383 protein-coding genes, 7 tRNA genes, 1 other RNA gene, 4 pseudogenes and 1 riboswitch (2 of these 396 cut by a window edge) are annotated in these 459484 nt (G+C 62.5%); of the genes and pseudogenes, 200 read left to right on the forward strand and 195 right to left on the reverse strand.

Features of this window, described 5'->3' with window-relative positions:
• The 3 genes from mfd to ANTHELSMS3_RS15710 all read left to right on the forward strand — a co-directional run.
• A protein-coding gene (mfd, locus tag ANTHELSMS3_RS15700) for a transcription-repair coupling factor (RefSeq protein ID WP_094035693.1) crosses the window boundary here: on the forward strand, window positions 1-1185 show its 3' end. Its footprint begins 2298 nt before the window's first position; 1185 of the gene's 3483 nt are visible here — the last part of the coding sequence; its start codon lies off the left edge, out of view; it ends in the stop codon at window positions 1183-1185.
• 471 nt (window positions 1186-1656) lie between these two features.
• Window positions 1657-2103: a TadE family protein gene (locus tag ANTHELSMS3_RS15705; RefSeq protein ID WP_157733533.1), complete on the forward strand. Its 447-nt coding sequence runs from the start codon at window positions 1657-1659 to the stop codon at window positions 2101-2103.
• A gap of 1 nt (window position 2104) precedes the next feature.
• Window positions 2105-3586 carry a hypothetical protein gene (locus ANTHELSMS3_RS15710; RefSeq protein ID WP_094035695.1) on the forward strand — a complete coding sequence of 494 codons (1482 nt, stop codon included), beginning with the start codon at window positions 2105-2107 and terminating at the stop codon, window positions 3584-3586.
• 123 nt (window positions 3587-3709) lie between these two features.
• On the opposite strand, the gene ANTHELSMS3_RS15715 is transcribed toward ANTHELSMS3_RS15710, so the two are convergent.
• From ANTHELSMS3_RS15715 to ANTHELSMS3_RS15730, 4 genes are read right to left on the reverse strand one after another with little or no spacing between them, the layout of a single operon-like run.
• Complete coding sequence (locus ANTHELSMS3_RS15715; RefSeq protein ID WP_094035696.1) at window positions 3710-4792, reverse strand: dihydropteroate synthase; 1083 nt, start codon at window positions 4790-4792, stop codon at window positions 3710-3712.
• The gene (locus ANTHELSMS3_RS15720; protein ID WP_094035697.1) at window positions 4789-5457 is read right to left on the reverse strand and encodes an HAD family hydrolase; all 669 of its coding nucleotides are present in this window, start codon (window positions 5455-5457) and stop codon (window positions 4789-4791) included. Before ANTHELSMS3_RS15720 ends, ANTHELSMS3_RS15715 begins: the two co-directional genes overlap by 4 nt.
• A gap of 3 nt (window positions 5458-5460) precedes the next feature.
• Window positions 5461-6390 (reverse strand): 5,10-methylenetetrahydrofolate reductase, encoded by a 930-nt coding sequence (locus ANTHELSMS3_RS15725; RefSeq protein WP_094037170.1) that lies wholly within the window; start codon window positions 6388-6390, stop codon window positions 5461-5463.
• A 35-nt stretch (window positions 6391-6425) separates the two neighbouring features.
• Window positions 6426-6722: a virulence factor gene (locus ANTHELSMS3_RS15730; protein ID WP_089277672.1), complete on the reverse strand. Its 297-nt coding sequence runs from the start codon at window positions 6720-6722 to the stop codon at window positions 6426-6428.
• 295 nt (window positions 6723-7017) lie between these two features.
• Between ANTHELSMS3_RS15730 and ANTHELSMS3_RS15735 the strand changes: the two genes are divergently transcribed.
• A complete protein-coding gene (locus tag ANTHELSMS3_RS15735; RefSeq protein ID WP_089277671.1) occupies window positions 7018-8130 on the forward strand; it encodes a Ppx/GppA phosphatase family protein in 1113 nt (370 codons plus the stop codon).
• A gap of 20 nt (window positions 8131-8150) precedes the next feature.
• Here ANTHELSMS3_RS15735 and ANTHELSMS3_RS15740 read toward each other — a convergent pair whose 3' ends face one another.
• The gene (locus ANTHELSMS3_RS15740; RefSeq protein WP_094035698.1) at window positions 8151-8498 is read right to left on the reverse strand and encodes a DUF1428 domain-containing protein; all 348 of its coding nucleotides are present in this window, start codon (window positions 8496-8498) and stop codon (window positions 8151-8153) included.
• A gap of 141 nt (window positions 8499-8639) precedes the next feature.
• Here ANTHELSMS3_RS15740 and ANTHELSMS3_RS15745 point away from each other — a divergent pair, with 141 nt between their 5' ends.
• From ANTHELSMS3_RS15745 to ANTHELSMS3_RS15770, 6 genes are all read left to right on the forward strand, one after another.
• A complete protein-coding gene (locus ANTHELSMS3_RS15745) occupies window positions 8640-9368 on the forward strand; it encodes an RlmE family RNA methyltransferase (protein ID WP_094035699.1) in 729 nt (242 codons plus the stop codon).
• Between the two features lie 337 nt (window positions 9369-9705).
• Window positions 9706-10332 (forward strand): SGNH/GDSL hydrolase family protein, encoded by a 627-nt coding sequence (locus ANTHELSMS3_RS15750; protein WP_094035700.1) that lies wholly within the window; start codon window positions 9706-9708, stop codon window positions 10330-10332.
• On the forward strand, window positions 10329-10769 hold the full coding sequence (locus ANTHELSMS3_RS15755; RefSeq protein WP_094035701.1) for a lipocalin family protein: 441 nt from the start codon (window positions 10329-10331) through the stop codon (window positions 10767-10769). Before ANTHELSMS3_RS15750 ends, ANTHELSMS3_RS15755 begins: the two co-directional genes overlap by 4 nt.
• Window positions 10766-11527, forward strand: a complete 762-nt coding sequence (locus tag ANTHELSMS3_RS15760; protein WP_094035702.1) for an SDR family oxidoreductase — start codon at window positions 10766-10768, stop codon at window positions 11525-11527. The genes ANTHELSMS3_RS15755 and ANTHELSMS3_RS15760 overlap by 4 nt, the downstream gene beginning before the upstream one ends.
• 93 nt (window positions 11528-11620) lie before the next feature.
• Entirely contained in the window at window positions 11621-13030 is a 1410-nt protein-coding gene (locus ANTHELSMS3_RS15765) for a carnitine 3-dehydrogenase (protein ID WP_094037171.1), read from the forward strand.
• Window positions 13031-13087: 57 nt separating this feature from the next.
• Window positions 13088-14356, forward strand: a complete 1269-nt coding sequence (locus ANTHELSMS3_RS15770; RefSeq protein WP_094035703.1) for a glycerate kinase type-2 family protein — start codon at window positions 13088-13090, stop codon at window positions 14354-14356.
• Here ANTHELSMS3_RS15770 and ANTHELSMS3_RS15775 read toward each other — a convergent pair.
• A complete protein-coding gene (locus ANTHELSMS3_RS15775; protein WP_094035704.1) occupies window positions 14347-15096 on the reverse strand; it encodes a hypothetical protein in 750 nt (249 codons plus the stop codon). The two genes, ANTHELSMS3_RS15770 and ANTHELSMS3_RS15775, sit on opposite strands and share 10 nt — an antisense overlap.
• Before the next feature lie 116 nt (window positions 15097-15212).
• On the opposite strand from ANTHELSMS3_RS15775, the gene ANTHELSMS3_RS15780 reads away from it, so the two are divergent.
• Window positions 15213-16088 (forward strand): glycosyltransferase family 2 protein, encoded by an 876-nt coding sequence (locus tag ANTHELSMS3_RS15780; protein ID WP_094035705.1) that lies wholly within the window; start codon window positions 15213-15215, stop codon window positions 16086-16088.
• A 6-nt stretch (window positions 16089-16094) separates the two neighbouring features.
• Here ANTHELSMS3_RS15780 and ANTHELSMS3_RS15785 read toward each other — a convergent pair whose 3' ends face one another.
• The 4 genes from ANTHELSMS3_RS15785 to ANTHELSMS3_RS15800 form a co-directional block, all read right to left on the reverse strand.
• Window positions 16095-16631 (reverse strand): hypothetical protein, encoded by a 537-nt coding sequence (locus ANTHELSMS3_RS15785; protein ID WP_157733534.1) that lies wholly within the window; start codon window positions 16629-16631, stop codon window positions 16095-16097.
• A 127-nt stretch (window positions 16632-16758) separates the two neighbouring features.
• Window positions 16759-18129 carry a M20/M25/M40 family metallo-hydrolase gene (locus tag ANTHELSMS3_RS15790; protein ID WP_094035707.1) on the reverse strand — a complete coding sequence of 457 codons (1371 nt, stop codon included), beginning with the start codon at window positions 18127-18129 and terminating at the stop codon, window positions 16759-16761.
• A 65-nt stretch (window positions 18130-18194) separates the two neighbouring features.
• A complete protein-coding gene (locus ANTHELSMS3_RS15795; protein WP_094035708.1) occupies window positions 18195-18869 on the reverse strand; it encodes an anti-sigma factor in 675 nt (224 codons plus the stop codon).
• A complete protein-coding gene (locus ANTHELSMS3_RS15800) occupies window positions 18866-19414 on the reverse strand; it encodes a sigma-70 family RNA polymerase sigma factor (protein WP_094037172.1) in 549 nt (182 codons plus the stop codon). The genes ANTHELSMS3_RS15795 and ANTHELSMS3_RS15800 overlap by 4 nt, the downstream gene beginning before the upstream one ends.
• Window positions 19415-19674: 260 nt before the next feature.
• On the opposite strand from ANTHELSMS3_RS15800, the gene hemA reads away from it, so the two are divergent.
• The 3 genes from hemA (at window position 19675) to ispG (ending at window position 24130) form a co-directional block, all read left to right on the forward strand.
• Window positions 19675-20898 carry a 5-aminolevulinate synthase gene (hemA, locus tag ANTHELSMS3_RS15805; RefSeq protein ID WP_094035709.1) on the forward strand — a complete coding sequence of 408 codons (1224 nt, stop codon included), beginning with the start codon at window positions 19675-19677 and terminating at the stop codon, window positions 20896-20898.
• Between the two features lie 124 nt (window positions 20899-21022).
• Window positions 21023-22906, forward strand: a complete 1884-nt coding sequence (locus ANTHELSMS3_RS15810) for a helix-turn-helix domain-containing protein (RefSeq protein WP_094035710.1) — start codon at window positions 21023-21025, stop codon at window positions 22904-22906.
• Between the two features lie 90 nt (window positions 22907-22996).
• Window positions 22997-24130, forward strand: a complete 1134-nt coding sequence (gene ispG, locus ANTHELSMS3_RS15815) for a flavodoxin-dependent (E)-4-hydroxy-3-methylbut-2-enyl-diphosphate synthase (RefSeq protein ID WP_089277655.1) — start codon at window positions 22997-22999, stop codon at window positions 24128-24130.
• 3 nt (window positions 24131-24133) lie between these two features.
• Here ispG and ANTHELSMS3_RS15820 read toward each other — a convergent pair whose 3' ends face one another.
• From ANTHELSMS3_RS15820 to ANTHELSMS3_RS15830, 3 genes are read right to left on the reverse strand one after another with little or no spacing between them, the layout of a single operon-like run.
• Window positions 24134-24643 carry a hypothetical protein gene (locus tag ANTHELSMS3_RS15820; RefSeq protein ID WP_254694754.1) on the reverse strand — a complete coding sequence of 170 codons (510 nt, stop codon included), beginning with the start codon at window positions 24641-24643 and terminating at the stop codon, window positions 24134-24136.
• Complete coding sequence (locus ANTHELSMS3_RS15825; protein ID WP_094035711.1) at window positions 24640-25419, reverse strand: DsbA family protein; 780 nt, start codon at window positions 25417-25419, stop codon at window positions 24640-24642. Before ANTHELSMS3_RS15825 ends, ANTHELSMS3_RS15820 begins: the two co-directional genes overlap by 4 nt.
• Before the next feature lie 29 nt (window positions 25420-25448).
• Window positions 25449-26777, reverse strand: coding sequence for a M48 family metalloprotease (locus ANTHELSMS3_RS15830; protein ID WP_094035712.1), 1329 nt, complete (start codon window positions 26775-26777; stop codon window positions 25449-25451).
• A gap of 57 nt (window positions 26778-26834) precedes the next feature.
• Between ANTHELSMS3_RS15830 and ANTHELSMS3_RS15835 the strand changes: the two genes are divergently transcribed.
• The 4 genes from ANTHELSMS3_RS15835 to prfB all read left to right on the forward strand — a co-directional run bounded on the left by ANTHELSMS3_RS15835 (window position 26835) and on the right by prfB (window position 33172).
• Window positions 26835-27980, forward strand: a complete 1146-nt coding sequence (locus ANTHELSMS3_RS15835) for an aminotransferase class I/II-fold pyridoxal phosphate-dependent enzyme (RefSeq protein WP_094035713.1) — start codon at window positions 26835-26837, stop codon at window positions 27978-27980.
• A gap of 63 nt (window positions 27981-28043) precedes the next feature.
• Complete coding sequence (locus ANTHELSMS3_RS15840) at window positions 28044-29249, forward strand: N-acetylmuramoyl-L-alanine amidase (RefSeq protein ID WP_094035714.1); 1206 nt, start codon at window positions 28044-28046, stop codon at window positions 29247-29249.
• A gap of 100 nt (window positions 29250-29349) precedes the next feature.
• Complete coding sequence (locus ANTHELSMS3_RS15845) at window positions 29350-31887, forward strand: penicillin-binding protein 1A (RefSeq protein WP_094037174.1); 2538 nt, start codon at window positions 29350-29352, stop codon at window positions 31885-31887.
• Between the two features lie 160 nt (window positions 31888-32047).
• Window positions 32048-33172: a peptide chain release factor 2 gene (gene prfB / locus ANTHELSMS3_RS15850; protein ID WP_094035715.1), complete on the forward strand. Its 1125-nt coding sequence runs from the start codon at window positions 32048-32050 to the stop codon at window positions 33170-33172.
• 14 nt (window positions 33173-33186) lie between these two features.
• On the opposite strand, the gene ANTHELSMS3_RS15855 is transcribed toward prfB, so the two are convergent.
• The 6 genes from ANTHELSMS3_RS15855 to ANTHELSMS3_RS15880 are packed head-to-tail and all read right to left on the reverse strand — an operon-like array spanning window position 33187 to window position 37090.
• Entirely contained in the window at window positions 33187-33849 is a 663-nt protein-coding gene (locus ANTHELSMS3_RS15855) for a hypothetical protein (RefSeq protein ID WP_094035716.1), read from the reverse strand.
• A complete protein-coding gene (locus tag ANTHELSMS3_RS15860; protein WP_094035717.1) occupies window positions 33846-34316 on the reverse strand; it encodes a hypothetical protein in 471 nt (156 codons plus the stop codon). The genes ANTHELSMS3_RS15855 and ANTHELSMS3_RS15860 overlap by 4 nt, the downstream gene beginning before the upstream one ends.
• Window positions 34313-35143, reverse strand: coding sequence for a MotA/TolQ/ExbB proton channel family protein (locus ANTHELSMS3_RS15865; RefSeq protein ID WP_094035718.1), 831 nt, complete (start codon window positions 35141-35143; stop codon window positions 34313-34315). The genes ANTHELSMS3_RS15860 and ANTHELSMS3_RS15865 overlap by 4 nt, the downstream gene beginning before the upstream one ends.
• 1 nt (window position 35144) lies before the next feature.
• Window positions 35145-35516 (reverse strand): hypothetical protein, encoded by a 372-nt coding sequence (locus ANTHELSMS3_RS15870; protein ID WP_094035719.1) that lies wholly within the window; start codon window positions 35514-35516, stop codon window positions 35145-35147.
• Between the two features lies 1 nt (window position 35517).
• Window positions 35518-36141, reverse strand: a complete 624-nt coding sequence (locus tag ANTHELSMS3_RS15875; protein WP_094035720.1) for a hypothetical protein — start codon at window positions 36139-36141, stop codon at window positions 35518-35520.
• A gap of 52 nt (window positions 36142-36193) precedes the next feature.
• Window positions 36194-37090: a hypothetical protein gene (locus tag ANTHELSMS3_RS15880; RefSeq protein ID WP_094035721.1), complete on the reverse strand. Its 897-nt coding sequence runs from the start codon at window positions 37088-37090 to the stop codon at window positions 36194-36196.
• 96 nt (window positions 37091-37186) lie between these two features.
• On the opposite strand from ANTHELSMS3_RS15880, the gene ANTHELSMS3_RS15885 reads away from it, so the two are divergent.
• Genes ANTHELSMS3_RS15885 through ANTHELSMS3_RS25600 form a run of 3 tightly spaced genes read left to right on the forward strand, consistent with a single transcriptional unit; the run spans window position 37187 to window position 39857 of the window.
• Window positions 37187-38356: a hypothetical protein gene (locus ANTHELSMS3_RS15885; protein WP_094035722.1), complete on the forward strand. Its 1170-nt coding sequence runs from the start codon at window positions 37187-37189 to the stop codon at window positions 38354-38356.
• Entirely contained in the window at window positions 38353-39306 is a 954-nt protein-coding gene (locus ANTHELSMS3_RS15890) for a hypothetical protein (protein ID WP_157733535.1), read from the forward strand. The genes ANTHELSMS3_RS15885 and ANTHELSMS3_RS15890 overlap by 4 nt, the downstream gene beginning before the upstream one ends.
• Window positions 39303-39857 (forward strand): hypothetical protein, encoded by a 555-nt coding sequence (locus tag ANTHELSMS3_RS25600; protein WP_157733536.1) that lies wholly within the window; start codon window positions 39303-39305, stop codon window positions 39855-39857. The genes ANTHELSMS3_RS15890 and ANTHELSMS3_RS25600 overlap by 4 nt, the downstream gene beginning before the upstream one ends.
• On the opposite strand, the gene ANTHELSMS3_RS15895 is transcribed toward ANTHELSMS3_RS25600, so the two are convergent.
• From ANTHELSMS3_RS15895 to ANTHELSMS3_RS26025, 6 genes are read right to left on the reverse strand one after another with little or no spacing between them, the layout of a single operon-like run.
• Window positions 39778-40155, reverse strand: coding sequence for a hypothetical protein (locus ANTHELSMS3_RS15895; RefSeq protein WP_094035724.1), 378 nt, complete (start codon window positions 40153-40155; stop codon window positions 39778-39780). The two genes, ANTHELSMS3_RS25600 and ANTHELSMS3_RS15895, sit on opposite strands and share 80 nt — an antisense overlap.
• Before the next feature lie 9 nt (window positions 40156-40164).
• The gene (locus ANTHELSMS3_RS15900) at window positions 40165-40797 is read right to left on the reverse strand and encodes a hypothetical protein (protein ID WP_094035725.1); all 633 of its coding nucleotides are present in this window, start codon (window positions 40795-40797) and stop codon (window positions 40165-40167) included.
• The gene (locus tag ANTHELSMS3_RS15905; protein WP_094035726.1) at window positions 40794-43256 is read right to left on the reverse strand and encodes a hypothetical protein; all 2463 of its coding nucleotides are present in this window, start codon (window positions 43254-43256) and stop codon (window positions 40794-40796) included. The genes ANTHELSMS3_RS15900 and ANTHELSMS3_RS15905 overlap by 4 nt, the downstream gene beginning before the upstream one ends.
• A gap of 15 nt (window positions 43257-43271) precedes the next feature.
• On the reverse strand, window positions 43272-45452 hold the full coding sequence (locus ANTHELSMS3_RS15910; RefSeq protein WP_094035727.1) for a hypothetical protein: 2181 nt from the start codon (window positions 45450-45452) through the stop codon (window positions 43272-43274).
• A 4-nt stretch (window positions 45453-45456) separates the two neighbouring features.
• Window positions 45457-46089, reverse strand: a complete 633-nt coding sequence (locus tag ANTHELSMS3_RS15915) for a hypothetical protein (RefSeq protein ID WP_094035728.1) — start codon at window positions 46087-46089, stop codon at window positions 45457-45459.
• 33 nt (window positions 46090-46122) lie between these two features.
• Window positions 46123-46653 (reverse strand): hypothetical protein, encoded by a 531-nt coding sequence (locus ANTHELSMS3_RS26025; protein WP_254694755.1) that lies wholly within the window; start codon window positions 46651-46653, stop codon window positions 46123-46125.
• Here ANTHELSMS3_RS26025 and ANTHELSMS3_RS26030 point away from each other — a divergent pair.
• Window positions 46625-46825: a hypothetical protein gene (locus tag ANTHELSMS3_RS26030; RefSeq protein WP_254694756.1), complete on the forward strand. Its 201-nt coding sequence runs from the start codon at window positions 46625-46627 to the stop codon at window positions 46823-46825. The two genes, ANTHELSMS3_RS26025 and ANTHELSMS3_RS26030, sit on opposite strands and share 29 nt — an antisense overlap.
• On the opposite strand, the pseudogene ANTHELSMS3_RS26500 reads toward ANTHELSMS3_RS26030, so the two are convergent.
• Window positions 46745-47524, reverse strand: a pseudogene (locus tag ANTHELSMS3_RS26500) (ATP-binding cassette domain-containing protein); the annotation flags it as partial. The gene ANTHELSMS3_RS26030 and the pseudogene ANTHELSMS3_RS26500 sit on opposite strands and share 81 nt — an antisense overlap.
• 144 nt (window positions 47525-47668) lie before the next feature.
• On the opposite strand from ANTHELSMS3_RS26500, the gene ANTHELSMS3_RS15925 reads away from it, so the two are divergent.
• On the forward strand, window positions 47669-49870 hold the full coding sequence (locus ANTHELSMS3_RS15925) for a DEAD/DEAH box helicase (RefSeq protein ID WP_094037175.1): 2202 nt from the start codon (window positions 47669-47671) through the stop codon (window positions 49868-49870).
• A gap of 220 nt (window positions 49871-50090) precedes the next feature.
• The gene (locus ANTHELSMS3_RS15930) at window positions 50091-51251 is read left to right on the forward strand and encodes a trans-sulfuration enzyme family protein (RefSeq protein ID WP_094035730.1); all 1161 of its coding nucleotides are present in this window, start codon (window positions 50091-50093) and stop codon (window positions 51249-51251) included.
• Between the two features lie 27 nt (window positions 51252-51278).
• On the opposite strand, the gene ANTHELSMS3_RS15935 is transcribed toward ANTHELSMS3_RS15930, so the two are convergent.
• Window positions 51279-53672, reverse strand: coding sequence for a GcvT family protein (locus tag ANTHELSMS3_RS15935; protein ID WP_094035731.1), 2394 nt, complete (start codon window positions 53670-53672; stop codon window positions 51279-51281).
• Between the two features lie 123 nt (window positions 53673-53795).
• Between ANTHELSMS3_RS15935 and ANTHELSMS3_RS15940 the strand changes: the two genes are divergently transcribed.
• From ANTHELSMS3_RS15940 to ANTHELSMS3_RS15950, 3 genes are all read left to right on the forward strand, one after another.
• A complete protein-coding gene (locus ANTHELSMS3_RS15940) occupies window positions 53796-54680 on the forward strand; it encodes a MurR/RpiR family transcriptional regulator (RefSeq protein WP_094035732.1) in 885 nt (294 codons plus the stop codon).
• 374 nt (window positions 54681-55054) lie between these two features.
• Window positions 55055-58045 carry a hypothetical protein gene (locus ANTHELSMS3_RS15945; protein ID WP_094035733.1) on the forward strand — a complete coding sequence of 997 codons (2991 nt, stop codon included), beginning with the start codon at window positions 55055-55057 and terminating at the stop codon, window positions 58043-58045.
• 241 nt (window positions 58046-58286) lie between these two features.
• Window positions 58287-59951: a GMC family oxidoreductase gene (locus ANTHELSMS3_RS15950; protein ID WP_094035734.1), complete on the forward strand. Its 1665-nt coding sequence runs from the start codon at window positions 58287-58289 to the stop codon at window positions 59949-59951.
• 27 nt (window positions 59952-59978) lie between these two features.
• On the opposite strand, the gene ANTHELSMS3_RS15955 is transcribed toward ANTHELSMS3_RS15950, so the two are convergent.
• Window positions 59979-60995 (reverse strand): Hint domain-containing protein, encoded by a 1017-nt coding sequence (locus ANTHELSMS3_RS15955; RefSeq protein ID WP_094035735.1) that lies wholly within the window; start codon window positions 60993-60995, stop codon window positions 59979-59981.
• A 432-nt stretch (window positions 60996-61427) separates the two neighbouring features.
• Between ANTHELSMS3_RS15955 and ANTHELSMS3_RS15960 the strand changes: the two genes are divergently transcribed.
• The gene (locus ANTHELSMS3_RS15960; protein WP_094035736.1) at window positions 61428-63179 is read left to right on the forward strand and encodes a hypothetical protein; all 1752 of its coding nucleotides are present in this window, start codon (window positions 61428-61430) and stop codon (window positions 63177-63179) included.
• A gap of 8 nt (window positions 63180-63187) precedes the next feature.
• On the forward strand, window positions 63188-64183 hold the full coding sequence (locus ANTHELSMS3_RS15965) for an SUMF1/EgtB/PvdO family nonheme iron enzyme (RefSeq protein WP_254694757.1): 996 nt from the start codon (window positions 63188-63190) through the stop codon (window positions 64181-64183).
• A gap of 177 nt (window positions 64184-64360) precedes the next feature.
• Here the strand turns inward: ANTHELSMS3_RS15965 and ANTHELSMS3_RS15970 are convergent, their stop codons facing one another.
• On the reverse strand, window positions 64361-65860 hold the full coding sequence (locus ANTHELSMS3_RS15970) for a hypothetical protein (protein ID WP_094035737.1): 1500 nt from the start codon (window positions 65858-65860) through the stop codon (window positions 64361-64363).
• A gap of 306 nt (window positions 65861-66166) precedes the next feature.
• Between ANTHELSMS3_RS15970 and ANTHELSMS3_RS15975 the strand changes: the two genes are divergently transcribed.
• On the forward strand, window positions 66167-67234 hold the full coding sequence (locus ANTHELSMS3_RS15975) for a tetratricopeptide repeat protein (RefSeq protein ID WP_094035738.1): 1068 nt from the start codon (window positions 66167-66169) through the stop codon (window positions 67232-67234).
• A 184-nt stretch (window positions 67235-67418) separates the two neighbouring features.
• Here the strand turns inward: ANTHELSMS3_RS15975 and ANTHELSMS3_RS15980 are convergent, their stop codons facing one another.
• The 7 genes from ANTHELSMS3_RS15980 to ANTHELSMS3_RS16010 all read right to left on the reverse strand — a co-directional run bounded on the left by ANTHELSMS3_RS15980 (window position 67419) and on the right by ANTHELSMS3_RS16010 (window position 73361).
• On the reverse strand, window positions 67419-67799 hold the full coding sequence (locus ANTHELSMS3_RS15980) for a hypothetical protein (protein WP_094035739.1): 381 nt from the start codon (window positions 67797-67799) through the stop codon (window positions 67419-67421).
• Window positions 67800-67848: 49 nt separating this feature from the next.
• Window positions 67849-69030, reverse strand: coding sequence for a vWA domain-containing protein (locus tag ANTHELSMS3_RS15985; RefSeq protein ID WP_094035740.1), 1182 nt, complete (start codon window positions 69028-69030; stop codon window positions 67849-67851).
• Between the two features lie 47 nt (window positions 69031-69077).
• The gene (locus ANTHELSMS3_RS15990) at window positions 69078-69245 is read right to left on the reverse strand and encodes an apolipoprotein acyltransferase (RefSeq protein ID WP_094035741.1); all 168 of its coding nucleotides are present in this window, start codon (window positions 69243-69245) and stop codon (window positions 69078-69080) included.
• Window positions 69242-70630: a DUF2927 domain-containing protein gene (locus ANTHELSMS3_RS15995; protein WP_094035742.1), complete on the reverse strand. Its 1389-nt coding sequence runs from the start codon at window positions 70628-70630 to the stop codon at window positions 69242-69244. The genes ANTHELSMS3_RS15990 and ANTHELSMS3_RS15995 overlap by 4 nt, the downstream gene beginning before the upstream one ends.
• Window positions 70630-71085 (reverse strand): GNAT family N-acetyltransferase, encoded by a 456-nt coding sequence (locus tag ANTHELSMS3_RS16000; protein WP_094035743.1) that lies wholly within the window; start codon window positions 71083-71085, stop codon window positions 70630-70632. Before ANTHELSMS3_RS16000 ends, ANTHELSMS3_RS15995 begins: the two co-directional genes overlap by 1 nt.
• Before the next feature lie 246 nt (window positions 71086-71331).
• Complete coding sequence (locus ANTHELSMS3_RS16005; RefSeq protein WP_094035744.1) at window positions 71332-72234, reverse strand: AEC family transporter; 903 nt, start codon at window positions 72232-72234, stop codon at window positions 71332-71334.
• Window positions 72235-72521: 287 nt separating this feature from the next.
• Entirely contained in the window at window positions 72522-73361 is an 840-nt protein-coding gene (locus ANTHELSMS3_RS16010; RefSeq protein ID WP_094035745.1) for an AAA family ATPase, read from the reverse strand.
• Between the two features lie 314 nt (window positions 73362-73675).
• On the opposite strand from ANTHELSMS3_RS16010, the gene dksA reads away from it, so the two are divergent.
• The 4 genes from dksA (at window position 73676) to ANTHELSMS3_RS16030 (ending at window position 77377) form a co-directional block, all read left to right on the forward strand.
• The gene (dksA, locus tag ANTHELSMS3_RS16015) at window positions 73676-74098 is read left to right on the forward strand and encodes an RNA polymerase-binding protein DksA (protein WP_094037177.1); all 423 of its coding nucleotides are present in this window, start codon (window positions 73676-73678) and stop codon (window positions 74096-74098) included.
• A 72-nt stretch (window positions 74099-74170) separates the two neighbouring features.
• The gene (locus tag ANTHELSMS3_RS16020; protein WP_094035746.1) at window positions 74171-75337 is read left to right on the forward strand and encodes an FAD-dependent monooxygenase; all 1167 of its coding nucleotides are present in this window, start codon (window positions 74171-74173) and stop codon (window positions 75335-75337) included.
• 76 nt (window positions 75338-75413) lie between these two features.
• Window positions 75414-76388, forward strand: coding sequence for an XdhC family protein (locus ANTHELSMS3_RS16025; protein ID WP_094035747.1), 975 nt, complete (start codon window positions 75414-75416; stop codon window positions 76386-76388).
• A complete protein-coding gene (locus ANTHELSMS3_RS16030; RefSeq protein WP_094035748.1) occupies window positions 76385-77377 on the forward strand; it encodes a molybdopterin-binding protein in 993 nt (330 codons plus the stop codon). Before ANTHELSMS3_RS16025 ends, ANTHELSMS3_RS16030 begins: the two co-directional genes overlap by 4 nt.
• Before the next feature lie 5 nt (window positions 77378-77382).
• Here the strand turns inward: ANTHELSMS3_RS16030 and ANTHELSMS3_RS16035 are convergent, their stop codons facing one another.
• The gene (locus ANTHELSMS3_RS16035) at window positions 77383-77982 is read right to left on the reverse strand and encodes a class I SAM-dependent methyltransferase (protein ID WP_094035749.1); all 600 of its coding nucleotides are present in this window, start codon (window positions 77980-77982) and stop codon (window positions 77383-77385) included.
• A 91-nt stretch (window positions 77983-78073) separates the two neighbouring features.
• Window positions 78074-78625: a translation initiation factor IF-3 gene (gene infC, locus ANTHELSMS3_RS16040; RefSeq protein ID WP_439098677.1), complete on the reverse strand. Its 552-nt coding sequence runs from the start codon at window positions 78623-78625 to the stop codon at window positions 78074-78076.
• 185 nt (window positions 78626-78810) lie between these two features.
• On the opposite strand from infC, the gene ANTHELSMS3_RS16045 reads away from it, so the two are divergent.
• Window positions 78811-79830, forward strand: a complete 1020-nt coding sequence (locus tag ANTHELSMS3_RS16045) for a hypothetical protein (protein ID WP_157733538.1) — start codon at window positions 78811-78813, stop codon at window positions 79828-79830.
• A gap of 92 nt (window positions 79831-79922) precedes the next feature.
• On the opposite strand, the gene ANTHELSMS3_RS16050 is transcribed toward ANTHELSMS3_RS16045, so the two are convergent.
• The 6 genes from ANTHELSMS3_RS16050 to cysG all read right to left on the reverse strand — a co-directional run bounded on the left by ANTHELSMS3_RS16050 (window position 79923) and on the right by cysG (window position 85472).
• The gene (locus tag ANTHELSMS3_RS16050; RefSeq protein WP_094035752.1) at window positions 79923-80786 is read right to left on the reverse strand and encodes a ferredoxin--NADP reductase; all 864 of its coding nucleotides are present in this window, start codon (window positions 80784-80786) and stop codon (window positions 79923-79925) included.
• Window positions 80787-80922: 136 nt separating this feature from the next.
• Window positions 80923-81312, reverse strand: coding sequence for a DUF934 domain-containing protein (locus ANTHELSMS3_RS16055; RefSeq protein WP_094035753.1), 390 nt, complete (start codon window positions 81310-81312; stop codon window positions 80923-80925).
• Window positions 81309-82079, reverse strand: coding sequence for a phosphoadenylyl-sulfate reductase (locus ANTHELSMS3_RS16060; protein ID WP_198319824.1), 771 nt, complete (start codon window positions 82077-82079; stop codon window positions 81309-81311). Before ANTHELSMS3_RS16060 ends, ANTHELSMS3_RS16055 begins: the two co-directional genes overlap by 4 nt.
• Complete coding sequence (locus ANTHELSMS3_RS16065) at window positions 82069-83739, reverse strand: nitrite/sulfite reductase (RefSeq protein WP_094035754.1); 1671 nt, start codon at window positions 83737-83739, stop codon at window positions 82069-82071. Before ANTHELSMS3_RS16065 ends, ANTHELSMS3_RS16060 begins: the two co-directional genes overlap by 11 nt.
• A 45-nt stretch (window positions 83740-83784) precedes the next feature.
• The gene (locus ANTHELSMS3_RS16070) at window positions 83785-84084 is read right to left on the reverse strand and encodes a DUF2849 domain-containing protein (RefSeq protein ID WP_094035755.1); all 300 of its coding nucleotides are present in this window, start codon (window positions 84082-84084) and stop codon (window positions 83785-83787) included.
• Complete coding sequence (gene cysG, locus ANTHELSMS3_RS16075) at window positions 84015-85472, reverse strand: siroheme synthase CysG (RefSeq protein ID WP_094035756.1); 1458 nt, start codon at window positions 85470-85472, stop codon at window positions 84015-84017. Before cysG ends, ANTHELSMS3_RS16070 begins: the two co-directional genes overlap by 70 nt.
• Before the next feature lie 142 nt (window positions 85473-85614).
• Between cysG and ANTHELSMS3_RS16080 the strand changes: the two genes are divergently transcribed.
• Window positions 85615-86070, forward strand: a complete 456-nt coding sequence (locus ANTHELSMS3_RS16080) for an Lrp/AsnC family transcriptional regulator (RefSeq protein ID WP_094035757.1) — start codon at window positions 85615-85617, stop codon at window positions 86068-86070.
• Window positions 86071-86076: 6 nt separating this feature from the next.
• Here ANTHELSMS3_RS16080 and ANTHELSMS3_RS16085 read toward each other — a convergent pair whose 3' ends face one another.
• On the reverse strand, window positions 86077-87252 hold the full coding sequence (locus tag ANTHELSMS3_RS16085; protein ID WP_094035758.1) for a cytochrome P450: 1176 nt from the start codon (window positions 87250-87252) through the stop codon (window positions 86077-86079).
• A 58-nt stretch (window positions 87253-87310) separates the two neighbouring features.
• On the opposite strand from ANTHELSMS3_RS16085, the gene ANTHELSMS3_RS16090 reads away from it, so the two are divergent.
• The 5 genes from ANTHELSMS3_RS16090 (at window position 87311) to ANTHELSMS3_RS16110 (ending at window position 94019) form a co-directional block, all read left to right on the forward strand.
• Window positions 87311-89053 (forward strand): sensor histidine kinase, encoded by a 1743-nt coding sequence (locus ANTHELSMS3_RS16090; RefSeq protein ID WP_094035759.1) that lies wholly within the window; start codon window positions 87311-87313, stop codon window positions 89051-89053.
• Window positions 89054-89111: 58 nt separating this feature from the next.
• Window positions 89112-90341 (forward strand): sigma-54-dependent transcriptional regulator, encoded by a 1230-nt coding sequence (locus ANTHELSMS3_RS16095; RefSeq protein WP_094035760.1) that lies wholly within the window; start codon window positions 89112-89114, stop codon window positions 90339-90341.
• A 414-nt stretch (window positions 90342-90755) separates the two neighbouring features.
• On the forward strand, window positions 90756-91763 hold the full coding sequence (locus ANTHELSMS3_RS16100) for a DctP family TRAP transporter solute-binding subunit (RefSeq protein WP_094035761.1): 1008 nt from the start codon (window positions 90756-90758) through the stop codon (window positions 91761-91763).
• An 86-nt stretch (window positions 91764-91849) separates the two neighbouring features.
• Window positions 91850-92584 carry a TRAP transporter small permease gene (locus ANTHELSMS3_RS16105; RefSeq protein ID WP_094035762.1) on the forward strand — a complete coding sequence of 245 codons (735 nt, stop codon included), beginning with the start codon at window positions 91850-91852 and terminating at the stop codon, window positions 92582-92584.
• Window positions 92585-92588: 4 nt separating this feature from the next.
• Window positions 92589-94019 carry a TRAP transporter large permease gene (locus ANTHELSMS3_RS16110; RefSeq protein WP_094035763.1) on the forward strand — a complete coding sequence of 477 codons (1431 nt, stop codon included), beginning with the start codon at window positions 92589-92591 and terminating at the stop codon, window positions 94017-94019.
• Between the two features lie 198 nt (window positions 94020-94217).
• On the opposite strand, the gene ANTHELSMS3_RS16115 is transcribed toward ANTHELSMS3_RS16110, so the two are convergent.
• Window positions 94218-95861, reverse strand: a complete 1644-nt coding sequence (locus tag ANTHELSMS3_RS16115; protein WP_094035764.1) for a helix-turn-helix domain-containing protein — start codon at window positions 95859-95861, stop codon at window positions 94218-94220.
• 133 nt (window positions 95862-95994) lie between these two features.
• Here ANTHELSMS3_RS16115 and ANTHELSMS3_RS16120 point away from each other — a divergent pair, with 133 nt between their 5' ends.
• Window positions 95995-96174 carry a hypothetical protein gene (locus ANTHELSMS3_RS16120; protein WP_157733539.1) on the forward strand — a complete coding sequence of 60 codons (180 nt, stop codon included), beginning with the start codon at window positions 95995-95997 and terminating at the stop codon, window positions 96172-96174.
• Window positions 96175-96281: 107 nt separating this feature from the next.
• On the opposite strand, the gene tpiA is transcribed toward ANTHELSMS3_RS16120, so the two are convergent.
• Entirely contained in the window at window positions 96282-97034 is a 753-nt protein-coding gene (gene tpiA, locus ANTHELSMS3_RS16125) for a triose-phosphate isomerase (protein ID WP_094035766.1), read from the reverse strand.
• Between the two features lie 140 nt (window positions 97035-97174).
• Between tpiA and ANTHELSMS3_RS16130 the strand changes: the two genes are divergently transcribed.
• Window positions 97175-98068, forward strand: coding sequence for an isopenicillin N synthase family dioxygenase (locus ANTHELSMS3_RS16130; protein WP_094035767.1), 894 nt, complete (start codon window positions 97175-97177; stop codon window positions 98066-98068).
• Window positions 98069-98143: 75 nt separating this feature from the next.
• Here the strand turns inward: ANTHELSMS3_RS16130 and ANTHELSMS3_RS16135 are convergent, their stop codons facing one another.
• From ANTHELSMS3_RS16135 to ANTHELSMS3_RS16170, 8 genes are all read right to left on the reverse strand, one after another.
• Window positions 98144-98467, reverse strand: a complete 324-nt coding sequence (locus ANTHELSMS3_RS16135) for a TfoX/Sxy family protein (RefSeq protein ID WP_094035768.1) — start codon at window positions 98465-98467, stop codon at window positions 98144-98146.
• A complete protein-coding gene (locus ANTHELSMS3_RS16140; RefSeq protein WP_094035769.1) occupies window positions 98464-98847 on the reverse strand; it encodes a HesB/IscA family protein in 384 nt (127 codons plus the stop codon). The genes ANTHELSMS3_RS16135 and ANTHELSMS3_RS16140 overlap by 4 nt, the downstream gene beginning before the upstream one ends.
• A 95-nt stretch (window positions 98848-98942) precedes the next feature.
• Window positions 98943-100595: a mechanosensitive ion channel family protein gene (locus ANTHELSMS3_RS16145; protein WP_254694758.1), complete on the reverse strand. Its 1653-nt coding sequence runs from the start codon at window positions 100593-100595 to the stop codon at window positions 98943-98945.
• A 189-nt stretch (window positions 100596-100784) separates the two neighbouring features.
• Window positions 100785-102005, reverse strand: coding sequence for a glycerophosphodiester phosphodiesterase family protein (locus ANTHELSMS3_RS16150; protein WP_094035771.1), 1221 nt, complete (start codon window positions 102003-102005; stop codon window positions 100785-100787).
• Window positions 102006-102100: 95 nt separating this feature from the next.
• A complete protein-coding gene (locus ANTHELSMS3_RS16155; protein ID WP_094035772.1) occupies window positions 102101-103300 on the reverse strand; it encodes a multidrug effflux MFS transporter in 1200 nt (399 codons plus the stop codon).
• Window positions 103301-103367: 67 nt separating this feature from the next.
• Window positions 103368-103730, reverse strand: a complete 363-nt coding sequence (locus ANTHELSMS3_RS16160) for an SUF system Fe-S cluster assembly protein (RefSeq protein ID WP_094035773.1) — start codon at window positions 103728-103730, stop codon at window positions 103368-103370.
• Window positions 103731-104004: 274 nt separating this feature from the next.
• On the reverse strand, window positions 104005-105420 hold the full coding sequence (rimK, locus tag ANTHELSMS3_RS16165) for a 30S ribosomal protein S6--L-glutamate ligase (RefSeq protein ID WP_254694759.1): 1416 nt from the start codon (window positions 105418-105420) through the stop codon (window positions 104005-104007).
• A gap of 170 nt (window positions 105421-105590) precedes the next feature.
• Complete coding sequence (locus ANTHELSMS3_RS16170; protein WP_094035774.1) at window positions 105591-106358, reverse strand: polysaccharide deacetylase family protein; 768 nt, start codon at window positions 106356-106358, stop codon at window positions 105591-105593.
• 245 nt (window positions 106359-106603) lie between these two features.
• On the opposite strand from ANTHELSMS3_RS16170, the gene ANTHELSMS3_RS16175 reads away from it, so the two are divergent.
• Window positions 106604-106680, forward strand: a tRNA-Asp gene (locus ANTHELSMS3_RS16175).
• A 36-nt stretch (window positions 106681-106716) separates the two neighbouring features.
• Window positions 106717-106793 (forward strand) — tRNA-Asp (locus ANTHELSMS3_RS16180).
• A gap of 215 nt (window positions 106794-107008) precedes the next feature.
• Here ANTHELSMS3_RS16180 and ANTHELSMS3_RS16185 read toward each other — a convergent pair.
• Window positions 107009-107578, reverse strand: a complete 570-nt coding sequence (locus ANTHELSMS3_RS16185) for a YcbK family protein (RefSeq protein ID WP_254694760.1) — start codon at window positions 107576-107578, stop codon at window positions 107009-107011.
• Between the two features lie 335 nt (window positions 107579-107913).
• On the opposite strand from ANTHELSMS3_RS16185, the gene ANTHELSMS3_RS16190 reads away from it, so the two are divergent.
• From ANTHELSMS3_RS16190 to ANTHELSMS3_RS16205, 4 genes are read left to right on the forward strand one after another with little or no spacing between them, the layout of a single operon-like run.
• Window positions 107914-109542 (forward strand): L,D-transpeptidase family protein, encoded by a 1629-nt coding sequence (locus tag ANTHELSMS3_RS16190; RefSeq protein ID WP_094037181.1) that lies wholly within the window; start codon window positions 107914-107916, stop codon window positions 109540-109542.
• A gap of 40 nt (window positions 109543-109582) precedes the next feature.
• Entirely contained in the window at window positions 109583-110674 is a 1092-nt protein-coding gene (lpxD, locus tag ANTHELSMS3_RS16195) for a UDP-3-O-(3-hydroxymyristoyl)glucosamine N-acyltransferase (RefSeq protein ID WP_094035775.1), read from the forward strand.
• Between the two features lie 37 nt (window positions 110675-110711).
• A complete protein-coding gene (locus tag ANTHELSMS3_RS16200) occupies window positions 110712-110972 on the forward strand; it encodes an acyl carrier protein (protein ID WP_094037182.1) in 261 nt (86 codons plus the stop codon).
• The gene (locus tag ANTHELSMS3_RS16205; RefSeq protein ID WP_094035776.1) at window positions 110969-112177 is read left to right on the forward strand and encodes a beta-ketoacyl-[acyl-carrier-protein] synthase family protein; all 1209 of its coding nucleotides are present in this window, start codon (window positions 110969-110971) and stop codon (window positions 112175-112177) included. The genes ANTHELSMS3_RS16200 and ANTHELSMS3_RS16205 overlap by 4 nt, the downstream gene beginning before the upstream one ends.
• Window positions 112178-112318: 141 nt before the next feature.
• Here ANTHELSMS3_RS16205 and mnmA read toward each other — a convergent pair whose 3' ends face one another.
• Window positions 112319-113461 (reverse strand): tRNA 2-thiouridine(34) synthase MnmA, encoded by a 1143-nt coding sequence (gene mnmA, locus ANTHELSMS3_RS16210; protein WP_094035777.1) that lies wholly within the window; start codon window positions 113459-113461, stop codon window positions 112319-112321.
• A gap of 123 nt (window positions 113462-113584) precedes the next feature.
• Here mnmA and sciP point away from each other — a divergent pair, with 123 nt between their 5' ends.
• From sciP to ANTHELSMS3_RS26355, 5 genes are all read left to right on the forward strand, one after another.
• Window positions 113585-113863, forward strand: coding sequence for a CtrA inhibitor SciP (gene sciP / locus ANTHELSMS3_RS16215; RefSeq protein WP_094035778.1), 279 nt, complete (start codon window positions 113585-113587; stop codon window positions 113861-113863).
• 94 nt (window positions 113864-113957) lie between these two features.
• On the forward strand, window positions 113958-114674 hold the full coding sequence (ctrA, locus tag ANTHELSMS3_RS16220) for a response regulator transcription factor CtrA (RefSeq protein WP_094035779.1): 717 nt from the start codon (window positions 113958-113960) through the stop codon (window positions 114672-114674).
• Window positions 114675-114736: 62 nt separating this feature from the next.
• A complete protein-coding gene (gene ligA / locus ANTHELSMS3_RS16225; protein WP_094035780.1) occupies window positions 114737-117001 on the forward strand; it encodes an NAD-dependent DNA ligase LigA in 2265 nt (754 codons plus the stop codon).
• Window positions 116998-119088: an ATP-dependent DNA helicase RecG gene (gene recG, locus ANTHELSMS3_RS16230; RefSeq protein ID WP_094035781.1), complete on the forward strand. Its 2091-nt coding sequence runs from the start codon at window positions 116998-117000 to the stop codon at window positions 119086-119088. The genes ligA and recG overlap by 4 nt, the downstream gene beginning before the upstream one ends.
• A gap of 177 nt (window positions 119089-119265) precedes the next feature.
• Complete coding sequence (locus ANTHELSMS3_RS26355) at window positions 119266-119388, forward strand: hypothetical protein (RefSeq protein ID WP_302630573.1); 123 nt, start codon at window positions 119266-119268, stop codon at window positions 119386-119388.
• 183 nt (window positions 119389-119571) lie between these two features.
• On the opposite strand, the gene ANTHELSMS3_RS16235 is transcribed toward ANTHELSMS3_RS26355, so the two are convergent.
• Together ANTHELSMS3_RS16235 and ANTHELSMS3_RS16240 are read right to left on the reverse strand one after the other, a co-directional pair.
• On the reverse strand, window positions 119572-119868 hold the full coding sequence (locus ANTHELSMS3_RS16235) for a hypothetical protein (protein WP_198319825.1): 297 nt from the start codon (window positions 119866-119868) through the stop codon (window positions 119572-119574).
• Between the two features lie 107 nt (window positions 119869-119975).
• On the reverse strand, window positions 119976-120428 hold the full coding sequence (locus ANTHELSMS3_RS16240; protein ID WP_094037183.1) for an iron-sulfur cluster assembly scaffold protein: 453 nt from the start codon (window positions 120426-120428) through the stop codon (window positions 119976-119978).
• A gap of 66 nt (window positions 120429-120494) precedes the next feature.
• On the opposite strand from ANTHELSMS3_RS16240, the gene hisI reads away from it, so the two are divergent.
• Window positions 120495-120860: a phosphoribosyl-AMP cyclohydrolase gene (gene hisI / locus ANTHELSMS3_RS16245; protein ID WP_094037184.1), complete on the forward strand. Its 366-nt coding sequence runs from the start codon at window positions 120495-120497 to the stop codon at window positions 120858-120860.
• Between the two features lie 9 nt (window positions 120861-120869).
• Here hisI and gluQRS read toward each other — a convergent pair whose 3' ends face one another.
• From gluQRS to ANTHELSMS3_RS16265, 4 genes are read right to left on the reverse strand one after another with little or no spacing between them, the layout of a single operon-like run.
• On the reverse strand, window positions 120870-121742 hold the full coding sequence (gluQRS, locus tag ANTHELSMS3_RS16250) for a tRNA glutamyl-Q(34) synthetase GluQRS (protein WP_094035783.1): 873 nt from the start codon (window positions 121740-121742) through the stop codon (window positions 120870-120872).
• The gene (locus ANTHELSMS3_RS16255; protein WP_094035784.1) at window positions 121739-122344 is read right to left on the reverse strand and encodes a class I SAM-dependent DNA methyltransferase; all 606 of its coding nucleotides are present in this window, start codon (window positions 122342-122344) and stop codon (window positions 121739-121741) included. The genes gluQRS and ANTHELSMS3_RS16255 overlap by 4 nt, the downstream gene beginning before the upstream one ends.
• A 12-nt stretch (window positions 122345-122356) precedes the next feature.
• Window positions 122357-123721, reverse strand: coding sequence for a methylenetetrahydrofolate--tRNA-(uracil(54)-C(5))-methyltransferase (FADH(2)-oxidizing) TrmFO (gene trmFO / locus ANTHELSMS3_RS16260; RefSeq protein ID WP_094037185.1), 1365 nt, complete (start codon window positions 123719-123721; stop codon window positions 122357-122359).
• 59 nt (window positions 123722-123780) lie between these two features.
• Window positions 123781-124578, reverse strand: a complete 798-nt coding sequence (locus ANTHELSMS3_RS16265; protein ID WP_094035785.1) for an enoyl-CoA hydratase — start codon at window positions 124576-124578, stop codon at window positions 123781-123783.
• Between the two features lie 81 nt (window positions 124579-124659).
• Between ANTHELSMS3_RS16265 and ANTHELSMS3_RS16270 the strand changes: the two genes are divergently transcribed.
• Window positions 124660-125058, forward strand: coding sequence for a PaaI family thioesterase (locus ANTHELSMS3_RS16270; RefSeq protein ID WP_094037186.1), 399 nt, complete (start codon window positions 124660-124662; stop codon window positions 125056-125058).
• Window positions 125059-125064: 6 nt separating this feature from the next.
• Here ANTHELSMS3_RS16270 and ANTHELSMS3_RS16275 read toward each other — a convergent pair whose 3' ends face one another.
• The 5 genes from ANTHELSMS3_RS16275 to ANTHELSMS3_RS16295 form a co-directional block, all read right to left on the reverse strand.
• Complete coding sequence (locus ANTHELSMS3_RS16275) at window positions 125065-125859, reverse strand: crotonase/enoyl-CoA hydratase family protein (protein ID WP_094035786.1); 795 nt, start codon at window positions 125857-125859, stop codon at window positions 125065-125067.
• Between the two features lie 191 nt (window positions 125860-126050).
• Window positions 126051-126905 carry a polyamine aminopropyltransferase gene (speE, locus tag ANTHELSMS3_RS16280; protein ID WP_094035787.1) on the reverse strand — a complete coding sequence of 285 codons (855 nt, stop codon included), beginning with the start codon at window positions 126903-126905 and terminating at the stop codon, window positions 126051-126053.
• 124 nt (window positions 126906-127029) lie between these two features.
• Window positions 127030-127551, reverse strand: coding sequence for an adenosylmethionine decarboxylase (gene speD, locus ANTHELSMS3_RS16285; protein ID WP_094035788.1), 522 nt, complete (start codon window positions 127549-127551; stop codon window positions 127030-127032).
• Between the two features lie 195 nt (window positions 127552-127746).
• Window positions 127747-128793, reverse strand: coding sequence for a hypothetical protein (locus tag ANTHELSMS3_RS16290; RefSeq protein WP_094035789.1), 1047 nt, complete (start codon window positions 128791-128793; stop codon window positions 127747-127749).
• The gene (locus ANTHELSMS3_RS16295) at window positions 128790-129104 is read right to left on the reverse strand and encodes a hypothetical protein (RefSeq protein ID WP_094035790.1); all 315 of its coding nucleotides are present in this window, start codon (window positions 129102-129104) and stop codon (window positions 128790-128792) included. Before ANTHELSMS3_RS16295 ends, ANTHELSMS3_RS16290 begins: the two co-directional genes overlap by 4 nt.
• 263 nt (window positions 129105-129367) lie before the next feature.
• Here ANTHELSMS3_RS16295 and rplM point away from each other — a divergent pair, with 263 nt between their 5' ends.
• From rplM to ANTHELSMS3_RS16310, 3 genes are all read left to right on the forward strand, one after another.
• Window positions 129368-129832 carry a 50S ribosomal protein L13 gene (gene rplM, locus ANTHELSMS3_RS16300; protein ID WP_094037187.1) on the forward strand — a complete coding sequence of 155 codons (465 nt, stop codon included), beginning with the start codon at window positions 129368-129370 and terminating at the stop codon, window positions 129830-129832.
• Window positions 129832-130320, forward strand: a complete 489-nt coding sequence (rpsI, locus tag ANTHELSMS3_RS16305) for a 30S ribosomal protein S9 (RefSeq protein WP_094035791.1) — start codon at window positions 129832-129834, stop codon at window positions 130318-130320. The genes rplM and rpsI overlap by 1 nt, the downstream gene beginning before the upstream one ends.
• 133 nt (window positions 130321-130453) lie before the next feature.
• The gene (locus tag ANTHELSMS3_RS16310; protein ID WP_094035792.1) at window positions 130454-131560 is read left to right on the forward strand and encodes a glycosyltransferase family 2 protein; all 1107 of its coding nucleotides are present in this window, start codon (window positions 130454-130456) and stop codon (window positions 131558-131560) included.
• Here ANTHELSMS3_RS16310 and ANTHELSMS3_RS16315 read toward each other — a convergent pair.
• The 10 genes from ANTHELSMS3_RS16315 to ANTHELSMS3_RS16360 all read right to left on the reverse strand — a co-directional run bounded on the left by ANTHELSMS3_RS16315 (window position 131501) and on the right by ANTHELSMS3_RS16360 (window position 140826).
• Window positions 131501-132361 carry a hypothetical protein gene (locus tag ANTHELSMS3_RS16315; RefSeq protein ID WP_094035793.1) on the reverse strand — a complete coding sequence of 287 codons (861 nt, stop codon included), beginning with the start codon at window positions 132359-132361 and terminating at the stop codon, window positions 131501-131503. The two genes, ANTHELSMS3_RS16310 and ANTHELSMS3_RS16315, sit on opposite strands and share 60 nt — an antisense overlap.
• A 59-nt stretch (window positions 132362-132420) precedes the next feature.
• On the reverse strand, window positions 132421-133041 hold the full coding sequence (locus ANTHELSMS3_RS16320; RefSeq protein ID WP_094037188.1) for a TetR/AcrR family transcriptional regulator: 621 nt from the start codon (window positions 133039-133041) through the stop codon (window positions 132421-132423).
• A 19-nt stretch (window positions 133042-133060) separates the two neighbouring features.
• Window positions 133061-133930, reverse strand: a complete 870-nt coding sequence (ppk2, locus tag ANTHELSMS3_RS16325; RefSeq protein WP_094035794.1) for a polyphosphate kinase 2 — start codon at window positions 133928-133930, stop codon at window positions 133061-133063.
• Window positions 133931-134008: 78 nt separating this feature from the next.
• Entirely contained in the window at window positions 134009-134968 is a 960-nt protein-coding gene (locus ANTHELSMS3_RS16330) for an alpha/beta fold hydrolase (protein WP_094035795.1), read from the reverse strand.
• A 34-nt stretch (window positions 134969-135002) separates the two neighbouring features.
• Window positions 135003-135929, reverse strand: coding sequence for a homoserine O-succinyltransferase (locus ANTHELSMS3_RS16335; RefSeq protein ID WP_094035796.1), 927 nt, complete (start codon window positions 135927-135929; stop codon window positions 135003-135005).
• A gap of 76 nt (window positions 135930-136005) precedes the next feature.
• Window positions 136006-136863 (reverse strand): ATPase, encoded by an 858-nt coding sequence (locus tag ANTHELSMS3_RS16340; protein WP_094035797.1) that lies wholly within the window; start codon window positions 136861-136863, stop codon window positions 136006-136008.
• A 57-nt stretch (window positions 136864-136920) separates the two neighbouring features.
• Window positions 136921-137826 carry a DMT family transporter gene (locus tag ANTHELSMS3_RS16345; RefSeq protein ID WP_094035798.1) on the reverse strand — a complete coding sequence of 302 codons (906 nt, stop codon included), beginning with the start codon at window positions 137824-137826 and terminating at the stop codon, window positions 136921-136923.
• A 130-nt stretch (window positions 137827-137956) separates the two neighbouring features.
• Window positions 137957-139237, reverse strand: coding sequence for an outer membrane protein transport protein (locus ANTHELSMS3_RS16350; RefSeq protein WP_094035799.1), 1281 nt, complete (start codon window positions 139235-139237; stop codon window positions 137957-137959).
• A gap of 172 nt (window positions 139238-139409) precedes the next feature.
• Window positions 139410-140273 carry a DMT family transporter gene (locus ANTHELSMS3_RS16355; protein WP_094035800.1) on the reverse strand — a complete coding sequence of 288 codons (864 nt, stop codon included), beginning with the start codon at window positions 140271-140273 and terminating at the stop codon, window positions 139410-139412.
• Between the two features lie 238 nt (window positions 140274-140511).
• Window positions 140512-140826, reverse strand: a complete 315-nt coding sequence (locus tag ANTHELSMS3_RS16360; RefSeq protein ID WP_094035801.1) for a DUF1476 domain-containing protein — start codon at window positions 140824-140826, stop codon at window positions 140512-140514.
• Window positions 140827-141047: 221 nt separating this feature from the next.
• Here ANTHELSMS3_RS16360 and purC point away from each other — a divergent pair, with 221 nt between their 5' ends.
• From purC to ANTHELSMS3_RS16400, 8 genes are all read left to right on the forward strand, one after another.
• Window positions 141048-141809, forward strand: a complete 762-nt coding sequence (purC, locus tag ANTHELSMS3_RS16365) for a phosphoribosylaminoimidazolesuccinocarboxamide synthase (protein WP_094035802.1) — start codon at window positions 141048-141050, stop codon at window positions 141807-141809.
• A gap of 160 nt (window positions 141810-141969) precedes the next feature.
• The gene (locus tag ANTHELSMS3_RS16370) at window positions 141970-144573 is read left to right on the forward strand and encodes a S1 family peptidase (protein ID WP_094035803.1); all 2604 of its coding nucleotides are present in this window, start codon (window positions 141970-141972) and stop codon (window positions 144571-144573) included.
• Window positions 144574-144792: 219 nt separating this feature from the next.
• Window positions 144793-148068, forward strand: coding sequence for a right-handed parallel beta-helix repeat-containing protein (locus tag ANTHELSMS3_RS16375; RefSeq protein ID WP_198319827.1), 3276 nt, complete (start codon window positions 144793-144795; stop codon window positions 148066-148068).
• 113 nt (window positions 148069-148181) lie between these two features.
• Entirely contained in the window at window positions 148182-148412 is a 231-nt protein-coding gene (gene purS / locus ANTHELSMS3_RS16380; protein ID WP_094035805.1) for a phosphoribosylformylglycinamidine synthase subunit PurS, read from the forward strand.
• Between the two features lie 127 nt (window positions 148413-148539).
• Complete coding sequence (gene purQ / locus ANTHELSMS3_RS16385; RefSeq protein WP_094035806.1) at window positions 148540-149205, forward strand: phosphoribosylformylglycinamidine synthase subunit PurQ; 666 nt, start codon at window positions 148540-148542, stop codon at window positions 149203-149205.
• A 47-nt stretch (window positions 149206-149252) separates the two neighbouring features.
• Window positions 149253-151013, forward strand: a complete 1761-nt coding sequence (locus ANTHELSMS3_RS16390) for a sensor histidine kinase (protein ID WP_094035807.1) — start codon at window positions 149253-149255, stop codon at window positions 151011-151013.
• Between the two features lie 7 nt (window positions 151014-151020).
• A complete protein-coding gene (locus tag ANTHELSMS3_RS16395) occupies window positions 151021-152355 on the forward strand; it encodes a sigma-54-dependent transcriptional regulator (protein WP_094035808.1) in 1335 nt (444 codons plus the stop codon).
• Complete coding sequence (locus tag ANTHELSMS3_RS16400; RefSeq protein ID WP_094035809.1) at window positions 152355-152936, forward strand: YdeI/OmpD-associated family protein; 582 nt, start codon at window positions 152355-152357, stop codon at window positions 152934-152936. The genes ANTHELSMS3_RS16395 and ANTHELSMS3_RS16400 overlap by 1 nt, the downstream gene beginning before the upstream one ends.
• A gap of 102 nt (window positions 152937-153038) precedes the next feature.
• On the opposite strand, the gene gap is transcribed toward ANTHELSMS3_RS16400, so the two are convergent.
• A complete protein-coding gene (gap, locus tag ANTHELSMS3_RS16405) occupies window positions 153039-154043 on the reverse strand; it encodes a type I glyceraldehyde-3-phosphate dehydrogenase (RefSeq protein WP_094035810.1) in 1005 nt (334 codons plus the stop codon).
• Window positions 154044-154225: 182 nt separating this feature from the next.
• Between gap and ANTHELSMS3_RS16410 the strand changes: the two genes are divergently transcribed.
• Together ANTHELSMS3_RS16410 and ANTHELSMS3_RS16415 are read left to right on the forward strand one after the other, a co-directional pair.
• Window positions 154226-154615 carry a DoxX family protein gene (locus ANTHELSMS3_RS16410; RefSeq protein WP_094035811.1) on the forward strand — a complete coding sequence of 130 codons (390 nt, stop codon included), beginning with the start codon at window positions 154226-154228 and terminating at the stop codon, window positions 154613-154615.
• Window positions 154616-154634: 19 nt separating this feature from the next.
• Window positions 154635-155603, forward strand: a complete 969-nt coding sequence (locus tag ANTHELSMS3_RS16415) for a DUF808 domain-containing protein (protein WP_094035812.1) — start codon at window positions 154635-154637, stop codon at window positions 155601-155603.
• Between the two features lie 90 nt (window positions 155604-155693).
• On the opposite strand, the gene ANTHELSMS3_RS16420 is transcribed toward ANTHELSMS3_RS16415, so the two are convergent.
• The gene (locus ANTHELSMS3_RS16420; protein WP_094035813.1) at window positions 155694-156296 is read right to left on the reverse strand and encodes an invasion associated locus B family protein; all 603 of its coding nucleotides are present in this window, start codon (window positions 156294-156296) and stop codon (window positions 155694-155696) included.
• A 476-nt stretch (window positions 156297-156772) separates the two neighbouring features.
• On the opposite strand from ANTHELSMS3_RS16420, the gene ANTHELSMS3_RS16425 reads away from it, so the two are divergent.
• From ANTHELSMS3_RS16425 to ANTHELSMS3_RS16445, 5 genes and pseudogenes are all read left to right on the forward strand, one after another.
• Window positions 156773-158314, forward strand: coding sequence for a helicase HerA-like domain-containing protein (locus tag ANTHELSMS3_RS16425; RefSeq protein WP_094035814.1), 1542 nt, complete (start codon window positions 156773-156775; stop codon window positions 158312-158314).
• A 137-nt stretch (window positions 158315-158451) separates the two neighbouring features.
• A complete protein-coding gene (locus ANTHELSMS3_RS16430; protein ID WP_094035815.1) occupies window positions 158452-158868 on the forward strand; it encodes an Rrf2 family transcriptional regulator in 417 nt (138 codons plus the stop codon).
• A gap of 123 nt (window positions 158869-158991) precedes the next feature.
• Window positions 158992-159426, forward strand: a complete 435-nt coding sequence (locus tag ANTHELSMS3_RS16435) for a YbaN family protein (protein ID WP_094035816.1) — start codon at window positions 158992-158994, stop codon at window positions 159424-159426.
• A 554-nt stretch (window positions 159427-159980) separates the two neighbouring features.
• Window positions 159981-160220, forward strand: a complete 240-nt coding sequence (locus tag ANTHELSMS3_RS16440; RefSeq protein WP_157733540.1) for a hypothetical protein — start codon at window positions 159981-159983, stop codon at window positions 160218-160220.
• A gap of 100 nt (window positions 160221-160320) precedes the next feature.
• Window positions 160321-161114 (forward strand): annotated as a pseudogene (locus ANTHELSMS3_RS16445) (IS5 family transposase).
• Window positions 161115-161593: 479 nt separating this feature from the next.
• Here the strand turns inward: ANTHELSMS3_RS16445 and ANTHELSMS3_RS16450 are convergent.
• Window positions 161594-161670 (reverse strand) — tRNA-Ile (locus tag ANTHELSMS3_RS16450).
• Between the two features lie 127 nt (window positions 161671-161797).
• Here ANTHELSMS3_RS16450 and purM point away from each other — a divergent pair.
• From purM to rnd, 3 genes are all read left to right on the forward strand, one after another.
• Window positions 161798-162844 (forward strand): phosphoribosylformylglycinamidine cyclo-ligase, encoded by a 1047-nt coding sequence (purM, locus tag ANTHELSMS3_RS16455; RefSeq protein ID WP_094035818.1) that lies wholly within the window; start codon window positions 161798-161800, stop codon window positions 162842-162844.
• On the forward strand, window positions 162841-163434 hold the full coding sequence (purN, locus tag ANTHELSMS3_RS16460) for a phosphoribosylglycinamide formyltransferase (protein WP_094035819.1): 594 nt from the start codon (window positions 162841-162843) through the stop codon (window positions 163432-163434). Before purM ends, purN begins: the two co-directional genes overlap by 4 nt.
• Window positions 163435-163535: 101 nt before the next feature.
• The gene (rnd, locus tag ANTHELSMS3_RS16465; protein ID WP_094035820.1) at window positions 163536-164693 is read left to right on the forward strand and encodes a ribonuclease D; all 1158 of its coding nucleotides are present in this window, start codon (window positions 163536-163538) and stop codon (window positions 164691-164693) included.
• Between the two features lie 7 nt (window positions 164694-164700).
• Here the strand turns inward: rnd and ANTHELSMS3_RS16470 are convergent, their stop codons facing one another.
• Window positions 164701-165207: a hypothetical protein gene (locus ANTHELSMS3_RS16470; RefSeq protein WP_094035821.1), complete on the reverse strand. Its 507-nt coding sequence runs from the start codon at window positions 165205-165207 to the stop codon at window positions 164701-164703.
• Between the two features lie 130 nt (window positions 165208-165337).
• On the opposite strand from ANTHELSMS3_RS16470, the gene ANTHELSMS3_RS16475 reads away from it, so the two are divergent.
• Window positions 165338-165739: a SufE family protein gene (locus tag ANTHELSMS3_RS16475; RefSeq protein ID WP_094037189.1), complete on the forward strand. Its 402-nt coding sequence runs from the start codon at window positions 165338-165340 to the stop codon at window positions 165737-165739.
• Here ANTHELSMS3_RS16475 and ANTHELSMS3_RS16480 read toward each other — a convergent pair.
• The 7 genes from ANTHELSMS3_RS16480 to fabI form a co-directional block, all read right to left on the reverse strand.
• Window positions 165736-166569, reverse strand: coding sequence for a HalD/BesD family halogenase (locus ANTHELSMS3_RS16480; RefSeq protein ID WP_094035822.1), 834 nt, complete (start codon window positions 166567-166569; stop codon window positions 165736-165738). The genes ANTHELSMS3_RS16475 and ANTHELSMS3_RS16480 overlap by 4 nt on opposite strands.
• Before the next feature lie 119 nt (window positions 166570-166688).
• On the reverse strand, window positions 166689-168203 hold the full coding sequence (gene trpE / locus ANTHELSMS3_RS16485; RefSeq protein WP_094035823.1) for an anthranilate synthase component I: 1515 nt from the start codon (window positions 168201-168203) through the stop codon (window positions 166689-166691).
• 4 nt (window positions 168204-168207) lie between these two features.
• The gene (locus tag ANTHELSMS3_RS16490; protein WP_094035824.1) at window positions 168208-170052 is read right to left on the reverse strand and encodes a peptidyl-prolyl cis-trans isomerase; all 1845 of its coding nucleotides are present in this window, start codon (window positions 170050-170052) and stop codon (window positions 168208-168210) included.
• Window positions 170053-170081: 29 nt separating this feature from the next.
• Entirely contained in the window at window positions 170082-171278 is a 1197-nt protein-coding gene (locus ANTHELSMS3_RS16495; protein WP_094035825.1) for an aminotransferase, read from the reverse strand.
• A gap of 147 nt (window positions 171279-171425) precedes the next feature.
• Window positions 171426-171929: a xanthine phosphoribosyltransferase gene (gene gpt / locus ANTHELSMS3_RS16500; RefSeq protein WP_094035826.1), complete on the reverse strand. Its 504-nt coding sequence runs from the start codon at window positions 171927-171929 to the stop codon at window positions 171426-171428.
• Window positions 171930-171939: 10 nt separating this feature from the next.
• Window positions 171940-172071 carry a hypothetical protein gene (locus ANTHELSMS3_RS26360; protein ID WP_302630574.1) on the reverse strand — a complete coding sequence of 44 codons (132 nt, stop codon included), beginning with the start codon at window positions 172069-172071 and terminating at the stop codon, window positions 171940-171942.
• A gap of 10 nt (window positions 172072-172081) precedes the next feature.
• On the reverse strand, window positions 172082-172888 hold the full coding sequence (gene fabI, locus ANTHELSMS3_RS16505; RefSeq protein WP_094037190.1) for an enoyl-ACP reductase FabI: 807 nt from the start codon (window positions 172886-172888) through the stop codon (window positions 172082-172084).
• A 145-nt stretch (window positions 172889-173033) separates the two neighbouring features.
• On the opposite strand from fabI, the gene pdxH reads away from it, so the two are divergent.
• The 9 genes from pdxH to ANTHELSMS3_RS16550 all read left to right on the forward strand — a co-directional run bounded on the left by pdxH (window position 173034) and on the right by ANTHELSMS3_RS16550 (window position 182070).
• Window positions 173034-173639, forward strand: coding sequence for a pyridoxamine 5'-phosphate oxidase (gene pdxH, locus ANTHELSMS3_RS16510; protein ID WP_094035827.1), 606 nt, complete (start codon window positions 173034-173036; stop codon window positions 173637-173639).
• A gap of 160 nt (window positions 173640-173799) precedes the next feature.
• Window positions 173800-174327 carry a cold-shock protein gene (locus ANTHELSMS3_RS16515; RefSeq protein ID WP_094037191.1) on the forward strand — a complete coding sequence of 176 codons (528 nt, stop codon included), beginning with the start codon at window positions 173800-173802 and terminating at the stop codon, window positions 174325-174327.
• Window positions 174303-175112, forward strand: a complete 810-nt coding sequence (locus ANTHELSMS3_RS26505; protein ID WP_368074421.1) for a DUF192 domain-containing protein — start codon at window positions 174303-174305, stop codon at window positions 175110-175112. The genes ANTHELSMS3_RS16515 and ANTHELSMS3_RS26505 overlap by 25 nt, the downstream gene beginning before the upstream one ends.
• A 54-nt stretch (window positions 175113-175166) precedes the next feature.
• A tRNA-Pro gene (locus tag ANTHELSMS3_RS16525) sits at window positions 175167-175243 on the forward strand.
• A 520-nt stretch (window positions 175244-175763) separates the two neighbouring features.
• Complete coding sequence (locus ANTHELSMS3_RS16530; RefSeq protein WP_094035828.1) at window positions 175764-176222, forward strand: hypothetical protein; 459 nt, start codon at window positions 175764-175766, stop codon at window positions 176220-176222.
• Between the two features lie 605 nt (window positions 176223-176827).
• Window positions 176828-180490 (forward strand): vitamin B12-dependent ribonucleotide reductase, encoded by a 3663-nt coding sequence (locus tag ANTHELSMS3_RS16535; protein WP_094035829.1) that lies wholly within the window; start codon window positions 176828-176830, stop codon window positions 180488-180490.
• Window positions 180490-180750 (forward strand): hypothetical protein, encoded by a 261-nt coding sequence (locus ANTHELSMS3_RS16540; RefSeq protein ID WP_094035830.1) that lies wholly within the window; start codon window positions 180490-180492, stop codon window positions 180748-180750. The genes ANTHELSMS3_RS16535 and ANTHELSMS3_RS16540 overlap by 1 nt, the downstream gene beginning before the upstream one ends.
• Window positions 180738-181274, forward strand: coding sequence for an ImmA/IrrE family metallo-endopeptidase (locus ANTHELSMS3_RS16545; protein WP_094035831.1), 537 nt, complete (start codon window positions 180738-180740; stop codon window positions 181272-181274). Before ANTHELSMS3_RS16540 ends, ANTHELSMS3_RS16545 begins: the two co-directional genes overlap by 13 nt.
• Before the next feature lie 550 nt (window positions 181275-181824).
• Complete coding sequence (locus ANTHELSMS3_RS16550; RefSeq protein ID WP_094035832.1) at window positions 181825-182070, forward strand: hypothetical protein; 246 nt, start codon at window positions 181825-181827, stop codon at window positions 182068-182070.
• A 108-nt stretch (window positions 182071-182178) separates the two neighbouring features.
• Here ANTHELSMS3_RS16550 and ANTHELSMS3_RS16555 read toward each other — a convergent pair whose 3' ends face one another.
• From ANTHELSMS3_RS16555 to ANTHELSMS3_RS16565, 3 genes are all read right to left on the reverse strand, one after another.
• Entirely contained in the window at window positions 182179-183708 is a 1530-nt protein-coding gene (locus ANTHELSMS3_RS16555) for a peptidoglycan-binding protein (RefSeq protein ID WP_094035833.1), read from the reverse strand.
• Window positions 183709-184004: 296 nt separating this feature from the next.
• On the reverse strand, window positions 184005-184625 hold the full coding sequence (locus ANTHELSMS3_RS16560) for a YitT family protein (RefSeq protein ID WP_094035834.1): 621 nt from the start codon (window positions 184623-184625) through the stop codon (window positions 184005-184007).
• A 90-nt stretch (window positions 184626-184715) separates the two neighbouring features.
• Window positions 184716-185930 carry an NADP-dependent isocitrate dehydrogenase gene (locus ANTHELSMS3_RS16565; RefSeq protein ID WP_094035835.1) on the reverse strand — a complete coding sequence of 405 codons (1215 nt, stop codon included), beginning with the start codon at window positions 185928-185930 and terminating at the stop codon, window positions 184716-184718.
• Between the two features lie 214 nt (window positions 185931-186144).
• Here ANTHELSMS3_RS16565 and ANTHELSMS3_RS16570 point away from each other — a divergent pair, with 214 nt between their 5' ends.
• Complete coding sequence (locus tag ANTHELSMS3_RS16570) at window positions 186145-187692, forward strand: methyl-accepting chemotaxis protein (protein ID WP_094035836.1); 1548 nt, start codon at window positions 186145-186147, stop codon at window positions 187690-187692.
• An 18-nt stretch (window positions 187693-187710) separates the two neighbouring features.
• Here the strand turns inward: ANTHELSMS3_RS16570 and ANTHELSMS3_RS16575 are convergent, their stop codons facing one another.
• From ANTHELSMS3_RS16575 to ANTHELSMS3_RS16590, 4 genes are all read right to left on the reverse strand, one after another.
• Window positions 187711-188967, reverse strand: a complete 1257-nt coding sequence (locus ANTHELSMS3_RS16575; protein ID WP_198319828.1) for a multidrug effflux MFS transporter — start codon at window positions 188965-188967, stop codon at window positions 187711-187713.
• A 57-nt stretch (window positions 188968-189024) separates the two neighbouring features.
• The gene (locus ANTHELSMS3_RS16580; RefSeq protein ID WP_094035838.1) at window positions 189025-189384 is read right to left on the reverse strand and encodes a potassium channel family protein; all 360 of its coding nucleotides are present in this window, start codon (window positions 189382-189384) and stop codon (window positions 189025-189027) included.
• The gene (locus tag ANTHELSMS3_RS16585) at window positions 189381-190025 is read right to left on the reverse strand and encodes a DsbA family oxidoreductase (RefSeq protein WP_094035839.1); all 645 of its coding nucleotides are present in this window, start codon (window positions 190023-190025) and stop codon (window positions 189381-189383) included. Before ANTHELSMS3_RS16585 ends, ANTHELSMS3_RS16580 begins: the two co-directional genes overlap by 4 nt.
• Before the next feature lie 63 nt (window positions 190026-190088).
• Entirely contained in the window at window positions 190089-191603 is a 1515-nt protein-coding gene (locus ANTHELSMS3_RS16590) for a class I adenylate-forming enzyme family protein (protein ID WP_094037193.1), read from the reverse strand.
• 88 nt (window positions 191604-191691) lie between these two features.
• Here ANTHELSMS3_RS16590 and ANTHELSMS3_RS16595 point away from each other — a divergent pair, with 88 nt between their 5' ends.
• The gene (locus tag ANTHELSMS3_RS16595; protein WP_094035840.1) at window positions 191692-192312 is read left to right on the forward strand and encodes a helix-turn-helix domain-containing protein; all 621 of its coding nucleotides are present in this window, start codon (window positions 191692-191694) and stop codon (window positions 192310-192312) included.
• 19 nt (window positions 192313-192331) lie between these two features.
• On the opposite strand, the gene ANTHELSMS3_RS16600 is transcribed toward ANTHELSMS3_RS16595, so the two are convergent.
• From ANTHELSMS3_RS16600 to ANTHELSMS3_RS16635, 8 genes are all read right to left on the reverse strand, one after another.
• Window positions 192332-192565 (reverse strand): hypothetical protein, encoded by a 234-nt coding sequence (locus ANTHELSMS3_RS16600; protein ID WP_094035841.1) that lies wholly within the window; start codon window positions 192563-192565, stop codon window positions 192332-192334.
• Between the two features lie 163 nt (window positions 192566-192728).
• On the reverse strand, window positions 192729-194021 hold the full coding sequence (locus ANTHELSMS3_RS16605) for a branched-chain amino acid ABC transporter permease (RefSeq protein WP_198319829.1): 1293 nt from the start codon (window positions 194019-194021) through the stop codon (window positions 192729-192731).
• Window positions 194018-195028, reverse strand: a complete 1011-nt coding sequence (locus tag ANTHELSMS3_RS16610; protein WP_094035842.1) for a branched-chain amino acid ABC transporter permease — start codon at window positions 195026-195028, stop codon at window positions 194018-194020. Before ANTHELSMS3_RS16610 ends, ANTHELSMS3_RS16605 begins: the two co-directional genes overlap by 4 nt.
• Window positions 195029-195116: 88 nt before the next feature.
• Window positions 195117-195500 carry a hypothetical protein gene (locus tag ANTHELSMS3_RS16615; protein WP_157733541.1) on the reverse strand — a complete coding sequence of 128 codons (384 nt, stop codon included), beginning with the start codon at window positions 195498-195500 and terminating at the stop codon, window positions 195117-195119.
• On the reverse strand, window positions 195500-195862 hold the full coding sequence (locus tag ANTHELSMS3_RS16620) for a hypothetical protein (RefSeq protein ID WP_157733542.1): 363 nt from the start codon (window positions 195860-195862) through the stop codon (window positions 195500-195502). The genes ANTHELSMS3_RS16615 and ANTHELSMS3_RS16620 overlap by 1 nt, the downstream gene beginning before the upstream one ends.
• A gap of 10 nt (window positions 195863-195872) precedes the next feature.
• Window positions 195873-196700: an ABC transporter ATP-binding protein gene (locus ANTHELSMS3_RS16625; protein ID WP_094035845.1), complete on the reverse strand. Its 828-nt coding sequence runs from the start codon at window positions 196698-196700 to the stop codon at window positions 195873-195875.
• Complete coding sequence (locus ANTHELSMS3_RS16630) at window positions 196697-197482, reverse strand: ABC transporter ATP-binding protein (RefSeq protein ID WP_094035846.1); 786 nt, start codon at window positions 197480-197482, stop codon at window positions 196697-196699. The genes ANTHELSMS3_RS16625 and ANTHELSMS3_RS16630 overlap by 4 nt, the downstream gene beginning before the upstream one ends.
• Window positions 197483-197580: 98 nt before the next feature.
• The gene (locus tag ANTHELSMS3_RS16635; RefSeq protein WP_094035847.1) at window positions 197581-198768 is read right to left on the reverse strand and encodes an ABC transporter substrate-binding protein; all 1188 of its coding nucleotides are present in this window, start codon (window positions 198766-198768) and stop codon (window positions 197581-197583) included.
• A gap of 154 nt (window positions 198769-198922) precedes the next feature.
• Between ANTHELSMS3_RS16635 and ANTHELSMS3_RS16640 the strand changes: the two genes are divergently transcribed.
• The gene (locus tag ANTHELSMS3_RS16640; RefSeq protein ID WP_094035848.1) at window positions 198923-200026 is read left to right on the forward strand and encodes a PQQ-dependent sugar dehydrogenase; all 1104 of its coding nucleotides are present in this window, start codon (window positions 198923-198925) and stop codon (window positions 200024-200026) included.
• Between the two features lie 240 nt (window positions 200027-200266).
• Here ANTHELSMS3_RS16640 and ANTHELSMS3_RS16645 read toward each other — a convergent pair whose 3' ends face one another.
• Together ANTHELSMS3_RS16645 and ANTHELSMS3_RS16650 are read right to left on the reverse strand one after the other, a co-directional pair.
• Window positions 200267-200776, reverse strand: a complete 510-nt coding sequence (locus ANTHELSMS3_RS16645) for a GNAT family N-acetyltransferase (RefSeq protein ID WP_157733543.1) — start codon at window positions 200774-200776, stop codon at window positions 200267-200269.
• Window positions 200773-201783 carry a GlxA family transcriptional regulator gene (locus ANTHELSMS3_RS16650; protein WP_094035850.1) on the reverse strand — a complete coding sequence of 337 codons (1011 nt, stop codon included), beginning with the start codon at window positions 201781-201783 and terminating at the stop codon, window positions 200773-200775. Before ANTHELSMS3_RS16650 ends, ANTHELSMS3_RS16645 begins: the two co-directional genes overlap by 4 nt.
• A gap of 282 nt (window positions 201784-202065) precedes the next feature.
• Here ANTHELSMS3_RS16650 and ANTHELSMS3_RS16655 point away from each other — a divergent pair, with 282 nt between their 5' ends.
• Both ANTHELSMS3_RS16655 and ANTHELSMS3_RS16670 read left to right on the forward strand, forming a co-directional pair.
• Window positions 202066-203436: a class II 3-deoxy-7-phosphoheptulonate synthase gene (locus ANTHELSMS3_RS16655; protein ID WP_094035851.1), complete on the forward strand. Its 1371-nt coding sequence runs from the start codon at window positions 202066-202068 to the stop codon at window positions 203434-203436.
• 1400 nt (window positions 203437-204836) lie between these two features.
• A complete protein-coding gene (locus ANTHELSMS3_RS16670) occupies window positions 204837-205670 on the forward strand; it encodes a DUF6232 family protein (protein WP_094035853.1) in 834 nt (277 codons plus the stop codon).
• A 75-nt stretch (window positions 205671-205745) separates the two neighbouring features.
• Here the strand turns inward: ANTHELSMS3_RS16670 and ANTHELSMS3_RS16675 are convergent, their stop codons facing one another.
• Window positions 205746-206501: a PAS domain-containing protein gene (locus ANTHELSMS3_RS16675; RefSeq protein ID WP_254694761.1), complete on the reverse strand. Its 756-nt coding sequence runs from the start codon at window positions 206499-206501 to the stop codon at window positions 205746-205748.
• Window positions 206502-206665: 164 nt separating this feature from the next.
• On the opposite strand from ANTHELSMS3_RS16675, the gene ANTHELSMS3_RS16680 reads away from it, so the two are divergent.
• Genes ANTHELSMS3_RS16680 through ANTHELSMS3_RS16690 form a run of 3 tightly spaced genes read left to right on the forward strand, consistent with a single transcriptional unit; the run spans window position 206666 to window position 208732 of the window.
• Window positions 206666-207556 carry a YicC/YloC family endoribonuclease gene (locus ANTHELSMS3_RS16680; RefSeq protein ID WP_094035855.1) on the forward strand — a complete coding sequence of 297 codons (891 nt, stop codon included), beginning with the start codon at window positions 206666-206668 and terminating at the stop codon, window positions 207554-207556.
• Between the two features lie 7 nt (window positions 207557-207563).
• Entirely contained in the window at window positions 207564-208214 is a 651-nt protein-coding gene (gmk, locus tag ANTHELSMS3_RS16685; RefSeq protein ID WP_094035856.1) for a guanylate kinase, read from the forward strand.
• Window positions 208211-208732: a gamma carbonic anhydrase family protein gene (locus tag ANTHELSMS3_RS16690; RefSeq protein ID WP_094035857.1), complete on the forward strand. Its 522-nt coding sequence runs from the start codon at window positions 208211-208213 to the stop codon at window positions 208730-208732. The genes gmk and ANTHELSMS3_RS16690 overlap by 4 nt, the downstream gene beginning before the upstream one ends.
• Here the strand turns inward: ANTHELSMS3_RS16690 and ANTHELSMS3_RS16695 are convergent.
• Window positions 208729-209247 carry a hypothetical protein gene (locus ANTHELSMS3_RS16695; protein ID WP_094035858.1) on the reverse strand — a complete coding sequence of 173 codons (519 nt, stop codon included), beginning with the start codon at window positions 209245-209247 and terminating at the stop codon, window positions 208729-208731. The two genes, ANTHELSMS3_RS16690 and ANTHELSMS3_RS16695, sit on opposite strands and share 4 nt — an antisense overlap.
• 324 nt (window positions 209248-209571) lie before the next feature.
• On the opposite strand from ANTHELSMS3_RS16695, the gene ANTHELSMS3_RS16700 reads away from it, so the two are divergent.
• From ANTHELSMS3_RS16700 to tsf, 10 genes are all read left to right on the forward strand, one after another.
• A complete protein-coding gene (locus ANTHELSMS3_RS16700; protein ID WP_094035859.1) occupies window positions 209572-210609 on the forward strand; it encodes a sensor histidine kinase in 1038 nt (345 codons plus the stop codon).
• Window positions 210610-210877: 268 nt separating this feature from the next.
• The gene (locus ANTHELSMS3_RS16705) at window positions 210878-211906 is read left to right on the forward strand and encodes a substrate-binding domain-containing protein (RefSeq protein ID WP_094035860.1); all 1029 of its coding nucleotides are present in this window, start codon (window positions 210878-210880) and stop codon (window positions 211904-211906) included.
• 87 nt (window positions 211907-211993) lie between these two features.
• Window positions 211994-213370, forward strand: a complete 1377-nt coding sequence (gene pstC / locus ANTHELSMS3_RS16710) for a phosphate ABC transporter permease subunit PstC (RefSeq protein WP_094035861.1) — start codon at window positions 211994-211996, stop codon at window positions 213368-213370.
• A gap of 10 nt (window positions 213371-213380) precedes the next feature.
• Complete coding sequence (gene pstA, locus ANTHELSMS3_RS16715) at window positions 213381-214673, forward strand: phosphate ABC transporter permease PstA (RefSeq protein WP_217621221.1); 1293 nt, start codon at window positions 213381-213383, stop codon at window positions 214671-214673.
• Between the two features lie 32 nt (window positions 214674-214705).
• Window positions 214706-215506 carry a phosphate ABC transporter ATP-binding protein PstB gene (pstB, locus tag ANTHELSMS3_RS16720; RefSeq protein ID WP_094035863.1) on the forward strand — a complete coding sequence of 267 codons (801 nt, stop codon included), beginning with the start codon at window positions 214706-214708 and terminating at the stop codon, window positions 215504-215506.
• Window positions 215506-216258 carry a phosphate signaling complex protein PhoU gene (gene phoU / locus ANTHELSMS3_RS16725; protein WP_094035864.1) on the forward strand — a complete coding sequence of 251 codons (753 nt, stop codon included), beginning with the start codon at window positions 215506-215508 and terminating at the stop codon, window positions 216256-216258. Before pstB ends, phoU begins: the two co-directional genes overlap by 1 nt.
• 4 nt (window positions 216259-216262) lie before the next feature.
• Window positions 216263-216952, forward strand: coding sequence for a phosphate regulon transcriptional regulator PhoB (gene phoB / locus ANTHELSMS3_RS16730; RefSeq protein ID WP_094035865.1), 690 nt, complete (start codon window positions 216263-216265; stop codon window positions 216950-216952).
• 144 nt (window positions 216953-217096) lie between these two features.
• A complete protein-coding gene (locus ANTHELSMS3_RS16735) occupies window positions 217097-218398 on the forward strand; it encodes a HupE/UreJ family protein (protein ID WP_094035866.1) in 1302 nt (433 codons plus the stop codon).
• A 184-nt stretch (window positions 218399-218582) separates the two neighbouring features.
• A complete protein-coding gene (rpsB, locus tag ANTHELSMS3_RS16740) occupies window positions 218583-219359 on the forward strand; it encodes a 30S ribosomal protein S2 (RefSeq protein WP_094035867.1) in 777 nt (258 codons plus the stop codon).
• Window positions 219360-219486: 127 nt separating this feature from the next.
• Window positions 219487-220362, forward strand: coding sequence for a translation elongation factor Ts (gene tsf, locus ANTHELSMS3_RS16745; protein WP_094035868.1), 876 nt, complete (start codon window positions 219487-219489; stop codon window positions 220360-220362).
• Between the two features lie 595 nt (window positions 220363-220957).
• On the opposite strand, the gene ANTHELSMS3_RS16750 is transcribed toward tsf, so the two are convergent.
• Window positions 220958-221722, reverse strand: a complete 765-nt coding sequence (locus tag ANTHELSMS3_RS16750) for a helix-turn-helix transcriptional regulator (protein ID WP_094035869.1) — start codon at window positions 221720-221722, stop codon at window positions 220958-220960.
• Window positions 221719-222162: a type II 3-dehydroquinate dehydratase gene (aroQ, locus tag ANTHELSMS3_RS16755; protein ID WP_094035870.1), complete on the reverse strand. Its 444-nt coding sequence runs from the start codon at window positions 222160-222162 to the stop codon at window positions 221719-221721. Before aroQ ends, ANTHELSMS3_RS16750 begins: the two co-directional genes overlap by 4 nt.
• Before the next feature lie 336 nt (window positions 222163-222498).
• Here aroQ and ANTHELSMS3_RS16760 point away from each other — a divergent pair, with 336 nt between their 5' ends.
• Window positions 222499-222906: a hypothetical protein gene (locus tag ANTHELSMS3_RS16760; protein WP_094035871.1), complete on the forward strand. Its 408-nt coding sequence runs from the start codon at window positions 222499-222501 to the stop codon at window positions 222904-222906.
• A 36-nt stretch (window positions 222907-222942) separates the two neighbouring features.
• Here the strand turns inward: ANTHELSMS3_RS16760 and ANTHELSMS3_RS16765 are convergent, their stop codons facing one another.
• Window positions 222943-224166 carry an acyl-CoA dehydrogenase gene (locus tag ANTHELSMS3_RS16765; protein WP_094037195.1) on the reverse strand — a complete coding sequence of 408 codons (1224 nt, stop codon included), beginning with the start codon at window positions 224164-224166 and terminating at the stop codon, window positions 222943-222945.
• Between the two features lie 101 nt (window positions 224167-224267).
• Between ANTHELSMS3_RS16765 and ANTHELSMS3_RS16770 the strand changes: the two genes are divergently transcribed.
• The 4 genes from ANTHELSMS3_RS16770 to ANTHELSMS3_RS16785 all read left to right on the forward strand — a co-directional run bounded on the left by ANTHELSMS3_RS16770 (window position 224268) and on the right by ANTHELSMS3_RS16785 (window position 227879).
• Window positions 224268-225158, forward strand: coding sequence for a LysR substrate-binding domain-containing protein (locus ANTHELSMS3_RS16770; protein ID WP_094035872.1), 891 nt, complete (start codon window positions 224268-224270; stop codon window positions 225156-225158).
• 52 nt (window positions 225159-225210) lie between these two features.
• Entirely contained in the window at window positions 225211-226107 is an 897-nt protein-coding gene (locus ANTHELSMS3_RS16775) for a PfkB family carbohydrate kinase (protein WP_094035873.1), read from the forward strand.
• A complete protein-coding gene (locus tag ANTHELSMS3_RS16780; RefSeq protein WP_094035874.1) occupies window positions 226104-227018 on the forward strand; it encodes a pseudouridine-5'-phosphate glycosidase in 915 nt (304 codons plus the stop codon). The genes ANTHELSMS3_RS16775 and ANTHELSMS3_RS16780 overlap by 4 nt, the downstream gene beginning before the upstream one ends.
• A gap of 78 nt (window positions 227019-227096) precedes the next feature.
• On the forward strand, window positions 227097-227879 hold the full coding sequence (locus tag ANTHELSMS3_RS16785; RefSeq protein WP_094035875.1) for a DUF502 domain-containing protein: 783 nt from the start codon (window positions 227097-227099) through the stop codon (window positions 227877-227879).
• 96 nt (window positions 227880-227975) lie between these two features.
• Here ANTHELSMS3_RS16785 and ANTHELSMS3_RS16790 read toward each other — a convergent pair whose 3' ends face one another.
• Both ANTHELSMS3_RS16790 and ANTHELSMS3_RS16795 read right to left on the reverse strand, forming a co-directional pair.
• Entirely contained in the window at window positions 227976-229016 is a 1041-nt protein-coding gene (locus ANTHELSMS3_RS16790; RefSeq protein ID WP_094035876.1) for a patatin-like phospholipase family protein, read from the reverse strand.
• A gap of 83 nt (window positions 229017-229099) precedes the next feature.
• Window positions 229100-229873: a 3-hydroxybutyrate dehydrogenase gene (locus tag ANTHELSMS3_RS16795; protein WP_094035877.1), complete on the reverse strand. Its 774-nt coding sequence runs from the start codon at window positions 229871-229873 to the stop codon at window positions 229100-229102.
• Window positions 229874-230258: 385 nt separating this feature from the next.
• On the opposite strand from ANTHELSMS3_RS16795, the gene ANTHELSMS3_RS16800 reads away from it, so the two are divergent.
• Window positions 230259-232079, forward strand: coding sequence for an extracellular solute-binding protein (locus ANTHELSMS3_RS16800; protein ID WP_094035878.1), 1821 nt, complete (start codon window positions 230259-230261; stop codon window positions 232077-232079).
• Between the two features lie 97 nt (window positions 232080-232176).
• Here the strand turns inward: ANTHELSMS3_RS16800 and ANTHELSMS3_RS16805 are convergent, their stop codons facing one another.
• Entirely contained in the window at window positions 232177-232452 is a 276-nt protein-coding gene (locus ANTHELSMS3_RS16805; RefSeq protein WP_094035879.1) for a hypothetical protein, read from the reverse strand.
• Between the two features lie 191 nt (window positions 232453-232643).
• Window positions 232644-233933 carry an ATP-binding protein gene (locus ANTHELSMS3_RS16810; protein ID WP_094035880.1) on the reverse strand — a complete coding sequence of 430 codons (1290 nt, stop codon included), beginning with the start codon at window positions 233931-233933 and terminating at the stop codon, window positions 232644-232646.
• 57 nt (window positions 233934-233990) lie between these two features.
• On the opposite strand from ANTHELSMS3_RS16810, the gene ANTHELSMS3_RS16815 reads away from it, so the two are divergent.
• The gene (locus ANTHELSMS3_RS16815; RefSeq protein ID WP_094035881.1) at window positions 233991-234905 is read left to right on the forward strand and encodes an MBL fold metallo-hydrolase; all 915 of its coding nucleotides are present in this window, start codon (window positions 233991-233993) and stop codon (window positions 234903-234905) included.
• An 80-nt stretch (window positions 234906-234985) separates the two neighbouring features.
• Window positions 234986-235060: transfer RNA gene (locus ANTHELSMS3_RS16820), tRNA-Asn, on the forward strand.
• 106 nt (window positions 235061-235166) lie between these two features.
• Here the strand turns inward: ANTHELSMS3_RS16820 and ANTHELSMS3_RS16825 are convergent.
• The 13 genes from ANTHELSMS3_RS16825 to ANTHELSMS3_RS16885 form a co-directional block, all read right to left on the reverse strand.
• The gene (locus ANTHELSMS3_RS16825; protein WP_094035882.1) at window positions 235167-235451 is read right to left on the reverse strand and encodes a hypothetical protein; all 285 of its coding nucleotides are present in this window, start codon (window positions 235449-235451) and stop codon (window positions 235167-235169) included.
• A 2-nt stretch (window positions 235452-235453) separates the two neighbouring features.
• Window positions 235454-235843 carry a hypothetical protein gene (locus ANTHELSMS3_RS16830; protein ID WP_157733544.1) on the reverse strand — a complete coding sequence of 130 codons (390 nt, stop codon included), beginning with the start codon at window positions 235841-235843 and terminating at the stop codon, window positions 235454-235456.
• Window positions 235836-236849, reverse strand: coding sequence for a phage portal protein (locus tag ANTHELSMS3_RS16835; RefSeq protein ID WP_094035884.1), 1014 nt, complete (start codon window positions 236847-236849; stop codon window positions 235836-235838). Before ANTHELSMS3_RS16835 ends, ANTHELSMS3_RS16830 begins: the two co-directional genes overlap by 8 nt.
• Complete coding sequence (locus ANTHELSMS3_RS16840; protein ID WP_094035885.1) at window positions 236846-237406, reverse strand: hypothetical protein; 561 nt, start codon at window positions 237404-237406, stop codon at window positions 236846-236848. Before ANTHELSMS3_RS16840 ends, ANTHELSMS3_RS16835 begins: the two co-directional genes overlap by 4 nt.
• Window positions 237403-237990 (reverse strand): HK97 family phage prohead protease, encoded by a 588-nt coding sequence (locus ANTHELSMS3_RS16845; protein WP_094035886.1) that lies wholly within the window; start codon window positions 237988-237990, stop codon window positions 237403-237405. The genes ANTHELSMS3_RS16840 and ANTHELSMS3_RS16845 overlap by 4 nt, the downstream gene beginning before the upstream one ends.
• Window positions 237990-239231, reverse strand: a complete 1242-nt coding sequence (locus ANTHELSMS3_RS16850) for a phage major capsid protein (protein WP_094035887.1) — start codon at window positions 239229-239231, stop codon at window positions 237990-237992. The genes ANTHELSMS3_RS16845 and ANTHELSMS3_RS16850 overlap by 1 nt, the downstream gene beginning before the upstream one ends.
• A 13-nt stretch (window positions 239232-239244) precedes the next feature.
• Window positions 239245-239880: a hypothetical protein gene (locus ANTHELSMS3_RS16855; protein WP_094035888.1), complete on the reverse strand. Its 636-nt coding sequence runs from the start codon at window positions 239878-239880 to the stop codon at window positions 239245-239247.
• Window positions 239877-240221, reverse strand: coding sequence for an HNH endonuclease (locus ANTHELSMS3_RS16860; protein ID WP_094035889.1), 345 nt, complete (start codon window positions 240219-240221; stop codon window positions 239877-239879). The genes ANTHELSMS3_RS16855 and ANTHELSMS3_RS16860 overlap by 4 nt, the downstream gene beginning before the upstream one ends.
• Complete coding sequence (locus ANTHELSMS3_RS16865) at window positions 240218-241756, reverse strand: terminase TerL endonuclease subunit (protein ID WP_094035890.1); 1539 nt, start codon at window positions 241754-241756, stop codon at window positions 240218-240220. Before ANTHELSMS3_RS16865 ends, ANTHELSMS3_RS16860 begins: the two co-directional genes overlap by 4 nt.
• 91 nt (window positions 241757-241847) lie before the next feature.
• On the reverse strand, window positions 241848-242315 hold the full coding sequence (locus ANTHELSMS3_RS16870) for a hypothetical protein (protein ID WP_157733545.1): 468 nt from the start codon (window positions 242313-242315) through the stop codon (window positions 241848-241850).
• Between the two features lie 1011 nt (window positions 242316-243326).
• On the reverse strand, window positions 243327-244082 hold the full coding sequence (locus ANTHELSMS3_RS16875; RefSeq protein ID WP_094035892.1) for a hypothetical protein: 756 nt from the start codon (window positions 244080-244082) through the stop codon (window positions 243327-243329).
• Between the two features lies 1 nt (window position 244083).
• Entirely contained in the window at window positions 244084-244305 is a 222-nt protein-coding gene (locus tag ANTHELSMS3_RS16880; RefSeq protein WP_094035893.1) for a helix-turn-helix transcriptional regulator, read from the reverse strand.
• A gap of 161 nt (window positions 244306-244466) precedes the next feature.
• On the reverse strand, window positions 244467-245672 hold the full coding sequence (locus tag ANTHELSMS3_RS16885) for a tyrosine-type recombinase/integrase (RefSeq protein WP_094035894.1): 1206 nt from the start codon (window positions 245670-245672) through the stop codon (window positions 244467-244469).
• A gap of 368 nt (window positions 245673-246040) precedes the next feature.
• Here ANTHELSMS3_RS16885 and ANTHELSMS3_RS25605 point away from each other — a divergent pair, with 368 nt between their 5' ends.
• From ANTHELSMS3_RS25605 to ANTHELSMS3_RS16940, 10 genes are all read left to right on the forward strand, one after another.
• Entirely contained in the window at window positions 246041-246178 is a 138-nt protein-coding gene (locus ANTHELSMS3_RS25605; protein ID WP_157733546.1) for a hypothetical protein, read from the forward strand.
• A gap of 724 nt (window positions 246179-246902) precedes the next feature.
• Window positions 246903-247466 (forward strand): recombinase family protein, encoded by a 564-nt coding sequence (locus tag ANTHELSMS3_RS26510; protein WP_094035895.1) that lies wholly within the window; start codon window positions 246903-246905, stop codon window positions 247464-247466.
• A 181-nt stretch (window positions 247467-247647) separates the two neighbouring features.
• Complete coding sequence (locus ANTHELSMS3_RS16895; protein WP_094035896.1) at window positions 247648-247836, forward strand: hypothetical protein; 189 nt, start codon at window positions 247648-247650, stop codon at window positions 247834-247836.
• 1076 nt (window positions 247837-248912) lie between these two features.
• Entirely contained in the window at window positions 248913-253427 is a 4515-nt protein-coding gene (locus ANTHELSMS3_RS16910) for a type I polyketide synthase (protein WP_094035899.1), read from the forward strand.
• Window positions 253424-259849: a type I polyketide synthase gene (locus ANTHELSMS3_RS16915; RefSeq protein WP_094035900.1), complete on the forward strand. Its 6426-nt coding sequence runs from the start codon at window positions 253424-253426 to the stop codon at window positions 259847-259849. Before ANTHELSMS3_RS16910 ends, ANTHELSMS3_RS16915 begins: the two co-directional genes overlap by 4 nt.
• Entirely contained in the window at window positions 259846-264225 is a 4380-nt protein-coding gene (locus ANTHELSMS3_RS16920) for a type I polyketide synthase (RefSeq protein ID WP_094035901.1), read from the forward strand. The genes ANTHELSMS3_RS16915 and ANTHELSMS3_RS16920 overlap by 4 nt, the downstream gene beginning before the upstream one ends.
• Window positions 264222-271718, forward strand: coding sequence for a type I polyketide synthase (locus ANTHELSMS3_RS16925; protein ID WP_094035902.1), 7497 nt, complete (start codon window positions 264222-264224; stop codon window positions 271716-271718). Before ANTHELSMS3_RS16920 ends, ANTHELSMS3_RS16925 begins: the two co-directional genes overlap by 4 nt.
• A complete protein-coding gene (locus ANTHELSMS3_RS16930) occupies window positions 271715-278338 on the forward strand; it encodes a type I polyketide synthase (RefSeq protein WP_094035903.1) in 6624 nt (2207 codons plus the stop codon). The genes ANTHELSMS3_RS16925 and ANTHELSMS3_RS16930 overlap by 4 nt, the downstream gene beginning before the upstream one ends.
• Complete coding sequence (locus ANTHELSMS3_RS16935) at window positions 278335-279204, forward strand: DMT family transporter (RefSeq protein ID WP_094035904.1); 870 nt, start codon at window positions 278335-278337, stop codon at window positions 279202-279204. The genes ANTHELSMS3_RS16930 and ANTHELSMS3_RS16935 overlap by 4 nt, the downstream gene beginning before the upstream one ends.
• Window positions 279201-285506, forward strand: coding sequence for a type I polyketide synthase (locus ANTHELSMS3_RS16940; RefSeq protein ID WP_094035905.1), 6306 nt, complete (start codon window positions 279201-279203; stop codon window positions 285504-285506). Before ANTHELSMS3_RS16935 ends, ANTHELSMS3_RS16940 begins: the two co-directional genes overlap by 4 nt.
• Window positions 285507-285605: 99 nt before the next feature.
• On the opposite strand, the gene ANTHELSMS3_RS16945 is transcribed toward ANTHELSMS3_RS16940, so the two are convergent.
• From ANTHELSMS3_RS16945 to ANTHELSMS3_RS16965, 5 genes are read right to left on the reverse strand one after another with little or no spacing between them, the layout of a single operon-like run.
• Window positions 285606-286538 (reverse strand): alpha/beta fold hydrolase, encoded by a 933-nt coding sequence (locus tag ANTHELSMS3_RS16945; RefSeq protein ID WP_157733547.1) that lies wholly within the window; start codon window positions 286536-286538, stop codon window positions 285606-285608.
• On the reverse strand, window positions 286535-287326 hold the full coding sequence (locus ANTHELSMS3_RS16950; protein ID WP_094035907.1) for a serine aminopeptidase domain-containing protein: 792 nt from the start codon (window positions 287324-287326) through the stop codon (window positions 286535-286537). The genes ANTHELSMS3_RS16945 and ANTHELSMS3_RS16950 overlap by 4 nt, the downstream gene beginning before the upstream one ends.
• Before the next feature lie 4 nt (window positions 287327-287330).
• On the reverse strand, window positions 287331-290627 hold the full coding sequence (locus ANTHELSMS3_RS16955; protein WP_094035908.1) for a non-ribosomal peptide synthetase: 3297 nt from the start codon (window positions 290625-290627) through the stop codon (window positions 287331-287333).
• Complete coding sequence (locus ANTHELSMS3_RS16960) at window positions 290624-295147, reverse strand: type I polyketide synthase (RefSeq protein ID WP_094035909.1); 4524 nt, start codon at window positions 295145-295147, stop codon at window positions 290624-290626. The genes ANTHELSMS3_RS16955 and ANTHELSMS3_RS16960 overlap by 4 nt, the downstream gene beginning before the upstream one ends.
• Complete coding sequence (locus tag ANTHELSMS3_RS16965) at window positions 295134-298547, reverse strand: non-ribosomal peptide synthetase (RefSeq protein WP_198319830.1); 3414 nt, start codon at window positions 298545-298547, stop codon at window positions 295134-295136. The genes ANTHELSMS3_RS16960 and ANTHELSMS3_RS16965 overlap by 14 nt, the downstream gene beginning before the upstream one ends.
• A 288-nt stretch (window positions 298548-298835) precedes the next feature.
• Between ANTHELSMS3_RS16965 and ANTHELSMS3_RS16970 the strand changes: the two genes are divergently transcribed.
• The 4 genes from ANTHELSMS3_RS16970 (at window position 298836) to ANTHELSMS3_RS16990 (ending at window position 302847) form a co-directional block, all read left to right on the forward strand.
• Window positions 298836-299588 carry a 4'-phosphopantetheinyl transferase family protein gene (locus ANTHELSMS3_RS16970; protein ID WP_094035911.1) on the forward strand — a complete coding sequence of 251 codons (753 nt, stop codon included), beginning with the start codon at window positions 298836-298838 and terminating at the stop codon, window positions 299586-299588.
• Window positions 299589-299669: 81 nt separating this feature from the next.
• Complete coding sequence (locus ANTHELSMS3_RS16975; RefSeq protein WP_094035912.1) at window positions 299670-301133, forward strand: oligosaccharide flippase family protein; 1464 nt, start codon at window positions 299670-299672, stop codon at window positions 301131-301133.
• A 119-nt stretch (window positions 301134-301252) separates the two neighbouring features.
• Entirely contained in the window at window positions 301253-302035 is a 783-nt protein-coding gene (locus ANTHELSMS3_RS16980; protein WP_094035913.1) for a thioesterase II family protein, read from the forward strand.
• Window positions 302036-302493: 458 nt separating this feature from the next.
• Window positions 302494-302847 carry a hypothetical protein gene (locus tag ANTHELSMS3_RS16990; RefSeq protein ID WP_157733548.1) on the forward strand — a complete coding sequence of 118 codons (354 nt, stop codon included), beginning with the start codon at window positions 302494-302496 and terminating at the stop codon, window positions 302845-302847.
• A gap of 31 nt (window positions 302848-302878) precedes the next feature.
• On the opposite strand, the gene ANTHELSMS3_RS26365 is transcribed toward ANTHELSMS3_RS16990, so the two are convergent.
• A complete protein-coding gene (locus tag ANTHELSMS3_RS26365) occupies window positions 302879-303007 on the reverse strand; it encodes a hypothetical protein (protein WP_302630575.1) in 129 nt (42 codons plus the stop codon).
• Between the two features lie 635 nt (window positions 303008-303642).
• Entirely contained in the window at window positions 303643-304542 is a 900-nt protein-coding gene (locus ANTHELSMS3_RS16995) for a LysR substrate-binding domain-containing protein (RefSeq protein WP_254694763.1), read from the reverse strand.
• 173 nt (window positions 304543-304715) lie between these two features.
• Between ANTHELSMS3_RS16995 and chvE the strand changes: the two genes are divergently transcribed.
• The 7 genes from chvE to ANTHELSMS3_RS17030 all read left to right on the forward strand — a co-directional run bounded on the left by chvE (window position 304716) and on the right by ANTHELSMS3_RS17030 (window position 313750).
• Window positions 304716-305762 carry a multiple monosaccharide ABC transporter substrate-binding protein gene (gene chvE, locus ANTHELSMS3_RS17000; protein ID WP_094035916.1) on the forward strand — a complete coding sequence of 349 codons (1047 nt, stop codon included), beginning with the start codon at window positions 304716-304718 and terminating at the stop codon, window positions 305760-305762.
• Window positions 305763-305835: 73 nt separating this feature from the next.
• Window positions 305836-307356: a multiple monosaccharide ABC transporter ATP-binding protein gene (gene mmsA / locus ANTHELSMS3_RS17005; RefSeq protein WP_094035917.1), complete on the forward strand. Its 1521-nt coding sequence runs from the start codon at window positions 305836-305838 to the stop codon at window positions 307354-307356.
• A gap of 11 nt (window positions 307357-307367) precedes the next feature.
• Window positions 307368-308603 carry a multiple monosaccharide ABC transporter permease gene (mmsB, locus tag ANTHELSMS3_RS17010; RefSeq protein ID WP_094035918.1) on the forward strand — a complete coding sequence of 412 codons (1236 nt, stop codon included), beginning with the start codon at window positions 307368-307370 and terminating at the stop codon, window positions 308601-308603.
• 1 nt (window position 308604) lies between these two features.
• Window positions 308605-310347: an L-arabinonate dehydratase gene (araD, locus tag ANTHELSMS3_RS17015; protein WP_094035919.1), complete on the forward strand. Its 1743-nt coding sequence runs from the start codon at window positions 308605-308607 to the stop codon at window positions 310345-310347.
• On the forward strand, window positions 310347-311273 hold the full coding sequence (locus ANTHELSMS3_RS17020; protein ID WP_094035920.1) for a Gfo/Idh/MocA family protein: 927 nt from the start codon (window positions 310347-310349) through the stop codon (window positions 311271-311273). The genes araD and ANTHELSMS3_RS17020 overlap by 1 nt, the downstream gene beginning before the upstream one ends.
• Before the next feature lie 27 nt (window positions 311274-311300).
• Entirely contained in the window at window positions 311301-312218 is a 918-nt protein-coding gene (locus tag ANTHELSMS3_RS17025; protein WP_094035921.1) for a dihydrodipicolinate synthase family protein, read from the forward strand.
• An 11-nt stretch (window positions 312219-312229) separates the two neighbouring features.
• Window positions 312230-313750, forward strand: a complete 1521-nt coding sequence (locus tag ANTHELSMS3_RS17030) for an aldehyde dehydrogenase (NADP(+)) (protein ID WP_094035922.1) — start codon at window positions 312230-312232, stop codon at window positions 313748-313750.
• Here the strand turns inward: ANTHELSMS3_RS17030 and ANTHELSMS3_RS17035 are convergent.
• Window positions 313743-313955, reverse strand: a complete 213-nt coding sequence (locus ANTHELSMS3_RS17035) for a hypothetical protein (protein ID WP_094035923.1) — start codon at window positions 313953-313955, stop codon at window positions 313743-313745. The genes ANTHELSMS3_RS17030 and ANTHELSMS3_RS17035 overlap by 8 nt on opposite strands.
• On the opposite strand from ANTHELSMS3_RS17035, the gene ANTHELSMS3_RS17040 reads away from it, so the two are divergent.
• Entirely contained in the window at window positions 313945-314232 is a 288-nt protein-coding gene (locus ANTHELSMS3_RS17040; protein WP_157733549.1) for a hypothetical protein, read from the forward strand. The two genes, ANTHELSMS3_RS17035 and ANTHELSMS3_RS17040, sit on opposite strands and share 11 nt — an antisense overlap.
• A gap of 244 nt (window positions 314233-314476) precedes the next feature.
• Here ANTHELSMS3_RS17040 and ANTHELSMS3_RS17045 read toward each other — a convergent pair whose 3' ends face one another.
• A complete protein-coding gene (locus tag ANTHELSMS3_RS17045) occupies window positions 314477-315499 on the reverse strand; it encodes a LacI family DNA-binding transcriptional regulator (protein WP_094035925.1) in 1023 nt (340 codons plus the stop codon).
• A gap of 297 nt (window positions 315500-315796) precedes the next feature.
• On the opposite strand from ANTHELSMS3_RS17045, the gene ANTHELSMS3_RS17050 reads away from it, so the two are divergent.
• The 9 genes from ANTHELSMS3_RS17050 (at window position 315797) to ssrA (ending at window position 325907) form a co-directional block, all read left to right on the forward strand.
• Window positions 315797-316537: an ATP-binding cassette domain-containing protein gene (locus tag ANTHELSMS3_RS17050; protein WP_094035926.1), complete on the forward strand. Its 741-nt coding sequence runs from the start codon at window positions 315797-315799 to the stop codon at window positions 316535-316537.
• Window positions 316534-317592: an ABC transporter permease gene (locus ANTHELSMS3_RS17055; protein WP_094035927.1), complete on the forward strand. Its 1059-nt coding sequence runs from the start codon at window positions 316534-316536 to the stop codon at window positions 317590-317592. The genes ANTHELSMS3_RS17050 and ANTHELSMS3_RS17055 overlap by 4 nt, the downstream gene beginning before the upstream one ends.
• A gap of 35 nt (window positions 317593-317627) precedes the next feature.
• Window positions 317628-318620 (forward strand): sugar-binding protein, encoded by a 993-nt coding sequence (locus tag ANTHELSMS3_RS17060; RefSeq protein WP_094035928.1) that lies wholly within the window; start codon window positions 317628-317630, stop codon window positions 318618-318620.
• A 128-nt stretch (window positions 318621-318748) separates the two neighbouring features.
• Window positions 318749-319828, forward strand: coding sequence for a Gfo/Idh/MocA family protein (locus ANTHELSMS3_RS17065; protein WP_094035929.1), 1080 nt, complete (start codon window positions 318749-318751; stop codon window positions 319826-319828).
• Between the two features lie 12 nt (window positions 319829-319840).
• Window positions 319841-320677 (forward strand): amidohydrolase family protein, encoded by an 837-nt coding sequence (locus tag ANTHELSMS3_RS17070; RefSeq protein WP_094035930.1) that lies wholly within the window; start codon window positions 319841-319843, stop codon window positions 320675-320677.
• Between the two features lie 207 nt (window positions 320678-320884).
• Window positions 320885-322018, forward strand: coding sequence for a metallophosphoesterase family protein (locus tag ANTHELSMS3_RS17075; protein WP_094035931.1), 1134 nt, complete (start codon window positions 320885-320887; stop codon window positions 322016-322018).
• Entirely contained in the window at window positions 322015-324642 is a 2628-nt protein-coding gene (locus tag ANTHELSMS3_RS17080; RefSeq protein ID WP_094035932.1) for an AAA family ATPase, read from the forward strand. The genes ANTHELSMS3_RS17075 and ANTHELSMS3_RS17080 overlap by 4 nt, the downstream gene beginning before the upstream one ends.
• Before the next feature lie 5 nt (window positions 324643-324647).
• The gene (locus tag ANTHELSMS3_RS17085; protein ID WP_094035933.1) at window positions 324648-325538 is read left to right on the forward strand and encodes a fatty acid desaturase; all 891 of its coding nucleotides are present in this window, start codon (window positions 324648-324650) and stop codon (window positions 325536-325538) included.
• Between the two features lie 18 nt (window positions 325539-325556).
• Window positions 325557-325907: a transfer-messenger RNA gene (ssrA, locus tag ANTHELSMS3_RS17090) on the forward strand.
• Between the two features lie 49 nt (window positions 325908-325956).
• Here the strand turns inward: ssrA and ANTHELSMS3_RS26040 are convergent.
• Window positions 325957-327567: pseudogene (locus tag ANTHELSMS3_RS26040) on the reverse strand (tryptophan halogenase family protein).
• A 132-nt stretch (window positions 327568-327699) separates the two neighbouring features.
• Between ANTHELSMS3_RS26040 and chrA the strand changes: the two are divergent.
• The 5 genes from chrA (at window position 327700) to ANTHELSMS3_RS17130 (ending at window position 331811) form a co-directional block, all read left to right on the forward strand.
• Window positions 327700-328938 (forward strand): chromate efflux transporter, encoded by a 1239-nt coding sequence (gene chrA, locus ANTHELSMS3_RS17110; protein WP_094035937.1) that lies wholly within the window; start codon window positions 327700-327702, stop codon window positions 328936-328938.
• 78 nt (window positions 328939-329016) lie between these two features.
• Window positions 329017-329493, forward strand: coding sequence for an SspB family protein (locus tag ANTHELSMS3_RS17115; protein ID WP_094035938.1), 477 nt, complete (start codon window positions 329017-329019; stop codon window positions 329491-329493).
• Between the two features lie 209 nt (window positions 329494-329702).
• Window positions 329703-331097: a class II fumarate hydratase gene (fumC, locus tag ANTHELSMS3_RS17120; protein WP_094035939.1), complete on the forward strand. Its 1395-nt coding sequence runs from the start codon at window positions 329703-329705 to the stop codon at window positions 331095-331097.
• Window positions 331098-331413: 316 nt separating this feature from the next.
• The gene (locus tag ANTHELSMS3_RS17125; protein ID WP_094035940.1) at window positions 331414-331587 is read left to right on the forward strand and encodes a DUF4169 family protein; all 174 of its coding nucleotides are present in this window, start codon (window positions 331414-331416) and stop codon (window positions 331585-331587) included.
• Window positions 331584-331811, forward strand: coding sequence for a ribbon-helix-helix domain-containing protein (locus ANTHELSMS3_RS17130; RefSeq protein ID WP_094035941.1), 228 nt, complete (start codon window positions 331584-331586; stop codon window positions 331809-331811). The genes ANTHELSMS3_RS17125 and ANTHELSMS3_RS17130 overlap by 4 nt, the downstream gene beginning before the upstream one ends.
• Before the next feature lie 29 nt (window positions 331812-331840).
• Here the strand turns inward: ANTHELSMS3_RS17130 and ANTHELSMS3_RS17135 are convergent, their stop codons facing one another.
• Genes ANTHELSMS3_RS17135 through ANTHELSMS3_RS17145 form a run of 3 tightly spaced genes read right to left on the reverse strand, consistent with a single transcriptional unit; the run spans window position 331841 to window position 334741 of the window.
• A complete protein-coding gene (locus ANTHELSMS3_RS17135) occupies window positions 331841-332950 on the reverse strand; it encodes an ABC transporter ATP-binding protein (protein WP_094035942.1) in 1110 nt (369 codons plus the stop codon).
• 43 nt (window positions 332951-332993) lie between these two features.
• Window positions 332994-333536, reverse strand: coding sequence for an RSP_2648 family PIN domain-containing protein (locus ANTHELSMS3_RS17140; RefSeq protein WP_094035943.1), 543 nt, complete (start codon window positions 333534-333536; stop codon window positions 332994-332996).
• On the reverse strand, window positions 333533-334741 hold the full coding sequence (locus ANTHELSMS3_RS17145) for an RSP_2647 family RNA methyltransferase (RefSeq protein ID WP_094035944.1): 1209 nt from the start codon (window positions 334739-334741) through the stop codon (window positions 333533-333535). Before ANTHELSMS3_RS17145 ends, ANTHELSMS3_RS17140 begins: the two co-directional genes overlap by 4 nt.
• Window positions 334742-334909: 168 nt before the next feature.
• Between ANTHELSMS3_RS17145 and edd the strand changes: the two genes are divergently transcribed.
• Together edd and eda are read left to right on the forward strand one after the other, a co-directional pair.
• Window positions 334910-336715: a phosphogluconate dehydratase gene (edd, locus tag ANTHELSMS3_RS17150; RefSeq protein ID WP_094035945.1), complete on the forward strand. Its 1806-nt coding sequence runs from the start codon at window positions 334910-334912 to the stop codon at window positions 336713-336715.
• A 61-nt stretch (window positions 336716-336776) separates the two neighbouring features.
• Window positions 336777-337421: a bifunctional 4-hydroxy-2-oxoglutarate aldolase/2-dehydro-3-deoxy-phosphogluconate aldolase gene (gene eda / locus ANTHELSMS3_RS17155; RefSeq protein ID WP_094035946.1), complete on the forward strand. Its 645-nt coding sequence runs from the start codon at window positions 336777-336779 to the stop codon at window positions 337419-337421.
• A 3-nt stretch (window positions 337422-337424) separates the two neighbouring features.
• Here eda and ANTHELSMS3_RS17160 read toward each other — a convergent pair whose 3' ends face one another.
• Complete coding sequence (locus ANTHELSMS3_RS17160; protein WP_094035947.1) at window positions 337425-337709, reverse strand: hypothetical protein; 285 nt, start codon at window positions 337707-337709, stop codon at window positions 337425-337427.
• Window positions 337706-340483 carry a glutamine-synthetase adenylyltransferase gene (locus ANTHELSMS3_RS17165; RefSeq protein WP_094037196.1) on the reverse strand — a complete coding sequence of 926 codons (2778 nt, stop codon included), beginning with the start codon at window positions 340481-340483 and terminating at the stop codon, window positions 337706-337708. Before ANTHELSMS3_RS17165 ends, ANTHELSMS3_RS17160 begins: the two co-directional genes overlap by 4 nt.
• Window positions 340484-340580: 97 nt before the next feature.
• On the opposite strand from ANTHELSMS3_RS17165, the gene ANTHELSMS3_RS17170 reads away from it, so the two are divergent.
• The 5 genes from ANTHELSMS3_RS17170 to ANTHELSMS3_RS17190 all read left to right on the forward strand — a co-directional run bounded on the left by ANTHELSMS3_RS17170 (window position 340581) and on the right by ANTHELSMS3_RS17190 (window position 343578).
• On the forward strand, window positions 340581-341048 hold the full coding sequence (locus tag ANTHELSMS3_RS17170; RefSeq protein ID WP_094037197.1) for a YbaK/EbsC family protein: 468 nt from the start codon (window positions 340581-340583) through the stop codon (window positions 341046-341048).
• A 214-nt stretch (window positions 341049-341262) separates the two neighbouring features.
• The gene (locus ANTHELSMS3_RS17175) at window positions 341263-341700 is read left to right on the forward strand and encodes a DUF2852 domain-containing protein (protein ID WP_094035948.1); all 438 of its coding nucleotides are present in this window, start codon (window positions 341263-341265) and stop codon (window positions 341698-341700) included.
• Window positions 341701-341754: 54 nt separating this feature from the next.
• The gene (locus ANTHELSMS3_RS17180) at window positions 341755-342198 is read left to right on the forward strand and encodes an RDD family protein (protein ID WP_094035949.1); all 444 of its coding nucleotides are present in this window, start codon (window positions 341755-341757) and stop codon (window positions 342196-342198) included.
• A 162-nt stretch (window positions 342199-342360) separates the two neighbouring features.
• Complete coding sequence (locus ANTHELSMS3_RS17185; RefSeq protein WP_094035950.1) at window positions 342361-343173, forward strand: arginyltransferase; 813 nt, start codon at window positions 342361-342363, stop codon at window positions 343171-343173.
• A 168-nt stretch (window positions 343174-343341) separates the two neighbouring features.
• The gene (locus ANTHELSMS3_RS17190; protein WP_094035951.1) at window positions 343342-343578 is read left to right on the forward strand and encodes a hypothetical protein; all 237 of its coding nucleotides are present in this window, start codon (window positions 343342-343344) and stop codon (window positions 343576-343578) included.
• An 80-nt stretch (window positions 343579-343658) separates the two neighbouring features.
• On the opposite strand, the gene ANTHELSMS3_RS17195 is transcribed toward ANTHELSMS3_RS17190, so the two are convergent.
• From ANTHELSMS3_RS17195 to ANTHELSMS3_RS17210, 4 genes are all read right to left on the reverse strand, one after another.
• Complete coding sequence (locus ANTHELSMS3_RS17195) at window positions 343659-346019, reverse strand: TRAP transporter large permease (protein WP_094035952.1); 2361 nt, start codon at window positions 346017-346019, stop codon at window positions 343659-343661.
• A gap of 15 nt (window positions 346020-346034) precedes the next feature.
• Window positions 346035-346994, reverse strand: a complete 960-nt coding sequence (locus ANTHELSMS3_RS17200) for a TRAP transporter small permease subunit (protein ID WP_198319831.1) — start codon at window positions 346992-346994, stop codon at window positions 346035-346037.
• Between the two features lie 114 nt (window positions 346995-347108).
• Window positions 347109-348197: a TRAP transporter substrate-binding protein gene (locus ANTHELSMS3_RS17205; RefSeq protein ID WP_094035953.1), complete on the reverse strand. Its 1089-nt coding sequence runs from the start codon at window positions 348195-348197 to the stop codon at window positions 347109-347111.
• A 189-nt stretch (window positions 348198-348386) separates the two neighbouring features.
• The gene (locus tag ANTHELSMS3_RS17210; RefSeq protein ID WP_094035954.1) at window positions 348387-349262 is read right to left on the reverse strand and encodes a LysR substrate-binding domain-containing protein; all 876 of its coding nucleotides are present in this window, start codon (window positions 349260-349262) and stop codon (window positions 348387-348389) included.
• A 97-nt stretch (window positions 349263-349359) separates the two neighbouring features.
• Between ANTHELSMS3_RS17210 and ANTHELSMS3_RS17215 the strand changes: the two genes are divergently transcribed.
• The 3 genes from ANTHELSMS3_RS17215 to ANTHELSMS3_RS17225 are packed head-to-tail and all read left to right on the forward strand — an operon-like array spanning window position 349360 to window position 351755.
• Window positions 349360-349656 carry a DUF6552 family protein gene (locus ANTHELSMS3_RS17215; RefSeq protein ID WP_254694764.1) on the forward strand — a complete coding sequence of 99 codons (297 nt, stop codon included), beginning with the start codon at window positions 349360-349362 and terminating at the stop codon, window positions 349654-349656.
• Window positions 349657-349695: 39 nt separating this feature from the next.
• Window positions 349696-351114, forward strand: a complete 1419-nt coding sequence (locus tag ANTHELSMS3_RS17220) for a cache domain-containing protein (RefSeq protein ID WP_094035955.1) — start codon at window positions 349696-349698, stop codon at window positions 351112-351114.
• The gene (locus ANTHELSMS3_RS17225) at window positions 351111-351755 is read left to right on the forward strand and encodes a response regulator transcription factor (protein WP_094035956.1); all 645 of its coding nucleotides are present in this window, start codon (window positions 351111-351113) and stop codon (window positions 351753-351755) included. The genes ANTHELSMS3_RS17220 and ANTHELSMS3_RS17225 overlap by 4 nt, the downstream gene beginning before the upstream one ends.
• A gap of 32 nt (window positions 351756-351787) precedes the next feature.
• On the opposite strand, the gene ANTHELSMS3_RS17230 is transcribed toward ANTHELSMS3_RS17225, so the two are convergent.
• On the reverse strand, window positions 351788-351997 hold the full coding sequence (locus tag ANTHELSMS3_RS17230) for a hypothetical protein (protein WP_157733552.1): 210 nt from the start codon (window positions 351995-351997) through the stop codon (window positions 351788-351790).
• A gap of 654 nt (window positions 351998-352651) precedes the next feature.
• Here ANTHELSMS3_RS17230 and ANTHELSMS3_RS17235 point away from each other — a divergent pair.
• Together ANTHELSMS3_RS17235 and ANTHELSMS3_RS17240 are read left to right on the forward strand one after the other, a co-directional pair.
• Window positions 352652-354406 (forward strand): acetolactate synthase 3 large subunit, encoded by a 1755-nt coding sequence (locus ANTHELSMS3_RS17235; RefSeq protein WP_094035958.1) that lies wholly within the window; start codon window positions 352652-352654, stop codon window positions 354404-354406.
• Window positions 354403-355395, forward strand: coding sequence for an acyltransferase family protein (locus ANTHELSMS3_RS17240; protein ID WP_157733553.1), 993 nt, complete (start codon window positions 354403-354405; stop codon window positions 355393-355395). Before ANTHELSMS3_RS17235 ends, ANTHELSMS3_RS17240 begins: the two co-directional genes overlap by 4 nt.
• A gap of 10 nt (window positions 355396-355405) precedes the next feature.
• Here the strand turns inward: ANTHELSMS3_RS17240 and ANTHELSMS3_RS17245 are convergent, their stop codons facing one another.
• Window positions 355406-357433 (reverse strand): ATP-binding protein, encoded by a 2028-nt coding sequence (locus ANTHELSMS3_RS17245; protein WP_094035960.1) that lies wholly within the window; start codon window positions 357431-357433, stop codon window positions 355406-355408.
• Window positions 357434-357625: 192 nt separating this feature from the next.
• Here ANTHELSMS3_RS17245 and ilvN point away from each other — a divergent pair, with 192 nt between their 5' ends.
• The gene (gene ilvN / locus ANTHELSMS3_RS17250; RefSeq protein ID WP_094035961.1) at window positions 357626-358186 is read left to right on the forward strand and encodes an acetolactate synthase small subunit; all 561 of its coding nucleotides are present in this window, start codon (window positions 357626-357628) and stop codon (window positions 358184-358186) included.
• Window positions 358187-358246: 60 nt separating this feature from the next.
• Here the strand turns inward: ilvN and ANTHELSMS3_RS17255 are convergent, their stop codons facing one another.
• Window positions 358247-358567 (reverse strand): hypothetical protein, encoded by a 321-nt coding sequence (locus ANTHELSMS3_RS17255; RefSeq protein WP_157733554.1) that lies wholly within the window; start codon window positions 358565-358567, stop codon window positions 358247-358249.
• Between the two features lie 285 nt (window positions 358568-358852).
• Between ANTHELSMS3_RS17255 and ANTHELSMS3_RS17260 the strand changes: the two genes are divergently transcribed.
• The 3 genes from ANTHELSMS3_RS17260 to ANTHELSMS3_RS17270 all read left to right on the forward strand — a co-directional run bounded on the left by ANTHELSMS3_RS17260 (window position 358853) and on the right by ANTHELSMS3_RS17270 (window position 361118).
• The gene (locus tag ANTHELSMS3_RS17260) at window positions 358853-359614 is read left to right on the forward strand and encodes a helix-turn-helix domain-containing protein (protein ID WP_157733555.1); all 762 of its coding nucleotides are present in this window, start codon (window positions 358853-358855) and stop codon (window positions 359612-359614) included.
• Window positions 359615-359733: 119 nt separating this feature from the next.
• Window positions 359734-360909, forward strand: coding sequence for an aromatic ring-hydroxylating oxygenase subunit alpha (locus tag ANTHELSMS3_RS17265; protein WP_094035963.1), 1176 nt, complete (start codon window positions 359734-359736; stop codon window positions 360907-360909).
• Window positions 360906-361118, forward strand: a complete 213-nt coding sequence (locus tag ANTHELSMS3_RS17270) for a hypothetical protein (RefSeq protein ID WP_094035964.1) — start codon at window positions 360906-360908, stop codon at window positions 361116-361118. Before ANTHELSMS3_RS17265 ends, ANTHELSMS3_RS17270 begins: the two co-directional genes overlap by 4 nt.
• 8 nt (window positions 361119-361126) lie before the next feature.
• On the opposite strand, the gene ANTHELSMS3_RS17275 is transcribed toward ANTHELSMS3_RS17270, so the two are convergent.
• On the reverse strand, window positions 361127-361930 hold the full coding sequence (locus ANTHELSMS3_RS17275; RefSeq protein ID WP_094035965.1) for a DUF2189 domain-containing protein: 804 nt from the start codon (window positions 361928-361930) through the stop codon (window positions 361127-361129).
• Between the two features lie 220 nt (window positions 361931-362150).
• On the opposite strand from ANTHELSMS3_RS17275, the gene ANTHELSMS3_RS17280 reads away from it, so the two are divergent.
• The gene (locus ANTHELSMS3_RS17280; protein ID WP_094035966.1) at window positions 362151-362846 is read left to right on the forward strand and encodes a hypothetical protein; all 696 of its coding nucleotides are present in this window, start codon (window positions 362151-362153) and stop codon (window positions 362844-362846) included.
• A gap of 52 nt (window positions 362847-362898) precedes the next feature.
• Here ANTHELSMS3_RS17280 and ANTHELSMS3_RS17285 read toward each other — a convergent pair whose 3' ends face one another.
• The 5 genes from ANTHELSMS3_RS17285 to ANTHELSMS3_RS17305 all read right to left on the reverse strand — a co-directional run bounded on the left by ANTHELSMS3_RS17285 (window position 362899) and on the right by ANTHELSMS3_RS17305 (window position 368265).
• Window positions 362899-364410: a sugar ABC transporter ATP-binding protein gene (locus ANTHELSMS3_RS17285; protein WP_094035967.1), complete on the reverse strand. Its 1512-nt coding sequence runs from the start codon at window positions 364408-364410 to the stop codon at window positions 362899-362901.
• Window positions 364407-365408 (reverse strand): ABC transporter permease, encoded by a 1002-nt coding sequence (locus tag ANTHELSMS3_RS17290; RefSeq protein ID WP_094035968.1) that lies wholly within the window; start codon window positions 365406-365408, stop codon window positions 364407-364409. Before ANTHELSMS3_RS17290 ends, ANTHELSMS3_RS17285 begins: the two co-directional genes overlap by 4 nt.
• Before the next feature lie 13 nt (window positions 365409-365421).
• Window positions 365422-366399 (reverse strand): ABC transporter permease, encoded by a 978-nt coding sequence (locus ANTHELSMS3_RS17295; protein ID WP_094035969.1) that lies wholly within the window; start codon window positions 366397-366399, stop codon window positions 365422-365424.
• 31 nt (window positions 366400-366430) lie between these two features.
• Entirely contained in the window at window positions 366431-367228 is a 798-nt protein-coding gene (locus tag ANTHELSMS3_RS17300; RefSeq protein WP_094035970.1) for an SDR family oxidoreductase, read from the reverse strand.
• Window positions 367229-367308: 80 nt separating this feature from the next.
• A complete protein-coding gene (locus ANTHELSMS3_RS17305) occupies window positions 367309-368265 on the reverse strand; it encodes a sugar ABC transporter substrate-binding protein (protein WP_094035971.1) in 957 nt (318 codons plus the stop codon).
• Between the two features lie 309 nt (window positions 368266-368574).
• On the opposite strand from ANTHELSMS3_RS17305, the gene ANTHELSMS3_RS17310 reads away from it, so the two are divergent.
• From ANTHELSMS3_RS17310 to ANTHELSMS3_RS17370, 13 genes are all read left to right on the forward strand, one after another.
• Window positions 368575-370320 carry an extracellular solute-binding protein gene (locus ANTHELSMS3_RS17310; RefSeq protein ID WP_094037201.1) on the forward strand — a complete coding sequence of 582 codons (1746 nt, stop codon included), beginning with the start codon at window positions 368575-368577 and terminating at the stop codon, window positions 370318-370320.
• 20 nt (window positions 370321-370340) lie between these two features.
• Window positions 370341-371150 (forward strand): SDR family NAD(P)-dependent oxidoreductase, encoded by an 810-nt coding sequence (locus ANTHELSMS3_RS17315; protein WP_094035972.1) that lies wholly within the window; start codon window positions 370341-370343, stop codon window positions 371148-371150.
• Between the two features lie 66 nt (window positions 371151-371216).
• The gene (locus ANTHELSMS3_RS17320) at window positions 371217-372515 is read left to right on the forward strand and encodes a M24 family metallopeptidase (protein WP_094035973.1); all 1299 of its coding nucleotides are present in this window, start codon (window positions 371217-371219) and stop codon (window positions 372513-372515) included.
• An 87-nt stretch (window positions 372516-372602) separates the two neighbouring features.
• On the forward strand, window positions 372603-373604 hold the full coding sequence (locus ANTHELSMS3_RS17325) for a thiamine pyrophosphate-dependent dehydrogenase E1 component subunit alpha (protein ID WP_094035974.1): 1002 nt from the start codon (window positions 372603-372605) through the stop codon (window positions 373602-373604).
• Window positions 373605-373615: 11 nt separating this feature from the next.
• Complete coding sequence (locus ANTHELSMS3_RS17330; protein WP_094035975.1) at window positions 373616-374611, forward strand: alpha-ketoacid dehydrogenase subunit beta; 996 nt, start codon at window positions 373616-373618, stop codon at window positions 374609-374611.
• A complete protein-coding gene (locus tag ANTHELSMS3_RS17335) occupies window positions 374601-375914 on the forward strand; it encodes a biotin/lipoyl-containing protein (RefSeq protein WP_094035976.1) in 1314 nt (437 codons plus the stop codon). The genes ANTHELSMS3_RS17330 and ANTHELSMS3_RS17335 overlap by 11 nt, the downstream gene beginning before the upstream one ends.
• 15 nt (window positions 375915-375929) lie before the next feature.
• On the forward strand, window positions 375930-377354 hold the full coding sequence (locus tag ANTHELSMS3_RS17340) for an NAD-dependent succinate-semialdehyde dehydrogenase (protein WP_094035977.1): 1425 nt from the start codon (window positions 375930-375932) through the stop codon (window positions 377352-377354).
• Window positions 377354-378238, forward strand: coding sequence for a 2-oxo acid dehydrogenase subunit E2 (locus tag ANTHELSMS3_RS17345; RefSeq protein ID WP_254694765.1), 885 nt, complete (start codon window positions 377354-377356; stop codon window positions 378236-378238). Before ANTHELSMS3_RS17340 ends, ANTHELSMS3_RS17345 begins: the two co-directional genes overlap by 1 nt.
• 458 nt (window positions 378239-378696) lie before the next feature.
• Complete coding sequence (locus tag ANTHELSMS3_RS17350; RefSeq protein WP_094035978.1) at window positions 378697-379407, forward strand: ABC transporter ATP-binding protein; 711 nt, start codon at window positions 378697-378699, stop codon at window positions 379405-379407.
• Window positions 379404-381767: an ABC transporter permease gene (locus ANTHELSMS3_RS17355; protein ID WP_094035979.1), complete on the forward strand. Its 2364-nt coding sequence runs from the start codon at window positions 379404-379406 to the stop codon at window positions 381765-381767. The genes ANTHELSMS3_RS17350 and ANTHELSMS3_RS17355 overlap by 4 nt, the downstream gene beginning before the upstream one ends.
• Window positions 381768-381770: 3 nt before the next feature.
• A complete protein-coding gene (locus ANTHELSMS3_RS17360) occupies window positions 381771-383006 on the forward strand; it encodes an efflux RND transporter periplasmic adaptor subunit (protein WP_094035980.1) in 1236 nt (411 codons plus the stop codon).
• 386 nt (window positions 383007-383392) lie between these two features.
• Window positions 383393-383833 (forward strand): hypothetical protein, encoded by a 441-nt coding sequence (locus tag ANTHELSMS3_RS17365; protein ID WP_094035981.1) that lies wholly within the window; start codon window positions 383393-383395, stop codon window positions 383831-383833.
• Window positions 383830-386166 (forward strand): DEAD/DEAH box helicase family protein, encoded by a 2337-nt coding sequence (locus ANTHELSMS3_RS17370; RefSeq protein ID WP_157733556.1) that lies wholly within the window; start codon window positions 383830-383832, stop codon window positions 386164-386166. The genes ANTHELSMS3_RS17365 and ANTHELSMS3_RS17370 overlap by 4 nt, the downstream gene beginning before the upstream one ends.
• Before the next feature lie 24 nt (window positions 386167-386190).
• On the opposite strand, the gene ANTHELSMS3_RS17375 is transcribed toward ANTHELSMS3_RS17370, so the two are convergent.
• The 8 genes from ANTHELSMS3_RS17375 to ANTHELSMS3_RS17410 all read right to left on the reverse strand — a co-directional run bounded on the left by ANTHELSMS3_RS17375 (window position 386191) and on the right by ANTHELSMS3_RS17410 (window position 395294).
• Window positions 386191-387981, reverse strand: a complete 1791-nt coding sequence (locus ANTHELSMS3_RS17375; RefSeq protein WP_094035983.1) for a gamma-glutamyltransferase family protein — start codon at window positions 387979-387981, stop codon at window positions 386191-386193.
• 65 nt (window positions 387982-388046) lie between these two features.
• The gene (locus ANTHELSMS3_RS17380) at window positions 388047-388706 is read right to left on the reverse strand and encodes a dienelactone hydrolase family protein (RefSeq protein ID WP_094037203.1); all 660 of its coding nucleotides are present in this window, start codon (window positions 388704-388706) and stop codon (window positions 388047-388049) included.
• 62 nt (window positions 388707-388768) lie between these two features.
• The gene (locus ANTHELSMS3_RS17385; RefSeq protein WP_094035984.1) at window positions 388769-389743 is read right to left on the reverse strand and encodes a TAXI family TRAP transporter solute-binding subunit; all 975 of its coding nucleotides are present in this window, start codon (window positions 389741-389743) and stop codon (window positions 388769-388771) included.
• The gene (locus tag ANTHELSMS3_RS17390) at window positions 389740-391662 is read right to left on the reverse strand and encodes a TRAP transporter permease (RefSeq protein WP_094035985.1); all 1923 of its coding nucleotides are present in this window, start codon (window positions 391660-391662) and stop codon (window positions 389740-389742) included. Before ANTHELSMS3_RS17390 ends, ANTHELSMS3_RS17385 begins: the two co-directional genes overlap by 4 nt.
• Window positions 391659-392549, reverse strand: a complete 891-nt coding sequence (locus ANTHELSMS3_RS17395) for an amidohydrolase family protein (protein ID WP_254694766.1) — start codon at window positions 392547-392549, stop codon at window positions 391659-391661. Before ANTHELSMS3_RS17395 ends, ANTHELSMS3_RS17390 begins: the two co-directional genes overlap by 4 nt.
• Window positions 392546-393613: a 4-oxalomesaconate tautomerase gene (locus ANTHELSMS3_RS17400; RefSeq protein WP_094035986.1), complete on the reverse strand. Its 1068-nt coding sequence runs from the start codon at window positions 393611-393613 to the stop codon at window positions 392546-392548. The genes ANTHELSMS3_RS17395 and ANTHELSMS3_RS17400 overlap by 4 nt, the downstream gene beginning before the upstream one ends.
• Window positions 393606-394277: a 4-carboxy-4-hydroxy-2-oxoadipate aldolase/oxaloacetate decarboxylase gene (locus ANTHELSMS3_RS17405; RefSeq protein WP_094037205.1), complete on the reverse strand. Its 672-nt coding sequence runs from the start codon at window positions 394275-394277 to the stop codon at window positions 393606-393608. The genes ANTHELSMS3_RS17400 and ANTHELSMS3_RS17405 overlap by 8 nt, the downstream gene beginning before the upstream one ends.
• A gap of 285 nt (window positions 394278-394562) precedes the next feature.
• Entirely contained in the window at window positions 394563-395294 is a 732-nt protein-coding gene (locus ANTHELSMS3_RS17410; RefSeq protein ID WP_094035987.1) for a PIG-L deacetylase family protein, read from the reverse strand.
• A gap of 190 nt (window positions 395295-395484) precedes the next feature.
• On the opposite strand from ANTHELSMS3_RS17410, the gene ANTHELSMS3_RS26370 reads away from it, so the two are divergent.
• Window positions 395485-397860, forward strand: a complete 2376-nt coding sequence (locus tag ANTHELSMS3_RS26370; RefSeq protein WP_198319833.1) for a transporter substrate-binding domain-containing protein — start codon at window positions 395485-395487, stop codon at window positions 397858-397860.
• Here ANTHELSMS3_RS26370 and ANTHELSMS3_RS17420 read toward each other — a convergent pair.
• The 8 genes from ANTHELSMS3_RS17420 to ANTHELSMS3_RS17455 form a co-directional block, all read right to left on the reverse strand.
• Window positions 397857-399185, reverse strand: a complete 1329-nt coding sequence (locus tag ANTHELSMS3_RS17420; RefSeq protein ID WP_094035989.1) for an MFS transporter — start codon at window positions 399183-399185, stop codon at window positions 397857-397859. The two genes, ANTHELSMS3_RS26370 and ANTHELSMS3_RS17420, sit on opposite strands and share 4 nt — an antisense overlap.
• A 132-nt stretch (window positions 399186-399317) precedes the next feature.
• Window positions 399318-400148 (reverse strand): XdhC family protein, encoded by an 831-nt coding sequence (locus tag ANTHELSMS3_RS17425; protein ID WP_094035990.1) that lies wholly within the window; start codon window positions 400146-400148, stop codon window positions 399318-399320.
• 11 nt (window positions 400149-400159) lie between these two features.
• The gene (locus ANTHELSMS3_RS17430; protein WP_198319834.1) at window positions 400160-401338 is read right to left on the reverse strand and encodes a vWA domain-containing protein; all 1179 of its coding nucleotides are present in this window, start codon (window positions 401336-401338) and stop codon (window positions 400160-400162) included.
• On the reverse strand, window positions 401338-402192 hold the full coding sequence (locus tag ANTHELSMS3_RS17435; RefSeq protein WP_094037206.1) for an AAA family ATPase: 855 nt from the start codon (window positions 402190-402192) through the stop codon (window positions 401338-401340). The genes ANTHELSMS3_RS17430 and ANTHELSMS3_RS17435 overlap by 1 nt, the downstream gene beginning before the upstream one ends.
• A 98-nt stretch (window positions 402193-402290) precedes the next feature.
• Window positions 402291-404708, reverse strand: coding sequence for an aerobic carbon-monoxide dehydrogenase large subunit (locus tag ANTHELSMS3_RS17440; RefSeq protein WP_094035992.1), 2418 nt, complete (start codon window positions 404706-404708; stop codon window positions 402291-402293).
• A complete protein-coding gene (locus ANTHELSMS3_RS17445) occupies window positions 404705-405199 on the reverse strand; it encodes a (2Fe-2S)-binding protein (protein WP_094035993.1) in 495 nt (164 codons plus the stop codon). Before ANTHELSMS3_RS17445 ends, ANTHELSMS3_RS17440 begins: the two co-directional genes overlap by 4 nt.
• Window positions 405200-405210: 11 nt before the next feature.
• Window positions 405211-406047: an FAD binding domain-containing protein gene (locus tag ANTHELSMS3_RS17450; protein WP_094035994.1), complete on the reverse strand. Its 837-nt coding sequence runs from the start codon at window positions 406045-406047 to the stop codon at window positions 405211-405213.
• Between the two features lie 226 nt (window positions 406048-406273).
• A complete protein-coding gene (locus tag ANTHELSMS3_RS17455; protein ID WP_094035995.1) occupies window positions 406274-407401 on the reverse strand; it encodes an MHYT domain-containing protein in 1128 nt (375 codons plus the stop codon).
• Window positions 407402-407953: 552 nt separating this feature from the next.
• On the opposite strand from ANTHELSMS3_RS17455, the gene ANTHELSMS3_RS17460 reads away from it, so the two are divergent.
• Window positions 407954-410119, forward strand: a complete 2166-nt coding sequence (locus tag ANTHELSMS3_RS17460) for a M10 family metallopeptidase C-terminal domain-containing protein (protein WP_094035996.1) — start codon at window positions 407954-407956, stop codon at window positions 410117-410119.
• A gap of 6 nt (window positions 410120-410125) precedes the next feature.
• Here ANTHELSMS3_RS17460 and ANTHELSMS3_RS17465 read toward each other — a convergent pair whose 3' ends face one another.
• The 5 genes from ANTHELSMS3_RS17465 to ANTHELSMS3_RS17485 all read right to left on the reverse strand — a co-directional run bounded on the left by ANTHELSMS3_RS17465 (window position 410126) and on the right by ANTHELSMS3_RS17485 (window position 419459).
• A complete protein-coding gene (locus ANTHELSMS3_RS17465; RefSeq protein WP_094035997.1) occupies window positions 410126-411043 on the reverse strand; it encodes a transglutaminase family protein in 918 nt (305 codons plus the stop codon).
• 3 nt (window positions 411044-411046) lie between these two features.
• Window positions 411047-413446, reverse strand: coding sequence for a circularly permuted type 2 ATP-grasp protein (locus ANTHELSMS3_RS17470; protein WP_094035998.1), 2400 nt, complete (start codon window positions 413444-413446; stop codon window positions 411047-411049).
• 2 nt (window positions 413447-413448) lie between these two features.
• The gene (locus ANTHELSMS3_RS17475; protein ID WP_094035999.1) at window positions 413449-416850 is read right to left on the reverse strand and encodes a DUF2126 domain-containing protein; all 3402 of its coding nucleotides are present in this window, start codon (window positions 416848-416850) and stop codon (window positions 413449-413451) included.
• 242 nt (window positions 416851-417092) lie between these two features.
• Window positions 417093-418847: a methyl-accepting chemotaxis protein gene (locus ANTHELSMS3_RS17480; protein ID WP_094036000.1), complete on the reverse strand. Its 1755-nt coding sequence runs from the start codon at window positions 418845-418847 to the stop codon at window positions 417093-417095.
• 42 nt (window positions 418848-418889) lie between these two features.
• A complete protein-coding gene (locus ANTHELSMS3_RS17485; RefSeq protein ID WP_094036001.1) occupies window positions 418890-419459 on the reverse strand; it encodes a PDC sensor domain-containing protein in 570 nt (189 codons plus the stop codon).
• Between the two features lie 305 nt (window positions 419460-419764).
• On the opposite strand from ANTHELSMS3_RS17485, the gene ANTHELSMS3_RS17490 reads away from it, so the two are divergent.
• Together ANTHELSMS3_RS17490 and ANTHELSMS3_RS17495 are read left to right on the forward strand one after the other, a co-directional pair.
• The gene (locus ANTHELSMS3_RS17490) at window positions 419765-421303 is read left to right on the forward strand and encodes a trimethylamine methyltransferase family protein (protein ID WP_094036002.1); all 1539 of its coding nucleotides are present in this window, start codon (window positions 419765-419767) and stop codon (window positions 421301-421303) included.
• Window positions 421304-421436: 133 nt separating this feature from the next.
• Complete coding sequence (locus ANTHELSMS3_RS17495) at window positions 421437-421766, forward strand: SMR family transporter (RefSeq protein ID WP_094036003.1); 330 nt, start codon at window positions 421437-421439, stop codon at window positions 421764-421766.
• A gap of 76 nt (window positions 421767-421842) precedes the next feature.
• Here the strand turns inward: ANTHELSMS3_RS17495 and ANTHELSMS3_RS17500 are convergent, their stop codons facing one another.
• A complete protein-coding gene (locus ANTHELSMS3_RS17500) occupies window positions 421843-422427 on the reverse strand; it encodes an outer membrane protein (RefSeq protein WP_094036004.1) in 585 nt (194 codons plus the stop codon).
• A 310-nt stretch (window positions 422428-422737) separates the two neighbouring features.
• Here ANTHELSMS3_RS17500 and typA point away from each other — a divergent pair, with 310 nt between their 5' ends.
• Window positions 422738-424555 (forward strand): translational GTPase TypA, encoded by a 1818-nt coding sequence (typA, locus tag ANTHELSMS3_RS17505; protein WP_094036005.1) that lies wholly within the window; start codon window positions 422738-422740, stop codon window positions 424553-424555.
• A 613-nt stretch (window positions 424556-425168) separates the two neighbouring features.
• Here the strand turns inward: typA and ANTHELSMS3_RS17510 are convergent.
• The 4 genes from ANTHELSMS3_RS17510 to recA all read right to left on the reverse strand — a co-directional run bounded on the left by ANTHELSMS3_RS17510 (window position 425169) and on the right by recA (window position 430435).
• Complete coding sequence (locus tag ANTHELSMS3_RS17510) at window positions 425169-425435, reverse strand: hypothetical protein (RefSeq protein ID WP_094036006.1); 267 nt, start codon at window positions 425433-425435, stop codon at window positions 425169-425171.
• An 804-nt stretch (window positions 425436-426239) separates the two neighbouring features.
• The gene (locus ANTHELSMS3_RS17515; RefSeq protein WP_094036007.1) at window positions 426240-426527 is read right to left on the reverse strand and encodes a DUF1330 domain-containing protein; all 288 of its coding nucleotides are present in this window, start codon (window positions 426525-426527) and stop codon (window positions 426240-426242) included.
• Window position 426528: 1 nt separating this feature from the next.
• The gene (alaS, locus tag ANTHELSMS3_RS17520; RefSeq protein WP_094036008.1) at window positions 426529-429207 is read right to left on the reverse strand and encodes an alanine--tRNA ligase; all 2679 of its coding nucleotides are present in this window, start codon (window positions 429205-429207) and stop codon (window positions 426529-426531) included.
• 160 nt (window positions 429208-429367) lie between these two features.
• The gene (recA, locus tag ANTHELSMS3_RS17525) at window positions 429368-430435 is read right to left on the reverse strand and encodes a recombinase RecA (RefSeq protein ID WP_094036009.1); all 1068 of its coding nucleotides are present in this window, start codon (window positions 430433-430435) and stop codon (window positions 429368-429370) included.
• 170 nt (window positions 430436-430605) lie between these two features.
• Between recA and ANTHELSMS3_RS17530 the strand changes: the two genes are divergently transcribed.
• A complete protein-coding gene (locus ANTHELSMS3_RS17530) occupies window positions 430606-431196 on the forward strand; it encodes a gamma-glutamyl kinase (RefSeq protein ID WP_094036010.1) in 591 nt (196 codons plus the stop codon).
• Between the two features lie 81 nt (window positions 431197-431277).
• Here the strand turns inward: ANTHELSMS3_RS17530 and ANTHELSMS3_RS17535 are convergent, their stop codons facing one another.
• The gene (locus ANTHELSMS3_RS17535) at window positions 431278-433572 is read right to left on the reverse strand and encodes an ATP-binding protein (RefSeq protein ID WP_439098653.1); all 2295 of its coding nucleotides are present in this window, start codon (window positions 433570-433572) and stop codon (window positions 431278-431280) included.
• A gap of 85 nt (window positions 433573-433657) precedes the next feature.
• Window positions 433658-434833 carry an RsmB/NOP family class I SAM-dependent RNA methyltransferase gene (locus ANTHELSMS3_RS17540; RefSeq protein WP_094036011.1) on the reverse strand — a complete coding sequence of 392 codons (1176 nt, stop codon included), beginning with the start codon at window positions 434831-434833 and terminating at the stop codon, window positions 433658-433660.
• A 137-nt stretch (window positions 434834-434970) separates the two neighbouring features.
• Between ANTHELSMS3_RS17540 and ANTHELSMS3_RS17545 the strand changes: the two genes are divergently transcribed.
• Window positions 434971-435858 carry an SMP-30/gluconolactonase/LRE family protein gene (locus tag ANTHELSMS3_RS17545; protein ID WP_157733557.1) on the forward strand — a complete coding sequence of 296 codons (888 nt, stop codon included), beginning with the start codon at window positions 434971-434973 and terminating at the stop codon, window positions 435856-435858.
• 24 nt (window positions 435859-435882) lie between these two features.
• The gene (locus ANTHELSMS3_RS17550; protein WP_254694767.1) at window positions 435883-436695 is read left to right on the forward strand and encodes an NAD-dependent epimerase/dehydratase family protein; all 813 of its coding nucleotides are present in this window, start codon (window positions 435883-435885) and stop codon (window positions 436693-436695) included.
• 248 nt (window positions 436696-436943) lie between these two features.
• Here the strand turns inward: ANTHELSMS3_RS17550 and guaB are convergent, their stop codons facing one another.
• The 3 genes from guaB to ANTHELSMS3_RS17565 all read right to left on the reverse strand — a co-directional run bounded on the left by guaB (window position 436944) and on the right by ANTHELSMS3_RS17565 (window position 440973).
• Window positions 436944-438392, reverse strand: coding sequence for an IMP dehydrogenase (gene guaB / locus ANTHELSMS3_RS17555; protein ID WP_094036013.1), 1449 nt, complete (start codon window positions 438390-438392; stop codon window positions 436944-436946).
• Window positions 438393-438475: 83 nt separating this feature from the next.
• The gene (gene bluB / locus ANTHELSMS3_RS17560; protein ID WP_094037209.1) at window positions 438476-439177 is read right to left on the reverse strand and encodes a 5,6-dimethylbenzimidazole synthase; all 702 of its coding nucleotides are present in this window, start codon (window positions 439175-439177) and stop codon (window positions 438476-438478) included.
• A 41-nt stretch (window positions 439178-439218) separates the two neighbouring features.
• A riboswitch (cobalamin riboswitch) is annotated at window positions 439219-439396 on the reverse strand.
• A 95-nt stretch (window positions 439397-439491) separates the two neighbouring features.
• Window positions 439492-440973, reverse strand: a complete 1482-nt coding sequence (locus ANTHELSMS3_RS17565) for a hypothetical protein (RefSeq protein WP_157733558.1) — start codon at window positions 440971-440973, stop codon at window positions 439492-439494.
• 175 nt (window positions 440974-441148) lie between these two features.
• Here ANTHELSMS3_RS17565 and ANTHELSMS3_RS17570 point away from each other — a divergent pair.
• The 3 genes and pseudogenes from ANTHELSMS3_RS17570 (at window position 441149) to ANTHELSMS3_RS17580 (ending at window position 445252) form a co-directional block, all read left to right on the forward strand.
• Window positions 441149-441783, forward strand: a pseudogene (locus ANTHELSMS3_RS17570) (arginase family protein).
• Between the two features lie 169 nt (window positions 441784-441952).
• A complete protein-coding gene (locus ANTHELSMS3_RS17575; protein ID WP_094036015.1) occupies window positions 441953-443101 on the forward strand; it encodes a CaiB/BaiF CoA transferase family protein in 1149 nt (382 codons plus the stop codon).
• 111 nt (window positions 443102-443212) lie between these two features.
• Window positions 443213-445252: an ASKHA domain-containing protein gene (locus tag ANTHELSMS3_RS17580; protein ID WP_094036016.1), complete on the forward strand. Its 2040-nt coding sequence runs from the start codon at window positions 443213-443215 to the stop codon at window positions 445250-445252.
• 21 nt (window positions 445253-445273) lie between these two features.
• On the opposite strand, the gene ANTHELSMS3_RS17585 is transcribed toward ANTHELSMS3_RS17580, so the two are convergent.
• Window positions 445274-446416 (reverse strand): fumarylacetoacetate hydrolase family protein, encoded by a 1143-nt coding sequence (locus ANTHELSMS3_RS17585; protein WP_094036017.1) that lies wholly within the window; start codon window positions 446414-446416, stop codon window positions 445274-445276.
• A gap of 124 nt (window positions 446417-446540) precedes the next feature.
• On the opposite strand from ANTHELSMS3_RS17585, the gene ANTHELSMS3_RS17590 reads away from it, so the two are divergent.
• Window positions 446541-446614, forward strand: a tRNA-Gly gene (locus ANTHELSMS3_RS17590).
• A gap of 25 nt (window positions 446615-446639) precedes the next feature.
• Here the strand turns inward: ANTHELSMS3_RS17590 and ANTHELSMS3_RS17595 are convergent.
• A complete protein-coding gene (locus ANTHELSMS3_RS17595) occupies window positions 446640-447752 on the reverse strand; it encodes an acetoin utilization protein AcuC (RefSeq protein WP_094036018.1) in 1113 nt (370 codons plus the stop codon).
• Between the two features lie 81 nt (window positions 447753-447833).
• On the opposite strand from ANTHELSMS3_RS17595, the gene ANTHELSMS3_RS17600 reads away from it, so the two are divergent.
• The gene (locus ANTHELSMS3_RS17600) at window positions 447834-448907 is read left to right on the forward strand and encodes an AbrB family transcriptional regulator (RefSeq protein WP_094036019.1); all 1074 of its coding nucleotides are present in this window, start codon (window positions 447834-447836) and stop codon (window positions 448905-448907) included.
• Window positions 448908-448913: 6 nt separating this feature from the next.
• Here ANTHELSMS3_RS17600 and ANTHELSMS3_RS17605 read toward each other — a convergent pair whose 3' ends face one another.
• The 3 genes from ANTHELSMS3_RS17605 to ANTHELSMS3_RS17615 form a co-directional block, all read right to left on the reverse strand.
• Complete coding sequence (locus tag ANTHELSMS3_RS17605) at window positions 448914-450731, reverse strand: ABC-F family ATP-binding cassette domain-containing protein (protein ID WP_094036020.1); 1818 nt, start codon at window positions 450729-450731, stop codon at window positions 448914-448916.
• A 65-nt stretch (window positions 450732-450796) separates the two neighbouring features.
• Complete coding sequence (locus tag ANTHELSMS3_RS17610) at window positions 450797-451525, reverse strand: GNAT family N-acetyltransferase (protein ID WP_094036021.1); 729 nt, start codon at window positions 451523-451525, stop codon at window positions 450797-450799.
• 108 nt (window positions 451526-451633) lie between these two features.
• Window positions 451634-452092 (reverse strand): outer membrane protein assembly factor BamE, encoded by a 459-nt coding sequence (locus ANTHELSMS3_RS17615; RefSeq protein WP_254694768.1) that lies wholly within the window; start codon window positions 452090-452092, stop codon window positions 451634-451636.
• A gap of 89 nt (window positions 452093-452181) precedes the next feature.
• On the opposite strand from ANTHELSMS3_RS17615, the gene ANTHELSMS3_RS17620 reads away from it, so the two are divergent.
• The 8 genes from ANTHELSMS3_RS17620 to ANTHELSMS3_RS17655 all read left to right on the forward strand — a co-directional run bounded on the left by ANTHELSMS3_RS17620 (window position 452182) and on the right by ANTHELSMS3_RS17655 (window position 458267).
• Complete coding sequence (locus ANTHELSMS3_RS17620; RefSeq protein ID WP_094036022.1) at window positions 452182-452760, forward strand: YceD family protein; 579 nt, start codon at window positions 452182-452184, stop codon at window positions 452758-452760.
• 154 nt (window positions 452761-452914) lie between these two features.
• The gene (gene rpmF, locus ANTHELSMS3_RS17625) at window positions 452915-453121 is read left to right on the forward strand and encodes a 50S ribosomal protein L32 (RefSeq protein ID WP_089279710.1); all 207 of its coding nucleotides are present in this window, start codon (window positions 452915-452917) and stop codon (window positions 453119-453121) included.
• 28 nt (window positions 453122-453149) lie between these two features.
• Entirely contained in the window at window positions 453150-454250 is a 1101-nt protein-coding gene (gene plsX, locus ANTHELSMS3_RS17630) for a phosphate acyltransferase PlsX (RefSeq protein WP_094036023.1), read from the forward strand.
• Entirely contained in the window at window positions 454247-455218 is a 972-nt protein-coding gene (locus ANTHELSMS3_RS17635; RefSeq protein ID WP_094036024.1) for a beta-ketoacyl-ACP synthase III, read from the forward strand. The genes plsX and ANTHELSMS3_RS17635 overlap by 4 nt, the downstream gene beginning before the upstream one ends.
• A gap of 150 nt (window positions 455219-455368) precedes the next feature.
• Entirely contained in the window at window positions 455369-455671 is a 303-nt protein-coding gene (ihfA, locus tag ANTHELSMS3_RS17640; RefSeq protein ID WP_094036025.1) for an integration host factor subunit alpha, read from the forward strand.
• Between the two features lie 7 nt (window positions 455672-455678).
• Window positions 455679-456863, forward strand: coding sequence for a MerR family transcriptional regulator (locus ANTHELSMS3_RS17645; RefSeq protein ID WP_254694769.1), 1185 nt, complete (start codon window positions 455679-455681; stop codon window positions 456861-456863).
• A gap of 65 nt (window positions 456864-456928) precedes the next feature.
• A tRNA-Pro gene (locus tag ANTHELSMS3_RS17650) sits at window positions 456929-457005 on the forward strand.
• A 182-nt stretch (window positions 457006-457187) separates the two neighbouring features.
• Window positions 457188-458267, forward strand: a complete 1080-nt coding sequence (locus ANTHELSMS3_RS17655) for a 2'-deoxycytidine 5'-triphosphate deaminase (protein ID WP_094036026.1) — start codon at window positions 457188-457190, stop codon at window positions 458265-458267.
• A gap of 8 nt (window positions 458268-458275) precedes the next feature.
• Here the strand turns inward: ANTHELSMS3_RS17655 and ANTHELSMS3_RS25830 are convergent, their stop codons facing one another.
• The 3 genes in view from ANTHELSMS3_RS25830 to ANTHELSMS3_RS17665 are tightly spaced (at most 60 nt apart) and all read right to left on the reverse strand, a layout consistent with a single transcriptional unit that may run on beyond the window.
• Window positions 458276-458449 carry a hypothetical protein gene (locus ANTHELSMS3_RS25830; protein WP_198319835.1) on the reverse strand — a complete coding sequence of 58 codons (174 nt, stop codon included), beginning with the start codon at window positions 458447-458449 and terminating at the stop codon, window positions 458276-458278.
• Window positions 458450-458509: 60 nt separating this feature from the next.
• On the reverse strand, window positions 458510-459184 hold the full coding sequence (gene scpB / locus ANTHELSMS3_RS17660) for an SMC-Scp complex subunit ScpB (RefSeq protein WP_094036027.1): 675 nt from the start codon (window positions 459182-459184) through the stop codon (window positions 458510-458512).
• Window positions 459177-459484 carry the final stretch of a segregation and condensation protein A gene (locus ANTHELSMS3_RS17665; RefSeq protein ID WP_094036028.1) on the reverse strand. It continues 484 nt past the right edge of the window, so the window shows 308 of its 792 coding nt (coding positions 485-792); its start codon lies beyond the right edge, outside the window — the gene reads right to left on this strand; the stop codon is at window positions 459177-459179. The genes scpB and ANTHELSMS3_RS17665 overlap by 8 nt, the downstream gene beginning before the upstream one ends.

Raw genomic sequence — 459484 nt, forward strand, 5'->3', positions numbered from 1 at the left:
CTGCAACTGTCGCTGACCGGGGTGCGCGATCTGTCGATTATCGGCACGCCGCCCGTGGACCGTCTGTCGATCCGTACCTACGTCAGTGAATTTGACCCGGTGACGATCCGTGAGGGCCTGTTGCGCGAACACTATCGCGGCGGCCAGTCCTTCTTTGTGGTGCCGCGCCTGACCGACCTGCCAGAGGTCGAGGAGTTCCTGAAGGAACAAGTGCCGGAAGTGTCCTATGTCGTCGCCCACGGCCAAATGGCAGCGGGGGACCTGGACGACCGCATGAACGCCTTTTATGACGGCAAATACGATGTGCTGGTGGCGACAACCATCGTGGAATCCGGTCTGGACATCCCCACCGCCAACACCATGGTGGTGCACCGGGCCGACATGTTCGGCCTCAGCCAGCTGTACCAGATCCGGGGCCGTGTGGGCCGGTCCAAGACCCGCGCCTATGCCTATCTGACGACCAAACCGCGCGCCAAGCTGACCACCACCGCAGAAAAGCGTCTGCGCTTGCTGGGCAGTCTGGATACGTTGGGGGCGGGCTTCACTCTTGCCTCGCAGGATCTGGATATTCGCGGCGCGGGCAATCTGCTGGGTGAAGAACAGTCCGGCCAGATGCGTGACGTGGGCTACGAGTTGTACCAGTCGATGCTGGAAGAGGCGATTGCCAAGATCCGCGCCGGAGAGATGGAGGGTCTGTCAGAGGCCGACGATCAATGGGCGCCTCAGATCAATCTGGGCGTGCCGGTGCTGATCCCTGAGACGTTTGTGCCAGATCTGGACGTGCGCCTTGGTCTGTACCGTCGCCTGTCCTCGCTGACCACAAAGGTCGAGCTAGAGGGCTTTGCCGCCGAGTTGATCGACCGTTTCGGCAAGCTGCCGCGGGAGGTAAACACCTTGTTGCTGGTGGTGCGGATCAAGGCGATGTGCAAACGCGCCGGGATCGCCAAACTGGACGGCGGGCCAAAGGGGGCGACGATCCAGTTCCACAACGACAAATTCGCCTCGCCCGAGGGACTTGTGGCCTTCATCACCGCGCAGGACGGGCAGGCGCGCGTCAAGGACAACAAGATCGTGGTGCGGCGCGAGTGGAAACGCGACAAGGACAAGATCCAGGGGGCCTTTGCCATCGCCCGCGATCTTGCCGAGCACGCCGGTGTCCTGAAAAAACGCAAGGCGACAACCTGATCCGAACCGCACGAATTGCCCATAGTCACACTGGTGAATTGAACCCATGATTGAGAATTGTGCCTGTTAATTGTGCAATAACCGGGTCACATATAGGTGTGATCGAGCCTTCGATTTACTTATCTCATTTTGATTTAGTCTAAGGGTTCGGCATCCTCTCGATGCATCTCCTTCTGGTTGAATGCGTCCCTGACGATCGACTGGCGTGCCACGAAGGTGCCACTATAGAACCAAAGTCGTAGAAATGCCTGTGGATCACGGGTACAGCGTCCCAAACCTCGTTACTAATGGTTAATCAAAGGTTAATCAAAGGTTAACGGAGGTGTGAGATCAATCTGTCTTGAAGACTAATTCGTCTGTTTTGCTTCGCATTTTCTGAAAGGCTTGATTTCGACACAATTGGGACAAGAATTTGGTCCAATCGGGTCGCAACCTGAAATTGTTTTTAGGTGCGCCGAGGAAATTGAAATCATGCTGGATGATAGAAACAGAGCCAAGAAGATTATTTCTTCGGAAGAGGGTAGTTCAACAGTAGAGTTCGCTATCCTTTTTCCTGCGTTCATCACCTTGATAACTGGATGCTGCTGGTTGGCGCTATATGCGGTAGTCGCCGGAAATGTACAGCAAATGACATATGAGGTGGCGCGACAGACACTCCAGTTTCGCGTCGATCCGAGCGTCTCACCAGATCTGTGTCAACACATCGGCGATGTTGTCGTGCCTGCGATGGCCGAGTCCTTTTCCGCCATTGACCCGGCCCGGATCTCTGCGGTTCGATGCGCACCTGCGAGCCAGCCAGGTTGGACCGAGTTGACCCTTGTCTACAACGGAGCAGGGCATGGGTTCTCACCCTTGTTGCGTGCCATGAACAACGGCTCCGAAGAAATCGTCGGTCGTGCCCTGATCATGGGTGGGTGATATGTTCCGGACCAATGATACTGGATCGATCACGGCGGCTTTTGTCCTAATCCTGCCCGCCCTTCTTATCGGGGCCGCCGTGGCTCTGGATCTGCTTATGTTGAATGTGCATCGCAGTCACGTTCAGGCACAGGCCGATTTTTCTGCGCTAGAGGCTGTCAGGTTTGTTTCTGACGAGGATCAGGCCTTTGCCCAAGCCACGGAATCCGTAGCTTTGAATGACCAGTTTGTGGCGCGAGCCCTGACCCGGCAGCAGGTGACACTGGGCAGATACCACGACGGCGTCTTCGTCCCCAAAGTGGCTGGCGGCCCGCGGTCCAATGCGGCACAGGTGCAGGCGGTGTCAGATTCTTTCATGAGTGTCAGTGCTCTGTTGGGGCGGGGGCGTGACTCGGTGATCCAGCGGGACGCGGTGGCGGCGGTGCATGACAGTGTCAGCTTTGCGCTGTCGAATTGCCTCGTATCCCTCAACCTGTTCAACGGAATTCTGCGACCTTTCCTTGGCGCCGAGACGGATGTGATCTGTTCAGATGGCGTCCTGCGGCTGAAGGTCGATGCCTTGCTGGAAACCCTGTCCGCCGATCTGGATGCGCCTATGACCTATGGCGAAGTGTTGAATTCGGACATCGCTCTGAACACGCTCTGGTCTGCGGCCCTCGGTGTTTCGGTCGATGCGCCCCAAGGTTCGGTGCGGCTGGGCGATCTGATCCATCTTGACGATGCCGACCGCCGGACCCGCCTTGGCGTACGTTTGCCAGGTGGCACTGTATCGGGATCGGACCTGATTATGGGATCGCTGGAACTGTTTGGCGAACATGCGGTCGATCTGGATCTCAAGGCGGATCTTGGTCCGCTGGCCCAAGTTCCGATCAGCCTGACGGTGGTCGAGCCGCGCCGGATTGTCACAAATGTCGAACCGGGTAGTCCCGAAGCCTATGCAGAAACAGCTCAGATCCGTCTGGGGGTCAACGGGTTGGATCTGCTGGGGCTGGTCAGGCTGAGTCTGGAATTGGAGATCGCCCGCGCCAGCGCGCGCCTGAGTGACGAGGCAACCATGTGTACACCCGGTGACGACTCCGAGGTTGTGGTGTTCAATCCCGTCACGGCGGGTCTTCTGGAACTGAAGGTCGAGCTGTCGGTGTTGGGGCTGACGATTTCCGACACCATTGACCTGGTAGATACCGGCCCGCTTCGAGTCGGATTCAGCGCCGACGACGTGGCGCAGCAACGCTCGAAAGAGTTTTCGCCACGGTTGGAAGGGGTGCTGGACGACACCGCCGACGAAGTGGTCGGATTGCTGGATCAACTGCCGCTTTCGGGGCTGACCAGACCGCTGGGCGGGTTGTTAGGTGGGGTGGTTGGCGCGGTCTCGCCGCTGGATGAGCTTTTGGGCGCGATCGTGCACGATTTTGTCGGGCTGGCCATCGCACCTGCGACGCTGACGGTCTACGACGCCGAATGCAGTATCCGTCTGGTGCAATAGAAACAGGTCCGTGGTGTATGGATCTGGATAAGAGGCCGGGCTTTGGCGCCCGGCCTCTTTCTGTTCAGGTGTGCCGCCCAGTTCCCGCCAGGAAGGGGGACAGGCAGGTCAGCATAAGCCGCCTCAGGCCCGCCGACGCCGTCCGCCGGTACGGCCGGCGCGGCCACGGCCCTCATGTCCGGCCTTGGGCGGCTGGCGGTTGAACTCGATCCAGGCGGCGCCGCCGTCGTCCTGGTTCATCAAAAAGTTGGCGGCGCGGATAGCCTCCATTTCCTTGCCGGGACGGGCGCTGGTGCTGCCCATGCCGAACAGCGTGACAAAGGTTTTATCGTCGATATCCTCGGGCAGGATGATGCCCGCGGCGGCGATCTCTGCCTTTTTCTCGGCGATCTTGGCGGCGTTGATTGGCAGAGCGACCGGGTTCATGATCGCCGATGTCATGCCTGCGCCCATCGCCATCGGCAAAAAAGCGTTGTTGATGCCGTGCCGGTTGGGTAGGCCAAAGCTGATGTTCGAGGCGCCGCAGGTGGTGTTCACGCCCAGTTCATCCCGCAACCGGCGCACAAGGGTAAACACCTGATGCCCGGCTGTCGCCATGGCCCCGATGGGCATGACCAGCGGATCGACCACGATGTCATGCGCGGGAATGCCAAAGTCGGCGGCCCGCTCGACGATCTTCTTTGCCACGGCAAAGCGCACTTCGGGATCTTCAGAAATACCAGTGTCATCGTTCGAGATCGCCACCACGGGCACGTTGTATTTCTTGACCAGCGGAAGCACCAGTTCAAGGCGCTCTTCCTCGCCGGTGACAGAGTTCAGCAGCGGGCGGCCCTCTGCGGCGGCCAAACCGTTTTCCAACGCGCCGGGCACCGAACTGTCGATGCACAGCGGCGTGTCCACGACCTTTTGAACCACCTCGACCAGTTGCTTCATCAGCGTCGGCTCGACAAAGTTGTTGTCGGCGTAACGCGGATCTTCGGCCATCTTGTTCGAGAACACGGCACCCGAATTGATGTCCAGAATGCTGGCCCCGGCGGCGGCCTGCGCAATGGCGTCAGCCTCCACCCGGCTGAAATCACCGGCCTCCAGTTCGACGTTCAGGATCTTGCGGCCGGTTGGGTTGATCCGCTCACCGATCACGCAGAATGGCTCATCAAAGCCGATGACGGCGGTTTTGGTTTTCGATTCGACGATGGTGCGGGTCATGACACGTCTTCTCCTGTCAGGCGGTCGAGCGCGTGCTCAAGCGCGGGGTCGTTGAAATCTGCTAGCGTCAACTGCGCGCCATGCTGGCGCAGATCTGCATCGGTAAGTCCGGACCGCAATCCAACGGCAAATGCGCCCGAAGCTGCGGCGGCCCGCATTCCCGAGGGGCTGTCCTCAAACGCGATGGCACGATGCGCCGGGACGTTCAAGGCGCGCAATGCGGCCAGATAGGGTTCCGGGTCCGGTTTGCCGCGCACGCATTCCTCACCGATGATCATCGTGTCGAACGCGTCGCGCAGGCCGATGGCCCGCAACATGGCCTCTGCGTTGTTGCGGTTTGCGTTGGTGACAATGGCAACCGCCCAACCCGCGTCTTTGGCCCGGGCCACGAGTTGCTCTACTCCGGGCATGGCGGGGTAGGGGGTTGGCAGGCGTTCCCGAAACAGCGCTTCCTTGTGATCGGACAGCCCTTGTGGGTTTTCCAAATCGGGAAGGAACTCGGCAAAGAAATCCACGTTCAGCCGTCCGTGGACGTGCTTCATGTAGAACTCTTCGGTGATCTCGATGCCGTAGGGCGCCATGAGATCAACGAAAACCTCCCGGTGAAGGTCATCGGTCATCAACATGGTGCCGTCCAGATCGAACAGCAATGCGGGTTTGGTCATACTTTAGCCGTGCGCCGCTGCAGGGCGGGCCGCGACACCACCGTTGGAGATGGCCCATTCCGCGTTGGACTTGATGCCGCCCAGCGGGAAGAAATGCACCTGCTCAATGTTGAAATCTGGATTGGCGGCCTTGTGCGCGGCAAGCTGTTCCAGAACCTCTGTCGGCTCATAAGGCAGCAGAAGTTTGGTCACGTCCATGGCGCGTTTCTGCAGGACCTTGAGCGAGGGGCCGACACCGCAGGCGATGGCGAACTTGATCAGCGTTTGCAGCTTGGCGGGACCGGCGATGCCGATGTGGATGGGCAAGTGGATGCCCTCGGCTGTCAGACGATCGGCCCATTTGATGATCGGCCCGGCGTCAAAGGCGAACTGGGTGGCCAGCGCCATTTGCGCGTCGGTCCGGTCAGAAAATGCCTGCTTCCAGCGCAGCGCTTGCATCACCATCGCATCGCCGCCATCGGCGTCGATGTCGCGGTTGCCTTCGGGATGGCCAGCAACGTGCAGCCGTTTGAACCCGGCCATGTCGAATAACCCGGTTTCCATCAATTGCATGGAACTGTCGAAATCGCCGTGCGGGGTTGTTACGCCACCGGCCAGCAGCAGCGCCTGATCAACGCCAGCCTCGCCCTGATACATGGCGATCCAGTTTTCCAGCGTGGCGGCATCCTTGATGATGCGGGCGGGAAAGTGCGGCATGACCTTGTAGCCATCCGACGAAAGGCGCTTGGCGGTGCTGACCATTTCCTCAATCGGGGTGCCCTCGATATGGGCGATGTAGACGCGTGTACCCTCGGGCAAAAGCGCGCGGAAATCCTCGACCTTGGCGGCGGTGCGGGGCATCACCTCGATCGAGTATCCGTCCATGAATGCCTCAAGATCGGGGTTCCCGGTACGCGGGGCCGCATCGCGTTTACGGAAATTCAACAGCGCCATCAGCGTCTCCTTCAGGGTCATTGCGGCGGCGGGTCTCAGGCCCAACCGTCGTTGGCGATCAGCGCCTTGATGCGCTCATGGTCGAATTCGGCGTCCAGACGGGCGGCAGCGGCATTGGCGGCCTCCTGCATGTCGCCCTCAACTGTGCCCGATGCCACTTTGTGCCATTCAGCAAGATAGGCATCGGTTTCGGCCGCCCCCGTCTTCATTGCGGCGCGGTCGATGGCTTGCTCAAACCGTTCGGGCAGCTGGACCTTCGCGCCGCGACGGCCTTTGCCCACAATGACCTGTGCAGGAATATCGCGCCAGTAGACGATGGTCAGTTCTGCCATGGGTTCGATTCCCTCTGTGCCTTGGAGACTCTTTACGCGTGGTGCGACGCGGCGACGGGTCGGTTTTCGACGTGTCCCGCGTCATGCGCGACAGCTTATGCGTTCGGGGCGCGGGTTCCAACCGTCCACAGGACCAGAAGTTCTCACGAAAGACATGAGGAACATTAACGTATCTGACGGACGGCTGCGGTCCGGCGTTGCGTCACCCCGTCAGACCCGGAGTCATGATGCTTGCGCGTTGCCGGAACGGCGCGTATCGTTGTGGGTAACTTAATATCGGAAAAGGCGCAAAACCATGGCGCCCAAGCGTCCCAAGGCTGCGGGCGCTTTCCCGAAACCGGTCGAGAGCCCCGCGCCGTCACGACCCGATCCCAACGCGCTGTATGCCGCGCTGGATTTGGGGACAAACAGTTGCCGCATGCTGATTGCCCAGCCAAAGGGCAGCCAGTTCCACGTGGTCGACAGCTTCTCTAAGTCAGTCCAGCTTGGACATGGCCTTGAGAAGTCTGGCCGTCTGAGCCGGTCGTCCATGGGGCGAACCGTCTCAGCTTTGCATGTCTGCCGTCAAAAGATCGAACGCCACAAGGTGACACGGATGCGTCTGGTGGCGACAGAGGCATGCCGCCGCGCGCGCAATGCGCGTGATTTCATCCATCATGTCAGCCGTGAAACGGGCCTGAAGCTGGAAATCATCCAGCCTGAGGAAGAGGCGCGTCTGGCGGTGATTTCCTGCGCGCCGCTGGTCTCGACCAAGACCGAACAACTGCTTGTGGTGGACATCGGCGGCGGGTCGACCGAACTGGTCTGGATTGACCTGTCCAAGGTCGCCCCGCGCGAAAGACCGCGCGCCATCATGCGCCTGCACGCCGGGTTTCATCCCCCCGACAGCCCGTTCCCATCTGCCAAGGTGGTGGATTGGATCAGTGTGCCGTTGGGGGTTGCCACTCTGCGCGATCAGTTTTCCGATGTGCATGACGATGCGGCGCGCTATGCGCTGATGAGCTGGTACTTTGAGGAGAACCTTGCAGAGTTTGCCCCCTATCAGGACGAACAGGCGCGCGAAGGGTTCCAGATTGTCGGCACCTCCGGCACGGTCACAACCGTGGCGGCGTCCCATCTGGGTTTGCGCCGCTATGACCGGACCAAAGTGGACGGGCTGCGCATGTCATCGGATCAGATCGACACGGTGGTCAATCGCTATCTGGAACTGGGCCCGGCAGGGCGGCGGCGCGATCCGCGCATCGGGCCAGATAGGCATGCGCTGATCATGTCAGGTTCGGCGATCTTGCAAGCGTTGTTGCGTCTGTGGCCGACGGATCGGTTGTCGGTGGCCGACCGGGGGCTACGCGAGGGATTGCTGTATGCGCAGATGTCGGCGGATGGAGTGCTGGAGGACGGGCCGCTGTGACGGCCCGCCCTTGCGGGTGATCAGGCGGTTGTGCGCTTCAACAGGGTAAAACCGCCAAAGACCATGCGTTTACCATCAAAAGGCATCTCGAAGGGGCTGTCGTCCGACATCATCTTGGCCCAGCCCGCATCGCGCGCCTCTTTCGACGGCCAGATCACATAGCCTGACGCCACGCTTTCGCCCTCTTGCAGCTTGACCGCCAGCGGGAGCGAGGTCAGCTCGCCATCGGGCACGTCCTCGGCCCAGAGATCGACAGTTTCGATCGCGCCAAGGTCGATGAACATCTTGTGCATTGGGATCAGAAACGCCTCATAATCGGCGCGTCTGGCGTCCTCCACAGGCGCAAGAAACAGGTCATAATATGGCATTGGTCGCTCCTGGATAAATCTGTGGCCAAGGGTGCGCGGGGCAGGCGCAATTTGCAACGGCAATGTCGCACCTCCATATCCGGGTTCCGGCTGGATCGACTTTGGCGTATGGCGGTAGGATCAAGAAAAGGCAGTTGTGGCATGGCGAAGAAACCCACAAAGACGCCCTCCGGCAAGAATACGTCCGGGCGCGGGCAACGCGACCTCAAGGTCAAGGTCAAGACAGCGCGCGGGCGCAAGCTGTCCTCGACCCTTTGGTTGCAACGGCAGTTGAATGATCCTTACGTCAAGCGCGCCAAGGAAGAGGGCTATCGCGGGCGCGCGGCGTTCAAGATCCTTGAGACTGACGACAAGTACCGCTTTCTCGTGCCCGGCGCGCGGGTTGTGGATCTGGGCTGTGCGCCGGGGGGCTGGTGTCAGGTGGCTGTGCCGCGCGTGAACGCGCTTGGTGAGAAACAGGGCAAGGCAAAGGGTTTTGTCCTAGGCATCGATCTGCAGGTGGTGGATCAGATCCCCGGCGCGGAACTGCATGTGCTGGATTTCATGGCGGATGGTGCCGACGACAAGGTCAAGGCCTGGCTGGGCGGCAAGGCCGATGTGGTCATGTCGGACATGGCGGCGGCCTCTTCGGGGCACAAGCAAACCGATCACCTGCGGATCATCGCGCTGTGCGAGGCGGCAGCCTATCTGGCCTTTGATGTGCTTGAAGAGGGCGGCACCTTTGTCGCCAAAGTGCTGCAGGGTGGTGCCGAAGGGACGCTTCAGGCGGAACTGAAACGGCGCTTTGAAAAGGTCTCAAACTTCAAACCGGGTGCGAGCCGCGCCGATTCAAGCGAAAAATTCGTTGTCGCCACGGGGTTTCGCGGCTGAGTGAGGCAATGGCCGCGCCTTGCAGGCGGGCGGTTTCAGCCTCCGTCAGCGCAGCGTCGGTTGGGCGGGATCTGTGCGGATCGTCAGAGGGCGTAGCCTCCTGACGGTACAGATCGAACAGCCGCGCGTGCCGCGACTTGCGCAATAGCGCAGGGGTCTGGTCAGTGTCTTGCATCGTGGCCTTTCGCTTGGCAGCGGCCTTGACCGGGCAGACATCCCGGCCAATGAGCTATTTCTTGCAATGTTTGATACGCAAAAACAAGGGGAACGGCGTCATTTGAGGGATTGACCCGCGCCGCCGTTGCCGTCTGGATAGGCGTGAAACGGGGAGGGAAAGATGACGGTGATCCTGTGTTACGGCGACAGCAATACCCACGGGACATGTCCCTTGCCCGCGCCCGGCGTCGACCTGCGCCACCCGCCGGGGGCTCGCTGGCCCGATGTGATGGCGGCCGCACTGGGACCGGACCACCGCGTCATTGATGAGGGCCTGCCGGGGCGCACGACCGTGCATGACGATATGGTCGAGGGCGGCATGCGCAACGGGGCGACAGTTTTGCCAGCGGTTTTGCACAGCCATAAACCGATAGATCTGATGGTTCTGATGCTGGGCACCAATGACCTCAAGACCCGGTTTTCCGTCAGCGCATGGGAAATTGCCCGGTCGGTCGAACGGCTGGCGCTGATGGCGCGCGCCGAGGGCGTGGTGCGTGACATCCTATTGGTGGCTCCGGCACCAGTGCGCGAAATCGGCAGCTTGGCCGAGGTGTACGCCGGGGCAGAGGCACGGCAACGCGGATTGGACGGGTTCCTTGCGGCGGCCGCCCAAAAGCAGGGTTTTGGTTTTGTGTCCGCCGGAGATCACGTTGCGGTGTCCGACGTGGACGGGGTGCATTGGGCACCGGAAGATCACCACCGATTTGGCGCTGCAATGGCCCGTGTCGTGGTGGAGCGATCGGCGTGAAGCACCTGATCGCGGTACTGCTGCTGGCGGGCTGCGCTACAGTGCCCGACCTGACAAAACTGCCCTTACGCAATCCCACCGCACCTGTCGCCTCGCAGACCGATGCCACGCTGGCGCGGCTGGACGGCGAGTGGCGGGTTGTTCAGGCGGCAGGGATCGCGCCGGGGGCGCGGTTGCGCTTTGGCGCGGATCAGGCAGTTCTGGCAGGGCAGGCGGTGCCGCTGTCGGATCAGGGGCGCGGGCGCCTGTTACTGGGGGGCAACCCGGTCTGGATTTACTGGATCGATGCCGACAACCGCACCGCCGCCATGGGCGATCCGGACGGGCAGCGGGTCTGGATCATGGACCGGACAGGCCGCCCCGGTGAACGTCTGCGCATCGCGCGTGAGATCCTGCAGTGGTACGGCTATGATCTGACCCGGCTGGAGGCGACATGACCCGTGTATTGATCACCGCTGGGGCCGCCGGACTGGGACGCACCATGGCCGAGGGCTGTCTGGACCGCGGTGACCGCGTGGCGGTTTGCGACGTCGATGCACAGGCTGTGGCCGAGTTTGCCAAGGCCAACCCGGATGCCATCGCGCAAGTTGTCGATGTCACGGATGAAACTGGCATGGCGCGCTTTCTTGACCATGTCGAACAGGTCTTTGGCGGCATCGATGTTGTTTGCGCCAATGCGGGCACGGGCGGTCCCGCAGGCCGGATTGAAACGCTGGATCTGGACGCTTGGCGCGACTGTATCGACGTGAACCTAACCGGAGCCTTTCTGACCTGCCGCTGGGCGGCGCGCCTGATGCGGGCACAGAACAGCGGTGTGATTGTGCTGACCAGCTCGACCGCCGGTCTGTTCGGATATCCGTTGCGTGCGCCCTATGCGGCCGCGAAATGGGCCATCGTGGGTCTGACCAAGACGCTGGCCATGGAACTGGGGCCAGCGGGCGTGCGCGTCAACGCGATCTGCCCCGGTGCCGTCGAAGGCGACCGAATGGACCGGGTTGTGGCGATGGAAAGCGCGGCCTCGGGTCTGACAGAGGACGCTGTGCGCGCGCAATACGTCAAAGGCGTATCGCTGCGCAGCTGGGTCACGGCCGAGGAGGTGACTGAGACGATGCTGTGGCTGACCTCACCCGCGGCGCGCAAGATTTCCGGCCAGATCATCGCGATCGACGGGCATACCGAAACACTGGTGCCGTGACGGGTTCTGCATGATCAACCGCCCTTTCTGCCGGGTGTGCTGGCGCGTAGACTGCAATTTGGGCGCACTGTCATCGCAATGAAGGAGAGGCAAGTGGCTAGACGGGCAGCGATCATTGGTGGCGGCGTCATTGGCGGCGGCTGGGCGGCGCGCTTTGCGCTCATGGGCTGGGAGGTGCGGGTGTTCGACCCGGACCCCGAGGCAAAACGCAAGATCTCTGAGGTCGTGGCGGGGGCGGCGCGGGCGTTGCCGATGCTCTATGAAACGTCGATGCCGCCATTGGGGTCTATCAGTTTTCACGCCACCGTCGCCGAGGCGGTCGAGGGGGCGGACTACATCCAGGAAAGCGTGCCAGAGCGGCTGGATCTGAAGCACAAGGTCTACGCCGAGATCCAGAAAACCGCCTCTGACAGCGCGGTTCTGGCCTCGTCTACCAGCGGGTTCAAGCCCTCGGAGTTGCAAGAGGGCGCCGCGCGGCCCGGTCAGATCATAGTCGCGCATCCGTTCAACCCGGTCTACTTGCTGCCACTGGTGGAACTGGTGCCGGGGCCGCAGGGCGCACCGGAAATTGTCACGACCGCGCGCAGTATCCTGACAGAGATCGGCATGTTCCCTCTGCATGTCCGGGCGGAGATCGACGCCCATATTGCCGACCGTTTCCTAGAGGCGGTCTGGCGTGAGGCGCTGTGGCTGGTCAAGGACGGCATCGCCACAACCGAAGAAATCGATAACGCGATCCGCTATGGCTTTGGCCTGCGTTGGGCCCAGATGGGCCTGTTTGAGACGTACCGCGTGGCGGGCGGTGAGGCGGGGATGCGGCACTTCATGGCGCAGTTCGGGCCGGCGCTTGAATGGCCATGGACCAAGCTGATGGATGTCCCCGAGTTCACAGATGAGCTGGTTGACCTGATCGCTGGGCAATCCGACGCACAATCCGGCCACTTGTCGATCCGTGCGCTGGAACGGCTGCGGGATGACAACCTTGTGGCGATCCTGCGTGCATTGAAGGGACAAGAAGCAGGTGCAGGCAAGTTGATTGCGGATCATGACGCGCAGATGCGCGCGCCATTGGAAGGGTCTGTGCCGTTGGTTACGGTACGCCGCGTCGTACCGGTGGACTGGACTGACGTGAACGGCCACATGAATGAAGGGCGGTATGGGCAGGTCTTTTCGGACGCCAGCGAAGAACTGATGATTCATGTCGGCGCTGACCGGGCCTATATCGACGCGGGCCACAGTTATTTCACCGCTGAAGCCAACGTTAAGTATCTATCGGAAACCCATGCAGGAGAAACGATTTTTGTAGAAACCAAGGTGCTTTTGGGTGAGGGCAAAAAACTGCGCCTTTGGCATGAAATGAAACGCGCACAGGACGGCGAACTGCTGGCAACCTGTGATCAGTTCCTGCTACATGTTTCATTGGACACCCGGCGGAGTTGCCCGCCACTGAATCACGTCCGTGACCGGGTTGAACATTTGGCGCGGATGCACGCCGAGGCGTGAGAGAATTCCCTCTCATCTGTCTCGGCGTTATCAGACGAATTAGAGACAGGGGAAACGATGGACGATCGGCGCTTTCTGACAGAATTATTTGAAACAGCTGTTGCGGCGGCTGATCCGCTGAAGGCGCTTGAAGGTGTTCTGCCAGACAAGCCGAAAGGGCGGACCATTGTCGTGGCTCTTGGCAAAGGGGCGGCGCAACTGGCGGCGGCTTTTGAGACGCTCTGGGACGCACCGGTCGAGGGGGTGGTCGTGACGCGGTATGGGTATGCTGCGCCTTGTCGGCATCTGCCGGTGCTAGAGGCGTCCCATCCTGTGCCGGACGCCTCCGGGATGCGGGCCAGTGCGGCTGTGATGCAGGCGGTTTCCGGCCTGACAGAGGATGATCTGGTCGTCGCGCTGGTCTGTGGCGGTGGGTCGGCCCTGCTGCCTGCCCCGCCAGAGGGAATGACGCTTGAAGACGAACAGGCGTTGAACCGTGCGCTGTTGGCCTCTGGTGCGCCTATCGGGGTGATGAACGCCATTCGCAAACATGTGAGCACGATAAAAGGCGGGCGCTTGGCAGCGGCGGCTTTTCCTGCGCGGGTGGTTTCGCTGGTCGTATCGGATGTGCCGGGGGACGATCCGGCGCAGGTGGCGTCGGGCCCGACGGTCCCTGACAGTGTAACCCGCAGTGATGCACTGGCGATGATTGAGGCGAGAAATATCAAGATACCTGAAGGGATTATGGCGCATATTTCACGTGACGAGTGCGCCGCGCCCACCCCTGCGGACCCAGTTTTTTCCCGCAATGAAGTCCGAGTTATCGCCTCGGCCCGTCTGTCGTTGGAGGCGGCGGCGGCCCGTGTTGAGGCGCAGGGGATAAATGCGGCGATCCTGTCGGACGCCATTGAAGGCGAAGCCTATGACGTGGGACGTGTCCACGCGGCGCTGGCAAGCGAAGTCGCCCTGCGCGGCCGCCCCTTCACCGCCCCCGTGGTGATCCTTTCCGGGGGGGAGACAACGGTCACTCTGGGGGCGAAACCCGGGCGTGGCGGGCGCAACACGGCGTTCCTGATGGGATTGGCCGAGGGGCTAGAGGGCGTTTGCGGGGTCACCGCCTTGGCCGCCGACACCGATGGGATTGACGGCACCGAAGATAACGCGGGTGCTTTTGTCGACGGCGGCAGTTTCGACCGGTTGCGCGGCCTTGGGCAGGATCCGATGGGATTTGTGCAGCGACAAGACCCTTATAGCGCCTTTGAGGTACTAGGGGACATTTACGCGCCCGGTCCGACGGGGACAAACGTGAATGATTTCAGGGCGATATTGATTAATCCTCAGACGTAGTCATAGCCTAGGCGAGCTTCTGTCGCCAGATCCAGAGTTTGCCGCAAGAACGCCAGGTCGGGGTCTGACAACGCCTTGGGCGTGTCGGGCCGCGTCTCTACCGCTGGCTGAAACTTGGAACCAAGCCGCTTGTGCACTGGACGCAATTCGCCGTCACGGGGCGGCAAGCCCAGCCCTGCGTGGACCGCATCCAGAAACGCCTCGGGTGCGGCCTGTACTGACTCCAGACGGCACAAGACCACGGTACACCCCCGGCGGTAATGGGACAGCAGTCCCTGCAATTTCGCGCGTCGGAGGGTAAGGAGGTTGGGAAAGGCCTGTCCGGTGATCGGATGGCGGTCATGCTGTAGGGGCTGGCCCAATCCGCCGTGTTCGGCGACCTGCGGAAAATACCGTTTGCGGTCCGCCACAGTGCGCCACGGAGCCCGGATAAAGTCCGCAAAGTCCATGGCTTGCATTGCGGGTGGGCAGTGCCAAGGCTTGGCATGCATGGACAGGGCCCAACTGCGGGCGTCGCGCAGGGTGCAGACGACCGCAAGATCCTTGGGGATTGCAGTCATCAGGGGAAACCCGTGTTTCCAGCCAAAATCCTCGACCGGCTTGAGCGGAGAGTTGCGGCCCAGAAGGCGCTTGATGAAATTGGTCCCCGAAGAGCGCTCTCCAAAAACCTGAAAGCGGGTTGGCGGGCCGTGGGGCCGGGTGACCTGCCAGCCGATATCGCGAAATTCGGGATCGATCATGGGTTTGACTGCCTGTTTTCCAACAAGGTAGCGGCAAGACTTTCAAAATGCGATTCCCGAGTTGCACGGCCTGGGGTAGGCTGGCGACAAAACAACAGACGAAGAGGCCAGAGCAGATGCAATCGGTTGCGGCGGCGCTGACCATGGTGCGTGGGGATGCGTTCTTTCTGAAGGCATGGCTGCGTCACTACGGTGAAACCTTGGGGCGCGAGAATTGCTATATCGTCAACCACGGTCGTGGTGGGGATGTGGCTGATCTTGCAGAAGGATGTAATATCATTGGGATACCCGGTGATCCTCATCCAAATTTCGACATGAAACGCTGGCGAATGCTGAACAACCTCGTTCAGGGTCTGCGCTGTTACTACACCCATGTGGTTGTCGGTGACGTGGATGAACTTGTGGTGGTGGATCCAGCACATGGTGGCTCGTTGCTGGACTACCTCAAAGAGGCGCGCCCGAAACGCATTCTAACCCCTTTGGGGTTGGAGGTGATCCATCGTACCGACATCGAGGACACGCCGATCAGTGGCCCAATCCTCGGACCGCGTCGGCACGTCCGCCTTGCGCCGCATTACTCCAAACCCTGCGTGATCAGCCACGGTGCTAAAATTGCACGCGGCGGCCATTTCACCCAGTATGAGCACCTGATTGCCCCGGACGAACTGTATCTATTCCACCTGAAATTCTGTGATTTTTCCAATTACACAGCCACTATGAACGCCCGGAACAAGGTGACGGAAGAGGTGGGCACGGGCATACAGGACACCGCCATCGGGCGTCATTGGTTTGCCGAGGCACGCGGCGAAGATCGCGAGGTGTTTGACGCCTTCACGAGGTTGCCCATGCAGGACGGATTTGATCTGTCGTGGGTGCGAAAACGCATGAAACGCAGCTGGGCTCCGCGCGGCGAAACCGGGTTTCATGCCTTCAAACGACCGGATTATGACGGGCAATATCTGTTGCCTGATCGCTTTGTCGGGGTGATCTGAGCGGCGTTAACCGCGTGACGATGTAAAGCGGATCTGGTCGATATCAAGGCCGGGAAATACGTCGCCGACCAGGTCGCCGGCTTTTGCCAGAAACCCTTGCGAATGCCCATCCAGCAAATCGTAGCCCAGGATGTAGATCGCGTCGGGTGTGTAGAACATGGCGAAGGCAAGTGCCGCGCCCATGACATAGGCCCGCCCGTTCTTACGTCCAACGCCTGCGGTCAGGGCCGTCCGAATGACCTGAATCGTCAACATGACCAGCGTCGCGGCCAACGCGGCGGTCAGGATGGACAGGATCATCTGTTGCGTATCTGCGGCTAGTCCTTGTTGACGCAGAGTCGCTTCGATCACAGCGCGATTGGTGGCGATCGCCGCAGTCATATAGGCCGCGCCGAACCCCAGTAGCGCCGCGGTCACGACCTTGGGTTGGGTCCTGTTGCGGTGGTTTGGGCCACCGCACTGTGCTGTTGGGTCGATCTGCCGGACCCGGCGGCTGAAATCACCGTGGTCTTGCTTGCGAAAGGCGGAGGGGCGATAGGGCATTGTCATGCCCCAATGGTTAACGCGCGATTGCGGCGAGATTTTCGGAGAATTGTGGCCGAAAGTCGGTTTTTGCCCTCAATTCATGCGGGTTTGTCATCAAACCCGCGAAAACCCCGCCCGCATGGCACTAGCGGATCGCGTCAAGGATACGCGCCCAACTGCGGATGCCCTTATGAAAACTCTCGACGTCGTATTTCTCATTCGGTGAGTGGATCTGGTCGTCGTCCTTGCCCCAACCCACCAACATCGAATCCATACCTAGGATCTTCTTGAAATAGCCCGCAACCGGGATCGACCCGCCGCAGCCGGTAAAGGCGGCGTCATATCCCCATTCCGCGACCAGCACGCTGCGCGCCGCCTCAAACGCCGGGTGCGTCGTCTGCATCTGGCTGGCGGGCGAAGCACCGTGACCGTGGAAATCTGCCTTGACGTCCTCGGGCAATTGCGCGCGCACCCAGTCACGGAAATGCTCTCGCAGTTTGTGCGGATCCTGCTGGCCGACAAGGCGAAAGCTGACCTTGGCCGAGACCTTGGAGGGCAGAACCGTCTTGAACCCGTCGCCGGTGTAACCGCCGATGATGCCGTTGACCTCAGCAGTGGGGCGCGACCAGATCATTTCCAGCGCCGAACGGTTCTGTTCCCCGGCGGGCTTGGCCAGACCGACATCGCCAAGGAAAGTAGCGTGGTCGAAATTCAACGCGTCCCACTGTTCCTTGATGTCATCCGAAAGATCAGGAACGTCGTCGTAGAAATGTGGCACCTGAATGCGCCCGTTGGCGTCATGCAGATTGCCAAGAATGCGGCAAAGGTGGGTGATCGGGTTGGCAGCCGCACCGCCGTACATACCCGAGTGCAGATCCTTGGCGGGGCCGGTCAAGGTAATTTCCTCACCCAGCAGTCCGCGCAACTGTGTGATGATCGACGGCACACGGCTTTCAAACAGGCCGGTGTCGCAGATCAGGGCCAGATCGGCCTTCAGTTCATCCTTGTTGGACTCAAGAAAGGGGATCAATGACGGCGATCCGCTTTCCTCTTCGCCTTCGAAGAAAAAGGTGATGCGGCAGGGCATGGTGCCGTGGACGGATTTCCACGCCCGGCACGCTTCGACAAAGCTCATCAGCTGGCCCTTGTCATCGGACGCGCCGCGGCCGCGGATCACCTTGCCTTTGGCGGTGTCCTCGATCTGCGGGTCAAATGGATCGCGGTCCCACAGGGTCAGCGGGTCGACCGGCTGCACATCGTAGTGGCCATAGAACAGCACATGGGGGCCGTCGCCCTCGACATGACCGACAACCATCGGGTGGCCGGGCGTTTCGCGCGTCTCGGCCGCAATGCCAAGACTCTTCAGGTCGGCGACCAGCCAATCGGCGGCCTGCTGGCACTTGTCGGCATAGGCCGGATCGGTCGAGATTGACGGGATGCGCAATAGCGCCATCAACCGGTCCAGAGCTGCGGGCAGGTCGGAATCGATCTGGGAAAGGGTGGCGTCAAGGGACATGAGACTCTCCTGCTGATTTTGACGCGGACCCTAGCAGAGGGCAGGGCACTGTCCAGCAGATCGGCTCAAAGGGCGACCAGCGCGGCCGCCGCCAGAACCTCACCCGTGGGGGCCCCGGTGGGAGAGCCGCCGGGCGGCTCATCCGACACGGCCAGAGCCGCACCAGTCAATTGCGCGACAAGGTCGGGTGACAGCGCAATCCGGGTGCTGTCTGTCTCTGGCAACACGCCCAGCGACACAGGCGCAGGCGCGCCATCGGCGATCAGCCACAATTCCAGCGCACGGCCGGGGCGCGGTCCGCCCTCAAGCCGGGCAAGCACCAGTTCGTCGCCTGTGACCGTCGCATCAAATCGCAAGGTTCCGTCCGTCGAGGCAATCTGTGCCCCGAACTCTGGCCCCTTCAGCAGCGATGGCAGGGGTGAGAGGACCACAAGCGCCGCCACGGTCGCCAGACCCAGCCCGGTGCCCAGCCACCAGCGCCGGGTCGGCGACTCTGGTGTGCCGCCCAAAGTCGCCAGCAACGCACGTCTGGTTTTGGCGGCGGGCGGAATGTCCTCCAGCTCATCGGCCATCGGCGCCAGCCGCGCCTCCCAGTCGCGCACGCGGGCGGCAAAGACCGGGTCGTCAATGACGCGGCGGTCCATGGCGCGTTCAATATCCGGGGACAGAAGGCGCAATACATATTCGCCGGCCATCAGGTCATCATCGTCATCGGGCATCTCAGGCAGGTCGGCGCTCATCGGGACATGCACTCCCTCAGGCTTTGCAGGCTGCGGCGCAGCCAAGTCCGCATGGTATTCAACGGCACGTCGAACCGGGCGGCAAGATCGGAATAGCTTTTGCCTTCGAGATAGGCACCGCGCACCGCAATGGCCCGGTCGCCGGGCAATTCATGCAGGCACGCCACGATTCTGCGGCTTTCTGAGGCGGCGATGGTCGCGGCTTCGGGGCCGGGGCGGGTATCGGGCAGGACATCGGTTTCTGTGCCCACCTTGCCGGTTTGCGACTTTTGACGCGCGCGCAGGCGGTCGATGGCAATGTTGCGCGCCACGGTAATCAGCCAAGTCATCGGGCTGTGGCCGGTCACGGCATAACGATCGGCTTTGTTCCAGACCCGCAAGAAAACCTCTTGCAAGGTGTCCTCGGCCTCTTGCCGGTCCTTGAGCACCGAGTGGCAGACAGCCAGCAGTTTGGCGCTGGTCGCGTCATACAGAGCGGCAAAGGCCGTCCTGTCGCGCAAGGCGATGCGCCCGATCAATGTCTCTATGTCGCCACGAGTTGTCATGCGCGCTCCGGTCTGCAAGGACAGAGACTCTAGTGCCACCGGAGGCCAAGACAATACAATCATGTTTCCGATATGCGTCATTTCGTTTCGTCAATGCGCGTGTTCGCGGGTATCCTTTGATTCAGATCAAGGATGCGACGCTTGGTCCGGACCTAAACGGTAGACAGAATTGACCGTGGGCTTTAGGCATTCATGAACTTGAATAAGCTGTGCCCGCAGCACCGGCTCGAAACGGGGCCGAAAGTAGAAGGAGGATCCCGGTGGACTACACCGCGAAACTGGATGACGCCCTGAACCGTCTGCACGAGGAAGGCCGTTACCGCACCTTCATCGACATTGAACGCAAAAAGGGTCAGTTCCCGCACGCCTCCTGGCGGAAACCCGACGGCAGTGAGCAACCGATCACTGTCTGGTGTGGCAATGATTATCTGGGCATGGGACAGCATCCGGCCGTCCTTGCCGCCATGCATGAGGCGATTGACGCCACCGGCGCAGGCTCTGGCGGCACGCGCAATATCTCGGGCACGACGGTCTACCACAAACAGCTAGAGGCCGAACTGGCCGATCTGCACGGCAAAGAAGCGGCGCTGCTGTTCACCTCTGCCTATATCGCCAACGATGCGACGCTGAGCACGTTGCCAAAACTGTTTCCCGGTTTGATCATCTATTCCGATGAGCTGAATCACGCTTCGATGATTGAGGGCATCCGTCGCAATGGCGGTGCCAAGCGCATTTTCAAGCACAACGATCTGGACGATCTGCGCGCCAAGCTGGAGGCAGATGATCCTGCTGCGCCCAAGCTGATTGCTTTTGAATCGATCTATTCGATGGATGGCGATTTCGGGCCGATCAAGGAACTGTGCGATCTGGCAGATGAATTCGGCGCATTGACCTATATCGATGAGGTCCACGCCGTCGGCATGTACGGGCCGCGCGGGGCAGGGGTGGCGGAACGGGACCGCCTGATGCACCGCATCGACATTATCAACGGCACGCTGGCAAAGGCCTATGGCGTGATGGGGGGCTATATCGCGGCCTCTGAGAAAATGTGTGACGCTGTGCGCTCTTATGCGCCGGGTTTCATCTTTTCCACATCTCTCGCCCCGACACTGGCCGCAGGCGCAACCGCCTCTGTCGCGCATCTCAAACGTGACCAGTCGCTGCGCGAGCAACACCAGACACAGGCAAAGATCCTCAAGACCCGTCTCAAGGGGCTGGGGATGCCGATCATTGATCACGGCACCCATATTGTGCCGGTGATCGTCGGAGACCCGGTCCATACCAAGAAATTGTCTGACATGTTGCTTGAGGGCTATGGCATCTATGTGCAGCCGATCAACTTCCCCACTGTCCCGCGCGGGACAGAGCGGCTGCGGTTCACACCCTCTCCGGTGCACGGTCCCAAGGAAATGGACCGTCTTATTCACGCGATGGATGAATTATGGAGCCACTGTGCGCTGAATCGCGCTGAAATGGCAGGCTAAACCCCGCGTATTCCTGTCAAACGCCTTGAGATGTGTTAGGCTTGCAGCAATAACCGGGTTGCGCGAATCGTGCAGCCTGGACCGGGCAGGCACACAAAGATGGGTAGGATGGGGCAGTCTCGCTATGATAGGGCGAAAATCCCAGCACCGTGACGACAGTGGCGATGGGGCATCGCCACAAAGCTTTGACGACTTCAAGTTGAAGTTGGGCGATGTCATGCGGGGCGAACGAGCGACTATGGGCAAGTCGCTGCTTGATGTCCAGCGAGAGCTGAGGATCAAGGCAAGCTATATTTCGGCGATCGAAAACTGTGATCCGTCGGCGTTTGATACGCCCGGCTTTATCGCAGGCTACGTCCGATCCTATGCGCGCTATCTGGGCATGGACCCAGATGAGGCGTTTGCGCATTTCTGTGCTGAAAGCGGGTTTTCCGTGGCGCATGGCATGTCGCAAGAGGCGTCAGTTGTTCGCAAACCTCGCAAGGATGAGCCGCGCCCGCGCAGCCGCGATTCCATCGCAGAGCCGCGGATGCCGTTTGCTCCGGCGGGCGACAGCCTGCTGTCCCGGATTGAACCGGGTGCTATTGGCTCTTCGCTGGTGTTGCTCGCTCTTATTGGCGGCATTGGTTACGGCGGTTACCGGGTACTGCAAGAAGTGCAGCGTGTTCAGGTGACGCCGGTCGATCAGACACCGATTGTCCTTAGCGAACTTGACCCGTTGCAGGCGGCAATTGCCCCCAGTGCGCGCTCGGAGGACGTTGACCAGCGCCAGGCTGGCGTGTTCACCCCCCCCACAACAGAGGCGTTTGACCGGCTCTATCGTCCGCAGGCGTTGGACGTACCGATTTTGGTCGCGCGCGATGCGCCGATTTCGACCCTGGATCCGGAGCGCGTTGGCGTCTTTGCCGGCGGTGGCCGTCGCGGTTTGCCGGCGGTGCAGGACAGTTCCTTGGCGGCCGCCGCGCTTGCGCAGCGTCTGGTGGCAGAGGGCGTTATCCCCGAAACGGTTACAACCGCCGCACCGCTTTCTGCGCCTCAGGGTGTCACCGTCGTTGCCGTGCGCCCCGCTTGGGTCGAGGTGCGGGACGAGACAAGTGGCGTGCTGATCTCGCGCGTATTGAATGCGGGGGATACCTTTGCCGTTCCGCGCAGCGCGGTGAACCCGCTCATCCGGGTCGGCGAATCCGGGGCAGTCTATTTCTCGGTCAACGGGCAGACCTTTGGCCCCGCCGGCTCGCCGGGTCGTGTGACCAGCAAGATTTCACTGGCCGCCGCAGACGTTGTGGACCGCTACAGTGTGGCGAATACGGCCAAAGACGGCGACCTGATGGCCGTGCTGACAAAGCTCAACATGGCCGCGCCGCAGGTTGCCCCGTCGCAAGTTGCAAGCGTCGAACCTGTTCCTGTCGAGCCGGTCCAGCGCGAGGCGCAGACGCCAATCCTGACAGAACTCGCCCGTAACATTCCTTCTGTGCCGCCGGTGGCGCGCCCGGACAACATCGCGCTGGCGGCCGTTCTTGCGGCAGCGCCTGCGCCGACGCCGCTGCCCACACCTGTTGCACCCACTCCCGTACCAGCCGCGCCGGTTGCGGACACTATTCCTGTGGCGCCAGTCGCGACACCAGACCCGGCGCCCGCGCCGCAACTGGCCCTGCCGCGCGTTACGGTTGAACCGACTCCGGGCATTACTGTGGTGGCCGTGGCGGAAACTTGGGTCGAGGTCACATCACCCTCGGGCAAGAAACTGTTGGCGCGGTTGCTAAAACCCGGCGACAGCTATGAAGTGCCGCAGACCGAACAGGCCGCGACAATCTTTTCCGGCAACGCCGGTGGCGTGTTCTTTGCAGTCAATGGCCAGACCTACGGCCCCTATGGCCAAAGCGGACAGTTTGGCCGCGATCTTGCCCTGTCGGCAGAGACGATCCAGAAAGAACTGCAAGTGGCTGACCTGACGCAGAACCAGACACTTGCCAAGGTGGTGGCCGAGCTGAACCTTCAGGGACAGTGATCGCGCGAAATGTGACGTGATGGCGGGTGGTCTGGCCCCGCCCGAACGACTATGTTCCCCGCGAATGCAAGCTAACACAGGACTGAGCGCATGAGCCTCAACCACGTCCGCCCGTGGCGCAACATCTATCGTCGCAAATCACGTCAGATCATGGTCGGCAATGTGCCTGTCGGTGGTGATGCCCCGATAACCGTGCAGACCATGACCAACACGGTCACCACGGACATTCCCGGCACCATTGCACAGGTGCAGGCCGCCGCCGAGGCGGGGGCCGATATCGTCCGTATTTCTGTGCCTGATCAGGACTCGTCCCGTGCGCTCAAGGAAATCGTGCGTGAAAGCCCGGTGCCGATCGTTGCGGACATTCATTTCCACTACAAACGCGGGATTGAGGCCGCCGAGGCCGGGGCTGCCTGCCTGCGGATCAATCCCGGCAACATCGGCAGTCAGGACCGCGTGCGCGAGGTCATCAAGGCCGCGCGCGACCACAACTGTTCCATTCGGATTGGTGTAAACGCGGGATCGCTGGAAAAGCACCTGCTGGAAAAATACGCTGAGCCGTGCCCCGACGCCATGGTCGAGAGCGGGCTGGATCACATCAAGATCCTGCAAGACAACGACTTTCACGAATTCAAGATCAGCTGCAAGGCGTCTGATGTCTTCATGGCCGCGGCCGCCTATCAACAGCTTGCCGATCAGACTGACGCGCCGATCCACCTCGGCATCACCGAGGCGGGCGGGCTGATGTCCGGCACAATCAAATCCGCCATCGGGTTGGGCAACCTTTTGTGGATGGGGATTGGCGACACGATCCGGGTGTCGCTGTCGGCGGACCCGGTCGAAGAGGTCAAGGTTGGATATGAGATCCTGAAATCTCTGGGCCTGCGCCATCGCGGCGTCAATATCATCTCTTGTCCGTCTTGTGCGCGACAGGGGTTCGACGTGATCAAGACCGTCGAGACGCTGGAAAAGCGATTGGAACACATCAAGACACCGATGAGCCTGTCGATCATCGGCTGCGTGGTCAACGGGCCGGGTGAGGCGCTGATGACCGATGTCGGGTTCACCGGCGGCGGTGCGGGCAGCGGTATGGTCTATCTGGCGGGCAAGGCCAGCCACAAGATGTCCAATGACCAGATGGTCGAACACATCGTGGAAGAGGTTGAAAAGCGCGCGGCGGTCATTGATGCCGAAGAGGCCGCAGCGTCCGAGGCTGCAGAGTAACGCCTAGCCGCCCGTGTCCGTCAGATAACGGTGCAGGACAAACGCAGGCATGTGCCCGCGGATCAACCTGTCGCGCATGACGTAGGATGGCAGTATGTCCAGACCCAGCGCCGCCATCGTGGCGGCGTTGTCTGTGGCCGTCGTATCCAACACGGCAACCCTGATCCCCAGATCCTGTGAAATCTGACGCAGCTCCGATAGCGCAACGTCGCAATCGGGGCAGTCCGGGCCTATCAACAGCGCGATGGACGGAACCCCCTCCGGCCCAAACCCTGGGCTTGACGGGTCAAATAGATCTTCTTGACGCGCAATCCCGTCAAGATCGGCCTGCCGTTCATCACTATACAGATCGATCGGCGCAGAAGGCGCGTTCAGCGCCCGAATGCGCCCAAGAAACTCTGCCTGCAAGCCGCTGTCGCTTGAGGGAAAGGGACCATCGTCCGCGCCCAACGGTCCGGCAAGACAGGAAAACGCGGCGACTGTGAGCAGCCGCCGCGCATGGTGTGGGATCATTGGGTGTCGCGGACCTCGTCGACGATCTGGCGCATGGTTGGCAGCGGGGCGTAGCCGCGCACCATCTGGTCGCCAAAGACAAAACTGGGGGTGCCGTTGATGTTCATCGCCAGCGCCAGTTCCCGGGTCTCGGTGATCCGGCGGGTGACTTCGTCGCTGTCCATCTCGGCCATGATGGCTTCGGCATCCAGACCCAGAGTTTCGGCAATGCGGCGCAGTGGGCCATCGCCGGGGTTACCTTCGAGGGTGATCAGCGCGTCATGAACCGATTTATAGGCCTCGTTGCCCGCGACGATCTGTGTGGCAATGGCAAAGCGCGACGACACCAGAGATGCCTCACCCAGAATGGGGAACTCCTTGACGATGTAACGGATATTGCCATCGGATTCGATCAGTTCCAGCACCTCAGGGTGCGCGCGCCGGCAGAAACCACAGCGGTAATCGGAGAACTCGATCACGGTCACATCGCCGTCGGGATTGCCGCCGACCCAGGAGAACCCGTCATCCATCAGGCGCGCCATATTGTCCGCGACCAGCGTGTCGTCCTGCGCAACTTGTGCGGCTTTTTCGCGCTCTTCCAGAACGGCGACGGCCTCCATGATGACCTGAGGGTTTTCCAGCAGGTAGGCGCGCACTTCTGCACCAAAAGCCGTTTTTTGCTCAGCCGTCATGTTGGCGAAATCGAACGGATCGGCGTCCTGCGCCATGGCCACAGGCGCGGCCAAGAAACAAAGAGCCGCCGCAGAGGCGCGCAGGGCAGGTTTGGAAAGGAACATGGGAACTCCCGAAAAAAGTGTGGTTTTGGTTACTTGGCTCGTTTCGCCGCATCTAGCACATCTTGCGCCCGTTGCCACGGGGCAGAGCCGCGCGGCAGTGTGGCAATGGCGCGTTCAGCGTGCAGTTTGGCGTCTTTCATGCGGCCTTGCAGGGCATAGCGTTCGGCGGTGGACACCGACGCCATCCCGTTCTGGCCGGTCTTGGCATAGGCCACCGCCAGATCACGCAGCAGGCGGGCATCGGTGAAATCACGCCCGCGCGCGGTCTCCAGTGCGCGTAATGCCTGTTTCGGCTGACCGGCGGCCAGCAGGGCGCGGCCCAACCCGCCAAGGATCAGCGGTTCCCGCGGGGCGCGGTTGGCGGCGGCCTGATAGACCTGCACTGCCGCGCCGAACTGGCGCGATTCCAACAGGATCTGGCCTTTGAGTTCCATCAGATAGGGATCTGTCGGACGCAACGCCAGCGCGCGGTCGATGGCGCCGAGGGATTTCTTGAGGTTGGATTGGCGGTGATAGGCCACCGCCTCGCGCATGTAGGCGATGTCCTGACTGCCGCTGTCCTTGAGCCGCCGCAAGGTCCAAGACGGCGCACGTTTGAAGGCGGTCAGTTTGCCTTGCGCGCGTTTGAACCAGTATTGCGCGGTGGCGTTCCGTTCGGTGCTTTTGGTGCCGGCCACCAACCCTTCGAGGGCGCGCAGTCGGTCACGGGTCAGCGGGTGGGTGCGCATGTAGGGGTCTTGGCGCCCAACCGACAGTGCCTCTTGGCCACGAAACAGTTTTTGCACCTCCAACGCGCCGCGCGGGTCAATCCCGGCGCGGACCATAAAGCGCACCGATGAAATGTCGGCGGCGGATTCCTCTGCCCGGGTGTGGGAAAAGAACAGCCGCATGGCAGAGCCTTGGGCCCCAAGGGCCACGCCTGCGGCAGCCTGACTGTTGGCGCCCGCTGCGGCAGCAGCGGCGGCAAGTGCCATGCCGATCCCGGCGGCGGTGCGCGCGGCGCGCAGGTTGCCCATTCGGCGGGTGATATGCCCGTTCGAGATATGCGCCGCCTCATGCGCGATGACCGCCTGCAATGCCTCGGCACTGTCGAGTTTCATGATCAGCCCCGAATGCAGAAAGATATGTTGCGTGTCGGTAACAAAGGCGTTCAGCGATCCGTCGTCGATCACGATGATATCGACCTGTTGCGGGCTGAGACCGGCGGCGCTGAGGATCGGCGCGGCTAGCTGGCGCAACGCGTATTCAATATCGGCATCGCGCAGCAGCGTCGTCGCGGCCTGTACCGGGGCGGCGGCGATCAGGCTGAATGCTGTGACCAGTGCGATCATCCTTGGCAGGATCGGTGTGCGGATCATTGACGGGTGGCTCCTTCCACTCGTAAGCGGTGTTGGCGACACAGTAGAGAGGCGGACATGCGGAGTTCAAGGCGCGGAGCGGTCGATCCCTTTATCGTGATGGACGTGATGGAGGCCGCAAGGCAGGCCGAAGAGGCCGGACGGCGGATCATCCACATGGAAGTGGGCCAGCCCAGCACACCTGCCCCCGCCGCCGCTCGGGCGGCGTTGGCGCAGGCGATGGAGCGGGACACGCTGGGGTATACCGTGGCGCTTGGCCTGCCGGCACTGCGCGCAAGAATCGCGAAACTCTATGCTCAGTGGTACGGGGTCGATCTTGATCCCGCCCGCGTCGTTGTCACGCCCGGCTCTTCGGGCGGCTTTATTCTGGCCTTCACGGCGTTGTTTGATGCCGGAGAGCGGGTGGCGCTGGGGGCGCCGGGCTATCCGTCTTACCGCCAGATCCTCAAGGCGCTGGATCTGGTACCGGTAGAGGTGCAGACCTCGGCGGAAAATCGCCTGCAACCCACGCCCGAGGATCTGGCCGGGGTCGAGTATGAGGGCCTGATGGTCGCGAGTCCGGCGAATCCCACCGGGACGATGCTGGACAAACCGGCGCTTGCGGCCCTGATCGGGGCGGCGCAGGCGCGCGGCGCGGCCTTTCTGTCGGATGAGATTTATCACGGCATTGAGTACGACAAGCGCGCCGTGACTGCGCTGGAGATCAGCGACGATGTGGTGGTGATCAACTCGTTCTCCAAATTCTTTTCCATGACCGGCTGGCGCGTCGGCTGGCTGGTGGTGCCAGAGGGGATGGTGCGACAGGTCGAGCGTCTGGCGCAGAATCTGTTCATCTGTCCGCCCCACGCGGCGCAAATCGCGGCGTTGGCGGCGCTGGATGCGCAGGATGAGTTGAAGGGCAATCTGGCGGTCTACACTCGCAACCGAGCCTTGATGATGGAGGGGCTGCCAAAGGCCGGGTTTGATCGGATCGCGCCGCCGGACGGGGCCTTTTACGTCTATGCTGATGTCAGTCACCTGACGGACGACAGCCGCGCCTTTGCGCGAGACATTCTGGATCAGGCGGGTGTGGCGGTGACGCCGGGGTTGGATTTTGACCCGGTACGCGGTGGCGGCACGCTGCGGTTTTCCTATGCGCGGGCCACGGCGGACATCGAAGAAGGACTGGCGCGGCTAACAGCCTATATGGCGGCGCGCGGATAACTGACGCGTGCGTCGCCAATCGGCCACTGATAGACTGGGCGCAAACCACCGGAACCGGGGCTCATGAGCAGATTTTTTACCTTAGTGTTGGCGCTGTGCCTGTGGTGCGGCGCGCTGACCGCGCAGGACACGGGTCTGGCTCGTCTGACCGGCGGCGTGATCGAGGATCGCCGGCAGGGCGCAACAGAGATAGAACTGACCCTGTCGCAGGGGGTGCCGTGGCGGCTGTTCACTCTGACCGATCCAGACCGGCTTGTGCTGGACTTTGCCGAGGTCGACTGGCAGGGGGCTGACCCCGAAGAGATAGACCAGAGCGACCGGATAGCCGCCCTCCGCATGGGGCTGTTCCGGCCCGGTTGGTCGCGGCTGGTGGCAGAACTGGCCGCTCCGATGGCGGTAGAGCGGGCCGAGATGCGCGTGACCCCGGACGGCGCGGGTGCGACACTGGCCTTGCGGTTGATTTCGACCGATGCGGACAGTTTTGTCGCCGCCGCCGGGCAGCCTGCCGATCCAACATGGGTGCAGACCCGGCCCAAGGCGCGGCGCGTGGTCGCTGATCCGGACCGCCCGTTGACTATCGTGCTGGACCCCGGCCATGGCGGTATTGATCCGGGGGCGCGGCGCGACGGCGTCAGCGAGGCGGATCTGATGCTGCTCTTTGCGAAGGAACTGCGCGAGGTACTGCTGCGCGCCGGTGACTACCGCGTGGTGTTGACCCGACAGGAAGACCAGTTTGTCTCGCTGGAGGCGCGGGTGAAACTGGCCCATGACGCCGGCGCTGACCTGTTTATCTCTCTGCACGCTGATGCCCTGTCCGAAGGCGTGGCGCATGGCGCGGCGGTTTACACTCTGGCCGAAGAGGCATCGGACGCGGCCTCGGCGGCGCTGGCGGAACGGCATGACCGCGATGACCTGCTGGCCGGGCTGGACCTGTCAGGAACCGATGATCGCGTGGCGCAGATCCTGATGGATCTTGCGCGGCTGGACAACACGCCACGCAGTCAGGCGCTGGCGGGGCATATCATTGGCGGGATCGAAAGCTCGCTGGGCCATGTTCACAAAGACCCGCTTCGGCAGGCGGCATTTTCGGTGCTCAAATCCGCCGACATTCCTTCTGTCCTGTTGGAACTGGGGTTCTTGTCGACAGAGGCCGATCTGCGAAGTTTACAGGATCCGGCGTGGCGCGCGGGGATGGCGGCGGGCATCCGTGACGGGCTGGCGGCATGGCTGGTCGAGGATGCGGCGCTGTCAGGACTTCGCCGACAGTAGGCAAACCCTTGCCCTATCGGCCAAACCCCGCGCGGTTGTGTTTTGACGCCACGCGTCTGGGCCTGTATTGAGGGGTTTGATCCGGCAATGGGGGCCGCAGGTGCTGCGTTTCATCTTTTCCTTCTTCGGGGCGATTTTCGCCGTTGTGACCATGGGCACCATGATGGTGGCGCTGACCATCGGGGCGGTGTTCTGGATGTACGGGCGCGATCTGCCCAGCCATGACCACTTGGCGCAATACACGCCACCGACGATCAGCCGGATCTATTCCACCGAAGGGGCTGTGATCGACGAATTCGCGCAAGAACGCCGGTTGTATACGCCTGCCGCCCAGATCCCCGATTTGGTCAAGGACGCGTTCATCTCTGCCGAGGACAAGAACTTTTACACCCATCAGGGCTATGACCTGCGCGGCATCGCCGCCGCCGCGGTGCAAGCAGTGCAAACCCGCGGTCGCGACGTGCGCGGTGCGTCCACCATCACCCAACAGGTGATGAAGAACTTTCTTCTGTCAGGCGACAGGCAGGCAGAGCGCAAGATCAAGGAAATCATCCTTGCCAGCCGGGTCGAGAATGCGCTGTCCAAGGAGAAGATCCTTGAACTGTACCTCAACGAGATCTTTCTTGGCCAAAACGCCTATGGTGTGACCGCCGCCGCACAGGTCTATTTCAACAAAAGCCTGTCAGAACTTGCACCGCATGAGGCGGCAATGCTGGCCTCTCTGCCCAAGGCACCGTCCGATTATCACCCCGTGCGCCGCAAGGAACGCTTGCAGGAACGTCGGGACTTCGTGCTGAAAGAGATGAATGAAAACGGCGTCATTGATGACGCCACCTATGAGATCGAGGTCGCGCAGCCGCTGCGGTCGGTCCAGAACGGCGATTTTGAACCTTACCAATTGTCATTGCCGCCGCGTGACTATTTCACCGATGAGATTCGCCGTCAGTTGAGCCGCGATTTCGGTGAGGATCAGTTCTTTTCCGGCGGTTATGCAGTCCGCGCGACGCTGGACGCCGAGATGCAGGAAAAGGCCGCTGCCTCGTTGCGGCGGGCTCTGGAAAAGTTCGACCGCGGTCAGGGCAAATGGCGTGGCACTGGCAAGACACTGGACGCTGCGCTGCTGTCTGATGAGACCGCATGGCGGGAGGCGTTGGCGCAGGTTCGCGTGGCGCGTGACGTCACGCTGGGCAACCCTTGGCATGTCGCAGTGGTGCGCGAGGTGCGCGACAATTCCCTGTTGATCGGGATCGAGGACGTGGCGCTGGATGACCCGCGCGGGGCAGAGGTACCGCGATCGGATACGGATTGGTTCTCGGGCAGCCTGAAAGAGAACTTTGAAGTTGGCGACGTGGTGCATGTGCGCGCCATCACTCAGGACACCGACGGCACGTTCATGCGCTGGTCGCTGCGGCAGGTGCCAGAGGTGCAAGGCGGCTTTATGGCGATGGACGCCCATACCGGGCGGGTGATTGCGATGCAGGGCGGGTTTTCCTACCAGCATTCGGTCTTTAATCGCGCAACGCAGGCACAGCGTCAGCCCGGCTCCAGCTTCAAACCCTTTGTCTATGCCTCCGCGCTGGACTCTGGCTATTCACCCGCCACCATCGTCGTGGACGCCCCGATCGAGATCAACACCGGCGGCAGCATCTGGCGACCGCAGAACGCTTCTCACAAGTTCTACGGGCCGACACCGCTGCGCACCGGCATCGAACAGTCGCGCAACCTGATGACCATCCGCCTCGCGCAAGAGGTGGGTATGGACATTGTTGCCAGCTACGCCGAGAAATTTGGCGTCTACGACCGCATGGGGCAGGTGCTGGCCAACGCGTTGGGGGCGGATGAGACAACCCTGTTCAAGATGGTCGCGGCCTATGCGATGTTCGCCAATGGTGGTCAGCGGGTCGAACCGACGCTGGTGGACCGTGTGCAGGATCGCTATGGCTCGACGGTATATTCGCATGAACAGGCATTGGGCAACAAACGGGTTTGCGTGGATTGCAGCAACCCTGAACTGGCCCCCGGTCAGGCCCCAAAGATTGCGGATGAACGCGAAAGGGTGATGAACGCGGTTACCGCCTATCAGCTGACCTCGATGATGCGCGGCGTGGTCGAACGCGGCACCGCCAGCCGCACGGTCAATCTCAGCGTGCCGACAGCAGGTAAGACGGGGACGACAAACGACGCCAAGGATGTCTGGTTTGTCGGCTTTACCTCCAACATCGTGGCGGGGTGCTACATCGGTTACGACACGCCCCGTTCGATGGGACGCGGTGCGTCGGGGGGCGGCATGTGCGGTCCGGTCTTTACCGAGTTCATGCGCGAAGCGGTCAAGAAATACGGCGGCGGGTCATTCAAGGTTCCCGAGGAATGCCAGTTCATCAAAATCGACCGTTTCTCCGGCGCGCGGTTGCCGAATGAGGCCAGCGGACCGAATGTGGTGTCTGAATGTTTCCGCCTTGGCGAAGAGCCGATCTTTGGCATCATGTTCGACGGCGGCTTTGCCATCTCCGGCAATTTCGACATGATCCAGCCGGACGGGTCGACCGTCGCACAAGAAGTCACAACGTCGACCGGGGACAAGGCCATTGTTGGACCGAAGGCGGGCTTTGGCACGCTGTCGTCGGGCGGATTGTACTAAGGGGTTGTACTAAAGGACTGTCCAATGCTCGGGTTCTGTGCGGGCTGGGTGCGGTTGGCCTGATCGCAGAATTCGCCCTGCACGGTTTCCCCGGCTTGCGAGCCTTCATGCCCCTTGGTATCACGCACCATTCGTAAGGACCGGGACAGGACCAGATAAGATGCGCGCAGAAATCCAGAACCATGTCGACAAGATCGAGAAATCGCTCGACCTGCTGGCGCAGCGCCTTGATTGGAACACCGCTCAGCACCGGCTGGAGGAATTCAACGCACGGGTTGAAGACCCCAACCTCTGGGATGATCCGGCGGCGGCGCAAAAACTGATGCGAGAACGTCAGCAGCTGGTCGACGCAATGGAAACCTATTCCGCGATGAAACAGGACTTAGCCGATCAGATGGAACTGATCGAACTGGGCGAGATGGAAGACGACGCCGAGGTTGTCGCCGAGGCCGAGCAAGCCATCACCGCGATGGTCGGCAAAGCTGCCAAGAAGGAACTTGAGGCGCTGCTGAACGGTGAAACGGACGGCAACGACGCCTTTCTGGAAATCAAGGCCGGCGCTGGCGGCACCGAGGCCTGCGACTGGGCCAACATGCTGGCGCGGATGTATGTTCGCTGGGCCGAAAAGCGCGGCTTTGAGGTAGACCTGCAAGAAGAACAGTCCGGCGGTGAGGCGGGCATCAAATCCGCCACCTACCAGATCAAGGGGCCAAACGCCTATGGCTGGCTGAAATCAGAAAGCGGCACGCATCGGTTGGTGCGCATTTCGCCTTTTGGCAAAGGCACACGAGAAACATCCTTTGCCGCTGTCGGGGCCTATCCAGTGATCGATGACAACATCGAGATTGAGGTGAACCCCGCCGATATCCGCATCGACACCTACCGGTCGTCCGGGGCGGGCGGGCAGCACGTCAACACCACTGACTCGGCTGTGCGGATCACCCACGCGCCCACCGGGATCGTTGTGACGTCGTCCGAGAAATCGCAGCACCAGAACCGGGACATCGCCATGAAGGCGTTGAAATCGCGGTTGTATCAGATGGAGTTGGACAAGCGGAATGCAGAGGTCAACGCCCTGCATGAGGCCAAAGGCGATGCCGGATGGGGCAACCAGATCCGGTCTTATGTCCTTCAGCCCTACCAGATGGTCAAAGATCTGCGCACCAACTATGAAACCGCCGATACCTCGGGCGTGCTGGATGGGGATCTTGATCCGTTCATGGCGGCGACGCTGGCAATGAATGTGTCGGGCAAAAGCCGCGCAGACGCGCAGTCCGAGGACTGACACACGACCAATCGCTAGTAGGACCGCAGCACCCCGCGAAAGGCAAAACTCTCGCGGGTCTTGCGTTCGGAAAACTTGGCGTTTCCATCCAGAAACTGCACCGTCAATGGGCGTCCGGCGGTTTCTGCCGCTAGGGTCAGTCCCGGTAGATGCGCCACGCCAGAGGCAAAGGCCAGAACGCGCGCGGGCGCATCCCGACCGGCCCAAACCTGCACCGCATCGGGGTCTGTCGGGTCGATCCGCTGGGCGATCACGCCGCCGGTGCCGGTGATCGGATCGGCGGGCAGCACCATCTCAAACAACTCGAACGCGCCGGTGGCGGTCGGGTCGAGGGCAAAGGCCATGATGATGCCGGACTGCGGATCAGTCGCGCCCAGCGGCAGGCGGGGTGGCGCCGCCGCCAGTTGGCGGGCCGCGGCGTCATAGTCGATCCGGAGCAACTCTCCGCGCCGCAGGATCCAGCTTTCCAACCGGGGGAACGGCGCGGCGAGAGAGGAGAGTTGGATTGCGGCGGTCTCTGGTTCTTGGGTTTGGTACTGGAACCGGGTTGTGCCCGTGACTGTCGCGGCAGCGGTGGTTACGAGGATCACAAGGATCATCGCAAACAACGACACTACCGCGTCCAGTTGATAGCTGTCGTCCGGCTCATCGGGGTGGCGACGTTGGCGTTTGCTCATTCCAGCGGTTCCTCTGTCGGACTTTCTGGCGGAGCGGTCATGATGACCGTGACCAACAGAATGGCGCGTTCCTGCGCGGTATCGCGGTTGGTGACATCGTCTGTCGCGTCGTTCATCTGACCGACCGCCTGTTGAAACCGTGTGACACAGCGGAACGCCCGCTGGTCTGACTCCAGTCGGACGCGGGTCATCAGCCTGTCGGGGCGCGGATGTGTGGCCAGCCAGGTGGCCGCATCAGAGGGCGACATGGGGGCGGAGGCGGTCAGCCACTCAGGCGTCGATGAGGTGGCAACCTCTCCCTCCGCACAACGCAGCACCACATCGGCCTGCGGCTGGCTATCCGGCCGGTCTTGTCGGTTGCTGGACAGGATGATCAGGATCAACAGGATGGCGGTGCCGCCGACAAAGGCATCCACCATGGCCAGCACCGGCGGTCGGATCAGACCGCGACGCAGCGGCCCGGTCATTCCAGACCGGCGCGGCGCGACAGGCGCTCCCAGGCCTGATCAATCGCCTTGGCCCCGATCAGACAGATCAGCGCGCCGATCAATCCCAACAGCGTGGTGTCAAAGGCAACATGCAGTTCCGACAGCACAGGTTGTAGCGCGTCCGGGTTGCCGATGGCCCCGGGCAGCGACTCGATCGCGCCGGATAGGCCAACAACCGTGCCCAGAAAGCCCAGCATCGGAAAGGCTGTCAGGCCCAGCCGCAAGGGATCTGCGATGACGTCGCCCTCTGTGGCAAGATCAAAGGCGTCCAGCCGCCGCTGTTCCGGGTGACCGGCGCGCAACCTGCGGGCCGCGAACAACCGTGTCAGTTGCGCCAAGGGCGTCAACAGGCCCGCGCGTGCCTCATGGCGGGCGACTAGGCGGGTGTCGATGGCAAGGCAGATCAGCTGGACGGAGATAAACAGCAGCGTGGCAAGACATCCGGCGGCAAAGACCAGCCGGACCGGATCACCAAGGAGACGCGTCAAAAGGGGATACCCGCTGTCGTCGGGGGGGGCATCGGACGCAGCGCCGGGTAGGAGCGTGAGTTCGGTAGGCACGTCGGAATTCGGTAAAACACCCGGCGCAGCATCTGGCGGCGTGTCACCAAATCCCGCCACCCATGAGGTCACAGTCTGAGTCAGATCGCGCGCTGCGTCGGCGATGCTGCGGGGGTCCGTCAGTCCCAGATCGCGGAACAGGGCCACCGTCAACGCCACCAGTGCGGCACAGATCAGCAGGCTGCGCCAAGGGCGGACTGGCAAAATACCGTTGTCCTGATCCGCGGCGCGCGGCATCGGGGTCATGTCACTCCATCCCGCGCAGGGTCGCCAACAGGGCGCGGACCTCAGCCTGTCTTGCGGCCATTTCCGTACGACGGGCAATCAACCCGTCGATCTGGTCCAGCGTCTCGGCAGAGGCGCCGAAGCCCGCGTTTTCCTCTTGCAGCGCAATCTCTGCATCCAGTTCAGCCAGAACATCGGACAACTGCTTGTCCAGCGTCAAGGCGACCTCGATCAGGTCGGCATTCTCTGTCGCAGGGACTGGATCTGCGGCATGGGTTTCGGCGTGCAAGGGCAGGGCCGATACGCCAAGAGCCGCCAAGCCAAGGGAAAAACCAAATGCCGGAACGCAGGCCCCCAAACGGGGAGCCTGCGCGATCCGGCCTTTCGCACTCATCTCAGTTCTCGACGAGATTGGGATCACGCTTGCGCAGCGCGTCTTCGACCTGCGCGACACGGTCGGCCCCTTGCTGGATGATGCCGGTGGCGTCGGCAAACAGCTGTTGGATCTGGTCATAGCGGCGCAGTTTGATCAGGAAAACGATGCGCTTGCGCTCTGCCTCGACGGCCCGGATGCGACGTTCCAGCGCCTCGAATTCAGACACAAGCGTGCCGCGCTGATCGGAAAACACCTGCGCGTCTTCCAGAAAGGCCTCTTCGAAATCAAGGAACCCTTCGACCTTGGCGGCCTGCGCGTCAACCTTGGCGGATTCTTCCAATGCTTGCAGGCGGGTGACATAGCTGCCGTCGGGATCGCCCACGGCGGCATGGGCGCGCAGGGTGGCGATCATCTCGTCAAAGGCGGCGTCGGCCTCATTCAGTTCAATGGTGGCAAGGTCTATTTCTGCCGACAAGGTGTCGATCCGATCGATTGTCGCCTGCCGGGAGGCGGCGATATCTTCGATTACTTTGGCAAGCGATACCTCTTCCGGTTCGGCATCCTGCGCCTGTGCCGCGCCAGAAAACGACAGGGCAAGACCAAGGGCAATGGCGGTGGAAATACGTTTGAGAGAATGAAACATCTCGATACTCCTGCTTGAATGAGAGGCAAGGTGCGCGGGATCTCCGCACGACCTAGTTGCAAATGGACGGGTCGACAAAGCCGAGGCTGGTCAAAGACGAAAGATCGCGTTCAAGGCTGTCGACGACGACACTGATCTGCCTGTTTTGCTCTTCGGCACCGACCAGCGATTGTTGCAGTTGGGTCTGGAACACTTCGACCACGGCCTCGCAGTTGTCAAAGGTCCGGTTGGTACAGAATTCCTCGCCGCGTGAGGCGAACCATTTCGAATATTCCAGCCGGCAAGACGTGACTTGGCCCAGATTGTCGCTCAATTCATCGGCGCGCCCGCTCAGCGACGATGCACCGATATCAATCTGGATCAACATATCTTCGCCGATGCTACAGGCCAACGCCACCAATTCATCGCCGCTCAGGGGCCGGTCGCTGAGGCCCAGCGAGGGCATGGCATCGTATTCGCGTTGAACTACGCCGGTCTCACCGCTGAGGCAGCCGAACATCGCCTCCAGCGCAAGGCTGGACGTGGCGCAGGCGGGACGATCAGAAAAGAAGGCATCGAAGATGGCCAGACGGTCCTTGTTGCGCGCAATGACCCGGCTGGGTTCGCGCCGGATCTGGCGTTTTTCGTCGATGCAGGCCTGTAACGTGACCAGCCCGGTTTCCGACGGCACAGGGCAGCTTGCTGCATCAGCGTCGGGCAGGGCGGTCATTGCGGCATCGCAGGCTTCTGTGTTGTCGAGCAGGAACTTGGTCGAGGTGCAGGCCACCTGACAATAGTTCGGGCAGGTGGACAGCATGTCGCGGGTCGAACATTGTTCGACGGCAAAGCTCACCGGATCGGGTGTGTCCTGCGCAAGCGCGGGGCCGGCACCCGCCACAACCCCGCTTGCGACGAGAAAAGGCATCAGAAAGGGACGGGACATCAGGGAATGGCAGACGGAAAACGGCATGTGGGACGATCCAAAAATTGCTTTTCCCAGGTTGCCCTGAGACCTTGTCAAACGCGTGTCACCGTTCGAAGATACCCTTGGTCCCAAGGATAGCAAATGTTTTTTGATTTTGAGATTGAACCGAAATGGGCGGGGCTGTGCCGCCGTGCCAGCAGACGCATACTGGCATCTATGGTCTTGGTTTTCCTGACCTTGCAGGCGGTGCAGGCGCAGGATGAAGAGATAGTTCCTGTACCCGCTCCCGCACTCGCTGCGCCTGTTGCGCAGCCGGCGCTGTGCGCCGAGGCGGGCCTGTCGCCCGAGGATTGTCTGGAATTGCTGGGGCAGTTTTCGCTGGACCTGTATTGCGATATCAACGCGGTTGAGGATGCGGATTGCCCCGCGTTCCTGTCTGCCTACAGGATGCCGTCTGACTGCCGGGCTGCCAATCTGACCGTGCTTGGCTGTGTCGATTTCCTGTCCCGCCGCACGCTTTACTTTCGCGAGCAGGTGAAGGGGCTGATTGCCCAGTGTGCCTTTGAAACGGATGAGGTCTGCGCCCCGGTCGAGGCGGATTTGCAGGCCAAGGTTGGGGCGCTGGAAGTGGAATTGGCACAGGCGACTGAGGACAACGCAGACCTTGTGGCCGAGCTCGACGAGCTGATCGCCGTCAGAGCGGACCTGGAGGCGCAGGCTACGCGGCTGACGCAGGAGGCGCAGGCGCGGACCGCTGAACTGGCTTCGGCGCAGGCGGCGCTGGAGGATGAACAGGTGTCGGTCGGAGATGTGTGCCGGGCGGCAGCGGTGCGTCTGAATGCCCGCGCACAAGAGGCGTTGCCCACCGCCGCGCCCACGTTGGACCAAATCGCCTGCGAGGCGAACCCGATGGCCGAGATCACGCGTTTTCTGACGGTGCTTTCGTCGGGCGTAGCCCCCGCACCCGCGCCAACCCCGACGCCGTCCCCCCAACCGGCTCCAGAACCGGCCCCGGATGCCGCCCCGGAACCTGTTTCTGATCTGACCTGCACGGCGGTGCCCGGCGCAGAGGATCTGATCGCCTTTATGACCTCTGAACCGGGGGTCTTTGGCGGGTTGGCGCCGGTGCGGTTCAATCGGCTGATCCGGGAACTGGCAGAAGGCAAACAAGCGCAGGAAACTGTGAACGCGGTCTGGCCCGACCCAATCGACGACATCGACGTTGCGCTGCCATTTCTGGCAATAGATCTGCTGTGCAAGCAGTTCCCGGCCACCTGCCTGGCGGACAGTGGTTTGGACCTGTGCCCGTGATCCGGGCCGCTGCGCTGGTGGCCTTGCTGATCGGCGCGGCCCCGGTGGCGGCCCAACAGTGCCCGGTGTTTCGCGTCGCCCCCTGTCTTCCGATCCCGCCGGTCCAACCAGAAGAGCCCTCCTGTTCCGGGCTGTGTGAGGATCTCAGCGACCAGATGCAGCGCGGGTGTACAGCAGGTCCGGACCAACCCTATGCCGATACGGTCTATCTGCGCCGCGCCAGCCCGTTGGTTGGCACCGAGGCGGATCAGCGCTTCCTTGCGCTGGCAGCCCTTGCCGAAACGCTGGACGGGGTTGCGCCGCTGACGGCGTCGTTGGTGGATAGCGACGATCCCGGCGTGCGCTATGCGGCGGCTTTGCAAGTGGCGCTGACGGCGCTGCGGGCCGGGCAGATCGCCGATCCCCGCTTTGCCGAGGCGTTGGAGATCATGGCAGGGGTTGAGGATCCGGGGGTTCCGCGCAGCGATTTGTTGTTCCTGCAAGCCACGCTGGCCGAGGCCGAAGGCCGGGGCAACGACGCCCTGGCCCTTGCGCGCGCCGCCGCCGTGGTGGAACCTCGGTTCTTCAACGCGCTGGCGCTGCAGGTGCGGCTGACGTTGGAACAGGGGGAGCATCTGCGCGGCAGCGCCAGCCGGTTCGCCGGCGGAGCGGTTTGCACCGCAGAATTCACCCAACTGCTGAAGGCGCTGGCGCAGATTGCCGATCTGGAACCCTGTCCGCGCGTAGCGGCGCATCTGGAACTGTATCTGTCCCGCGCCTTGCGCGCCCCGGACAGCGCGCCCGGAATGCAGGCGGTGCAGGTCTATCTGGCGGTGTTGTCGCGGCGCGCGGCGCTGGCACAAGGCGCGTTGGATGCCTTTGTCAAAGCCCCGGCGCCCGTCTGCGCGGATAGTGTCTCAGCCGAGTTAGATGGATTGTTGCGGCTGCTGAACGTGGAGGGGCAGCCGTGACTCGCCTGCGGTCGGGTGCACGGGTGTTTGGCTGGATCGCACTTGTCGCCCTTGCATTCGTTGCGGTCTGGCAAGGGGCCGGCCCGGCGGCGTTGCGACCCGGCGGCTGGTTCGGGACATTGGCGGCGGGGGTGGTGCTGGCCGCGGGGCTGTGGCCCGGCTGGACCGCGCGGGCGTTGCCTGCCGCCGCGCTAGCAACCTTTCTGGGCGGCGTGCTGTTTTCCGGTTTGCCGGAACTACAGGGGCAGGGGGCCGCAATGGCCCTGACGCTGGGTGCGGGCGGGGCGGCGTGCCTCTGTGCTCTTTTGTGTCTGGATGGCCGGGGGGCCGTTGGAGCGGCGCTGTTGGGCGGCGCGCTGCATGTCGGCCTGATCGAGGTGCTGACCGCCCCGCCCATGGCCTCGCCCACTGCGACCTGGCCTTGGGCTATGCCAGGTCTGCTGGCGGTCTGGTTAGTGGTCGGCATGGGGATCAGTCTGACAGCGCCGCGTAGCGACGCTGGGCCTCGGCGTGCAGCCAGTCATAGTCCCGGAGCAGCCGGATCCAGGTAAGCCGCAGGATTGGATCAGGCGCGGAAAAGCGTCGGGCGTCCAGCACCAGACCCGCCGCAACCCGGCTTTCGCGATTCCATTCCAGCCGGGGGTCAAAGACATTGGCCGGGCGCGGCGGGCAGTCGGTGCAGTCAAACGCCGTATCGGCCATCGCCAGGCGCATCAGATCGGCGCATTGCTGGTCAGCGATCATCGGGTGGCCAACAAGGCACAGCTCATACTCTGTCAACCGCTCACGCACCCGGCACAGGGCCGAAATCAGCCGCCAATCGCCCTCCAGCGCATCCGCGCCGCCCACCCGGCAGTTCTACGCCGGGGTCGCAACGATCCAGTCGGTGCCGCCCTCGGGGGCCAAGGGCGCAAGCGCGGCAAGCATCTGGCCGGATGTGCTGCGGGCGCGCGCCGGATCGGCGGCGATGGCGCGGCGTTCGACGGCGGTCTGGATCAGACGCCCGCCGGACCAGCCAAGCAGCGCCAGCAGCCCCAGCAGGACCATTTCGCGCAAGAGCCTCCCCAGCGGTCGTCGTCGTTGGGGGATTGGTGTCGCGGGCACCTCGACCGGATCAGGGGGCGGCGCGGCCACCGGCTGAAGGACCACCGTCTCGGACCGCACCGCCTTGGCTGTTCGGGTGGCGGCCAGCGCCGCCTCAAAGCTTTCGGCCGACGGCCAGACCAGTTCGGACAAGTGCAGGCAGATCCGCAGATTGGCCAGGGCCGCGCCAAGGGTATTCGGGTGCGCGCCTTCGGGACGGGCCGCCAGCGGGGTCGACAGCGGGCTGTCCGGCGGCAATGCGGCGGTGAACTCGGCTGGAGAAAATGGCGCGTCCTCATCCGGCTGGTCCCCGGTCAGATACCAAGCCAACAGGTCGGCCCGCGCCCGGGCATAGCGCGCCTGACTGCGGAACCTGTAGTAGGGCGGCGCGCCGTCCGGGGACGTCATTGGCTGCGGACCTCATCATAGGGGCGCGGCATATAGCTTAGCGGCAGATAGATCGTCTGCACGTTTCCGATGCCGATGCGGGGCCAGATGTATTTGCGGCTGGCCAGATCGTCATAGTCCTGTTCCACCTGATCCCAGACCAGATCGCCGGGCCGACCGTCAGGACCAATCTCGAACGGGCGCTCCACCCGCAGGTTGGAGTCGATCAGCTTGAGCAGTTTGCGGGTGCGACACGCCTCGCGCCGGTACGCCTCGACCCTTGTGCGGGTGGTTTTGGACAGGCTGCCCAGATCCTGTCCCAGTTCAAATACCCCGTCGCCAAGGATGGTCCGGTTCACCAGCGGGATGTCGTCGCGGTTGTCGAAATAGGCAAAGTACAGCGCGTTGTCGCGTGACAGCACATCGCCGGTCAGGATCTCGATGACTTCGCGCAGGGCATTGGACAGAAGGCCCTCTGCACCGGTGTCATGCATCGACTTGCACAGGATATCGAACTGTTCTGACAGCAGTTTGACGTCATTGGGGCTGATCGCGGCGAAATAGTCCCAATCGTTCGACGTGCCATCGGGGGGCACCGCGACATAGCCCTTTGCCGCCAATGTCCGCGCTTCGGCAGAGCCTTGTACGTCGTCCAGATCAATGCCGTAGATCTTGCGTGCAGCGGCCACCAATTGCGCGTAGCCGGGGGGATAGCGGTTCGTTTCCGCCACGGTGCTTTCCTCACCGCTGAGCAGGATGCTGGCGATCTGGGTGCTGATCACGTCCTGCAATTCAGTCGCGCCGCGCAGCGACTGACGGATGCGCAGGCGCGCCTCATCGTCTGATTGTCCGCCGCGCGCGGGGTCATAGGTCAGTTGCGTGTCGATCCCCATCGGCACGCCGTCGATGCGCGTCCGGTTCAGCAGGTCGCGGGTCTGGGTGACCAGATCGCTGTTTACCCCGGCGATGAATTCGCCCAGCACCGCAATGGGGACATACAGCACGTTCTGCGCCGACATCAGATCGACCAACACATCAGGGGCCGGACCCCGGTCGCCGTGGTCTGCGATATGCACGACAATGCGCACGCCGTCCGGGCGCCAGTCGGCAGAAGTGATCGCCTGGTACAGGGCGGCAAAGGCGGCCTCTGGCTTGCCGCCCACCGGGTCGGCGATGAACAGATCGGCGGTTTGCAGCGGGTCGAACTCGTCCCCGCCATAAATCTCGGTCAGCGGCACCGCCGTCTTGATCTGCATCGGCCCGCCGTGGTCCATCGCCCCTGTCGACAGGAAATCGCCGTACATCACCGCGCCAAAGCGGTTGGTGGTCGAGGCGCGCGCAAGGGCGATGTCGGCCACCTCTTTGGCGACCATGGGAAAGTAGTCCGCCATCGACGCGGTCGCAACCATGACAAACAAGACGTCGACGGAATCCAGCAGGCTGATCTTGTCCACGACCCGGTCTCCGCCCGTGTCGGAACACAGTTGGTTTTCCCCGCAGCGCGCGCCAATAAAGGCGATCTCCAGATGTGGTTCCTGCCGGGTGCCCAGCGTCGCCTCGGGTGCGCGATTGTCCACCAGAACCGGGTATTTGTCGAAATCCTCACCGCCTGACAGCATCGCGTCCAGATTGGGTGGCACGACGGCCAGAGGTTCGGCGGCGGCGGTGCCGGGGGCTTCGGTCAGGATCGGGGCCGTTGCGCCCTTTTTGAAGAACGTGGTCAGACGCGAGAACCAGACCGTTCCGGCGGTTTCCAGCACCCAACCCTCAACCGTCTTTTGATCCGGGCCGATCAGGACAAACAGGTCTTCGCCATCGGGCGAGGCCGCCACGTCCCAGACCTTGAAGACGGAAAAGATCGACAGATCGCTGTCCAGCCGCGCGCCGGTGTCCGGCGCCGAATAGCGCGCGACGGCGGCGCGGTCGGCGGGATCATCGGCGTTGGCGTTCCATGTCAGAAACTTGGTTTCGATCGGGTTGTCGGCAAAGCTGCCGTCGGGCTGGCGCAGCTCTTCACAGAGCGCCTCAAAGCTGCCCAGTTGCTCTTTCTGGGCGCAATAGGCCGAGACGCTCATCGGATCCAGCGAGGGACAGGCGCGCCCTCGGTTCAGCGGTGTTATCGGACCGGCATCGCCCTGCGCCCCGCCTAGCAGGGCGGTGCGCGGCACCCAGCCGCAAAAGTTCTGCCCCTCTTCGGCAAGGATCAGCACAAGGTCGTCCGTGCGGGCAAAGCATTTGACCGGCGTAAAGGGCGGGATCACCGAGTCTGTCATGGGTTGCGGCGCAAGGCGGCCGGATTTGATCTGCTGGGCACGGACCGTGACGCTGTTGCCGCTGCGCGGATAGGCAGAGATCTTTTCGTTCAGATCGGACTGGCAGGTGCCCGAGGGGCTGACGAAACTGTCGGCCTGTCGGCCTGTCGGCCTGTTGGGCGGCAGCGGGCAGGGGCAGCGCGAACAGAGCCGCGACCGCTGAGACAAGGGGGAACAGTCGGATCATTGCAGGTCTCCGAAGAGATAAGGGGCGAGGGTTTCCAGCGCATGGATCAGTTTCAACTGATCCGCGACATCGGGGGTAACGACCCAATGGGTCAAACCGCTGCCATCGTCGGGACAGCGTGTGGCCAGCCGTTCGGCGGCGGTTGCAAATGTCTCGGACCCTGTCGGATTGATCAGCGTCGCTTGCACCGGCTTGGACAGGTCAAAGGTCGCCTGCTGGCTAAGGAAATCGATCACCAGCGATCCACGCCGACTGCGGTCCGGCAACGCGGGGGGCGTGGCACAGTAGTCGGTCCCCGCGTCCAGTCCGCTGCGTCCAAGAATAACAAAACGGGGTGGGGTGGCGGTGGACGCTGCGCGCGCCTTCAGTTCGTTCTCAAGGTTCAGTGGACCAACCTCACCCGGGTGCAAGGTCTTGGCGGCGCGCAGCGCACTGTCGGCCGTCAGGGGTTCGGGCGGCAGAAATCCCTTGTCCACGCCCCCCGCCGCTTGCAACAGGAACAGATCCTCGACTCGTCGGGAAAAAACCGTTTGCGCGGAACTGGCAAGGATGCTGAGCGCCGACATCATGTCACGCCCGCCGCGCGCAAGGGTCCAGCCCGGATACAGGTCCGGTCGCAGCGGCATTCCGTTAGTGGCCTCCAACCCGGTGGCATTGTAGAGCAGGACAAAGACTGGCCGTGCGGTGCTGGTCAGGGCAGCGTCAGCAAAGACAACGCGGCCGCCTTCGGTCACGGACACGGGCAAATCAGGTGCGTCTGGCGCGCCGGGTTCGTCAGTCAGATCCGCCAGCGGTAGGGCGGTTTCGGGAAAGTGTCCGCCCCACGACAGGCTGCAACTGGAGGGTTGCGGGCGGGCGTCGGCGTAGGGCCGAACCTCGGACGGGGCGAACAGGCGCAGGCTCAATTCCCGCATCGGCATCGACAGGATCGGGGCCGTATTGTCGGTGCTCAGGGTAAACCGGCCATAGACCTCTTCGCCACCGGGGTCGACGACCGCACTATTCAGGTCGATCTCCAGCGGCAGGCGGAGAGAGGGGTGGTCAGGATGGGAAATCTCGGCCTCGGGGACGCAGCTGGCAACGATGGCACTACCCGGCGGGTCTGCCAGCAGCAGGTCCACCCCCGTCAGCAAACGAGGCGGCGGCGGGGGCGGCGCCCGCAGGACCAGACGATAGCCGCGCTCTGCAACCTCGATGGCATAGGGTTGCAACCCGGAGTCCAGAACACCGAAGTCGATCAGTTGCACAAGCGCCGCCGCGCGGTCCACTGCGCTGTCGCTGAGCAGGGTGTCCAGTGCCGCGCGAATGGCGTGTCTGTCCTCCGGGCTGTGGTGGTCGAGTTTGTCTGCCAATCGGATGCTATCCAGAAGGATCACCTCATCCTCCGGGCCGATCAGTGTGACCGAGAGCCGTTCATCCACAAAATCAGCGGGATCGGCACGCGGCTTTGGCACATCCGTGACGGAGCCGTCTGCTGGATCGGGATCAGGGTCAGGATCAGGAGTTGGGGCAAGAACGCGAAGCGGCGGCGCAATCGGCTGCACCGGACCACTGGCAGCCAACAGCCGGGCCGTGAAGTCGCTAAGATAGGTGGCGCATCCCGCGTCGCAGGTCACAGCAACCAGTTGCCGCCCCTTGCCTTGCCGCAGGTCCAGCGCCATCCACGCCCAATCGCCTTTGGTGAACGTGTCTTCCTTTTGGCTGGCGATGTAGGGAGCCACGCTGAAATCGGCAAAGGCATCGTCTTGGCGGGTCAATGTACCGCCGCCGCTGCCGCGCAGATCCGGGTGGATCAACAGGGGGCCGACGCTCATCCGGGCATTGGCTTCGGTGATCGAAAGGCCTTCGAGAAATTCCAGACCAAACACACCCTCGTTGAAGACAAAGACCGATACCGGCATCGGTGCGCCGTCGCGTCGGGACAGTACCTCTTGGCGTTCGTCGGTGCGCAGGATGCCGGTGACCTCTATGCAGCCTTCATGCCGGAATGCGCCGGTGGTGTTGAAATCCACCGGGTCGCGCTGGCGTTCCGTCAGAAGCCCGAAAAAGCCGGAGAACGGTGGCGCCGCTTCTGGCGTCTGCGCTGCCACGGGATCGAACAGCGGGGTGTCATCGCGCAACAGGCGCATGGCGGACAGACCGTCTGACAGTTGGCTTTCGGCATAGGCGACCAGCACCGGGTCACAGGCCGACGGCCTGCGCGGTCTGGATGACCGACCAGCCCAGCCAATCGGGCGCCAGATCCCAAACCCGCGCGATGCGCGCCGCCTGCAGCTCATGGGCGATCACCAGTTCGAAACCTGCCAGAATGGTTACGGCCAGCGTGATCATCAGCAGTGCCAGCGGCACCAAAAACACGATGTGGCCCAGCCGGTAGCCTACGGCACGTATGATGCTGAGGAACCGTCCATTCGAAACGATGAAGGCCTGCACCGACAGGGCAACGGCAATGGCGATAGAGATGGCCATCGCGGTCATGACGGCAAACAGCAGGTTGCGGCTGCCCAGCGCAATGCCCAGCAATCGCCGCACCTGCGCCAGCGCATCATCGTTCAGCTTGTAGCCGGGGCCGTGGATCTGATCGTACAGCTCTGGTCGGTCGGCCCACTCGTCGATGGTGCAGAACAACTCTTCCGCATACTCGGCGTCAAAGTACAGCGCCGCGCTGTCAATGGGCGGCCAGCTGTTGCCCCAGTGGTTGGGTCGTATATCGGGCGATTTCATCAGCCGCAGATAGGCGTCGTTGGTCATCGCGATTTCGGCGCTCAGCACCGATGATCCAGGAATATCGGCGATCAGACCGGCAATGCGCACCGGTTTGAGCAGCCGTTCGGTGCCGAAACAGAACTACTCGGGCACTGGGTCGCCGGGATTTACGCCGAACCGCCGTTTGAGGAAATCCGGCGTGACAAAGGCGGCCTCTCGCAGGTCGGGTTTGTCAAAGGCAGCAATGGCTGTCAGTGGCGCGCCAGCAGGCCGGATTGGCAGATCGCGGTACAGCGGCTCTGCATGGTCGTAGACGACAAGCACTGCATTCCCCGCGCGGTTGCGCGCCCCGTCGCAATTCCCGCGTAGGTCCGCGGCGCGAACGCTCAGTTCCAGCCGCCTGCCAAACACCTGTGGCGATCGTGCGCCGGCGGCGATCTCTGGCGCAAACCGGGTGGTTAGGTCGGTTTCGATCTGCCGCACCGCACGCAGCGACAGCAGGTCCTCTGCGGTGCTGTCCACGTCTCCGAACCGTTCCAGCGTGTAGTGCGAAACCTCTGGCCGCGACAGGTCGCGGGCGAATTTCGCGTCCAAAACGGAGGTTCCGAACAGGGTGGCATAGGCCGCAAGGATGCCCAGCAGGATGATCAGTGCAAAGGTCGAACGCGACATCCGTCGCAGCCAGCCAAGCGGCGTCCAGACTGCTGGTTGGTTCGTCGCAAAAGATCACGCGCGGGTCGGCGGCCAGCGCACGGGCGACGGCAATCCGCTGCTGCTGGCCTCCGGAAAGGTCGGACACGCGCATGTCGTGCAGACCCTGCGCCTTGTCCTCGGGGCCCAATAGCCCGAACTCTGTCATCAGACCGGTAAATCGCGCAGACTCCAGCCGGGGCCGCGTCAGTGCTCGCGCCATATCGACATTCAGCCCGACCGACAGGCTTTTCATCAGGTAGGATTCCTGAAAGACAAAGCTGACCGTGCCCGGTTTGGGCGGCGTGCCTGCCAGCAGATCGGCGCTGTCATCGCTGCCCGGCAGCAATTGCAATTGCGATCCAGCGGCCGCCGCGGACACCAGATTGGGGGCTTTGAGGCCGCTCAACACGCTCAACAGTGTTGATTTGCCAGAGCCTGACTGCCCGATGACCGCCACGACGCCGGGGCCGGTGATGTCCAGTGAGTCGATGTAGATGCCGCTGAAACCGGGCTGATCACGGCCTTGCGCCGTGCGATAGACCATGCCGGTCTGTCTGCAAATCGCTACGCGGTTTGACACCTGAAACCTGTTTGTCAGAAATGAACTTTGCACGACTAAACCGCGTTCAGGCCGGGGGTGCAAGGGGGCGAGCCCGGCGGCGTGGACCACAAGGGGAGGGGGGCCTTCCCGGTGCAGTGCGCACGGGTGCAGCGACAGGGACATGTCCGTGATGGGGGCGGACATGTCGCACAGGGCGCTGGACGGCGTTCGAAAACGGTGCATAGTGGCATCAGACGGATCATCGCACAGGTCCGGTTGCCGTCTTGATCGGGTACAATGTCTGCGCATCTGTAAGGGTGCGGCATCAAGTGCGCGTGTATCGGCTATTCGGCCATGTACTTCTTTGCGGGTTTGGCCTATAGCTGCGGGTCTTGTGCCGTCGCGGCGCTGTTTCCGGCACTTGCTGCCGCTTTTCCATGGAATTTCCCCACTATGATCTCTTCTCTGTCCGAGGCGCTCGCCGAGCGTGGTTTCGACAAATTGACCCCTGTTCAGGAGGCCGTGATTGCGCCGGAACTGGCGGCGTCGGACCTGCTGGTGTCGGCGCAAACCGGGTCAGGCAAGACCGTGGGCTTTGGCCTTGCCATCGCACCCACCCTACTGGGTGAGGCGACGTCCTTTGACCGCGCGGCAGAGCCGCTGGCGCTGGTCATCGCGCCGACACGCGAACTGGCGTTTCAGGTCAAACAGGAACTGGCGTGGCTGTATGCCCGCACCGGCGCGGTTGTCACCTCCTGCGTGGGCGGCATGGACATGCGCGACGAACGCCGCGCCTTGTCGCGCGGTGCGCATATCGTTGTCGGCACCCCCGGCCGCCTCAAGGACCACATCCTGCGCGGATCGCTGGATCTCAGCGGGCTGAAGGCGGCGGTGCTGGACGAAGCGGATGAGATGCTGGACCTCGGGTTTCATGAGGATCTGGAGTATATTCTGGGGGAATCCCCGGAAGAGCGGCGCACGCTGCTGTTCTCGGCCACTGTGCCGCCGACCATCGTCAAGCTTGCGGAACAGTATCAACGCGACGCACAGCGGATCAGCACGCTCACCGGCACCACGCAGCACGCCGATATTTCCTATCAGGCCATCCGCGTCGCAGCGTCGGACAGCGAACATGCGATTTTCAACATGTTGCGCTTTCATCACGATCAAAGCGCCATCGTCTTTGCGAACACCCGTGCTGCAGTGAACCATCTGTCGGCGCGGCTGGGCAACCGGGGGCTGGCCACGGTCAGCCTGTCGGGGGAACTTAGCCAGACCGAACGCACCCATGCGTTGCAGGCGATGCGCGACGGACGGGCGCGGGTCTGTGTGGCCACGGATGTGGCGGCGCGGGGCATCGACCTGCCGAACCTCAATCTGGTGATCCACGCCGATCTGCCCACGAATACCGAAAGCCTGCTGCACCGCTCTGGTCGGACGGGCCGGGCAGGGCGCAAGGGGATCTCAGCGCTGATCGTGCCGCCGCGCATGACCAACAAGGCCGACAGGCTGCTGAAATGGGCCAAGATCAACGCCGAATGGACAGAGGCACCGTCGCCGGAGGATATTCTGCGCCAGGACGAAGAGCGCCTGTTGAACGATCCCGCATGGGATGAGCCCGTGACCGAGGACCAGAGCACCTTTGCTGCCAAACTGTTGGAGCGTCACGGTCCCGAGGCCATCGCCGCCGCTTATCTACGGATGTACCAGTCGCGCCATGCCGCCCCCGAAGAATTGCTGCCGCCGGATTCCAAACCGGCCCGCAATGCAGAGCGCAGCTTTGGCCCCAGCCGCTGGGTGTCGCTGTCGGTCGGTCGCGGTGACCGCGCAGAGGCGCGCTGGCTCTTGCCGCTGCTGTGCCGCTCAGGCGGGCTGGACAAGAACGACATTGGCGCGATCCGCGTGCAGGACAGTGAGACCTATGTGGAATTGCTGGCCGCCAAGGTTGACGGCTTCCTGTCCGCACTGGGCGCCGATGCGGTGCTGGAAGACGGCATTGCCGTGCGTGCCATGGACAAGGCCCCGGACCTGAAACCGCAGCGTCGTGGGCCGAAACCCGACGGTGCCGGTCCGCGTCCCCGCCGGGATTTCGACAACGACGACAAACCGCGCAAGCCGCGTCCGCCGCGCCACGACGATGCCGCGCCCGCGCCGCGCAAGGACCGCGCCGAGGCCACCGAGCGGCCCAGACCGGCAGCCCGCGCCGTGCATGGCGACAAGCCGTCGTATGGCGATAAGCCGAAGTACGGCGAAAAACCAAAGTACGGGGACAAGCCGAAGTCCGGGGACAAGCCCAGATATGAGGGCAAGCCCAAGTACGAAGGCAAACCCAAATACGAGGGCAAGCCTCGGCAAGAGGCGGGCTCATCGGCTCCGGGGCAATCCCGCTCTCGGGATCAGGACGCGACCGGACCGGCCAAGTTTAAAGCCAGACCCAGCCCTGCCGGAAAGCCGGGCCATAAATCGACCGGCCCCAAGCCGTTTGGGGCCAAGCCAAAGGGGCCGGGCAAGGGCAAGCCTGCTGGCGCTGGTGATGCAAGCAATACGTCCAAGCGGTTTGTACCCAAGAAGCCGGGTAAACCGGCTGGCAAGCCGCGCGGACCGGGCGGCCCCCGCGAAGGTGGCTTTGACGCGCCCAAGCGCGGAAAGCGCTAGAACTTCAGGCGTCCGGCCAGCAGCAAGCTGACCGGACGTTCTTGTATGGCGCTAGGGCGATTCCGTGGTGAGGATTGCCAATGACCCGAACACCCCCGGAAAAATGCGTTCGCCTTGCCTAGACGTCCGGTGTTTATGGGCACTTCGGTTCTTGCAAGACCGGTGGCTTCGCGCGATGCAGTCGCAAAGCGAAGCCAATACGAACAGGGATACCAGACCCATGACCGACACCAGCAACCGCAAACACTCTCTTGTCACCCGGGTCGCGCAGGCGCTGCACGTCATTGAGGCTGAGACTGGCGCGGTTGTGCCGTCGATCCAGCCAGCGGCCACCTATGCGCGCGACGAAAACTACGCGGTGCGCAAGCCGTACTGGTATCGCCGTGACGGCAACCAGACCACCAGTCAGGCCGAGGCAATCATCGCCGAGCTGGAAAACGCCACGGAGTCGTTCCTGTTCGCGTCCGGCATGTCGGCCTGCACCGCTGTGATTGAACATTTGCCGACCGGCGCGCATGTTGTGGTGCCGCGCGTCATGTATCACGGCGTCCTGTACCAGATTCAAACCTATGCGAAGAAGGGGCGGATCAGCGTAAGCTACTACACCGCTGGAAACCTTGATGAACTGGCGGCGGCGGTCAAACCCGGCGAAACCCGGCTGGTCTGGGTCGAAACGCCCAACAACCCCAATTGGGAAGTCACCGATATTGCTGCCGCCGCAGAGATCGCCCATGCCGCCGGGGCCAAGCTGTTGACCGATTGTACCGCGACACCGCCCAACATGACCCGGGCGCTGGATCTGGGGGCGGATTTCTCATTCCATTCGGCGACCAAGTTCCTGAACGGCCATTCGGATTGCACCGCCGGGGTGTTGTCGGTCAAGGAAGTCGATCAGGACTGGGAAGACATCTACATGGTGCGCAAACTGCACGGCACGGTATTGCAGTCGCATGATGCCTGGCTGTTGATCCGGGGAATGCGGACGCTGTTCCTGCGGGTCGAAAAGTCGTGCAAGAACGCCATGGCGATTGCCAGACATTTCGAGGGTCACCAACATGTGGCGGCAGTGCTGTATCCCGGTCTGCCCTCTGATCCGGGCCATGAGGTGGCCAAGCGTCAGACTGACGGGCAATTTGGCGGTATGTTGTCGATCCTGATCGACGGAACCGAACAGAACGCCATCGACGTGGCGCGGTTCTGCGAGGTGTTCTATCCCGCAACTTCGCTGGGCGGGGTCGAAAGCCTGATTGAACATCGCAAGACGGTGTCCGGTGAGGGGTTTCCCGTGGACGCCCGCCTGTTGCGACTGTCCGCCGGGATCGAAGACCCCGACGATCTGATCTATGATCTGGAACAAGCGATTGCGCGGGCGTTCAGCTAGCGACGGGCCGGAACGCCGCGCGCAGAATCAAACCTTCATCTGGGTACCGTCTGGGTCGAACATCGGCCCCTCGGCCACGGTTGCGTCAAACATCTGGCGTGCGATGTCGACCTGAAGCCTTGTACCCCCTGCCAGACGGTGATGCCCGTGGCACAGCGCAACGGGTTTGCCCACCCGGTAGCCAAAGGCGCAGGTCGTGGTCTGACCGACAATCTTGCCGTCCAGATAAACCGGCTCATGACCCAGCGGCACCGCTGTGGGGTCGTCCAGGGTCAGGGAAAAGACGCGTGAGACATCGCCCTTCGCACGCGCCGCCGCCAGAGCGTTAGCGCCGATAAACCCACCCGATTTCCGGGTGGCAAAATCCAGCCCGGCGCTGATCGGCGTGACGTCGCTGTCCAGTTCGTGCCCCATGGCGCAGAAGCCCTTTTCAACCCGCATCGAGGTCTGTGCAAACAGCCCCGCAGGCACCGCACCTGCCGCCGTCAATGCTGCGTAGATGGCGCGCGCGTTTTCCGTCAGACAGGTGATCTCCCAACCCGCCTCACCGACATAGGACAGGCGCGCGGCGCGCACATGTTTGCCCGCGATATGGGCCGGACCGACCTTGAAGTATCCCAGATCGTTGAGATCTGGCGCGCCGCAGTCACCAACGATGCGCGCCGCCTCTGGTCCCATCAGGCCCAGTACGGCGTACTTTTCGGTGCTGTCTTCCAGCGTCAGGTCAAAGCCTACAGCATGGCGGCGAAACCAAGCCAAATCGCGTTTGATCGCATTGGTGCCGACAAATAGCCGGTAGTGATCCTGTGCGATGCGATGCGCGGTGATGTCGCTCTCATAAGTGCCGCGCTGGTTCAGGACAGCGGTGTAGATCACGGAGCCCGGCGAGCGCTGCACATGACCGGCGCAAGTGTAGCGCAAGAATGCCTCGGCGTCCGGGCCTGTCACCTCGATCTTGCCCAAGGGCGAGGCGTCGAAGATCGCCGCCTTTTCATGTGCGGCACTGACCTCGGCACGGACGTTTTCGAACCAGTCGGGCCGGTCAAACCGCAGCACCGGCTCTGCCGTCTTGCCAAAGTACAGCGGCCGCTCCCAGCCATAGACCTGCCCCATGTGCGCACCAGCGGCGCGGTATTCCGCATCCAATGGCAGGCGGCGCAGGTCTCGTGCGGTCTTTAGCTGTTTGCCGGGATAGCAAATGTCGTAATGCGTGCCAAGGATCTCTGGCGCGCGGGCCATCAGATGCTCGACCGAGTTGAACACCGGGGCAAAGCGCTTGGCATCCGCCTCTGACAGGTCATAGGCGGTGTGGCCATGCACGATGGCATGGGCAAGGTTCATGCCCGCGCCACCGCCAGAGGCCATCCCGACAGAGTTCATGCCGCAGCCTAGAAACAGCCCGCGCGTCTCGGCGGTTTCGCCCAGCATAAATGTGCCGTCGGGGGTAAAGCTTTCGGGGCCGTTCAGCAGCATCTTGACCTCTGCGGTTTCCAGTGCGGGCAGTCGGTGCAGAGCGTTCATCATCATCGGCTCAAAGTGGTCCCAGTCCTCTGGCAGCAGACCAAATTCAAAGCTCTCGTTCAGCACGCCCGGCGCGATGGGTTTACCCATCGGTTCGAAACAGCCGACCAGCAGACCGCCGCTGTCATCGCGGATATACAGGTGGTTGTCGTGATCCGACAGGGTCGGGGTGTTGCCGACAATGCCGTCAATCGGTTTGGTTAACAGGTAAAAATGTTCGCAGGCCAGCGCCGGAACCTCGGCCCCGGCCATAGCGCCTACCTCGCGCGACCACAGTCCGGTGCATAGCGCCACCGCGTCGCAGGTGATCGCGCCCTGTGTCGTCTCAACCCCGGTGATGCGGCCCTGATCGGTCAGGATGCCGGTGACGCCGGTCCGTTCGAACAGCTTGGCCGCCTGCGCCTTTGCGCCCTTGACCAGCGCGGCACAGACATCAGAGGGCGACACCCGGCCGTCAGAGGGTGACCAGACCGCGCCCAGCACGTCCTCGGCATTCATCAGGGGCCAGCGTTCCTTGGCCTCTCCGGGGGGGATCGAGACGGCGTCAATGCCATAGGCATGTGCCAGCGCCTCTTGACGTTTTACATGGGTTAAGCGGTCCGGGTTGGTGGCGATCGACAGCGATCCCTTCTGGATCCAACCGACTGACTGCCTGGTTTCCTGTTCCAGCCGTGAATACAGATCGACGGAATACTGGATCATCCGCGTCAGGTTACGCGAATTGCGCAGCGCCCGCACCTGTGCGGCGGAATGCCAAGTGGTGCCAGAGGTCAGCGCATTGCGTTCCAGCAGGACCGCATCGCTGACACCCATTTGGGCGAGGTGGTACAGGGTGGAACATCCCATGATGCCACCACCAATGACAACAACGGAGGCGTGAGAGGGAAGAGGCTCTGGCATGAGAATGTCCATAAGGGCTGGCTGGGCGCGCGGTTGGCTGCACTGTGATCTTGTTGAAAAAACGAATTTGGACAATAGGTGGAAATAATAACATCTGATTTGTCATGCGGAGGCCCTTGGCGCATGGAGCCGACCCTGAGAAACCGTACCCTTGCAACGCTGAAAGGCGGTATCCCAGATCTGCCGCGCGGGCTGCGCACGGCGGCCAAATATGTGGTCGACCATCCGTCTGATTTTGGTCTGGACCCGATCCGGGATACCGCGCGCAAGGCCGGTGTCAGCACCTATACACTGGTCCGACTGGCCGAGCGGTTGGGCTTTGACAGCTTTGACGCCCTTCGCGACCCGTTCCGGCAGGCGCTGGTATCGTCCACCGCTGAGGACAGACCCGGCTGGGTCGAGGGGGTGCGCGAGGCAGGGGAACTGGGTCGGGTACAGGCCGAGGCGGCGCTGAACGGTATGGCGATCGTGCAACGGTCGTTGGAACAGGCCGATGCTGCGCGCATGGCGCGGGTGGTGGATTTGCTGACAGGCGCGCCAAACGTCTTTCTGACCGCCACGCGCGCCAGTTATGGCTTGGCTTATTATCTGCATTATGTGGGCCGGATGGCGCTGCCGTCGTTGCGGTTGATCCCGCGCCACATGGGCAGTCCGGTGGATGACCTGCATTCGGCCCAACCAGGGGACGTGATGATCGCGCTGACCTTTACGCCCTATTCGCGTGAAACCATCGATGCCTGCAAATTCGCCCGCCGTAAGGGCGTCAGACTGATCATGATCACCGACAGCGAGATCGTCTCCCCCGAGTTTCAGGCGGATGAGACTCTGTTGGCCTCGGTGCTGTCGACGCATCATTTCTGTTGTTACGCAGGTGTGATGGCCCTGATCGAAACGCTGATTGCCATGCTTGTCGCGCGCGGTGGCGCCGAGGCAAAAGAGCGAATCATGTCCTATGAGGTGTTGCGCCAAGAGACACAGGCCTACTGGGCGGTGCAGAAAAAACATTAGTTTTTGCCTCGGGGGGACGAATTTTGGAGCTTGGACATGCAGAAAGCCGAGCTTGACCAGTAGATGTTCCCGGATCGGGGCGGGATTTGCGTCGCTCCGAGGCGGGCGGGACGCCGCGTGCGACTCCGGCAAAGAGGTCTTCGAACAAGCCAGCGGATGATATTTTGCCTCGGTCACCCGATGGGATGTGTCGCGGGCAGTAGGGCGCGCGGTGAGACGTGGGCAGTGATTTTGACAAGACACCCTTGGCCGTTCCCCACCGCCATTAAGATTTTCTAAAAGCTGATCGACGACAGTGAAACGATCAACAGGGTTGATTTGCACATCTTTAGATTGCAAGCTGATATAGCCGCTCTCCATTTAGGTTTTCACATATGCTCCGCACCCGCGCCGCCGCCGCTCTTTTTGTTCTCATATCCGGAGGGGCTGCGGTCGCGCAGGTTGAAAGTACCACGCTGCCGCTGCCATCGGCCTTGCCGCTGCTGGACTACGAGGCACAGCTGTATCCGTTTATCGCCGACCGCACCTTTGCGAAGGAGGGCTGGACCCGCGACAAAAGCTGGCGCGACACCGGGCCGTTTGTGCTGGACACCTCATACGGCGTGCATCCGGCGGTGCGTATCTATTATTCGCCCGAGGTTCTGACTTGGCTTGAGGGCGGTCGGACGGGCGCCATTCCCGATGGTGCGATCGTGGTCAAGGAAATGGCCTCTCCACCTGCCGCGCGATACGTCGAATACCGTGAGATGCTGGCGTTCATGCATCCCGACGATCCCGCCAAGGTCGAGGCAGAGATGTTGGAGTTTCTGCGCACCACCGGAGGGCTGAACTGGACCGTAATGGTAAAGGACAGCGCGCTGTCGCATGGCGGTTGGTTCTTTGCCTCTGTCGGGCAGTCGGCGACGGTGGACAGCTTTGACCCGCCGTTTACGCCACCTTCGGGGCAGGCGGGGGACGGGATGTGCATGCGTTGTCATGCCTCTGCCGCAGAGGAACTGATCTATTCCAGCCTCGACAATGTCGAAGGCTATCCCGGTGAGCCACTGATCTTTCGCGTCGACGAAAGCTGGCGCGATATGGAGGGGTTTCCGCCCGGTCCGTTCAACCTGCCGGCCGTCCAGCGCCCCGCCATGGGGGCCAGTGAGGCGACATTGATTGAGGATTTCTTTCACAATGAGACGGCATTGGCTAAATCCAACGCCAAGGTCGCGCCGTCCCCGGTAGAGATTAACCCGATCTTTGCGGCAATGTTCCCCCCCACGGGCGGCATCGACGTTCCGCCGGGCAAGGTACAGACCCTACCCAGCGAATGGCTGGACCATGTGCCCGCGCGCCCCAACGACACCCAGCATTTCCTGACGTCTGACAACTGCATCGGCTGTCATGGAGGGCTTGGTGGGCCACCCTCTGGCACCACGATGTTCCTGCAAACCGGCCCGGATTACGGAGACGGTTACAACATCTCGGAATATGGTGAATGGCGGTGGTCGCCGATGGGGTTGGCCGGGCGCGACCCGATCTTTTTTGCCCAGCTCGAAAGCGAGTTTGCCCTGCTGCAGGCGGCGGGCGAGGGGGATCTGTCGTCCAACCTTGGAACCACCTGCCTGTCCTGCCACGGTGCGATGGGACAACGTCAGTTGGAGATCGACGCCCACGCCAACCCGGACAAGGGGCTGGACCCGAACGATTTCAAAGTTGCCTATACGCTATTGCACGCCCCGCTGACGGAAGCCGAGGAAAAGGCGCAAAAGGCGGATGGCACCTATGACTATCACGCCTATGGCAACCTTGCGCGTGAGGGGATTTCCTGCACGGTCTGCCATCATATTGCGCCCCCCGAACGGGCCATGGGCCAGCCGGAATACAACAAGCTGGACACCTACCTGATGAACGGCACTACCGGTGTCTTTCGCCTGAACGACGCGGACAAGTTGATCGGCCCGTTTGCCGATGTGCGTGAGAAACCGATGCAGAACGCCATGGGCATCACCCCGGTCAAGGACGACTACATCAAGGACAGTGAACTGTGCGGCGCGTGCCATACCATCAACCTGCCCAATGTGGACGCCCCCAAGGACAAACCGCTGGAGGGCTACACAGTGGCCGATCAAAAGGTGTTCAACGACGCGGCCAAGAACGGTGCGGCCTTTCTCAACACCGAATATGGCGTGACCTTTCCGCAGGGGCTGACCGATTTCCAGCACTCGGTAGAGCAGGCGACTTATATCGAATGGGTCAACAGCATCTACAGTGACAAGGGCACTGCGCAGTCCTGTCAGGATTGCCACATGAAGTCCGATTTCCAAAGTGTCGATGGCAGCCTGTCAGTGCCCGCCATAACCACGCAGATTGCCACCATTCAGGACACCAAACTGCCCGATGTGGCCAACCTGTTGCCGCAGGAGGAAGTCGATGTGCCGTTCCGCGAAGGGTATCGTCGGCACAGCTTTGTCGGGCTCAATGTCTTTATGGTCGAAATGCTGCGCCAGTTCAGCGCCGAGATGGGCATGAGCCGGACTGATCCAATGACCTATGCCACCAATGGCGCACAGCTTGCCATCGACACGATGGTCTTGCAGGCGCGCGAAGAGACGGCGGATGTCACGCTGGACCTTACCGAAGGCTATGGCGGGCTCGTGGCCAATGTGGACGTGACCAACAAGACCGGGCACAGGTTGCCCTCTGGCGTCGGATTCCGCCGTGCGTTTCTTGAGGTGCGCGCCGTGGGCGCGGATGGCACGACGCTGTGGTGTTCGGGCTGCACCAATGGCGCAGGTGTGATTGTCGATCCCACAGGGACGCCGTTGAAGACAGAGTTTCTGGATGTCGTACCGGAAGGCGCGGACATGGCGCTGTACCAACCGCATTACAGCGTGATCACCGACCAGACGCAGGTGCAGATCTATGAGGAACTGACCCAGAACGCGGAACGCGCGTTTACCACCAGCTTTGTGCACCGGGTCTATCATCCCAAAGACAACCGCCTGACGCCGCATGGTACGCTGACCCCGGGCACGCCGGAGTTCATCGCCAAGTTCGGGGACAGTGAGGTCACAGCGGCCTTTATGAAGGCGACAATGCCAGAAGGGCGTGCGGCGTCAGACCCGGATTTTGAACCCGGCTCTGACGGGGTTGAATACCGGATCACGTTGCCGGAGGGGACGGACCCGGCCAAGGTGACGGTGACCGCAACTCTCTATTCGCAGGCAATCCCGCCCTATTTCCTCAAGCAACGGTTTGAGACGGCACCGGATGGCCCAGCGACCCAACGACTGTATTACCTTGCCAGCCGGCTCAAGACCGAAGGCACCGCAATCGAGAACTGGAAGCTGGCAACCGCAGCGGCCTCTGCCACGTTGCAATGAGCAAGGGACCCTAGGCATCTGGAGGGACGTTCATGTCGGCCCCCGCGCATCCGGTTGCCCGCGCGGGGGGCAAGACGGAGCCTTGAAAGTGAGCCTTAACCACGTTGACCACGTTGTCGACAAGCCGAACCTCGCGCGGCGCGTCACGTGATGAACTCGGAAAGCGATATGTGTTATTTGTCATTGGATATGTCAATTCTCTCCCTATAGCACGGTCAGAAGGCTGTGGTTGGAGAAACGAATGTCTGATGACATGACGTATCATTATATCATTGTGGGGGCCGGGACCGCCGGGTGCCTACTGGCTAACCGTCTGAGCGCTGATCCTGACACCCGCGTTTTGCTGCTGGAGGCGGGCAAGCGTGACACCTATCCTTGGATTCACATCCCCGTCGGGTATCTTTACTGCATCGGCAATCCGCGCGCCGACTGGATGTATCACACCGAACCGGACAAGGGTCTGAACGGGCGCAGCCTGCGGTATCCCCGCGGCAAGACGCTGGGCGGGTGTTCGTCAATCAATGGCATGATCTACATGCGCGGGCAGGCGCGAGACTATGATAACTGGGCGCAGCTGACCGGAGAGGATGCCTGGTCATGGGCCAACAGCTTGGCGGACTTCAAGCGGCATGAGGATCACTACCGGCTGGACAACGGAGACGATCCGCAAACCGGCGACAACAGCCGGTTTTCCGATCTGCACGGCAAGGGTGGCGAATGGCGGGTGGAAAAACAGCGTCTGCGCTGGGATGTGCTGGACAGTTTTGCCGATGCCGCCGCCCAGACCGGCATCGAGAAGAGCGTGGATTTCAACACTGGCGACAATGCCGGTGTGGGGTATTTCGACGTCAATCAGCGATCCGGCTGGCGGTGGAACACCTCAAAGGCGTTTTTGCGTCCGGCAAAGGACCGCCCCAACCTGACCATCTGGACAGAGGCACAGGCCGAACGGCTAACCCTGTTCCGCGACGAAAACGGCGCACTGCGTTGCGATGGCGTCGTGGTGAACCGGGCAGGGCGGTCAGTGACGGTCAAGGCCCACAAAGAGTTGGTCCTGTCGGCGGGGGCAGTGAACACCCCGGCACTCCTGCAACTGTCCGGCGTGGGGCCCGCGGACCTTCTGCGCCGTCACGGGATCAAGGTCGAGATGGATGCCCCGCAGGTCGGAGAGAACCTGCAAGACCACCTGCAAATCCGCGCTGTGTTCAAGGTGAAAGGGACCAAGACACTGAACGCGCTGGCCTCGACCCTGTTTGGCAAGGCGATGATCGGGCTGGAATACGCGGTCAAACGCACCGGTCCCATGAGCATGTCGCCCAGCCAGCTGGGCGCCTTCACCCGGTCTGACCCGTCGCGGCCGCACGCTAACCTAGAATACCATGTGCAGCCGCTCAGCCTTGATGCCTTTGGCGAACCGCTGCACGGCTTTCCTGCGATCACGGTGTCGGTCTGCAACCTTAATCCCACCTCGCGGGGGCACGTCCGGATTGGCTCTGCCAACTTTCGTGATGCGCCAAAAATCACGCCGAACTATCTGGCAACGGATGAGGACCGTCAGGTCGCGGCCGACAGCCTGCGGCAGGTCCGTCAGATCATGGCGCAGTCAGCGATGGCGCAGTATCATCCGGAGGAATTCAAACCCGGTGCGATGTACCAGTCGGACGCAGACCTGACAAAGCTGGCAGGCGACATTGCCAGCACGATCTTTCATCCCGTCGGGACTGTCCGCATGGGGCGCGCTGACGATGCGGACGCACCGTTGGATCCGCATCTGAGGATGAAGGGCATTCAGGGGCTGCGCGTGGTCGATGCCTCTGTCATGCCGGAGATCACCAGCGGTAACACCAATGCGCCCACTTTGATGATCGCGGAAAAGGCCGCTGCGTGGATGGTGACCGGGCAATAAGGCCCCCGCCGCAAACGGGCCGCGGCATCAGGCCGCCAGCAGTAGCCTCGCCTCATGACGTTTGAGCGTCGGTGCTACGGGAGGCGCGACGTGGCTGTGGCTTTGCAGTTCGGGAAAGACCGCCAGCAGCTCGGCCCGCGCGGCTGGCGCGAGGTTGTTCAGCGCGCAGGGGCCGGGATACAGGCTTTCGGTCGGGACACCCTCTGACAGGATGATTTCATGCCGGTCAAATAGCAGATGCACATAGGTGACGAATTCGACGTCCTCAAAGACCACGTCCGATCCGTTCACAAATTCCTGCGCCGCGATCAAGGCACCGCTGAGACCGAACAGCAACGAGACACGCCAATCGCGGACCAATATCCGGTGTTGCGGCGATACGATCAGGTCGCGGGTGTTCCCGATTGCCCCGGTGCGAAACCGGATGGGCCTGTTGTTCTCATGTATCCGGTAGCGCCGCTGTCCGACCCAGCGCACGGTGGCCTTGCGTCCGTTGATCGTCGTGACGTGGTGCCCCGGCCCGATGTGTTCCACCGGTTTGGGGCCGTCCGGCGTCTGGATCAGGGTGCCGGCCGCAAAGCACACAGGTTCGACGTAATCTTCGGCGGCGAAACTTGGACCTTCCTGGGCCGAGACAACGGTCAGTGGGACACCGACCGGCGGCCAGTCGCCCGGATCACCGATAAAGGCGATCCCTTCGATCGTGGCGTAAGAGGGAGAACTGTCGCGGACATTGAAGGCGACCAGCGTATAGGTGTTCGTACCGTCTGATACGGTAAAGGAGTATTCCGCCTCGACGATGCTGCCACTGCCGTAAGAGACGCCATTGACCGTCTGAGCGCCGTTCAACTGTTGCCCGGTGTCGTTGTCTGCGAAATTCGTGTCGCTGTCGTTGATCGAAATGGGCGACCAATTGGTCGAGTCGAGCGTCAGCGTGCGCCCAACCAGATGAGAGCCATCGCCCTGCGTGACGCCATCAAGTTGGCCACCGCCGCTGATGGTGACATCGTTTTCGCCCAAAACCCAGATGTTGTAGGTCGGCATGTGCCTCTATGCGCCCCTTAACAATTTGGACCAGACTAAAGCGAAATTTGGGCAAAATTTGGGCAAAACCGTTGGGACCGGAAACGTCGGCCGACCTCCCGTTCAAAAAAAGCAGAATTCCGGGGTGACAGGCCCCCGGCCCGACCTGATTTGCCGCAGTCAGTCTCCATAAGGTTGTGTTGGCCCCCATTGTTCCCGGTCCGCGGACAAATGAGACGCCATGACGGCGCTGCTGTGGCTCCAGTGCATAACATCCCCGCGAGCTGTGCCGCGAGGGTTGCTTTCCAGCACGCAACTTTGTCATGTGTTCCTTTGACTGCCCGCGCCTGTCAGGGGCCGCCAGCTTTTGTTGGATACCTAGGGTGCGTGCGACTCTGTTTTATTCCTTTGAGGGCGTATTGACGCTTTCCGGGACAACGCGAGAGGAAAATCGTGCGACCCAAGACACTTGTCCGGACGACCGCCATTGCGGCCCTGTCTACCGTCACTTTTCAAAGCGCCCCGGCTTTGGCCGATGCGGGCAGCCTGCTTGATCCTCAAACCCGCGCGCTGCAAATGCAGCAGTACGAAGAGGACCGTACCAAGACGATTCTCGAACTACAGCCGTTCCGCACCACACAGACCGCGCAAGGTGCTGATGGCACCAGCTACGAACTTGTCACCCTAAACCCGGGAGCCAATTCATGGTTCCTTCTGACGGTCAGCTCTGAGGGTTTCTGGTCGAGCACGCGCAAGTTTCACTTGGAACTGGCCGATCCGGAGCGCAGCAATCTGACCTTGGTCGCCGGGGCCGAACCCGAGTTGGTCATCGCAGGCGAGGCAACAGAATTTCGCTGTGCGCCTTGGTCCGGGCGCGGCCCGGAACTGGACGACGCGCAATACCGTGGATTGCCGTTTGCGCCGATCTGCGATGAGCGGCTCTTTTTGCGCAACCGCGTCAAAGGCAATTCGACCAACCGCGAGGCCGTCGCGGACTTTCTGCGCGACAACGTCGTTTTTGGCGAAAGCCTGGTCAACATGATCAAGGGCTCTTTCTACGAAGATGCCTTTATGAACTCCGGTCCGGTGATCGAAGGCGCAGATGCCGGTGAGACGGTCAAGGCGCTTGGCAAAGCGCAACTGGACAATGCGCCGGTGTTCCGGACCAGTTTCAACTTTGACCTCGACGGGGCCGAGGGTGGGCGTGTCGAGGCGGGCAGCTGGTACGCGATCAGCGATATTCCGGGTGTCTACGCCAGCGCCATGCAGCCGGGCATGATCTCACGCGACATCCTCAACCGATCAGGTGAAACCAACGGCCTGGACGGTGTGGAACGTGGTGCGGACGTCTATCTGGTTGCTTACGATCTGGAACAATTCGAACTGGGGTATGAGCTTGGCACCGATCACCCGCGCGTCGACTGGTCGCCGCGGCCTTCGGGTGCGGGGCGCAACTACCGGATTCCTGGCCCGGACGGTATCGACGATTCAGCCCCGCTGGTGCGATCGGGGATGCTCAGCCCGGCCAAGACCGAACGCGTCGTCGGCACCTTTGCATCTGGGTTCAAACGCAGCCATGGCGCGTGGCGTCTGACGGACAAGGCCTATACGAATTATGGCCACCACTATGGGTTCATCAGCGAAGGTGTGGTCTTTTCCAAACTTCAGCCCGATCTGGCGACCATCTTCGTGCTGGACGATGGCTCCATCGACATGCGCACCTGGACTGAGGCGGACAACGCGCTGTTGCCGCGTATCCGCTATGCCCGCCAGAACGGCGTCGCGGTGATCGAACCCGATCCGGCAACCGGTGTCGGTGTGCCCGGCAGCCAAATCCGCAGCTGGATGGGCGGCAACTGGTCCGGTGACGCCGACGCCAAGCTGCGCACCTTGCGCGGCGGGGCCTGCATGAAGACTGCCGGGGGACGTCAGTTCCTGTTGTACGGCTATTTCTCGACGGCGACACCCTCCGCCATGGCGCGCACCTTCCAGGCCTATGGCTGTGACTACGCCATGTTGCTGGACATGAACTCACAAGAACACACCTATGCGGCTGTATACACACATGAAAATGGCGACGTGGTACCGCATCACCTGGTGCGCGGTATGGCGGCAATCGACTCCAAACGCCGCGATGGCACGCCGATCCCGCGGTTTGTGGGTTTTCCAGACAACCGCGATTTCATCTATCTGTTGAGGAAATGAGGCTGCCCATGATGACGTTTCGAAAACTTCTGGGCCCTGCGTTGGCGGTTGCGCTGGCGGGGGGCCTTGGCGTGTCCGAAGGTGTGGCGCAGACGTTGCAACAAAACAACGATCTGATGTTCCGCCAGATGCAAGAAGCGCGCGGTGTCACGAACGCGGAATTGGGGCGCATCCGCGAGATTTTCGCCGGATCGCGCTGGATCGGACAGGGCAATCCGTCGATCACGCGCCACCCGCTGACACCGCAACAGGCGCAGGCGCGGCTGCCCGCACCGGCGCTGGAGTTCTATCGCGACAAGAGTTTCGAAAAGATCTGCGGTGAGAAATACATGGCGCCGCTCTATGATCCGGCGACGCAGAAACCGTCTGACGCCACGGTCTGCGCTGACATGTTCGAATACCCCAACGTGCCGCTGGCCTATCCGGTGACATGGGTCCGCGCGCGCGAGGCGGCACTGCTCTGCGCAGCAGAAGGCAAGCGGATTGGCGACGCTCATGAATGGGAGGGAGCCTCACACGGGGCACTGACCCCGCCGGATTATTTCTTTGGCATGAGCGTGCAGGCGGCCCGGGCGGCGCACAACCGCAAATACGAATCCAGCGCCCGCTATAGCATTGGCCCGACGTGGAAAAGCGGCGTCTGCGCCACCAACAGCACTAAATCCAGCAGTTGCGATGGCGGCAGCTTTGCCGGCTGCGGATCGAACACCTATCCCGCCGGCAGCTTTCCCGCCTGCAAAAGCCCGCTGGGGGTCTATGACCTCGACGGCAATGCGGCGGAACACATGAACCTGCCGTTGGCTGCGGATCAGATGGCCAGCCGGGGCAGCACCAAACTGGGTGTTACGGAAATGAAGGGCAGCTGGTTCATCTGGGACAAAGTTCGCGCACATACCCATTGGAGCCGCTGGCGTGCGCCCTACTGGCATGGCACCCGCGTCATGGCCGGGAACAGCCATCACAATTATCACCTTGGGTTCCGCTGCTTCAAAGACGTCAACTGACGGCAGCCAAGAGACACCAATGTAGAACGCCGCCCGGTTATTGACCGAGCGGCGTTTGTCTTTTGATCTGGGCTTTGGGGCATTGTCCGCCACAGTTTCACTGTGGGGACTGGCCGTAGCGTTCAGGCTATGTCGGGGGCGGGTGCGGCCCCGTCAGCCCCCGCCGCAGCAAACCCCTCAGTTGGCGCTGGCGACGCGCAGTTGGGCCGCGCGGATCGGACCCTCGTCGCTGACCAGATCGGCATAGTCCGGGTCTGCCATCAGATCGGCCAGGCGTACGGGACGCCCGTTCAGATAGGCAGTTTGACTGATCAACCGCACACCATGGCTATAGTCCGCATAGGTGGCGCCGTGCACGGTGCTGAGAGGTTGGATCGCCTTACCGTTGGTCCGGTGCCAGCCATAGATCGCCACGCGGCCCCGGTTCTTGTTCAGGCGGTTGCTCAGCACAAGATCCTTCTTGTGGCCTGCGATCAGCTGCCCGGCGACCGACGCACCACGCACCTGCGTCTCGACGGTTGTGTTGTGGCGTACAAGATAGTCGGTCGACGACATCTGCGGTCCCGGGGTCATCGGGCTGGGGGCCACGCGCTTGTCAGATGCGCGATAGATCTGATCGACCATGCGCCGCGTCGGTAACATCATGTCAAAGCGACCGGCAATCTGCATTGCAGCGGGCAGGCCCATGGGCACGCGAACAAAGTCGCGGTCGCTGCCGACGGCAAGATAATCCGGTGTCACGCAAAAGGTAACCTTGACTCCTGTGCCATCGCGGGTGCGGCCAGACACTTCGACCGGGACCAGATCCTGCAGGAATGAAGGCATGTTGCCTGCCATCATTTCACTGGCAACACGACGATCACGATCCGTGCCGCTGACGCGCATCAACCCGGACATGACCGCCTTGCCGCCTTTGGCAGAGCCTTTACGGTTCGGCATCGCGCGGGTCAGGCGTGTGTTGCACACAGCGCCTGCGACGGGTCGGTGTACGCTGCGCGGCAGTGCCGCCAGCGTGGTCTCGGGGGGCGCGGTTTCAGGTACATCGGCGATACGGGGTTCGGGCAGTTTCAGACCCTCCGGACGGGCAACCGGGCGCAACGAGACGGCCAACTGGACGCCCTCGGCCGTTTCCGACAAGTCAAATTCGGGGCGTACGCGTGGGCGGACGGTGGCAATTGTGGCCACGCGTGGCATGAGTGAGGATTTTAGCACCTCTGCCTGTGGGGCGGGCGAAACGATTTCCGGCACAGCGGCCAACGCCTGCGGCGCAGGGCGAACATCAGCTTGTGGCAAGGCATCGGCACCCGGCACGGAAAGACCGGACGGGGAGGCGCGCATCAGGTCCGGCGCGCTGGCATGGACACGCTGCACCGGGAGTTGGTGCGGCGGAGTCCAGGTCTGTGCGCGGGGCAGTCGGCGGACGACGTTTTCCACGATCACCCGGTCGGGCACATGGACTGGCACCAGTCGGCTGACCGTAACCGGCGCGACTGCGCCGGTGGACAGGTCTTGTTCTGGCGTCCAGAGCAGAACTGTGACCGCAGCAGCAGCGTTGACCGCCGCAAATCCAAGCGCCCCGGCGACAAAGCGCGGTTTGCGTGCCAGACCAGCAAGTCCGGAAAACCCGCTCTTGCGGTTTTCGGGAGTGTCGAGTTCAGAGGTGTTTGCCTGCATCATGCGCTGCCTCGTAGACGCCAAGTGTTAAGCGAACAATGACGTTGCGCCCGCGCATACCCGCCTTGGGCGGTAAGTCGCCAACGCAGCCCGCACGTGGCCTGTGGCTGCAAGGCCGCAAGTGCGGTCATGCGCCAATGCATTCGCTGATAGCGTTTGATCTCATCCGATTGGAATGAAAGGGTAACTGTGTATTTAAGTCAATTTGCTTCGGCAATCGGTGGCGGATTTCCGCGAGGGCATGCAGCGGGGCAACATCCCGCCGGGGCTTTAAGGGGAAAACGTCGAAAAGTTGAAAGGAACGCGTGGATGACCCGTTTGAAAACAGATCTGACCAAGGCGATTCTTGCCTGTGGGTTGTTGTCATTGGCCACGCCTGGGTTTTCTCAAGGCGCGCAAGAGGCTGCCGCGACCTGTCGTGATCTCGCCGGACCGGCCACTGCAGAGGCGCCGGTCAGCAAGCAGGCGGTGTCGGATTACTTTCGGGCGTTGCGGTCGGCGCGGGCAGCGTGTGAGCGTGCGGTGATCGGGGCGGATCCTGATCCAGAGGCCTTGTTCAACGTGGCGGTGCTGATGCAGACGGATGGTGAACACGCGCTGGCGCTGGAGACGTTTGAACTGGCCGCTGAGGCGGGGGTTGCTGCGGCGCGGACCAAGGTGGGGGATTACTACAACTTTGGCACTGGCGGCGTGCGACCCGATATCGAGCGGGCGATGTCCGAGTATCGTGCCGCATCAGAGGCGGGGGATTTGCCCGCTCAAGCGACGCTGGCGATGATGAGCGGGCTGGGGCGTGGCACGGCGCGTGATTTCCGCCAGATGATCACCCTGCTGGAGCAGTCCGCCGACGCTGGCTATCATTTTGCTCAGCTTCGGCTGGCCGCCATCTACATGCAGCCCAACAATATCCCGCGCAGTCTGGCCGATGAACTGGGCCTGCCGGATGTGGTCAAGGCGGCAGAGATGTTGGAGAGAGCCTCGGCCCAAGGGAATGAGGATGCGGCGCAGGCGTTGCAGACCCTGTATTCTGAGGACGGGCCGGTGACGGACCCGGCTCAGCGGGCGGCCTTGATCCGGCGGTCGGCGCAGGGCGGCGATGCGGCCGCGATCAATGCCTTGGGGTTCCTGTATGAGCGCGGCGAGGGCGTGGACTATGACCCCGAGCAGGCCGCCTCGCTTTATGTTCAGGCATTGGAAACGGGCAAGGTTTCGGTCAATGAGATCCGCGGCACGGTGTCGGGCCGGGCGGTGCAATGGGATCGCGAGACGGCGCTGGCTTTTCAGCGGATCTTGCAGGAGCGTGGGCTGTATGATGGCGCATTGGATGCCAAGATTGGTCCCGGCACTTTGGGCGCGGCGCGGGGGCTGGCGCAGTAGTGTCCACGCGTGGACAGATTGCCCCCCTAATGAAATCAATGGTTTGCAGAGGCGTTTTAACCTCTGCTTAACAAAGGCCCGGTGTCCCGATGGGGATGCCGGGCCTTTTGTTTGCGGCGAGGGCACAGCCAGTGTTGATGTACTTCGCTTGGGCCCGCAACACCTGCCTTGCGCCGCTCAGCCGTCAATAAAGGTGGGTCGCGCCAAGGATCTCATAGTAGGTTGTCTTTGATCTGATCGGGCGTTCGTTCCATGTCTCGCAGGGGGCAAGGCCGTGTTCCAGAACGTAGCCCTGCCGCGCGTATTGATTCAGCACCTCGACCCCGGACAGACCGTTCAGCGGCTTGTTCAGTGCAAAGCCAAGACACAGGCCGGACGTCAGCACCGCCATATACATCTCTTCGCTGATCCTGTTCTGAGGCAGAACCACGGTCAGGACACCGCCGTCGATGGCCACGCTTTGCGGTTGCCACATCGCAAGCAGTTCGCTTGCCACCGCCTGCTGGTCGGCCATTGCCGGCGACCCCAGCACGGTCAACACCGCCACAGTTTTCACGATTTTCATGTCTGTCGAACCTTCGCTGCAAAACCCAAATGCGGACAGCCCGTTGCCTTTAGCCCAGCAACCGCATGCCACGGTCGATCCCCTGAAGCGTCATCGGCACCATGCGGTCCTCGAACACCTCGCGGATCATCTGGATCGATTGGGTGTATTGCCAGTGCTTTTCGGGCACCGGGTTGATCCAGAGGTGATCGTGCCACTGGTCGCGGGCGCGTTGCAGCCAGACCTGACCGGCCTCGGCGTTCCAGTGTTCGTTTGCCCCGCCGGGATAAGCGACCTCATAAGGCGACATGGAGGCATCGCCGACGAAGATGCATTTGTAATCGTGGCCGTAGGTGTTCAGCACCTCCCATGTGGGGGTCTGCTGATCATAGCGGCGGGCATTGTCGCGCCAGACGCCCTCATAAAGGCAGTTGTGAAAGTAGTAGTGTTCGAGGTGCTTGAACTCTGACCGCGCGGCCGAAAACAGCTCTTCGACCACACGGATGAACGGGTCCATAGAGCCGCCGACGTCGAGAAACAGCAGCACCTTGACCGCGTTGTGACGCTCTGGCCGGGTCTGGACGTCCAGATACCCGTGTTCGGCGGTGGCACGGATGGTGCCGTTCAGGTCCAGTTCCTCTTCGGCACCTTGGCGCACCCAGCGGCGCAGGCGTTTCAGCGCGACCTTGATGTTGCGGGTGCCCAGCTCGACGCTGTCGTCAAGGTTGCGGAATTCGCGTTTGTCCCAGACCTTGACCGCGCGTTTGTGGCGGCTTTTGTCCTGACCAATGCGGATGCCTTCGGGGTTGTAACCATAGGCGCCAAAGGGCGAGGTGCCAGCGGTGCCGATCCACTTGTTGCCGCCCTGATGGCGGCCTTGTTGCTCTTTGAGCCGCTCTTTGAGCGTCTCCATCAGCTTATCGAAACCGCCGAGCGCCTCAATTTCGGCGCGCTCTTCGTCCGTCAGGTGTTTCTCGGCCTGCTTGCGCAGCCAGTCCTCTGGCAGGTCAACCGCCTCTAGCACCTGTTCCGGGGTGATCTGGTCCAGCCCCTTGAACGCGGTCGCAAAGGCGCGGTCAAAGCGGTCGAGGTGGCGCTCATCCTTGACCATCGCGCTGCGGGCTAGAAAGTAGAACGCCTCGACGTCATAGGTGGCCAGCCCGGCGCGCAGACCTTCGAGAAAGGTCAGGTATTCGCGCAGCGTGACGGGGACGCCGGATTTGCGGAGGGTCTCAAAGAAGGGCGTGAACATGGCGCGACGCTAAGCGAGCGGTGGCCCGAGGGCAACCGGACAGGGGATCAGCCCAGCGATTTCTCGATGGCGATGGTCACGAGGAAACCCAAGAGGCCAAAGGCGATGGCAAAGCCGGCCGCGTATTGGGCGATATCCGCCCAGTTGCCCTTGCGCCGTTTGGCGGTGGTTCCGCCGATGATGGCGCCCAGAAGCGCCCCCAGGATCACGATCATAACGTCCCTTGTCCCTGCCTTGCCGGGTTGAGCGCGCCGATTTCGCGCAGCTTGGCGCGCACCGCCCAATCAGAACCGAAGCCGTATCGCGCCCAGCCAAGCGAGTCCACCCGGACGTTGCGGCCCTCTGTGACGCGGCCGGACAGTTCCATCGCCTCGGCCCGCAGCATCAAGAGGGTCGCCAGCAGGGCGGCGTTTTCGTGCCGCGCGGCGGTGTCCAGATGCGGGGTCAGGATGGCCAGCGCGCCTTGCGGATCGCCCGCACTGATCGCGTAGGCGGCCAGTTGTGAGGCGACATAGGCGCGGTGCAGGGCGGTGTCCGGGCTGCGGCCGAAATAGCGCTGTGCCAGAATGAACTGGTCCTGTGCCTGTTGCGGATCGGTGGCTTGCAGCAGCCGACCCATGGCGTAGTGCGAAAAGGCGCGGCGGTGATCGGTCCAACCCATCGCCGAGGCGACCTTGAGCGCCTCGATCGCGGCGGTGCGGCGCTGTGCCGGGTTTGCGCCGGGGCCAAGCGCGGTTTCCACCGCCTCAATCCAGACGCGGGGCGTTTTGGCCAGCCGTTTGGGGGCGATGCCCTGACCGCGCGGGTTGATCCGCGACAGGATCGCGGGCAGCCGATCCGCGACCTCGCGCCGGGACATGCCGTTGCGTAGGGACGGGTCGTAATAAGCGCGCAGGATCAGCATGTCATAGCCGGTCAGCACGGTATGCACGTTGTCGTCGTTGAACACGCTGTCGGGCAGGCGGTAGAGGTCATTCAACGGGCCGATGGCCTGGGCAAGTTCCTCATGCAGGCAGTCGCGGACCTCTTGCGGTGAGGAGTCGTTGGGCAGGAAGATCGCCAGTCGCTCGCGTGAGCGCAGAGCGGTCCAGCTGACCTCTCGACTGCGGCGCTTGCTGCGGTATTCCGCCAGCGAGGACACGTTGGGCACCACGAAACAGGCGGCCTGTGGCAAGGCGCTGCGGATCTCTGATCGGCTGACAGCCTGCACGGTGATATTGGCGGCGGGGACATCGGTGAGGGCAATGTCGATCCCGGCCTCATTGCGCAGGCGGTGGATCAGGCGGCGCAGGTCGGGGACCAGAGAGGACGGCGGCGCGCCGGTAATGCGCACGGAGATCGGGGCCTCAAAGCGGGTCAGGACCGGCAGGGGTCGCCCGGATTCCAGCGTAAAGGCAAGATCCAGGAAATCGCGCGCAATGTCCGAGTTCGAGGCAACCGGGGCCTGCGGGCGTGGGACCGCAAAACTTTTCATCGGCGGCAGCGCGCTGGAGCCGTCAACGCCCGCAGCGCGGGTGGCGGCGGTGTCGGACGGGGACACCGGCATACACGCGCCCAGCATGAGATAGAGTGGGACCAGCAGTCGACGTGTTGTGCGCATCAGACCCTCTGGTACTTGATAAAGGGTGTGAGCGTGCCAATCCGGTCATACAGGCGGCGCGCGGTCGTGTTGAAATGCTGGGTGTTCCAGTAGACCGACGGCGCGCCGTGGGCATCGGCGGCGGCATAGACGCCCTCGATCAAGGCGCGTCCGACGCCGCTGCCGCGGCTGTCGGGGGTGGCGTAGAGATCCTGCAGGTAACAGACCTCTTCGATTTTCCAGCCGTGGCGGTGAAACAGGTAATGCGTCAGGCCCACAAGCTGGCCGTCACTTTCGGCCACCAGCGCATTATGGTCGCGAGGATCATCGCCCAGAAGGCGGGCGAAGGTGGACACATAGACCGGCTCTGGGACAGAGGATTCGTAGAAGGCCAGATAGGCCGTCCAGAGCTCTCGCCACGCCGGTTCGTCCGCAGCACGCAGGGGGCGCACCGTGAGAGCCGTATTTTGGGACACTGTTGAAGCCTGCCTGCCTATTGTTTCTCGTGGATGCCTTAAAGCATCCTTAAGTATTCTGTCCTCTGTATGGTCACTATAGGGCAAAAGCTGGGTTTCTGCCCAGCCGTATGGAAGCCTGTGGATAATTTTTTCCCGATTTCGGGAAGGTCGAAGAAAACCTATTGTTTTCCAGCGGTTTGATCGGGCAGAAGTGGGACCGTTCTGCCACAGGTGCGCGCCGCAGGGCAGGCAGCATGGGACGGATCAGGCCAGCCAGGCCAGCGAAAGCAGGGATAGCAGGCTGGTCCAGATGATCACCGGTGCAATACTGTCGGTGCGCACGCGGTAGAGCAACGCCAGCGAAAAGGCCATCGCGCCTGACGGCCCGGCCGCGGTCAGGGTAAAGAGCGTTTGCCAGTCGGTCGGCGCAGCCACCAACCAGACGGTCCCGGCCACCAACGCCGGAAACGCCAGCAGCTTGAGCATGGCCACGGTGCCGATCAGGCGGGTGGGCATCAGCGCATGGCTGGACAGGATGACGCCCAGCGCAAACAGTGTCAGCGGTGCAGCCCCGGCCCCGGCAAAACCCATTGCGGTCAGGACGGGTTCGGGGACGGTCAGGCCCAGCAGGTTGACGACCAGCCCAAGGGCGATGGCGATCAGCACGGGATTGGAGACGATCCGTTTCATCGCCGGACCCGGACCGCCGCCGCGATTGGCCATAAGATCCGTGGTGACGATGAAGAAGGCAAAACTGATTGCCGAGTCCCATGCTACGATGGCGGTGACGGGCAGGGCGGCGGCCTCTCCGTAGATCAGAAAGCTGATCGGCCAGATATAGAGCAGCGTGTTCACAAAGATGACCGCCATGGCCAGCAGCCACGCCTCTAGCAGTTCTCGTTTGAACAGCACCCGGCAGACGGTAAAGGCCAATCCAAACAGGAGCACCTGCGCGCCGGCATAGGCAGCCAATGCCTCAAACCGGAAGGCCGACCAGTCCAGCGCCGAGATCAGCGGAAAGATCAACGCCGGTTGCAGGATCAAGAACGCGACTCGGTTGACGGCCCCGGCCTCCTCCCGGCTGACCTTGGCGGTGCGGCCCAGTAGAAAGCCAAGCGCCAGCATGGAAAACACCGGCAGAATGTCATGAGTGAGGATCTGGAGCATGGCTTTTCAAACCATGTGGCCGCGCGCGCCACAAGCCCCCGAATGGCAGGGCACTGCGGCGATCTTGGTCCGGGGCGACATCCGCGACAGGCCCCGGTCAACGTTCTTGGCGCTCAGGCGTCCCCAGTGGCGAAACCGGGTATAGCCAGTTCTGGTTCAGCCTATGGGCGTTTCGGTCCCACGGCGCGGACAGGAACACCCATGTGCGGCGGCAAACCAGATGTCACGGACTGTCAGACTTTGTCGTGAGCCGCACATCCTGTGTCAGCCTGTCTGTTTTTTGGGCCTCAGCGTTGGCCGCGCGCCATAAAGGCGAGGCGTTCGAACAGGTGCACGTCCTGTTCATTTTTCAGCAAGGCGCCGTGCAGTCGGGGCAGGGCGCTGGCACCGTCGCGCTTGAGGTCTTCGGCGTCCAGATCCTCGGCCAGTAGCAGCTTGAGCCAGTCGAGCACCTCGGAGGTGGAGGGCTTTTTCTTCAGGCCCGGCTGGTCGCGCAATTCATAAAACTGGGTCAGTGCGGTGGTCAGCAGAGCGGGTTTGATGCCGGGGTGATGTACCTCGACGATCTTGCGCAGGGTCTCTGTGTCGGGGAATTTGATATAATGAAAGAAGCAGCGGCGCAAAAAGGCGTCGGGCAGTTCCTTTTCATTGTTCGAGGTGATGATGACGATGGGGCGATGTTTGGCCCGCACGGTCTTGCCGGTCTCGTAGACGTGGAATTCCATCTTATCGAGTTCCTGCAACAGGTCGTTGGGGAACTCGATGTCCGCCTTGTCGATCTCATCAATCAACAAGACCACCTTGCCGTCCGCGTCGAAGGCCTGCCACAGCTTGCCCTTGCGGATATAATTGGCCACATCGTTGACGCGCTCGTCGCCCAGTTGGCTGTCGCGCAGGCGGGAAACGGCGTCGTATTCATAGAGGCCCTGTTGCGCCTTGGTGGTGGATTTGACCGCCCATTCCATCATCGGCAGATTCAGCGCGCGCGCCACCTGACGGGCGAGTTCTGTCTTGCCGGTGCCGGGCTCTCCTTTAACCAAGAGCGGCCGTTCCAGCGTCACGGCGGCGTTAACCGCCATGGTCAGATCGTCTGTCGCGACATAGTCCTTGGTGCCTTCGAACCGCATGGCAGGAACCTCTTTGTTGCTCGTTTGGGCTTGAGGGGTAGAGACGCAGGCAACGATTTGCAAGCGCCGCCCGGGGGCGTTACACGGTGCGCAAGATGCGTCTTTCCGACGACAATCCCTGGATTGTCCCGGTCCGGCAGAGTTATGCCACCGATTGGCCCCGACACGGCCCTATGGCTGCCGCAAATCGGACCCGGATCGGCGCTAATGTGACGTGACAAGCGTGTCTGGTTGGTTTAATGGCTGCCCGCAGGGGTGCCAGATATCTGAGGAAATTTAAAATGACAGATATTGGCGTTGACGAGGGAGCGGAGATGAAACCCGAAAATTTTCTGCCCGAAGATTACCGTCCTGCCGAAGATGAACCATTCATGAACGAACGGCAGACGGAGTACTTTCGCCGCAAGCTTTTGGCTTGGAAGGCCGAGCTGATGTCAGACAGCCGCGATACGATCGAAGCGCTGCAGGAAGGCACGCGGAATATTCCCGATGTGACCGACCGCGCCAGCGAAGAAACCGATCGCGCGCTAGAACTGCGGACGCGCGACCGTCAGCGCAAACTGGTTAACAAGATCGACCAGGCGCTGCGTCGTATCGACGAAGGTGAATACGGCTATTGCGAAGTGACCGGTGAGCCGATCAGCCTGAAACGGCTGGACGCCCGTCCGATCGCCACTATGAGCCTTGAGGCGCAAGAGCGCCATGAGCGCCGCGAGAAAGTCCACCGCGACGATTGAGCCGCACAGTTCCATGTGAATGAACAACGCCGGGGTCTTGCCTCGGCGTTTTTCGTTTGTCATGGGAATGGCATGGATTTGTCGGGCCTCAACATCACGATCATCGGCGCCGGGATCGGCGGTTTGGCGGTGGCGCTTGCGTTGCGGGCGCGGGGCGCGGAAGTGCGCATTCTGGAACAGGCCGAGGCGATCCGCGAGGTGGGCGCCGGAATCCAGATCAGCCCCAATGGCCTGCGCGTTCTTCAGGCGCTGGATTTGGGCGAGGGGTTTCGCCGCATCTCGGTCCGGGGGCGCGCGGTGTCTCTGCGCAACCTGCGTGGGGGCGAGGTGCTGCGGATGGATCTTGCCGGTTTGCCCGAAGATCACAGCTATCGTTTTGTGCATCGCGCCGACTTTGTCGAGCTGCTGGCGGCGCGCGCCCGGGCGGTGGGCGTGCGGGTCCGGTTGTTGCAGAATGTGCGGGATGTGACACCGGGGGCGTCGCCGCGGATCACACTGTGCAACGGTGACGCCACCTGCGCCGATCTGGTGATTGGCGCGGACGGGCTGCATTCAGTGCTGCGTCCGGTGCTGAATGGCGCGGCGCAGCCGTTCTTTACCGGGCAGGTCGCGTGGCGGGCGGTGGTCCCGAACAAAGTCAGCCATCCGGCAGAGGCGCGGGTCCACATGGGCCCCGGTCGGCACATGGTGAGCTATCCGTTGCGCGGCGGCGACATGGTGAACCTTGTCGCGGTGCAAGAGCGCAGCGACTGGGCCGCCGAAGGGTGGAGCCATCGGGACGATGCTGCCAATCTGCGCGCCGCTTTTGCCGGGTTTGGTGGCGTGGTGCCGGGATTGCTGTCGGGGGTGGAAAACCCCGGCCTTTGGGGGCTGTTTCGACATCCCGTCGCGCGGCATTGGCACGGCGATCATGTGGCGCTGCTGGGCGATGCGGCGCATCCGACGCTGCCGTTTCTGGCGCAGGGCGCAAACATGGCGCTGGAGGATGCCTGGGTGCTGGCGGATGCTTTGGCAGGGGCGCGGGACATGGCCGAGGGGCTGGCCACCTATCAGCAGCGGCGGCGCGCCCGCGTGGTCAAGGTGATCGACGCGGCCAGTGGCAACGCGTGGAAATACCACCTGCGCAATCCGCTGGTGCGCGGTGTGGCGCATCTGGGGCTGGGTGTGGTTGGCCGCTTGGCCCCCGGTGCGATGATGCGCAGTTTCGACTGGCTGTACGGGCATGATGTGACCGCCTGACCTCTTCGACCATTGAAGGGGCAGACAGTGCGCGCCTACATGCTAGACATCAGGCAACAAAGGTGGGGGGCTTTTCATGGATACGGTTGACGCGATACCCGAACAGGCGCTGGCGTGGCACCAGTCCGGCGAAGGGGCCGTTCTGGCGACGGTGGTGCAGACATGGGGCTCTGCCCCCCGTCGCGTGGGCAGCCAGTTGGCGATTTCTGGCACTGGCCAGATCGTGGGATCGGTCTCTGGTGGCTGTGTCGAGGGCGCGGTGATTGTCGAGGCGCTGGAGGCGTTGGAAACCGGAGAGCTGCGCGAGTTGGAGTTTGGTGTTTCCGACGACGATGCGTTTGCCGTGGGTCTGGCCTGTGGCGGCACCATCCGGGTGCTGGTGGAACCTGTGGGCGCGGTGATGCCCGAACTGCTGTTGCAGGATTTGGTAGCGGCGCGGGCGGCGCGCACGCCGGTGGCCTATGTGGTGGATCTGGACCGCAGCGACCGCTGGCTGGATCACACCGGGTTTCAGGATCGGTTCCGCATGGATCGCTCTGGCTTTGAACCGGACAGCCGCGTGTTTGTCGGCATCCACAACCCGCCCTTGCGGCTGGTGGTGGTGGGGGCCGTGCATATCGCCCAAGCCCTGCTGCCGATGGCGCGGATCGCGGGTTATGATCCGGCGGTGATCGACCCGCGTGAGGCCTTTGCCTCTGCAGCGCGGTTTCCGGACACGCAATTGCTGCACGATTGGCCGGATGAGGCGGTCGAAAAGCTGGGTCTGGACACGCGCACTGCGCTGGTGCTGCTGACCCATGATCCCAAGCTGGACGATCCGGCGCTGGAAAAGGCGCTGCGGTCGGGGTGTTTCTATATCGGCGCGCTGGGGTCGACGCGGACCCATGCGAAACGGGCCACGCGGTTGAGCGAGGCGGGATTTACCAAAGCTGAAATCGGGCGCATCCATGCGCCGATTGGGTTGGACATCGGGGCCGCCAGCCCGGCAGAGATCGCGGTGTCGGTGATCGCCCAGATGACTCAGGTGCTGCGACAGGGCGACAGGCGATGAAATTTGGCACCCTTTCGCTGGATCACGCCGAGGGCGCGGTGCTTGCGCATTCCGTTGCCTTGGACAAGGGGCGGCTGCGCAAGGGCCGCGTTCTGAGCGCCGAGGATGTGGAGACCCTGCGCGGTGTCGGGCTGAGCGAGGTGATCGCCGCCCGGCTAGAGGCGGGTGATCTGGGCGAGGATGTTGCCGCCGCGCGGTTGGCGCAGGCGCTTGTGCCCGATCCAGAACGGGCGGGCCTGCGGATTGGCAAGGCCGCCACGGGTCGGGTGAACCTGCACGCCGAGGCCCCCGGCGTGATCGAAGTTTTGGCAGACCGTATCCACGCGCTGAACGCGCTGCATCCGATGATCACCGTGGCGACCGTGCGCGAATGGCAGCGGGTGGCGGCGGGCAGCATGGTGGCGACGGTCAAGATTATCTCTTATGCGGTGCCAGAGGCGGCGCTGGAGGCGGCCTGTCTTGCGGCGCAATCGGCGCTGCGGCTGCGGCCTGTGGTTTGTCGGACCGCGCAACTGATCCAGACCACGGTGGACGGCAAGGACAACGGCGACAAGGGGCAGGCGGTGACGCAGGACCGGCTGGACCGGCTGGGCGTCACCCTTGGCCCGCAACAGGTGGTGCCGCACCGGGCAGAGCCGCTGGCCAAGGCCATCGGCGAAACGCAGGCGGATATCGTGTTGATCCTGACCGGCTCTGCCACCTCTGATCTGTTTGATGTCGCGCCCGAAGCCGTGCGGCAGGCGGGTGGCAGCGTGACCCATTTCGGGATGCCGGTCGATCCAGGCAATCTGTTGTTTTTTGGCACGCTTCAGGGCCGTCCGGTGATCGGTCTGCCGGGGTGTGCGCGTGCGCCTGCGTTGAACGGCGCCGATTTTGTGCTGGAACGGCTGCTGTGCGGCGTGCCGGTCACGTCGCAGGACATCGCGGGTATGGGCGTGGGCGGCCTGCTCAAGGAAATCCCGGCGCGTGGGCGATTGCGCGAGGCGTAGGCGGATCAGGCGGGCGCGTCGGCGATCAAGTCGATCAGGGCAGAGCGGCCGCTGTGGCCTGCGCCCTCGTCCAGATCCTTTTCGTAGCTGTCGAGCCGCAGTATGGTCAGATCCGGGAACGCATCACGCAACAGCGTTTCGGTATACATAAAATCCGGGTTGCCCGGACCGCCGGTGCCATAGTCCACCTGCTTCGGCGCATAACCGTGCAACATCAGCCGTCCGCCGGGGGCCACGGCACGGCGTATGCTGTCAAAGACGGTTGCGCGCTCTGCCGGGTTGAGAAACTGGATGAAGACAGCAACGACGAGGTCATAGGGGGCTGCGTCCCACGGCCAATCCTCGATGGTCGAGACCGTGAACTTTGGTGTGACGCCGGCACCTTTGGCCAGTTTTGCGGCCTTGGCGATGGCATTGGGCGACAGATCAAAGGCCGTCACGTCGCAGCCTTGCTGCGCCAGCCAGACGCTGTTGCGTCCTTCGCCGTCCGCGACACAGAGCGTGCGCGCGCCATGTGGAATCAGGCCGGCATGGGCGGTCAGAAAACCTGAAGGTGCGGTGCCAAAGACATAGGTGTCTGTCGCGTAACGCTGATCCCAAGTCATCGAAGGGGCCCATCCCAAGCTGTTCGGAAAAGAAAAAGCCCGCCTGAACCGGCGGGCTTGGACTGGATCACTGCAAGGATCGCAGACAAGGTCACTTGGCCGACGGGCCAATCATCATGACCATCTGGCGGCCTTCCATTCTTGGCATGTTCTCGACCTTGCCTATTTCCTTGACGTCCTCGGCGACGCGTTCCAGCAGCTCACGGCCCAGATTCTGGTGAGCCATCTCGCGGCCACGGAACCGCAGGGTGATCTTCACCTTGTCGCCATTTTCGAGGAATTTGAAGACGTTGCGCATCTTGACCCCGTAGTCATGGATATCCGTATTGGGACGGAATTTCACTTCCTTGACTTCGATGATCTTCTGTTTCTTGCGCGCTTCGGCCTCGCGTTTCTGGGTTTCATACTTGAACTTGCCGAAGTCCATGATCTTGCAGACCGGCGGCGCGGCGTTTGGAGAAATCTCCACAAGATCGAGTCCGGCCTGTTCGGCCATCTCCATCGCGCGTGCGGGTGTGACAACGCCGACGTTTTCGCCTTCGGCGCCGATCAGACGGATTTCAGGGGCCCGGATGCGATCATTGACGCGGGGGCCTGTGTCGCGCGTTGGCGGCGCGTTGTGCGGTCTGCGGGCTATTGGAATGCTCCATTTGCGGTTTTTTCAAGTCGGCAAGGTAAACTTGCCTTCATAGGCTTTCAAGCGGCAAATCTGTGCTTGTGCGTGCTCATTCAAGTGTTTCCCCCTTGCGAACACCGTTTACCGGGCGCAAACCCAGTGCAGGAGGCCCCGCGCAGCATCGCATGGGGCGAAATGCGATGGAGGTTCCCATGCGAAACCTGATCCTCGTGATCGTGGCGGCCGCGGCCGCAGTGGGCGGTTATTTGTGGTATACGGGCCAAACGCCCGAAGAGGCGGCCCCGGTCGCAAGCGAAACAGTGGACAAGGCCAAGGACGCGGTCAAGGACGCTGCTGAAACCACAACCGATGTGGCCAAAGACGCGGTCGATGCAACAGTCGACGCGGCTAAGGATGCCGGTGAGACGGCCGTTGATGCTGCCAAGGACGCTGTCGACACCACGGTTGATGCGGCCAAGGCCGCAGCGGACGCAACCGTCGACGCGGCAGAAACCGCGCTGGCGGATGCTGCCAAGGATGTGGCCGAGGGGCAAGCCAAACTGGGCGATGCGCTGTCTGACGTCGTCGACGCGACGGTGGACACTGCAAAGGATGCGGTCGATGCGACTGTGGACACGGCAAAAGATGCCATGGATGGCACCGTGGATGCCGCCAAGGACGCAACGGACGCGGTGGACACCGCTTTGACCGCAGATCCTGCTGCTGATGTTGCCGATGCGGTGGACCCGGTGGTTGAGCCGGTGGAAACCGCAGAGCCGGTTCTGGAGCCCTCCGAGGCAGCCGATCCCGTGGTCGAGCCTGTTGAGACAGCTGAACCTGCGGCGGCCCCTGTTGAAGCTGTGGAACCTGCGGCTGAGCCGATTGAGACAGCCGAGCCTGCGGCAGAACCTGTCGAGACCGCTGAGCCTGCGGCGGAGCCTGTCGAGACCGCTGAGCCTGTGGCGGAGCCGGTTGAGACAGCTGAACCTGCCGCTGAGCCAGTTGAGACGGCTGAACCTGCCGTCGCGCCTGCGGATGCCGCCGAGCCGGAGATCGAAGAGCTGTTGACGGTTGAGGGCTTCGATTACGACAAAGTTGCCGAGTACATCGACGATTCCGAACTCAACACGATTGCCAAGACCGGCGCCAAGGCGCTGCTGGAGCAGGCCAAGAATAACCCTGACGCGTTGCAGGGTATTCTAGACAGCCTGAAAGAGACGCTGGGCCTCTGATCCCACGTCACCTAGACAAGAAAGAAAGCCCCCGCCGGATCGGCGGGGGCTTTTTCATGCCGCGTGGGCACGGCGCATATGGATGAGGTCGTTCAGTCGAGGAAGGCTTTTTCGACGACGTAATGCTGGGGATCGGAATTGGCCCCTTCGACAAGGCCATAACCTTCGAGCATCTCTTTCAATTCCAGATTAAAGGCGAGGTTGCCGCAGATCATGGCGCGATCCGTCTCGGGTGTCAGGACCGGCACGCCCAGATCCGAGAACGCCTCACCAGAGCGCATCAGGTCGGTGATGCGGCCCAACTTGGGGCTCTCTTCGCGGGTGGTGGTGGGGTAGTATTTGATCTTGTTCCAGAACCCGTCACCGATCACTTCGGACAGCAGCTCGTCGGTCTTCAGCGATTCAATGATGTCACGGCCATAAGTCAGCTCACCAACCTCGCGGCAGGTGTGGGTGATGATGATTTCATCGTAATCCTCATAGGTTTGCGGCTCGCGCAGCAGCGACGAGAACGGCGCAAAGCCGGTGCCGGTGGCGAACAGCCACAGCCGCTTTCCCGGCAACAGCGCGTCATGTACCAGCGTGCCAACGGGTTTGGGACGTAGGATGATCTGATCGCCCACCGCGATATGTTGCAGGCGCGAGGTCAGCGGGCCGTCGGGCACCTTGATCGAGTAGAACTCCAACTCCTCATCCCAAGACGGCGAGGCGATGGAATAGGCGCGCAAAAGCGGTTTTTGCTTGCCGGTCTTTGGGTCGGGGTCTCCCATCAGGCCAATCATGACAAACTCACCCGAGCGAAAGCGCAGGGACGCAGGCCGGGTGCAGCGGAAGGAAAACAGCCGGTCGGTGTAATGTTTGACCTGCGTCACGGTCTGGGTATCCGGAACGGCAAGTTTGCGGGGGGCTGGGGTTTCGGCGGCAGTGGCTTCGGTCACGGGCGTCATCTCTGTCATAGGGTCCTTTGCCGGTTGGTTTAACCGACACCTCATATCTAGCTTTGATCTGTGTCAGGTGAAACGCGGCCCTTGAGCGCGGGCGGAGGCAGCACCCGGTTGGGCACTGCCTGCTTTATCGGGCGCGTGAAAGGGGTCAGGCGGTGCCGCGCACGCGGGCCTGATAGTCATGCGCTTGCCAGTCGGCGCGAAAGATCCATTGATCCTGCGGCTGGCGTTCTGCCAGTGCCTCGTCAATCTCGATCTCGTCGAAACCTGCGCGGCGCGCCATGGCGTATTGGTCGGCGATCACATGGCCTCGTGCCCGCAACTGGCCCTTGTAGCCGCGCAGCCGCAGCAGGCGGGCCAGAGTGAATCCACGCCCGTCCGCAAAGCTGGGAAAGTCGATGCGGATCATCCGGGTGGTCTGGTTGAACTCCAGCGTGGCCGGGTCGGTGTCAGACGGCAGGTCCAGCGCGATGGGCGCGTCAAAACCTTCGGTCCAGTCTTCGGCGTGAAAGCCGGTGTCGCGCACGATGACGCTCATGCCTGTTCTCCTTGCTTGGTGCCGTTTGGAACGGTGTTTCTGACGGGGCGTCCATTGACGAAATGGATGCCGCATTCTTCCTTGGCCTGCCCGCGCCAGCGGCCTGAGCGGGGATCTTCACCCGGGGCCACCTTGGAGGTGCAGGGTTGGCACCCGATCGACGGATACCCCTGCGCCACCAGCGGATGCCGGGGCAGGCGGTTTTCTTCCATGTAGGCGCGCACGTCCTCTGGGGTCCAATGGGCCAGCGGATTCAGTTTGATCCGGCCGGTGTCTTCTTCGACCTCAAAGAAATTGAGCGCCGCGCGGGTGCCGGACTGATAGCGTTTGCGCCCAGTGATCCAGCCGTCATAGCCGTCCAGCGCCGCGTTCAGCGGTTCGGTCTTGCGCAGCGCGCAGCAGGCATCGGTGTCCGACAGGCGCAGCGCGCCGTAGGGGTCGCGGCTGTCCAGCGTGGCACGGTCGGCCTTGATGATGCGCAGGTTCTCCAGCCGCAGCCGTTCGGCCACCTCCTGCTGGTAGGTCAGCGTTTCCGCAAACAGCAGGCGCGTGTCGATGAACAGGACCGGGGTCTTGCGGTCGACCATCGCCACGAGGTGCAACAGCGCCACCGATTCCGCCCCGAAGGACGACACCATCGCCAGTTCACCCGCGTCCGGGTCGCGCAGCGCGCCCTCCAGCACCGAGGTTGCGCTGTGATGGCGATAGCGTGCGTTCAGGCTGTCGACGCGGTTTCGCAGTTCTGAATGGTTCAGATCACGCGGCATTGGCCTTACGCTCCTGCGGACCGTAGAGCGCCTCCTTGAACGGGTCCATGCCAAGGCGCCTGAACGCCTGAAGAAAGGTCTCTTCTGGGGCCTCGCGGTGGGTCAGGTAGGCGTCGACGATACGCTCGATGGCTGGCACGATTTCCTCGGCCGGAAAGCCGGGGCCGGTGCGCTGGCCAAGGGCCGCGGTTTCGGTGTGATCGCCGCCCAGCGTGATCTGGTAGTTTTCGATGCCCGCACGATCCAGACCCAGAATACCGATATGGCCGACGTGGTGGTGGCCGCAGGCGTTGATGCAGCCCGAGATCTTGATCTTGAGATCGCCGATTTCGTGCTCATTCTTCAGGTCGTCAAAGCGGGTGGCGATTTCCTGTGCGATCGGGATCGAGCGGGCAGTGGCCAGCGCGCAGTAGTCCATGCCGGGGCAGGCGATGATATCGCTGATCTTGCCGATGTTCGCCGTCGCCAATCCGTGCGCCTTCAGCCGGGCGTGGATTTCGGGCAGGTCGTCGCGGTGGACGTGTGGCAGGATGACGTTCTGCTCATGGCTGATGCGCAGTTCATCGTGGCCGAATTCCTCGGCGATGTCGGCCATGACACGCATCTGTTCGGCACTGGCGTCGCCCGGCGTTTCGCCGTGCGCCTTGAGGCTGATTTGGACGATGACATGGCCCGCGGCGCGGTGCTCGGCCAGGTTGGTATCGGCCCACGACCGAAAGATGGGGTCAGAGTTGTAAGTGCGCTCAAAGGCCGAAACAGGGCGTTTAGCGAACGATGGCGCGGCAAACTGGGCTTTTATGGCATCATAAAGGGCCAAATCGGCACCATTGAAGGCGGCTTTGGTCTCGGCAAAGCGGTCCTGAACAAGACGGCGGATTTCGTCGATGCCGTGTTCATGCACGGTGATCTTGATGCGCGCCTTGTACTTGTTGTCACGACGGCCCAGCAGGTTCCAAACGGACACGGTCGCCTCGACAAAGGGCAACAGGTCGGCCTGCGGCACGAAGTCCGCCAACACCTTGCCAATCATCGGCGTGCGGCCAAGGCCACCACCGACCAGCACCTGATAGCCGATTTCACCGTCCCGTTCGACGATGCGGATGCCGATGTCATGCGCGGCGGTCACGGCGCGGTCGTTTGGGCTGCCTGTGACTGCGATCTTGAACTTGCGCGGCAGGAACTGAAACTCCGGGTGGTCGGTGGACCATTGGCGCAGCAGTTCCGACACTGGGCGCGGATCGGCGATCTCATCCGCTGCCGCCCCGGCAAAGTGATCGGCGGTCACATTGCGGATGGTGTTGCCAGAGGTTTGGATGGCGTGCATCTGCACCTCTGCCAGCGCGTCCAACATATCCGGCACGTCGCCCAGTTCGGGCCAGTTGTACTGAATATTCTGGCGCGTGGTGAAGTGGCCATACCCCTTGTCCCAGCGTTCCGCGATATAGGCCAATTGGCGCATCTGACCGCTGTTGAGCGTGCCATAGGGAATGGCGACGCGCAGCATGTAGGCATGAAGTTGCAGGTAAAGTCCATTCATCAGGCGCAGTGGTTTGAACTCATCCTCGGTCAAAGAACCGTCGATGCGGCGTTCTACCTGCGCGCGGAACTGGCGGTTGCGCTCTGCCACAAAGGCGGCGTCGAAGTCGGAATAGCTATACATGGTCGTCTCCTTGGCGCGGCGGACGCGCGTGGGGTCGGAAAGGGATCAGAGCTCGGCCTGTTTGCCGTGCGCATAGTTGGATGGGCCTTTGCGGCGGAACGCCTCGCGGAAATGCGTGGGTTCTGGCCCGTCGGCACCGGCTTTCATATCGGCGAGGTAGACGCCGACCACCTCGGCGTGCCGGGCGCTGGCCTCGACAAGGCGCAATTGGGCGTGGGCCTCATCGGTCATCAGTTCCGCCTCGCGCAGGTCGGGGCTCCACCGATCATCCTCGGTCAGATAGACGACGTCGCCAGCGAGGAGGGCATTTGCGGTGACGACTTTGGGAGTGAAGCTACGGGCCATGGGAAAGCCTCCTGATCGAATGTTGTCGCGGGCAGGCCATCGCGGGGGGCGAGGCCGAAAAGCATGAGGGCAGGGCCGTTGAGATCGGCCTCACCCAGATCATTGGATAGGCGGTCGAGCGTGGTGCCCAACACCCGCTGGTCGGGGCGTGAGGCGTTTTCGACCACGGTGACGGGCGTGTCGGGGGCGGCACCGTGCATCAGCAGGCGGCCTTGCAGGAAATGCGCTGCGCGCTTGGCCATGTAGATCGCGGCGACTTCACCGGGGCGTGCAAGGCTGCGCCAGTCGTGATCGGCAAAGCCCTGCATATCGTGGCCGGTGAGGATGCGTGCGCTGGCGTTGCGGCCACGTTTGGTCAACGACTGGCCAATGCTGGCAACGGCGGCAGAGGCGGCGGTGATGCCGGGGACGACGTCATAGGACAGTCCCGCCTCCAGCACGGCCTCGACCTCTTCGTCCAGACGGCCAAAGACGGTGCAATCGCCGCCTTTGAGGCGAACCACTTGCGCACCTTCCAACCCATGTTGAACGACAAGTGCGTTGATGTCTTCCTGTTTGGCGGAGGGGCCAAAGCCGGTCTTGCCGACGTCGATCATGGTCGCCTCGCGGCGGGCCAGTTCAAGGATCGGCTGCGGCACAAGGCGGTCGTGGATCACCACGTCGGCGGCGTCCAGCGCCTTGCGCGCCTTGAGCGTCAGCAGGTCCGGATCGCCGGGACCAGCCCCGACAAAGGAGATATGGCCGGGCCGTTCGGGGCGCGTCAGGTGGCGGGCCAGCAGATCATCCAGTGCCCGATCGACGGCCTCTGTGCCCTGCGTGATCGCGCGGGGGCCTGCGTTGAAATAATAGTCCTGCCAGAAATCACGGCGCGCACGGCCAAAGGGCAGCGCCTCGGCCATCTTGCGGAACCCTTTGCCGATGCGGGCTAGGGTGCCCAGCGTTGCGGGCAGGCGTTCCTCAAGGTCGGCCTTGATGGCGCGCGCCAGCACGGGGGCTGCACCCTCTGTGCCGATGGCAATGGTCACGGGGTCGCGGTCGACAATGGCGGGGGTGATGAACTGACTATCTTCGAGGTTGTCAACGATATTGACCAGTGCGCCGTCGGCGCGGGCCAGCGCGGCTGTGCGGCCGTCTTCGGCGTCGTCCTCATTGGCGGCATAGAACAGCGCGGCACACTGCGCGTCGCCCGGTTCCAGTGCCCGCGGCACCAGAGTCAGCGCGCCTTCGGCGGCCCAGGTCAGGATCTGGTGGTCCGCCTCGGCCGCAAAGACAAAGATTACCGCCTGAGTCTTGAGCAGCAGGCGCAGTTTGGCCAACGCCGCCGCGCCGCCACCGGACACAACCACCCGCCGCCCGGCGAGATCGAGGAAGATCGGAAAGTGCTGCACGAAAGATCTCCTTGCTTCTGTGCTTATATATAGGAAATTGTCCCGGCATTTGGCTATGGGGCTGGCGAACTAAGGAAATATGTTCTAATTTTCGCGGTGTGCGGGGCGTTTGTCCCATGATGAGCCACAGGAGAGAACAGCCGTGAAGATCGACGCCACCGACCGGAAAATCCTTGCGGAACTGCAGCGCGATGCCGGGCAGTCCTTGGACGAGATCGCCAAGAAGGTGGGGTCCTCCAAGACCCCGGTCTGGAACCGGATTCGCAAACTGCGTGAGGGCGGCGTGCTGGGTCAGCAGACCGTGGTTCTGGATGCCGAAAAGCTGGGGTTTGAGGCGTGCTTCTTTGTCCTGATCCGCACGTCTGAGCATGAGGCAGAGTGGCAGGCAAAATTCCTCAAGGCTTTGAGGGAACGGCCAGAAGTGCAAGAAGCGCACCGTCTGGCGGGCGACATCGACTATATCCTGAAGGTGCGGGTCAAGAACGCGCGCGCCTATGATGCCTTTTACCAGGCGCTGATTTCAGAGGTGAAGGTGCACAATGTCACCGCACTGTTGTCGATGGAAGAGATCAAGGCGACGACGGCTTTGCCCCTTTGATCGGGGCTAGGCGGTGTTGACCTCAAGGCTTCGGAGCCCGTGGAAGTGATAGAGGTTGGCGAAGCGCGGCGGCGTGGTCAGGCGCATGTCTGGCAGGCGTCCGAACAGGATCGGCAGGGCAATTTGCAGTTCCAGCCGGGCCAGCGGCGCGCCGACGCAGAAATGTAGTCCCGCGCCGAAACTGGTGTTGGCACTGAGGGGGCGCGCAGGGTCGAGCCGGTCGGGGTCAGTCCAGACCAAAGGGTCACGATTGGCCGCTGCCAGCATCAACGCCACTTGATCGCCGCGCTGAAAGGTGTGGTCGAAAACCTCTACCGTTTCATAGGTATAGCGCGTGAACATGTGCAGCGGCGGGTCAAAGCGCAAGATTTCCTCGACCACCGGCTCTGCATTGTCGGGGGTGATTGACGTCCCGGTCTCAAGCAGGGCTTTGATGCCGTTGCCCATGGTGTGCACCGTCGCCTCATGACCGGCGTTCAGCAGCAGGATGCAGGTGGTGATTAGCTCCTCCGTCGAAAGTTTCTCACCCGCTTCTTCGGCGGCGATCAGATGGGTGATGAGATCATCGGCCGGGTGTTTGCGACGGGTTTCGATGTAGTCGGCCAGAAAGGCAGAAAACTCTTGCGCGGCCTGTGCTGCGGCCTCTTCGATGGCCCGGTCGCGGCGGGCCTGATAGATAGAGACCATGGCGTTGGACCATGCCAGCAGTTGATCGGCGTGGGCCTCGGGTACACCCAGCAGGCGGCAGATGACAATCACCGGCAGCGGCGCGCAAAAGGCGGGCAGCAGGTCGACGGGCCCGTCAGGAAAGCGGTCGATCAGGTCGTGCGACAGTAGCGCGATCTCGGGCGCCAGTTCTTTGATCCGGCGCGAGGTGAAGGCGCGCAGCACCAGCCCACGCAGCCGGGTGTGGCGCGGCGGTTCCAGTTCCAGCATGGAATGCGCCTCGACCGCGTAGAACGGGATCAGATGCGGTGCGATGTCCGGCGCCATCTCAGGCGGGATCTCGCGGCCAAAGCGGCGATCGCGCAGCAGCGCACTGACCGCCCGGTGCGATACCGCGCAAGGCATTGCGTACTCTTGCCAATAAGCCAGATCACCGCCCGCGCGCATCGTCTCGTAGAACGGATAGGGGTTCTGGACGAACCGCGGTGCGGTCGGGTCTTGGGAAAATGCCATCATGGAGAGATGCTTGGCGCGTCTTGTCCGCCATGGCAAGGGGGCGCTATGACTGGCTTCCATGAAGGACAGAGCGTCAACACGGATCCTGATCGTCGGCTGCTTTCTGGCCGCTGTCGCTGTGCTGGGCTGGGTGGTTTGGGCGACCAGCCACGCCGAGGCCCTACGTCAGGTTCACGCGCGGGGTCAGTCGGACCTTGCATTGGCGGCAGACCGGCTGATGACGGGGTTGCAACGGTATCGGTCGCTGGCGGTGACGCTGGTGGACCACCCGATTCTGAGCGCTCTGCATCGTGGCGGATCGCGGGCGGATGCCGAGGCGCTGTTGCTGCGCAATGCCGACAGATCCGGTGCCTTGACTGCGCTCTATGCCGACCGCGAGGGGCGGGTGCTGGCGGCGGCTCATGGTGAGACCCCCGATGACCTGATGGCCCAACCATGGTTCCTGCGCGCAGTAAACGGGGCGTTGGGGGCCGATCATGGCATCGGTCCGCGCCTTGGCAGGCGGTCCTATATCTACGCCGCGCCGCATTTCGGCGCAAATGGCCGGGTTCAGGGGGTGCTGGTGCTGGCGGTGGATATTGAGGCGCTGGAACGGGAATGGAGCGGGTCACGCCCGGCGGTGTTCTTTACCGATGAGCTCAATCAGGTTTTTGTCACCAACCGGTCGGAACTGCTGTTCTGGCAACGCACGCCAGACGCGCTGATCGGACCGGGCGGCAAATTGGCGCCTTTGGAGGTGCGACATGTGGCCGGGTTCGAAATCTGGGAAGTGGCGCTCAGTGCCTATGTGCCGCGCCGCGCGCTGCATCTGACACAGGAATTGCCGGTCATCGGCCTGACCGGAGAGGCGTTGATGGATGTCGCCCCGGCGCGTCGGCTGGCGTGGCTCCAGACCATGGCCGTGACAGTGCTGTGTCTGTTCTTTGGCTCGTTGCTGTTTCTGGCGACAGAGCGGCGGCGCACCCTCAGCATCGCCAACGCGCGACTGGAGGGGCGGGTTCGGGCGCGCACGCAGGATCTGGAACAGGCCAACAGCGCGCTGCGCCGCGAAGTGGCCGAACGCGAAGAGGCCGAGGCAGCGCTGCGCCGCGCGCAGGCGGAACTGGTCGAGGCGGGCAAGCTGAGCGCCCTTGGCCAGATGTCTGCCGGCATCAGCCATGAGCTGAACCAGCCGCTGATGGCGATCGGACAGTTCGCCGAGAACGGTACGGCCTTTCTGGACAAGGGACGCCCGGACAAGGCGCGCGCCAACCTTGACCGGATCGCGGGGCTGGCGGCGCGGGCGGCGCGGATCATCAAGAACCTGCGCGCCTTTGCCCGCAATGAGGCCGAACCGATGGGCAAGGTCGATGTGGTGGCCGTTTTGACCTCGGCTGTGGAACTGACAGAGGCGCGGTTGCAAAATGATGGCGTAGCTCTAGCGTGGCAACCCTCGGACTGGCCCGGCCCGGTTTGGGTCAACGGCGGAGAGGTGCGATTGGGGCAGGTCTTTGTCAATCTGATCAATAATGCCGCCGACGCGATGGCCGGGCAGGTGGATAAGGCGATCTGGATTTCGCTGGTTCTGGGCGATCGGCTAGAGGTACGGATGCAGGACAGCGGACCGGGCATCGCCGACCCCGACAAAGTGTTCGAGCCGTTCTATTCCACCAAACAGGTGGGCGAGGGGATGGGGCTGGGTCTGTCGATTTCGTACGGATTGATCGAGAGTTTTGGCGGGCGCATTCGCGGCACCAATACGGACAAGGGCGCACTGTTTTCGGTGGAGTTGGACTATTGGCAGGAAGAAATGGCGGCATGATGAACAATGCCCTTCGTCCCGACCCGTTGCCCGGACGCCTGATGGATATGAGGCAACTATGGCGGTAACACGGGTTCTGCTGGTGGATGACGACGCGGCGGTGCGTGAGGCGCTGGGGCAGACGCTGGAATTGGCAGATTTTGACGCGCTGACGGCGGGCTCATTTGTCGAGGCCAAGGATCACATCGGCCCCGCGTTCGACGGGATCATTGTCTCTGATATCCGGATGCCGGGGCGCGACGGCTTTCACTTGCTGGAATATGCGCGCGGACAGGATCCCGACCTGCCGGTGATCCTGCTGACCGGCGAAGGGGATATTCCCATGGCCGTGCGCGCGGTGTCGCAAGGGGCCTTTGATTTTCTGGAAAAGCCATGCAGCCCCGCGGACTTCACCGCGGTGGTGGAGCGCGCGTTGCGGACCCGGTCGCTGGTGTTGGAAAACCGCCGCCTGAAACAAGAGCTGGAAACCGGCGACCCGGCGGCGCGGCTGATCTTTGGTGTCTCGCCGCTGGCAGAACGGTTGCGCGCCCGGGTCCGTATGGCGGCGCGGGCCGGGACAGAGGCCTTGGTCACGGGGCCGCCGGGGTCGGGGATTTCCAAGGTTGCAGAGGTCATTCACCTGTCTTCGCCTCGCGCCAAAGGCCCGTTCGAGAAACGCGCCGCCGCCGGTCTGGACCGGGATGAATTGCAGACGCTTTGGCACCGTTGCGCCGGCGGAACCCTGTTTCTGGACGGCATTGGTAGCCTCAGTCAGGACACCCAACTGGCGCTGATCGACCTGATGGAACTTGGCGGTGCGGTGCTGATCGGTGGCAGTTCACTGGACCTTGCCGCCGCTGCTGAAGGCGGCGACATGTCAAGCGACCTCTACTATCGGCTGGAGGTCTGCCATGTCCGCATCCCGACATTGGCAGAACGCCCGGAGGATATTCCGGTACTGTTCCGACACTATGTCGCTCAGGCTGCCGAGCAAGCGGGACTGATCCCACCGGAAGTGACCGAAGAAGTGATTGCTGGGATCTTGGCACAAGACTGGCCGGGTAACGCACGCGCATTGATGAGCGCGGCCATGCGGTTTGTGCTGGGGTTGGGGGACGTGGCGGTGTCCGACAATAACCTGGGGCTGAACGAACGGCTGGCGCAGGTGGAAAAATCTCTGTTGATCGAGGCGTTGCGCAAGGCCGATGGACAAGCGCGTCTTGCGGCAGCGGCGCTGAAGTTGCCGCGCAAGACCTTTTACGACAAGCTGGCCAAATACGGGCTGAAGCCCGAAACCTATCGCGGCTGAAACCGTCCCGTCGTGTGTCATTTGATTGTGCGCAGATCGCGCAGTCAGGCAGACGTGTCGATCTTTCCGCAAGGGTCAATAGATCGTCAAATCCGGTCGAATCGGTCAGGTGGGTCGATCATGCCAACGTCTGCCAACGGCATGGGGAGATTCGGCACCCGGACGGAAATTGTGCGGATTTCCGCACTGGGAGCCGAGAAACCTGTGCGGAGAATCACACTGCCGCAGGTTCCCGACACTGGTTGTCGGAACCGTTCGACCAGCAACGCTCTGAAATAAAATACTAAAAACCGAAGTCGGCCCGACTTCACGACTCACACTTGCTATGATTCGCGCCTAACGGCTTTGATACGGGCATTCGGTGCCCGAGGAGGGGTTCCGCAACACGTCCAACATGTATCTGGGAGGATACTCATGAAAAAGTTTCTGATGACCGCCGTGGCGGCTGCCGCATTGATGTCTGGCGCTGCCACCACCGCACAGGCCGCCTGTGACGAAGGTGAGCTTGTCATCAAGTTCAGCCATGTCACCAACACCGACCGTCACCCCAAAGGCATCGCCGCGACCCTGTTGATGGAACGCGTCAATGCCGAGATGGACGGCAAGGCCTGCATGGAAGTGTTCCCGAACTCGACGCTGTATAACGACGATCAGGTGCTTGAGGCGATGCTGCAAGGCGACGTCCAACTGGCCGCGCCGTCGCTGTCGAAGTTCGAGCAGTTCACCAAGCAGTTCCGCATTTTTGACCTGCCGTTCATGTTCAAGAACATCGACGCAGTCGACGCGTTCCAGAACTCTGACACTGGTCAGGCGATGAAGGAATCGATGGTTCGTCGCGGTCTGCTGGGGCTGGCATTCTGGCACAATGGCGTGACGCAGATTTCCGCCAACAAGCCGCTGATGTCGCCTGCCGACGCCAAGGGCCTGAAATTCCGGGTTCAGCCTTCGGACGTGCTGAAGGCCAACATGGAAGCCTTGGGTGCAAGCCCGCAGCCGATGGCCTTTTCCGAAGTGTACGGCGCGCTGCAAACCGGCGTTGTGGACGGTCAGGAAAACACATGGTCCAACATCTATGGCCAGAAGTTCTTTGAGGTTCAGGACGGCATCACCGAAACCAACCACGGTGTGATCGACTATCTGGTCGTGACCAATGTGGACTGGTGGGAAGGTCTGGACGCGGACGTCCGTGACCAATTGTCGACCATCATCGCCGAGGTGACAGAGGCACGCAACTCTGAGTCCTTCAAGGTCAACCAAGAAGCCAAAGAGGCGATCATCGCCGCAGGTGGCGTGGTCCGCGAACTGAATGCCGAACAGCGTCAGGCCTGGGTCGACGCGATGAAGCCGGTCTGGGAGCAGTTTGTCCAGGATGTGGGTCAGGACAACATCGACGCGGCACAGGCGATCAACGAAAGCATGTAACAGGCCGGAATGCCTGTGACCCGGCCCCTGTGAACGGATAGGGGCCGGGTTTTTTGTATCCGCAAACGGGACGACGAGGGGGGACCATGTCAGCTCACAATCCACCGAACGGGATGTTCGGGCGTTTCATCGATGAACTGGAAGAGACGGTGATAGCGCTCATTCTGGGTGCCATGACGATCATCACCTTCATCAACGTGGTCCTGCGCTATGGCGTGAACAGCAGGTTCGGGCGCTGGATCGAGGACTCGTTGGGCGTGGATCTGCCCGGCGGTCTGATCTGGGGGCTGGAGGCGACGTCTTTCCTGTTTGCCTGGCTGGTGCTGTTCGGGGTCAGCTATGCAGTCAAGAAGACCGCCAATCTGGGGGTCGATGCGGTTCTGAACCTCGTGTCTGCGCCCGTCCGCAAGACCCTGACCCTGATCGCGGCGGCCGTCTGCATTGCATATGCTTTCCTGCTGCTTAAGGGCGCGTGGGACTACTGGGCGAACTTTATCAACCTGCCACAGACGACCGGGCGCTGGTTTCCGACTGGATTTGAGGAAATGAAGCGCACCTCCTATCGCAGCTGGTACGAGGTCGTCGACATTCGGATGCCAGAGTGGCTGCGGTTCATTGAGCCGTGGGTCAATGAAGGCGAAGCCTATGAAAAAATCCCGCGCTTTATTCCCTATTTCATCCTGCCTTTTGGCGCGGCCTTGCTGTTGCTGCGGTTCGTTCAGGCGACGGTGCGCGTCTGGCGCGGCCATGAAGACAGCTTGATCGTCAGCCACGAAGCCGAAGACGCGGTCGAAGACGTCGCGCATCTGAACAAGGACTGATCCCATGGATGTTGTCATTCTCTTCGCCATGGTGATCGGCCTGATGCTGATCGGCGTGCCGATTGCTGTCTCGCTCGGGTTTTCCTCGATCGTCTTTCTGCTGGTGCTCAGCGACACCTCGTTGGCCTCGATCGCGCAGACCTTCTTTCAGGCAATGGCGGGGCACTATACGCTGCTGGCGATCCCGTTCTTTGTCTTGGCCTCATCGTTTATGTCGACGGGCGGCGTGGCGCAGCGGATCATCCGCTTTTCCATCGCCTGTGTCGGGCACCTGCCGGGGGGCCTTGCCATTGCGGGCGTCTTTGCCTGCATGTTGTTCGCCGCGCTGTCTGGGTCGTCGCCGGCAACTGTTGTGGCTATTGGCTCCATCGTGATCGCCGGGATGCGGCAGGTGGGGTACTCCAAGGACTTCGCCGCCGGTGTCATCGCCAACGCGGGCACACTGGGCATCCTGATCCCGCCGTCCATCGTGATGGTGGTTTATGCCTCGGCCACCGATGTATCGGTTGGCCGGATGTTCATGGCCGGGGTCATTCCGGGGCTGATGGCGGGCACCATGCTGATGGCGACGATCTACATCATCGCCCGCGTCCGCAGCCTGCCGAAGGGCGAATGGAAAGGCTGGGGAGAGGTGGCCGAGTCCGGCGGCGATGCGCTCTGGGGTCTGTTGCTGATCGTGATCATCCTTGGCGGCATCTATGGTGGTATCTTTACCCCCACAGAGGCGGCGGCGGTTGCGGCGGTTTACGCCTTTATCATCGCCACCTTTGTCTATCGCGACATGGGGCCGCTGGCGAACAAGGAGGGCGGGCCGAACACGCCTTTGATGCGCAAGCCTATCGCGCTGGTGACTGCGTTTTTCCACAAGGACACCAAGGACACGCTGTTCGAGGCGGGCAAGCTGACGGTGACGCTGATGTTCATCATCGCGAACGCGCTGATCCTCAAGCATGTGCTGACCGATGAGCAGATCCCGCAGAAGATTGCGGGGGCGATGCTGGACGCGGGCTTTGGTCCGATCATGTTTCTTGTGATCGTCAACGTGATCCTGCTGATCGGCGGCCAGTTCATGGAGCCGTCGGGCCTGCTGGTGATCGTGGCGCCGCTGGTGTTTCCGATCGCGCTGCAACTGGGCATCGATCCGATCCATCTGGGCATCATCATGGTGGTGAACATGGAGATCGGGATGATCACGCCGCCTGTGGGTCTGAACCTTTTCGTGACCTCGGGTGTGGCGGGCATGCCGATGATGCGGGTGGTGCGGGCGGCGCTGCCGTTCCTGGCGGTGCTGTTCGTCTTCCTGATCATGGTGACATATATTCCGATCATCTCGACGGTGCTGCCGGACGCGGTGATGGGGCCGCAGATCAATTGTGAGGGCGCGCCGCCGACGAACCAGTTGGAAGCAGCGTTCTGTGAGGCGCGATCGAAGTGAAAAAAAGGGCCGGGAGACCGGCCCTTTTTTCATGTGTCCACGCGTGGACAGGTTTTGGGGTATGGAAGATCAAGGGGTTACAGCGACGGTTTTACCTTGGGTTAAGGTTTGACCGGGGCGTTGGGGGGAGCGTCCGGTGGGTTAATTTTGGGGTGTGGCGGTTTAATGGGTGCGGTGAGTGCCGGGCTGAAGCCCGGCCTACGGGGTGTTGAGAGCGGCGAGTTTTTCTTTGAGACGGGTTTTAAGTTTGGTGGCGGTGCCGAAGTCGTAGGGCATGTGTTCGGGATCATAGACCTCCAGCGCGGCGGTGACATGATCCAGTGCGGCGCGCAGGTGGGGCAAAGGATCCGTGCATGTGTCGTGCTCAGCCTGCGCATCTTCCGTCGAGGCAAGGTTGTACTGTGTTTCGGCCCAATAAACGGGATGTACGTCGCGGACACGGACCTCGAGTGTTGCTCTGTAGGCGGTGACCGCCTGCGCCAGCAGCGCTGCGCCTTCGGGGCCGTCAGTGCGGATGCCCTGGGTTGCGAGCGAATTGGCGAGGTTGCTCTGCGCGCCGGCCCAATCCACCGGATGTACATCGCGGGTATACACCTCCAATGCAGCGCGAAATGCCATAACCGCCTGTGCCAGCCTTGTGGCGTCTTCCATGCGTGTGGCCTGAACTTCGAGGGTAACGCCAAAGTTGTTTTGCGTCATCGCCCACTGGACGGGGTGCTTTTCGATTGTGCGCACTTCGAGGGCGGCGCGATAGGCGGAGACCGCCTGCTCGAGCAGCGCCATGCTTTCGGGGCCTTCGGCCCGACTGCTCTGGTTTCGGAGGGCTGAGGCGAGGTTGTTTTGTGTCATTGCCCATTGTTCGGGATGTTTTTCGCGGGTGCGGACCTCCAGCGCGGAGCGATAGGCGCTGACCGCCTGCTCCAAAAGCGCCGCGCCCTTGGGGCCGTCTGTGCGGGTGCCTTGGTTTCGGAGCGCTGATCCTAGGTTTGAAAGCGCTTTGCCGCGAAGGATTTCACTGCCTTCCCGTCCCGCGATATGGGCGCATTTTTCCCAGAACTCTACCGCGATCCGCAGCCCGTCGCCACCGTAGCGCAGCCCTTGGTAGTAAAACTTCGCGCCATATTTCAAGCGACGGCGGGCGGGTTCCAGTGGGTCGACGATGGCAAAGCTGTCGGCGGCGTCGAGGAGCAGCGCGCGGGCAAAATCAACACGTTGTCGCAGCAGGGCGGCGTCGGCGCGGATTTCTGCGGCCTTGGCGGCCTCGTCCTTGGCGATTTCCTGCACGCGGGACAGGAGGGTTTCGACCTCATCCAGATCGCCGCTGTCAAAGGCGGCCATGGCCGAGGTCTTGAGGTTTGACAGCGCCTTTACGCCCTCGTCGATGGCGTCGACCTCGGCCCGCAGGGCGCGGTAGTCTTGAGCCGTATTGGTGAGGAATTCGATCAGCGCGCCGTCGCTGGCCTCATAGGGTTTGTCCAGTTCAAACCGGCTGGCAAGGGTTTCGAGTTGCGCGCGGGTGAGGGTTTGCAGGTCTGACAGGGCCTGTTCGAGAGAGCCTTTTTCGGTGCGGAGAGTCAGAAGCTCGTCGTCGGTGACGGACTTGGCGTCGGTGGCTTGGGCCTTGAGCGCCCCGATGGTTTTCGAGGTGATTCCAAGAAAGTCACAGATCGGGCGATAGACCTTGGCCTGCGGTCGGGCGACCTTGCCCGTCTCATAGTCGCCGATTCTGCGGACGTAGTTTTCGTCGTCAAAGACCTCTTGGGCGAGGGCGAGTTGTGTCAGCCGCTGCGCTTCGCGCGCTTCGAGGATTTCGGCCCCCAGAAGTTCCCCAAAAGAAGCCATTCGTCCTCAATCGTCCCGTTCCGTCCCCGGACCGACGTCACGGTCGGCGGCGCAATTGCCGCATCTTTAGGGTGTCTTCGGACAAACCTTAGCAACCGGCTGGCCAGCCCTCAAAGACTTAATGGAGAGCGATATGGAAATGGTGATCGGATTGGCGCGGCGGTTGGTGGATATGATCTCGTGCCATCATGCGATGTATCTGGTGTTGGCGGCGGTCTATGCGGCGGCGGAGATGCAGTTGTGCGACAAGGCACTGGTGAGCGAGGTGGCGATGTTTGTGTATTTCACGCTGGCGGTGCGGTCCGGGCATTGAGGACGCTGGGAAAGCGGCGCTCGGAGGAGCGCCGTTTCTTGGTTGAAGGGCCGGGTTTGCCGGGGGTGCCGGGCTGAAGCCCGGCCTACGGGGGGCCAGCGGCGGCTCTATGCCTCCATCGGGGCGTTGTTCAGGGCCTCGATGATGGGGCCGAAGTCTGTGGCTTTGAGGGAGGCTCCGCCGACCAGTGCGCCGTCCACGTTGGGGACGGCAAAGATCTCGACCGCATTGGATGGTTTGACCGAGCCGCCATAGAGGATGCGGGTGGAGCGGCCCACGCCTGCGCCAAAGCGGCGTTCCAGACGGGCGCGGATAAAGCCGTGGACCTCGGCGATCTGGTCAAGCGTTGGCACCTTGCCGGTGCCGATGGCCCAGACCGGCTCATAGGCCACCACAAGGCGGTGGGCGGTGGCGCCGTCGGGGATCGACCCGGCAAGCTGTCCGCCGATGATGTCCAGCGTGTTGGCGTGCTCGCGCTGCTCCAGCGTTTCACCAACGCAGACAACGGCTGTCAGACCGGCTTCCCAAGCGGCGCGGGTCTTGTCGCGGACCTGGGCGTCGGATTCACCATGGTCGGCGCGGCGCTCTGAGTGGCCGAGGATCACATAGCTGGCCCCGGCATCGGCAAGCTGGGCGGCGGAGAGGTCGCCGGTGTGCGCGCCCGAGGCGGCGGTGTGGCAGTCCTGCCCGCCGATGGCGATGTCCGGGGTCGTGTCGGCGGCAAGGGCAATCAAAGTGGCGGGCGGACAGATCAACACCTCTGCCGCGCCATCGGCGGCAGTGGCCATTGCGGACAGTTCCGTCAAAGACGCCTTTGTCCCGTTCATTTTCCAGTTGCCTGCGGCCAGTTTGCGTCGCATCTGCGTCTCCCTGTTTTGCTGTTCAGTGTCACCGGGCAGGGCGCGGCGTCAAGCCCGCTTGCGGCGCGCGCGACGACGTGACAAGCCGGGGCGGCACAGGTGCAGGACAGGCGCGCGGCGGGCGCAGGAGGAGTGTGCGGATGATCCCCAGACTGGATGCGCGCAAGATTGCGGTGCGGGATGACGAAACGCTGGCGGCGTTGCGGCAGGGCGCGGAAGAGAGCGGCTTTTTGACCGTGCGGAACACGGCGATCACACCTGCCCGGATGCGACTTGTGCTGGCGGCTTATGGCGCGTTTTTCGACCTGCCAGAGGCGGAAAAGCGTGTGGTGGACATGGCGGCGACGGGGTCGAACCGGGGCTGGGGCGCGCCGCAGAGCGAGCGGGTCGATCCAAACGCCAACCCCGATTACAAGCAGGTGTTCGATTGCGGGTTCGAAGTGCCGGGGTCGGATTTGTCGGTCTACGCGCCGAACCTGTGGCCGGCACGCCCTGAGGGGTTCCACGAGGTGATCGCGGCCTACTATCGCGATGCCCTGGGCGTGGCGATGGATCTGTTGCGCGGAATTGCCGAGGCGATTGGCGAGGAGCGCGGGTTCTTTGACGACAAGTTCGCACAACCCATGGCGCTGTTGCGCGGGAATTACTATCCGCCGCGTCCTGACTGGGCCGGGGAGATGGATTTCGGCATCGCGGCGCATACGGATTATGGCTGTCTGACGCTGCTGGGAACGGACGGGGTGCCGGGGCTGGAGGTGCTGACGCCGGACGGCAAGTGGGTGGCGGTTGCGGCGCAGCCCGGCGAGTTTATCATCAACTTTGGTGAGATGCTGGAGATCTGGACAAAGGGTCGGGTCAAGGCGACGCCGCACCGGGTGCGCGGCTCTGCGCAGGAGCGGATTTCGGTGCCGCTGTTTTTCAACCCGGGGTTTGAGACCAATGTGGCGCCGATGGGATCGGGCGAAGTTGTGCGGGCCGGGGATCATCTGTCGCGGCGGTTCAATGAGACCTATCTGCATTTGAACAAAGGGTAGGGCGGCGTCAGGCGCACAAGGCGCGACTTGCGGCGGGTTGTTTGTTTCGGGACTTTCAAGGCCGCGCGGGACAGGTCAGAGGTGGCGCAGCGCTTCGCGGGCAAGGGCGACCGCCTCTTCGGGATCGTCGAGGGCCGTGCCGGGCAGGGTCCAGTAGGGCATGGCCCCGCTTTTCCCGGTCTTGCGGGTATAGGTCCAGCGGGTGCAGCCCATGGATTCGAGCCGGTCGATGAAAGGGCCGGCCCCCTTGAGAAGAATGCCGCCATCAGAGTGCAGAATCGCAAAGATGGTGCCCTCATGATAAAGGCAGAGGCCGCCCATCATCTTGCGGGTGGTGATGTTCCCCAAGCCCGAAAAGAGATCCTTTGCAAAGGCAATCTCTTCGGGCGAGACGCTCACCCCTGAGCGTCCTGTCCGGCGGTCAGCTCTTCGACATCCTTGAACTTGATCGACTCGCCGCAACCGCAGGCGTCCGTCACGTTCGGGTTGCGGAACTTGAACGCGGATTCCAACAGCGCGGTTTCATAGTCGATTTCCGTGCCGAACAGGAACATCTGCGCCATGGGCGCGATCAGCACCCGCGCGCCGTCCTGTTCGACGACCTCGTCGTTGGTCTCTGCCGCATCGACATAGTCCATGGTGTATTCCATGCCCGCGCAGCCGCCCTTTTTGATGCCGATCTTGAGCCCGAAGCGATTGTCACGCTCCATCAGCTTGCGGATCTGGCGCACGGCGGCGGGGGTGATGGTCACTGGGGATTGGCCGGGAATGCCGAACATCGGATACTCCTATTCTGACTGCAAACCTAGGGTATGCGGTGGCCCAGAACAAGGGCCTGACCCAAGGCCGGAACGCAGGCCGGAACACGAATTGGTCAGGCGGCGGCGGATTTTGGCGGGTTGGGATCGACGGGTGGGGCCACATCGGGAAAGATGGCGACGCGGTCCTCTTTCTCGATCCGGGCGAGATGCGCGATCAGAGCCTCGCGCGCAAGGCAGGCGGTGTCCCATGAACTGTTGGGGTCGCGGCACGGCACCATGAACCAGACGTCGATGCCATAGGCGTCCTGTCCGGTGACGCGCACGGCGGATTTGTCGAGGTCGTCAAGATCGGCCTGATCAAGTGTATCGAGCACCTCTTCGAAACAGGCGCGCAGGCGGTCGATGTCGACCTCTGGCGCCAGTTTGAATTTCAGCACGCGCAGCATCTCCGGCTCTTTGAGCGTCCAGTTTTCAAAGGTGGTGGAGGCGAATTCGCTGACGGGAACCACAAGGCGGGTCCCGTCCCAGTCGCGCAGTTGCACATAGGTGAAGTTGATCCGTTCGACGTGGCACAGTGCATCGCGGTAGACGACGCGGTCACCGATGCGGGCGGATTGGTTGAGGGCAATCTGGAGCGAGGCCAGAATATTGGTCAGGATGGTGCGCGCGGCATAGCCAAGGATCAGAGTCAGCGCGCCCGCCGAGGCCAGCAGCGAAAACCCGTAGGTGCGAAACAGATTGGCCGAGGCCAGCACGATGCCAAAGCCGAACAGAAAGACGATGATCACAAGGATGCGGCGCACGGCGGCGATGCGGGTGGCACGGGTGCGGGCCTCATCGAATTGCTGGCGGGTCAGGTCCATTTCGTCAAAGCCGGTGATCTGGTCGAGGATGACCTCGACCACATTGACGATCAGCATCAAGGCGGCGGTGACGAAGCAGGCGGCGATCAGCGGTGTCAGGACGGTGTTCAGACGGCCGGAAAAGACAAAGACGGTCTGAGTCCCGATGGCCAGCACAAGGGCCACGGCGGCCAGCACCATCGGCGTGCGCGCCGCGCGAAAGGCGGCGGTGGTGATGCGGCGGGTGGCGTGACGCCCCACGCGGCGCAGGGTAACGGCGGTGCCCTGACCGGCCAGTGCCGCCAACAGCGCCAGCAGCGGCAGGCCAAACACCTCCCACCACATCAGCCGCCAGAAGGCGTGTTCGCGCAGTGAGTCGGGCAGCAGCCGTTCATAGTGCGAGGGGCCATAAGCCTCATAAAGCGCGGGGATCTTTTGCACGGTCTGGCGTGAGATCACCCAGACCGGATCGCTGTCCGCCGGTTTGATCCGGTCAAGGCGGATCGCAACCGGGATGCCGTCCAGTTCGATCTCCCAGACCAGCAGCGACCGGCGTTTCATCCCGGCTGTTGCGGAACTGGAGGTCTGGCGGGCGTTCAGTGCATCAGGTCGGTCAAGGATCTGGCCCCAGTCCAGCACGGCGCGGCGTTCGATCACCGTCACCAGTTCGCGGGCCAGACGCGGGCCGCTGGCGGGCTGTTCCTGCGGGTCTAGGTCTGACAGGTCCAGCAGGTGCGCGCGCGACAGCGCCTCGGGATCGGTGCGGGCGCTGCGCAGGAGCGATTCCATTGTGGCGCGGGGGGTACTGCGATCCAGCCACTCGGGGGCTGCCGCCAAGCCGGGGTTGAGAGCGTCGACCTCAAACCACGGGTCGTCGGATTGTGCAGACGCAAGGGTTGCTGGCAGGAGCAGCCACAGAGACAAAAAGAGGGATAAGAGACCCTGCGACAAAAGGTGTGACACTGACAGCGTCACAAGCGGTCGCGCGCGTGGGCGCAGGCAGGGGCCGGAATTACATCGCATCAGCAAGGGAACGCGGCGCGGGTCCGGCTGGTTCCCTGTTCCCTGTCGGCAAAAGATCGGAGCCGCCCGGCAGGGGCGGCCCCGTTGGGGTCAGAGACCCATGCAGTTGGCGTAGTAGGTCACCGTGGCGGGCCAGTCAGAGAAGACGCCGATCACGCCCACGTCCTGGGCCACCACGTCCAGCACTTCGAAATAGTCGCCGTCGCGGTCGATGGCTTCGGTCACCGACTGGTAGTACCAGCCGCCGCCTGTTTTCAGCGGGCCGGAGCGTTCCAGCGTCCAGGCGATCAGGTCCAAACCGGCCTCTTTGGCGGCCAGGGCATAGGCGCTTGCGCCAATGTCGCCGTTTTCCTCAACGGTCAGCAGCATGTTCATCGACGGGGCAAGATAGTTGACGCCCTGTTCCTTGAGCGCGGCAAAATCCTGTAGCCAAGTGTCGGCGGACTGTTCGTCAAAGCCATCGGTCCACTCGACCAGATAGACCGCCTGCGCGCCGAACTCCGGCTCTGCTTCGATCCAGTACAGAACATCGTCAAGGTTGAAGGACTGCGGCCAGACGCGGCTGGCGTCGATCCCGGCGTCCTTGTAGGCGTCGATCAGCTTTTGCGCGTAGTCCTGCTGGCTGAACCCGTCAAATGGCATCTCGACCGAGGGGCTTTTGAGTTCCGGGGTGAAGTCCGCGCCAAGGCTGTCGAACAGTTCGATGGACCGGGCGTGGGTCATCAGCGTGGCGTTGTCGACATACAGATCGGTGCGCCAGTCGGCTGTGCCACCCAGATAGGCCTCTGGTGTGGTCGCGCTGCGGTCGGCGGCGTCCATCTTGGGCTTCAGCGTCATGAACTCGGCCAGCGTCAGGTCCGATGTGCGGCACTCTGCGGTGGCGGTCTGGTCGCCCGAGGCCGGGGCGAAGGGTGTGGTGCACTTCTGTCCCAGATCGGTTGCGACGATGTCGGTCGTGGTGTGCAGATCGTTCTGGGCGTGACGGCAGACCAGTTCCTTGTCCGCGGTAAAGGTCACGTCGCATTCGAGGATACCGGCGCCCATGGCGGCGGCAGCGCGGTTCGATTCCTCTGTATGTTCGGGAAACATCAGCGGCGCGCCGCGGTGCCCGATCGAGAATTTGCTCACCTTGGGCGCTTGGGCAACGCAGGACTGCAATTTGTCCTTCAGCGCGCCATCTTCCATCTGAGAGATCAGGTAGGCAGGGCGGACACCATAGGTCAGGCCGGCGTCGTGGGGGGTGGCGTGGCTCTCTGCGAGGGCCGGCGAGGCGACAAGCGCGGCCAGCGACAGGATGCGAAAGGATGACATTGGGAAACCTCCAGTTGAGGAACCCAGTGTGCCACAGAGATCATGACGTGTCAGTGACCGCTCAGTGAAGCCTGAATGACATACAGGTGCGGCTGTCAGGTTTGCGGTGCCGGGTCGGGACGGGCCTGCAGCGCGGGCAGGGCGGACAGAACCGACAGCAGTGCCAGCCCCAAGAGCAGCCACAGCATCCGCGCGGGATCTGCCGACGCGCCGATCAGCGCACCCGAGACCGCTGTCATGGCCGCGGCGCATCCGACCGTGACCGCGCCGGACAGGCCGGCGGCGCTGCCCGCCAGATCCGGGCGCACTGACATGGCCCCCGCCATCCCCGCAGGTGTGCTGATTCCATTGGCGAGGCCAATGACGGGGATCGTCACAAACAGGCTGAGCGCAGACCCCGACCCAAGCCACCAGATCGGCAAGGCGAGCCCCAGCCCTACCAGAGAAATCAAACGCCCGATCAGGACCATATGCGCCGTCTCGAACCGCCCACCGAAACGCCGCGACAAATAGCTGCCACAGACGAATCCGATTGGCGGCAGGCCGATCAGCGCGCCAACCACGCTTTCGGGCAGGTCAAAGACCGCGACCGCCAGAATGGGCGTGGCGGCCAGATAGGCAAAGAAGACGCCCATGCCAAATCCAACGGAAAAGGTGTAGGACCAAAAACCAACATTGCTCAGCAATGCCGGATAGGCCCGGAAATGTGCCGCAAAGCCCCGACCGCGGGTGGAATTGGTCTCTCCAAGGTCGTGCCAACACAGCCAGACCAGCGCCGCCCCGGCGACGAAGAACACCCAGAGCGTCGAGCGCCAGCCCAGCACTTGATCCAGCGTGCCGCCGACCACCGGGGCCAGCATCGGCCCCAGCGCAATGGCCATGCCGATCGTGCCAAGCCGCGAGGTGGCCTCGGACGGGGGAGAGGTGTCGCGCACGATGGCGCGCGACAGCACATTGCCTGCAATGACAGAGGATTGCAGGACACGGAAAACCATGAAGGTGGAGAAATCGGGTGCCAGTACGGTGCCAAGTGAGGCCAGCGTGAAAATCGCCAGCGACCACAGCAGCACCGGACGGCGTCCGTACAGATCGGACAGCGGGCCGATGACCACCTGCAGAACCGCCGTGACCAGCATGAACACGGAGATCGACAGGCTGGCCTGCGCGTAGGTAATCTCAAAGGCCTTTGCCATGTTCGGCAGCGACGGCAGGAACATGTTGACCGACACGATGCCCAGAATGGTGATCAGGACAAGTGTGCTCAGGCGGGGAGGGTGTGTGGGAATGGGGCGCATGGAATCTTTTTCGAAGGATGCCCATGCGATACATGGTTTGCGGGCCGGACAACAGGCCCGCAGACAATCACATAAAGCCGAGTTCCAGCCGTGCCTCGTCGGACATCATTTCCATGCCCCAGGGCGGTTCCCACGTCAGATCGACGTCGACGTGTTTCACCCCCGGCAGCGGCTCGACCGCTTCGGCGACCCAGCCGGGCATCTCACCCGCGACGGGGCAGCCTGGTGCGGTCAGCGTCATGATGATGCGGACCTCGCTCTGGTCGTTGATGTCGACGGTGTAGACCAGTCCAAGGTCATAGATGTTGACCGGTATTTCCGGGTCATAGACAGACCGGCACGCCTCGACGACCGTGTCGTAGAGCGGATGATCAGTGCTGGACGGGGCGATCAAAGGAGCGCCTTCCATCTGCGGGTTCTGCTGCGTCATTGCCGTCCTCGTCTCCGAAAGGTTGACGTTTTATATAGGGATTGCCCAAGGCCGGGTAAAGGCCTCTGGCAGGGTGGGTGTCACTGGGTCGCGGCGGCCGAGGTGGAGCCGGTTGAATAGGTCACCTTGTCCAGGGGAACCTGTTTAGATATCTCCACTCAAGTCTCTCATGCCGGGTAAATGTCCCGCCCGTTGCGGCGGCCAAGCTGGCAAAGATGCGCTCTGTGCCCAGATGCGCGGCGATGTCGACCGCCGACGCCATGAGCGGTCTGACCTACTCTTCGTTCATGCTTTTGATCGAGCGTACCGGCGCAGGGCGGACCTTGGCCTCGATATGTTCATACAGCATTTCGGCGATATTCTTCTTGGTCGCGGTTTCGATTCCTTCGAGGCCGGGGCTGGAATTGACCTCTAGTACCTTGGCGCCGGTGTCCGAGCGCAGCAGGTCCACGCCCGCCAGATTGAGCTTGAACGCCCGCGCCGCGCGCACCGCTGCATCGCGCTCTTCCTTGGTGATCCGGACCACCTTGGCTGAACCGCCGCGATGCAGGTTGGAGCGAAAGTCCCCATCGGCCCCGGTGCGTTTCATGGCCGCGATGACCTTGCCGCCGATCACCAGACAGCGAATGTCTTCACCCGCGGCTTCCTTGACGAAATCCTGCACCAGAAAGTTGGCCTTCAGTCCACGAAAAGCGTCGATGACGGATTCGGCGGCCTTTTTGGTTTCGGCCAGCACGACGCCCTTGCCTTGCGTCGATTCCAGCAGCTTGACGATCATCGGCGCGGTGCCCACCAGCCGCATCAGCGACTGGGTGTCCTTGGGCGAGGCGGCAAAGGCGGTGTTGGGCATGCCGATCTTGTGCCGCGCCATCAACTGATGCGCGTAGAGCTTGTCACGGGAAGCCGAGATACCTTCGGAGCCGTTGACGCAAAAGGTGCCGATGGTCTCAAACTGGCGAATGACGGCCGTGCCGTAGGCCGTGACGGTGGCCCCGATGCGCGGGATCACCGCATCGTAGCGCGGCAGCCGCTTGCCATCGTAGTGCACCTCTGGCGAAAGGGCGTTGATGGCCATGTAACAGCGGGTGGTGTCGATCACCTCGACCGTATGGCCACGCGCCTCGCCCTCTTCGACCATGCGGCGGGTGGAGTAGTTATCCTCACGGCTAAGCACGGCGACACGCAAGCTGCGGTTGGGCGCAGCCTGACGCACCCGTGCTGTGGAATAGACGTCATAGGACAGTTTGGGCTGCTGAAAGCGATCCGTGGCGACGATGGTGATATGATCCTTCAGCGCCTCGCGGCCCAGCAACATGCGTGAGGCCATGGTCGAACGGTCTGTCAGCGTCATTTCGATGCGCCAGCTTTCTTCGCCGACCCGGATGGTCGAGGCGATGACATAGCGCGATTCTGTTTCCCCGTTCGAGGAGGTGACGTTGCGGCGGTCAACAATGCGGGCGGAGCAGGGAATCACCAGATCCTCGCGTCCCGGCACCGGATGCACGGTAAAGCGGACCTTGGGCGACGTGGCCGGGCCGAATGTTTCGATGTCAAAGGCGTGCAGCGCCGAAGTGCGGGCCCCGGTGTCCACCTTGGCCCGCAGTGCAGGAAGGCCGAGATCGGGGAGCGAGACCCATTCTTCCCACCCAAAGCGGATCATGTCGGGGAGCGGATCTTGTTGGTCGTCCATGTGGCCCTCCTCTCAGAGCCATTACAGCCGTACCAAGCCCCCCGCGTGGCAACAAGGCCCCGAGCGCGGTTCCATCACTCGCATCGCACTCGCATCGCGGGGGCGAGGGGCGCACAAGGGGCGTAGATTTGGGTGGCAGAGGTGGCCTGTTCGCGTTCAGGCCGGATGTGTCATCCCGCCGAGGCGACCGTGCTGACAAAATTACGCTTCTGCCAGAGCGGCCATCCCATCATCTGGCTCATGGTGCCAAATTTCAGGCCGCGCGCCGTCAGACCGTCAAAGGTCTGGGGCATGGCGCGGACGGTCCCGCTCTGGATGTCGTGGGTCAGGATCACCGATCCGGGCCGTGAGTGCGACAGGATACGGCTTGCTACGACGCTGGCACCGGGGCGGCGCCAGTCTTGCGGATCGACCGACCACAGGATCGTCGGCAGGCTGCGCGAGCGATACAGCATTTGCCGCTGGCGATGGGTAAAGGCCCCATAAGGCGGGCGGAAGGTGACGGGTGGACGGCCCGTCACCTTGAAAATCGCGTCAGAGGTGCGGTCGATCTGGTTCAGGACATAGCTGTCCGAATAGCCGGCCAGATTGGGATGTGACCAACTGTGGTTGCCAATCTCGTGACCTTCGTCTGCAATCCGCTTGACAATATCCGGCCAGGTGACGACTCTGCGACCAATGAGATAAAACGTGGCGCGCAGACCACGGGCTTTGAGCATATCAAGGAGTCGAGGAGTCAGGGTCGGATGCGGCCCATCATCAAAAGTCATTGCCACCACCGGCGACGCTGTATTGACCGCCGTCACGGTCACCCAGTCCTTGGACACCATGTCCTGCGGCAGGGCGATCTGTGGTGCGGCCCAGAGCGTATCGGGCCGGGACAGGGCAAGAGCAGCAGTGCCGGCGGACAGAAATGTCCGTCGCGAAAAATGTGACATGATACGACCTTGGCATTGGTGGGCGGGCAGACCCTACGACACAAGCCGGGCTGTTAATAAATGGCAAGGCGTTTCCCGATGGCGGGAAATCGCCGATGCGCAGCCGTGTCTTATCGGCAACGAACTGTGGCACGAGAACCTTTGAAAAAATGCGCCAAAAACCGGTCCGAAAGCGCTTGACGGGGCAGGGGCCTGCGCATAGAAAGCCGCTCACGCCACGGCCAAGAGGTCACGGCGGCAGTCAAGCGGTTGTAGCTCAGTTGGTTAGAGTACCGGCCTGTCACGCCGGGGGTCGCGGGTTCGAGCCCCGTCAACCGCGCCAAACTGCCCCGAAACCTAGTGCGCCCGGCGTAAATGCGCGGTTGTAGCTCAGTTGGTTAGAGTACCGGCCTGTCACGCCGGGGGTCGCGGGTTCGAGCCCCGTCAACCGCGCCACTTTCTCTTCGGAGAGATGTTTCCCAAAAAAATGCGACACGGCGCGGAACCTGTCAGGGTTCTGCGTGTTGTCTATTCACACACCGGGGCGTGCGGGACGGAAAGCGTATGGAATACCTGACTGTCCCGTCCCCGGCCGATGAGCGAAAAGAAGAGACCAAAACAAAAAGACGCCCCAAATGGGACGCCTCGACAAAAACGGGTGATGGAGGGGGTCAGCTGCCCCAGCTGCGCACCGGGCCACAGTCCATATGGACAAAGTCCGAACGCGTGTAGCGGCCAACGCCGCCGCCGCCACAGGCCTTGGCGGCACTGTATACTTGGCCAACCGAGCGGGAGGCCAGCCGAAGATCTGCCGCTTGACCGTAAAGGTGGCGCGAATTCTTGGCCACGCCCGAGGAGCGGGCCCGCAGCATCGCGTTTGTCGACGGGCTGCGGTAGCCCGAAATAAGCATGTAAGGCTCAGACACATCCAGCAGGTTGTGCGCTGCAGTCATGATGTCGACTGTCCGCAGGTCGATCGATTTGATTTCATCATTGCGCCAGTCGCGCATGAAATAGTTAACCTCTTTGACCGCGTCGGCGATGTAGTCGCCTTCGATCCAATAGATCATGTCCACCCGTTCTCCGGTGCGGCCAGAATACATGCGGATGCGGCGAACGTCGCCTGCACCGCGCAGAAAACCAGCTGCGTTCGAGTAGGTGGGCGCTGCCGCAACAGCGGTGGCTGCAAATGCGCCAAGAAGTGCGCGGCGTGTCATGCCGCCAGAAGTCATCTCTGTCATGTGAGCGCCTGTCCCGTAGTCGCCGTGTTACCTGTGGGCGCATCGTTGTGCGCCTCCTGCCATCTATCCCCAGATGTCCAGAAGTTTATGGCACGAATCGAGTCCCTCAAAAAGGGCGATTTGTTATGATTTGTAATGATCAAGGGGGAATTGGCGGGATTCTGCCCACCGCTGCCCAACTGTGGCGCGTTTGCGCACTGTCGTCGCGGTTTCGCCACGGTCGACATGCTGGCATAAATGTGAATAGACAGATGCACGGCGCTGTCTGCACTGTAGTATTCGGGAAATGTTCGGGAAATGGTTGGTCTATGAAGGATTTGGGGAAGGATCTGGGAATGCAAATAAGCAGCAAGCAGGCCGTATTGCGGTCCGTTGTGGTGGCCGGTGCCGTCTGGTTCGGCGCGGCGCTGCCACTGGCGGCGCAGGATGGCCTGACGCTCAAGGTCACGGCGTTCAAACAGGCGGTCGCGGAAAGCATCGCCGACAATGACAGTGTGGCCGCGTTTTATCGCACCCGAAATTTTGAGCCGATCTGGACCGGGGCCGGGGATGCGGACCGCGCCCGCAGGCTGGCCCTGATCGAGGCATTCTCGCTGGCCGATGTGCACGGCCTGCCCGCCGACCGGTATAATGCCCAAAGTTTGCTGAGCCGTATGGCGCAGGCGGGTGACGGACGGTCGCGGGGCTTGCTGGAGGTCGAACTGACCCGCACCTTTATCCAGTTTGCCAACGACCTGCAGTCTGGCGTTCTGAATCCCGGCGAGATCATCGACGATATCAAGCGGGACTTGCCGCGTCGCGATCCGCAGATGCTTTTGACCCGGTTGACCAACGAAGACCCGACCGCCGTTTTCCTGAGTCTTGTGCCCAGCAGCCCCGAATACACGCGCCTGATGCGCGCCAAGCTGCGACTGGAACACAAGATCCAGCAAGGCGGCTGGGGACCGACGGTTTCTGCAGGCAGCCTGCGTCCGGGCAATACCGGCAACGCGGTTGTGGCCTTGCGCAATCGTCTGGCCCTGATGGGCTATATGAAGCCGTCGCTCAGCATGACCTATGACAGCGAGATGGAGGCCGCGATTCGTGAATTCCAGGCGGATCACGCGCTGCCGCAGGATGGCGTCGCGGGTGGTGGCACGATGCGCGCCATCAATGTGGCCCCGGAAGAGCGACTGAAGTCCATTATGGTCGCGATGGAACGGGAACGCTGGCTGAATCTGCCCGAAGGTCGGGGCAAACGGCACGTTCTGGTCAATCTGGTGGATTATCATGCCCAGATCATCGACGACGATAAGCTGACCTTTGAGACAAAGTCGGTCATCGGCCATCAGGCCCGCGACCGGCGCACGCCCGAGTTTTCGGACGTGATGGAGCATATGGTCATCAACCCGTACTGGTATGTGCCGCAATCCATCATCCGCGGCGAGTACCTGCCGGCGCTGCGCAGCAACCCTTACGCGCTTGGGCATCTGGAATTCGTGGATTATCGCGGACGCGTGGTCAGCCGGGCCGCCGCAGCCTCCTACGCGGCGTCGGGTGGGGCATTCCCCTACACGGTGCGTCAGCCGCCGGGGCCGAGCAACGCGCTGGGAACGGTCAAATTCATGTTCCCGAACGCCTACGCCATCTATCTGCACGACACGCCGTCGCAGCATCTTTTCTCGCGTGAGGTGCGCACCTTCAGCCACGGCTGCATCCGGCTCGACGATCCGCATGACTTTGCCTATGCGCTGCTGGCCAAGCAGGTGGATGATCCCGAAACCTATTTCCAGACCACGCTGCGGTCTGGTCAGAACACCAAGGTGCCGCTGGAAACGCCGGTGCCGGTGCATCTGATCTATCGCACCGCCTTTACCAAGGCGAAGGGCCAGATGAACTATCGCGACGATGTCTATGGCCGCGATCAAGTCCTGTGGCGCGCCTTGAACGACGTAGGGGTGGCCCTGCGGTCGGGTCGCAGCTAAACCTGCCCCGGACTGAGCCGCGCTTTGTCCGGGAGACCACATGCCTTACACGATCAAAGACATCGCAAACGCCCTCGGCATGACTGCCGAGGGCGATCTTTTGTTGACCGTCAGCGGTCTGGCCGAACCGGCGGATGCCGGGCCAGAGCAACTGGCGCTGGCCTCGCGGCCCGAATACACCGCCGCTCTAGGACAGGGTCGCGCGCGCGCTGCGCTGCTGGCGGCGGGCACCGATTGGCGGGCGCTGGGGCTGGAGGCGGCGATTCTGGCCGACCGCCCGCGCTATGCCATGTCGGGGCTGACCGCGATGATGGACCCCGGTGCGGGCTATGTCCCCGGCATCCATCCCAACACGGTGATCGACCCTTCGGCAGAGCTGGGCGAGGGTGTGTCTGTCGGGCCGTTCACGGTGATCGAGGCAGGCGCAAGGATCGGGGCCGGGTCCGTCATCGGCCCGCAAGCCTATATCGGGCGCGACGTGGTCATCGGTGCAGGCGCGCTGATGCACAGCGGCGTGCGGATCATGGCGCGGGTCCATGTCGGGGACCGGTTTGTGGCCCAGCCCAATGTGGTCATCGGCGGCGACGGGTTTTCCTTTGTCACGCCAGAGGTCTCGGGCGTGGAAAAGGCGCGCGCCTCTTTGGGCGAGGACAACAGCGACACCGAACAGACATGGGCGCGGATTGCCAGCCTTGGCGCGGTGACCATCGGCAACGATGTCGAGATCGGCGCCGGATCAACGGTGGACAAGGGCACCATCCGCGATACGCGGATCGGCGACGGCACCAAGTTGGATAACCTTGTGCAGGTTGGCCACAACGTGGTCATCGGGCGCAACTGTCTGCTCTGTGCCAATGCGGCTGTGGCCGGGTCGACCGTGATCGGCAATAACGTGGTGCTGGGCGGCAAGGTCGGGGTGTCGGACAACCTGCGCATCGGCGATGGCGCGATTCTGGGCGGGGCCACGGTGGCGCTGTCCAACGTACCCGCCGGTCGGGTGATGCTGGGCTATCCAGCCATGAAGATGGAGACTCATGTCGAGGCGTACAAAGGGCTGCGCCGCCTTCCACGGCTGTTCCGCGACGTGGCGGAGATCAAGAAATCGGTTTCAAAGCTCATGGGAAATGACTAAGTGTCCGGCAATTCTGGACAAGCGTGAGGCCATGATCATGGACGTCAGGAAACAGGTTCTTCAGATTATTGCGGATCAGGCGATGCTGGATGTCGCGGATGTGTCAATGGAGAGCACGCCCGAGGATCTGGGCATCGACTCGCTGGGTCTGGTCGAGGCGATCTTTTCCATCGAAGAGCAGTTCGATATCTCGGTGCCGTTCAATGCCAACGATCCGACCGAATCGGATTTCGACATTTCGTCCGTGGCAAAGATTGTCGAAGGCATCGAAAAGCTGATCGCCGAGCAGACATCGTGAAACGCGTCGTCATTACCGGCGCGGGCACGATCAACGCGCTTGGCCAGGACGTCCCCGCCACGTTCGAGGCGATGCGTGAGGGGCGGTGCGGCATCGGGGAACTGGAGTTTCGCGACGTCGAGCGTCTGGCCATCCGCATCGGCGGTCAGGTCAAGGGGTTTGAGCCGGAGACGGTTTTCAACCGTCAGCAGTTGGCGCTGTACGATCGGTTCACCCAGTTCACCCTGCTGGCGGCGCGCGAGGCGGTGGCACAGTCCGGGTTGGAGTTCAAAGGCGATCTTGCCGATTGCTCTGGTGTGGTTCTTGGCACGTCGGGCGGCGGAATGACCACGCTGGATGACAATTACCGCGCGGTCTACGAAGAGGGTAAGAACCGCGTTCACCCCTTTATCGTCCCCAAGCTGATGAACAACGCCGCCACCAGCCATGTGAGCATGGAGTTCAACGTCAAGGGACCGAGTTTCACCGTGGCGACCGCCTGTGCCAGTTCCAACCACGCGATGGGGCAGGCATTCAACATGATCCGTTCGGGGATGTGCACCGCGATGATCACTGGCGGGTCTGAATCGATGTTGTGCTTTGGCGGCGTGAAGGCCTGGGAAGGGCTGCGGGTGATGTCCAAGGATGCCTGCCGTCCGTTTTCGTCCACCCGCAACGGCATGGTGCAGGGCGAGGGCGCGGGGGTCTTTGTCTTTGAGGACTATGACCACGCGCGCGCCCGCGGTGCCGAGATCCTGGGCGAGGTGCTGGGCTTTGCCATGACCTCGGACGCGTCGGACATTGTAATGCCGTCGAAACATGGCGCGGCGCGGGCCATATCGGGCGCTTTGCGCGACGCGCGGGTCGACAAGACGCGGGTGGGGTACATCAACGCGCATGGCACCGGGACGGCCGCCAATGACAAGACCGAGTGCGCCGCTGTGGCGGATGTGTTCGGCACCCATGCGGACGATCTGATGATCTCATCGACCAAGTCGATGCACGGCCATCTGATCGGTGGCACGGGAGCTGTGGAGTTGCTGGCCTGCCTGATGGCGTTGAAGGACGGGGTGATTGCCCCCACCATCGGCTATGAGGAACCGGATCCGGAATGCGCGCTGGACGTGGTGCCGAATGTGGCGCGTGAGGCAGATGTGGATGTGGTGTTGTCGAACGCCTTTGCCTTTGGCGGGTTGAACGCGGTGCTGGTGCTGGGGCGCGCCTGATCTTTCGGTGATCCAATTGTGCGCCTAGCGGCGCGCTGAATGCCTCGACGGGGGCCTTTGGCCACCGTCTCGGAGGCGGGGCGCTGCCCCGTCGCTACGCTCCCCCGGAGTATTTTTACAAAGAAGAAGCCCGGGGTGCGCTTAGTACCCGCGCCAGATCCAGCCGCCGCCAAAGATGCGTGAGCTTTCTGGCGCGTAGAAGACGCAGGCCTGACCTGGGCTGACACCTTCTTCTGCCACCACCAGTTCGACCTCGGCCTCTGTGTCCGAGATCGGGCGCACGATGGCCTCACGCGGGGGGCGGGTGGAGCGGACCCTGACGTTCAGGTGCCATTCCTCTTGCGAAGTAAAGGGAACGTCGCCCAGCCAGTTGATTTCCCGCACAGGAACCGTGCGGGTGGCCAGCAGATCCTTGGGGCCGACGATGACGCGGCGCGTGTCCACATCCAGTTTCACTACATAGAGTGGGTCGGCCAGCCCGCCGATGCCAAGGCCGCGACGTTGGCCAATGGTGTAGTGGATTACGCCGTTGTGTTCCCCCAGAACGCGCCCGTCCACATGCACGATCTCGCCCGGTTCGGCCGACCCGGGGCGCAGTTTTTCGATTACAGCGGCATAATTGCCGTCAGGAACAAAGCAGATGTCCTGACTGTCGGGCTTCATCGCCACGCTGAGCCCGTATTTCGCCGCCAGTGCGCGGGTGTCATCCTTTGACGGCAAGTGGCCTAGCGGAAAGCGCAGGAAGTCCAGTTGCTGCGGCGTGGTGGAGAACAGGAAATAGCTTTGGTCGCGCGAGGCGTCGGCAGCGGAATGCAGTTCAGCGCCCTGTGCGCCATTCATGCGCTGGATGTAGTGGCCGGTGGCCATGCAGTCGGCCTCGAGATCCTTGGCGGTCTCAAGAAGATCTTTGAATTTTACACGTTCATTGCACCGGATGCAGGGCACCGGCGTGGCGCCGCCCAGATAGCTGTCGGCGAATTCGTCGATCACCGCCTCACGGAAGATGTTCTCATAGTCGAGGACGTAGTGCGGAAACCCCATGTCTTCGGCCACGCGGCGGGCATCGTGAATATCGATGCCGGCGCAGCACGCGCCCTTTTTTGCCAGCGCTGCACCGTGATCGTAGAGTTGCAGGGTTACGCCGACGACGTCATAGCCTTCTTCTTTCAGCATTGCGGCCACCACGGAACTGTCAACGCCGCCGGACATGGCGACGACGACGCGGGTTTCGGACGGCGGCTTGGGCAGACCCAGCGAGTTCAGCGGGCGCGTGTCGAGGGGCATGACGACTCTCCTTGGAATGCGCTGAATATAGGAAAATACGAAATACTCTCAAGGGGTGCATTTCAGTGGTCGTTAAGTGCCGCGTGTCTTTATGGCCGCCACCTAAGTGTTGGAGTGCGAAATATGTTCCTCAAGAAGATCGAAGGTCCGCGTGCAGTCAGGTTGCCGGATGGCAGCACCATGACACGCGCCGATTTGCCTCCGAAGGAAACCCGGCGATGGGTCGCGTCACGCAAGGCGGCGGTGGTCAGGGCCGTCACCTTCGGGTTGCTGACCCATGATCAGGCCAAAGATCGTTACAGTCTTAGCGATGAAGAGTTGCTGGAATGGGTTCAGGCGGCAACTCGGCACGGCGAAGATGCGCTCAAGGTCACGCGCGTTCAAAAATATCGTCAACCTTGAGTTGAATTGCTTCTTCGAACAGGTATGGTAAGGGGGCGTTAACCTTTTTCGCTCAGGTTGTATCTCAACCGAAGTCATTGCCCGGAGACTGTATATGCGTATCCTGTTGGTTGAAGACGATCCGACCACGTCAAAAAGCATCGAATTGATGCTGAGCCACGCCAATCTCAACGTCTATTCCACGGATATGGGCGAAGAAGGGATCGATCTGGCCAAGCTCTATGACTACGATCTGATCCTGCTGGATCTGAACCTGCCGGATATGAACGGGCATGAGGTGCTGCGCCAGTTGCGGGTGGCAAGGATCGACACGCCGATCCTGATCCTGACAGGCGAGGACGACACCCAGTCCAAGATCAAGGGCTTTGGCTTTGGCGCCGATGACTACATGACCAAGCCGTTCCACCGCGACGAACTGGTGGCGCGCATTCATGCGATCATCCGGAGGTCGAAAGGGCATTCGCAGTCGATCATCCGAACGGGCAAGATTTCGGTCAACCTGGACGCGAAGACAGTCGAAGTGGCTGGCAAGTCGGTGCATCTGACCGGCAAGGAATACCAGATGCTTGAACTGCTGTCGCTGCGCAAGGGCACCACGCTGACCAAGGAGATGTTCCTCAATCACCTGTACGGCGGCATGGATGAGCCGGAACTGAAGATCATCGACGTCTTTATCTGCAAGTTGCGGAAAAAGCTGTCAGAGGCGACCGGCGACGACAACTATATCGAGACGGTCTGGGGCCGTGGCTATGTCCTGCGTGATCCCGAACCCAGCCAGGAAGAAACGAAGGCGATTGCAGCAACCGGCTGAGCGCTGGACCTCATCCCGACGTACGCCTATCACTCAGTCAGGTGAAAACGCGGGGCGCGGGGATGGGCAAGACACCGTTCTATGAAACAGAGGTCGCAGAGTTGACCGAGGCAGAGGCGCAAGCAGAACTTGCGTCTCTTTCGCGTGTTTTGGCTGAGGCAAACGAGGCCTATCACGCCGAAGACACGCCCGAGATTTCGGATGCCGAATATGACAGGCTAAGGCGGCGCAACGGCGCCATCGAGGCGCGTTTTCCGTCCTTGAAACGCGACGACAGCCCGACCGAACAGGTTGGTGCAACCCCGGCCGAAGGTTTTTCCAAGGTTCGACACAGCGTCCGAATGCTGTCCTTGTCCAATGCGTTCGAAGACGGGGACATTGCCGATTTTGACCTGTCGATTCGCAGATACCTTGGGCTGGGCGAGGGCGCTCGGCTTGCCTACACAGCGGAACCCAAGATCGACGGTCTGTCGCTGGCGCTGCGCTATGAAAAAGGCGCGTTGATCCAGGCAGCTACACGCGGCGATGGGTCCGTGGGCGAGAATGTTACCGCAAATGCCCGCACAATAGACGACATCCCTCAAGTCCTGACCGGCGCGCCGGATGTGCTGGAGGTGCGCGGCGAGGTCTACATGAGCCATGCGGATTTCGAGGCACTGAACCAGCGCCAGACGGAACGGGGCGGCAAGAGTTTTGCCAATCCACGCAACGCTGCGGCCGGATCGTTGCGTCAGCTGGATGCCGAGATCACGCGCAGCAGGCCTTTGAAATTTTTTGCCTATTCCTGGGGTGAGCTGTCGGCGCCATTGGCCGAGACCCAGATCGGCGCGATTGAGCGGTTAGCCCAGCTTGGGTTTCAGACCAACCCGCTGACGCAACTGTGCGACGGCCCCGAGGACATGCTGGTCCACTATGCACGGATCGAGGAACAGCGCGCGACGCTGGGCTACGACATCGACGGGGTGGTCTACAAGGTCAACGAGCTGGACCTGCAAGGGCGACTTGGGTTTCGGTCGACCACGCCACGTTGGGCGATTGCGCATAAATTTCCGGCGGAACTGGCCTGGACGAGGCTGGAGGCGATCGACATTCAGGTCGGGCGCACCGGCGCGCTTAGCCCGGTGGCGCGCCTGACGCCGGTCACGGTTGGCGGTGTCGTCGTGTCGAACGCGACGCTGCACAATGAGGACTACATTGCGGGACGCGACAGCCAGGGTCGGGTGATCCGTGGCGGCAAGGACATCCGTGTTGGCGATTGGGTGCAAGTCTACCGCGCCGGGGATGTGATTCCCAAAGTGGCCGATGTCGATCTGACGAAACGCCCCGAGGGCGCGCAACCTTTTGCGTTCCCGACCACCTGCCCGGAGTGTGGGTCCGACGCCATCCGCGAAGAGGGCGATGCCATTCGTCGCTGCACTGGTGGGTTGATCTGCCCGGCACAGGCGGTTGAAAAGCTGAAACATTTCGTTTCACGCGGGGCCTTTGATATTGAGGGTCTCGGCGCGAAACAGATTGAGATGTTTCATGGCGACGACAGTCTTGCCATCCACGAACCTGCAGACATCTTCACACTGGAGGATCGCGACTCCCACACCTTGGCCCGGTTGAAAAACCGCGATGGATGGGGCGACAAATCGGCCTCTAACCTGTTTGCGGCCATTCAGACGCGGCGGCATATCGCGTTGGAACGCCTGATCTTTGCCCTCGGCATTCGCCACGTCGGCGAGGCGGCTGCGCGCGATCTAGCCTTGCATTTCGGCAGTTGGGAGGCGCTGGCAAACACCGTTGACGCCGCCCGTGCCGCGATCCTTGCGCATCGTGCCGCCGATGAGGCAGAGCGGGCAGAACGCGCGACAGCCGCAGAAGAAAGCCGCCGCGCCCGGATCAAGGAAACCCGCGACGCTGTTGTCGCCGACATGGACGTGCCACAAGCCGCGATGGACAACTGGGCGGATTTGACCGGCATCGACGGAATCGGCTCTGTCCTTGTGCAATCCCTGTCCGACGCGCTGGCCAACCCACAAGAACGTGCCTCGATCGACCGGCTGGTCGCACATCTGGAAATCCAGCCGCCTGAGCGCCCTGCAAGCGAAGGGTCTCCCGTCGCGGGCAAGACCGTCGTCTTTACTGGCTCACTGGAGCGGATGACACGGGCCGAGGCCAAGGCGCGGGCGGAATCTCTGGGCGCCAAGGTCTCTGGCTCGGTCTCGAAAAAGACTGACATCGTGGTGGCCGGTCCCGGAGCGGGCAGCAAGGAACAAAAAGCGCGGGATCTTGGCCTGACAGTCCTTGATGAGGATGGCTGGCTGGAGTTGATCGGCGCATGAGCGGTCGGCCTGAGACGCTTTGGCCGTTGTTTGCCGATCTGACCGGGCTGGACGGAATCGGCCCCAAGACCGCGCAGGCGCTGGACGCGGCAGGGATCGAAACGCCGCGCGACCTGCTGATGACGCTGCCCTATTCGGGCATCGACCGGGCCCTGCGCGACAGTGTGCTGGACGTCGATCTGCCCGGCGTCGCCACTGTCGAGGTGACGATTGGCCATCACCGTGCGGCGGCCCGTAAGGGTGGAGCCTACCGGGTTGAGGTGGATGATGCGCGCACCCGGTTTCAGGTGGTCTTTTTCCGCGGCCACGGCGATTACATCCAACGCATGTTGCCGACCGGGCAGCGGCGCATCCTGTCCGGCCGGGTCGAATTGTTCGATGGGGTGCCACAGATGGTTCATCCCGACCACATGCTGCGCCCGGATGAGGCGGACGACCTGCCGGGGTATGAGCCGGTCTACCCGCTGACCGGCAATGTCACGCAAAAGACCATGGCGCGCGCCATGGACGACGCGCTGACCCGTGTGCCGGACCTTCCGGAATGGATCGATCCGGCGCAAAAGGCCGCTGAGACTTGGCCGGACTGGGCAGAGGCATTGCGCCGCGCCCATGCGCCCACAGCGGCGCGCGATCTGGCGGCAACGGCCCCGGCGCGAACCCGGCTGGCCTATGACGAGTTGATGGCGCATCAATTGACTCTCGCGCTTGCCCGCGCGCGGCGGCGGCGCGCCAGCGGGATCGTCAGCCGGGGCGATGGACGGCTGTGCAACCGCGTTCTGGCGGCGCTGCCCTATGCGCCGACCGGTGCGCAGACCCGCGCCATCGCCGAAATCGCCGAGGACATGGCCCGGCCACAGCGGATGAACCGTTTGTTGCAGGGCGACGTGGGGTCGGGGAAAACCTTGGTGGCGCTCATGGCGTTGCTGACGGCGGTAGAGGCCGGCGGGCAGGGCGTCATGATGGCCCCGACGGAAATCCTCGCCCGGCAACATCTTGAGGGGTTGCGGCCGCTTGCGGAAAGCGCAGGCGTGGTTCTGGAATTGCTGACCGGGCGCGACAAGGGAACAGAACGGGCGGCCAAATTGGGCGCGCTGGCGCAGGGCGACATTCAGATCCTTGTCGGCACCCATGCGGTGTTTCAGGCCGATGTGCAATTTGCCGATCTTCGGTTGGCGGTGGTCGACGAACAGCACCGGTTCGGCGTGCGTCAGCGGATGGAACTGGGCCGCAAGGGCGCGGCGGCGGATGTGCTGGTGATGACGGCCACGCCGATCCCGCGCAGTCTGGCGCTCGCGCAATACGGCGACATGGATGTCTCTGTGCTGGATGAAAAGCCGCCGGGGCGCAAACCGGTCAAGACCGCGCTGCTGTCAAACGAACGGATGGACGAGGTTGTCAATCACCTGCGGCAGGCCGTGATCGAAGGGCGGCAGGCCTATTGGGTTTGCCCGCTGGTTGAAGAAAGCGAAAATTCTGACCTGATCGCCGCCGAGGCGCGGTTTCAGCATTTGCGTGCGGCGCTTGGCGAGGGCGTTGTGGGGTTGGTCCACGGTCAGATGCCGCCAGCGGACAAGGACGCCGCCATGGCGCGGTTTGTCGCTGGCGAAACTTCTGTTCTGGTGGCCACCACGGTGATCGAGGTGGGCGTGAACGTGCCCAATGCCTCGATCATCGTGATCGAACGGGCCGAATACTTTGGTCTGGCGCAGTTGCACCAATTGCGCGGTCGCGTCGGGCGGGGAGAGGCGGCTTCGACCTGTCTGTTGATGTACCAGCCGCCGCTGTCCGACGGAGGGCAGCGCCGCCTGACAACCCTGCGCGAAACCGAAGACGGGTTTCGTATTTCAGAGGTGGATCTGGAAATGCGCGGTGCCGGGGATGTGATCGGTCTGGCGCAATCGGGTTTACCCCGGTTCCGCGTGGCCGACCTTGAAAGGCAGGCCGGGTTGATGGCGGTGGCACAGTCGGACGCCCGGCGCCTGCTGGCCGAAGATCCCGACCTGCAAAGCGCGCGGGGGCAGGCGGCGCGTTTGTTGCTCTGGCTGATGCGACAGGACGAGGCGATCCGGTTGATCGGTGTGGGTTAACGACGAAGCGCCTAAACACTCTTAATTTCAGCCTGTCACGTCCGGCTCAGAACCAATGAGATCTACGCGCGCTCGTCATTGAACCCATTTTGTTCTCAAATGTTCTCATTAAGTTCTTTACACGGCGTTAATGATATGAGAACAAAGGGTCAACAAACGGAACATTGGAGACGCGCCATGATCGAGACCGTCAAGACCGCCTTGCACCGCCAGCACGCGACGCTCTGGCAAGATACACTTGGTGTCATCTCTCTTGTGGTGATCTTTGTCGGCGCGCTGCACCTGCCATCCGTTTTCTGAGTTTCTGCCTGCGTGTCTGTAGTCCGGGTCTGTCGCATATCACCTGTCCCGATGTGCATCCTGTCCCCTAATCGGTTTTCCTGCCTGTAACCGATCACGATCCGGGACCCTACAGATCGACACGCTCCTTGCCGCCGCCTCCCTGTCCCGGAGTGCGGCGGTTTTTTTGGGCACTCCTATGTTTCAGAACCGATAGGCCAACCGCCATCCGCCCCAATGCAGCGCGCGCAGGGTATTGCGGACAGCCAGATATTTCATCATCACAAATTCACTACCGCCCATGTCGCGGCGATTGGCCTGTGGTAGGAGCGGTCGGGCATTGCGCCTGGTCTTCGCCCCGGCCCGATCGTCAAAATTGGCAATGCGCAGCGTTCCTGACCGAGTCCGCGCCGTGTAGCTGGGAAACTTGCGATTATGCGTCGGCAGCCAGCCGTTCGTATCGACACATGCACAAAAGACGATCCGTGAGACGCTGTCCAATAACGGCTCCTCTATGGGCCGCAGGATCTTGTCCATGTCGCGGTGGAGGGGGCCAGCGCCTGCCTCTGCTATTTCCCCTGCCTAGCGCAAGACGAACCAACAGAGGGTTAAGCCGAATGGATTTGCCGTGCTTCCTGAACCGCCTCGCAGGCGGCATCCAGCGCCAGCATGATAGAGGCGTGGCGGTTCTTGAAAGAGGTCGCCGGGCGCAGCACCTCAAGCCCGTCAAACGGCGCGGGCGGGGTTGGCCCGTCTTCCTTGAGCATGGCGCGCAGCGCGTCCCGGGCAGCGGTGAGTTCTTCGGGCGTGCGTCCGATGATGGCACCGCCGACAACCGACGCTGCAGCCTGTCCCAGCGCGCAGGCCTTTACCTCTTGGCCATAGTCCGACACCTTGCCATCCTGCATCGAAATATCGACCGTCACCGTGGATCCGCACAACGGCGAGCGTTTCTTGACACTGACCTGCGGCGAGTCCAGCCGAGCGTTGTGCGGGATGTCGGCGGCCAGTTCGAGAATTCGGCCGGAATAAAGCTTGATCAGGTCCGTTTCGCCACTCATGGCTTTCTCCTGCTGCGGGTTCCTCATACATAGGCAGCGGTGCCGCTGATGCAAAAGGTTTTTCCCATGGCTTTCGACCCTACGACACTAAAGTATGATGATCGCGGTCTGATCCCCTGTATCGCTCAGGACGCTGATGGCGGCGATGTGCTGATGATGGCCTGGATGAACGCCGAAGCGGTGGCCATGACGCTGGACTCCGGGCGGGTGACGTATTGGTCCCGTTCGCGTCAGGCGTTCTGGATCAAGGGCGAAACTTCGGGTCATGTTCAGGAACTGGTCGATTTCCGGGTGGATTGCGACCGCGATTGCCTGCTGGTGCTGGTGCGGCAGACCGGGCCGGCCTGTCATACCAATCGGCGGTCGTGTTTCTATACGGCAGTGCGTGAAGGCGATGAAGTCGAGCTGATGAAGCCGATGGCAGATAAATAGATCGGGGCGTTACAGGCCGATTTTGGCGCGGATGTCCGATGGAGACAGGCCCTCGGCGCGGTACGTGGCCAAGGCGCGGGCGTCATCCCGTTTGGCAAGCCGGCGACCCTGCTCATCGCGGATCAGGCGGTGGTGCAGGTATGTGGGCGTTGTTATTCCCAGCACCGCCTGCAACAGGACGTGAATTTGAGTCGCGTCAAACAGATCTTTGCCACGAATGACATGGGTGACGTCCTGCGCCGCGTCGTCCAAGACAACAGATAAATGGTAAGATCCCAGAAAATCCTTTCTGGACAGGACAATGTCGCCAACTCTTGAAGTGAGTTCCTCAGCATAGATCGGCACCACACGCCCGGGCGTTTCCCCCTCCGGCCCAATCTCGGTGAAGCCGGGCAAGGATTGCGGCAGTGCGTTCAAGGCCGCCGCTATGTCAAGGCGCAGGGCCATGCCCTCGGGCGGTGAAACGCCGTCGCGGGGATAGCGATGACGGCATGTACCGGGATAGATCAGACCATCGGGCCCAAACACCGGGTCAGCCCCTTCTTGCGGGGCGGCGACGGCAGCGGCAATATCGCGGCGCGAGCAGGTGCAGCCATACAGTAAACCGCGTGACCAGAGATCACTCAGCGCGGCGCGATAGGCGTCCTGCCGGTCGGATTGCCGCAAAGGGGGGGCATCCCAAGTCAGGCCCAACCATGTGAGATCATCGTAGATCTGCCGCTCCCATTCCGGGCGCGATCGGGTGTGGTCAATATCCTCGATCCGCAACAGAAACCGGCCCGCGGCGGCGCGCGCCAAATCATGCGCGAGCAGCGCGGAATAGGCGTGACCAAGGTGTAAAGGCCCCGTGGGGGATGGGGCAAATCGTGTGGTGAATGTCACGCTTTTTCAATAACGTATACAGTGGACTTCATGTTCTTTCCGGGCAGGTGGTCACCATGTTCGCGGAACAACTGCCGTATATGGCTCTCGGCGATCCGGCGGTCGACCAGCGCCTCAAAGGACGGGTCTTCAAGCGTGTGATCGTTGAAGGAAAAGACGCATTGCGCCCCCGGTGCCAGCGCATCGAAAATACGGTCAAGCGCCGCCAGTGGTGCCGCACCGGCACCGATCACCCCGATTGCCGCGATAGCGGCATAGCCCGCAGGGACAGGATCATCGGGGCGGATCGACGTCAGGTTGCGATAGATGTCTTTTTCGCGCGCCTGTTCCAGCATTCCGGGTGACAAATCCACACCGTCGAGTGTCGTAAACCCCGCAAGACGCAGCGCAATGCCCGACAGGCCCGTACCACAGCCAAAGTCGAGAACCGACGCGTCTGGCTGTCCCAAAGTGGCACGCAACGCCTCGGCACAACGCTTTGGCGTGGCATAGCCTTCGCCCTCAACGGATTGCTCATAGGTCGCGGCCCATGCGTCATACAGATCGCGGGTCTCGTCCTCGGTTCGGGCCTTGTAGACCTTATCAAAATAGGGATCACTCATGGGACCAGCGTTCTACTCTGCGGCCTTGCCGTCAACCCCTTGTTGCGCCAGCCAGTCAGTCCACACGTCTTTGGCGCGGTCGGTATAACCTTTATAGCGTTCGCGCCGTCCTTTCCGACCGCCCCGCAGCCCTTCGAGCGGGCGGAACAGGCCAAAGTTGACGTTCATCGGCTGAAAGGTCTTGGCCTCGGCGCCGCCGGTTATGTGGTGGATCAGGGCCCCATGAGCGCTGTCCTGCGGAACCGAGGGCATCGAAACGCCAAGGATATCCGACGCGGCCATCCGCCCGGCCAGCAGCCCCATGGCAGAGGATTCAACATAGCCCTCGACCCCAGTTACCTGTCCCGCAAAGCGGATATTGGGCTTTGAGCGCAGGCGCATCTGGTCGTCCAACAGTGTCGGGCTATTCAGAAAGGTGTTGCGGTGAATGCCGCCCAGTCGCGCAAAACTGGCATCGTGCAAGCCGGGAATCATCCTGAATACATCAGCTTGCGCGCCGTACTTCATCTTTGTCTGAAAACCGACGATGTTGTAAAGTGTCCCCAGCGCGTTGTCGCGGCGCAATTGCACGACGGCATAGGCCTTGACCTCGGGCTGGTGCGGATTGGTCAAGCCGATGGGTTTCATCGGACCAAAGCGCAGCGTCTCGCGCCCGCGTTCAGCCATGACCTCAATCGGCAGGCAACCGTCGAAGTATCCCGCGGTCTCGCCCTCGTGAAACTCGGTTTTGTCGGCGGCCAGAAGGGCGTCGATAAACGCCTCATACTGGTCCTTGGTCATGGGGCAGTTGAGATAGGCTTTTTGCTCTTCCTCAGTCTCGCCTTTGTCATAGCGCGACTGTCGCCACGCCACCGACATGTCGATGCTTTCCGCATAGACGATTGGCGCGATGGCGTCGAAAAACGCCAACCGGTCGGCTCCGGTTTCTTGCTGGATTGCCGCCCCCAGACCGGCAGAGGTCAGCGGGCCAGTGGCAAAAATCCATTGGCCTTCGCTGGGCAGGTCGGTGATTTCCTCATGCGAAATCATGATGTTGGGATGCGCGGTCAACGCCTCGGTCACGCTCTCGGCAAAGCCTTCGCGGTCCACCGCCAGCGCGCCACCGGCGGGCAAGCGCCGGGCATAGGCGGTGCGCATGATCAATCCGCCCGCCTGCAACATCTCCCAATGCAGGAGACCCACGGCATTCTGTTCATGATCGTCCGATCGGAACGAGTTCGAACAGACCATTTCCCCAAGGTTTCCAGTCTGATGCGCAAAGGTCTTAACCTTTGGCCGCATCTCGTGCAGGACCACCTGCACGCCCATGTTCGCAGCCTGCCAGGCTGCTTCGGATCCGGCCATGCCGCCGCCGACGATATGCAATCTCTCTGTCATGATCCGCATCTAGGCGAGCACGCGGGCAAAGCCAAGCCCGCGACGCGTTTTGAACAGGATCAGTTGTCGGTCTTGACGGCCCAATCCGGCGCGCGTTTTTCCAGAAAGGCAGAAATCCCCTCATCCGTGTCGCGCCACAGCATGTTCTTGACCATGACATCGCCAGCATAGGCATAAGCCTCATCCAGCCCCATGGTGATTTGGTCATAAAACGCACTCTTGCCGATCTTGACCGCCGCCGTCAGCTTGCCCGCCAGTGTTTCGGCCAACTCCTGCGTTGCGGCCTCCAATTGGTCATGCGGCACGGCTTTGTTGATCAGCCCGGCGCGCTCTGCCTCTTCGGTTGACAAAAAGCGGCCTGTGGTCAGCATCTCAAACGCTTTCTTGCGCGGGATGTTGCGCGACAGAGCGACCATCGGCGTCGAACAGAAAAGGCCGATATTCACACCGTTGACGCCAAACCGCGTGCCCTCTGCCGCAACCGCCAGATCGCAAGAGGCGACCATCTGGCAACCGGCCGCGGTGGCGATACCGTGGACCTGCGCGATGACCGGTTGGGGCAGGCGGGTCAGACCGGACATGACGCTGGCGCAGCGCCCGAACAGATCAGCGAAATAGGCTTTGCCCCCATCCTCTGCCTGACGGCCAGCTTGCATTTGTTTCAGATCGTGACCCGCGCAGAACGCCTTGCCCGCGCCCGAGATCACGACAACACGCGTGTCGCGGTCCTGACCCAGCGCATCAATCTGCGCCTGAAGGGCGGCCAGCATCTCATCCGAGAGCGCGTTGAGCCGCTCCGGCGCGTTCATGTGCAGATGCGCGATGCCACCCGCGTCGCGACGTTCCAGGATTTCCATCTTGTCCTCCTCGTTTGGGCCAGATTAGCTGCGCCCAACAGAGGAGGAAAGCGCTTGGAACTCAAGATCACCGCCGAAGAAATGACCGGATTTCTGGACGAGGTCTTTCCCCAGGTCCGGGGCATGTTCGGGATCGACCGGATGGATGAGACCCTGCTGGTGATGCGGCTGTTTAACGATGACAAGCACCTGCGGCCCGGCGGCACCGTGTCCGGCCCGGCGATGTTCTCACTGGCTGATGTGGCGGCCTATGTGGCGACGTTGGGGTTTGTCGGCAAAGAGTCGCTGGCGGTGACGATCCATTGCTCCATCGATTTCATGCGCAAACCGGTGGCGGGTGTTGATCTGTTGGCAGAGGCGCGCGTGCTGAAACTGGGCCGCGCCCTGTCGGTGACCGATGTGCTGCTCTTCAGTGAGGGCACGACCCAGCCGGTGGCCCATGCCTCACTGACCTATTCGATCCCGCCCACCCGAGCATGAAGTGCGTCACTTGAAGTTCGGCGCGCGTTTCTGGATGCGGGCAAAGACCGCCTCCAGTTGGTTGGGCTGGCCGATGACCTCTGCCTGCAATTCTGCCTCCAACCGCAGCGCCGCCGCCCGGTCCATCAGCCAGCTGTCATTGACCAGCCGTTTGTCGCGGCGAATGGTGTCGGGGTTCTTGCCTGCGATGGCCTGCGCCAACGCGCGCGCCTCTGTCAGCGGGTCCTCACAGACGCGCGTCACAAGGCCCAGCGCCGCCGCCTCTGCCGCCTCGACCACGCGCCCGGTAAAGATCAGCTCCTTGGCCTGATCGGCGCGCATCAGCCGGGGCAGGGTGGTGGTGATCCCCATGTCGGGGATCAGGCCCCACGTGATTTCCATCACCGACATGCGGATGTCGGGTGCCGCCAGCCGGATATCTGCGCCAAGGGCGATCTGGAATCCCGCGCCATAGGTAACGCCGGTAAGCGCAGCGATGACCGGCACCTCCAGTTCCTGCCAGACGGTGCAGGGTTTCTGGAACATGTTGGCGGTCTCGCCCTCTGGCACCTCAAGGATCTTTCCGATCAGTGCCTTGGGGTCGGGGTTGGCGGAGAACAGAGACGTGTCGATGCCGGAGCAGAAATTCGGCCCCTCACCGCGCAGGACCACGGCGCGCAGCCCATCGGCGCGCTTCAAATCCTCGCCCGCCTGTGCCAGCCCTTCAAAGACCGACAGATCGACGGCGTTGTGCTTGTCCGGGCGGTTGAGGATGACCTCGGCAATGGGGCCATCGCGGGTGACGCGGACTGTATCGGACATGAAATGTGCTCCCTTGCGGCTGTTGTCGCCAGCATAGGGGCGGCATCGCCCGTGCGCATAGCCGTGACGTTGCGTGGTTTTCGATCGGGCAATGGGGTATTTGGACAAAGAAGAAGCGCGGGGTCGCTGTTTCTTCTCTGGCAAAATACCTCCCGGGGGGCCGCGCAGCGGCGGGGGCAGAGCCCCCTCTGTCACGGCATCAGGTTCAGCACGTAGCGTGGCAGGGCAAAGGCCGCCTTGTGAACTTCGGGCGTGTAGTAGTCGGTTGTGATGCCCGCATCTGCGAAACGCTGTTGCAGGATCTCCAGCGGCACCGCCCGCGCGTCGCCGTCTGTGCCCCAGCCAAAGGCCATCGGGCCACCCGCGTAGGTGGGCACGGTTGCCATGTAACAGGTCGCGTCCGCGAACAGCGCCTTGAAGGCACGCATTGTGTTGGTCAGCTCATCGCCCTGCAGGAACGGCACACCGTTCTGGGTGACAAGGATACCGCCGGGCGTCAGCGCACGTTTCGCGTGGCCATAAAAGGTATCGGTGAACAGGACTTCACCCGGACCAATCGGATCGGTGCTGTCGACGATGATCACATCATAGCCGCCTTGGGTGGTTTTCATATATTCGGCGCCGTCGGCAATCACCAAGTCCAGGCGAGGGTCGTCAAAGGCACCCTGCGACAGCATCGGCAGGTATTCCTTCGAGAATTCAACGACACCCGCGTCGATCTCGACCATGGTCACATGGTCGACCGATGTGTGTTTCAATACCTCGCGCGCCATGCCGCCATCGCCGCCGCCGACGATGCACACACGCTTTGCTGCGCCGTGTGCAAGGATCGGCACATGGGTCAGCATTTCGTGGTAGATGAAGTTGTCCCCTTCGGTGGTCTGGATCACGTCGTCCAGCGTCAGGACCCGGCCAAAGGTGCCGTTTTCGAATACGCGCAGGCGCTGGTGGTCGGTTTCGCTGTCGTACAGCAGTTTGTCGACGGTCAGGCTTTGCGCGTAGTGGCCATGCAGTTGTTCGCGCATCCAGTTGGGCATGTCGGTCATCTTTGGTCTCCTGCGGGTCCCGGGCGCGAAACTAACAGGCGGGCCGGGCATCTCAAACGGGATGGGTCAAGAAAAAAGGGCGGCACAGGCCGCCCTTGGTCGGGGTCAGGGTCGAACGCCACAATCAGGCCGCGACGCCAGCCTCTGATACCACGCCTTCGCCGCGCAGCAGTTCTTTAACGCGCACGTCGGCGGTGCCAAAGGCGCGGGCCAGAACATCAACCGCTTTCCACGGTTGCGCGTCACCGCACATGAAGACGTCAAAGGCCCCATAGCCGATTTCCGGCCATGTGTGGACCGAGATGTGGCTTTCGGCCAGAACGGCCACGCCGCTCACGCCCTGCGGGCTGAACTTGTGCGTGTGGATGTGCAGCAGGGTTGCGCCGCAGGTGTCCACGCAGTCGCGAAAGGCCTGCTGAATGCGCGCCTCATCGTCCAGTCCGTGCCCGTCGACCACCTCGATGATCAGGTGGGTGCCTGCAAAGACGTTGCCGTCGCGACGGATAAAGTGATCTTCGCGGTCCTCGTCGAATACGTCGCGCGGGGATGCGGAATCGTTCGCGGGGGCGAGACCCCGGGTGGTGTCTTCCTCTTGGGCGCCTGTCTCCAGACCGTACCCCAGTTGGAAGAGGTTGATGTCCTTCATGACATTCCTCCTTCAATCCAGTAGTGCGTTCCAGTCGGTCCCTTAGCGCCCCCCGAAGACACAAATGCCCAGCATTTGGCTGGGCGTTCGGGTTGGGATCGGTTCCGAAAGTGAGGCTCACCTAAGACCGACCTTTGAGTCGATCAACCCTTTTTTTCTGCATGCGCGAAGAAAGTTTTGTGACAGCCTTCGCCGTCAGGGCGCGGCACCCGCCCCCCAGAGCAGGCCAAAGGCAATGACCGCAAGGCTGGCTGCGGCCGCGTAGTAGGTCAATTTGCGCGGGCAAAAGGGCCGCTCGCCAAAGGTGCGGCCATCCAGACCGGACACGACCACCTTCATCGGCTTGTCCTTCCAGCGATAGTGCAGGATCCAAACCGGTAGCAGGATGCGGCGATAACGGATGCCGGTGGTGTCGGTCTTGAAGGTGATGTTCGACACGCCGCTTTTGCCGATGTTGGCCTTGATGTGATTGCGGATCAGCAGGCGTTTGTCGGCCTCGTTGGCCCCCAATCCCTCGCCGACGCTTTGATGATGACGTTCGGCGGCGAACCCGGCCAGATACCCGGCGCGATAGGGGCGCAGGCGGCGAGGATCGAACTGATGCAGGATGCCATCGCGGATCAACGGGGTGACATGGGGGCTGGCAGGCATCAGAAGGTCATCAAAGCCGATCTTCATCGTGCCACTGGTACGCCGCTTGCGGCGGTTCTTGCCGCTGCCGGTGGTGTAGCTGGCCCAGTAATCGACCGCCTCCTGGCTGTCGAATGTCCAGAATGGTGCATAAAGCCCGGCAACACGGCCCTTTTCCACCGTTTCAGAAAGGCCGCGGGGGGCGGCAATCCGGCCTTTGACCCAATCCAATGCATGGGTCTGGGCCGCCTGCTCGGGCACCCGGAACGGGATCAGCGCAGTGGTGCGATAGCCGTGATCGGTGGTCGACAGAACCACAGCACCGTCGCAATAGGGGCAGCGGTCCGATAGCGACGCTCCGGTAAACACCACCTCGCCGCCGCAGGTTTCGCACCGGTGGGCGCGCATGTCCGGCAGGTCTGGTGGCAGGGTTTCTGGCGTGTCGGCGCGGTAATCGGTCTCGGCGCTGGCGGCACTGTCCCAGGGGCTTTCGAGACCCTGCGTTGTGCCACAGCTGGTGCATTTCAGCATTTGCACGTTGGGGTCGTAGACGCATTGACCGCCGCAAGAGGGGCAGCGCAGCTCGGACTGGTCCGTCTGCGGCGTACTCATGAGTCCGCCTCTGACAGGGCGCTGGCGATGTGCAGCAGGATTTCCAGCCGCAGCCACGACCGGGCCACCGCCCCACCCAAATCACCCGAAACGCCCCAGTCGCCGATGATCGTGGCGAAAAACCATGTGGCCATCGCCCAGAAGCCGATCATTGACCAACCCGCGATGGTGCGAAGGAATCCGGCAGAGCCCTGCTTCAGCTCATGGCGGGCCTCATGAACCTGCACCAGTTTGCGCATCACACCCATGCCAAAGGCAGTGGCGGTCGCAAATAGAGCAAGGGCGGCAAGAAGGGGGCCAAAGGAAAACATGGAAGGCACCTTGGTTCGCGTGTATCCGGTTCATGCCCGTGGTGCGTCGGGGGTGCAAGTGGGGCAGCCCCCTGTGCCAACCTGTGTATTGAGGGTCATTTTGTGGGGTATAGTAATACCATTATTTTAACCGTTTGATTTTGCATAGTTAAATCAAGATTTGCGTCCTTGACTGGAAAATTCGCCTGCGTATAACAGCGCAATCGGATTTCGGGCCGGGGCGGATGCCTTGGCCCTTCTCAATCGAACGGACAAGAATCGTCATGAAAACCTTCTCTGCAACTCCGGCAGACATCGACAAGAAATGGATCGTGATCGACGCCGAAGGCGTTGTTCTCGGCCGCCTCGCCTCGATCGTCGCCATGCGCCTGCGCGGCAAGCATAAACCGTCCTTCACGCCTCACATGGATATGGGTGACAATGTCATCATCGTGAACGCGGACAAGATTCAGCTGACCGGCAAGAAGCGCGACGAAAACTTCTACTGGCACACAGGCCACCCCGGCGGGATCAAATCGCGCACCAAGGCACAGATCCTTGAGGGTGCCCACCCTGAGCGCGTGGTCTATCAGGCCGTCAAGCGCATGCTGCCGGGCAACCGCCTGTCGCGTCAGGTGCTGACCAACCTGCGGATCTACGCCAGCGCCGAGCATCCGCACGATGCCCAGAACCCCGAAGTTCTGGACGTGAAATCAAAGAACTCCAAGAACACCCGGGTATCGAAATAATGGCTGATCAGATCAACTCTCTCGAAGAGCTGGGCGCCGCAGCAGGCGTCGATGCCGCGGTTGTCCTCGATGAGGCCCCGCGTGAGCCGGTTCGTGACGAACTGGGCCGGTCCTATGCCACTGGCAAGCGGAAAGACGCGGTTGCTCGCGTCTGGATCAAGCCGGGCTCCGGCAAGGTCGTGGTGAACGGCAAGGACATGGACAAGTACTTTGCACGTCCGGTTCTGCAACTGATCCTGCGCCAGCCGATGCAGGTTGCCGGAGTCGAAGGCGAATTCGACGTCATGGCAACCGTCAAGGGCGGTGGCCTGACCGGTCAGGCCGGTGCGGTCAAGCACGGCATCTCGAAGGCGCTGCAGCTGTACAATCCCAGCCTGCGCGGCGCGCTGAAGGCGGCAGGCTTCCTGACCCGCGACAGCCGTGTCGTTGAACGTAAGAAGTTCGGTAAGCGCAAAGCGCGTCGTTCGTTCCAGTTCTCCAAGCGCTAAGTCGTTTCGGACAATCCAATTGCAGGGGCCCTTTGGGGCCCCTTCTTTTTTGTTTTGTGGGAAGGGGCGCTGCCCCGCTTGCCTGCGGCAAGCCCCCCGGGATATTTGAAGACAGAAGAAACTGGGGGCGCGGATGGACATCGTCGGGATCGAGGATGCGGGGCAACTGGCGCGGGTTGTGTCGGGGGATTTGGACCCTGCGCGGCTGACGCTGTTTTCGACCATGAAGAACGAGATGGGGTTTCTGCCGGCCTGGTTGGCGCATCACCGCGCGATCGGGTTTGAACAGTTTCTGATTTGGGACGATGCCTCGGACGATGGTTCATCTGCGTATCTGACTGCGCAGCCGGATGTCGTGGTCATGCGGTCGGATCTCAGTTTCGGTGCGTTGTTGCGGTATCGCGATCCTGATGGAGAGGTGCGTGAGGAACGGACCGGAACCTATTTCAAGATCGCGCTGCCGCATTTGTTCTTTGACGGTGCGTTTGTCGGCTATGTGGATGCGGATGAATTCCTGATCTTGCCGCCGGGCGTGGCGTCTATTGGCGAGGTGGTCGCTCGGTTGGCGGATGAGGGGGCGCCGTCGGCTGTGGCCTCTGTAGTGGAGTTCTTTCCGGCCTCGGCATCGGGGTTGGAGGGCGCGCTGCCGCAAAGCTTCTCGGATTTGCTCGCGGCCTATCCGTATTTTCAAGGCGAGGCATTGGTGCGTTTGCGGGCCGGTGCGCAGCCAGAGTTGTTGGGGAAATCAAAAACATCTCGTCTTTTCAAAGCGTTTGTCGTCAAACCTAAAGTCACTCGTCGCGGCTGGCAGCGGGTCTGGATGTCTTCGAAAGACAAGAAGGCGCAGGCGTTTCAGAAATCTCCGCGGCACAAGACGCCGCTGGTGCGCCGCGATTCACAAAGCCGCTTGACCGGATCGCATTACGGCAATCTGCCGCCGTCGTCTGAGGTTTTGCTGACTGTGGCGCATTTTGTTTTTACCGCGCAGTTTGCGGATAAAATCGCGCGGGCGACGGAATGGGGCGCGCATGCCAATGGTGCCGCAAAGTACCGATACTATGCGGAGTTACTGGACAAGATGCGCGGTGTCGAGAACGGGTTTCTGGATGACAATTCCGTGGCTTATGAGGGGCCGCAGCAATTGATCGACTGTGGGCTCATGCGCTGGCAAGTGGAGGTCTCAGGTTGGACTGGTCAGCGCGAAACGAGCGGAGGGCCAGACCTCGGAAATTTGGGGTAAGCGTTGGGCCACGGCCCGGTAGACCGGGGCATAGTGACGGGCGATTTCAGCCTCAAGATCCTCGGAGACACCAGTGCCCTTGGCGCGACTGTTGACTGATCGCATCCCCGCTTGGGGGTCAATCGGCACATCGGCAAAGCGGGCCAGATCCGCGATACCGTTGGCGGTGAACAGGGTTTCAAACGTGGTCACAAAGCAATTTTGGGGGGCAAACACGGCCTCGATGGCGTCCAGTGTCAGGTCATAGCGACTACGCGCCTCTGCTTCTTCGCTAGCGTAAAAGTCCGTCAGTGGTGCATCGTTTTCGGCGCTTTGCGTGCGGCGGCCCTTTTCCATTTCCATCCGGAGGTGCGAGCGCAGGCGGTCCACAGGATCTCGCATGGAGAACAAGACCTTGACGGGGATGCCGCGGGTCGCAAACCCATCGCGTATCCGGGTCAGGATCTCTGGGGACAAAGCCGAATAGGACGGAGTGATGTCGCCGGTGCGGGTCACGCCGGGTTGGGCCAGAATCCCCGCGAAATAGTCGAAATAGGCGTTCTCGGAGCGCTGTAACCGCCAGCGCAGGTGGGCGGCCGGTTCAGGCGCGCCAAGGGCCACCTTGGTGCGGGCGCGCAGCTTGCCCAGAAACGACGGCTCAGGCGTGCGGTAACGGGCAAAGACGCCGCCAAGTCGGTGTTCCCAAGTCTGATACTCACCCAAGCGTCCGAAATCGGACCCCGGTTGGCGCGCCAGATAGGCCTGAATCCAGGACGATCCGCATTTCTGTCCGCCCAGGCCCAGAAAGAAGGTCTTGGTCATGGTTGCTCCATCGTCTCTGTCAGATGGGTTCTAGCCTATTGCGGCTGCGGGGTCGCGGCTCATTTGTCCGCAGGCAACAGGCCCAGTCCGCGCAGGTAGACGCCGATCCCGGTTTCCAGCAGATCCTCGGGCGGAAAGGGCGCCTGACTGCCGGGTGAATTGCGCGCGAACAGTTCGACAACCCCGTGCGACAAGGCCCAGATATGGGCGGAAAACATCGCTGGCGGCGGACGCTTTTCCGGCGGGATATGCTGCGAGAGCCGTTCGGCAGCCTTTTCCAGCACACCGCGCGCCCGCGCGGACACCGCGGCCAATTCAGAGGAATGGTTGACCGAGATACCGGATTCGAACATTGCGATGTAGTGGCCGGGGTATTTGCGTGCAAAGGCCAGATAGGCGCGGCCCGTGGCCTCGAACGCGGCGAGATCGGACGGTTGGCCCTTTTCATAGGCATATTCCATGACATCGGCAAAGATCTCATAGCCTTGCAGCGCGGCCTCGGCGATCAGATCCTCACGTCCGGAAAAATGTCGGTAGACGGCGGCAGGCGTCACGCCCGCCTGTTTGGCCGCCTCTGACAAGGTAAAGCCGGTGGGGCCTTTTTCCTCGATCAGCTTCAGCGCGGCATCGACCAGCGCCTGGCGCAGGTTGCCGTGGTGATATCCGCGTTTCTTGATCATCATCGCACGCGTGCGGCCCTCAGGCCGCCCAAATCTCTGGTCCGCCGAGGATCTTGGGGTCGACGGTTCCGATCGCCTTGGGGTCTTTGCGGGTATAGTCGAGATGGGTCAAAATGTAGCGAATGGCGGCTAGGCGCGCGCGCTTCTTGTCGTCCGAACGGACCACTGTCCAAGGTGCAACACTGGTGTGGCTGCGGGCCAGCGTTTCCTGAATAGCCGTTGAATAGGAATCCCACAGGGCCAGCCCCTCGACGTCAATGTTGCTAAGCTTCCACTGCTTTAGCGGATCGCTTTCGCGTTTGAGAAAGCGCCGCAACTGTTCGGCGCGGCCGACGTTGAGCCAGAACTTGAACAGGTGGATTCCCTCATCCACCAGCATCTTTTCGAAGTCGGGCACCTGATTGAAAAAATGTTCTCGCTGGTCATTGTCGCAAAAGCCAAAGACATGCTCGACGACGCCGCGGTTGTACCACGAGCGGTCGAAAAACACGATTTCGCCCGCGGCGGGCAGGTGGTCGATGTAGCGCTGGAAATACCATTGCGTCGCTTCGTGGTCCGACGGTTTGCCCAATGCCACCACACGCGCGCCGCGCGGATTCAGGTTCATGCGGAATCGTTTGATCGTGCCGCCCTTGCCGGCAGCATCGCGGCCTTCGAACACCAACACGACCCGTGCGCCGGATTCCTTTGCCCAGGCCTGCATCTTGATCAGTTCGATCTGCAGCCGCTCCATCTCTTTGTCGTAGGCTTTGGTCTTCATCCCTTCGCTATAGGGATAGCCGGTGTCGATGATGTCATCCTTGTCGGCGCGGGTGATCGCCTCACGCACCGATTTCGGCGCGTCGTTCTGAAAGAAGTTGGAAATCGCGCCGTCGAAAAGGAGCGTCATAGGGGGTCTCCGTCCGTCTAAGTGACCGGCACTATGGGATGTTAAGCAGATTAACGCAAACGCTTCGAGCCGAATGGCCTAGCGCAGTCCGGCGCGGGTGGCGGCGCGGTGGATCGCCTCTATCACCGCGCCCGGGCGGGCGTGTTGTGGCATGTGGCCAACGTCCTCCAGCGCGGTCAGGTTGGCATCGGGCAGCAAATCTGCGGCTGCCACCGCGTGAATGTCAAACCCCACGGTCGTGTCAGCGGTGCCGTGCAGCAATTCCACTGGCAGGCTCAGCGTTGCATAGCGCGCTGACATCTCGGTCAGCGCAGCTCGCAGGTGGTACACCTGTCGTCCGTTGGCGCGGATCACATGCCGCTGCAGGCTGAGACCGGGGCCGACATGGGTCAGATAGCCCTCGGGCATGGATTGCGGGGCAAAGATGCCCTCGACCGCGTCGCGTGTGCGCATCGGGTCGATAAGCGCGGTCACGATTGGCGCGGCCAGCGCACCGCCCACCGCATTGCCCAGCAGCCGGTACTGGAAATCCAGCTTACCGGGCCACGGCATGATCGCGCCCCCCAGCGTGACAAGAGCCGCTGCGTCGTGGTCCAGCCCCCAGGCCATGGCGACCGCGCCGCCAAAGGAATGGCCGACGACAATCGGATTGCGGACCCCCAGTTGCACCGCCGCCGACGCCAGCAAGGCGGCCTGATCTTGCGGCGTTTCCGCATCGGTGTTGAACGCGCCGCGATGCTCGGCCCGGCGTCCGCTGTGGCCCAATCCGGGCCGGTCAAAGACCGTCACACGGTAGTCCTGTGCCAGTTTGTCGACGAGGTCGAAGGTAAAGTCGCGCAGGTTACCGCTGGCCCCGTGCAACAGCACCACATCCGGGCCGTTGCCGGTTTGAACATAGTGGATCGGCACGCCGTCCACCGTCACAAAGGCCCCCACCGCGGGCCAGCGTTCTAACGCTGCGGCCTCACGCGTACCCGCACGCCAATGCACCAATGCGCCACCGCCCACCAGCGACGCGATAAGAATCGTTCCGATCATGCGCAGCACCGTTCTTGTCCTATCCGTCTGCCTGTCAGCGGGCCGTCCCAATGGAGGATAGCTCAAACGGGGTCGACTGGTAGATCTCGTTGATCCAGTTGCCGTAAAGCAGGTGCGCGTGGCTACGCCAGCGGTTCTGGGGGGGCAGGGCAGGGTTGTCGTTCGGATAGTAATTGGCCGGCACGTTGATCGGTGTGCCGCTCTCTATATCGCGATCATACTCTTCCTTGAGCGTGCCGCTGTCGTACTCCAGATGGTTGAAGATATAGAGCGCGCGGTGGCTCGGGTCTTCGATCAGGCAGGGGCCGGTTTCGGTGGAATCGATCAGGATCGGCAGACCGGCGGCGATCACCTCATCGCGGTGGATTTCGGTCCAGCGAGACACAGGGATCACCATGTCGTCGGAAAAGCCCCGCAGGTAGGGAGAGGCAGGCGCTAGGTTCTGGTGGCGCACCGCGCCAAAGGCCTTGGCGTCCAGCAGATGTTTCTGGACTCCGTGGAAATGGTTGATCATCGCCATGCCGCCCCAGCAGACGCCAAAGGTGGATTGCACATGGGTTTGGGTCCAGTCAAAGACCTGTGTCAGTTCATCCCAATAGGTGACTTCCTCGAACGGCAGGTGTTCGATGGGCGCGCCGGTGATGATCAGCCCGTCAAATTTTTCACCGCTGTCTGCCACGTCCGAAAACGGGCGATAGAAGTTTTCCATGTGTTCGGCGGCGGTATTCTTGGCCTGATGCTCGGTCATCCGGATCAGAGACAGTTCAATCTGTAGCGGGGTCGCCCCGATCAGCCGACAGAACTGGTTTTCTGTCTGGATCTTCTTCGGCATCAGGTTCAGCAACCCGATGCGCAGCGGGCGAATATCCTGACGAGCGGCGTGCTCTTCGGCCATAACCATGACCCCTTCACGCGTGAGCACGTCAAAGGCTGGCAGGTCGGAGGGCAGCTTAATGGGCATGTCAGGGGTCCTATTGCGAAGAGGCATTCAGATAGGGGATCGGCGGGAGAGGGACAAGGCGCGTGCGGACGCAGACCTAGTCGGGCAGGGCGTTGGCGATCAGGTCGGTGAAATCCGCCTCATTCTGGACGCGCGCCATGTCTTCGGCCTCGACGGTGACGCCCCAGTTCCGCGCCATGCCTTCGTACAGCGGCTGGCGGTGCGCCAGCGCGCGGGCATAGGTCCAGCGGATAAAGGCATCCGGGTCAACCTTGTCCCCGGTCAGGCCGGTCTCCTCCAGATAGGCGTCCCAACCAGCGGCCAGAAAGTCCGGGCGATAGGCCATCGGTTTCGGTGCCTTGTCAAAGCGGCGGATCAGTTCATCGGTGTGGGCCTCGGTCCCGCGCACCCAGACCATCAACGCCTGCTGGCTCAGCGCGGTCAGGATCTCGTCCTGTTGGTCATCGGGGTCCACCCATTCACAGATGCTGCCGCCGGTGTCGCAGATAAAATGCGGATAGCCATAAAGGTCTTCGGCGCGAGAGATAAAGTATTCCGTGTCCAGCAGTGCCTGCCGTTCGGCGCGCTCAAACTGGGCCTGACGGCGACGGTATTCGGCCATCGGCAGGCCGCCCTTGGCGGGATCGCCGGGTTTACCCAGATAGGTCGACACCGGGGTCAGGTTGTGGAACGAGATGTTCGACCCGATGTAGATCGAATCCGTCATCAGCAGATCGCGCAGGAACGGCACCTGCATCGCGTGCCGCTTGGCGTTGTCGACGATGTACTCGCCCATGTAGCGGGTGCCGATGCGGTAATCGATCGAATAGTGAAACCAGCCGCCCGAACCGCGCAGCAGGTTCGACACATGGGTCTTGCCCAGGCCCGACATGGCAAAGAGAACCACACGTTTTTGCGGCGCATCGCGCCAGGCGCGGGCATTGGGATACAGCATCGTTGATCTTTCGCTGACAGAGGTTTCCGCCCGAAGTAATCCCCGTGGCGGATGCCGTCAAACCCTCACCTTGCGCGTGTACAGCCGACCGTCCAGCACGCTGAGGCCCAGTGCCAGCAGCGCCAGCCCCGCATAGGCACCAGAGTGCAACTCTTCACCCCGCACCATAGCACCCAGGAAAATCGCCGTGGGCGGGATCAGCAGCGTGACCAGCAACAGGTTGCCAGACCCGGCCATCGCCAACACGCGGTAATACAACAGATAGGCCAGCGCCGTGGCGATCAGCGCATAGTAAAGAATGCCAACCCATGTGGCCGGGGCAAGCGCCAGCGACGGTGCGCCCTCGGCCAACAGCGTCACCGGCAGCATGATCACCGTGGAACAGGTCAACATCCCGGCAGCGGCAGACAGCGGCGCCAGACCACCCAGCCGGACACGCGCCCATGCCCCGGCGCAGGCGTATGACAATGTCCCGGCGATTACAGCCAATTGCGCGGTAGAGGTCAGGTCCAGCGTCAACAGTGCCGACGGCCCGATTGCCGTCACGACCCCGGCAAAGCCCAGCCCGACACCCAGCGCCTTGCGCGGCGTAAGCCGTTCGTCCGCAAAGACCATCGCCGCCACAACCACGCCAAAGATCGCCGTTGTTGCATTCAGGATAGAGGTCAGCCCGGTTGGAATGTGCAACTGCCCCCACGCCATCAACGAAAACGGAATGGCGTTGTTCAGCAGTCCCATCGCGAACAGACTGATCCAGACCCGCCGCCCCTTGGGCAAGGGAATGCCGCGCAACAGGATCAGCGGCCAGAGGACAGCAGCGGCGATGCCAGTGCGAAACAGGACAGAGGTCAGCGGTCCGATCTCATCCAGTGCGGTGCGGATCGCCAGAAACGAGCCGCCCCAGATCAGGCTGAGCAGGATCAATTCAATCCAGGCGCGGGGGGAAAGGGATGTCTGTGTCATGTAAAACGGGTAGCCGGTGCAGGCATGTCAGGCGATCCGGAAATTGCGGTTTCAGTGCAGCAAAAAGAAAAACGCCCGGAACCTTGTGGCTCCGGGCGTGTCCCTGTCGCTATGCCTGATGGGCCGCGCGTCAAAAGGTCATTTCAGCCTTGAAACCGATGCCGACGGCATGGTTGTCACGGAATTCGGCCGCCTTGATCCCGGCAACACCGGCATCCGCATCCCCCAGCCAGGAATAGTTGATCCCGCCGGAAATCTTGATTGGCCCGTCGGTGAACTGACCGCCAAAGGAAATCCCCTTAAGGCCGTCCGTTGGGCCCAGCGGCGACACGGTCTTGTTGCCGGTGGGCGGTTCATAGCTGACCGTCACCGATCCCGCGAAACGATCATTGAACCGCTTGGCAACACCCAGAGTAAAGCGGTGCGCGTCGTCCAGATTCACAAGGTCACTGCCCAACCGTGTCGGGATGATGTCCACTGCTGAAAACTCTGTCCAGCGATACGACGCGGTCACCAGAGTGCCCGGCGCAACCCCGGTCTGAAGTTCCAGATTGAAACTTTGCGGAGACACATAGCTGATCTGGTCATTATAGCCAGGCGTGGTGCTGTCAAAGGTGGTGCCCAGCAGATCCTCGCTGATGGTTGCGCTATGCTTGGATTCGAACCGGTAGGTGCCCGCGACACGCAGCGCGATATCAGGGATCTCATAGGCCGCGCCGATCAGGTAGTTCGGGCTTGTCGATTCCTTCATCCGAAAGGCATAGCCGCCGGTGGCGTTGAAACCGCCCACGACCCCGGCAACCGCGCCGCCCAAGGCCGCGGTGGTGCCCGCGCCATAGGTGGTGTCGATCAGGGTGGCCGCAGCGACATCGCCCCGCAGGGCAGCGCCCAGAACGGAGGAATCAAGCCCCGGAACCGTTGCGGCGACGCCTGCGGTCGCGATGGCCCCCGCGTAGGCCTGGCCGTTCAGCGACACGTCGGCATCGATGCTTTGTGCACCGATCCCGCCGAAGACGCTGATCCGGTCGGTGATCTTGTAACGGCCGACGATGGTCAGCGCATTGCTGTTGAGATCCGCCTTGGTGCCGCCAAGCGCCGAGGTCAGCGGATCGGCGTTGTAATCGACATCGACGCCATAGGGCTTGTCTGCGATGATAGACCAGTTAAACCGTTCATTGACCGAGTTGGTGAATGTCAGGCCGGTCTGAGAATAACGCTTGGCCACATCATATCTGGCTCCGGCGGCATCTGTGCCAGTCACAGAGGGTGTTACCAGCCCAAAGGTCAGGGCGGCTGTGCCGTCCTCTGCGAAAATGGACGACACGCTCTGACCAGAGCGATCCAGACCGGCGGCAAAGGCCGTTCCGGTGGTCAAGGCCAGCACACTGGCCCCCACAAACATGTTTTTCATTTTTACTATCCCTCATCCCCAGAGCGTGGGGTGTCTCCTGTCAAAAACGCTACTGGGCAATTCGGGAATGGGTCAATCTTTGACGGGACGTCAGCTAGTGCGCCCGCAACGTAGCGTCACGTTTTTGTAACAGCCCATAAGGATAGGGCCGGGGCGCGTTAACCTTTTGGGATCAGACGCGTTTGCGGGTCTCGAACCAGATGTTGGCGTAATTCGCGCCAAAAATCACCAGCGCTCCAACCAGAACCAGCGGGTCCAGCGGTTCGGCGTAAAGCATGACTCCAACCAGCGCGATCACCGGCAGGCGGGCGAAATCTATCGGCATGACCACCGTCGCGGGGGCTAGCGACAGGGCGGTCGTCAGGCAGAAATGCGCCACCAGGCCGGTAAAGGCAATCAGCGCCACCCAAGGCATGCTGGCGGTCGACGGCAGGGTGATATCTCCATCGATCCCGGCGCAGATCAGCCCGAACAGCGCCTGCATGACTGTCAGCCAGAACAGGATGCAGGTGATGTTTTCGGTGCGTGTCAGCAGCCGGGTAAACACCGCCGATCCGGCAAAGCCGATGGCCGCCAGCGCCGCGGTCAACTGACCGATATGCGCCGTCTCGGGCGAAGGGCGGGTGACGATCAGAATGCCGATAAATCCGACAAGCGCAGCGGCGACCCGGTTCGGAGTCAACCGCTCGGACAGGATCAGCGCGCTGAGCACCATGACCCAGAACGGCGAGGTGAACTCCAGCGCAAAGACCTGCGCCAGCGGGATGGCGGTGATCGAATAGAACCACAGGTTCTGTCCCGAAAAGTGAAAGATGTTGCGCACAAAATGCGTGCCCATGCGGCGGCGTGTGATGTCACCCAGACGGCCCGCCAGTCCCGCGACGCTGACCACGATGGCGACCCCGATGATCGACCGGAACAGCATGATCTCGAAGGTATCAAGATCCAGGCTGACCGCGCGTCCTGCAATGGCCATCACGGTAAAGGAGGCGATGGCGCCCGTCATCCAGAGGCAGCCGCGCAGGGTATCATGCATGGGAATTGGTCCTGATCGTTCCGCCGCGCATCTGTTCAGAGCGATCTGCAAATGTCCAGTGGTGGAAAAGGGGCGCTGCACCCGCCGCCCTGCGGGCGTCCCCCCAGAGTATTCGTCGCCAGGAAGAAGCCCCTAAAAGAACAAAAGCCAGGTCCGGTGCCGGGCTGGTGTTGAAGGGCGCCATGAAAAAGGCCGACCACAGAGGGCCGGCCTATGTCCTTGGTATAGTGGCGGCCGGTCAGACCTCTTTCATGATCTGCTCTTTGGCAAGAATCAGCAGACCGGCGCGCTTGGAGCGGATCTCATCTGCCGTGGCCTTGTCGCCCAGATCGCCCACAACCTTGCGCACCACATCCTCGTGGCCGGCTTCTTCGAAGTCCGCCTTGACGACTTCGATGGCATAGCTGTTGGCGTCGTCGCCGGTCTTGCCCAGAAGTTCGGCCGCCCAAAGGCCCAGCAGCTTGTTGGCGCGGGCCTCGGCGCGGAATTTCATTTCCTCGTCATGGGCATATTTGTTCTCGAACGCGTTTTCGCGGTCATCGAAGGTGGTCATTGATCTCGCTCCCTCGGGAAAATGGGTTTGAGCATGATATGCCCACCCAAGCGACGCTTCGCAAGGCTGCGCAGGCGACCTGCGGCATCGAATCCATTTCGCGCGCAGCATCGGGCTGCCGATACGCGACCGGCTGTCACTTGCAGCGACGCGGTCCATGGCTTATGGCATCGCACACCGCGCTTCGGCGCGGTTTCGTTGTTTCCCGGGAAAGGGCCCTCATGGCACGGCGCAAGAAAATCTACGAAGGCAAGGCAAAGATCCTTTACGAAGGCCCCGAGCCGGGCACAATCGTGCAGTACTTCAAGGATGACGCGACCGCCTTCAACGCCGAAAAGAAAGACGTGATCGAGGGCAAGGGCGTTCTGAACAACCGCCTGAGCGAATATTTCATGGTCGGTCTGAACGGCATTGGCGTGCCGACGCATTTCATCAAACGGCTCAACATGCGCGAACAACTGGTCCGCGCCTGTGAAATCATCCCGCTGGAAATCATCGTGCGCAACTACGCCGCCGGGTCGCTGTCCAAGCGTCTGGGCATCGAAGAGGGCACCGCCCTGCCGCGTCCCATCGTCGAATACTGCTACAAGGACGACAAGCTGGGCGATCCTCTGGTGACAGAGGAACACATCGGTGCCTTTGGCTGGGCCAGCCAGCAGGACATGGATGACATCGTGGCGCTGGCGCTGCGGGTGAACGATTACATGTCGGGTCTGATGTATGGCGTCGGCATCCGCCTTGTCGATTTCAAGATCGAAGTGGGCCGCGTTTATGATGGCGACTATCAGCGCCTGATCGTTGCGGATGAGATTTCGCCCGACAGTTGCCGCCTTTGGGACATCGAGACCGGGCAGAAGCTGGACAAGGACGTGTTCCGCCATGATCTGGGCAGCCTTGCGGATGCCTATACAGAGGTGGCGCGCCGTCTGGGTGTCATGCCCAAACAGGCCACGCATATGGCAAAGCCCAAGCTGATCAACTGACGACAGGCAGGCGCGGCGCGCCTGTCGCCACGCCAGTTCGGGCGGGCCGCAGCGAAGGCCCGTCCCTGAAGGCCCCCAAACGGGACATGTATTCCGGACTTGGCGCAACGTCACCCGACCGGGTAAGCTCGGGCAAAGCCCTTTGCCCGGAGCGATTGCCATGATGCGCCGATCCCTTGTGACCTCGTTTGCCTTGGCGCTCCTTGCCCTACCGCTACACGCGCAGCCGGTCGAATTTGACCCCTCCGACTTTGGCAAAATCGTCGTCGCCAAACGGCAATCCGCAGGCACCGGCTTTGTGCTGGAACAGGCCTTTGGTGACTACCAAAACGAACCTGTCATCTCTTATGGCGAGAAAAGCATTGCGCGCCGCCTTGGCCGTCCGGTCGGGCGGCTGGATGTGCTCTATGGCAACGGCAAAACCGGCTATTGCACCGCCTTTATCGTCGACGCCGAACACCTTGTGACCAACAACCACTGCATCCCCGGAGTCGGTGACCCCGGCGTGCAGGCGGCGCAATTTGTGGCGGGCTATGTCGATGCGGCCCACCCCGACACCGCTGAAAAGTTTCAGGTTCAACTGCAAGCGTTGGAAACCAGCGGACCGCTGGATTATTCCGTTCTGCGCGTATTTGGCGACCCGTCGGCGCGCTATGGCAAGGTCGAACTGGCCGATGCTGACCCCGAAAGCTCTGAATTCCTCTGGATCATCGGCCATCCGCAGGGACAGGCGCAGCACATCAGCCGTGAGGGCTGTGCCGCCGCCGATCCGCCGGTCTCGACAGAGGGCAAGGTGGTGCACAGCTGCGATACGCTGGGCGGCAACTCCGGCTCTCCGGTGTTTCGCATTTCCGACCGGCAGGTTGTGGCGCTGCACCATGCGGGCGACAGCCGTACCGGATTCAATTTTGCCATCCCGATGAAACGCATTCTGGCCGAAAGCAAGATCCTCAAGGCCGCGGCACCCGCCGGTCCGATTGCGCCGCCGCCGGTCGCCCAAGGGGCCTGTGAGGTGCTGTGGGGCGCGGCAGAGCAGCATGGCTGCATCGGCTATCAGACCTTTCTCGATCAATGCGGCGATCACGTTCTTGCGCCGCTGGCGCGCGGGTTGGCGGATCGCTCTTGCAAGGCCGATGTCGTCACCACGCCGCCTGTCGGTCTGCCGGACCCGGCCCAGGACCGCCTGAAGGCAGAGATCGCCAAGGGGCTGGAGGCCGCTGAACAGCAGCGCGCCGAAATCTCAAAGGAAGGGGCAGCCGCAGATCGCGCGCTGCGCAGCCTGCAGGGCACGCTGACCCGCGCGCGGGCGCGGGCAGGGGACGCGGAAACCTCTGCCAAGCCGGGCAGCGCTGAGGTGGCGGGCCTCTGGCGCGGAGTTGCGGACCAGATCGAGGCATCGTTGACAGAGGCCAAGGGCCGGGCAGACGCGATGCCGCGCCTGCTGGAAGACATGGACCGGTTGATCGAAACGCTACGCGGCGCGACAACGCAGGCAGAGGTGGACTCGGCCAGCAAACGCGCCGCAACCCTGTCAGAGTCCAGCCGTGAACAGCTCGCCTTTGTCGTGGCGCGCAAGAGTGTCGTCGACAAACTGTTTACCGAAGGAGAGGCAACTGTGATCGTGCTGTTGCAGGACGCGGTCAGGGGGCAGGGCGACACTGCAGCGACATTGGCCCTGCGCCGCGCGATTCAGCAGGCACAGGCCACCGCGGAACTGCATCTGACCGACAGCCGCCGTTTCAGCCGCGAGGCTCTGGAACATTATGCCGTGCATGAAACCCTGATCCGCGACGCTTATGCACAGGCCACCGCCGCCACGGCAGAGGGCGGCCCGGCCAGCGCCGACATCGCCGCCCTGTGGGAGGCGCTGGCGCGTGGACTGTCGGGTGAGTCGTTGAGGATGAAAAGTCGTGTTGACGGGATGCAACGCTTTGCCGATACCATCGCAGCCGCCCACGCGGCGTTGCCGGACGCCAAGACTGACTCCGACGTGACCACGGCGCTTTTACGGATCGAGGGCACCGCGGACCTGACAGAGAATTGGCTGACGCAGGTGTCGACCCGCCTTGCCAGCGCCCGCGAGCAATTCGCCGAAACCGAGGTAAAGGCAGCAGCGCTGCGCGCCACGGCGGAATCCACCACCGCGCGCCCGGCGATCGTGACCCAATGTCTGGAGGTCGCGATGCCGATGTTCGCGGTCGAAGGCATCGCCGGGGTCTCGCGCGACGATTTCAATGTTGGCGCGGCGGAACTGGCCTGTAGCGCCGCGCGCAAGGTCAGCGACGACCCGGCGGTGTATTACGGGATGGCCCGCGCGCTGATCGACCGCAAACGCTACAACGAGGCGCTGCGCATCCTGCAGAATCCGCGCATGGAGGGGTTCGTTCCGGCGCGCTATTCGCTAGGCGTGGTCTACAACAGCGGGCTGGGTGTCCGTCAGGACTATGGCAAGGCGCTCGCACTGTACCAAGAGACGACCAATGCAGGCTATCCGCAGGGCAAGTTCTCGTTGGGGGTCTACTATAGCCTCGGGCGCGCGGTGCGCGTGGATCACGCGCGGGCCGGTGCGTTGCTGGTCGAGTCCATCGCCGACGGCTATGCACATCCGATCACACAGCTGCACAAGCTGCCGGGCGGGACCACAAGGGCTATCCAGCAGGAATTGGTGGCGCGCGGCTATCTGTCGGACCGCGACGTCGACGGTGCTTTTGGCCCGACGACCCGGCGCGCGCTGGAACGGTTGGTCGCCGCCGCGGGACGCTGATCACCTAGCTGATCAACTAACAGTGACCGGCCAAGACCCACCCTGTGCCCTGCGCCATCGGTGCGGCAACTGTTTCCATTGTGGAAAAAAGCACAAATGTGTCCGGAAACCCGCGCTATCCGTGCCATTTCTGTCCGAAAGGCAAGGAATTCTTTACTTGGCGGCGGGGGCCCGCTCACGGTACGCTCCAACAGTATTCTTGCCAACGGGGACATTGTCATGCGTTCACTCTTCTCAGCACTTGCACTTTGCGCAGGGGCAGTCGTCGGCGGCCAAGCCGCTGCACAAACTGCTCCGGCCGAGTTCGATCCAACGGATTTCGGAAAAATCATCATTCAGCCGCGCCAGTCCGCTGGCGGCGATGGTCTGGTCTTTGAACAGGCCTTTGGAGATTACCAAAACGAGCCGATCATCAAATACGGCGAAACCAGCCCGATCATCAAACTGGGCCGGCCCATCGGGCGTCTGGACATGCTGTTCACCAACGGCAAGACCGCGTTCTGCACGGCCTTCATCGTCGATGATCAACACATCCTGACCAATCACCACTGCATCCCCGGCATGGACGGTGATCCCACCGGCCGTGACAGCGGCGTGCAGGCGGCCCAATTTGTGGCCGGTTTCATCAAGCCCGGCAGCTCGGAAGGGGTTGATCGCTATACCGTCAGCCCGCAGATCATCGAAACCAATCGCGAGTTGGACTACACCGTCCTGCGCGTTTTCGGTAATCCGTCGACCAAATACGGCATGCTGGAACTGGCCGAGGAAGATCCCGAAGACAGCGAATTCCTCTGGATCATCGGCCACCCGCAGGGTCAGGCCATGCACATCAGCCGCGAAGGCTGTGCCGCCGCCAACCCCGCCATCTCGGCCGAAGGCAAGTTGATGCACAGCTGTGACACGCTGGGCGGCAACTCCGGCTCGCCGGTCATTCGCCTGTCCGACAAGCGCGTCGTCGGCCTGCACCACGCGGGCGACAGCCGCTCCGGCTTTAACATGGCGATCCCGATGACCCGCATCCTGCCGCAAAGCCGGGTGCTCAAGGCCTCGACCGGTCCGGTGGTCAACGGCGGCACCACGCCCAAGCCTGACCCGAAACCGCAACCGCAGGTCAACGCCTGTTCGGCCATGTGGGCCGAGGCCAAGATTCTGGGCTGCGCCGGGTATGAGGCCTATGCCGCCGATTGCGGCGATCACACCTTTGCCTCGATGGCGCAACGCATCATCGAACGCGAATGCAGTGTCCCGGTCAAGCCGGACACCACCGTCGTCGTCAAACCCAAGGAACACGGCGGGCCGGTCCTGACGGTCAAATCCTCGGGCGGCGACTATTCCGAACTGGCGGACGCCGTCGCGGCAGCCGATCCGGGCACCCGGATCGAGGTTTACCCCGGCACCTACACCCGTGGCCTCGACGTGTCGAAGCGACTGGAAATCGTCGGCGTCGGCAACAAGCGTGACATCGTGCTGAAGGTGGCAGAGGACAACGCCGTGCGCTGGACCGCCGAAAGCGGGCGCATCGCCAACATGTCGATCCATCAGGACGGCGGCAAATTCTTCAACGTCCACATCGCCGCTGGATCCGTGATCATCGAAGACAGCGACCTGACCTCCAAAGGACTGGCTGTGCTGGCCATCCGCGACAACACCGGCGCCACCATCCGCCGCAACACGATCCGTGACGGCGCGCAGGGCGGTATCTTCATGTTCGAGGCCGGCAAGGCGCTGATCGAAGGCAACACCATCTTCGGCAACTCCCTTGCCGCGCTGGAAGTCAAAGAAGGGTCAGACCCTGTCGTGACCGGCAACACCCTGCGTGATGGCGGTGGCTCGGGGATCTTCATCAACGAAGGCGGCAAGGGCCGGTATGAGGGCAATATCGTCTTCAACAACGCCCTGTCCGGCATCGAGGTGAAGGCCGCTGACAACCCGCTGATCTCTGGCAACACCATCCGTGACGGCCAGCAGGGCGGTATCATGACCTCTGACGCGGCGATGTCGCGCATCACCAAGAACGAGATCTACGGCAACGCCTATGCCTCGATCGAGATCAAGACCGGTGCCGATCCGCAGGTCTACGACAACATCCTGCGCGACGGACAGCAGTCGGGCATCTACATCCACGAAGGCGGCAAAGGTGTGATCGAGAACAACCAGATCATCCGCAACGCCTTTTACGGGATTTCGGTCAAGGGGGACTCCAACCCTGTCGTGCGCTCGAACACCATCGCCGGCAACATCTATGAGGCGATCCGCGTCCGCGAAGGCGGCGGCGGCACCTATGAGCGCAACGACCTGTCGGGCAACACCGCGGGCACCTTCCGCATCGAGGCCGACGCCGGCAACGTGATCCGCGTCGGCAACATCGAAGTGCCGGGGCAGGTCACAACCACGCCCAAACCGGATCTGAGCGTCAACGTCCTGACGGTCAAGGCAACTGGTGGCGGTGACTACCGTGAACTGGCCGACGCCGTGGCCGCCGCTGATCCCGACACCCGGATCGAGGTCTATCCCGGCACCTACACCCGTGGCCTCGACGTGTCGAAGCCGCTGGAAATCGTCGGGGTCGGTCCGGTGTCTGACATCGTTCTCAAAGTGGCCGAAGACAACGCGGTGCGCTGGACAGCGGACTCGGGTCGGATTGCCCGGATGACCATCCTTCAGGACGGTGGCAAGTACTTCAACGTCCACATCGCCGCTGGATCGGTGATCATCGAGGACAGCATCCTCAGCTCCAAGGGGCTGGCTGTGTTGGCCATCCGCGACAACAACGATGCCACCATCCGCCGCAACACCATCCACGACGGCGCGCAGGGCGGTATCTTCATGTTCGAGGGCGGCCGGGCCACCATCGAAGGCAACGAGATCTACGGCAACAGCCTCGCAGCTCTTGAAGTCAAAGAAGGTGCAGACCCCTATGTCACCAGCAACACGATCCGTGATGGCGGCGGCTCTGGTATCTTCATCAACGAGGGTGGCAAAGGCCATTTCGAAGGCAATACCATCTACAACAACGCTCTGTCGGGTATCGAGGTGAAGGCGGCCGACAATCCGCTGATCACCGGCAACACGATCCGCGATGGCCTGCAGGGCGGGATCATGACATCCGATGGTGCCATCTCGCGCATCACCGCCAACGAGATCTTTGGCAACACCTACGCCGGGATCGAGATCAAGACCAACGCCAACCCGTCGGTCTATGACAACATCGTGCGCGACGGACAGCAGTCCGGCATGTACGTTCACGACGGCGGCAAGGGCGTGATCGAAAACAACGAGATCTTCCGCAACGCCTTCTACGGGCTTTCGGTCAAGGGCGCGTCCACGCCAATTGTTCGCTCCAACACGATCTCGAAGAACGTGTACGAGGCGATCCGCGTCCGCGAAGGCGGCGGCGGCACCTATGAGAACAACGATCTCACGGGCAACACCGCTGGCACCTTCCGGATTGAGGCCGACGCCGGCAACGTGATCCGCCGCGGCAACAAGGAATAAGCAGGCCACAAGGCAGGCTGTGACGCCGTCCCTTCGGGGGCGGCGTTTTTCTTTGCGCTTGCATTCCCGCGCGCGATGCGTTTCCTGCGCCGCAGGCAACCAAGGGGACGATCATGAAAGTGCGCGTGCATGTGATGCTCAAGGACGGGGTTCTCGACCCCCAAGGCGAGGCCGTGCGCCATGCACTTGGGGCGCTGGGGTTCGACGGCGTCGGGTCCGTCCGTCAGGGCAAGGTCATCGAGATGGATCTGGCCGACGGAACATCCGAGGACAAGATTGGTGAGATGTGCGAAAAGCTGCTCGCCAATACAGTGATCGAGAGCTACCGCATCGAAACGCTCTGATCCGGTGTCCTGTTGTGGGACGCGCGGAACCGGGGCGTTCCTGTTGTTCGATAACCGCCAATGTCTTGCCGTAGCGGCCAAAGGCCGTTAGGGCAGGGCGCATCCGCCAGCCCGATGGAGTGAACCCATGAAAGCAGCCGTCATCGTGTTTCCCGGGTCCAATTGCGACCGCGATCTGGCCCGCGCCTTTGAACAGGCCGGTTTGCAGGTCGATATGGTCTGGCACAAGGACACGTCTCTGCCGGACGGAATCGACATCGTCGGCATCCCCGGCGGGTTTTCCTTTGGCGACTATCTGCGCTGTGGGGCGATTGCGGCCAATGCGCCCATCGTCGGGGCGGTCAAGGCGCATGCGGATCGCGGCGGCTATGTGCTGGGCATCTGTAACGGTTTTCAGGTGCTGACCGAAACCGGCCTGCTGCCCGGCGCGCTGCTGCGCAACGCCGGTCTGAAATACATCTGCCGCACCATCGGCCTGCGCGCCGAGGCGGGCTCGGTCTATACCGAGCGCTACGGCACTGGCACCGAAATCGCCCTGCCAATCGCGCACCATGACGGCAACTACTTCGCCGATCAGTCCACGCTGGACCTGCTCGAGGCCGAAGACCGCGTCGCCTTTCGCTATACCGACAATCCCAACGGGTCGGCTCGGGACATCGCGGGGGTGCTGTCGGCCAACCGCCGGGTGCTGGGCATGATGCCGCACCCCGAACGCGCGAGCGAAACCGCGCATGGCAATGAGGATGGTGCGCGCCTTTTCGCCCATCTGACCGAGGCCCTGACCACCGCCTGATCTGACCCGCCTTGAGGGTCGGCCCCGCGCGGCCTATTCTGTACGATATGGCAACAAGTGGCTCAAGATCTGGTCTGCGTCGCGCCGGACCGTTTTCGGGCCGTGCGCGCATTGCGCTTGTCCTGCTGCTGCTGACCGCGGTGGGCACGGTCTGGATCACAAACTGGCTGCTGACCGAACGCTTTACAGAGACAACGCGCAACCGCGCGGAGCTGCGTCTTGCGCTGTATTCCGGCAACCTGCTGTCCGAAATCCGCCGCAACGCCATTGTGCCGCAACTGCTGGCGCGTGATCCCGCGCTGATCTCTGCACTCAACTCACAGGATTTTTCGCAAAGCTCGCAGCGGCTGATCTCATTCGCGGATGAAATCGGGGCCGCCTCGCTGATGTTGCTGGACCGTGACGGCCGCGCTGTTGCCGCCACCGATCGCAACCGCCTGGGCGAATCCCACCGCGAGGCGGCCTATTTCTTTGACGCCCTGCGCTCTAACACCACGGTCTTTACCGCGCTGGCGCAAGAGGCCGGGAACTACAGCTTTACTTATGCCCGTCGCATGGACAGCGGTGGCGAAACCGTCGGCGTGATCATGGTCGAGGTCGACCTTGCCAAGTTCGAAGGCGATTGGGCCCGCATCACCGACGCCGTCATCGTCACCAATTCCGAAGGCAAGATCATCCTGTCAACCGAACCGCGCTGGCGCGGTCTGGAACTGAAAGAGGCGCTGCAACGCCAACCCGCTGAGGGCGCCATCGAACGCGCCATCCGCGCCACCGCCGATTGGACCGCCCAACAGGCCGACGCCTATCTGCGCGGCGAGGCGGTGATGCGCATCGACGGCAAGATCCTGTTCCAGAACTGGACCCTGACCACCTTCACCACCTACACCTCGGTGCGCGAACGGGTGAACGCGGTGCTGGCGCTGGAGATCATGGGCTTTGCCCTGTTGGCGGCGCTGGTGTTCTACGCCCTGTCGCGCCAATCGGCGCTGCGCATGGCGTTGTTTCAGCGTGACGCCACCGAACTGCGCGCCCTGAACGCCCGCCTCAGCCGCGAAATCGCCGAACGAGAGCGGGTTCAGAAAAACCTCGCCGTGGCCGAACAATCGCTGGCGCAGTCGTCAAAACTGGCCGCGCTTGGGGAAATGTCCGCTGCTGTCAGCCACGAATTGAACCAACCGCTGGCGGCGATGAAAACCTATCTGGCGGGCGCGCGCCTGCTGTTGCGCCGCAACCGCCCGGATGAGGCGCTGTCCGCCTTTCACCGCATCGACGACCTGATCGAACGCATGGGCGCCATCACCCGCCAACTGAAGAGTTTTGCCCGCAAAGGGCAGGAACAGCTCAGCCCGGTCGACATGTCAGAGGCGCTGGCCTCATCCCTTGCGATGATGGAACCACAGCTGAAATCGCGCCGCGTCAAGATCACCAAGATCCTGCCCGACGGCCCTGTGCGCGTCATGGGCGACCGGATGCGGATCGAACAGGTTCTGGTCAACCTCTTGCGCAATGCGCTTGACGCCACCAAGTCGGTGGACGACCCGCAGGTCGAGATCATCCTCGCCGCCGGGGAAACCGCCACTCTGACCGTGCGCGACAATGGAACCGGGATCGAGGAACTGGATGCGCTCTTTGAACCCTTTTACACAACCAAACTGCCCGGTGATGGCGTGGGCCTTGGGCTTGCCATCTCATCGGGTATCGTATCGGAACTGGGCGGGCGATTGACCGCACGCAACGGCGAGGACGGCGGCGCCGTCTTTGAGATGCAACTGCCCGTCCTGAACGAATCCACAGAAGCAGCGGAGTAAACGTGCCATGGCCAATGCAATGAAGATCGCCATCGTCGATGACGAACAGGACATGCGCCAGTCCATCAGCCAGTGGCTGGCCCTCTCGGGCTATGACACCGAAACCTTTTCCAGCGCCGAAGAGGCGCTTGGCGCGCTCAACGCCGACTATCCCGGGATTGTCATTTCGGACATCAAGATGCCCGGCATGGACGGCATCCAGTTCCTGAAAAAGCTGATGGGTGCAGACAGCGCGCTGCCGGTCATCATGATCACCGGCCACGGCGACGTGCCCATGGCGGTTGAGGCGATGCGCATCGGCGCGTTCGATTTCCTTGAAAAGCCGTTCAACCCGGACCGCATGTCCGACCTTGCCAAAAAGGCCACCAATGCGCGCCGTTTGACGCTGGACACCCGCGCGCTGCGGCGTGAACTGGGCGATGGTGGACAGATCATGTCCAAACTGATCGGGGCCAGCGGCGCGATGGAGCGCCTGCGCGAGGATATCCTTGATCTGGGGCAGGCAGATGGCCACGTCCTGATCGAGGGTGAAACCGGCACCGGCAAGACACTGGTCGCCCACGCCCTGCACGCGGTCGGCGCGCGGGCGGGCAAGAAGTTCACACTGGTTTCCTGTGGCGCGATGCCCGAAGACGCGTTGATGACCCGTCTTTTCGGCCCGATGCAGCCAGAAGACACGCGCCTGCCTGCCATCGAAGAGGCCCGTGGCGGCACGCTGGTTCTGGAAGACATCGAGGTTCTGTCAGACGCCGCTCAGGCCCGCCTGCTGTCGGCGATCAACGATCAGGGCACCCCGCCCGAAACCCGCATCGTCGCCATTTCCAACCTTCAGGAAGAGGGTCGCACCTGCGAACAGGCGCTGCGCCCGGACCTGTATTACCGTCTTGCCGCGCTCAAGATCGTGGTGCCGCCACTGCGCGCACGCGGAGAGGACATCCTGACCCTGTTCACCCGTCTTAGCGAAAGCTACGCGGATGAATACGGCTGTGAGGCCCCCAAGGTGTCGGCCCAAGAGGCGGCGCAACTGTTGCAGGCCCCGTGGCCCGGCAATGTGCGCCAGCTGATCAACCTCGCAGAACGCGCTGTGCTGCAATCGCGCCGCGGGCAAGGCACCATCGCCTCACTGCTGATGAGCGATCATGACGACATGCAGCCGGTGATGACGACCGAGGGCAAGCCGCTCAAGGAATACGTCGAGGCGTTTGAGCGTATGCTGATCGACAACACCATGCGTCGGCACAAGGGCTCGATCTCTGCTGTCATGGATGAGCTGTGCCTGCCGCGCCGGACCCTGAATGAAAAGATGGCCAAATACGGGCTGGCGCGCGCTGATTATCTCTGATGCCGCGCGCGGGCGATCTGGCAGGGGTCTTTGACGATCCGGTCTGGGGCGCGGAAAAACGCGCGCTCCGGGCTATTCTGGCAGACACACCGCTGGTCGAGGCGCTGAAATGGGGGCAGGCCTGTTACACGTTTGACGGTGCCAATGTGGCGATCATCGGCGGCTATTCCGATGGTTGTCGATTGGCGTTCTTAAAGGGGACATTGATCGACGACCCAGAGGGCGCGCTGATCCTGACCGGCCCCAATTCACGCGCCTCCAAATACTTCAGCTTTCAGACGGCGGAAGAGGTGGCGGCGCGCGCCGATCAGATTCGCGACTATGTCACCCGCGCCATCGCGGTCGAGAAATCCGGGAAAAAGGTCCATTTCGCCAAGGACGATCTCGAATCGCCAGAGGAATTGATCGACAGGCTGGACAGCGATCAGGCGTTCCGCGCGGCATGGGAGGCGCTGACCCCGGGCCGTCGGCGCGGCTATGTGCTGTACTTCTCCGGTGCGAAACAGGCCGCGACCCGCATCAATCGGATCGACAAACACGCCCCCCGAATCTTGCAGGGCAAGGGCATGCACGACCGATGAATTGCCGGTGCTGCGGACAGCCGAATCCCTAACAAGACGTAAAAACGCCTCTGTAAGCCATTGATCTTACAGAGGCGCATTCTTGTCCACGCGTGGACAGGCTCAATGCAGCAGGCGACCCATCGCGGCGGCCACATCGGCCATACGCGCCGAAAAGCCCCACTCATTGTCGTACCACGCCAGCACGCGCACCATCCGCTTGCCCACCACCTTGGTTTGATCGGGAGCAAAGACAGAAGAGTGGGTGGTGTGATTGAAATCGATCGAAACCTTTGGCTCAGGATCGTAGGACAGCACCGCCCCCATCCGTCCGCCAGCCGCCTCGGCCACCACCTCATTCACGTCCTCAACGGTCACATCCCGCGAGGCATAAAAGGTCAGGTCCACAGCCGACACGTTCGGCGTCGGCACCCGCACGGAAGATCCATCCAGCTTGCCCTTCAGGTTGGGCAGCACCTCACCCAACGCCGCCGCGGCCCCGGTCGAGGTCGGGATCATCGCCATCGCCGCGGCCCGGGCGCGGTACAGATCCTTATGACGCCGGTCCAAAGTCGGCTGGTCGCCGGTGTAGCTATGGATCGTGGTCATGATGCCTGACTCGATGCCAATGCCCTCATCCAGCACCTTCGCCAGCGGCGCGAGACAGTTCGTGGTGCACGATCCGTTCGACACCATGACATCGCCCTTGACCAGATCGCGGTGGTTGACGCCATAGACTACGGTGCGCTGCACGTTCTTGGCCGGGGCAGAGATCAGCACCGATTTCGCACCGCGCCCCAGATGGGCGTCGGCCTTGGTCCCGTCATTGAACTGGCCAGTACATTCCAGAACGACGTCACAGCCGCTCCAGTCCAGTTCGGAGAGTTCATAAGAGGACATCACGTCAATCGGGCCGCGACCCAAATCGATGGACTGATCCTTGACGGTCACATCGCCGGGAAAACGGCCATGGATGCTATCGTAGCGCAGCAGGTGGGCATGTGTGTCGATCGGCCCCGGAGCGTTGATCTTAACCACCTGAACATCGTTGCGCGCCGACTCCGCGATATGTGCCAATGTGCATCGGCCAATGCGGCCAAATCCGTTGATCCCGATCGTGACGGTCATATGCGCCTCCTAAAAAACTGTTGGGTTTCGTATAGGTCGGCTTGCTGCATCTGCAAAGAACATTAGCCCTTGTGAAACAGCATGTTAGCGATAAATGTGGCAAGGTTGCGCGTGGTGGCGCTAACCCCAGCGCCACGTTTGCGGTAACGTGGCGCTGGGTGGTTCGAAATAGTGAGTGACAGATGTTTGAAAACCTGACGAGCTTTTTCGGGAGGTGCCTGATTGCGGTACTTTTTTTGGCCGGTGCTTTGCAAAAGGCGGTTGATCCTGGCGCCGCGCAGGCTTTGCTGACAGGTTGGAATTGGCCCGAGACACTGGTTTGGCTGGCGCTGATCTACAACGCGTTGGCCGGAGCGGCACTGATATTGGGGGTGGCGGTACGCCCGGTCGCGCTATCGCTGGCGGCGTATTGCGGCCTGACTGCCTTTTTCCACCTGATCCCGGACGATCCCTGGCAAATGAGTATCTTTGTCAAGAATTGGGCCATCGCGGGCGGATGCCTGGCGTTGGCGGCGCAGGGGGGCGGGGCGTTCCGCTTGCGGTTTGCGGACAAGCCACTAGGGTCCGGATAAACGGAAAGGGAATAGCAGCATGAGTGGACTTCTGGCACTGCTGGACGATGTATCAGCCATCGCCAAGGTGGCGGCGGCCTCTGTTGATGACATCGGCGCGGCGGCGATGAAGGCAGGGTCCAAGACGGCGGGGGTGCTGATCGACGACGCAGCGGTGACGCCGAAATACCTTCAGGGATTCGAACCAGCGCGGGAATTGCCGATCATCTGGCGCATCGCGCGCGGGTCCATCATCAACAAATTGGTGTTCCTGATGCCTGCCGCGTTACTGATGGCGGCCTTTGCGCCTTGGCTGGTCTGGCCGCTGCTGATCCTGGGCGGCTGTTACCTCAGCTTTGAGGGGGCCGAAAAGATCGTGCATGTGCTGATGAAGCAGGACGACCATTCCGGCGGCCCTGACGGCAGCCACGATGTCGGCGATCCACTGCATCTGGAAGAGGCCAGGGTTAAAGGCGCAATCAAGACCGATTTCATCTTGTCGGCGGAAATCATGGTGATCTCACTCTCAGCCATCGACGCCCCGAGTTTTGCCATGCAAGCGGCCACGCTGGCCGTTGTGGCGGTCATGATCACGGCTCTCGTCTATGGTGCCGTGGCGATCATCGTCAAAATGGATGACGTCGGCCTGTGGCTAAGCCTGAACGGACGGCTCAGCGTGACGCAGGGATTTGGAAAGTTGATCGTGAAATTCATGCCTTGGCTGCTGCGGGCGCTGTCCATTATCGGGACGGCGGCCATGCTCTGGGTTGGCGGGTCTATCATCGTGCATTCCAGCCACGAGATGGGCTGGCACTGGCCAGAAGAGACTGTACATCATGCCGCCGTCGCGCTGGGGCAGGGCAACGGCCTGTTGGAATGGGCCGTGACTGCGGGGATCGACTTTGTCATCGGCTTTGTGGTCGGGCTGATCCTGATTCCCATCGGCACGAAACTGGTCGCGCCGATCTGGGCACGCCTCTTTGGCGATGACACAGCAAAGGCGCACTAAGCCGGTCCGTCCACACGATAAAACCCTGGCAATAAAAAACGGCGCGTCCTAATGGGACGCGCCATTCTTCGTTTCAAATCACGGCTAACGTCAGCGCGCGGTGGTCTGTTCGAACGCAGCGGTGAAACCAGCCAGCGACATTGACAGGCTGACAGGCTGTTCGGGGGCCAGCATCGGGACCAGCATCACGCGTGCTGCACTGCCCGCCTTGAACCGTTCGATGTCGTCGGCAAGAAAACCGACGCGGGCGAAACACCCTTGCGAGTTGCAGAACGAATAGTCATACCGCTTTGCGTCACGGGAATCGACCTGAACGGTCAGCTTGGCCGGAAGCAGGGTTTCCAGCGGCACGGTGAACACACCAGCAGCGACAGCCTGACCTGCATCTTCTACCTTGAAGATATAAACGTCGGCCAGTTTTGTGCCATCTTCATCTTCCAGAAGCTGATACATCTGGCAGATTTCGCGGTCGTCGGCGATCTTCAGGCACTGCACAGACCAGTCCTTGTGAACCTCCTTGAGGTAGGGCTCTGGCACATCCGCCGCGCCTGCGGCAGGCGGCGTCACTTGAACCGTCTCGCCGAGATCAAGGCCGGAGCCTGCGGGCGGATCGCCGCCATCGGCAGACTGGGCGTACCCCGCACCAGCGCCCAGCGAGGCGATCAACGACAAAAGGATAAGCGGTTTTTTCATGATGTCCTCTAAAATCCGGTCATTGGCTGTCGTTCGATTAACATGCGTCGGTCGCGGTGTCAGGGAGGAAATGGTGCATGACGCAGGGTTGATGCGCGGAACGCCGCGCGTCTGCCGTGGCGGCCTTTATCGCCTAGTCCACGATCATGCGACACAGGCACGATTCGGGGACCGAAAAAAAAGGAAAAGGGCCCGTGGGCCCTTTTCCATTTCACTCCCTGTCGGACCGGCCGACTTTGTTATTGAGGGGACGCTAGAAGAAGACATGCGTCTGGTCAACAGGGATTTCCATGTTCTTTTCCGGCAACTTCGGATTTTTTCCCGACTCAAAAAAGCCGCGCCCGAGGGCGCGGCCAGTCTGACAGGGAGGAAGTCAGTCCGGGACAGGAGAGGACATGTTGCCCCGAACAGGAAACATACTGGCATCAATTGGTTAAGGATGTATGTTCCTGCCACGCGACCTAGGGAGAGAATGCATGGGGAACGGAGTTTTCGTTGGCGGCGCCGGACCGGACTATGGCGAAAAACAATATCTCGATCTGGGATACGCCAACCGACACGGGCTGGTGGCGGGGGCCACGGGCACCGGCAAGACGGTCACGTTGCAGATCCTCACAGAGGGGTTTTCGGCTGCTGGCGTCCCGGTCTTTCTGGCCGATGTAAAGGGCGATTTGTCCGGTCTGGCCATCGCGGGGCGCGACACGCACAAACTGCACAGCCCGTTCATGGACCGTAACGCGACCATCGGTTTCGACACCTTTGCCTATGACGCCTTTCCGGTCTGTTTCTGGGATCTGTTTGGTGAGCAGGGCCATCCGGTGCGCACCACGGTGACAGAGATGGGACCGCTGATGCTGTCGCGGCTAATGGACCTGTCCGAGGCGCAGGAGGGCATCCTGAACATAGCGTTCCGCCTGAGTGACGAAGAGGGCCTGCCGCTGCTTGATCTGGATGATCTGCGCTCGATGTTGGCCTGGATGGGGGAACATCGCAAGGATCTGTCGCTGCGCTATGGCAACATCTCCGTGGCCTCGATCGGGGCGATCCAACGGCGACTGTTGGTGCTGGAAAACGAAGGCGGCGGGGGGATGTTTGGTGAACCCGCGCTGGATCTGGCCGATTTGATGCAACGCGCGCCGGACGGGCGGGGCATGATCAATATCTTGGCCGCAGACAAACTGATGCACAGTCCGCGCCTGTATGCGACCTTTCTATTGTGGCTGCTGTCAGAGTTGTTCGAAGAACTGCCAGAGGTGGGCGACCCGGACAAACCTCGATTGGTGTTCTTCTTTGATGAGGCGCATCTGCTGTTTGACGGTGCGCCCAAGGCGTTGATCGACAAGGTCGAACAGGTGGCGCGTCTGATCCGCTCCAAAGGGGTTGGCGTTTATTTCGTCACCCAATCCCCCGATGACATCCCCGAGGACATTCTTGGCCAGCTGGGTAATCGGGTCCAACATGCGCTGCGCGCCTTTACTGCGCGCGACAGGCGCGCCCTGCGGTTGGCCGCCGAAACCTATCGAGACAACCCGGCGCTGGACATCGAACAGGCCATCCGCACGGTCGGCGTAGGAGAGGCAGTAACATCGTTTCTGGAACGCAAGGGCGCGCCCGGCATGGCGCAGCGCACACTGATCCGCCCACCATCGTCGCAGTTGGGCCCGATCACACCGGCGGAACGGCGCGCCATTCTGGGTGCCTCGCCGCAGGCCGGGAAATACGACACGCCCGTGGACCGCGACTCGGCCCATGAGATCCTGCGCGCACGCGCCGAAAATGCCGCCAAGGCCGCTGAACAGGCCGAACGCGCCGAAGAAGAGGCAGAGGCGCAGGCCCGCGAGCACAGTGCAGGACGGCGCTATTCAGGCACACGGGTCAGCCGGTCTACGTCCAAGCCGGTTCGACGCGGCAAAAGCTTTGGCGAGGCGATGGGCGACATGGTGATGAAAGAACTGACCGGCACCACTGGCCGCCGCATCGTGCGTGGTGTTCTAGGCGGGTTGTTCCGAGGCCGGTGAGGGCGGTTAGTCTTTCATCACGGTCGCGGACTATGGTGAGGGCGCGACGGCTTGTTTGATCGGCGTGAAATTGGTATCTGAGGTGCGCATATCAGTGCGTGAATGCGCGACCAACATACTGAACAAGGAACGATGCCTTGCGCCTCACGTCATTTACCGATTTCGGCCTTCGGGTGCTCATGCGGATGGCGGGAACACCTGATCGGGCTTTTACCACAGCGGAACTGGCCCAGGAATTTGCGATCTCGCGCAATCATCTGGCCAAGGTCATTTCAGCCCTTGCTGCGGCGGGGTATCTGGAAACGCGCCGGGGCGGAGGCGGCGGCGCGGTTCTGTCACACCTGCCGGAGGATATCCGCCTTGGCGATGTGGTCGCCGATCTGGAAGCCGGTCAATCAATTGTGGAATGTTTCCTGCCCGATGGGGGCTCCTGCACCTTAATGCCGCAATGCCGTCTAAAGTCCCGCCTGGCGAAGGCGGAAAAGGCCTTTATTGCGGATTTGAACAAAAGCACGCTTGCTGATTGCCTGTACCGACCCGCTCCGGCCGACTAACGGGCGGTTGCGGCAAGGATCGGGTCCGCACGCATTCCTGATGGTTCAAGTTGGGTTTTGCTTGCCAAGTTTGGTCGTCGGATATAATAGGCGCTTGAAATGCGCATTAGGGGAGCGACTTGCATGCTCACCAACCTTCATCGCTGGCCGGCCAGATCCTTTTGGTTCCTCACCGGGGGACTTGCATTGCTCTTGGGTGCTGTGGGCGCGGTACTGCCTATCCTGCCAACGACGCCCTTTGTCATCCTGTCCGCCTTTGCCTTCGGCAAAAGCTGTCCACGATTGCAAGTGTGGTTGGAAAGTCGCCCGGTCTTTGGTCCTGCGATCACCGATTGGCGCACCCACGGTGCGATTGCACCGCGCTACAAGGCGATTTCGGTCTTAATGATGGCAGGAGCGCTTGGCCTTGGTCTTGCTTCGGCCTTGCCCTTGGCGATCAAGTTGCTGCAAGCCGTGCTGGTCGCGGCGGGTGCGTGGTTCTTCCTCAGTCGGCCCAATCCCCTTGGTTGTAGCACAACCTGTCTGACCATCCGCCGAAGACCGCCCGCTGATCGGTAATTTCGGGCTTGTATGTGCAACTTTTCGGCGGGGTGGGGCAACAGGAGAACACCATATCCATCCGGCCCCCGCTTTTGCTTCCGATCCGCTTTGCAAGACCCGCCTTGACGGCGCGGATCATGGCGCTCCGGTCGTGAACCATGCGAGGCGCCCGATCCGTCGGGCATAATTCGAGCGTTGGCTTTCGCAAAGCCGCGAAAAAACGCGTAAGAGATGCACGCCCGAGAGTGCCGCACATGTTGTCGCGTGGGACGAGCGGATGACTTAGTCCTTCCACAAGGCGGAGCAGGAGATGAATGCGACGTCAACCCTTTGGGCGGACGGCAAGACATGGCCAAAGGCCATGTGACCGATAGCCAAGGTCTGACCGACCCAAAGACGCTTCACTCACCAGCGATTCGGGTGTGCCACGTCCGTATACGTCCTCGCGACCTCCCTCACGCATACCGGCCCAGTGAGCGAAATCTCTGACGAGGTCTGGCGATGGGCGCAATTCTCAGTTTCCGGTCTGCCCGACGCCGAAATCGACGCGATCATTCGCGGGGCAGACCGCAGTGCTGGAAAAGCTTCGTCGTCGAGCCCGAGAAAAGATGGTCGTTTTTCACTATGGCGGTGACACGATCGCAGAGTTGCTGGGGACCACCGATTGCACCGCGCGGAAGCTGGGGCTCGAACAGGTCTACTCGAAAGCGGAACGCACGCGCAGAAAGACCGAGCGCGAAGCTACCGCGACGCGCCTACTGGCAAGCGGTTCTCTCACAATCGGAAAGGATGTTTTTTTCATGAGCTTGTGAATTGGAATGGCGGTGCTAAGGCCCTCTGGAATGCTAGGTTCAGGACCCACTTATTTCAGATCTGTTGCGCGATTCACGGCTCCGAAACCGGAGCGGTGACATGTCTGGTCTTTTCTGGCTAAGCGAAGCGCAGTTGGCGCGCCTTGATCCCTGTTTCCCGAAGTCCCACGGCAAGCCACGCGTTGATGATCTGTGCCTGTTGAGCGGTGCTATTTTCATAAAACGCAATGGCTTACGGTGGCTTGATGCACCGAGAGAGTATGGTCCGCACAAGACGCTTCACAACCGTTGGAAGCGGTGGAGCGACAAAGGCATCTTCGCGCATATGATGGCCGGGCTGGCAGCCGAGCACGGTGAGAAGAAGACGGTGATGATCGATGCGACCTATCTAAAGGCACATCGCACCGCGTCCAGTCTGGGCGCGAAAAAAGGGGGCGTGGCCGTCTGATCGGGCGCACCAAGGGCGGGATGAACACGAAGTTTCACGCCATTTGCGACAGTCAGGGACGTCCAACCAACTTTTTCGTCTTCGCAGGGCAGCGATTACATCGGGGCGCGGGCTCTTTTGAGCACGTTGCCACAGGTCAAATGGTTGCTTGGGGACCGGGGCTACGACGCTGACTGGTTCCGGGCAGCCTTGCAAGACAAAGGCACACGCGCCTGCATCCCCGGTAGACGGCTACGGAAAACGCCAGTCAAAAACGACAAGCGTCGATACAAACGACGCAACCGCCTCTTTCGTGACATTGCTACGCAATGCACTGCTGGGCGGTGATCGAAATCATGTTTGGGCGGCTCAAGGATTGGCGGCGCGGCGCAACTAGATACGACAGATGCCCCAAAGCCTTGTTCTCTGCCATCGCTCTCGCTGCAACCGTCGTCTATTGGCTATGAGTCCTGAGCCCAGGCCAAGGATTTTGTCTTTCCAACCATCCAAGAAAGGCTCGGCGCATGTAGATGTTCCTGTGCTCAGGCAACTTTCGGAAGAACTGGAACCCCAGCCTAGGTGGGAGATTTCCATCACGACTGCAGCTGGTCAGCCATTCGCTTCATCTGTGTCTATGTGCAACAAGATCCAGAAATGGACAGTTGACGCCGGATCGCCAAAACGGGGAACGCATCACGGTGTTCGAAAAGGAGTAGCGGAGTTGCTCGCGGCTGCCGGTGCGACACAGTACGAGATCATGGCATTGAGTCGCATACTCACGCAAAGACGTTCGAAGTGTACACGCGAGGGGACGAAAGGGCTGCATTGGCGGCACGAGCGATCGGGAGAATTTCGATCCTGAATTTAGAAAGGGTGGGCCACGCAGCATAATCTGTGGTCCACAAACTTTAAGAGTGTCAATTTAATCAATGATCTAAATTGACAGTGGTAGGCCCGGCAGGACTTGAACCCGCAACCAAGGCGTTATGAGCGCCCTGCTCTAACCAGTTGAGCTACAGGCCCACCGTGCCGCTCTTCGTACCAGAGCGCCCCGGCGCGTCAAGCAGGCACGTTGCAGGGCGGCACGCGATGCGCTAAGCGACGGCGCAATTCGCCGGGTCAGGGGGCCGGGCGCGTCAAGGAGATCCCGATGAGCGATGGCAAGAACGGGCTGACCTATGCCCAAGCGGGCGTGGATATCGACGCGGGCAACGCGCTGGTCGAGCGGATTAAACCCGCAGCCAAACGCACCAACCGCACAGGTGTGATGAGCGGGCTCGGCGGTTTCGGCGCGCTGTTTGACCTCAAGGCCGCCGGATACACCGATCCGGTGCTGGTCGCGGCTACCGATGGTGTGGGGACCAAGCTGCGCATCGCCATCGACACCGGCCATGTGGACGGCGTGGGCATTGACCTTGTTGCCATGTGTGTCAACGATCTGGTCTGCCAAGGGGCAGAACCACTGTTTTTCCTCGACTATTTTGCCACCGGCAAGCTGGAGACAGAGTCCGCCGCGCGTGTGGTTGAGGGTATCGCCGAGGGCTGTGTGCGCTCTGGCTGCGCGCTGATCGGCGGCGAAACAGCTGAAATGCCGGGCATGTACCCGGCAGGCGATTTCGACCTTGCCGGATTCGCCGTGGGCGCGATGGAGCGCGGCACCGCGCTGCCTGCAGGTGTGTCCGAGGGCGACGTGCTGCTGGGCCTTGCCTCCGATGGGGTGCATTCCAACGGATACAGCCTTGTCCGCAAATTGGTCGAGATGTCGGGCCTGAGCTGGGACGCGGAGTGCCCCTGGGGGCAGGCGACGTTGGGCGAGGCGCTGCTGACGCCGACACGACTCTATGTCAAACCGGCGCTGGCGGCGATCGGGGCAGGGGGGGTGCGCGCCCTGGCCCATATCACCGGCGGCGGCCTGACCGAAAACCTGCCGCGGGTGCTGGCCGAAGGTTTGGGGGCAGAGATCGACCTGAACGCTTGGGACTTGCCCGATCTTTTTAAATGGATGCGGGGCGTCGGCGGCATCGCAGAGGCGGAAATGTTGAAAACCTTCAACTGCGGCATTGGCATGATTCTGGTCGTCGACGCTGAAAGCGAACACGCGATAGACGCCCTGCTGACAGAGATGGGCGAACGCGTTCACCGGCTGGGTCGGGTGACTGCCGGTGAAGGTGTGGCCTATAGCGGATCGCTGGGGTGAAGCGGGTCGCCATCTTCATCTCTGGCGGCGGGTCAAACATGGTCCGTCTGGTAGAGGACATGGCCCGTGATAATCATCCGGCGCAGTCTGTCCTTGTTGTGTCCAACCGTGCTGATGCCGGGGGACTCACCAAGGCGGCGGAGATGGGCGTGGCCACGGCGGTGGTCGATCACCGCCCCTTTGGCAAGGACCGCGCCGCGTTCGAGGCAGCCCTGCAAGAGGCACTGGCCCCACATGCGCCGGACATCCTGTGCCTTGCGGGCTTCATGCGGGTGCTGACGGCGGGGTTTGTGACCCCGTGGGAGGGGAGGATGATCAATATTCACCCTTCGCTCTTGCCAAAGTATCGTGGCCTGCACACCCATGCCCGTGCCATTGCCGCAGGTGATGCAGAGGCGGGCTGTACCGTTCATGAGGTCACACCGGAATTGGACGACGGGCCGATTCTGGGTCAGGCGCGCGTGCCGATCCTGGCCGACGACACGCCCGACACGCTGGCAGAACGGGTGCTGGCGCAAGAGCACCGCCTGTATCCGGCTGTGCTGCGCCGCTTTGCCGCCGATGACCTCACGCCCGTCCTGCTGGATTGACCGCTGGTCGGCGGCGGCGGCACTTCCCTTTGCCCGGTAAACCTGTAGGATCGTGCGACGCGACGGGGATCAACACCAAAAGCAAAGACGAATAACGCGGTATGCAGACAATCACTACGACCGAAGAGCTCCGCACCTTTTGTGAAGGCGCAGCAGAGCATCCTTATGTCACCGTCGACACAGAGTTCCTGCGCGAACGGACCTACTATTCCAAGCTGTGCCTGATTCAGTTGGCGATGCCGGGGCGGGACGATTCAAACGCTGTTCTGGTTGATCCGCTGGTCGAGGGATTGTCGCTGGACCCGCTGATGGATCTTTTCCGCAACGAAAGCGTGGTCAAAGTATTCCATGCCGCCCGTCAGGATCTGGAGATCTTTCAAGTCGACAACGGGGTGATCCCCAAGCCGTTGTTTGACACGCAGGTCGCTGCGATGGTCTGCGGTTTTGGCGAACAGGTCGGCTATGAGACTCTGGTCAAACGGATCGTCAAACAACCACTGGACAAAAGCTCACGGTTTACCGACTGGTCGCGACGCCCGCTGACCGATGCGCAGAAAACCTATGCGCTGGCGGATGTCACCCATCTGCGCCAGATCTATGAGTTTCTTGCCGCCAAGCTGGAAGAAACCGGTCGTGCGCGTTGGGTCGGTGAGGAAATGGCCACGCTGCTGGATCCGCAGACCTATGTGACCCTGCCGCAGGACGCGTGGAAGCGGATCAAGACTCGATCCAACTCGCCGCGCTTTCTGGCCATCGTTCGCGAACTGGCCGCGTTCCGCGAATCTTATGCGCAAGAGCGCAACGTGCCGCGCAACCGTGTCTACAAGGATGACGCCTTGGTAGAACTGGCCTCGACCAAACCGGCGACGATGAATGACCTTGGCGGCTCGCGCCTGCTGCTGCGCGAGGCACGCAAAGGGGCCATTGCCGACGGGATTTTGGCCGCAGTGAAGGCCGGGCAGGAGTGCCCTAGAGAAAACCTGCCCAAGGTCGACAATGATCGCGACAAACTGCAGGTGAACCCGGCGCTGGCGGATCTGTTGCGCGTTTTGTTGAAGGCCAAGACCGAAAGTTCGGGTGTGGCGTCAAAGCTGATTGCGCCTGCCTCGGATCTGGATGCCATCGCCGCTGGACAGCGCAATGTCGCCGCTCTGAGCGGGTGGCGGCGCGAGGTGTTCGGAGAGGACGCCCTGCGCCTGTGCGACGGTCAGATCGCATTGGCGGCCAAGGGGAAATCGGTTGTGGTGATCGAGCTCTGAGGCGCGATTAACGCCTCACGGTGCGCACATTGCGCGCCCCTTTGACCTGAATGACCCGAACATCCCGTAGCTGATTGTCTGTCACCCAGATCGCCGCAGTATGTGTCCGTGATGCAACCGGCCCCTGCGCGCGGCGCGGTTGCAGACCGCGAAAGACATAAGTCAGCGTTCCCTGACCGCTTTCTTCTTCGACTTTGACCAGTTTCAGGTCAAACGCCTCCAGTTGATCAGCGACGGCTGTGGCGCGAATGATCGCACCGCCGGGACGGCGTTCAATCACCAGTTCCGTGATCTCACCCAAAGCGGTGCCCCGGTAGCTGGTGTCTTTTTCCTGCCGAAAGATGGATTCCTTGCGGCGCGGGATCAGTGGGTTCACCTCTGTGTCCGTCATGACAACCGGCGCGGACTGGCTGCGTCCGAACCAGTTCAACGGATTGACGCGGCTGTCGCGGACGGCGCCGCAGCTGGTCAGAACCAGCGTCGCGAAAAGAAGTACCGATACCGGTTTGAACATGACAAGCCCCCAGCGAGATGTTCCAGAGGGTTAGCGCAGAATGGCGGCGTTGAAAAGCACATCGCGCGCGGTCGGGGGCTGGACCTTCGGCACGACGCCGCCTAGGTCTTCGACAAAAGGAGACGGCACAATGGCGCAGGCGGCTTTTGAAGAGGTGGTCGAGGATTTCGAGTTCCTGGAGGACTGGGAAGACCGCTATCGCATGGTGATCGAGATGGGCAAGGACATGGCCCCCATGGACGACGCGCTGAAGGTGCCTGCCACCAAGGTCGAGGGCTGCGCCAGTCAGGTCTGGCTGCACATGACGCCGGAAAGCGGTATCTTTCATTTCAGCGGCGACAGCGATGCACTGATCGTAAAGGGGCTGATTGCCTTGTTGCACCGGCTGTACGACGGACTGCCCATGACACAGGTGCAAGCCGTGGACGCCCGCGCCGAACTGGGCCGGTTGGGTCTGAATGATCATTTGTCGGCGCAGCGCTCGAACGGATTACGCGCGATGATCGAACGGATTCGCGAACAGGCGGCCTAGTCGATCAACGCATCTGCCCGGCGACCTGCACGTTCAAGGTGGATGGGCAGCACGCGGCCATATAGCTGTTTGGTCCGTTCCGGCGCGCCCACCATGTCCGGCTCTTCGACGTAGGAAAAGATCGCCACATAGCGCGGGGTCGGACCGTTCAGCGGCGTGACCCGGTGTAGGCTGTAGCGGCCCTTGAACAGTTGCAGGTCGCCGGGTTCCAGCGTCAGGCTTTTGACCTTGTCCGAGGTGCCGGCCAAGACTTCGGCCACATCATCGAACTGTTCGGATGAGCTGTTCCGGATCATTGGCGCATATTCAAAGGCACCGCCGTCATCCGCGTTCTGAATTGCCAGCGTGACGGTGAAATTGTTGGTGTCAAAATGCCAGGGAAAGCCGTTTCCTGCCGTCGCCATGTTCACGATGACATCCGCCAGTGGATCGGCATAGCGATGGAATCGCGTTTCCTGCAGGCAATCGCGGATAAAAGGATCAAAAGCGGGAAAGTCATGCACTGCACGCAGTGCCCCTGACCGCGCGAAGTTATCGGCGGCGATAAAGGCATTGGACCGCTCATAGAACTGTCGACGCGGATCGTCTTCCGGCAGATCCGGGTTGTCTGTGGTGAAATAGGGGTTGGTGCGTGAATAACTGCGATGCCCTTGATCCGCGACACTGTCCGCCTCTGCGGCAATGGCGCGCACGCCTTCGGGGGTCAGAAACCCTTTGAGAACGGCGCAGCCATCGCTGGCAAGTTCCGAGCGCACCTTGCGTAAAAGGGCGTCTCGTCCGGCGCTATCAATTGGGTAACGGGTGAGGTCGATGAGGTCGGAGGCGTTCATGGCTGATCATCCCTTGGTGCTCCACCAAGGAAACGATGCGATGCACGGGTCCGTCTGTCGCAGAATCGACGTCGCAAATGTCGCGAATGGTCAGACCCACGCTGCGTGCCAGAGCATGTTTAGCTGTTGCCGGAGCCTGTAAACCGCGCCGCATCTGCGGCCGCGCGGCGGATGGCGTTGGATTTATGCACGGTTTCTTGGTACTCGGCCTCGGGGTCGCTGTCGTAGACCACGCCGCCACCCGCCTGAATATACAGCTTTTGATCTTTCACCAGCGCGGTGCGCAGGGCGATACACATGTCCATGTCGCCACCTGCGCTGAAATACCCGACACCGCCACCATAGACTCCGCGCTTTTCCGGTTCCAGCTCATCGATAATCTGCATGGCGCGCACCTTGGGCGCACCCGAAACGGTGCCTGCGGGCAAACCTGCCAACAGGGCAGACAGTGCGTCGTGATCCTCGGACAGTTCGCCAATCACGTTCGATACGATGTGCATCACATGGCTGTAGCGTTCGATGATAAACTGCTCTGTCGGGCGCACGGTGCCAATCTTGGACACTTTTCCGGTGTCGTTCCGACCCAGATCCAGCAGCATCAGATGCTCTGCCAGTTCCTTTTTGTCTGCCAGCAGATCCTCTTCCAGCGCCTTGTCCTCAGCCGGAGTCGCGCCTCGCGGCCGGGTGCCAGCGATGGGGCGGATCGTCACCTCATCGCCAAAGACCCGAACCAGGATCTCGGGGCTGGCACCGACGACCTGAAAGGCGCCAAAGTTGAAGTAGAACATAAAGGGCGAGGGGTTCGTGCGCCGCAATGATCGATACAACGCAAAGGGCGGCAGTGGGAAATCCTGCGTCCAGCGCTGCGATGGTACCACCTGAAAGATATCGCCCGCGCGGATATACTCCTTGGCCCTCTCGACGGCAGACAGATAGTCCGCATGGGAAAAGTTGGAAACCGGTTCTCCCAGTTCCGCGGCGTCGCCCAAATCGCGTGAGGCTTGGGGCAGGGCGCGTTCCAGATCACGCACCGCATCCATCACCCGCTCCGCCGCCTGCGCATAGGCGGCGCGGGCCGATAGCCCGTCCTGCACCCATGCGGGGGACACCACCGTCACCTCGCCCTTTACCCCGTCCAGAACGGCCACAACAGAGGGCCGAACCAGCAGCGCATCGGGCAGGCCCAGCGGGTCGGGGTTCACATCCGGCAGGTGTTCAACCAACCGGATCATGTCATAGCCCAGATAGCCGAACAGACCCGCCGCCGACTGCGGCAGGTCATCGGGCAGATCAATCCGCGATTCGGCCAAGAGCGCACGCAACGCGGTCAGTGGCTCGTCGGTTTGCGTCTCAAAAGCGTCCGGGTCAAACCGCGCCATCCGATTGATGCGGCTGCTGTGTCCGTGACACTGCCAGATCAGATCCGGCTTCATGCCGATGATCGAATAACGCCCGCGCACCTCGCCGCCCGTCACCGATTCCAGCATGAAGGCATCGCGCGCGGCGCCGGTCAGCTTCAACATCAGGGACACCGGGGTGTCCAGATCCGCGGCCAGACGGGCATAGACCACCTGGTTGCGGCCTGCCGCATAGGCTTCGGCAAAGCCGTCGAAAGAAGGGGTCAGTTGTGCCATGGTCTCACTGAAAGTTCGCGTGCACCGCGTTGATGGCGGCCTCGTCAAGATCGACGCCCGCGCGGGTCTGAATATCGGTCGACAAAGCGCGGAACAGATCCTGTGCCACGTCTTGCGCCGCCTGATCGCGGAACAACTGCGCCAGTTGCTTGGACTGCTCGCTCTCCATGTCGACGGCAAGGATCTCATCCAAGCGGACCACCACGGCCAGATCGTCCGCCCGCACAGCGCGCACTTCGTTCGGGGCCATGTCAAACACGGCCTCCAGCAGCGGGCGGGGCAGATCGGCACCAAAAGCGTTGCGCGTCAGCCCGTCTTCGGAACGGGCTTCGAGGCCTGCACCGTCAAAGGTCACGCCTTCGCCCAGTTCGCCGGCGAGCGCCTCGGCCCGCGCAAACAGCGCGTCTGCCGTTTGTGCGCGTCGCCAATCCGCCTGTACCCGCAATTCGACCTCTTCATAGGGAAAGGGCTCGGGCGGCAATACTTCGTCCAGTCGCACCGCAAACACCCCGCCGTCGCCCAATTGAGCAATTGCCGGATAATCCGAGATGTCTATCGCCTCGGCCGCCTCGCGGAAGGCGGGATAACCTGCAATGTCGTCATCGTTTTCGCCGGTCCAGCCCAGCGTGCCAATCACCAGATCGGTAGATTCTGCCAGTTCGTCCAGAGTCACACCTGCCGCCAGTTCGTCGTCAAAGCTCTGCATCTGGGTGTCGATTACGCGACGGGCGCGGTCCAGCGCCAGTTCGCCACGCAGGGCGGGGACCGCGTCCTCGAAAGAGGTCAATTGCGCGGGCAGCCCAGCATTGATCCGAAACAGCGCCGGACCCAGCGTGGTAGGCGCGGGGCCAACAACCTGACCCACTTCGGCACCAAAGACCGCGTCCGCAGCCTTGCCCAAATCGCCACGAGTCACATCGCCCATATCGGTGTCCGACAGATCCAGTCCGCGGGCTTCGACCAGATCCTCGAACACGGCCTCACCGGCGTCGATCCGCGCCAGAGCGGCCTCGGCGGCAGCTTGATCGCTGAACACCAGACGCTCGACCAGGCGCCGTTCAGGCAGGTCAAACTCTTCGATGCGCTCCTCATAGGCGGCGCGCAGGCTGTCCTCATCGACCTCAACGCTGTCCACAATCATCTCTGGGGTCAGCCAGACATAAGTCAGGCGCTTGGTTTCAGGGCGGGTGAACAGGGCGATGTTCTCGTCATAATGCGCGCGCAATTCTTCCCCGGTGGGGGCGGGCAGGACGTCCAGATCAGAACCATCTACTTCGGCCCAGCTAAAGGCGCGGCGCTCGCCAGTATAGCCTAACAGCGTATCAACATAGGTGTCGGGCAAACGCACCCCGGCCAAAACCGCCCCCTGCAACAACGTGCTGGCGCTTTCGTCCCGCAGCTTTTCCTCAAAGGCGCGCTCATTCAAACCGGCGTTTTCCAGCGTCAACTTATAAGCGTCACGATTAAAACTGCCGTCGACACCCTGAAATGCGCGAATATTGCGCAGATCTTCGGCCAGCCGTTCATCGCCAACGGAGATCCCCAGCACAGCTGCCTCATTCTCCAGCGCCGCAGTCACAACCATCTGGCTCAGAACCTGCTGGGTCAGGCCCAGCGCCTGCGCCTGTTGGAAACTCAACGTTTGGCCCGTCCGTTGCTGGACAGCACTAATCTCGCTCTGCAGGGCGCGGAAATAGTCAGACGTTGAAATCTCCGCCTCACCGACCTTGCCGATCGAGCGAACAGTGCCGGTAAAGCTGGTGGCGCCAAAGCCGCCCAACCCCAACAAAAGCAGACCCAGCAGGCCCCAGACGAAGTACTTTCCGATACCGGACTTTTTCGCAGCCATGCCGCCCTCCCGCGCAGTTCCGCCCCTGTCTATTCTGCGCCTTGCGAGGCTGCAAGGGGGCCTTCGACCTGCGCCAGCCGTCGGGCGAATTCTGCGATGCCAGCGCGGTCGGAATTGGCAAAGGCCACCCGGAATTGGCGGTCACCGCTGGTGTCGCCCTCAGGGGTGAACATTGTGGCCGGCAGGATCAACACACCCGCGTCGCGCACCAGGCGTGGCGCAAGCTGGGCCGAGCCTTCGGCAAAAGGGTGCTCGACATAGGCAAAATAGGCGCCACAGCCCAACAAGGTCCAGCCTTTCGCCTCCAACGGGCCAAAATGCTCTTGGATAGCGGCGCGCCGATCCAGAATCTCGTCGCGCTGCTCGGACCGCCATTGCGAAAGATGCTCCAGCCCCCATTGCGCCGCGCGCTGTCCCAAAGATGGTGCGCAGATCGCCACCGTGTCCTGAAACTTCTCGATTTGATGCAATAGAGGGGCCGCGCCGATGATGGCCCCGACGCGGTGCCCGGTCAGCCGGTAGACCTTGGAGAAACTATAAAGCTGGATCAGTGTGTCGTCCCAGTTGTCGCGCGTCAGCAATCCGTGCGGCGCGCCGCTACGCGAGTCGAAATCACGGTAGGTTTCATCCACGATCAACCGGATACCAGCGTCCTGACACAGGTCAAAGAAACCTTCCACCACCTCAGCCGGATACTCCACCCCGCAGGGATTGTTCGGCGTCACCATGGCAATCGCCCGCGTGCGCGGCGTGATCAGGGCGCGCGCAGCCAGCGGATCGGGCAACAAATCCGGCCCGCACGGCAACGGAACCGCCCTTACACCGCTCATGTCCAGCCACATCTTGTGATTGAAGTACCACGGCACCGGCAGGATCACTTCGTCACCCTCATTGCAGGTGGCCGCTATCACTGCGGCAAAAGCCTGATTGCACCCCGCTGTAATGGCCACCTGCGCCGGATCTACCGTGCCGCCATAGTGGCCTGACCACTCGACGGCCAGCGCCGCGCGCAAACCCGGCAAACCCAGAACGGGACCATAGGAATGGCTGGACGCTTCCTCCATCATCTGCGCCATGGCGGCGCGCATCGCAGGCGGTGGCGGATCGGCGGGGGCTGCCTGACTGAGGTTGATCAGCGGCCGATCAGCGGGAAACGTGACCCCTTGCAACCAGCGTTGTGCCTCCGGGATAGGCGGAAAGAAGGTGGCTTCAGTGCGCGAGACCATTGTCGTGAACTCCGTCTGGCGATTTCTTCTGTCCGGAAATATCCCGGGAGCGCGAGGGCAGAGCCCTCGTCTGGGGGTTTGGGGGCAACGCCCCCGAGAGTAAGAGTGCGCCGTCAGGCGCGCCTGAAGATCGCGGGGATCACGCCCTCAGTCGTCGCCGCGATAGGGTTTGACGTATTGCAACGCCATATCCCACGGGAAAAAGATCCAGGTATCCTGGCTCACTTCGGTGATGAAGGTGTCCACCTGCGGGCGGCCTTGGGGCTTGGCATAGACTGTCGCCACATGCGCGTTGGGCATATGTGCGCGCACCACCTCCAGCGTGCGGCCGGTGTCGACCAGATCGTCCACCACAAGTACTCCGGTGCCGTCGCCGACATATTCCATGTTCGGCGACTTGATCACCTTGGGCGCGCTCTGGGCCTGATGGTTGTAGCTTTTGACGCTGATCGTATCGACGATTCGGATGTCCAGTTCGCGCGCGACAATCATCGCGGGTGCCATGCCGCCGCGGGTGATCGCCACGACGGCCCGCCAAGCGCCGTCATCGGGACCGCGTCCCTGTAGGCGCCACGCCAGGGCGCGCGCGTCCCGATGCAACTGGTCCCAACTGACGTGAAAGCCTTTTTCGTGCGGCAGGCGGTCGGTCATCCCTGTCTCCTCAACTCAGCCCATTGATATTCGGGTAGCGGCGTCCGGGTCGCAGAACGCCCGCGCCGTGATGCTTGTACGTCACAAACAGCAGCGGCAGTGGCGTGCCATCGTTGAACGTGACAAGGGCGGGCCAGTCCACGCACGGGGCCTCAGCCCTTGGACATGTCGGGCGCGTCCACCGCCTTCATGCCGACAACGTGATATCCTGCGTCCACATGGTGCGTCTCGCCGGTGACGCCGCTGCCCAGTTCGGACAACAGGTACAGCGCCGATTTTCCCACATCCTGAATGGTCACATTGCGACGCAAGGGCGAGTTGTACTCATTCCACTTCATGATGTAGCGGAAATCGCCGATGCCGCTGGCGGCCAGCGTCTTGATCGGGCCGGCGCTGATCGCGTTGACGCGGATGCCGTCCTTGCCCAGATCCTCTGCCAGATAGCGCACCGATGCCTCCAGCGCTGCCTTGGCCACGCCCATGACATTATAATGCGGCATGATGCGTTCCGCGCCGTAGTAGGTCAGCGTCACGGCACTGCCGCCGTTTTTCATCATCTTTTCGGCGCGCTGCATCACGCTGGTAAAGCTGTAGACGGAAATATCCATCGTCATGGCAAAGTTGGATTTCGACGTGTCCACATAGCGGCCGCGCAGTTCGTTCTTGTCGGAAAACCCGATGGCATGAACAACAAAATCCAGAGTGTCCCAACGCTCTTTCAGTCCGGCAAACAGCGAGTCAATCGACGCCTCGTCACCCACATCGCAGGGCAGCACGAAATCTGATCCCAATTGCCCGGCCAGCGGATCGACGCGCTTTTTCAGCGCCTCGCCCTGATAGGAAAACGCCAGATCCGCTCCAGCGTCAGCGCAGGCCTTGGCGATGCCCCAGGCGATTGATTTATCATTGGCCAATCCCATGATCAGGCCGCGTTTTCCCGCCATCAACTGGTTTGACATTGTCGCCCTTTCCGCCAGATCATTGATGCAGCGACCTTTAGGGTATCGCTTGGCGACCATCAAGCCTGCCGTTAGCGCAATTCCTGCCTTGCATCCCGGGCGACACAGGCGGCAAGTCGCGGCAATGGACAGAAGGATATACAAGATGAGCGACCGTAGCGGGATCTTTGCCGGGGACGATCCGTTTGTCATTGCCCGAAACTGGCTGGCCGAGGCTGAAGAGTGTGAGGCCAACGATCCCAACGCCATCGCCCTGTCGACGGTCGATGCCGACGGATTGCCAAACGCGCGCATGGTCTTGTTGAAAGAGATCGAGGATGCGGCCTTTGTCTTTTACACCAACTACGACAGCCGCAAGGCGCAGGAAATCGATCAGGCGGGCAAGGCGGCCTTTGTGATGCATTGGAAATCGCTGCGTCGGCAGATCCGCGTGCGCGGGTTGGTCGAAAAAGAGGACGGCCCGCAGGCCGACGCCTATTATACGTCACGGTCTCTCAAGAGTCGGTTGGGAGCCTGGGCCAGTCAGCAGAGCCAGCCGCTATCCAGTCGCGCGGCGTTGATGGCAGAGGTCGCTCGGATCACCGCGCGCCACGGCACAAATCCGGTCCGCCCGCCGTTCTGGGGTGGATATCGGATCATTCCGCTGGAGATTGAATTCTGGGCGGACGGTGCATTTCGTCTGCATGACAGGTTCCGCTGGTCTCGAAAGGATATAACAGACACTTGGGATGTCGCCCGGCTAAACCCTTGAAGACGTTGAAATGATGTACATTTTCCCCCATGGAATGAAGTATCTCAATTTCTCTGAATGCCGTCTCTGACACAAAAATACCAATGACCTGTCTTGCGTTGAAGGCCGGCTTTGTTCCAAGACTCGGGCTGGGGACAAGTTGGTACAGTTGGAAACGGCGTTGACACATGAGGAAATAGACCAGACCGCTGTTGCGGGACGGGTGAAATGGTTCGATCCGGTCAAGGGTTTTGGCTTTGTCGTGTCGGACGATGGGGGACCGGATATTCTGCTCCATGCGAATGTCCTTAGGAATTTCGGGCAAAGTTCGGTGGCGGACGGTGCCGCCATAGAAATCACAGTCCAACGCACCGACCGGGGTGTTCAGGCAACGCAGGTTCTAAAGGTTGAACCACCCGATCTTCCGGAAAACGCGCCCTTGGCGGATTTCGAACAGATTGACCCCGAAGTGATGGCACAAGCGGTGCTGGAACCGGCGCGGGTCAAATGGTTCGACAAGGCAAAGGGTTTCGGGTTTGCAAATGTGTTCGGAAAACCCGAAGATGTGTTCATTCATATCGAGGTCCTGCGCCGCTCGGGCCTCGCGGATTTGCAACCGGGCGAGGCCCTTGCCATCCGCGTCGTTGAGGGCAAGCGGGGACACATGGCGATGGAAGTGACTGCATGGGAAAGCGCCTTGTCGCGTTGAGTTTGATGGCCGCGCTGGTGGCGTGGCCGGTGTTGGGGCAGGGCGATGGCTCTGTCATTCTGGAACAGGAAGCCGCGCCGCCGCCGATGCCATCGGCGCCGGCGGCAGAGCCTGCCGATCCGCTGGATTCAGCAGATCCGGCAAAGCCGCTTGATCCGGTGGCCGAGACCCCGGATGCCGACGCACCAGAGGACGGTGAGCCGGTGGCACGGGGTCCAAGCGACCCCGAACCTCCTGCCGAAGAGGTGCCCACCGATCCGCCGGTCGCAACTGCGCCGGCTGAGGTGCCGCCGGCTTTGGAACCGATTCTGCCTATCGGGGATGAGCCGATCGCCGATGCAGGTGTTGATCCTGCCGCCAAACCCGATCCTGACAGCCGAATCGGCGCGTGTCGCAATGACACTTTGTATCTTCGCGGTGATTTCGGCAAAGCCCGCTTTTCCGTCGATGTGGCCAAGACGGCCGAAGACCGCGCGCAGGGGCTGATGAACGTCGATTTCATGCCCACCAGCAAGGGTATGCTTTTTGTCTACCCAGCACCGCAACCGGTCGCATTTTGGATGAAAAACACGCTGATCCCGCTCGACATGATCTTTGCCGACAGCCACGGCGTGGTGGTCAAGGTCCATCACAGCGCCACACCGGGTGATCTGACATCCATCCCCGGCGGCGATCAGGTGCAGTTTGTGCTGGAGATCAATGGCGGTCTGGCCAAGATGTTGCGCATCGAAGAGGGGGCGCAAATCCGGCACCCGACAGTGCGTCGTGCGGCTTGGCCCTGCTGAGGTGCAAATTGGGCTTTTCAATCTGCTTTTGTGCGGATAAACCGCACAAATCGTCGGGGCGTGGCGCAGCTTGGTAGCGCGTCTGTTTTGGGTACAGAAGGTCGTGAGTTCGAATCTCGCCGCCCCGACCACTTTCTTGCAGACCGGTTCAGGCCCAAGCGGGTGTCCACGCGTGGACAGCTTGGTGTGTCAATGAAATCAACGGCTTGCAGAGACGATTTCACACTCTATTAACAAATGACCACAACCCTGAAGCCTTTTGCCCGGTCGCAAAATACGGCGTCGCAAGCTGGTTGACGGGCCAAACGGCGTTTGGATTTGCCTTTGGCCCCACCCCGTCAGCGCCGGTGAAACCATTTTTATGAGAATCTGAAACTTCCGAAACTTCCTTGCGTGGCTATGGGTACGAGAAACGCGACAGGCTGATTCTTTCTAGACCGCTGATCTGGGCGCGCTCAACTGATCGGGCGGCGAAGGTGCCGCAATCCTTACGATTGTCACCGACAAAGATGGGTCATCCTATCTGAACGTCGCGAGTTCGGCCACCAGACTGACGCCGTCGCAACCCCATGCCCAGCACATTCGCAGGCTGTTCGATGGCGAAGGTGCGCCGATCCATTCCGTTGCGCCGACGACGCCAACAAAGAGGGTATGGGCGAGGTTTTGGAGGGCGAGGGCCAGTATGGCGACGTTCTGCTGCCTTTGTCCTCGGGCGGGATGATGCCAATGGCGGACGCTAACGGAAACGTCTTTTTCGTCCAGAGTTACGACCTTGGCGATGACAGAAATTCCGTCAGCCCTGTCACCATGACCGACTACACGCCCGCCGATATCATGCCGCGGTCCCTGAGTGAGATCGTTCTGCAGGGGGTCGAGATCCCGGACGGGATCGGCATGGACACGATTCACGGCGGCAGCAGCCCCACTGTGACCGATCTGGAATCCTGGGACATGCTGGATTTCACTGCCTTCGGGTATGCGGTTGCCGATGCGGCCATCGCCCAGATGATGCAACAAGGCGACGACGTGGTCTTTGCCGATCAGGATGTCATCGTGACGTTGAAAGACACGCAACTGACGCAAGTGTCGGGTGACATAGTGCTGGTCTGACCTAGGCTGGCCTTTGCTGACTGTCCTGATCGCCCGGACCGCTTGGTCCAGGCAGTTCCGCGTTGGCAGGCACTAAGGGTAGGGAGGCGAAAAGAGAATCGTTTCCCACCAGATGTGGTGTCGCGCCCAGCGGAACGACCGAATTGCAGGGTTGAACGTGGTCCGAGTGCAACATTCCAAACGGTGCACAAGATTAACAAAAATTAATCATCAGCGCGACGATACCTCAAGTTATCCACAAGGAGCTGTGCGTAAATCCCCGTCTATTCTTGTATTTCCATGACTTGCGGGGACGTCCAATTTATTAACACCTGTGGCCTGAATCAGGCCCGTCTACCGCCCCTAGTGGCCTGCCGCCCGGTCAACACCAAATATATGTAGATAACGTGAAAAACCCGTTGACGACTCGGGCCTCCAAACGGCATCTTGTGCAGGCCGGTTGGGACACCCACTAGATATAGTGGTCACCGGCAAGAGACGGACAAGCACAGCAGACACTCTACAGGGGCTTAGGCCCTAATCCGCGTGGCAACCGCGGCAGAGGTGCTTCTTTCTCTTGCCAACCCACCGGCACGAAAAAACGGGACAACTCTGGGGCAGTAACGATGAAGATCGAAAGAAAGTTCACCAAGGCAGGTCAGGACGCATACGCGGAGATCGATTTTGTCACCACCAAATCGGAAATCCGCAATCCCGACGGGACCACGGTCTTTGCCCTTGATGCGCTTGAAGTGCCCGCAGGCTGGAGCCAAGTGGCCAGCGATGTGATCGCCCAGAAATACTTCCGCAAGGCGGGTGTTCCGGTCGAACTCAAGCGCGTCGCCGAAGACGGCGTGCCAGAGTTCCTGTGGCGCTCGGTCCCTGCGGCCAAGGACACGCCCCGTACGGGTGAAACCAGCGCGCGTCAGGTGTTCGACCGTCTGGCCGGTGCGTGGACCTATTGGGGCTGGAAGGGTGGCTATTTCACCACCGAGGAAGACGCGCAGGCGTATTTCGACGAAATGCGCGTGATGCTGGCCACGCAGATGGCCGCGCCGAACTCTCCTCAGTGGTTCAACACCGGCCTGCACTGGGCCTATGGCATCGATGGCCCCGGTCAGGGCCACTATTATGTCGACTACAAGTCCGGCAAGCTGACCAAGTCCAAATCGGCGTATGAGCACCCGCAGCCGCACGCCTGCTTTATCCAGTCGGTCAAGGATGATCTGGTCGGCGATGGCGGCATCATGGATCTCTGGGTGCGTGAGGCGCGCCTGTTCAAATACGGTTCCGGCACCGGCACCAACTTTTCCTCGCTGCGCGCCGCCAACGAACCGCTGTCGGGTGGCGGCAAGTCGTCCGGCCTGATGGGCTTCCTCAAGATCGGTGACCGCGCAGCGGGCGCGATCAAATCCGGCGGCACCACGCGCCGCGCCGCCAAGATGGTGATCTGCGATGCCGACCACCCGGATATCGAGGAATTCATCAACTGGAAGGTCAAGGAAGAGCAGAAGGTCGCCAGCATCGTCGCCGGCTCCAAAATGCACGAGAAGATGCTGAACGGCATTTTCGAGGCGATCCGCACATGGGACGGCACCGAAGAGGGCGCCTATGACCCCAAGGAAAACGACGCGCTGAAAAAGGCGATCCGCGCTGCCAAGCAGTCGATGATCCCCGAGACCTACATCAAGCGCGTGTTGGACTACGCCAAGCAGGGCTATGCCAGCATCGAATTCCCGACCTATGACACCGACTGGGATTCTGAGGCCTATGCCAGCGTGTCTGGTCAGAACTCGAACAACTCGATCCGCGTCACCGATGCCTTTCTCAAGGCGGTCCGCGAGGACAAGCCGTGGGAACTGATCCGCCGCACCGACGGTGCTGTGGCCAAGACCATCAAGGCGCGCGATCTGTGGGAACAGGTGGGCCACGCGGCTTGGTCCTGTGCCGATCCGGGTATTCAGTTCCACGACACGGTCAACGCATGGCACACCTGCCCGGCGGACGGTGAGATCCGTGGATCCAACCCCTGCTCGGAATACATGTTCCTTGACGACACCGCCTGTAACCTGGCGTCGATGAACCTGCTGACCTTCCTGCACGACGGCAAGTTCGACGCCGAGGGCTATATCCACGCCACGCGCCTTTGGACGCTGACGCTGGAAATCTCTGTGACCATGGCACAGTTCCCGTCCAAGGAAATCGCACAGCGCAGCTATGACTTCCGCACGTTGGGCCTTGGCTATGCCAACATCGGCGGGCTGCTGATGAACATGGGCTTTGGCTATGACAGCGACGAGGGCCGTGCCCTCTGCGGTGCGCTGAGCGCGATCATGACCGGCACCTCCTATGCAACCAGCGCCGAAATTGCCGGTGAACTGGGCGCATTCCCGGGCTACGCTGGCAACCGCGACCACATGCTGCGCGTCATCCGCAACCACCGCAACGCCGCCTATGGCGCGACCGAAGGGTACGAAGACCTTGCGGTCAAGCCGGTGCCGCTGGATCTGGTGAACTGCCCGGATGAGACGCTGGTTCACCTGTCCATGTCCGCATGGGACGAGGCGCTGAGCCTTGGTGAAAAGAACGGCTATCGCAATGCGCAGGTCTCTGTCATCGCGCCGACCGGCACCATCGGTCTGGTCATGGATTGCGACACCACCGGCATCGAGCCCGACTTTGCGCTGGTGAAGTTCAAAAAGCTCGCCGGTGGCGGTTACTTCAAGATCATCAACCAGTCGGTGCCCGGCGCGCTGGAGCATCTCGGCTACAGCTCCAGCCAGATCGAAGAGATCATCTCTTACGCTGTCGGCCATCAGACACTGGGCAATGCGCCCGGCATCAACCACTCGGCGCTGATCGGCCATGGCTTTGGCCCGGCGCAGATCGAAAAGATCGAAAGCGCGCTGCCGTCTGCCTTTGATATCCGGTTCGTGTTCAACCAGTGGACGCTGGGTGAGGAATTCTGCCGCGACGTTCTGGGAATTCCGGCGGACAAGCTGACCGATCCCAGCTTTGACCTGCTGCGCCACCTTGGGTTCACCAAGGCCGACGTCGAGGCCGCGAATGACCACGTCTGTGGCACCATGACCCTCGAAGGGGCGCCGCATCTTAAGGACGAACATCTGAGCGTCTTTGACTGCGCCAACCCCTGCGGCAAAAAGGGCAAGCGCTATCTCAGCGTCGAAAGCCACATCCACATGATGGCAGCGGCGCAGTCGTTCATCTCTGGCGCGATCTCCAAGACGATCAACATGGCGAACGACGCCACGATCGAGGATTGCCAGAAGGCCTATGAACTGTCGTGGTCGCTGGGGGTCAAGGCGAACGCGCTGTACCGTGACGGATCGAAACTGTCGCAGCCGCTGGCCGCAGCCCTTGTCGAAGATGACGATGAGGCGGCAGAGATCCTCGAATCCGGTAATCATACCGAAAAGGCCCAGGTTCTTGCCGAAAAGATCGTCGAAAAGGTGGTCATCAAGGAGATCGCCAAATCGCAGCGCTCCAAGATGCCGGAACGTCGCAAGGGCTATACTCAAAAAGCCATCGTTGGCGGCCACAAGGTCTACCTGCGTACGGGTGAATATCAGGACGGCAACCTTGGCGAGATCTTTATCGACATGCACAAGGAAGGCGCTGGCTTCCGTGCGATGATGAACAACTTTGCCATCGCCGTGTCGGTGGGTCTGCAATACGGCGTGCCGCTGGAGGAGTTTGTCGACGCCTTCACCTTCACCAAGTTTGAACCGGCAGGCATGGTGCAGGGCAACGACAGTATCAAGAACGCGACCTCGATCCTTGACTACATCTTCCGCGAACTGGCGGTCAGCTATCTGGACCGTACTGATCTGGCGCATGTGAAACCCGAAGGCGCGTCCTTTGACGACATCGGCCGGGGTGAGGAAGAAGGGGTTTCCAACCTCAAGGAACTGTCGGAAACCGCTGCGACCCGGTCGCTGGAAGTGCTGAAACAGATCAGCTCGACCGGCTACCTGCGCAAGCGGATGCCGCAGGAACTGGTGGTGCTGCAAGGCGGTCAGGCGACCGTCGCGCTGGAGGCCGGAACCGACGCGGAACAGGTGCTGCGCACGCTGGTGCCCGCCACAGCGGCCGGCCCCAAGACCAGCGGATCGGCCACGTCGACGATCGCGATCAACACCGCCGTGACCCGCGCCAAGATGCAGGGCTACGAGGGTGAGGCCTGCAACGAGTGCGGCAACTACACGCTGGTGCGCAACGGCACCTGCATGAAGTGCAACACTTGCGGCGGCACGAGTGGGTGTAGCTAATGGTCGAGTTCATTTTTCTGACGTTGGGTGGTTGGGCACTTGTGAAAGCAATTGATTTTCTCTGGCTGTGGCTAAGAAAGGCAATCGGATCTTTCCCCCGAATGATCCCTTTCGTGTTGGTGCGAAAAGAGAAAATCGCTGATCTCAACCAAAAGGCTCGATGCTTGGAATTGCTGAGTGCCGCTTATGATCAACTTCCTGTCGATATGCAGAAAGGACAGGTGCCCACCATGGAGGAGGAGAAACCATGGCGGCATTAAACTTCAAGACCGATACGCGCATTGAGAATGGCGAGCGTGAGCTTTTACGGGATTTTTGCAGCGAGCTAGGCGGCAACATCGTGGAACTTGCGAGGGCGATGGGAGTGAAGGTCTTCTCTGAAGAACTATGGCCTTACGAAAGTGGGTACCTCGAATACGCCCCAACTTGCGGGAGCTTGTCGAATTATAGAATTGTCATCAACTCTCGTCACAAACCAGAACGACAACGCTTCACAGTTGCACATGAACTGGCGCATTTCCTGCTCCATCGGGACAAAAGCGACTTCGTGGTCCGATGTGAAACAAGGCACAGAAGCGATGACTACTTCGAATACATGCTGGATCCAGGCGAGCCGCTAAAAGAACGTGAAGCCAATGCTATGGCTGCTGCAATACTGTTGCCTCCAAACCTCTTTGTTCCAGCGTTCCAACGGTTGAACGGGGATCTGTGCAGAGTGGCTGCACTGTTCGAAGTTTCTGTTCCGGCTGTTCAAAAAAGAGCCAAGGAGTTGGGCTGTAGCTGAGATTGCGGGGCAGGGCGCACGCGTCCTGTCCCCTGAGACACCCCTTGGGGGGGTGATGCGGGACCCGTTGCCAGGGGCCCGCGTGGTTAGGGTGGCATATGGGAGTCCCGTCCCGCCATCCGGTCCAGGGGTCGGTGCGCCGACCCCAGACGCCGACAAGGCCGCAGGCAAAACAAAAACCCCGGGCGGTGAACAGAAAGAGTCTTGTCAGCGAACCTCAGAGCGTCCTTCCCCAGGGCGCTCTTTTTTTGTGGCTCAGGCCGACTCGATTATTGTCCGGTCAACCGGTTGTTTGCGTTTAACGACTCGCCGATTGGTTCCCTGAGATCGTCGTTCCCAAGGCAGTTCGGCGGTGCCGCGCCAAAGCGTGGGGGTGGCAGGCGCGGCTTCTCGCGCGGCGGATTTCTCCGGCCTTGCTCCGCTGATGGCAGGGGACAATTCCGGCAAGCCTTCGCGCGAAATGGCCCCCCCGCCGACAGAGGGATGCAGAGGGCGAAAATCACCGCCATGTCTTGGGTACTTTCAACCCACCACTCATGGAGGAAAGATCATGAAAGCGACACTCTTCACCACGGCAACCATTGCCCTTCTGTCCCTGCCGGCCTTTGCGCAGGACATGGCCGGACCGGACACGGACGGCGACGGCCTTGTCACTCTGATGGAGGCACAGACCGCCTATCCGGATCTGTCGCAGGACGACTTTGACGAAGCGGACGCCAATGCGGACGGGTTCCTTGATGGCGATGAGTTGCAGGCAGCCATGGACAGCGGCCTGATCCCGGCCACAGAAGGCTGATCACGCTGATTGAGTGCCTCGCTGCCCTTTAGGGTGGCGCGGCATCTGCCTTGGGCGGGCGGTCCGGTCCCCACCGTGCCCGCCCGGGGCCATGACACGCTAAGATCATTAGCGGAATTCGATCCGGCAGTTCACCAGTTCGCCAAAGATCGTGCGCTGGCAGACGCGGACTCGCTGTCCCTGTGGTTCGGGCGCCGGGGCCGGGGCCTGATTGACCGGACGATTGAACACCGGCGCAGGGGCGTTCTGCACGCGCTGCTGTTCGGCCTCTTCCCTGCGCTTTTCCTCAAGGAAGTCAGAGTATTGCACCTCACTCTGGCGCACCAGAACGTCGCGTTGCGCGGCATCCAGAAAGCTGGTCTCGTCAAAGCCGTTGCTCGCCTGCCAGTCGCGGATTGCCTGCCGCGAGCCGGGGCCAAAGATGCCGTCTGCGCCGCGTGTGTCAAAGCCCAAGAGCGTCAGCCGGTTCTGGATTTCCTGACGGTCGTCAAACCGCAGATCCATCAAGGCCTCAGTGCCGGGGGTGGTGCGGGGCAGATCGCCGACCGCATCCACGATGATTGACGCGCTGGCATCCGCCGCCGCCATCTTGCGTGCCTCTTGCAGGGTCTGGTCCTCTGGGATCAGCTTCCAGAAATCGCGGAACGGAAAGGCGCGCCATTCCTCTGCCACCAGTTTGACGTGGACCTCACGCAGGCGCGGGTTGCCGCCGGTGGTCCAATCCTTGCTCATCCGCAACTTGATCGACGCGGCCGGATCATCGGTGGTTGCTGCGGCAGAGGTCAGTTCCACCTGACAGCCAATCCACGACGGTACGCCGTCGACGATAGCCTCAACCAGATAGGTGGCCTTGCGGTGCGCCGAAGCGCCGCTTTCGCGCAGGACGCGGTGATCATAGACGGATTGATCCGGGCGCGAGGTTTCGGGATCGAAATCGGCGTTTTCGCGGATGCAGGCGCGTGTCACCATCTGGTCGCCCAGACTGCTGGGGGCCTCGAACCCCTCGAGCCGCAGACCCAACGCGCGCGCCTCGTCGACGCGGTCGACGTACAGGATGTCACTGTCCTGCAGCGCCATGACCTGCGCCGCAAACCCTGCCGACATCTGGAACTTGTCCATGCGGGCGGTGATCTCACTGGCGGACTTCAGCGCGGCGTCCATCGCGGTCAGCGCCTCGCCATCGGCGTATTGGCTGGCGTCCAGCACCCGGGCCAGCGATCCGAATCCCAATTCGGCGTTCAGATGTAGACTCTTGTTCGGTTCGGGCTCGCGGCCTGTGCCGGGTGTGCTGCCGCCCAGAAAGGCAAACGCGCAGGAATTCAGGCAGGCCGCGCCATCATCGACTGCCGTGGGAATGCCGCGATCATAGAGGTGATCGGCTATCCGGATCGCCTCTGAGAAAGAGCCGCCTGAGCTGTCCAGACACAGGGGCCGCGTGCCACTGGCAAAACTGCGCGTGTCCAGCGCACGGATCTTGTCCAGATCACCGGCGGCGATCTCACCCGTCAGGGTTGCGGCACAGTCAAAGTGTTTGCCGGTTGTCGTCACGATGTCACCCGCCATGGCAGGAACTGGCCCAAGGGCCGCGCCGCACAGCAGCGCGGGCAGGATGGATCGGCGTATTGGGGCAGCTGGCATCTTCACTCTCCATACCTGTCAGCAGAACGACACAGAGACTCATAGCCCGTTGCGGCCTGTGATCAAAGCATGAGCCGGGCGGTTCGGTCCGTGTGCGGTAGCGGTGCAACCCTTTTCGGGTGCGCTGTTGGCGCATACAGGCACTCACGCGCCCAACCCGCGGCCCCGTCCCGGGCCTGATCCGGGACCTCTCACCGGCTAGCCGGGGCGTGGATCAGAACCCTGATCAAGATGAGGAACGTGCCGTAAATACCAGAACGTATTGAACTATATCGGATGCTGCCTTGGTCGAAAGGTCACGACCGCCCGACATATCGATCCCGCCTGTGGTTGATGATCACCATCAGGTTCAGGATCACCGCCCCCAACAACGAGACTGCAACCACCTGCCAGTCAAAGATTGCCATCGCCAAGGCGAACACGGCCAGATCGAATCCCAATTGCACTGCCCCGGCCGGAATCCCCCGGGTGTCCTGCAACCACAGCGCAACAACGCCCACGCCGCCCAACGTCGCCCCATGGCGAAACAGCACGATCAGACCCATCCCGGCCAGAACACCGAAGAGCACCGCGCTGACAGCCGGGTGCTGTGGGTCCAGTCGCACCAAATCTGGCAAAACTTCGGTCCAGGCCGACAGCAATCCCACAGCGGCAAAGGTCTTGAGTGTGAACCGCCAGCCCATCTGTCGGATCGCCAACAGGTAGAACGGCAGGTTCAGCACAAAGAACACTGCGCCGAAGGACCAACCGCCCACATAACTGGCAATCAGCGACAGCCCCGCAATCTGGCCGGTGATCAGCCCGCTGGCCTTGAGAAACATCACCGCCAGCGCCATCAGGCTGGTGCCGACAAGCAGCCCAAGGGCATCTTCCCACAGGCTGTGGCGGTCGGCGGGGGGCAAGGAGAGCAGGGTCATGGCATCCCGATGCGCCCAACGACGTCAATTTGGCAAGGGTCAGGGGCGCATATCGGATCTGCGCCCCCGGCAATGCCTGATAAAGTGGCGTCAGCCAGCCAGCGCCTTGTTCAGATTCTGGTCAATCTTCTCAAGAAAGCCCATCGTGGTCAGCCAGCCCTGATCCGGCCCAACCAGCAACGCCAGATCCTTGGTCATGTAACCCGCTTCCACCGTCTCGACGATCACCCGCTCCAACGTCTCTGCAAAGGCGCGCAAGGCCACGTTCTGGTCCAGCTTGGCGCGGTGCTTGAGCCCGCCGGTCCAAGCATAAATCGACGCGACGGAGTTGGTCGAGGTCGACTGACCGTCCTGATGCTGACGATAGTGCCGGGTGACGGTGCCATGCGCGGCCTCTGCCTCGACGATCTTGCCGTCCGGGGTCATCAACTGGCTGGTCATCATGCCAAGACTGCCAAAGCCCTGCGCCACGGTGTCGGACTGCACATCGCCATCGTAGTTCTTGCAGGCCCAGACGAATTTCCCGTTCCATTTCAGCGCGCAGGCGACCATGTCGTCGATCAGCCGGTGTTCGTACCAGATGCCCGCGTCCTTGAACTTCTCTGCAAACTCTGCCTCGTAGATCTCTTGGAACAGATCCTTGAAGCGCCCGTCATAGGCTTTGAGAATGGTGTTCTTGGTCGACAGATACACCGGCCAGCCCAGGTTGAGACCGTAGTTCAATGACGCCCGCGCAAAATCGCGGATCGAGTCGTCAAGGTTGTACATGCCCATGAAGACGCCTGCGGAGGGCGCGTCATAGACCACACGCTCAATCTCAGTCCCGTCATCGCCGACGAATTTCATCGTCAGTTGGCCCTTGCCGGGAAAAGTGAAATCGGTGGCCTTGTACTGGTCGCCAAAGGCGTGGCGGCCCACCACAATGGGATCGGTCCAACCGGGCACAAGGCGCGGCACGTTGCGGCACAGGATGGGCTGGCGAAACACCACACCGCCCAGAATGTTGCGAATGGTCCCGTTGGGGCTGCGCCACATTTTTTTCAGGCCGAATTCCTCAACCCGTTGTTCGTCCGGGGTGATCGTGGCGCATTTCACCGCCACGCCGACCTCTTTGGTCTTTTCAGCGGCGTCGATGGTGATCTGGTCCTCGGTCCGGTCGCGTTCTTCGATGCCCAGATCGTAGTACAGCAGATCGATGTCGAGATAGGGCAGGATCAGCTTTTGCTTGATGAAATCCCACATGATGCGGGTCATTTCGTCCCCGTCCATTTCCACGATCGGGTTGTCGACCTTGATCTTTGTCATGATGCGCCCCTTCGGCTTTGGGTGACTCGTCCTTGTCATAGCGGTTTTCTGCGGGCGCGAGAATGCGGTATGCCAAAGTATACAAAAGTATCCATGGCTAGACCTGCCTCTGCGGCTCTCAAACGGTAACTGGTACTAAAATTTGAGCATTAATTCTTGAGTAAGGGGCGCGACGCTACCTCTGGGGCAGGGGACAAACCCGGAGTGTCGTTTCATGAGTAGACCAACGACTTTGCTGGATCGGTTTGACGGACGCCTTCTTGCCACCGGCATCAGCGTGCTTTTCGTTCCGTTCGCCTTTGGCGTCGTCTGGTTGTCGGGGCAAAGCTTGACCCCGCCGTTGTTGTTCGGGCTGCCTGTGTTGGCCGGCGCTGCGATGCTGGCGGGGCGCTTGCACGGGGCGGCAGGCGATGCCTTTATCGCGTCCATCCTGATCGGGCAGGCGTGCCTGTTGACCGTGCAGTTTGCTGACCATCCGTGGCAAACCGATACCTATGTCATCTTTTTTGCTCTGTTGGCGATCATCTCAACCCTGCGGCGGGTGCGTGTGCTGATCTGGGCCTGTGCGATGACATCGGTCTTCCTGTTCGCGGCGGCGTTCTACTGGCCGACGCCGGGTCTGCCGATGACAGAAGGCGGCGCGGCACTGTTGCACGGCGGGTTGCACATGGTGCTTGTGGTGCTCGAAGGTGGGGTATTGGCAGTCGCGATATTGCAACGGCGCAAAGCGCACGAACAGATCGAACAGGCCGCAGTTCGGCTAGAGACAGAGCGCCGCATGGCCGCAGATGCTCAGGCAGAGGCGGAAGCAGCACATCGCGTGTCGCAAGAGGTCATTCATGAGGTGCGCATTGCGCTGTCACGGCTGAGCGGGCGGGACATGACCTGCGCGATTGCCCGTGCCTTTCCTCCGACTTATGAGATCATGCGCGAGGATTTCAACACCACTGTCGAAACCCTGCGCGACGCCTTTTTGAACGCCAATGATCTTGCCGGGACCTTCACGGCAGAGGCGCTGGTGTTGGCACAAGAGATGATCGACATGTCCGGCCAGTCCGATCAACAGGCAAAGCGTCTGGCTGAAATGACAGGCTCCGCCGCCAACCTTCTCGACAGGTTGGCCAAGACCGTGGATCAAGCCGGTCAGGCCGCCGCCGCAACCGAACAGGCGCGCACCAGCGCAGAGCGGATTGATGCCGTGACCACCCAGGCGGTGACCGCCATGCGCGGGATTGAGGACAGCTCACGCCAGATTTCCCGGATCGTCGATCTGATTGACGATGTGGCGTTCCAGACCAATCTTCTGGCGCTGAATGCCGGGGTTGAGGCGGCGCGCGCCGGGCAGTCGGGCAAGGGATTCGCCGTTGTCGCCACTGAGGTCCGACACCTTGCGCAAAGCACGTCGGAGGCGGCAGCAGGGATACGCAAGCTGATCACGCACAGCTCGCAGCAGGTCAAAACCGGCGCGGAGCTGGTGGATGCGGTTGGCCACAGTGTGGCGGAGATCCAGGAAAAAGTGACACAAACGAGCGAGGTCACACATGCAATTTCGACCCGAAACACCGATTTGGTGGAGGCGCTACAGGGTTTGAACGCGGCTATATGTGACGCGGATCGCCAGTTTGGTGTGACCGTTGAAACGGGGCGTCACCTGGCGGCCCGGTCGCGGAAAATGACCCTCGCCTCCAAGAAACTGTCCTGCGATATTCAGGCCTTCACCTTTACCGAGGACGATCTGCGGCGCGGCATGTCCGAGGCATGAGGCCGCGAAACGGGCGGTTCAGTGACCGTCGGTTTCGGCCCGGCGCATGCCTGCCATCATCGCGAGTCCGGCAATGGCAAAAACCAAAACACCCAGCGTCAACGGAATGGCCGTTCCATCGAACAACAATCCGACAGGGACCGCCAAGATCACCGCCGCCACGGTCGCGATGAAACCGATGATTGAGGCGGCCATACCCGCGATATGCCCCATAGGCTCCATCGCGATGGCGTTCAGGTTGCCGATGGTCAGGCCAACCTGAAAAAAAGCGACGAACTGCCAGAAAAAGAACATGGCAAACAGGCCATCGCCTGCCAGTCCCGCCAGAATGGCCAAAAACATGACCGCGCTGACAACGACCTGAACCGTCAGCATCACCGACACCAGCCGCCGCATTCCCATCCGTACCACCAGCATGGCATTGACCACGCTGCCAGAGGCTGACAACAGCGCGGTTACCCCGAACCAGATCGGAAAACTGTCGGCGCGGTCGAACATGGTTTCATAGATCGGCTGAATGCTGGAAATCGTGGCGAACAACATTGCGAAGACAAGGCTCTGCACCGCGATGGACAAGCGCACCACCCGGTTGGCCAGCATCTCGCGCGCGGCCGACAGCAGGGCGGACGTGCTGAACGGACGACGGGCGGCACGCGGCAGTGTCTCTGGCAGGCGTACAAACAACCAGAGACTGACCACAGTTGCGAAGACCACAAAGGCCCAAAAGATCGCTGACCAACCGGCCAGCGCTATCAAAACCGCGCCGATGCTGGGGGCCAGAGCAGGGACCAGCGTGAAAACGATCATGACAAAGGACATGATCTGCGCCATCTGCCGCCCGACAAACATATCGCGGATGATCGCCATTACGACGACTCTTGGCCCCGCCGCGCCCAACCCCTGCACCAGTCGCGCGGCCAACAGCAGGCCCAGACTGTCGGCCTGCGCCGCCAGTCCGGCGGACACGATGTACAACCCACAGCCCGCCAGCACCACGGGTTTGCGTCCGAACGTGTCGGACAGCGGTCCGGTGAACAGCGTGCCCACCCCCATGCCCAACACAAAGATTGTGACCACAAGTTGCACTTGGTTCGGGGACTCGGGGCTCAATTCTGCGGCCATGGCGGGCAGCGCCGGCAACATGGCGTCGATCGAAAAAGCGATGGTTGCGATCAGCATCGCCATCAGCGCGATGAGTTCCACGCGACCCGGCATTGCAGCGGGTTCTGACGCGTCGGTCCGGGATGGTTTGGAGGCGTCGTGGGAAGAGTGCATGGGGGACCTCGGGTGCTGGTCCGCGGCCCTTAACACGCCCCCCGCGAGAGGAACAGGTCAACCGGCGGTGTCGGGCGGGTCATCTTTGTTTGCGGGATTGTGAGGATCTTTGTCTTGTCCAAGGCGAGCCACCAACCATTCGGTGTGCTCTTCGCGCTTGCGCATGGCAAACAGGCCGAATTGTTGGATCGCCACCGCAAAAATGCCTAGACCCAGCAGAATGAAAACGGTGGTCCCGATCTTGCCCGCCGCCGTCGCCGGCACCAGTTCGCCGTAGCCCACGGTCGACAGGGTCACCACGGAAAAGAAATAAGAATCCAGCCAGCTCCAGCCTTCGACAAAGTGAAAGAACACGGTGCCCAACGCAACGATCAGCGCCATCGTCAGAAACAGGGTCAGAAGGCGCAGTCTGGTCATGCGGCGGGATTGGCCCCCGCGCGCAATTCGTCAATCACGCGGCGCCACAGTTCGGGCGGTTGCGCGCCGGGAACAGCGTGGCGTCCCGCGATGATGAAGGTGGGGACCGAATTGACCCCCATGCCCCGCGCCGCTGCATCCCGTTCTACGATTTCGCGCCGGTCTTCGTCGGAGGCCAACAGACGAAGGATCAGGCTCGCGTCCATGCCCTGTGCGTCGGCCACGTCAGCCAGAACCTCGGTGTCGCCGATGTCGCGCCCTTCGACGAAATAGGCACGGAACAGGGCGGACACCACCGCCGTCTGACGCCCCTCGATCTCTGCCCAGTGGATCAGGCGATGGGCATTGACCGTGCTCGGCGTCTTTTCGATCGCGTCCAGATGCATGGGCAATCCGGCCTGTTCGGCCGCGCCGTGCACGGGCATATAGGCCTGAATGGCGCCGTCTTTGCCACCGAATTTCTGTTCCAGATAGTCGCGACGCCCCATCCCAGCGGCGGGCATGTCGGGGTTTAGCATGAATGGCAGCCAGCGGATCTGGAACGGATGGTCGGGGTAGTCCTGCAACGCACGGTCAAGATGTGCCTTGCCGATATAGCACCACGGGCAGATGGGATCGGAAAAGATGTCGAGCTGGATCATGGGGACCTCTTATTTTCTTCCTAGATGGCACGCGCGCCGCGCAAAGTCGACGTTTCGTCGTCCCTAGCCGATCACATGCGACCGGAGCCGGTTGCGCAAAAGCTTGCCATTCGGGTTACGGGGCAGGGCATCGACGCGGACAAAGTTGCGCGGACATTTGTAGCGCGCCAGCCGCGATGCGGCCTCTGCCTTCAATGCGTCCTCGTCCAGATCCTGTTCCGCAGTATAAAAGGCAACCACAAGACGCACGTCCTGTTTGATCGAAATATCCGTCACCGCCAGTTCGATCACGCCGGGCAGTCCCGCCAGCGCGGCCTCGACCTCTAGCGGAGAGACGCGGTAGCCGCCGGCGTTCATCATGTCGTCATCGCGGCCCAGATAGGTAACATGGCCGGCCGCGTCCATCGTGCCGCGATCTCCGGTCAGGAACCAGTCGCCGCTGAATTTCTCGGCCGTCGCCTCGGGCGCGCCAACATAACGCAACATCAGGCCCGGATCGGTGCGGGCCACCGCAATCACGCCTTCGGTGTTCAACGGCGCGGGCTGGCCGTCGTGGTCAAGAATGGCCACCCGCCGCCCGGGTTGCGGTCGGCCAAGGGTGCCTGTGACGGCGGGCACACCGGGTGCGGCAGAAATGAAGGTCGAACATTCCGACATGCCGTAGGCTTCAAAAATCTCAGTGCCGGTCGCCTTGCGCCAGCCGTCGCGCAGCGCGCTGGACAGTTTTTCGCCCGCCGCCAGCCCGTGCCGCAGGGCGGGCATCGGCGGAATCGGGAATTTCAGCATCTGCCGGTAGACCCCCGGCGCGGCGGCAAAAATTGTCGCCTCGTACCGTTTCATCAGCAAGGCCAGTTGTGCCGGATCGCTGCCAGAATCGGGGATCAACGCTGTGGCGCCCTGTGTCCAAGGGTCCATCAGTCCGGTGCCCAGAGTGTATGTCCAGTTAAAGGCCCCCGCGTGCAACAGACGGTCCTCAGGCCCCAGCCCGTACCAGCCGTCCATCATCATCTGCCGGGACCAGATCGCGCGGTGGGCATGGCCAACCGCGCGCGGTGTCCCGGAGGTGCCAGAGGTGTAGATGATATAGGCCAGCCGCTCTGGATCGCCCAAGGCGTAGTCGGCGGGCGGCAGATCGTGCCATGCCTCATAGGTGTCCGGTCCGAACACCGGCAGGTCCGTGTCCGGGCATGGGACGTTTTCGGCACGAAGAATGGCCTTTGGTGCAAGATGGTCGATGATCTTGGTCACTTCCGGCACAGTCAGCTGTGACGAGGTCGGAACCGGCACGATGCCTGCCGCGATGGCGCCAAGGTAGGCAATCGGAAAATCGACGGTATTGCCCAGCCGCATCAGCAGGATGTCACCCGGTGTCAGGCCCGCGCGCAACAACCCCGTGGCCGTTCCGCGCACCGCCGCCGTCAAGCGGGCGTAGGACCAGCGTTGCGCGCCGGTTGGCCGAACCACCGCCAGCGCGATCTTGTCGGGCACGGCAGTACCGGCCGCCAGCACATGGGCGGCCAGGTTGAAGTTGGGCGGGCAGGGCGCAAAGGCCCCCTCATCATAAAGCGATACGGTCATGGACATGACGCTTCGCGTAGCCCGCAATGCGCCCGCCTGCAAGGGGCGCGCTTGCAACACTGCGGGCACCGTCCTATAGCACCTGATTATGTCGCGAGATCCCAAATCCCTGATCCGCATCGCCCGCGAGTCCGGCGACGCGCCCCAGCCAGAGCCTCTGGACCTTGGCCACCGCGTGCGCGAGTTGCGCAAAGAGCGCAACTGGACACTGGAACAGGCCGCGCGTCAGGCGGGTTTGGCCCGATCGACCCTGTCCAAGATCGAGAACGGACAGATGTCGCCGACCTATGACGCGTTGAAGAAACTCGCCGTCGGGCTGGAGATCTCTGTGCCGCAGTTGTTCACTCAACCGCAGCAGGAAAAGGTCAATGGCCGGATGGCCGTGACCCGGTCGGACGCAGGGCAGAGCCATGCCACCGCGACCTACGAACACGAACTGCTGGCCGAAAGCCTGACGCGCAAAAAGATGCTGCCGTACCGCGCGCGTGTCCGCGCCCGCAGCATGGAAGAATTCGATGGCTGGGTGCGCCACGACGGAGAGGAATTTCTTTATGTCCTGACCGGCGTTGTCCGGCTGTACACGGAATTCTACGAAGCTATTGAGATGAAACGAGGCGACAGTGCCTATTATGACGCGACCATGGGGCACAACGTCGTGTCGGTGTCGCCCGAGGATGCGAGTATCCTCTGGGTGACATCGCTGGGCTGACCTGTTCTTGTCTGGGCCGTTACTGGCTGGCCAGTTCGGTCGCCCTCCGCGCCAGATCCTCACGGTGCATGAAATCCTGCAACGCGTCACGGGCCTCTTCGACGGTCAGTTCATGCATGTCGGCGATGTGACGGGTCAGCGCGCGACTGTCGCGTGGTGGGTCCGCCAGACGACTGCGGTCCAGCGCGGGAAACCAGGTTTGCAATTTGCCAACCGTGTGGTCCCAGTTTGCCGAAAGCTCATGCCAGTTCATGTCAGGCGCTCCTTCATGTCCGCCGACTCTGAAATGTATCTTTTTTGTTAAAGTCGAAAAAGGGGCAAGCGGTCGCATGTCGTACGACCAAGGGCCTATTGACCGGACATCGCAGTCACCGTTGCGCCGCAGCCCCTGACAGGCGGCGACGCAACAGGGCAGATCAGCGTTCCGGCAGCAGCCCGCGCGGGCTGAACCGCAATACCATCAACAGGATCACCCCCATGGTCAGCAGGCGCATGTGCTGCACGCTGTTCAGAAGATGCGCCTTGAGGTTGGAATCGTCGGGCATCCAGCTTGTGACCCAGGTCATAAAGCCGGGGCCAAGCGTTTCGACCTGCACCCAGAGGAACCAGATCAGGAAACCGCCCAGCACCGCGCCCAGATTGTTGCCCGATCCACCGACAATCACCATCACCCAGATCAGGAAGGTATAACGCAGCGGTTGATACGACGTCGGGATCAACTGCCCGTCCAGCGTGGTCATCATCGCGCCCGCAATCCCGCAGATGGCAGAGCCAAGGATAAAGACCTGAAGGTGGCGATAGGTGACGTCCTTGCCCATGGCGCGCGATGAGGTTTCATTGTCACGAATGGCCCGCATCATCCGGCCCCAGGGCGAGTTCAGCGCCAGTTGCGCCAGCACCAGCAGGATCACCAGCACAACGGCGAACATCAGCCCGTAACTGATCTTGATATACAGCGTCGAGGCGGCGGTGGCATCCAAACCAAAGCCCGCCGCACGTTCCACAAAGGCGGGATCGTTTTGCAATTCAATGGCATCGGGCACCGGGCGGGGCAGGCCTGAGACGTTCTTGACGCCGCGTGTCAGCCATTCCTCGTTTTTCATGATGGCAATGATGATTTCGGCGATACCCAGAGTCGCAATGGCCAGATAGTCCGACCGCAGTCCCAGCGCCGTCTTGCCGATGATCCATGCGGCCCCCGCGGCCAGCAATCCGCCGACCATCCATGCGATGACCACTGGCAGGCCCAACCCGCCGAGAAAGCCGGTCCCGGCGGGGTTCACCGCCTCGATGGCGTCCACGGCAGGGTCACGGACCATGCGGTACAGGACAAATCCCGCGATCAGCAGCGCCGCTGCCAGATAACGGTTCTTGGTCTTTTTCCACGCAAAAAAGGTGACGATGATGGTGCCCGCACCAAGGATCAGCGCAAACAGTGCCCGCACGCCCCCTGCGGCCCAGGCCTCTTGCACCGGATCGACGGAGGTCAGCACCACGGCCATGCCGCCAAGGGCGACAAACCCCATGACACCGACATTGAACAGCCCGGCGATGCCCCATTGCAGGTTCACCCCCAGCGCCATGATGGCACTAATCAGGCCCATGTTCAGGATCACCAGCGCAAGGTCCCAGCTTTGGAACATGCCTGTGCCGATGATCAGTAGGGCCACAAGGCCAAACAGCGCGGCGGTTCGGATCTGGTTGCTCATACCGACTTCCCCTTGAACAGGCCCGTGGGCTTGAACAACAGCACCACCACGAGGATCATAAAGCTGACTGCGAATTTGTATTCCGTGGCCATGAGTTGCACCAGGCCGGACGGCTCCAGCGCGTCAGGCATCAGATAGACCAGCACCTTTTTCCAGGCATAGGTGATTGTCACCTCTGAGAAGGCGATGACAAAGCCACCGGCAATGGCCCCAAGGGGCGAGCCAAGCCCGCCGACGATGGCGGCGGCAAAGATTGGCAGCAACAACTGGAAGTAGGTGAAGGGTTTGTACGACTTGTCGAGCCCGTAGAGCGTGCCAGCAATCGTGACCAGCGCCGCCACGATCAGCCACGTCACCATGACCACCCGTTCCGGGTTGATCCCCGAAAGCAGCGCCAGATCCTCATTGTCGGAATAGGCGCGCATGGATTTTCCGGTGCGGGTCTTGTTGAGGAACCAGAACAGCGCGATCACCACGATGATTGCGGTGATCACCGTCAGACCCTGCGTCGTCTTGATGCCCAATCCCTCATCGAGGCCGGTCATTTCCTTGAATTCGCGGACGTTTATGATGAACCGCTCGCCATCGGCGAACCTTTGGTCATCGGTGCCAAGGATAAAGCGCGTCAGCCCGTTGTAGATAAACATCACCCCGATGGAGACGATCACAAAGACCACCGGCTTGGCCTTTTGGCCGCGGTAGAAACGATAGATGCCACGATCGGTGATCAGCATCAGGGCGGCGGTCCCGGCGATGCCGAAGGGGATCGCCAGCAGCGCCGTCGGCAATGGCCCCAGATTGATGCCCCACGACTGGAACAGCCATGTGAACAGGATCACAACCATCGTGCCAAAGGCCATGGTGTCGCCGTGCGCAAAGTTGGAAAAGCGCAGGATACCATAGATCAGCGTCACCCCCAGCGCCCCAAGCGCCAACTGGCTGCCATAGGTCATCGCCGGGATGAGAACGAAGTTGGATAGCGCCACGATGGCGTTGATAAAGTCCATCAGGTGTTGCCCTCGTTGGTCGGCCGCGCGGTTGTTCCGGCGGCTCTTGTTGTGTGTGTGTCGGTCATGCGCCCAGTCATTTGAACAGTCACTCTGTGACCACGCAGGCGCCGTGATAAGTCACCACCATCAGTGGTTCGGCGAATTGAACGCTCAGTTTGGCGATGCCTTCCGGTGTCTGGCTCAGCAGATAGCTGCCGTGCGTGTCGGAGGCATTGATCACCAGCAGTCCGTTGATGACCCGCGCAGTGCCATTGGCGGGGCCGGTGCCCAGATCCAGCACGACGTCGCCGGGCATCTGTTGTGGCAGGTCGACGTCGTGTCCGAACTGGGCAAAGGTGCAGGCCTCTTCTTCGAGGCATTCGACGGTGTAGCTGCACGACATCAGCGCGGCACCCTGTTCCTCGATGATGTCGGCAGAGGCGGCCGCCGCGCATCCTGTCAGGCCAAGGGCCAGAATCCGTTTTCGCATCATCCGGTCTCCTTGCATCTGCCCAGCCATGGCGTGTCACCCGCATCGCTCAACCGCGCCGCACCGTCACGGTTCACGGTCAGCAGCCAACCCCGGTCAGGCGACCAGAATCCGCGCTGTCCGGTCTCTGAGAGGATTGCCTCGGCGGTAAAACCTCCGTCGCTCAGCGTCACCCGACTGACACGCCTTTGCGGCGGCTCGGTCCGGTGCAGTGGCGGCGCAAAGCTGGCGGTGTCCAGATCGAACCGCAGCGACAGGCTGTCGTTGCCCCGCGTCAGATCGCAGTCATAGCTTTCAACGCCGGCCCGCGCGGGACTGTGCAGCGCGCCCAGCAAGAGCGACCCCAGTACCGCGTGTTCCACGGCCCGCACCTCAGCCCCCCAGAAAGCTCTTGCGGACTTCCGGATCGGCCAAGAGTTCCTTGCCCGTCCCGGTGAAGGCGTTGCGCCCCTGGACCAGAACATAGCCCTTGTCCGCGATTTCCAGCGCCTGCCGCGCGTTCTGTTCCACCATCAGGATGGAAATGCCGGTGCGCGCCACCTCGATGATGCGATCAAACAGTTCGTCCATCACGATGGGCGAGACTCCGGCGGTGGGCTCATCCAGCATCAGAACCTTGGGTTTGGTCATCAGCGCACGGCCCACGGCGACTTGCTGACGCTGCCCCCCGGAAAGTTCGCCCGCCGGTTGGCGGCGCTTGTCGTGCAAGATCGGGAACAACTCGTAGACCTGTTCCATCGTGGTACGGAAATCATCCAGCCGGATAAATGCCCCCATCTCTAGGTTTTCCTCGACGGTCATCGAGGTAAAGATGTTAGAGGTCTGCGGGACAAATCCCATGCCCTGCGCCACCCGGTCCTGCGGCGTCAGCGCAGTGATGTCATGACCGTCCAGCCGGACGCTGCCGGACCGCACGTCCAGCATGCCGAACACCGCCTTCATCGCGGTGGATTTGCCCGCGCCGTTGGGGCCGACGATCACCGCGATCTCGCCCTTGTCGACGGCGATGGTGCAGTCATGCAGGATGTCCGGCCCTTTGCCGTAGCCGCCGGTCATGGTGTCGCCGATCAGGAATGGTCCGCCGGGCGCATCCTTGATCGGGCCAGATTTGCGGGTCGAGTCGATCTCGCTGGGTTTGCCCGCGCGCGTGATCGAGGCGTCCTTGTTGCCACGGTCGTTGTGGTATGGGTTGTCGCTCATGCCTGCGCCACCTGGTCCTTGTTCTTCAGTCCGGTGCCCAGATAGGCCTCGATCACCGCATCATTGGCCTTGATCTCATCCAGCGTGCCTTCGGCCAGCTTTTTGCCTTCGGCCATGACAATGACCGGGTCGCAGATGCGACCGATGAAATCCATGTCATGTTCGATGACGCAGAATGTATAGTCGCGTTCCTTGTTCAGCCGCACAATCGTGTCCGCGATGGTGTTCAGCAACGTGCGGTTCACACCGGCACCGACCTCATCCAGAAACACGATCTTGGCGTCGACCATCATGGTGCGGCCCAGTTCCAGCAGCTTTTTCTGGCCACCGGAAATGGCTCCGGCGGGGTGATCCGCCAGATGCGCGATGGTGAGGAAGTCCAGAACCTCGTCCGCCTTGGCCCGCAGCGCGCGTTCCTCTTCGGCGATGCGTTTTCGGCCAAACCATGTGTTCCACAGCGCCTCACCGGATTGCCCGCCCGGCACCATCATCAGGTTCTCGCGACAGGTCATCGAGTGGAACTCATGCGCGATCTGGAAAGTGCGCAGCAGTCCTTTGTGAAACAGTTCATGTGGCGGCAGGCCGGTGATGTCCTCACCGTCCATCGTCACCGTGCCGCTGGTTGGTTCCAGCGCACCGGCGATCACGTTGAACAGTGTTGTTTTGCCGGCGCCGTTTGGCCCGACAAGCCCGGTGATCGACCCTGTGGCGATCTCAAGCGAGGCACCGTCGACGGCCCGGAATGCACCGAAATGGCGGTGCAGGTTATCCACCTTGATCAAGGATTATCCCCCAAGAGCGCCGCCCGCAGGGGTGGCGTCCTCAAATAGCGAAAAAAGCAGCCCGACAGATGTCGGACTGCTCTTGTCACGGTTCCGGTTTACTTGAACGAGACGGTTTCCGCAGCACCACCCGTGATGGTGTAGTACTTGTAGCTGCCGGCGGCTTCACCCGGTCCGATCAGTTCGACACCCGATGCGCCGACATAGTCGATGTCGCCACCACCGGCGAGGATTTCCATCGCCTTGCCCAGTTCACCCGGCAGGATTTCTTCACCCGGCGCGTTGGCAACGTCCAACAGGTTGGCTGCAATCGCCTCGGATGTGGCCGCGCCGCCCTTCATCATCGCCAGAGCGATAAGCGCTGCGGCGTCGTAGGATTCACGGGTATAAGAGCTGTCGCCCTGAATGCCCGCTGCTGCGGTGATTTCGCCAAACGCGTCCGCGCCTGCACCTTCGGCCCAAGGAACCGTACCGATCGACCCTTCAAGAGCGTCGGCGAGTTCGCTGAACAGGGTGTCGCCGTACATGCCGTCGCCCATGACATAGGTGTCAAACGCACCGGTGTCATAAGACGCCTGAATGATGCCTTTGCCGCCTTGGTCGGTATAACCCAGAACGATCAGGGCCTGACCACCTGCCGAGGCAAGCGCGCCGATTTCGGCCGAATAGTCAGCCTTGCCGTCGTCATGCGGTGCCGACAGGGTAATGGTTCCTGTGTAGGACGAAGCGAACGCATCGGCAAAACCCTTGCCGTAGTCGTTGTTGGTGTAGGTTACCGCGACTTCGGTGATGCCCTTTTCGGCGAGAATCTCGGCCAGAACGGCACCCTGACGGGCGTCCGACGGCGAGGTGCGGAAGAACAGGCCATTGTCCTCGGCCGTCGACAGCGCGGGCGACGTGGCGGAGGGCGATACCATCGGCACACCGTTCGGCACAGCGACGTTTGAAAGAACCGCGCCGGTCACACCGGAACAGTCGGCGCCCATGATCGCGACAACACCTTCGGTGGTGACCAGACGTTCGGCTGCGGCGGTGGCGGCGGCGGCGTCGATGCAGGTCGAATCCGCGCGCGACGGAACCAGCGTCACGCCGTCAAGAAAGGTGCCCGACGCGTTGACTTCGGAGATCGCCAGCTCGGCGCCGTCGGCCATCGCGGGTGTGATCGATTCAATCGGGCCGGTGAAGCCAAGGATGATGCCGATTTTGGCTTCGCTTGCGTGGCTTTCTGCGAACGCGGCAGAAGCGACGAGGGTGCAGGCCGTGGTGGCCATCAGTAGTTTTTTCATTGTGAACTCCCGTGTTGGATCTTGTGTCCTAGCGCGAGCCTAAGCAGGGTTTTCGGAAAAGGAAAGGCCCCTTGAAGGCGGCAGTTTCTTCGGCGCGTGCCCTTGCCTGACCCAGCAGAGCCGCCATATCGCAAGGGAAACAGGAGGCGCAAACATGATTCTCAAACATGCCGCTACGGCACTTTCCGTCTGCTTGGCAGGTCCGCTCACCGCCGCTCCGATTCAGACCTCTGCCGGTCCCATGATCGCCGAACCGATGGTGCAGGATCTGGGCACTCCGTGGGCCTTTGATTTTCTGCCGGACGGGTCAATCCTTGTGACCGAACGCGAGGGCGCGCTTTTGCGAATCGACGGGGACACCTGGACAGAAGTGCGCGGCGCGCCAAAGGTTGTGGCAGACGGGCAGGGCGGCCTGCTGGACGTTCTGGTGCCGCGGGATTTTGCCACCAGCCGCGAGTTGTTCTTTACCTATGCCAAGCGGCAGGGATTTCGCGGATCGGGAACAGCGGTCTACCGCGCGCGGCTGTCAGAGGACGGCACCCGGCTGGAAGACGGCACAACGATTTTCGAGATCGCGCGCGGAACGGGCGGGGGATACCACTTTGGCTCTCGTCTGGTTGAGGGATCGGACGGCCATCTGTTTCTGACGGTGGGCGACCGGGGCGACGGGCCCAAGGCGCAGGACCTGTCGATGCACAATGGATCGGTGCTGCGGATCACCCGCGACGGCGCGCCCGCGCCGGGCAATCCGTTTGTCGATACGGATGATGCGTTGCCGGAAATCTGGTCCTACGGTCACCGCAATCCACAAGGCGCCGCGGTGGACGCCAGCGGGCAGCTTTGGGCCGTGGAACATGGGGCCAAGGGCGGCGATGAGGTCAACCGGATCGATCCGGGCGTCAACTATGGCTGGCCGGTGATCTCTTATGGGGTCGATTACGATGGCAGCAAACTGGGGCAGGGCACGGCCAAAGACGGCATGGCGCAGCCTGTGCATTACTGGGATCCCTCCATCGCGCCCTCGGGCATGGGGTTTTACGACGGCGATGTGGCGGACTGGTCGGGCAATGCCTTTATCGGCTCGCTCAAGTTTGACTATATCTCTCGGCTGTCGGGCGACCCGCTGACAGAGGTCGAACAGATCAAGAGCGATGAGACCCTGCGCGTGCGTGATGTGGACACTGGACCGGATGGGGCGCTGTGGTTCCTAAGCGTCGGCAATGGCGCGCTGTACCGGCTGGTGCCCGCCGCCGACTGACCGCCGCGCGGTGCGTTTGGGTTCCGTAAACCTGTGGGCGGCATGTTCGCCCGTGGTACCACCGAAAACAGGATCAACGCCCCTCTTGGGGGCCTTTCGATCTGCGCGGAACGAAGGGGCGACGCCCCAAAGGCACCCGGTTTGACACCCGGGTGGCATGATCCAACCGGCGGCCGCCGTTCTTTCGGACACATTACCAATCAGACAAACCCGTCCAAGGCCCCGGCCTTGTGACGGGCATCAGTCCTGCGCGACCATCACCCGGCTGTAATAAGCGCTGTCGCAAACCTCATACCCGCCATAAAGGTAATCGCCGATCTCGGTGCGATCATGGGTAAACCCCAGTTTTTCCAGCAGCCGGATCGATCCGATGTTGCGCGGGTCCAGATCGGCGGTCAGGCGCGTCAGGTCGGGGCGGCGGCGGGCGATCTCGATCAGGATGGCGGACATCGCCTCATAGGCCAGACCCTGCCCCCAATAGTCCGGGTTCAGGATATAGCCGACCTCCGGGTCGCGCCACATCCCGGCCTTCCCGATGCAGCGGCCGTCCTTTTCGAGGATGTATTCAACGCGCCCGTCATGCCCGTAGCCGTTCATGAAATAGCGCAGGAACTCCGCCGTCTGAGCAATATCGTCATGCGCAGGACGCGACCAATAGCGCATGACACAGGGGTCCGACAAAATCCTGTGCAGCGGCTCCAGATCGGTCAACCGACCGGGCCGCAGCAACAGCCGCTGTGTCCGGATCATACCGAAAGGCGGGTGGCCTGCGCGCCGCGTTCCCGGTACGGCGTCGTCTTGTAATGCGCGCGGTAGCATTTCGAGAAATGCGAGGGCGAGGCAAAACCACAGGCCAGCGCCACGTTGATCACGCTCATTTCCGTCTGCATCAGCAGGTTGCGCGCCTTTTGCAGACGCAGTTCCATGTAGTAGCGTTTCGGTGAGCGGTTGAGGTAACGCCGGAACAGCCGCTCCAGCTGACGGGTCGACATGCCCACATCCTTGGCAAGGATCGCCGGGCTGATCGGCTCCTCGATGTTGGTTTCCATCATCTGGATGACTTGGCTCAACTTGGGGTGGCGCACGCCGATGCGGGTGGGCACTGACAGGCGCTGGGTGTCCTGATCTGTTCGGATCGACGAATAGATCTGTTGATCGGCCACGGCGGTGGCCAACTCTTCACCGTGATCATTGGCGATGATCTGCAAGAACAGGTCGATGGAGGATGTGCCGCCCGCCGTGGTCAAACGGTTGCCGTCGATGGTGAACACCGATTTGGTCAATTCGACCTCATCGAACTCTTCGGCGAAACTGTCCTGATTTTCCCAATGGATGGTGGCGCGCTTGCCGTCCATCAGCCCGGCCTTGGCCAGCGTATAGGTCGCGGTGCACAGCCCGCCCATGGTCAGACCCTTGCGCGCCTCACGCCGCAGCCAGCTGAGCAGTCGCTTGGTCGTGGACTGCTGTACCTCAGCTCCGCCACACAGGACAATGGTGTCATCGCGGTGCAATTCGTCCAGCCCGCCGTCCAGATGAAACACCGTTCCGGTGGAGCAGGTCGCGGTTTCGACGCCTTCGCCAACAACCCGCCAGTCATACAGCTCTTTCTGTGACATGCGGTTGGCCAGCCGCAGACAATCCAGTGCGGCGGCAAAGGACAACATTGTGAAATTGTCCAGCAGAACAAAGACAAAGCGGCGCGGCTTGGGCGGCACGCTGTCGAGTTCGATGACCTGGCGCTGCGGCGGGGGAAACATGGAAAGCCACCTTCCTGATCGGGTTGCGGACTGTTGTCCGCGATAACATCATGGCACATGGGCAGAACTCCCCGGCAGCGTCAAGACATGTCGCAAACAATTGCCTGACATCCGGGGGGCCGACGTGTACAGGGCGCAGGACGCAGCGCCCTGTGCGGCCTGTCCGGAGCGGCGCGTTCGCATGGTGCGCCTTTTAGAGGCAAATCATTGCTGGTCAGGGGCGAGAGGGTGACTTATACAGCCCAACCGTTAGCGCTCGAAATGATGAACCGGAGAGACACGATGACCGAGTGGCAGAAATCGAACTGGCGTGACAAGCCGCGGGTTCAGATGCCTGAGTATACGGATCCCGAGGCCCTGACCGCTGTTGAGGCGCAGATGGCCAAGTATCCGCCGCTCGTCTTTGCGGGCGAGGCGCGCAGACTGAAACAGCATCTGGCCGCTGCGGGCCGCGGTGAGGCGTTCCTGTTGCAGGGCGGCGATTGCGCCGAAAGCTTTGAACAATTCTCGGCCGATGCGATCCGCGACACCTTTAAGGTGATGCTGCAAATGGCGATGGTGCTGACCTACGGGGCCAAGGTTCCGGTGGTCAAGGTGGGCCGCATGGCCGGGCAGTTCGCCAAGCCGCGCAGCGCCCCGACCGAGGTCAAGGATGGCGTCGAGTTGCCCAGCTACCGGGGCGACATCATCAACAAGCTTGCCTTTACGCCCGAGGCGCGCATTCCTGATCCGCGCAACATGTTGCAGGCCTTCACACAGGCGGCCGCAACGCTGAACCTGCTGCGCGCCTTTTCGACCGGCGGTTACGCCGATGTCCATAAGGTGCACCAGTGGACGCTGGGCTTCACCGAAAGCGAAAAGGCCGCGCGCTACCGCGAGATGTCGACCCGTATTCAGGACGCACTGGATTTCCTCACCGCCGCAGGCGTGACCGGCGATCAGGCGCATACGCTGCACACGGTCGACTTCTACACCAGCCACGAGGCACTGTTGCTGGAATACGAAGAGGCACTTTGCCGCCAGGATTCGACTTCTGGCAACTGGCTGGCAGGCTCGGGTCACATGATTTGGATCGGCGACCGCACCCGGCAGCCGGACGGCGCGCATGTGGAATTCGCCCGCGGCGTGCTGAACCCGGTTGGACTGAAATGCGGCCCGACCACCACGCCAGAGGATCTCAAGATCCTGATGGCCAAGCTGAACCCCAAAAACGAAGAGGGCAAGCTGACACTGATCGCACGCTTTGGCGCGGGCAAGGTGAGTGAGAAACTGCCGCCCCTGATCAAGGCCGTGCAGGAAGAGGGCGCCAAGGTGACATGGGTCTGCGATCCGATGCATGGCAACGTCATCAAATCGGCCTCCGGCTACAAGACACGTCCCTTCGATTTGATCCTGCGCGAAGTCCGTGAGTTCTTTGGCGTGCATGAGGTGGAAGGCACCATTCCCGGCGGCGTGCACTTCGAGATGACGGGTCTGGACGTGACCGAATGCACCGGCGGCGTGCGCGAAGTCACCGATGAGGATCTGTCGGACCGCTACCACACCGCCTGCGATCCGCGCCTGAACGCCTCGCAGTCACTGGAACTGGCCTTTCTCGTGGCCGAGGAACTGGTGGCCCGCCGCGCCAAGGCGGCAGAGGCGGCCAACGCCTGAGTTTGGCGGATCGCTGAAAAATGAGAAGCGCCCCCGCAGGGAACTGCCGGGGCGTTTTTGCTATTGGGTAATTTGGCAAAATGCGTCCAAGTGGGCCGACTTAATCCTATAGAGCGAACTCTTGTAGCACATAGCCGCACGGATACATGTGGGACCGGATGTGGCTGAGGTTTGCAGAAACCTTTGTCCTTCCAAATAGCTTGACCCCGCCGCCCAGTAGAATTGGCGCGCGCTATAGGCGCAAAAGATCGATCGCTCCCATCGACAAAAGCGCATCTGCAAAATTCCCGCCGCCAAAGAGGTAGACTGGACCATCAGAAGTCGCCTTGAGAGTCGTTAGGAAAGCGAGGTCACACGTCCTGCGTAGCTCCACCTCGCTCTCTTCAGGAAGGTCCAGAGATTTTGAGAAAACGATAGTTTTCATATGGGGATAAGGGTTCTGGCCGGGGGGCATGCCAAAGCGATAGCCAAATTCATAGGTGTTTCGTCCCATGATTGCGACAGAATATCCGGCCACTGTGCGCAAAGTTCGAAATGTCCCCATTGGGACCGGAAATAAAACCGTCAACAGAGACGGCCACATTATATGCGATGGGGTGCATTGCATGCTCCTCAAAAAAAATCCTACACACCCGAAGGCGATTGTGCGGTTGGCTTAGTTGATCACTGGCAGGGCACCCCTATCCGGTCATTGGTGTAGGGACAGGGCCTTTTCGTAATCAGAACGGGCTGAAAAATTCGTCCTGTTTGGCCGAGGAGTTCGGGCCCGGTAAACTAGTGACGCGGGTTTAGGATGAGTTGGGCCGGCTCGGATGTCCAGATCTTGCAGATCTAATCGTTGGACGTGAGGCCGCAGAGGGACTCGGGGCCGCCCGCAGAGTTGTAAGTTGCCAAGAAGTTCGGGGAATGAGTCTGCACCTCCTCACGGCGATTTCGATGCTAAGTAATGCGCGCCCTGACGATTTTGACAAATGGAAACCGCTCGCAGGTGAGAACTGACTAGCTGCGCTTGCCACCACAACGACGATGCCCTCAACCATCTTCGTCCAGATGTCGGTGTTCTGACAGACAAGAAAGATAGGCAATTGGACTGATCAGTGCAGTGGTTCCGTACGGCGAGACATACTTAAGTTTGAACGTACAATCTTTAGTTGGCATTTTCGATAGATAGATATACCAGAAATTCCACTACCAGAATCTCCTCTGCTGAGGGCAGATGGCGTGAGGCGTAGGCAGTAGTGCTGAAGATGTTCGCAAGTGAATGTGGTGCTTTGCCAAGGGGCGGATCACCGACACACATCAGCGAGGCGCGGTGCCGGGACAGCATCTATTCGTCTGTCGCGACCATCCGTTGCGCGTAAGCATTATCAAGGCAGAAGGCGAGTAATAAGAGAGATAAGATGGACATCACGAATGATGCGATAACCTATAACAATCAATCCATTCCGACCCGAAACGTTGCGTCTGCGTCGATGGTTGAGCGGCATGTACTGCGGCCCATTTCAGACGAAAAATACAAAGCGCGTCGCAAAAGATTCCTCGGTATCGCCTTTGTTCTTCTTTGCGTCGGTCTAATATATCCGAAATCGCAATATATGCTTCCCAGAAACATATACTATGCATTAAGGCCGTATTTGCCTGATTTCGCTATTTTCAACCTCGCGTATATCCTGATAGCGCTGGCAATTTTGATCGCGATTATGGGGATGGTACGGCCAAACAAATATGTGTGGGAGTTTGGAGTGAGCCTTCAGACGAACGCCGGCGCTGTATCTCTGCTTTGGTCACGGGATCGAGAGTTCATTCAGAAACTGCGTGACGTGATATTCAAGGCGATTTCTTCATCGAATTCAGGCGTTCAGTACACCGTGAATGTTGACAATCGTGAGATCAATGACAACAGCCAGAACACCTTCAATACGACGAATAACTATGATTTCTCCGTGAATTTCACCCATCATCATGGTTTGGACGCGAACGATTTGCAGTTTTTGTCTAATGGCTTCAACGAAGCGATGAATGAGTTGGGCGCCAAGCTGGATGGAGCAGGGGCAGAAAGCGTGATCGCCGAGCTCAATCTCCTTCGAGCGGAACTGAAAAAGTCTGAGCCAGACAAATCGGCTCTGCGAAAAACCTACGACAAGTTAAAGGCTGCCTGCGATGCTACGGAGACGGCTTCGACAGCTGCCGGTCTTCTCAGTACCATTTGGGCAGGAGTTTCAATTTTTCTTTGACAGGTCCTGAAGAACCGAGATCAAGCAATTTGTGCATCAGCGCCTGCCTGTGCCTCCTTGTCAGGATTGGCGCGGTCAGTCGTTGCTTATCACCAACCGCAGGTGACTTTTCACGTCGCCGGAGGCTGAAGCCGAAGTCGGCGCCGCGGTGCGTGGCCCATCGGCGGTTGGTTCTTTTCGCATAACTGGCGCGTCGGTCGTCGCGGGCTGTGTCGGGGCCGGTGTAACGACCGTGCCCGACAGCGCCGCCGTCACCTCGATATGGCGCAGGGTAAAGCGGCGCGGGGTGCGGCCGATGCGGCCATGGCTGATCAGCGCGCCCAAAGCACGGGTCTGGTCGCCGAAATCGGACCGCAGCGGCAACAGGATCATATGTGCCTCAAGGTCCGGTTTGCCAAAACCACCCTCGGCGGCCAAATCCAGCCGCACGATGGCCGGATCGGCAAACAGCCGCTTCACCGCTTCGCCAAAGCGTTCACGGTCCGGCGGGGCGATCAGGCACGACAGCGGCATCCCGGCGATCTGCATCCCCATGATGTCGTTCAGATGGGTGCCCGCCACGCGGATCTTGGCCATGCTGGGCGCAATCCGTTCCATCAAAAAGGCGTTTTCCAGCGCATCTTCCATGCCGCGCGGGTCAATCTGGCTGCGCATCGGCACCTCGTCCGCCGCGCACAGCCCGTGCCAATAGGCCTCGACTTGCCGCAGGGGGGCCATCCGCCGCATCCTTTCGCGTTCCGTCATGGAAACGATGCCCTTGTCTTTGCCACCTTTGCCCAACATGCCAAAACTCCCGTCGTCGGTAGCGGCTTGGTAAGGCGCGTTTGCCATCCAGCCTGCTTAATTGAGGTTACTAAATCCTTACTAGCAGAGGTTCGTTTCAAATTCGTCCCAATTCTTTGGCGAAGGTTAACGGACCGCATGTTCCTTGACCGCGACTTGCGCCCGGCTGCGTCTGCCGATACCTCGGGGCGAAAGACGGCGGAGGGGGCGAGATGCGCCAATCTATGACGGGCTTTGCAAGCCAAAGCGGACAGGGGCTTGGCCGCAACTGGATCTGGGAATTGCGCGGCGTGAACGGCAAGGGGCTGGACCTGCGGTTGCGGATGCCCGACGGGATCGACGGGCTGGAGGCCGGAGTGCGGGCCCGCTGCGCAGAGGTGCTCAAGCGCGGCAACCTGCAAATCTCGTTGAAACTTGCGGCGGATGAGGGCGACGCCGGGCTGCGTTTGGATGAGGCGCAACTGGCCGCCGTTCTGGCCGCGATGCACCGGATCGAGGCGGACGCCATGGCAGAGGGGCTGTCTCTGGCGCCCTCGACGGCGGCAGAAATCGTCGGATTGCGCGGGGTGCTGACAACCGAGGCACCAGAGGCAGAACCGGTCGCGCTGGCCGCCGCGCTGCTGGCGGATTTCGACGGAGCTCTGTCCGATTTCGTCACCATGCGCCAATCCGAAGGCGCGGCGTTGAGCGCCATCCTGACCGGGCAACTGGACGAGATCACAACGTTGGTTGACGACGCCACCCGCGCGGTGGCCGACCGCCAGCCGCAACAGGCCGACCGTCTGCGTGAACAACTGGCCCGCGTAATGGCCAATACGGATGGCGTGGACGAGGCGCGCATCGCGCAGGAACTGGCGGTGATCGCCGTGAAATCCGACATCACTGAGGAAATCGACCGGCTGCGGGCCCATATCGCCGCCGCGCGCGATCTGCTGGCGGCCGAGGGCGCGGTGGGCCGCAAGTTTGATTTCCTGATGCAGGAATTCAACCGCGAGGCCAATACGCTATGCTCGAAATCCGGCGATGCGCGGCTGACCCAGATCGGGCTGGCGCTGAAAACCGTGATCGACCAGATGCGCGAACAGGTCCAGAACGTGGAGTGACCCCGACATGACCCTGACCACAACAAGACGCGGATTGCTGATTATCCTGTCCTCGCCCTCGGGCGCGGGGAAATCCACACTGGCGCGGCGGCTGCGCGCCTGGGATCCGTCGATCGTCTTTTCGGTCTCTGCCACGACGCGCCCGCCACGGGACGGCGAAGTCGACGGCGAAGACTACCATTTCATGAGTGAGTTGGATTTCAGGAAAGCGGTCAGTCACGGCGAGATGCTGGAACATGCCCATGTCTTTGGTAATTTCTACGGCTCGCCCAAGGGGCCGGTGCGCGATGCGATCATCGCGGGCAAGGATGTGCTGTTCGACATCGACTGGCAGGGCGCGCAGCAGATGACCAATTCGGAACTGGCGCTGCACACGCTGTCGATTTTCTTGTTGCCGCCGTCGATCGCTGAACTCAAGCGGCGGCTGGAATCGCGGGCGCAGGACGACGTTGAAGTGATCGACAAGCGCATGCAGAAAAGCTGGGATGAGATCAGCCATTGGGGCTCTTATGACTTTGTTCTGGTGAACGAGGATCTGGACGAAACCGAGGCCCGGTTGAAAAGCGTGGTCACCGCGGCGCGCCTGCGGCGCACCCAACAGCCCGGGCTGCTGGATCATGTCCGAAGCCTTCAAACTGAATTTGAGGAACTATCATGACGTTGTACGCATTGGACGGAATCGCGCCGGATCTGGCGGCGGACGCATGGGCCGCGCCGGACGCCAACCTGATCGGAAAGGTGGTGCTGGAGGCGCGCGCCTCGGTCTGGTTTGGCAGCACGCTGCGCGGCGACAATGAGGAAATCCGCGTCGGCGAAGGGTCCAACGTGCAGGAAAACACGGTCTGTCATACTGACATGGGCTATCCGTTGGTGATCGGCAAAGGCTGTACCATCGGGCATAAGGTCATGCTGCACGGCTGCATCATCGGGGACAACACGCTGATCGGCATGGGGGCGACCATCCTGAACGGCGCGAAGATCGGCAAGAATTGCCTGATCGGCGCAGGCGCACTGATCACAGAGGGCAAAGAAATCCCCGACGGCAGTCTGGTGATGGGAATGCCCGGCAAGGTGGTGCGCCAACTGGACGAGGCCGCCATCAAAGGGCTGCGCAAATCGGCACTGGGGTACCAGGCGAACGCCGCCCGCTTTGCCGCCGGGCTGACGGTGCTTTAGGGCGTTGGTCGCGGGTCCATGGCGGGCACCAGACGGTCTGCGTAGATGGTCGGAAACACCGTGTCACGCTGATCTGTGTGCAACCCTGCCGACTGCCAGCGGCCATCGCGCCAAACGATCCGCATGTATCCCTTGAACCTTGGCGCGGCCAAGGCAGATCCGCGCAGGATATAGGTTTCGTGAAACCCGGTGATCTCTTGTTTATCGGCGTCCGTGAAGAAGGCACCGCCGCAAATGCGGTGATATTCGGTCACGCCCTGATCCGCGAAACAGGTCCGCGCGGCGCGGGTGACGTTCAGCCATTCGTTATGGGAATTGAACACCCGCGCGGCATCCAGCGCGCTGATCCGGTTGGGAATTGCAATGAAGGACAGCAGCGCGTCCCAATCGCGGGTCCAGAAGTGTGCCTTGATCGCGTCGATGGTGTCCTGATAGATCGCCACAGCTTCTGGCACAGAGTCTTTCTTGATCTGTTCGGCAGAAAGTTCGCCGTGAAATGGTCTGGTTCCGTCCATGTCTTTCTTATCCTTGGCCGATAAACCAAATTTCGTAACGCGGTGCTGGTATCGAATTATCACATTCAAAGACAGTCATGCATAGTTTTGAATTGTGTCGGATGCCGGTCAGGATGGAACGTCAGGTAGTACCGTGCAGGATCATTCCTATCGACCGTCTGGCGGCGATCCGCTAAGCAGCCGTCGCAAATGACAATACCTGTGGAGATGAGATGATGGCCATGACATGCCCGCCGCGCTGGGGCGGATGGGGGCCGGTGGCCCAGGTCACATGCGCCATCAGCAAGGCGCGCCTTGTCGTCTCCACGACGGTGGTGGCCTGAGATGCCGGAGTTTATTGCCGCCTTTGTTGATGCGGTGCCGCTGCCGGCGTTGGTGATCCGACGCGACGAAAGCATCGAGGCGGCCAACCCGCAGGCTCGGGCCCTTTTGGGGGCCGGGATCGTGGGTCGCCATTTCATCACCGCCTTGCGGCAGCCGCAACTGCTGGACGCAATCGAACACAGCCTGCGGGACAGCGCCCCGCGCGCTGCCGACTACATGGGCAACGATGGGCGGCAGGATACTACCTTTCGCGTGGCGGTGCGCCCGGTCGAGATGCGCAGCGGGGCAGGGGTTTTGGTCAGCTTTGAGGATGTGACCCACGCCGAACAGCTGGTACAGATGCGGCGGGATTTCGTCGCCAATGTCAGCCACGAACTGAAGACGCCCCTGACTGCGCTGATCGGCTTTATCGAAACGTTGAAAGGCCCAGCGCGCAACGATCCTGTGGGACAGGCGCGGTTCCTGAACATCATGGAGGCAGAGGCGCACCGCATGAACCGGCTGGTCAGTGACCTGCTGTCGCTCAGCCGGGTCGAGGCGGACGAACGGGTCCGCCCGACGGAACGGATTGATCTGGGTGCCTCGATCCTTGCCACCATCAGCGGCCTGTCTCCACTGGCGCAAGAGGCGGACGTCACACTGGTGCACGATTTACCTGACGCGCAAGTGGTGGTGCCCGCAGACCGCGACCAGCTGCATCAGGTGCTGACCAACCTGATAGAGAATGCGATCAAGTATTGCGGCAAGGGCACGACGGTGACGGTGCGGCTGGGTGCGCCGGACTACGCGCCGGGCCTGCGCGCGCAAGCCGCGACCCTGATCATTCAGGACAACGGGCCGGGGATCGATCCGATCCACCTGCCGCGCCTGACGGAACGATTCTACCGCATCGACACGCACCGCTCACGCGAGATGGGCGGCACTGGTTTGGGACTGGCGATTGTCAAACATATCGTCAATCGCCACCGAGGCCGGCTCAAGATCCAGAGCGAGCAGGGCGCGGGCACCCGCTTTACCATCACGCTCCCCGTCAGCTGATCTGAAACCCGACCCTTGGCGCGGGCCGAATCCCCACTTGCCGTGTGGGCGGGATGAGGCCGCGTGACGGTGCGGAAAACAGCCGCTTTTCGGGTTGCACATTCCGGTCGCCAAGCGCCTAGACGCGAATCCCCGCCGCGTCGCAGCAAAAACTGCCCGCGTCATAAAACCGTTACACAAGCGTCACAAAACCATAGCGTCGGGCCGGTAGCGGTCCGGGGCAAGGTCATCGTGGGGATGATCGTTTCCTAGGTTCACGGAGCTTTCCATGAAATTCGCTAAACTGACTGCCTCGACTCTGGCAATTGCCGCTGTTTCGGCCACCGCTGCCGCCGCGCGCGACGAAATCCGCATCGTCGGTTCGTCCACAGTGTTTCCTTACACTCAGGCCGTTGCCGAGCAGTTCTCCTCTGTGACCGGCGCTGCGTCGCCGATCGTGGAATCGACCGGCACCGGCGGCGGCATGAAGATCTTCTGCGGCGGCATCGGTGAAGGCCACCCCGACATCACCGGCGCGTCGCGCGCCATGAAGAAGTCGGAATTCGACCTCTGCGTTGAAAATGGCGTTGTCGACATCACCGAAGTTCAGATCGGCAACGACGGCCTGTCCATCGCCATGTCGCGCTCCAATGAATTCGACTGGGACCTGACCCTGACCGAAGTCTACATGGCTCTGGCAGCCGAAGTTCCCGTTGACGGCCAGATGGTTGCCAACCCCTACACGATGTGGAACGAAATCAACCCCGACCTGCCCGAAGTCGAGATCCTGGCATACGGCCCCCCGCCGACATCCGGCACGCGTGACGCCTTTGTCGAACTGGCAATGGTCGCCGGTTGCGAAGAGATCCCCTACATCCACGACATGGGCAGCGACTGGGCCGAAGAGCATTGCGCACGCATGCGCCAGGACGGTCCGTTCGTTGAAGCCGGCGAAAACGACAACCTGATTGTTCAGCGCCTGAACGCCGACGCCAACGCAATGGGCATCTTCGGGTATTCGTTCCTTTACGAGAACCTCGACACCCTGAAGTCGGTTCACGTCGACGGTGTCGAGCCCAGCCCCGAGACCATCGCAACCGGCGACTACCCGATCTCGCGCCCGCTGTTCTTCTACGTCAAGAACGCACACCGCGGTGTTATCCCGAACCTTCAGGATTTCGTCGAAGAGTATGTGTCCGAAGAGGCCATGGGCCCCGGTGGCTACCTGTCCGAGCGTGGCCTGGTGCCGCTGCAGGATGAGCCCCGCGCCATGGTTCAGGACGCTGCCATGGACGGCGTGTCCTTTACCGCCGAGTAAGTTCGGACCCCTTGTCCGAGACAAAAGTCAGGGACCGCCCGCTGCGATGCGGGCGGTCCATCAAATAGAGGCGAGGCGAGGCGCGAGATGACGTCCTACACATTCCTTCTACTGCTGGCCGTTTCGATTGCCGGTTACATCTGGAACAGGCAAGCCGCGCAGGCTGTTCGCAATGGTGGCGAACGACTGCACTCCCTGTCCGGGTTCCACGGGTTCTATTCCTTTCTGGTCGCCTTTGTGCCTGTCTTCCTGCTGTTGCTGGTCTGGATTGTTCTTCAAGGGCCGGTTGTCGACTGGATGATCATGTCGGGCCTGCCTGACGGCTCCCTTGAGGGATTGAGCACCGGCGCTCGCCAGCTGATCCTGGCAGAAATCACCACGATCTCGAACGGCACCGTCTTTGGCACACCTGACCCGTGGAAGGTTGAGGCCGCAGAGCGCATGATCCGCCTGAACCAATCCGGCTCTGTCCTGTTGCTGTGTGTTGTCGCTATTCTGACGATCCTCCTGATCGTCTTCGCCCGCTTTCGGGTTTCCGCAGAGTTCCGCGCCCGTCACGGGGTAGAGCGGATCGTCTCCGGTCTGATGATTGCCTGCGCGTCGCTGGCGATCTTTGTCACCGTCGGCATCGTGCTGTCGCTGAGCTTTGAAACCTATCGCTTTTTCGAAATGGTCTCAGTCACCGAATTCCTGTTCGGCACCAACTGGGAACCGCAGATCCCGCTGCGCGAGGATCAGGTTGCCGCCGAAGGCGCCTTTGGCTGGTTGCCGGTCATTCTGGGGACAATCGTCATCATGTTCATCGCGCTGGCACTGGCCATTCCGGTGGGCCTGATGTCGGCGATCTACCTGAACGAATTTGCGCCCAACTGGTTCCGCGCCGGTGCCAAGCCCATTCTGGAAATCCTCGCCGGGGTGCCCACGGTGGTCTACGGCTTTTTCGCCATCCTTGTGGTCGCGCCCGCCATCCGGCAATTCGGTCAAAGCATCGGCCTGGACGTGTCGCCCAACACCGCGCTTGCAGCCGGGGGTGTGATGGGGATCATGCTGATCCCGTTCATCTCGTCCTTTGCCGATGACGCCCTGTCGGCGGTCCCGCAAAGCCTGCGAGACGGTGCCTTGGGGCTGGGTGCCACCCGCGCCGAAATGATGACCACTGTGCTGTTTCCCGCTGCCATCCCCGGCATTGTCGGTGGTGTTCTGCTGGCCGTCAGCCGCGCCATCGGTGAGACGATGATCGTGGTGATGGCCGCCGGCCTGATCGCCACCATGACCATCAACCCGCTGGACAGCGTGACCACGGTAACTGTTCAGATCGTGACGCTGCTGATCGGCGACACATCCTTCGACAACCCCAAGACGTTGTCCGCCTTCGCGCTGGGTATGATGTTGTTCATCGTGACCCTGATCATCAACGTATTTGCCATCCGTATCGTGCGCAAATACCGCGAAGCCTACGACTGAGGATCATTCAATGACTGACGCATCCATGTCCGACACTTCTGCAGGGCTCAGCGCGACCGATAAGGTGGCCGCAGGTCTGGCAAAACGCCGCCGGAAACAAACCATTCTTCAGGGTCTTGGCCTGTCCGCCATCGGCTTTGCGATCCTGATGCTGTTCATCCTTGTCGCCTCGCTGGTCAGCACCGGCTACAAGGCCTTCACCCAGACCCATGTCACTGTCGAGGTCTATCTGGACCCCGAGGAAATCTCGGTCGAGCGTTTGCCGCGCGGCGGGTTCTCGGACGTTCTGGCCGCCTCGATGCTTAAGATCTTCCCCGATGTCGAAGGCCGCGCCCAGATCCGGTCGCTGACCTCGATCCTGTCAAATGGCGCCCAGTTCCAACTGCGGGACATGGTGGTCCGTGACAACGATCTGATCGGCCAGACCATCACGATCAAGGTGCCGGCATCCGACCCATTTGACCAACTCAAGAAGGGGTTGGTTGACCGAGAGACGCCCGAAGAACTGCGCCGTGTGAACAACCAACAAATCGCATGGTTCGACGCGCTGGCAGAGCGTGGCGAGATCAGCGAGCCGCTCAACTGGGGTCTGATCACCAACGCCGACTCGCGCTTTCCAGAGCTTGCCGGTCTCAAGGGTGCCCTTGTCGGGTCGTTCTGGGCGCTGCTGGTGTGCTTCCTGATCGCCTTTCCGATCGGGATCGGCGCGGCGATCTATCTCGAAGAGTTTGCCAAGCGGAACCGGGTCAGCGATCTGATCGAGGTGAACATCAACAACCTCGCAGCGGTGCCTTCGGTGGTCTTTGGTCTGCTGGCGCTGGCTGTCTTTCTGGGCTGGTTCGGGATGCAGCGGTCCGCGCCGCTGGTGGGGGGTCTGACGCTGTCGCTGATGACCATGCCGACGATCATCATCGCCACGCGGGCCGCGCTGAAGGCGGTTCCTCCGTCGATCCGCGAGGCCGCGCTGGGGGTTGGCGCGTCTCGGCAACAGGTGGTGTTCCACCACGTCCTGCCGCTTGCCATGCCGGGGATCCTGACCGGGACCATCATCGGTCTGGCGCAGGCGCTTGGCGAAACCGCCCCGCTGCTGTTGATCGGGATGAACGCCTTTATCACTTCGGCACCCGAATGGCCGACCGATGCGGCAACGGCGCTGCCCACCCAGATCTTCATCTGGGCCGACAGTCCGGAACGCGGCTTTGTAAGTCGAACCTCGGCGGCTATTCTGGTGCTGTTGGTGTTCCTCGTCACCATGAACGGCGTGGCGATCTACCTTCGCAACAAGTTTGAGCGCCGCTGGTAAGGGCCGGGCTGCGGGACTAGGAAAGCAAGAAAATGTACGACGTACCGACGAATATGGAGAGCAACGTGGAGCAGCAGGACATCAAGATCAGCGCCCGCAAGGTGCAGGTCTATTACGGCACCAACCATGCCATCAAAGACGTGGACTGCGAGATCCAGGACAAGACCGTGACCGCCTTTATCGGTCCATCGGGTTGTGGCAAATCCACCTTTTTGCGCTGCTTGAACCGGATGAACGACAGCATCGACATTTGCCGCATCGAAGGCGACATCACGATCGATGGTCAGGACATCTATGACAAGCGCGTCGACCCGGTTCAATTGCGCGCCAAGGTCGGCATGGTGTTCCAGAAACCGAACCCGTTTCCCAAGTCGATCTATGACAATGTTGCTTATGGCCCGCGTATCCACGGTCTGGCCAAGAACAAGGCCGATCTGGACGTGATCGTCGAGCGCTCACTGCGCCGCGCGGCGATCTGGGAAGAGGTCAAGGACCGGCTGGACGGGCCGGGCACTGGCCTGTCGGGTGGTCAGCAACAGCGCCTGTGCATCGCGCGCGCCGTGGCGACCGAACCCGAGGTTCTTTTGATGGACGAACCCTGTTCAGCGCTGGACCCCATCGCCACCAGCCAGGTTGAGGAACTGATTGACGAACTGCGGCAAGAGTATTCGGTGGTCATCGTGACACACTCGATGCAACAGGCCGCGCGCGTCAGCCAGAAGACGGCGTTCTTTCACCTTGGCCATCTGGTGGAATACGGCGACACCGGCAAGATCTTTACAAATCCGGTCGACAGCCGGACCGAAAGCTACATCACAGGGCGGATCGGATAATGAAAGAGCTCAACCAACATATCGCAAGCGCGTTTGATCGTGATCTTGAAGGCATACAAGCCAAGATCATGAAGATGGGTGGCCTTGCCGAGGCTGCCATCGTGAACGCGGCCAAGTCGCTGGAAACCCGCGACGAAGAGCTGGCCAATCAGGTGCGCACCGGCGATGCGGCCATCGACGCGCTGGAGGAAAGCCTCAACGAAGAGGCGGCCCGCGTGATCGCTCTGCGCGCGCCCACCGCGTCGGACCTGCGGATCGTCCTGTCGGTCATGCGCATGTCGGCCAATCTGGAACGGATCGGCGATCTGTCCAAGAACATGGCCAAGCGCACGACCGTGCTGGTACAGATGCAGCCCATCGGCGGCACGACGCAGTCGCTACGCCGGATGGCGCGCGATGTCGAACTGATGCTCAAGGACGCGCTGGACGCCTATATCCAGCGCGACGAGGCGCTGGCGCTGGACGTGATCGAACGCGACCGTGACGTCGATCAGATGTACAACACGCTGTTCCGCGAGTTTCTGACCTTCATGCTGGAAGACCCGCGCAACATCACGGCCTGCATGCATCTGCACTTCATCGCCAAGAACATCGAACGCATGGGCGATCATGTGACGTCGATTGCCGAACAGGTCGTGTTCCTGACATCGGGGCGCAAGCCGGACGACATTCGCATCAAGGATGACCGCACCTCGACCGACCCCCGCCTGTCCATGGAAGGGCTGGACGGCGACGAGGACAGTGAGGATTGAACCGATGGCCGCAGATCAGCCGACAGTTCTGGTGGTCGAGGACGAAGCCGCCCAGCGTGAGGTCCTGACCTACAACCTCGAAGCAGAGGGGTTCCGCGTTGCGCGCGCCGAAAACGGCGAAGAGGCGTTGATCCTGCTCGACGAGGAAAACCCGGACATCATCGTGTTGGACTGGATGTTGCCCAATGTGTCCGGGATCGAGGTGTGCCGCCAGATCAAGACCCGCCCCGATACACGCAACGTGCCGATCATCATGCTCTCGGCCCGCTCGGAAGAGGTGGACCGGGTGCGTGGGTTGGAAACCGGGGCGGATGACTATGTGGTCAAACCCTATTCGGTGATCGAATTGATGGCGCGCGTGCGCGCGCAACTGCGCCGCACCCGCCCTGCGGCGGCGGGTCTGCGGCTGGAGTATCAGGACATCATGCTCGATTCCGAAACCCACCGCGTCACGCGCAACGACAAGTCGCTCAAGCTGGGTCCGACCGAATTTCGCCTGCTGACCACCTTTATGGAAAAGCCGGGCCGGGTCTGGTCGCGCGAGCAACTGTTGGACCGGGTCTGGGGGCGCGACATCTATGTCGACACGCGCACCGTTGACGTCCATATCGGGCGGCTGCGCAAGGCGTTGTGCCAGCATGGCGGCGGTGATCCACTGCGCACGGTGCGGGGCGCGGGCTACGCGCTTGGCTGACAGTGCCCTAAGTGCCTGACAAAGGCCGGACCGTTGCACAACGGTCCGGCCTTTTTTTCGTTTTTCGTCCGGTTGGAACTGCATTTGCTTGAACTCTGCCGCGACTGCGTCATTTTGTTCCGAAATTGTGCTCACGGGGGTCTCATGTTTCGTTTTCTTGCCGCGTTCTTTGCCTTGGTTATATCCGTCACCGCCGCCTCGGCGCATGAGGTGCGTCCCGCCATCGGCGATCTGTCTACCGGCGAGGACGGCGTGGCGCTGGTCCTGCGCCTGAGCATGGAGCCGGTTCTGGCCGGCGTCGATCTGGAAGGGGTCGAGGACACCAACGACACCGACCGCGCCGATGTGGTGGACCGACTGCGTGCCCAAGACCCTGACGCGCTGAAGGCCCAGATCGAATCCGCCATGGGCGGCGTGCTGGACCAGATCGCCGTTGCGGCGGATGGCACCGACGTGCCCCTGACGGTGACGGACATTCAGGTCGACGACGTGCCACAGGTCGATCTGCCACGCGAATCGAGGGTGTTCCTGTCAGGCGATCTGCCGGGGGGCGCACAGGTTCTGACCGTCACCTGGCCGTCAGAATACGGCACGCTGATCCTGCGGCAAATAGATGTGGAGGACGGCTTTACCGGCTATCTGACCGGCGGCACCTCTGATCCCATCGCCATTGGGGGCGGCGACGCCATGTCCGGTCTGGGCACCTTCAACTACTACATCCCGGTCGGGTTTGAGCACATCTTGCCCATGGGACTGGATCATATCCTGTTTGTGCTGGGGCTGTTCTTTCTTTCCACGCGGATGGGCCCGCTGCTTTGGCAGATCTCGGCGTTTACGCTGGCGCATACGGTGACTCTGGCCCTTGGGGCGCTGGGGTATGTCAACATCCCCGGCAATATCGTCGAGCCGATCATCGCCGCCTCTATCGTCTATGTCGCAGTCGAAAACATCGTCTCTGACAAACTGCACCGCTGGCGACCGCTGGTCATCTTTGTCTTTGGCCTGTTGCACGGACTGGGCTTTGCAAGCGTTCTGGGAGAGTTCGGTCTGCCTGCGGATCAGTTCATCCCGGCGCTGATCGGGTTCAACGTCGGTGTGGAATTGGGCCAGTTGACGGTAATTGCCATCGCGTTCCTGTTGGTGTTCCTTGCGCAGCGGGTGGACGCCGGGCGCACCGATCTGCGCACCGGGCAAGTGGTCTACGGAATCCTTGCGTTGGGGTTCGTGGCGCTTGGTTTTGTTCTGAATGGGCCGGGCTTTACCGAAACGATGGGTGCTGGCGCGCCGGTGTTCCTGTGGCCATTGGCCGGGCTCAGCGTGCTGTGCCTGCTTTCGGCGACCTTTGTCAGCGACGTGCGGGCCTATCGCCATTTCGTCGCTGTGCCAGCCTCGCTGGCCATTGCCTGTGTCGGCGCATATTGGTTCGTCGAACGCGTTTTCCTGTGAAACGACCCGTGCGGGCGGCATCGCGGGGCAGGGGGCTTGCACCCTGCCCGGACCTGCTGTAAAGGCCGCTCCACGTACTCCGCAGGCGGGGGCGGGCACTTTGGGGGAGACATCCCCAAACGTCCACCGGTTGAGGCATCCGCCTTGATCCCCCGCCAAGGCATAAACCGGAAAGGATAGAAGCATGGCTCTTCCCGAGTTCAACATGCGTCAGCTGCTCGAAGCTGGCGTTCACTTTGGCCACCAGACGCAGCGCTGGAATCCCCGCATGGGCGAGTTCATCTACGGCGCGCGCAACGGCATCCACATCATGGACCTGACGCAGACCGTTCCGATGCTGGACGCGGCGCTGAACGCGATCCGTGACTGCGTTGCCAAAAACGGCCGCGTGCTGTTTGTCGGCACCAAGCGTCAGGCCGCACAGCCGATCGCCGAAGCCGCTGAAAAATGCGCACAGTATTACATGAACCACCGTTGGCTGGGCGGCACGCTCACCAACTGGCAGACCGTTTCCAAGTCGATCAACCGCCTGCGGGAAATCGACGAAAAGATGGAAAACGGCGCCGAGGGCCTGACCAAGAAAGAGCGTCTTGGCATGGAACGCGACCAGACAAAGCTTCAGGCATCGCTGGGCGGTATCCGTGAGATGGGCGGCGTGCCGGACATGCTGTTCGTCATCGACGTCAAGAAAGAAGCACTGGCCGTGGCCGAAGCGAACAAGCTGGGCATCCCGGTTGTCGCCATCGTCGACACCAACTGCTCGCCCGCTGGCATCGACTACATCATCCCCGGCAACGACGACGCGGCCCGCGCCATTGCGCTGTACTGCGATCTGGTCAGCCGCGCTGCTCTGGACGGGATGACCGGCCAGATGGAAGCCGCCGGCATCGACCTTGGCGCGCTTGAAGATGCGCCCGTCGAAGAGACGCTGGTCGAAGCTGGTGAAAAAGCCGAAGGCTGATTGCCTTCGCGGGCGGTGTCGCAAAAGCGATACATGCCCATGACATGAGGGGTGGCCAAAGCTGCGGGTTTCAGATCCGCGGCGGCCACCCGACCTCCTGCAATGAGACGATGAGGAGAGCCAAACCATGGCGATCACTGCTGCACAGGTGAAAGAACTGCGCGAAATGACTGGCGCGGGCATGATGGATGCCAAAAAAGCGCTGGTGGAAACCGACGGCGACATGGAAGCGGCCATTGATTGGCTCCGCACCAAAGGTCTGGCCAAGGCCGCCAAGAAATCCGGTCGTACCGCAGCCGAGGGCCTTGTGGCCGTCGAGGTTGCCGGTGGCAAGGGTGTGGCCGTCGAGGTCAACTCGGAAACCGACTTCGTCGCCAAGAACGCCGACTTCCAGAAGATGGTTGGCGGGATTGCCAAAGCCGCGCTGGGTGTTTCGGACGTTGAGGCGCTCAAGACCGCCGACATGGGTGGCAAACCCGTGGCCGACGTGATCACCGACAAGATCGCCACCATCGGCGAGAACATGTCGCTGCGCCGTATGGCAACGGTCGAAGGTGACGTTGTTGCGGCCTATGTCCACAACGCGGCGACCGACGGCATGGGCCAGATCGGTGTTCTGGTTGCGCTGAAGGGCGGCACCGAAGAGTTCGGCAAGCAGGTTGGCATGCACATCGCCGCCATGAACCCCGCTGCGCTGAACGAATCCTCGCTCGATCCGTCCGTGGTCGAGAAGGAAAAGCAGATCCAGATCGACATCGCCAAGGAATCGGGCAAGCCCGACGCCGTGATCGAAAAGATGATCGTTGGCCGCATGAAGAAGTTCATGGCTGAGGTGACTCTGCTGGGCCAACAGTTCGCGCTGGACACCGACAAGACCGTCGAGCAGGCCGCCAAGGACGCGGGCGCTGAGGTTGTCGGCTTTGTGCGGATGCAGGTTGGCGAAGGCATCGAAAAAGTCCAAGAGGACTTTGCCGCCGAAGTGGCCAAGGCCGCTCAGGGCTGATCTCTGAGTTGATCCTTTGGGCTGATCGGGCCTGAACGCACCATCATCAACGCCCCGAACGCAGTTCGGGGCGTCTTTTTTGCGTTTGGCGGCACCAAATGCAACGTCTTTGAGCGAACCACCGCCGGAACGGGCGTCCCCGACAGACTTGCCTTGCCGGAACGGCCAAGGCTCCGCATGGTAGTAAGAGATGGCGTACCGCGATTATCAGGGCAGGGCGCACGGAGAAAACTGAGGATAGGATTCGGGGCCCCCAGTGAGACATTGGGGATGAGATCCAGGGACCCCGAAAGAGTGCTGGCCGACGGACGCGATAATTACGCCGTCGAACCAGCGTCCGGCAAACACCGGAAGGCACCGCAGGGCCCGGAAATTAGCGGGTTGCGGTTCCTTTGCTCCATGGCCAAAGCCACCACTCACGGAACAAGGGAACAATCGCAATTTACTTTTCGTAAAGGAAGTACGGATTTCCTGACTGAAGGGTAAAATGCCCGGACTCACGCAAATTTTAAGTGAATCGACGGATGGTTTCCCTTTGACATCAAGGTCTTGGCTAGGCTGTTATTTTGTTGTGCAGCCAACATGTACATTTTTTTCATTGTGCAGCCAGAATGTACATTTGGTTGTGAAACGCCGCTTTGGCCACGGCCTGCGCTGTGGTTTCCACATTTAGCGTTTCACGGGCGAGGCGCAGATGCTTCTCAATCGTGGCCTGTGTCAGGCCCATGATCGTTGCAATGTCTTGCATCGTCTTGCCGTCACCAACCCATTCCAACGCCTCGCGCTGGCGTGGTGTCAGGTTCTGACCCGCCAGCGGCAGCGGCAAGGTCATGATCTTGAGATGCACCAGATTGTTCAGCAGAATGATATCCTGGCCATGCTTTGCCCAGATAGCATCAGCCTCGTCCTGGTTCAGCTCGGGGCGCGTGGTCAGCGAAATCGCCCCTTTGGCGCGATGTGACACCGACTGAAAGCTGATGGTATAACCCGCGTGGACCTTGTGCTGCAGGTTGAAGGCCACCACCTTGGCCGCTTTCTCGTCCAGCGTGCCCTTGTTGATCTGCTCGACCATCGCGCGCCAGCTGCTATGACCCTCGTTCTCCAGCGCCCAGCGGACCATCGGCGCGTAGCGGTACAGACCGTCTTCGACAAAACCCTTGCGGTAGGCGGGGCTATGGTTGGTCAGTACGATAAAGTCATTCGGATCGCCAAAACTCGTCGCCGTCATGAAGCGCGTGAACCCATAGATCAGCCGGTCAAACCCATAGCTGTCCATCTGCGCGCAGTGCATTTCCCAAAGTTCCTGCACGTCGTGGGCGTTGGTCACGTCGATCAGGTAATCTCTCAGCTCGGGGGTCATGGCCGCGTCTCCAGAAAGCCCAACAAGGCGTCTATGGCCAACTTATAGCTGTTTACGCCAAATCCCGCTATGACGCCGATGGCGACCGGCGCAATAAATGACGTGTGGCGGAAACTCTCCCGCGCGTGGACGTTTGAAAGGTGCATTTCCACGGTGGGCATTTCGGTGCCCTTGATCGCATCCATCAACGCAATAGAGGTGTGCGTATAGGCCCCGGCGTTCAGCACGATCCCGGCATGTTTGCCGCGCGCCTCGTGGATGTGGGTGACAAGCGCGCCCTCGTGGTTGGACTGTGCGCAGGTGACGTCAATCCCGTGCGTCTTGCCGTGCGCCACACACATCTCCTCGACATCGGCGAGGGTCGTGTGGCCATAGATCTCCGGCTGGCGTGTCCCCAAAAGATTGAGATTGGGGCCATTGAGTACAAGGATAGAGGTCATGCGCGTCTCCGGTGCTTTGGCCGGTTGGTAAAGGGCGCCGCGCTACGCTGTCCAGCGTCCCACAGCAGCGGTTGGTGATTTGCCATCAATCGTTGCGCGGGGGACGCGAATTTCCGGGGGTGTACCGCGAGTTTTCAACATGGTGGCGTCGCCATACCAATAGACCGGTCTAGGGCGTGCCTGACGTACTTTGGATGCGCCCTATAATTACATAATACTGATTATAGGAATTGCAGATGGCGGTTTACCCTCGTCCCATCAGACCTGTGATCAGCGCTTGCGTCTGGCTCCATTGACGTCAAACTGCGCACGAAACAACTCTAACGGGAGAATTAAATGACACTTCGTTTCATCGCCGCTGCCACCCTTGCGTTTGGTCTGGCCCAACCCGCCGTGGCCCAGGACATGATCGACGCAGCGGCAATGGCTGACTATATCACTGGAAAGGCGTATCAGGGCATCAATCCCGAAACCAATGAGCCTGTCGCCAGCGTGGTCTACCATGCGGATGGCACCTCTACCCTCTGGATGGCCGGTCCGGACGGCACCACGCCCAAGGATGAGCCCGGCAGCTACCGGATCGAGAACAACACCTATTGCACCCGGTATCTGAACTTCCGCGACAACAGTGAGAACTGCTTTACGCTAGAGGACATTGGCGACGGCAAGACACAGGCCTATTACACCGATGGCCGCACGGCGCTGATCCTGTCCCCGATCGAGATCCCCGATCGTTTCAAGTAACCATTGCGCCGTGCGCTGTAACTCATTGATAGGCGTCTAGAAAAACGCCTGCAGGCCGGTCTGCGCGCGGCCCAGTATCAGGGCGTGGACATCATGGGTGCCCTCGTAGGTGTTCACCGTCTCAAGGTTCATCATGTGGCGGATGACCTGGAATTCGCCCGAGATGCCGTTGCCGCCATGCATGTCCCGCGCCATCCGCGCGATGTCCAAGGCCTTGCCGCAGTTGTTGCGCTTCAGGATTGAGATCATTTCGGGCGCGGCCTTGGCCTCATCCATCAAACGACCCAGCCGCAGACACCCTTGCAGCCCCAGCGCGATTTCGGTCTGCATGTCGGCCAGTTTCTTCTGGAACAGTTGCGTCTGCGCCAGCGGCTTGCCGAATTGCTTGCGGTCCAGACCGTATTGCCGCGCCGCGTGCCAGCAGAACTCCGCCGCCCCCAGAGCACCCCAGCTGATGCCGTACCGGGCACGGTTGAGACATCCAAATGGCCCTTTAAGCCCTTGAACATGCGGCAATAACGCCTCTTCGCCAACCTCGACGCCCTCCAGCACCACTTCGCCGGTGACAGAGGCGCGCAGGCTGAGTTTGTTGCCGACCTTGGGCGCTGACAGGCCTTTGCTGCCTTTCTCCAGCACAAAGCCGCGGATCTTGCCGTCATGGGCGTCGGATTTGGCCCAGATCACAAAGACATCCGCGATGGGGCTGTTGGAAATCCACATCTTGGAGCCGGTCAGACGATAGCCGCCCTCGATCTTTTCGGCACGGGTTTTCATGCTGCCTGGGTCGCTGCCTGCGTCCGGTTCGGTCAGGCCGAAACAGCCGATCCACTCCCCGCTGGCCAGTTTCGGCAGGTATTTCTTGCGCTGTTCCTCGGACCCGTAGGCATAGATCGGATACATCACGAGGCTGGACTGCACCGACATCATCGACCGATAACCGGAATCCACCCGTTCGATCTCACGCGCGACAAGACCGTAAGACACGTAGGAACTGCCAAGCCCGCCGTATTCCTCGGGCACGGTGATCCCCAGCAGGCCCATTCCCCCCATCTCGGCAAAGATGCCGGGATCGACGGTTTCCTGTGCGAACGCATCAATGATGCGCGGCGCCAATTTTTCCTGCGCAAAGCTGCGCGCGCCCTCGGCCAGCATCCGCTCTTCATCGGACAACTGATCCGTCAGGCGAAACGGGTCTTGCCAGTCGAACCCGGCCAGATCCGGCGCGTCCTTGGGTTTCAGCGTCGGTTTGGGGTCGGTCATCTCATTCATGGCGGGCTCCTGATGTGCGTGTTGCGCGCAGTATAGCTTGCGCATGTGGAATGAAAAAACGACATTATCGCAGGAATACATGAGGAATCGGAATGCATCTGCCGTCCCTGCCCGCCTTGCGCGCGCTAGAGGCACTGGACCGTCTGGGCAGTGCCACCGCCGTCGCGCAGGAGTTGAACCTGACGCAAAGCGCCGTGTCGCGGCAACTCAAAACCCTTGAGGAGCAACTGGGCGCATCGCTTTTCCTGCGTGGAAACAGGGCCTTGCGGCTGACACCTCAGGCGCGCGTTTTTGCCGAAACCGTGCGTGAGTCGCTGCACCAACTGACACAGGCGGCGATGGCGCTGCGCATGGACCCAACCGGCGGCGCGCTCAACCTTGCGATCCTGCCCAGCTTTGGCATGCGGTGGCTGGTGCCGCGCCTGCCGGATTTCACCCGCCGCCATCCGGAGGTGACCGTGAACATGACCACCCGGCTGCGCCCCTTTAGCTTTGCCTTGGAACCATTTGATGCGGCGCTACATTTCGGAACGCCGGACTGGCCCGACACGCATCACCTGCGGCTGATGACAGAGACCGTGCAACCGCTGGCCGCGCCCGCGCTGTTGCCCGACGGCCCGGTCACACTGGACGCGCTGCGCCGCCTGCCGCTGTTGCACATCCAGACCCGGCCAGAGGCTTGGGCCGGTTGGTTTGTCGCACAGGGTTTGCCCCCCGGACCGCTGCCCGGGGCCAGTTTTGACCAGTTCACCGCCATCCTGCAGGCGGCGCTGCACGGTTTGGGCGTGGCGCTGCTGCCCGACTACCTTAGCACGCAGGAACGCGCGGCGGGCACCTTGCGGCCCGCGCACCACGCCGCGCCGGTCAGCCTAGGGGCCTATTACCTTGTCTGGCCCGCCGACCGTGGCATGCCGCCCGCGTTGCGCGACTTTCGCGACTGGCTGGCCCTGTGCGCCGACGAAGACGACCTGTTGCCGCGATGACAACCCCAATGCGGGTTGCACCGCCCTGCCCTTCGGGCCAATACCTCCGGGTATGACTGCACATGATCCGGATATTCTTTGCATCGGTTCCGTCCTCTGGGACGTGATCGGCCGTTGCCCGGACCCGATGGTGCCCGGCAATGACAAACCGGGGCGCATCTCCCGCGTGCCCGGCGGTGTGGCGCTGAACATCGCGATGACGCTGGCAGGACTGGGACTGCGGCCTGCGCTGCTGTCTGTGGTGGGCCGCGACGCCGAGGGCGCGGAACTGGCGCAGCAATGCCGCCAACTTGGACTGGACACCACGCATCTGACCTTTGCCGACGATCTGCCGACCGACCGCTATATGGCGATCGAGGCACCCGGCGGTCTGGTCGCCGCCATCGCCGACGCCCACTCGCTGGAGGCGGCCGGTATCCGCATCCTTGCGCCGCTGATCGACGGCCCGCTGGGCACGGTCGACCGGCCCTACACGGGGCTGATCGCGCTCGACGGCAACCTGACAGAGGGGCTGCTGTCGGATATCGCCGCCCATCCCGCCTTTGCGCAGGCCGATCTGCGGATCGCACCTGCCAGTCCGGGCAAGGCGACGCGGCTTCAGGCGTTTCTGCGCGCCGGGCGCGGCACGCTGTATGTCAACCTCGAAGAGGCCTGCCTGCTCTGCGCAGAGCCGTTCACCAACGCCGCACAGGCCGCCGCCGCCCTTGTGGCACAGGGGGCTGTGCGTGCGGTGGTCACCCACGGCGGCAACACCTGCTGTGACACCTGCGCCCACCAGACCGTGACACGCACACCGCCCGCCGTCACCGTGACTCGCATCACCGGGGCGGGCGATACCTTCATGGCGGCGCATATCGCCGCCGAACGCGCCGGGCATGACCGCCCGGAGGCCCTGCGCCGCGCGCTGGACGCCGCCGCCACCTATGTTTCCGGAGATGTTTCCCAATGACCCAGTTCACCCGCTCTGCCGCCGTCGCCAAGGCGCTTGACGCAGGCCACCCCGTTGTCGCGCTGGAAAGCACCATCGTGACCCACGGAATGCCTTGGCCGCAGAACCTCGAAGTGGCCCGGAGGGTCGAGGCGACAATCCGCGAGGCCGGGGCCACCCCGGCGACCATCGCGGTGATGGACGGTGAACTGCGCATCGGGCTCGAAGATGATCAGTTGGAACAACTGGCTCAGGCCCGTCAGGTGGCCAAGCTGTCGCGCGCCGACATGGCGGTTTGCATGGCCCGCGGCGGCACCGGGTCGACGACCGTCGCCGCCACGATGATCGCGGCGCGATTGGCCGGGATAGAGGTATTCGCCACCGGCGGCATCGGCGGTGTGCATCGCGGTGCCGAAAACTCCTTTGACATCTCCGCCGACCTTCAGGAACTGGCACAGACCGAAGTGACGGTGGTGGCCGCCGGGGCCAAGGCCATCCTCGATCTGCCCAAGACACTGGAAGTGCTGGAAACGCTGGGCGTGCCGGTCATGGCCTACGGGCAGGACCAACTGCCGGCCTTTTGGTCGCGTGAGGCGGGCTTGCGCGCGCCGCTGCGCGCCGACACGGCCTTGCAGATTGCACAGGCGCATCGGATGCGCGCGCGGCTTGGCCTGCCCGGCGGCCAGTTGATCGCCAACCCGATTCCGGTCGAGTCCGAGATTCCCCGCGCCACGCTTGCGCCGATCATCGCCGAGGCGACTCGCGATGCGGACACCCACGGAATCTCTGGCAAGGATCTGACGCCCTACCTGTTGCAGCGGATTTACGAACTGTCCGACGGACGTTCACTCGAAGCGAACATCGCTTTGGTGCTGAACAATGCCCGGCTGGGTGCGGCAATTGCGCAGGAATTGAGCGCCCTGCCCGTCTGATCATCAGGTTTACGCATCCGCCCATTGTAGAGCGCGCGCGATCCACCTACCTTGAAGAGGTTCGTGCCGGGACCAACAATGACAACACCATTTGACTCGACTAATTCTCCGAAACGATCGGGGCTGCTGACGCGGCTGCGCAACTCTTTCCTGACCGGGATTGTCGTGATCGCGCCGGTCGGCCTGACCGTCTGGCTGATCTGGACGGTTGTGGGCTGGGTGGACGGATTTGTCTGGCCCTTCGTGCCGGATGCCTATCAGCCCAACGCGCTGCTCAATCGCTGGATGTCGGGGCCCGACGGGCCGCGCGTGCCGTGGATTTTCGATCTTCTCGACCGCGACAACGATGGCCGGATCGAGGTCAACGTGCGCGGTCTTGGCGTTGTGGTGTTCCTCATCTTCACCGTGCTGGTCGGCTGGATCGCCAAAGGGTTGATTGGCCGGTCGATGATTTCGTTCGCCGAAAGCCTTGTGCAGCGCACCCCGGTGGTGCGGTCGATCTATTCCGGGCTCAAACAGCTGGCCGAAACGATCTTTGCGCAAAGTGAGCGCAGCTTTGAAAAGGCCTGCCTGATCGAATACCCGCGTACCGGAATCTGGGTCATCGGGTTCATCTCGACCCAGGCCAAGGGCGAGGTGGCGAAAAAGGTACTGCCAGAGGGGGAGCTGATGTCGATCTTCATACCGACCACGCCTAACCCGACCTCGGGCTTTCTACTGTTTTTACCCAAGGAAGATGTGATCGAACTGGAGATGTCTTTGGAGGACGCGGCCAAACTGGTGATCTCTGCGGGGCTTGTCTATCCCAACGGGCAGGACGCCAAACAGGCGCTAGAGGCACAGTTCCGCCAAGCGTCCTGAGCGGGCGTATTTCCTAACGCTTTGTAAATTCGTCTCTGCAAGCCTTTGATTCTATTAGGTCCGCCATCTGTCCACGCGTGGACAAGGGGACAAGCCTCAGCCGAACATCGCCCGCAGGTCCGCCGTCTGACGCGCCCCCAAATCGCTCAGGTGATGCTCCAGAAACGTCCCCGCCGCCCGCCGCCCGGCGGCCTTCAGTTGGGCGAGCACCGTGGGCACCGGCACCGATTTGGTCGCCACCGACAGTGAATTCATCAGCGCATCATCCCCGATCATATGGACACGCACGTCCTTCATGCTGCCCTCTTGCAAGGCCCCGCTGTGCAGCAGCCGCTGCACAAATTCAATCGCCCGCAGATCCCGCAGCAACGCCGAGTTAAAGCTGATCTCATTGATCCGGTTCTGAATCTCCGGCGGGCTGACAGGGGTCTTGTCCCGCAAGAGCGGGTTGATGTTCACCACCACCACATCATCGGGCAGATGTGGCTCAAAGAACGGAAACAACGCCGGATTGCCGGTATAGCCGCCGTCCCAGAACGGTTCGATATTGCCATTCAGCGGGTCTTTCATCTCGACCGCCTGAAACATCGTCGGCAGACAGGCAGAGGCAAGGATGGCCTGCGTGGTGATCTCTGCGCCCTTGAACACCCGGATCTTTCCGTCACGGACCTGAGTGGCGCAGACAAAAAACTCTGGCTCGCTATGGGCGCAGACCTTGCCGAAATCCAGCCTCTCGACGATCCGTTCCAGCGGGTTTTGATACAGTGGGCCCCAAGCGTAGGGTGAAATCATCCGCGTCATCGCATCCCCAAGGCTGTAGGGCAGCGAATACTCCAGGCTCTTGCTGATAAATTCGGGTTGCGGCAGCCAGGCCTGAATCCATTCCGGAAATGCCTCGTCCTTGAGTGCGCCGATCTGCTCCCAGACCCAATCCAAGTTATCCTTGGCGGCCTCCGTGCCGCCGCTCAGCATGCCAGCCTTGACCGCAGCGCCATTCAGCGCGCCCGCAGAGGTGCCGGAAATGGCGGCAATCTCGATCTCTGGCTCTTCCAGCAGCCGGTCCAGCACACCCCAGGTAAAGGCGCCATGCGCGCCGCCGCCCTGTAGGGCAAGGTTGATCCGCACCGGCTTGGCCATCTCATACGCTCCATCGTTTGGTTGGGTCGAAAGACCGGCCAGAACAGGCGGCGGGGTCGTCACCGCCCCCTGCCCCGATCAGATCACAAAGCGGTCCAGCCGCCATCCACGCTGATCGTGGTGCCGGTGATCTGGGCGGCTGCGTCGGAACACAGGAACACCGCGGTGCCCCCCATCTGCGCGACCGTGGCGAATTCTTTGGACGGTTGGCGTTTCAGCATGACTTCGCGGATCACTGTTTCGCGGTCCATGCCGTACTCTTTCATGGTGTCGGGGATCTGCGCCTCGACCAACGGCGTCAGCACATAGCCCGGACAGATCGCATTGGCGGTGATCGGTTCCTCCGCCGTTTCCAGAGCCACCGCTTTGGTCATGCCGACGATGCCGTGTTTAGCGGCGATATAGGCGCTCTTGTACGGCGATGCGGTCAACCCGTGCGCCGAGGCGATGTTGACCACCCGGCCCCAACCCGCTTTGCGCATCATTGGCAGCGCGGCGGCGGTTGTGTGAAACGCTGAGTTCAGGTTGATGGCGATGATGGCATCCCATTTGGCGATAGGGAATTCGTCAATTGGCGCGACATGCTGAATGCCGGCGTTGTTGATCAGGATGTCACAAGCACCGGCCTTTTCGATCAGCGCGCGGGCCTCATCGCCCTTGGACATGTCTGCTTGAATGTACCGCACATCGACGCCGTGTTCCTGCGCGATGCTTTTGGCAAGGTCGTGATCCTCGTCCCGGTCAGTGAACGAGTTGATCACCACCGAAGCGCCCGCCCTAGCCATCTCATGCGCGATGCCCAGACCGATGCCAGAATTCGATCCGGTGATGACGGCGGTTTTTCCCTGAAGCGACATGTGTGCCCCCTGATGTCTGTTGTGTTTGCATGCGCAGCATAGGCCCGCCTGTGACGGTATGCACCCGTTCAATCACGATGCGCCGACACAAATGACACCGCGTGTCGGCGGGTTGTCGCGGACGTGGTCTGTGGTTGATCAAAGAAAGCTGTCGACGGGCGCGTTTGCCTGTAATCGGAGCCAAGCGTCAGGGCAAAAAAAGACCCCGGCACAAGGCCGGGGTTCAGTCATTGAGGCAGGTTTCATACAGGCAAGAAACCTATCGAGCAGTGCCCTTGTTATAAGCGTTTCGAACTTTGAGTCCAAGCTAAAAGTTTGAAAAGGCGTAAAAGCACCGGTACGCTCGGCTTCAAGAAAACAAGGGCAGACAGGGATCGTTACCAAAATGTACAAAATTTCTTTCCAAAATCTGACCGCAAAAATCGTCGCGGTCGGGGCGATTCTGTCCGCATCCAGCCTATGGGCTGAACCTCAGCATGGCATAGCTATGTATGGGGCGCCGCAGCTTCCACCGGATTTTGTGTCGCTCCCCTACGCAAATCCGGACGCGCCGACCGGCGGCAAGATCGTCACGGGTGAGTTGGGCAGCTACGACAGTCTCAATCCGCTGATCCTCAAAGGCACCGCGCCATGGCAATTGCGCTCTTTGGCATACGAAAGCCTGATGGGCCGGAATTGGGATGAACCCTTTGCGCTTTACGGTCTTCTTGCCGAATCGATAGAGACCGGCCCGAATCGGGAATGGGTCGAATTTACCCTGCGGCCCGAGGCGCGCTTTTCTGACGGTGCCCCGGTGACCGTCGAGGATGTGATGTGGTCGTATGAGATATTGGGCACCAAAGGGCACCCGCGCTATCGTGGACTTTGGGGCCAGATCGAAAGCATGGAGCAGACCGGCGACCGTTCTGTCCGCTTTACCTTTAACGTGGACAACCCGGAACTGGCGCTGATCGTCGGCTGGCGTCCTATTCTGCAGAAGGCCCAGTGGGACGGGCTGGATTTTGAGAACTCCAGCCTTGATCTGGTGCCGATCAGCTCTGCGCCCTATGTGATCGGCGATTATGAGGCTGGACGTTATGTGGAACTGACCCGCAATCCTGACTATTGGGGCAAGGATCTGCCGTTCCGCAATGGCACTGACAATCTGGATACCATCCGGCTGGAATTTTTTGCCGATGACACCGCCCTGTTCGAGGCGTTCAAATCCGGGATCATCAACACCATCCGCGAGACCAACGCCGAAAAGTGGAAGACGCAGTACGATTTCCCAGCCGTGCGCAACGGGGACATTGTGCTGTCCGAAGTTGGCCACCAGCGCCCCACGGGCATCACCGGCTTTGTGATGAACATGCGGCAGCCTGAATTCGCGGACTGGCGTGTGCGTGAGGCGATGATCCACGCCTTCAACTTTGAATACATCAACGATACGCTGACCGGCGGCGCGCAGCCGCGCATCACCTCGTATTTCGGCAACTCTCAGCTTGGGATGCGCGAAGGCCCGGCCGAGGGGTTGGTCAAAGACCTACTGACTCCCTTCGCCGATGACCTGCTGCCCGGCGCGCTGGAGGGGTATACCCTGCCCGTCTCGGACGGCACCGCGCGCAACCGCAAGAACCTGGCCAAGGCGATCGACCTGATGGCCGAGGCGGGTTGGACCGTGCAGGACGGCGTTATGAAAAACGCCGAAGGGGAGCCGTTTGTCTTTGAAATCCTGCTGCAACAGGGTCAGGGCGAGAACGTCACGATGGCGGAGATCTTTATCCGCGCGTTGGAACGCATGGGCATCACCGCCGTGGTGAATATGATCGACCCCGCGCAGTACAAGGAGCGCACCACCCGGTTCGATTTCCAGATGACCGCCTATCGGCGCGGCATGTCGCTAAGCCCCGGCAATGAGCAGTTCGGCTATTGGGGGATCGACTCAGCTGATCAAGAAGGATCGATGAACTGGATGGGCGTGAAAAGCCCGGCGGTTGATGCGATGATTAACGCGCTGTTGGGGGCCGAAACACGCGACGGATTTCTGGCTGCGACCCGTGCGCTGGACCGGGTTCTGACCACGGGTCGCTATGTGATCCCGGTGCAGGACAGATACGCTGTCAGCCGGATCGCCCATGCCAAGGAACTGACCTATCCCGACACATTGCCAATCTATGGCGACTGGCTGGGCTTTCAGCCCGATGTCTGGTGGTGGGAGGATAAGTGACCCTGTCCTCTTGATCGGGCCACCGTGAAAGAATGTGCGCGCGGGGGCAGTCCCCGCGCGCTTTTTCATGGTAGTGTTCGTCCGCAGTTGGTCAAACCTAAAGCATGGCCTTGCAGTGACTGGGTGAAGACGCCCTGCCGATGTGATGCGGGTTCTGCACGATGATCCAGCGCGGAGGATGGCCCGGCGCCTGCGTGCGCCGATAGGTACAGCCCTTGGGCGTGGTCATGTAGTCGCCCTGCGGTCCAGCGACGCCTTGGGTGGTGATGAACGGCTGCGCCTGCGCCAGAAACAGCGTCTCGGGCACATCGGGCTTGGTTGTGGTGATTGTCGCAAGGCCGATGGCAGCGGCGGCGAAAGTCATGAGGGCCATGTTAGGTCTCCTTGGCAAGATCCATGGGGCTGTGAAGCGCGGCCCGCCGGCGGGGGGGGCAGCGCGATGTCGCCAAACTGTCCCACCGGCGCTGCGTTTTGGTGGCCGGGAGGCGGCAAAAACGTGGCGCCTAAAATGGATTTTTCGAAAATGCAGTGCGAACTGTGCCTATTGAAGGCTGTGCGGCCGCGTCAGAGCGCAATGACGATATCGGCGCGCAACCCGCCAAGGGCCTCGCTTTCGCCAAGGCGCAGGACGCCACCATGCGCGCGCGCAATGTCGGCGGCGATGGCCAGACCCAACCCGACACCGGACCCCTTGTCCTGATTGCGCGCCGGGTCCAGCCGGACAAAGGGACGAAGGGCGTCGTCGCGGCTGTCAGGCGAGATGCCGGGGCCATCGTCCTCCACCCGCAGTCGCAGCGACCGTTCTGTCAGCTGCACCGAAACCTCGCAAGAGGTGGCATAGCGGCCGGCATTGGCCACGAGGTTTTCGACAGCGCGCCGTAATGCGCGCGGCCGTAGCATCACGGTGCCCTCACCCGCCATGTCTCCCAGCACCACATTCTGACCGCCGCGTTGCGCGTCCTCGACAATCCGCCGCATCAGATCAAACGGGTCGGTGCGTTCAGAGGCCGCGACCTCTGCGTCGACGCGTGCGAAATCAAGGAAAGCGTCGATCAGCCTCTGCATTTCTTCGACGTCGTGTTCCAACGGCTCGCGGTCCTCGTCGTCCAGCAGCGACAGCCCCAGACGCAGCCGGGTTAGCGGCGTGCGCAAATCGTGGCTGACACCGGACAGCATCATGGTGCGCTGTTCGATGTGCCGTTCGATCCGTGCGCGCATATCCAGAAAAGCGTGCCCAGCGGCGCGCACCTCGACTGCTCCCGCGGGCGAATAGCGAAGGTTACGCCCCTTGCCAAACGCCTCTGCCGCGGCGGCCAGCCGGGTGATCGGTCGCAACTGGTTGCGCATGTAAAGAAAGGCGATCAGCGTCATCAGCGCGCCAAAGAACACCATGTTCACAAACAACTGATGCGGATTGGCCGCCGACACGCGCGTGCGATCCAGCGCGATTTGGTACAGGTTGTCCTCTTTGCGGACAAACAGCACTACCTCTCGGTTGCTGGGTAGCTCGATGCGCTCGAGCACCGGAATGCGGGCGGAGAGTTCGCGGATCACCACCAGCCCGGTGAAATCATACCACCTCCGCAGGTTCGTCTGCGGCAGGGACTCGTCGCTGATTGCGACGGGGCGCAACCGCAGCCGCGTCGCATTCGTCCGCTCCGGTAGATCCGCCACAACCAGGTTCACCTCGCGCGCCAGTTCGGTGCTCATCTGCACGGTGACACCCTCGAAATGGCGTTGGATAAAAACGATCGACACCACCAGTTGCAGGGTCACCACCGGCAGGACCAGGATGAGCGCGGCGCGGCCATACAGGCTACGGGGCATATAATGTTTGAGCCAATTGAACGTCATGCGGTAAGCCTAGCCCGCAGCGCCCCGGCCTGCCATCGCCAAAAGGACCATCCTGCCATGCTTGACCCGCAGCCTAACTTTCGCCCCGTACCCGGTATCGCCGTGGATCTGGCGCCGGGATTGCGCCGCGTGCTGGCGCCGAACCCGTCTCCGATGACCTATCGGGGCACAAACAGTTATCTGCTGGGAACGCGCGACATTGCAGTGATTGATCCCGGTCCCGACGATCCGACGCATCTGGAGGCGATCTTGCGTGCGGTTTTGCCCGGACAAAAGGTGACGCAGATTCTTGTGACTCATGCGCATCTGGATCACGCGCCACTTGCGCGCACCTTGTCACATGAAACCGGCGCGCCTGTTCTGGCGTTCGGTCCGCCAGAGGCCGGTCGCAGCCCAATCATGCAGGCCCTCGCCGAAGGCGAGCTGATGGGCGGTGGCGAGGGGGTCGACAGCGCGTTTGTCCCGGACCACCCGTTGGCGGACGGCGATGTGGTCCAGGGCAGCGACTGGCAGGTGGAGGCGCTGCACACCCCAGGACATATGGCCAATCATCTGAGCTTTGCCTGGGGGGATGTGCTGTTTTCCGGGGATCTGGTTATGGGCTGGGCCAGCTCTCTGGTGTCGCCCCCGGACGGGGACCTGACCGCCTTCATGGCCTCGCTGACCCGACTACAGGGCCGTCGGTGGTCGCAGTTTCACGCCGGGCACGGCGCGCCGATCCGGGATCCGGCGGCGAGACTCGCCGAACTTCTTGCCCATCGTCGTGCGCGTGAGGCGGCGATCCTCGCCGCCTTGTCCGATGGCCCCGCCACCGCCCGCAGTCTTGCGGACCGGATTTACACTGACACTCTGCCAGCCTTACTGCCCGCCGCTGCGCGCAACGTGTTGGCTCATCTTATTGATTTGACTGAGAACTCCCACGTAGCGCCAGAGGGTATTCTGTCTGCGGACGCGGTGTTTTTCAGACTCTGACGTTCCTCGGGAAAAATCCTCACCATTGTGGCAAAACCCTCTGGACGCCCGGATTCGACATTGCTATACGGCCCAAGTGTTCCGGCGTAGCTCAGCGGTAGAGCAGTTGACTGTTAATCAATTGGTCGTAGGTTCGATCCCTACCGCCGGAGCCAAAAATCCCAAGTAAATCAGTGATTTACGAGACCCCCTCCAAGGGGTGTCTTTGGGGTGTTTGGATTTAGTAAGCGGATAGAAAGCAGGACTGGGATTCTCTGCTTACTAGGTGTTGCGGGTGTAGCGGATGTTTACCGCTTCCAGTTCCGGCATGTGGTTTTGCAGCCATCCCCAGTCTGACACTTTGTTGGTGCCTGTCTCGTAACGTTTGGCGATGCGGTGAAAACGTTTCAGATCATCGCCGGTCATGCCTGCGGCTATCAGTTCGCCCAGCCGCTGTTTCAGTGCCCAAGTAATCAAGTCGTGCATGGCCTGCGCCAGTTCTGCGGCGGTCGCATCCTTGCCGGGAATGTTGGGCAGCGGATCACAGTCTTTTTGCTTCACGGGCATGGTCACGCATTCCTTATTTCGGGCGGTTCATCATCGGGGATGCTGTTACAGGCAAAGGTGACACTCACCCCGAAGGCATCCCCGGCTTGCACCCGCTGCACAGCATAGAACCTCCCATCCAAGAGAATTAGCGCCAACCCATTGGGGGCTTCTGCGGTCAGCACGGTCAGAAGGTGATCGCCTTCATAGGTCTGGGCAGCGGTCAGGGTGGTTTCCCGGCTCATGTCCACATAGCCGAAGGTTTCCGACAGCCGGTCATACTGTAGCTCGCCCTCGGCGGTGAAGGTGGTGGAGCCACTGTCATGGGCGACACCATAGAGCACGGCTATCTTGTAGATCGGGTTGCGGGCTGCGGCACGCTTGGCCATGTCGAGGGGGGAAAGCTTAGTCATTTTCCCACCCTGCCATTTTCAGGGCCTTGCTGAGTTCTACACCTGCCCCTGTCAGGATACCGACAGCACGGGCACGGCCCGCCACGTCCGCGCTCATCATGTCGTCAGTGGTGAGACTGGTCAGGCCCAGCTTGGCGGTGAGTTCGGGCATACACTGACGGGCAAGGGGCTGGACGGTTTGCAGCACAAACAGGCGATAGGCTTCCCGCATGGCGCTGGCGTTGCCGTTCTCCGTCATGAGGGCAGGAGGAATGCCGCAGCCGGTCAACAGGCGAATGTGCAGATCGCGGCTGATTTCGGCAAAGTCGGTCTTCTGTAGATCGGCGCTCAAGTCCACCCGTCGCCATTCGCTTTGATGCCCGCCGGTCTGTTGCGCGTAGTCGGCTTTGGAGGTCAGCACAGCCAAGGCCCCGGATTGCAGGCCAGAGATTGCCTTGCCCTTCTGTTCTTCGGAGACGGCAGAGGGGAACGGCAGAATGCCTTTTCCTGCGTAGGTGGTGGCAGTCGAGAAGGTCGCTTCAATCTCTGACAGCAGCGTCGGGGTGAGGCCCATCATCTGCCAAGGGCTGCGGCCCTTCCAAGGCTGCACCGGGTCTGTGTTGATCTTGAGGTGGAGCACCTCCCCGGCCAGCGCCTTCACGGTTTCGGTGGTGTTCACGCGGGCAATGTGAAGGTGATAGCGTCCGTTGCCCAGTTCATCCCAGTAGGCCACGGGGTGCAGGTCGAGGGCAGAGCCATCGGCCCGAATGTGCCAGACGCTTTCGCCCTTCATGTTCAGATCACGGCCAATCTGTGCCAGCACGTCAGGGCGCAGCGTGTTGGTGTCATCGCTCAACATGGCGAAGGCGCTTTGCCAGTAATGCACGGCGGTGCCCACGGTAGCGGTCAGGGGAACGCCTGCATCGGTCAACACCTGCTTTCTGCGGTGCGTCATATAGTCGAGGGTCACGCCAAGGCTGGCACGCTGTTCGAGGTCGGGTTTGCGCTTGAAGGGCCAGAGGTTCATAGACGCACCTCCCCGGCCAACAGGGCACCCGCGCCAGAGCCATAGAGAACCGGCATGAGTTGTTCGCGGGTGAACCCGCTGTCACCGGCCTGTTGCGATTTGAATTCGCGGCGGCTTGGCCCCTGCATGAGCTGATACAAGGCGAGATTGTGCACGGCCTGTTTCACGGCTGCGGTGATGGTGGCACCGGGCACGTTGTCCGTATGGCCCAGCCGGTAGAGCGTGAAGGGTTCCAGTTCGATCAGCCCCGCGCTGGGGATGTAGGTTTCGGACCACGGCACCCATGCGCCTTGGGAATAGGCTTCGATGGTCAGGGCTTCGGGGAACGGGTAGCGCGGCCACGTCCAGACGGTGGGTTGCGACACCTTCACGATAACCGTTGCGCTGGTGGTGGTGCGGTAGGTCTTGCCAGTGAAGCTTTCCGCCTGTTGCCAAGCTGCGCCCAGCATGGTTTCTGCCTCGGCTTCGGTGCTGCCAGCCTCTAGCGCAACGTCTGAGGCCACGGGTTCGGCAGGGTCAGTGCCGAACGTGTAGGACGTTTCAAGCAGTTCTATCATGGTAGAAGCACCTTCCGTTGTGGCGCGTGCAAACGATTGCACGGCATCTTGCGCAGTTCCGCAGATGTTGCGGGATAGGCTGGCCGGGTCACTATCGACAGTTCATAGAGCACCAGTGCCGCAAGCTGACGGATCATAACGCCGGGATTGCCGGGTTCTGGTGTCAGCTTTTCAGCGTCGGGCACCACGTCTTTGGGCGGCACTCGAAAGCCGGGGCTGATACCCGTGGCCAAGCCTGCGGCAATCATGGCCAGAGCATCGGCCACGTGACTGACACGCTCTGCACCCTCGGGGATGGTGGCCCGGAAGGTCAGCGCCTTGTCGCTGTCTTGCAGTTCCAGAGAACCGCCGGAACGGCTGGCAAGCGGACGGTCGAAGCTGTGTCCGAACAGCAGGTTCACTTCGGCGTCGGGGTCGCTCAGCGTGAAGTCAAAAGCCCCCGGCAGGATTTCCTCTTTGCGAACTGTGCCCCGGTCGCTCAAGACAGCCCACGTGTTGTAGGGGAAGCTTCCGACAATCGCCGGTCGCTGCCCCTGTTGCCGCACCTCCAAACCGGATGCGGCCCAGACGGCGCGGCTCTCCATCACGCGGCCTTCTGCACGTTGGTGATTTGCTTGAAGTGCGTGGCCTGACGCTGCACCAGAATGTCCGTAAAGCTGAAAACAGTCAGGGCCACCTTGCCCGTCTTGCTTTCGCTGTAGGGGTCCACCAGCAGTTCCGGGCTGCCCCAAGTCGGCACCCAAGCGTGCTGGTCAGGCTTGCCCACATACAGGCTGGCAGAGTCAGGCGAACCGGCTGTCACTTCCGAAACCTGCGACGAAAACACCATGTTCGGCACGACTTTGCGGGCTTGTTCCAGTTGGGTCAGGATGTCGCCAAAGGTCGCTTTCAGCAGATCGGCCATCATGAAGGGCACGCCTGCGATGCTGATACCGCCCATGTCGTTGGCCTTGGAGGACACCATGAGGTCGGTCGCCCAATCCACCACGTCAGCATAGGTGATGACAGCGGCATGGCTTTCGCCGGTCAGCAAGGTGTCGAGGCCAGACGGTTGGTTGTCTGCCCCGGTGCCCCGGAAGCAAGCAAGGTCCAGTGCCTCGCGCAGCACCTCCGACAGATCGCGGCGCAGCATGGTTTCCAGCACGGCATTTTGCCGGATCGCCTGACGGCTCAGCAGATAGCGCGCGGTCAGCGTTTTGATTGTGGGGCTGGTCACGCTGGTGGTGATCGCGGCTGCGTCAGCGCCTTCACCTTCGGCCACCCAAGAGGCAGAAGCACCGCCGGTCAGTTCCGGGAAACGCGGCTGGCCCGTCACAGCGATGGTGCGGAAACCGAACCGGGCGGCTGCACTGTCTTCGAAAACACGTTCCAGCGCCTTCATGGTCGGGCGCGTGGCCAGATCGCCGCTGGACGCATCGGGGGCGGAAATGGTGGCATCGGCGCGGGTTTCCAGCAAGGCTTCCCACGGGAACCGGACACCCTTGGCGGCAGCGCCGTGGCGTTCTTCGAGTTCTTGGCTCACCTCGGCTTCGCGGCCCGAAAGCGGCTTCTGCCCTTCGAGGCTTTCGACCAGTGCGGCGATGTTGAATGCGCGGCATTCCCGGTCGAAGTCGCTGGTGGCTTTGTCCGGTTCTTTGATCTTGTCGCGCTCTGCCTGTTCCAGCAGGATTGCGGCCCGCAGTTCGACTTCTGCCCCCTCATAGGCATCGGTGAGGCTGCGCAATTCGGTGCGGCCTTCGTCGGAGATTTCATCGGCCTTCTGGATGGAGGCCATTTTCTCGCGGCGCTTGCTCTGCGCCAGTTGGATTTCTTGACTTTTCAGCATGGTAGCGCCCTTTTCAGTCTTCTAGGAGATGGTCAATGATCGCGCTCAAAGCACGGTCGGCGAATACCGGCGCGGCCTCTCGGGCGCTCCGAACCGCACCTAGCCGCGCTGGCACGGTGACGGATTTCTTGAGGGCATAGAGCGGCACAAGACGGCCACCCTTGCGCTGGAAGATAAGAAGGTTGCCCTTGCGGGATTTGGCCATGAAGGTGTTGGGCCAGTCTCTGGCACGCGCCTTCTTGGGCGTTCCGTTCGCATTCAACGCGGCTGGCAATGGGACGGTGACATACTGGCCTGAGGTCGGTTTGATCCTGCCCCCGTCTTCATGCACAGCCCGGTCAGCGCGAAGCTTCACCCGTCCAGTCACCCGGCCCAGCGTCTTCACGTCCTTCACTCGGGCAGCACGACGCAGAGCGGCAACAAGCTTGCCAGAGCGGCGGGCCAGCGTGGTGGAAGTCGTGATGCTGCCACCATGACGGGCGGCGATTTCGGCCATTTGCTCTTGCAGAAACCGGCGCATTTCGCGGCTGACGGGGATGCCCAATTCGTCCTGGGCTTCGCGGAAACGGTCTGCCAGCATGTCGAGGCCGGTCTTGGCGTTGGTGGTCCGTCCGTTCTGATGAAGCTGGATGCTGAACGGGCTGGTCACGACGCACCCCCGTTCAGCAATGCAGACAGATAGGCACCCCTGCCAGTAACTTTGGCACGGCGCACGGCGGTTCGGTCTTTGCGGGTGCGGCCTTCCCAGCGTTCGGCGTTGGTTTTCTTTGAGTGGCACCCGGCGCAAAGCCATTGCAGGTTGGCGAGGTCGAAAGGGTCGATACCCTGTTCCTCGCAGCGGCGGCGCGGCACGATGTGATCGGCTTGGCCATGAAGGCCCACGAACCTGCCACAAGTCTCACAACGGAAGGCGGCACGTTCTGCCACGCCATGCCGCACCCTTGCCCAGCGGGCGGTGTCGATTGTCGATCTGTCTTGTTTCCGGGTCATAGAACCGTCACCTCAATTTCGGCCTGCGGGCGGTCGTGGTCGGTGATGAAGGCGGAACAGGCGAGACAGAGGGCCTGCGCCACGTCGATGCGGGCGTTGCGGTGGCTCTTGTCGAGTTGCATCGCACCCGTGGTCGAAACCTTCACGTCAGCTTCGGTTAGGCCAGCTTCAAGCAAGAGGTTGCGGCGCAGCTTGGCCTTGCCTGACAGGAACAGGCGGCGGGTTGCCCGAATGTCATTGTCGCCGTCTTTCGGGCCGGTGCCTCGGGTGACAATCGGCCAATCAATCTGTGCCCGAGCCATCGCCGTCCGAAACTCAGCATCCCGGTAACGGTCTGCGGAAATGCTCAAGACGGGATGGTTCCCGACTTCATCACGCAGACGGGCCAAAAACTCCGCCAGATCGGTGACAGCGCCTGAGGTTTCAAACAATTCCCCGCGCTCAGCAGCGGTCACGTAAGCGCTTCCGATGCCATCCCTTTTGCCACGGGCGGCGAGGTCCAGACCTTCACTCGGGAATGCACCAAGGCACCGGAGCACGCCACTTTCCCGATACAGGATCACGGCGGCGGTCATGGCGGCGCTGCCACCAAGGTCCAAACCGATGAAGCACGGCTCGCCTTCAATAGGCGTGGCGTTCTCATCGTAAGCTTTTGAAAACGTGTCGTATTCCAGCAGCAATTGCCGGGAAGGGCTTAGCGGCATATTGAGATGCCACACCCGAAATTCTGTAAGAGAACCAGAGGCTTGCGCCTTGTCGAAGGCGTCTTGCATGAAGCGGCGTGACTTCGAAATGCCTAGACCGGGATTTGCCTGTTCCCAGATTGCCGGGTCTGCGGCATTGGCATTTTTATCTACGCCATGCAGATGCACGCTGGTGCGAGGGTCAGGCTGGTTCAAGATTTCGTTGTAATCGCCGCTGTCGCCACGGGTGCCCGTCAGGATCGCGCGGCCATCTTTCGAGGCCAGAGCATCGGTGATGTTGGTCAGCGTTTCGTTGCTCTTGGACAGCAGGCCCGCTTCATCGACAAGTGCAAGGTCGAGGTCGAGACCATGCCCCGCAGACCGGGCACCTGAAAGACAGGTCAGCAGGCCGCGCCCTTCCTTGTGGCGGAAGGTGGGCGGCGGTGTCTTCGAAAAGGACCACTCAGAGCGGCGTCCGATGCGGTCGTACAGTTCCAAGATTTGGCTTGGCAGAATTTCAGAATGACGGCTGGTTGGGCTGGTCACGGCCACCTGAAAATAGGGCGCGTGGCATGGTGAAGCTGGATCGAGATACCCGGCCACCAGCAGGCTCAACAGGAGGCTTTTTCCGTTTTTTCTGCCGCAGGAGAAGGCCACGGTTCTGAAGAGCGGCCCGCCCGCCGGATCATCTGCGAAGTGATCGGCCAGCACGTCGATTTGAAACGGGAGCAGTTCGAGCGGTTGGCCCCGGTTCGTCACATGCGTGTCGGCAGCCCATTCGCAGAACAGGTCGATCTTGCTTGTGGGCTTGACCACGGTCTTGGGTTTTTTGAAACGGAGCGTTTGGGCCATGCGATTGGCCTAAGCTCGCATGAGTCCAGTTGTAAAACAAAATAAGTCCAAATTGCCTGCGCTGGTGCAGCAGGGTTGCCAAACCGAAGCCTCACCTTGGCTGTTGGAGGTATTCCACGAAGTCTTCGGTCAGTTCAAACTTAGGAGTGTGCGACTTGGTAGTTACATCGACCAATGCGCCGTAGTTCTCCATCACCTTCAGCTTGGAAACGAGATGTTCGTATTTGTCGGTGTAGTAGATCAACGTCGGGTTGTCGGGATCGCCGTTGAAGGCTGCTTTGCTCGACATAGCGACGCAGGTTCGAGAAAAGGGAAGATCAGCAATATCCTTCCGCATCTCGGCAGTAAGGTCGGGCATCTTCTCTTCCAACTTGTCGAAGCTTCTTGAGACCACGATAGCGAAGCCGCGTATTCCCAAATAGGCACGCATCTCGGCAAGTGTCTTCCACTCACGCAGCAAGTCAGTTGAGTAGCTGGGCACGTCAACGTCGATCAGGCGGCTGCATGTCTGACAGAGCCAGATACCGTTTTCGGGCGCGCTCCGTTCTTCGGGCGTCATGATGGGGTCATATCTTGGCCCACCTTCTGACGCGGCCGCTATGTGGGCTGCTACTCCGATGCTGGCAGAACCTTGGTCTCCGTCCGGCCCCATCGTTGGCCTAAGACATGTCGGGTTGGCGCATCTGTATCCAGACCGCTGGGCAATCTGGCGTTTTACCGGTTCTCTAAAATCGTCTCTGGTACTCATGACGCCAGTTAGCCCCACCTGAGACTTGGCGGCAAGGGCACAAACTGCCAACCCCCAGCCCCTCCGATTGCTGCTGTGGGTTCCCCCCCGGCCAGCAGGGTTCCCTATGGGGTTGTCTCTCTGGATGGATGGATGCTCTGGCAGGTCTGCGGTCGGACTTGCCCGGATCGCTCGGCCAGTGGCCCGCACAGTCGAGGGCTTGGCGTCATCGCTTGATCCGGGCGTGTCCACGGCAGTGGAAGTCTGACCCTGCGCGGTCAGGAGCAACGGTATATTAATACCTCACGGGAATGACTGGCGCAACGCTCTTGATGGGTGGTCGGTGTCTTTTTGTTGCCAGCCGCAGAGAGGCCCGCACAGAGGCGTCAGGGTGATTTGGCGAGGTCGGGCCACGTGAGAGCGAGACGGCCACGTGGCGACTCTGTACGGCGCTGTATGCTGTAGCCGTGGGGCGTTGATCGGGGTGCATGTTGTAACGGGCGCAGCATGTGGCGGAAGTGGGGGCTGGCGCGTGCAACTAGTTGCATGGGGCGGGCACGCGGTGTCGGGCTGGCTAGGCTGGCGGTGGGCTGGCTTCGCGCGGGGAAAGGGGGCTATGGGGGTTTGGGGGGCTTCCCGAAGGGGAGCCTATCTTTCTTCCGAAGGCAAAGCCGAAGGTCTCCCGCGTTGTCCGGCTTGCCGGGAACGCAGTAGTCTGATTTGAAGTCTAAGACTTGAAGTGAAGTGAAGTCAGAATGAACCGTAGACGGTTCCCGCAAGGAACCGTAGACAGTTCCCCCCTAGGAACCGTAGACAGTTCATTGCAGGAACCGTAGACAGTTCCTAGGCCACCACTTTCAGGCCCGGTTTCGAGGCTGATTTTGCCGGTGATGCCCCCAGCGCAGAGGCCACCGGCTTGCGAGCGTGAGCGTGCAATCCGGTCTGAGATGGGCAGAGCCTGCGCCCGCTGCCATCGTCGGATTTGTGCCATTTTCGGATCAGCGCCTGCGTTTCGGGTTCGGCCATCCAAGCGGGGAACAGCTTCTGCCAGTCTCCCTTGGGCAGGTTGTCGCCCAGATCAATCACGTTCTGGCGTTCTTGGGTGCTGAGGCTGTCGAGGTCTTGAAGCAGCCATTCCACGGCCAGAGGCAGGGCTTGCAGGCACTGGGTCACGGCAAAAGCTTGGTCGGTCAGGCGGTAGCTGTTTGGCTCCGACAAACTGGCCTGCGCCACGTGGACGATGCCCCAGCGCTTGAGGTCCTGCATCGTGTTTCGAAGCGACTTCACGGGCATTGCGGCTTGCTCGGCCAAGGTGTCGAGAGCGTCCCACGTATACAGGTACGGGCCGAACGCGGGATGATCCTTACGCTTCTGTCGGCGGGTGGCCCGGAAAAGGCGATGATGCAGCACGTCGAGCACATGGACATGCCCCCAGCGGCTGCGCCCTTCCTTCGACTTCGGTACTAGCGCGGACAGGATTAGCCCGCGCGTGATGCCGTCGCCCATGCGGGCGAAGTCATAGGGCTTGCCCAGCCTATCACGTGGCCAGTTGGGTTCCGTCCAGAGCGTGTTGGCGGGTTTGATTGTCGAAAGGTCCATGTCACCCCCCGACCACGTTGGCGTCGATGTACGCCTTCACGTCCTCATAGCGATAGCGGACGCTCCGGTGGCCAAGTCGGGTGTATGGGATTTTGGGCGGAGTGCCGTTGGCTCGGCTTTCGTGCCGGTCAAGGTCAAGGAAGCGTTTGCTAACGCCCATGATTTCGGCGGCTTCTGCGCTGGTCAGAAGGTGACGGGTGGTCTTCTTGAGTTTCAGTGACATTTCATGATCCACGGATTGCGGGCACAGGTTGTGCCGGGGTTGGGGTTCGCTGCGCCAGTGCCTAAGCCTCATTCCCAAGCCCGCAGGCTTTGGTTTCCGGCGCGCGGCGTTCCCTCCGTGGATCAAGCGCACGCAAACAATGGCCATTGCGGCCTAAAAGGTCAAGAAGTTATCTTTGCGATTCTCTTTTCGTCAATGTAATCAGAGATTTGCTGGACGGAGTTGCGAAGAGTTTCCGGGTCGGAAAGCACCTGATAGCCCGCTGTAACGTCATTGCCGGTGGCATGGTTCAGCAGCCGTTTCACCTTGCTTTGCTGCACGTCGAGCACGGTTGCCACAACTGCGAATGACCGGCGCATGTCGTGAAAACCCACATCCCATCCCAGAGCCTCACGGAAGCGCGTCAGGGTCTTGCGAGGATCACGCAGGGGGGTGCTGCCCCAGACATACGGAAGGCCCTCTGTGCGCCCTCTCAGGCGCTCAAACAGGGCATGGGTTTGGTTGCTCATGGGCAGCACCAGTTCTTGCCCGTTCTTGGCGCGTTCGGCTGGAATGACGAAGGTGCCGCGCTTCATGTCCACATCTTCCCAGCGCATGTTTGCGGCCTCAGCCTGACGCAGGCCGGTGCGGGCCAGCAGTTCCATGAATGCCCGGAAGTTTTCGCCTGCGTCCCGGTGCCGGTTCGAGTTGGTTTCGAGACTGTCGAGGGCAGCGAAGAACGCTGCCCAGTCGTGCACGTAGGTGGATTTGCGCTTGGCCTTCGGCAAGATTTTTTTGCGGCTCACAATGTCGGCGGGACATTCCGCAATGAGCGTGTTCCCTGCCCCGTCCGTCAGATCGGCCCGTGCCCAGTTCCAGCATGACTTGAAGGTGCGGGTGGCGAGCGCAGCACCGGCAGGCGTGCGGTCAAGGATTTGCATGTATCGCTTCTGATAGGTTGCCGGGGTGATCTGGCGCAGTTGGGTATCGTACCAGTCGCCAAACTCACGGCGCATAGTCGAGGAATAGCTCTCCGCTGTGCTGGGGCGCAGGTTCCGTTCCGACAGCCATCCTTCTACGGCCTGCCCCAGCGTCATCAGCTTGGCACGCTCAAGGCGCTTCTCTGCGTTGCGGTCTACATCGTTCGCCATTTCGGCCAGCGCCTTCTTGGCCAGCCTGCGGGCATCGTTCAGGGTCAGCTTTTCCGTGCGACCGATGGAAACGCGGCGGGTTTTTCCCCGCACCCGGCTTTGCGCGATGTAGGTTTTCGACTTGGTTCCGACGCGCAGTCCAAACCCCGGCAAGGCTTCATCAAAGAACACGGTCTGACCGCTTTCGGCAAAGGGCAGATCGCGCACAAGCTGGGCTGAAAACTTTTTAGTAAGCATTTAGTAAGCACCCTCCATGGCGTTTCATGACAAAACTAGGGGCTACAAGAATCAAAAAAAAGAGCGCTATGCCCTTATTTTTATGGCGTTTATGAAGCTATGAGATGCTTTGTGGTCTTAGACGAAAAACCGGCTTTCCTAGACTGTTAATCAATTGGTCGTAGGTTCGATCCCTACCGCCGGAGCCATATCGTCCTGCTTTTTTTGCAAAACAGGACGATAGGCTAAAAATGCCAAGGCCATTCCTCACAACGTCACCCACAGGCGGCGGGGTAATTCGGGTGCTGACCTTGCCTTTGCGACCCCGACTTGATGACCTGCATCCGCATGAAAAGCGCGGCTGAGATAATGGGTTCAAGGAGACCGTCGTGCCACTTTCCGGAGCGCCGTATTTGGTTCTGGCCGGTTTAGAACGCTTTATTGAGAATGATCTCAACACCGCAAAGGCTCAATGGGCGACCGCTATGGTTTCGGAGACCCCGGCGGTGCATCGCTTTGCGCAATGAATGCTTCGAGTACTAGCCCGAGGCGTAAAGATCGAGCATCTCGCGGATCAGCGGCGCCTTGAGAGAATCCGAGGATCTTGGGCCGCCCCTAGCCACGGTCGAGACAGCCGATTTGCGCTCGGAACGGATATAGGCCCTGCCTGAGGCGCCCGGTCAGGCACTTGATCGTTTCTTCGCGCAGGTTGCTGATTTAGTCTGCTGTGATAACGGCTTGGATGTCGGCGGTCGGCCGCCCGCCGTGCGAGTTGAAGTCGAGGCTTGGGGTTCTCGACCACCTGTCCATCGAGCACGTAGGTCGTTGCCCCGATCGCCAACAAGCTTGGCGCCTTCATCTCGCACCCGGTGGTGCGCCTAGCGATCTGCGGACCACAATAACCCTTGCGCCTGCGCCAGGTGATGGACGAGTAGCGCGTGCTCATCGCCAACCTCGCCAAGTACCGCCTCAGCGTCATCCGGGCAAGGTAGCCACAGCACAAGTATCGCCCGCGGTCTTCAACTCAGTCATTTGCAACGTCGGTACGCTGACCAGCCTCCGCATCGGCGCCAGCGATGCCACGACCTTTGCCGCATTACTCGGCGGCGTGGATTCCCGCGATCTGGTTGACATGCCAAACTATCGCGCCTTCGTGATCATGCTGGCAGAGGGCACCTGGCCCTGGTGGCCGGAGACGGTGTCGCCAGTTCCTGTGGATATAGTAGAGTCCGGGGATAACTCCAAAAATATATGAAACCATGTTTTGGCTACATCCGCGTCAGCACCTTGAAGCAGGGCGAAAGGGTCTCGTTCGACGCGCAAAAAGAGGCCATTCTGGTGTTTGCTCAGCGTCGTTCCCTGACGGTCACCAGATGGTACGAAGAAAAACAGACCGCGGCAAAGGGTGGCCGATCCGTCTCCAATTCGATGCTGACCCAGGTGAGGCGCGGACATGCCCAAGGCGTCATCATTCACAAGATTGACCACTCCGCCCGAAATCTTCGCGACTGGACGAAGTCCAGCGAATTGCTCGACATCGGGATCAATGTCTTCATCGACACAGAGAGGCCACCACCGAGTTGCACGGCCTCATCGATGCTGTGGCGGCGTGATCGTTACGCGCGGCACACCCCACCCGGACGATTGTTCCTTGACGATGACTGGCTTGCCCCTTCCGGGCGAGCCTTTTCTTGTTCGGGTGACACGAGTGCAACCGGGCCGTGCCGGGTCTGGCACCGAGGCGGGAGAATTGCGAAAATACCTCTACCAGGATTTGAGAACGGGTTTTGCCGGATACGGCGCCTGAGACCGTGAGAGGGGCGAAACAGGCTTTGCCCTTTTCGGTCTCCGCCACTCTCACGGGCGCGGGTTCTGGCTCCCCGGAGAAACCCGTTGTCAGGAAATGCGAATGACGGGCAGTACCCGGATTTGTGCGGGTGCGCTATCTTGGGATCATTACTCGTGTAAGCCAAACCACATTGTTTGATGAGTTCAATTGCGACCTGAAGGTCGCCCGACAACGCGCCGCCCTGACCAGTCCGATTGCGGTCATCTTGTCAGTGTCAGCCACGATGCGATCAGCCAGATCAAACGCGGTCAGCGGATGCCAACGATCCGCGAACTCTGCGCGCTGTCGCTGATCTACGGTCGCTATTTCCAAAGCCTCTATGCCGAGGTCCTGTGAGAGGTGCGTAAAGACCTTTGGGAAAACCTGGCAGGCACGTCGGCGGAGCCGAAGGACTGACCAGCCGCGGCCCGCCGGCTGCTGACCGTCGAACGCCTGGTGCGAAGATTACTCGAGGAAACCGACCCGGACCATGTCGGCTAGAAACCGGCGGGCACAGGCCCCGCCCGCCGACGAAATCAGCGCTCCAGTGACGACCTTTGCCCTGATCCTGAAGTTCAATTCGTTTCCTCCCGGTGGCGGCTTACCCACCAGCCGTCAGGCAGACCGGACCCGCGCCATCCCAATGCCGGATGAATATCACTGCAATCTTGTTCTCGCCACTAGGGCTCAGGTCAAAGACCTTTGTCCAGCCCGCAACAAAGAAGCTTATTCGGCTTTCCGCGCAAAGGTGCGAGGCAGTCCGGACCCTCCTTTCCTTCCATCCGGAACCCCAAGGCGGGTCAAATGAGTCCCGCATGTTTGCAATCGGTTTCATCACCAGCAGGCAGTATGCGCGATGCTCCGGTCCCGTGTACTGGCGCCAAGCGCCCGAACTCGCCATCTGACAGGGTTTTCGCTGTGGCTCGAAACGGGCACCGGCCGGGCCGGAGCGTGTGGAGGACGCATCGGCAGCTGCATGATCGGAGACCGCTTGCCATCGCGGTCGCGGAAGAGATCCCGACACATCTGGCGCAAACCCATGCCTCTGCGCCGTGCAGAGAGGCCATGGCGGTGCTCGTAACCGCGATAAATCTTGCACCAAGCGGCTTTTCTGCGTTTTAATCACCACTGGGGATGCTCGTAGGCGGGTTTGCGACACCTGTCACCCATTCCCGAGCATAGAAGTATTTTTTTTGTGTTGGCCTGTAACCGCGGTGATCCCGGCGCAGGCCTTTTGAAAGGATCTACTCAATGGCGCATGATCGACCCTGTGCCAAGCTGAATGAATTATTGGTGTTTTTTCTGATGGCGGACAGGGCGCCCGCAAATGTCACCCCGCAGGATGACGACGGAAATGGCGGTCTTGCCGACCTCCCTCGGGTCGTCGCGCGGCCGACTGTTTCACCGCTTCTGTGGGCCCGCAAGGTGATCGCGTGAACGAACACGACGAAGAGCGCAGCGTCGCGGTCATCGGCATGGGGTGCCGGTTTCCCGGGCACGTCGACACGCCGCAGGCGTTCTGGGACCTCCTTCGCGACGGTCGCGACGCGATCGGCCCGATCCCCCCGGACCGGATTGAGGTTGACCGGCTCTTTGACGGCGAACCCGCCATGCCGGGTCATATCATGTCGCGATACGGCGGCTATCTCGACCAGATCGACCATTTCGATGCCGGTTTCTTCCACGTCTCCCCGCGCGAAGCGGCACGGATGGACCCGCAGCAGCGGCTGATCCTGGAAACCGCCTGGGAGGCGATGGAGGACAGCGGCACTCCGGCAGATCGCCTCTCCGGCCGGCGGGTGGGCGTCTTCGTCGGGCAATGGCTGCATGATTTCGAGATGCGATTGCTCGCCGATCCCGAAATCACCGATTTCGAGATGACCATCGGCAGCGGGCGTTACACGATCGCCGGCCGCCTCTCGAACCTGCTGAACCTCCAGGGGCCCAGCCTGGTTCTCGACACCGCCTGCGCCTCGTCGCTGACGGCGGTGCATCTGGCAGTGCAGTCGCTGCGGACCGGCGAGTCCGCAATGGCCTTCGCGGGCGGAGTGAACGTCATCCTAAACCCGCATATCACCATCGGGTATTCGCAGGCTCGGATGATGGCGCCGGACGGGCACTGCAAGTTCGGCGACGCCGCTGCGGATGGCTATGTCCGCAGCGAGGGTGCTGGCATGATCCTGCTGAAACGCCTGAGCGACGCGCTGGCGGACGGCGACCGTATCCATGCGATCATCCGGGGCAGCGCGCTCAACAACGACGGCAATTCCAGCGGCAGTTTCGGTCGCCCCAGCCGTTTGGGCCAAGAGGCGTTGATTGCGGCCGCAGTCAAGGATGCCGGTGTCTTTCCCGCAAGCGTCGGCTATGTTGAGGCGCATGGCACCGGGACACGCACCGGCGACCCCGAGGAACTGGCCGCGCTGACGGCGGTACTGGGCCGGGACCGCGCCACGCCGCTTCGGGTCGGCTCGGTCAAGACCAATATCGGTCATACCGAGGGAGCCGCCGGGATCGCCGGGCTGATGAAGGCGGTGCTTGCGGTCAAGACCGGGGAAATCCCTGCTAGTCTGCATTTCCGGACACCTACCCCGGCCTTCGACTGGCCGGCGCATCCGGTCGAGGTCGCCGCCGAGACGACGCGATGGGACACGGCAGAGCGTATCGCGGGCATCAGCGGATTCGGCATCTCCGGGTCGAACGCCCATGTGATCGTCCAGTCCGCGCTTGTCCGCGAGGTCCGCGGGACCGAGGCCACTGTGCGCCACGCCCCCGTATTGCCGGTCTCGGCGGACAGCGAGTCGGCGCTGCGGGCGTTGGCTCTGCGCCACGCCGACCTTCTGGAGAGTCAGGGAGACATCCCGGTGGCGGACTGGTGCGCCGCCGCGGCCGACCGGCGCAGTGCACTCGGCTTTCGCGCCGCATTCCCGGTCGCCGACCGGTTCGCGCTCGTCGCCGCTCTGCGCGCCTTTGGCAATGGCGGCGCCCCGGCGTTATCGGGGCGTGCCCCGGCCCAAGGCGCACCCAGTATCGTGTTCGTGGCGCCGGGTCAGGGTGGCCAATGGGTCGGCATGGCCCGCCACTTCCTGGACCATACGCCCGCGTTCCGCGCCGCCATTACCGAATGCGAAACCGCCCTCGGCGCGCTGGTCGACTGGTCCCTAACCGAACAACTCCGCCTGGACAAGGACGCCGCGGGCTGGAAACTCGACAGAATCGAGGTGATCCAGCCGGTGCTCGCGGCGCTGGCCATCGGTTACGCGCGGCTCTGGATCTCGCTGGGCGTGCGGCCCACCTGCGTGATCGGCCACAGCATGGGTGAGGTCGCGGCGGCGGCGATATCCGGCAGGCTGAGCGTGGCAGACGCAATGCGCGTGGTGGTCAATCGCAGCGCCCTGATGGCGCGGACCAGCGGCCAAGGGGGCATGGCGCTGGTCGAACTCGTCGGCGCGGATCTCGACACGCGCCTGTCTCCCTTCACCGGTCGCTTGTCCGTCGCGGCGTATAACAGCCCCCGCTCCTGCGTGATCTCCGGCGATGCCGGGGCGCTCGACGATCTGCTGGCAGAGCTGGAACGCGACGGGATATTCTGCCGCCGGATTAACGTGGATGTCGCCTCGCACGGCCCGCAGATGGCTGCGCTGGCAGAACCGCTTGACGCCGCGCTGCGCGGGATCGCGCCGGTTGAGGCTGGGTTGCCGATGTTCTCGACGGTCACGGGAGCGGCGGTCGGCGACGTGCCGCTCGATGCTGGTTACTGGACGCGGAACCTGTGCGAACCCGTCCGCTTCGTCGATGCGGTCTCGGCCGCGCTCGACGCTGGCGCCTCCGCTTTTGTCGAGCTTGGCCCGAACCCGGTGCTGATGGCATCGGTCGAACAAATCCTTGCCGGCGCGGGACGGGACCCCGCCCTGGTGGTGAGCGAGCGGCGCGACCGGGCGGCCGACGAGGTGCTGGCCGAGGGCATTGCGCGGCTCTGGGTGTCTGGGGTCAAGGTCGACTGGGCGGCCTATGCGCCGCCTTCCAGCACCGACATCCCGCTGCCGTTCTATCCCTGGCAGCGAGAGCGACACTGGCACGAGGCGGCCGACCTGCGCCCCGGCGGCATGTCGGCACGGGCCCCGCAAATGCCGGAGGCAACGCGCGCCCTGCTGCACGAAATCCGCTGGACAGAGGCCCCGCAGAGCACCGTGCCGGCCTCTCCGGCACCCGGATCCTGGCTCCTGCTCGGAGACCCGCAGGTCTGCACCCCAATCGCGGAAGCGCTGTCCGCCCACGGCGCATCGGCGCGCATCGCCCCGCTGGATGCCGCGCGCGCGGCGATGGGCGACGCGGGGGACACCGCCAGTGTCCTGGTGGTCGCCCCGGACGCGGGCGCGGGCTTCCTGCCGGTTGCCATCGTGAAGGACCTGCGCGACAGCGGCCTGAGCCCCGACAGGCTCGTCTTCGTGACGCGGGGCGCGACTCTGGCTCGCGGCGACGCGCAGCCCGTCGTGGTGGACCAGGCCGCGCTGGTCGGTGCGGCCCGCGTGGTGGCGGAGGAACACCCCGAGCTTGCCATCCGCTTGATCGATGCCGAAGCTGGCCCACTGTCGGCAAACAGCGCCGCGGCGATCGCCGCTCAGGCGCTTGCCGCGGACGCAGAGCAGGAAATCGCGCTGCGTGGCAGCACCGCCCTGGTGCCCCGGATCGGCCCGATGGAGGGGCGCTCCACGCTGCGACCGGGCTTTGCGCTGCGCCCCGATGCCGCCTACCTGGTCACCGGTGGCCTCAGCGCGCTTGGCCTGCGGGCCGCGTCCTGCCTGGTCCGGGCCGGGGCGCGGCATGTCGTGCTGCTGTCACGCCGCCCCCTGCCGCCCCGCGCGGAATGGCGCCAGGCGATGAACGATCCAGAGACAGAGCGTCGGATCTCAGGGATCGTCGCGCTGGAGGCAGCCGGCGCCACAGTGGAAATCGCAACCGCCGACGTTTCGGACGAGACCGCGATGCGCGCTTTGCTGGCAGAGCGGGAGGCAGCCTTGCGCCCGTCAATCGGCGGGCTGGTCCACCTCGCCACCGCCTATGACACCCGGCTGGCTACGGAAATGGATCGGGAGTCCTACGCGCGATCGGTGATGACCAAGCTGGAGGGCGCGAGGACACTGGACCGCCTATTTCCAGAGCTCGACCTGTTTGTCCTCTACTCCTCGACGATGACCTTCGTGCCGCATCAGGGGCTCGCCGGGTACGCGGCGGCCAATTGCGGACTCGACGCGCTGGCCGCTGACCGCCGGGCGCGCGGCCAGCACGCGCTGAGCGTCGCTTGGGGTCCGTGGAACGCGCTGGGGCGCGCGGCGCTCGACCATGTCGCGGACGAGTTCGAGGCGCGAGGCGAGCTGTTTCTCGAACCCGAGGAAGGCGACGCGCTGCTGAGCCATCTGATATTCCGAGAGGTCGGGCCGACCGTCTCGTGCTTCAGGATGGACTGGGCGCGTTTCGCAGAAAGCCGCAGGGGCCGCGCGATGGATCTCTTCGCGGACCTCGTCGCACCCGGAAGCGGGTCGGCGGAGGATGCGACCGAGTTTTCGGCGCTGACCGGACGCCAACGCCGTAAAGCGGCAGAGCGGTTTGTGCCAGAGGCGGTGCGCCAAGTCCTGTCTCTGGGCGCGGGCGAGGTCGATCTCGACCGGCCGCTGGGGCATCTGGGTCTCAACTCGCTGATGGCCATCGAACTGCGCAACGCACTGGAGAAATCCGTCGGGCGGCCGCTGCCCGCGACGCTGGCCTGGAGCTATCCCACCGCCGGCGCGCTGATCGAGTACCTGGCTGCCGACGCAGCGGCCCAACCCGCCGCCCCCCCGGATACGGCCCCCGCCGCCGCCACGCCTGGCGACCTGGCCCAGGATCTGTCGAAAATGGCCGACATGAGCGACGAAGAGGCGCTGGCGGCGCTGATGGGGGGCGACCGATGAGCGGCAAGGACGAACATTCGGGCCGCGTCTCGGCGGTCAAGCTGGCGCTGATGGCCCGCACGGCGCGCGCGCAGGCCGGCCGCGCGCTGGCCGCCGACCCCATCGCCATCGTCGGGATGGGCTGTCGGGTGCCCGGCGGCGCCGACACGCCCGAGAGCTTCTGGTCCTTCTTGCTCGAAGAGCGCAACGTCACGCGGCCGGTTCCGGCCGACCGCTGGGACGCGGCGCGCTGGCATGCCGATGGCCCCGACACGCCCGGCCGCAGCACCGCCAATGCGGCGGCGTTCCTCGACCGGATCGACGGGTTCGACTCCGACTATTTCGGTATCCCAGCGCGCGAGGCCGATCAGATGGACCCCCAGCAGCGGCTGTTTCTCGAAGTGGCGACCGAATCCATTGAGAATGCCGGACTGCGCTTCGAGGACCTGCGCCGCAGCCGCACCGGGGTCTTCGCGGCGAGCTATCACAACGATTATGCACAGATGCTGTATCGCGATCCCGACGCGATGGACCAGCGGACACTGACCGGCACGCTGCACAGCGTTCTGGCGAACCGGGTTTCCTACCTGTTTGACCTGCGCGGCCCCAGCATCTCCATCGATACCGCCTGTTCGGCCTCTCTGGTCGCGGTGCACCAGGCCTGCCAGAGCCTGCGGACCGGCGAATGTGACCTCGCTCTGGCCGGGGGCGTGTCGGTGATGTTGGCGCCCGAACTGATGGTCTCCATGTCGCGATTGGGTTTTCTCGCGCCCGACGGGTGCTGCAAGACCTTCGATGCCAGCGCCGACGGATTCGGTCGCGGCGAAGGTGCCGGGGTGCTGACGTTGAAGCGGTTGTCGGACGCGCTGGCCGACCGTGACAGGGTCTGGGCGGTCATCCGCGGTTCGGCCGTCAACCAGGACGGAGAGTCGACGCTGCTGGCCGCGCCCAACGGGCAGGCGCAGGCGGCGTTGATCCGCGAGGCGGTGACTGCGGCGCAGATCGCGGTCGAGGACCTGGTCTATGTGGAAACCCACGGCACCGGCACCGCGCTTGGCGATCCGATCGAGGTCGGCGCGCTGGCCGAGACGGTGGGTGCCGCCGCGCCAGACCGGCCCGATTGCGTGCTGGGGGCGGTGAAGGCAAATATCGGCCACCTGGAGGCCGCCGCCGGGGTCGTCGGCATGATCAAGGCGGCACTGGTGCTTGCCCACCGGACCGTGCCCGCGCAACCCAACTTCCGCGCGCTGAACCCGCATATCGACCTTTCCGGCACTCGCCTCAAGATCGCCGATGCGCAACGCCCCCTGCCCGCCACCGCCGGTCCCCCGGTGGCCGGGGTCAGTTCCTTCGGGGTCGGCGGCACCAATGCGCATGTGCTGTTGGAGGCCGCGTCGGCGCAAACCGGCAGCTCCCCCGAGGCGGCGACCCGAAAGCCATGGATTCTGCCGCTCTCGGCCCGCTCGCCGGCGGCGCTGGAGGCAACGGCGCGGGATTGGGCGCGACTGCTTGCGGCCTCTGAGCCGCCGCTCGAGGACCTCTGTTTCACCGCTGCGACCCGGCGCAGCCACCATGCGCATCGCCTTGCCGTCACCGGCGCCGACCGCAAGGAGATGGCCGACCGGCTGGCGCAGAAGCTGCAGCAGGGACTGGCGCCTGAATCGCGCGGCAAGCTCTGTCTTGTGTTCTGCGGGCAGGGTCCGCAGCATCCCGGCATGGGGCTGGACCTGATCGAGGCCGAGCCCGGCTTTGCCCGCCATCTGGAGCGCTGCGACACCTTGATCCGCGCCGTTGCCGGGTGGTCTCTGCTGGAGGAACTGGCGACACCGGAGGCGCTGCACCGCACCTCGGTCGCGCAGCCCGCGCTTGTCGCCTTGCAGACCGGGCTGGCCGCGCTTCTGCGGGACTGGGGATATGTTCCGGACGTCGTGATCGGCCATAGCATCGGCGAGGTCGCCGCCTTTGAGGCGGCGGGACTGCTGTCGCTGGACGAGGCGTTGAGGATTGCCTGCCATCGCGGCCGCATCATGCAGGCCGCCGAAGGAACTGGCGGCATGGCCTCGGTTCCGATCGACGCCGCCACCGCGCGGGCGCTGGTGGCGCGCCACGACGGCGCGCTCAGCATCGGGGCGGTCAACGGACCGCGCGACATCGTGCTGTCCGGCGAGACCGGGGCGCTGGACGACGCCTTGGGCGCGCTGGAATCGCAAGGCGTCCAGCACCGCCGCCTGCCCGTCCGCTATGCCTTCCACAGCGACCGGATGGCCGGGTTCGACACGCAGCTGGTCTCGGCCCTTGGGCGGGTGGCGATCGACGGCCCGGCCCGGTCGCGTGTGCTGTCGACCGTCACCGGCGCCGAAGTCGCGCAGCCTGATGCCGGGCATTTCGCGCGCGGCATACGCTCCACCGTGCGCTTCGCCGAGGCCATCGCGGGCGCGGCCGAGGACGGCGCGGGCGTGTTCGTCGAGATCGGCCCGCACCCGGTGCTGGGCGCTTCGATCGCGGCCTGTCTCGAAGAGGCGGGCGGCAGCGCCGGAACCATCCTGCCGACCCTGCGCCGGGGGCAGCCCGCTGCCGCGCGCATGGCCGAGACCGCCGCGCGGCTCTTTGGATCGGGGCGCAACCCGGACTGGCAGGCGCTGCTGCCTGCAGGCGGGCGCGTCACCTCGCTGCCGCGTTACCCGTGGCAACACCGCCGCCACTGGCGCGAGGTTCAGAACGCGGCCACGCCAAGCGACGGGCACGTTACCGGGCACAACACCGGGCACCCCATGCTGGGCAACCGGCTCGACATAGCGGCGCAGGATCTTGTGGTGTTCGAGGGCGGACTTTCCGTGCGGACCGGCTGGCTGGCCGATCACCGGATCTTTGGTCGGGTCCTGATGCCCGGCGCTGCCGCGATGGAACTGCTGGCCGCAGCCGTGCAGACCCTGTCCGGTGCGGCGGCCTGCCTTGTCGATTTCGCCATGCTCGCCCCCCTGCCGATCCCCGAAGCCGCGGAAAGCGGGCTGCGCTGGCAGGTGATCGCTCAGGAACGCGACGGCACCTGGCGGCTGAAGCTGGTCGTTCCCTCCGAAGGCGCGGTCGGGGCGGGACGTGTCATCGCCGAGGCCCGCTCTGCCCCCGCCGAGGCGGTGGAGAGCGCCGCGACGGCAGTTGTGCCGGGACCTGCCGGTTCCGGACACGCCGTTCCGGACACACTCATCGCGGATCGCTTCCGCGAGGGCGGTGCAGAGTTCGGTCCGGCCTTCCGTCTGCTAAGGGACGTCCATGCACGGGACGGCATTGCCACTGGCCGGGTGTACCTGCCGGAGGGGTTGGATCAACAGGCGCATCTGCTGCATCCGGCCGCCCTCGACGCGGGCGTGCAACTAGCCGTTCTGGCTGCGGGCGAAGCGCGCGGCGGCACCTTACTGCCCGTGGGCGCGCAGAGCGTCCGGTTGCCGGGCGCGATGCCCCCAGGCGACCTGACCGCCACGGCGACGCTGAGGGCGCAGCCCGCCGACGGCCCGCTGATCGCGGATGTGGTGTTCGCGGCGGTCGATGGAACGGCCGCCGGGCAGATCACGGGATTGCGTTTGGCAGAGGCCGATGCGCGCGCGCTGGAAAACGCTACCGCGCAGCCCCCCCAGGTCTGCCGCGTGGTCTGGCGGGAACTCGCAAGGGGACAAGAGACCCAAGCGCCGGCATCTTGGCTGGTGATCGCGACCGAAAAGGCGGGCGAGCCGTTGGTTTGCGCCTTGCACGAACGAGGTACCCCGGCGCGGCGGGTCGATCCGGACGCGTCGGACGTCATGCTTGCAAAGGCGGTGGAAGAAACCACAGTTGTCGAAGGTCCGTGCCAGGTTCTCGAACTGCCGTGGACCGGGACGGATGGCGATCCCGAACAGGCCGTCGCCGCCGCGCTGCGACGGTTGCAGGTCTTTGTTTCCCACCCGTCGCCGCGCCTACGCCTTGCCCTCGCGACCCGAGGTGCCTGCGCCACCGGGGCGGAAACCGGGGGCGCGCGCATCTCCTGCGCCGAGGCGGCGTTGCAGGCGTTCTATGCCACCGCTTCGACAGAACATCCGGAATTGGGCATCAACCTCATCGACCTCGACCCCTCCGGCGAGATCGCGCCGAGACAACTGGCCGACGATCTTGCAGAGTGCCTGAGCCATGTCGGTCCGGCCCGCATCGCCTTGCGCGGCAAGGCGCGGCTCACCCCGGTGCTCGAGCCCGTGTCCCGCGACGCACCGCCCGGCCCGCGCGCGCTGCTTCGCGCGCCCGACGGCGGGATCGACGGGTTGTCGCTCGCGGCTAACGCCCCGCGCGCCCTGGCACCAGGCGAGGTGCGGGTCGCGGTGCGGGCAGCCGGGCTGAACTTCCGCGACGTGCTCTCTACGATGGGAATGCTGCCCGGCAAGCTGCCGCCGCTTGGTGTCGAGATGGCGGGCGAAGTGATCGAGACCACCGGCGATGCCGGTGGCCTGACCCCCGGAGACCGCGTGTTCGGCTATGCGCCCGGCGCCCTGGCCGAAGAGGTCATCGCACGGGTCGACATGCTCAAGCGGACGCCCGAGGGCATCTCGGACCCGATTGCGGCCGGCCTGACAGTGATTTTCGGGACGGCGCTTTATGGGTTGGACGATCTCGCCGGCCTGCGGGCGGGCGAGCGGGTGCTGATCCATGCCGGAACCGGCGGGGTCGGCATGGCCGCGATCCAGATCGCGCTGGCCCGTGGCGCCGAGGTCTACGCCACCGCTGGCACCGAGGGAAAGCGCGCGCTGCTGCGGGATATGGGGGTCGCGCGCGCGATGGATTCGCGGTCGACAGATTTCGAGTCCGGGATAGCCGAGGCGACCGGCGGCAAGGGAGTCGACGTGGTGCTGAACGCGCTGGCAGGGGAATTCATCCCGGCCAGCGTGCGATGCCTGTCGGCCACCGGCCGCTTCCTCGAACTGGGCAAACGCGACCTGATGCGTCCCGAAGATTTCGCCGCGTTGCGGCCCGACGCCACTTATCACGTCTACGACCTGGGACAGAGCACAGAACGGGACCCCGCGCTGATGTCCGGGCTTCTGGACAAGCTGCTGAACGGGCTGGCGGATGGCAGTCTGCACCCCGTGCCGACCAGGGCGTTCGGGCTGGATCGCAGCGGCGAGGCGATGCGCTTTATGGCCGCGGCGCAACATGTCGGAAAGATCGTGATCGGCATGCCGCCGCGTACGGCAGACGGGCTGCGGTCCGACGCCACTTACTGGATCACCGGCGGCCTTGGCGGGCTGGGCCTTTGCACGGCGCGTTGGCTGGCTGGGCGCGGGGCGCGGCATATCCTGTTGACCGGGCGTACGCCGCCCGGCGCGGCGGCCCGCGAGGCGATGGCCGAAATCGAAGCGATGGGGGTGAGCCTGCGAACGCTCCGCGCCGATGCGGGCGACGCGGCGGATACCGCGCGGGTGCTGGCCGAGACCGCGGAAACCATGCCGCCGCTGCGCGGAATCGTTCATGCGGCTGGGGCGCTGCGGGACGGGCCGGTCTCCACCCGGACGCCGGAGGACGTCGCGGCAGTGTTGGGGGGTAAGCTGGGTGGCGCGCTGACGCTCGACCGGTTGACCCGCGACCTGCCGCTAGATTTCTTCATTCTCTATTCCGCCGCCGCAAGCTTCCTCGGCGCACCGGGGCAGACTCTTTATACTGCGGCCAATGCCGGTCTCGACGCGCTGGCCCTGTCGCGCCACCGCGAGGGGCTGCCGGCGCTGTCCGTCGCCTGGGGCCGCTGGTCAGACGTGGGCATGGCGGCCCGGCTGGCGGAGGCGGGAAACGACGGGTGGCAGCGGCGCGGGTTGGGGGCAATCACGCCGGAGACCGGCTTTGCCCCGGTCGAAAACCTGCTCGCATCAGGGACGCCCGCCGCACTGGTGGCGGCTGTGGACTGGACCCGGCTGGTCGCCACAGCACCTGATGGGTTCGACACCGCCCCGCTTGCGGACCTGAACAGCGCCGCAGGCGCCACGGGGCCCGCAGAGACCCCGCGCCGCGCCGATCTGCGCGACCGGCTGGCCGGGCTTGCGTCGGACGACGCGGTCCGGACGCTGGGCGGTGCCATCTCGGACGCGGCCATCGACATTATCGGGCTGGCGCCGGGGGCAGAGATCGCGCTGGACCGCCCGATGAAGGAACTGGGGCTCGATTCGCTCATGGCGGTTGAACTGCGCAACGCGCTGGCGCGGCAAACGGCGCTCGACCTGTCGGCCACGTTGCTGTTCGATTACCCGACCTTGGCCCTGCTAACCGCCCACCTTGCCAAGCGGCTGGGGCTAGAGCTTGCGGCCGAAGGCGCCGGTGACGATGGCACGGACGATACCGACAACCTGTCAGGGGCCGATATTGAAGCCCTGCTGGAGGCCGAGTTGGCCTTGTCGGACCAGTACCGCAACGATACGCAAGGGGGACGCTCATGACAGCCGCAACGGACCAGATGAAGCGCGCCCTGCACGAGATCCGCCGCCTGCGCGGCGCGTTGGATCAGGCGACGCTGGACCGGGCGGAACGCAGCGCCATCGCCATCGTGGGCACCGGCCTGCGCCTGCCCGGCGGCATCTCCTCCCTGCCCCAACTGGAAGAAGCGTTGCGGGACGGCCGCAACCTGGTCACACCCGTACCGCCCGCGCGCTGGAACGGCGGTGACCTGCCGGGCGACATGACCAGCGCAGCGGGCTATGGTGCCTTCATCGAGGATGTCGACCTGTTCGATCCGGAGTTCTTCGGCATCTCGGGCGCCGAGGCCGCCAGCATGGACCCGCAGCAGCGCCTGCTGCTGGAAACCGGCTGGGAGGCGCTGGAGGATGCGGGCCACGCTCCCGACAGCTTTGCCGAGCGCGCGTTGGGCATCTTTATCGGCATGGCGAACAGCGATTACGGTCGGATGATGCTGTCCGACATCCCGGCGATCGATCCCTATTTCACCTCCGGGTCGTCCTTCTCGGTCGCGGCGGGGCGCCTGTCCTATTTCCTGGGCACGACCGGCCCGGCGATCACGGTGGACACGGCATGTTCGTCGTCGCTGGTCGCGCTGCACCTGGCGCGCCGGGCGCTGGTGGCGGGGGAATGCGACGTTGCGCTGGCCGGCGGCGTCAACCTGATGCTGTCGCCCGAGGTGCATGTGAATTTCGATCGCGCCGGGATGCTGGCGGGCGACGGGCGCTGCAAAACCTTCGACGCCGCCGCCGACGGCTATGTGCGCGGCGAAGGCTGCGTGGTGCTGGCGCTGCGCCGACTGGAGGACGCGCAGGCGGACGGCGACCGCATCCTGGCGGTGATCCGCGGAAGCGCGGTCAACCAGGACGGGCGCAGCAACGGTCTGACCGCGCCGAACGGGCGCGCGCAGGAGGTGCTGATCCGCGCCGCTCTGGAAGACGCGGGGCTGACACCCGGCGATGTCGGCTATGTCGAGGCGCACGGCACCGGCACCAGCCTCGGCGACCCGATCGAGATGGAAGCGCTAGGCCGGGCCTACGCGCGCGACCGGGCCGACGCGCCACCGCTTGTAGTGGGGTCGGTGAAGACCAATCTCGGCCATCTCGAATCCGCGGCGGGGGCGGCGGGCGTGCTCAAGACGCTGGTCGCGCTGCGCTCGGGCCGGATTCCGGCGCATCTGAACTTCGATACGCCCAACCCGTATATCGGCTGGCAGAACCTGCGGGTCCGCATCCCGACCGAAACGGAGGCCTGGCCCGACGGAACCGGTCGCTTTGCCGGGGTCAGTTCCTTTGGCTTCAGCGGTACCAATGCACACCTGATCCTCGGCCCGGCACCAGAGGCCCCGCGCGAGACGACTCCGGGCCTGCCGTGGCACCTGTTCACGATGTCGGCCAAAAGCGACGGGGCCCTGCAGGTGCTGGGCGGCAACATGGCAGAGGCGATGGCGGAGAGCGCGGAGGGCATCGCCGACATCTGCCACACCGTCAATGCGGGCCGGGCGCGGATGCCCTACCGGCTGTCCGTCGCCGTGCGTGACCGCGCGGAGCTGGCGCAGACGTTACGGGGCTTCGGCTCTGGCTTGGCCGATCCGGCGATCGCCACCGGCCTGGCCCAACCCGGTCAAAGGCCGAAGATCGGGTTTCTTTTCACCGGCCAAGGAGCGCAGCATCCCGGCATGGGGCGCGCGCTTTATGAGACACAGCCGGTCTACCGGCGCGCGATCGACGCCTGCGCCGAGGCGCTGGGGAACACCGTTCCAGGCGGACTGGTCGCCGCCCTGCACGACACCGGGGACGAATCGCGGATCCGGGCGCCGGGCATCGCCCAGCCGGCGCTTTTTGCGCTGGAATACGCGCTGGCGCGGCTGTGGATGTCGTTCGGGCTGAAACCAGACGCGGTCTGCGGTCACAGTCTTGGCGAATTCGCCGCCGCGACAATTGCCGGAATGATGCCGCTGGAGGATGCGCTGATGCTGGTGGCAGAACGCGGCCGGCTGACGGCGCAGGTCGCGGCCGAGGGCATGATGGCCGGCGTCTTTGCCCCGCGCGACGCGATCCAGCCGCTGCTGGACGACGTGGCGGGGGTCGGCATCGCCGCTTACAATACGCCGCGCAACCACGTGCTCAGCGGGCCAGAGCCGGCGCTGCGCCCGGTGCTCGACCGGCTAACGGCGCAGGGTTTCCGGGTGGAGCCGCTGCACATCGCCTTCGCGGCGCATTGCCCGCTGGTCGACCCGGTGCTGGAACAGTTCCGCGCTGCAGCGGGCCGGGTACGCCACACCGCGCCGCGCATCCCGCTAGTCTCCAACCTGACCGGCGATTTCGTGCCTGATGATGGCGTCGTGCCGGACCATTGGGCCAACCACCTGCGCCAGCCGGTGCGGTTCGCCGACGGCGTGGCGACCCTGCTGGAGGCCGGGATCACCCATTTCGTCGAGATCGGACCGCATCCCGTCCTGTCGGGAATGGCCGCCGAATGCGCCGAGCTTTCGGGCGTCGACCGGCCGCTGCACTTCCTCGCCTCGCTGCGCCGCAATGGCGAGGACGGGCGCGATCTTTGCGAAAGCCTCGGGCAGCTCTTTGTCGATGGCGCGGCGGTGAACCCGGATGCTCTGCAGACCCCGGGCACGGCCCGCCGGGTCGCCCTGCCGACCTATCCGTTCGAACGGGCGCGCCACTGGCATCCCAGCGCCCGCCCCGGCGCGGCAAGGATGCGGCAGGACCCGGAAAACCGCTGGGCCCGGTTCGGCGCGCGGCTGTCGCGGGAATGCGAACGCGGGCCGCTGGGCTTCGATGCGGCCGCCTGCCCCGGTGCCTGGACGGCGCTGGCCGATTTGACGCGGGCACGGATCGTGTCTCTGTTGCGCGACGCCGGCCTGTTCGGGGCCGAGGCCGACAGCGCCACGGTTCCCAAGGTCGTGGCGGAGCTGGGCGCCCTGCCCGACTTCGCGCCGCTGGTCGAACGCTGGCTGCTTGACCTCGCCGCCACCGGCACCTTGCGGCGCGACGGCGCGCGGTTCTCCGTGCCGGACGGCTTGGCCGATCCCGACCTGTCCGGCGCGCTGGCCCGCGCCGAGGCCGCACTGTCGGGCAATGCCCCGCTGATGGACTATGTGCGCCACTGTACCCGGATCGTCGGCGCGGTGATCCGTGGCGAGGTCAGCCCGCTGGAGACGCTGTTTCCCGATGGCGATTTTGCGCTCGCCCTTGGGCTTTACGAAGGCTCCGCGACGATGCGCTACATGAACGGCCTTGCGGCGGCGGCGGTCGAAGCCATCGCCGACAGTGCCGGCCCGGAATTGCGTGTGATCGAGGCCGGAGCGGGCACCGGCGGCACCACGGCGGCGGTGCTGGAGGCGCTGGCCGGGCGGTCGGTGCAGTATGTCTTTACCGATGTGTCGGACCTGTTCCTCGACCGGGCGCAGGCGCGGTTCAGCGACCGCGAGGGCATGGCGTTCGCGCGCCTCGACCTTGAAACTGCCCCGGCGGAGCAGGGCTTTGCGCGCGGCAGCTTTGACCTCGTTCTGGCATCGAATGCGGTGCATGCGGTGCGCAACCTGCCCGAGACCCTCGGCCATCTACGCGGCCTTCTGCGGCCCGGCGGAGTATTGGTCCTGATCGAATCCACCGAGCATTTCACCTATTTCAACATTACCACCGGCCTGATCGAAGGCTGGCGGCACGCCGAGGACACGCTGCGCAGCGACGACCTGGCCCTGATCGACGCGCCGACATGGACCGACGCGCTTACCGAGGCCGGGTTCGACAAGGCCGAGTCCTGGCCCCGCGCGGGCACCGCCGCCGACACGGTCGGTCAGCACCTGATCGTGGCGCGCGCGCCGCTGGCTGGGGTCCCGCAAGACGAGACCGCGACGACCAAGGTTCCCGCCTTCCAGGCCACCGCGCCGCAGGCAACGGATCCTGCGCTGGACGCGGCGATGGAGCGGATCGCCGGGGCGCTTCCGCGCGAACGTGCCCGCGCCATATCCGAGCTTGTGCGCATCCGGGTGATGCGCCTGCTGCGCCGCAATGCCGACCAGCCCCCGCTGGATCACGAGCGCCTGCTTGACCTCGGGCTCGACTCGCTGATGGCGGTGCAGTTGCGCAACACACTGGCGCAGGATCTTGGGCTGACGGAGGGGCTGCCGGCGACGCTGGTTTTCGATCACCCGACGATCATTGCGCTTGCGGCCTATCTCGATTCCATGTCGGCCCCGTCCGACGAGACCACGAAGGACAGCCTGCCGCCCCCGACACCGCGAGCCAACGGTCCGGTGGACGCCGGACGCGCGAAGGAAATCGAGGCGATGAGCGAGGAAGAAGTCGAAGCCTTGCTGCTGGAGCGGCTGAAACAATGAACACGCCCGACCCTGCCCTTGCCGCGAAACAAACGGAGCTCTCGCCGCTAAAACGCGCGCTGATCGCGCTGGAGGCGGCGGAGTCGCGGATCGCCGCGCTGGAACAGGCCGCAAAGGCGCCCATCGCCTTGGTCGGGATCGGTTGCCGGGTGCCGGGGGCAGACGGTCCCGACGCGTTCTGGCACCTGCTGGACAACGGCTGCGACGCCACCGGTCCGGTGCCCGAAAACCGCTGGGATCACGACAGTCTCTTTGATCCGGACCCGGACAGCGAGGGCCGTATCTCCACCCGCCGGGGCGGCTTCATCGACCATGTTGATGCCTTCGACGCGGGCCTGTTCGGCATTTCCCGTCGCGAGGCGCGTGGCATGGACCCGCAGCAACGGCTGTTCCTGCAGACTGCGTGGGAAGCGCTTGAACATGCCGGGATCGCGCCGGATTCGTTGAGCGGCTCGCCTACGGGGGTGTTCTGCGGCGCAACCGGGTCCGACTATACCTATCTGCAGGTGGCGGCGCGCGATCCCGCGCTTCTCGACACGCATTTCGCCTCGGGCATCGCGCACAGCGTGATCTCTGGGCGGCTGTCCTACCTGCTGGGCCTATGCGGACCCAGCGTCACAATCGACACCGCATGTTCATCGTCGCTGGTGGCGGTGCATCAGGCGATGCAGTCGCTACGGCGCGGCGAGACGCGGTTGGCCATTGCGGGCGGCGTCAGCTTGATGCTGTCGCCCGAGATCTTCATCGCGCTGTCGCGGGCGCACATGCTGGCACCGGACGGGCGCTGCAAGGCCTTCGACGCCAGCGCCGACGGGTTCGCGCGGGCAGAGGGCTGCGGCGCGGTGGTGCTGAAGACGCTGGCCGCCGCGCAGGCAGATGGCGACCGGGTGATCGCCGTGCTTCGCGGCAGCGCGGTGAACCAGGACGGCCCGTCCAGCGGGCTGACCGCGCCCAGCGGACCCGCGCAGGAATCGGTGATCCGCGCCGCGCTGGCCGATGCCGGGATCGGACCCGCCGATCTGGGCTACCTAGAGGCGCATGGCACCGGCACCAATCTGGGCGATCCGCAGGAAATGCGCGCGCTCGGAAACGTGTTCGCGGGCCGCCAGTCGCCGCTGGTCGTTGGCTCCGTCAAGACCAATCTCGGCCATCTCGAAGGCGCCGCCGGTGTGACCGGCCTGATCAAGTTGGTCCTGATGCTACGCGCCCGCCGGATCCCGCGTCACCTGCATTTCCACACCCCCAGCCCCCATATTCCGTGGGCGGCCCTGCCGGTTCGCGTGCCCACCGCGACGGAAGCTTGGGAGCCGGTCAACGAACGCCGCATCGGGTCGGTCAGCGCCTTCGGTTTCAGCGGCACCAACGCGCATGTGGTGGTAGAAGAGGCCCCGCCCCCCGCTCCGGCCCGCGCGCCAGGGGAGGAACCGGGCGTCGTCGGATTGTCCGCGGCCAGCGCAGAGTCGCTGCGCCGGCTCGCCGCGCTTCATGCCGAACGCCTGGCACAGGGCGAGACGCCCGCGCTGGCCGATCTGTGCCGGACCGCCAACTCCGGGCGCGCGCAGCTTGCCTACCGCGCCACTGTGAACGGCGCGTCGGCGGGCGACCTGCGGGCACCGTTGGAGACGCTCGCCTCGGGCGGCGGAGCGGTCGCCGGTCCGATCCGACAGACCCCGCAGATCGCTTTCCTGTTCACCGGGCAAGGCGCGCAATTCGCGGGGATGGGCCGTGACCTGTACGACCGGGCGCCGGTGGTGCGCGACATCCTCGACCGCGCCGCCGCGCGGCTGGACCCACAGCTTGATGCGCCGTTGCTCGACGTTGTGTTCGGCGCGCAGGGCACAGAGGGTCTGCTGGACCAGACCCGTTTTACCCAGCCCGCGCTCTTCGCCCTCGAATACGCGCTGGCACAGCTCTGGTCGTCGTGGGGTGTCCGGCCGGACATGGTGATCGGCCACTCGGTCGGGGAATTCGCCGCCGCCTGTATGGCCGGTGTGATGGGGTTCGAGGACGCACTCGACCTGGTGGCAGAACGGGGTCGCCTGATGGATGCCTTGCCCGAGGGCGGCGGGATGCTGTCGGTCGCCGCGCCGGAAACCGCGCTGGGCGGGATGCTGCAAGGCGGATTGGACATCGCCGCGGTGAACGCGCCAGAACAAACCGTCGTCTCGGGTCCGCTGGACGCGCTGGACAGGCTGGCCGCCGCGCTGACCGCCGAGGGCATCGACAGCCGCAGCCTGCCGGTGTCGCACGCCTTCCATTCAGGCCTTGTCGATCCCGCGCTGGATGCGTTCGAGGCGGTCGCGAAGCGCGTGTCCTACGGTCGGCCCGACCTGCGCCTGATCTCCAACCTCACGGGCAAGACCGTCGACGCGGAGACGATCGGCACGCCCGGCTACTGGCGGCGTCACATGCGCGATGCGGTGCGGTTCGCCGACGGCGCGGCAGAGCTTGCGCGGCTGGGGGCCACGGCCTTCGTCGAGATCGGCCCGCAACCCGTGCTGACGGCGTTGACGCGCGAGACTCTGGACGGCGGAGACATGCCAGAGGGGGCGACGTTTGCTGCATCAATGCGTCGCGGACGCGGCGAATGGGGACAGATGCAGGACGCCCTCGGGGCGCTCTGGACCGCCGGAGTGCCGGTCGACTGGCAGGCGCTCGAAAAGCTGCGCGGCGGGCGCGTTGTCGGCCTGCCGACCTATCCCTTCGTCCGCGACTCCCACTGGATCTCGCCGCGCGCGGAACTGCCCGGGACCGGGGCCGCCCCCGGCGGGTTGCTGGGCCAAGCCGTGCCGCTGGCGCTGGACGAGGCGCAGATTTGGCAAGGTGCCGCTGCGGCCGACGCGCCCGGCTGGGTATCGGATCACGTTGTGAACGGCGCGGTGATCCTGCCCGGCGCGGCGCTGATCTCGATGATGGCCGCGGCGCAGGGGGCGGACGGACGCGCCGCGCTGGAGGACATCCTGTTCGAAGCGCCGCTGACCCTGCCCGGGGACGGAACTGCCCTGTCCTTGCAGACCGTCGCCCGGGGCGGAGAGCTGACCGTGCACAGCCGCATGGGCGACAGCGGCGACTGGCAGCGTCACGCCTCTGCCCGTGTGGCAGAACAAGACGCATTGCCCGCATCACCAGCGCCAGAGTGTGACCAATCCGTCGATCCGGCCGAACTCTACGAGGAGTGGCAGGCGCAGGGCATCGCGCTTGGCCCGGCCTTCCGGGTGATCGAGACGCTCACTGTCACCGGCGACGAGGTGGTCGGGACGATTGCACTTCCCGATGACGTCGCGCACGACCCGGCGCTGCCGATCCATCCGTTGCTGCTGGATGGTTGCCTGCAACTGATCGGCGCATCCCCGGCCGCGCGTGCGGCGGGCGCGTTCCTGCCCTTCGCCGCCGACCGCTTCGCCCTTGGTGGCAAGCCGGACCGCAGCCTGACGGTGCAGGTCAATGTGCAGTCTGCGGGCGGCGATGGACTGGTCGCTGAGATCCGGGCAAGAACGGAAGACGGACAGCCCGTCCTCGCGCTGACCGGACTCCGGCTGCGTCGGCTGGCGGCACCGAGCGCGCTGACCGCCGGGGGGACGCCCCTGTCGGACGCGCTCTACGCGTTGAACTGGGTGGCGCACGGCGACCTCCCCTCACCTGATGCGCTTGTCGCCGGGGCAGCCGCGCGGGCCGAAGATCTCGCCAGCAGGGCCGAACTAGACAAGTACGACATATTCGCAGAGGCGATGGACGCGGCCTGTATCCCCATCGTGCGTAGGACCTTTGACGCGCTGGGATGGAGGCCCGAACCCGGCAGCACCGTCGCGGAACAGGCCCTTGCGGACCGGTTGGGCATTGTCGAGGACCACCGCCGCCTGTTCTCGCGCCTGCTGGACATATTGGCCGAGGCGGGCGATCTGGACCGCGCGGGCGAGATCTGGCATGTGCGGCGCCGGCTGGCCCCGGCCGAAGATCCGGCCGACCTGCGCGAAATCGCGCCCGCCGCCGCCCTGCCAGAGGTAGAGATGCTGCTGCGCGCGGGTGCGGGCCTTGCCGATGCGCTGTGCGGGCGGACCGACCCGCTGGAGCTGCTGTTTCCCGGCGGCGACACGAGCAGCGCTGAGAAGCTTTACGGCGAGGTCCCGACATCGGTCTATTTCAATAGTCTGATCGCCGAGATCCTGTCTGGAATGGTGGATGTCGGGCGGCCCTTGCGGATTCTGGAAATCGGCGGCGGCACCGGCGGCACCACGGCGCGGGTGATCGAGCGTTTGCCCCCCGGAACCCGCTATGTGTTCACCGATATTGGCCCCAGTTTTGTCGAACGTGCGCGAGACCGTTTTGGCCACCGCGAGGGCATGGACTTTCAGGTGCTGGACCTCGAACGGGAGCTTGTCGATCAAGGGCTCGACCCACACTCCTTCGACGTGGTGATCGGGGCCAACGTGGTGCACGCCACGAGCGACCTTGCCGCGACGCTGGCGCGTGTGCGGCGTGTCATCGCGTCCGGCGGGCGGCTGGTGATACTTGAGGTTACGTCGCCCCGGCGGTGGTTCGACCTGACGGTCGGTCTGACCTCCGGTTGGTGGGCCTATTCCGACACTGACCTGCGCCGCGACGGCCCCTTGCTGGACCGGAAGGGCTGGCTGGACCTGCTGCGTCAAGCCGGGTTCACCGCGCCCGAGGCGTTGGACGGCGATCCCGACCTGCCCGGCAGCCGCGGGCGGCAGGCGGTGCTGGTCGCTGGTGCCCGCGACGGGCGGCAGGACCGCTGGCTGATCCTGCCAGACACCGACACGCTGGCGCCGCGCCTCTCGGCGGCGCTGGTTTCCGCCGGGGCGCGGGCCGAGGTGCTGGACCCCGACTGCGACCTTCGAACCGAATTGCGGCGCATGGCCGAGGCGGGAGAGGCCCCGGACCGGCTCGTGGTCCTCGGCGGGGCACGGCGGCAGTCGCCAAGCGATCGAACCGCAGCGGCGCTGGAGGTGATTCAGGCCGTGGCCGAGGCCGCGCCGGACGCGCGTCTGACCCTGATCACGCGCGGCGCGGAACGGCTGGACCGCCTGACCGACACCCCGCGCGAAGAAGAGGCGGCGGTGGCCGGTCTTGCCCGCAGCGCGGCGCTGGAACTGCCCGGCCAGGAGTTTCGGCGCATCGACATCGAACCGGGATCGGACGATCCCGAGGGCCTGGCCGCCGCCCTGCTCGACACTGCCGACGAGCCGGAACTGGCGCTGCGCGGCCAGGACCGGCTCGTGGCCCGCCTGTCGCCCTGGGCACTGCCCGCGGCACAGGACCGGGCGTCGGAAAGCTGGCAGCTGGTGAACACAGATCCCGGTACACTGGAGGGGCTGGACCGCGCGGCCCTGACGCGGCGCGCGCCCGGTCCCGGCGAGATCGAGATCGCGGTCGAGGTCGCCGGGTTGAACTTCCGCGACGTGCTGAACGCGCTTGGCGAATATCCGGGGGCCCCGCCTTTAGGCGGCGAATGCGCCGGACGTGTCGTGGCCGTGGGGCCGGGCGTGCAGGATTTCGCGGCGGGCGACGCGGTGGTCGGCATGTCGCCGGGGACGCTGGCCACGCACCTGACGCTTCCAGCCGCGCTGGCGGCGCCGCTGCCCGACGGCTTTGACATGATCGACGGGGCAGCCTTTGCCATTCCCTTCGTCACCGCCGATTACTGCCTGCACGAGGTCGGCGGCCTTCAAGCGGGCGAGCGTGTGCTGATCCACGCCGCGGCGGGCGGGGTCGGGATGGCCGCCTTGCAGATCGCGCTGGCGGCCGGAGCCGAGGTCTATGCCACCGCCGGCAGCGACGAGAAGCGCGCGCTGGTGAAGGCGCTCGGGGCTGTCCGCGTGATGGATTCCCGAACTCCCGGCTTCCGCGACGAGATATTGGAGGTCACCGGCGGGCTTGGCGTCGACCTTGTGCTGAACTCGCTGTCCGGCGAGATGGCGGAAGCCAGCCTGAGAGCGCTGGCCAGCGGCGGCCGCATGGTCGAACTGGGCGTGCGCGACCTGCTCGACGCGGCGACCCTGAACGGGATTGCGCCCGGCATCCGATACACCCCGGTCAACTGGGGCGACATCGCCGACAACGACCCCGAGCGCATCGGCGTGATCCTCCGCCGGGTGCTTGGCGACCTCGATACCGGCAAGCTGACCCCACTGCCGCGCCAGTGCTTTGCAATGGAGAATGTCGAAGAGGCGTTCCGCCTGATGTCGCGCGGCGAGCATGTGGGCAAGATCGTCCTCACGCTGTCCGAACAGCCGGTGCAGGTTCGCCGGTCGGGCACCTACCTCGTGACCGGCGGGCTGTCCGGGCTGGGGCTGGACACGCTCCAACGGCTGGCCGAGGACGGTGCGGGACGCATCGTCGCCACCGGACGCCGCTCGCCATCAGACGAGGTGCAGGCACGGCTGGACGGGCTGCGCGCCGGGGGCGTCCGCATCGATACGCGGATCGTCGACGTGGCGGACCCAGAGGGCATGGAGGCACTTGTTTCCGACATACGGCGGGAGGGACCGCCGCTGCGCGGTGTCGTTCATGCGGCGGGCACATTGTCAGATGCCGGGCTGATGTCGCAGGACTGCAAGACGATCAAGGCAGTGATGGCCGCGAAGGTCCGCGGCACCCAGCTGCTGGAGCGGCTGACCCGCTCCGACCCGCTGGACCTGTTCTGTGCGTTCTCGTCTCTGGCCTCGGTCCTCGGCGCCCCGGCGCAGGCCAACCACGCCGCCGCAAACGCGGCGCTGAACGCGCTGATGCGCCGCCGCGCGGCCAACGGATTGCCCGGCCTGGCCATCGCCTGGGGGCCGTGGAGCGGCATCGGTGCCGCCGCCGACCCCGCCACAATCGCGCGCCTTTCGGAACAGGGGATCCGGGCGCTGTCGCCCGCCGAGGGACGCGCGGCCTGCGCCGCGCTCATGCGCGACGCCAGTGGCGCGGTGGCCGTGGCTCCAATTGACTGGGAGCGGCTTGCGCAATGGCGCGGCGGCACGCCGAACCCGGTCCTGCCCGCGGCGGCCCGGTTGGTTCCAGAGGCGAAGATGTCCGCGCCCACGTCGAACCCGAAGACCCGGCAAGAGGCGGACGACCTTCTACAGCGGCTGGCAGACGCGGCGCCGGAACGCAAGCGCAGGGTTCTGGACGCATTCCTGGAGGACACGCTGCGCGAGTCCTTCGCCCTGCCGGAAGGCCGCAGATTAGATCCTGCAACGCCATTCGGCGAACTGGGGCTCGACTCGTTGCTGGCGATCGAGTTGCGCAACCGGATCGGCAAGGCGCTGGGGCGGCGCTTGCCCGCGACGCTGCTGTTCGAAAACCCGTCGCTGGCCGAACTGGGCACCGCGCTCATGGCGGAGCTGGGGCTGGACGATCAGCCCGCGCCGCCCGCGCAGGACAAGGCGGCACCGGCGGACCTATTCGAAGGTCTGGACGACATGAGCGACGACGAACTGGAAAGCCTGTTGGGGCTGGACGGCAACCCGAACGACGAGGCAGAAGCATGAGCAGTTTTCTCGAACGGATCAGGGGGCTGTCGCAGAAACAGCTGGCGGTGCTGGCGCTGCGGATGAACACCGAGCTGGAACAGGCGGCAGCGCGACGCATGGCGCCAGTGGCGGTTGTGGGGATCGGCTGCCGCTTTCCCGGCGGCGTGACCGGGCCGGATGCCTATTGGCGCTTCCTGATGGAGGGGCGCGAGGCCATCGGCGAAGTCCCCGGAGAGCGCTGGGACAGAGATGCTTGGTTCGATCCCGACACCGGCGCACCGGGCAAGATCTCGGTCAATCTCGGCGGGTTTCTCGATGACGTGGCCGGGTTCGACGCCGAGCATTTCGGCATATCCCCGCGCGAAGCGGCAACGATGGACCCGCAGCAGCGGCTGCTGCTGGAAACCGCGTGGGAGACGCTGGAACATGGCGGGATCGACCCATCCAGCCTGTCCGGCAGCGCCACGGGGGTCTTTGTCGGGGTCTGCAACGGCGACCATTTCCAGCGGGTCTTGAAACGCGGGGCCGAACAGATCGACGCCTATGTCGCCTCGGGCAACGCGCCCAGCGTCGCGGCGGGGCGGATTTCCTATGTGCTAGGGCTGGCGGGACCGGCGCTATCGGTGGACACGGCCTGTTCGTCCTCGCTGGTGGCGATGCACCAGGCGATCCTGTCCCTACGGACGGAAACCTGCGACTTGGCGCTGGCGGGTGGTGTCAACGTGATCTGCGAACCGGACACGATGGTTTCACTGTCGAAGGCGGGCATGCTGGCGCCGGATGGCCGCTGCAAGGCCTTCGACGCCGCCGCCGACGGCTTTGCACGGGGAGAGGGCTGCGGGCTGGTCGCTCTAAAGCGCCTCGACGACGCGCTGCGCGACAATGACGAGATCCACGCCGTCATCCGGGGCAGCGCGCTGAACCATGACGGGCGCAGCGCCGGGCTGACCGTGCCCAGCCGCCACGCCCAGGAAAAGCTGATCGCCGCGGCGCTGGCCGATGCCGGGATCGCGCCCGAGGATGTGGGCTATGTCGAGGCGCATGGCACCGGGACCAAGCTGGGCGACCCGATCGAGATCCGCGCCCTGGCCGCGGCGCTGACCCGCGGGCGACCCTCTGACCGGCCGCTGGTCGTCGGCTCCGCCAAGACCAATTTCGGACATCTCGAAAGCGCCGCCGGCATCGCCGGGACGATCAAGACTGTGCTGGCGCTCAAACACGGGCACATTCCGCGGCATCTGCACTTTCACAGCGGCAATCCGGAGGTCGACTGGGACCGGACCGGCATCGAGATTGCCGCCACGGCGCGCGACTGGCCGGACTGGGCGACGCGGCGCATTGCCGGTGTCAGTTCGTTCGGCTTCAGTGGAACCAACGCGCATCTGGTCCTCGAAGCACCGCCCGCCATGAAACCACAGGTCACGCCCGAGCGGGCGCGCTGCCTGCCGGTCTCGGCCCGCACTGAAACCGCACTCAGGGAACAAGCCGGGCGGCTGGCATCCGCGCTGCAGGGCAAGACCGTCGATCTCGCCGCGGTGGCCGCCACCCTGGCGACCGGGCGCGCCGCCCTGCCGGAGCGTCTGGCGGTGGTGGCGGAGTCCACCGAGAACGCCGCCGAGGTACTCCGGGCCGTCGCGGAGGGCCGCGCGGACGATCGGGCGCAACGCGGCCAAGTGGAACCGGGCGAAGCGAACGGTGTCGTCTTCCTCTGTACCGGTCAGGGCGTGCAATATCCCGGCATGGCGCGATCCCTATTCGACAGCGAGAAGGTGTTTCGCGACATCATCGAGCGCTGCGACGCCGCGCTTGGCCCGCAGGATGGCGGTCTGCGGCTGATCGACGTGATGCACGGCACAGCCGGCGCGCCGGACTTGCTGCACCGCACCGAATGGACCCAGCCCGCGCTTTACGCGGTCGAATGCGGGCTGGCCGCGCTCTGGCGGTCCTGGGGGGTGGAGCCGGCGGCGGTGATCGGCCACTCGGCCGGGGAACTGGCGGCGGCCAGCATTGCCGGTGTCTTCGCATTGGAGGACGGCCTGACCCTGGCTGCGCGCCGGGGGCAACTGCTGTCGCAACTGCCCGAGGGTGGCGCGATGGCGGCGCTGTTCATGGGGCGCGAGGAGGCGGAGCGGGCCATCGCGCCCTATGCGGACAAGGTTTCCATCGCGGCGGTGAACGCGCATGACAGCGTGGTCATCTCGGGCGCGGCTGGAGGCATCGACGCCACGCTGGGCGATCTCGCCCGCGCCGGTCTTCAGGGGCACCGGCTGCACATCTCTTTCGCGGCGCATTCCCCGATGGTCGACTGCGCGCTGGACGACATGGCGCGGGCCGCGGCGGACATTCCGGCGCAGAGCCCGACGGTCCCGGTTGCGTGGAACCTGACGGGCGGCGCGGCGCTGCCCGGCGGGGCGCCGGATGCAGAGTACTGGTGCCGCCACCTGCGCGAACCGGTGCGCTTTGCTGATGGCATGTCCCGGCTGCGCGCGGAGGGTCACCGGATGTTCCTGGAAATCGGCCCGCACCCGGTACTGGCGGCTCTGGCCGCGCGGGATACGGACGCTTTGGCAGCGGCGGAACGACCGGTCTATCTCGGTTCGCTGCGGCGCGACCATGACGACTGGACAGAGCTTTCGCGCGCGCAGGCCGGGCTCTTTGTGAACGGGGTTCCGGTGGACCGGGCCGCGACGTCCGGCACGCCGCGCCTGCGGCCTGTGGAACTGCCCACCTACCCGTTCGAACATCGCCGCTTCTGGATCGACCCGCCGGGCAAGCGTCAGGCACCGATTGCGACGGCCCCGGCCGGGCGGCCTATACCGGGCGCGCGTCTCGACATGCCGGACCCGGTCTTCGAGGCCGACCTGTCCACCACCGCCCTGCCCTGGCTTGCCGAACACGAGGTGATGGGCAGCGCCTTCGTCGCCGGGCCGGTCTACTTGGCGCTGGCCGTCGGGGCGGCCGAGGATGCGCTTGCGCGGTCCAGCTGGGCGGTCACGGAATTCGAGATCGCCGCGCCGCTGCGCAGTGGCCCGGCACCAGTGCGGGTGCAAACCCGCCTCACCCCGCAGCCCGACGGCTCTGCCGAATTCGCGATCCACAGCCGGTCCTGCGAGGGGGGCAACCAAGAGTGGATGCGCCACGCCACCGGCCGGCTGGTGCCCGGCACCGATGCGGAAAAGCAGCCCCGCAAGGACATGGCAGCAGAGGCGCGGCGGCTAAGTGCGGACGACAGTGTCGGCGCGCATCTCGACCGGCTGGCCGAGCTGGGCATCCAGCTTTCGGGGCGGTTCCGCTGCCTGAAACACCTCCACCGGACGGATGGCGAGGTCCTAGCCTGCATCGGACGCGCGGAGACGGCGGGCATCGACGCGCCGTTCTGCGATCCCGGGCTGCTGGATGGCGTTTTCCAGGCCGCCGGTGCGGCGCTGCCGCTGAACCAAGCGGAGGCGGGCAGGCTGTTCTTTCTGACCGGGGTGGACCGCATCGCGCTCCACGCTCCGTTGGCCGGGCCCTTCTGGTGCCACGCCCGCCTGCGCCCCGGCTTTGACGGGACCACGCATCACGCTGACGTCACGATCCACGACGCGGCAGGTGGAGAGATCGGCAGTTTGACCGGCGTACGGCTGACTGCCACGGCGCAGGACGCGGTCGGCCCGGCAGCGGGACCGACAGCGGGCCCGGCACAGTACGGGCTCGACTGGCAGCCCGCACCGCCTGTCCTGCCCGCCGCCCGTCACCTGCGCGCGCCGGAAACCGTGGCCGGCGCGCTTGGCGACAGCTTTGGAGAATTCGCGTCGCGGCACGGGCTGGAGTTGTATGACCGCCTGTTGCCCGCGCTGGACCGGTTGTCGGTCGCGTATATCTTGGCCGCACTTAAGACGCTCGGCATCGACGATCTTCCCCGCGACCGGTACGGACTCACGGCGCTGGCGGAACGCCTGATGATCGTTCCGGGCCAGAGAATGCTGTTCGCCCGGCTGATCGACATTCTCGACGAAGCGGGACAGGTTCAGCGGCGGGATGGACAAATCGACCTGGACAGCCCACTGCCCGACGGCGACGCGGTCGCGCTGCACGCGAAGGCCTTGGTCGAGTTCGGAGAGACACCGGAACTGGCCATTCTGGGGCGCTGCGGCAACGCACTGGCGGGCGTGTTGAACGGTAGCGCCGACCCGCTCGACTGCCTGTTTCCCGGCGGCTCGCTGGCGGAGGCACGGGCGCTTTATGTCGACGCGCCCTTTGCCCGGACCTACAATGCGACACTGGGCACGATGCTTCAGGACCTGACGCGGGATCTGCCCGCCGGGGAACGGTTGCGTATCCTGGAGATCGGCGCGGGCACCGGGGCCACCACCGACGCCGCGCTGACCACTCTGGGCGACCGGATCGGCGCATATCACTTTACCGACGTGTCGCAGCACTTTCTCGACGCGGCGGCGGGACGTCTGGGCGCACGCGAGGGCTTTACCACCGGGCTGCTGGACATCGAGCGCGACCCGGCGGTGCAGGACGTCCCGCACGGGCAGCATGATGTCGTGATCGCGGCGAACGTGTTGCACGCGACGCGCGACCTGGCCGAAAGCCTCTCCCATGCCGCGAGCCTGCTGGCCCCCGGCGGGATGATGATCCTGCTGGAGGGCGTGCGACCGGAACCGTGGGTCGATCTGACATTCGGCATGACGCCGGGTTGGTGGCGGTTCTCGGACCGCGATTTGCGCGCCGACTACCCTCTGATCTCGCCGCAGCAGTGGGGCGAGTTGCTGGACAGGACTGGCCTCGTGGCCGCCACGTCGGTCGGCGGTTCGGACGATCTGGGGCGTGGTTCCGCACAGCAGATGCTGATCGCCGCCCGCAAGCCGCTGGCGGACCCGCGCCGTGTCGCGATTATCGGGACCGGAGGTGCGCTGGATAGCGCGCTGGGCTCCGTACTGGCAGCAGAGGGCGCGCGGGTCGTTGCGCTGGACGAAGCGCCCGAGGACGTGATCGACCTGTCGGTCCTGAGCCTTGCGGAGTTGGACGACACGGCGGACGACCTTGCCGACCGGATCGAAGAGACGGCCGTCATCGCACCGTTGGCGCGGTTGCAGAGCATGGCGCTGGACGCGGCGGGCGGACGCCTGTGGATCGCCACCGCCGGTCTGCACGGCGTCGGAGCGGACGCACCCGTGCGCGGCGCGCGCTGGCAATCGCCGGTAGCCGGGCTGGGACGTGTCGCGGCGCTCGAGACGCCGGAGGCCTGGGGCGGGCTGGTCGATCTCGACCCGGCGGAGACGCCCAAAGCACAGGCGGCGGCGATCACCCGCAGCGTGCTGTCGGACGACCCCGAGGATCAATGCACCTGGCGGGGGGGCATCCGACATGTGCCCAGGCTGGTGCGCAAACCGGCGCCCAAGGCGGTTCCGATTAGGCTCGATCCGAAGGGCACCTACCTGATCACCGGGGGCTTCGGCGGCATCGGAGTAGAGCTTGCCCGGTCGCTCGCCGAACATGGTGCCGGACGGATCGCCCTGATCGGCCGCAATCCCGACGAGGACGCGCCGGTTATGGCCGCCCTGCGGGAGGCCGGGGCCGAGCCCATGGCCGTTCGGGCGGATGTCTCTGACCCCGGCGCGCTGGCCGAGGCGCTGGACCGTCTGACGCGGGACGGCTCGCCGATCCGTGGCGCGTTCCACGCGGCGGCGCACCTAGACGCGGCCCCGCTGGGCGAGCTCGACCCGGACCGGGTCCGGGCGATGCTGCGGCCCAAGATCGCCGGCACGCTGGCGCTGGAGCGTCTGTTGGCGCAGCACGGGGCGGAATTCCTCGTGCTGTTCTCCTCGACGACCTCGATGCTGGGGGCACAGGGCTTCGCCCATTATGCCGCCGCCAACGCGTTTCTGGATGCAAGCGCCGCGGCGCCGGACCGGGGGCTCAGGGTGCTTCCGATCGGTTGGGGTACCTGGGAGATCATGCGGCTGGCGTCGGAAGAGGCACAACGCACCTATGGCGCGCAGGGTCTGCGCCCGATGCCCGTAGAGGCGGCGCTCGACACACTTTTCGACCTGGTGGGCGGCGCCGACGGGCACCGGCTGGTGGCCGATATCGACTGGCGCAGGCTGGTTGAACTGCACGAGACCCGACGCCCCCGGCCGATGCTGTCGCTACTGGTGCAGGAGGACGCCGCGTCGTCCACGGCGGCACCCGCCCACGCGGCGGCCAAGCCCGAGGAGGACCAGTCCGCCGTGCTTCTGGCGCGGATTGCGGCTGCACCCGCAGCCGCGCGGCTGGGGATTCTTGAAACCGTCGTGGCCGCCGAGGCGGCGGCCGCGATGGGCCGCAGCGGCGCCAACGACGTCGCGCGCAATCGCGGGCTGTTCGACATGGGCATGGACAGCCTGATGTCAGTGGAACTGCGGCACCGGTTGGAACGCGCCACCGGCCTGACCCTGCCGGCGACCCTGACCTTCAACTACCCGACGGTGAACGCACTGGCCCTATTCATCGATGGCCATCTGCAAAGCCAGCCCCGGCCTTCGGCCACCGCGCAGGACAGCCCTCCGGCGTCCACAGCGCGGCCCCCGGATTCCGATGCCGACGACCAGGAGGATGACGACGACCTCATCGCCCGGCTGCGGGCCCGGCTGGAGGAACTGCAATGACCGGACACCTGCGAAGCACCTACTATATGACGGGTTTTGTCTTCCTGTGGGCATTCATTGAGCTGATGGGCGCTGTCCTGCTGGCCCGGTACTCTGCCTTTCAGGTGGTCTGGACACGCTACCTGGTGCATCTCGGGTTGATGGCGATGATCTTCGGTTGGCGCGCGCCGGGCAGTTTGCTGCGCACGCGGCGACCCGGGTTCCAATTGCTGAGGTCGCTGATGATGCTGATCATGCCCGCCTCCTGGGTCTTCGCGGCCTGGATGGATGCCGGGCGGACCGCCGCCGGCTGGTTCTGGAGTGCGCCATTGATGATACTCGCCATTTCGGCCCTGTTGCTGCGCGAACGCAGCAGCGGCGCGGTCACGCTGGCGGCGGCATTGGGCGGAATGGCCGCGGTGGTGCTGATCGCCGGCCGGTCCGTGCCCTCGGGATGGCAATGGCTGCCGGTGATTGGCATGGCGGCGTCCTTCGGCCTTTACGTTGTGATGACGCGGTCGCTGCGAACCGAACCGCTGCGCGCCAACTTGTTCTACACAGCACTGGGTGTCTTCGTGGCCTTGACGCCGGTCGTGCCGTTTGTCTGGCAGCCCCCTGACGCGAGCGACCTGGTGCTGTTCGTCGCTGTGGGCGGCTTCGGCCTCGTTTGCCTGTGGTGCCTCGACCGGGCGATGGCCTCTGCGCCGGTTTCGGACACCGCACCGCTTCTCTTAGCCCAAGTGCCGTTTATTGTGTCCCTGGGCTGGATTGCCGGGCACAATACCCCGAACTACCGAACCCTTTTCCTCGTGGCAGTCATAATTGTCGCCTGCGCCATTCCCCTTGTCAGAATTCATTCAAAATTTCGCGTGAGTGTGAGCCAATGAACGAACACAGAGAAATGCTCCGTAACGCCTTGGACGCAATCGAGAGCCTGCAGCTAAAACTGAAGCGGGCCGAGAGCGCGGACACGCAACCGATCGCTGTCGTGGGTTGCGGGTTGCGTTATCCGGGCGGGGTCGAGACCCTTGAGGATTTCCGCGAATTGCTCGAGAACCGGGTCAACGCCGTGCGCCGGGTACCGGACGACCGCTGGGACGCCGATGCCTACTACTCGCCCGACAGTAACGCCCTAGGTAAAATCCTTACCCGAAACGGTGGGTTTCTGGACCAGATCGACCAATTCGATCCGGCGACGTTCGGCATCTCACCGCGCGAGGCGAAATCGCTGGATCCGCAGCATCGCCTGTTGCTGGAAACCGCGCATGAGGCAATGGAAAGCGCGGCGATCGCGCCGGATTCGCTGACCGGCAGCCATACCGGCGTCTTCGTCGGCATCTCGACCAATGAATATGCGCGGCTGATGTACGCCGCGGGCGTTCGCGACTCCGACGTCTACTCGGCGACCGGGGGCGCACTGAACGCTGCCGCCGGAAGGATTTCCTTCACCTACGGCTTCAACGGCCCCTGCGTAGCGGTAGACACGGCGTGCTCGTCGTCGCTCAACGCCATCCACCTTGCCTGTCAGAGCCTGCGGCGCGGCGAAAGCGACCTGGCGCTTGCCGGTGGTGTTGCGGTGATCGCTATGCCCGACGCGATGATCCTGTTCTCGCGATGGGGGATGCTGTCACCGGACGGCGCGTGCAAGACCTTCGACGCCTCGGCCAACGGGTTCGCGCGCGGCGAAGGCTGCGGCGTGATCGCGCTGAAGCGGCTGTCGGACGCGCAAGCGGACGGCAATCCCATCCTCGGCGTGATCGTCGGCACCGCCACGAATTCCGACGGCCGCTCCAGCGGCATGACGGTGCCGAATGGACCGGCGCAAGAGCGTATGCTGAAAAGCGCGCTGGACAATGCCGGGCTCAAACCGCTGGAGATTGACTATATCGAGGCCCACGGCACCGGCACGCCGATTGGCGACCCGATCGAGGTGGGTGCCCTGGGATCGGTGCTGTGCGCCGGGCGCGACCCTGCCAAACCGCTTCGCATCGGGTCGTTAAAGACCAATATCGGCCACGCAGAGGCGGCCGCCGGTATCGGCGGTCTGCTGAAGGTCATCACCTGCATGAAATCGGAAACGATTTATCCGCAGTTGCATTTCAACGATCCGAACCCCGGAATTGACTGGGATCGGCTGCCGCTCAGGGTGGTCAACGAGGCAGAGCCCTGGCCGCGGCGGGAAACCCCGCGCCGGGCCGGTGTCAGCGCTTTCGGCTTTAGCGGCACGAACGTCCACATCATCCTTCAAGACGCGCCCGAACCGACCGAGGCCCCTGCCGACGCACCGAACGCGCCGTTCCCGGTCGTGCTCTCGGCGGGAACGGAAGCGGCGCTGCGCGACCTTGCCGCGCGTCACGCCGACTTCCTTTCCGGTCCCGACGCGCCCTCCGGCGTGGACCTTGCACGCACGCTGGCCGAAGGCCGCTCGCATCTCGCCCGGCGCACGGCGCTGGTGGCGCGCGACGCCGAGGAGATGCAGGCCGGGCTGCGCGCCATCGCCGACGGAACCGCCCTTCCGGGCACCGCCACCGGCATCGCCCCACCCGGCGCCGCGCCGCGTGTGGCGTTCCTTTGCACCGGACAGGGGTCGCAATATGTCGGCATGGCACAGGGCCTCTACGAGGCTGAGCCGGTGTTCCGCGCCTCGATCGACCGGTCTGCCGCGATCCTGGTGGATGTGCTGGCGCAACCACTGACCAAGGTTCTTTTCCCTTCCGATCCCGACGCCAGCCCGATTTCGGAAACCGCCTACACACAACCGGCGCTGTTCGCCGTGGAATACGCGATGGCGGAGCTCTGGCAGTCCTGGGGGGTCACGCCCTCGGTCGTCCTAGGTCACAGCATCGGGGAATATGTCGCCGCCTGCCTTGCCGGGGTGATGGGGCATGAACAGGCCCTGCGGCTGGTGGCCGAACGCGGAAGGCTTATGCAGCAACTGCCCCAAGGCGGTGCGATGGCCGCCGTCTTCGCACCAGAGGCGCAGGTGGCAATGGCCATCGCGGGGCGCGAGGCGACGCTGGCAATCGCTGGCATCAACGCGCCCGAGGAAACCGTGATTTCGGGCAGCGCCGAGGCGATCGACGCCGCGCTCGCGCAATTCGAGGCCGACGGGATCTCTGCCAACCGCCTGACCGTCAGCCACGCCTTTCACTCGCCGCTGTTGGACCCGATGCTGGAACCGTTCGAGTCCTTCGCCACCTGGTTCGACTACAACACACCGCATATTCCGCTGATTTCGAACCTGACCGGGACGGTCTTCGCCAGCGACCAGGCCCCCGACGCGACCTATTGGCGCGATCACGCGCGGGGCGCGGTCCGCTTCGCCGATTGCGTCGCCGCAATCGAGGCCGCCGGTGCCGACATCCTGATCGAGATCGGTCCGCATCCGGCGCTGCTGGGACTGGCCGCACGGGCCCGGCCCGACGCGAAATGGCGCAGCGTTCCGACGCTGCGCCGAGGCCAAGACGCGGAGGCCACTACGATGCGCGCCCTGACCGAAGCGTATGCCGCCGGGGTCCAGATCGATTGGCCCGAGGTATTTAAAGACCGGGGCGGCCGCTTGGTTCAGGCACCGACCTATCCGTTCCAACGCGAACGCTACTGGTTCGACGCGCCCGCGCAATCGCCGACCCCGCAGGCTGACGTGATCCACCCGCTGCTCGGCGCCGTCCAGCAAACCCCGCCGCCGAACCGGGCCTTTCTTAATACGCTCGAAGCGGGCAATCCGCCCTATCTCGCCGACCACACGATCCTCGATCACGTCATCTTCCCGGCTACCGGCTATGTGGAGATGGCGCTGGCCGCCGCGAAAGAGTGCAAGGGCGAGGAACCCGTTGTCATCGAGGGCCTGAATATCGACGCCCCGCTGTCGCTCCCGCAGGGCGAGATTCGCTCGGTCCACACCGACATGACCCGCGGCAAGGACGGTGCCTTCGAACTGAGCATCCGCGAAATCCCCGCCGACCCCAAGGGCGAGTGGCGCACGCTTGCCCGGCTGTCGCTTAAATGGGACCAGCGGAACCCGGACGGGATGCCCGGCGGCGCAGAGGCCGCGCGGCTCTGCGACCGTCCGGTCGATATCGGAGAGCACTACGCGGAACTGACAGAGCTTGGCGTGCAATACGGGCCAGCCTTCCTCGGCCTTGCCGCGATCAGCAAGGGCGACGGCATCGCCGTGGCGACCGTCGATCTGTCGCAGGCGCTGCCGGACGTGGCGGATTACCGTCTGCATCCCGCGCTGCTGGACAGTGCGTTCCACGCGGTCAGCGCCATCGTCGCGGATCGCGAGGAAAAGCAGCTCTACCTGCCGGTGTCGATCGACGCGATCCACTGGTGGCGCAGCGCACCAGCGCGGGTCCGCGTCGTCGCGAAGCTGCGCAACGAGGACGCAAGCGAGATCCTGGCAGACCTGCTCATCGAAACCGAGGACGGCCAGCGCGTCGCGCAGGTGGACGGGCTTCATGCGCGCGTGGCCAGCGCTTCGGCGCTGGAGCAGATGCTGGCGATCGAAAAGATCGCGCTTCAGGACATGACCCTCAGCTGGGAAGACGTGCCGCGCGGTACGGCCGAACTGGCCGGCGGGCTGCTAGTGCTGGGTGCCGGTGGCGAGGTCTCGGCCGGGATCGCCAAGGCGCTGGCGGCGCGGCTGGCCACGGCGGCGGACCTGCCGGAGTTACTGGCCAGCGAGGCGCCGGACTGGGTCGTGGACTGCGTCGCCGCCGATGCGCCATCGGACGGCCGCGAGGTCTATGACGTGCTGCTGCGCACGGTCCAGACGATGGAATCCTTGGCCCCGTCCGCCGGGCTCTGCGTCGTGACCCGCGGCGCGCGTCGCGTTCGGTCGGAGGAAGCGCCCGATCCCGCCGCCGGGGTCACGGTCGGGCTGTGTCATGTGATCGACATGGAACGCCAGACCGCGCCCCTCGTGCAGCTGGATCTCGACCCTTTCGCTCCGGTCGATCCGCAGGCAATACTGGATGCGCTGGCGCAATCCGCGACCGATCCGGAACTGGCATTGCGCGCCGGCGGCTTCGTCGCCCCGCGCCTGCGCCCGTTGCCGCTTCCCCAGTTGCGCCCAGAGTCCCTCCGCAAGGTGCTGCGCTTTACCGAGCGTGGCGACCTCGACCGGCTGCACATCGCGGAAGAGCCGCGCACGGCCCCCGGCAAGGGCGAGGTCGAAATTGCGATCCGGGCCACCGGTCTCAACTTCCGTGACGTGCTGAACGCGCTCGGCATGTACCCGGGCGATCCGGGCCGGATGGGCAGCGAATGCGCCGGCGTGATCGCCCGGGTCGGCGAAGGTGTCGACGCGCTGAAACCCGGAGACCCCGTTGTCGCGCTGGCCGGTGACAGTTTCGCCAGTCATGTGACCGTCGGCCAACGCTTTGTCCTGCCAAAGCCGGACCAGCTCGGCTTTGCCGATGCGGTCACGGTGCCCAACACCTACCTGACCGCTGCGCTGTGTTACGCCACCGCCGGCGGCATCCGGCCCGGACAGCGCGTGCTGGTCCACGCGGCGGCGGGCGGTGTCGGGCTCGCCGCGCTGCGGCTCGCGGTGCGCGCGGGCGCCGAGGTGATCGCCACCGCCGGTTCGGAGGCGAAGCGCGCCTTCGTCCTGCGCGAGGGGGCGAAACACGCCTTCGACTCGCGGTCCGCCAGCTTCGGCGACGCGGTGATGGAGGTCACGGGCGGCGAAGGTGTCGACATGGTGATCAATGCGCTGTCTGGCGAGATGATCGAGGCCGGGATGCGCGTGACCAAACCCGGCGGCGCCTTCCTCGAGATCGGCAAGAACAACATCTGGACACCGCAGGAGGCGTCGGAGCGCGCGCCGCAGGTGAACTATTCCATCGTCGATTTGGGCGAACAGATCCTCGACGATCCGGACGAGGTGCGCCGTTCGTTCCAGAGCATCCTGTCGGACATCGAAGCCGGCCTGCTGGCACCGTTGCCGGTCCAGGCCTTCCCGCTGGAGGACGCGCGCGAGGCGTTCCGCTTCATGGCAAATGCCCGACATACCGGCAAGATCGCCTTGCTCCCTGAACCGGACGGCGGCGCGAAGATGACAGTCCGGTCCGATGGCTCTTATCTTGTCACCGGCGGCCTGGCGGGGATCGGGCTTGCGGCCGCCGAGCGACTGGCGACCCGCGGCGCAGGCGAGATCATCCTCGTCGGGCGGTCGGGCGACAGCCACGCGGCGCAGGAGGCCGCCGCCGAACTGGCCGAAGCGACGGGAACCACGGTCCGCGCCGTGGCCTGCGACGTGGCGGACGCCGATGCGGTTTCGGCGCTGGTCGCCGATCTGGCCGCTTCGGCGCTGCCGTTGCGCGGCATCATCCATGCCGCGGGCGTGCTCGACGACGCGCCCCTCGCCGACCAGACGGTCGTGCGTTTCGACCGGGTGGCCGGGCCCAAGGTCGCCGGCGCGCACAACCTGCTGGCCGCGACTAGGAGGCTGCCCTTGGACTTCGTCGTTCTCTACTCGTCCAGTTCTGCCGTTCTTGGCTCTCCGGGTCAGGCCAACTATGCGGGGGCGAATGCCTGGCTCGACAGCATCGCGCTGCGCGAACGGGCGGCGGGTCGGCCGGTCACCTCCGTCGCCTGGGGCGCATGGGGCGACGTGGGCATGGCGGCGCGCCTGTCCGACACCGTCCGCGAGCGGTGGAAGCGCGTTGGCCTGGGCCAACTGGGCACCGAGGAGGCGCTCGACACCCTCGAAATGGCAGTGGGACGCGAAGTGCCCTTCGCCATGATAGCGCGGCTGGACCTGGCCACGATCGCCACCAAGGGGTCGAGCCGGATCCGCGCGCTGCTCGACCAACACCCGGCCGAGGCCGAGGCGGACAGCGACGACGACCTCGAGCAGACCGCACGGCATATCCTCGACGCCGATCCGGCGGAGCGCCCTGCCCTGCTGATGGACTTCGTCACCTCTCAGGTGGCGCGGGTACTAGGTTACAGCGCCACCGCGCTCGACACCGAACGTCCGTATTCGGATCTGGGCTTCGACTCGCTGATGGCAGTGCAGTTGCGCAACGCGATCCGGGCCGCGCTTGGTCTGGAACTGTCGCTGCGCGAGCTGCTTGGCGGGGCTACTGCCGCGACCACCGCGACGCAGCTGAACACCCTGCTGGACGCCATGGCGGACGGCGATCCAAGCGAGGAGATCTGGGAAGAAACCGTGATCTGATCCGCACACCGCGTCCGGCCCTGACGGGGCCGGGCCGCGTTCCTGAAACCTCCATGCGGGCTCCGGGATGTTACGGGTCCGTCGGGTCGCGACGACCTGTCAGCCAAGCTCGCGCCGCGCCCTTTTCACTTTTTCCTGCTCCAACAACAGCTTGTCCATCCAGCGGTCGAGTTCTACCAGCAGGCGTTTCCGATGCCGTTCGTAGGTGAAGGTGTGGTCGCAATCCGCGTAGAAATGCAGATCGAGCCGATCGCGGAATTCAACGCGTGGCAGTGCGTCCACAAGCTGTCTTCGGTAATTGTGCTGGAAGTCATGACCACCGGTGAAGATCGCGAGAATGCGCGCGCCGTTGTTCACGGCGTCCTGGTACGTCTTTTCCAGAAACGCGATCACCTCGGGATTTTCCATGTCGGGGCGGGCGAACGGCTCCTTGCGTTTTTGCTGGCCGCTGCCGTCGGCAGACCGCCCCATAAGTCGACGGATCCGCGCCCATGTGTTCCCGCGACCGGTGGCCAGGTTGACCCAGACTGTGCGCCGCGACAGAACGCGGGCAACGTTCTTGACGAAGAACAGGAAAGTGCGCGGGATCGAGGGATCGACCAGCACGACGCCCGCGATCCGCCGATCACGCGACGCGTGGATGATCGAGTGATCGGCACCGGAACACAGGCCCATCAGGATAAAGCCGGACTGGCCAAGGTTGGTCTCGAGCCAGTCGCAGACATCGGTGATGCTGGCGAGGTTGGCGTCCAGTGGCGCCAGTGTCTCGCTCTGCACCGGACTGTCGCCGATGCCGCCGAAATCGAAGCGCACGACCGGGTGTCCCTTCGACGCGTAGAGTCGCGCAATGGTCACGTTCATGCGGTGATGGCCGACCCGGTGGATGATGCCGGTATTGAGCAGGATGATCGGCGGACGGACCGGAGTCGTCACCGGCCGCACCAGCAGCCCGCATAGCGACGCCTGCGCACCGAACAGCACAACCTGTTCCGTCGTCTGATTGCCGGCCGGGCTGTCCGCATCCGGGTTCATGTCATCCACTCCTTGATCCGGTTGATCACGTCGACCGGCATGGTGCCCGCGTCGAGCGGCCAGTTCTCGTGCCAGGCGGGATGATCCGGAACGCTGATAAAGCTCTTGTCGGCAGCATGACCATCTCCCAGGGCCGCGCGGAACTGCTCATGCGAGGGGATAGGCCGGGTGACCATCGTCACCGTCCGGCGCGGCAGCCGCGGGATAAGCGGAACCAGTTCGACCCGGCTGATCTGGTCGCGCTGCGAATCTGTCAGTGGAAAGCCGCAGATTTCATGCCCACCCCCCAATTCCACAGGCCGCTTGGGCGGTGGTGCCTTGCCGATCGGCATATTCGCGGCGCTGTGGTAGAGCGCCGCGACATACTCCGGCCCGCAGACCACCGGGTCCCACAACACCAGCCGGTCAATCAGGCCCCGGTCCTCGACCGCGACCTCGGCGGCGAGCGACGCCCCCAACCGCAGACCGATCAGCGACACGCTTTCCCCGCCGCTCATATCCATCAACTCTTCGGCCGCAGTGAGGATGTCCTCGCGGCAACCGTCCAACGACACCTCGACGGCATCCCCCGCCGAGTCGCCGGTGCCGAAATAGTCGAAGCGCAGGACGTGGTATCCGTTCTCGGCCAGCACCGAGGCCAGCTTCACCATCGAACGGTGGGCGTAGATGTACTCGTGCCCCCAAGGATAACACAGCACGGCCGCCCGAACGGTCGCCCGTGAGGTGAACGCCGGATGATATACCCCGAAGAGGCGTCGTTCGGGCGTGCCAAAAAGGAACGGCGTCATGGGCTCACTTCACGTTTTTCGGTCCCACCTGTTGTGACAGGACTGCGGCGATCTGCCGAAGATTGTTGAAGAAAAATACGCGGGGATCAAGGGGTACACCCATCTGCGTCTCAACCTGTTTCGCCACCCGCAGCGTCAGCAGCGAATGCCCTCCCAGTTCGAAGAAATTGCTTTCTGCCCCGATATTGTCGACCTTCAGCACCTCACGCCAGATCGCGGCAAGCGTTGTCTCGATACCGGGACGCGGCGGTGTTGTCACAGCTTCGCGCTGCCGGCCCCGTTCGAACGGTTTCGGCAGTGCCTTACGGTCGAGCTTGCCGTTGGGCGTACGCGGCAGCGTGGGCAGGTCCATGATCACCGAGGGCACCATGAGGCGCGGCAGGGTCGCGCGCAGGCTCCGCCGGACCTGGCTGACCGTCATGTTGCTGCCCGGCTCGTAGACCACATAGGCGACCAACCGCAGGTCGTCGGGCCCGGCCTCCTCGACGACGACGGCTGCCTGCCGGATCTGTTCTATGCCCAGAAGCGCCGCCTCGACCTCGCCCAGTTCGATCCGCACGCCGCGGATCTTGACCTGGTGGTCGCCGCGCCCCAGGTGAAACAGCCGCCCATCCGCCGACCAGCGCCCGATATCGCCGGTTCGGTAACACCTCGCGCCCGGTTTCGGGTCGAACGGGTCGGGTAGAAAGCGGTCCTGCGTCTGCTCCGGCAGGCCGACATATCCTGTGGCCACGCCCGCGCCGCCGATCCAAATCTCGCCCTGCATCCCGATGGGAACCAGTGCGCCCGCCTCGTCCAGCAGGTAGACACGCGTGTTGGCCACCGGGCGGCCGATGCTGACCGCCTGGCCATCGGCGTCGATCCAGCAGCCGGTGGAATAAATCGTGGTCTCGCTGGGACCGTAACCGTTCCACAAGCGCCCCACCCGTTCCAGCAGCGCATCCGCGAGGTCGCGGGTCAGCGCCTCTCCGCCGGAGATCGCCAGCAGGTCCTGGCTGCCCGCCCAGTCGGCTTCGAGCAGCAGGCGCCAGGCGGAGGGGGTGGCCTGCAGGACGGTCACGTCGCTGTCGCGCAGCGCATCGGCCAGAGCCTCGCCGTTGGTCGCGACCTCGCGGTCCAGCATCTCGATCCGGGCGCCTACTGTCAGCGGCAGTTGCAGCTCCACCGCCGCGATATCGAAGGACACGGTCGTCGTCGCGGCAACCACGTCGCTGGCCGACATACCCGGTTCGCGGCGCAGCGCCTCCAGCAGGTTGGACAGCGCACCGTGGGTGACATCCACGCCCTTCGGCCGACCGGTAGAGCCGGACGTGTAGATCAGATGGGACCTGTCCGATGGTGCGATTGCCACCTCGGGATCGCTCTCGGGCAGCGGTGCGGCATGGGACAGCGCCTGCGCGACGTCGACTTCCGCCACCCCATCTGGCATGTCCAGGGACCGCGCGGCGTCGCCGCCGGTCAGGACGGCGCTGGCACCGCTATCGCGCAGGATGTAGGCGAGGCGATCCGGCGGAAATCCCGGATCGAGCGGCACATAGGCCGCCCCTGCCTTGTGCACCGCCAGCATCGCCGTGATCAGATCGGCCGACCGGTCGAGGCACAGCCCGACCACCGCGCCCTGCCCGATCTCCCGCGACGCCAGATGATGCGCCAACCGGTTGGCGCGGGTGTTCAGACCGGCATAGCTCAGCTCATGATCGCCGGTGCGGATCGCGACCGCCTCGGGTGTTGCCTGCGCTTGCCGCGCGACCTGTTTTGGCCAGGGCGCGGGCTCGATTTCTACCGGTGCCGGCACGAACTCGGATAGCAGCGTGTCGCGTTCCTGGTCCGACAGCAGCGGGAAATCGGCGACCGGCGTTTCCGGGTGATCGACCGCGTGGCGCAGGATCGCCTCCAGCCGGGCCAGCAGCCGCTTCACCGTCTCGGGCAAATAGATGTCTGTCCGATACTCGATCGCGCCCATGATCCGGCCCTCGGACTGGCGGACGAACCAGGTCATGTCATGGATGGCACCACCGCCGTAGATCGGCTCGCTCGGCGCTCCGGCCGCGCTTTGCAGCACCACGGCGAACTGGAACAGGGGCGACCGGTTCAGCCGCCGCGCCGGCATTGCGCGTTCCACGACCATCTCGAAGGGCACATGGCTGTGGGGATGGCTGTCCAGCAGGCTCTGCCGGGCGGTTGCCAGCAGGTCGACAAAAGGCGTTCGAGGCGTCAGTCCCATCCGCAGAACCTGCGTATTGACGAAGGGCCCGATCATCCGCTCAAATTCCGGCTTCTCGCGCAGCGCGACCGGACTGCCGAGGACGATGTCCTCGAGCCCGGTCTCCCGATGCAGCGCCAGCGCCGACGCTGCCAGAAGCGCCATGTAGAGCGTGACATGCTGGGACTGGCAGAATGCGTTCAGTTTCTCCGAGAACTCGGCATCCCACTCAAAGGACTCGCTGGTGCCGTCCCATCCAAGTTTGGGAATGAGATCGGCGTTGAACGCGCAGAGATCGGGATGCCCGCGCAGCGTCTCCTCCCACCAGTCCAGATGCGGCGCCAGCCGCGCCGGGTCCATCTGCTGCCGCTGCCAGCCCGCATAGTCGGGATATTCCAACTGCGGCGCGCGGGCGACGTAATCCGTCCCCTCCGCCGCCGCCGCCAGAATCTCCTCGCGCAGCAACGACAGCGACCAGTGGTCGATGGCGATGTGATGCGCGGCGACCATCAGCGCCGCCCCGTCCGCCCCGAACCCCAACACGGTGAAACGCGCCGGCGCGCCGTTTTCCAGATCAAAGGGGCGCGCTGTTTCGCGCCTGATCGCCTCGTCCACTGCGGCTTTCCGCGCGGCGTCGTTCAGGTCCTCCAGGTCCAGGGACTCGACCGGCACGAGGTCGGGTTCCAACATGATGGCCACCGGCCCGGTCGGAGTCTCGCGGAAGGAGGTCCGCAGCACGCCATGCCGCGTGACGACGTGTTTCACGGCGGCTTCCAACGCGTCCGGCTCCAGCCTTGTGCCGAAGGGCCAGACCGTCACGAGGTTGTACTCCGTCGCCTTCGGGTCCAGCTTCTGGATGATCCAGAGCCGTTCCTGGAAATGCGACACCGGCAACTTCCCGTCTTTTGGCAAGAGAGTCGGCGCGGCGCCGTCCTCGCGCTGCAAAAGCTCGATGATCCCGGACTTGCGCAGGCGGATCTCGTTGCGCAGGTCCTCAGGCAGGCTACCGACCCGGCCGGTCACGCGCAGGTCTTCGCCCTGCGTCGTGATCTGTCCACCGCGCGAGCGGACTTCCCTGAGCAGTTCCGCCGGGGTCACAACACGAACTCCTCAAACTCCTCGTCGCCGCCGTCCGGGCCACCGCCGGTTTCGTTGGCAGCGTCCACCAGCGAGGCGATATTGCCGATGGTCCGGCCGTCGAAGACGTCCCGCAGCATCAGTTTTACCGAGGTCGCGGATTCCAGTTGCGCAAGAAACCGTGTTGCCATGAGCGAGTGCCCCCCAAGTTCAAAGAAATCGTCGTCCGGCCCGTCCAGCGGCACCTGCAGCAGGCCGGCCCAGATCGAGGCCACAACGTATTCGGCCTCTGTCCGGAAATTGTCGCGCTGAACGAGGCCAGCCTCTTCGGCGGCCTCGGCCGGTGCGCCGGGCATGTTTTGCGCGGCTGGATCGACGCCCGGCATCACGCCTTCGCGCCGAGCCCAGAGCATCGCCGCCGGCAGGTCGTAGGTCGTGACCACCACCCGCCCGATCGGAGCGCAGGCGAAATCGAGCAGCAGACCGGCGGCGGCTTTCCGGTCGAGGGGCGTCAGCCCCGGATCGGGTCGCTCCTTGAGCCGCCGGGCCGCCATGCCGACCTCGGCCCAGGCGTCCCAGTTCATCACCGTCACCTGGCGCCAGGCGGACGGCCGCTCCGCGCTTTCGGCCCAGGCGTCGAGGAAGGCATTCGCCGCGGCGTAGTCGACCGCGCCTGCGGCAGAGATTATGGAATTGATCGAACTCATCAGCACCACGAAATCCAGCGGTGCGTCCCCAAATGCCCGCGCCAGCATGCGGGTGCCGTCCACCTTGGCGGCCAGCGTGGCGGACATGTCCCGTTGCGTTTGTCGTACCGTCATGGCACCGCTACCGGGCAGGCCCGCAGCATGGATGATGGCGTCGATGCCGCCCCAGCGCGCGCGAACCTCGTCCGCCAGCCGCACCACGCCTGCGGCGTCGGCGACGTCGCAGGCCGCCACCATCACCTCGGAGCCCATCGCCTCGATCGCGGCGATCTCGTTGAGCGCCTCCGCCGTCACATGTCCCGATGCGATCGCTTCGTCCCAGTCGTCCCGCGACGGCACGGGGGTCCGCCCAACCAGCACGAGACGCGCGGGCCCGGCCTCGGCCAGCGCGCGGGCGACGGTCAGACCGACACCGCCCAAACCGCCCGTGATCAGGCAGACGCCGCCCTCCCTTAGCGGCGATCCCGCGCGCTTTGGTGCGGCGACCGGGTCGTAGCGGCGATGGAACCGCCGCCCGTGGCGGCGCGCGCAGAAGGGGTCGGGATCGTCTTGGCGCAGCTCTTCCATTATGGTGTCGGCCAGAGCCTCGGGGTCGGTCGCCACGTCTTCCGGTGCCAGATCCACATGGCGGAAGAACAGGCGCGGTTCCTCACTGGCGAGCGCCAGCATCGGTCCCTGCACCAGCACGCCATCGGGGTTTGCGACAGGTTCACCCAGTACGGAACAGGCGCCGGTCGTAAGACAGATCACCGGCACCGGCGCGTCCAGCGAAGCGCTCTGGGCCACCTGGCCCAGGGCCGCCATCGTATCAAAACACCCCCGCCCGCTGACCGTCCTGCGGTCCAGTCCCCATGCCATGACCACTCCCGCGACCGGTACATCGCCCGCGCTGATCACGTCCAATATGTCCTGCGCATTGCCGGGGCGGACGCGGGACGGCGACCCGACCTCCGGGGAAGCGCCGGGCAGGATCATCACGACCTCGTCAGCGCCGGCCTGCATCATGCGTCGGCTCAACGCGCCGGACATCTCGGGGCTGTCGACGAAAGCAAGCCAGCGGCCCGCGACCTGGCGTTCCGGCACGGTCGCGGCGGTGCTCCATCCGGGCACGCTGATGAACGGGTCCTGCGCCCGGCCCGCCGCCACGCCCTGTGCTTGGCCGCCGGCCCCCTCCGTGGCTACCGGGTCGACCCAATGGCGCTCTCGGTCGAATGGATATGCGGGCAACGGCACGCGCCGCGGTTGCCCCCCGTCCTGTGCCGTCATCCCCGCCCGGTCGATCGTCACGCCTGCAGCCCACATCCGTCCGCCAGCCTCCAGAATCGCGACCTCGTCGCTCTTCTGCTCACCAGGATGCCCCAGCGAGGACGCGATTCGGTTCCGCGAGGCGGGCAATGCCACCTGCGCAAGCGAGGACAGCACGGTCCCAGGCCCGACCTCCAGCAGGAACAACGCGGGGTCGCTGCCCAGAAGTTGCACGCCGGGCCCGAACCGGACCGAGCGACGCAAATGCCGGGCGTAATAGTCGGGAGAGACCGCTTCTTGTGGCGTGATCCACGTCCCAGTGACATTGGAGACATAGGGGATCGCGGGTTCCTTCAGGTCGATCCCGGCCACCGCCTCGGCGAAACGATCGAGCGCCGGCTCCATCATCCGCGAATGGAACGCGTGCGAGGTATGCAGCATCCGCGCCGAGAGTCCCTCGGCCTCCAGTTCGGCCACCAGGTCCGCGACAGCCTCGGTTTCGCCCGAGACGACGCTAAGGTCCGGGGCGTTCTCGGCCGCGATCTCGGCACGCCCGGCGAGGCGGCTGTTGAGTTCGGCCACCGCCATCGGAATTGAGGCCATGCTGCCCGGCGGCATCTCCTGCATCACGCGCCCGCGCAACGCCACGAGGGCAAGCGCGTCTTCCAACGTCAGAACCCCAGACAGATGTGCGGCCACATATTCGCCCAAGCTGTGCCCGATCATCGCGGTCGGCCGGATGCCCCGGTCCGCCCACATGCACGCCAACGAGTATTCCGTGGCGAACAGCGCGGGCTGCGTCAGCCAGGTTTCCGACAACCGCGCAGACGGGTCGTGCAACACCGCCTGCCGCAGGTCGAGTCCCAGCGGTTCGGCCAGGATCTCGGCGCAGTTGTCGAAGGCCGACCTGTAGGCCGGGTTCTGGTCGTAGAGGCCGCCTCCCATACCGTGATGCTGGCTGCCCTGCCCGCTGAACATAAAGGCCACGCGCCGTGCGCCACCCTCCTGCGCCGTGCCTCGGGCCGACCTGCGCAGCTTTGCCGCCGCGTCGGCCCCGTCTTCCGCCACCACGAAGCGGCGATGGCGGAACGCGCTGCGCCCATTCAGCAGGGTGTGCGCCACGTCGGGCAGCGCCGGGGCGTCCGGCGCATCCAGCGCGTCGCCCAGCCGTGCCGCCGCCAGCGCCAGCGCCGCCTCGCTGCGCGCCGACAGGACCAGCGTCTGTGGTCCGGTGGAGGTCGGCTGCGGAGCAGGTACGGGCGCCTCCTCTAGGATGACATGCGCGTTGGTGCCGCCGATACCGAACGAACTGACTGCGGCGCGTCGGGGGCCTTCAGACTGCCATGCCCCACCCTCGGCGGAGGCGACGAAAGGGCTGCTCTCCAGCGACAGCTGCGGATTGGGTTCGCGAAAATTCACCAGCGGCGGATACCACGCGTTCTTCAGGCAGAGCACCGACTTGATCAGCCCGGCCACGCCCGCAGCCGCGTCCAGGTGCCCGATATTGGCCTTCAGCGCGCCCAGTCGGCAGAAGCCGGTGTCGTCGGTCCGGTCGCGAAAGGCCCGCGTCAGCGCCGCGATCTCGATTGGGTCGCCCAGCGGCGTGCCGGTGCCATGCGCCTCCATGTAACCGATGCTGCGCGGTTCCACCCCGGCGAGGGTCTGCGCCATGGCGATGACCTCGGACTGGCCGTCGATGCTGGGCGCAGTATAGCCCGCCTTGGCGCCGCCGTCGTTGTTGATCGCCGCGCCGCGGATCACCGCGTGAATGGTATCGCCCTCGCGCAGCGCCGCACTCAGCCGTTTCAGCACCACCAGCCCAATCCCTGCCCCGGCGCGGGTGCCTTTGGCCGCCGCGTCGAAGGGCCGGCAGTGTCCGTCGGGCGAGAAGATCATGCCCTCTTGGTACAGGTAGCCGGTCCGTTCGGGGAAGTTGATCGACGCGCCGCCGGCCATCGCCACGTCGCATTCGCCGCGGATCAGCGCCCGGCAGGCCATCTCCACCGCCACCAGAGAGGTCGAGCAGGCGGTCTGCACCGTCACGCTGGGCCCCTTGAGGTCCAGCTTGTACGACACCCGCGTGCAGAGGAAATCCTTGTCGTTGCCCAGCATCAGCTGATAGCCGCCCGCGGATTCGGCCAGCGCGCGGTTACCGAGTACATGCGCCAGCAGGTAGGTGTTCATGCTCACCCCGGCATAGAGACCGACCGGCACCTCGATCCGGCCGGGGGCGTAGCCCGCGTGCTCCATCGCCTCCCAGGCGCATTCCAGGAACAGCCGCTGCTGCGGGTCTATGATCTTCGCCTCGCCGGGCGACATCTGGAAGAATTCCGCGTCGAACTGGTCCGAGCCGTCCAGCGTCGTGCCCCGCGGCACGAAATTCGGGTTCCTGCGCAACTCCGGAGGTACGCCGGCGGCGGCCATTTCCTCGTCCGAGTAGTCGCGCAGCGATTCGACACCGTCGCGGATATTGGCCCAGAACACGTCGAGATCGGGCGCGTCGGGAAACCGACCCGCCATGCCGATGATGGCGATCGCGTGCGGCGGAAAGCCTTCGGTGTCGCTGCTGGACTGTTCAAACATTGCCATACTGTTCCGCTCTCTGCCGTGCCCGCGTCACGGCAGCCTTGTCTGCCCCGTCTCCGTCGCTGTCATAGCCCTCGGCCTGCGACGCCACGGTGGTTCGCCGGAACAACTCGATCAAGGGGATCTTGTCCCCGAACGCCGTCTTCAGTTTCTCGTGCAGCTTGACCAGCAGCATCGAGTGCCCGCCGGCATCGAAAAAGCTCTGGTTCAGGCCGACGCCGGGCAGGCCCAGCACTTCGCACCACAGCGCCGCGATCTGCCGCTCCGTCTCGGACATCACAAAGGTCTCCGCGACGCGGATCTCGGCAACGGCGGCGGTTTCCGGCTTGGGCAGGGCCTTGCGGTCGACCTTGAGATTGGGTGTCAGCGGCAGCGCGTCGAGCGCGATGAACCCGCTGGGCACCATGTATTCCGGCAGGTCCGCGCGCAACGCGCTGCGTGCCCTGTCCGGGTCGAATGCGTCGGGCGCGGTCGCAACTATGTAGGCGTAAAGCGCGGCCTGACCGCCCTCGGGGGCGTGCGCGATCACCACGCAATTCGCCACGCCGGGCACGGCGGACAGTCGTGCCTCGACTTCGCCCAATTCGACCCGAAAGCCGCGGACCTTCACCTGGAAGTCGTTGCGCCCGACAAAGACCAGGGCGCCATCGGCACGCTGGCGTACCAGATCGCCGGTCCGGTAGGCCTGTACCGCTCCGGTTTCCGGGAAATCCACGCGCGCGAAGCGGTCGGCGGTCAAGTCCGGGCGGTTGCGGTAGCCGCGCGCCACGCCGTCCCCGGCGATGCAGAGTTCGCCGACGATGCCCGGCGGCACCGGGCGGCCCTGCGTATCCACCACCGCGACCCGCGTGTTCTGGATAGGGCGACCGATGCTGGCGGCGTCCTCGGCGGTTGCGATCCGCTGGAGCGTTGACCAGATCGTCGTCTCCGTCGGGCCGTACATGTTCCACAGCGCCGCCACCTTGGGAACCAGCGCTTCGGCCAGGGCCTGTGGCATCGCCTCGCCACCGCACAGGGCCGTGAGCCTCAGCATCCCCGTCCATCCCGAATCCAGCAGCAGCCGCCACGTCGCCGGTGTGGCCTGCATCATCGTGATCCGTTGCGAGTCCAGCAGTTCCGCCAGCGCGGTGCCGTCGATACGCTGCGCCCGGTCGGCAATCACCGTCGCCGCACCAGTGGTCAGCGGCAACCAGTATTCCAGCCCGGCGATGTCGAAGGAGGGCGTCGTCACCGACAGCACCCGGTCGTCGGCGCACAGCCCCGGCTCTACGCGCATCGCCGCGAGGAACGAAACGAGATTGCGGTGTCTGACTTCGACCCCCTTTGGGCGGCCGGTCGATCCGGATGTGTAGATCACATAAGCCAGTTCCTCCGCCCCGACCGGGCACGGGGGGCTGGTCTCCAGCGGCTCGATCTCCGTCTGGTCAATCAGTACGGTACGGACATCGGCCTCCGGCAGGTCGCGGGCAATCTTGGATGTCGTGACAAGTGCCGCGGGGGCCGCGTCTTCGAGGATCATCGCCAGCCGGTCGGCCGGGTGCATCGGGTCGAGCGGGACGTATGCCGCGCCGGCCTTCCATGTCGCCAGCAGAGCGACGATCAGATCGCAATCCGGCTCCAGCGCCACCGCCACGAGATCGCCGGGCGCCACGCCGCCCGAGACCAGGTGCGCCGCGAGGCCATTGGCGCGCCGGACCAGCGTCCGGTAATCCAGCATGTCCTGCCCAGCGACCACGGCCGGACGGTCGGCATACTGCTCTGCCACCCGGTCAATCAGGGCGTGCGTCGCTGCGTCGTCGTCGTAGCGGGCGGGCCGGGCGCGCGTCAGTTCGGCCAGTTGCGCGCGGTCTTCCGCGGACACGATGTCGTATTCCGATATCCTGCGTCCGGGATCCGCGATGATCACCTCCAGCAGGGTCTTGTACCGCTGGTGCAGTCGAAGGATGGTCGCGCGGTCGAACAGGTCCCGCGCATATTCGTAGGACAGCTTCAGAAGACCCTTGCGCTCGACCGCCTCGACCGAAAGGTCAAACCGCGTGGCGCCCGTCTCGACAGGGATGTCGGTGCTGGTCGTGCCCGGCAGGTTGGCGTTCAGCTCTGGAAAGGTCATCAGGGTGAACAGGACCTGGAACACCGGCGCGTGGCGGGTCGAGCGTTCGGGCCTGAGTTCCTCCACCACCATGTCGAAGGGCGGTTCGCTGTGATCGTGCGCCGAAAGAACCTTGGACCGGACCTGCTGCACGAAGTCCGAGAAGGTCGGATCGCCGCCAAGCTCTCCACGCAGCACGACATTGTTGATCAGGCATCCGATTGTGTTTCCGAAGCGGCGGTCCATCCGGTTGGCGACGGGCGAGCCGATCAACACGTCCTCCTGTCCGGAGTGACGATGCAACAGGATCTGCAAGGCGGCGAGGAGGACCATGAACTGCGTCGCCCCGGTGCGCTTGGCAAGGCCGCGCAGCGCCTGGCAGGTCTGCGGCTCCAGCCAGGCCGAGTAGCGCGCGCCCCTGTAGGAAGGCCGGGCGGGATGCGGGCGGTCGATCGGCAGCTCTGTCAGCGCCGGAGCGCCGGCAAGCTCTTCGGTCCAGTAGGCGAAATCGCGTTTCCAGCGCCCGGTCGCCGCCCGATCGCTTTCCCACAGGCCGTGATCCGCAGCATGGGCCTCTACCGGCGGAAGCGTGTCGGCTCTGCCCTCCCGAAACGCAGTATAGAGTTCCAGAAGCTCGCGCGAGAACACGGCCAGCGACCAGCCATCTGATACGATGTGATGGACACGGGTCAGCAACACGAGGTCATCGGGCGCGTATCGATACACGCTCACAGAAAAAAGCGGACCGGTATCCAGATCGAACGGCTCTGCCATCCGGCGCGAGAACAGGTCCCTCGCATGCGCGATCCGCTCTGCCTCGGGAATGTCGGGCATGTCGACGATCTCGAGCGAGGGCGGCAGGTCGTCGAGGATCTCGGCAAAGGGCTCTCCGCCGGACTCGCCGAAACGCGTGCGTAGAGCCTCGTGCCTCAGCACCAATCCACGACAAGCTTCGAACAAAAGGTCGACATCCAGCGCACCCCGGATCCTCATCGCGCCGCCGATGACATAGGCGCTGGTTCCTGCGTTCACCCGTTCCAGGAACCACAGGCGCCGTTGTGCGAAGGACAGCTGACAGCGGGCGGTGCCGCGCCGCACTGCGGGCCGCGCGACCGCCCGGTCCCCGGCGCCGTTATTCAGGGCGGCGATCAACGCGTCGCGATTGTCGCGTATACTGTCGCGGAGGGACTCGGTTAGACTGCCTGCCGGGGCGCGTACCCGAAGCTGATCGCCATCCAGCGTCAAACTGATGCGTGCGGCACTGAGTTCATCAAGGAGCTCGGCGCCGATCTCGATTTTATCCCGCGCGGGCATAGAACTCCTCACGAACATACAATAATCAAAAAATGCATTGTCAGATTTTGGTACTTTCCTACACAAGCCATACCTGTACAAGATAATTTGGCGTCGAAAGGACCGGAAGCGCCCGGGATGGCCGTTTGGTAACCAAGTTGGCGACATTGTGGAAAACATCGCGACAAGTTCGAGGAAATGGCGGGCATTGTCTTCGCGGCATGCGTGTAAGTGCCGGCGCCGATACAGCTTGGGCAGACCAAGCGGCCGACGCGGCGGCCTCGCGGATGGCTCGCACATGATCCCCGGATGACCCTGCCCGACTTCGAAACGGCCCTACCAGAAGCTGCAGCCCCCTTTCTCGCCGACGGCGACGCGCATGTCTGGCTGCTGACCCTCGACCTGCAGGGGGCCGCGCTCGACGAGCTGCGCGCCCTGCTCTCGACCGAGGAGCGGCACAGGGCCGCAGCCTTCGCCTTTGCGCATCTGCAATCCCGACATGTGGCCGCACATGGGCAGATGCGGCGCATACTGGCCGCCTATACCGGCCAACCACCACAGGCGCTGCGGATCGGAACCAGACAACAAGGCAAGCCATATCTCGATCCAGAAGACCGACCCGCCTTCAACCTGTCGCATTCCGACGGGCTTGGATTGCTGGCGGTCTCGCAGTCCGTCGCCATCGGCGCCGATATCGAGCGCATCCGGCCATCGCCCGACTTGGCGGGGATCGCCGAAACGACCATGTCGCCCGCCGAATCCGCCGCCCTAGCGCGCCTACCCGTGAACCTCCGGACCGAGGCCTTCTTTGCCTGCTGGACACGCAAAGAAGCGGTGATGAAATGCGACGGGCGCGGGTTCGGGCTCGAACCGGCAAGCTTTACGGTGCCGGTAGATCCCGCGACGCGGCCCGATCCGCGGCCGCTGAACCCGTTCCCCGGAACCGCCATGACCCTGTTCGACGTCTCCGTCCCTGTGGGGTTCCGCGGCGCCGTGGCGGCGCTGCCGGGGATCAGGGCGCTGCGGTTTTTTCGGCTTCCCGCGCCCTGCCCGGGCTGCTAGGGTCCACCGGTCGATTTCGATACCGGTTCTTTGCAACGACCGACGGTGAATTTTCGATATGATCAGCCGGGCAGAGCCTTCATGAACAGTATCCGCGTAGCGCTGCTGTTCGTTACGGGCGGAAAATACATCACGGCCCTCGTGGGGCTGGCAACGATCGCCATAGTCTCGCGCCTCATCACGCCGCACGAATACGGAATCGCGGTTCTGGGCATGTCAACGCTCGCCGTCGCGGGAGCCGTGCGGGAACTGGGATCGGCGGCCTATGTTGTTCAGGTGCCGGACCTGACAGAGCACAAGTTGCAAGGGGTCTTTACCATCAACCTGATGGTGACGCTTGTGCTCGCAGTGGTGATCTTTGCCGGGGCACCTTGGTTAGGCGCACTGTTCGGCGAACCCGGACTGGCGGATTTCCTGCAGATTTCGCTGATCGGCTTCGTCACCGGTTCCGTGGTCTTCCCTCTGCACGGGCTGCTGGCACGCGAGCTCGCTTTCAACCGGCTGGCCGCGATCAACGTCGCGACCACTCTCATGAATTCGCTGGTGCTGATTGTTCTCGCCGCGCACGGTTTCAGCTTTCTCAGCTTCGCTCTGGCCAATGTCGTGTCGGGAATCTTGGGTGGCCTAGCCCTGCTCTGGGTGAAGCCGGTTTTCGGAATGTTCCGTCTGCGACTGACGGCCTGGCGCGACGTGCTCTCATTCAGCCTTTTCACCGGAGGCGCCGCCGCGTTGCACCAAACTGCGCAGTACCTGTCCTTCGCGATCCTCGGTGTCTTTCTCGCCCCCGGCGCGGTGGGAATCCTGCACCGCGCCTCGATGCTCTGCCAGTTCCCCGAGCGTACGATCCTGGCCGCGGTTCGCGAGGTCGCCCTGCCCGCCTTTTCCGAAATGGCCCGGCGCAAATCTGACCTCGCGCACAGCTACCTTGCCGCGGTCGAGCGGCTGAGCGCCGTAATCTGGCCCGCGCTCCTGCTGCTGATGATCCTGGCCGATCCGCTGGTCCGGGTCCTGCTGGGCCCGCAATGGACTGCGACCATCCCGCTCGTGCAGATCATCGCCGCCGCGATGTTGATCAACTTTCCGCCCGGCATCAATAACCCGATCCTCATCGCCACCGGCGCCGCGCGGAGCGTTTTCCTGCTGTCCCTGCTGCAAGTATCCGTAAGCCTGCCGCTGATCCTCGTGGCGGCGCAGTTTGGGATCAAGGCTGTGGCCTATGCCACTATACCGATAATCGCCCTGGGTGTCGTGAGTTCGACCATCGCAGTGCGCCGCGAGGTACCGTTCACCTTGTTCGACCTCGCCATGTCGATGCGAAACAGCCTGGGCGTAGCGGCGCTGACAGTCCTGCCCGTGCTGCTCTGGGTCCTGCCGACGGGGGGCGTGTCACAGATCGGGCCGGGCCCCCTCGTAGGGCTGCTTCTGGCGGCGGTCGGGGGCTGGTTCGTCGGGATCCGGGTCTTCGGACACCCCTTGCAGTCCGAGGTCGGCCGCGCGGGACACGCCCTGCGCCGCCGCCTGGCGCGGCGTTCCGCCGGAAGCTGACCCAACATCGCACCCCGGAACCGCGCCGCGACCGGGTCCGGCCTTTTTCCTTGGACAGAAAGGCGGCGAACCGTCTAAATCGGCGCGATTGACTCGTCTTCAGCACGGATATCCTTGACGTGAAAAAGATTGCCACTGGCCGCCTCACCGCTTCGGACGCGACCGAAAGCCGCTGGTTTCTGCGTCCGCAGCCCCCCGAAACCGCAGGCCCGCGCCTGTTCTGCTTTCCCAGCGCGGGGTACGGTGCCTCGATGTATCAGGGCTGGTTTCGCACGGCGGCGGGCCGGCTGGACATCTTCCCGGTGCAGCCTCCCGGACGTGCCAACCGGCTTGCCGAAGCGCCGCTGGAGTCGATCCCCGACTTCGCCCGGCGTATCGTGCCCGAGATCGCGCCCTTGACGGATCGGCCCTACGCTTTGTTCGGTCACTCGATGGGCGCAATCCTCGCCGCCTTCACGGCGGAAGCGCTGATCGAAGAGGGCCTGCCCGGCCCCGAGCATCTATTTCTGTCGTCCCGCCAACCGCCGGACGTGCCCTCTCCGGTACCGCCGCTGTCGCATCTAGACGACGATGAATTCGTGGCCGAGATCAACCGGCGCTACAACGCCATCCCCAACCAGATCCTGCGAGAGAAGGACGTGCTGGAGATGCTGTTGCCCGCGCTGCGGGCCGACATCCGGGCGCTGGAGGCGATCGAGGGCCATCCGGGACGGCGCTTCGACGTACCGATCACCGTCTATGGAGGAGACGGCGACAGGCTGGTGCCGCGACTGCTGCTGGAACGGTGGGAAGGCTGGACCCAAAGCGAGTTCCGCCTGCGCATGTTCTCCGGCGGGCATTTCTACCTTCAGGACAAGGGGCCTGACCTGCTGCGCGAAATCGCCGAAAAGCTCGGGGCTTGACAAAAGCCGCGCGTGTAGACGGCTCGGACGCTCCAGCGGTTCACCGGGCAGGTCCAGCGGCACCGACAGCCTGCCGCGCCGGGCGGCGTGCAGGGGGCGCGCAGCCTGGTCCGGCGGCGGCTCGGCACGGCCGGAATGTTCGCGGCCGTGGCGATCGCCGCGAAGGGCGCATATCGCAGTATCAGCACCTGCACCGGCGGTGACCCAAGCCAGCTGTCGCGTTGCCGCTAATTGTGAATTTCGCGGCCATCGGGCCCATGTTTCTCTCGCGCCTTTGCGCGATGTGATCAACCAAGACAAGCAGACGCGGCTCCTTCTCGAAGGCGCGCAATAGAGCCACCATTGCATAGCCGTCGATGCCAGAGTTGAAGATGGCTGCTTTGGCCAAGGGTCGAGATCGGGCGGCAGCGATTGCGGCGAGGCAGAATAACCTCACGTTCGGTCGGGGATTCTGAAGAATGAATCTGGAATCCCCACCGATGGCCTTTAGTGGCATGGCAAAGGTGACCGCGCGCATTGCACGCTTTAGTTGCTTGGGGCAGCGCTACGGGACGTTGATCTGCGATTGCGAGAGACGCCCCGTCATCGACCTTCTGCCTTTTCGAGAACCCGCGACCGTCGCCGTTTGGCTGCGTGGGCATCCGCAAATCGAGATCGACGCAAGGAATCGCAATGGCGGGTATGCAGGCGCCATTTCTGAAGCGCTTCCAGACGCGGTCCAGGTCGCTGATCGTTGCTTCCTGCTGCAGAACGCGAGCGATTCTTTCTTGTCCGTCATCTGCCGCGCCATGCCCGGGATCCGAGTAGCCTGACCGCGGCGGAGCACTTGAAATATCACAGCTTTCAACGAGCCAGCAGTCCAACGCGATGATCCATCGCATGGAATCCGAAGGCATATCCATCAAGCGCCTCGTCCGCACCACCGGACTGGGCCGAGGTCAGGTCAGACGCATCCTTCGCGGTGAACGACAAGACGGCGGCCGTCTGCTACAGAGCCGCCTCACACCTTGGTTTCCGCTATTGGAGAGGCACTGGCAGTAAGATTGCCGGTACGGTGCAAAGCCCGCAAGAATGTCTTGCACATAGCTGAATTGCGGCATTTCGGGCGTGATCGTCGCGGTAAACGACTGTGCGCCGTTGTCGATAAGGTCAAAGGTTCCCGGCCCCGCGCGATGTCAAAGACCGGTCATAGGTATGTTCGACAAGGCAGTGAATGCCCTCTTCTGGACGCTCCACCCGATAGGCGAAAGCCCTAGGCGCAATGATTTCCTTACGCGGTCTGCCGGGGCGGCCCCATCATGCGTAGGTGGTCGGCCCCGCGACATTGCCTGCCACAGAACCGGGATGCCACGATACCCGCCCGCACTGCGCCGTTCGGAGCCGATTTCCGCCGTCTTTCTATCCATACCCGCGCCAGATGAACGACACCCAGTCGAGGCCAGCATTACTCAGAGCCTCTAAAAGTGCGTTTTCGCCAATAAAAACTACGGAACCGCAGCCACTATGCTGTGCGATGAAAGTTACTTTTCAATGGCTTGCGGGCATCTACCTTCATTGCGCACCAAGAACACCCGCGCGAATCCGCATCGCCGCGTCGGAAGCGCGTGTTAGATCCGTTCCAACACCTCTTTCAGCAACCGTTCCGCCGCGCGAGACAGTTTGCGGCTGCCGTCACGGATGACAAAGTAGTTTGGCACGATGATCGGCTGGCGCAGGTTTACAGCAACGACATTTGCGCCGATGTCGGCGTGCACCAGCAGTTCCTTGACCTCTTCCGACATCGGCGCAATCGCCTGCCCGCGCGCGACTTGCGCCAGCGCTACCAACAAAGACGAACTGTTCAGCACGCGAAGTGGGATTGGCACACCCTCTGAAAGAAAGGCGGATTCGACCGCCTGACGGATCGGCATCCCACGTTCCTGCATGACCCAGGGAAACCCGGTCAACTCGGTCAATTCTACATTGCTGCGCCGCGCCAAAGGATGCGTGACGTGCACAAGCAAAGCGACCACTTCCGTGCGCGCCGGATGGATATGGAAGTTGCGGCTGTCATGGGTTGGCGGAATCCGCCCAAGGACGAAATCATACCGCCCCTCTTCCAGCTGGCGGATCAGTTCGGTTGAGGGGGCCACATCGACGGTGATCTCGAGGTCCGGCGTCTCTTCCAGAACTGCTTGGATCGCGGGCGTCAGACAGCCCGCCGCAGGCCCGGTGACAGAGCCGACGCGGACCTCACCCAACGCCCCCTCTTGAAGCTGTCGCAGCTCATGCTCCAGTGTTTCGACCTCTCCCATGATGACCCGCGCATGGCGCACAAAGGCGGCCCCGGCAGAGGACAGCTCCATCCCCTTGGGGTGACGGACAAACAGCGGGCTGCCAATGGTCCGTTCGAACTCGGACAAAATACGCGAGGCGGCGGGCTGCGAAATTGCCAGCGCCTGCGCCGCAAGCTGAAGCTGTCGGGTCTCTGCGATCTTGAGGATTAGCCCAAGATGGGCCGGTTTCATGCGTCGTGCAATGTCCATGCCAGCAACATATCAAATTCGACATGCAGATCGTCAATAACAGAATTTTACAGGTATGATGTTCGCCGCTACCGTCCCCGCCACGGATCACCGTTATCCGTGACACATAGGGGCGCGAACGCGGGAGGCGGGGCGCCGATCCTGGGAGGGACATTATGACCATGAAACTTCTGCTCGCTTCGGCGGCAGTGGCGTTGACCGGCTTTGGCGCCATGGCTGAAACCGTCGGCATCGCGATGCCGACCAAATCTTCATCGCGCTGGATTTCAGACGGCGAGTCGATGGTGGAACAGTTCAAGGCCGCAGGCTACGACACCATCCTGCAATACGCCGAGGACGACATCCCCAACCAGTTGGCGCAGATCGAGAACATGATCACCAACGGCGTCGACGTTCTGGTGATCGCCGCCATTGACGGCACCACCCTGTCGAGCGCTCTGGAAAACGCCCACTACGCCGATATCCATGTGATCGCCTATGACCGGCTGATCCGCGACAGCGCCTACGTCAGCTATTACGCAACCTTCGACAACTTCAAGGTCGGCGTGCAGCAGGCCAGTAGCCTTGTCTCCGGTCTGAAGGACCGCTTTGGCGACGGGCCCTACAATGTCGAACTGTTCGGCGGCTCGCCCGACGACAACAACGCCTATTTCTTCTACAACGGGGCCATGTCGGTGCTGCAACCGCTGATCGACGCGGGGACCGTGAACATCGTGTCCGGCCAGATGGGCATGGACACCGTGGGCACGCTGCGTTGGGACGGCGCGGTCGCGCAGTCGCGGATGGATAACCTGTTGTCGGCGCACTACACCGACCAGCAAGTCCATGGCGTTCTGTCCCCCTATGACGGGCTGTCCATCGGTATTATTTCGTCGCTCAAGGGCGTCGGCTATGGCTCTGGCGATCAGAAGATGCCGATCGTTTCCGGTCAGGACGCCGAGATCCGCTCTGTCAAATCCATGCTGGCAGGTGAGCAGTATTCGACTGTGTTCAAGGACACCCGCGAACTGGCGCGCGTGACCGTGGGCATGGCCGAGGCGCTGCTGGCCGGTGGTGAGCCTGAGATCAACGACACCACCACCTATGACAATGGTGTCAAGGTCATCCCGTCCTACCTGTTGGAACCCGTCTCGGTGGATCTGTCCAACTGGGAAGAGATCATCATCGGCTCCGGTTACTACACCATGGACCAAGTCAAGTAACGACGGTTCCTCCCGGGGTCCGTCCACCCGTCTGCGGGTGGGCGGGCCTTGGCAGTCACGAAGGGGCAAAGACATGGCGGCGCTACTCGAAATGCGCGGGATCACTAAGGCGTTCCCGGGGGTCAAGGCGTTGGACGCGGTCAACCTGACCGTCGAGGCGGGTGAGATCCACGCGCTGGTCGGTGAAAACGGGGCGGGCAAATCCACCCTGATGAAGGTGCTCTCGGGCGTCTATCCGGCGGGCAGCTACGACGGCGAAATTCACTATGATGGCGCGCTGGCGGAATTCGCCAATATCTCGGACTCCGAGGCGCGCGGGGTCATCATCATCCATCAAGAACTGGCACTGGTGCCGCTGCTGTCGATTGCCGAGAACCTGTTTCTGGGCAACGAACGCGCCAAGGCGGGCGTAATCGACTGGCGTGAGACCAACCAGCGCACCGGCGCATTGCTGAAAAAGGTCGGACTGAAAGAGCCTCCCAGCACGCTGGTGGACAAGCTGGGTGTGGGCAAGCAGCAACTTGTCGAAATCGCCAAGGCGCTGTCCAAGGAGGTGCGTCTGCTGATCTTGGACGAACCCACCGCCGCCCTGTCGGAAAGCGACAGTCAGGCGCTGCTGGACCTGATGCTGGAACTCAAGACGCAGGGCGTCACCCAGATCATCATCAGCCACAAACTGAACGAGGTGCGCCGCGTGGCGGACACCGTGACCGTGATCCGCGACGGATCGACCGTCTCCACCATGGACGCCCGCGCAGAGCCGATAACCGAGGACCACATCGTGCGCGACATGGTGGGCCGCGACATGGCGCATCGCTACCCTGCCCGCGAACGGCGCGCCGGGGATGTGCTGATGGCGGTCAAGGACTGGAACGTCTGGCACCCTCTGCACACCGACCGGCAGGTCATCCACGACATCAATCTGGCGGTTCGCGCCGGTGAGGTTGTGGGCATCGCGGGTCTGATGGGCGCGGGCCGCACCGAATTGGCCATGAGCCTGTTTGGCCGCTCCTACGGGCGCGCCATCACCGGCAGCGTCGAGATCGGCGGCACGTCGGTCGATGTCAGCACCGTCAGCCGCGCCATTGACGCCGGACTGGCCTATGTGACCGAGGATCGCAAATCGCTGGGCCTGATCCTGGACGAGACGATCCAACGCAACATCACCTTGGCCAATCTCGAAGCGGTTTCTCGCGGGCAAGTCTTGAACGAGACGGCAGAGACCCGCGTGGCCGAGGACTATCGCAAGGCGCTGAACATCCGCACACCCAGTGTCTTTCAGCAGGTGGTGAACCTGTCGGGGGGCAACCAGCAAAAGGTCGTGCTGTCGAAATGGCTGTTCGCGAAGCCAGAGGTTCTGATCCTCGATGAACCGACCCGCGGCATCGACGTGGGCGCGAAATTCGAGATCTACGGGATCATCAACGACCTGTCCGCACAGGGCAAAGGCGTGGTCATGATCTCGTCTGAAATGCCCGAACTGTTGGGCATGTGCGACCGCATCTACGTTATGAACGAGGGCGCCTTTGTGGGTGAACTCAGCGCCGAACAGGCCAGCCAAGAGCGCATCATGTCGCTCATCGTGACCGAGTAGGAGAGCCGGACATGGATATTGCAGAGCACGGGGCCGATGCCCCGCAAAAACAGGGGATCAGCGATTACCTTGTGCGCCACCTGCGCGAATACGGGCTGCTGTTTGCGCTGATCGCCATCATGGGCTTCTTTCAGATCGTGACCGGCGGCACGCTGCTGAAGCCGGTGAACGTCACCAACCTGCTGTTGCAGAACAGTTATATCGTCATCATGGCACTGGGTATGCTGATCGTCATTGTCAGCGGCAACATCGACCTGTCGGTGGGCTCTGTCATGGGGTTTGTCGGCGCGCTGGCGGCGGTCATGATCGTCGAATGGGAACAATCCACCGCCGTCACCATGATCACCTGCATGATTGCGGGCGGGTTGATCGGCGCGGCGCAGGGGTACTGGATCGCCTATTGGAAGATCCCGTCTTTTATCGTGACGCTGGCCGGGATGCTGGTGTTTCGCGGCGCGTCTCTGTGGCTGCTTGAAGGGCAGTCGCTGGGCCCCTTCCCGCGTGAATTCCAGATGCTGTCCAACGGCTTTGTCCCCGACATCTTTCCGGCGGGGTTCAGCGCCACTGTTGCGGAACTTTTGGGGCAAAAGCGGATAAACGTACTGGCGTTTGGAACCGGCCTTGTCGCCGCCGCGCTGATCCTGTGGATGGAGTTGAAGGCACGCGCCCAGAACCGCGCCTATGGTGTGATGGGCGAACCAAACGCGTTCTTTATCGCCCGCATCGGCATCATCTCGATTGCGCTGATCTTTATCCTGTTCAAGCTGTCGACCTTTCGGGGCCTGCCCAACGTGCTGATTACCATGGGCGTTCTGACGATCATCTATGCCTTTTTCACCGAACGCACCGTGATGGGTCGGCGCATCTATGCGCTGGGCGGCAATGAGAAAGCCGCCAAGCTGTCGGGGATCAAGACGGAACGGCTGACCTTTCTCGCCTTTACCAACATGGGTGTGCTGGCGGCGATCGCGGGCATGGTGTTTGCCGCGCGGCTGAACTCTGCCACGCCCAAGGCGGGCTTTGCGCTGGAACTGGACGTGATCGCCGCCGTCTTTATCGGCGGGGCCTCGATGTCTGGCGGTGTAGGCAAGATCGTCGGCGCGGTTGTCGGCGCCTTCCTGATGGGAGTGCTGAATAACGGCATGTCGATCATGGGCATCGGCATCGACTATCAACAGATGATCAAGGGGCTTGTGCTGCTCGCCGCCGTGATCTTCGACGTCTACAACAAATCAAGGCAGGCATGAGATGACATTCAAACCCGCACAATGGCCCCGTACTCTGCGCAGCCAGGCATGGTACGGCGGCACCTCGCGCGATGTGATTTATCATCGCGGCTGGCTCAAGAACCAAGGCTATCCTGATGACCTGTTCGACGGACGGCCTGTTATTGGCATCCTCAACACATGGTCTGAGCTGACGCCCTGCAACGGCCACCTGCGCGACCTTGCCGAAAAGGTAAAGGCGGGCATCTGGGAGGCCGGTGGCTTTCCGGTCGAGGTACCGGTGTTCTCGGCCTCCGAGAACACCTTTCGCCCCACCGCGATGATGTTCCGCAACCTTGCCGCCCTGTCGATCGAGGAACAGATCCGTGGCCAGCCAATGGACGGCTGCGTCCTGCTGGTGGGCTGTGACAAGACCACGCCGTCGCTGCTGATGGCGGCGGCCTCCTGCGATCTGCCGTCGATTGTCGTCACGGGCGGGCCGATGCTGAACGGCTATTTTCAGGGGGAACGCGTCGGTTCGGGCACACACCTGTGGAAATTCTCCGAGGCCGTGAAGGCCGGTGAAATGACGCAAGAGGAGTTCCTTGAGGCCGAGCAGAGCATGTCGCGCTCTACCGGTTCTTGCAACACGATGGGCACCGCATCGACCATGGCCAGCATGGCCGAGGCGCTGGGCATGGCGCTGTCCGGCAATGCTGCAATACCTGCGGTGGATTCTCGCCGCCGCGTCATGGCGCAACTGTCCGGGCGGCGTATCGTTCAGATGGTCAAGGATGACCTGAAACCCTCTGACATCCTGACCAAACCGGCGTTTGAAAACGCCATCCGCACCAACGGCGCGATTGGCGGGTCAACCAACGCGGTCGTCCACCTTTTGGCCATCGCCGGACGCGTGGGCATCGACCTGACGCTGGACGACTGGGACCGCTGCGGACGTGACGTGGCAACAATCGTCAACCTGTTGCCCTCGGGCAAATACCTGATGGAAGAGTTCTTTTACGCGGGCGGCCTGCCCGTTGTTCTCAAACGTCTGGGAGAAGCAGATTTGTTGCACCGTGAGGCGCTGACGGTGTCCGGCGGGGCGATCTGGGATGAAGTCAAAGAAGCGCGCAACTGGAATGAGGATGTGATCCTGCCGGTTGACAAGGCGCTGACCACGCAAGGCGGGATTGCCGTTCTCAATGGGAATCTTGCCCCCAAGGGCGCTGTGCTGAAACCCTCTGCCGCCTCGCCGCACCTGATGCAGCATCGCGGCCGCGCCGTGGTGTTCGAGGACATCGACGACTACAAAGCCAAGATTGAAGACGACGCACTGGACATTGATGAGACCTGCGTCATGGTGCTGAAAAATTGCGGCCCCAAAGGGTATCCCGGCATGGCCGAGGTGGGTAACATGGGACTGCCACCCAAGGTGTTGAGGCGCGGGATCACCGACATGGTCCGCATTTCAGACGCCCGAATGTCTGGCACCGCCTATGGCACCGTGATCCTGCACACATCCCCGGAGGCGGCCACCGGCGGCCCGCTGGCCGTGGTCCGCGACGGCGACATGATCGAGGTCGACGTCCCTGCCCGCCGCCTGCATCTGGACATCCCGGAAGCCGAATTGCAGGCCCGTCTGGCAGACTGGCAGCCCAGCCATGAGCGCGCCGAAAGCGGTTATGCCTGGCTGCATCAACAACACGTCGAAGGCGCGGACAGCGGTGCCGACCTCGACTTTCTCAAGGGGTGCCGTGGGGCGCCCGTCGGAAAGGACTCGCATTGATGGACATCGCACTCGTAGGCATCGGCAAGATCGCGGTGGATCAACATGTCCCGGCAATCAATGCCTCACCTGACTGGACCCTTGCCGCCACGGTGTCCCGCCAAGGAAGCGTGGATGGCGTCGACAGCTACACCGACTTTGCCCAGATGCTCGCCGAGCGGCCAGAGATCCGGGTTGTCTCGCTCTGCCTTCCGCCGGTGCCGCGCTTTGGCTATGCCGCCGCCGCCCTTGCCGCTGGTCGCCATGTCATGCTGGAAAAGCCGCCCGGCGCGTCGTTGTCGGAATGTCACCGACTGATTGAATTGGCCCGAGCGCAGGGGGTCACTTTGTACGCCACTTGGCATTCGCGCGAGGCGGCGATGGTCGCCCCCGCCAAGGCGTGGCTGACCGACAAGACCATGACCCGCATGACCGTGACATGGAAAGAGGACGTGCGCCGTTGGCATCCCGGTCAGGACTGGATCTGGGAACCGGGTGGCCTTGGCGTGTTTGATCCGGGCATCAATGCACTGTCCATCGTGACGGAAATCCTGCCCGATCCCATCCACCTGACCGCCGCCACGCTGGAAGTGCCGGAAAACAAGCAAGGGCCGATTGCGGCTAGCCTGCGGTTTGCCCACCCAAAGGGTGCCGATGTCAGCGCGGTCTTTGACTGGCGACAGGACGGCGACCAGACTTGGACAATCGAGGTAGAAACCGATGCAGGCACGCTTGCCCTGCATGACGGCGGCGCGCGTATGGTCATCAACGGTCAGGAGCATCGCGCCGAAGGCCCGACGCTGGAAGGTGAATACCCACGCCTTTACGCCAACATGGCTGGCCTTGTCGCCACTGGCGACAGCGACGTGGATCTGGCACCCATGCGCCATGTGGCCGATGCCTTTTTGCTGGGACGCCGCGAAACCGTTGCCCCGTTCCACGACTGACCTTGCCCCACCTCGAAAGGACCCGACATGAAAACGCCCCTGACCGGCATCCTGCCCGTGGCCCCCACGCCGTTCCATGACGATGGTCGCGTTGATGAGGACGGCATGCGCCGCGTGCTGGATTGTATCATCGACCAAGGCGTGGATGCGATCTGCATCCTCGCCAACTATTCGGAACAGTTTCTGCTGTCGGATGAGGAACGCGCTACCCTGATGCGGATCAGTCTGGAACACGTCGCGGGCCGTGTGCCGGTGATTGTCACCATCAGCCATTTTCACACCGGCATTGTCGTCGAGCGCGCAAAATCGGCGCAGGCGCTGGGGGCTTCGATGGTGATGATGATGCCGCCCTATCACGGTGTCGGACTGGTGCCCGGTGAGGCGGGGATCTATGAACATTTTCAGGCTGTTTCAGACGCCATCGACATCCCGATCATGGTGCAGGACGCACCGCTGTCCGGTTGTCAACTGTCGGTGCCGCTGTTGGTTCGCATGGCGCGCGAATTAGAAAACGTCAGCTATTTCAAGATGGAAATGCCCTTTGCCGCCGACAAGCTGGCCGCGCTGATCGAGGCGGGTGGCGATCACATCGTCGGCCCCTTTGACGGCGAAGAGGCCGCGACCCTGCTGGCCGATCTGGACGCAGGCTGTACCGGGACCATGACCTCGGGGCTGCAATGCGAACATATCGGTGTCATCATCCGCAGCTATATGGCAGGTGACAAGGACGCCGCCTTGGCGCAATGGACGCGCTGCCTGCCGCTGATCAACCACGAAAACCGCCAATGCGGTTTGCGCGCCACCAAGGTGGTGATGAAAGAGGGCGGCGTCATCGGGTCGGACCATGTACGCCACCCGCTCAAACCCATGTCCGCGCGCACGCGCGACCGCCTGCTGTATCTTGCGGGCGAGATGGACCTCATTGCCCTGAAATGGGGCAAATAAGGAGATAACTCATGCCCGACACCTACACCCCTCACGGCAAGCACCTGATCGCAGGCGAGTGGGTCGCCAGCGCGGCGACCTTTGCCTCTGACCCGGCGCACGGCCCGTCCCATGCCTATGCCATCGGCACCCCCGAGTTGGTCGACCGCGCCTGCGTCGCGGCAGAGGCGGCGTTCGAGAGCTATGGCCAGACCGCGCGCGCCGACCGCGCCGCGTTCCTGCACGCCATCGCCGATGAGATCGAGGCCCGCGGCCCGCAGATCACCCAGATCGGCACCCAGGAAACCGGCCTGCCAGAGGCCCGTCTGAACGGCGAACGCGGCCGCACCACCGGCCAGCTACGCCTCTTCGCCGAGCATATCCTCAAGGGCGACTATCTGGACCGCCGCCACGACAAGGCCCTGCCGGACCGCGCCCCGCTGCCGCGTCCCGACCTCAAGATGGTGCAGCGCCCGATCGGCCCGGTCGCCGTCTTTGGCGCGTCGAACTTTCCGCTCGCCTTTTCCACCGCCGGCGGCGACACCGCCAGCGCGCTGGCCGCCGGATGCCCGGTGGTGGTCAAGGGCCATTCCGCCCATCCCGGCACCGGCGAGATCGTCGCCGAGGCCATTCACGCCGCCATCGCCACCTGCGGCATCCATCCCGGCACCTTCAGCCTGATCCAGGGCGGCAAACGCGATGTCGGCACCGCCCTTGTCCAGCACCCGCTGATCCGCGCCGTCGGCTTTACCGGCAGCCTCGGCGGCGGGCGGGCGTTGTTCGACCTTTGCGCCAGCCGCCCCGAACCGATCCCCTTCTTCGGCGAGCTGGGCAGCGTCAACCCGATGTTCATCCTGCCGCAGGCGACAGCGGCGCGCGGGGCGCAGATCGGCACGGACTGGGCGGCCTCCCTGACCATGGGGGCCGGACAGTTCTGCACCAACCCCGGCATCGCCGTGGTGGAAACCGGCCCACAGGGCGACGCCCTGGTCGCCGCCGCGGCCGAGGCGTTGAAGGGCGTTCAGACCCAATGCATGCTCACCGACGGTATCGCCGAGGCGTATAGAAACGGTAAACAGCGCTTTGACAGCCGCAATCCGGTGCGCCCGGTGCTGACCACCGACAGCGAGGGCCGCAACGCCGCCCCCAACCTCTATGAGACCGACGCCGCGCAGTACCTGCAGGATCACAGCCTTGGCGAAGAGGTCTTCGGCCCCCTCGGCCTGGTGGTGCGCGTTTCTGGCGCCGACGAGATGGAAACCCTCGCCCGCGGTTTTGAGGGGCAACTGACCTGCACGCTGCACATGGATACCGGCGACACCGACCTTGCCCGCCGCCTGATGCCGGTGCTGGAACGCAAGGCCGGCCGCCTGCTGGTCAACGGCTTTCCCACCGGCGTCGAGGTCAGCGACACAATGGTCCACGGCGGACCCTACCCCGCCTCCACCAACTTCGGCGCAACATCCGTCGGAACCATGGCCATCCGCAGGTTCCTAAGACCCGTATGCTATCAAAACTTCCCAGATGACCTGCTCCCCGTTGATCTCAGGTGAGACGGGGGGAACTTAACCAAAAAGGGCCGCGCAACAGCGCGGCCCCAGCCTGCGGTCGAAAAATGGGGGTGAAAGGCTGATCGGGGGCGCGAACGGCGGCATGACCACGAAACGGCACGCCGTCATCGATGCCGTCATGTGCCCGATCCGGTTCTTCGTCACCGCTGGTCAGGCCAGCGACGACGCCGGCGTCAATGGGCAGCATGCCATCGGTCGCCTGGCTACTGGGCGATCCAGGATTTGATGGGGACTGGTGCCGTGAGGCCCTGATCCTACAGAGGATTGCATCCCGCATCTCTGGACGGAAGTCGCGCGACAAACCCAACAAATACGACAAACGAAAATACAAGGGACGCATCCGTGTCGAGTTCAACTGCGCACGCTTGAAAGATTGGCATCGGGTTGTCACCCGCTCCGGCAGATCCCAGATCGTGTTCCCTTCAGCAATCGCGCTCGCAGCGATCGCCTTGTTTTTGCTCTGAACCAATGTGTCTGGAGCCTAGCAGATCGACCACATCCTGAAGGCGTTACGCAAATACCTGCGCACAGCACAAGGGACACAGTCGCCTGGTAAACGGGGATTTTTAATCGGGGATTTACGCTGAAAGATTGACCTCAATAACGCGAAGGTGGCCAAACAAAGCCATTAATACCACAGTCCCTGCAGGCGCGCGCCACCTATCGCCGTGTACCGGTCAAGGCCAGCTGATCACTCACGTCCGTTCATCACAGCCCGCAATTGTACCGTGTATGCAGCAGGATCTGCGTCGCGTCCGGTTCACTGGTCACACCTTCCAGAAAGGCACCGATCCAGCGGACCGCTTGCGTCAACTCAGCTTTCAGGTCATGCGCCACGATGAAATCCATAGTCCCTGCCTGCAATAGCCCGCGTGATACTGGGGTCAGTTCATGACCCACAAGAATCGCGTCGTCCGCACAGCCTGTTTCCACCAGAGCCTGGGCCACGCCCCTGTTGGCCCCGGCGACATTGTAGATCGCGGGCGGCACACCATGTGCCGCAAAGTAGTCTGCCAGATGTCGGTGGGTGGTGTCGGGGCTGTCATCCGAAATCAGCGGTTCCTCGATTCGCAGATGGGGAAAGCTGGTGCGCAACACGCGGCGAAAGCCCATTTCACGGTCCTTCTGGCTGCGAAAGGCGACGCTCATCATCAGCAGGACAGGCAAGGGCGTTTTTGGCAAAGACCGGCCAATCACCTGCGCCGCCACGCTGCCCGCAGCGTGTTGGTCATTGCCGACATAGGTGTTGCGGCGCGAACTGGGCAGATCGCTGGTCAGGCAGACAACCGGCTTGCCCTTCCGACGCAATTGCCGGATTGCGCCGTTGATCGCGGGATGCTCTCGCGCCACCACCACGCTGCCGTCGGTCCGGGTGCCGTCCTCCAGCAAACGCGCGGCAAAGGCATTGGCGTCCAGTTCGTAGGTCACGGTAAAGGCGCTGCTCACGACGACGCCCGGCTCACTCCGGTGCAGCGCCGCAATGGCCGATCTGACCTCTCCGTTAAAGCCGTCACCGGATTCGCAGTGCAGCGCGATACGCAGCGGTTTGGTCACAGAGGTTTCCTGCCGAAGCTTCTCAAAGGCCGTGCGCACCCGCTGGCGGGTCTGCTCGCGGACGCCGGGGCGGTTGTTCAACACCCTGTCCACCGTTGCGGGGCCAACGCCGGACACCTCGGCCACCTGATGGATTGTCGGACCCTTCCAGGCAGTCTTGCGATCTGATGTGGTCATGGACCCTCCGCCCGCGCTGACGACGGATATGATCGTCGACTTGCTGCTTTTTGATGCTAAACACATCATTTTTTCCCGGTCTAGAGGGTTTGAGCTTTAGCGGTAACGGGTCATACTCGGGTGAATAATAAGGGAGGAGGCCGCCGCAAAAAGGCGGCCCTGTCAAATTGACATACCAGGGTGCCGAAACGGGTGCGTGTTCCATGAGGCGGAAATTCCCGCATATGGGCATCTCTTTGCCTGACCGGATGCGTCACTGGGCATGCCCGACGTCAAAAAGATGAAAGGGAGGCGCACATGAGCTTGATGGAGCTCAGGCAAGTAACCAAGAGCTTCGGCGCGATCCATGCGTTGAACGGGGTCGATCTGAAACTGGAACCGGGCGAAGCCGTCGGCCTGATGGGCGACAACGGCGCGGGAAAATCGACGTTGATGAAGATCATCGCCGGCAATTTCCCCCCGACAACCGGCGAAATCCGGATCGAGGATAAGCGCGTCCATTTCACCAAACCCATTGACGCCCGCGAAAACGGAATCGAGATCGTCTATCAGGATTTGGCGCTGTGCGACAACCTGACAGCAGGTGCCAATGTCTTTCTGGGACGTGAGCTGAAAAAGGGTTTCTGGCCTTTCCGCAAGCTGGATCATCAGGCCATGAACACCCGCGCCGGTGAGTTGTTCGGAGAGTTGAAGTCAGAAACCCGCCCCCGCGATCTGGTCAAGCAGATGTCAGGTGGTCAGCGTCAGGCGGTGGCCATCGCCCGCACCCGTTTGTCAGAGCCCAAGCTGGTGCTGATGGACGAACCCACCGCCGCCATTTCAGTCCGGCAAGTCGCCGAGGTGTTGAACCTCATCAAGCGGCTCAAGGATCAGGGCCACGCCGTCATCCTTGTCAGCCACCGGATGCCCGACGTCTTTGAGGTTTGCGACCGGGTTGCCGTGCTGCGGCGCGGGACCAAGGTTGCCGACAAGAAAATCACGGATACCAGCCCGGAAGAAGTGACCGGCCTCATCATCGGAGCGATCCAGGCAGCATGACCGACAATACACAGACCCCGCAAGACACACATAGCAAGACCGCGCAGACACCGTCGGTCGACCACGCGGCCATCGACGAAAGCATCACGCTAAGGCAAGAAGTGTCCGGCATCGGTGCCATTCTGCGGACCCAGCCGTTCTGGGTTTTTGTGGCGATTTTGGCCATCGGCGTCGTCATGACATTCGTCTCTGACGCCTTTCTAACCGAACGCAACATGTTCAACATCACCCGCAACATGGCCTTTTTCGGCATTATGGCTTTGGGTATGTCGGCGGTGATCTGCACCGCGGGCATCGACCTGTCTGTCGGATCCTTGATGGGCCTTTGCGCCATCAACCTTGCGCTTGTCCTGCAGGCCGGTTGGGGCGTCGAGGTGGGCTTTCTTGCCTGTATGCTGACCGCCGCCGTGGTGGGGTTCATCAATGGCGTGTTGATCGCCTATGTCCGGCTGGCGCCTTTTGTGGTGACGCTGGGAATGTTGGCCATGTCGCGGTCCATCGCCATGGTCATTTCCAACAACAAGATGGTCTACGAATTCGGCCCGGATCAGGATCTGTTCGAACAGATCGGCGGCGGCAGTCTGCTGGGCGTGCCCAATGTGGTTTGGGTGCTGACGGCCATGACCCTCTTTTTTCTTTGGGTCTGGCGCTATTCGGAATGGGGTCGCTGGGTCATCGCCATCGGTGGCAACGCCCACGCAGCCAAGCTGTCGGGCATCCCGGTCGAGCGCGTGATCGTCTCTGTCTACATGGTCTGTTCCATGTGTACCGGCGTCGCGGCCTTCATGTTCATCGGCTACACCGGGTCGGCCACCAACGGCATGGGTGCCACCTATGAATTGAACGTCATCGCGGCCAGCGTGATCGGCGGCGCCAATCTGATGGGCGGCGTGGTCTATGCGCTTGGCGCGCCCATCGGGGCCGCACTGGTCGAGCTGATCCGAAATTCGCTTCTGCTGGCCGGAATTCCGGCCCTGTGGCAGCAATTCTTTGTCGGACTGTTCCTCATTTTGGCTGTCCTTCTGGAACAGCTCCGCAATCGCGGGGGCAAATAACCGCCCCCAACTTCATGACAACGGGAGGAAAATTCATGAAGAAACTACTGACTGCAACTGCGCTGCTTGGCGCATTGACCGCACCGGCTTTTGCCGAAAGCCATGGCGGCTACACCTTTGCGCTGGTGCCCAAGGCGATGAACAACCCGTTCTTCGATCTGGCGCGCGACGGCTGCCACGCCGCGCAAGAGGAACTGGCAGATGTGACCTGCGAATACATCGGCCCCGGTGAACACACCGAGCTTGAACAGATCCAGATCGTTCAGGACCTGATCACCAAGGGTGTTGACGGGATCGCGGTTGCGCCCTCAAACGCACCCGCCATGGCCAAGGTGCTGAAAGGCGCGATGGACGCGGGCATCCCGGTCATGACTTGGGACTCGGATCTGCTGCCAGAGGATATTGCCCTGCGGACCACCTATGTGGGCACCAACAACTACAACATCGGCGTTCATCTGGCCGAACTGGTGATGGCGCGTCACCCCGATGGCGGTACCGTCTGCCTGCAAACCGGTGGCGCGGCGGCGGCGAACCACAACGAGCGCCTGCTAGGCGCGCGCGAAACGCTGGCCGGCATGGATCTTGGCGATCCTCCGGGCCGGATGCTGGACGGCGACAACGGCTGGACCGAGATTTCGGGCTGTCCGCTGATCACCAACGATGACGGCAACGTCGCCGTTCAGGGCATGACCGACATTTTGGCCGCAAACCCGGACCTGACTGCGTTCCTGTCCACCGGCGCGTTTACACAGTGGTTCGACAACGCCTATCGCAACGCAGCCGAGCCCTACAAAGGCAAGATGGATGCGGGTGAGCTGACCATCGTGGTGGCTGACACGCTTCCGATGCAGCTTGCACAGACCAAGGACGGTCTGGGTAACGGCCTGGTTGGTCAACGCCCCTATGAAATGGGATACAAAGCCATGTATATCCTCAAGGATATTGTCGAGGGTAAAAACGTTGAGGACCCGATCTACACCGGGCTCGACATCTGCAACAACGACAACGTCGACACCTGCGTGAAGTGATCGACACCGCCTAAGACATGACGGCGGCGCCCCGGCGCCGCCGTTGCCATGGGGGCGCTGCCCCCGCCGCCCTGCGGGCGTCCCCCCGGGATATTTTTTAGACAGAAGAAACAAAGAGGTGTGGGCAGATGGACAAGGTAAGATATGCCGTCGTCGGCGCGGGCTGGATTTCACAAATCGCCTTTATGCCCGCGGTAGCACAGACAGGGAATTCGGAGATCAGCGCCATTGTCAGTGGCAGTGGCCCGGCGGCTCAGGAACTGGCTCGTTTTCACGGTGGCGCGGAGGTGGTCGACTATGACGGTTATGACGCTCTGCTGGCATCGGACCGGATCGACGCGGTCTATATTGCGCTGCCCAACTCGCTGCATGCCGACTACACCATCCGCGCGTTGCGAGCCGGCAAACACGCGCTGGTGGAAAAGCCGCTGGCGCCCACGGTGGCCGAATGTGAGGCGATGATTACCGCGTCCGATGCCTCGGGCGCTCTTTTGATGACGGCCTACCGATTGCATCATGAGCCGGGCACCGTCGAGGTTCTGGAACGCATCCGGCGCGGCGAGATCGGTGATCCGAGGCTGTTCAGCTCTGTCTTCGGGTTTCAATCCGACGCCGGAAACCATCGTCTGCGCGCCGAGCACTGGGGTGGGCCCTTGCAGGATATCGGCGTCTATTGCCTGAACGCGGCGCGGCATGTGTTTGGCGATGAACCGATTGAGGTCTGCGCGATGGGATCGCATGGCGACAATGACCCGCGTTTTGCCGAGGTCGAGGAAACTGTCGCCGTGACCATGCGTTTTCCGCGCGGGCGGCTGGCGCAATTTGTGGCCAGCTTTGGCACCGACGCGCAAGACAGCTATACCGTTCTGGGCACCAAAGGCACGTTGCAGATCGACCCGGCCTATCGGTTCGAAACCCATTTGGCCTTGCGCCAACTGGCCGATGGGGCAGAACAGTCCGTCTATACCGCTGCGGACTGCGATCATTTCGGTGCGCAAACGGCTTATTTCTCGGAGTGTATTCTGCGCGGCACCCGCCCCGAGAATGACGGTGCTGAGGGGTTGGCCGATGTCACCATCATGCGGGCAATTGAGGCAGCGATGCAGACCGGTCAATCACAAAAGATCACCCTGCCCCCACGCCCCAGCCATCCCGGGCCGGATACGTTGCGCGATGTCCCGCGCACCGATCGGCGGCTGGTTTTCTGAGCGGAGCACATCATGACTCGAATCGACGCCCACCACCATTTCTGGCATCCCGCGCGCGGCGACTACGGCTGGATGCCTGCCGATGACCCGATCCTGAGCCGCCCTTATTGTCCGGAAGACTTGGCACCGACACTACACGACACCGGCATCGCGCAAACCGTGTTGGTACAGGCCGCGCCCACGGTCGGTGAAACCGAATACCTGCTGGGAATTGCGGACAGCACGCCGTATGTGGCAGCAGTTGTCGGCTGGATCGATTTCGAAGATTCCAGCCAGATCTCCACTCTGGAGCGCCTTGCCCGGCATCCAAAATTCGTGGGTGTGCGCCCCATGATCCAGGACATTCCTGATGTCGACTGGATGCTGAAGCCGTCTGTGCAATGGGCCTATGAGGCGCTGGTTGATCTGGACCTGACCTTTGATTGTCTTGGATTTCCACGCCATCAGGCGAACTTTCTGACGCTTTTGCAGCGCTACCCGGACTTGCGTGCGGTTCTGGACCATTGCCTGAAACCACAGCTAAGCACCCACTCCGAGGCGCAATTCAGAGACTGGGCCGAGGGGATGACGCGGCTGGCCGAAGGCACAAGCGCCTGTTGCAAACTCTCCGGCGTTGTGACCGAAGCGGATGACATGCCCGATGAGGCGCTGGTCAAGCGCTACACCGATCATGTGATTGCGGCCTTTGGCCCGGAGCGGGTGATGTGGGGATCGGATTGGCCCGTGGCGCGGCTGCGCTGCGAATATACCGATTGGCTTTCCATGGCGGAACGTTTGACGGCGGATCAAACAAAAAACGCGCGAGAGCGGATATTTGGCGGAACGGCGGCGGCATTTTATCGGATCTGATCACGGCGTAGATAGACCAGTGTCCGGGGCTGCACATCGCTTGTCATGGCATCAAGCGATCCATGGCCCGGCCAACTTAGGCCAGATGCCGCGCGCAGCTGACAGCCCCCCCTAAAGCCGAAACACAATGACGATCGCCCCGGTAGCCGGCAGCCATTGCACTCCCTTTGTCGCCCTGAAAGAGTGGAGGGAAAGAGACCGCACCGTATGGCACCTATCACATTTATCCACTCGTCTGATTTGCACCTTGGTCGCCGCTTTGCCAATATCCCCGAACCGCAAGATGGCAACATCCGGGGTCGGCTGATGGAGGCGCGGCATGGCGCCATCCTTCGTCTGGCAGAGGTCGCGCGCAAGTACGGTGCCGCGCATATCCTGCTGGCCGGCGACACGTTCGACACCGCCACACCCTCGGCTCAGGTTCTCAAGCAGGCGCTGAGTGCGATGGCCGAGGATTCCGGGATCAAGTGGTGGCTGCTGCCCGGCAACCACGACAACCTGCGCAACGCCGAACCGCTCTGGGATCGACTGATGGCCGAGGCACCGCCCAATGTCCACGCGCTGACCACCGCCACCCCGGTCCTGCTGGACGACAGCGCCTGCCTGCTGCCCGCCCCGGTCACCCACCGCGCGCCGGGGCGTGATCTGACCGATGTGCTGGCTGCAATGCCCTCACCCGAGGGCACGCTGCGGATTGGCCTCGCCCATGGCGGCGTGACCGATTTCGAGGACACCGGCGCGCATATCCCGCCCACCCGGGCGGACAGCGCGCGGCTGGATTACCTTGGACTTGGCGATTGGCACGGGCGGTTGGCCATCGGATCGCGCACCCATTACCCCGGCACGCCGGAACAGGACCGTTTCAAACACGGACGACGCGGCGTCTGTCTTGCCGTAACCATCGACTCGCCCGGTGCCCTGCCTCGCGTAGAGGAGGTCGAAACCGGCCATTTTTTGTGGACAGAACAGGACTTACCCATTCAGGCCGGGCTGGACACGCCCGACGCACTGGACGCCCTCTTGCCCGACCGTGGCAGGCGCGACGTGCTGTTGCGGGTACAGGCGACCGGCTGGGCCAGCCTTGCGCAGCGCGCCGAACTGGTTCGGGCCGCCAATGCCGCAGCCCCCGATTTCGCCCATTTTGAGCTGGTCACTGACCATCTTGGCACGCTGCTGGACACTGTCGACCTAGACGCCATCGACCATGCGGGCGCGCTGCGTCAGGCCGCCGAGGATCTCAGGGATGAGGCCGAGGATACGACCCGCTCCGCCGACGACCGGGGGATCGCCGCAGAGGCGCTTGCCCGGCTTTATGCCTATGTGACGGACCCCGCCTCATGAAATTGCGCCGCATCGCCGTCAACAACCTCCGCCGCTTTACCGCGCCAGTCGAAATCACCGGCCTGTCCGAGGGGTTGAATGTCCTCGCCGCCCCCAATGAACAGGGAAAATCCACGCTGTTCGACGGATTGCAGGCGCTATTCCGCTTTCCCCACAGCGGGAAACCGCGTGAAATCACCGCGTTAAGACCGCACGCCGGCGGCGCACCAGAAGTTCTGGTGGACATCGAGACAGACGAGGGTGTCTTTACCGTCGCCAAGCGCTGGATCTCCAAACCCCGCGCAACAATTCACCGCGACGGCCACCTGATCGCACAGGCCGATGAGGCCGAGGCCTGGATCTCGCGCTTGTCTGCTGCCGATGCGGGGGGGCCGTCGGGACTGCTCTGGGTGCGTCAGGGACTGACAGTCCTGTCGGACGGCACCCGCAAGGATCAAGACCTCCAGCGAGACGCGCGCCGCGATCTGCTGTCATCTGTCACCGGAGAGGTCGAGGCCATGACCGGCGGTCAGCGCATGGATGCGGCGCTGAAACACTGTCGGGCGGAACTGGAAAACTACGCCACAGCCACCGGGCGTCCGCGCACCGGGGGGCCGTGGAAGACCGCTCAGGACCGTGTCGAGGCCCTGCGTACCCAACATGAGGAGATGGCCCAGACGGTCGCCGCCTTGCAAGATGATCTGTCCGCGCGCAAACGCGCCCGCACAGAATTGCACGACCTGACAGACCCAGAGACCGCGGAGCGGCGCAAATCCCGTTTGATGGAGGCCACAGCTGCATTTGCCGCCGCCGAACGGCACGCGGCTCGGATCGACACGCTGATCCGGGCCGTGGACACGGCGCAACTGCAGCTGGACGGCTTGTTGACCCGCAAGACCGCGCTGGCAGAAGCGCGCGCCGAACAGGTCGAGGCCACGCAACAGGCGCAGGCCGCGCGAGATCAGCGCGGAACGGCAGACCAGACGCAGGCGGAGGCACAGGCCAACACCCAGACCGCACGCGACACGCTGACCGCAGCCCGCGCCACATTGGCCGAAGCAGAGCGCGCGCTTCAGGCTGCGCAAAACGCAGAGCGCGCAAAGGACACCAGCCGCCAGCGGGCAGAGCTGGCGGACCGACTGACCAAGGCAGAGGCGCTGCGCGACACGGCTGACACGGCACGCGCTGCCGCCACAACAGGCCCCACAGCCGAACATCTGACTGACTTGGAACGCAAGGCTGCCGCGTTGGAACAGGCGCGCGCGCTACGGGACGCCAGCGCCGCAAAGCTGGAAATAACCTATGAGCCGGGCCGCGACGGCAGCATTCACCGCGACGGCACCGCGCTGCCCGGCGCGATCCCAATACCGCTGATCACTTCCACGGATCTGCAGATCGATGGCATCGGGAACCTCCGCTTTGCCCCCGGCGGCAAAGGCGACGATGGCAGCGTCGATGCCGCGCAGGATGCCCTTGACACCGCGCTGCGTAAGCTGGGCGTCGACGACATCGCCGGCGCCCGTGCTGCGGCCGAAACCCGCGCGCGCGCCGAACGCGCAGTGGCCGAGGCCAGCGCCGCCCTGAAAGCGCACGCGCCCAAGGGGCTGGATGCCCTGCATGATGCGCTTGCCGCCTTGCCCGTGCCACCGGAGGATTCAACCACCGATCTTCCCCCGCTCGAAGAGGCAAAAGAAGCCCGCAATGCAGCAGAGGCGTTCCGGATTGAGGCAGAGACCGCACTTGAAACCGCGCGCGACCGGCTTGACCTCGCTCGAACAGAAGCCGCCCGCGCACAGGCCGCAGGGCAAGCCGCCAAAGACCGACTGACTCGCGCAGACGCGGCCTTGTCGCGGATAGAACCTATTTCGGACGCGGATCTTGCCACCGAACTGGCACAGGCAGAGGTCGCGTTTGCCGATGCGCAAACCGCCTGCGCAAAGGCCAAGGCCGAGGCACCCGACCTTGAAAGCACCCGGGCCGCCCTGACCCGCGCACAATCAGCGGAACGCGCCGCCGAAGATAACATTGCGCGTCTGACGGTAGATCTGGCGCGGTTGGACGAACGTGTGCGCCGCAACGCCGAGGGCGCGGTCGAGGAACGGCTGGAGGAGCTGGAGCAAGACCTGAAGGCCGCCGAAGCAAGCCTTGCCCGCATGGCACGCGAAGTAGCTGTCCTGCAACGTCTTGCCGCCGCGCTAGAGGCCGCTAGGTCCGCCGCAAGAGATAGGTATTTCACGCCTGTTGCCAATGCCTTGCGCCCTCTTCTTCACCTTCTTTGGCCAGAGGCACAACTGGAATGGGACGACACCGATCTGCTACCGCGCCAACTGATCCGCAATGGGCGCGAGGAAACCGTCGACGTTCTGTCCGGCGGCACGCAAGAGCAACTGGCCCTGCTGGTCCGCCTCGCCTTTGCTCGCCTTCTGGCGCAGGATGGGCGCGCGGCCCCCGTGATCCTTGACGATGCGCTGGTCTATACTGACGACGATCGGATCGAGCGGATGTTTGACGCGCTGCACCGACAGGCCGCCGACGTGCAAATCATCGTGCTGACCTGCCGCCAACGCGCCTTTCGTGACCTTGGCGGGCAACAGCTGAGCATCCGTCCGCTGTCTCTGACCAGCGACAGCCTGCTGGACGTGTAACCCCGATGGATCACAAAGCCGTCCTTGCCAGACTGCCCGCCGACACCCGCAGCGCGCTGACGACACGGCGCGATGCCCCGGGTCTGAGGCACCTCGCTGGCCACCTTGGCGCGATCTTTCTGATCGGCGCGCTGATCCTTGCTCGTGTCCCGTTCTGGCCACTGCTCTTGCTGCCGCAGGGCATCTTGTTGGTGTTCCTCTTTACGCTGCTGCATGAGACGGTGCATGACACGCCGTTCCGCACGCAATGGCTCAACCGTGCTGCGGGATGGTTGAGCGGGGCGCTGCTGTTCCTGCCGCCGATCTGGTTTCGGTGGTTTCACCTTGCCCATCATCGCCACACGCAAATCCCCGGAAAAGATCCCGAACTGGCTGAGACCAAACCTGAGACTCTGCGCGCATGGCTGGTCCACGTTTCTGGTGTGCCGGTTTGGATCAGCCACTTTCGCACGCTGTTCCGCAATGCCGCCGGGCGCTGCGACGACGACTATATCCCCAAAGCCCGGCGCGACGACATCACCCGCGAAGCGCGGCAGTTCCTCACCCTATACGCCGTTGCCTTGCTGGGTTCCCTGTTGGCGGGCAACGCTGCGCTGCTCTGGGTGTGGCTGATCCCGCTCCTGCTGGGACAACCGTTTCTGCGGCTATACCTGCTGGCGGAACATGGGCGCTGTGCCTTTGTCACCAATATGCTGGAAAATACCCGCACCACATTTACCAACCGGCTGATCCGCTGGCTGGCCTGGAACATGCCGTATCACGCCGAACACCATAGCTTTCCTGCCGTGCCGTTTCACCAACTGCCTGCGCTGCACGCCCATATGGCGCCGCATCTCAACGTGACTGAAAACGGCTACGGCATGTTCACAGCCACTTATGTCTCAGACCTGCGCTGACGGGAAATTCACCGATTACCCCTTTGCAACGGCGCAAGGCGGGCCTATATTCTGTTTTGTCCTCTCGGGGACTATGGGCATAAACGCGCATGTAATAAACGGATCGGACCCGGGGGCGGTACCCGGCGTCTCCACCATATATCCCTTGTTGGGGGATCTTGGGGACGAAACAGGATCGACGAACGCGTAAAGATGTAGCTTTGCTTCGGTGAGATACCACCGTTATCGGTTCACAAAGTACAATTGCCAACAACAATCGTGCTCCGGTGGCTCTCGCAGCGTAAGCTGTTAGAAATACCGAAATCTAAGCCCTTGCGCCTAGCAGCGTAAGGCGGGGTTCGCAGGCACCTGGCAACAGAAGCCTGCACTTTACCCCCTATCCCTCTCCATTGCGTATGATGTCGGTCGACGGCGCGCATCACAGCATACTGTTTTCGGACAGCTCTGACATGGCCCGCGGCGTGTCCACCGTCTCTCCTCGTTCCACGGCGTGCCGCTCACGTCCCACCAGCTCACCCCGGATTTCGCGCAAGAGATGGCAATGATTTGCGGCCCCTTCGGCGAATTCCGCATAGCGCGCGCGCCGTTTCGCGACAAAATCCCACCAGCGATTTTCATCCAGCGCATAGCCCGCGGCGAAATTATCCGCCTTGTAGCCCATGTCATAAACGCGCTTGCCCAACAGAACCGCCTGATACACCTGCGCCGAAAACAGCACGGCCGAGTCCAGATCACCGGGCTGCGCCATGTTCTCTGCCAGCGTGTCCGACACTGCCAATTCTTCGGGCGCATCAACCCAGTATTGGCTGTCGGACCAGTTCCCCAACGCATAGTGCAGGCAGATGAAATCACGCACCTCGTCTTACAACCGCTCCATCTGACAGTTGTAGCGACGACGCAGTGGTGCGGCATAACTGGTGTCAGGGAAATAGGTGATCAGCGCCCGCACTGCCATGTCGATCATATGGATGGCGGTCGATTCAAGCGGCTCGATGAATCCCCCCGACAGGCCCACCGCAACGCAGTTCTTGACCCAGTTTTCGCGGTTGCGGCCAATCCGCATCGGGATCACCCGCGGCTCCAGCCCCTCTACGGCTGGCCCGACTCAGGACATAAGTTCATCGCGGGCCAGCTCATCGGTGCGATGCGCGCTGGAAAACACATAGCCAGTGCCGACCCGGTTGAACAACGGCACGCGTCACGTCCAGCCCGCGCCAAGCGCGGTTGACCGGGCCATAGGCTCGATGTCGTCAGTCAGGTGAGGCACCTGAACCGCCATCGCACGATCATTGGCCAGATACTTGGAATAGCTGATAAATTCGATTCCCAAAGCCTTGTTAATGATCAACCCGCGAAAGCCCGTGCAGTCCAGAACCAGTTCGACGTCATGCCGCCCACCCTTTTCCAAATGCAGTGCCGGGACCTTTCCGGTCTCATCCAGTTCCACGTCCTGAAAATTGTCAAAGATATGGACCACGCCGCGCGCAATGCAGGTGTCGCGCAATAAGGCCGAAAACTTGCCAGCATCCAAATGGTAGGCAAATCCAGCCCCTTGGGCAAACTCCCCGGCGCGGAACGGGCGCGGCCCGCGCAGGCCATCGCGCAGGTCAAGGCAAGGCGAAAAGAGGTGAACAAAATCAAAGTCTCCGGCGCCGTACTTGAGGTAGTAGGCGGCCAGCGGCGCGCCGTTCAGCGGCTGTGGCGCGTCAAACGGATTGACGTAAGAGATTGGCTGACCGTCCGCGTCCACGTTCCAGTGATCGAACAATACGCCAAGTTTGAAAGAGGCATTACAGCAGCGAAAGAACGCTGCCTCCGAGATCCCGCAATCGGCCAGCGTGCGCGGCATGTCGGGCACAGTCACCTCCCCCACGCCCGCGGTGGAGATGTCTGGCGATTCGAACAGCGTGATTTCTACCGCATCCTCTGGCGGGCGTGTCTCGCGCAGCAGGCTGTTGAGCAACGATGCGGCAAGCCACCCCGCAGTCCCGCCGCCGACAATGGTGACTTTGCGGATCGGTGACGCCATGCCTTGTCCCCCATGATGACGTTTCAATCAGCCTACGCCGGTCGGGGAACAAAGCAATGCCGCTGGTGGGCTTGACCCGCGCTGACAGCCTGTCAAACCCGGCTTTGGGTATTTCAACAAAATGCAGATCTGATGACATCGCTTTCCACACTTGCACTTGTCTTTGGCCGCATCGGGCTGCTTTCCTTTGGCGGGCCTGCCGCGCAGATCGCGCTGATGCACCGCGAACTGGTCGAGGATCGTCCCTGGATGTCGGAACAGCAGTTCCTGCGCGCGCTCAGCTTTTGCATGTTGCTGCCCGGACCGGAGGCAATGCAATTGGCCACCTATGCAGGCTGGCGAATGCGCGGCATTTGGGGCGGGTTGATCGCGGGCGGGCTGTTTGTGCTGCCGGGGGCTGGAGTTATCGCCGGTCTTGCGCTGCTTTATGCAGAATTCGGGGCCCGGCCAGAGACGGAGGCGCTATTACTGGGGGTCAAGGCCTGCGTTGTGGTGATTGTCGCACAGGCACTCATCAGACTGTCGTCCAAAGCCTTGCAAGGCACCTCAGACACCATCACAGCCGGGCTGTCGTTCCTTGGCATCTATGCGTTGGGACTGCCTTTTCCGTTGATCATTGCGCTGGCCGCACTGTGGGGTGCGGCGCGTGCCCCAAATGTTTCAGAAACCCCGCCCGATCCCACCGGACACAAGACCCATCCGGCCACCCTCGCGCTTTGGTTCGCGCTCTGGCTGATGCCACTGCCGGTCTTGTGGATCACCGGCCAACAGTTGTTGTTCGACCTTGCCGCTTTCTTTGCCAAGCTGGCGGTTGTCACCTTTGGCGGTGCCTATGCCGTGCTGACCTACATGGCGCAGGAAGTGGTCGAGACGCGCGGTTGGCTGGACGCCACGCAAATGGTTGACGCGCTGGGTCTGGCCGAAACCACCCCCGGTCCGCTGATCCTTGTGACGCAGTTTGTCGGGCAACTGGCGGGCCATGCTCAGGGCGGGCCTTGGCTTGCGCTGGCGGCGGGGGCTCTGACGCTTTGGATGACCTTTGTGCCGTGCTTCTTGTGGATTTTCGCCGGGGCACCATACGTCGAGAACCTGCTGGCCCGGCCACGCCTGCAATCGGCGCTGGCCGCCATCACCGCTGCCGTGGTGGGCGTAATCCTCAACCTGTCGCTATGGTTTGCGCTGCATGTGCTGTTTGCCGTGCTGGTCCCTGTCTCGATTGGGCCGATCAGTTTTGACCTGCCACAGCTTGCCGCGTTGCGCTGGCAAGTCCTGCCATTGATCGGTCTGGCCGCAGTGATGCTTTTGGTGGCCAAACGTGGCGTTCCGCTTACTCTTTTGGCATGTGCCGTCTTGGGGTGGGCGCTGTCGTAGCTTTGATTTTCGCCCCTTGGCCCCTTTTACTCTCTGCCAAAAGCAATATGATGGGGATGCGCTCAAAGAGGTCCCCATATGTCCGACGGCATCGACTACGGCAAGCTCATGCACCGCGCCATGCGTGGCCTGATTCAGCAGGTTCTCGAAGGCGTGCAAAGGGACGGCTTGCCGGGCGAACATCACTTCTTCATCACCTTCGACACGGGTCACCCGGACGCCGAACTGGCCGATTGGCTGTCGGACCGTTACCCCGATGAGATGACAGTGGTGATGCAGCACTGGTACGACAATCTGGATGTGACTGACGACGGGTTTTCCGTCACGCTGAATTTTGGCGACGCGCCAGAGCGGCTGTATATCCCCTATGATGCGATCAAGACCTTTGTCGATCCGTCGGTGGAATTCGGACTGCGTTTTGAGAGTCAGGAAGAAGATGACGACGACGGCGACGATCCAACGCCGCCGGACGGCCCGGGTCACGACCCGGACCCCAAGACCCCGACAGAGCATCACGACGCCGAAGTTGTCAGCCTAGACCGCTTTCGCAAGTAACGCTGTCGCTGGCCTGTCTGGCCGCTGTCGTTAACACGCGTCCAGCCGTCTCTACGCCAATCGATGCTGCCGTTCAGGACGTCCGCGCCGACCCGTATGTGCGCTTTGCCCGCCACGATGCGCATTTGTCGCTGATTGCGCCACCAGAATTGCCCTTTGCCGGGGCATGGGCTAACCCGTTGCGCAACATAGTCCAGGAGCCACATTCCATGACCGCGACCCGTACCGAATCCGACAGCTTTGGCCCGCTCGAAGTCCCCGCAGACAAGTACTGGGGCGCGCAGACACAGCGGTCGATCATGAACTTTCCCATAGGCTGGGAGAAACAGCCCGTCGCCATCGTGCGCGCGCTGGGGGTGATCAAAAAGGCCTGCGCCATGCAGAACAAGGCGACGGGCAAGATGGACGCCAAGATCGCCGATGCAGTCATTCAGGCCGCTGGTGAGGTCATCGACGGCAAGTTCGACGACAACTTTCCGCTGGTCGTCTGGCAAACCGGATCCGGCACCCAGTCGAACATGAACTCGAACGAGGTTATCGCCAACCGCGCGATTGAGATCCTTGGCGGCGTAATCGGGTCCAAGGATCCGGTGCACCCGAACGACCATTGCAACATGGGCCAGTCGTCCAACGACACCTTCCCCACCGCGATGCACATCGCCACCGCCATGATGGTGCGGGACGTGCTGTTGCCCGGCCTGACCAAACTGGCCGAGGGGCTGGAAGCGAAATCCGCCGAATTCAAGGACATCATCAAGATCGGTCGCACCCACACGCAAGACGCGACGCCGCTGACGCTCGGACAGGAGTTTTCCGGCTATGCACACCAGATCCGTCAGGGTTTGAAACGCGTCGAAGCAGCGATGCCCGGCATTTATGAGCTGGCGCAAGGCGGCACCGCCGTAGGGACCGGGTTGAACACCGCGCCCGGCTGGTCAGAGGCTGTGGCCGCCCATATGGCCGACATCACCGATCTGCCGTTCGTCACCGCGCCGAACAAGTTCGAGGCGCTGGCCGCCCATGACGCCATGGTCTTCCTGTCGGGCGCTTTGGCGACGATCGCGGGCAGCTGCTACAAGATTGCCAGCGACATCCGGTTCCTTGGCTCTGGCCCGCGCTCTGGCCTTGGGGAATTGATCCTGCCGGAGAACGAACCCGGATCGTCGATCATGCCGGGCAAGGTGAACCCGACACAGGCAGAGGCGCTGACACAGGTGGCGGCGCATGTCATGGGCAACGACGCGGCGATCAAGTTCGCTGGCTCTCAAGGGCACTTTGAACTGAACGTCTACAACCCGATGATGAGCTACAACCTGCTGCAATCCATTCAACTGCTTGGCGATGCCGCAGACAGCTTTACCGAGCGGATGCTGATGGGCATTCAGGCAAATGAGCCGCGCATCGAAAAGCTGATGAAGGAATCGCTGATGCTGGTCACGGCTTTGGCTCCGACCATCGGCTATGACAACGCCACCAAGGTCGCCAAAACCGCGCACAAGAACGGCACTACGCTGAAGGAAGAGGCGATTGCGCTGGGCTTCGTCGATGAGGCCACCTTTGACGCCGTGGTGCGCCCCGAACAGATGATCGGGCCCAAGGCCTGATTTCCGGGCCCAGTATTGCAAGGCCGGAGTGGGGGCTCTGCCCCCACTTCCCCCTGAGTATTTTTACCAAGATGAAGACAGGACGCCGGTGCATCAATCCGCGCTCTGTTTCTGTTTGCGGGAGATATGCGCGCCAGTTTAGTGTGCTGTGTGACCCTATGACCAACTGCCCCACCGGCGAGAGACGCGATGGGGATGACGTTTACTAGAGGCTGGGCACGCGGCATCTCCCGCTGACGACAGAGCGCCTTGTACATCAAAACGGAAAACGCGTACCGTTTGAGCCAGATACATTCACTGCAACGGGGCGCGTATCATGTCCAAGGTGGTCAATCTGAACCGCTTTAAGAAGCAAAAAGCGCGCGATGGAAAGCGCCGTGACGGTGACGCCAGCGCCGCGCAACATGGATTGAGCAAGGCGCAAAAGGATCTGGTCAAGGCACGCGCCGACAAGGCGAAACGCGATCTAGACGGGCACGAGACAGAATGAAGGGGCGTCCGGTCAAACATTCTTTGACACTCAAAGGACATCGAACGTCGGTGTCGCTGGAAGATTTGTTTTGGCAGGAATTTCGCCGCATCGCGCGCGAAAACAATAAGACAATCAACGCATTGGCGTCCGAAATTGATGTGAGTCGAGAACCTGAGGTTGGACTGGCATCATCAATCCGGGTGTTCGTGCTGGAACACTGTTTGTTTTCGCGCGATGCATGAGGCGTTATCCACAAGCGATTGTGGATAAATCAATGTGCCGGAAAGACGAAACACCGATCACGCCGAACGCTGAGCCACATTGGCGTGCCGGGTTTCGGTAGGAACACATTCGGCACGGACGCCCGCAGTTTTTGCTGGTCGTGATCCATGCGGAATTCCACGAGGCTTTCTGCGCCCATGAAACGTGCACGCTCTACCACACCGCGTGCAGGTGCGCCGGTCCGCGTCGACGGGCTGGGTCCTTTGCCGGCACGGTCAAAATCGATGCTGACGTGCTGCGGGCGAAAGACGATCTCAACCCCGGTGCCGTCGGAAAACCCCGGCGCAAAGAACTGGCCAAAGGGCGTCGCGACCAACGCCCCTTGAACATTGCCCCGTATCGTATTGATGTCACTGAAAAAAGCCACCGCCTCACGGTCTGCGGGGGCGTTGTAGATATTATAGGGCGCGCCCATCTGGACGATATGCCCCTTGCGCATCAACGCGATTTCGTCGGCCATGCGCATGGCCTCTTCGGGTTCATGCGTGACCAGCAAAACGGATGTGCCCTCTTCCTTGAGCAGTTCCAGAGTCTCGTCCCGGATACCGTCGCGCAGTCGGTTATCGAGGCCAGAGAACGGCTCATCCATCAGCATGACGCGTGGTTTGGGCGCCAGCGCGCGGGCCAATGCCACGCGCTGCTGCTCACCGCCCGACAATTCGTGCGGGAAGCCGTCGATATAGTGTTCCAGCCCCACGCGCCCCAGATAATCTCTGGCGCGAGCCTTCTTTTCTGCCCCCGGTCCCTTGAGGCCAAAGGCGACGTTTTCGCCGACGCTCAGGTGCGGAAAAAGCGCAAAGTCCTGAAACATCAATCCCACAGAGCGCCGCTCGGGTGGCACCCGGAACACAGTGTCGCAAACCAGATTGCCGTCGACGTGGATTGTCCCGGAATCCTGCATTTCGACACCCGCGATAATCCGCAGCGTGGTGGATTTTCCGCAGCCCGATGGGCCCAGAAGGCAAGTCACATGGCCCGGCTGAATCGCCAGAGAGACATTGTCGACCACGGGTTTGCCATCATAGCTGCGCTTGATGTCACGGATCTCAAGACGGGGCGGTTTCACGGAACGTCCTTCCAGGTCTCCGACGGATTTCATCGGGTTTGCAGAGAGATAAAGCGCGCGGCCCGCCCCTGCAACCCTAGCCCGACAGCGCCTTGCCCAGTCGCGGCAGGCGGGCCTTTTTCATCAGATCGCGGATCGTCCAAGGCTTGCCCGACAGGATCTCTGCCTGTTGCCGCACCGCTTCGCCAACGTGCGCCATCAGATCGGGCTCTGCCTGCCAGAATCCCAGCAGAAAGGCATCCGGGTCGGCGCGGGAAAGCCCCTCTTCGGCAAGAACATTGCGTGGAAAATCCTTGGCATTCAGCGTGATGATCACATCCGCATTACCCGCGATGGCGGCGGCCAGCACATGCGCGTCATTGGAGTCCGGCAGCCACAACCGCGCCTCCAGGGAGGGTTTCCAGACGACCTCGGCCCGGGGCCAGGCGGCGCGGACAAGGGCAACCTCGCCGCGCGCCTGTGCCTCTCCCTGGGGGCCGAGCTTGCGCGCGGCGCGCGCCCATTCTTCAAGGATGCGGGCGGACCAAAGCGGCGTAAACAGTCCCGCGCGCGCCGCCCCTAACAGGATTTCGCGCATCACCGTTGGATACAGTACACATGTATCCAGCAGCACTTTCACAGGCGGAAGACCAGCGCCTTGAGATACCCCGACTCCGCCAGTTGCGGCAGCAGCGGATGATCCGGCCCAGCCGTGCCGGTATGGATCAGTTGCGCCCACCGTCCCGACCGGCCAATCCCGCGCAGACAGGCCCCTGTAAAGCTGTTCAGGTCAGCGGCGTGCGAACAAGAGCAGAGCACCAGATAGCCATCCTCTGCCACCAGCGTCGCAGCCAGACGGGCGACACGCTCATAAGCGCGCAGACCTTTGTCCAGTGCTGGTTTGTTGGGCGCAAAGGCGGGCGGGTCACAGATCACAACGTCAAAGCGTGTGTCCTCTGCCGCAAGAGCATCCATCACCGCAAAGGCATCGCCCTGCCGCGTCTCGAAACGATCGGCGGCGTTCATTCGGCTGGCACCGTCTTCGGCCAGCAACAGCGCCGGGGCAGAGCCATCCACCGCCAGCGTGCGGGTCGCACCACCAGCCAGCGCCGCCAGACCGAATCCCCCGACATGCGTGAACACATCCAGCACGGTCTTGCCGCCGGCCAGTCGGGCGACAAACCCTTGATTGTCGCGTTGATCGTAGAACAGGCCGGTCTTCTGGCCGCCGGTGAGATCGGCCATGTAGGTGGCACCATTCATCTGCACCGGCATCGGTCCGTCAGGGGCCGCGCCACGCAGCACCGCGTCCACATCGTCCAGCCCCTCCAGCGCGCGACCTCGCCCGCCTGCGTTCTTGAGCACATTGGACACGCCGGTCACCGCGACCAACGCATCGGTCAACACTTCAAGATGTGCCTCTGCCCAAGCGGCGTTGGGTTGCACCACGCAGGTGTCCCCAAAGCGGTCGATCACCACACCGGGCAGCCCGTCACCCTCGGCATGGATCAGCCGGTAAAACGGCGCGTCGTAGACGCTGTCTCGCAGCGTCAGCGCCTTGCGCAGCCGAGTCGTGAACCATGCATCGTCGATCTGCGCCGACGCGTCCCGGTCCAGCACCCGCCCGACGATGCGCGAGGCGGGGTTGACTGCGACTGTCGCAAGCGGCGTCCGCTCTGCATCCTCCAGCGTGGCGATGCTGCCGGGCGTCAGCGCCTTGCTGCGCCGGTCCATCACGAGTTCATTGTCAAAGACCCACGGTGCGCCACGACGGATCGCGCGCGCATTGGCTTTGGGTTTCAGGCGCAGCACGGGGCGGCCTTGGGGCGTTTCTATATCTGTCATGCCCTCCGATTAGCCTGCTTCGGGAACCGGGGGAAGCGCTGGCGCGTTTCTGATGGGATAACTTGCGCAGAATCCGCGCAGGACATCATTGGCCCTTTACCGTTAGCGCTAACTGGCTTAAGGAAAACCCAACCCCCAAGCCACCGCAGATCCCCAAGGGAGTCCCGAATGCCGCTTGACGCCACAATCGCCCGAGTCACCGCCCGTATCGAAGCCCGCTCCGAGCAGATGCGCGCCACCTATCTGGACCGGATGCGCCGCGCCGCCGACGAAGGCCCGCGCCGTGCACACCTGACCTGCGGCAACCAGGCCCACGCTTATGCCGCCATGAGCGAAGACAAGAACGCGTTGGCCGGTGGCCGTGCGCCTAACCTTGGGATTGTGACCGCCTACAACGATATGCTGTCGGCGCACCAGCCGTTTGAGACCTACCCGCAAGTGATCCGCGAGGCCGCACGCGCGGCTGGCGGCACCGCGCAGGTTGCCGGCGGCGTGCCGGCCATGTGCGACGGCGTCACCCAAGGCCAAGTCGGCATGGAACTGTCGCTGTTTTCGCGCGACGTGATCGCGCTGGCCGCCGGTGTCGCGCTCAGCCACAACGTGTTCGACGCGGCCGTCTATCTTGGCGTCTGCGACAAGATCGTGCCGGGGCTGGTGATTGCCGCAGCCACATTCGGCTATATCCCCGGCCTGTTCATCCCCGCCGGCCCGATGACATCCGGCCTGCCCAACGACCAAAAAGCCAAGGTTCGTCAGCAGTTCGCCGCAGGAGAAGTGGGCCGGGACAAGCTGATGGAGGCAGAGATGGCCTCATACCACGGCGCGGGCACCTGCACTTTTTATGGCACCGCCAACTCCAACCAGATGTTGATGGAGTTCATGGGCCTGCACCTGCCGGGCACGTCCTTCGTCAATCCCGGCACACCACTGCGCGACGCGCTGACATCTGAGGCGGCGAAACACGCGCTGTCGATCACCGCACTGGGCAACGCGTATCGCCCGGTCTGTGACATTCTTGATGCCAAGGCTTTTGTGAACGGGATCGTGGGCCTGATGGCCACCGGCGGGTCGACCAACCTAGTGCTGCATCTGCCCGCCATGGCCCGCGCCGCCGGAATCGCGCTGGAGCTTGAGGATTTCGATGAGATCAGCTCCGCCACGCCACTGATGGCCAAGGTTTATCCCAACGGTCTGGCAGACGTGAACCATTTCCATGCGGCGGGCGGATTGCAGTACATGATCGGCAGCCTGCTGGACGCAGGACTGTTGCACGACGACGTCAAGACCGTCGCCGGGGATGGCCTGTCACTGTACACCCGTGAACCCGTCTTGACCGGGGGTGAGATCACCTACCGCGACGGTCCGCGCGATAGCCAGAACGACAAGATCCTGCGACCCGCGCGCGATCCGTTCCAGTCGTCGGGCGGCCTGAAACAACTGCACGGCAATCTTGGTCACGGTATGATCAAGGTCTCTGCCGTCGCGCCAGAACGCCATGTGATCGAGGCCCCGGCCCGCGTCTTTCAGGATCAGGACAGCGTCAAGGCCGCGTTCAAGGCGGGTGAGTTTACCTCTGACACCGTGGTCGTCGTTCGGTTTCAGGGGCCGAAATCCAACGGCATGCCGGAACTGCACGGGCTTGTGCCGACGCTGGCTGTGCTACAGGACCGCGGGCTCAAGGTGGCGCTGGTCACCGATGGCCGCATGTCCGGCGCATCCGGCAAGGTGCCCGCCGCAATCCACGTCTCACCAGAGGCGGCAAATGGTGGCCCTCTGGCACGGCTGCGTGACGGCGACATCGTCCGCGTCGATGCGGTGAACGGCACGCTGGAAACGCTTGCCCCCGATTTCGCGGACCGCGAGCCGGTTCAGGCCGATCTCAGCAACAATGGCCATGGCGTCGGGCGGGAATTGTTCGAGGCGTTCCGCCAGAACGTTGGACTTGCCTCCAACGGGGCCGCCGTGGTGGTGTAACTATCCGCTGCTTCTTGGTACAAATACTCAAAATCCACCCTACCAGAGTGAGACTCCAGCGATGACTCCACAGGACGCCAGCCAAAGCAACGAGGCGCTGTGCCGCCTTGCCCCCGTGATCCCGGTTCTTGTGATCGACGACGCCTCCAAGGCGCGCCCCTTGGCCGAGGCGCTGGTCGCCGGCGGCTTGCCGGTGCTGGAGGTGACGTTGCGCACCCCGGCCGCACTGGATGCGATCCGCGAGATGGCAAAGGTTGAGGGCGGTATCGTCGGTGCGGGCACCCTACTGACCCCCGAGGACGTCGCCGCCGCCATCGCCGCAGGTGCGAAATTCGGGGTATCGCCGGGGGCCACGGACAAGTTGCTGGACGCTTGCGAGGCCGCCGACCTGCCGCTTTTGCCGGGGATTGCCACCTCGACAGAGGCGATGCGCCTGCTGGAGCGCGGTTACTCGGTGCAAAAATTCTTTCCGGCCGAGGCCAATGGCGGCGTGCCAGCGTTGAAATCTATCGGCGCACCGATTCCGCAGGTGCGGTTCTGCCCCACCGGCGGCGTCAGCCCTGCCAACGCGCCGGCCTATCTTGCGCTGTCGAACACCCTGTGCGTCGGCGGCAGCTGGGTCGCTCCCAAGGATCTGGTGGCCGCAGGGGACTGGGCCGCGATCGAGGAACTGGCCCGCACCGCGGCCGCCCTGCCCCGCAGCTGACCTTCAGGCCCCGTCCATGTCCGGGCGGGGCCGTGACTTCCACCCGCCCCGTCGGCGCGATTTGCCGGCCGTCGCCAGTCCATCACGCAAGACCTGCGTCATAGGGTGGTTCTCCGCCGTGCCGTGGCGGGCCAAGGTGGCCCCGATCAACGCCTGCATGTCCACGTCCTCGGGCAGCGACAACGCCCAGTCGAGGAAAATCGACCGGCACTCTTCGGCGGTGATCCCTTCGATGGCATAGGCATCGGCCATCAGGCCCTTGGGGTCGATCGCGTCATCCTTTGTCATATCTCGCCCTCCGTTTGTGGCAAATCGCCGTCGATGATCTCAGCCGCGCGCTGCGCTTTCGCCTCCAGCTCCGACCGCAGCGCCATCATATCCGACGCCCCGGTGACCCGCTGCAAAAAGGCACAGCCACCTGTGCCCAGCCGTTCCGGGTCTATGGCCTCTTCGCTGACCAGCCGCGCCCCGATCTGTAGCGCCCAAAACAGCTCATAGGCGTCCACCAGAGCCGTTCGATCTTCTTTGGACAACCAATCCGCCAGCCGCAACGCGCGCGGAGCCTCCCGAAGGGGACGCCCTGCAATCAGCGCACAGGTCTGCGCATACAGCTCGATGTCCTGCAAGCGACCTGCACCGATCTTGGCATCCAGCGGTCCGCCCGCCGCCTTGGCCGCCGCAATGCGCGCCCGCATCTCGGCCACGGACTTGCGCAATCCACCTGCGTCGCGGTCTCTTGCAATCACTTCCTGACGCAGTGCTTCGACATCCTCGGCGAGGGCCGCAGGTCCAGCAACCACCCGCGCCCGCGTCAACGCCAGATGCTCCCAAGCCCAGGCCTCATCGCGCTGATAGCTCTGGTAAGACGCCCAGGAGGTCGCAACTGGCCCCTGATTGCCCGACGGGCGCAGCCGCATGTCGACCTCATACAGCTTACCCTCGGCCATTGGCGCGGTCATCGCAGTGATCAGCGCCTGTGTCAGGCGCGCGTAATAGGTCCGGCTGGCAAGCGGCTTGCGCCCATCCGACGCCTCGACACCCTCTGCGTCATAAATCACGATCACATCCAGATCCGACCGCGCGTGCTGTCGCCGTGCGCCCAACGATCCCATCCCCAGCACCACGGCACCGCGCCCGGGTGGGGGCCCATGTTTCTCTGAAAACATCGTCTGAACCTGCGGCCAGATCCCGGCCAACACTGCCCCGGCCAGATCGGCATATGCCTTTCCCGCCTCCGCCGGTTCCATCAGGCCCCGCAGTAAGTGAACGCCGATCCGGAAATGCCAGTCCTTGGCCCACCGGCGCGCAGCGTCCAGTTTCAATTCATAGTCGCCCGCGCGGTCCAATTCATCCAGCAATGCCACCCGCAACGCGTCCGCGCCCGGCCACGGGCTAAAGAAATCCCCGGCGATCACTGCGTCAAAAACACCGGCATTGCGCGACAGATAGCGGGCCAGATCGGGCGAGGTGCCAACAATGTCCACCAGCAGGTCGATCAACTGCGGATTGGCCTCAAACAGTGAAAACAGCTGCACCCCCGCAGGCAGCCCGCGCAGGAAACTGTCAAAGGCGGCCAACGCCTCGTCCGGGCGCGCGGCCTCGGCCAGACGGCGTAGAACCTCGGGGCGCAATCGCTTGAAGATCTCTACCGCGCGCTGCGACCGCAGGCAGGGATAGCTGTGCCAGCGCGACGGCAGGGGACTGTCGGCAAACACATCGGGCGCTGACCGCGAGTCACACGCATCCGGGGCAAAGAATCCTTCGGTCAGGTCGTGGACCTCAGTGAGACGCGCGCGCAGGTCGGTCTCTACCTCGCGCAAATCGCGTCCCATCAGACAGGCCAGCCGCTGCATACCCTCCGGGGACTTCGGCAAATCATGCGTCTGCGCATCCCCGATCATCTGTACCCGATGTTCGACCTCGCGGTGCGCGCGGTAATGCCCTGCCAGCTTGTCGGCCACATCTTGTGGCAGCCAACCTTTGGCAGCCAACCGGTGCAATCCATCGACCGTGCCACGCACCCTTAGTTCCGGATCGCGCCCGCCCGCGATCAACTGCCGGGTCTGGGTGAAAAACTCGATCTCGCGGATGCCGCCCCGCCCCAGCTTCATGTTGTGACCGGGTAATGTGATTCGCCCGTGAAAGCCCTTGTGTTCGCGAATGCGCAACCGCATGTCGTGCGCATCCTGAATGGCGGCAAAGTCCAGATGCTTGCGCCAGACAAAAGGGGTCAGCGTCTTCAAAAACCGCGCACCCGCGTCCAGATCCCCGGCAGAGGGCCGCGCCTTGATATAGGCCGCCCGCTCCCATGTGCGCCCGACGCTTTCGTAATAACGCTCCGCTGCTTCCATCGCCATACAGACGGGTGTCACAGAGGGATCGGGCCGCAACCGCAGATCGGTGCGAAAGACATAGCCCTCGCCGGTCAGATCATTCAGGGTCGCGGCCATCTTGCGCGTCGCGCGCACCAGCGTGGACCGCGCCTCATGGTAGTCGTCAGGGTCATAGCGCGTTTCATCAAACAGACAGATCAAGTCGATGTCCGATGAATAGTTCAACTCGCCCGCGCCCATCTTGCCCATGGCCAGCGCCACCATGCCGCCAGCATCGGCAATGTCGCCCTGGCCCATTCCGGGCAGTTTTCCACGCGTGATCAACGGTGTCAGCGCTGCCCGCAGCGCAAGCGTCACCGCAAGATCGGCAAAAACTGACAGCGTGCCGGTCACCTGCTCCAACGTCCATGCGCCAGACAGATCACAAAGTGCGATCAACAAAGCAATTCGCCGCTTTGCCTCGCGCAGGGCATCGCCGATCTGACCGGGCGCCACCTGCTGCAAACCGGCGTACACCGCCTCTACCGCCGCCTCCGGGTCCGCCACCGCGCCTTCGAGCCAGGCACTTTCCTTGAGGATCAACCCACGCAGATAGGGGCTCGACCCACCAGTGCCTTCGATCAATTCAGCCAGCGGTCCCGGTGCCCAAGGACAGGCTTCCAGCGCTTCTCGCCCGCGATCAGGCTCAAAGGCACGCGGACAACGGGTCATGTGGTTTTCCAGAGTCATGTCCGCAGATGGCCACCAATCGCCGGCAAGCGCAACTGCCTTGCAGCCCGCGCACGTCTGACGCAATCTGCGGGTCGCCCCCGGAATGGAGACCGCAATGAGCAAGAGCTTGAAACGCGTCCACGCTGCCCTCATCGCCGCCGGCCTCACCCCCGAGATCCTCGACGTCGGTCAGGCCCGCACGGCACAGGAAGCGGCCGACAGCGTTGGCTGCGCACTGAACCAGATCGCCAAATCGATCATCTTTCGCGCCGAAACCAGTGGCGCGGCGGTGCTCTTTCTGACCGCAGGCGGCAACCGGGTCTGCGCGGACAAAGCTACTGCCTTGGCTGGAGAACCGCTGGGCAAGGCCGACGCGGCGCTGATCCGCTCTCAGACCGGATTTGCCATCGGAGGTGTCGCCCCGGTGGGCCACCTGACCCCAATCCGGGCCTGGATCGATCCGCGCCTGCTGACGTTTGACACGGTCTGGGCCGCCGCCGGAACACCGCGCCACGTCTTTGCCGTCGATCCCCACCGCCTGCCCGAATTGACCGGCGCCACCACCGCCGATTTCACGCACTAGGGCCTATCTGCGGCTTCTTCTGTCCAAAAATATCCCGGGGGAGTCGACCAAAGGGAGACGGGGGCAGCGCCCCAATCTTTGCAACCCATTGAAAATAAACGACCCTTTGTGAAAATGTAAAATACATTCACATACCCCCTTGAAAGACGCGCGCCCAATTCCGATCTGCTACAATGTGAAAGACATTCACATCACACACCGAACGGAGAGACACATGACCACCGCCGCATATACGACCCACCTGCCCGCCAATGCCGGCTGGCTTACACGGGCCGAGGCATGGCTGGATCACAAGGGCAAAGGTGCCTGGATCGCGGCCATGGTTCTCGGGTTCGTCTTCTTCTGGCCTGTCGGCCTTGCCTTTCTTGCCTACATGATCTGGAGCAAACGCATGTTTTCGAAATCCTGCCGCACCAACGGACGCCACCACGAAGGCCGCAAAGCGGCGTGGGCCGCGATGAAACCCTCTGGCAACCGTGCGTTCGATGCCTACAAGACTGAGACGCTCCGCCGCCTCGAGTCCGAGCAGGAAGCCTTTCAGGAGTTCCTGGAACGTCTGCGCGAAGCAAAGGACAAGACCGAGTTCGACCAGTTCATGGATGACCGCGCCCGCCGTGCCCGGTCCGAAACGGAAGAAACGGAACACGCCTGACCACATGGACGCCCCTCCGGGGGCGTCACCCCTCTTTTCTGCCAGGAGTAAAAAATGTATTCCGAGCCTATGTCCCACCTGCCAGACCCCGAACGTCAGGTCGCCTTTTACGATGGCGTGACCGTCAAGCGCGGCTTGGCCTGGGTGGTCGACACCGTGCTCATCGCACTGATCACCCTCCCCATTTCCGTGTTTTCCATCGTCGGATTGTTTATCCTGCCGTTGATGTTCTTGATCATCGGTTTTCTGTACCGCTGGATGTTCATCGCGGGCGGTTCCTCGACTCCGGGGATGCGCTTGATGTCGATCGAGTTCCGCAATTCCCATGGCGCGCGGCTGGATGGGGGCGAGGCCTTTTTGCATACGCTGGGCTTTACGGTGATTTCCTCGACGGTGATTCTGCAACTAGGCTCCATCGTGATGATGTTCGTGACCGAACGCGGCCAGGGTCTGCATGACATGCTATTGGGGACTGTCGCGCTCAACCGTCGCTATTGAGGCAACAGAGACGCGCGATCAGCCGGATTTTCCCCGACAGCGCTACCGTTTACCATGATATAGGAAAGGCCCCGCCGGTGCGGGGCCTAATGCGTTGTAGGACTTGGCGATGGTCGGGATCATTGTTACCTTTTCATTAAATTGACGAGGTATTCAGGTCCGATGCGCCACTCGCTGCCGCTAGCTCCACAGTTCTATGTGACGGCTCCCCAGCCTTGCCCCTATCTGGAGGGCCGGATGGAGCGAAAGTTGTTCACAGCCTTACAAGGAGAGTCGTCACAGAAACTGAACGACTCGCTGTCGAAACAGGGCTTTCGCCGTTCGCAGAACGTGCTGTATCGGCCGTCCTGTGCCGATTGCGCTGCCTGTCTTTCGGCCCGAATCGACGTCACCCGGTTTAAACCGTCGCGCAATCAGCGCCGGGTCCAGCGTCGCAACGCCCATATCGAACGGCGCGCAACCAGCCCATGGGCGACCGAAGAACAATACGATCTGTTCCGCCGGTATCTGGACGAGCGCCACGCAGATGGCGGCATGGCGGATATGGACGTTTTTGAATTTGCCGCCATGGTCGAGGAGACACCGATCCGCAGCCGCGTAATCGAATACATAGATCGCGACAGCGGCGCGTTGATTGCCACCTGCCTGACCGACATGTTGGATGACGGTCTATCTATGGTCTATTCGTTTTACGAACCCGATCTGGCACGCAATTCGTTGGGCAAGTGGATGATCCTCGATCATATCGAGATCGCCCGTGAAGCTGGATTGCCCTACGTCTATTTGGGCTACTGGGTGCCCGGTAGCGACAAGATGGGCTACAAGGCAGAGTTCAACGCGCTGGAAATCTTCCGCCGCGATGGCTGGGAACGGCTGGAAAACGTCGGAGATTTCAACGCTGAAATGCACCCGCTGTCGACAGATCCGATTGCCGAACAGGTCGCCAACATCTCTTTTCCCGATACACGCGGCTGATCCAGCAATCTGCATTGATGGCCACGATTGCCGCGCACAAGGGGCGCCGGCCTTCGATCATGGTCGCGTGTTCAATCGATCACCGACGCTGATTATCGTCACACAAAAAATTGACCGAAAGGTCAAATCTGCTCTCCACATCCGCCCCGTAAAAAGTTAGTCGGAGGCATGACACAACCAGAAGAATATCTCCCGGCTTTTCTTGCGAACATAGAGTCGCTCGACCCCGTCAGCCAGATCGGTCACACGCGGGGCCTTGTCGTCGGGATATTGGAACATCTTGGCTACGTTCTGGCGCGGGATACCGGCACATCAGCTGCGACCTCGGCCTTTATTCTGGCGGCTGATCTGGAAAAACGCCTGACCAATCTAGAACAGATGATCGGGTCTGACGCGCCGTCCTGACACTTCGCGCGGGGACGACATGCAAAAAGGGCAAGCTGTGACGCCTGCCCTTTTCTCATTATCTCGTTTCCGATGCCCGATCAGCGCCCCAGCAACGAAGGAACGATGGTCACGATCCCTGGGAACAGCGCCAGAATGGCCAGTCCCAGTACCTGGATCAACACAAACGGGATCACACCACGATAGATATGTCCCGTCGTGACCTCCTTGGGCGCCACGCCGCGCAGATAGAACAGCGCAAAGCCAAAGGGTGGAGTCAGGAACGACGTTTGCAGGTTCACCGCGATCATGATCGTCACCCATTTCGGATCGAAGTGCGCCCCATAGATCACCGGCCCCACAATCGGCACCACGATGTAAATGATCTCAAGGAAATCCAGCACAAAGCCCAAGATGAACAGGATGATCATCACGATGATAAAGGCGGTGCGCGGATCGTCAAAGCTGCGCAGGAACTGCTGGATGTATTCCTCACCCCCGAATGAGATCACCACAAGGTTCAACAGCTGCGAGGCGATCAGGATGGTAAAGACCATCGAGGTCACCTTGGCCGTTTCCCGCACCGCTGGCGTCAGAACTCCGGATCGGAACAGAACCCAACAGCTGAACAGCAGACCGAAAAGCGCGTACAGCCAGCAGACATAGGCAAAGAAGAACGCCACCCAAGTCTCGAACGAAACGTTTTCCGTGTTGATGCGCAGGTCAAAGTTGATGCCCGTCAGGATCATCAGAACCACGGCCAGAGTCGACCAGATGACAATCTTGGGGCTCCGGTCTTCTTCCGACAGCTTGCGATAGGCGGCCAGCATGATGGCCCCTGCCGCCCCCAGCGCCGCAGCGGGAGTCGGGTTGGTGATGCCGCCAAGGATCGACCCCAGCACCGCCACGATCAAGACCAGCGGCGGGAAGACCACGCGCAACAGTTCGTTCTTGGACAGGCGGCCCATGGCATGAAAACAGCCGTAGATCGTGATTGCCCAAGGCAGCGCCATCAGCAGCACTGTCGTCAAAGAGGATGTGGTCGGCGACAGAAGGAAGATATCGACCAGCAACCCCAGAACAAGGCCACCCGCGCCGATCTGCAAGGGCAGTGGATTGGCCGAGGGAGACACGCCGCGCGCCACCGAAAGGATCAGGCCAAACATGATGGTCAGGATCGCAATGCCGGTGCCGACAGGTGCGGCATTGTCAATGGTCTGGGCCCGAAGCGCGGTGATCTCTTCAGCGGACAGGCGCGTACTGGTTTGCGTTCCGCCACCTGCGTCGATGTCAGCCTGTTCAGCCACGGCCGTGTCCCAGGCTTTTTGACCGTGCAGGTCAATCATCGACGCTTTGCATGTGTCCGACACATTCGTGCGCAAGGATGCAGTGTCACCCGTTTCCGTAAAGGTGTTGACCTGCGTCGTTTGCGTACCCACCAGCCCAACCTGGGCCAGTAGTATCGTGCCCGCAATCAGCGCCACAGGGACACCGACATACCAGGTAAACGCCTCGCCGCGTGTAACGGGCTCTCCGGTGGAATCACCCATCTCCACAGCGGGTGCCTTGGACGGGTTCAGCATGGCGTAGACAAAGGCATACAGCGCATAAAGCACCGCCAGCAGGATGCCCGGCAGCAGCGCCGCTTGGAACAACGTGCCGACAGAGACCACTGCCGGTGTGCCCAGATAGGTCAGCGCGTCGCTACAACCCGCAAGTTGCGCCCGCGATTCCTGTGCCGCCGAATAAAGATCCCCGGCCAGCGTGCCCAGCAGGACAATCACGATAGAGGGTGGAATGATCTGCCCCAGCGTACCAGAGGCGGCAATCACACCTGTCGCCAGTTCCGGCGCGTAGTTGTTGCGCAGCATGGTCGGCAAGGCGAGCAGGCCCATGGTGACGACAGTCGCGCCGACGATCCCGGTCGAGGCCGCCAGAAAGGCACCCACAACCACGATTGACACGGCCAGACCGCCGGGCAGCGGGCCAAAGACCCGCGCCATGGTGGTCAACAGATCGTTGGCGATCTTGGAACGTTCCAGAACGATACCCATCAGGACGAACATCAGAACCGCCAGCAGAGTCTCAATGGACTGCCCGGCGATGACCCGTTCGTTGATGCGATTGGTGATACCCGCGATGACGCGTTTCATCGCGCCTTCGTAATCCCCTGCGGGAAAGATCGAATCCGCTGCCACACGGGGCAGATCAGGATATCGGAAGATCGAGATGGCCTTTTCCGGAACTCCGGAGGCGATCAGAGCCGAATACGGTTCTGACGAACTGTCGATTGCCTGGTGAACAAGAATGCCCGCGCTGTCCAGCGCGGCGATGATACCGAAGGAGATGACCCCGGCACCGCCGATGGCAAAGGCCACCGGAAAGCCCGAGAGGATCGCCGAAAAAAGCGCGAGAAAGACGATGATCAGGCCGATCTCGACGCCGTCCAATCCGAATAGCATTGTCCTACTGCCCCTTTAGAATTCTGCGTGATCGTAGGGCTCTTCGCCCTGCTCGATCACGTCTTTGTCCAGATATTTGCCGTCGCTTTCGGGGCCTTCGATCCACTCTAGGTAAGAGCGGTAGAAAAAGGACCATGCATGGACAAAGATCATGCCGATCATGACCAGCATCAGGACCTTGAACAGAAAGTAACCGTTAAAGCCGTTTGGCGAAAAACCGATTGTCTCGACGTTCCAGCGCAGCGCGCGCGCCTTTAGCACAAGTCGGTCCAACTGGTCCGTGGCGTTCACCGGCGGAACGATCATCGAACGCCACATGAAGGTCCATGTGAACATCCAGATCAGCACCGCCATCGGCAACATGAAGAAAAGCGAGCCAAACATGTCAATCACCCGCTTGGTGCGGTGCGACACGGCGGCATAGACAAGGTCAACGCGCACATGGCCGCCCTGCACAAAGGTGTAGGTCAAGCACAGCGCGACCACCATCGCATTGTAAAGTTTCAGCTCTTCGGCATACCAGGAGATGTCGAACTGCAGCGGGATACCAAAGCCGAACACGATGTCGGGCCGGGTAAAGATCCGCTGCAGGAAGACAATGACCACCTGTTGCAGCACCATCAAAAGACCGGCCCAAGCGGCAAAGCGACCGACGGTATTGGCAAAGCCCTCCAGCACCCGAACCACACCCCAGAGAAAGGTGTTTTTCCAAACTCCAAAGGCAAAGATCACCAGGAAGAAGACGAACACCACAAAGAAAAACTCAACCGAGGCGCCGTAGTAGACCAGCCGCATCATCGATTGCTTTTGTTCCAACGTCTCCATTCCGCTCGTCCAGCCCAGCCAGTCGGCGGAATGCGTCACCGCATATCCCAGATTGTAGAACGCCATGGCGAGGTTTTGCAGGATCCAGACAATCCCGTCCCCCAACGCTCCCATGAATTGCCCGAAACCGGCAGGCTCTGTTTCTTCCATTAGTCCCCCCACACCCTGTAGGATTCGTCTAACCCGGGTTGATCGGCGCCAGACGTAGCACGAAAAGAAGCCCCCGCGTCACGCGCGAGGGCTTCGGTTTTCAAAGCTGTACGGTCAGCCGCCCAGAACGCGAACGCGCTGTTCGACGTAATAAGCGTCCGACTTGCCGATCCAGCTTGCCGAGTTGGCCATGCTTGTCTCGAACGAGTTGCGGATCTTGGCGAACAGCTCATCACCCATGTTCTCGTCCATGACTTTTTTGGACGCGGCGCCAAAGGCATCCCAGACATCGTCAGGGAATTGCAGCGTCTTGACGCCTTGCGATTGCAGACGTGCCAGCGCGGCACCGTTGTTCGCAAGAGTTTCGGCCAGCTGGTAGTGGGTTGTCGCCATCGACGCATAGCGCAGGATGTGCTGCTGCTGCGCGGTCAGGCCTTCCCAGACGTCCAGGTTGACGTTGGCGGACAGGGCCGAGCCCGGCTCGTGGAAACCGGCGGTGTAGTAGATCTTGGCAACTTCCTGGAAACCGGCGCGCTCATCGGCCATCGGGCCAACCCACTCCAGTCCGTCTAGGGCACCAGACGACAGCGCCTGATACAGTTCGCCACCGGGGATGTTCTGCACCGATGCGCCCAGTTCACCCAGAACCTTGCCGCCCAGACCGGGCATGCGGAACTTCAGGCCGTTGAAATCGTCTGCCGAGGTGATCTCATTCCGGAACCAGCCACCGGACTGCGAACCTGAGTTGCCTGCATTCAGGCCCTTCATGTTGAAAATCAAGCCCAGTTCGTCGTGCAGTTCTTCGCCGCCACCATGGTAGTACCAGTTGGTGACTTCCTGCGCGGTGCCGCCAAACGGAACGGCCGTGAAATACGCGTAACCCGGGTGGTTGTTGATGAAGTAGTAGTCAGCCGAGTGATACATGTCCGCCTGGCCCGACGACACGGCGTCAAACACTTCCAGCGCGCCGACCAGTTCACCCGGGGCTTTCTTGTCGATGGTCAGCATACCATCGGACATTTCACCGACCATCTGCTCAAGATAGGTGGCTGCGTCGTCCAGAACGGCAAAGCCGCGCGGCCAGGATGTGACCATGGTCAGGGTCCGCTTGCCCTGTGCATAGGCCGGAGCGGCAAGTGTCGATGCTGCGGCAGCGGCACCGGCACCCAGAGTCGAGTTACGAAGGAAAGAACGGCGATCCATAGAAAACCTCCCAGTTTTTATCGTTGCGCAAGGCTCCCCACCTTGCGCGGATCGAATTTAAGTCTGGGCACACTAGGGCGCGTGTCTAAGCAAAGAAATACCCAGTGCTACGGAGGCGACGCGTTATTTCACACCAAACCGGACATTTTTTGACTAAGCGCAATGGAGACGGTCAGCTGGCGCCGCGGGTTACGTTAGGGAACAGGTTTCCCGCTCTGCTGCCGCGCAAAGCCAATCAAAGACCAGCCGCCGCGACGGGTCCGCCAGATCCTCACGCGGGCAAAGTGCATCGTAAGTCTGCGAGGTCGCCAAAGTGCCCGGCACTGCCTGCACCAAACGCCCCAAACGGATGTCGCGGGCCACAAGAAACGGGCTGGCAAGGGCAACTCCCTGCCCGGCCATGGCCGCCTCGACGGCCAGAGTGATCTGGCTGAACCGGGGACCTGGCAGATGATCGCGGTGGGCTTGACCCAACACGGTCTCAAGGAACGCAGGCCACAGGTCTAGCGAATGATGCAGCAGGGTTCGCCCCTGCATCCCATCGCCCGGCAGATCCGGCGCACAGACAGCAATAGCTTCGCCGCTAAACAAGGTACGCGCCTCCATCCCCGCCAACCCCTGTGACACGCCAAACCGCACCGCGATATCGACCCCATCGGCGCGGAACCGCGACAACGCCTCTGTTGCAAGGACACGCAATTCGATGTCCGGGTGACGGGCGGTGAAATCCGGCATCGTCGGGATCAACCATTTCGACGCGAACGAAGGCGTGACCGAAATAGTGACGCTGCGCCCCCCCGGGCGCAGGTCATACGTCGCCTGTTCCATCAAACGAAAGGCGCGCGCAATCTGGTCATGATACCGCCTCCCGTCTTCGGTCAAACGCAACCCGCGCGCGTGCCGATCAAACAGTCGCAGACCAAGGCGGGCCTCCATCCCACGCACATGCTGGGCGACGGCACCTTGTGTCACGCGGAGGTCTTTGGCCGCCGCAGCAAAGCTCAGATGCCGTCCTGCCGCCTCAAAGGCGCGCAGGGCATTCAGCGGAGGAAGTCCATCAGCCAATCATTTTCCTATCGTCTCAAAGCAGTCGTTCTGGCCTGTTCAGGCTTAAGTATAGCCAATATTTCAACGAAAGAACATGCAAACGAAGGAATCCAGCATGGCAGGAGTAGAACTGCAGACAATGACATGCCCAGACACCTCGGCGCTTGCTGGGAAACCCTCCCCACGCCGGACTGACGCGCTTGTCGATACGGTAAAATGGGGTGCCTCTATCGCACAGATCGGCGGCTATGCCGCAACCGGGTTCGGCTTTACCACATGGGCATTGCCCTTTTTCGCGATCGGGCTGCTGGGCTGGCTGGCAGTTGGGCTAGCATGGCGTGACCGGGCGATCATCCTGATCCACCTGGTTGCCATGGTCGCGATGCTGACCGGGCTTGTTACGCGCGGCTGAGGTCTTTCCTTCACGGCGGCACTCTGCTTTTCTGGCTCCATGCGCAGCATCCTGCAACGCTTTCGCCCGTCCTACCGTCAGAAGCTGTTTCTTCTGGCCGCGGCCCCTATGGTTCTAGCCGTCTTGGCCATTGCGCTGCTGGTGGCCGAACAGTCGCGCGCCATGGCCGAGCAGGAGATCCGGCAGCTGGAAGCGCAACTGCTGGAGGCCAAGAAGCGCGAGTTGCGCAACTATGTCACCCAAGCCCGCAATGGGTTCTATTTCATTTACGGTTCTGCTGCGCCGGACAATGAGGCGGCCAAAGAACAGGTCATGCAGATCCTCGCCGCGATGATTTACGGCGAAGAGGGATTCTTCTTTGTCTACGACTATGAAGGCCGCAACCTTGTCTCACCGCGTCAGACTGACCTGATCAACGGCAATCATTGGGATTTGACCGACAGCGAAGGCACCTATGTGGTGCGCGAGTTCATCGAGATCGCCCGTCAGGGCGCAGGCTATGTCGATCACCTCTGGCCCAAACCCTCAACCGGCGAAGAGGGGCGCATGATCACCTATGTTACCTCATTTCCCAGTTGGCGTTGGGCGGTTGGCACCGGCGTCTTTATCGACGACGTACTGGTCAGCGTGGCGGCGGCCCGCGCCGAGGTCGAGGCCAAGGTCCGGCGCACGTTCGTTTATATCGGCGCAATCACCTTTGCCGCGCTGATGGTGGTCTTTGCCTCTGGTCTTGTGTTGAACATCCGTGAACGGCGGCTGGCCGACGCCAAGCTGCGCGAACTCACCCAGCGGGTTCTCGACACGCAGGAAGAGGAACGCGGCCGCGTCGCGCGTGAACTGCATGACGGCATCAGCCAGATCCTTGTTGGCGTGCGCTACGCGCTGGACGTGGCGCGACGTCGTGTGGCCTCTGGCGATCTGCGTGCAGCGGACACGCTGGCCAAGGGCACTGACAATCTGGGCCTTGCGATTCAGGAGGTACGCCGCATCAGCCGCGACCTCCGACCGGGCGTGTTGGATGATCTGGGCCTTGGGCCCGCGATCAAGACACTGGCCGAGGATTTTCAGACCCGCACCGGGATAGACACCCATTTCGCAACCGTTGTGTTTCGCAACCGGTTGGATCAGGACGCCAAGATCGCGATGTACCGCATCGCACAAGAGGCTCTGACCAATGTTGAACGCCACGCCAACGCCAGCCATGTTCGCATCGACCTGCGCGGACATCGCGCCGGAGCCACGCTGAAGATCGCCGATGATGGCATCGGATTGCGCGATGCGCGGGCGCATACACCCGGCATCGGTCTGCGCAACATGCAGGAACGGATGGACCAACTGGGCGGGACGTTGCGCATCTTGTCCTCCCGCGATGGGACCCTTATCGAGGCACAGGTACCGCTCAGCCACATGCTGCCCCCTGAGGATGGCACAGTCACCCAACCCAAGGTCCGCGCATGAACCTCCGCCCCACCCGCGTTGTCGTTGTCGATGATCACCCGATGGTCGCCGAAGGCATAGAGGCGATCCTTGAAAGCTATGATGACATCAACGTGGTTGCGACGCTGTCAGACGGGCAAACCATGATCGACCGCCTGGAAGAGTTGTCGCCAGATGTCATTCTGATGGACCTCAACATGCCGGGTCTTGGTGGGCTGTCAGCCACCGAGATGATCCTGGAACTGCGGCCCGCCACGCGTATTCTGGTGCTGTCGATGCACGACTCCCGCGAATACATCAGCACAGCGCTCAGCCATGGCGCGCGGGGATATGTGCTCAAGGACGTGCCGACAGATGAGATCAAGCGCGCCATCGACTCTGTAATGGCCGGAAACCGCTATCTGTGTCCCGGCGCAGAGGGCGCATTGACCCCTTCCGGTCAGGACCGCGAGCAACTGACCAACCGCGAACAGATGGTGTTACTGCAACTGGCGCAGGGCAAGTCGAACAAGCAGGTCGCCGAAGCCTTGGATATTTCGGTGCGCACGGTCGAGACGCACCGAAAGAACATCCGCCGCAAACTGGGCGTCAGTAGCACTGCCGAACTCATGCGTTATGCGCTGGAACACGGCGTTTTGCAGGGGACCGGCGCGAATTTCTGAAAAACAGGGGCGCGCCGGAGAATGTCAGCCTGTCAAAGATCGACGATCGGCCCGACCGAAACGCAGTCTTCCCAAGCCTTGTAGACCATCGCCGGAATAAGCTCTGCTTCCGCAGGTTCTGTACCAGCAAAGGAAGTCGACGCTTTTGGCACGCCTCCCATTGCCACGGCCAAACCCATCAGGGCAACAAGAGCCACGGCCTTGCAAATCGTGAAATCGCGGTAAAATACGTTTCTGGACATGACGATCTCCTCGTCTCCTGTGACCTCATGCACAGCATTGCGGATGTTGTCGCTCCGAACAACTCACGATGCCGCGCGCGAATGTTGCAAATGGCCTAGTGACCCCAGTATCCCGATACCAAAACGGCCTGCGCAGCCCCTGACGCCCCGGGATTTCCGGCATGAAGACTGATTGCCGCAACGATCAGCGCAGACAGCCAAACCGCCTTCGCCAAAGAAAAATTTCGGAATGTTCTGGACCGGAGCATTGCACGCCTCGACAATATATGAACTGACCGGTTCAGTACTGGCAGATCGTCCCCCCGGCATGCAATCGACGATATGCGCATAAATGCACATCAAATATGCATGGGGCGGGATCGCCAGCAAAAACAGGCGGCACACTCAGCGCACAAGCAACTTTCGACAAGCGTGCTGCCTGCGAAACGAAATTTGCTTTCTTCAACTTCGCCGGTTGACGCCTAGTCCTGCCCGCCATAAAGTCGCCCGCGCAACTCAAGGGAGCCTCAGGCATGACCACGCTAGTGGTAATTGTAGGATTAAGGCGCATGGGCCGGTAACGGAATCCCTATCAGGAACCCCATGCGCCCCCGAAATTAACCTCGGGGGTTTTTTTGTGCGCAGAATTTCAGTGTCGTGAACGGAGAACATGCAATGACACGTCAGATGACCGGAGCGAAAATGGTGGTTCAGGCCCTCAAGGACCAGGGCGTGGACACGGTATTCGGCTACCCTGGCGGCGCTGTACTACCGATTTACGATGAGGTGTTTCAGCAAAACGACATTCGCCACATCCTTGTTCGGCACGAACAGGGCGCGGTTCACGCGGCAGAGGGCTATGCCCGCTCCACCGGCAAACCCGGTGTCGTTCTTGTGACTTCTGGTCCCGGTGCCACCAATGCGGTGACCGGTTTGACTGATGCCCTGATGGACTCGATCCCGATTATCGTCCTGACCGGGCAGGTCCCGACTTTCATGATCGGTTCCGACGCCTTTCAGGAGGCCGACACCGTTGGCATCACGCGTCCCTGCACCAAACATAACTGGTTGGTGAAGGATACTGCGCGGCTGTCGTCCATCATCCATGAGGCGTTCCATGTCGCCACCTCGGGGCGTCCCGGTCCGGTGCTTGTGGACATCCCCAAGGACGTCCAGTTCGCCAGCTCGCAGTATCAGGGCATTCCCAAGGTCGCGACCAGCCACTATCAGCCGCAGGTCAAGGGCGACATGGAGATGATCGAACACCTGGTCGAGGCGATCGAGATGGCTGAACGCCCGGTGTTTTACACTGGCGGCGGCGTCATCAATTCGGGCCCCGCAGCGAGCCAGTTGTTGCGCGAAATCGTCGAGGCGACAGGCTTTCCGATCACGTCCACATTGATGGGTCTTGGTGCCTATCCAGCCTCTGGCAAAAACTGGCTGGGCATGCTGGGTATGCACGGTCTGTATGAGGCCAACATGGTGATGCATGGCTGCGACCTGATGATCAACATCGGCGCGCGCTTTGACGACCGTATCACCGGGCGACTCGACGCGTTCAGCCCCCATTCGCGCAAAGCACATATCGACATTGATCCGTCGTCCATCAACAAGGTGATCAAAACCGATTTCCCCGTTGTCGGCGACGTGGCGCATGTGCTCGAAGACGTGCTGAACCTGTGGAAAGCGCGCGGGCGCAAGGTCAACCGTGAGGCCATCGGCCGGTGGTGGAAGCAGATCGAGGAATGGAAAAAGATCGACTGCCTGAAGTACAAACCCTCCGAAGGCGCTATCCGACCGCAGCACGCGCTGGCCCGGCTTGAGGCGCTGACCAAGGACCGCGACCGCTATATCTGCACCGAGGTCGGTCAGCACCAGATGTGGGCTGCGCAATACCTTGGCTTTGAGGACCCGAACCGCTGGATGACTTCCGGCGGGCTTGGCACCATGGGCTACGGCACGCCGGCCTCCATCGGTGTGCAGGTTGCCCATCCTGACGCGCTGGTGATCAACGTCGCCGGTGAGGCGTCGTGGCTGATGAACATGCAAGAGATGGGCACAGCGGTGCAGTACCGTCTGCCGGTCAAGCAGTTCATCCTGAACAACGAACGGCTTGGCATGGTGCGCCAATGGCAGGAATTGCTGCATGGCGAACGCTATTCGCAATCCTGGTCCGAGGCGCTGCCCGATTTCGTGAAGCTGGCCGAAGCGTTTGGCGCCAAGGGCATCCTCTGCAAGGATCCCGCCGATCTGGACGATGCGATCATGGAAATGCTGGACTACGACGGTCCGGTGATTTTCGACTGCCTCGTCGAAAAGCATGAAAACTGCTTCCCGATGATCCCCTCGGGTGCACCGCACAACAAGATGTTGCTGGGCGATGCCTCGACCAAGGGTGCCATCGGTGCCAAGGGTGCGGTGATGGTGTGACCCCTTCGCCGCTCACCCGGTCCGCTCAAGCGGGCCGGGTGTTGTGGCTGGACAAGGCCAAAGGGCTGGCCATTGTACTGGTCGTGTTTGGTCATGCTTGGCTGGGGGCGCAGGCGGCGGGAGTGTTGCCCGCCGACAAGGTCTTTCATACCGTCGAAAAGCTGATCTACAGCTTTCATATGCCGCTGTTCTTTCTGCTGTCGGGCGTCACGTTCGAAGCCTCTGCCCGGCGGCGTCCTCTGCTGCGCGCAGCGCGGGACAAGGCGCTGCGCCTGCTTTGGCCGCTGCTGTTGTGGACCTATATCTTTGCCGGGTTCCGCTATCTGGCCGGTGGCGCGGTCAATAGCCCTGAGACACTGTCCGACCTGTTCACCTCACCTTTGCCGCCACGAGACCACCTGTGGTTTCTCTGGGCGCTGTTTCTGATCCAGATGCTGGGCCTATTGATTGCCGTCCCTGGCGTGCGGCCAAGACCGGCTTGGGTCTGGTTGGCGCTGGCCTTGGGGGCCATGGCGATTGTGTCTCTGCCCGGCTTGCCGCTGGGACCGCTGACGGTGAACGCCGCGCTTCATTTGGGGATCTTTCTGCTGGGTATATGGCTGGCGCGGGCCGGTCCCTTGCCCACTGGCGTGCCTGTCCGGCTCAAGGCACTGACGGTATTTGTTATCGTGCAGATCATCAGCTTCGGCCTTCCCGAAAACGTAGTGGCTTTTCAGGTTATTGCCGCTGTGTTGTCGCTGTGTTTTGTCGTGATGCTGAACGCCCCTCTTGGCGTCCTTGGCCGTGTTCTGGTGCGGCTGGGCCAACTGTCGATGCCGATCTATCTGGCGCATACGCTGTTCACCGCCGCGACACGCATCGTGCTGTTCAAGATCACCGACGACCCGACATTGCATCTGATGCTGGGCACATGTGCCGGGTTGATCGGCCCGGTGGTGTTGTATTACGCGGTGCGCGCCGTCGCCTCCCCCCGGTTGTTAGGGTTTTGAGCCGCCAAAATCACGATGCCGCCGCCTGATCCGGCCCTGAACACAAATGCGCGGCGATGGTCAGCAACAGCGCATCGCGGCGCACTGGCTTGCTGAGAAATCCATCCATGCCAGCGGCTGACGCGGCCTTGCGGTCCTTGTCAAAGGCATTGCCTGTCAAAGCGATGATGGGGCGGCGGGGCCACCCCCGCAGATTTTCACGCTCTCGGATCAAACGAGTCGCGTCCAGACCGCTCATCTCGGGCATCGACAGATCCATCAGGACAAGGTCAAAGCGGTGCGGATCGTACAGATCCAGCGCCCGTCGACCATTGTCGGCCAGAACAACCTGCGCCCCGCGCCGCTCCAGCATTTTCTTTGCCACAGCCTGATTGGTGCGGTTGTCCTCAACCACCAGCACGCACACTCCGTCGAGACGCATGGCATCCGTCGAAACGGGCGCGGCGCTGGGTGTTGCAAAGGCCACCGTCGGCAGCGGCAAATCTACGGTGAAGGTGGTGCCCCTGCCCTCTTCGGAGCGCGCCGCAATGGAGCCACCCATGGCCGACACCAGCCGCTTGCAGATCGACAGCCCAAGGCCGGTCCCCTCAAACTGACGTTCGTGCCCCTTGTGGACCTGTTCGAACGGATCGAAAATCACCGCCAACCGTTCCGCCGGAATGCCGATACCGGTGTCTGTGAGGGTGAACCGCACAACATTGGTGCTCGGGGATGCCAGCGACAGATGCAAGTCAACCTTACCAGCCAGCGTGAACTTGATCGCATTGCCCATGAGATTCATCAGAATTTGACGAATGCGCAGCGCATCGCCCTCAAGCAGATGCGGCACATCCGGGTCTATGCGGCACTGCAGTGTCAATTCCTTCTGCGTCGCCAAAGGCGACAGCAGCTCACTGATCTCATCGACCAGCCCCGCAACCTCAAACGTCACCTTTTCCAGTTCCAGCCGCCCCGCCTCGACCTTGGAAAAGTCGAGAATGTCAGAGATCAGCGAGGTCAGCGCCAGTGCTGCCCCCCGGATCGTGGCAACATAGCTGGCTTGTTCGGTGCTGAGATCGGTTTCGGCTAGCAGGTCCGCCATCCCGACAACGCCGTTCATCGGTGTACGGATCTCATGGCTCATATTCGCCAGAAACGATGATTTCGCCTCATTGGCGACGTTGGCGGCATCCCGCGCGGCACGCAGTTCGGCGTTTTGATTGCGCAGATCGGTGATGTCGGTGTGGACGATCACATTGCCCAGCATCGGCCGCGTCGACGCCTGCATGTAATAACTACGGCCGGAGTCCGGAATCTCCATCAGCACCTTGCGGCCTTTGTTCAAGGCCTGCTGTACGTCCCGGTAGAAGGCCAGATTGCTGGGCACCTTGTTCTGCTGCGCCAAAAATCGCAGGTGATCGCTCACCGAAATCCCCTCTGGCACGTCTTCGGGCCCGAGATCAAAGAGCCGGAGGTACGCAGGGTTCACCCGCAGCACCCGATTATCTGGATCGTCGATCTCCGAGCCGGAAGTGACAAGCAGCCCCTCCCCCATGCCTTCGACGATCTCGGTCAAGAGGTGATTTGTCTGGGACAACTCATGGGCTTTGTTAACCAGATTCTGTTCCAGAGCCACGGTCCGCTTGTTCAGCCCGGCCACAAGGGACCCTGTGACATCAGCTTTGCGCATGACGGCACTGATGTTCAGCGTGATCCCACGATAGCCGGCAAACCCGCCATCTGCACCCCAGATCGGCACCGCGCTGTCCATCAGGACTGCGCGGCTGCCATTGATCATCACACGTTCATAGCTAAGTCCGCGCACCTCACTCTGGTCGCGAAACGCCTCCAGCAGCCGGTCAAGCCCGGCCTCGTCGCCTGTGGCACTGTCCTGATCCAGAATGCACAAGCCATTCAGCTGCTGGGCAGTCAACTGCAACCCGGAATGCTGGATGTTGACATACCTCAGCCGATAGTCGGCATCCGCCTCCCATGTCCATGCCGGCATGAGATGGATGACATCCGACCAGATTCTGGCATCTTTCTCCCTCTCGGACATGAATGGCCCCTAGTTGCCGGAAACGATTGCAACGCAATGAATTTGGACTAGCGAAAAACAATTGACAGGGCATTAAATCCTCTCCGCCACCAGATTTAACCACGCGGACCGCTAGCCAAAGCCGTCGATCTTGGCTAAATCCATGTGCGGCCCGCGCCTTGTGGGTCGGCACCCCCTCAGAAAGGCCCGGCGATGTCAGCACTGAAGATCAAGAAAGGCTCGAGCAAGCACTCTGCCTACAACCTCCGCCCCAATTTCTCGGACGTGCAGGAAACCCATACCATCGCTGTTCTGGTAGAAAACGAACCCGGCGTTCTGGCGCGCGTAATTGGACTGTTTTCCGGGCGCGGTTACAACATCGACAGCCTGACCGTGGCCGAGGTCGACCATGAGGGCCACCTGAGCCGCATCACCATCGTCACCACCGGCACGCCGCAGGTGATCGAACAGATCAAGGCACAGCTGGGCCGCATCGTGCCCGTACACGAAGTGCATGACCTGACGGTCGAGGGAAAGTCTGTCGAACGGGAACTGGCATTGTTCAAGGTGAATGGCACCGGCGACAAACGCGTCGAAGCATTGCGCTTGGCAGATATCTTTCGCGCCAATGTTGTGGATTCGACGCTGGAAAGCTTTGTCTTCCAGTTGACCGGAACACCGGACAAGATCGATGCCTTTGCCGATCTTATGCGCCCGCTTGGCCTGATTGAGGTGGCCCGGACCGGTGTTGCCGCCCTGGCGCGCGGCATCTGAACACAAGGTAGTGGCGCGGACCCGATCACCGGGTAGCGCGCCACTTTCTTGATACGGTGCTTATCCGGCGCGACGCGCCTCTGGAAAGCACACCACGTTTTCGGCTGTACTGCTGCCGCGTGGCCCCCGGTTGCGCAACTCGTGCACGATAGTCGGGGCATAGCCCGCATCCACCCTGCGCAGGTTACGCGCTCTTCTGACATCGCGATCTTCGCGCAGATCAAACTGGATCAGGTCACCCGCATCCAGATCAATCCCTTCGTGTACGTTCTGCTCAGCCGCTGTGTAATAAGCCAGATTGCCGTGATCTTCGCACCAGATCACGGCTTTGCGATCATCGATATCCGCCCACAAAACAACGCCCAACATCTGATCCTGCATGATGCACCCACTGATGATTATTAGTTGAACGTGAACGAAACCTTTCCGATGCAATAGGTAATTTTCCGTGTCTTCGTCTTGATTTTTGTGACGTGACAGGTCAACTTTGCCGCCAAATAGCATCAACACTGATGCGAACAAGCGTCACATAATGGCGAAACTGGGGACACACGCGCAAAAATGCTTCAAACTAAAGGCGCTACAAGACAAGATTGGGACAAGATGCCGGAGAAGCCTGCCACAAAAGCGCCACGGCGCAGTCCAGCGCCGGCCGAATTGCGTAGTATGCTTGGTGCCAATCTGCGCCAGCTGTCACAACGCGCACCCTCCATATCGGCGCTGTGCCGCGACCTTGGGATCAATCGCACCCAGTACAACCGCTATCTTGCCGGTGAAAGCTTTCCACGCCCCGACGTGCTGCACCGCATCTGTTCATATTTCCAGGTCGATGCGCGCATTCTTTTGCAACCCGTTCAAGAGATCACCAACAACGAAGCAGGTATTCTGAACGACCCCGCCATCGCCGCTTATCTTGGCGGCGCGCTGCGGTCCGTCAGCGAAGAGGAATTCCCCAGTGGGTTCTATCGCTTTGCTCGCCGCAGCTTTCTGGATGAGGACATGTTCGTGCGTGGCCTGATCTATGTCTTTCGCAGTGGCAAAGGCACCTTCCTGAAGGGGTTCGAGGCCAAGGATGCCATGCGTCAACAAGGGTTGCCCACCGACCCAGCAACGCGCGAATTTCGCGGAGCGGTGATGCCACAAGAGGACGGCATCGCCGCCCTCGTCAGTCGTCGGGGGGCCACCACGACTTCTTTCAACTTTCTCGCACGCATCCCGTCGTTCGAAAACAACTTCTGGGTTGGGTATGTCACCCGCACCGTGCGCGAAAACGTCGCCGGGCGCCGGGTGGAACGGCTGGTCTACGAGTACCTGGGCAAGAATATGGCCCAGGTGCTGCCCGCCGCGCGCAGCGCCGGGTTCTGTGCGGAGTCGGATCTGTTGGCCTATCAACGCAACCTGCTAAAACCTTCGGAGTCCTTTATCTGACCGCCGGTCAGATGCACTTACGGTCGCTGTGATACAAACTGTGTCGGGTTTTGTCGGTTCAAGCCCGCCTTCTGCGTCTAACCGGGAATGTGTCCCATGTCAGCAGAAGGCCCGCCCCGATGACCCTTCACCCGACCGATCTTGCCCCGACAGATCTTGACAGCGTCCGCCGCCCCGTCGAACAGGCCAACGGCCTGCCGAACGCGCATTACATCGACCCGGTTGTCTTTGCCGAGGAACGGGAGGCGGTTCTGTTCCGTCAGTGGGCCGGATTGGCCGTCACCGCGGATGTGCCCGAAGAAGGGGATGCCAAGCCGATCACCTTTCTCGGGATGCCTCTGCTGCTGTTGCGCGGGCGCGACGGCGCAGTTCGGGTCTTTCAGAACATCTGCCGCCATCGCGGCATGATCCTCGTCGACGAGGCGCGCAAAATAGAGGGCGCGATCCGCTGCCCTTATCATTCATGGTGCTACGGCACCGATGGCCGCCTTGTCAGCACGCCCCATGTGGGTGGTCCCGGCCACAACACCCATGACGCCATAGACCGCGCCACCCTTGGCCTGATCGAGGTACGCAGCCACATCTGGCGCGATCTGGTTTGGATCAATGTCTCGGGCGACGCCCCGGCGTTCGAAGAGGCCATGGCCGACGTCATGACCCGCTGGGCCGAGTTTGAAAAGCCGCTCTATCATGGCGGATCAGATAGCATTCTGACGCTGGAGGTGGCCTGCAACTGGAAACTCGCAGTGGAAAACTACTGCGAAAGCTATCACTTGCCTTGGGTCCATCCGGGCCTGAATTCCTATTCGAGGCTAGAGGACCACTACAACATCGAACATCCGGGCCGCTTTTCCGGTCAGGGGACCGAGGTCTACCGCCAAGTCACCAACGAAAACGATGAACCGTTTCCGGATTTTGATGACATCTCCGACAGATGGGACACCGCCGCCGAGTACATTGCGGTCTATCCCAACGTGCTGCTGGGCGTCCACCGCGACCACGCTTTTGCCATCGTCCTGCTGCCCGAAGGACCGGCCAAGACGGTCGAGCACATTCACCTGTATTACGCCCAGCCCAAGACCGACAGCGGGCTACGCCAGCGTAACACACAACTGTGGAAGACGGTCTTTGAGGAAGACATCTTTGTGGTTGAGGGGATGCAGCGCGGACGCCATGCAAGCGGTTTTGACGGCGGGCGCTTTTCACCGGCGATGGATAGCCCGACCCATTGTTTTCACGACTGGGTCGCGACACAGGTGCAAACCTGCCGCGACATGGCCAAGGCTGCCGAATGAAGGCGCTGGACGATCGCCTGATCGCAGCGCACGCGCGGGGCGATCGCGCCGCGCTGATCGCCCTGTACGCGCAGGCGGCTGAGACGGTGAACGATCTTGATGCGTCCTGTTTCTACCTGACACACGCCTATGTCTTTGCGCTGGAACTGGGTGACGGGCGCGCACCTGCGTTGCACGCCCGGCTCAAGGCTGAGGGCCGCGAAGCCTGAAAGCGGACTCAGGCTGCGACATGCGCCTCTGCGGTATGGCTTTGCCCATAGGCGACCATGTCGTACAGATGCCACGTCGCATGTCCCAGCAAGGGCAGTGAGATGAACAGCCCAAAAAACCCCGGCAGCATCGACACCAGCGTCACCACGGCAATAAAGACACCCCACCCCAGCATCGGCAACGGGTGCGTCTGCACATAGCCAAAAGAGGTGATCATCGCGGTTACGAAATCGATCTCCCGGTCCAGCAACATCGGCAACGACAACACGGTGATCATGTACAACAGGGTCGAGAAAGCGGCCCCTACCAGAGTTCCCACCGCCAGCATGGTCAGCCCGTTCGCGGTCATGTAGATGTCCAGAGAACTGGAGACATTTGTCATGGTCGACAGCCCCAGAAACAGCGCAAAGATCATATGCGCCAAAAAGAACCAAAACAGGAACACGACAAGGATGATCGCCCCCAGCCACGGCAACTGCCGCCCGGATTCGCGTTTGACCACCCCCATGATCTGCATCCAGTTCAACGGCCTGTCCTGTTCGATCCGGCGGCTGACATCGTAAAATCCCACTGCCGCAAACGGCGCGATTAGGGGAAAGCCGATGGCCGCAAAGACCAGCCAATAGCTTTGCCCGGTGATCCATGTGATCCAGACCATGAACCAGCCGCCGAGGACATAGACCAGCGCAAACAACAGCGCATAGCCCGGCGCGCGTTTCAGGTCACGCCAACCGCGCCGCAACGCCTCTTTCAACAGGCCCGCATTGACCGGACCCAACTCCGGCACACCCGGTTTGGGGGTATCTGGCACGCAATGTCTCCCAAGCTCACCTACGCTCTGCATTCAGTAAAGGGCATGTGACTGTCTGGCGTCAACCGCACCGTGGGTCAGGTAGCGCGTACAGTCGCTGTTTCAGGACAAAGCATGACGCAGGCTGAGCGATGGACCATAAGAACCACCCGCGCAGGCCGGGACTTGGCGTTTGCCGCGCAATTGGCTACATTTCGGATACCAATTTGAGGTCGCCATCATGTTCCCTTGTCGCCATTTGTCGATCGTCTTTGCCGCGTTCCTGTTGGCCCAAGGGGCCGCAGCCCAAGACGGTGACGACACCATCAACCCGTCGGAACAACTGATGGCCGACATTCTGATCGCGGTGGCCGAAATCGAGCTGGACCTGAAGGCGCGCGGCGCAGAGGGGATCGAGCCGCCCAAGGACGGCGGCGACCTTCTGGACACAACACAGGACCGGGTTGCGGTGCTTGACGCTGTCGAACTCCCCGAGGTTGCGGTCGTGGCTCCCTCGGATGACCCCAAGGACGTCCCCGAAGATGACGTAAAAGACGACGCCAAGATCGATCCGGCAGACAGCGACCCGCCTGTTGTCGTTCCCCCGGTCGATCCCCCGGAGGTCGACGTCGTTGTAGATCCGGTTCCGGACGACGGGACAGGTGTGGAGCCGGTATCGCTCAACGGCACCAGCATTCACAGCGTATTGTTTCAGGATCTGTCAGCCGACCAAATCGCCAAACTGCCTCAGGTCGACCCGGCGCGCTGTAGTGAGTTGGGCGAGTGGTTCCTCGCCCTGTCCCTGCAGCGTGACTTTCTGGCGTTCTTCGTCGCCGAAAAGGAAAGCGTCCGGATTTGCCGCCGTCTGGGAACCTCTTGGTTCGTCAAACGGGCAAGCAATGGCAACCGTGCGCATCTAGTGGCCGTGATCGATTAGGACACACTGCGCGGCGATGGCCCGCCTCTCGGGCGGATCCTAACCGTGCATCTCACGCGGCCTTGTCCGGTGTGATCCCCGAAATCGCCTGTATCAGATTGTCTTCGGTCACTTCCTCAGAGGTGAACGTGCGCATGATCCGCCCCGAATACATCGCCACGATCCGGTCCGAGACATGCAGCACCTCCGGCATTTCCGAAGAGATCACGATCACCGCATAGCCCTGCGCCGCCAGTTCACGGATCAGGTTGTGGATCTCGGACTTGCTGCCAACATCAATCCCGCGCGTCGGTTCATCCACGATCAGCACGCTGGGCCGCATCGACAGCCATTTTCCAATGACGATCTTTTGCTGGTTGCCGCCCGAAAGATTGCCGACCAATTGCTTCCAACCAGGGGTTCGGATGTCCAGCCGGTCACGGTATTGGTCAAAAATCGACACCTCGGCCCCTTCGGCGACAAACGGCCCCGCCTTGAGGTCATCGACCTGCGGCAGGGTCATGTTGTCCCGACAGTTCATGCCAAGGATCAGCCCCTGCCCCTTGCGATCCTCGGGCACCAAAGAGATTCCGCGCGCAATCGCGTCGATGGGCGAATGGATGACGGTCTCTTGCCCGTCCAGCAGGATCGTGCCCGCGCTGGGGTCACGCAGCCCGAACAGCGTTTCGGCAATCTCCGTCCGCCCGGCCCCGACAAGGCCGTAAAACCCGACCACCTCACCGCGCCGCACCTCAAAATTGATGTCGCGGAACAGGTCACCACAGGACAGTCCCCGCACCTCCAGTGCGACATCTCCCAGTTCGTGATGGCTTTCGTTCCCGGTCAGGTCCAGCTTGCGGCCGATCATCAACTGGGTGACCGCCTCTTCATCGGTGTCAGCGGTGTTGACCGTGCCCCGATAGCTGCCGTCACGCAGCACACTGATCCGGTCGGTGATCTTAAAGATCTCTTCCATCCGGTGCGAAATGTAGATGATCCCGACGCCTTGTTCTTGCAGACCGGAGATCACATCGAACAGCACAACCTTTTCCGCGTCGGTCAAAGACGCGGTGGGTTCATCAAAGATCACCGCCTTGGCATCGACGGTCAGCGCGCGGGCAATCTCGACCATTTGCTGGTTGGCGATGGACAGATCCCCGACCCGCGTTCGGGCGTCAAAACCGACCTTGAGCCTTTCAAGAATGGCATTGGTCCGCGTCTCCAACGTGGCCCAGTCGACCAGCCCGAACCGCTTGCGCGGCAATTCCCCCAGATAGATATTTTCCGCGACGCTCAGCTCCTCTGCCAAACTGAGTTCCTGATGTATAAACACGATGCCCTTGGCCTTGGCCTCTAGTGGTGAGGACATCACGACCGGGGTCTCCCCCACGATGATCCGGCCCTCGTTCGGTTTCAGGATACCGCCCAGCACCTTCATCAGGGTGGATTTTCCGGCACCGTTCTCCCCCATCAGGGCATGAACCTCACCAGGCAAAAGGGTCAGCGATACACCGTCCAACGCCCGAACCCCCGGAAAGGTCTTGACGATGTCTTCGAGCCGCAGAACCGGGGTCAGATCACTCATACCTTCAACTCCTCTTTGCCCTTGGTGTTCAACTGGCGGTCCAGAAACAGCACCGCGATCAGGATCAGGCCAATCACCAGATTGACGGTTTCCGTATCGGCTCCGATATGTGACAGCCCCTTGCGCAACAGCTGGATCGCAAGAACACCGCCAAAGGTCGAGATGATGGACCCCGCCCCGCCGGTCAGCTTGGTGCCGCCCAGAACAACCGCCGTGATCACCCACAGCTCATACAACTCGCCATCGTTGGGATTGACCGAACCGCTTTCGGAATAGAACACCACCGCCGACAGCGCCGCGAGAAATCCGATGATCATGAAGTTGATCACCATATGGGGCCCTACCCGGATGCCCGCATTGACAGCGGCGCTGCGGTTGTTGCCGATGGCGTAGGCGTTGCGCCCATGTACCGTGCGGTTCATCAGAAACCAGACTACCGCCGTGACAACCAACAAGAACCACGTTGCCGTGTGCAAACCCAGCCACTGCGCCTCGGCGAAATCGACCAGCGTCCAGTTCAGGTGTGAAGTCGGCTGTTCACCGTTGTACATGAACACCAGACCGCGATAGCCCAGCATCGACCCCAGCGTGACGATAAAGGCATCGACCCCGGTCTTCCAGACAATCAGCCCGTTCAACGCCCCCAGCGCCACGCCTGTCAGCAGAGCAAGCCCCCAGGCCACCGGGATCACACCATCGCCAAGCCCGGCAAACATCGGCCAAGTCATGGCGTCCAGCATGACGATGGCGCTAAGGGCATAGGTCGCGCCAACACTGAGGTCGATATTGCCGTTGACCATGATGATGGTCATGCCCATGGCGATGATGCCGATGGGGGCCGACTGTTTGAACAGCAGCAGCATGTTGTCCACGTTGATAAAGGCCTTGTCGCTGACCGACAAAAACTCACCCGCGACAGAGAAAAAGATCAACTCCAGCACGATAAAGCCCCAGATGGCACCGCGCTTGAGAAAGGTGGAAAGGGTTCCGGGTTGCATGTGTTTTTCTCCCTCAGGCGATCAGGGACCAGAGCTTGCCGCGCTTGGCCGCAATATCCAGCCAGACGGCAAGGATGATGATGACCCAGGTCACGACGAACTGGACGTAGAATTGCAGACCCACCAGCAGCAAACCGTTCTGGATGAAGCCAAGGATCAGCACGCCGATCACCGTCTTGAAGATCGTGCCAGAGCCGCCCATCAGCGACGCACCGCCAAGGATGACGGCGGCCAGAACCTCCAGCTCTAACCCCTGCCCCACGGTGTTTTGCGACCCCAGTGACCGGCTGGCCTGTATCAGTCCGGCGGTGGCCACACAGAACGCGCTGAGCAGGTAACAGGTGAACACGACACGGGCACGACGGATGCCGGAAAACGTGGCCGCCGTGGCATTGCCACCCACCGCGTAAACCTTGCGCCCGAACGGCGTCTTGGCCAGCATGATCCCCAACACCGCCGCCAGCAGCGCAAACAGCAGGATCGGCACCGGGATCCCCAATGCGTCGCCCTGACCAAAGACCTTGAACCAAGTGCCTTCCTTGTCGGCGATGTCCATGTTCTTGCCGCCCGACCAAGTCAGTGTCAGGCCATGAATGGCCGATAACATCCCCAAAGTGACGATCAGCGAGTTGAGCTTTAGATACCCCACCAGAAAGCCGATGAATGCGCCCAGACACAGCGTCAGGGCGAACATGGCGGGAATGGCCAGCGCCGGGCCGATCTTGTCGTGCAGATCCAGCACCACGATGGTTGAGAACGACATCATCGACCCCACCGACAGGTCCAGATTGCCGCTGATCACCACAAAGGTCACCCCCAGCGCCATCACTCCCATGATGGCAGAGGACCGCACCACGCCCATGATGTTGTCAGGATCGATAAAGCGCGCATTCGCTACCGAAAAGCCGACCATGAACACCACAAAGGCGATCAGGATTCCTTGCCGGGCAAGAAAGTCGCCAATCCCCCCCTGTTTCGTCAGATCTGCCATGTCTCCCCTCCCGTCGCTGCCTGCGTGGCAGTCACACCAGCGTCATGCCGCCATCGATCATCACGATCTGGCCGGTCATGTAGTCGCTGTCCTTTGATGCCAGGAACGTCGTCGTTCCGGTGATGTCCGCGGGCGTTGCAACACGGCCCTTCAGGATCTCGGCAGAGAATTCCTCCATCGCCTGACCCGGACGCTCTGCCGCGCCAATCGCCATCAGATCCTGATCGACCTGTTCCCACATTTCGGTGGCCACCACCCCCGGCGCAAACCCGGTGACGGTGATATCATGCTGCGCCAGATCACGTGCGCCCGACTGCGTCAGTGACACCACACCCCACTTGGAGGCGCAATATGGCGCAACATTCCCGAATCCCTGACGGCTGGCAATAGAGGCGGTGTTGATGATCTTGCCGGGCGTGCCCTGCCGGATGAATTGCTGCGCGGCCTCCTGCATGCCAATCAGACAACCCAGCCCGTTCACATCCGTGATAAAGCGCCAGTTTTCCTCGGTAACGTCCAGGAAATTCATCGGCTTGTTGACGCCGGCATTGTTGAACTTGACGTCCAGCTTGCCGAACATATCAACCGCGTGAACGATCATCGCCCGCACCTGCTCCCGGCTGGTTACGTCGACCCGCGCATGGGTCACTTGCCCCCCGGCGCGCTGTGCCCTTTCCCGATTGGCCTGCGCCACCTCGGCGACCTTGCCACCATTGATGTCGGCAAAACAGACATCGGCCCCTTCGTCGAGTAGCGCCTCACCGATAGCGCGGCCAATGCCTTGGGCTGCACCGGTCACGATGCAGGAACGGCCGGAAACACGGGCCATGGGTCACCCTCCCAGGAAACAGTGTCAAATCGATACGAAAATGGGGCGCGGCCAAGGCCGCGCCCCTGAGCAAGCGGGTCTCAGAAGACCGGCTTGGTGTAATCGCCCATGTTGTCCTGAGTGATTTTCGGCGTGTCGAAGTAATTCAGGAACGGCAAGTCCTTGCCTTCCAAAGTCTCGATGGCCGTCTTCAGCGCCGCCTTGGCGTCATCCACCGGCGACTGATAGATTGAGCCCCAGTATTCGCCCCGTTCCATCGCCTCATAGCCGACGGCAAAGTTGGTCGCCCCGACAAAGATGATGCCATCGCGTCCGGCCGCCTTGGCCGCGTTCAGTGCGCCGACACCCATGTTGTCGTCACCCGCATAAACACCGTCGATGTCGTCGTATTTGACGAGGAACGCCTCCATCACCTTTTGCGACTTTTCGCGGTTCCAGTCGCCCGGCTGCGTGTCGACGATGGTCACGTCGGGGCAGACCTCTGGCAGACGATCCTCAAAGCCCTTGGCGCGCTCAATCGCGGTGGTGTAGCCCGGCTGGCCGGTGATGTGGACCACTTGCGCCTCTGTCTCGATGCCCATGTCCTTGAATTTGTCACACATGATTTCCGCCGACCGCGCGCCCTGTGTGATGTTGTCGGGACCAGAAAAGGACGCCACGAAATCAAAGCCCGCATCGGCGATGTTCGAATTGGTGACAATCACCGGAATACCGGCGTTGTGCGCCTTGCGGACAGCGGGAATGACCGCCTCGCCATTGGTTGGCCAGATGATAATGGCATCGACGCCTTGCTGGATCAGATCCTCGATCTGGGCAATCTGGCGCGCCACGTCGCCACCCGCATCCAGAACGATGACCTCGACATTATCGTTCGCCTCTGCCGCCTCGATAAAGGCCTTTTCGTAGGTCGTCTGATAGCTGTCGACGCCGACATTGTTCTGGGTGATGCCGATTTTCATGGTATCGGCCCAGGCCGCACCGCCCAAGGCCAGTGCAGCAGCGGCGGTGGTGGCGGCCAGTGTCTTGCGAATGTTCATTTCGAATTCCTCCCGGAGTGTCCCAGTATCTAGGTATCTTGCGCTCATCCCCGCACCTCCAGCAGGGGAGCATCGTCCGGCATGCCGACCGATTGCGGCAACCTTGTCGAGTCCAATCCATCAAGACCGCACCAAATAGATCCATTATGGATAATTCATCATCCAAAGTGGATTTCTTCGCGGTACACTTCATCCGTCAATTTGAACATTTTGCAGCGGAGCGGCGCGATGCCCGAATGGTTTTCGTCCAATATGAATAAATCGGCAGGCCCGGCGGACCCGGAGACGCGAAAGGCGCAGGCAGACCCCATGAACGTAATGAAAGGACATGGAGACAGTTATCTGATGTCACGTCAGGGGAAAACCGATTTGCTGCGCATTTTGTCCTTTCTGGAGGATATCGGCGGCGAGATCGAAAGTTCGGTCGAGTTATTCGCGCCCAACCCGTACTTGCGCATGACCCTGCACCTGATCCGCGGCCACCTAGAGGCCAAGACGGTCACACCCACGTCGCTGATCGGGGCCAGCCAGGTGCCTTATGCCACCGCGAACCGCCGCCTACGGCAGATGACGGACGACGGGCTAATCGAACAGCGGCCGCGCACAAAAAGCGGCAAGAGCTTTTCCCTGCACCCCAGCGAAAAACTGTTGGACCAGTGGATGCAGCTCTCCGGTCGTGTCGAACGATTGGCGGAAACCCGGTTCGGAGGGCGCAAGCGCGCCGCTGACAGCAAGGACTATTACTTTGGCGGATCTTACATGTCCGCCCAGTCCATCCCGCCCCTGACGGTTTTGCCAGAGCCGCTGAAAGTCGCCGGTGGCCTGCGGGTGCTGGTTCACGGCGATCCGACCTTCATGGTGATGGAAAACCTCAAGCGGCAGTTCGAACAAGTTATCGGAACACAGATCCATCAACGCGCCTTTTCCATTGACAGGCTGCGGGAAGAGGCGCGGCGCAATGCCGACCGCAAGGCCAGCCGCTATGACATCATCGCGCTGGACCTGCCCTGGGTTGGAGAGTTCGCCGACAAGGGCATACTTATGCCACTGGACGAGGCGATGGATATTGCCCGTCTCGATCCGGCTGATTTTCACACGGCAGGCTGGCAGGCGGCACACTGGGGCGGACGTCCCTACGGCGTCCCTGCCCAGACCACGCCGGAATTGTTGTTCTATCGCCGGGATCTGTTTGCCGAGGTCGGGCTGGAGCCGCCCACCACCACCGATGATTTACTGTACGCGGCATCCGTTCTGCACGACCCACAGCGCGGACGTCATGGGGTCGCGTGGAACGCGGCGCGCGGCACCGCCTTGGGCCATACCGTCCTGATGACGATGGCGGATTTCGGGCAACCTGTCCTGAACCTGCCGGAAATCGCTGGTGGCTTTGGCACGGACCATCTGGCCGACGGAAATTACCACCCGACCATCGACACCGAAAACGGCCTGCGGGCGGCAGAGTTCCTGATGGAACTGCTGAAGTATTCGCCGCCCGACATCCTGTCGATGTCCTGGTACGAGCGCGTCCGCCCCTATGCCGCCGGGTCGATTGCCATGGCCTATGGCTACACTCTGCTGGCCCCGTATTTTGAACTGGATGAGTCCTCTCCGGCCTGTGGTCAGACCGGGTATTTGCCCCACCCCGCCGTTCCCGGCGCGGCACAGGTCGCCCCGGTCGGCGGCTATGTGATGGGCATTCCCGCCAACCTGCCGCCGGAACGGGTGCAGGCGGCGGTCGAGGCGCTGATCGTCTTCACCTCGCCAGAGTCGCAGAAACTGTTTGTCCAGAACGGCAGCCGCACCAACCCGCGCTATTCCGTCGGCTCTGACCCAGAGGTGCGTCGCGCCTCACCGATCTTTGAGGCGGTCGATGCCATGTCATGGCGCGATGAACTGCAATTCTGGCCCCGCCCGCCAGTGCCCGAGATCTGCGACATCATCCAGATCTGCGGCGAGGAATTCCACGACATGCTGCGCGGGTTTTCAACCCCGCCCCAGGCCCTGCGTCGCGCCCAGACCCGCGCCGACGCATTGATGCGCCCGCCCAAGACTTAGTGACCTGAGGAGGAACAAAAATGGACCCGAACCGCCTGAACGGCAAGAACATCCTGATCACCGGCGCAGGCCGTGGCATGGGTGCCGCCAATGCCGAAAACTTTGCCGCGCAGGGCGCAAACGTGTGTCTTGGCGATCTCGATCCCGATGCGGCACAGGCCGTCGCCGAGCGCATCAACGAGGGTGGCAACGGCAAGGCAGTGGCCGTCCGGATGGACGTGACCAAGCGCGAAGACAACGCCGCCGCCGTGGCCGCCACGGTCGAGGCCTTTGGCAGTATCAATGTCGCGGTGTTCAACGCCGGTTTGAACAAACCCCGGTTCTTCATGGATATCGACGAAGACAACTGGGACATGATCATGAACGTCAACACCAAGGCGATGTGGTTAGGGATGCAAGAAGCCGCCCGCCAGATGATTGCTCAGGGACCGATGGACGATCACCCCTACAAAATCATCAACGTGGGCAGCATCGCCTCACGCAAACCACTGATCGATGTCACGGTCTACTGCACCTCGAAATATGGCTGTCTGGCTCTGACCCATTGCGGCGCAATCGGGCTGTCCGAACACAACATCACCGTCAATGGCTATGCGCCCGGTGTCGTGGTCACACCGCTGTGGGAACAGTTGGACAAGGATCTGGTCGATATCGGTTTCAAGCAGCGTGAGGGTCAGGCCTATGACGACATCGTGCGCGACGCGCTCCAGATAAAGCGGGTGTCCTACCCCAAGGACATCACGGGCACCGCGTCTTTCCTGGCCAGCGACGACAGCGACTACATGACCGGCCAGATGATCCACGTCGATGGGGGCTGGTGCATCCAGTAACCCCGACAATCCCCTGATTTCATACAAAACAACGGGCACGCTCTGTCGGGCCTGAAGGAGAAAGCCATGTCTCGCGCCTTGATGCCGAACCTGCTCACCCCCAAGGATCTGGAACCAAACTGGGAGTGGCGTGAACGCCTGCCCGCATGGGGTCACACCTCGGTCGATTTCGAACGCCGCGTGGACCATGACAGGTTGCGCCGCTACCGGCTGGCGCGCACGCGTCAGGCCCTGCAGGCCTCCAACGCGGGCACCCTGCTGCTGTTTGATGTGAATAACATTCGCTATGTCAGCGCGACCAAGATCGGCGAATGGGAACGGGACAAGATGTGCCGCTTCTGCCTGCTGACCGGCGACGACAGCCCCTATGTCTGGGACTTCGGCTCTGCCGCGATGCACCACAAACGCCATTCTGACTGGCTGGAGCCGGACCACTGTCTGGCGGGTGTTGTCGGCATGCGCGGCACCATCCCGCCGGAATTTGGCCTGATGCAGAAATACGCCAAGCAGATCGCCGGTCTGATCCGCGACGCGGGTATGGCGGACATGCCTGTGGGCGTCGATTACGCCGAAACCGCCATGTTCCACGCCCTGCGGGAGGAAGGCATCAATGTGGTCGACGGGCAGCAGATCATGCTGTCCGCGCGGGAAATCAAGAACTGGGACGAAATTCAGCTGCTGACACAGGCCGCCGCCATGGTCGATGGCGTCTATCACATGATCTACGAAGAGCTGAAACCCGGCGTGCGTGAGAACGACATCGTCGCCCTGTCCAACAAGATGCTGTATGAGATGGGCAGCGATGACGTCGAGGCGATCAACGCCATCTCTGGTGAACGCTGTAATCCTCATCCGCACAATTTCACCGACCGGTTGATCCGCCCCGGCGATCAGGCGTTCTTTGATATTCTCCAGTCATATCAAGGATATCGGACCTGTTATTACCGCACCTTCAACGTGGGCCGCGCCACGCCCGCGCAAAACGATGCCTACGTCAAGGCGCGCGAATGGATCGATGCGTCCATCGCGATGATCAAACCCGGCGTCAGCACCGACAAGGTGGCCGAGGTCTGGCCCACCGCTGAATCCCTTGGCTTTCCCAATGAGGACGCGGCCTTTGGCCTGCAGTTCGGTCACGGTCTGGGTCTGGCGCTGCATGAACGCCCCATCATCAGCCGCGCCGTCAGTCTGGATCACCCGATGGAGATCCAGACCGGAATGGTCTTTGCACTGGAAACCTATTGCCCGGCAGCAGACGGCTATTCCGCCGCGCGGATCGAGGAAGAGGTGGTTGTGACCGAAACCGGCTGCGAGGTCATCAGCCTCTTCCCGGCCGAGGAACTGCCGATCGCCAACCGCTACTGACCCGCGGGTGCCGGGCTGAAGCCCGGCCTACCAATCACGCCGTAGGCCGGGCTTTAGCCCGGCACCGCTGCCGAAAGGACATCCCTCATGGCCAAGACAAACACCGAAGATTACCTGCGCATGTACGCCCAGATGGTCCGCATTCGCACCTTTGAGGACACCGCGAACCAGCTGTACCTGTCGGCCAAGATGCCGGGGTTGACCCATATGTACAGCGGCGAAGAGGCTGTCGCCGTGGGCATCTGCGAGGCGCTGACCACATCCGACAGGATCACCTCAACCCACCGGGGCCACGGCCATTGCGTTGCGAAGGGGGCCGCGTTCAAGGAAATGTTCTGCGAACTTCTGGGCAAGGAAGAGGGCTATTGCCGGGGCAAAGGCGGCTCTATGCACATTGCCGACCAGTCGAACGGCAATCTGGGGGCCAACGCCATCGTGGGCGGATCCATGGGAATCGCCACCGGATCAGCCTTTACCGCAAAGATGCTGGGGCGCGACGATGTCACCGTCTGTTTTTTCGGCGACGGTGCCACCGCGCAGGGCCTGATGTATGAGGTCATGAACATGGCCGCGCTGTGGCAATTGCCGGTGATCTACGCCTGCGAAAACAACGGCTACTCTGAATACACTGCAACGGCAGAAATCGCTGCCGGGTCGATCACCGCCCGCGCCGAGGCCTTTGGCATCGAGGCGCATCAGGTGGACGGGCAGGACGTTCTGGCCGTCAACACGCTGGCGCAGGATCTGGTGGCGCGCGCCCGCAAGGGCGAAGGCCCGTTTTTCATCGAACTGATGACCTATCGCTATCACGGCCACCACGTCGGCGACATCAACCGCGAATACTATCGCTCCAAGGACGAAGAGCGCGACTGGAAGGACAACCGCGATCCGATCGTCAAGTTTCGCGGCTGGCTGGTCGATCAGGGCGTGGCCACAGAGGCAGAGATCGAGGCGATGAATGCCCAGATCAAACAGGATGCCGCAGAGGCCGTCGATTATGCGCTGAACGCCCGCTACCCGGCCGAATCCGAGGTCGACATGCACGTCTATGCCGACATCGAACACGCGCTGGCCCCACACACCGCCTGAGGAGAGAGAAAATGCGAGAGATCACCCTGTCCCAGGCCGTCAACGAAGCATTGGCCGAGGAAATGCGCCGCGACGACACCATCTTTATCATCGGTGAGGACGTGGCCGAGGCGGGCACGCCCTTCAAGGTGCTCAGCGGTCTGGTCGAGGAGTTCGGCACCGGGCGCGTTGTCGATACCCCGATTGCCGAACCCGGTTTCATGGGCTTGGCCGTGGGGGCCGCCATGACCGGCACCCGCCCGGTCGTGGACCTGATGTTTGGCGACTTCATCTATCTGATTATGGATCAGCTCTGCAATCAGGCGGCCAAGACGCACTACATGTCCGGCGGCAAGATGCGCGCGCCATTGGTGGTGCGCACCAATCTGGGGGCCACCCGCCGCTCTGCCGCGCAGCACAGCCAATCCCTGCACGCGCTGGTGGCCCATATTCCGGGATTGAAGGTGGCGCTTCCCTCCTCCGCCTATGAGGCCAAGGGCCTGATGAAAACCGCCATCCGCGACAACAACCCGGTGGTGATTTTCGAAGACAAGCTGATGTACAATGACAAGGCCCCGGTACCGGAAGAGGAGTTCCTGATCCCCTTCGGGGTGGCCAACATCAAGCGCGCAGGCACCGACATCACCCTGATCGGCACATCGTCCATGGTGCAGGTCTGCGAAAAGGCAGCAGAGATCCTGTCCCGCGAGGGCATTGAGGCAGAGGTCATCGACCCGCGCACCATTGTGCCGCTGGACGAGGACACGCTGTTGGCCTCCGCGAAAAAGACCAGCCGCGTGATTGTCGTCGACGAGGGCCATCAAAGCTATGGCATCACCGGGGAAATCGCGTCTCGGCTCAATGAAAAGGCGTTCTATCATCTGGATGCACCGGTAATGCGCATGGGGGCGATGGACGTGCCCGTGCCGTTCTCCCCCGCGTTGGAGGATCTGACGGTCCCGACACCAGAGGCCGTCGCCGAAGGCGCCCGCAAGCTAATGAGCGGGGAGTTGATCCATGCCGCTTAGGGAAACCTCTGCTAGCGGGCCGCATGAGGTGATCATGCCCGCTCTGGGCATGGCGCAAGACACCGGCCTGATCGTCGCATGGCACAAATCGCCGGGCGACGCGGTGGCCGAAGGCGATGTGCTGTTCGAGGTCGAAACCGACAAGGCCACGATGGAGGTCGAGGCCCCCGCCGCCGGTTTCCTGACCGATGTGACAGCGCAGGCCGGAACGGACGTGCCGGTCGGCAACGTGATCGCATTGATCTCACAGACCGCCAAAGCGGCAGGCAACGCGCCCGACGATCCGCCCGCCGAGACGAAGGACGACGGCGGTGACTCTTTGCCGGACGGCAAGGAGGTGATCATGCCCGCACTTGGCATGGCACAGGACACCGGCCTGATCGTCGCGTGGCATAAGTCCCCCGGCGAGGCGGTCCGCGCCAGCGACATCCTGTTCGAAGTCGAAACCGACAAATCCACGATGGAGGTCGAGGCCGGGCAGGACGGCTATATCGCGGCGCTGTTGGCCGAAGCGGGCGAAGAGGCCCCCGTGGGCGGCGTCATTGCCCTGATCTCGGCAGAGCGGCCGGACGCCCCGATACAACGCAGCCTTGCCAGAGGCGCGGCGCAATCCGCACCCGCCAAGGATATCGCACGCCCAGCCGCTGCCAAACCTGCCGCCACACCCGCTCCAAAACCAGCGGCCCCATCCCCCATCGCCACAAATGGCAGACTGCTGGCCTCGCCCAAGGCGCGCCGCCTTGCCCTGCAAGAGGGGCTGGACCTGAACCGCCTTGTCGCGGCGGGCCATCCGCAACCCTATCATGTGCGTGATCTCGATACCCTGCGCGCCCTGCCCGACGCCGCACCCAGAACGACACAGGCAGGCACCGCCGCCCGACGTCTGACCGCGCAGGTCGCCGACGGGTTCTCCGGCTTTGCCGACTGGGCGTCAGAGACCGCCGGGCTATCGGATGTGTCGGCGCTGCTGGCCGGGCTGGCGGCGGCCAGTCTGGGGCGCGGGACAGTGGTGGATGTAGAACGGTTCGCGCACAGCCGCACTTACGCCACCCACGCGCAACTGGGGCAGACGGCCCCAACCGACGCCGCACCGCAACTGCGCCTGCGCGACCTGCGCGGCGCCCATGTACGCGGCGTGCAGATCGGCCCCGAAGAGGTGCCGGTGCTGACCCTGAGCGACGGCGACACAGGCATTGCCATCACACTGGAATGCAGCGCCGACCAACTATCCCCCGGCGACGCGCTCCGCCTCATTTCCAATTTTGCAGGTCGGGTCGAACACCCGCTTCGCCACCTGCTCTGACCTCGGGAGACCGACATGGACCACACCGATCTCTATATCAACGGCCAATGGCACAAGGGGAGCGACCGTTTCGACGTGATCAATCCCGCCACCGAAGCGGTACTGGCCTCCGTCGCCTCTGCTGACATTGCCGATGCCGACGCGGCGCTGGACGCCGCCGAGGCCGCAATGAAGGATTGGGCTGCCCGCACACCGCGCCACAGATCCGAAGTGTTGCGCAAGGCGTGGGAGCTGATGACCGCACGGCTGGACGATTTTGCCCGGCTGATCACGCTGGAAAACGGCAAGGCGCGGGCCGATGCGCTGGGTGAGGCAACCTATGCCGCCGAATTCTTTCGCTGGTTTGCCGAAGAGGCGGTGCGCGCCAACGGACAGTTGGGCCACGCGCCCGCCTCTGGCGCGCGGATCATGGTCCAGCACAAACCCGCCGGTCTGGCGGTGCTGGTCACGCCGTGGAACTACCCGGCGGCGATGGGCACGCGCAAGATCGCCCCGGCGCTGGCGGCGGGCTGCGGCGTCATCATCAAACCGGCCTCGGAAACACCTCTGACCATGCTGGCGCTGATGCCCTTGCTCGAAGAGGCGGGCGTGCCGCCCGGTCTGGTCAACGTACTGCCCAGCAAACGCACCGGCGCGCTGGTCGATCACATGCTGCACGATCCGCGCGTGCGTGTGATCAGCTTTACCGGCTCAACCGGCGTGGGGCGCAAGCTATTGCACTCTGCCGCCGATCAGGTGCTGAAACCGGCCATGGAACTGGGCGGCAACGCGCCTGTCGTGGTGTTTGAAGACGCCGACATGGATACCGCCGTTGAGGGCACGATGCTGGCCAAGATGCGCAATCTGGGAGAGGCCTGCACCGCCGCCAACCGCATCTATGTGCATCAGAATATCGCCGCTGAGTTCACCCACCGTCTGACCGCCGCGATGCGGGCGCTCAAGATGGGCGATGGCACCGACCCGACCGTCGATGTCGGCCCGCTGGTCAATGCCGACACGCGCGACAAGGTCGCGGGTTTTGTCGCCGACGCGGTGGCCAAGGGCGCGCAGATCGAATGCGGCGGCACCACGCCCGACGGTCCGGGCTATTTCTATCCGCCGACGGTGTTGTCCAATGTGCCGGAAACCGCCGATTGCGTGCGGGACGAGATTTTTGGCCCCGTCGCCGCAATCCAGACATTTTCCGATCAGGACGAGGTGATCCAGCGCGCCAATGACACCGAATACGGGCTGGTTGCCTATGTCTTTTCCGGCGACATGAAACGCGCGCTGCATGTTTGCGAACGGCTGGAATACGGCATGGTCGGGCTGAACCGGGGTCTGGTGTCTGATCCGGCGGCCCCGTTCGGTGGGGTCAAACAATCCGGCCTGGGTCGCGAAGGCGGACATGAAGGGATGCTTGAGTTCATGGAAACCCAATACATCTCGGCGGCGTGGTGATGGCGATGCGAGAGGTGATCGCCGCCCCGTCCGTCCGCGCCCTGGCTCTGGAAAAGGGCATAGATCTGAACGCATTGGCCCGCGATCTGGGCCGAACCACCATTGCGCGTGAGGATCTGGAACGCGGCCCACCCGCCGCCGCGCCGACGTCCGATACCTCTTATTGGCAGGTCGACCACGCGTCCTACGGCCCGGTGGAGACACAACCGATGAGCCGGTTTGCCCAGGTCTCCGCCGCGAACCTGTCGGCGGCGAATGCGCAAATCCCCCAAGTCACCCACCACGATCGCGCCGATGTTTCCGCCATCGAGAGCTTTCGCAAGAGCCTGAAACCAGAGGCAGAGGCGCGCGGCGTCAGGCTGACCGGGCTGGCATTTCACGTCATGGCGCTGGCGCGGGCGCTGCGGGACTATCCACGCTTTAACGCCTCACTGTCCGCCGATGGCAAGTCGCTGATCCTGAAAAACTATGTCCACATCGGCATTGCCGTCGATACCGAACATGGCCTGATGGTGCCGGTCCTGTGCGATGCGGACAAAAAGGGGCTGTGGCAGATCGCGGCGGACATCGCCGATCTGGCTACCCGCGCACAAAGCCGCAAGATCGGACCGGATGAGATGGGCGGTGGGTCAATGACGATCACCAATCTGGGTGGCATCGGCGGCCATGCCTTTACGCCCATCGTGAACCCGCCAGAGGTGGCAATCCTAGGCATCACCCGCACAGAGATGACGCCACAGTGGGACGGCACCGCGTTCCAGCCGGTGCCGATGGTGCCACTGGATCTGAGCTATGATCACCGCGTGATCAATGGCGCAGAGGCGGCTCGGTTTACCTCTCGCCTGTGTGCCCTGCTGGCGGACCCGCGCCGCCTGATGATCTGACGCACATCACGACGCCGACCTTCTGGTCGGCCTCGCACACCAACCGGCCACAGGCGCATCAGAACACCCGGGTTTTGGGGGCGAAGTTTGCTAACTCTGCGATGGTCCCGATCGCGCCTGCTAGGTTCTGAATCGGACTGGTCTGATGCCCCTAAGTGCCGCCTTGCGAACTGGGCTGGCACGTCTGCGGCTGATCTCGGTCAAGGCGGCTCTGGGATTGATGCCCATTATGCATCAGCATGAACTTACCCTCTTCACGCGCGGATTCGCCCACAACACTCCGTCGATTCGGTGATGGACAGCCCCTTCCCCGGCCTTCGCGGACGTCCTTGGCATCTCAACGATGCTGACTCTGGTCGTCACACCCGCCATGTTGTCTCTGAGCGAGACAAAGGCGCGGCGGGCACAGCCACCCCCGGCAATTGTCGCGCCACAGTCAACTTGAGGCGGGCCAGCAGATGCAGACACCCCTTGCGTTTACCACACGCGGCCTGACCAAGGTCTATGGTGAAGGGCGCTCTGCCGTCCACGCCCTGCGCGGCGTCGATCTGGAAATCCCGCAGGGTGAGATCGTCGTACTGCTGGGCCCCTCCGGCTCCGGCAAATCAACCCTGCTGAACATCATCGGCGGACTGGACCGCGCGACCGACGGCACAGCCCATTTCCGCGATCAATCCCTGTCAGAGATGAGCGACGCGGAACTGACGCGCTACCGGCGCGACCACGTCGGTTTTGTGTTTCAGTTCTACAACCTGATGCCCAGCCTGACGGCGCAGGAGAACGTCGAACTGGTGACCGAAATTGCGGCTAATCCGATGGACCCGGACGCCGCCTTGGCGCTGGTTGGCCTGAAGGAACGCACCGATCACTTTCCGGCGCAACTGTCGGGCGGCGAACAACAGCGTGTCGCCATAGCGCGCGCCATCGCCAAACAGCCCGAGGTATTGTTCTGCGATGAACCCACCGGCGCACTGGACAGCACCACAGGCCGCGCCGTGCTGGAGGTGTTGCGGGACGTGAATGCGCGGCTCGGCTCGACCGTGCTGATGGTGACGCACAACGCCAACACCGCCGCCATGGCCGACCGGGTGATCCATTTCGCTGATGGCGGCATCCGCGAGGTTGTCCGCAACCCCACCAAGCTCAGCCCTTCGGAGATCGAGTGGTGAGCCCGCTGGACCACAAGCTGTTGCGTGATCTCTGGCGCATCAAGGGTCAGGCCATCGCCATCGGGGCCGTCATTGCCGTCGGCGTCATGATGCTGGTCATGATGACCGGCCTGACCGCCTCGCTGACCCAGACCCGAGACGCGTATTATGAACGCTACCGGCCGGCCGATGTCTTTGCGTCGGTCAGCCGCGCGCCGGAACGCCTTGGCAGCAGACTGGCAGCGATCCCCGGCGTGGCCTCTGTGCAGACCCGTGTGGAGGGCCGCGCGCTGATCGACCTGCCGGGGCAGGTTCTGCCGGTGCAGGCGCAGGCAATGTCCCTGCCAGACCGCGGGCGACCGGCGCTGAACGATGTCTATCTGACCAACGGGCGGATGCCTGCGGCAGGGCGTCCCGATGAAATCCTGTTGTTGCAGAGCTTTGCCGCCGCCCATGACCTGCGCCCCGGCGACAGCCTGCGCGCCACGATGAACGGCGCGCGGCGCAGCTTTGACATTGTCGGCCTCGCCCAAAGCCCCGAGTTTTTGTACATCACCGCCCCGGGGGAGCTGATCCCCGATGACGCCCGGTTCGGCGTGATCTGGATGAGCCGCGCAGGCCTGTCCGCCGCCTACGACATGTCGGGTGCCTTCAATGAGGCGCTGATCGGGCTGTCGCGCGGGGCCAGCGAACCGGCGGTCATGGCGGCTATCGACCGCGTGCTGACCCCCTACGGCGGGACCGGCGCCTATCCACTGGCCCATCAGACCTCGAACCGCTTTGTCTCGGAAGAGATCGCCGGGTTGGAGGCCGCCGCCACCGGCGTGCCGCCGATCTTTCTGATGGTCGCGGCCTTTCTGCTGTATATCGTGATCAGCCGCATCGTGCAGGCCGAACGCGGCCAGATCGGCCTGATGAAGGCGTTTGGCTATACCAACACAGAGGTCGGGGCCCATTACTTCAAGCTGGTGATGGCCATCGCGGTGGGCGGCGCGCTGGCCGGGTGTCTGGCGGGCATCGCCACAGGGCGCGCAATGGTCGGGTTATACACCACCTACTACAAGTTTCCCTTTCTGGTCTTCCAGCTGGACCCGGCCTCGTTTGTGATCGGCGTCGCGGTCAGTATCCTGTCGGCCTCTGTCGGCGGGCTGCTGGTGTTGCGGCAAGTCTTTGCCCTGACGCCCGCCGATGCGATGCGCACCCCCTCGCCGCCCGATTTCAGCCGCACGGGCCGGATGGGTCGGGCCATCGGCAGTGTTCTGGATCAACCCTCGCGCATGGTCATGCGCCGCATCACCCGGCAACCTGTCAGGATGGCGGGGGCGATGATCGGCATCGCCAGCGGCATGGCGCTGTCGGTATCCATGATCACGATCTATGCGGGCTTCGATCAGACCATCGACCTGACCTTTTCCGTGGTCGACCGCAGCGATGTGACCGTCAGCTTTACCCACCCGGTCAGCGACAAGACCCTGTTCGAACTGGCCCGCCTGCCCGGCGTTCAGCGGGTGGAACCTGTTCGCAATGCGGCCGTCGTGTTGCGCAACGGCGTGAACAGCTATCGCGGCGCGCTGACCGGATTGCCAGAGAATCCGACACTGAACCGCGCACTGGATGACCGGATGCAGCCCATCGCCCTGCCCCAAGGCGGCGTTGTCCTGTCCCGCGTGCTGGCGGACATGCTGGACATCCAGCCCGGTGATACGCTGGGCGTCGATGTCCGCGAAGGCCGCCAACCGCTGTTGGACCTGCCCGTCTCCGGCATTGCGGAATCGCTGCTGGGCGCCCCGGCCTACATGGGGCTGGATGCACTCAACGCCGCCCTGCGGGAGCCGGGGCGCGTGTCTGGGGCCTACCTGATGATCGACGAGGCACAGGGGGGCGCGATCTATGCCGCCTTGCAGGACATGCCCACCGTTGCGGGCGTCAGCCTGAAATCGCAGGCACGCGATGCCTTTGTCACCTTGATGAACACCGGCGCGGGGGCGATCCGCTATGTGATGGGGGCGCTTGCCTTTGTCATCACCTTTGGCATTGTCTACAACGCCGCCCGCATCGCACTGGCCGAACGCGCCCGCGATCTGGCCAGCTTGCGGGTGATCGGTTTTAGCAAAGGGGAAACCGCTTTTGTGTTGCTCGGTGAGCTTGCGGTTGTGACCCTCGTCGCGCTGCCGGTGGGCGCGCTCATGGGCTATTACATGTCCTTCGGCATTGCCGCAGGCTTTTCGACCGACCTCTATCAAATCCCCGCCATCTTTGACCCTGTCAGCTATGGGCAGGCGACGCTGGTCGTGCTGACCGCTGCAGTGGTATCCGGCTGGCTGGTGAAACGCGATCTGGACCGCACCGACCTGATCCAAGCCCTCAAGACCCGGGAGTAACCAATGGCCAAAGCAAAGAAACGGTCCCGCCTTGTGCTGACACTGATCACCGTCGCTCTGGTGGCGGGCGCCCTCACGGCGGCCTTCTGGCCCCGGCCGCTGATGGTGGATCTGGGCACAGTGACCCGCGGCCCGATGCAGGTCACCATCGACGAAGAGGGCCGCACCCGCGTGGCAGAGGCCTATGTGGTCTCGACCCCGGTTGCCGGGCGGTTGCTGCGCGTTCAGGTTAATCCGGGCGATCCGGTTGTGCGCGGCAAGACGGTTGTGGCGCATATGCGCCCCTCAAATCCGTCCGCACTGGACGTGCGCACCCGCGAACAGGCACTGGCCGCCGTTCAGGCCGCCGAGGCGGCGCTGCGGGTGGCACGCGCCGATCTGAATGCGGCCATCGCCAACCGCGATCTGGCCAACTCGGAACTGTCGCGGACGGTACAATTGAACGAACGGCTGGTGGCCAGCGCCGCCGAACTGTATCTCGCCCGCCAGAACGCCCGCGTCGCCGAGGCCTCGGTCGAGACGTCAGAGGCGGCAATCTCCATGCGCGAGGCCGATCTGGCCAACGCCCGCGCCCAGTTGATCAAGTTTGACGATCAGGGGCTGGCGGCGGCGATCAACGGCAACGCAAGCGACGACATCCCGCTGCACGCGCCCGCCGACGGGCGCATTCTGCGCGTCATTCAGCAAAGTGAAACGACCCTGCCCGCCGGGGCCGCCATCATGGAAATCGGCGACGTGCACGGCGATCTGGAGGTGGTGGTTGAATTGATCTCATCCGATGCGGTGCAGATTGCAACGGGCGCGCCGGTGATCATCGACGACTGGGGCGGAGAGGCCCCCTTGCAGGGCGAAGTCCGCCGCATCGACCCCTTCGGCATCACCAAGTTCTCTGCCTTGGGGGTCGAAGAACAGCGCGTTCCCGTCACAGTCGCCCTGACGGACCCGTCAGAGATCCGCAGCGGCCTTGGCCACGGCTACCGCGTCGAGACGCGCATTGTCATCTGGAGCGATGAGGACGCGCTGAAAGTCCCGGCAAGCGCCCTGTTTCGTGCAAACGACGGCTGGGCGGTCTTTGTCATGCTCGATGGTGTGGCAGAGCGCCGAACCGCCGAGATCGGACGCAACAACGGCATCGACGCCGAAGTGCTTGGCGGCCTGAATGCCGGAGATCGGGTCGTCTTGTACCCCTCTGCCGCGATTGAGGACGGCGCATCCATCGCGCCCCGCAGCCTGGACTGACGGAACGACCCGTTGGATCAGACTCGCGGTCAAAAGGGGGCACCGGGCACGCATTATCAAGAACAGCACCTTCAACCCGGCCAACGTCGCTGATCTGAACGTCGTTGTCTGGATAAGGATGGGGCCACAGTCCGGGGCGTCGATTTGTTTGAACGCGAAATGCGGAACCGGGCGACACCGAAAAACCGCATCCTTTAGTGGCACAACCGGGAACGCGTGTTTGTCACAAGGAATAAGCCTGCCCAAAGGCGCTTGTCCTGACCATTTTTTGCACGGACCCGGCCACTTTGGCCCCGGTTCAGGTGTCAGCGGACCGCGCAATCTGCTAACACCGGGCCCAACCTACGGGCCGTCTTTTGCGCCCTGCACCATGGCAGGATTTTACCTTGTTTCGATTTCTCAGACCCTTCCTGTCCAAACCCAAACAAGACAGGCTGGCGCAGGCCATGGAGCGGTTGGACACATCTGCCGAAACATTCCGCCGCGCAGCCGAGGCCTGCGGCCCGCCCCATTCGCAACTGTTCTGGCAGCTTGCCGGGGCGACCGCCGATTTACGCACACGCATCGAAGCGGACCCAACCCAGATCACCCCGCTGAGAAAGCTCATCTTTTTCTTCATTCCCAAGATGTCCGAACTATGTACCCGGTGGACCGGACTGGCCGCCATGAACCCGCTGACCGCCCCCGATCCGCGCGCGCTGGATGATTTCCAATCCTATCTGTCGCTGATCCGCGCCGCCGAACAAAGCTGTCTTTCGCAGCAATATGACGGGCTGCACGCCTCCATGGCGGCCATGGAACAGCAAATGGCGCGGCACGGATCGTGACCCGTCCTGCAGACTTCTCGGACATGGCATTCTGCCATTCCTGGCGCAGCTATCAGGCCCGGCTGCTGGAAGAGATCGACGATCATCTCAAGGACGACAAACTGCATTTCGTGGCCGCCCCCGGCGCGGGCAAGACGGTGCTGGGGCTGGAAATCATCCGGCGTCTGGGGCGCAGGACGCTGATCCTTGCGCCCAGCCTGCTGGTCCGCGACCAATGGATCGCCCGCCTTGTGACGGATTATCTGGGCGGCGCGGTTCCGGACTGGATCAGCACCGACATCACTTCGGACGCGCCGATCCGGGTCAGCACCTATCAGAACATCCACACCAGCCGCACCAAATTCCTGCCGCCGTTTGATCTGCTCTGTCTGGATGAGGCACATCACCTGCGCCGGTCGTGGTGGAAAACCCTGACCCGGCTGGCAGAGCGGACCGGCTGCATGACCTTGTCGCTGACCGCCACGCCGCCCTATGACGTCAACGCGTCCGAATGGAACAACTACACCGCCCTGTGCGGCCCGGTGGACGCCGAGATTTCGGTGCCGGAATTGGTGCGCAGCGGTGATCTGTGCCCGCATCAGGATCTGGTCTATCTGGCCCCCGCCGCCAATGGACGCGACTATCAGGACAGTCTGATGTCCGAACGCGCGCTGTTCGACGATCTGGCCGGGGACGACGCCCTGCTCGCAAGCCTGACTGCCGATCCCTGGATTGTCGAGACGCAGACCCATGTCGCGGCCATTCTGGACAACCCTGTCCGTTTCAGTGCGATGCTGGTTTACCTGCGCCACAACGACCGCCCCGCGCCGCCCTATGCCAGACGGGTCTTACAGGTCAACGATGCGGACTGGCCGGCGCTGGACTGGCACTGGCTGCTGACCCTGTTTCAAGAGTTCCCAACGGAAAAACTGCCGCCCGATGTCCTGACCCGTCTCAAGGGCGCAGGCGCGCTGCGCAATGACAGGTTGACCTTGCCGCCTCCGGCCTTTGCCGACCGTCTGCATCTGCTCAGGAACGATCAGGCCAAACTGGATGCAATGCCCGACATCTACGCCACCGAACGTGCTGCACGCGGTACAAGGCTGCGCATGGCGATCCTGCTGGACCGGATTGGCAAGACCAACCTGCGCCTGCCCGACGCGCCGCCGGGCTTCAACACGCTTGGCGTGTTCCGGCATCTGCTGGACCACGTTGGCCAAACCCCGATGGCCGTACTGACCGGGCAGTTTGCCATACTGCCGGACGCTCTTGGCACCGGGCTGGAGGGGCGCACCGTTCCCGGTGTCCCCGGCTATCTCCTTGTCGGGGGCGCGCAGCATTCCGACGCCGTCAGCCGCGCGAACCGGGCGTTTTCCGCAGGCGATGTTGAGGTCATCATCGGCACGCAGTCTTTCCTTGGCCAAGGCTGGGATGCACCTGCATTGAATGCGCTTGTGCTGGGGACGAACCTGAAAAGTTTTGTCGCCGTCAACCAGTTGCGCGGCCGGGCGCTGCGCACCTCATCAACGCAGCCCGACAAGACCGCGCATATCTGGCACATGGCCGTGGTGCCCGATCACCGTACCGAAGGCGACGACATCGACCGCCTGAAACGCCGCTTTGAGTGTTTCGTGCGGCTGGACCGGGACGCCCGCGCCATCCATTCGGATTTCGCTGTGGCCCAGACCGTCACTGACCAGAACGCCTTGGCCAAGACGCGCGCGGACACTGGCGGATCACTGGCGGATGAATGGCAGGCGGCGCTGAAGACTGACAGCGGACCCAAGGCAAAACTGACCACACGCACGGTCCTGCCATCGCGGCAGCGGTTACAGGCCCTGCCGGTTCCGGCCCTGTCATTCTGGGGCCGTCTGGCTGCCGAGTTTGGCCGCCCCCCATCGGTGTCACAGGCCCAAAGGGGGATTGAACGGCTCGCCAAGATGACAATCGCCAGCCTGTCAGAACTGGGCGACCTGCCGCCCGTGACCGCCGATCTGATCCCGCTTGTGGCATGGGACGGAACCACATGGCAGGTGGGGATCACCAGCACCTGCAAACTGGACGAGGCGATCTTTCACGAAACGCTCCAGCAGATGTTCAACCCGGTGGACAGTCCGCGCTATGTGATCTCGGTGAAATCCGGGTTTCTGCATAGCAATTTTCAGTATTTCGCCGTGCCGGATCGGTTTGGCTCTCACAAGGACCGCGCGCGCATCTTCTGGCGCAACTGGCAGGGCTATGTCGGGCGCGGCACGTTGGTCTACACCCGCACGGTAGACGGACGGGGCGTGCTGCAAGCGGCCCGGATCAGCAGTTCCGGACGCCGCACATCCACCAGAACCAGATGGCAATGACCCGTCCAACCGGCTCAGGTTGGCTCACCGCCCCGCCGCATAGGCCTGCATCAGGCGCGGCGTCGCCCCGGCGCGCAGCACCCCGTCCGGCCCTCGTGCCACCGCCGTCAGCCGCCCCAGGGACCAAGGCTCTGCCTGCGTGACTTTATGACCCCGACCCCGCAGGGCATCAATCGTGCCCGCGCCAAAGCCCGGCTCGACCATCAAGCCCCCCGGCTCTGACCCGCGCGGGTAAAAGCTGGCCTGCAAGTGTTTCGACAACACCAAAGGCGCGTCAATCGCCTCTTGCAGGTTCATCCCGTGATGCACCATCCGCAGCAGCAGGAACAATTGCCACTGGTCCTGACTGTCGCCGCCCGGTGTGCCAAAGGCCAGCCGCGTGCCATCGGGCGCGCGCGCCATCGACGGCGTCAGGGTCGTACGCGGTCGCCGCCCCGGTGCCAGCGTCGTCGGCAGCCCTTCGTCCAGCCAGAACATCTGCGCGCGGGTGTTCAGCGCCACGCCCAGCCCCGGCACCACCGGGTTCGATTGCAACCAGCCGCCAGAGGGCGTGGCCGACACCATGTTGCCCCAACGGTCGACCACATCCACATGCACCGTATCGCCTTCGCGGTTGTCCAGATGCGCCATGGTCGGCTCTCCGCCGCCTGCGCCCTTGCCCTTGGGCACTGCCCGCGCGGCGCGGGCCACAAACGCCTCTGCAAGGGTCTCTTGCCCCGGCACCAGACCCGGCCGTTGATCCATCGACGCCCAAGGACCGATCAGCCCGGCCCGCTCTCGGGCATAATCCCCGGACAGCAGATGTGCGGCGGGAATGTCAAAGAAATCGGGATCGCCGTAATAGGCCTCGCGGTCGGCAAAGGCGAGCTTCATCGCCTCGACCGCCAGATGTACAAAATCCGCGCCACGGGGATCGGTGTCGGCGATGCCGGTCTGCGCCAGCAGGTTCAGCGATTGCAGCAGCGCAGGCCCCTGCGTCCAGAACCCGCCTTTCCAGATATCCCAGCCGTGATAGCCGCCCTGCAAGGCCGGTTCGACCGTCGCCTGCCACCCGGCCATATCGGCCCCGGTCAGCACGCCCTTGCGCCGCGCACCCGCGCCATCCATCACGCAGGCGTCGCGCATGTAGTCGTCGATCGCCTCGGCCACGAACCCCTGCGAAAATGCCCGTCGCGCCGCCTCAATCTGCGCCTCGCGGCCCTCGACCGTCTCAGCCTCTGTCAGCAGTCGGGTCCAGAACGCCGCCAGATCCGGATTGCGGAACAACCTCCCCGCAACAGGCACATCGCCGCCGGGCAGCCAGACCGCCGCCGAGGTGGGCCATTCGGTGCGGAACAGATCGGCCTGATCGGCAATCACCCCCACGGCACGCGCAAGGATCGGATGCCCGGCGTCGGCATAGTGGATCGCCGGTTCCAAAACGTCGCGCAGACGCTTTGTCCCGTGATCGCGCAGCATCACCATCCATGCGTCAAACGCCCCCGGTGTCACCGTCGCCAACAGGCCGGAACCGGGGATCAGATCCAGCCCCTGATCGCGATAATGCGCAACGGTCGCCCCGGCGGGCGCTGTGCCCTGACCGCAGATCATCTGCGGCGCCTCCGCCCCCGCCGGCCAAACCAGCGCCGGCATGTCGCCCAGCGGCCCGTTCAGTTGCGGCTCGACCACGTTCAACACAAAGCCCGCCGCGACCGCCGCGTCAAAGGCATTGCCGCCGGCCTCCAGCAGCTTCATTCCCACCGCGCTTGCAAGCCAATGGGTCGTGGCCACCATGCCAAAAGTTCCGGTCAGTTCCGGACGTGTCGTGAACGTCATGCCGCCTCCCTGCGCCTCGTTTGCATTGTACCCTAAGCAGGAAACCCTGCCCTCACCAGCGGCGATCAGATGTGCCGGCCGATGAACTCCGACGCGCGGCCAAAGGCCAGATCGGCTGCCGCCGCAACATGATCCGCGGGCCGCGCGTCGTTGGCAAAGGCGTGACCCGCACCGTCATAGGTATAGACCTCCATGTCGGGCCAATAGGCCCGCGCCGCGTCCAGCATGGCGGGCGGCACATGGCTATCCTCTGCCCCCCAATGTCCCTGCACCGGGGCCACCAGCGGCGCGATCTGATAGGCATCCAGCCGCGTGCCGTAGAACGGCACCGCGCAGGCCACATCCGACACCTGCGCCGCGCGGAGCGCCAGTCCGCCGCCCCAGCAAAACCCCAGCACCGCAACCTTGCCACCGCGCGCCGCCAACATCGCCACCGTCGCGTCAATGTCGCTCATCACTGCATTCAGATCCGTGGCCAGCATCAGATCGCGGCCTTTGGGGGCCTCCGAAAAGGGGATCACCGCCCCCTTTTGCTGGCGGTCGAACAGCGCCGGGATGGCAACGTCATAGCCCTCGGCCGCGAAACGCGCCGCCACCCCCTTGAGCTGGTCGGTCACGCCAAAAATCTCTTGCAGGATCACAATCCCGCCTCGGCGATCCCCTGCCGCCTCCGCCAGCCAGCAGTCCAGCACATGGCCGTCGGCAGACGTCACATCAATCATCATGTTCATTGCCTTCCAAAGAGGTCGCAACGCCCGAGGGACACCCCCGCGCGTTGCGTGCACATTCACTCGCCGACAGAAATCCCGGCCTCTTCGAAATACTTCAGCGCGCCGGGGTGGTACGGCACCGAAGACGCCGGGGCCATCGTCGCCGCGTCGGCGCGCGCAAAGGCGCCAAAGCTGGCCTTTAACGCCTCTTTGCCCTCGGCCACTGCCTTGGTCATCTGATAGGCCAGATCGTCGCTGACATCGCCATTGGTCAACAGAACCCACGGGATGCTCATCAGGTTGGCCCCCGCGTTTTCAAGGCCGGTGACCTTGTCGTTCTGCGGCAGCGAGACGATGTTGCCTGCAGGCAGGTACTCTTTGAACGCCGCCAGCCCCGCCTCTGAATTGTCCAGCGAGACATAGCACAACCCGCCGCGCCCTTGCAGCTTGACCGACGCCTGCTGGCCCGCGCCAGAATTCAGACTGACCAGCGCAATATCGACCAACCCGTCCCCCAACGCGTTGATGCCCGCGACAAAACTGGCCACCGGCACCTGCTGGAAATCGTCATAGGTCAGGCCCGCATTGGCCAGACCACCCGAGATATAGAACGGGATGATCGTGGAAGAGGTGTATTCCGACGCGATGCGCAGATCGCCTGCCTTTTCCTTCAGCTCCGCGACCGTCTCCAGCCCCAGATCGCAAGGCGCCATGATCGAGGTGGTCAGCGGGAACATCGTGCCCACCAGCCGGATATTGGAATGCGCGCGGTCATAGTTGCCGGTGCCGTCATAGGCGTATTCCGCCTCGACCCCGTTGGAGAACCCGAAATCCACCTCCCCCGAATGGATCAGCGGCAGATAGCCCACTAGCGGCTGCGTCCGCGCGGTGATGCCCGCCTCGTTTGCGACCTTGGCCACCGCCTGCCCGGTGTTGTAGGCCAGCGACCCCTGCGCGCCGCTGGCCACTGTGACCACCTGCGCCCCGGCCGCTCCGGCGGATACGCTCAGCGCAAGCGCGCCACTCAGCATCGTGCCTTTGAGAAATGTCATGTCATCGTCCTCCCTGGTTCAGATTTCTTGTGTTCGATAGTTCCGCGCGCCCGGATCAGCAGCACCGCTGCCAGCGCAATGATCGCAAGCGCCGCCGGGATGTGCCACGCCGCCGCGCCGGGCAAAAAGCCCAGTGGCAACGCGACAATCCCCAACCCGACAAAGCCCAGCCGCAGCACCGCCGACAGGCGCGTGCCCCAAAAGCCGACGATCCCTGCCGTCACCGCGCCGATGCCGATCAGGGCAAGACACAGGTTCAGCACAATCGCCGCCCAATGACCGGTCATCAGGATTTCCGGCGTCGCGACAAAGACAAACGGCAGGATAAACGCGGCCCAGCCGACGCGCATCGCCGCCAGCCCGGTGCCCAGCGGGTCATCCCGCGTGATCGTCGCCGCCGCAAAGGCCGCCAGCGCCACCGGCGGCGTGATCATCGACATCATGCCGAAATACAGGATGAACAGATGCGCCGCGATCTGGTCGATCCCTGCCTCCACCAATGACGGCGCGACCAGCGCCGCCAGCAGGACGTAGACGCCAGAGGTCGGCATCCCCATGCCCAGCACGATGCAGATCACGGCGGAAATTCCCAGCAGCAGCACCACATTGGCCCCCACCGCATCCACCAGCACCAGCGTCAGCGCAAAGCCCAGCCCGGTGATGTTCAGCACCCCGATGACAAAACCCGCCGCCGCCACCACAAGGATCAGATCGACCATGCCGGTGCCGGTCTCGACAAAGGTCCGCCACAGCGTGCGCACCGTCAGCCGCTCGCCCCGGTAGCTGCGCAGGAAACTGACCAGCACGATGGCCAGCGCCGACAACAGTGCCGAATCCGCCGGATCCATCCGCCACCAGAACAGCGCCCCCAGCAGCACCCCGAACGGCAGGACAAAATGCCAGCCCTCGCGCAGCACCTGCCGGACGGTCAGCCCGTCCACCTCTGTCGGCGCAATCCGGTCGCGCCCGGCGATCAGATCCACCTGTAGAAAGACGCTGAAGTAATACAGCGCCGCCGGCAGCAGTGCCGCGCCCGCGACGGTGAAATAAGAGATGTCCAGAAACTCGGCCATCAGAAAGGCCGCGGCCCCCATGATCGGTGGCGTCAACTGCCCCCCGGTCGAGGCCACCGCCTCAATCGCGCCCGCATCCCGCTTGGTATAGCCGCCGCGCTGCATCAGCGGGATCGTGACCACGCCGGTTGTCACCACGTTGGACACCGCACTGCCAGAGATCGACCCGAACAGCGCCGAGCCAACGACAGAGATCTTGGCACTGCCGCCGCGCGACCGTCCCGTGGCCGCCATCGCCAGATCGGTAAAAAACGCCCCGCCCCCGGCGGCGAACAGCAGCTTGCCAAAGAACACGAACAGCAAAACGATGATCGTACCCACCGCCAACGGCGTGGAAAACACCGCGTTGGGGTCAAAGCCGACGTATTGCACCAGACGCTCGGGCGACAACTCCTTGCCGATCAGCCGCCCCGGCACCTTGTCCGCAAACAGCGCATAAATCAGGAACACACCGACGATGGAAAACAGCATCCAGCCCGCGCGCCGCCGCACGCCTTCCATCACTGTTATCACCACCACGGTGCCGACAAGCGTGATCTGCCACGGCCGGTAGGCCTGTTCCTTCAGCAGCCAGACAAAATCCCATGCCGCGTACATCAACACGCCAAAGGCGGTCAGCGCCAAGGCCCCGTCGATCCAGCCGACCCCCGCCTTTTCCTTCCCCCGTCGGTCAAAGTTCAGATAGGCGATGGTCAGCGCCAGACCCAGTTGCAGCGCCATGTACTGCTGCGTCAGCACCGCCACACCCAGCCGCGTGGGCGCCTCAAGGTTCCACAGGATGCAGGCCACCACCATCGTGACCGCCAGACCCGCGATCACCCCGTCCCGGATGCCCTGCGCGGTCATGCGCTCTCCTCGGGCCAGTACAACCGCATCGGATTGTCCACCAGCAACCGGCGTTGCAAGTCAGCGGTCGGCGCGATCCGCGGGATCACATCGACCAGCGCGCCATCGTCCGGCACATGGCTTTTCATGTTGGGATGCGGCCAGTCAGTGCCCCACAGCACCCGGTCCGGAAACCGCTCGACCAAGGCACGCGCAAAGGGCACCACGTCATCATAGGGCGGCCCCGCAACGGTCAGCCGCTCGGGGCAGGACACCTTGACCCAGTACCGCGCATCCTCGGCGAGAAAGTCCATAAACGCGCGGAACCCTGCGCCATCGACGCCCGCTGTCACATCCGGCCGCCCCATGTGGTCGACCACGACGATCCCCGGCAACCGCCGCACCAAGGGCGCGACCTCGTCCAGATCCTGCCCCTCGAAATAGACCACGACATGCCAGCCCAGCCGCGCCACCTTTTCGGCGATCTGCTCAAACACCGCATGGGGCGTGGCCTCGACCAGCCGTTTGATGAAATTGAACCGAACTCCACGCACACCCGCGTCGTCCAGCGCGCGCAACGCGTCATCCGTCACATCCGCGTCGACAATGGCCACGCCCCGCGCCTTGCCGTTCGACGCCTCCAGCGCATCCACCAGCGCCGCGTTGTCCTTGCCATGACAGCTGGCCTGCACAATCACATTGCGTGCAAATCCCAAATGATCCCGCAGCGCAAACAACTGCTCCTTGGGCGCATCGCAGGGCGTGTACTTGCGCTCTGGCGCATAGGCAAAAACGTCCCCCGGCCCAAAGACATGGCAATGCGCATCCACAGCGCCCGCAGGCGGCACATAGTCCGGCACCTTGGGGGCGGCGTGAAACGGCAGATAACCCGCTGTCATCTCGGTCATGAATTTTCCTCCCTTGGGAACACCGTCCCGTCCATCAACTTGCGCGCGGTGCGCAGCACCTCGGCGCGTGTCACCACGCCCGCCTCCACATGGCCCACCACGGTCATCTCTCCGGTGGGATGCTCAATGGACAGCGGTTTGGCCGTACCCTCGGGGATCACGGCCAGATCCTGTCCCACCGCCCCCGGCGTCAGACAGGCGGTCGCCACGCTCACCGCCCCCAACACACCAATCACCTTGTGGCAGCGATGCGGAATGAAAGTCCGCGTGGCAATCGCCCCGCCCGACCGTGGCGCGCTGACCAGCGTCATCTTGGGCACGGATTTCTCCGCCACGTCCCCAAGGTTCATCATCGGCCCAGCGATCAACCGGATCGCCTCCAGCCGCGCCCGCAGGCCCTCATGCGCCTCCAGCGCCTCGGGGGATTCATCCCCGACAATGCCCAGATCCGCCGCCCGCAACACCACACAGGGCATCCCGTTGTCGATCAGCGTCACCTCGACACCCTCGATCACATCCACCACCTTGCCGGTCGGAAACAGCGCCCCGCAACTGGACCCGGCGGTGTCACGAAAGGCAATCGGGATCGCCGCCGCCGTTCCCGGCACCCCGTCGATCCGCGCGTCCCCTTTATAACACACCCGCCCGCCCGGGGTCGGCACCCGCGCCACCGCCACCTGCCCAGTGTTCTCCATCCAGATCGTCACCGGCGTCTCGCCGTCGCGCGCGGGCACCAGCCCGCGCTCAATGGCAAACGGCCCGACACCGGCAAGGATATTGCCGCAGTTTTGCGCATCCGTCACCACGGCCCGGTCGACAAAAACCTGCAGGAACAGGTAGTCCACATCAACCCCCTCCCGCACAGAGGGAGAGACCACCGCCACCTTCGAGGTCAACGGATCGCCTCCCCCCATGCCGTCGATCTGGCGGGGATCGGGACTGCCCATGACACCCAGCAACAGCGCATCCCGCGTCGCCATGTCGCCCGGCAGATCCGAGGCAAGGAAATACCCGCCCTTTGACGTGCCGCCCCGCATCCACATGGCGCGCACCCCATCAGACATAGGTCAGACCCTTCGCCGCCAGCCGCCCGCGCATGTCATAGATGTCCAGCCCCAACTCACCCGAGGCCAGACGCACCCGCTTGGCCTCTTCCGCATCCAGCCGCGCCTGCGCTTTCTCCATGACCGACGCCGCACCCAGCCGCGGCACCACACAAACCCCGTCGTCGTCGGCCACCACTACGTCGCCCGGCGACACCAGTGCCCCCGCGCAGACCACCGGCACATTCACGCTGCCCGGTGTTTCCTTCACCGTCCCCTGCGCCGACACCGCCGTCGACCAGACCGCAAACCCCATCGACCGCAGATCGCGGGTGTCCCGCACGCCCGCGTCGATCACCAAAGCGCGACAGCCGCGCGCCATGGCGCTGGTCGCCAGCAGATCGCCGAAATAGCCCATGTCACAGGGCGCGGTCGGAGCCAGCACCAACACATCCCCCGGCTGCAATTGCTCGATCGCCACATGCAGCATCCAGTTGTCGCCCGGCGGCGCGCTGATCGTCACCGCCGATCCGGCCAGTCCGAAATTCTGCTGAATGGGCCGCATGCCAGCGGCCATCAACCCGCTGCGCCCCATCGCCTCGTGCACCGTGGCGACACCCGCCGCCCCCAGACGCGCAATCACATCCGCATCGGCGCGTTTGATATCCTGTACCACTACCGCCATTTTCCGCTCCTCCCAGTCCGTCGTCGCTTGTTTTTCTTCTCTGCCCAAATACTCCGGGGGTGAGGCCAAAGGCCGAGGGGGCAGCGCCCCTACCCGCCCATCACATGTGCCCCCAAACCGGAAGCGGCCAGACAGACCCCCACCAACCTGCGCAATACGAAGATTTCTGAGCCCACCCGGTCCAAGGCATCCGCGCCCGACAGTGCGCCACGGCCCCGGCGGGCCATGCCACAGCCCAGAGCGGTTTGAGCGGCCGGTTTGCACATGCCTGAACGACCCGCCGGCCTACAGTTCATCCACCGTGCGTGGAAAGATCGATTGGAACCCTTCGGCATAGCGGCAGTCGCGCCCGCCGGACTGGCCGCCAGAGTTGCGCTTGAAGTGGTTGGCGCGCTGCTCTGCCACGCGGGTGTAATAGTCCCACAGATGCACCTGCCCGTTCATGCACTCCATGGCGGCGCGCTTTTTGTCCCAGACCGGCGTGATGTCCAGAAACACGTCCGGCTTCCATCCCATCTGCTCGGTCTGGTGCGGCTCGAACAGGTACAGCTGTGGCGCGCCCAGCACCTTTTCACCGGGGTTGTGACCCCAGGCCTGCGCGATCATCCGGCATTCCAACGCCACCTGCGTCATATACATGTGATCGGTGTTGTAGGGGTCGTACTGGCTGTGGCTCATCATGAAGGATGGCTGCACCCGGCGGATCAGATCCACGAGCGCGAACTTGTCCGCCTGTTCCAGATGCAGCGGGTAATCACCCAGATCGAAACACACCAGTTCCTGCGCGCCCAGCACCTCTGCGGCGGCTTCGGCCTCGCCCCGGCGGATGGCCTTGACCTCATCCAGCGACTTGCCCTCTTTCCACAGGCGCGCGCTCTCACCGCGCTCGCCAAAGGACAGACAAGCCACCGTCACCTCATATCCCATCTGCGCGTGCAAGGCGATCGCACCGCCGCAGCGCCACACAAAATCCGCCGCATGCGCCGAAATGATCAGCGCCGTCTTTGTCCCGCTCATGTCGCAACCCCTCTTCCCTTTGCCCCACTCTGCCCTGTTCGTCCCCGACAGACCAATTCCAAACTCCGCAACTTCCATGAATTCTTGCTATACCAATGTCGCGGGTTATCGCCGGACCGCAGCAATGCTTGCCGCAACGGCACCCCACATGTCACAGTACCCGGACGCAACTGGATCCGGAGACCCGCCCATGCCCACCAGATGGATCACTGCCCTGTGCATGGTGTTCGCGCTGTCCCACGTCCCCCATGGCGCGCAGGCGCAGGGTCTGCCCGATTGCGGCTTTGGCTTTGCGATCGACCGGCAAAGCTCGGCCTTTCAATCCATGCTGGTGGACGGCGAACAGAAACGCGGGTTCTGGCTGTCGATCAACCGCGCCCCCGCCGACGTCAAACAGGTGGCACGCCACATCGGGCGGCTTCAGGTGTGCCTGATGACGCCCGATGGTCAGCCCCGCACCCTGACGCGCGGCGGCCAGACCTTTACGCTCGAAAGCCCGTTCCTGTCGAACTGCACCGCTGCCCTGCTGACAGACAACCGCCTGCTGACCAACGCGCATTGCTTTTATGACCCCGACCTTGTGCGCGCCGGGTTCACCGTGGTGCGCGAGGCGCGCATCAACTTCAACTACACCTCCAGCGACGACACCGGCGCGGTGCGCACCTATCTGGTTTCCCCGCGTGAGGTAGCAGTGGACAAGGATCTCGACGCGCTCTTGCTGCAAATCCTCGGCGGCGATGCCAACACCGAACTGGACGGCCATATCCCGATGCGGATGATGACCCGCACCGAACCCAATCAGGAACTGCGGATGATCCACCATCCCGGTGCCGACCCGCAGCAGTATTCCACCGGCACCTGTCAGGTGCACCGCCGCCAGTCCGAAATCCCCGACACCCGCTCTCCGTTCCGCCACAGCTGCGAAAGCACCGGCGGCTCGTCCGGGTCGCTGCTGCTGGACGCGCGCACGCTGGCGGTTGTGGCGCTGCACAATCAGGGCGGGCTGGCCCCCACTGGCGACAGCTTTAACGGAGGGCACAAGATCGCGCTGATCAATCAGGCGTTCAATCTGGGGTTTGAGGAACTGGCCCCCACCGGCGACGACGACCGGGACGGCGCGGCCGACCGCGCGCTGTCCGATGCGCTGCTGACCGCCGAACTGGGGGCCCGCGTCAGCGCCCTACGCGGCGTGATCTCACGCTTTGCCGGGACAGAGGCCGCCGAAAAGGCCCAGACCGCCGCAACCCGTCTTGAAACCGATCTGGCGCAAAAGGACCGCACCGCGCAGGCCATCGCCCGGCTGGACCGGGCCAAATCCGCCAAAGACACCGCCGCATTGCGTGCGTTGTTGCAGGAATTTGACGGCACCGCGCTGGGGTTTCAGGTTCAGCTTGCCCTGTTCGAGGTAGAGGCCGCGCAGCGCGCCACCGAGGCACAGGCCAATGCCGCTCTCACCGCCGCCCTCCTGCTCACCGACCCCGCCGCCCAGATCAGCGCGCTGCAGCGGATCACCCGCGACCACGCGGACCAGCCCGCCGCCCAACAGGCGGCCTTGGCGCTGGACCGCCTGCGCCACGCCGCCCCGGCCCCCACCCGCACCGTAAAAGAACCGACACCAGTGGCCCCGCCCGTGTCGCAAACCGGCGCTGAATTCCTGCCCCCGGTCTCTGCCGCCGCCTTCGACAGGATGGCGGGCATGGGCGGCACGCAGGCAGATGTGATCCGGCGTGGCTATCTGGCCTGCGGTGTCGGGTTGAACCGACAGGGGTTCTCGACAATCGACTCCCAAGGCGTGTGGCAGGGGTTTGATGTCGATTTCTGCCGCGCCGTGGCTGCCGCCGTGCTGGACGACCCTGACGCCGTCGAATTCGTCCCAACAAATCCGCTCAGCCAATACACCAAACTCGCCTCCGGCGAGGCGGACCTGCTGATAGGACATGCAACTCCGGGGGCCGCGCATAACGTCGTCTTTGCCGGTCCCGCGCTGTATGACGGGATGACGATCATGGTGCCCAAGGCCTTGGGCGTGACGCTGATCACCCATCTTGACGGTGCCACGCTGTGCATGACACCGTTCAACGACTCCGAAATCGCTGTTGCTGACTATTTCGGCGCCAACCGCATCTTCTTTGAACCAATGCTGGTCGATTCCTATCAGGACGCCCTGCAATCCTATCAGTTTGGCGCCTGTGACGGGCTGGTCGACATGCGAATGCCATTGGCCCAAACGCGCGGCAACCTCGACGCACCAGACGATCACATCATCCTGCCGGGCCTTTTGACAACCGTGCCCTATGGACCGATCGTCCGCGACGGGGATCGCAACTGGGTCGATATCGTTGACGGCGTACTGGCTGCGCAAAGACAGGCGGTGCACCTTGTCCTGACGCGGGATTACTTGGAGGACCAAGTGGCCCGCAGGACGGTCGGCGTGCCACCGATGAACCCCAGGCTGAACCTTCCGCCGGATTTCCTGCTGCGCGTCGTGCGCGCCGCCGGCAATCTCGAAGAGATGTTCAACCGCAGCTTTGATGAGGACGCCGCCGTCTTTCTCAGCCCCGGCTAGGCGGTCAGAACTTTGCCCCCCCAGTGCGGGTGCCGGTCGTCGATCACAAGCGCATGGGAATGCTCACGCTGCCCTGCCAGATGCGGGTGGTCCAGCGGCAGGTTGTCATGGCGGTGGGGGACGTCGCCGGCCTCTTGGTCTGGCCAGACCCGCAAGGCAAGGACCACGCCCACCGCCGCCACACCCGCCAATCCGATCAGCGCCGGAACCGCGCCAAGGGCCGTCATCAACCACCCCGATAGCGGATAGGTCAGCAGCCAGCAGGCATGGCTTAGGGCGAATTGTGCGGCAAAGACCGCCGGGCGATCCTCTGGCTGGGCCGACCGCTTCAGCAACCGCCCCGAGGGCGTCAAAACCGCCGAATAGCCCAGCCCGACAACCGCCCAGACCGCCGCCAGCAACGGCCAGCTTAGCCCCGCAACCACAATCCCCGCCGCCAGTGCCAGCAGGCCCGCCACCATCAGACCCGCCCCGGCCAGCATCACCGGGCGGTCCCTGAATCCGTCCAGCACCCGTGGCAGCAGCAACGCCGCCGCCATCGACCCGATGCCAAAGGCGAACATGGTCCATGCCAGAGCGCTTTCGTTCAGTCCCAGCGTGCCGCGCACCAGCACCACGGAATTGACCAGCACCATCGCCCCGGCCGCCGCCGCCGCAAGGTTCAGCGCCAGCAAGCCGCGCAATCGCGGCGTTGCCAGATAAATCCGCAACCCGCGCGTCGTCCGGTCATAGATGCCGCGCCGGGTGCTGGCCGTTGGGCTTGGCAACAGCACGGAGACCACCAGCATGGCAGAGCCAAGGAACCCGACAACAGTCCCCAGAAACAGTGCGTTATAGCTCATCACCGCCAGCAACAGCGCCGCCAGCGTCGGGCTGACGATGTTTTCCAGATCATAGGCCAGCCGCGACAGCGACAGCGCGCGGGTATAGCGCGCCTCCTCGGGCAGCACGTCGGGGATCGTGGCCTGAAAGGTCGGGGTAAAGGCGGCAGAGGCCGATTGCAGCACAAAGACCAGCGCATAGACCTGCCAGATTTCAGTGACAAACGGCAGGCACAGCGCCGCACCGGCCCGCACCACGTCCAGCGTCACCAGCAGCGCGCGGCGGTTCACCCGGTCGGCAAAGGCCCCGGCGATGGGGGCAATGCCGACATAGGCCACCATCTTGACGGTGAATATGGTGCCCAGCACCATGCCCGCGTTCTGTCCCGCCAGATCGAAGGCCAGCAGACCCAGCGCCACGGTCGCAAGCCCGGTGCCCAGCAGGGCCACCACCTGCGCCAGAAACAGGTGCCGATAGCGGCGGTCTGACAGGATCTCCCACATGGCGGACGCTCCCTCGCTCAGTGTCTGTGCAATGACCCTAGAGCATGTCGGGACCAGCTGGAAAGAGCCTGCTTTGGGGGCGGCGAAATCCTAATTGTTTGTAAATTCGTCTCTGTAAGCCATTGAATTTATTCAACCGACAATCTGTCCACGCGTGGACACGCCCTCTTGCGCCATCGCCAGATCCCGCGCCTCTCGCCGCCAAGCGACGATTTCCGCCATGATCGACAAGGCAATCTCCGCCGGATCAACCGCCCCGATGTCCAGCCCGGCGGGTGCCTTCAATCGCCCCAGCCTTGCCTCCTCCATGCCCCCCTCCAACAGCCGCGTGCACAGCGCCGCCGCCTTCTTTTTCGAGGCCACCATCGACACCCGCCCCGCCCCGCTGTCCAGCGCCGCCTGAAGGCAGGCAAGGTCGCGCTGCCCCTGACTGGCCACCACCACAAAATCCCGCGCGCCCAGCGTCAGGCCAGACAGATCCATCCCCTCGAACCGCATCACCTTTGCGTCGCAGGCCACCCCCTCGGCCAGCGAGACACGATAGCCCGCCAGCGCGCCATGCCCGGCCACGGCGCGGGCAATCGGCCCCTCACCAAAGATGCAGATCACCGGCGGCAAGGCAAAAGGGTCGATCATCAATTCCACCGTCCCGCCCGAAGGGCAGCCACTCTTGTAGACCTCAGCCCCATCCGCGTCGCGCAGCGCCACCACCGTCTCGGACGGCTTCACCCGGATCACCCGGGGCGCGCCGCTGTCCAGCGCCGCCTGCCCGGCCTCGCGCACCGCCCGCGTCACACAGGCGCCACCCAGATGGCCGATGATCTCACCCGTTTCTGTCACCACCGCCTTGGCCCCCGGCCGGGCCGAGGTTGCGGCCTCTGTCCGCACCACGGTCACGACGCAAAACGGCCGCCCCGCGGCGCGCAGGGCCGCCACCGTGTCGAAGATATCGAATGGGTCCATGTTGTCCTCCGTCAAAGCCGCGCAAATTCAGGTTCAAGCGCCGCCAGCGCCTCAATCGAGTTGGCAGGCAAAAGCGCATCCAGATGCGGCCGCGCGGCTGTCATCGCCCGCGCCACGGGCGCGTGATCCTCCCAGCCATTCAACGGGTTCAGCCAGACCACCCGATGCGCCCGCCGTTGCAGGCGGCGCAGCCCCTCGGCCACCGCTTCCGGCGCGCCGGTGCAATAGCCATCGCTGAGGATGATCACCACCGTCCGGCCATTCACCGCCCGCCCGGCATGACCCGCGTTGAAGGTTCGCAGCGCCCCGCCAATGTCGGTGCCGCCGCCAAACCCCTCGGCCATGAGGCTCAACCGTCCCGCCGCACGGAGGGTGTCGCGATCACGCAAAGCGTCGGTGACACGCATCAGGCGGGTGTGAAACAGATAGGCATCCGCCCGCGTATCCACGCTGATCAGCCCCCTGAGGAACGCCAGGAACACCCGCGACACAGTGGTCATCGACCCGCTGACATCACACAGCGCCACGATCCTGAGTGGCCGATCAGGCCGCTTGCGGCGCGGCAGGTCGAGTGGCTCGCCCCCGCGCGCAAGGCTGGCGCGCATCACCCGCCGTAGGTCCAGTTCCTGACCCCGCACCGCCTGCCTGCGCCGCCGTGATCGTCGGTCACGCAGCGCGCGACCCAAATCCTGCGCGGCCTTCTCAGCCGTCCGCAAGCTGTCCTCATCCATCAACTCCCGCAGGTCGCGCCGGCTGAGCGCCTCTGTCCGGGTGGCGATCAGACGACCATCAGTGCCCTCAGCCTCACCATCGCCCCCATCGAGCTGGCCTGCATCGCTTTCCTGCTCGGGTCCGTCCGCACCCAAATGCGACTGCCAAAGCGCAGGTTTCGCGCTTTGCACCCTGACATTTACATTGGCCTCTCCCTGACGCTGCTTGCCCATATTGAACCAGTAGCTGTCATAGAGATCGTCAAATCGCCGCCACGCATCCGCATCCGGCACCAGCAGCGTCTTGAGCGCGCGCCGTGCCTGATCGGGGTCGGTCGCCTTGACCGCTGACAACGCCGCCAGCGCCGCCACCGTTTCCCCCGGCCCCAAACGCAGCCCGTTCATCCGCAAATGCGCGATGAAACCGGCCATGCGATCCGCCAACCCCTCGGCGCGCAACGGAAAGCGGGTGACAGCCATCACGCCACCTTGCCCACGATGCGGGCCATGACCTCGGGCGGCAGGGCATCGCGGTCGGCGGCGGTCTTCAGCAGGCAGACAAGTGTGGCCTGCACCTGCGCCGGATTGGCGGACAGATCGTTGATCCCCAGCCCCGACAGCGCCCCCGCCCAGTCCAACATTTCGGCAATGCCGGGTGATTTCTCCAATTCCTCGCGGCGCAACGCCTGCACCACGCCAATGATCTGCCGCGCCAATCGCGCCTCAACGTCCGGCGCGCGGCGGGAAAGGATCGCCAACTCAGTCTCCCGGTCGGGATAATCGACGTAGCTATACAGACAGCGCCGCCGCAACGCATCCGACAGATCACGCGTGCCGTTCGCCGTTAGGACAACCACCGGGCGCGTCCGGGCGCGGATGGTACCCAGTTCCGGGATGGTGATCTGAAAATCCGACAGGATCTCTAACAGATAGGCCTCAAATTCCTCATCCGCGCGGTCGATCTCATCGATCAACAACACCGGCCGCACCTCTTGCGAAATCGCCTCCAGCAAGGGCCGTTTCAGCAGGTATGTCTCGGAAAACAGCGCCGCCTCATCCGCGCCATCGGCCCGGATCGCCAGCAACTGGCGCTGGTAGTTCCATTCATAGATCGCATGGCCCGCATCCAGCCCTTCGTAACACTGCAATCGGATCAACCGCGTTTCCAAAACCTCTGACAGCGCTTTGGCGATCTCGGTCTTGCCGACACCGGCAGGCCCTTCCAGCAGCAGCGGACGGCCCAGCGTCAACGCCAGATGCAGCGCCATCGACAAGGTCTCGTCCGCCACATAGCCGGTGGCGGCCAGACGCTCTCTCAGTTCCGCCTCACGCATCGCCCGCATCTTCTTCTCTGGTGAAATACCTCGGAGGGGGTCCGGGGGAGGCAGCGCCTCCCCCGGTGGATCGCCGCGCCTTGCGCGGCGACACCGCTTTACCCATGCAGCCCCAGATCACGCGCGATCCGCCACACCCGCCAATGGTCATGCGGCATATGGCTTTGCGTCAGGCCAAAGGGTCGGAACGCATCGTGGACTGCGTTGGAGAACGCCGGAACCGAACCGACGTTGGGACTTTCGCCGACACCCTTGGCGCCAATCGGATGATGCGGTGACGGGGTGATGGTGAAATCCGTCTCATAGGTCGGCGTCTCCCACGACGTCGGCAGGAAGAAGTCCATCAAGGTCGCGGTCTTGTGATTGCCCATGTCGTCGTAAGCAATCTCTTGTCCCATGGCGATGGCATAGCCTTCGGTCGCGCCACCGTGAACCTGCCCTTCGATGATCATCGGGTTGATCCGGGTGCCACAATCGTCCAGCGCATAGAACTTGCGGATTTCATGTTCGCCGGTGTCCACGTCCAGATCCATCACGCAGATATAGGCGCCAAAGGGGTAGGTCATGTTAGGCGGATCGTAGTAGCTGACCGCCTCCAGCCCCGGCTCCAACCCCGGAATGGCTTGATTGTATGAGGCAAAGGCGATTTCTTTCATCGTCTTGAAACGGTCCGGCGCGCCTTTGACCACAAAACGGTCGACGTCGAATTCGACGTCGTCGTCATGCACCTCCAACAGATAGGCGGCAATCATCTGCGCCTTGGCACGGATCTTACGCCCCGCCATGGCCGTCGCGGCCCCGGCCACGGGCGTGGAGCGTGATCCATAGGTGCCCAGCCCATAAGGCGCGGTGTCGGTGTCGCCCTCCTCGATGGTGATATCATCCGCCGAGATGCCGATTTCCGAGGCAAGGATCTGTGCAAAAGTCGTGGCGTGCCCCTGCCCCTGACTTATGGTCCCTAGCCGTGCAATCGCCGATCCGGTTGGATGGATGCGGATTTCGCAACTGTCGAACATGCCAAGGCCAAGGATATCGCAGTTCTTGACCGGTCCCGCGCCGACAATCTCGGTGAAATGGGTCAGGCCGATCCCCATCAACTTGCGCGTCTTGCCGGCCTTGAAATCCTCCAGCCGTTGCGCTTGTTCCCTACGCAGATCGTCATAGCCAACCGCCGCCAGTGCCTTGTCCCACGCGGTGTGATAGTCGCCGCTGTCGTATTCCCACCCCAGCGCCGACTGATAGGGAAACTGATCTTTGCGGATAAAGTTGATCCGCCGCAGTTCGGCCGCGTCCATGTTCAGCTTGATCGCCAATACCTCGATCATGCGTTCGATGAAATAGGCGGCTTCTGTCACGCGGAAGGAACAGCGGTAGGCCACACCCCCCGGCGCCTTATTGGTATAGACCCCATCCACGGCCAGATAGGCAGTGGGGATGTCATACGACCCGGTGCAGATGTTCATGAACCCCGCCGGGAATTTGGTCGGGTCGGCGCAGGCGTCAAAGCCACCGTGATCGGCAGTGGTATGACACCACAGCCCCGTGATCTTGCCCTCTTTGGTGGCGGCAATCTTGCCCTGCATCCAGTAGTCGCGGGCAAAGGCCGTGGACATCAGGTTGTCCATCCGGTTCTCGACCCATTTCACCGGTTTGCCGGTGACAATGGAGGCGACAACCGAACAGACATAGCCCGCATAGGCCCCGACCTTGTTGCCAAAACCGCCGCCAATATCCGGTGAGATCACGCGGATGTTGTGTTCGGCAATGCCAGAGATCAGGCTAACCACCGTGCGGATCGCGTGCGGTGCCTGAAAGGTGCCGTGCAGGGTCAGCTTACCCGTGACCTTGTCCATCGACGCCACGCAGCCGCAGGTTTCCAGCGGACAGGGGTGCGTGCGGTGGTAATAGACCATCTCCTCGGCCACCACATCAGCCCCGGCCAAAACCGCCTCTGTGGCGTCCTTGTCGCCCTGTTCCCATGTAAAGATGTGGTTGTGATGTTTGCGCGGCCCATGCGCGCCCTCGGTCTGGCCCTCCAAATCCTCACGCAGGACGACATCCGATTTCAGCGCCTCAAATGGATCGGTCAGGACCGGCAGTTCATCGTATTCGACCTCGACCGCCTCAACGCCGTCAGCGGCGGCATAGCGGTCCTTGGCGATCACATAGGCCACCTCCTGACCCTGAAACAACACCTTGCCATCGGCCAGCACCATCTGCTTGTCGCCCGCCAGCGTCGGCATCCAATGCAGGCCCAGCGGCTCCAAATCGGCGGCTGTCAGGACGGCTATCACGCCGGGTACCTTCATCGCCTCTTCGGTGTTGATCGAGACGACGCGTGCATGGGCATAGGGCGAACGGACAAAATCACCGAACAGCATCCCGTCCAGCTTGATATCGTCGACGTAGTTGCCGCGACCTTGGGTAAACCGGACATCCTCGACCCGCTTGCGCGAGCAGCCCATGCCCTTGAGGCCAGCGCTGCGTTCTTCGGGGGTTGCGACCTCGTCTTTCATTCCGCAGCCTCCTTTTGCGCGTTGATGTTGTCGGCGGCCGCGAGGATCGCCTTGACGATATTCTGATAACCGGTGCAGCGGCACAGGTTGCCTGCCATGCCAAAGCGCACGTCGTCCTCTGTCGGCGTCGGATTTTCCTGCAACAGCCGGTGCGCACGGGTAATCATCCCCGGCGTGCAGAAACCGCATTGCAACCCGTGATGCTCTCGGAACATCTCCTGTAGCACCGACAGGGAGCCGTCGGGGTTCACCAACCCCTCGACCGTGGTCACATCCGCGCCCTGCGCCTGCGCCACAAAGACCGTGCAGGATTTGACCGACTTGCCGTCCATATCGACCGTGCAGGCCCCGCAATGCGAGGTTTCGCAGCCCACATGCGGCCCGGTCACCTTGAGGTTCTCGCGCAGGAAGTGGATCAACAGGGTGCGCGGCTCTGCAAGGCCTTCGACCTCTTCGCCGTTCACCTTCAGCTTTACATGCATCTTGCTCATACCGTCCCCCCTCAGCCCGCGACGCGCGACAGCGCCCGGTCGATGGCGCGGCGCAACACGACGCCCGCCACATGTTTCTTGAACTCGATTGGTCCGCGCATGTCCTCCTGCGGATCAATGGCGGCGAGCGCGGCGCTGACGGCCCCCTCTTTGTCCCCAGAGGCCAAGGCCGCGCCCGCCTCTGCCGACCAGACCGGCGTATCCGCCAGATTGGTCATGGCAATCGAAGCGCCGCCGGGACCAACCAGAACCGCCGCCGCTGCGGTGGCATAGTCGCCGATCTTGCGCTTTTGCTTTTCATAGGCAAATCCGGTGCCCGCCGCCGGGCGGGGGATGAAAATCCGCGTCAGGATCTCTTCGTCGCTGCGCGCGGTGAAATAGGCGGAGTCGTAAAAGTCCCGCGCCGCGATACGGCGTCCACCATCCGGCCCAACCACCTCATAGGACGCATCAAGGCATTGCATCAGCCCTGGCATGTCATTGCCGGGATCACCATTGGCGACATTGCCGCCAATGGTGCCAACGTAACGCACCTGCGGGTCGGCAATCTGCAACGCCGCCTCACGCAGGATTGGTGCGGCCTGCGCCAGCCCCCTATGGGTGATCAACTCATTCTGTGTTGTCATCGCACCGATGGTGACGCTGTCAGCGCCGACCTCGATCCCCTTGAGTTCATCAATGTCTTGCAAGTCGACAAGATGGGACAAATGGGCCATGCGCAGCTTCATCATCGGGATCAGGCTGTGACCGCCCGCGACAACCCGTGCCTCATCGCCATGTGCCTGCAACAGACCGATAGCCGACGCCATATCTGTCGGCCGATGGTACTCAAACCCGGCTGGTATCATTTTCGAATATCCTCCCTGCGGTCTCCCTCCGCATGAGGACAGACTTCCTCGAAGCAGGGCACGGACCAACGAAAGAGCCATGAAATGCAGGGTCCTGCGCACGAAATGCGAAATACATGCACAAGATGCGATACTCTCACCAACAACGGCTGGGGACGCTGAGTGGGGCAAGGTTCCGGCCAATGGCCGGATCGAGCGCGCCCCCGTCCCCTGTCCAGATTGTCGACTAAACGCCCAGAACCTGCCGGACGTCCGAAAGACGTGACCGGCTCACCGGCACCTTGGGCAGCGACTCGACCGCCTCAAAGAAACACAGACCAGTGTCCTTGGTCCGTCGAAACTCTGTCACGAAGGCAGGATTAACCAGAAAGCTGCGATGGGTTCGGATCAGACCGGCAGGTTCAAGCCGTTTGGACGCCTCAGAGATCGACCAAGGGCAAAACAGCTTGTTCACACCGGCATAAATCACGGTGTAATGCCCCTCGGCCCGAACGGCGGCTATCGCGGTCGCGTCCAGAAATTGGGTACGACCCTCTTTTTCGTACGGTACCGATACGCGTGTCCCCGACGGGCGAAGCAACTTGTCCGGGGTGGGAACCATGTCTTTGACGGCCTGTTGGCTTTCAACCGATGGCGGGGCCGCAACCTTGACCGGAAAGAAGGTGATGCCAGACAACAGAAAGGCACCGCAGATCGCGAAAGACGACAGCGTCACCCCCATTGCCAGAACCTCATTCGACAGGATTGGCCCTGTCCCGCCTCCGCCGCCCAGCCCGACAAAACCGGTTCCGGCCATGGCGATAAAATGCAGGGCAAAGACCGAGACGCCGAAAAACAAGGTGCCCAGCAGGATGTGACCCCGTGTCCGTTCACCGTAAGCGATCCAGATCGCCGCAATAGACAATGCTAATGCGGCGACCAACGCCACCAACACACCACCCACACTATAGACTGGGCGGCACAGTTCCATCCCGCTCATCCCGACGTAGTGCATTGCGACGATCCCCGCCCCGACAATCGCCCCCGCCATTGTCAGGCTGGCGGGCGTGCGGTCACGGAAATGCAGGATCAACAGCGCGAGTCCGACCATCAGGATCGCAATCAGCGCCGAGATCAGCGTCACCAAGCCGTCGTAGTAGAACAAGATCGGCAGTTGCAGTCCCAGCATGGCGACAAAATGCATCGACCAGATGCCACCGCCCAAAGCGACGGCTGAAATGGCGACAACCGCCTTGCGCCGCGCCAACGGCAGCGCCGATGCGCCACGGGTGATCGCCAGACCGCTGAAACCGGCCATCAGCGCAACCGCAAGGGATGCCACCACAAGTGTGGGATGATGCGAGAACTCAAGCACGCCGCCGACCCTCCAGATGTGCAAAAATTAGTCAAGCCACCTTTGCGGCACAAGCGCCCCCATGCCCTTGCCTGCAGGGTTCAATACACTTCATGATAGAATAGACAAAAAACTTTTCAGGGGAACAGCGTGATATAGGAAACACTCCTGCGCCTTCCACGATTACGGTTTCTTAACCCTCACCAATGACGCGCTTTCAACAATATCCCGCCCAATCATTCCCGAAATCGCGTCCCTAAGTGGAATCTGGATCGGTTTTCCGGCCGGTCCCTTGCTCGCCACGCTGCTTCAGGACCTTTGAAATGACTTCTACGAACAGGCACACATTGGCCACCCAAGATGCCCCTCTGGCGTCTTGCTCGGCTATGTGCGCCGGGTCAGGTACCTTGCAGCGCACCACCCGGACACGACGTGTCGGATCTGCCCCCGACCGAAACCAACCGTCCACAACGGACCCTCTGCCGGGTCTGTACAAGACGGGTTTGCCCCTGCGCGTCTCGCCGCTGCCCAACACCAGGCGAGGCGCGCACCTGAAGAACTGGACCCCGCCTCATGTGCTTTCTCTGCCAGAGCCTGAATCCCAGGACCGATGACTATGAGTTCCATGGCCTGACCGGCCCGACCGCCGCCGCCACTGTCGGTGACAGAAGCAGCGCGCCCGCGTCGTCAAAACCGGTCTATTCGCTGGATCAGGTCGCCACCCAGCTGACCCATGGATACTGGCAGTCGGGTGGCGGGGACTGGCGCGCCTTTGACGTACAGGCGGGCGACACACTGACGGTCAATCTGGACGGGCTCGACCCTGTCGGACAGGCCGCCGCCGTGGCGGCGTTGGCGGCGTGGACGGCGGTTTCGGGTCTGCAGTTCATGACCACCTCGGGCGATGCCGACATCACCTTTCAGGACATCGACGGCGGTGCCTATTCCTATTCCGCTGTCTATACAGGCTGGAACGAAATTGCCTATTCCGTCGTCAACGTTCATGCCAGCTGGCAGGGCAACGCCGACTACTACTACCAGACCTTTATCCATGAGATCGGCCATGCGCTGGGTCTAGGACATGGCGGCAACTACAACGGCAGTGCCGATTTCGACAGTCAGGCACATTACGCCAACGACAGTTGGCAGATGTCGATCATGTCGTATTTTGCCCAGTGGGAGAACCCGAACGTCGATGCCTCGGGGATGTATCTCAATTCACCGCAAATGGCCGACATCCTTGCGATCCAGAACCTGTATGGCACACCCGACAACGTGCATGTCGGCAACAGCGTCTACGGCGACAACTCCAATCTGGACGCGACGGGCATGGATCTGGAACGAGGCCGCGCGGTCACGATTTTCGACAGTTCCGGAATCGACCTGATCGACCTTGGATCGCGGGCCTACAATCAATATCTCAGCCTGATCGACGCCACTTGGTCAAATCTGGACGGCTATGTGGGCAACTTTGGCATCGCGCGCGGGGCGGTAATCGAGAACGCCATCACCGGTGCAGGCAACGACCACGTCACTGGCAACACCGCTGCCAATGATATCCAGACCGGCGATGGGGCCGATACAGTGCAGGCCGGGGCCGGCGACGATACAATCGACGGCGGTGCAGGCGAAGACACTGTCATCTTCACCGGCGCGTCAGAAGGCTATGATCTGATCTGGGACGGCGCATTGCGGATCACCGACACCGATCTGACCGATGGCGACGACGGCACGGATGTGCTGACCGATGTCGAAACCCTGAGCTTTACCGACGGGGCCTTTGGCACAATCCAAAGCGATGGCGCTATCACCAAGGTACGCCTGTACAAAACCGGTAGTAGCCTGACCGAAGAGACGCTGGAGGTGGACGTGGCTAACAGTCACGACTGGCAGAGCATCGCACGCAGCTTTACCGACACAGGCCAGTGGGCAAGCCAGACCAACACCTATGACAATGGTCGGGTATTGCAAATCAGCTTTGCTGATGGCCTGCGCGCGCAGTCGACCATGACGGACACGGCGAACGTCTATTCCTGGGCCAGCTACACCGACATCTACGATGAAACCGGTGCGCGGATCATCAACAGCTATACCTGGGACAGCGGCAAGATGGTCGATGTCTACTACGACTCCGAAGGCGCGCGGATCGGGTCATTGGTGATCGACGGCGGCGACCAGTTCGTCTGGCATTCCATCGCCCGCAGCTATGACTCCACGGGCACATTGACCGAACAGAACAACCTCTTTGACGACGGCAGTGAACAGGTGATCTCGTACACCGACGGCGTGCGCAGCGGCATTTCCATGACCGACGGAGCGGACAAGGCGATCTGGTCCAGCTACACGGACACCTATGATACCGCAACCGGGGCCAAGGTTTCACGGCTGATGATCTATGATGATGGCCGCGAGATCGAAACCGGCTACGACAATGGCCAGATGGTGTCGCAAACGATCACCGACGGCGCCGACGATTTCGTCTGGCATTCAACGACACGCAACTACGACTCCGAAGGTATGCTGGACAGCCAGGTTGACACCTATGACGACGGTCGCGTGATGGAAATCGAGTTTGAAAACGGGCTGCGCAGCAGTTCGATCCAGACAGATGTCGCTGACGCCTATGCCTGGGCCAGCGCGACTGAGACCTATGACGACAGCGGCACGCTGATCGAACGGGTCACCCATTGGGATGACGGCAGTGAAAGCGCGGTGACTTATGGCGACAGCATCGCCTGAATCGGTCTAGTCGGTTGTGCTGCGGCTGCGGTCCTCTGCCGGGCCCTTGTCCGGCACCGGGACCATATCGACGCTGTGTCGCGTGCTGTGCAGCCCCGAACTGCGCAACGATCCCTTGACTGGGGCCACGTCGGCATAGTCGCGGCCAACCGCCACGCTGATATGATCGGACCCGACCCGCATGTCATTGGTCGGGTCGATCTCGATCCAGCCCATTTCAGTACCGCACCAAGCCCGCACCCAGGCGTGCATCGCGTCCGCGCCCGCCAGACGTTCCTGCCCTTCTGGCGGTTCGGTCCTGAGAAAGCCAGAAACATAGCCCGCCGGGATTCCGATCCCACGCAGCGCTGCTATCATGATGTGGCTGATGTCCTGACACACACCGCGCCGGTTGGCAAAAGCCTCTGCCGGATCGGTCGTCACATCCGTTGCAGTCGAATCAAAAGTGATTTCCTCATGTAGCGCATGGGCGATGGTCTCGACCACCTTCAACACAGGCTGGTCCAACCGCGTGAGATTGCGGGCAAAGGCGCTGATCTCAGGCACAGGCGCCACCCGGTCCGAAGACCCCATGAAATGGTGCGGCGATTCCGGCGCAAGTGACGGCACCTCTGACAGTTCGCGCGGCATGTCCTGCAAGGCACAGGAGAGATCCAGTTCATTGGGCAGGTCCATGCGCTGTATGCGCCCGATGAACCGAAAATCCACAGCATCCAGCGGCGTGTCGTAGGTGATCTCTGTCAGCGCGTTGCCGAAAAAATCCACCCGATCGAGGCGATAGGCCGGTTGCGGGTCCGCCACCAAAAGGCCGGTCACCAACCGTTGGGCCGCCCCGCTGCCCGGCATCATGCGCAGGTGCATTCGTGCAGAGGCAGCAGGCAAATTGTAAGCATAGCGCACTTCGAGCGTTACGTCGTAGAGCATCGCCTACCCCATGTACTCGTTGTGGATGGCATCCGACACGGCCTGCAAATCATCGGCCACCTTGGCCAGCGCCGCGCTGTCCAGATCCTCTGGCGAGGCAACGCTGAGGTCGGTGTGGAACCGCAAGATGCGGCGTCCTACCGTGCTGAGCTGGCTGGTTTTGTTGCGCCGGGGCAGTTTCGCCTGTTGATCTAGCAACACCCCGGCCTGATATATCACTGAGCGCGGGTTTTCCGGATCCAACGCCAACAGGTCGACCACCGTATTGCGGTTGGTTTCGACCGAATAGCGCCTGCGGTGGGTCATCACGCTGTCACCGATTTCCAGCGCGGCATCAAGGCTGCCCTGCGGCGCGCCCTTGGCAGAGAACACCGCCAGCAGATCGGAAATCTGAACACCCCGTTCCAACGCGCGGCCCATTGACATGAACCGCCAGCCGGAAAACCGGAACATGTTGTCATTCACCAGACCGGCAAATCCCGCCAACTTGCGCAGCAACTGGCTGAGCGCGCGGCCGGTGGCATCGCCCGGCTCTACTGCCCCGGACAGCGCACGGGCGGCGGTCTCCAACTCATCCAGAGCGTACCAACCGTCATCCGAGAACCGATCACGCACCTTGCTCGCACAGCCGCGGGCATTCTCCAGCAGGGTCAGGAACAGATCCGGCATGGGTTGCGACAGATACAACCCGCGCCCTTCCAGAAAGCGGCCCAACTGGTCGAACACGGGCATCGGCGTGCCGCCGTGATCCTCCAGCCGGAGGTGGTAGGCGCGCAGGGTCCGGGCGGTGAAATCCGCCCGTTCCACATATCGGCCCAGCCAGAACAGGTTGTCTGCGGCCCGCGCGGGCAGACGTCCCGGCATCCGCCGCACAAAGGGCCCGGGCTGTTGACCCGACAGGGTGTCCGGCGCAACGGGACGGTCGCCCACGACCCAGACATCGGCCACCGACCCGCCGCTTTGCATGGCAAGCGCTGTGGGATCGCCGTTGCGTCCGATACGGGCATAACCGCCCGGCATCACGGTCCAGCCATCGCGCGTGCGCGCCGCAAAGACCCGCACCAGCATGGGGCGTGGCACCAGCTTGCCGTCAATCATCGCCGGGGTCGTGGACAGCGTGACCGCCTCTTGCCCGACCAGATTGCCGCCGTTCTTTTCCAACCAATCCAGCACCGGACCGCGCGCATTGTCGCGAAACCGACCGCCAAGCGCCGTTGTGCTGTCGTAATCAAAGGGCAGATCGGTCGACAGCGCCGGCCCGATCATCATCCGTTCCAAATTGTCACGCACATAGGCGCGTTCCTTGGCCTGTCCGCACCACCAGGTGGCGATATTGGGCAGTTTCAGCCGCTCACCCAGCAGCGCCTCTGAAATGCGTGGCAGAAAGGCCATCAGCGCCCGCGCCTCCAGCACGCCGGAGCCTAGGCAATTCAACATAGTCACCGACCCAGATCGCAGGGCGCTGACCATCCCCGGCGTGCCCAACGCCGATGTCTCATCCAGTTCCAGCGGATCGGCAAAACGTGAATCAAGGCGACGCCACAGCACGCTGACCGGCTCCAGCCCGCTGATGGTGCGCACCATAAGGCGACCATCCACCGTCACCAGATCTTCAGACTCCAGCAAAAGGAACCCCAGATAGCGGGCGATATAGGCGTGTTCGAAATAGGTGTCAGTGTGCTGGCCGGGCGTCAGGATCGCCACCTGCCCCTGCTCGGTGCCGCGCAATTGGGTCAACCGGTCCCGGAAATTGCGAAAGAACCCGGCGAGGCGTTGCACATTCGCCTCCGGGTATAACTCATGAAAGACACGCAGGGTGGCCATGCGGTTTTCCAAAGCAAAGCCACTGCCCGACGGTGCCTGAGTCCGATCGCCAAGCACCAGCCAACTGCCGTCGGGCGAGCGCCCGATCTCAAAGGCCAGAAAATGCAGATAGTGTCCTGAGCGCGGCTTTACCCCAACCATCGGGTTCAGCCATTCTGGATTGCGCGCGATCAGCTGTGGCGGCAACAGCCCGCGTTTGACCAGATCGGCAGATCCATACAGGTCCGCCATGGTGCGTTCCAGTAGCTCGGCACGCTGTTCGATCCCGGCGGCAAGGTCGCGCCACTCTGTCTCTCCGATGATGACCGGAATGTGACTCAGCGGCCAATCCCGCAAGGCGGACTCGTCGCCCGTGTACTGGCGATAGTAGACACCCGCGTCCTGCAAATACAGTTCACCACGGGCAAAATCCTGTGCGACCTGGCCGGGATCGCGCCCCGCCAGATGATCAATCATCGGCTTCCACGCCGGACGCAGGGTACCGTCACGCCGCAACAATTCATCAGCCACCCCTTTGGGTGGCTGATAATGTTCCAGCGGCGCCTTGCGCGCCGGTGCAGCGGCGCCGGGGTCGACCATAGTCAGATCCAGGGGGCGCGGCGCAGATCAAGGGTCATTGGAAACTCCGGATGCGGGCTTTCGGTGGCAGGCTGATAAGTCCCCGGCGTATGCCCCTGTTTCTCGAACCGTGCAAGCCGACGGGCGTCTGCCTCATTGGTATTGACCGGGAACGTGTCGTAACTCCGCCCGCCCGGGTGTGCCACATGATAGGTACATCCGCCAATTGCCCGCCCCGACCACGTGTCGAAGATGTCAAAGATCAGCGGCGCATCCACCGGCAAAACCGGGTGCAATGCCTCTGCCGGTTGCCACGCCTTGAACCGCACGCCGCCCACGCGACGCCCGTTTTCCCCCGTCTGAGTCATCGGCACCTTGCGCTGATTGCAGCAGACGACATAGCGATCCGGGTCAGAGGCGGTCAGTTGCACCTGCATTCGCTCAACCGAACTGTCGGTATAGCGCACCGTGCCACCGATTGCCCCGCGTTCGCCTAACACATGCCATGGCTCCAGCGCCTGACGGACCTCAAGGTGAACGCCATCAGCCTCTATCTCACCGGCAAAGGGGAAACGGAATTCGCGCTGTGCCTCGTACCATTCCGGCCGCAGGTCGAAACCATGCTCCTTGAGATCGCTAAGAACATCCATGAAATCCGCCCAGACAAACTCTGGCAACATGAACCGGTCGTGCAGCGTGGTGCCCCAGCGCACTGGCTTGCCCTTGATCGGCGATTTCCACAACCGCACCAATAGCGCACGGATCAGCACTTGTTGCGCAAGGCTCATGCGTGGATCGGGCGGCATCTCAAATCCGCGGAATTCCACCAGACCAAGACGCCCGGTCGGGCCGTCAGGGGAATACAGCTTGTCGATGCAGATCTCTGCCCGGTGGGTGTTGCCGGTCACGTCGATCAGGATGTTGCGCAGCAGGCGATCCACCAGCCATGGCGGCGGTGCACTCCCTTCATCCGGGTCGGGGATCTGCGACATGGCGATTTCAAGTTCATACAACGTGTCGTGCCGCGCCTCGTCGATCCGGGGGGCCTGACTAGTCGGTCCGATAAAGGTGCCCGAGAACAGATAGGACAACGAGGGGTGACGCTGCATGTACAGGATCAAGGAGCGCAGCAAATCCGGTCGTCGCAGGAAGGGCGAATCCATCGGGGTTGCGCCGCCCACGACAACGTGGTTGCCGCCGCCCGTGCCGGTGTGCTTGCCGTCGATCATGAACTTGTCCGCACCCAAGCGACATTGACGAGCCTCGTCATAGACCGTGCTGGTGATGTCGACGCAGTCTTTCCAGCTGGACGCCGGATGTACGTTGACCTCGATCACGCCGGGGTCTGGCGCGACCTTGATGACGTTCAGACGAGAATCATGTGGTGGGGTATAGCCCTCGATGTGCAGCGGCAGACCCAGTGCATCAGCCGTGGATTCCGCCGCTGCAATCAGTTCAAGATAGTCCTCCAGTTGTTCGACCGGCGGCATGAATAGGCACAGTTTTCCGTCGCGCGGTTCCACCGCAATGGCAGTCCGCACCGTGGCCCCGTCTGGCGTGACGGCCTGCTCGCGCAGCGCCTCTGACGGCTCATCGCCGCGCAGGGCCGACACCGGCTGCTCGCGGCCCGGTGTGGTTTCGGGCAGCGTGTCACGCTCTTCTTGGGCGATGCGGCGCAGTTCCTCGAACACGGCCTGCCGTTTGTCGTCCATTTCAAGGAAATCAGGTAAATCGTCGACCGGCACATTGGGATCCGCCGGGTAGACGTAAGGAAAATTGGACGGGCTGACATAGGGGAGCGTCCCCAAAGGCAGACGAAAGCCCACCGGGCTGTCGCCGGGGATCAGGAACAGATGGCCGCGCCGCGCGCGCCAGCGTTCCGACCTCCAGCCGCGGCCAAAGGCACGCGATTGCCAGCGCTGGATCGGCAAGACAAAACCGGCGGGCTTGTCCAGACCGCGCTCAAACACGCGCGCAATCCTTTGGCGTGCCTCGGGGTCCTTCAGGCGTGAATCTTCGGGTGTCACGTTTTCAGGCAGCTCTGCCTCTTTGAGTATCCAGACAGCGGGGTCCTCATAGGCCGGTTGGACATATTCCGTGCCAATCTCCAGCGATTTGGCAAAGCCTGTCATGAAGCGTTCGGCGTCAACCTCGGTCGCGGATTTGTCCGTTTCCCGGGCCACCAGATCCTTGTTGCGCCAGATTGGTTTGCCGTCATGCCGCCAGTATAGCGAAAACGTCCAGCGGGGCAGCGTTTCGCCCGGATACCACTTACCCTGCCCGTAATGCAGGAACCCCCCAGGCGCGAATTTGTCATGCAGGCGCCGGATCAGTTGATCGGCCAGCGCGCGCTTTTGCGGACCGACAGCATCGGTATTCCACTCGGGGCTTTCGAAATCATCGATCGACACAAAAGTTGGTTCACCGCCCATGGTCAGGCGCATGTCGGCCGCTTCGATCTCCTCGTCGACCTTCTGGCCCAATGCATCCAGCGCTTCCCAGCTTTCTTCCGAAAACGGCTTGGTGATGCGCGGGTGTTCAGCAATGCGCGTCACCTCCATCGCAAAGTCGAAATCGGTTTTGGTGTCTTCATGCCCTTCAAAGCCGCCGACAATTGGCGCGGCATTGCTGAAATGCGGGGTCGCGGCCAGTGGAATGTGGCTTTCGCCGGTCAGCAACCCGCTGGTCGGGTCCAGGCCGACCCAGCCTGCGCCCGGCAGATAAACCTCACACCACGCATGCAGATCGGTAAAGTCATGATCGGTGCCCGACGGGCCATCAAGCGCTTCCAAATCCGGTTTCAACTGAATCAGATAGCCCGAGACAAAGCGCGTGGCAAAGCCCAGATGGCGCAAGATGTTGATCAAAAGCCAGCTGGTGTCACGGCAAGAGCCAGATCCCTTGGTCAGCGTTTCTTCGGGTGTCTGTACGCCTGGCTCCATGCGGATCAGATAGTCGATCTGCTCCTCCAGCTGGCGGTTCAACTCAACCAGAAAGTCGATGGTGACCTGCTTCTTGCGCGGCACCTTTTCCACCCAGGCCTTGACCTTGGGTGTGATCGGCACGGCCTTGCGATAGACCGCAAGGTCGGCGGAAATGTCCTCGGGGTAAGAAAAGGGCCATTCGCGCGCCACATCGTCCACGAAAAAATCGAACGGGTTGTAGACGGTCATGTCAGCAACCAGATCGACCTCGATCCGGAATTCCGTCACTGGCTCGGGAAAGACGAAACGGGCCAGCCAGTTGCCATAGATGTCCTGCTGGTGATTTACGAAATGGCCCTCTGGCGACACCTTGAGCGAATGGCTGATAACCCGTGTTCGGCTATGAGGTGCAGGACGAAGTCGGATGATCTGCGGAGACAGCGTGACCGGACGGTCATACTTGTAGTGCGTGAGGTGCCGAATGCTCGCCGTAATCGCCATTGTTTTCCCGTCTGTACCGAGTTGCGTTTTCCTACTTCCACAGAACCCTTCGCGGGCGTGGATGTAAACCCGTTGCCAAATTCGATGCGCATTCGGACGAGCAATGCCGCAACTCAGAGACATCTGACGAAAAATGCCCGCGATTTGTGCAGTCGAACGGAAATCGGGCTGCACCCGCCGGCTTTATGACCGCCACCGCAGGGTTGCGGCGGCATTTGATCACGGTCTTTCGGCGGGTACGTTCAGGCCGCTTGTTCCACTGCTCGGGCGGCAGGTGTTCTGGCGGACCGGTGTGAAGGGCCTTCGCCATGCGTGGTGAACCGGCCCACAGTTTCGCTCAGGGCGTTGGCATCCCCACGCATCATGTGCGCCGAAGCTGTGGCCTCTTCGACCATGGCGGCGTTTTGTTGCGTGACCCGGTCAAGGTTCGACACGCCGACATTGATTTCCTGCAAGCCCTGCGCCTGCTCACCCGCGCTGTTGGCAATTCCGCTGACCATCTTTGAGACATCGGCAACGCGGGCCAGTACATCGTCCAATGCGCCGCCGGCCTCTTCGACCAACCTGACGCCACTGGTCACCTGCTCTCCGGCGCCGGCGATCAGGTCCTTGATCTGTTGGGCGGCCGCAGCACTGCGTTGCGCCAGGCCCCGCACCTCTGTGGCCACCACAGCGAACCCCTTGCCGGATTCCCCGGCCCGGGCCGCCTCAACCCCCGCATTGAGCGCCAGCAGATTGGTCTGAAATGCGATGTCGTCGATCACATTGGTAATTTCACTGATCTTGTCCGAGGATTTTTCGATCGCACCCATCGCCTCGATGGCGGATTTCATCACTTGCCCGTTGCGCTCGGCAATATCGCGGGTCTGGCGCACCTGTTCATCCGCGTTCTGCGCGTTTTCTGCTGCGGCGGTGACGCTGCTCAACAATTCTTCCAGCGCCGCGGCCGATTGCTCCAGCGTGGCGGCCTGAGTTTCCGTCCGTCGTGCCAGATCATCCGAAGCGGAGGAGATCTGATTGGCATTGTCCAGCAAACTGCCCGCACTGGCAGACACCTCGTCAATCACCTGCCGAATACTGGTGACCGCGCGATTGTAGTTGGTGCGAAGAGCTGCGTATTCTTCGGGGAATTCAGCCTGGATTTCACGGTTGAGCACGCCATCGGCCAGCATGTCCAGTGCTGCGCCCAGATGGTGAACCATTTCGACCTGCCGTTCCATGTTCTCGGCGCGCGCCTCTTCCGCGGTACGCGCGTCACTCAGCGCTCCAATCAAAGAGCCCATATGCGTGACGATCTCTCCGAACTCATCCCGACGTCCGGCCATGCCGATTTCGGTCTCATAGTCACCGCGTGAAATCCGGTTGATGGCTTCGGTCACTTGTCGCAGAGGGCGTCCCAGACTGCGCTGCAACACAAGCAGCGTGCCCGCCATCAGCACGACAAAAACCGCCGCCGCCGTCAGCAGAATGCGCAATCTGTCGGCACCAACTGCCGCCAGCGCCGCATCGGCGTTCCAGGCCATGACAAGCGCACCAATGACTGGCCCTTCTGGCCCGGCCATTACTGGCTCCGCGACGATCAACCCCTGTTTCGACACCTGCCGCGTCCCATTAGCAAGTACGGTACGGGCCAGCGCGGCCACCTCATCCACAAGTGCCGGATCGTCGCCCGCAGTCGCCAGCAACGTGCCTTCTACATCCAGAACCGCTATGGCGCTTCCATCCGCTCCGGCCGCAGTCAATGCGGCCGAAGTCATTTCCTCAATCTTGGGCATGACCTTGAACTTGATCGGCTTGGCCAGGGCCTCGGCGTTGCGCTCCACCGTCTTGGCCGCCATGTCTACGACGCCCTTGACTGCCAGCCCCTTGATCAGCGACGTCGCCTGAACCGAGATCACGCCCGCCACCACAATTGTGGTGATAGCCATGATCGCCGCACATCTGACGAATACCGAATGCAGCCCGGCCCCAAGCCGCGTCTTGCCGTCCTGTGTCATGCTCGCGTTCCTTGCCCATTGGTATTTTGTTGTTGTGAGGTGTTACATCAACGCTTCGGCATCGATTCCAATTGTCATCGCCCCGATCGGCGTGCCGCTTTCCGGATCCGTGATCGTGACGGAGATCTGGGCCTGATAAGTCTGGCTGGATTCGTCAAATTCGATCTCGCCGAAATGTACGGCACCAGCGCCTTTGGGATAGGTTTCCTGAAACTTGGCCTCATCCCCTTGCCAATAGTCAGAGGTGGCACCCGAGGACGCCACGTTCAGCCCCTGTGCGTCCATGACAAAGACCTCTGTGATCATGCCGCCGCTGGCGGCAATCTGTGTGCGCAGGAAATCGGCTGCGGCGTTTGTCAGCACCCCATCCACCATGTCAGAGCCGGTGCCGACCTCGGCACGCCAAGTCTTGTCCAGTGCATCGATCCGGACGGCGTCGTAGCCCTCGGTCAGGGTGTTCTGGACCGCAATCGCGTCAATGATCGTATCATCATGCGCCCAGGTCAGGATTTGGGTATCCACATAGGCCTGCATCGCGACGTGCGGTTCAACCGCCATGGCCGCCGGAGCCGCCACAATCAATGCCGTCGAAAGAAGAAAAGCGCGAGTCATCAAACATCTCCGGTGTTGGATTCGGGTGCTCGCACATTAAGCACGGCGCATTTATGCGCCCTTAACCGTCTGTAAAATTGAATTCATTTTCGCCACCAGAGCGAAAGCGACATGGCGTCGTTTTCGGCACAGACAAGACCTGATCTGTCGGGAACGCTGGCCCTCATGTGCTGGGAAAATGCTACCATCTCTTTGATCTTGCGCCAGATCGGCGCCCGACGCGGACGTGCGGCGCGTGGTCGGCCGGACCACGTTCGCTGCCTCTGACCTGCCTTTAAGCGTTCCCCCAAAAATGGACTCCGATCATGACCGCACCCCTCTCCCGCCGTAGCGGTGGCCGCGCCGCCCGTGTCGCCTCTCGCGCAGCCGCCCTTTCCGATGACATTCGCCCCGTTCGCCCCGGCATGACCGGCGGAAAATTCCGGCCGCTGACCGACGCTCAGGTCGACCGGATACATGCTACCGCTCTGCTGGCGCTGGATGAGATCGGCCTTGCAGATGCGCCTACATCCGGAATCGAGATCATGACCGCTGCCGGTGCCCGGCTGGGGGATGACGGGCGGCTGCGGTTCTCACCCGCGCTTGTCGAGGATATGCTGGCCAAGGCGTGCCGCGATCTGACGCTGTGTGGCCGCGACCCGCGATTTGACATGGATCTGTCGGGCCAGCGCGTTCACTACGGCACTGCGGGTGCTGCTGTACACATGGTCGATGTTGCCGGGCGCGCCTACCGCGAAAGCACCGTGCAGGATCTGCACGACGCCGCGCGGATTGCACATGTGCTGGACAATATCCATTTTCTGCAACGGCCTATGGTGGCCCGCGACATCACCGACAACCGTGAGATGGACCTGAACACCATCTACGCCTGCTGCGCCGGCACAACCAAACATGTCGGCACCTCTTTTTCCGACCCCTCCCATGTGGCTGAGGGACTGGAACTGTTGCACCTGATCGCAGGTGGCGAGGACGCATGGCGCGCGCGACCGTTCGTGTCGAACTCCAACTGTTTTGTCGTGCCGCCGATGAAATTCGCCACCGAAAGCTGTGAGACTATGGAGTCGTGTATTCGCGGCGGCATGCCGGTGTTGTTGCTGAGCGCGGGCATGGCAGGCGCCACTGCGCCCTCTACCATCGCGGGGGCTATCGTGCAGGCGGTGGCCGAATGTCTGGCTGGCGTGGTCTATGTGAACGCAATGAAACCGGGCCATCCCGCAATTTTTGGCACCTGGCCTTTTGGCTTGGACCTGCGGTCCGGGGCCATGACCGTCGGATCGGGCGAACAGGCGCTGTTGTCCTCGGGCTGTGCTCAGATGCACGCCTTTTACGGTTTGCCCGGCGGCGCCACGGGCGGGGCATCGGATTCCAAACTGCCGGACATGCAGGCCGGGTGGGAGCAGATGTGCACAAACGTCATGGCCGGGCTGTCGGGCCTGAACATGGTCTACGAGGCGGCAGGGATGCATGCCTCACTGCTGGGGTTTTGCCACGAAAGCCTGATCCTTGGCGACGACCTGATCGGTCAGGCGTTGCGCTGCGTGCGCGGGATTGAGGTCGACGACGAAACACTTGCACTGGAGCAAATGCGCGATGTCTGCCTGAACGGACCGGGCCACTACCTTGGCACCGACGCGACGCTGGGCCGGATGCAGCGCGATCACGTCTATCCCAAACTGGGCAACCGCAGTTCCCCCAAGGAATGGGAGGAAAAGGAGAAACCCGATCTGCTGGTGAACGCAACAGCCCGCAAAGACGCGATCCTGAACAGCCGTAGCGCGGCACGGTTCGATCCCGCAACTGACGCAGCGATCCGGGCCCGGTTCAACATCCACCTGCCCGCCTGATACCGCGCCCCCGCACAGGGATGCAGAGCCCCTGTCCGCGCCGTGCCCCGGCCAGGCCTGTATCTTGCGACCGGGACCGGGCCGTGGCATCGGTGCAAACGCGCACCGTTTACCGAGTAGTCCGGAGAGTTAGATGCCTTACTTGATCCTTGCCTTTGCCGTGCTGGCCGAAACCATCGGCACCACCGCGTTGCAGGCCAGCCAACAGTTCACAAAGGTGGGGCCGACGATCATCGTGATCCTTGCTTATGGCGCGGCGTTCTACCTGTTGGGGATCGCGTTGAAGTATTTTCCCGTCGGCATTGCCTATGCCATCTGGTCGGGGCTTGGGATTGTCCTGATCGCGGCCATCGGTCTGGTGGTTTTCGGCCAAAAGCTGGATCTGGCCGCCGTCCTCGGGATGGGTCTCATTCTAACCGGAATTCTGGTCATCCACCTGTTTTCAGATACGTCACCGCACTAATCAGTGAGACCCACAAAAAATCCCCCCGGAGCGCATGCTCCGGGGGGACGGTGCCCTTCCGCTAAATGGGGGGACATCAGAAGCGGAAAGACGCCCGCAACGAGAAGGTCTGCGCGTCGACGTCAACGCCCGATCCACCAACATCGTCAAAGCTGTGTGCCAGCGCCTCACCACCGATCGAGACACGGTCGTTCACACGGTACTCTAGACCAACGCCACCCACGGGGCCGGTTGCATCACCCAGTGCGGTGTCGATCCGCGCGACACCGGCCGTGCCGTACAGCAAAGATTGGCCCATTTCGTAGCCAACCCGACCCTTGAGTCGCATCACGTTGTCCACGTCCACGCCACCAAGATCATAGTCATCGCCGGCCTGATATTCGAACTCGCCACCCACGACGACCTTGCCAAAGTCATAATCATAGCCGGTATGCAGGCCAAAAATGGTGCCGTTGTTCGAGGTGCCGGCACCTTGGGCGTTCATATTGCCCAGCGACAGACCGCCATAGAGGCCGGTCCAGTCGACACCGATCGGTGCAACTGGCACGATGGGGGCTGCGGGCACAACCTCGACCGGTGTGTCGTCCAGGCTGCCGGCAAGAACCGGGGCCGCTCCAAGGGTTGCCGTCGCTGCAACAAGGGCAAAAATGCTCGATTTCATGACTGTCTCCTTCTCTGGTTCCAAACGCCGCTCTTGAGGCAGCGCGTCATCGCAATCGGATGTATCCGTCCGTCATGCCCTTTCAACGGATGGGATCGCGACTTGTTCCGTTTGTCCTGCCAATTAACGCTCGACCGGCCAAAGGCCGCTGAGGACAGCCAATCCTCCGGCAAAAGCCCGCCGGTTCCCTCCGAAGCTCTCGCAACCGTGACCTGTTCCACCCTTGCAACAGACTTGCGGCAAAACGGCTCTGGCCTTTTTGCCGCGTCCCGGCTACGCCCGCGCCAACTCCGGACAAAGGAAACGTCTAATGGATTTGCGCAACGTCGCGATCATCGCCCACGTCGACCACGGCAAAACAACACTGGTCGACGAGCTGCTGAAACAATCCGGCGCCTTCCGCGCCAATCAGGCCGTGGCCGAACGAGCCATGGATTCCAACGACCTTGAACGCGAACGCGGGATCACCATCCTTGCCAAGGCGACGAGCGTCGAATGGAAAGGCAAACGCATCAACATCGTGGATACCCCCGGCCACGCCGATTTCGGCGCCGAGGTGGAACGCATCCTATCGATGGTGGATGGGGTTGTCCTTTTGGTCGATGCCGCCGAAGGCCCGATGCCGCAGACCAAGTTCGTCACCTCCAAGGCGCTGGCGCTGGGCCTGCGCCCGATCGTCGTGCTCAACAAGGTCGACAAGCCGGACGCGGAACCGGACCGCGCGCTGGATGAGGTGTTCGACCTTTTCTCGAACCTCGACGCGGATGAAGATCAGCTTGATTTCCCGCACCTATACGCCTCTGGCCGCTCTGGCTGGTGCGATGCAGAACTGGACGGCCCCCGCAAGAACCTTGATGCGCTGTTCAACCTGATCGTGAACCACGTCCCTGCCCCCAAGCAGGTCAAACAGGTCGACGATGATTTCCGGATGCTGGCCGTGACGCTGGGTGCCGATCCCTTTGTCGGTCGCCTGCTGACCGGGCGCATGGAATCCGGTCGCGTCAAGGTGGGCCAGACCGTGCAGGCCCTGTCGCGCATCGGTCAAAAGATCGAACAGTTCCGCGTCACCAAGATTCAGGCGTTCCGGGGCCTGAATCTGCAAGACATCGACGAGGCCGAAGCCGGCGATATTATCAGCCTCGCGGGCATGACCAAGGCAACAGTGGCCGACACGCTCTGCGCGCTGGCCGTCGATGAACCGCTGGAAGCGCAGCCCATCGACCCGCCGACCATCACAGTCACCTTCGGCATCAACGACAGCCCGCTGGCTGGTCGTGACGGCAAAAAGGTCCAGTCCCGCGTGATCCGCGACCGACTGTACAAAGAAGCCGAAACAAACGTCGCCATCCGCATTAAGGACACTCCCGGCGGCGAGGCCTTTGAGGTCTCCGGTCGTGGCGAACTCCAAATGGGCGTGTTGATCGAAAACATGCGCCGCGAAGGGTTTGAACTGTCGATCTCACGACCGCAGGTGATCCTGCGCGAAGAAGACGGCAAGACGCTGGAACCCGTCGAAGAGGCTACAATCGACGTGGATGACGAATATTCTGGCGCAGTCATTGAAAAGCTGACCGGCACCCGCAAGGGTGAGTTGGTCGAGATGCGCCCCGCTGGCGCTGGCAAGACGCGCATCATTGCGCATGTGCCGTCACGCGGGCTGATCGGTTATCACGGCGAGTTCCTGACCGACACACGCGGCACAGGCGTTCTGAACCGCGTCTTTCACGGCTGGACCCCGCACAAGGGGCCGATTCCAGGCCGCCGCGCTGGCGTTCTAATCTCCATGGAATCTGGCGAAGCTGTCGCCTACGCGCTTTGGAACCTCGAAGATCGCGGCAGAATGATGATCGGCGCGCAGACCCAGATCTATCAGGGCATGATCATCGGCGAACACAGCCGCGAGAACGATCTTGAGGTGAACCCGCTCAAGGGCAAGAAACTGACCAACGTGCGCGCCAGCGGCACCGATGAGGCAGTTCGACTGACTACGCCGATCACCCTCTCGCTAGAAGAGGCCATCGCCTATATCAACGACGATGAACTGGTAGAGGTCACGCCAAACGCGATCCGCCTGCGCAAACGCTATCTTGACCCGCATGAGCGCAAGCGTATGGCGCGGTCTATCTAAGGGATTTTGGTCCGTAGGGCGCGTATTGCCGGATCCGCAATGGCAACATGTGTTGCAGTTGCGGCGTCCGCGCAGGTGCCCTGCGACAACGAACTGAAGTCGGTGAGGACAGCGACGCAGCAGACCTTGTTCCACATGTCTGCTGCGTTTCGCACAGGGCCACCGCTGATACCCGCGATAAACACTTGCCTAGCCGCGTAAGCATTTGGAACTTTGCAAGAGATCCTCAGGGAGTACTTGGGTCTATTTCATTGCGCCTAGACAGGCATTGAGGCGTTGACCCCGATTATGTCTCTGCGGATCGAACCGGACTGACTGTAAGCCTGGCGTCCTCTCGGTGTTCTTTTCGAAAACTATGTCATCCCGAAAGGCTCATGCGCGTTATGTCGGAACGCCGTAACGGGAAAGGTTCGCGCTCAGCGCATGTGGGCATCCGAACCAGCGCTAAGATCGCTGCGTCTGAATCGATGGCATTCAAGACATCAACATTGTGTTTCGGAGAAAACGGTACCGACCAATTCGCCCCTTTTCGCCAAACCCATCCATCGGGTTGAAAAAGAAAAAAGGCGCGAAGTGGCAGACCCCGCGCCTTTCTTATTTCGATGCGCGCAAATTACTTGCAGGCCGCTTTCTTGGCTACATAGTAGCCTTCTTTGACCATGTGCTTCGACTCTTTGTAGACAGCCGGGTAATGGACCTTGATCATCTGGCCATTCTTGTATTCCCACTCGGTGTGGGACGCCATGATCAGGTGCTGTTTGTAGCCATACTTGGCTGGAACCCAGACTTTGTCGTAGCAGGCAACGACGTTGCCTTCCCACGCCATTGCGGGTGCAGCAAAGGACGCTGCCAGAAGTGCGCCGGCAAGAACTTTTTTCATTAACTTTCTCCCAAGAAAATTGAAGGTATCCAAACTCTAGCCAAGAAATTCGGGGAGGCGCGACAGGAATTCCTGACTTGGCAGAGCAAAATTCCACAAACCACCCATTTTCCATTCGAAATCAGGGATTCTGTGGTGGAGGTGCCATAGTTTTGCAACGGTCCAGCCAGAACCGACGCGCGAGAATTTTTCTGTATCGGGAACAGTTCTCGGAATCGAAAAATTTAACGGCTCAACCAAACACTTGGCCGCAATGTCGCACGAATCAGTTTTCTCCCAAAGCCCGCGAAAATACCGCGGCAGGAGACCGCTCAAATCGAATGAATCGCGGGCAAAAAGGTGCCGATGTCCTTTCCAAGGCCCGGCGCGATGGCATTGTCAGACGCGAAGCATCCAGCCCGTAAAGGCGATCAGCCTGAACAGTTGCGCCCACACACAACCTCAGAACCCGATGCCCTGTCCATCCGTGCACAAGGTGCGCACAGGGCAGAGATTAACTGCCAGAAAATTCGGTCCGCAGGCCAAATTCTCTACGCGCGGTCAAACTGATACTTGAAACATCTGATGTCGGCGAAGCACGTCCATCAAGGAGACCACAACGCCCGACAGCACCTTCGCAGTCGGCCTGTTGCTCTGGATCAGCAGACCTCTTGAATGCCAGAAAGTCCTTGGTCGCCGGTCAAGCCATCAAATGTGACCAAAGCATCTTTGACCGCAACCAACTGCGCTGTGCACGCGGGTCGCAGGCCGATCAGTCTACCTGCGCCGATCCGGCAAAGGACCGGCGCAAGTCGGCCAATGGCTTTACTCGGTGATCTCGACCACCATCAGCTCACGTTCAGAGGCGCCACGCGCATGGCTCAGTGCCTCCTGATACGCATCGGACTGATAGCACTCCACAGCCGCCTCGACCGACGGAAACTGGGCCACAACGTTGCGCGGGCGTTCCTTGCCCTCAAGTTGCACATACCGTCCGCCACGCGCGACAAAGACCCCGCCATGGTCGGCAATGGCCGGCCCCGCCAGTTCGGCGTATCTGCCGTAGGCCTCGGTGTCGGTTACAGTTACATGTGCTATCCAGAGTGCTGGCATCTTAAATTCCCTCAATCACGGCTTCGGCGGCCTTGATGGCGGCCTCTGCATTGTCGGCACTGGCACCACCGCCCTGCGCCATGTCCGGGCGACCACCGCCGCCCTTGCCACCCAGTTCGGCCACCGCCGCCTTGACGATATCCACCGCCGACAGCGCGCCCTTCAGGTCATCGGTGACGCCCGCGGCCACGGCGGCCTTGCCGCCCGCATCCGCAATCAGCAGCACCACACCAGAGCCGATCCGCCCCTTGTGCTCATCAATCAGCGGCGGCAAATCCTTGCCCGTCACCCCAGTCAACACCTGAGCAACCAGCTTGATCCCGTTGATTTCACGCGATTCCGCGCCAGTACCCTGCCCCGCACCGCCCGCCATGGCGAGTTCGCGGCGCAATTGCGCCACTTCGCCTTCCAAGCGCTTGCGGTCGTCCAGCAGCGCCTTGACCCGCCCCGGCACATCGACGGCACTTGCCTTCAGTGCACCGGCCACTTCGGCCAGCCGGTGATCCTGCTGCGTCAGGTATTCAAAAGCCGCAGCGCCGGTCAGCGCCTCAATCCGGCGCACACCCGCGCTGGATGCGCTGTCACCCAATGTGACAAATAGGCCTATGTCGCCGGTCTGGCCGACATGAGTGCCACCGCACAGTTCGATCGAATAGGTTTGCCCTTCGGCACCTTTGCCAGAGCCGCTCTGGACCCCCATCGACACCACTCGGACCTCATCACCGTACTTTTCACCAAAGAGCGCCTGCGCGCCAATTGCGCGCGCGTCGTCCGGCGTCATGATTCGCGTACTGACGGCTGCGTTCTGGCGGATAAATCCGTTCACGTCCCGTTCAACCGCGCGCAACTGCTCAGGGCTGAGCGCCTGCCCGTGGCTGAAATCAAACCGCAAACGATCCGGCGCGTTAAGAGAGCCGCGCTGTGCAACGTGATCGCCAAGCGCCTCGCGCAGCGCCTCGTGCAGCAGGTGCGTGGCCGAATGGTTGGCACGGATGGCGGACCGACGGGTGTGGTCCACCTCCAATTGCAGCGCGTCCCCTATGGACAGCGCACCACGATCGACCGTCACAAGATGGGCGAGAACCTTGCCACCGGCCATCTTTTGCGTGTCGGTGACTGTCGCACCTTCGTCTTCATTTTCCAGACGTCGTAGCCAGCCGGTGTCGCCCACCTGACCGCCAGACTCGCCATAAAAGGGCGTTTGGTTCAGCACGACCCAGCCGCTTTGGCCCTCTGCCAGCGTATCGACAGCATTGCCGTCCACCACCAGTGCCAGCACCTGACCCTCGGCCGTCTCCGTGTCGTAACCCAGAAAATCGGTGGCGCCGTGGCTGTCGGCAATATCGAACCAGACGGTCGCATCCGCCGCCTCGCCCGATCCGCTCCATGCAGCACGGGCTCGCGCCTTTTGTTCCTGCATCGCCGTGTCGAAGCCGTCGACATCGACCGTGCGGTTCTTTTCGCGCAACGCGTCCTGCGTCAGGTCCAGCGGAAAGCCAAAGGTGTCATATAACTTGAAGGCTGCCGCTCCGGGTAAGGGCGCATCGGCGTCCAGACCTGCAAGTTCGTCATCCAACAGCTTTAGACCGCGATCCAGCGTCGCCTTAAAACGGGTCTCCTCGGATCTCAGCGTTTCCTCGATCAGCGCCTGCGCGCGCCCCAGTTCCGGATAGGCCTGCCCCATCTGACGCACCAGCGCCGGAACAAGACGGTACATCATCGGATCCTGCGCGCCCAGCAGGTGCGCATGGCGCATGGCCCGGCGCATGATGCGGCGCAAAACATAGCCGCGCCCGTCGTTCGACGGCATGACCCCGTCGGCAATCAGGAACGAGGTCGACCGCAGGTGATCGGCAATGACGCGGTGGTGCATCTTGCCCGGCCCGTCGGGATCGACGCTGGCCGCGTCTGCGCTGGCCTCGATCAGGCTGCGCATCAGGTCCGTGTCATAGTTGTCGTGTTTGCCTTGCAACAGGGCGCCGATCCGCTCCAGCCCCATGCCGGTGTCGATCGACTGCATGTCGAGCGCCTTCATCGAACCGTCTTCGAACTGCTCATTCTGCATGAAAACGACGTTCCAGATCTCGATAAAGCGGTCGCCATCCTCATCAGCGCTGCCCGGAGGGCCGCCCCAGATATGATCGCCGTGATCGTAGAAGATTTCCGTGCAAGGCCCGCAGGGGCCTGTCGGCCCCATTTGCCAGAAGTTGTCAGAGGTCGCGATCCGAATGATCCGGTCCTCGGGCACACCGACCTTTTTCCAGATCTCGAACGCCTCGTCGTCGGTGTGATAGACCGTTGTCAGCAGGCGCTTGGGATCAATGCCGAATTCCTTCGTGATCAATTCCCAGGCGAATGGAATGGCATCCGTCTTGAAATAGTCTCCGAAAGAGAAGTTCCCAAGCATCTCAAAGAAAGTGTGGTGGCGCGCGGTATAGCCCACGTTATCAAGATCGTTGTGCTTGCCACCAGCGCGTACGCATTTCTGCGAGGTCGTGGCGCGGTTGTAATCGCGCTTTTCAACTCCCGTGAACAGGTTCTTGAACTGCACCATGCCCGAGTTGACAAACATCAGCGTCGGGTCGTTGCGCGGCACCAGTGGGCTGGAGGACACAACCTCGTGCCCCTGTTTCTCGAAATAGGTCAGAAAGGTAGAGCGGATGTCGTTCAGGCTTGCCATGTCGGGCCTCTTCGCGGGCGAGTGATCGGCGCAGATGTATCCGCGCCGCCGGTCAGTGTCCACCGCCGCTTGATCCGGTCAGGATCGATGGGTTGCGCAGGCGCGGTAAAGGAAAAGGGCGCCCTGTACGGCGCCCTTTGATCATCACTTAGCCCGCTGGTCAGTCTTCGGTCAGGTCTGGATCGTCTTCGGGCATGTCAAATTCCAGCCCGTGCGCCGCGCGGATCTTGTCCTCGATATCATAGGCGACGCGCTTGTTTTCACGCAGGTAGGTCTTGACGTTTTCACGCCCCTGACCGATCCGCTCATCGCCGTAGCTGTACCAAGCCCCGGATTTCTCGACGACACCTGCCTTGACCCCTAGATCAATCAACTCCCCCATCTTCGAGATACCTTCGCCATACATGATGTCGAATTCCACCTGTTTGAACGGCGGCGCCACCTTGTTCTTGACCACCTTGACGCGAGTGGCGTTTCCGACAACCTCATCCCGGTCCTTGATCGCACCGATACGGCGGATGTCCAGACGCACAGAGGAATAGAATTTCAGCGCGTTGCCGCCGGTGGTCGTCTCGGGCGAGCCGAACATGACGCCGATTTTCATCCGGATCTGGTTGATGAAAATGACCATGCAGTTTGACCGGCTGATCGAACCTGTCAGCTTGCGCATGGCTTGGCTCATCAGGCGGGCATGCACGCCGACGCTGCTGTCGCCCATGTCGCCTTCAAGTTCTGATTTCGGGGTCAGCGCGGCGACGGAGTCGACAACCACAAGATTGACCGCACCGGAACGCACCAGCGTATCCACGATTTCAAGCGCCTGTTCGCCGGTGTCGGGCTGGGAAATCAACAGTTCGTCCAGATCGACGCCCAGCTTTTTCGCGTATTGCGGGTCCAGGGCATGCTCTGCATCGACAAAGGCACAAACACCGCCCTTTTTTTGCTCTTCGGCAACCACATGCAGCGTCAGCGTGGTCTTGCCAGAGCTTTCCGGACCATAAATTTCAATGATCCGCCCCTTGGGCAACCCGCCGATCCCCAACGCGATGTCCAGACCAAGCGATCCGGTCGACGTCGATTCGATATCCCGGATCGCGTTTTCGCCGCCCAGCTTCATGATGGACCCCTTGCCGAACTGCCGTTCGATCTGGGCCAGCGCACTGTCCAGGGCCTTTTGCTTTTCAGCCTTTTTCTTATCGTCCATACTTAGAAGATCTGCCGTTGCCATGCGTTTCGATCCTTATTCCATATGCCGAGGAGCGCGGCAATCGCTGCTTTCGTTCACCTCTTGTTCCTATCGCTATGAGGTCAAAACGTGAACATTTCAAGTCATATCTTTCCCTTCCCACTCTGCTGCGCGAGGGTTAAGGCAAGGTTTACAAAACGGGAACAATTTGAATGCTGGTGTTCTGGAAGGCTCGTTTGGTGATGTTGGCCGTGCCCAAGACGGGGACTTCGGCCTATGAACGCGCGCTTGGGCAAGTGGCTTCCATGGTCGTGTCCGACCCGCCCGAACTGAAACACGCGCCAATCTATCGCTATAACCGGTTCTTCCGTCCGATGTTTGACAAGGTCGGCGGTGAGATGGAGTTGCTGGCCGTGATCCGCGAACCCGTCGACTGGCTGGGGTCATGGTATCGTTACCGACAACGCGGCTTTCTGGAGGGCAAGCCAACCTCGACTCGCGGCATGAGCTTCGATGCGTTCTGCGATGCTTATGCCCAAGGGGATCGCCCGCCCTACGCGAACGTCGGCGGTCAGGCAAAATTCGTCGAGCCCCGCCCCAATGGCGTGGCGGTGTCACACCTGTTCAAATACGAGAACCAGTCAGGTCTGATCGGTTTTCTCGAAGAGCGGTTGCAGACTACCATCGATCTCCCACGAGAGAATGTATCGCCCAGCCGTGACCTGACGTTGTCGCCGGGCACCGAAGCCAAGCTGCGACGGAAATGTGCGGCGGATTTCGAGGTATGGGACAGCGCGCTCTGACCTCGCGGTGTTGAAAGCCTAGCCCGGTCGGGAATGACGGTTGTTGACCGCGGGCCTCTTCAACTAGCCGTCAGTGCGGCCTCAATTCAATTGCCGGTGAACCGTTTCTGTCAGATCCGATAGCGAGAAAGGTTTCGGCAGGAAAACAGAATTCGGGATCTCCTCGCTGCCCTCGCCAAAGGCATCCTCGGCATAGCCCGAAACAAAGACCACAGATGTATCCGGGCGCCGTTCGCGTGCCTTGCGCACCCATGTCGGCCCATCCATGCCCGGCATCACGACATCAGTGACAAAAATATCGACCGCAAGTTCATCATCGTCCAGCGTATTCAACGCGTCCTCAGCGGTTTCCGCCTCAATCACCGTGTAGCCGCGAAGGCGTAGAGCGCGGGCCGCAAAGGCGCGCACCGGGGCTTCATCCTCAACCAGAAGAACGACGCCGGTTCCCTGTTCGGGCAGCTTTCTTTCTTCTTTCTGAACCGCCACCGGGGCCTCTTGTCGCGGGGTTTCAAAAGCCGGGAACAGCAGGGTGAAACAGGTGCCCTGCCCCACTACGCTGTCGACAAAGATGAAACCTCCGGTCTGCTTGACGATCCCGTAAACGGTCGACAACCCTAGCCCGGTGCCCTCTCCTGTGCGCTTGGTGGTAAAAAACGGCTCGAACACTTTTTGCAGCTTGTCCTGCGGGATGCCGATACCCTCATCCGTCACCCGGACGGATACATAGATGCCCGGCGCCACAACGGCGCGGTCACGGGTCATCGGCTCGTTCAGAGTTCGGGATTCGGTTTCCACGACGATTTCGCCGCCTTCGGGCATGGCATCGCGCGCGTTGACCACAAGGTTCATCATGACCTGTTCCAACTGACGGCGATCGCCGCGTACCTGCGGCAGGATCGGATCATGTTTGAGCGTCAGGCGGACCTTTTCGCCGACAAGACGATTGAGCAAATGAGCAAGGTCGGACAGCGTGTCACGCAGGTCCATGATCTCTGGTTGCATGGTCTGTTTGCGCGAAAACGCCAATAACTGTCCGACCAGCGCCGCCGCGCGATTGGCGTTCTGGTTGATCTGCACGAGGTCGCCATAATCCGGGTCGCCCTGATCGTGGCGCAAGAGCAACAGATCGCAATGCCCTGAAATTGCGGTCAGCAGGTTGTTAAAGTCATGCGCAACGCCACCCGCAAGCTGTCCGATGGCTTGCATTTTCTGGCTTTGGACAAATTGCGCCTCCAGAGTTTTCAACTCTGTCGCGTCGTTCAACACGGCGATCAGCGCGGTTTCCCCCTCTTCGATCACGCGGTTGAGGGTGACCTGAACAAAAACCTCTCGGTCGGCGCGGGTCAGGCGCAGGAATTCGGACCGGTGCAGGCCACGGCCATCGGCGGCCTCTCGCAACCAGTCCTTGATGGCACGGCCCAAGCCCTCCATGTGTTCTGCCACATGCCCCGGCTCTCCTTGGCCAAGGTTCAACAGCCGCCGCGCCTCGGGGTTGGCGCGCATGACCGCGCCGTCCGGTGCCACCTTGAGCAAAGGCACTGGAAGCCCGTCGAAACTGCCCATAAGGTCCTGACGGCCCGCATCCTCGGCGATCGGCGACAGTACAAGCTCTTGTCGCCCGCCGCCGATATCCGCGCTGTGAACCAGCACACTTTGTCCTGCGTGGCTACCTTTGAGGCAATGGACACCGTCGGTGCGCAAAGGCAGATCGGCAAAGATGTCGTCCAGCCGCTTGACCCGCTGCCCCACCAGTTCACGCGCGACCGGGTTCATGTACAGAACCGCCCCATTGCGCCCCAGTGAAATCACCGCAAGATCGGCCCGCGTGCGTCCGCCCGCACGCTGAGACTCATTCTCCAGCCGCCAGAGCATGACGTCGGCATGGAAGGCGCGCACATAAATGCGGTATCCTTCGGAGTGGCTGGTCACATCCTCGACCGCCGCGCCCTCACGCAGTGCTTTTTGCTGCATCCGGTAAACGATGCCTTCGGAACTGGCGAACACATCCCGTAACAACGCCGAAAGACGGTCTTCATCCTTGCAGGCGAACCGGTTCCGCGCGGCCTGATTGGCACGCAAAACAACCCCCTCAGCATCGGTGAGAAAGCAGAACGCAGGCTCCGTCTCGACAAAATCGGCCAATTGCGCCACGCGCCGTTGCATCCGCCCGCCCGTGATCCGATCGACCACCAGCCAGACCACGGCCAGACAGCCAAATGCCCCGGTTGCGGCCAATGCGACCACTTCGACCGTGCGGACCTCGGCGATTTGCGACACCATCAGCGATAAGGTGGCAAGCACCACCAAGGTCGCTGCGCCCAGCACAGGGGACAGTCCGCCCTGGCGCTTGCGCGCAATATCGATTGTCGCCTCCACGCCATCCCCCGAAATCACGAATCATTGCCTACGAGTATGCCCATCAACTCCGTTAAGAGCACGTTAACCGTCCAGAGATTTCGCGTCAAAGTTGTGGACTTGTGTCATCGCTCATTCGAAAAACGGCAACAAAAAATCCATCCCCCCCGTCCGACGGCAGGAATTGGCGCTGCATTTCGATCCGCCATCCTGGGGCACGCGCCAGAAAGGCGCGCACCTGCTCGGCATTTTCCTCTCCAAGGACGGAGCAGGTCGCATAGGCCAGGCATCCCCCCGGCGCGACAAGCCGCGCAGCTTGGTCGAGGATGCCTGCCTGAATCGCGCACAACTCTGACAGCCGCGCTTGAGTCAGTCGCCACTTGCCCTCGGGCGCGCGTCGCCATGCCCCGCTGCCGGAACAGGGCACATCACAGAACACAAGGTCGTAGGATCCACGCGGTTTTTGAACGATGCGAACATCCGCCCCAGCCCGGTCCGCGCGAGCGGGCAGATCGACCATCCGCTGCGGCGCGGCGTCATGGGCGTCGACTCTACCGCCCGCGAGGCGGGCCGCCATCGCTAACGCCTTGCCGCCCCCACCCGCACAATAGTCCAGCACTGACAAACCGGGCCGCAGGGGCAGCGCGTCCACCACCGCTTGGCTAGCCGCGTCCTGCAATTCTACCGCACCCGAAAGATAGGCGTCGCTGCGAGCAATTGCCCGCGCTCCTTCGGACACGCGCAGCGCCGTCGGTGACAGTGAATGCGGCGCGGCAATGATGCCATCTTGGGCCAACCGTGCCATTGCCTGACTGACCGTGCCCCAAAGTACATTGACCCGCAGAAATACATCCGCCCGAGACCGCAACGCCAACGCCGTCTCGTCGGCCGCCTCTCCCAAACTGTCGCGAAACCGCGTCGCCAGCCAGTCGGGCAAATCCAGCGCCTCGTTGCCCGTTGGAGCACGGCCAGCGCCACGTTCGGCATCGCTCAACTCTGCCGGAGCATGGCCCTGGCCGGTAAAGAGCGTCTCGGGATCGTCGCCGCGCAGGCGCAGCACCCCCAACATACGGGCCCGGCCACTCTCACCGCCGCCCTGCACCGCCGCCGACCGCCAGCACCGCAGCGCGTCAAACACTAGGTCGCGCACCGCCGCGCGATCCTTTGATCCGGCATAGCGCGACGTCCTGCCCCATGTCGTCAGCACCTGTTCGGCTGGGCGTCCCGAGGACATTTGATCGAGCAAATCAATAGCGGCCTGAACGCGGGCAGCAGGGGTCATGGGCAGGTCTCCGGGGCGGCAAGATGCGGCCTGCCTAACGCAGTGTGCCCGATTTGACGAGACCTGACACCAGCCCCTTGGCGCTGGACACCAATTGCGGCTAGGGTCGCGCCGAAGCGATGAACCCGGAGGTTTCAGTGGGCATCTCGATCGACTGTCTGGTCGACAACCACAGCGCCATCGGCGAAGGAGCCGTCTGGGACGTGAACACGCAACGGCTCTGGTGGGTCGATATTCCCGTCGGGCTGGTCCATTGTACCGACGTGACGTGCGGCACAACCGAAACCCGCACTGTCGGGGAACCCGTCGGCTGCCTTGCCCTGCGCGAACAGAGTGGTCTGGTCCTTGCCACCAGCAAAGGTTTCAAGGTGTTGGACTGGGACAGCGGCGCGCTATCCCCGATCGCCGACCCAGAGGCGCATCTGCCAGGCAACCGGTTCAACGACGGCCAGACTGACCCGGCAGGCCGGTTCTGGGCCGGCACCATGCACGATCCCATCGCACCCGAAGAACCGCCCTCCGGTACCTTTTACCGGCTGGATGCCGATCATTCGGTCACAGCCTGGCGCAGCGTGTTCTATACTTGCAACGGACTAGCCTTTTCACCTGATGGCACGCGCATGTATTTTTCGGACAGCTTCCCGGCGGTCCGAAACATCTACGTCTGCGACTATGATCTGGACAGCGGAACACCCGGCCCGCCAGAGTTGTTCTTTGACACCCGTGACGTGGCCGGGAGGCCGGATGGCGGCACGGTGGACGCCGACGGCTGCTATTGGCAGGCGGGCGTTGGAGGATGGCAGCTATACCGGATCACACCGGATGGGCGACTTGACCAAACCATTGACCTGCCAATTGAACGCCCCTCGCGTCCGATGTTCGGCGGTCCAAACCTGGACACTCTCTATTTGACCACCCTCGGCGCGGGCGTTACCCCGGGCACCGAACAGCCGCAGGCCGGAGGGCTTTTTGCAATCACCGGGCTTGGCGTACAAGGCGTTCCCCAGACCCGTTTTCCCGGCTGACAGACCAGACACAAAGGATACTCCATGCACCCGACCTCCAAGATGAACCGCCTTCTGATCACCGGTGCCGCCGGTGGGCTGGGCCATGCGCTACGCTCGCGGCTGTCGCATCTGGCCCACACGATCCGCCTGTCCGACGTTGCCGATCTGGGCGACGCCGCCCCGCATGAGGAGATCGTCCCCTGCGATCTGGCCGATAAGGCCGCCGTCGACGCGCTGGTCGAAGGCTGCGACGGCATCGTGCATTTCGGCGGAAAATCAATCGAAGGCACTTGGGAAGTGATCCGCGACTCCAATATCGAAGGGGTCTACAACCTCTACGAGGCCGCCCGCAAACACGGCCACCCGCGCATCGTCTTTGCCTCATCGAACCACGCAGTCGGCTTTTACCGTCAGGATCAAGTCATCGACAACACGGTCTACCCGCAACCTGATGGGCTCTACGGTGTCTCAAAGGTCTTCGGAGAGATGATGGCATCCGCCTATTGGAACAAGTTCGGACAGGAAACGGCCGTGGTGCGGATCGGGTCGTCCTTTGACGAACCGAAAACCCACCGAATGCTGTCCTCCTGGATGTCCTACGGCGATTTCGTCTCACTGATCGAACGGGTCTTTGACGTGCCGCGCTTGGGATGTCCGGTAATCTATGGCGTCTCGGACAACGATACCGTCTGGTGGGACAACACCAAGGTCGCGTGGTTGGGCTGGCGTCCGCAGGACAACTCGGAAACCTTCCGCGCCAAATTGGATGCCTCAGAGGCAAAATTCCCGGGCGACGCGCCCGACGTCGTCTATCAGGGCGGATCCTTTACCGCCGATGGCATCCACGAGAAATAGCACAGAAGGCCGCCGGAAACGCCCTGATTTCAGCATCTTGCGCGCGACCGTTGAGGTGATTCCGGCGCACCATTCTGTCATCGACCGCTCACCAAGGACCTGTTCTTAGGTGGGTCCGAAAGCAAAGAACACGCCGTGGGCGTCACCCAATGGTGAGAAACAGAATCAGAAAACGGGTTGGCGGGCGGGCGATGGGCCCCCAAAGGGGCCCGAGTCCCGTCCCCAACCCGCGCATCAGGAACGCATGATCACCCGATCCGATAGTTCGGCGACTCGCGGGTGATCTGCACATCGTGCACATGGCTTTCCTTCAGGCCCGCGCCGGTGATCCGTACAAAGCTGCAATTTCGGCGCATCTCTTCAACCGTGGCGCAGCCAGTGTACCCCATGGCCGCGCGCAAACCGCCCACGAGTTGGTGGATCACCGTGCCTGCCGGGCCTTTGTACGGCACCTGGCCCTCGATCCCTTCGGGAACTAGCTTGTCACTGGCCGCATCCTTCTGGAAATACCGGTCGGCAGAGCCGCGCGCCATGGCGCCCATGGACCCCATGCCGCGGTACGCCTTGAACGACCGCCCTTGATACAGGATCACTTCGCCCGGGCTTTCATCGGTGCCTGCGATCATGCTGCCCACCATGGCACAGCTGGCCCCGGCTGCGATGGCCTTGGCGAAATCGCCGGAAAACTTGATGCCGCCATCGGCAATCACCGGCACGTCCCCTGCCGCGCGCGCGCAATCCATAACTGCGGTCAGCTGTGGCACACCCACGCCTGCCACCATCCGCGTGGTGCAGATCGACCCCGGGCCGATGCCTACCTTGATCGCATCCGCCCCCGCACCGATCAGCGCCTTGGTCGCCTCGGCCGTGGCGACGTTACCCGCAATCACCTGCACATGGTTCGACAGCCGCTTGACCCGCTCCACGGCTTCCAGCACCCCGGCCGAATGGCCGTGCGCCGTGTCCACCACGATGATGTCAACCTGTGCATCAATCAATGCCTCAGACCGCTCAAACCCGCTGTCGCCCACGCCGGATGCGGCCGCCACGCGCAGTCGCCCCAGCCCGTCTTTACAGGCGGTCGGGTTCAGCACCGCTTGTTCGGTGTCCTTTAGCGTCAGCAGGCCGGTCAACTTGCCTGTCGCATCGGTCACAAGCAGCTTTTCGATACGCCGCGCCTTCATCAGATTGATCGCTTCCTGACGGTCAGCGGGTTCCGTCAGGATGGCCAGGTTTTCGCGGGTCATCATGGCCTGAACCGTCGTCGCATCGTTTTCGGCAAAGCGCATGTCGCGGTTGGTGACGATGCCCAGAACACGGTGATTTTCGTCAATCACCGGAAAACCAGTGAACCCGTACCGTTCGGTCAGCAACCGTGCGTCGCCCAAAGTCTGGTTGGGCCGCAGCGTGACCGGGTTGTAAACAATCCCGCTTTCAAAGCGTTTGACCCGGCGCACTTCGCGCGCCTGTTCCTCAATCCCGAGGTTTTTGTGGATCACACCCATGCCGCCTGCCTGCGCCATCGTAATGGCCATACGGCTTTCGGTCACTGTGTCCATTGCGGAACTCAGCAGCGGGATATTAAGGGCGATGGAATTGGTGACCTTGGTCCGCGTGTCAGCGGTGGACGGCAACACGCTTGAGGCCGCAGGAACAAGCAGAACGTCATCGAAGGTCAAAGCCTCGCGAATCTCCATGGGGGCACTCCTTGGGAGGGATCGGTTGGCGCGTCCCTATCGCATGGGCGGCAGGGAAAGGAAAGCCCGCGCAGTGCCACGCCTCATACATCTCGTTCGACAGGGGCATTTGATTGCCAGTGGTCGTCCATAATCAGATCATCCAGGGACAGCTTGTGCCGCCAACCCCGTGCCTGCAATTCCGGTTGGGTAAAGCATTCGTCGATGTGCCCGACGCACAGATAGGCCACCACTTCGACCGTGTCTGGCAAACTCAGCAAACCGCGCAAGTCCTCTTGCCGAAAGATACTGACCCAGCCAACGCCCAGTCCTTCTGCCCGCGCCGCAAGCCACAGGTTCTGCACCGCGCAGACCGTGGAATACAGATCCATGTCGCGGTTATGGGTGCGCCCCAACACCACCTTTCCGCCGCGCGAACGGTCACAGGTTACAGCTATGTTCAGTGGTGATTTCAGAATACCTTCGAGCTTCAACCCCGCGTATTTATTTCGCTTTTCACCATCGAACATGGCTTGCGCCTCGGCATTTGCCTCTGCAAAGGCCGCGTGTACCGCCTGCCGCCGCGCGGCATTACGGATGAGGATAAAATTCCACGGCTGCATAAACCCGACCGACGGCGCAGCATGGGCGGCCTCTAACACCCGGCGCAGCATGTCAGGAGCGATCGGATCCGGCAGGAACTCATTGCGCACATCGCGGCGCGCATTGATGACATCGTACAGCGCCCGGCGTTCGGCTGGCGTGAATTGGCGCGCCCTTTCGGGAGCGATCAGGGGATCGGACATGTGCGGCCTCGCAAGTGACTGCGACCAGACGCTTTCCAGGCGTTGGTCCATGTCGTCAGGCCGGTCTTCTGGCTTGGGATCTGTCGAAACGCACACCTTCCCGGGAAAGCCCAGTGGCACTTGTGCGTTCCGTCCCCCTTACAGCGGCGGGCCCGCGCTGGAGTTAAACCAGCTTCCCGATTCTCCCCGTAGCAGGGCACCTGACGGCGGCAGATTGCTGTGAAACGGCAAACGCGACAACCCGCGATCCGTCTTCATTGGCAAAAGCAGGCGCCCAATGTCGCGCCTGCTTTTGTTCGGACAACTTAAGGTGCTCAGTCGTCTTTGGCCCCCATCGCCTTGATTGCATTTCCAATTGCCTCAACCGACCACGCGAAATCCACATCCAGGGCCGTGTCAAAAACCCAGTAATCCCGGGGCACATAGAAATTGGCCGCATAGTTGGATCCGCGCCCGCCCCAGGCCGCAAGGCCATGACAGGTCATGCAGTTGGTCTGGATTCCCATGTCCGTGGTCGTGGTTGTCCACGCCCCCTTGCCATCCGGGGTCTGGACCGTTTCCATGATCGAAATAATCGGCGTGCCAAAGCCCGCCTCAAGATAGGGGTTGAACGCTGTTACCAATTCTCCGACGTTCTTGCCGCCCACCAGCGGCTGTGCCGGAACCAGCATCGAATAGGCCGGGGCCATAGCGTAATGCGCAGCCTGCGACGTAAGGGGCGAAGGACGCGCCGCTGCAATCGCCGCGCTGGAGGGGGTATTGGGGTGCGCGGCATCCGCCTCCCACCAGAAAGTCTGCCATGTCCACTGTGTCGTCTCGCGTGAGGTGACATGCATCGCCACCAGCAACGCAATCGCCGGGCCATCGCCGCCGATTTCCTCGGTCTCGCCGGTGGTCTTGTTCACAAAGGCGGCATTCTGCGCCTTGAGATCCACGGCGATAAAATCGTCGATGGAATAGATGTTGCCGGCACCGGGGCTTTTGCAATTCACATCCACGCCGGTTGAGGTGGTTGGCCCTTTCAGGTCCATGTCGACGTAGACGCATTGCTGCCACAGCGTTTCGGGATAGCCGCCCTCTTTCATGTCAGGCGTCCAGTTGGTCAAATCTGGAACACCGGGCCACGCGGTAAAGGCATAGAGCTTGCGCGTCCGTCCATCCGCATCGGTCCAATCCGTCAGCCGCTCCTCGGTGATCAGCTTGTAGACCGGTTTGACGTTCACCGCATTGTCGGGGAACTGCACCTTGTCGCCATCGGCCAGCAACCTGTCCAGCACCTCGGGCTTGCCCGTCCCGGTTTCCAGCAAATAAGAGGCAGACGGTGGGCTGTAGGCCACGTTCTCCAGCACGTCAGCGTTTACGATGATCCCGGCAGCATTGGCCTTGGGCTCTGTTCCGTCCTTCTTTTCAGAGGCGGCATCGGCCAGAAACCCGTCCACCAGACCGTGCCGGAACATCTGCGAGGATTCGCCCAGCTGAAAATGGCTCTGTGGCTCTTTGCCGGTAAAGACCGCAATGACATTCGCCTTGGTCAGCCAGGTTTGATAGGTCACGCGGGCAAAAGCCCCCTCACCGTCGACCGGATTGGTCAGGCCCGCCCATATGCCCCAGGCATGGCCGTGGATGGCCGCACTGTTCTGCGGCTGTGCATAGATCCAGGAATTGATCTCTTCCTCAGCGGTGGGAAAGACGATCCCGGGTGCCGGTTCTGCGGGCATGTCCACCCCGAAATCCTGCGCCCCTGCTGCCAGCGGCAAGAAAGCCAATAGCCCTGCCTTTACTCCAAAATAACGCATCCCTGTTTCCTTTCCCAAACTCATCGCACGCTCCAAGTGACGTTACGTTACCCAACGTAAGGAGGAAAACAAAGATCATCATTCAACTTTTACGGTAAAAACGTGCTTGACATACCGCCCCTCTTGCCGCGCCTGGGGCACTCGGCAGGCTGTGCCCTACGATGAAGTGCGCACATTGCCCCACGGATACGACAGCGGCCGCCTGAACCGGCCTGCTACCGGCATCTGCACTATTGCCGCGCGTCCTATCAGCCGAACTGAACCGCATTGGACGCCGATGCCGCCAATCTTGGCGCGCCATGCGATGCGGGCACACAGTGGCGTGCCGACGCGCGATTTGGCCCACGCGGTGTGTGTGAGGCGTCTACCCTGTTCAGTTTCGGCCACGCGGCGGCCTATGAGCATGAGAATGACGTCACCTACCTTAAGGGAGTGCGCGCTGCGGACATGGGCGATGCCAAAATTGTCCACACGGACACACTGACCAGCCACGCCAATATCCGCCGGGGGATCGAGGCGGCACTGATTGCGGGCGCCCTACCCGTTACCACCCGCGGCGACCATTCCGATATTATTCCATGTTGTGAGGACTATGAGGGCCGCGCGCCGTTTCACATACTCCAGATCGACGCGCATCTGGATTTCGTCGACGAACGCCACGGCGTCACCCGCACGCTCCCGATTGTCGGGGTCGCCCTTGTCGAGGTGACACCCGACTATGATCCGACGGGCAGCACCGCGATCCTTGCGGCGCAACTGTTGATGAACCTGCTGGGGTTTGTCTTTCACGCCGGCTTGTCCCGCGCCTGAGACGATGCCAACGCCTGTGACACAGGGCTGAAAATGCGTCCCTAGCCCGGTTTCGGCCCAGCGTTGCCTTCGGCGGAGCGGCGCGCGTCTTCACGCTGCCCCTTGCCGTCACCGCCCTGTCACGCTTGTGTGGTCAGGAGCGTAACGCTACTCAGAACTGGACCCGCCCATGACCGCCCCTCTCGCCGGATATGTCATTCTGGACCTGACGCATGTATTGGCAGGACCGTTCTGCACTATGTCCCTGTCGGACATGGGCGCGCAGATCATAAAGGTCGAAGCGCCGGGAACCGGCGACGATACCCGTGCCTTCCCCCCCTTCAAGGATGGCAAATCCGCCTACTTCGCTGGTCTCAATCACGGCAAGAAAAGCATCGCTCTGAACCTCAAGGGAGATGAGGACAGGGCTATCTTTGAGCGTCTGTTGGGACGTGCCGATGTGATAGTCGAAAATTTTCGCCCCGGCGTGATGGAACGGCTGGGCTATGGCTGGGACGAATTGCACGCCGCATTTCCTCGACTGGTGTATGGCGCGGTGTCCGGGTTTGGCCACACCGGACCGGATTCGAAACGCCCCGCCTACGACATCGTGGTGCAGGCGCGCAGCGGCGTCATGTCGATCACCGGCGAGAAAAACCGAGAACCGGTGCGTGTCGGCGCGTCGATCGGCGATATCGTGGCCGGCATGTTCCTGAGCCAAGGCATCCTGGCCGCATTGCTCGACCGAGACCGCAACGGTGTCGGACGCAAGATCGATGTGTCGATGTTGGACAGTCAGTTGGCAATCCTTGAACACGCGGTCGCGCTAACAACTGTCAACGGCAAGGCACCCGGGCCGTCCGGCGCGCGGCATCCGTCGATAAGCCCGTTCGAAACGTTCCATGCCAGCGACGGGCTGTTTGTGATCGCCGCAGGAAACGACAGGCTGTTCGAGAAACTGTGCATCGCACTGAACCTGCCCATTTCGGACGATCCGCGATTTGCCACCAACAACGCGCGCTGCAAACACACCCGGCTGCTGAAACGGCTGATTGAGGCTGTAACACTGGACAACACCCGCGCCTACTGGATCTCGCGGCTGACCGCCGCAGGCATCCCGACCGGGCCGATTCAGGATGTGGCCCAGGTGTTGAAGGACCCTCAGATCATCGCACGCAACATGGTGGTGGACGTGTTGGACAAGAACGGTCGCCAAGCCTACAAATCCGCCGGAAATCCGATCAAGATGAGCGATGCGCCAGACCCGACAACGCGCGGCCCTGCCCCGGATCTGGATGGCAATCGCGGTGAAATTCTACGCTGGCTGGAGCAGGGTTAGGCCCCGACCCGGCAACCATGCCGCTTTCCGGCGGAATCCTGACGCGGCATCGCCTTTCCATCGGCGCGACAGACGCTATGGTCCGCGACAACACCCGACGGAGGCACAGACATGGCCCAAGACCCCCTTGTTATTTTCACGCCCTCAGGCAAACGCGGCCGATTTCCTGTCGGCACCCCCGTTCTGACCGCCGCACGCCAGCTGGGCGTTGATCTGGATTCGGTCTGCGGCGGCCGTGGCATCTGTTCGAAATGCCAGATCACCCCGTCTTATGGCGACTTTTCCAAACACGGCGTGCATGTGGCTCAGGACGCCCTGTCGGATTGGAACGCGGTCGAGGCACGTTATGACGAGAAGCGCGGGCTGAAGTCAGGTCGTCGCCTTGGTTGTCAGGCCGCCGTTCAGGGCGACGTGGTGATCGACGTCCCTCCTGAAAGTCAGGTGCATCGTCAGGTCGTGCGTAAAGCGGCGACCGCCCGTGTGATCGAAATGGATCCGGCGACGCGGCTGTACTACGTCGAGGTGCAAGAGCCCGACATGCACGAGCCAACCGGCGATCTAGAGCGGGTGGCCCGCGCGCTGGAGGCACAATGGGATATCCCAGAGATATCCACAGAGTTTTCCACACTTTCGAAATTGCAGCCTGTCCTGCGCAAAGGTGGCTGGGAAATTACCGTCGCCTTACACAAAGACGATCACGATGCTGTTCCACGCCTTCTTGCAGCTTGGCCCGGACTGCATGAGGGTGGGATCTATGGTCTTGCCATCGACCTTGGATCGACCACCATCGCCGCGCATCTGACTGATCTGGACACCGGCGAGGTCAAGGCGTCCTCGGGCATCATGAACCCGCAAATTCGATTTGGCGAAGACCTCATGAGCCGGGTATCATACGCCATGATGAACCCCGGCGGCGATGCCGAAATGACCCGCGCGGTGCGCGAGGCATTGGACGCGTTGGTGCTTGAAATTGCGACCGAGGCCGGGATTGACCCCAGCCTGATCCTTGAGACGGTCTTTGTTTGTAACCCAGTGATGCACCACCTGCTGCTGGGCATCGACCCGGTGGAACTGGGCCAAGCGCCCTTTGCGCTGGCCACGTCCGATGCCATGACGCTGACAGCCCGCGACCTCGACCTGAAGGCGCTGCCGCCGTCGGCGCAAATCTACATTCTTCCGTGCATCGCAGGCCATGTGGGGGCCGACGCCGCCGCGGTGGCCCTGTCCGAAGAACCCGGAAAATCCAATGACTTGGCGCTTATTGTTGATGTGGGCACCAATGCCGAGATCCTGTTGGGTGACAAAAGCCGCGTGCTGGCCTGTTCCTCTCCGACGGGCCCCGCCTTTGAGGGCGCACAGATCAGTTCCGGCCAACGCGCCGCGCCCGGCGCGATTGAGGCGATCCGCATTGATCCAGTGACCAAAGAGCCGCGTTTCCGCGTGATCGGCTGTGACAAGTGGTCGGACGAGGATGGCTTTGCCGAGGAAACCGCCGCGTCGGGTATCACCGGCATCTGCGGCTCGGGCATCATCGAGGCGGTGGCCGAACTGCGCACTGCGGGCTTGATGGACCCCTCCGGCCTGATCGGTGGACCGGACAAGACCGGCACGGAACGCTGTATCCCAGAGGGGCGCACCTTTTCCTATCTGGTGCATGACGCCAGCGAAGACGGCGGCCCCCGGATCACCGTGACCCAGGGCGACATCCGCGCCATCCAACTAGCCAAATCCGCGCTCTACGCGGGCGCGCGCCTATTGATGGACACGCGCGGCGTAGACAAGGTGGACAGGGTTGTGCTGGCGGGTGCCTTTGGCGCTCATATCTCACCGCTGCACGCAATGGTGCTGGGCATGATCCCCGATGTGCCGCTGGACAAGGTCACAAGCGCGGGCAACGCCGCCGGCACCGGTGCACGCATCGCCCTGTGCAATCTTGCCGCGCGTCGCGAGATTGAGCGCGTGGTGCGTGAGATCACCAAGGTCGAAACCGCAATCGAGCCAAAGTTTCAGGAACACTTTGTCGCCGCCAACGCGATCCCGCACGCGACGGACCCTTTCCCGGAACTGAAAAAGCTCGTCAACCTGCCCGACGTCAGCTTTAACTCTGGTGGCGACGACCGGGGCGGACGGCGGCGGCGCAAACGCGCCTGACCCGCCCGGCACGCGGGCTGCCTAAAGCAGCCCGCGCGACGCCAGATTGCGCATCAGCGCGCTGGTACCAAAACGCCACGGCGGGCATTCCGTCGACAACCGCACGGTATTGGCCAACCTCCCCAGTGCCGGTTCCGAGATTTCGACCACGTCGCCCAGCTTATGGGTAAACCCCTCCCCCGGAACATCGCGGTCCTCGGTCGGGGCAAAAAGCGTGCCCAGCATCAGGAAAAACCCGTCGGGATATTGGTGATGCTCGCCGCACGTCTGCGCCACCAGATCCTCAGGGTCGCGACTGATCTGGGACATGCTGCTACGTCCATTTAGGACGTAGCCATCCGTGCCGGTCACCGTCAGCGTCAGTTCCGCGTTGCGCACATCGTCCAGCCCATAGCTGTCGTCGAACAACCGCAACATCGGCCCCACCGCACAAGAGGCATTGTTGTCCTTGGCCTTGCCCAGCAGTAGCGCGGACCGCCCTTCGACATCGCGCAAGTTCACGTCATTGCCTAGCGTCGCGCCCTTGATATGGCCCCGCCCGTCGCAAGCCAACACAACCTCCGGCTCCGGGTTGTTCCATGTGGAAATCGGGTGCAGCCCGACACTTGCCCCAAACCCCACAGACGCCATCGGTTGGGCTTTGGAAAACACCTCGGCGTAGGGACCGATGCCCACCTCAAGATACTGCGACCAGACGCCGTCGGCGATCAGTACCTCCTTGAGTTTCAATGCCTTGTCAGAACCCGGCTCCACCGCGCGCAGGCTGTCACCCAGAATGGCCGTACAGCGTTCGCGGATCGCCAACGCGCGCGCCGGATCGCCCTTGGCCTGCTCCTCGATTACCCGCTCCAGCATGGAGGACACAAAGGTCACTCCGCAGGCCTTGACCGGCTGCATGTCGCACGGGGCCAGCAGATGCGCTCCCTCGGGTGTTTCGATGGACGCCACGGCCAACGCCTCCAGCGATCCAAGGCTTTCACCCGGTGCCTGAGCGGCAAAGGCGGCGGAATCGTCGCGGTCCAGTAGCGCCTGCATGGTCGGCACATCGCGGCAGGTGATATCCACTGCCTCGGCGCCGCGCCGCGCGATCAGGGCCGGACCATCGCGATCAGGCCGCCAAACGCGGCCAACAAACGTCCCATTTGCAGGCAATCCAAGCGTCATGATGTGGGTCCTCCGGTGATGTTTTCTGGTTTTTCCAAAGATCTAGAACAGTTTCCGCACCAGCGGAACAGGTACCGAGAGTTCTTGACGACACGCCGGGGCTAAGCTACCCATGCGCGTCGCGGCGGGTATGATGTAATGGTAGCCTGTCAGCTTCCCAAGCTGAACGCGCGGGTTCGATTCCCGCTACCCGCTCCAACTCTCCGACAGTAGTGTATCCACGTCAGGCAGCCGCCCGAAATCGGCTTGTCAGACGTGCAACATCTGCCCGCAGGTCCGTTGAAATCGCACCATCCCGAGCCTCGTCGCGCAAAGTTGTCCACATCCTAGGATCAGGCGTCCCCTTGCGGTGCCAGACCTGATCGCGCAACACGGCCTCTGCCGCCTCGGGCAATCTGTTTGGCACCTCATAGCCAGCAATCTCTGCCCAGACAGCAGTCCAGCAGCGTGCCACGCTCCACGGGTTGTATCCGCCGCCCCCCGACACGATTAGTCTGGGCGCAAGCAAGCGCAACGCCCGCACCGCCAGCACATGACAGCGGTTTGACAGCGACAACCGCGCAAGAGGATCCTCGGCCAACGCATCCGCCCCGCATTGCAGATAGATGGCGTCAGGGCAAAATTCGGCCACGGCGGGCAGGATGACCTGATCCAGCACCAGAGAAAACTCAGTGTCGTTGAACCCGCGTGCCACGGGCAGATTAAAGGCAGACCCGCCCGCCGTATCGGCCAGCGCGCCTGTAAAAGGCCAGCGCCGCGCTTCATGAACAGAGATCATGCGCACGTCCTCACGACCCGCAAACCCCAACGCGACCCCATCGCAATGGTGTGCGTCGATGTCGACATAGGCCACACGCGACAGCCCCATCTCCAGCAGGCGTTCAATAGTCAGGACCGGCTCATTCAAATAGCAGAACCCGGCGGCCCGGTCCGGCAACCCGTGATGCTGACCGCCGCCGGGATTGTGAACCACACCACCCTCGGCGACCAGTTCGGCAGCCAGCAATCCGCCCCCCACCGCCGTGGCAGGACGGCGAAACATCTCGGCAAACACAGGATTGGACAGTGTGCCCAGCCCATGCCGCGCCCGCACCGCCTCATCGACCTCTTGCGCCGCCTCAGCCGCCTGCAACGCCGCCACATAGTCGGGCGTGTGAAAGCGCGTCAAAGCAGCGGGTTTAGCTCGCGGAGAGGTTCGATAGCGCGCGGCCGGCAGCCAACCCAGTGTGCGGGCCAGATCAATCACTGCTGGCACCCGCTGAATGGAAAGTGGATGCCGCGCCCCGTAGACAGAGCCGCGATAGATAGAAGATCCGATAAAACACTGGCTGGGCATGACCGTCAGCTAGAGCCTTTGCGCCCCAAAGGAAATCCCCGGTGGATTGCACAGAGCAACAAGCGGGAATAACACTCTCGCATGCATGTCTTTCCCTCCCTCCGCCTGATCTGGCAGACCGCCGCAATTCTTGCCTTGGGTGCACTTGGCGGATTTGCCGCCACTTGGGCGCATGTGCCGATGCCCTGGATGCTGGGCGGGCTGCTGTCCTCTGCTCTTGTGATCCTTGTCTGGGAACCGACATTTCTGGCCGACTACGCGTTTCCATTGCCGTTCAGGACTGCGTTTGTGGCGCTGATCGGGGTAATGATCGGGACACAGGTCACGGCAGAACTGGTCTCGTTGGCCGGACAACTGCCGTGGACGATGGGCGGGCTGGTGGTCTTCGTGATCTTCGCACATCTTGGCAACACTCTGATCTTTCAGCGTTTGGGAGGCTATGACCGCGCCACCGCCTTTTATTCCGGGACACCCGGCGGTCTGATGGAAAGCATCGTGATGGGCGAAGGCGCGGGGGCCGACATCCGTATCCTGACTGCCCAGCAATTCTTGCGAATCATCGTCGTGATCACGCTGTTGCCGCTGGGCCTGTCGCTATGGATGGGCGCGCCGGTGGGCAGCGCCGCAGGCCTGCGGGCTGCTTCGGGCCACACACCTGTGACCGCGCAAACGCTGCTGCTGATTTTCGTAGCGGCCGGCGCGGGGCTCGGGCTGGCGCGGTTAATCCGTCTTCCCGCCGCCCAACTCAGCGGGCCGATGATTCTTGCGGCGCTGGCAACCACAACCGGCGTGCTGGATCTGCACCTTCCTGTCTGGCTGATCGCCGCTGCACAACTGGTGATCGGCGTCAGTTTGGGGATGCGTTTCAAGGGCACCAACCTCGCGCTATTACGTCGCTGCGCCTGGCTCGCGCTGGTGTCGGTGATCTACATGCTGATTCTGGGCGGCATCCTGTCGGTGATCCTCTGGCAAATCACCGGGATCGAATGGTTGCACCTTCTGATTAGTTTCTCACCCGGTGGCGTGGCCGAAATGTCCGTCGTGGCGCTGAGCCTTGCAGCCAATCCCGCACTTGTCAGCCTGCACCACGTCGCGCGTATTCTGATGACAGTGGTGGAGCTTAGCGTCATGGCGCGCCTACTGCGGCTGCGCTAAGGACGCTCAGGCGTCTTCTGCCTTTTCCGCCAATTCCAGCCACTCTTCCTCTGCCGCCGCCAGCGCAGTTTGCCGTTCAACCAGTGCCTCTGTTCCCTTCTTGAACTTCATCGGCTCCTTGGTGAACAGGTCGGGCTGAGCGAGAAATTCTTCCAACTTGGCGATTTCCGCTGTCAACCGGTCAATCACAGTGGGCAGTTCCTCAAGTCGGTGCTTTTCGGTGAAACTGAGGGACGATTGCGTGTCAGGCTTGGAGGTTGGAGCGGATTTCTCCGGTTTCGGCGCGGACTTTGCCTTTTTCTCTGGCGCCGCGTCGGCGCGTTTCTGCGCCTGATAGTCGGACCAGCCCCCGGCATAAACTGTAGCTCGGCCTATGCCCTCCATCGCCACGGTGGTTGTGGCAACGCGATCCAGAAAATCGCGGTCGTGGCTGATGAACATGACCGTGCCATCGTAATCGTCCAGCAGTTCCTGCAGCAGGTCCAGCGTTTCGACATCCAGATCGTTTGTCGGTTCGTCCAGCACCAACAGATTCGATTCCCGCGCCAACAATTTCGCCAGCAACAGCCGAGCCTTTTCGCCACCGGACAAGGACCGCACCGGCGCCCGCGCCTGCCGTTCGTCGAACAGAAAGTCCTTGAGGTAGCCCACCACATGACGCGGCGCGCCGCGCACCATGACCTGATCGGACGACCCGGACACCCGCATCCCACGATCCTGCGTCAGGCTATCCCAGAGCGAGGCATCAGGGTCCAGTTGCGCACGGCTCTGGTCAAAGACAGCAGGCACCAGATTCGTACCCAGTTTGACTGTGCCCTCGTCGGGGGTGATTTCCCCGGTCAGGATCTTGATCAAGGTGGTCTTGCCGACGCCGTTCGGACCAACAAAAGCTACGCGGTCACCGCGCTGGATCGTCATTTCAAAGGCGCGCACGATGGATTTGTCACCAAAGGCGTGGGTCACCCCCTTGGCCTCAATCACTTTCTTGCCGGACTTTGGCCCAGCGGTCAGTTCCAGCGCCGCAGAACCCTGTCTGCGGATCTGGCCGGACCGCTCTTTGCGCAAATCCTGCAAGGCACGCAGGCGGCCCTGGTTGCGGGTGCGGCGGGCGCTGATGCCCTCGACAGCCCAGCGTCCCTCTGACTTGATTTTGCGATCAAGCTTGTGACGTTGTGTGTCTTCCTCATCCCAAGCCTTGTCGCGCCATGCCTCAAACGCAGAGAAACCCTGCTCCTGACGGCGCACCTCGCCCCGATCGATCCAGAGGGTGGCACGAGTCAACTCGCTCAGGAAACGCCGGTCGTGCGAGATCAGGACAAAGCCCTTTCGCGTGGACTTCAGCTCATCCTCCAGCCAGGAAATTGCTTCGATATCAAGGTGGTTGGTCGGCTCATCCAACAGCATAAGGTCGGGTGCCTCTGCCATCAGTTTGGCCAGAGCGGCGCGGCGCCGCTCGCCTCCTGATGCGGTGGAAACCGGGCGGTCGGGGTCAAATTTCAACCCTTCGGAGGCGCGCTCGACCCGGTACATTTCCGAGGCCGCAAGTTCCGAGGCGGCAAAGTCGCCCAGCGTCTCGAACCCCGACAGATCAGGCTCCTGTTCCATATATCCAACCGAAGAGCCGGTCGGCACGACGCGGGTACCCCGGTCCGGTTCGACCAACCCGGCCATGACCTTCATCAAGGTGGATTTTCCGGACCCGTTGCGACCCACCAGCGCGACACGGTCGCCCTGATGGACGGTCAACGACAGGTTGTCGAACACAGGGTTTCCGCCAAAGGTGAGCGAGACATCGGTGAGCTGAAGGAGAGGAGGTGTTGCCATGCAGGCCAGCTAGGCAAGCGCGGGCGCGGCGTCAAGCGGACAAGCGAAACCGCTGTGTAATAGGCTTAGCCCACTACCGCGCGCAGCAGCTTTTTGCGGGCCGGAGGAATGGCTGCAATCTCGACCCCAGTAAACACATGCAGCGTGTTCATCTGCGCATCCACGACAGCGTGATCGCTAACCCATCCGCCCATCATCAGATATGTGCGCAACAGCGGCGGCATCCGCAGCATGGCCTGTTTTGCATCCGGTTTGAGCCGCAGACGTTGGGCAAAACGAAAGACATCTGGTGCCTTGACGCGAGGCAGCCATCGACGCGGCGCAAGATGACGCGCCTTGAGCATGGCAAACGCATCATCATAGGCGTGCGCGTCCGTGCCAGCGAAACTGGCACACCCGAACAATAGCTCAACGCCCTTGTCGTCGACATAGGCCGTCATTGCACCCCATGCCACGCGCAGGATGTCCGGGTCGCGCAAATCCGGATCGATACAAAAGCGCCCCATCTCCACCATCGGTCCCGAAAAGGATTCGAGCGCGGATAGCTCGTAATATTGCGCCGAATAGCTGCGCCCGATCTCGTCGCCGCTGGCCAGTGGCAAAAAACGAAAACAGCAAACCAGAGAGCCGCTGCGGGTTTCTTCGATCAGGACATGGTCACAGATCGCATCAAACCGATCCTTGTCCACACCGCCCCCGTGAAAGGCACAGCCGCGCAGGCTCTGCGCCGCAAGGATATCCGCGTCTGTGTCAGCCATGCGTGCGCGATAGCGGCCGCGTGTCAACTGGATCATCCGCTCGCTCCTGCCCGGCGTGCGACTCGCACGTCCGTGTCTGTGACGAGATGCCAAAACCGCGTGACAATCAAATGACGGTTGCAAAAAGCCGGAAAAAGGCCGCGATCAGTCGCCGAAAAGACCGGCCGCCGAGATGCCGCCCACGTTGCCGAACAATTTGCGGATAAAGCTGATGTCGCCGTCGGTTGTCTGGGTCACACGGCGGTTGATGGTCACGACGCGCCCATCCTCTAGCCCGTAGGTGGCTATATTCTGGACTACGTCGGTCTCATCAAAGGTGACGGCAACGATGGTCCGTTCGATCACTTTCGGCTTTTGATAGGCAAAGTGGCGCACTTCGGTCTCTATATAGTAGTACCCTGCCCCGTTCAGCACGCCGGCGGCGTTGGGAACACCGATCATATCCTCGACCGAGGCCCTGGTGTCGATGCCAGGCACGATCTGTTGCAGGTCTTCCTCCGAAGGGAGGTAACCATGCGTCCGGTACTGTGCAGCGCACGCCGAGAGCACCACCAGCCCCCCTAACGCAACGAGAACCTTCATCTTGCCTGCAAAACTGATCATGTCACGCCCCTCTTGTCACGGGCCCTTCTGCCACCTATCCCGCTTACATAAGGAATGCCCGCCATTCAAGCACAGGAAAAGCCGACGCAATGACCACCGATCCCTCCGAAGGCCGTTTGACCGCCACGCGACTGCGCGTCGCCAGCCTCCGACATACCGGATCGACGCCGGTGCGTTTGGAACCCGGCCCCAAGGATCGCGCGCGCTATGCCACCGAACTGGGGGCCGAGGCGCTACGCAAGTTGCGATTCGATGGAAAACTGTCGCCGATGGGCAAAACCGGCTGGCGGCTAGAGGCCAAACTGGGCGCCACGGCAGTGCAGGCCTGCATTGTAACGCTGGAACCGGTGACAACCCGGATCGACACGACGGTCGTGCGCGAGTTCTTGCCGCCCGAACGGCTGGACTCGCCCGAAGCCGGGTCAGAAACCGAAATGCCCGACGATGAAACTATAGAGGTGCTGGGCGACGAAATCGACGTCGAGGGCATCATGCTAGAGGCACTGTCCTTGGCGCTGCCCACATACCCGCGCAAGGCGGGCGTCGAAATGGGAGAGGCGCAGTTTGCCGCAGATGGCGTCGCCCCCATCACCGATGAAGAGACCAAGCCGTTTGCGGGGCTTGCGGCCCTGCGCGAAAAAATGCAAGACGACGGCAATGAGGGCTGAGAAATCGCTTGCCAATTCGGCGTTACCGCGTATTTTCGCGCGCTCAAGACTACGTCAGGCACATGTCGATGCGAGCCTTTACAGGCTTCGCGACATGTCCCCATCCGAAACACCACGGGCGGCCCCGCCCCCCGGCGACAAAAAAGGTTGAGACATGGCTGTCCAACAGAACAAAGTTTCCAAGTCGCGTCGCAACAACCGTCGCGCGCATGACGCCCTTTCCGGCGCCAACCCGAACGAATGCGACAACTGCGGCGAGCTGAAGCGCCCGCATCACGTCTGCCCGTCCTGCGGCCACTACGCTGAGCGCGAAGTTGTTGCGATGACTGACGACATCGAACTGGACGAAGACGCCGCCTAAGCGATCTTCCCGTCGGGACGCCTGTTGAATGTCTTCTCCGAAGGACCACCGAGGCTCCGACTCGTCTCGCATCGTGATCTCGGTCGACGCCATGGGCGGAGACCGGGGACCGGCGGCTGTAGTCGCCGGTATTTACACGTCTGCCGGCATCAATCCCGAACTGGATTTCATCCTGCACGGTCCTGCGGATGAGCTTGAAAAGCTTGTCCAACGGCGGCGCGGGCTGAGCGAACGGTGCCAGATTCGCGACGCCCAGGGCGTCGTGAGCATGGAGGACAAGCCCAGTCAGGTCATGCGGCATGGCAAGGGCACCTCTATGTGGTCGGCGCTGGAATCGGTGCGCGCGGGTGAGGCCACCGTAGCCGTCAGCTGCGGCAATACCGGCGCGCTGATGGCGTTGTCGATGATCCGCCTGCGCAAATTGCCCGGCGTGAACCGCCCCGCCATTGCGATTCTCTGGCCCTCCCGCAACCCGCAGGGGTTCAACGTGATGCTTGACGTGGGTGCGGATATCCGCGCCGACGCCGAAGACCTTTTGCAATACGCGCTTATGGGCTCGGCCTATGCCCGCAACGGTCTGGCGCTGACCAAACCACGGGTTGGTCTGCTGAATGTCGGCACCGAAGAGCACAAAGGCCGCGCCGAACTGAAAGAGGCGCATGACCTGATTGCCGCCCGCGAGGATGCCGGAAACTACAAATTCGTTGGCTTTGTCGAAGGTGGCGACATTCCCGGCAAACGCTGTGACGTCATCGTCACCGACGGCTTTACCGGCAATGTCGCGCTCAAGACCGGCGAAGGCACCGCATCGCTGATCGGCGACCTGCTGCGCGAAGCATTTGCCTATTCGCCGCTGTCGCGCATTGCCTCGGTGCTGGCGCTGACTTCGTTGCGCCGGCTGAAAAAGCGCATCGACCCGCGCCGGGTGAATGGCGGTATCTTTCTGGGCCTGAACGGAACGGTTGTGAAATCACACGGGTCGGCGGACGCCACCGGCATTTCCGCCGCTGTCAAGTTGGCGTATGAGCTAGCGCGTTCGGGTTTTGGCGACAGGCTGGCCGCACGGGTTGCCTCTGCCGCCGAGGCAGCGCAGGATGGCGACTCACAAAAGGACGTCAATAAATCATGACCATACGCGCCGTCGTCACCGGAGTCGGGCACTACCTGCCCGACCGCGTTGTCGAAAACGCTGAATTTGAAAAGACGCTGGAGACCACTGACGACTGGATCCGCAGCCGTTCCGGCATCGAACGGCGCCATTTCGCGGCCGAAGGCCAGACCACATCGGATCTTGCCACGCGCGCGGCGCGGGCCGCTCTGGCGGATGCCGGCATCTCTGCCGACTCGATCGATGCGCTAATCGTCGCCACATCGACTGCCGACCTGACCTTCCCTTCTGCTGCGACCATGGTGCAGGCCGAATTGGGCATGACCAGCGGGTTTGCCTTTGACGTGCAGGCGGTCTGTGCCGGGTTCATTTATGCATTGGCCAATGCCAACGCGCTGATCGTATCCGGTCAGGCCAAGCGCATTCTGGTGATCGGCGCAGAGACGTTTTCGCGCATCATGGACTGGACGGACCGCGGCACCTGCGTCCTGTTTGGTGATGGCGCAGGTGCGCTGATACTAGAAGCCTCGGCAGGTGAAGGCACCAAGGCAGATCGTGGCATCCTGGCGACGGACCTGAACAGCGACGGCCGGTTCCGCGATATCCTGTATGTCGATGGCGGTGTGAGCAAACAGAACACTGGATTCCTTCGTATGCAGGGCAAGGAAGTCTTTCGCCACGCTGTTGAAAAACTTGCGTCCACGGCCATAACGGCCATGGAAAAGGCGGGCATCTCGTCGGATGAAGTTGACTGGGTCGTCCCACACCAGGCCAATATCCGCATCATCAATGGTACGGCCAAAAAGCTGGGCCTGCCGATGGAGCGGGTTGTCGTGACCGTTCAGGACCACGGCAACACCTCTGCCGCCTCGATTCCGCTGGCCCTGTCGGTCGGAAAGGCGCGCGGCCAGATCAAGTCTGGGGACGTTGTGGTGACAGAGGCAATCGGCGGCGGACTGGCTTGGGGATCGGTTGTCCTGCGCTGGTAAATGTTGAAAAACACTGCCAACACTCACAACTGACCCGGAATGTTGCAGTTAAGCGTTTAACGAGCGGATAAATTGCTTGCCGCAAGTCATTGATATTGACTTGTGATTTTTCGTACCAATAATCCGAATGACACACTGGGAGGGACGATCATGGGTGAAAAGACGCTGACGCGCATGGACCTGAGCGAAGCAGTCTTCCGCGAGGTTGGTCTGTCGCGCAACGAAAGTGCCGAATTGGTCGAGGCGGTCCTGCAGCACATGTCGGATTCGCTGGTTGCCGGCGAACAGGTCAAGATCTCGTCATTCGGCACCTTTTCGGTCCGGGACAAGGCGGCGCGCGTGGGTCGCAACCCCAAGACCGGCCAAGAGGTTCCGATCCAACCACGACGCGTTCTGACGTTTCGCCCTTCGCACTTGATGAAAGACCGCGTGGCTGCGGGCAACAAGCGCTGAGGCGCAGATGATGCCCAAGTCCAGGGACGCATTTCGCACCATTTCAGAAGTGGCCGATTGGCTGGAAACGCCTGCACATGTGCTGCGCTTTTGGGAAAGTAAATTCAGCCAGGTCAAACCGGTCAAGCGGGCTGGCGGTCGTCGGTACTATCGTCCAGCAGATATGGAATTGTTGGGTGGAATCAAGAAGTTGCTGCATGATGATGGCATGACCATCAAAGGCGTGCAGAAGGTCCTGCGCGAACAGGGCGTGCGCCATGTCTCGTCGCTTGCGGCGCAGTCAGCAGACGAGGACGGAACCGCTAACACCGACCTAATCGAGGACGCGCCCTACACCGAAGTGCCGTTAAACGATACCGAAGGCGAGGTTTTGACATTCCCGTTGGAAGCAGTTGGCCCACGGGCCGATGCCCCCTCTGTGCCCCAGTCAATTGCGCGGGAACCAGAGCCGGAAGAGCCAGAACCGGCGGAGCCTGTCGCCATGACCGAACCGCCCATTGAGACCGACCTACCGGACTCTGAACAGGACGTCGAACAGCCGGATATCGAATACGCAGATGACGTCGCGCCCGACAAGGTGGCGATGACCGCAGCACCGCGTGAACTTGAAACCTCTGAGGACGCCGATCCGTCAGTGGTCGACGACAGTGGCCCGATGAATCCGTCCCCGGACGACCCTGAATCGCCGGTGATCGCCGGACCTGAGTCGGCTCCTATGGATCCCATGCCAGAATCGCACGAAGAGAATGCGTCAGACGTAACGGACGGCAAAGAGGATTCGGAAGCACAAGCCGCCAGTTCAGCAGCGTCTGCGATCGTCACCGACTCCGCTGAGACGGTCGCGCCAGAAACAGAACCAGAGTCAGAAACGGTCCTACCGGACCTACCTGAAATGCCGTTCGACGAGACGCCGATTGCTGCAACGGTGGAGGATGCGTCCCCAGAACCTGTTGATGATCCTCAGATTGAACCCGTCAAGACAAGTGACCGGCGAATTCCGCTCGATCTGCCTGATTTCAGTGTGTCCGAAACCCCGCCACCCGCCGCCGCGCCAGTCGTCCGCTCCGGCATCGGCCCGCTTGGTCAAATCGCGCGAATCGCCACCCTGACAGCCGCGCAGAAAGCCGCGCTGAGCGCGCAACTTCCCGCACTCGAAGCGCTTAGGGATCGGCTGTCTTCACCGCTTTCCTGAGCCTCTGATTTTTCGTTGTGAGGGGTTGCTCTTGACGAAAAAAAGCGTAAACCACCCCGACACGTCGGGCTATGGCGCAGTCTGGTAGCGCGTCCGTCTGGGGGACGGAAGGTCGCAGGTTCGAGTCCTGCTAGCCCGACCATTTTTCCAAAACACCCCAGTTCTATGACCACCCCCTTGGGTGCGCGCCCCGCGTGGGATCAGGTGAATGCATCCCTGTGAGTTGTTTTTCCCATCTCCCCGCGCGACCGCGCGCAACGCGGCGCTTTTACGCTCCAACTCTCTGCAACTCCTTGCTAAGACAGATGAAACGAGGGGACAGCGATGACCGGGGTTCTACCCAGCCAAGAAATCGAAACGCTGATTGCGCAGGGCGCGATTGCCGCCGATGTGCCGTTTGTCGACGGACAAGTGCAACCGGCGAGCCTTGATCTGCGGCTGGGCCAGGTTGCCTACCGGGTGCGGGCGTCCTTTCTGGCCGGTCAGGGGCGCAGTGTTGCAGACCGCATTGACGAGTTCGAGATGCATAGGATCGAACTGGGGTCCGGCGCGGTGCTGGAAAAGGGCTGTGTTTATCTGGTGCCCCTGATGGAACAGGTGCGCCTACCCGCCGACGTGCAGGCCATCGCCAACGCCAAAAGCTCGACCGGGCGGCTGGATCTGCTGACGCGCGTGATCACCGACGGCGGAGTGGAATTTGACCGCATCGGAGCAGGTTATGACGGGCCGCTGTATGCAGAGATCTGCCCGCGCTCATTTTCTGTTCTGGTGCGTCCGGGCATGCGCCTAAACCAAATTCGGTTTCGACGCGGACGTTCCGTATTGACTGACGCAGAGCTACACATCCTACACGACGCCGAAACGCTGGTCGGCGGAGGCACGCCGGTGATCAGTGAGGGCTTGGGTTTTTCGGTGGACCTGCATCCCGGCGACGGCGGACTGGTCGGATACCGCGCCCGCCCGCATACCGGGGTGATCGATCTGGATCGGATCGGGGCATATGATCCGCAGGACTACTGGGACGAATTACGATCAGACAGTCGGCAGCTGATTCTTGATCCGGGGGCTTTCTACATCCTTGTCAGCCGCGAGGCGGTGCATATTCCACCGGGCTATGCCGCTGAAATGGCCCCCTATCTGGCCATGGTTGGGGAGTTTCGGGTGCACTATGCCGGGTTCTTCGATCCCGGATTTGGCCACGCGGCCGCAGGTGGTGCGGGCGCGCGCGGTGTGCTGGAGGTGCGCTGCCACGAGGCGCCCTTTGTGCTGGAACACGGGCAGATCGTCGGTCGGCTGGTGTATGAGCGGATGTCGCAGGTGCCGACGCAGCTATACGGTGCCGGCATTGCGTCAAACTATCAGGGGCAGGGCCTAAAGCTGTCGAAACATTTTCGCGACGGTTGATCCGCCTGTTAAAGGCGGGTGCCCATCCGCGCCGCGCGGCGGGCCTGACGGACGGCGCGCTGCGCCTCACGGCCTTGTTGGCCGCCACCGCTGGCGCGCTGGATACCCGCATCAATGCCCTTGTTGACCAGTTTGCGCAGGACCATTCGCACAACCATATTAATGATCTGTTGAACGTTCATATTCGACTCTCCTGTTTTGACGCGCAGATTAGCCGCCAATTGCGCCCATTTTCGGGCGGTTCAGTCCTCGAACAGCTCGCTCTGGCCCTCTTCCGGACCCTCTTCGGCGTCTACGTCGCCTTCTCCCGCTTGGGGCACACCCAAGGGCGACGGACGGCTTTCCAGCAGACCGGCGGCACGCAGATCGGCCAACCCCGGCAGATCGCGGGCAGATTCCAACCCGAAATGGTCCAGAAAGCCCTGTGTCACCACAAATGTCACCGGCCGACCCGGAGTCATGCGGCGGCGGCCAAAGCGGATCCACTCCATTTCCAGAAGTTGATCCACAGTGCCGCGCGACACAGACACGCCGCGGATCTCTTCGATCTCGGCCCGTGTGACTGGTTGGTGATAGGCAATGATGGCCAAAGTCTCGACCGCGGCGCGCGACAGTTTCCGCGTCTCAACCGTTTCGCGCTGCATCAGAAAGCCAAGATCAGGCGCGGTGCGGATCGCCCACGCGTCCCCGACCCGGACCACATTCACGCCGCGCCCGTCATAGCGTTTGCGGAGATAGACCATCGCCTCTGCGGCGTCGCAGCCATGCGGCATCCGGTCGTTCAGTTCCTTAACGGTCACCGGCTCGGCGCTGGCAAACAGGATCGCCTCGACCATGCGTTCCTGCTCGGCGATGGGCGGTGCCTCAAACAGGCTTTCGCGAGGCGCGTGGCCCTCTTCGGGTGTGGCGTCAGTCATCCCGCCTCTCCTTGCGGCGCATCATGATCGGCTCAAACGTGCCGGACTGTTTCAACTCGGCCTTGCCTTCTTTGACCAGTTCCAGAGATGCGGCAAACGTCGCGGCGGTGGCGGACCGCCAGCGCACCGGATCCTCAAACCAACCATCGGGCAAATAGCTCTGGATGTCGGTCCAGGCTCCGGCGAACCCGATCAGACCCCTGATCCGTTCCAAAGCCTGTTCCATGGTGAACACCCGGTCACGGTCCAATACAAAGGGGCGAAATTCATCGCGGGTGCGGATGCGGGCATAGCCTTGCA

Source organism: Antarctobacter heliothermus (genome assembly GCF_002237555.1).
In the GTDB taxonomy this organism is placed as follows: Bacteria; Pseudomonadota; Alphaproteobacteria; order Rhodobacterales; family Rhodobacteraceae; genus Antarctobacter; species Antarctobacter heliothermus_B.

What these genes read in the sequence shown, in the direction of transcription:
- ANTHELSMS3_RS16540 (WP_094035830.1), top strand. Translation starts at nt 180,490, where the DNA reads ATGGTCGAGTTCATTTTTCTGACGTTGGGTGGTTGGGCACTTGTGAAA.
- plsX (WP_094036023.1), top strand. Translation starts at nt 453,150, where the DNA reads ATGTCTTCTCCGAAGGACCACCGAGGCTCCGACTCGTCTCGCATCGTG.
- ANTHELSMS3_RS16415 (WP_094035812.1), top strand. Translation starts at nt 154,635, where the DNA reads ATGAGTGGACTTCTGGCACTGCTGGACGATGTATCAGCCATCGCCAAG.
- lpxD (WP_094035775.1), top strand. Translation starts at nt 109,583, where the DNA reads ATGCCTTACACGATCAAAGACATCGCAAACGCCCTCGGCATGACTGCC.
- ANTHELSMS3_RS17020 (WP_094035920.1), top strand. Translation starts at nt 310,347, where the DNA reads ATGGACATCGCACTCGTAGGCATCGGCAAGATCGCGGTGGATCAACAT.
- ANTHELSMS3_RS16050 (WP_094035752.1), bottom strand. Translation starts at nt 80,786, where the DNA reads ATGACAGAGATGACGCCCGTGACCGAAGCCACTGCCGCCGAAACCCCA.
- ANTHELSMS3_RS15705 (WP_157733533.1), top strand. Translation starts at nt 1,657, where the DNA reads ATGCTGGATGATAGAAACAGAGCCAAGAAGATTATTTCTTCGGAAGAG.
- ANTHELSMS3_RS16255 (WP_094035784.1), bottom strand. Translation starts at nt 122,344, where the DNA reads ATGAGTGATCCCTATTTTGATAAGGTCTACAAGGCCCGAACCGAGGAC.
- purM (WP_094035818.1), top strand. Translation starts at nt 161,798, where the DNA reads ATGAGCGATGGCAAGAACGGGCTGACCTATGCCCAAGCGGGCGTGGAT.
- ANTHELSMS3_RS16845 (WP_094035886.1), bottom strand. Translation starts at nt 237,990, where the DNA reads ATGGAGAGCCGCGCCGTCTGGGCCGCATCCGGTTTGGAGGTGCGGCAA.
- ANTHELSMS3_RS16880 (WP_094035893.1), bottom strand. Translation starts at nt 244,305, where the DNA reads ATGTCACTGAAACTCAAGAAGACCACCCGTCACCTTCTGACCAGCGCA.
- ANTHELSMS3_RS15715 (WP_094035696.1), bottom strand. Translation starts at nt 4,792, where the DNA reads ATGACCCGCACCATCGTCGAATCGAAAACCAAAACCGCCGTCATCGGC.
- ANTHELSMS3_RS16390 (WP_094035807.1), top strand. Translation starts at nt 149,253, where the DNA reads ATGGCAACAAGTGGCTCAAGATCTGGTCTGCGTCGCGCCGGACCGTTT.
- ANTHELSMS3_RS16360 (WP_094035801.1), bottom strand. Translation starts at nt 140,826, where the DNA reads ATGACCACCTTCGATGACCGCGAAAACGCGTTCGAGAACAAATATGCC.
- pstB (WP_094035863.1), top strand. Translation starts at nt 214,706, where the DNA reads ATGTACGACGTACCGACGAATATGGAGAGCAACGTGGAGCAGCAGGAC.
- ANTHELSMS3_RS15760 (WP_094035702.1), top strand. Translation starts at nt 10,766, where the DNA reads ATGACCCGTGTATTGATCACCGCTGGGGCCGCCGGACTGGGACGCACC.
- ANTHELSMS3_RS16110 (WP_094035763.1), top strand. Translation starts at nt 92,589, where the DNA reads ATGGATGTTGTCATTCTCTTCGCCATGGTGATCGGCCTGATGCTGATC.
- ANTHELSMS3_RS16860 (WP_094035889.1), bottom strand. Translation starts at nt 240,221, where the DNA reads ATGACCCGGAAACAAGACAGATCGACAATCGACACCGCCCGCTGGGCA.
- ANTHELSMS3_RS15830 (WP_094035712.1), bottom strand. Translation starts at nt 26,777, where the DNA reads ATGATCCGCACACCGATCCTGCCAAGGATGATCGCACTGGTCACAGCA.
- ANTHELSMS3_RS16990 (WP_157733548.1), top strand. Translation starts at nt 302,494, where the DNA reads ATGAATCTGGAATCCCCACCGATGGCCTTTAGTGGCATGGCAAAGGTG.
- ANTHELSMS3_RS26370 (WP_198319833.1), top strand. Translation starts at nt 395,485, where the DNA reads ATGCCCACCAGATGGATCACTGCCCTGTGCATGGTGTTCGCGCTGTCC.
- ANTHELSMS3_RS16115 (WP_094035764.1), bottom strand. Translation starts at nt 95,861, where the DNA reads ATGGCTTCTTTTGGGGAACTTCTGGGGGCCGAAATCCTCGAAGCGCGC.
- ANTHELSMS3_RS16805 (WP_094035879.1), bottom strand. Translation starts at nt 232,452, where the DNA reads ATGGCCCTCATGACTTTCGCCGCCGCTGCCATCGGCCTTGCGACAATC.
- ANTHELSMS3_RS16550 (WP_094035832.1), top strand. Translation starts at nt 181,825, where the DNA reads ATGAAAGCGACACTCTTCACCACGGCAACCATTGCCCTTCTGTCCCTG.
- ANTHELSMS3_RS17245 (WP_094035960.1), bottom strand. Translation starts at nt 357,433, where the DNA reads ATGTCCGAGAGGGAGAAAGATGCCAGAATCTGGTCGGATGTCATCCAT.
- ANTHELSMS3_RS16645 (WP_157733543.1), bottom strand. Translation starts at nt 200,776, where the DNA reads ATGATCCGGACACAGCGGCTGTTGCTGCGGCCCGGTCGGTTGACCGAT.
- ANTHELSMS3_RS17295 (WP_094035969.1), bottom strand. Translation starts at nt 366,399, where the DNA reads ATGGCAGATCTGACGAAACAGGGGGGGATTGGCGACTTTCTTGCCCGG.
- dksA (WP_094037177.1), top strand. Translation starts at nt 73,676, where the DNA reads ATGAAACCCGAAAATTTTCTGCCCGAAGATTACCGTCCTGCCGAAGAT.
- ANTHELSMS3_RS17125 (WP_094035940.1), top strand. Translation starts at nt 331,414, where the DNA reads ATGTCCAAGGTGGTCAATCTGAACCGCTTTAAGAAGCAAAAAGCGCGC.
- edd (WP_094035945.1), top strand. Translation starts at nt 334,910, where the DNA reads ATGCCGCTTGACGCCACAATCGCCCGAGTCACCGCCCGTATCGAAGCC.
- ANTHELSMS3_RS17615 (WP_254694768.1), bottom strand. Translation starts at nt 452,092, where the DNA reads ATGATCAGTTTTGCAGGCAAGATGAAGGTTCTCGTTGCGTTAGGGGGG.
- ANTHELSMS3_RS26025 (WP_254694755.1), bottom strand. Translation starts at nt 46,653, where the DNA reads ATGTCGCGTTCGACCTTTGCACTGATCATCCTGCTGGGCATCCTTGCG.
- ANTHELSMS3_RS16780 (WP_094035874.1), top strand. Translation starts at nt 226,104, where the DNA reads ATGACCCAGTTCACCCGCTCTGCCGCCGTCGCCAAGGCGCTTGACGCA.
- gmk (WP_094035856.1), top strand. Translation starts at nt 207,564, where the DNA reads ATGACCCTGACCACAACAAGACGCGGATTGCTGATTATCCTGTCCTCG.
- ispG (WP_089277655.1), top strand. Translation starts at nt 22,997, where the DNA reads ATGAGCCTCAACCACGTCCGCCCGTGGCGCAACATCTATCGTCGCAAA.
- ANTHELSMS3_RS16060 (WP_198319824.1), bottom strand. Translation starts at nt 82,079, where the DNA reads ATGCCGCGTGATCTGAACCATTCAGAACTGCGAAACCGCGTCGACAGC.
- rimK (WP_254694759.1), bottom strand. Translation starts at nt 105,420, where the DNA reads ATGGACGACCAACAAGATCCGCTCCCCGACATGATCCGCTTTGGGTGG.
- ANTHELSMS3_RS16290 (WP_094035789.1), bottom strand. Translation starts at nt 128,793, where the DNA reads ATGAGTACGCCGCAGACGGACCAGTCCGAGCTGCGCTGCCCCTCTTGC.
- ihfA (WP_094036025.1), top strand. Translation starts at nt 455,369, where the DNA reads ATGGGTGAAAAGACGCTGACGCGCATGGACCTGAGCGAAGCAGTCTTC.
- ANTHELSMS3_RS17380 (WP_094037203.1), bottom strand. Translation starts at nt 388,706, where the DNA reads ATGATGATTGATGTGACGTCTGCCGACGGCCATGTGCTGGACTGCTGG.
- ANTHELSMS3_RS17315 (WP_094035972.1), top strand. Translation starts at nt 370,341, where the DNA reads ATGGACCCGAACCGCCTGAACGGCAAGAACATCCTGATCACCGGCGCA.
- ANTHELSMS3_RS17145 (WP_094035944.1), bottom strand. Translation starts at nt 334,741, where the DNA reads ATGACAGATATAGAAACGCCCCAAGGCCGCCCCGTGCTGCGCCTGAAA.
- ANTHELSMS3_RS17200 (WP_198319831.1), bottom strand. Translation starts at nt 346,994, where the DNA reads ATGGAAGAAACAGAGCCTGCCGGTTTCGGGCAATTCATGGGAGCGTTG.
- ANTHELSMS3_RS16170 (WP_094035774.1), bottom strand. Translation starts at nt 106,358, where the DNA reads ATGTCACATTTTTCGCGACGGACATTTCTGTCCGCCGGCACTGCTGCT.
- ANTHELSMS3_RS16375 (WP_198319827.1), top strand. Translation starts at nt 144,793, where the DNA reads ATGCGTTCACTCTTCTCAGCACTTGCACTTTGCGCAGGGGCAGTCGTC.
- ANTHELSMS3_RS16735 (WP_094035866.1), top strand. Translation starts at nt 217,097, where the DNA reads ATGTTTCGTTTTCTTGCCGCGTTCTTTGCCTTGGTTATATCCGTCACC.
- ANTHELSMS3_RS17645 (WP_254694769.1), top strand. Translation starts at nt 455,679, where the DNA reads ATGATGCCCAAGTCCAGGGACGCATTTCGCACCATTTCAGAAGTGGCC.
- ANTHELSMS3_RS17460 (WP_094035996.1), top strand. Translation starts at nt 407,954, where the DNA reads ATGTGCTTTCTCTGCCAGAGCCTGAATCCCAGGACCGATGACTATGAG.
- ANTHELSMS3_RS15750 (WP_094035700.1), top strand. Translation starts at nt 9,706, where the DNA reads ATGACGGTGATCCTGTGTTACGGCGACAGCAATACCCACGGGACATGT.
- ANTHELSMS3_RS15725 (WP_094037170.1), bottom strand. Translation starts at nt 6,390, where the DNA reads ATGGCGCTGTTGAATTTCCGTAAACGCGATGCGGCCCCGCGTACCGGG.
- ANTHELSMS3_RS16495 (WP_094035825.1), bottom strand. Translation starts at nt 171,278, where the DNA reads ATGGTCTCGCGCACTGAAGCCACCTTCTTTCCGCCTATCCCGGAGGCA.
- chrA (WP_094035937.1), top strand. Translation starts at nt 327,700, where the DNA reads ATGACATCGCTTTCCACACTTGCACTTGTCTTTGGCCGCATCGGGCTG.
- ANTHELSMS3_RS17180 (WP_094035949.1), top strand. Translation starts at nt 341,755, where the DNA reads ATGTATTCCGAGCCTATGTCCCACCTGCCAGACCCCGAACGTCAGGTC.
- ANTHELSMS3_RS17265 (WP_094035963.1), top strand. Translation starts at nt 359,734, where the DNA reads ATGACCCTTCACCCGACCGATCTTGCCCCGACAGATCTTGACAGCGTC.
- hisI (WP_094037184.1), top strand. Translation starts at nt 120,495, where the DNA reads ATGGCTTTCGACCCTACGACACTAAAGTATGATGATCGCGGTCTGATC.
- ANTHELSMS3_RS17080 (WP_094035932.1), top strand. Translation starts at nt 322,015, where the DNA reads ATGAAATTGCGCCGCATCGCCGTCAACAACCTCCGCCGCTTTACCGCG.
- ANTHELSMS3_RS15855 (WP_094035716.1), bottom strand. Translation starts at nt 33,849, where the DNA reads ATGAGCAAACGCCAACGTCGCCACCCCGATGAGCCGGACGACAGCTAT.
- ANTHELSMS3_RS16035 (WP_094035749.1), bottom strand. Translation starts at nt 77,982, where the DNA reads ATGACTTGGGATCAGCGTTACGCGACAGACACCTATGTCTTTGGCACC.
- ANTHELSMS3_RS15935 (WP_094035731.1), bottom strand. Translation starts at nt 53,672, where the DNA reads ATGCCAGAGCCTCTTCCCTCTCACGCCTCCGTTGTTGTCATTGGTGGT.
- ANTHELSMS3_RS16265 (WP_094035785.1), bottom strand. Translation starts at nt 124,578, where the DNA reads ATGGAAATCCTGGAACGTCGCGACGCGGGTGGCATCGCGCATCTGCAC.
- ANTHELSMS3_RS16615 (WP_157733541.1), bottom strand. Translation starts at nt 195,500, where the DNA reads ATGCGAAAACGGATTCTGGCCCTTGGCCTGACAGGATGCGCGGCGGCC.
- ANTHELSMS3_RS16835 (WP_094035884.1), bottom strand. Translation starts at nt 236,849, where the DNA reads ATGAACCTCTGGCCCTTCAAGCGCAAACCCGACCTCGAACAGCGTGCC.
- ANTHELSMS3_RS16940 (WP_094035905.1), top strand. Translation starts at nt 279,201, where the DNA reads ATGAACGAACACAGAGAAATGCTCCGTAACGCCTTGGACGCAATCGAG.
- ANTHELSMS3_RS16045 (WP_157733538.1), top strand. Translation starts at nt 78,811, where the DNA reads ATGCGAAACCTGATCCTCGTGATCGTGGCGGCCGCGGCCGCAGTGGGC.
- ANTHELSMS3_RS16960 (WP_094035909.1), bottom strand. Translation starts at nt 295,147, where the DNA reads ATGGCAATGTTTGAACAGTCCAGCAGCGACACCGAAGGCTTTCCGCCG.
- ANTHELSMS3_RS16475 (WP_094037189.1), top strand. Translation starts at nt 165,338, where the DNA reads ATGGCGCAGGCGGCTTTTGAAGAGGTGGTCGAGGATTTCGAGTTCCTG.
- ANTHELSMS3_RS17290 (WP_094035968.1), bottom strand. Translation starts at nt 365,408, where the DNA reads ATGCAACCCGGAACCCTTTCCACCTTTCTCAAGCGCGGTGCCATCTGG.
- ANTHELSMS3_RS15900 (WP_094035725.1), bottom strand. Translation starts at nt 40,797, where the DNA reads ATGACGTCCCCGGACGGCGCGCCGCCCTACTACAGGTTCCGCAGTCAG.
- ANTHELSMS3_RS17540 (WP_094036011.1), bottom strand. Translation starts at nt 434,833, where the DNA reads ATGACCCCTGCTGCCCGCGTTCAGGCCGCTATTGATTTGCTCGATCAA.
- ANTHELSMS3_RS17165 (WP_094037196.1), bottom strand. Translation starts at nt 340,483, where the DNA reads ATGACTCTGGAAAACCACATGACCCGTTGTCCGCGTGCCTTTGAGCCT.
- ANTHELSMS3_RS17085 (WP_094035933.1), top strand. Translation starts at nt 324,648, where the DNA reads ATGGATCACAAAGCCGTCCTTGCCAGACTGCCCGCCGACACCCGCAGC.
- ANTHELSMS3_RS17035 (WP_094035923.1), bottom strand. Translation starts at nt 313,955, where the DNA reads ATGCTGCCCATTGACGCCGGCGTCGTCGCTGGCCTGACCAGCGGTGAC.
- phoB (WP_094035865.1), top strand. Translation starts at nt 216,263, where the DNA reads ATGGCCGCAGATCAGCCGACAGTTCTGGTGGTCGAGGACGAAGCCGCC.
- pstC (WP_094035861.1), top strand. Translation starts at nt 211,994, where the DNA reads ATGACGTCCTACACATTCCTTCTACTGCTGGCCGTTTCGATTGCCGGT.
- ANTHELSMS3_RS16100 (WP_094035761.1), top strand. Translation starts at nt 90,756, where the DNA reads ATGAAAAAGTTTCTGATGACCGCCGTGGCGGCTGCCGCATTGATGTCT.
- ANTHELSMS3_RS17300 (WP_094035970.1), bottom strand. Translation starts at nt 367,228, where the DNA reads ATGGCCCGTGTTTCCGGCCGTTCCTGCATCGTGACCGGTGCAGCCCAA.
- ANTHELSMS3_RS17055 (WP_094035927.1), top strand. Translation starts at nt 316,534, where the DNA reads ATGACCGACAATACACAGACCCCGCAAGACACACATAGCAAGACCGCG.
- ANTHELSMS3_RS16435 (WP_094035816.1), top strand. Translation starts at nt 158,992, where the DNA reads ATGCTCACCAACCTTCATCGCTGGCCGGCCAGATCCTTTTGGTTCCTC.
- ANTHELSMS3_RS17350 (WP_094035978.1), top strand. Translation starts at nt 378,697, where the DNA reads ATGCAGACACCCCTTGCGTTTACCACACGCGGCCTGACCAAGGTCTAT.
- ANTHELSMS3_RS17435 (WP_094037206.1), bottom strand. Translation starts at nt 402,192, where the DNA reads ATGCGTGAGGCGGAACTGAGAGAGCGTCTGGCCGCCACCGGCTATGTG.
- ANTHELSMS3_RS17485 (WP_094036001.1), bottom strand. Translation starts at nt 419,459, where the DNA reads ATGACTCGCGCTTTTCTTCTTTCGACGGCATTGATTGTGGCGGCTCCG.
- ANTHELSMS3_RS16185 (WP_254694760.1), bottom strand. Translation starts at nt 107,578, where the DNA reads ATGACAGAGATGACTTCTGGCGGCATGACACGCCGCGCACTTCTTGGC.
- ANTHELSMS3_RS15885 (WP_094035722.1), top strand. Translation starts at nt 37,187, where the DNA reads ATGTTTTTTGATTTTGAGATTGAACCGAAATGGGCGGGGCTGTGCCGC.
- ANTHELSMS3_RS16395 (WP_094035808.1), top strand. Translation starts at nt 151,021, where the DNA reads ATGGCCAATGCAATGAAGATCGCCATCGTCGATGACGAACAGGACATG.
- ANTHELSMS3_RS16340 (WP_094035797.1), bottom strand. Translation starts at nt 136,863, where the DNA reads ATGCTGTATCCCAATGCCCGCGCCTGGCGCGATGCGCCGCAAAAACGT.
- ANTHELSMS3_RS16470 (WP_094035821.1), bottom strand. Translation starts at nt 165,207, where the DNA reads ATGTTCAAACCGGTATCGGTACTTCTTTTCGCGACGCTGGTTCTGACC.
- ANTHELSMS3_RS16025 (WP_094035747.1), top strand. Translation starts at nt 75,414, where the DNA reads ATGGATACGGTTGACGCGATACCCGAACAGGCGCTGGCGTGGCACCAG.
- ANTHELSMS3_RS15835 (WP_094035713.1), top strand. Translation starts at nt 26,835, where the DNA reads ATGCGGAGTTCAAGGCGCGGAGCGGTCGATCCCTTTATCGTGATGGAC.
- ctrA (WP_094035779.1), top strand. Translation starts at nt 113,958, where the DNA reads ATGCGTATCCTGTTGGTTGAAGACGATCCGACCACGTCAAAAAGCATC.
- ANTHELSMS3_RS16590 (WP_094037193.1), bottom strand. Translation starts at nt 191,603, where the DNA reads ATGACCGTATCGCTTTATGATGAGGGGGCCTTTGCGCCCTGCCCGCCC.
- ligA (WP_094035780.1), top strand. Translation starts at nt 114,737, where the DNA reads ATGGGCAAGACACCGTTCTATGAAACAGAGGTCGCAGAGTTGACCGAG.
- speE (WP_094035787.1), bottom strand. Translation starts at nt 126,905, where the DNA reads ATGACCGACATGCCCAACTGGATGCGCGAACAACTGCATGGCCACTAC.
- ANTHELSMS3_RS16535 (WP_094035829.1), top strand. Translation starts at nt 176,828, where the DNA reads ATGAAGATCGAAAGAAAGTTCACCAAGGCAGGTCAGGACGCATACGCG.
- recG (WP_094035781.1), top strand. Translation starts at nt 116,998, where the DNA reads ATGAGCGGTCGGCCTGAGACGCTTTGGCCGTTGTTTGCCGATCTGACC.
- mnmA (WP_094035777.1), bottom strand. Translation starts at nt 113,461, where the DNA reads ATGCCCCTCGACACGCGCCCGCTGAACTCGCTGGGTCTGCCCAAGCCG.
- ANTHELSMS3_RS17575 (WP_094036015.1), top strand. Translation starts at nt 441,953, where the DNA reads ATGACCGCCCCTCTCGCCGGATATGTCATTCTGGACCTGACGCATGTA.
- ANTHELSMS3_RS16580 (WP_094035838.1), bottom strand. Translation starts at nt 189,384, where the DNA reads ATGACCAGACTGCGCCTTCTGACCCTGTTTCTGACGATGGCGCTGATC.
- ANTHELSMS3_RS17255 (WP_157733554.1), bottom strand. Translation starts at nt 358,567, where the DNA reads ATGCAGGATCAGATGTTGGGCGTTGTTTTGTGGGCGGATATCGATGAT.
- ANTHELSMS3_RS16585 (WP_094035839.1), bottom strand. Translation starts at nt 190,025, where the DNA reads ATGATCCAGCTCGACATCTTTTCCGATCCCATCTGCCCGTGGTGCTAT.
- ANTHELSMS3_RS17395 (WP_254694766.1), bottom strand. Translation starts at nt 392,549, where the DNA reads ATGACCGAGATGACAGCGGGTTATCTGCCGTTTCACGCCGCCCCCAAG.
- ANTHELSMS3_RS16610 (WP_094035842.1), bottom strand. Translation starts at nt 195,028, where the DNA reads ATGGACTTTATCAACGCCATCGTGGCGCTATCCAACTTCGTTCTCATC.
- ANTHELSMS3_RS16825 (WP_094035882.1), bottom strand. Translation starts at nt 235,451, where the DNA reads ATGCCCGTGAAGCAAAAAGACTGTGATCCGCTGCCCAACATTCCCGGC.
- ANTHELSMS3_RS15975 (WP_094035738.1), top strand. Translation starts at nt 66,167, where the DNA reads ATGACCCGTTTGAAAACAGATCTGACCAAGGCGATTCTTGCCTGTGGG.
- ANTHELSMS3_RS16070 (WP_094035755.1), bottom strand. Translation starts at nt 84,084, where the DNA reads ATGGCCCGTAGCTTCACTCCCAAAGTCGTCACCGCAAATGCCCTCCTC.
- ANTHELSMS3_RS17305 (WP_094035971.1), bottom strand. Translation starts at nt 368,265, where the DNA reads ATGAACATTCGCAAGACACTGGCCGCCACCACCGCCGCTGCTGCACTG.
- ANTHELSMS3_RS16970 (WP_094035911.1), top strand. Translation starts at nt 298,836, where the DNA reads ATGACCCTGCCCGACTTCGAAACGGCCCTACCAGAAGCTGCAGCCCCC.
- ANTHELSMS3_RS17500 (WP_094036004.1), bottom strand. Translation starts at nt 422,427, where the DNA reads ATGAAATCGAGCATTTTTGCCCTTGTTGCAGCGACGGCAACCCTTGGA.
- ANTHELSMS3_RS15945 (WP_094035733.1), top strand. Translation starts at nt 55,055, where the DNA reads ATGCTCCGCACCCGCGCCGCCGCCGCTCTTTTTGTTCTCATATCCGGA.
- ANTHELSMS3_RS16790 (WP_094035876.1), bottom strand. Translation starts at nt 229,016, where the DNA reads ATGGCCAAGCCGGTGCGGATCAACCTTGCCCTACAGGGCGGCGGCGCG.
- ANTHELSMS3_RS17530 (WP_094036010.1), top strand. Translation starts at nt 430,606, where the DNA reads ATGCTGGTGTTCTGGAAGGCTCGTTTGGTGATGTTGGCCGTGCCCAAG.
- ANTHELSMS3_RS15955 (WP_094035735.1), bottom strand. Translation starts at nt 60,995, where the DNA reads ATGCCGACCTACAACATCTGGGTTTTGGGCGAAAACGATGTCACCATC.
- ANTHELSMS3_RS16240 (WP_094037183.1), bottom strand. Translation starts at nt 120,428, where the DNA reads ATGAGTGGCGAAACGGACCTGATCAAGCTTTATTCCGGCCGAATTCTC.
- ANTHELSMS3_RS17025 (WP_094035921.1), top strand. Translation starts at nt 311,301, where the DNA reads ATGAAAACGCCCCTGACCGGCATCCTGCCCGTGGCCCCCACGCCGTTC.
- ANTHELSMS3_RS15795 (WP_094035708.1), bottom strand. Translation starts at nt 18,869, where the DNA reads ATGAGCGCCGACCTGCCTGAGATGCCCGATGACGATGATGACCTGATG.
- ANTHELSMS3_RS16310 (WP_094035792.1), top strand. Translation starts at nt 130,454, where the DNA reads ATGGACATCGTCGGGATCGAGGATGCGGGGCAACTGGCGCGGGTTGTG.
- ANTHELSMS3_RS16760 (WP_094035871.1), top strand. Translation starts at nt 222,499, where the DNA reads ATGACACTTCGTTTCATCGCCGCTGCCACCCTTGCGTTTGGTCTGGCC.
- ANTHELSMS3_RS15925 (WP_094037175.1), top strand. Translation starts at nt 47,669, where the DNA reads ATGATCTCTTCTCTGTCCGAGGCGCTCGCCGAGCGTGGTTTCGACAAA.
- ANTHELSMS3_RS17040 (WP_157733549.1), top strand. Translation starts at nt 313,945, where the DNA reads ATGGGCAGCATGCCATCGGTCGCCTGGCTACTGGGCGATCCAGGATTT.
- rnd (WP_094035820.1), top strand. Translation starts at nt 163,536, where the DNA reads ATGCAGACAATCACTACGACCGAAGAGCTCCGCACCTTTTGTGAAGGC.
- ANTHELSMS3_RS16370 (WP_094035803.1), top strand. Translation starts at nt 141,970, where the DNA reads ATGATGCGCCGATCCCTTGTGACCTCGTTTGCCTTGGCGCTCCTTGCC.
- rpsI (WP_094035791.1), top strand. Translation starts at nt 129,832, where the DNA reads ATGGCTGATCAGATCAACTCTCTCGAAGAGCTGGGCGCCGCAGCAGGC.
- purQ (WP_094035806.1), top strand. Translation starts at nt 148,540, where the DNA reads ATGAAAGCAGCCGTCATCGTGTTTCCCGGGTCCAATTGCGACCGCGAT.
- ANTHELSMS3_RS16335 (WP_094035796.1), bottom strand. Translation starts at nt 135,929, where the DNA reads ATGCCCATTAAGCTGCCCTCCGACCTGCCAGCCTTTGACGTGCTCACG.
- ANTHELSMS3_RS17585 (WP_094036017.1), bottom strand. Translation starts at nt 446,416, where the DNA reads ATGACGCTTGGATTGCCTGCAAATGGGACGTTTGTTGGCCGCGTTTGG.
- ANTHELSMS3_RS17045 (WP_094035925.1), bottom strand. Translation starts at nt 315,499, where the DNA reads ATGACCACATCAGATCGCAAGACTGCCTGGAAGGGTCCGACAATCCAT.
- ANTHELSMS3_RS15785 (WP_157733534.1), bottom strand. Translation starts at nt 16,631, where the DNA reads ATGCCCTATCGCCCCTCCGCCTTTCGCAAGCAAGACCACGGTGATTTC.
- ANTHELSMS3_RS17465 (WP_094035997.1), bottom strand. Translation starts at nt 411,043, where the DNA reads ATGCTCTACGACGTAACGCTCGAAGTGCGCTATGCTTACAATTTGCCT.
- ANTHELSMS3_RS16650 (WP_094035850.1), bottom strand. Translation starts at nt 201,783, where the DNA reads ATGTTTCCCCCGCCGCAGCGCCAGGTCATCGAACTCGACAGCGTGCCG.
- ANTHELSMS3_RS16410 (WP_094035811.1), top strand. Translation starts at nt 154,226, where the DNA reads ATGTTTGAAAACCTGACGAGCTTTTTCGGGAGGTGCCTGATTGCGGTA.
- ANTHELSMS3_RS17495 (WP_094036003.1), top strand. Translation starts at nt 421,437, where the DNA reads ATGCCTTACTTGATCCTTGCCTTTGCCGTGCTGGCCGAAACCATCGGC.
- ANTHELSMS3_RS17175 (WP_094035948.1), top strand. Translation starts at nt 341,263, where the DNA reads ATGACCACCGCCGCATATACGACCCACCTGCCCGCCAATGCCGGCTGG.
- ANTHELSMS3_RS15930 (WP_094035730.1), top strand. Translation starts at nt 50,091, where the DNA reads ATGACCGACACCAGCAACCGCAAACACTCTCTTGTCACCCGGGTCGCG.
- mmsB (WP_094035918.1), top strand. Translation starts at nt 307,368, where the DNA reads ATGGATATTGCAGAGCACGGGGCCGATGCCCCGCAAAAACAGGGGATC.
- ANTHELSMS3_RS17270 (WP_094035964.1), top strand. Translation starts at nt 360,906, where the DNA reads ATGAAGGCGCTGGACGATCGCCTGATCGCAGCGCACGCGCGGGGCGAT.
- ANTHELSMS3_RS26030 (WP_254694756.1), top strand. Translation starts at nt 46,625, where the DNA reads ATGATCAGTGCAAAGGTCGAACGCGACATCCGTCGCAGCCAGCCAAGC.
- ANTHELSMS3_RS16020 (WP_094035746.1), top strand. Translation starts at nt 74,171, where the DNA reads ATGGATTTGTCGGGCCTCAACATCACGATCATCGGCGCCGGGATCGGC.
- ANTHELSMS3_RS15870 (WP_094035719.1), bottom strand. Translation starts at nt 35,516, where the DNA reads ATGAGTGCGAAAGGCCGGATCGCGCAGGCTCCCCGTTTGGGGGCCTGC.
- ANTHELSMS3_RS17075 (WP_094035931.1), top strand. Translation starts at nt 320,885, where the DNA reads ATGGCACCTATCACATTTATCCACTCGTCTGATTTGCACCTTGGTCGC.
- ANTHELSMS3_RS17480 (WP_094036000.1), bottom strand. Translation starts at nt 418,847, where the DNA reads ATGACACAGGACGGCAAGACGCGGCTTGGGGCCGGGCTGCATTCGGTA.
- tpiA (WP_094035766.1), bottom strand. Translation starts at nt 97,034, where the DNA reads ATGCGACGCAAACTGGCCGCAGGCAACTGGAAAATGAACGGGACAAAG.
- ANTHELSMS3_RS25830 (WP_198319835.1), bottom strand. Translation starts at nt 458,449, where the DNA reads ATGAACGTTCAACAGATCATTAATATGGTTGTGCGAATGGTCCTGCGC.
- ANTHELSMS3_RS16695 (WP_094035858.1), bottom strand. Translation starts at nt 209,247, where the DNA reads ATGGACGGAACCAGACCATTTCACGGCGAACTTTCTGCCGAACAGATC.
- ANTHELSMS3_RS15970 (WP_094035737.1), bottom strand. Translation starts at nt 65,860, where the DNA reads ATGATGCAGGCAAACACCTCTGAACTCGACACTCCCGAAAACCGCAAG.
- fumC (WP_094035939.1), top strand. Translation starts at nt 329,703, where the DNA reads ATGACCGCGACCCGTACCGAATCCGACAGCTTTGGCCCGCTCGAAGTC.
- prfB (WP_094035715.1), top strand. Translation starts at nt 32,048, where the DNA reads ATGCGCGCAGAAATCCAGAACCATGTCGACAAGATCGAGAAATCGCTC.
- ANTHELSMS3_RS16625 (WP_094035845.1), bottom strand. Translation starts at nt 196,700, where the DNA reads ATGAGCGACAACCCATACCACAACGACCGTGGCAACAAGGACGCCTCG.
- ANTHELSMS3_RS17595 (WP_094036018.1), bottom strand. Translation starts at nt 447,752, where the DNA reads ATGCCCAGCCAGTGTTTTATCGGATCTTCTATCTATCGCGGCTCTGTC.
- ANTHELSMS3_RS16795 (WP_094035877.1), bottom strand. Translation starts at nt 229,873, where the DNA reads ATGTCGCTTCAGGGAAAAACCGCCGTCATCACCGGATCGAATTCTGGC.
- ANTHELSMS3_RS15745 (WP_094035699.1), top strand. Translation starts at nt 8,640, where the DNA reads ATGGCGAAGAAACCCACAAAGACGCCCTCCGGCAAGAATACGTCCGGG.
- ANTHELSMS3_RS16595 (WP_094035840.1), top strand. Translation starts at nt 191,692, where the DNA reads ATGTCGCGAGATCCCAAATCCCTGATCCGCATCGCCCGCGAGTCCGGC.
- ANTHELSMS3_RS16675 (WP_254694761.1), bottom strand. Translation starts at nt 206,501, where the DNA reads ATGGCAAACGCGCCTTACCAAGCCGCTACCGACGACGGGAGTTTTGGC.
- ANTHELSMS3_RS16655 (WP_094035851.1), top strand. Translation starts at nt 202,066, where the DNA reads ATGACCGAGTGGCAGAAATCGAACTGGCGTGACAAGCCGCGGGTTCAG.
- ANTHELSMS3_RS16915 (WP_094035900.1), top strand. Translation starts at nt 253,424, where the DNA reads ATGAGCGGCAAGGACGAACATTCGGGCCGCGTCTCGGCGGTCAAGCTG.
- ANTHELSMS3_RS17375 (WP_094035983.1), bottom strand. Translation starts at nt 387,981, where the DNA reads ATGACGTTCACGACACGTCCGGAACTGACCGGAACTTTTGGCATGGTG.
- sciP (WP_094035778.1), top strand. Translation starts at nt 113,585, where the DNA reads ATGTTCCTCAAGAAGATCGAAGGTCCGCGTGCAGTCAGGTTGCCGGAT.
- ANTHELSMS3_RS17220 (WP_094035955.1), top strand. Translation starts at nt 349,696, where the DNA reads ATGCGCAGCATCCTGCAACGCTTTCGCCCGTCCTACCGTCAGAAGCTG.
- ANTHELSMS3_RS16750 (WP_094035869.1), bottom strand. Translation starts at nt 221,722, where the DNA reads ATGACCCCCGAGCTGAGAGATTACCTGATCGACGTGACCAACGCCCAC.
- ANTHELSMS3_RS17620 (WP_094036022.1), top strand. Translation starts at nt 452,182, where the DNA reads ATGACCACCGATCCCTCCGAAGGCCGTTTGACCGCCACGCGACTGCGC.
- ANTHELSMS3_RS17335 (WP_094035976.1), top strand. Translation starts at nt 374,601, where the DNA reads ATGCCGCTTAGGGAAACCTCTGCTAGCGGGCCGCATGAGGTGATCATG.
- fabI (WP_094037190.1), bottom strand. Translation starts at nt 172,888, where the DNA reads ATGTCAAACCAGTTGATGGCGGGAAAACGCGGCCTGATCATGGGATTG.
- bluB (WP_094037209.1), bottom strand. Translation starts at nt 439,177, where the DNA reads ATGTCCGATCCCCTGATCGCTCCCGAAAGGGCGCGCCAATTCACGCCA.
- ANTHELSMS3_RS16030 (WP_094035748.1), top strand. Translation starts at nt 76,385, where the DNA reads ATGAAATTTGGCACCCTTTCGCTGGATCACGCCGAGGGCGCGGTGCTT.
- ANTHELSMS3_RS17215 (WP_254694764.1), top strand. Translation starts at nt 349,360, where the DNA reads ATGGCAGGAGTAGAACTGCAGACAATGACATGCCCAGACACCTCGGCG.
- ANTHELSMS3_RS16545 (WP_094035831.1), top strand. Translation starts at nt 180,738, where the DNA reads ATGGCGGCATTAAACTTCAAGACCGATACGCGCATTGAGAATGGCGAG.
- ANTHELSMS3_RS15860 (WP_094035717.1), bottom strand. Translation starts at nt 34,316, where the DNA reads ATGACCGGGCCGCTGCGTCGCGGTCTGATCCGACCGCCGGTGCTGGCC.
- ANTHELSMS3_RS16965 (WP_198319830.1), bottom strand. Translation starts at nt 298,547, where the DNA reads ATGCCCGCGCGGGATAAAATCGAGATCGGCGCCGAGCTCCTTGATGAA.
- ANTHELSMS3_RS15800 (WP_094037172.1), bottom strand. Translation starts at nt 19,414, where the DNA reads ATGACAACTCGTGGCGACATAGAGACATTGATCGGGCGCATCGCCTTG.
- pdxH (WP_094035827.1), top strand. Translation starts at nt 173,034, where the DNA reads ATGAGCGACCGTAGCGGGATCTTTGCCGGGGACGATCCGTTTGTCATT.
- ANTHELSMS3_RS16190 (WP_094037181.1), top strand. Translation starts at nt 107,914, where the DNA reads ATGCAAATAAGCAGCAAGCAGGCCGTATTGCGGTCCGTTGTGGTGGCC.
- ANTHELSMS3_RS16930 (WP_094035903.1), top strand. Translation starts at nt 271,715, where the DNA reads ATGAGCAGTTTTCTCGAACGGATCAGGGGGCTGTCGCAGAAACAGCTG.
- ANTHELSMS3_RS16555 (WP_094035833.1), bottom strand. Translation starts at nt 183,708, where the DNA reads ATGCCAGCTGCCCCAATACGCCGATCCATCCTGCCCGCGCTGCTGTGC.
- ANTHELSMS3_RS17195 (WP_094035952.1), bottom strand. Translation starts at nt 346,019, where the DNA reads ATGCTATTCGGATTGGACGGCGTCGAGATCGGCCTGATCATCGTCTTT.
- ANTHELSMS3_RS17050 (WP_094035926.1), top strand. Translation starts at nt 315,797, where the DNA reads ATGAGCTTGATGGAGCTCAGGCAAGTAACCAAGAGCTTCGGCGCGATC.
- ANTHELSMS3_RS16815 (WP_094035881.1), top strand. Translation starts at nt 233,991, where the DNA reads ATGCTTGACCCGCAGCCTAACTTTCGCCCCGTACCCGGTATCGCCGTG.
- ANTHELSMS3_RS15865 (WP_094035718.1), bottom strand. Translation starts at nt 35,143, where the DNA reads ATGACCCCGATGCCGCGCGCCGCGGATCAGGACAACGGTATTTTGCCA.
- ANTHELSMS3_RS15820 (WP_254694754.1), bottom strand. Translation starts at nt 24,643, where the DNA reads ATGATCCCACACCATGCGCGGCGGCTGCTCACAGTCGCCGCGTTTTCC.
- ANTHELSMS3_RS16670 (WP_094035853.1), top strand. Translation starts at nt 204,837, where the DNA reads ATGGACATCACGAATGATGCGATAACCTATAACAATCAATCCATTCCG.
- ANTHELSMS3_RS16155 (WP_094035772.1), bottom strand. Translation starts at nt 103,300, where the DNA reads ATGCGCCCCATTCCCACACACCCTCCCCGCCTGAGCACACTTGTCCTG.
- ilvN (WP_094035961.1), top strand. Translation starts at nt 357,626, where the DNA reads ATGTCAGCACTGAAGATCAAGAAAGGCTCGAGCAAGCACTCTGCCTAC.
- trpE (WP_094035823.1), bottom strand. Translation starts at nt 168,203, where the DNA reads ATGGCACAACTGACCCCTTCTTTCGACGGCTTTGCCGAAGCCTATGCG.
- ANTHELSMS3_RS16055 (WP_094035753.1), bottom strand. Translation starts at nt 81,312, where the DNA reads ATGAGCGTCATCGTGCGCGACACCGGCTTTCACGCCGAAGACTGGACC.
- ANTHELSMS3_RS16295 (WP_094035790.1), bottom strand. Translation starts at nt 129,104, where the DNA reads ATGTTTTCCTTTGGCCCCCTTCTTGCCGCCCTTGCTCTATTTGCGACC.
- ANTHELSMS3_RS17225 (WP_094035956.1), top strand. Translation starts at nt 351,111, where the DNA reads ATGAACCTCCGCCCCACCCGCGTTGTCGTTGTCGATGATCACCCGATG.
- ANTHELSMS3_RS17445 (WP_094035993.1), bottom strand. Translation starts at nt 405,199, where the DNA reads ATGAGCAAGATGCATGTAAAGCTGAAGGTGAACGGCGAAGAGGTCGAA.
- rpsB (WP_094035867.1), top strand. Translation starts at nt 218,583, where the DNA reads ATGGCTCTTCCCGAGTTCAACATGCGTCAGCTGCTCGAAGCTGGCGTT.
- ANTHELSMS3_RS16330 (WP_094035795.1), bottom strand. Translation starts at nt 134,968, where the DNA reads ATGATCGGAACGATTCTTATCGCGTCGCTGGTGGGCGGTGGCGCATTG.
- ANTHELSMS3_RS16975 (WP_094035912.1), top strand. Translation starts at nt 299,670, where the DNA reads ATGAACAGTATCCGCGTAGCGCTGCTGTTCGTTACGGGCGGAAAATAC.
- alaS (WP_094036008.1), bottom strand. Translation starts at nt 429,207, where the DNA reads ATGGCAAGCCTGAACGACATCCGCTCTACCTTTCTGACCTATTTCGAG.
- ANTHELSMS3_RS16270 (WP_094037186.1), top strand. Translation starts at nt 124,660, where the DNA reads ATGACCGGATTTCTGGACGAGGTCTTTCCCCAGGTCCGGGGCATGTTC.
- ANTHELSMS3_RS15995 (WP_094035742.1), bottom strand. Translation starts at nt 70,630, where the DNA reads ATGCGCACAACACGTCGACTGCTGGTCCCACTCTATCTCATGCTGGGC.
- gap (WP_094035810.1), bottom strand. Translation starts at nt 154,043, where the DNA reads ATGACCGTCACGATCGGGATCAACGGATTTGGCCGCATTGGCCGATGC.
- ANTHELSMS3_RS15825 (WP_094035711.1), bottom strand. Translation starts at nt 25,419, where the DNA reads ATGTTCCTTTCCAAACCTGCCCTGCGCGCCTCTGCGGCGGCTCTTTGT.
- ANTHELSMS3_RS15875 (WP_094035720.1), bottom strand. Translation starts at nt 36,141, where the DNA reads ATGTTTCATTCTCTCAAACGTATTTCCACCGCCATTGCCCTTGGTCTT.
- ANTHELSMS3_RS17490 (WP_094036002.1), top strand. Translation starts at nt 419,765, where the DNA reads ATGACCGCACCCCTCTCCCGCCGTAGCGGTGGCCGCGCCGCCCGTGTC.
- ANTHELSMS3_RS16600 (WP_094035841.1), bottom strand. Translation starts at nt 192,565, where the DNA reads ATGAACTGGCATGAGCTTTCGGCAAACTGGGACCACACGGTTGGCAAA.
- ANTHELSMS3_RS16105 (WP_094035762.1), top strand. Translation starts at nt 91,850, where the DNA reads ATGTCAGCTCACAATCCACCGAACGGGATGTTCGGGCGTTTCATCGAT.
- ANTHELSMS3_RS16680 (WP_094035855.1), top strand. Translation starts at nt 206,666, where the DNA reads ATGCGCCAATCTATGACGGGCTTTGCAAGCCAAAGCGGACAGGGGCTT.
- ANTHELSMS3_RS17330 (WP_094035975.1), top strand. Translation starts at nt 373,616, where the DNA reads ATGCGAGAGATCACCCTGTCCCAGGCCGTCAACGAAGCATTGGCCGAG.
- ANTHELSMS3_RS16605 (WP_198319829.1), bottom strand. Translation starts at nt 194,021, where the DNA reads ATGAGCAACCAGATCCGAACCGCCGCGCTGTTTGGCCTTGTGGCCCTA.
- araD (WP_094035919.1), top strand. Translation starts at nt 308,605, where the DNA reads ATGACATTCAAACCCGCACAATGGCCCCGTACTCTGCGCAGCCAGGCA.
- ANTHELSMS3_RS17310 (WP_094037201.1), top strand. Translation starts at nt 368,575, where the DNA reads ATGAACGTAATGAAAGGACATGGAGACAGTTATCTGATGTCACGTCAG.
- ANTHELSMS3_RS15790 (WP_094035707.1), bottom strand. Translation starts at nt 18,129, where the DNA reads ATGTCCCTTGACGCCACCCTTTCCCAGATCGATTCCGACCTGCCCGCA.
- ANTHELSMS3_RS17450 (WP_094035994.1), bottom strand. Translation starts at nt 406,047, where the DNA reads ATGATACCAGCCGGGTTTGAGTACCATCGGCCGACAGATATGGCGTCG.
- ANTHELSMS3_RS16870 (WP_157733545.1), bottom strand. Translation starts at nt 242,315, where the DNA reads ATGACGCCCGAAGAACGGAGCGCGCCCGAAAACGGTATCTGGCTCTGT.
- ANTHELSMS3_RS16315 (WP_094035793.1), bottom strand. Translation starts at nt 132,361, where the DNA reads ATGACCAAGACCTTCTTTCTGGGCCTGGGCGGACAGAAATGCGGATCG.
- ANTHELSMS3_RS16130 (WP_094035767.1), top strand. Translation starts at nt 97,175, where the DNA reads ATGATCCCCAGACTGGATGCGCGCAAGATTGCGGTGCGGGATGACGAA.
- ANTHELSMS3_RS17580 (WP_094036016.1), top strand. Translation starts at nt 443,213, where the DNA reads ATGGCCCAAGACCCCCTTGTTATTTTCACGCCCTCAGGCAAACGCGGC.
- ANTHELSMS3_RS16275 (WP_094035786.1), bottom strand. Translation starts at nt 125,859, where the DNA reads ATGTCCGATACAGTCCGCGTCACCCGCGATGGCCCCATTGCCGAGGTC.
- ANTHELSMS3_RS16200 (WP_094037182.1), top strand. Translation starts at nt 110,712, where the DNA reads ATGGACGTCAGGAAACAGGTTCTTCAGATTATTGCGGATCAGGCGATG.
- ANTHELSMS3_RS17285 (WP_094035967.1), bottom strand. Translation starts at nt 364,410, where the DNA reads ATGAGTGATCTGACCCCGGTTCTGCGGCTCGAAGACATCGTCAAGACC.
- purS (WP_094035805.1), top strand. Translation starts at nt 148,182, where the DNA reads ATGAAAGTGCGCGTGCATGTGATGCTCAAGGACGGGGTTCTCGACCCC.
- ANTHELSMS3_RS15965 (WP_254694757.1), top strand. Translation starts at nt 63,188, where the DNA reads ATGATGACGTTTCGAAAACTTCTGGGCCCTGCGTTGGCGGTTGCGCTG.
- ANTHELSMS3_RS16705 (WP_094035860.1), top strand. Translation starts at nt 210,878, where the DNA reads ATGAAATTCGCTAAACTGACTGCCTCGACTCTGGCAATTGCCGCTGTT.
- ANTHELSMS3_RS16345 (WP_094035798.1), bottom strand. Translation starts at nt 137,826, where the DNA reads ATGACACAGACATCCCTTTCCCCCCGCGCCTGGATTGAATTGATCCTG.
- ANTHELSMS3_RS15770 (WP_094035703.1), top strand. Translation starts at nt 13,088, where the DNA reads ATGGACGATCGGCGCTTTCTGACAGAATTATTTGAAACAGCTGTTGCG.
- ANTHELSMS3_RS17515 (WP_094036007.1), bottom strand. Translation starts at nt 426,527, where the DNA reads ATGCCAGCACTCTGGATAGCACATGTAACTGTAACCGACACCGAGGCC.
- ANTHELSMS3_RS16995 (WP_254694763.1), bottom strand. Translation starts at nt 304,542, where the DNA reads ATGAAACCGGCCCATCTTGGGCTAATCCTCAAGATCGCAGAGACCCGA.
- ANTHELSMS3_RS17635 (WP_094036024.1), top strand. Translation starts at nt 454,247, where the DNA reads ATGACCATACGCGCCGTCGTCACCGGAGTCGGGCACTACCTGCCCGAC.
- ANTHELSMS3_RS16690 (WP_094035857.1), top strand. Translation starts at nt 208,211, where the DNA reads ATGACGTTGTACGCATTGGACGGAATCGCGCCGGATCTGGCGGCGGAC.
- typA (WP_094036005.1), top strand. Translation starts at nt 422,738, where the DNA reads ATGGATTTGCGCAACGTCGCGATCATCGCCCACGTCGACCACGGCAAA.
- ANTHELSMS3_RS16840 (WP_094035885.1), bottom strand. Translation starts at nt 237,406, where the DNA reads ATGATAGAACTGCTTGAAACGTCCTACACGTTCGGCACTGACCCTGCC.
- ANTHELSMS3_RS16350 (WP_094035799.1), bottom strand. Translation starts at nt 139,237, where the DNA reads ATGAAAAACATGTTTGTGGGGGCCAGTGTGCTGGCCTTGACCACCGGA.
- purC (WP_094035802.1), top strand. Translation starts at nt 141,048, where the DNA reads ATGGCACGGCGCAAGAAAATCTACGAAGGCAAGGCAAAGATCCTTTAC.
- ANTHELSMS3_RS16925 (WP_094035902.1), top strand. Translation starts at nt 264,222, where the DNA reads ATGAACACGCCCGACCCTGCCCTTGCCGCGAAACAAACGGAGCTCTCG.
- ANTHELSMS3_RS16150 (WP_094035771.1), bottom strand. Translation starts at nt 102,005, where the DNA reads ATGTCATCCTTTCGCATCCTGTCGCTGGCCGCGCTTGTCGCCTCGCCG.
- ANTHELSMS3_RS17405 (WP_094037205.1), bottom strand. Translation starts at nt 394,277, where the DNA reads ATGGCGGTAGTGGTACAGGATATCAAACGCGCCGATGCGGATGTGATT.
- rpmF (WP_089279710.1), top strand. Translation starts at nt 452,915, where the DNA reads ATGGCTGTCCAACAGAACAAAGTTTCCAAGTCGCGTCGCAACAACCGT.
- ANTHELSMS3_RS17470 (WP_094035998.1), bottom strand. Translation starts at nt 413,446, where the DNA reads ATGGTCGACCCCGGCGCCGCTGCACCGGCGCGCAAGGCGCCGCTGGAA.
- ANTHELSMS3_RS15730 (WP_089277672.1), bottom strand. Translation starts at nt 6,722, where the DNA reads ATGGCAGAACTGACCATCGTCTACTGGCGCGATATTCCTGCACAGGTC.
- ANTHELSMS3_RS17235 (WP_094035958.1), top strand. Translation starts at nt 352,652, where the DNA reads ATGACACGTCAGATGACCGGAGCGAAAATGGTGGTTCAGGCCCTCAAG.
- ANTHELSMS3_RS16865 (WP_094035890.1), bottom strand. Translation starts at nt 241,756, where the DNA reads ATGGCCCAAACGCTCCGTTTCAAAAAACCCAAGACCGTGGTCAAGCCC.
- ANTHELSMS3_RS16635 (WP_094035847.1), bottom strand. Translation starts at nt 198,768, where the DNA reads ATGAAAAAACTACTGATGGCCACCACGGCCTGCACCCTCGTCGCTTCT.
- ANTHELSMS3_RS16090 (WP_094035759.1), top strand. Translation starts at nt 87,311, where the DNA reads ATGAAGGACAGAGCGTCAACACGGATCCTGATCGTCGGCTGCTTTCTG.
- ANTHELSMS3_RS15720 (WP_094035697.1), bottom strand. Translation starts at nt 5,457, where the DNA reads ATGACCAAACCCGCATTGCTGTTCGATCTGGACGGCACCATGTTGATG.
- ANTHELSMS3_RS16400 (WP_094035809.1), top strand. Translation starts at nt 152,355, where the DNA reads ATGCCGCGCGCGGGCGATCTGGCAGGGGTCTTTGACGATCCGGTCTGG.
- ANTHELSMS3_RS16565 (WP_094035835.1), bottom strand. Translation starts at nt 185,930, where the DNA reads ATGACAAAGATCAAGGTCGACAACCCGATCGTGGAAATGGACGGGGAC.
- ANTHELSMS3_RS16830 (WP_157733544.1), bottom strand. Translation starts at nt 235,843, where the DNA reads ATGACTAAGCTTTCCCCCCTCGACATGGCCAAGCGTGCCGCAGCCCGC.
- ANTHELSMS3_RS16065 (WP_094035754.1), bottom strand. Translation starts at nt 83,739, where the DNA reads ATGTATAGCTATTCCGACTTCGACGCCGCCTTTGTGGCAGAGCGCAAC.
- recA (WP_094036009.1), bottom strand. Translation starts at nt 430,435, where the DNA reads ATGGCAACGGCAGATCTTCTAAGTATGGACGATAAGAAAAAGGCTGAA.
- ANTHELSMS3_RS16800 (WP_094035878.1), top strand. Translation starts at nt 230,259, where the DNA reads ATGTACAAAATTTCTTTCCAAAATCTGACCGCAAAAATCGTCGCGGTC.
- ANTHELSMS3_RS17325 (WP_094035974.1), top strand. Translation starts at nt 372,603, where the DNA reads ATGGCCAAGACAAACACCGAAGATTACCTGCGCATGTACGCCCAGATG.
- ANTHELSMS3_RS26510 (WP_094035895.1), top strand. Translation starts at nt 246,903, where the DNA reads ATGAAACCATGTTTTGGCTACATCCGCGTCAGCACCTTGAAGCAGGGC.
- pstA (WP_217621221.1), top strand. Translation starts at nt 213,381, where the DNA reads ATGACTGACGCATCCATGTCCGACACTTCTGCAGGGCTCAGCGCGACC.
- ANTHELSMS3_RS17135 (WP_094035942.1), bottom strand. Translation starts at nt 332,950, where the DNA reads ATGAAATCCGTCGGAGACCTGGAAGGACGTTCCGTGAAACCGCCCCGT.
- ANTHELSMS3_RS17185 (WP_094035950.1), top strand. Translation starts at nt 342,361, where the DNA reads ATGCGCCACTCGCTGCCGCTAGCTCCACAGTTCTATGTGACGGCTCCC.
- ANTHELSMS3_RS17205 (WP_094035953.1), bottom strand. Translation starts at nt 348,197, where the DNA reads ATGGATCGCCGTTCTTTCCTTCGTAACTCGACTCTGGGTGCCGGTGCC.
- ANTHELSMS3_RS16875 (WP_094035892.1), bottom strand. Translation starts at nt 244,082, where the DNA reads ATGGACCTTTCGACAATCAAACCCGCCAACACGCTCTGGACGGAACCC.
- guaB (WP_094036013.1), bottom strand. Translation starts at nt 438,392, where the DNA reads ATGGAGATTCGCGAGGCTTTGACCTTCGATGACGTTCTGCTTGTTCCT.
- chvE (WP_094035916.1), top strand. Translation starts at nt 304,716, where the DNA reads ATGACCATGAAACTTCTGCTCGCTTCGGCGGCAGTGGCGTTGACCGGC.
- ANTHELSMS3_RS16560 (WP_094035834.1), bottom strand. Translation starts at nt 184,625, where the DNA reads ATGACCCTGCTCTCCTTGCCCCCCGCCGACCGCCACAGCCTGTGGGAA.
- ANTHELSMS3_RS26355 (WP_302630573.1), top strand. Translation starts at nt 119,266, where the DNA reads ATGATCGAGACCGTCAAGACCGCCTTGCACCGCCAGCACGCGACGCTC.
- eda (WP_094035946.1), top strand. Translation starts at nt 336,777, where the DNA reads ATGACTCCACAGGACGCCAGCCAAAGCAACGAGGCGCTGTGCCGCCTT.
- ANTHELSMS3_RS16810 (WP_094035880.1), bottom strand. Translation starts at nt 233,933, where the DNA reads ATGACGTTCAATTGGCTCAAACATTATATGCCCCGTAGCCTGTATGGC.
- ANTHELSMS3_RS16420 (WP_094035813.1), bottom strand. Translation starts at nt 156,296, where the DNA reads ATGAAAAAACCGCTTATCCTTTTGTCGTTGATCGCCTCGCTGGGCGCT.
- ANTHELSMS3_RS16775 (WP_094035873.1), top strand. Translation starts at nt 225,211, where the DNA reads ATGACTGCACATGATCCGGATATTCTTTGCATCGGTTCCGTCCTCTGG.
- ANTHELSMS3_RS16850 (WP_094035887.1), bottom strand. Translation starts at nt 239,231, where the DNA reads ATGCTGAAAAGTCAAGAAATCCAACTGGCGCAGAGCAAGCGCCGCGAG.
- ANTHELSMS3_RS16320 (WP_094037188.1), bottom strand. Translation starts at nt 133,041, where the DNA reads ATGATCAAGAAACGCGGATATCACCACGGCAACCTGCGCCAGGCGCTG.
- ANTHELSMS3_RS15990 (WP_094035741.1), bottom strand. Translation starts at nt 69,245, where the DNA reads ATGATCGTGATCCTGGGGGCGCTTCTGGGCGCCATCATCGGCGGAACC.
- ANTHELSMS3_RS16575 (WP_198319828.1), bottom strand. Translation starts at nt 188,967, where the DNA reads ATGCACTCTTCCCACGACGCCTCCAAACCATCCCGGACCGACGCGTCA.
- phoU (WP_094035864.1), top strand. Translation starts at nt 215,506, where the DNA reads ATGAAAGAGCTCAACCAACATATCGCAAGCGCGTTTGATCGTGATCTT.
- ANTHELSMS3_RS17420 (WP_094035989.1), bottom strand. Translation starts at nt 399,185, where the DNA reads ATGTGGGAGATCCTGTCAGACCGCCGCTATCGGCACCTGTTTCTGGCG.
- ANTHELSMS3_RS17170 (WP_094037197.1), top strand. Translation starts at nt 340,581, where the DNA reads ATGAGCAAGAGCTTGAAACGCGTCCACGCTGCCCTCATCGCCGCCGGC.
- ANTHELSMS3_RS16945 (WP_157733547.1), bottom strand. Translation starts at nt 286,538, where the DNA reads ATGAACCCGGATGCGGACAGCCCGGCCGGCAATCAGACGACGGAACAG.
- ANTHELSMS3_RS16700 (WP_094035859.1), top strand. Translation starts at nt 209,572, where the DNA reads ATGCCGGAGTTTATTGCCGCCTTTGTTGATGCGGTGCCGCTGCCGGCG.
- ANTHELSMS3_RS17070 (WP_094035930.1), top strand. Translation starts at nt 319,841, where the DNA reads ATGACTCGAATCGACGCCCACCACCATTTCTGGCATCCCGCGCGCGGC.
- ANTHELSMS3_RS17410 (WP_094035987.1), bottom strand. Translation starts at nt 395,294, where the DNA reads ATGAGCGGGACAAAGACGGCGCTGATCATTTCGGCGCATGCGGCGGAT.
- ANTHELSMS3_RS15940 (WP_094035732.1), top strand. Translation starts at nt 53,796, where the DNA reads ATGGAGCCGACCCTGAGAAACCGTACCCTTGCAACGCTGAAAGGCGGT.
- ANTHELSMS3_RS17655 (WP_094036026.1), top strand. Translation starts at nt 457,188, where the DNA reads ATGACCGGGGTTCTACCCAGCCAAGAAATCGAAACGCTGATTGCGCAG.
- ANTHELSMS3_RS16005 (WP_094035744.1), bottom strand. Translation starts at nt 72,234, where the DNA reads ATGCTCCAGATCCTCACTCATGACATTCTGCCGGTGTTTTCCATGCTG.
- mmsA (WP_094035917.1), top strand. Translation starts at nt 305,836, where the DNA reads ATGGCGGCGCTACTCGAAATGCGCGGGATCACTAAGGCGTTCCCGGGG.
- ANTHELSMS3_RS16010 (WP_094035745.1), bottom strand. Translation starts at nt 73,361, where the DNA reads ATGCGGTTCGAAGGCACCAAGGACTATGTCGCGACAGACGATCTGACC.
- ANTHELSMS3_RS17030 (WP_094035922.1), top strand. Translation starts at nt 312,230, where the DNA reads ATGCCCGACACCTACACCCCTCACGGCAAGCACCTGATCGCAGGCGAG.
- ANTHELSMS3_RS16935 (WP_094035904.1), top strand. Translation starts at nt 278,335, where the DNA reads ATGACCGGACACCTGCGAAGCACCTACTATATGACGGGTTTTGTCTTC.
- ANTHELSMS3_RS16480 (WP_094035822.1), bottom strand. Translation starts at nt 166,569, where the DNA reads ATGAACGCCTCCGACCTCATCGACCTCACCCGTTACCCAATTGATAGC.
- ANTHELSMS3_RS17065 (WP_094035929.1), top strand. Translation starts at nt 318,749, where the DNA reads ATGGACAAGGTAAGATATGCCGTCGTCGGCGCGGGCTGGATTTCACAA.
- ANTHELSMS3_RS16530 (WP_094035828.1), top strand. Translation starts at nt 175,764, where the DNA reads ATGGGCGAGGTTTTGGAGGGCGAGGGCCAGTATGGCGACGTTCTGCTG.
- ANTHELSMS3_RS17360 (WP_094035980.1), top strand. Translation starts at nt 381,771, where the DNA reads ATGGCCAAAGCAAAGAAACGGTCCCGCCTTGTGCTGACACTGATCACC.
- trmFO (WP_094037185.1), bottom strand. Translation starts at nt 123,721, where the DNA reads ATGACAGAGAGATTGCATATCGTCGGCGGCGGCATGGCCGGATCCGAA.
- ANTHELSMS3_RS16095 (WP_094035760.1), top strand. Translation starts at nt 89,112, where the DNA reads ATGGCGGTAACACGGGTTCTGCTGGTGGATGACGACGCGGCGGTGCGT.
- ANTHELSMS3_RS17565 (WP_157733558.1), bottom strand. Translation starts at nt 440,973, where the DNA reads ATGCGTTATTTTGGAGTAAAGGCAGGGCTATTGGCTTTCTTGCCGCTG.
- scpB (WP_094036027.1), bottom strand. Translation starts at nt 459,184, where the DNA reads ATGACTGACGCCACACCCGAAGAGGGCCACGCGCCTCGCGAAAGCCTG.
- ANTHELSMS3_RS17475 (WP_094035999.1), bottom strand. Translation starts at nt 416,850, where the DNA reads ATGGCGATTACGGCGAGCATTCGGCACCTCACGCACTACAAGTATGAC.
- ANTHELSMS3_RS16085 (WP_094035758.1), bottom strand. Translation starts at nt 87,252, where the DNA reads ATGATGGCATTTTCCCAAGACCCGACCGCACCGCGGTTCGTCCAGAAC.
- ANTHELSMS3_RS17340 (WP_094035977.1), top strand. Translation starts at nt 375,930, where the DNA reads ATGGACCACACCGATCTCTATATCAACGGCCAATGGCACAAGGGGAGC.
- ANTHELSMS3_RS17600 (WP_094036019.1), top strand. Translation starts at nt 447,834, where the DNA reads ATGCATGTCTTTCCCTCCCTCCGCCTGATCTGGCAGACCGCCGCAATT.
- ANTHELSMS3_RS17510 (WP_094036006.1), bottom strand. Translation starts at nt 425,435, where the DNA reads ATGAAAAAAGTTCTTGCCGGCGCACTTCTGGCAGCGTCCTTTGCTGCA.
- ANTHELSMS3_RS16885 (WP_094035894.1), bottom strand. Translation starts at nt 245,672, where the DNA reads ATGCTTACTAAAAAGTTTTCAGCCCAGCTTGTGCGCGATCTGCCCTTT.
- ANTHELSMS3_RS15980 (WP_094035739.1), bottom strand. Translation starts at nt 67,799, where the DNA reads ATGAAAATCGTGAAAACTGTGGCGGTGTTGACCGTGCTGGGGTCGCCG.
- ANTHELSMS3_RS16425 (WP_094035814.1), top strand. Translation starts at nt 156,773, where the DNA reads ATGGGGAACGGAGTTTTCGTTGGCGGCGCCGGACCGGACTATGGCGAA.
- ANTHELSMS3_RS15740 (WP_094035698.1), bottom strand. Translation starts at nt 8,498, where the DNA reads ATGCCATATTATGACCTGTTTCTTGCGCCTGTGGAGGACGCCAGACGC.
- ANTHELSMS3_RS15880 (WP_094035721.1), bottom strand. Translation starts at nt 37,090, where the DNA reads ATGCCGTTTTCCGTCTGCCATTCCCTGATGTCCCGTCCCTTTCTGATG.
- ANTHELSMS3_RS17430 (WP_198319834.1), bottom strand. Translation starts at nt 401,338, where the DNA reads ATGGCTGTCACCCGCTTTCCGTTGCGCGCCGAGGGGTTGGCGGATCGC.
- ANTHELSMS3_RS17385 (WP_094035984.1), bottom strand. Translation starts at nt 389,743, where the DNA reads ATGACATTTCTCAAAGGCACGATGCTGAGTGGCGCGCTTGCGCTGAGC.
- ANTHELSMS3_RS17425 (WP_094035990.1), bottom strand. Translation starts at nt 400,148, where the DNA reads ATGGACCCATTCGATATCTTCGACACGGTGGCGGCCCTGCGCGCCGCG.
- ANTHELSMS3_RS17345 (WP_254694765.1), top strand. Translation starts at nt 377,354, where the DNA reads ATGGCGATGCGAGAGGTGATCGCCGCCCCGTCCGTCCGCGCCCTGGCT.
- ANTHELSMS3_RS15950 (WP_094035734.1), top strand. Translation starts at nt 58,287, where the DNA reads ATGTCTGATGACATGACGTATCATTATATCATTGTGGGGGCCGGGACC.
- ANTHELSMS3_RS15710 (WP_094035695.1), top strand. Translation starts at nt 2,105, where the DNA reads ATGTTCCGGACCAATGATACTGGATCGATCACGGCGGCTTTTGTCCTA.
- ANTHELSMS3_RS16160 (WP_094035773.1), bottom strand. Translation starts at nt 103,730, where the DNA reads ATGACGCAGCAGAACCCGCAGATGGAAGGCGCTCCTTTGATCGCCCCG.
- ANTHELSMS3_RS17440 (WP_094035992.1), bottom strand. Translation starts at nt 404,708, where the DNA reads ATGAAAGACGAGGTCGCAACCCCCGAAGAACGCAGCGCTGGCCTCAAG.
- rplM (WP_094037187.1), top strand. Translation starts at nt 129,368, where the DNA reads ATGAAAACCTTCTCTGCAACTCCGGCAGACATCGACAAGAAATGGATC.
- ANTHELSMS3_RS17605 (WP_094036020.1), bottom strand. Translation starts at nt 450,731, where the DNA reads ATGGCAACACCTCCTCTCCTTCAGCTCACCGATGTCTCGCTCACCTTT.
- ANTHELSMS3_RS17060 (WP_094035928.1), top strand. Translation starts at nt 317,628, where the DNA reads ATGAAGAAACTACTGACTGCAACTGCGCTGCTTGGCGCATTGACCGCA.
- ANTHELSMS3_RS16490 (WP_094035824.1), bottom strand. Translation starts at nt 170,052, where the DNA reads ATGGCTGCGAAAAAGTCCGGTATCGGAAAGTACTTCGTCTGGGGCCTG.
- ANTHELSMS3_RS17230 (WP_157733552.1), bottom strand. Translation starts at nt 351,997, where the DNA reads ATGTCCAGAAACGTATTTTACCGCGATTTCACGATTTGCAAGGCCGTG.
- ANTHELSMS3_RS16765 (WP_094037195.1), bottom strand. Translation starts at nt 224,166, where the DNA reads ATGACCGACCCCAAACCGACGCTGAAACCCAAGGACGCGCCGGATCTG.
- tsf (WP_094035868.1), top strand. Translation starts at nt 219,487, where the DNA reads ATGGCGATCACTGCTGCACAGGTGAAAGAACTGCGCGAAATGACTGGC.
- ANTHELSMS3_RS16950 (WP_094035907.1), bottom strand. Translation starts at nt 287,326, where the DNA reads ATGACGCCGTTCCTTTTTGGCACGCCCGAACGACGCCTCTTCGGGGTA.
- ANTHELSMS3_RS17610 (WP_094036021.1), bottom strand. Translation starts at nt 451,525, where the DNA reads ATGATCCAGTTGACACGCGGCCGCTATCGCGCACGCATGGCTGACACA.
- ANTHELSMS3_RS15810 (WP_094035710.1), top strand. Translation starts at nt 21,023, where the DNA reads ATGATAGGGCGAAAATCCCAGCACCGTGACGACAGTGGCGATGGGGCA.
- ANTHELSMS3_RS15780 (WP_094035705.1), top strand. Translation starts at nt 15,213, where the DNA reads ATGCAATCGGTTGCGGCGGCGCTGACCATGGTGCGTGGGGATGCGTTC.
- ANTHELSMS3_RS17260 (WP_157733555.1), top strand. Translation starts at nt 358,853, where the DNA reads ATGCTTGGTGCCAATCTGCGCCAGCTGTCACAACGCGCACCCTCCATA.
- aroQ (WP_094035870.1), bottom strand. Translation starts at nt 222,162, where the DNA reads ATGACCTCTATCCTTGTACTCAATGGCCCCAATCTCAATCTTTTGGGG.
- ANTHELSMS3_RS26505 (WP_368074421.1), top strand. Translation starts at nt 174,303, where the DNA reads ATGGGAAAGCGCCTTGTCGCGTTGAGTTTGATGGCCGCGCTGGTGGCG.
- ANTHELSMS3_RS17130 (WP_094035941.1), top strand. Translation starts at nt 331,584, where the DNA reads ATGAAGGGGCGTCCGGTCAAACATTCTTTGACACTCAAAGGACATCGA.
- ANTHELSMS3_RS17190 (WP_094035951.1), top strand. Translation starts at nt 343,342, where the DNA reads ATGACACAACCAGAAGAATATCTCCCGGCTTTTCTTGCGAACATAGAG.
- ANTHELSMS3_RS16785 (WP_094035875.1), top strand. Translation starts at nt 227,097, where the DNA reads ATGACAACACCATTTGACTCGACTAATTCTCCGAAACGATCGGGGCTG.
- speD (WP_094035788.1), bottom strand. Translation starts at nt 127,551, where the DNA reads ATGAAGGACATCAACCTCTTCCAACTGGGGTACGGTCTGGAGACAGGC.
- ANTHELSMS3_RS15735 (WP_089277671.1), top strand. Translation starts at nt 7,018, where the DNA reads ATGGCGCCCAAGCGTCCCAAGGCTGCGGGCGCTTTCCCGAAACCGGTC.
- ANTHELSMS3_RS16120 (WP_157733539.1), top strand. Translation starts at nt 95,995, where the DNA reads ATGGAAATGGTGATCGGATTGGCGCGGCGGTTGGTGGATATGATCTCG.
- ANTHELSMS3_RS17115 (WP_094035938.1), top strand. Translation starts at nt 329,017, where the DNA reads ATGTCCGACGGCATCGACTACGGCAAGCTCATGCACCGCGCCATGCGT.
- ANTHELSMS3_RS15985 (WP_094035740.1), bottom strand. Translation starts at nt 69,030, where the DNA reads ATGTTCACGCCCTTCTTTGAGACCCTCCGCAAATCCGGCGTCCCCGTC.
- ANTHELSMS3_RS16355 (WP_094035800.1), bottom strand. Translation starts at nt 140,273, where the DNA reads ATGCATGATACCCTGCGCGGCTGCCTCTGGATGACGGGCGCCATCGCC.
- ANTHELSMS3_RS16920 (WP_094035901.1), top strand. Translation starts at nt 259,846, where the DNA reads ATGACAGCCGCAACGGACCAGATGAAGCGCGCCCTGCACGAGATCCGC.
- ANTHELSMS3_RS17550 (WP_254694767.1), top strand. Translation starts at nt 435,883, where the DNA reads ATGCACCCGACCTCCAAGATGAACCGCCTTCTGATCACCGGTGCCGCC.
- ANTHELSMS3_RS17280 (WP_094035966.1), top strand. Translation starts at nt 362,151, where the DNA reads ATGTTCCCTTGTCGCCATTTGTCGATCGTCTTTGCCGCGTTCCTGTTG.
- ANTHELSMS3_RS16140 (WP_094035769.1), bottom strand. Translation starts at nt 98,847, where the DNA reads ATGTTCGGCATTCCCGGCCAATCCCCAGTGACCATCACCCCCGCCGCC.
- gpt (WP_094035826.1), bottom strand. Translation starts at nt 171,929, where the DNA reads ATGACCGACCGCCTGCCGCACGAAAAAGGCTTTCACGTCAGTTGGGAC.
- ANTHELSMS3_RS17160 (WP_094035947.1), bottom strand. Translation starts at nt 337,709, where the DNA reads ATGACAAAGGATGACGCGATCGACCCCAAGGGCCTGATGGCCGATGCC.
- ANTHELSMS3_RS16640 (WP_094035848.1), top strand. Translation starts at nt 198,923, where the DNA reads ATGATTCTCAAACATGCCGCTACGGCACTTTCCGTCTGCTTGGCAGGT.
- ppk2 (WP_094035794.1), bottom strand. Translation starts at nt 133,930, where the DNA reads ATGACGCTCCTTTTCGACGGCGCGATTTCCAACTTCTTTCAGAACGAC.
- ANTHELSMS3_RS17320 (WP_094035973.1), top strand. Translation starts at nt 371,217, where the DNA reads ATGTCTCGCGCCTTGATGCCGAACCTGCTCACCCCCAAGGATCTGGAA.
- ANTHELSMS3_RS17390 (WP_094035985.1), bottom strand. Translation starts at nt 391,662, where the DNA reads ATGACCGCGCAGGGCATCCGGGACGGGGTGATCGCGGGTCTGGCGGTC.
- ANTHELSMS3_RS15840 (WP_094035714.1), top strand. Translation starts at nt 28,044, where the DNA reads ATGAGCAGATTTTTTACCTTAGTGTTGGCGCTGTGCCTGTGGTGCGGC.
- ANTHELSMS3_RS16570 (WP_094035836.1), top strand. Translation starts at nt 186,145, where the DNA reads ATGAGTAGACCAACGACTTTGCTGGATCGGTTTGACGGACGCCTTCTT.
- ANTHELSMS3_RS15775 (WP_094035704.1), bottom strand. Translation starts at nt 15,096, where the DNA reads ATGATCGATCCCGAATTTCGCGATATCGGCTGGCAGGTCACCCGGCCC.
- ANTHELSMS3_RS16770 (WP_094035872.1), top strand. Translation starts at nt 224,268, where the DNA reads ATGCATCTGCCGTCCCTGCCCGCCTTGCGCGCGCTAGAGGCACTGGAC.
- ANTHELSMS3_RS17400 (WP_094035986.1), bottom strand. Translation starts at nt 393,613, where the DNA reads ATGTCTGATGGGGTGCGCGCCATGTGGATGCGGGGCGGCACGTCAAAG.